This window comes from Pseudomonas sp. NY15374, from assembly GCF_048068255.1.
GTDB lineage: Bacteria > Pseudomonadota > Gammaproteobacteria > Pseudomonadales > Pseudomonadaceae > Aquipseudomonas > Aquipseudomonas machongensis.
In genome coordinates this window covers 1-338,164 of the sequence record NZ_JBLUPZ010000006.1, presented here as the reverse complement: position 1 = coordinate 338,164, position 338,164 = coordinate 1, and the positions used below count along the sequence as shown (strand labels likewise).

The following is a 338,164-nucleotide window of genomic DNA, read 5'->3' as shown; positions in this document are numbered from 1 at the left end:
AGCGCTGGATCTGCCCAATCCCAGAACACATTTCCACGAACACGCATGTGACCCTCCTTAACTTTTTAGCTTTCATCCATTAGAGGGTCAAAATAGATCGCACAAAAAAAACCTACAAGTGACTTAAATCAGCAATCTCTTACGAATCGACAGCCGGCATAAAGTTATACAGATGTATCTGTTTTGTATAACTTTATTGGAATCAAGGAGAGCCGCTCTGAACTTTCGTTTCGGCTGTAAGCGAATCAGCAAATTCGATCCAAGCGTTGAACGCAGCACGCTGCGCGTCGCATGCAGCTTGCCATTCCGGCCCTCCCAAGCGCCCGTAAGCTACCTGATTCATGGTGGTTGATGTGAGCGAATCAAGCTCCCTTAGCAATTTGTAAGCACGATATCTTTTTTCTATATCCGGCATGGTCTTTTATCCATTTTGCATAGCAAGGATTTGAGCCTTCCAAGACTTCTGCCCGGTGGACCTTCCCTGGTCTCACTTATTTCCTCCGATATTAACTAATCCGCCGAATGGCGGCGAGGCGAAGCTATGTCTCAAGTAAAGGAACGACCGATGCTCTTCAACGGGCCGATGGCCAGCGCTGTGCTGGATGGCCGCAAAACAGTTACCCGCCGCGTGGTCAGCGCACGGTCACTCAAGGACATTGGCTACGGCGTTCAGTTGGGCGAATGCCATGAGCTGCCGGCGGATGGCAAGGTGCACCCGAACAGCGCCAGCTATTACGCTGACCTATGCCCTTATGGCCAGCCTGGCGACCTGCTGTGGGGGCGAGAAAGCTTCTGGCAGGCAGGCGAATGGACTTCCTCATACCCTGAAGGCGACTGCGACAAGTGGAATGGCTCTCGCCGCATCCACTACCGCGCTGATGGCGAGCCGCCAAATGAGCCGAACCGCCACCATCCCCGTGCCTTGCGCAACGGTTCCTACTCCGCCGCCGACCCGGACCGGATTTGGCGTGCAAGACCGAGCATCCACATGCCCCGCTGGGCAAGCCGAATTCTGCTGGAGATCGCCGAGGTTCGAATCGAGCTGCTGCAGCACATCACCATCGGCCAGATCTGCAAAGAAGGCCTGGCCCGCTCAATGTACGAGTTCATGCCCGTCACCCAGGCCTTTGATGCTTTCGCCGAGCTGTGGAACTCCACGGGCGGGGACTGGGACTCCAACCCGTGGGTCTGGGTCGTCGAGTTCCAGAGGATCGAGCCATGCGCCTGAAGAAAGCTGAGCGCGAACAGGTCCGCATGAAGTACGGCGGCCGCTGCGCATATTGCGGCGTCGAACTCGGCGAGCGATGGCACGCCGACCACTTCGAGCCAGTGGTGCGCAACTGGGGCGAGGCGGCGAAGACCGTACCAGCCATCCGCCCGGAGAACCACAACCTGGCCAACATGATGCCAGCCTGCGCGCCCTGCAACCTGAGCAAGCACCGCATGCAGCTCGAGGACTGGCGACGCTGGCTGGCCGGCCACGTCCACAGCCTCAACCAGTACCACCCCATCTACCGCCTGGCCAAGGCCTACGGCTTGATCGCCGAGACTGGGGCCGATGTCGTCTTCTACTTCGAAAAGGTGCAGCAGCCATGACCCGCCTCGCCCTCCTCCTCGCGCTGCTGGCCACCGGCGCCAGCGCCCAAGAAAACGTCATCGACGTGCAGCACGACAGCCAGCGCGGCGTCACCTGCTACCTGCTGAATGGGGTCGGCATCAGCTGCATCCCCGACAGCCAGCTCAGCGCAGGCAACCAGCGCCAGGTCTCCCCGCACGAAACCCAACCCGAACCTACACCTGCTGCCGCCCCGGCGGCGTGGATTGATGAGAGGTATCAGCTGTGAAGATCGGAAAGCTATTTCTCGGCCTGAAATGGTGTTACGGCGGCAAGGATGAGGCAGTTGTCGCCAGCTGGGCGCTGAAGTGCGGTTACTGGCGCTGGGCGGTCTGGTGGCGCAAGCCAAAGAAGGTGCTGTGCCTTCCTGCCTTCGGGCCATCCATGGCGGTCGGCACCCGGTACTACATCGGCCATGGTCACTTCGGCGCTTGGGTTCGGCTTCCGCTGATCGGCTCGTTTTCCATTTCCACCCAGCCACCCTACCCCGCGCAGGTGCAGCCATGACCGACCTGATCGAAGTGAGGGTATCCAACATGGCCGGAGCAGCGCTCGACTGGGCGGTGGCCATGGCCGCAGGGTTCACCATAGATCCGGAATGCCGGACAACCGTGTGGCACCCCGATGGAGTGCCCTGCAGCATCAGCATCCGAGGTGCCGCGCTGGGCTTCGGTTATCGCCCCTCAAGCTCTTGGGAGCAAGGCGGCCAGCTGATCGATAGGCACCGCGGCAGCGCTCAGCACCGCCCAGGCCTTGCCGAGGATGTCTGCTACTGCGGCGGCCCAGAGGGCGCCGACGTCTGGTGCTACGGCCCCACCGCCCTGGTCGCGTTCTGCCGAGGATTCGTGCGGTACAAGCTGGGCGAGTTCGTCCAGGTGCCCAAGGAGCTCATGCAATGAGGAGGCTGATCTATCGCATCAACCGCTGGCTCCCTTTCGGCGGGCTGCCGATTGCCAGAATCAACTTCCGGGGAGAAACCTGCACCCTCTACAAAAATGGCTGGGTGCTCATCAGCGACGGCAAAAGCAGCGATGCACTGCCCCTCAGCTTTACCAGCCAGGCCCTCGTCGACGCCTTCGAAGCCGAGCTCGCCTAGACCCTCCCCCAACTATTCAACTCAAGCCCGCCGACTGCGCGGGCGAGGATGTCCTATGTCCGCAACCAACCGATTCCGCCAGGTCGCCAACGATGCGCTGGTGATGATCAGCGAGAACCTGCAGCCAGGCGCCAAATTGGCGCTGGTGATCTACACGGCAGGCAAGCCAGAGCTGGATATCGTCCTGAAGGACAGCGGCCTCGAAGTCGATGAGGCCGTGAACACGTTGCGCCGGCGCGGAGGCCTCAGCCTCGATGGCGACAACGCCTACAAGCGCGGGATCTGCGACGTCATCATCGGCGCCCTTGCCACGGGCAAACAGAACAACAACCCGCCGCCTGCCGATCACTGGGGCCTGGAGTTCTGGGATATCGGGCGCGCCGAGGGCGCACTGCAGGAAGAACTGGTGCAGGCGGTGCGCCTGCTGCGCAAGGAGCTGGATTCCTGCCAACGCGTAATCCACTACGCCGGAGGCTTCACGCCTGCCTACGTCGACAATGCCCAAGCCGCCATCAAGGTGGCTGATGCGGTGCTCACAAAAATCCCCGCCTGACCACCAACTGCCGCCACCGGCGGCGTGGAGACCATCCCATGGAAACCGAGATCCTTTCGGACGAAGAGCTGGCCGAGCTGACCGGCTACAAGGCTAGGGGCTACCAGCGCCGCTGGCTCCAAGAACGCGGCTGGGTGTTCGTTGAGAGTCGAAGCGGCCGCCCTCTGGTGGGGCGCCACTATGTGCGTATGAAGCTGGGTGTCACGCTTGAAGTGGTGCCGATGGCACCGCCGCCAAGCGTAGCTCCAGCCTGGACGCCAGATATTTCGAAGGTGAGGTGAGATGCGCCCAAGGAAGACCGAAAACCGCGACCTGCCGCCGGGCATGTACCGGCGCAAGCGCACCAGTAAGAGCAAGAAGAACCCGGGAAAGGAGTGGGTCAGCTACTTCTACCTGGACAAATCCGGAAAGCCGGTACCTCTTGGCACCGATCTGAGTCTGGCGAGGTTGAAGTGGGCCGAACTTGAGTCCAAGGACAAGCCGAAAGACCTGGTCACGATGGGGGCCATCTTCGATCGATACCTGCGCGATATCGTCCCAAAGAAAGCGCCGCGCACCCAGAAGGACAACATCGCAGAGATTCGCCAACTCCGAGACTACTTCGCTTCGGCTCCGATCGACGGCATCACGCCGGCGCATGTAGCAAAGTATCGGGATGCAAGGACAGCACCGGTCAGGGCGAATCGCGAGATCGCCACCCTATCGCACATATTCAACATTGCCAGGGAATGGGGGCTCACCACGCGCGAGAACCCGTGTCAGGGCGTGCGCAAGAACAAGGAAGTGCCGCGGGACTTCTACGCGAACGAGTCGATTTGGAACGCGGTTTATGCGAAAGCCGTGGGTGAGCTGAAGGATGCCATGGACCTGGCATATTTGACGGGCCAGCGTCCGGCGGACGTGCTGGTGATGAGGCGGGACGACATTGAGGATAAGGCCCTTGGCGTCAAGCAGAAGAAGACCCAAAAGAAGCTTCGGATCATGCTGGAGGTTGATGGGGTGGAGAGCAGCCTGGGCGCTCTGATCAGGAAGATTCTGGAGCGCAACGCTCCGCATGGCTCGCCGTACCTCCTGCTGACCGACAGCGGCAAGCGGGTCACTGCACCAATGCTTCGCCATCGCTGGGATGACGCCAGGGAGGAAGCGGTGAAGGAAGCCGTATCCGCCGGAGACCAGGTGCTGGCCGGCAGGATCAGCCAGTTCCAGTTCCGCGACATTCGCCCGAAAGCGGCCTCCGAGATCACCGATGTCGACCACGCCAGCCTGCTGTTGGGCCACACCAAAGGTGATATTACCGAGCGGGTTTATCGTCGAATTGGAGCCCTGGCGAAACCCACCAAGTAGCGAAGTATTGTCAGCGCTGACAAATCAAACCATTCCCAAAGGTGTTCCCACGGGTGGTTTTTCTATACCCCAAAAACGCAAAAAGCCCTGAATAATCAGGGCTTTGAATATGGCGGAAGCGTAGAGATTCGAACTCTAGGATAGTTGCCCATCGACGGTTTTCAAGACCGTTGCCTTAAACCACTCGGCCACGCTTCCAGCTTGTTTTGCGGCGGCAATCATACCGTAATGAAACACGCTGTCAAACTCTCTCTGTCGCCCGTTGCAGAGGCTCTGTTATGATCTTTGCATCTGAACGTTTCAAACCCACAGGAGTGTCGCCATGCGCGAACAGGATTACGCCGTACAACACGGCCAGCAGGTCGAGCAGCAGGAGGTCAGCAAGGTCCTGCGCAACACGTACAGCTTGCTGGCGCTCACGCTTGCCTTCAGCGGCGTGATGGCTTTCGTCGCTCAACAGATGCGCGTCGGTTACCCGAACATCTTCGTGGTGCTGATCGGCTTCTACGGGCTGTTCTTCCTCACCGCCAAGCTGCGTGATTCGGTCTGGGGCCTGGTTTCTACCTTCGCCCTCACCGGCTTCATGGGCTTCATCCTCGGCCCGATCCTCAACCGCTACCTCGGCATGGCCGGTGGTGCTGAAGTGGTCAGCTCGGCCTTCGCCATGACCGCTCTGGTATTCGGTGGCCTGTCGGCCTACGTGCTGATCACCCGCCGCGACATGAGCTTCCTCAGCGGCTTCATCACCGCAGGCTTCTTCGTGTTGCTGGGTGCCGTGGTCGCGAGCTTCTTCTTCCAGATCAGCGGCCTGCAACTGGCGATCAGCGCAGGCTTCGTGCTGTTCTCGTCGGTCTGCATCCTGTTCCAGACCAGCGCCATCATCCATGGCGGTGAGCGCAACTACATCATGGCGACCATCAGCCTGTATGTATCGATCTACAACCTGTTCGTCAGCCTGTTGCAACTGTTCGGCATCATGGGTCGTGACGACTGATCGCTAGCGATTGGACGATTCAGGAAAGCCCGCTTCGGCGGGCTTTTTTGTGGGCGGATGCTTTTAGGGTTGCACGCCCTCCCCGCCACAAAGAAACAAAGAGCAGCCCAGCCAAGACGTACCTCTACCCCTTCGCCGTCGGGCCCCGTAGAATGCGCTCCTTTTTTCTTCGGGGCGGTTTCCCATGAGTTCACTCGAACACGAGCCGGGCGCGACGGCGCCTGCCAACGAACTGGTCCTTGGCCTCGAGGACAAGCCGCGGCCACTGATCGGCCTGCTGGCGGCACTGCAGCACTTGTTGGCGATCATCGTGCCAATCGTCACTCCCGGCCTGTTGATCTGCCAGGCGCTGGGCGTTTCGCCGCGAGACACCAACCTGATCGTGTCGATGTCGTTGGTGATCTCGGGCATCGCCACCTTCGTCCAGTGCAAGCGTTTCGGGCCATTCGGCGCGGGATTGCTGATCGTCCAGGGCACCAGCTTCAACTTCGTCGGGCCGCTGATTGCCGGTGGTGCGCTGATGGTCAAGCAGGGCACGCCGGTCGAAGGCGTGATGGCGGCGATCTTCGGGGTCGTGATCGCCGGCTCGTTCGTGGAGATGGGCGTTTCACGCATCCTGCCATTCATCAAGCGCCTGATCACCCCGCTGGTGACCGGCATCGTGGTGCTGATGATCGGCCTCACCCTGATCAAGGTTGGCCTGATCAGCATGGGTGGTGGCTTTACGGCCATGGGCAACGGCACCTTCGCCAATGGCGAGAACCTGCTGCTCTCGGGCGTGGTGCTGGCCATCATCGTGATCCTCAACCGGATTCCGGTGGTGTGGATGCGCAGTTGCGCCATCGTCATCGCGCTGGCGGTGGGCTATGCGCTGGCAGGCTACCTGGGGCGCCTGGACTTCACTGGGATGCACGAGGCCGCGCTGTTCCAGGTGCCGGTCCCGCTGCACTTCGGCCTGGGCTTCTCCTGGGCGCTGTTTATTCCGATGCTGGTGATCTATCTGGTGACCTCGCTGGAAGCCATCGGCGATGTGACAGCCACCAGCAAAGTGTCGCGCCAGCCGGTCGAGGGGCCAGTGTGGATGCAACGGATCAAGGGCGGGGTGCTGGTCAATGGTGCCAACTCGCTGCTGGCGGGCCTGTTCAACACCTTCCCTAGCTCGATCTTTGCGCAGAACAATGGGGTGATCCAACTGACGGGCATCGCCAGCCGCCATATCGGTGTCTGGATCGCGCTCATGCTGGTATTGCTGGGGCTGTTCCCGAGCGTGGCCGGGGTAATCCAGGCCGTGCCGGAGCCTGTACTGGGTGGCGCTGCGATGGTGATGTTCGGTGCGGTAGCGGCATCAGGGATCAATATCCTGGCCAGCACCCGCCTGGACCGTCGGGCGCTGCTGATCATCGCCGTGTCGCTGGCCCTGGGGCTGGGCGTGGCGCAGGTGCCGGAGTTCCTGGCGCACATGCCGGCGGCGCTGCGCAACGTACTGGAGTCGGGCGTTGCCACCGGTGGCATCTGCGCCCTGGTGCTGAACTGGTTCCTGCCAGAGAGCAAGGAACACGCCTGACCACCGTTGCAGGCAGACAAAAGCCCGCGCCTACAGGTGCGGGCTTTTTGCTTTATCATGGCGGCATTTCTTTGCACGAGCCTTCCATGAAATTCGCCATCGCGGTGTTTTCTCCGGCCCATGCGCCCTCCTCGCGCCGCGCGCTGCGCTTCGCCGAGGCGGCCCTGGCCGGCGGACACGAGATTACCCGACTGTTCTTCTACCAGGACGGGGTGCACAGCGCCTCGGCCAACGTCGTCGCGCCTCAGGATGAACAGGATGTGGCGGCGCAATGGCGCAGCTTCATCAGCGACCATCAGCTCGATGCCGTGGTCTGCATCGCCGCAGCATTGCGCCGGGGCGTGCTCGACGAGGCCGAAGCCAACCGTTACCAGCGCCCTGCCGTGAACCTGCCCAAACCCTGGGAACTGTCCGGCCTTGGGCAACTGCACGAAGCTGCGCAAACGGCAGACCGCCTGGTCTGCTTCGGAGGCGATTGAAATGGCCAGATCCTTGTTGATCGTCAGCCGTCAGGCGCCTTGGAATGGGCCATCCGCCCGCGAAGCGCTGGATATCGCGCTTGCCGGTGGCGCCTTCGACCTGCCGCTGGGCATGCTGTTTCTCGACGACGGTGTCTTCCAGCTCGCCAGCAGCCAGCAACCGGCGCTGCTGCAGCAGAAGAACCTTGCCGCCAACCTGCAGGCGCTCCCGATGTTCGGGGTCGAGGAACTGTTCGCCTGCGCGCACAGCCTCCAGCAACGCGGGCTGGACGGCAGCACGCTGGAACTGCCGGTACAGGTTCTCGACGATGCAGCGCTGCGCGCACTGATCGCCCGTTTCGACCAGGTGGTGACCCTCTGATGACGACCTTGCATGTAATCAGCCATTCGCCCTTCGGCGACGACCGTCTGGCCAGTTGCCTGCGTTTGCTGGACACCCAGGACGCGCTGCTGCTGTGCGGCGATGCAACCTACGCCCTCAAGCCTGGCAGCGAACCTTACCGGGTGTTGCAGGCTGCTGGCCTGGAGCAACGCCTGTTCGCCCTCGAAGAAGACCTACTGGCCCGCGCAATCCCCAGCGAGTTGGCAAAAGCCGTGGACTATCCCGCCTTCGTCGAGCTCTCGCTGCACTACGACAAGGTCAACACCTGGCTATGAGCAACCTGACTGTCGGCGATCGCTCGATCGCCCTGGACAAGGACGGCTTCCTGGTCGACTTGGAGGACTGGTCCCACGAGGTCGCCCAAGCCCTGGCCGCCCGTGAAGCGATCGCCTTGACCCCGGACCACTGGGAAGTCCTCGAACTGCTGCGTCAGTTCTACGACGAATATCAACTTTCGCCAGCGACTCGTCCGCTGATCAAGTACACCGCCCTGAAGCTGGGCCCGGACAAGGGCAACAGCCCGCACCTGAATCGTCTGTTCAACGGCACCCCCGCCAAACTGGCCGCCAAGCTGGCGGGCCTGCCCAAGCCGACCAACTGCATATGACCGAGCCGATGACCGACAGCCCAAGCCCCCTGACCCTGGAAACCCCGGCCGAACACCCCTTCGCCGAATTCGTGCGCATTCTTGGCAAGGGCAAGCGAGGGGCACGGGGCTTGACCCGCGAGGAAGCGCGCGCGGCGATGACACTGCTGCTCGAAGGGAAAGTCGAAGACACCCAACTGGGCGCCTTCCTGATGCTGCTGCGGCACAAGGAGGAAAGTGCCGAGGAACTGGCTGGTTTCACCGAAGCCCTGCGCAGCCACCTGCAAGCACCATCGATCGCCGTGGATATCGACTGGCCAAGCTATGCCGGCAAGAAGCGCCACCTGCCCTGGTACCTGCTGGCCGCCAAGTGCCTGGCTGGCAACGGCGTGCGCATTCTCATGCATGGCGGCGGCGCCCACACGGCCGGGCGCCTGTACACCGAACAGTTGCTCACCCTGTTGGATATCCCCCTCTGCCGTGACTGGCAAGCGGTCGCCAGCAGCCTGGATCAGCAGCAACTGGCCTTCTTCCCGTTGCAGGACTGGGCGCCGCAGTTGCAGCGGATGATCGACCTGCGCAACACCTTGGGCCTGCGCTCGCCGATCCACTCCCTGGCCCGCGTGCTCAACCCGCTCGGCGCCCGCTGCGGCCTGCAAAGCATCTTCCACCCCGGCTACCAGGCCGTGCACCGCGAAGCCAGCCGCCTGCTCGGCGATCACGCCCTGGTGATCAAAGGTGATGGCGGCGAGATCGAGGTGAACCCCGATGTCGTCAGTCACTTGTACGGCACTACCGGCAGCGAGGCCTGGGACGAAGAATGGCCCGCGCTGAGCGCACAACGCCACGTCAAGCCGGCAACGCTTGAGCCTGAGCATCTGTTGACGGTATGGCGCGGCGCGGCGCAGGACAGCTATGGCGAGCTGGCAGTAGTCGCGACCATGGCCCTCGCGCTGCGCGGTCTGGGCCAGGATCGCGAACTGGCGTTCAGCACCGCGCGCACGTTCTGGTCAAACCGAAACATCTAATCACTCGATCAATGACTGGCGATATTTGCGCTATTTATTCGAACGGTATGCCCTAGACTGAGCTCCAACGACAAACGACTTGGTAATTGGAGCTCCACATGGGCCTTTTGATCGACGGCCGCTGGCATGACCAGTGGTACCAGAACAGCAAGGATGGCGCCTTCCGCCGCGAAAACGCCCAGCGCCGCAATGCGCTACCTGCGGCCGAAGCAGGCCGTTACCACCTGTATGTTTCGCTGGCCTGCCCATGGGCGCACCGCACCCTGATCGTCCGCGCACTCAAGGGCCTGGAGCCACTGATCGACGTATCTGTGGTGAGCTGGCTGATGGGCGAGCATGGTTGGACCTTCGACACCGCACAAGGCTCGACGGGCGATCATCTCGACGCCCTCCAGTACCTGCATCATCGCTATACCTTGGATGATCCGCACTACACCGGCCGGGTGACGGTACCGGTGCTATGGGACAAGCAAGAGAAGCGCATCGTCAACAACGAATCAGCGGAAATCATCCGCATCTTCAACAGCGCGTTCGATGAGTTGACCGGCAACCGTCTGGACCTCTATCCCGAACCACTGCGCGCGACTATCGATGCACTCAACGAACGCATTTACCCGGCGGTGAACAACGGCGTTTATCGCGCAGGCTTCGCCACCACCCAGGAGGCGTACGAGGCAGCGTTCGATGAGGTGTTCAATGAGCTGGATCACCTGGAGGCACTGCTCGACACCCAGCGCTACCTGGCCGGCGAATACCTGACCGAGGCGGATGTAAGGCTGTTCACCACGTTGGTACGCTTCGATGCGGTGTACCACGGGCACTTCAAGTGCAACCTGCGACGACTGGCGGACTACCCGAACCTCTCCAACTGGCTGCGCGAGCTTTATCAGTGGCCGGGGGTGGCGCAGACGGTGAATATGGAGCATATCCAGAAGCACTACTACATGAGCCACAAGACCATCAACCCGAACGGCATCGTGCCCAAGGGGCCGTTGCAGGACTTCACGCTGCCCCATGACCGTGAGCGGTTGGCGGGCAAGGGAATATGGCAGGGTTGACGTCGCTGGGGCTGCTTCGCAGCCCATTCGCGGGCAAGCCCGCTCCCACAGGTTTAAAGCGGCGCTGTACCTGTGGGAGCGGGCTTGCCCGCGAATGGATCACAAAGTGGTGCCAGTGATCAGCTGTTCTGTGCCCCTTCGAACCAGGTCAGCTTGTCACGCAACTGCACCACTTCCCCAACGATCACCAGGGTCGGCGCATGCACTTCATGCCGGGCGACCAGGTCCGGCAGGTCTGCCAGGGTACCGGTGAACACGCGCTGATTGCGGGTAGTGCCCTGCTGCACCAGCGCTGCCGGCGTGCTTGCCGCACGACCATGACGGATCAACTCGGCGCAGATGGTCGGCAAGCCAACCAGGCCCATGTAGAACACCAGGGTCTGGGCTGGCGCCACCAGGTCATTCCAAGGCAGGTTGCTGGTGCCGTCCTTGAGGTGACCCGTGACGAAGCGCACCGACTGGGCGTAGTCGCGGTGAGTCAGCGGAATACCGCCGTAGGCCGAACAGCCGCTGGCCGCCGTGATACCCGGCACCACCTGGAAGGGGATGCCCTCATCGGCCAGTTCCTCGATCTCCTCGCCGCCACGGCCGAAGATGAACGGATCGCCGCCCTTCAGGCGCAACACACGCTTCCCTTGGCGGGCCAGATCGACCAACAGGCGGTTGATCTGGTCCTGGGGCACGGCATGGTCAGCGCGACGCTTGCCGACATAGATGCGCTCGGCATCACGCCGGCACATCTCGATGATGGCCGGAGCCACCAGACGGTCGTAAAGCACCACGTCAGCCTGCTGCATCAGGCGCAAGGCACGGAAGGTCAACAAGTCGGGATCACCAGGGCCGGCACCGACCAGATAGACCTCACCGCCCTGCTGCACTGGCACGCCATCGACCATGGCCTGCAACAGGCGCTCGGCTTCGGCGCCCTGCCCGGCCAACTGGCGCTCGGCGATCGGCCCCTGGAACACTGTCTCCCAGAAGCCGCGCCGCTGGTTGACGTCCGGGTACAGCGACTTGACCTTGTCACGAAAACGCGCGGCCAGGCCTGCCAGCTCGCCATAGGTGGACGGAATCCAGGCCTCGAGCTTGGCCCGGATCAAGCGTGCCAGCACGGGCGCATCGCCGCCACTGGATACCGCCACCACCAAGGGCGAGCGATCGACGATGGCAGGGAAGATCACCGTGCACAGGGCCGGTGCGTCCACCACGTTGACCGGCAGGCTGCGCGCTTGTGCGTCTTCCGACACCTGCGCGTTGAGCGCCGGGTCATCGGTGGCAGCGATCACCAGACGGCACCCCTCCAGGTCAGCGACCTGATAGCCACGCACCAGCACCTCTCCGCTGCCTTCCCTGGCCAGTGCGGCCAACTGGCCGTCGACTTCCGGCGCGACCACCCGTAGCACACCCCCGGCATCCGCCAGCAGGCGCGCCTTGCGCAGGGCGATCTCACCGCCGCCGACGACCAGAACCCGGCCGCCCTGCAGCTTATGGAACAGCGGCAGGTACTTCATTTAGCGGATAACCTCGACGCCGCCCATGTAAGGCTTGAGCACCTCAGGTACGCGAATCGAACCATCGGCCTGCTGGTAGTTCTCCAGCACCGCAACCAGCGTACGGCCCACGGCCAGGCCCGAGCCGTTGAGCGTGTGTACCAGCTCCGGCTTGCCGGTTTCCGGATTGCGCCAGCGCGCCTGCATGCGGCGGGCCTGGAAGTCGCCGCAGTTGGAGCAGGAGCTGATTTCGCGGAACTTGCCCTGGCTCGGCACCCACACTTCCAGGTCGTAGGTCTTCACTGCGCCGAAGCCCATGTCGCCGGTGCACAGGGCCAGCACGCGGTATGGGAGTTCCAGCAACTGCAGCACGCGCTCGGCGTTGGCGGTCAGGCCTTCCAGGGCTTCCATCGACTTGGACGGCTCCACCACCTGGACCATCTCGACCTTGTCGAACTGGTGCTGGCGGATCATGCCGCGAGTGTCACGGCCCGATGCACCGGCTTCGCTGCGGAAGCACGGGGTGTGGGCGACCAGTTTCAGCGGCAGTTGCTTGGCGTCGAGGATCTCGCCCGCCACCAGGTTGGTCAGCGACACTTCGGCGGTCGGGATCAGGTAGAAGTCGGCCTCGCCTTCGCGGGTGATCTTGAACAGGTCTTCCTCGAACTTCGGCAACTGGCCGGTGCCCTGCAGGGCCGGGGCCTGTACCAGGTACGGGGTATAGTGCTCCTCGTAGCCGTGCTCGCCGGTGTGCAGGTTGATCATGAACTGCGCCAGGGCGCGGTGCAGGCGGGCGATCGGCCCACGCAGCACGGCAAAGCGCGCGCCGGACAGCTTGGCCGCGGCCTCGAAGTCCAGGCCACCGCTGACTTCACCCAGGGCAACGTGGTCCTTGATCTCGAAGTCGAAGACCTGCGGCGTGCCCCAGCGGCGTACTTCGACATTGTCTTCTTCGCTGGCGCCGACCGGCACGCTGGCGTCCGGCAGGTTGGGGATGGTCAGCAGGATGCCGTCGAGCTCGGCCTGGATCTCGTCCAGCTCGGCCTTGCCGGCCGCCAGCTCGTTGGCCATGCGCTCGACGTCCGCCATCAGCGGGGCGATGTCTTCGCCCTTGGCCTTGGCCTGGCCGATGGATTTGGAACGGGCATTACGCTCGGCCTGCAGCTGCTCGGTGCGGGTCTGCACCGACTTGCGGCGCTCTTCCAGTGATTCGATGCGCGCGACATCCAGGCTGAAGCCACGGGAGGCCAGGCGTTCCGCCACTTCCTGAAGTTGGCCGCGTAACAGTTTGGAATCGAGCATATCGTTCTCTCGTTGTGTTTAGGTGTTGGTTCAGATTCGGGTCAGGGCCAGGCCAGCCCAGGTGGCGAGCAGCCCGCCCAGCACGCTGGCGGCGGCATAGCCGAAGGCCAGGGGCGCCTGTCCGCTTTCGAGCAGGCGCACGGTATCCAGTGAAAAGGATGAAAAGGTGGTCAACCCGCCGACGAAGCCGACGATCAGCCCCGCACGTACCTCGATCGGCACGCCGGGCTTATTGAGAAACAGGCCGTACAGCACACCAATGATCAGGCAGCCCACCAGATTGACCGCAAGCGTAGCGAGATAGAAGTGCCGTGGCCAGTGGGCATTGACCCAGTTGCCCGCCGCAAAGCGAAGCAAGGTGCCAGCAATACCTGCGGCGCTCACCGAAGCGATCAGGGCAATCACGTTTTTCTCCGTTGACGGGGGCTGTTGCGGTCCAGTTCGGCAAGGTGGCGCAGTTTCTCGCCAATCTTCAATTCCAGGCCACGTGGCACTGGCTGGTAATAGGGGCGTGGCTCGAGCTCGTCGGGGAAGTAATCTTCGCCAGCTGCGTAGGCATCCGGCTCGTCGTGGGCGTAGCGGTACTCATCGCCATAGCCCAGTTGCTTCATCAGCTTGGTCGGTGCGTTGCGCAGGTGCAGTGGCACTTCGAGCGAGCCATGCTCGGCGGCCTCGCGCAGGGCGGTCTTGAAGCCCATGTAGACGGCGTTGCTCTTGGGTGCGCAGGCAAGGTAAGTGATGGCCTGGGCCACCGCCAGCTCGCCCTCGGGGCTGCCCAGGCGTTCCTGGACATCCCAGGCTGCCAGGCACAGGCTCAGTGCGCGGGGGTCGGCGTTACCGATGTCCTCGCTGGCCATGCGCACCACGCGACGGGCGATGTACAAAGGATCGCAACCGCCATCGAGCATGCGCGCGAACCAGTACAGCGCACCGTCAGGATTGGAGCCGCGCACCGACTTGTGCAGCGCTGATATCTGGTCATAGAACGCCTCGCCACCCTTGTCGAAGCGGCGGCGGCTGTCGCCAAGCAGGCTTTGCAGCATCTGCACGTCGATTTCGCTGCCATCCTCGGCAAGGTCGGAAGCGTTCTCGAGGAAGTTGAGCATGCGCCGACCATCGCCATCGGCGGCAGCCATGAGCATTTTGAACGCCTCATCGCCGACCCGCAGGTTGCGCTTGCCCAGCCCACGTTCTTCGGTCAGCGCACGGTTGACCAACTTGCGCAGGGCCGCTTCGTCCAGGCTCTTGAGCACATAGACCCGGGCCCGCGACAGCAAGGCGTTGTTCAGTTCGAACGAAGGGTTTTCGGTGGTGGCGCCGATGAACAGCAAGGTGCCGTCTTCGACGTAGGGTAGAAAGGCATCCTGCTGGGACTTGTTGAAGCGGTGCACTTCATCCACGAACAGGATGGTACGCCGACCATACTGGCCGGCCTGCTGCTTGGCCACCTCGACGGCCTGGCGGATTTCCTTGACCCCCGCCAGCACCGCCGAGACCGTCTCGAAATGTGCATCGCAAAACTGCGCAAGCAGCCGGGCCAGCGTCGTTTTGCCAACCCCCGGCGGCCCCCAGAAGATCATCGAGTGCAGCGCACCCTGCTCCAGCGCTTCACGCAGCGGCTTGCCGCGCGCCAGCAGGTGCTCCTGGCCCACGTACTCGTCCAGGTTGGACGGACGCAGGCGAGCAGCCAGGGGCTGAGCAACAGGTTCGCTTCGAAACAGGTCCATGATGCCTCGCGTTACTCCTGGATGACGTCGGCGCCTTCCGGGATCTTGAACTGGAACGTGCTCGCCGGGACAGCCTGGTTGGCCTTGACCCCGTTGAACAGGATGTTGGTGCGCTGACCGACGCTGTCGATCAGTTGCATGTCATTGATCAGCCCTTTGCGGAACGAGATGCGCAGGGAGTCGAACAGCGTGTCCTTGGTCTTGGGCTTGAGGGTGAAGTCCATGACCTCCCCCTGCTCCTTCGACGCGATGTCGAAGCTTTGGCTGATCTTGGAGACATCGCCGGACAGCAGCAGCGCCGGGGTCTGGCTCAAACGCACGTCAAGCTTCTTGACCGTGGCCTGTTCCAGGTCCGGGTCCCACAGGGTGACTTTTTGCCCATCGGACACCACCACCTGCTCCTGCGGAGCATCGGTGTGCCAGTAGAACAGCCCCGGACGCTTGACCGTCATCTTGCCGGTCGTTTCCTGCAAGCTGGTGCCGCTGGCATCCAGGGTCAGCTGGGAGAAGTTGGCCTCGATGGTCTGGGACTTTTCCAGCAATTGGGTCAGGCGCTGTACGTCTTGCTCACCGGCATGAGCCGTAACCGAGCCCAGGGTCAGGGCAGAAACCAACAGCATGCGAATCGCGCGCATGGGAATCCTCATTGAGCAGTGAATAGGCCGAACGCCGTCGTTGGCGCCCGGCAAAGTGATCATCAATCGCGCGGGCCACCCGGGGCAATCACTTCCCGCGAGCCGTTGCTGTTCATCGGGGTGACTACGCCGGCCATCTCCATCGCCTCGATCATCCGCGCGGCGCGGTTGTAGCCGATCTTGAGCTTGCGCTGTACCGCAGAGATCGACGCCCGGCGGCTCTCGAGTACGAACTGCACCGCTTCGTCGTACAGGGCGTCGGTTTCCGCATCGTCACCATCGCCACCACCGCCGCCACCTTCGAAGCCGCTGCCGGCCTCTTCGACACCGTTGAGGATGTCGTCGTTGTAGTCCGGTGCGCCACGCAGCTTCCACGCCTCGACCACGCGATGCACTTCATCGTCGGACACGAAGGCACCATGAACACGGATCGGTAGGCTGGTACCCGGCGGCATGTAGAGCATGTCACCATGACCGAGCAGCTGCTCGGCACCGCCCTGGTCGATGATGGTCCGCGAGTCGATCTTGCTCGACACCTGGAACGCCATGCGGGTCGGGATGTTGGCCTTGATCAGGCCGGTGATCACATCGACCGACGGACGCTGGGTGGCAAGGATCAGGTGGATACCGGCCGCCCGCGCCTTCTGGGCGATCCGCGCGATCAGCTCTTCGACCTTCTTGCCGACGATCATCATCATGTCGGCGAATTCATCGACAACCACCACGATGGTCGGCAGGGTCTTGAGCGTCGGCGGCTCGTCTTCCATGCTCTCGCGACGGTACAGCGGATCGTGGATGACCTCACCCGCTTCCTGGGCGTCCTTGATCTTGCGGTTGAAGCCCGCCAGGTTACGCACGCCCATGGCAGCCATCAGCTTGTAGCGGCGCTCCATCTCGGCGACGCTCCAGCGCAGGGCGTTGGCGGCGTCCTTCATGTCGGTGACCACCGGGCACAGCAGGTGCGGAATGCCTTCGTAGATCGACAGTTCGAGCATCTTCGGGTCGATCATGATCAGCCGCGCATCTTCAGGGCCGGACTTGAACAGGATCGAAAGGATCATCGCGTTCACACCCACCGATTTACCGGAACCGGTGGTACCGGCCACCAGCAGGTGCGGCATCTTGGCAAGGTCGGTGATCACTGGCTTGCCGCCGATGTCATGCCCCAGCGCGAGGGTGACCGGCGACTTCTGCTCGTCGTACTGCGGGGTCGACAGCACTTCGGAGAAACGCACCATCTGGCGGTTCTCGTTGGGGATTTCGATACCCACGGTAGTCTTGCCGGGGATCACCTCGACCACCCGCACGCTGGTCACTGCCAGTGAACGCGCCAGGTCCTTCGCCAGGTTGGCGATGCGGCTGACCTTGACACCTGCAGCCGGCTGGATTTCGTAACGGGTAATCACCGGGCCCGGATGGATGGAGTCCACCGACACCTCGACACCGAATTCCTTCAGCTTGATTTCCAGCAGGTGACCGACGCCAGCCAGCGACTCGGGCGAATACTCGATCTTCTTCTGCTCGGCCGGGTCGAGAATGGAGATCGACGGCAGCGTGCCTTCGACGGCGCTGTCGACGAACAGCGGCGCCTGCTTCTCCTTCATCACCCGCTTGCTCGGTTCGGCAGCCTTGGGCGGCGGCGCGGGGATGTTGATCACCGGGGCCGGCTGTTGCTCGCGCTGGGCCACGTGCTTGGTGAGTGCCTCGTCGCGCTCGATGATGCGCTCGCGGGCCTTGATCTGCTCGCGTTTGTCCGCGACCACAGGAGCAACCACCTCATCTACCTGGTCATCTACCTCGCGCAGTTGCGCCACCAGGCGCTTGCGCTCGTTGCGCGCCTCCCACCAGCGAGTGGCTGCGCCCTGCACCAGTTCGAACAGATCGAGGGTGATCTTGCCGGTGACATCCATCACCTTGAACCAGGACAGATCGGTGAACACGGTCAGGCCGAACAGGAACAGGGCGATGAACATCAGCGTGCTGCCCTGCACGTTCAGCAGGTTGCGCGCCAGGTCACCCAGGCTTTCACCCAGGGCACCGCCTGCGGAGAACGGCATGCTCGCGGTGGGGTGGAAATGGATATGCGCCAGCGCCGCGCCCGACAGCACCAGGAACACCAGGCCGATCAAGCGCCAGGAGAACAACCAGCCGCTCCATTGCCAGGGCTGATGGCGCTCGCGGAAGATCTGCCAGGTCTTGATTGCCAGCAGCAACGGGAAAATGTAGGCGAAGTAGCCGAGCACCATGAACAGGATGTCGGCGAAGAAGGCTCCGGCGCGCCCGGCAGCATTCTGCACCTGGTCGACGTTGCTGGTGTGGCTGAAGCTCGGATCGGACGTGTCGTAGGTCAGCAGCGCCATCCACAGGTACAGGCACAGGGCACCGACGGCGATCAGCGCGCCTTCCTTGAGGCGATAATGCAACTGCTGGCGCCACAATGGCACGGGCAAAGGGGTCGGGGTTGCGGTGGATTTCTTCAAAACGCGTCTATTCCTGCGCTCGCTGCGCGTTAAATAGTGATCGAGCCGATGACTGGCCGACGAACCACTACTTTTATCATTACTGCCCGCCTGCCGCCATGGCGGCACGCCGCATGGCACATGAACGGAGGGCCGATTTCCATGGGTGCAATTTGAGCATGCATTTTGTTCTGTGACAAAGGCTTATGCTGTATTTTTGCACAGGTATGACAGCAAATGTCCGGGTTGGTGCCGGATGGCTCATTAATGCGTAGGAAAGCGCCGTATACGCTGTGCTAAAACCACCAATGGCGGGCAGGAACCAATCCCATTCGCTGGCAGCCCCTCGGGCAGCACAAGGCCAGACGTTGACCACGTTTCTTTCAGCCGCCATGCTGCCCTCTCCCGTCCCCTACCGCCGAAAGACCATGCTCACCTGGCTGACCCGCGACTCGCTGACCTTCCCGCCCCTGGAAAAAGCCCTGAACGAGCCCAACGGCCTGCTCGCCGCCGGTGGCGACCTGACGCCGGAGCGCCTGATCCAGGCCTATCGTCATGGCTGCTTTCCCTGGTACCAGGACGGCCAACCCATCCTCTGGTGGTCACCGGACCCGCGCACCGTACTCTTCCCGGACGAGTTGCACGTTTCGCGCTCACTGGCCAAGCTCCTGCGCCAGGGCCGCTACCAGGTCAGCTTCGACAGCGACTTCGAACGGGTCATCGCCGCTTGCGCCGCACCGCGCGACTACGCCGACGGTACCTGGATCACCGACAGCATGCAGGCCGCGTACTGTGAACTGCATCGACGCGGCATCGCCCATTCGGTGGAGGTGCGCCAGGATGGCGAGCTGGTCGGTGGCCTGTATGGCTTGGCCATGGGCCAGCTGTTCTTCGGAGAGTCCATGTTCAGCCGTGCCGACAACGCTTCGAAGGTGGGCTTCGCGACCCTGGTCGAGCACCTGCGCCAGGCCGGCTTTGCCCTGATCGACTGCCAGATGCCGACCAATCATTTGCACAGCCTCGGTGCTCGCGCCATCAGCCGCGCCGAGTTCGCCGGTTATCTCGCGCACCACCTCGACGAGCCCAGCAAGGCAACCTGGGTTCGCTAGGCGAGTTCCCATTGCTGGCATACACTTAAGACAACGTCTTGCCGAGGGGTCGATCATGACAGAGTTGGCGCGGTTGAAGTTCTATGCCACTCAACCTCACTCCTGCAGCTATCTGCCGGAGGAGCAGGCGACCACGCTGTTCCTGGACCCCAGCCAGCCGATGGACGTCCATGTGTACGCCGACCTTTCTGAAATGGGTTTTCGTCGCAGCGGCGATCATCTCTATCGCCCGCACTGCCAGAATTGCAATGCCTGCGTGCCGGCACGCATCCCCGCGGCACGCTTCATCCCCAACCGCCAGCAGCGGCGCATCCTCAAACGCAACGCCGACGTCACCGTCACCGCTGCGCGCCCAGCCTTCAAGGAAGAGTACTTCGACCTGTATCGACGCTACATCGAACAGCGCCATTCGGACGGCGACATGTATCCGCCCAGCCGCGACCAGTTCTCCACCTTCCTGGTACGCGACCTGCCATTCTGCTGGTTCTACGAGTTCCGCCTCGAAGGCCGCCTGCTGGCGATCGCCGTGTGCGACCTGCTGCCCAACGGCCTTTCGGCGGTCTACACCTTCTACGAGCCCGATGAAGAACGTCGCAGCCTGGGGCGCTTTGCCATTCTCTGGCAGATCACCGAAGCGCTGCGGCAGAATCTCGAGGCTGTCTACCTGGGTTACTGGATCAAGAACTGCAAGAAGATGAACTACAAGACCCAGTATCGCCCCATCGAACTGCTGATCAACCAGCGCTGGGTCAGCCTCAACTGAAAGCATTGGCTTGAAACACAGTTTTCGGGCATAATCCACGCCACTTTTTTTGCCCGGTGCAGTCGTGCGTCGGGCCATCACTGGATACCGAGGGCTTTACTGCATGTCGAAAGAAGACAGCTTCGAAATGGAAGGCACTGTCGTCGACACCCTGCCCAACACCATGTTCCGCGTGGAGTTGGAAAACGGGCACGTCGTTACCGCGCACATCTCCGGCAAGATGCGCAAGAACTACATCCGTATTCTCACTGGCGATAAGGTTCGCGTCGAACTGACGCCATACGACCTGAGCAAGGGCCGCATCACCTACCGCGCCCGCTAAGCTCCAGCCATGAAAAAGCCCGGCCTATGTGCCGGGCTTTTTTGTATCTGCTTGAATGTAGACCGGCCGTGCCTGTGATCGCGACCAAAGCCGCTCCCACAGGCACAGCGCGACACCGCTGTTACGCAACCTCGGCCGTGGTCTCGAAATCGAAGACCAGCTCACCGTCACGCAACTCGACATGCACCACGCCACCGTGCTCGGACAGCTCGCCGAACAGGATCTCCTCGGCCAGCGGCCGCTTGATCTTGTCCTGGATGAGTCGTGCCATCGGGCGTGCGCCCATCTGCACGTCGTAGCCCTTGACTGCCAGCCAGCCGCGCGCCTCGTCGCTGACCTCCAGCAACACGCGCTTGTCTTCCAACTGGGCCTGCAGCTCGATGAGGAACTTGTCGACGATACTCTTGATCGTCTCGTGACTCAGGCGGCCGAACTGGATGATGGTGTCCAGGCGGTTGCGGAACTCCGGCGTGAAGCTCTTGCGGATGACTTCCATGGCATCGGACGTGTGATCCTGCTGGGTAAAGCCGATCGAGGCACGCGCCGCGGTTTCGGCACCCGCGTTGGTGGTCATGATCAGGATCACGTTGCGGAAGTCTGCCTTGCGCCCGTTGTTATCGGTCAGCGTCCCGTGGTCCATCACCTGCAGCAGCAGGTTGAAGACTTCAGGATGGGCCTTCTCGATCTCATCGAGCAGCAGCACACAGTGCGGTTGCTTGGTGATCGCCTCGGTCAGCAGACCGCCCTGGTCGAAACCGACATAGCCGGGCGGCGCACCGATCAGGCGCGACACGGTATGCCGCTCCATGTACTCGGACATGTCGAAGCGCACCAGCTCCACCCCAAGCGCCTTGGCCAGCTGACGTGCAGCCTCGGTCTTGCCGACACCGGTAGGCCCTGCGAACAGGAACGAACCGACCGGCTTGTCCGGCGCCTTCAGGCCTGCACGCGACAGTTTGATGGCGGTTGACAGCGAGTCGATCGCCGCATCCTGACCGAACACGGTCAGCTTGAGGTCACGCTCCAGATTACGCAGCAGCTCCTTGTCGGAACTGGTGACGTGCTTCGGCGGAATCCGCGCGATCTTGGCGACGATGTCCTCGACCTGCGGCACCTCGATGCGCTTGACCCGGCTGGCTTCCGGCTGCAGGCGCTGGTACGCACCCGCTTCATCGATCACGTCGATGGCCTTGTCCGGCATGTGGCGGTCATTGATGTAGCGAGCAGCCAGTTCTGCAGCCGCGCGCAGCGCCTCATCGCTGTACTCGATGTTGTGGTGGCTTTCGAAACGCCCCTTCAGGCCACGCAGGATACCAACGGTATCTTCCACCGACGGCTCGCTGACATCGACCTTCTGGAAACGCCGCGCCAGGGCGCGGTCCTTCTCGAAGATGCCACGGAATTCCTGGAAGGTGGTCGAACCGATGCAGCGGATATCGCCTGAGGACAGCAACGGCTTGAGCAGGTTGGACGCATCCATCACCCCACCGGATGCCGCACCGGCACCAATGATGGTGTGAATCTCGTCGATGAACAGGATTGCCTGCGGACGCTTGCGCAGCTCACCCAGCAGCGCCTTGAAGCGCTTCTCGAAATCGCCGCGGTATTTGGTGCCGGCCAGCAGTGCACCCAGGTCGAGCGAGTAGACCACGCTCTGCGCCAACAGGTCCGGCACCTGGCCATCGACGATGCGCTTGGCCAGGCCTTCGGCGATGGCAGTCTTGCCGACGCCCGCCTCCCCGACCAGCAGCGGGTTGTTCTTGCGGCGGCGGGCCAGGATCTGCGCGACGCGCTCGACCTCCTGCTCACGCCCCACCAGCGGATCGATACGACCGGCACGGGCCAGTTCGTTGAGGTTGCTGGCATAGGCGTCCAGCGGGTTGCTTGACGAAGACGCCTCGCCTCCCTCCTCATCCTGCATTTCCTGGTCGCTGTCGGCATGCGGACCGTGCCCCGGCACTTTGGAGATGCCATGGGCGATGTAGTTGACCACATCGATGCGCGCCACGCTCTGCTGCTTGAGCAGGAACACGGCCTGGCTTTCCTGTTCGCTGAAGATCGCTACCAGCACATTGGCACCGGTCACTTCACGCTTGCCGGAGCTTTGCACGTGGAAAACGGCGCGCTGCAGCACACGCTGGAAACCAAGCGTAGGCTGGGTTTCGCGGTCCTCGTCGTGGACGGGAATCAGTGGCGTGGTCGAATCGATGAACTCCTGCAGGTCATGCTTGAGCTTGTCGAGATTGGCGCCACAGGCGCGCAGAACGGTCGCGGCGGCCTCATTGTCAAGGAGTGCCAGCAACAGGTGTTCGACGGTCATGAATTCATGACGCTTCGAACGGGCCTCCTTGAAGGCCAGATTGAGGGTGACTTCGAGCTCGCGGTTTAACATAGCTTCACCTCATACCCAAGTGGTCGGCGATTAACCGTCCTTCTCGATTTCACAGAGTAGCGGATGCTGGCTTTCTCTTGCGTATTGATTGACCTGCATGGCCTTGGTCTCGGCGATGTCGCGGGTAAACAATCCGCACACTGCCCGCCCTTCGGTATGGACGGTCAGCATGATCTTGGTCGCCAGCTCGCGGTTCAGACTGAAGAACGTCTCGAGCACTTCGACGACGAAATCCATCGGCGTGTAGTCATCATTGAACAAAACCACCTTGTACATCGGTGGCGCCTGCAGGATCGGCTTGGCTTCCTGCACTGCCAGACCTGCACCGTCGTCCTCATCGGACTTCGGATGATCCTGATTGAATGTTAGTCGAATCTGCCTGAGTGCATGCATGGAAAGAATTTCATCATATCGACAGGTTAGGGTAATGGATTGACCGCGCAGTCACCGCAGGAGCGGCCGCCGCATGACCTTGACTATCGGCAAAACGGTGTTACAACCAATAAGAACCCACCGTGGTCTATAAAGATCCGCGCAGTCAACCAGATTTTTCGCACGGTTCGTATGCGGATGAAGTGGATGATACTCCAGTGATGGAGTCCTTTGCAGAGGGACATAGGGATGGCAAGCGGTAAAGTCAAGTGGTTCAACAATGCCAAGGGCTATGGGTTCATCAACGAAGAGGGCAAGGCAGACGACCTGTTCGCCCACTATTCGGCGATCCAGATGGACGGCTACAAGACATTGAAGGCCGGCCAGACAGTTTCCTTCGACATCGTCCAAGGCCCCAAGGGACTGCACGCGGTCAATATCTCCAGCCCCAGCACCACGGTAGGCACCTCGCAGGCGAACACGGCTGCCGAGGTCTGACTCCAACTCCTGTCCTATACGAAAAAACCGGCCGCCTCTTTAATATGAAGAGACGGCCGGTTTTTTTGTTACCTCACATGTGCTTGATCATCTCATCGCCGAAGCCCGAGCTGCTCACCAGCCTGGCGCCGTCCATCAGGCGCTCGAAGTCGTAGGTCACGGTCTTGGCGGCAATCGCGCCGTTGGTACCTTTGATGATCAGGTCGGCCGCTTCGGTCCAGCCCATGTGCCGCAACATCATTTCGGCAGACAGGATCACCGACCCCGGATTGACCTTGTCCTGCCCGGCATACTTGGGCGCAGTGCCATGGGTCGCCTCGAACATGGCCACGGTATCGGAAAGGTTGGCACCCGGCGCAATACCGATACCGCCCACCTCCGCCGCCAGCGCGTCGGACAGGTAGTCACCATTGAGGTTGAGCGTGGCAATCACGTCATACTCGGCCGGACGCAGCAGGATCTGCTGGAGCATGGCGTCGGCAATGGCGTCCTTGACGATGACTTCGCGGCCCGATTTCGGATTGCGGAATTTCATCCACGGGCCGCCATCGAGCAGCTCGGCGCCGAATTCGTCTTTCGCCACTTCGTAACCCCAGTCCTTGAAAGCACCCTCGGTGAATTTCATGATGTTGCCCTTGTGCACCAGGGTCAGCGACTCGCGATCGTTGTCCACCACGTACTGCAGGGCCTTGCGCACCAGGCGCTTGGTGCCCTCGCGCGAGACCGGCTTGACCCCGATGCCGCAGTCCTGGTCGAACCGGATCTTTGTGACGCCCATTTCCTCCTTCAGGAACTTGATCACCTTGTTCGCCTCGGGCGAGCCAGCCTTCCACTCGATACCGGCGTAGATATCCTCGGAGTTCTCGCGGAAGATCACCATGTCGACATCACCAGGCTTCTTCACCGGGCTGGGCACGCCCTGGAACCACAATACCGGGCGCAGGCAGACGTACAGGTCCAGCTGCTGGCGCAGGGCGACGTTCAGCGAGCGGATACCGCCCCCCACCGGCGTGGTGAGCGGGCCCTTGATCGACACCACGTAGTCGCGCACCGCATCGAGGGTCTCCTGGGGCAGCCAGGTATCCTGGTCATAGACCTGCGTGGCCTTCTCGCCGGCGTACACCTCCATCCAGGCAATCTTGCGCTTGCCGCCATAGGCCTTCTGCACGGCGGCATCCACCACCTTGATCATGACCGGAGAGACATCGACACCAATGCCATCGCCCTCGATGTAGGGGATGATCGGGTTGTCGGGAACGTTGAGCGAATGGTCTGCATTGACGGTGATCTTGGCGCCATCCGTCGGAACCTTGATTTTCTGGTATCCCATGCTTGCACTACTCCGCTGTCGGGTGTGGTTGGACATCATGCGATCCAATGAGCCTAAACCACATCCGCCGACCTGCAAGCCGGACAGCCCCGGCGCCCTGCGGCATCACGCCACATTGCCCGTACATCTTTGGTCTTATAAAGGCGTCGATATCACTTCGCCTTGCTGATTAGGCCAAAGGGTTTGATATACTCCGGCCCTGACCGCAGGGTCATCGGGGCGAACCCTTGGAAAATGCGGCTCGCCCTCGGCCAGGAAAGGCCAGAAAGCCTGGGCTGTTACCGCATCCCAGCATTTGACGCTCGACTGATGCATCCACCATCACCGCTCGCAGCCTCTCGACCATCCGCTCATGGCGTCGCCAGGGCGAAGCGCCTACCCTGCGCACCTCGAGACTCGAGTACGCTCAGCACATAGAGAGTTAACCCGCATGCCCACCCGTTCCAAGATCATCTACACCTTCACCGACGAAGCCCCCGCCCTCGCCACCTACTCGCTGCTGCCGATCATCGAAGCCTTCACCGCTTCGGCTGACATCGCCGTCGAAACCCGCGACATTTCCCTGGCTGGCCGTATCCTCGCGGCGTTCCCGGAACAACTGGGCGCAGAGAAGCAGGTAGGCGATCACCTGGCGGAACTGGGCCAGCTGGCCACCACCCCTGAAGCCAACATCATCAAGCTGCCGAACATCTCCGCTTCGGTTCCACAGCTGAAGGCGGCGATCAAGGAACTTCAGGCCAAGGGCTTCAACATCCCCGACTACGCCGACGAGCCGGCCAGCGCCGAAGAGAAAGAGTCCCGCGCGCGCTACGACCGCATCAAGGGCAGCGCCGTGAACCCGGTACTGCGCGAAGGCAACTCCGACCGTCGTGCACCGCTGTCGGTCAAGAACTACGCCCGCAAGCACCCGCACAAGATGGGTGCCTGGGCCGCCGACTCCAAGTCGCACGTTGCCCACATGACCCAGGGCGACTTCTACGGCAGCGAGAAAGCCGCGCTGATCGAGGCTGACGACAGCCTGCGCATCGAACTGGTCGGCAAGGACGGTTCCACCACCGTCCTGAAAGAGAAAACCGCCGTCAAGGCCGCCGAAGTCATCGACTGCGCCACCCTGAGCCGCAAGGCCCTGAAAGCCTTCATCGCCGAGCAGATCGCCGATGCCAAGGCTTCTGGCGTACTGCTCTCGGTGCACCTGAAAGCCACCATGATGAAGGTTTCCGACCCGATCATGTTCGGCGTCATCGTCGAAGAGTTCTACAACGACGTGCTGACCAAGCACGCGGCTGCGCTGGCCGAAGTGGGCTTCAACGCCAACAACGGCATCGGCGACCTGTACGCCCGTATCAAGGACCTGCCAGCCGACAAGCAGGCCGAGATCGAAGCCGACATCCAGGCCCTGTACGCCGTTCGCCCGGCCCTGGCCATGGTCAACTCCGACAAGGGCATCACCAACCTGCACGTACCGAGCGACGTCATCGTCGACGCTTCGATGCCAGCGATGATCCGCGACTCGGGCAAGATGTGGAACGCCGCAGGCGAGCTGCAAGACGCCAAGGCGATCATTCCGGACCGCTGCTACGCCGGCATCTACCAGGCCACCATCGAAGACTGCAAGAAAAACGGCGCCTTCGATCCGACCACCATGGGCAGCGTACCGAACGTTGGCCTGATGGCGCAGAAGGCCGAAGAGTACGGTTCCCACGACAAGACCTTCCAGATCAAGACCGACGGCGTCGTACGCGTGGTCGATGGCAAGGGCAACGTCGTTCTGGAGCAGAACGTCGAAGCCGGTGACATCTTCCGCATGTGCCAGACCAAGGACGCACCGATCCAGGATTGGGTGAAACTGGCTGTCAACCGCGCCCGCCTGAGCAACACCCCGGCGGTGTTCTGGCTGGACCCGGCTCGTGCCCACGACGGCGTGATGATCGAGAAGGTACAGAAGTACCTGAAGGATCACGACACCACTGGCCTGGACATCCGCGTCCTGGCACCGGTCGACGCCATCAAGTTCTCCCTGGCTCGCATCCGCGAAGGCAAGGACACCATCTCGGTGACCGGCAACGTGCTGCGCGACTACCTGACCGACCTGTTCCCGATCATGGAACTGGGCACCAGCGCCAAGATGCTGTCGATCGTGCCGCTGATGAACGGTGGCGGCCTGTTCGAGACCGGCGCCGGCGGTTCGGCACCCAAGCACGTGCAGCAGCTGGTCGAAGAGAACTTCCTGCGTTGGGATTCGCTGGGTGAATTCCTGGCCCTGGCTGCCTCCCTCGAGCACCTGGGCAACACCTACGACAACCCGCGTGCCAAAGTGCTGGCCAATACCCTGGACCAGGCCACCGGCAAGTTCCTCGACACCAACAAGTCGCCTTCGCGCAAGGTCGGCGGTATCGACAACCGCGGCAGCCACTTCTACCTGACCCTGTACTGGGCCCAGGCCCTGGCTGCCCAGAGCGACGACGCTGCCCTGCAGGCACGCTTCGCCCCACTGGCCAAGACCCTGACCGAGAACGAAGCGACCATCGTCGCCGAGCTCAACGCCGTCCAGGGCAAGCCGGCCGACATCGGTGGCTACTACGCGCCTGATGCCGAGCTGACCGCCAAGGTGATGCGTCCAAGCCAGACCCTGAACAGCGCCATCGCCGCCCTGTAAGGTTCGCTTGAAGTAACAGCACAGACCCCGGCCACGCACCGGGGTTTGTGCTTTCTGGATAAAAGATGTCTAGCGGCCTACGCGAACCCTGTGGGCGCGGGTTTACCCGCGAATGCGATGCTGGATCCACTGACGCATTCGCGGCGGTTCGACGCCTCGATAAACCCGCTCCTACAAGGTCCGTACCAGCCCTTATGGAGCTGTTCATGACCTGGCAACCTCACATCACCGTCGCCACCATCGTCGAACACGAGGGCAAATTCCTCTTCGTCGAAGAGTTCAAGGCTGGCAAGCACGTCTTCAACCAACCCGCCGGTCACCTGGAGGCCAACGAAACCCTGCCCCAGGCCGCCCTGCGTGAAACCCTCGAGGAAACCGCCTGGGAGGTCGAATTGACCGGCGTGGTCGGCATCTACCTCTACACCGCGCCAAGCAACGGCGTGACCTACCAGCGCATCTGCTTCGCCGCCCGTCCGCTGCGCCACCACCCCGAGCGCGCCCTGGACAGCGACATCGTCCGCGCCGTGTGGCTGACTCGCGAGCAGTTGCTCGCAGAACCGGAGCGCTGGCGCAGCGAGTTGGTGCCACGCTGCCTCGACGACTACCTCGCAGGCCCGCTGCACAGCCTCTCGCTGCTGCGCGACTGACGCGGATGCGCCGTCCTGATAGAATCGGAATTTTTCCCCCTGATACACATCGGTAGCCATGACCAGCCCTACACCCAAAGACCCCTCCAGGACCCGCGTCATCGTCGGCATGTCCGGCGGCGTGGACTCTTCCGTCTCCGCCCTTCTGCTCATGGAGCAGGGCTACCAGGTGGAAGGTCTGTTCATGAAAAACTGGGAGGAGGATGACGGCACCGAGTACTGCACCGCCCGCGAAGACCTCGCCGACGCCCAGGCCGTGTGCGATCGCATCGGCATCAAGCTGCACACCGCCAACTTCGCCGCCGAATACTGGGACAACGTGTTCGAGCACTTCCTCGAAGAGTACAAGGCCGGCCGTACACCCAACCCGGACATCCTCTGCAACCGCGAAATCAAGTTCAAGGCCTTCCTCGACTACGCCCTGTCGCTGGGTGCCGACCTGATTGCCACCGGCCACTACGTGCGCCGGCGCGATACCGGCGAGCTGACCGAACTGCTCAAGGGCCTGGACCCGAACAAGGACCAGAGCTACTTCCTGCATGCCGTGGGCGGCGCGGAAATCGCCCGCACCCTGTTCCCCGTTGGCGAGCTGGAAAAGCCCGAAGTACGTGCCATCGCCGAGAAACACGGCCTGGCCACGGCGAAGAAAAAAGACTCCACCGGCATCTGCTTCATCGGCGAGCGTCGCTTCAGCGACTTCCTCAAGCAGTACCTGCCCGCCCAGCCTGGCGAGATCCAGACCACCGACGGCGAAGTGATCGGCCAGCACCACGGCCTGATGTACCACACCATCGGCCAGCGCCAGGGCCTGGGCATTGGTGGCCTGAAAGACGCCGGCGACGAGCCCTGGTACGTGCTGGAAAAAGACCTGGCGCGCAATGTGCTGGTGGTGGGCCAGGGCAACGAACACCCGTGGCTGTTCTCCCGCGCCCTGCTCGCCTCGGACATCTTCTGGGTCAACCCGCTCGACCTGAGCAGCCCACGTCGACTCACCGCCAAGGTGCGCTACCGCCAGAGCGACCAGCACTGCACCCTGGAACGCACCGCGAACGGCTACCGCGCGGTGTTCGACGAACCGCAACGCGCCGTGACGCCAGGTCAATCGGTGGTGTTCTATGATGGCGAGGTATGCCTGGGCGGCGGCGTGATCGAGAGCGCCGAGCCTTGGAGCCCACGCGCATGAGCAATCTGCAGGAGCAACTGATCGCCCTTGGCGGCGTGTTCCAGGCCGCAGTGCTGGTCGATCGCATCGCCCGCACCGGGCAGGCCAGCGAAGCCAATATCGGCTGCATGCTCGGCAGCCTGCTGGTACGCGACCCGAACAGCACCCTGGAAGTGTTCGGCGGCGACGACCTGAACCTGCGTGACGGCTACCGCGCACTGGTCGGCGCCCTGGAGCGCGACCCCAGCAGCTTGCAACGCGAGCCGCTGCGCTACGCCCTTTCGATGCTGGGCCTTGAGCGTCAACTGGCCAAGCGTGGCGACCTGCTCGACACCATCGGCAATCGCCTGCCGCAGATCCAGTCGCAAGCCGATCATTTCGGCCTGGTTCACGAAAACGTCATCGCTTCCAGCGGAGCCTTGTATCAGGACACCCTGAGCACCCTGCGTCAGCGCATCCAGGTGCACGGCGACATGCGCTTCCTGCAGCAGGCCAGCAACGCCTCGAAGATCCGCGCCCTGCTGCTGGCGGGCATCCGCGCCGCACGCCTGTGGCGCCAGCTGGGCGGGCATCGCTGGCAGTTGGTGTTCAGCCGACGCAAGTTGCTCAATGAACTGTACGACATGATGCGCGCGCCTTCCTGACCTGTGGGAGCGGGTTCACCCGCGAATGCGATGCCGGACTCACCGCCGCATTCGCGGGCAAGCCCGCTCCCACAGGAACCGCGACACGCGTTTCGACGGCCGACCTTTGGTCAGCCACCCGACCCAGGCGCAATTTTCATGTATGATATGCGCCCTTCCAAAAGCCTGACTGTCCGAGAACACCCCATGCAGCTCTCTTCGCTCACTGCGGTTTCCCCTGTAGACGGCCGTTACGCCGGCAAAACCCAGGCCTTGCGCCCCATCTTCAGCGAATTCGGCCTGATCCGTTTCCGCGCCCTGGTCGAAGTACGCTGGCTGCAGCGTCTGGCCGCCCACCCGCAGATCGGTGAAGTGCCGGCGTTCTCCGCCGAAGCCAACGCTCTGCTGGACAGCCTGGCGACCGACTTCAAGCTCGAGCACGCCGAGCGTGTGAAAGAAATCGAGCGCACCACCAACCACGACGTCAAGGCGATCGAATACCTCCTCAAGGAGCAGGCCGCCAAGCTGCCTGAGCTGGCCAAGGTCAGCGAGTTCATCCACTTCGCCTGCACCAGCGAAGACATCAACAACCTGTCCCACGCCCTGATGCTGCGCGCCGGTCGTGACGAGGTGCTGCTGCCGCTGATGCGCCAGATCGCCGAGGCCATCCGCGCCCTGGCCCACCAGCACGCCGACGTGCCGATGCTGTCGCGCACCCACGGCCAGCCGGCCTCGCCGACCACCCTGGGCAAAGAGCTGGCCAACGTCGTCTACCGCCTGGAGCGTCAGATCGCCCAGGTCGCCGCCGTGCCGCTGCTGGGCAAGATCAACGGCGCCGTGGGCAACTACAACGCCCACCTGTCGGCCTACTCGCAGATCGACTGGGAGCAGAACGCCCGCGCCTTCATCGAAGACGAACTGGGTCTGCAGTTCAACCCGTACACGACCCAGATCGAGCCGCACGACTACATCGCCGAGCTGTTCGATGCCATCGCTCGCTTCAACACCATCCTCATCGACTTCGACCGCGACGTCTGGGGCTACATCTCGCTGGGCTACTTCAAGCAGAAGACCGTCGCCGGCGAAATCGGCTCCTCGACCATGCCGCACAAGGTCAACCCGATCGACTTCGAAAACTCCGAAGGCAACCTCGGTATCGCCAACGCGCTGTTCCAGCACCTGGCCAGCAAGCTGCCGATCTCGCGCTGGCAGCGCGACCTGACCGACTCCACCGTGCTGCGCAACCTGGGCGTGGGCTTTGCCCATAGCGTCATCGCCTATGAAGCCAGCCTGAAGGGCATCGGCAAGCTGGAGGTCAACGAAGCGCGCATCGCCGCCGACCTCGACGCTTGCTGGGAAGTACTGGCCGAGCCGATCCAGACCGTCATGCGCCGCTTCAACATCGAGAACCCCTACGAGAAGCTCAAGGAGCTGACCCGTGGCAAGGGCATCACCCCTGAAGCGCTGCTGACCTTCATCGATGGGCTGGAGATGCCGGCCGACGCCAAGGCCGAGCTCAAGCTGCTCACCCCGGCCACCTACATCGGCAACGCAGCCGCCCAGGCCAAACGCATCTGACCTGCGCCCTGCGTACAACGCCCGGCTCAGCCGGGCGTTTTTATTCCCGGACGAAAATTACGTTTTTTCAATAGGTTGAACATGAATCCTGATACTCCACTGCAGCTGCTTGGCGGCCTCTCCGCTCGTGAATTCCTGCGCGACTACTGGCAGAAGAAGCCCCTGCTGGTGCGCCAGGCCTTCACCGACTTCGAAAGCCCGATCGATCCGGACGAGCTGGCCGGCCTGGCCCTTGAGGAAGAGGTCGAATCGCGCCTGGTGCTGGAGCACGGCGAACGCCCTTGGGAGCTGCGCCGCGGCCCGTTCGAGGAAGACACCTTCGCCACCCTGCCCGAGCGTGACTGGACCCTGCTGGTCCAAGCCGTGGACCAGTTCGTTCCGGAAGTGGCCGAGCTGCTGGAGAACTTCCGCTTCCTGCCCAGCTGGCGAATCGACGATGTGATGATCAGCTTTGCCGCCCCCGGTGGCAGCGTCGGTCCGCACTTCGACAACTACGACGTATTCCTGCTGCAGGGCCACGGCAAGCGCAACTGGAAAATCGGCCAGATGTGCAACAGCGAGAGCCCGCTGATCGAGCACGCCGACCTGCGCATCCTCGCCGATTTCGAGCAGAGCGACGAATGGACCCTTGAGCCGGGCGACATGCTCTACCTGCCGCCGCGCCTGGCCCACTACGGTGTGGCCGTGGACGACTGCCTGACCTACTCGGTCGGTTTCCGCGCCCCAAGCGCTGCCGAAGTGCTGACCCACTTCACCGACTTCCTCAGCCAGTTCCTGCCTGACGAAGAGCGCTACAGCGACGCCGACGCCCAACCTGTCAGCGACCCACACCAGATCCAGCACGACGCCCTCGACCGCCTCAAGGCCCTGCTGGCCGAGCACATGGGTGACGAGCGCCTGCTGCTGACCTGGTTCGGCCAGTTCATGACCGAGCCGCGCTACCCCGAGCAGGTGGCAGGCGAGGCGCTGAGCGAAGAAGAGCTGATCAATTATCTCGAACAGGGCGCGATCCTGGTGCGCAACCCGAGCGCACGCCTGGCCTGGTCGGAAGTCGACGACAACCTGCTGCTGTTCGCCAGCGGCCAGAGCCGCCTGCTGTCCGGTCATCTGCGTGCTCTTTTGCAACTGATTTGTTCAGCCGACGCCCTGCACAGCGAAAACCTTGTAGAGTGGCTGGAAGACGAAGAAGGCCTCACGCTTGTCTGCCAGTTGGTTCAACAAGGAAGCCTGGGATTTGCCAATGAATAAGATCCGCGTTCGCCTCGCCGACTGGCATAAAGACAACGCCGATATCCATCGTATCCGCAGCGCGGTATTCGTCGCCGAGCAGCACGTGCCGCCAGAGCTGGAGTTCGATGCCGAAGATCCGACCGCGGTCCATTTCCTGGCCATGGAAGGTGACTACCCGATCGGCACTGCACGCCTGTTGCCAGACGGCACCATCGGTCGAGTATCGGTGCTCAAGGACTGGCGTGGTCTGAAAGTCGGTGACGCGTTGATGAATGCGGTCATCATCGAAGCGCAGAACCGTGACCTCAAGCAGCAGATGCTCAGCGCCCAGGTACATGCCACACCCTTCTATGAGCGCCTGGGTTTCAAGGTGGTCAGCGAAGAGTTCCTCGAGGCCGGCATCCCGCACGTGGACATGGTCCGCGATTCACGCGAGATCGCCTGATCGGAAGGGGCCGGCGCTGCCGGCCCCTCCGTTGCTCAGGCAATCACGATCTGCCCATCGCCAAGCCCCTGCCCCGCAATCCCCACCAACGTCACGCTATCGCGCCCGAACGACAGCACCAGGTCATCCCCCACCCGACTCAGGTGGTCACGCCAATCCGGCGCTGCCGTCCCGCCTTCGACGCCCATGAACACCAACCGGTCCTGCCCGGTGAAGTCCAGCACCCGGTCCTGCCCGAAGTGCCCGCTGAACAGAAAGGTGTCTCGTCCACCGCCGCCACTGAGCACATCATTCCCGGCACCGCCCACCAGCACATCGTCGCCTGCCCCACCCACCAGACGATCATCGCCACCCAGGCCGAACAGCCACTGGCCGTGGTTGCCGGCCACCAACTGATCATTGCCTTGTCCGCCGCTGACCGACAAGGCGTAGGGATCCAGCTTGCCGCTGCTGAGCAGCCCATTGACGGTCACTGCGTGACTGACGTCCTTGCTGAAGAACACCAGGCTGCTTTCCTTGCTCACCAGCGACTCGACATTGCGCACCTGGCTGATCCCACCCTCGGCATCACGCACATACAGCGTGCCCTCGCCATCCCGGGCTATCGAGAAGCGCGCCAGCGCATCCCCCAGATGCAGGGTGTCATGTCCGGCGCCGCCGTCTATCAGGTTGAAACCGCCGTCGTCGCGGAAGGTGTCATTGCCTGCGCCGCCATACAGGTAGTCGTTGCCGCGCCCGCCCCGGATCAGGTCGTCCTGGGCCGAACCGACAATGAAGGTACTGCCAGTGTGCGGCTCGGCGTTGCGATTGAGGTCCTGTACCCAGGTCGAGCCACGGGTAGCGTCGGACAGGTTGCTGACCACCACGGTCGAGTCGCGGCTGGTCCAGGGGTAGAACGGCGAATCCACTACCCGCCCCAGGCCATCGGCGTAGGCTGCCGGCAGGTGCGAGAGCCAGGTGGCGATATTGCCGATGGAAAACGGCATCAGGTTCCACGCGTCGGAGGCGTAGTGGTCATTGAAATTGACGATGTTGTCAGTGGTCGAGGGCTTGGCGGCATCGTGCACGCCCAGGGTCGCCCAGGTCAGCGCCGTGCCGTCGAGCACACGGAACACGGGGTCGTTCTCGTAACCGATATTGAGCACCTTGTCGGGGTCGGCAGCCTGCGTGGGCGAGGCGAAGGCAACATAGCGGGCATCCTTGTAGAAGCCGCCCCAGCGCGAAGCACTGAGGTCGGCCAGGCTGTTGACCGCCAGCCCGCCAAGGCTGTGGCCGCTGACGGTGATATCGGCACCTGACAAGCCGTGGGCCCTGGCGAACGTCGCGACATCGCCCAGCAGGCGGTCGAAAGCATTGCCGGCGTAGTTGCGTGAGTAGTCGGCTGGCCCCAGCGCTGCCAGCAGGTCGTTGATGGCATCGCCGAGGGTATCGCCAATCAGATTCTCCCGCGGGCCGCTGGTGCCACGAAAGGCGATACCGAGGCCAATGAGCTGGCCATCGCCGGCATAACGGCCGAGCACCTCGACCTGCGCCGAGGTGTAGCCCGGTGCCTCGCCATGGAAGGTGCCACGCGCATCGGTCTTGCCTTGGTAACCCAACTGTGCGGCGCTGATTGGCGTCCAGCCAGCCGCCTTGAGCTGCGCCAGGGCCTTGGCCTCGGAGTCGGGATTCCAGGGGATGCCGGGAATCACGCCCTGGCTGTCGGTGCCGCCGATCAGAGCCTTGACCAGGGTTGCCGGCAACCCGAGGCCGAAGCCGTGCTTCTGGTAGCCAGCAGAGAAACCGTCGTCGATACCATGATAGGCATAGATCGCCAGGGCCATGGCATCCTTGTAGAGCGCGTAGGAGGCAGCACCGTCGAGCTGACGGTAATCGAACAAAGGCATGATCCGACTTCCTTGTTGTGATTGGAGTGAAGGCCCACAAGCGACATCGTCCATTGACACATCTGGCAGGCGAGCGACAACGCTGGCACGGTACCGGCCGGTCATCCAAGCCCGATGCCGGGGCATTCATGCCAAACCTGCGGACATATTTCCTGGCAATAACCTGTACATGCATACAGATAAATCTTGCCTGCACGCCCTGTCTTGCGCATCCTAGTCGCCATCAACCTCGATGAAGCGTTCACGGCCATGCGCCTTTTTCTCTGTGAAAAGCCCTCTCAGGCAAAAGACATCGCCAAGGTACTGGGTGCCAACCGCAAGGCCGACGGCTGCTGGCAAGGCACCGATGTCTGCGTCACCTGGTGTATCGGCCACCTGCTCGAAACCGCACCGCCCGACAGTTATGACGCACGCTACAAGCGCTGGTCGCTCGATGACCTGCCGATCATTCCGGAAAAATGGAAAATGCTGGTCAAGCCCAAGACCGCCAGCCAGTTCAAGGCGGTCAAGCGTCTGCTCGGCGAAGCCCGGGAGCTGGTGATCGCCACCGATGCCGACCGTGAAGGCGAGATGATCGCTCGCGAGCTGGTCGAGCATTGCCGCTACCGCGGGCCGATCCAGCGGCTGTGGCTCTCCGCACTCGATGACGCCTCGATCCGCAAGGCGCTGGCCCGCCTGCTCCCCGGCAGCGAAACCTTCAGCCTCTATCACTCGGCCCTTGGTCGCTCGCGAGCCGACTGGCTGATCGGCATGAACATGAGCCGCCTGTTCACCCTGCTTGGTCGCCAGTCCGGTTATCAAGGCGTGCTGCCGGTAGGAAGGGTACAGACACCGACACTGCGCCTGGTGGTCGACCGCGACCGCAGCATCGCCGATTTCGTGCCCGCGCCCTTCTGGGCGATCGAGGTGCAGCTGGCGCATTCGGACCAGGTCTTCAACGCCCAATGGCGTGCACCACAAGACACCTGCGACGATCAGGGTCGCTGCCTGAACCAGGCACTTGCCCAGCAGGCCGCCACCCAGATGCAGGCCGCAGGCAGCGCACAGGTGCTCAAGGTACAGACCGAGCGTGTGCGCGAGGCCGCACCCTTGCCTTTCGACCTCGGTACCCTGCAGGAGCTGTGTTCCAAGAAATTCGGCCTTGGCGCCCAGGAAACCCTCGACATCGCCCAAGCGCTCTACGAAACCCACAAGCTGATCACCTACCCGCGCAGCGACTGTGGTTACCTGCCGCTCAGCCAGCACGCCGAGGCGCCCGCCGTTCTCGCCGCCCTGCAACGCGCCGACACGAGCCTCGCCCCCTTGCAGGCGCATCTGGAGCCACACCGCCGCTCCCGCGCCTGGAACGACGCCAAGGTCAGCGCGCATCACGGCATCATCCCCACCGCCGCCGCCAGCGATCCTACGCGCCTGCCACCCAAGTACAAAGCGGTCTATACGCTGATCCGGGCGCGCTACCTGGCGCAGTTCCTGCCCAATCACGAGTACGACCGCACCCAGGCCGAACTGGACTGTGCCGGGCACGCCTTGCGTGCAGTGGGCAAGCAGATCGTCGAACCCGGCTGGCGCCGCGCCCTGCCCGAGGCACTGACCCCAACCAAGGGACGCGAAGCACCACCCGCGCAAGTCCTGCCCCAACTGCGCGAAGGCGACGACTGCAGGGTCCAGGACCTGCAACTGAAAGACCTGTGGACCCAGCCGCCGAAGCCGTTCACCGAGGGCGATCTGATCAAGGCGATGAAGAACGTCGCCAAGCTGGTGGACGACCCGCAGCTCAAGCAGAAACTCAAGGAAACCACCGGCATCGGTACCGAAGCGACCCGGGCCAGCATCATCCAGGGCCTGCTCGACCGGGGCTACCTGGTCAAGAACGGCAAGGCGCTGTCCGCCACCGCCGCGGCCTTCAGCCTGATCGACGCCGTGCCACGGGCCATCGCCGACCCCGGCACCACTGCGATCTGGGAACAGGCACTGGACATGGTTCAAAGCGGCGAAATGAGCCTGGAAGAGTTCGTCACCCGGCAGTCGGCCTGGATGGGCAAGCTGGTGCAACGCTGCGCGGGAATGCGCCTGACCATCAGCGGCCCGCCCCTGGCTGCCGGTGGCAAAGGTGCACCCTGGAAGAAAAAACGCCGCAGCAGCGGTAAAGGCAAAACCGCCGGCAGCAAAGCAGCGCCCCGTGCAAGCACATCCACACGACGCCCTTCGGGCAAATCTACCTGACGATCGGCAGTGGCGGCATGACGATCACATCCTGACGTGTGTCGCCGCCTCGTCAACGCTCGTCTTGTACAGCAGACAACCCCTGAGCCCCATCACCCGCTCCGCGCAGGCCCCCATGCAAGCATTACTGCAAGAAATCCTCGACCAGGTCCGCCCGCTGCTCAGCCAGGGCCAGGTCGCCCAGTACATCCCCGCCCTCGCCCAGGTCGACCCGCAACAACTCGGCATCGCCGTGCAGAGCCTGGACGGCCAGCTGCATTGCGCCGGCGATGCCCATACGCCCTTCTCGATCCAGAGCATCTCCAAGGTCTTCAGCCTGGTCCAGGCGATCAACCACAGTGGCGAGGATATCTGGACGCGCCTGGGCTACGAGCCCTCCGGGCAGGCGTTCAACTCGCTGGTTCAGCTGGAGGTGGAGAAAGGTCGCCCACGCAATCCTTTCATCAATGCCGGTGCGCTGGTGATCTGCGACATCAACCAGTCGCGCTATGCCACCCCGCCCTTGTCGATGCGCGACTTCGTCCGTCGCCTGGCAGCCAACCCACGTATCGTCAGTGACCCGGTCGTAGCCGACTCCGAGTACCAGCACCGCGCCCGCAACGCAGCCATGGCCTACCTGATGCAGGCGTTCGGCAACTTCCACAACGATGTCGACGCCGTGCTGCGCAGCTACTTCCATCATTGTGCGCTGTCGATGAATTGCGTCGATGTCGCCCGTGGCTTTGCCTTCCTGGCCAACAGCGGCTACTGCCCACACAGCGGCGAGCACGTGCTCAGCCCGCGCCAGGCGCAACAGGTGAATGCGATCATGGCCACCAGTGGGCTGTACGACGAGGCAGGTAACTTCGCCTATCGCGTGGGCCTGCCGGGCAAAAGCGGCGTGGGCGGCGGCATTGTCGCGGTAGTACCGGGGCGCTACAGCATCTGCGTGTGGTCGCCTGCACTGAACGCCTCAGGTAACTCGCTGGCGGGGCTGCGGGCACTGGAGCTGCTCAGCGAGCGGATCACCGGCTCGGTGTTTTCCGCGGTGCTGTAGGCCTGACGCTTCAATCGCAGCGCACCTTGAAAAACAAACCCCACCAGGGCGGCCCCTGGTGGGGTTTGTTTTACTACAACGACCCGTAGCCGGGCTGACCTGATGTCAGAAGAAGTTGTAGGTGTAGCTCACGATCAGGCGGTTTTCGTCCTGGTCACGCTGGCCCGATACGTCGGTACGCAGCGCAGCGTTACGCCACTGCAGGCCCAGGCCCTTGAAGGTGCCTTCCTGAACGACGTAGGCCAGGCTGAAGTCACGCTCCCACTCCGAACGGTCCGAGCCCGCCGAGTTGACGTTGGTGCCCTTCAGGTAGATGGCGTTGGCGGTCAGGCCTGGTACGCCGAGAGCGGCGAAGTCGTAGGCGTACTGCGCCAGCCAGGTGCGCTCGCCGGCACGCAGGAACTTGCCGATCTGCACGTCGGTGATCAGGTAGGCACTTGCACCGTCGCCCTGGTTCAGGAACGGGAAGTCGCTGGTGCCGTTGACACGCTGGTAACCGGCGCTCAGCGCGTGGCTGCCCAGCGAGTAGGTGAACTTGGCGCTCCAGGTGCGGTTGTCCACTTCACCGTTGTTCTGGTAGCCCGATGCGCGATAGCCAGCCAGGCGGCCTTCGGTGCTGGCGTTCTTGCCGTCGGAATCGCTGTAGAAGTAACGCAGGTCGGACTTCAACGAACCCACTGGCAGCGCCAGGTTGTGGGTCAGGCCCAGGAAGTGCTGTTTGTAGAAGTCGTCCAGGTTGCCGTAGTAGTACTGCAGCAGCAGGTCCTTGCTCAGCTTGTAGTCGGCACCGGCGTAGTAGAAGGCGTTGCTGCGACGGTTGGAGGTGGCGGTGGCCGGGTTGCCGTTGGAGCCGGCAATGGTCAGCGACTCCATGTTGGTGCTGTTACGGCCCTTGGCATGCTCGAGCTTGCCGCCGATCAGGGTCAGGTTGTCGATCTCGTTGGAGGTGATCTGGCCACCCTCAAACGTTTGCGGCAACAGACGACCGTCGTTGTAGGTGACTACTGGCAGCTTGGGCTGCAGTACACCGAGCTTGGCTTCGGTCTTGGAGATCTTGACCTTGCCGGTTACGCCCAGGCTGCTGAAGTCGTCAACGGCGCGGCCATCGGAATCGGTCGGGAACACAGTACCGCCCTTGGCGGTGCTGGTCGGGTTGTAGTGGGTACCCTTGCCCGAATCCAGACGGAAGCCGGTCAGGCCGATGGCGTCTACACCAAAGCCAACGGTGCCCTGGGTGTAGCCGGAAGTGAAGTTGAAGATGAAGCCTTGGCCCCACTCTTCCTGCTTCGACGGGTTGGCAGTGCCATTGCGGTTGTCGGAATTGATGTAGAAGTTGCGCGCAGTGACCGAAGCCTTGCTGTCTTCCACGAAACCTGCCGCCTGCGCCCCCAGCGACAGGCTGGCCAGTGCAACGGCCACTGGCAGTGTGCATTTGTACATGTGTGCTCCTTTCTAGCTTTTCTTATAGGCCTCTCGCTGAACGCGAGGGCCGAGTTTCGATACGTTTGAACGTCACGCGTTATTACTTTAACAACAATCGGAAAAGATTTTTATTCGATTGTGCTATAGGGACCGAATGCTAGCAAAAAACCACTATCGGCAGGGAGAAAGGTTTCAGTTCCATGACCTCAGGCAGGGCTTTTACAGATACGCTTGGACGCTACAGCACACCGCTGTTTCGGCTGCTTAGCAAAAAGGATGATGACATGCTGCGAATATTGGGTAAGGCGAGTTCCATCAACGTGCGCAAGGTGCTGTGGACTTGCGCCGAAATCGACCTTCCATTCCACCGCGAAGACTGGGGTTCAGGTTTCCAGCCCACCCAAACCGCTGAATTCCTGGCCCTGAACCCCAATGCCATGGTCCCGGTAATCCAGGACGGCGACCTTACGCTGTGGGAGTCCAATACCATCATCCGCTATCTCGCCAACCGCTATGGGCAAGCGGCAGGGATATACCCGGCCGACGCAGTGGCCAGAGCGCGTGTCGATCAATGGATCGACTGGCAGGCCAGCGATCTCAATCGCTCCTGGAGCTACGCCTTCATGGCGCTGGTCAGGCAGTCAGCTGCGCATCAGGATGAACAGGCGCTCAATGCCAGCCTCGGCGAATGGTCGCGACATATGCAGATCCTCGACCAACAGTTGGCAAAGACTGGCGCCTATGTTGCCGGCAAGGCGTTCTCCCTGGCAGACATTCCAATCGGGTTGTCGGTAAACCGCTGGTTCGAGACACCGTTCGAACATCCGCACCTGCCTGGAGTGGCTGACTACTACGCGCGCCTGAGCGAGCGGGAAGGCTATCGACTGCACGGCAGAAACGGAACGCCCTGAGCGAGCAATAAAATTATTTTGCATATTAGAATATGCAAAAAATGAATTTCCATCATTTACAGCTGGCCGTTAGATTCTAAGAAGAAGCCCGGCCAGCTCGTTTTCTTCTAAACCGCTCAACGCCAGGCAACCTTGTCCCAGCAAAGGAACCCAGCAATGAGCGTCGAAATCCTCGGCATGATCACCGCCTCGCCCGGCTCGGAGGTCGACCAGCCCACGGGAGATGCGGTCGATCCGGACTACGTGCGTCGCTTCGCCCAAGCCCATGAAGCGGCCGGTTTCGACCGCATCCTGGTCGGCTATTTCTCCAACGGGCCGGAAGGCGCAGTGGTCAGTTCGTTCGCCGTCGCTGCCACCGAACGCCTGGGTATCCTGCTCGCGTACCGCCCAGGGGTGATCAGCCCGCCCCTGGCAGCGCGGCAACTGGCGACCCTCGACCAGTTCAGCAAGGGACGCCTGGCGCTGAACGTGGTCAGCGGTGGCAATGACCAGGACCTGCAGCGCGATGGCGATTTTCTCGACCACGATCACCGCTATGCGCGCACCGGCGAATACCTCGATGCCCTGAAGGCAATCTGGACCGCCGAACAACCGGTGGACTTCGCCGGCGACTTCTACCGTTTCAACGCTGCCTCGCCCGCCGTACGGACCGTGCAGCGCCCGCATATCCCGATCTACTTCAGTGGTTCATCGGATGCCGCGGTGCGGGTCGCAGCGCAACATGCCGACACCTACATGCTCTGGGGCGAACCCCTGGCCGCCGTCGCCGAGCATATCGCCAAGGTCCGCCAGGCCGCCGCTGTGCAACAGCGCGCCCCGCGCTTCTCGGTGTCGTTCCGCCCCATCGTCGCCGATACCGAGGAGGCCGCCTGGCAGCGCGCCGCCGAGATCCTCGAGCAGGTCCGCGATGCACGCCAGAAACTCGGTTTGCCGCTGCACGACCACCAGCCCGAGAACGTCGGGTCGCAGCGCCTGCTGGCCGCTGCGCAACAGGGCGAAGTGCTCGATCAACGCCTGTGGATGGGCGTTGCCCGTCTGACTGGTGCGCGCTGGAACTCCACCGCGCTGGTCGGCACCCCCGAGCAGGTCGCCCAGGCGTTGGGCGAGTACTACAAGCTCGGCGTGTCGACTTTCCTGATCCGCGGCTTCGACCCATTGAACGACACCATCGAATACGGCAAGACCCTGATCCCCGCCATCCATCACCAGATCGAACGCCTGGATACGCGCCAGGCCAGCTGAGGAAACCCCATGAAACTGTCCCACCTGATCCGAGTCACCCTCGCCGGCCTGTTCCTTGGCACCCCGCTGACGCAGGCCATCGCCGCCGAGCAGGTCACCCTGCGCATCGGCGACCAGAACTACTACAACGTGCGCGCATCGCTGGAAGCCTCCGGGGCACTCAAGGATGCACCCTACAAGGTCGAGTTCAAGCACTTCCAGTCGGCCGCACCGGTGGCCGAAGGGCTGGAGGCCGGTGGTCTGGACATCGGTTTTCTCGGCGACTCGGGCTTTCTGTTCCTGGCTGCCAAAGGGGCACCCGTCAAGCTGATCGGCGTCTCACGGCAGAACCCCGACACCATCGCCCTGCTGGTACCCAAGGACTCCCCCGCCAAGACCATTGCCGACCTCAAGGGCAAGAAGGTCGCCTATTGGCCAGGCGCCTGGAGCCAGCAGTTGACCTTGCGCGCACTGGACAAGGCCGGCCTGCCGCATGACTACGTCGAGTTCGTCAAACTGATGCCAATCGATGCCGCCGCCGCGCTGCCGCAGGGCAGCATCGATGCTTTCCCGGTATGGGAACCCTACATCTCGCAACAGATCGTGTTCTCCGGCGCGCGCAAGCTGGTCACCGCCCAGGGCCTGATGCCTGGCCTGAGCAGCATCGCTGCGCGCAACGATTCGATCGACAGCAAGCACGCCGCCATCGAGGACTTCCTGGGCCGCCTGCAAAAAGCCCGGGCCTGGGTCGGTGAGCACAAGGAAGCCTATGCCGACCTCTGGGCCAAGAAAGCCAACCTCGACCAGAGCGTCTCGCGTCACTGGATTGGTCAGGCCGACATGAGCGTGGGCCCGGTCGATGCGCAGGCGGCGAAGGACTACCAGGATACTGCCGACTTCCTTGTGCAGACCGGCACGCTGCCCAAGCCCCTGGACACCCGCGCGATCATCGACACGTCGTTCGACGGCGCGTTCAGCCAGTAAGCTGCCGGGCGCATGAAGGATCAAGCCGCCAGCCGCACCGCATTGCGCCCGCCAGCCTTGGCCAGGTACAAGGCGGCGTCGGCCTTGGCGATCAGCCGTGCCGGGGTGTCATCCTCCCCCGGCACACCGCACCAGAGCCCGACGCTGAAGCACAGCTCGATCTCCAGCCCGGCGAAGCGCGCCGGGTTCCTCGCCATGGCTTCGCGCAGACCGTTCAACGCCGCCAGGGCGCCCTCGCCCTCAGTTCGCGGCAACAACAGCAGGAATTCCTCGCCGCCGTAGCGCCCCAGGCTGTCGCCTTCGCGCAGCCGCTGCTGCAACTGGCGCACGCAGTGGCAAAGAACCTCGTCCCCCGCCAGATGGCCGTGCACATCGTTGATACGCTTGAAATGGTCAATATCGATCATCGCCACAGCCAAGCTGTACTGCGCCGCGCGCGCCTGCTCCAGCTCGAACTCGAAACGTTCGAGGATGGCGCGCCGGTTACCCGTGCCGGTCAGCACATCGTGTCCGGCAAGGTGCTGCAAGCGCGATTCGCTGCGCTCCTTGGCCATCAACACCAGGCCAATGGAATACATCATCACCGTGGCCGTGCCGATCGCTACGGACACCGTCTGCTTGAGATTGCTGGTGTCGTAGCGCATCTCCTGCGCCGTGCCCGCCAGCACGGCAACCACCCGCATGCCCAGCCCCACCAGGCTGATGGCAGCACCGATCACCAGCAGCAGGTGTGCCCGGCCCTTGTGCAGGGTCCGTTGACGGGCCCAGTAGAGAATCAACACGCATTGCAACATCAGCACCAGGGCCGCCAGCAGCATGCGCGGCTCCACCGTCTCGAGCAGCGAGATCAAGCCCAGCAGCATCAACAGCGGAATGGCGAAGATCGGCCGCCACGGCACGGGGCGCTCGCGCACCCGGAACAGGCTCGCCGAATAGAACGCCAACGCCAATGACAGCAGGCTGTTGGCCAAGACATAGCTCACCCACAGAGGCGCATGGCCGAACAACGTGTAACAGACATAGGCCAAGGCATGGGCCAACAGTCCACAGCCGGTCAGCAGCAGGTTGTCGCCTCGATTGAACTGCCCGACCAGCAACAGACAGAAAGCCAGGATCGTCGCCACCAGCGCGACCGCAGCGAACAGCGTAGGAGTATGGGCGATCATCATGATTCACCGTGTGGCAGATGGCCGTCTTGATCGCGGCCTGCCTGACAGTCTAGGAGCCGTGCAGGCCCGCGACCATGACCCAACGGGACAGAACAGCAGCCCGCAGACACGCCGCCTATCCCTGGCGCGGTAATATTTGGTGCCACTTTGAAACCAAATGAATCCTCACCGGTCTCAGCAGTTGTCCCGTAAACCGTTGCGGATCAAGGATTTCCATCGCCATGCCACGCCTTGCCAGTTTTTCGCTGATCGCCGCTGTCGTGCTGCTCGCCGGTTGCCACAGCCATCGTCACCATGATGACGATGGCTGGCGTGACGGCGACCGCGATCGTCACCGTCATCATCACCGCGATGATCGCGATGACGACGATCGCCGCTACCGTGACCGTTATTACCGCTGAAGCGTCTCTCCAATCCCTGTCCGCCGCACACCTGCGGCATCCAATCCTGATGATTCCTTCGAGGTTCATGAAATCATGCGTCTGACTCTGCCTTCCCTCGCCCTGGGCCTGCTGCTGTGCCAGGGAGCGTTCGCCGGTGACGGTACCGCAGCCATTGGTGGCGGCCTGGGTGGCGCCTTGGGCAACGTCGTCGGCAAGCAGATCGGCGGCAGCACGGGCGCCGCCATCGGCGCAGGCCTGGGTGGCGCAGCCGGCAGCGCCGTTGGCGCACGCAAGGGCAACCGCACCGAAGCGGCCATCGGCGGTGGCCTGGGTTCGGCCGGCGGCTCGCTGGTGGGCGCCAAACTGGGCGGCAGCAATGGCTCGACCATCGGCGCAGGCCTTGGCGGCGCGGCCGGTGGTGCGATCGGCAACCACCTGGGCGACAAGAACAAGAAGCACCGTCGCCACTGATTGACGCACTCGCCTGCAGGAGCAACTGCCCTGCGGGAGCAACTGTCTTGTCCAAAATCTAAAGACCAGCCCAATCCCCTGTGGGAGCGGGCTTGTCCCGCGAACACGGGCGTAGCCCGTGCCAGGCAGCGCGGTGTCTTTTTCGCGAGTAAACCCGCTCCCACAGGGATTGGGCTGGCCTCTACTCAGCCGTCTTTCAGCCCAGACGGTGCCACTCGCGCTTGTCCCGGCTCAGCAATTCATTGCCGGCCTCGGGCCCATCCTCCCCCGCCTCGTACTCGTGCACTTCGCCACCACTGGCCCAGGCGTCGAGGAAAGGCTGTACCGCACGCCAACCATTCTCGATATTGTCGGCCCGCTGGAACAACGTCTGGTCTCCGGTCAGGCAGTCGTAGATCAAGGTTTCGTAACCGGTCGCCGGGGTCATCTTGAAGAAGTCCTTGTAGGCAAAACCCAGCTCGACGTTCTCCATCACCAGTTCAGGCCCGGGGCGTTTGGCCTGTAGATCGAACCACATGCCTTCATTGGGCTGAATCTGAATCTTCAGGTAGTTGGGCTTGGGCCGCTCCAGCTCCGACTCGCGAAACTGCGCGTAAGGTGCAGGCTTGAAGCAGATGGCGATTTCGGTGTCGCGCACGCTCATGCGCTTGCCGGTGCGCAGGTAGAACGGCACGCCCGCCCAGCGCCAGTTGTCGATCATCACCTTCAGCGCGACGTAGGTTTCGGTGCTGCTGTGCGCGTCGACATTGGGCTCCTGGCGATAACCGGCCAGCCGCTTGCGGCCCTGCTTGCCCGCCACGTACTGCCCCCGCACCGAGTTCTTCAGCGCCATTTTCTGCGACCATGGGCGGATGGCACCGATCACCTTGGCTTTCTCGCCCCTCACAGCGTCAGCGCCGAAGGCCGCCGGTGGCTCCATGGCGACCATCGCCAGCAACTGGAACAGATGGTTGGGCACCATGTCACGCAAGGCACCGGTATTGTCGTAGAACGCGCCACGCGTCTCGACCCCGACGGTCTCGGCGGCGGTGATCTGCACGTGATCGATGTAGTGGTTGTTCCAGAACGATTCGAACAGGCCATTGGAGAAGCGGCTGACCAGAATGTTCTGCACCGTTTCCTTGCCCAGGTAATGGTCGATGCGATAGATCTGCCGCTCGCTCATCACCTTGAGCAGGCAAGCGTTGAGCGCCTCGGCGCTGGCAAGATCGGTACCGAATGGCTTTTCCACCACCACCCGGCGAAAGCCGCCCGCAGACTCGTCGAGCAGGCCCGCCTCGCCCAGGCGCTGGGCCACCTCGGGAAAGAAACGCGGCGAAGTGGCCAGGTAGAAGATGGCGTTGCCGTGACGGGTCTTGGCGATGCGCTTGCCGATCTCCGAATAGGTCGCAGGGTCCAGGAAGTCGCCGGTCTGGTAGTCCAGACGCTTGGCCAGGCGCGACCACAGCCCTTCGTCCAGGCACTTGCCTGCGCCCTCGCCGCCCTTGTCGCGCTCGATCATGAAGTCGTGCAGGCGCTCGGCGAACTGCTCGGCGCTGGCCTGGTTATGGTCGACTCCGACAATACGCAGGTTGCGGTCCAGCAAACCGTCACGGCTGAGGTTGTACAGCGCCGGCATCAGCAGACGCTTGACCAGGTCGCCATTGGCGCCGAACAGGAACAGCGTGCAAGGCGGCGCGGCGGGAATCGTCTGTTTGCTCATGAACCCTTCTTCTCGACATGGCCACCGAAGCCCAGGCGCATGGCAGACAACACCTTGTCGCCGAAGGTGCCTTGCTGCTGGCGTGAGCGGAAACGGGCAAACAACGCGCTGGACAACACCGGCACCGGTACCGCCTGCTCGACTGCCGCATCGATGGTCCAGCGCCCTTCACCACTGTCGGACACCGAACCGCTGAACTGGGCCAGTTGCGGATCGGCGACCAGCGCATCGGCGGTGAGGTCGAGCAGCCAGGAGGTCACCACACTGCCACGCCGCCAGACTTCGGCGATCTCCGCCACATTCAGGTCGAAACGCTGGTCCTCGGGCAACTCGGTGCCGCCCTTGCTGCGCAGCAGGTCGAAACCTTCGGCATAAGCCTGCATCAAGCCGTACTCGATACCGTTGTGCACCATCTTCACATAGTGCCCGGCACCGGGCGGGCCGGCGTGAATGTAGCCATGCTCGGCACGCCCATGCTCACCCGTGCGGCCCTGGGTGCGCGCAATGTCACCCACGCCCGGCGCCAGCGCCTTGAACAGCGGCTCCAGCCGTTCGAACACGTCCTTTTCGCCGCCGATCATCATGCAGTAGCCCCGCTCCAGGCCCCAGACACCACCGGACGTGCCTACGTCCAGATAGTGCAGGCCACGCGTTGACAACTGGGCGGCGCGGCGCATGTCATCCTTGTAGAAGGTGTTGCCGCCATCGATGATCGCATCGCCTGGCTCGAGCAGTTCGGCGAGCTGGGTGATGGTCTGCTCGGTAGCCTCGCCCGCCGGCAGCATGACCCACACCGCCCGTGGCGCCTTGAGTTTCTGTACCAGCGCGCCGAGGTCATGGGCGCCCAGGGCGCCCTCGCTGCTCAAAGCGCTGACGGCATCACGGTTGCGATCGTGTACCACGGTCTGGTGGCCTGCGCGCATCAGCCGTCTTGCGATATTGCCGCCCATGCGGCCCAGCCCGACGATTCCCAGTTGCATGTGCCGATGCTCCCCTTGCGAAAATGGATGACGAACGCGATTCAGGTGTTCAGGTTAGTCCAGCGTACCGCACGAGGGTTCACCGACGAACGGCGTGACCACCATAAACAAAAAAGTTCCCAAGGACAGGGAAAGAATTCAGAATGCGCGCCGCACGAAGCGTCTACGCTTGTTATTGTCACCAGCCAAACTGCGAGGTGTTCTCTTGGGTACCTACATGCCTGCCACTCCCCCCCAGACCCTCTATGTCACTGTGCGACGCGACGAATTGCGCCAACTGAAGGACGAGCGCGATCAACTGCGCCAGCAGGTAGCCGAGCTGAACTTGTTGCTCGAACAGGCCCGCCTGGGCAGCAAGGCTGCCGGCCTCTGACCTTTTCGCCGCGCCGCGCTCTGCGTGCGCGGCGCCCTGCCGCCCCCTCATTACGAAAAATGCCTTCAATGGCAGTCGCCTCTCTATAAGGTCTGTCTCAGGCCACCTGGATCGCGAGCTCCCCCCCAAAGCCGGCAAACGCGCCGTTGCCGCAGCTCCAGTGCGCCAACGTTTGCGCGGATCAACGGTCATGCAAATTGTGACCAGCGGGTCATCCTTCCTACCTTTCGTCCCCTACACTGCGGATTCGGCCCGTGTTTTGCTCCGCAACCAGTGACGCAATCAAGTCGAACTTTCCAAAACACGGGTAGGTCAGGAAGTAAGTAGGCCACGCAAAGGGACTTCCTCACGCGTCAGCCCGCCCACCCCACACTGTCCAGGCGCCTGTTCGGCCGGAATGCCGCTCGCGCCGTGCCTGCGCGCACGACCATGGGGCAAGGAATGCACTACGAAGATGCTGAAAGCCAAAGCGAGAACAGATACGAGATAAACGTAACGGGTGCCACCACCCGCATGAACAAGGGATGGAGAGAAGTATGATCAGTGCCGCTGTCGAGCCTCACGCAGAATCATTCAACCTGGAAAATCGCGAGCCTGTTGCACCTGGCTTCGCCACGGCAGGCAAGGCACCCGCTACCACGCGCCGCAATAATCCGCACAAGCGCAAGGTGCTGTTCGTCACCTCCGAAATCGCCGACCTGGTCAAGACCGGCGGCCTGGGCGATGTCTCCGCAGCCCTGCCCAGGGCGCTGTCACACCTGCACGATGTGCGGGTCTTGATTCCGGGTTATCCGCAGGTGGTCGACAGCGACAACCCCATTCACATCGTCGGCGAAATCGGTGGCCATGCTGCGCTTCCGCCATGCAAGATCGGGCGCATGGACCTGCCGGATGGCCTGGTCATCTACGTGCTGATCTGCCCCGAGTTGTACGAGCGCGAAGGCACCCCATACGGTGCCAACAATGGCCGTGACTGGCCCGACAACCATATCCGTTTCGCCCGCCTGGGCCTGGCCGCCGCAGAGATCGCCGCAGGCGACGCAATGGCGCACTGGCGCCCCGATCTGGTGCACGCCCATGACTGGCCAGCCGGTCTGGCACCTGCCTACATGCACTGGCGCGGTCTGAATACGCCGACCTTGTTCACCATCCACAACCTCGCGTACCAGGGTGTCTACAGCCGAGGCTGCAGCCCGGAGCTGGCCATTCCCGACCATGCCATGCAGCAGGAAGGCATGGAATTCTACGGCAAGCTGTCATTCCTCAAGGCCGGGCTTGCCTACTCGAGCCACATCACCACGGTCAGTGCCACCTACGCCCGGGAGATCACCACGCCCGAGTTCGGCTGCGGCCTCGACGGTTTTCTTGCAAGCAAGGCCCAGCAAGGCCTGCTGGGCGGCATCCCCAATGGCATCGACGAGAGCTGGGATTCGGCCACTGACTCGCACCTGGTGCACAACTTCAGCATCAACGACTGGGAAGGCAAGGCACGCAATGCCGAGCAGGTCCGCGAGCTGTTCGGCCTGGAGCCGTCCGAAGGGCCCCTGTTCGCCGTGGTCTCGCGCCTGGTCTATCAGAAAGGCCTGGACCTGACGCTGAGCGTGGCCGACGACATCGTCCGTCAGGGCGGGCAAATCGCGATCATCGGCCGTGGCGAGCCGGAGGAAGAACAGGCCATGCGCGATCTGGCCCTGCGCCATCCGGGCCGCATCGGCGTGCGCATCGGCTTCAATGAAACCGATGCGCGGCGCATGTTCGCCGGCAGCGATTTTCTGCTGATGCCCTCGCGCTACGAGCCGTGCGGCTTGAGCCAGATGTACGCACAGCGTTTCGGCTCACTGCCGGTGGCGCGCAACACCGGCGGTCTGGCCGACACCATCGAAGATGGCGTCACGGGTTTCCTGTTCAACGAATCGAGCCCCGAGAGCTACCGCGAAGCCCTGAACCGCGCCTTCTACGTACACGGCAAGAAAGATCTGCTCAACGCCATGCGGTGCCTGTCGATGACTCAACCCTTCAACTGGTGCCAGGCGGTCGAACCCTACGCGCGCCTTTATGAGGAACTGGTCTGCCAGGCACGCAGCCGCCACTACTGAACGAGGGCTACGAAGATGCACAGGCATGGCGCACAGCAACTGGACGCCACGTCGACGCGCTTCGCCCTCTGGGCGCCGGATGCGCGCAACGTGAGCGTGGAAATCGAGCGGCAGCCGTCTGTCGAGCTGCTGCCCGAAGAGGATGGCTGGTTTATCGGCATCGCCCCCTGCCAGGCGGGTGATCGCTACCATTTCAGGATCGACGGCCACCTGCAGGTGGCCGACCCGGCGTCGCGCTACCAGCCTGACGGCGTGCACGGCCCCAGTGAAGTCGTCGATCCCCAGCGTTACGGCTGGCAGCACCCCTGGCAAGGTCGCCCATGGCACGAGGCGGTGATCCAGGAACTGCACGTGGGCCTGCTCGGCGGCTATGTTGGCGTTTCCCAGCACCTGCCACGCCTGGCGGAACTGGGCATCACCGCCATCGAGCTGATGCCGATCAACCAGTTCCCGGGCGAGCGTAACTGGGGCTACGACGGTGCCCTGCCCTTCGCTCCACACAATGTCTACGGCAGCCCGGAGCAATTGTGCGCACTCATCGACCAGGCCCATGGCCACGGGCTGATGGTGATGCTCGATGTGGTCTACAACCACTTTGGCCCTGACGGCAATTACCTGCCGCAGTACGCCAGCCGGTTCTTCCGCGCAGACCGTCAGACGCCCTGGGGCGCCGCCATCGACTTTCGCCGTGCAGAAGTGCGCGAGTTCTTCATCCAGAACGCCCTGATGTGGCTGCGCGACTACCGCATCGATGGCCTGCGCCTGGACGCCGTGCACGCCATCGACCAACCGGACTTTCTCGTCGAACTGGCCCGCCGCGTACGCGCCGCTGTCGAGCCGGGCCGCGAAGTGTGGCTGGTGCTGGAGAACGAACACAACCAAGCGGCGCTGCTCGAGCAAGGCTTCGACGCGCAGTGGAACGATGACGGCCACAACGCCCTGCACGTGCTGCTCACGGGCGAGACCGAAGGCTACTACGCCGACTACAAGCACCGTCCGATCGAACAACTGGCCCGCTGCCTGAGCGAAGGCTTCGTGTTTCAGGGCGAGCCCAACCGCCATGGCACACCCCGTGGCGAGCCCAGCGCTCACCTGCCACCGAGTGCCTTCGTACTGTTCTTGCAGAACCACGACCAGATCGGCAACCGCGCCCTGGGCGAGCGTCTCGGTCGGCTGTGTCCGCCCCAGGCGTTGCGGGCCGCCACCGGCCTGCTGCTGTTGGCGCCAATGATCCCGCTACTGTTCATGGGTGACGAAGAAGGCAGTTGCCAGCCGTTCCTGTTCTTCACCGATTTCCACGATGAACTGGCCGATGCCGTGCGCGAAGGTCGGCGCGGCGAGTTCGCTCACTTCGCAGCCTTCGCCGACCCCGAGAAGCGCGCGCACATACCTGACCCCAACGCCCTGCAGACCTTCGAAGCCTCACGCCCGGTCAACACACACGTGCTCGCTGGCTGGCACGGCCTTTATCACCAACTGCTGCACATCCGTCATCGCGAGATCGTCCCGCGCCTGGTGGGCAGCCGCGCACTGGGCGTCGAAGTGCTCGGCGACAAAGCCCTCAGCGCTCGCTGGCGACTGGGCGACGGCTGCGAGTTGCGCATCGATTTGAACCTTGGCGCATCTGCGCAGCCCATTACTTTGCCAGGCATGGATACACGCCTGTTCGACAGCAGTGACAACGCCCATCCGGACTCCACCCTGGCCGCGTACAGCTGCGTGGTCAGCCTGCTTCCCTCTCGCCTGGAGACGCCATGAGCGAAATGCCCCTGCACCGTCTCGCCGCCCGCGCGGGCCTTTCCCGCGACTGGATAGACGCCAACGATCGTCCCCAGCAGGTCTCTGACGAGGCTCTGCGCCGGGTCCTGCAAGGGCTTGGCCATCCGGCCGAGGATGACGCTGCCGTCGCGCGCAGCCTGGCCGCCCTGGAGCAGCTCGACGACAGCGAGCACCTGCCGCCACTGCTCACTGCCGACCTCGGCCAGTCGCTGGCCCTGGCACGCTGGTTCAGCCCAAACAGCCAGGTACGTTGCACCCAGGAAGACGGCAGCGTGCACGCGCTGACCCTCGACCCACTGGCACAGCTGCCCGGCGAACTGCCTATCGGCTACCACCGCCTGGAAATCGACGATCGACAGGTCACCATCGCCGTCGCGCCGCCGCGTTGCCACAGCCTGCAGGACATAAGCGAGCAATCCCCGCCACGTCGCTGGGGCCTGGCCGTGCAACTCTACAGCCTGCGCCGCCCCGGCGACGGTGGCTATGGCGACTGCCTGGCCCTGGAGCAACTGGCGCGCAGTGCGGCAGAACGAGGCGCCGATGCGCTGGCGATCAGCCCGATCCATGCGTTGTCGATGTACGACCAACAGCACTTCAGCCCCTACTCACCGTCCAGCCGCCTGTTGCTCAACACGCTCTACGCCAGCCCCTCGGTACTGCTCGGCGAGCGCGAGGTGCGCATGGCGGCCGAGGCTGCGGGCCTGACCCAGAGCCTCGAAGACCTGGAGCAGACGTCGCTGGTCGACTGGCCGCGCGCGGCCGATGTGCGGCACAAGCTGCTCAAGGCGCTGTATGCAGATTTCAGCCAGAGCGAACATCCCCTGCGCCCGGACTTCGACAGCTTTCGCCAGTCCGCTGGCCAAGCCCTGGAGCACCATTGCCATTTCGAAGTGCTGCAGGCCGAAGCCGTGGAGCAAGGCCTGGGGGCCGACTGGCGCGCATGGCCAGACGCCTGGCGCAGCCCCGAAGAGCCGGAAGTGCAGGCCATGGCGGCGGCCTATCCGGCGCGGGTGGAGTTTCATGCCTTCTGCCAATGGCTCACCGAGCGCAGCCTGCAACGCGCCCAGGATGCGGCGCGCAGCAACGGCATGGGCATCGGCTTGATCGCTGACCTGGCGGTGGGTGCCGACGGTGCCGGCAGCCAGGCCTGGAGCCGCCAGGACGAACTGCTGGCAGAACTCCAGGTCGGCGCGCCGCCCGACATCCTCAACCGCTCCGGCCAGGACTGGGGCATCTGCGCCTTCTCGCCCGAGGGCCTCAAGCGCAACGGCTACCGAGCCTTCATCGAGATGTTGCGGGCCAACCTCGCCCACGCCGGCGGCCTGCGCATCGATCATGTGATGGGGCTGCGCCGCCTGTGGCTGATCCCGCGCGGTGCCAAGCCGAGCGAAGGCGCGTACCTGAACTACCCTGTCGAAGACCTGCTGCGCCTGCTGGCACTCGAGTCGGCACGCCATCAGGCCGTGATCCTCGGCGAAGACCTCGGCACCGTACCGTCCGGGCTGCGTGAGCAAATGGCAGACAAGGGCGTGCTGGGCATGCGCGTGCTGCCGTTCGAGCAGACCTCGCCCGGCCACTTCAAGCCGATCCTCGACTGGCCCGATACCGCCCTGGCCACCACTGGCACCCACGACCTCGCCCCGCTGGCCGGGTGGCTGCGAGCACGGGACATCGACTGGAACCACCGCCTGCAACTGATCGACGCCGCCACCGAACTGCACTGGCGGCATGAGCGCGAACAGGAGATTCACGGCCTGCGCCGCAGCCTGGAAGCGAACTATGGCCCTTTGAAGGATAACGACGCCTTGATCGACACCGCCATCCGTTATGTCGGCCACACCCGCGCACCGCTCGTGCTGGTCCCGCTCGAAGACCTGCTCGGCAGCGACGAACAACCCAACCTGCCCGGCACCACCGACGGCCACCCCAACTGGCGCCGACGCTTCGCCCTGCCGGTTGCCGAACTGCTCGACGACGAAGATGCCGCACGCCGCCTGGAACTGCTGGCGCAGGCGCGCGAACAAGCCTGGGAGCGCGACCGATGAAACCCTTGACCGCCACCCAGCGCCTGCAATTTCACAGCGACTTCACCCTCGACGATGCCGTGCCACTGGTGCCCTACTTCGCCCAGTTGGGCATCAGCCACCTGTACGCGTCGCCCATACTCAAGGCCCGCGCCGGCTCCCGGCACGGCTACGACGTGGTCGATCCGACCCAGGTCAATCCCGAGCTGGGCGGCGAAGCGGCGCTGCAGCGGCTGGTGGCCGCGCTGCGCCAGCATGGCATGGGGCTGATCCTCGACACCGTGTCCAACCACATGGCCGTGGGCGGTGCCGACAACCCCTGGTGGCAGAGCCTGCTGGCCTGGGGACGGCGCAGCCCCTACGCCGAATTCTTCGATATCCAGTGGCACTCCAGCGACCCGCTGCTGGCCGGCCAGTTGCTGCTGCCGTTCCTGGGCAACGACTACGGTATCGCCCTGCAGAATGGCGAGATTCCGCTGACCTTCGACGCGGAGCAAGGGTTGCTGCAGATCGAGCACTACGAGCACCGTTTCCCGATCTGTCCGCTGGATTACGGACGGATTCTCAACCACAGCGAGGATCCTTCATTGCAGGCGCTGGCCATGCGTTTCAGTGCCCTGAGCGACTGCACCGACCCACTTTCCGAGGCCCTGCCGTTGCAGGCGGAACTGGCCCGCCTGGTACGCACCGGCGCCCACCTTGAACAGGCCCTGGCCGCCTTCGACAGCCGCAGCGAGCCTGGTTTCAAGCGCCTGCATCTGCTGCTCGAACGCCAGACCTACCGCCTGGCCAGTTGGCGCACCGCCGCCGACGACATCAACTGGCGGCGCTTTTTCGATATCAACGAGCTGGGCGGCCTGCGCGTGGAACGGGCCACGGTGTTCGAAGCGACCCACGCCAAGCTGTTCGAGCTGATCGCTCGCGGTCTGGTCGATGGCCTGCGCATCGACCATATCGACGGCCTGGCCGATCCTCGCCGCTACTGCCGCAACCTGCGCCGCCGTGTCGATCACTTGCTGGCCCTGCGTCCGCCAGAAGCGGCACTCGAACATTTCCCGATCTACGTGGAAAAGATCCTCGGTACCGACGAGCACCTGCACCAGGATTGGCTCACCGACGGCACCACCGGCTACGAGTTCATGAACCAGGTCTCGCTGCTGCAACACGACCCGGCCGGCGAAGCGCCGTTGACCGAGCTCTGGCACAACGTCAGCGAACGCCCAGCGTTCGACGAGGAAGTGCGCATCGCAAGACGCCTGGTGCTCAATGCCAGCCTGGCCGGTGACTGCGAGTCGGTGGCCCAGGCGCTGTTGCAGGTCGCCCGCGACGACCTGATGACCCGCGACCTCACCCTCGGCGCAATCCGCCGTGCCCTGCAGGCGCTGGTCGAGCACTATTCGGTGTACCGCACCTACATCAATGCCTGTGGCCGCCCTGAGCAGGATGAGGCGTTCTTCCAGCGCGCCCTGGAAGGCGCCCGGCAGTCGCTCAGCGAAGCCGACTGGCCGTTGCTCGACCACCTCGAGCGCTGGCTCGGCGGACAGCCCTGGCGCCAGTTGCCTGTCGGGCGCGCGCGCAAGCACCTGCGCCACGCGTGCGTACGCTTCCAGCAACTGACCGCACCCAGCGCCGCCAAGGCGGTCGAGGACACGGCGTTCTACCGCAGCGCACGCCTGCTCTCGCGCAACGACGTGGGCTTCGAGGCCGAGCGGTTCAGCACCACACCTGCGCAGTTCCACAACGAAGCGCAGCGCCGCCTGCGCGACTTCCCGGATAACCTGCTGGCCACTGCCACCCACGACCACAAGCGCGGCGAAGACTGTCGCGCGCGCCTGGCGGTGCTCAGTGAACACAGCCAGTGGCTCGCCAGCCGCGTAGAGCACTGGCGCGAACTGGCCGAGCCGCTGCGTGAAACCCTCGAAGACGGCCTGGCACCGAGCCCCGGCGACGAGTTGCTGCTGTTCCAGACCCTGCTCGCCAGTTGGCCGCTGGAGCTGAGCCGTGATGACCCGCAGGGCCTGGAGCACTTTGCCGAACGTGTGCGCCAGTGGCAGCAGAAAGCCCTGCGCGAAGCTAAACTGCGCAGCAGCTGGGCCGCCCCCAACGAGCGCTACGAACAGGTCTGCGCCCGCTACCTCGATGGCCTCCTGCTCGACAGCGAAAACCAGCAACTGCGTCACTCGCTCGCCGACGCCGTGGCCCGCATCGCCTGCCCGGGCGCCCTCAACGGCCTGGTCCAGTGCCTGCTGCGCATGACCACACCCGGTGTGCCCGACCTGTACCAGGGCAACGAATACTGGGACTTGAGCCTGGTCGACCCGGACAACCGCCGCCCAGTGGACTACCCGGCAAGACGTGCCAGCCTCGACGCCAGCCTGCCCGAGGCCGAACTGCTCGAACACTGGCGCGACGGGCGCATCAAGCAGGCCTTGATCGCCCGCGTGCTGGACCTGCGCCGAGCGCATCCCGAGCTGTTCCTGCGCGGTGCCTACCTGCCGCTCAACGCCCAGGGTCGCCACGCTGACAAGGTGCTGGCCTTCGCCCGACTCGGTGAGGGCGAGCGTGCCATCGTCATCGTGCCGCGGCTGGCCAGCGCCTTGCTGGGCGCAGCCCCGATACCCCTTATCCCGGCACAGAACTGGGACGATACCCGGCTGATTTTGCCGTTTGCCTTGTCGCCTGCCACTTGCAAGGGACTTTTCGCACACACCGCTGTCAGCCCTTCTAGGGAGCTGATGCTGAGCGATGTGCTGTCGGATTTTCCGCTCAACCTGTTGATTGAACATGCATGAATTTCAGGAGCGTCGAAATGAGTGTCGATGAAAAACGGATCCGCGAATTCGCCTACCAGATCTGGGAGTCGGAGGGTAAACCGGTAGGCGAGGAAGAGCGCCACTGGGAGATGGCCCGCAAGCTGGCCGAAGCCGAGGCCCTGGCGCCCAAGGCTGCGCCACGCAAGAAGGCCGCAGCCAAGCCCAAGGCACCGGCCGAACCCAAGGCTGCCGCGCTGCCGGCGGGCAAGCCTGTGGTCGAGAAAAAACCACGGGCGCCGCGCAAGCCCGCCGCCGGCTGATACCCGCCTGCGGTTCAACCCAAGACCTGTGGAGCAGCTGCCTTGTTCAAAAGCCAAAGGCCAGCCCCTCCCTTTGAGAACAGCTGTCCTGTAAAAAATCCAAAGGCAAGCCTGTCCCTGTGGGAGCGGGCTTGCCCGCGAACACGGGCGTAGCCCGTGCCAGGCAGCGCGGTGTTTTTTTCGCGGGCAAGTCGCAGCGGCGAACCGCCGCTCCCGCAGCCGAATTCAATTCACCTGGCCAGACGAGGACTGTCATGACCCCACGCACCCCGAAGAAAACCCGTTCCGTCGCGCCAACCCGGATTCGCGAGGGCCTGCCCTTCCCGCTCGGTGCAACCTGGGACGGGCTGGGCGTGAATTTCGCGCTGTTCTCCGCCAACGCTACCAAGGTCGAGCTGTGCATCTTCGATGCGACCGGCGAAAACGAGCTCGAGCGCATCGAGCTGCCCGAATACACCGACGAGATCTACCACGGTTACCTGCCCGACGCGCATCCAGGGCTGGTCTATGGTTATCGCGTGCACGGCCCCTACGAGCCGCAGAACGGTCACCGTTTCAATGCCAACAAGCTGCTGATCGACCCCTACGCCAAGCAACTGGTGGGCGAGCTGAAATGGTCCGAGGCGCTGTTCGGCTACACCCTGGGGCACCCCGACGACGACCTGTCGTTCGATGAACGCGACAGCGCCCCCTTCGTGCCCAAGTGCAAGGTGGTCGACCCGGCCTTTACCTGGGGTCGCGACCAGCGGGTGCAGATTCCCTGGGAGCAGACCGTCATCTACGAAGCCCACGCCCGTGGCATCAGCATGCGCCACCCAGCTGTCCCCGAGCATCTGCGCGGCACCTTCGCAGGGCTTGCCAACGACGAGCTGCTGGGGCACATCAAGGATCTGGGCGTTTCCAGCATCGAGCTGCTGCCCATCCACGCCTTCGTCAACGACCAGCACCTGCTGGACAAGGGCCTGAACAACTACTGGGGCTACAACACCCTGGCCTTCTTCGCCCCCCATCCCAAATACCTGGCCAGTGGCAAGATCGCCGAGTTCAAGGAGATGGTCGCTCACGTCCACGAGAAGGGTCTGGAAGTGATCCTCGATGTGGTCTACAACCACACCGCCGAGGGCAACGAGCGTGGGCCGACCCTGTCGATGCGCGGCATCGACAACGCCTCTTACTACCGCCTGATGCCCGACGACAAGCGCTTCTACATCAACGATTCGGGCACCGGCAACACCCTGGACCTGAGCCACCCGTGCGTGCTGCAACTGGTCACCGACTCCCTGCGCTACTGGGCGGGCGAGATGCATGTGGACGGCTTCCGCTTCGACCTGGCGACCATCCTGGGCCGCTACCACGACGGTTACAGCGAGCGTCACAGCTTCCTCGTCGCCTGCCGCCAGGACCCGCTGCTGCGCAGCGTCAAGCTGATCGCCGAGCCGTGGGACTGCGGCCCCGGCGGCTACCAGGTGGGCAATTTCGCCCCCGGCTGGGCGGAATGGAACGACCGTTTCCGCGATACGGCACGGGCGTTCTGGAAAGGTGACGAAGGCCAGCTAGCCGATTTCGCTGCCCGCCTGACAGGCTCAGGCGACATGTTCAACAACCGTGGCCGGCGCCCCTACGCCTCGGTCAATTTCATCACCGCCCATGACGGCTTCACCCTGCGCGACCTGGTCTCGTACAACGAGAAGCACAACGAGGACAACGACGAGAACAACCAGGACGGCACCAGCAACAACCTATCCTGGAACTGCGGCGTCGAAGGCCCGACCGACGACCCCGAGATCAAGGCCCTGCGCCTGCGCCAGATGCGCAATTTCTTCGCCACCCTGCTGCTGTCGCAGGGTACGCCGATGATCGTCGCCGGTGACGAGTTCAGCCGCACCCAGCATGGCAACAACAACGCGTACTGCCAGGACAGCGAGATCGGCTGGGTCAATTGGGACCTGGACGACGAAGGCCAGGCGCTGCTGAAGTTCGTCAAGCGCCTTACCCAGCTCAGGTTGCAATACCCGGTGCTGCGCCGCTCGAGCTTCCTGGTCGGCGACTACAACGAAGCGATCGGGGTCAAGGACGTTACTTGGCTCGCCCCTGACGGCAGCGAAATGAGCGTCGAGCAGTGGGAAGACCCCCACGGCCGTTGCCTGGGCATGCTCATCGACGGCCGTGCGCAGGTCAGCGGCATCGCCCGGCCAGGGTCGGAAGCAACGGTGTTGCTGATCGTCAACGCGCACCACGACGTGGTGCCGTTCAAGCTGCCGAGCGTACCGGAGGGCGAGCATTGGAGCTGCCTGATCGATACCGATCGGCCGCAGTTGCGCAAGGCGCAGCACCTGGCGTTCGACAGCCTGTTCGAGGTGCAGGGCCGCTCGATGCTGTTGATGGTGCTGCAGCGCGACGAGGAATGATCAGCCGGCGATACCCGCCCTCGCCCGCGTGACAATTGCCGATGGACTGCCCCGCAGCCCATCGGCACGTTCTCGAGTCACATCGAAGGCCCGAGGCCAGCGCCTCAATGCAAGGTACTGCGCGCCTTGAGCCGCGCCCGCTCGATGACTTCCTGCCAGGTATCGTTTTCGTCCTCCGATACCGTGAACCAAGGATATACCTGCACGCGCTGCTCGTAGTTCGCCCACTCGCCGTCGACATCCTCGCCATTGGCGCGCACGATCCTGCATTCGCGGCCCAACGCATCGTAGAAATGCATGTCGGCATAGATCCCTTCACGCGCACCGTCGTCGCTGACCCAGCGCCAGTCGTCGAGGTAGAACGGCAACCACTTTCGAACCGCCTGCCCCTTGTTGTCGAACTCGGTCTTGCCGGTAACCGCCCAGCGCACCTCGGTGTGGGCCAACACGGCGTGCCCGTCCTGATCCTGGGCAAGCCCTCCTTCCTCGGTGCGCACGAATGCCTCGCCGCCCGGATTGAGGATGGCGGCCTGCAACAACTGCGAGCCGCCTGTCAGCGACACCTGCACGCGCACCTGTTGCTCGGGGTCGTTGTCATAACGGTCGGGCTGGATCTGGATCACATGGGGTGGCGTACGTCCGGCCATGAACAGGTCGCCAGACACCTCGATGCCATCCCGACGCAAACGCTGCACATCCCGCTGCCAGGCCAATGCACCGCAACGGCGGGTGCCCGCGATACGACCATCGGCCTGCAGCGCCAATGGCATCCAGCTGTCGACCACGTTGGTGAATGCCATGGCCACCGGCACCCCCTTGCTCTCGTTCAGGGCCACGGCTTGCTCGACCGTGCGAGGGGGCGTGAAGGCAGCATCGGGGGAGAAGCCGCTCATGACAGCTTCATCGCTGCCCGCCGGGGTTTCGGTGCCATAGAAGCGGGTATGCATCACCCGTCCCAATGCATCGAGGCTGCTGGTGTGGGTGTTGTCATTGGCGTCCTTGATCTGCGCTGGCTGCATGAAGCGCCAGTCATACACCTCGACAGTGGAGGTCAGACCGGCAGCATCGGTCACCCGGCACACGGCAATGTCATGGGCGGTGTACTGCAGTTGGCGGGGCCCAATAACCGTACTTTCCTGGACGGTGTCGGGCGTCCAGAAATGCTCGGCGCCGCGATACCCTGAAATGCCGTGATGGCCGCAGTACGCCTCTTCGACTGGCGGCGCCCACGGGATCGACGGCGCGCCTGCGCCGGAGGGATCGTGCGGCTCGGCCAGCTCTTCGGCGTCCTCCGCTCGGCTCATGGCGACATAGCCGCCACGCTTGAGCAGCTCGGGCAGGGATTCGGCCTGCACCCGGGTGTCCAGCAAGTGCTGGACGTCTTCCAACCATGCCTGGAGCTGAAGAGGCTGGGATGAATCAGTGCCACGCCTGGCAAGGTTGGCCAGCACGACTCGCCAGAACACGCTGTCAGCAGCGGTCACGGCCAGTCCGTCCGCCACTGCGGCATGCAGTTGCTGCAGATCCGCGCTGCCTTGCGCCTGTTCGGCGAACCATGCAACCACCGCTGGCAGAGCCGCATCGGCCACACGGCTCTGCTTGCGCAACGCCGCCTGCAAGCCCTCCGGCAACGCCGCAGCGTCGGCCTGGTACAGCCGCTCGCGCAAGGCATCCACCGAGATCACTGTCTTGAGCGCCGCGCGCAGAAGCCCGAGCGCCTGCGCGTCGTGGGGCGAGCACTGCAGATAAGCCATCAGCAGCGGGTACGAGGTCGCAACCGCCGTCACTTCCGGCAAGCGCTCGCGCACCCGGCGCAACACTGCCGGGTCGGCATTCGGGTTGGCCAGCGCCTGCTCCACCAGATTGCCCAAGGTCTGCTCGAAGGTCGGACGCAGGACGTCCAGTGAAGCCTTGTCGAGCATCGCCGTGCGGGTATAGGCCAGCAGTGCCTGACGCGAAGGGACCTTCGCGGCGCCTGTACCATCGGCTTGTCGCCAGACCGCCTTCTCGTAGCCGACCAGCGTCGTCCTCTGCGGATCGGCCACCAGCAGCTCCTCCACTGCCAGGTTCTCCACGCTGAAACCGTCTTTGGGCACGTCGCTGGCCGTCAGCTTGATCACATCCCGACGCGTGCCATCGGCCAGACCGATGACAAAGTCATCGCCACGAAGCAGGTTGTGCACGCGAGCGCGGGTCAGGTTGATCCAACAGTCGTACTGCTGCTCATCGCAACTTGCCTCGATCAAGCCCGCCGGCAAGCTGTCGGGATAGATCTGACGCTCCCCCTCCTCCTTGACCAGGTCCGCCTCGCTCAACTGACGCGGATAGTTGACGGCTGCACTTTGCAGCACGTTGCCATACAGGTCCTGCGCGAGAACAAGCGTCTGGGCGACCACCGGGTCCTCCGGTACCCGCTCGCAACTGAATGCCAGATGCTGGATCGGCGTCACCAGCGCACTCGGTCGCTGTGGATCGGCACTGGCCATGGCCCGGATCTGCAGACGCGAGCGCTCGAGCCTGTAGGGGTTTCCTGCACGCGGATGGCCATCTTCTCCATACACCTCGATGCGCATGACCTGGCCACGGACCGCGCGGTACAGCCAGGCGCGCAGCGCACCCGTCACCTCGAGCGCCTCCTCTGCGTCGTCGCGCCACTGGGTGAAACGTGGTGGAGCCTGAGGGAATCGGGCATCCATGTCGACAAAAGCACCGTCAGCCGCCGCATCGAGCGCCTCCACCCCGGTGTAGAACCAGGTGCAGGTACGCGAGGGCGGCGACAGATGTGCCGCCATCGACCGGGCCACTTCATGGGTGTCGGTCTGGATCAGGCGCCTGAACCCGGCAAATTCACGCTCGCGACCATCCCACACGCCGCCGAGATAGGTGGTCTCGCGGCCCATGCACACGCCGGTGATTTCATTGAACGTCGTGACCCGGCTCACGGTATGGACCGGGAACGGCAAGTAGCTGACCGGGGTCTGGCCGCGGGCCAGCTGTTCAGCCTTTTCATCGAGCCAGGCCTGGGCCGAGCTGCGGTACTGCAACTCGGTGCGGTTGCCGATGTTGTCGACGATGGTCGACAGCAACCACGGCCGGTGGTCGTTGAAGCGGTACAGCCAACTGCGGCGTGTTTTCTCAGGGCCATGATCCGGCGCCGTCACCAGCAAGTCGGCAGTCCCCTGACCACGGATGTCGGCCACCTGCAGCTGGGTTTCACTGTCCAGCGTCACCCCCGGCGGCATCTCGATCGCAGGCCCCTCGACGAAATGGTTGCCGCACTGGCTGATGAACACACGGATACGGGCAGGTTCCAGGTAAAGGATATCGGTGGTGCCTGTACCGTCGGTATCGGCGAGAAACACCCGCGAGGCGTTGAAATCGTCCACCTTGAAACCAGGGATACTGATGGCCTCGTCGAACCGGCCATAGCCCAGGGACGGCCAGAGCGTCACGCCGTCGCCAGTGATGCGCAGCAGGTGCGACTGACCACTGCCGGCAGGATCAGCGAAGGCGACCAGTTGACGGTCGGCCTTATCCAGTAAGGGTAGCGCTTCGCGCCCTGCGTACTGTGCGGTAACCGCAGCCAGCCAGCCGTCGGCGCCTGCGCTCGGGTATAGACGCACGCTCCGTGGACCGAGGGCGTGCAACATGACCACATCGGAGCGGCCATCGCCGGTGAGATCAGTCATCTGCGCAGCCGGATGACCATACTCGCTGGGCAAGCTCAACAGGGGTTTCCACGCCCCCCAGATACCGTCGGGCGCCAGCGTGAAACTGCCACGCATTCCCTCCTCGGTGATCAACCACTCGGGGCGTCCGTCGCCATCCAGGTCGGTCAGGCTGCCAGTGCTATCGGCCGGACGCTTGGGCAAGGGCCACGGCGCCCCCCAGGTGATCGCATCCTGCTCCGCGCCTGGGGTCTTGCCCGGCCGCATCGGCGGCCGGTAATGCCAGGCGTCCTGATCTCGGTACAACAGGCCTGGCACGCCTTCGCCCAGCAAGTCGGCCATCTGCCATGCAGGGGCCCAGAATCCGTCGAGCGCTGGCACCGCTTCCCAACCGGGCGTAGCCCTGCCCGGTCGGGTCAGCTCGAACTCCATCGGCGGCAAGCGACAGTCGGATACGCTCGACAGTTGTTGCGCCGACACCAGAATGCTGCTGACCGGGCTGCTGTCGTACTGCAGGTGTAGCCGTGCCACCAGCTCTGGCGTGTCGTCGGCCTCGCCGTTCATGCGTGCGGTGCGGTGCCAGAGCAGCACATCGCGGCACAGCCGGCGGATGCGCACGTTGAACCCATAGCGCCAGAACGAATGACAGTCGTCGCGCACCGGCCAGTCCTGCTCCGGCGCAAGCCCAGGCACGCGCTCGGGATCGGCGCCGCGCTCGCCATAGTCGAATTGGGTGAAGGTGAGAAAGTCCGTCTCGTCGAAGCCGTCTTGTGGAATCAGCAGCGCCTGCGAAGGCGTGGCGTTCATGGCGTAGACAGCATCGGCATAGAGGTTGACGACGTGTGGGTGGGCCTTGAGCTCCTGGTCGCTGCAGCCCTTTTCGTCTTCGGCGCGATAACGGTACACCAGATGCTCGCCACGGGCCGAAACCCGCTCTTCCAGGTACCAGCCCGCCACACGTTCAGGGGCTGCGGGATCGTGCAGACGAGCAGAGGCCGACCAGCCGAACAACGAAAGGCTGCCATCGGGCTGCCAGTGCAGCCAGAAACCAGGGTCAGCCACAGCGCCTTTGACCACCCAGTGCTCAAGACGCTGCGAGGGCGCACCGCTGCGCAGGCACCAAGGGGTAACGCTGTAGCGCTCACCGTCAGAGGTCTCGGCGAACGGCAAGCCTGTGCGGTCATGGGGTGCACCCGCCTTGAGGACTTCCTCCCCGGACGGACCGACCATTCGATCGTTGCCGTCGTATTTAGGGAAACCGAAGCGGGTCATGCAGAAAATCGCCGGCAAATCGCAATCCCAGCCGGCGCCAAAGGCGCTGTTGCCGCCGCCGGAGGAGTAGTGCAATGCCAGTTCCGCCGACAGCGCACGACCCGCCGGCGATGGCAGGGGCATTTGCCAACCAGCCGCACCATCCGGGCCACCCGCCGAAAGCATGCCGCCACCGACCGAGACCGTGCCACCGCCCTTGGGGAGGGCTGGGGGGGTGTAGAAGGAGGCGTCTCCCTCTCCCGTCGCGGGAGCGGGGGCCTGGCCCGAAGCAGCAGTCTGCTTTTCGTGTGAATACCCATCCAATGAGTCGGGCATGAACCCCTCCTGTGACCCGTTCCAATCTACCTGTGTATGACGCGCAGCATTGATCTGCGCAGTCACTTCAGATCACCCGACCGCTCTTAATCAAAAGGCGAGCTGTTTGGCAATGCAGACAAAGCATCTCGTAACGAGGGTTACGGTACGGCTCCGAACGCTCGTCATTTATCAAAAGACCAGGAGGGCTTTTGCAAAGCCCTCTTCAAACGCACCGCTAGCCCGGCCAGCCATAGGGAATGGAAACCGGGCACGGGAAGTCGTCTCCGTCAACTCTCAGTATCGAGACCGTCCTCGAAAGAGGGCCCAGGTTCCACACCAGACCGTAATAGCCTCTCAACTCCCTAGGTTTATTGAATGGTGGATCTGGCACGAACCCTGGATCTGGCTTGTTACTCGACAAGGATAATAAATAAACCTTATCCGCAATTGGACTACCCTGAACGGGGACCGCGACAAGTACCATATCCGAGTCGGAGCTCGACAATCTAAGGAGTAACTCGTTAGCACCGGTGCTGGACAGCATCATATTCGGCACGAGCGTTATCGACGTATCGAAGCCGTCGACATGAACTGTCAAGTTGAAATAACCACTGGCCTCGCGACCTCGCGTATTCCAACGCACCCCCGCCTGTGGAAGTATTACTTTTGAGCCGAACGCGGGTACTGACCCCATGTCGTCTTCTTTCAGCGTCTGCGAATTGAATTCCATCCAGGCCGAGAGGCGGGCAGCCACTAACGGGCTTCCCGGCTTGGCCTTCAATGTGAATGCCAGATACTCCTCGCGGTAGAATACCGCGGGATCAGGCGGAAAATGGGATGTATGGGTCACCTCTGCTTCATCTGCCAAGTTGCTGGATAACAGTACACATGTCGGCAGTTCCCGAACGGTCGAAAAACCCGCGACATGAAAAACCAAGGCGAATTGTCCACTGAGGTCGGCCCCCGTCACCTCCCACTCCAGCCCATCGGAAGACATCACTCTTGGCGCACCAAAATCGGGAGAGGCCGATACATCCCCTTCCTTCACACTGCCTGCGCAGAGTGTCATCCATACCTCTTGCTTCAGGTCTGCCAGAGGGCTACCAGGCTTCGGCACGAGCGCAACGGTCTGGCCCACCGAACGCCGAAACACCAACAGATCGTCGACAACGCGCCCTTCTACCTTCACCTCCACTTCATCGCTCAGGTCTTGCGACAAAGCAATGCCCGAGGTCACCTTCAGTGGTGCTGGAAACGCGGCTGTATGAAGGGTCAACCCGAATGTGCCAGAAGCGTTGGCGGTCAACTTCCAGCTCAGGCCTGCAATGGATATCGGTCGTCTGTCGTTGTAAGTCGGAAGCGTAATCAACTGCGCCTGGGGCAAACTTCCGTCGACGTACTCGATCCATGCTTCGCTCAGGAATTCTCGCTCTAGCGGACTGCCCATTTTCGGCACGATACTCAACGTGTGCTCTGCTCTGGATTGAATAACCAGCGGCTCGACCAGAGGCCCCCCATCTATCACCACGTCGAACTCATCCTCCATGCGCAGCGACAGCAGCAAGCAATTGCCCGTCACCAGGGGCTTCGAGAAACCCGCCACATGAATGGCCAACCCGAACACACCACTTGCCTGTTTGCCCAGCATCTCCCATTGCAGCTCACCGCCCGTGAACCCCTGCTCGGCCTCGTAGTCCGGATAGGCCTCCATCTGCTCCGGCGCCAGGTCATCTTCCACAAACGTCAACTTGGCCTTCAAACCGCTTTCAGCCAACGGGCTACCGGTTTTTGGCTTGACCCCGACGTAGGACGGCACCATGCGCCGGAATATCCAGGTCGATTCGTCAGTGCCACGCTCATCGTCATAGATCAGCTCGGCTTCGTCCGCCAAAGCCCGGGACATCAGCAAGCAAGTGTCGACGACCATCGGTTTGTCAAAGCCCTGCACGTGAACCTGCACGCCAAAGGTGCCACTCACCTGCGCACCGGTCAGTGTCCAGCTCAACCCGTCCTCCAACATCGCCCGCCGTTCACCGTAATTGGGCGCGGCAACGACACTGGTCGGTTTCAGGCTGCCGTCGGTGAAGGTCAGCCAGGCTTCTGATTTCATCTTCGCCAGCGGGCTGCCGGGCTTCAGGTTGATCTTCAGCGTCTGCGCCTCCTCCCGCCAGAACAGCGCCAGGTTTGCCGGCACAGCGTCTGCAAGGGTCAGCTCGATCTCGTCCTCGAGGTTGGGCGATAGACGCAGGCCTTTGAGGGACAGGGGCAAAGTCAGCGTCGGCGTGATGACTTCGAGCGTGAAATGATCCCGCTCTACACCCGGCATGATGGTCCAACTGACACCAGCAGCCGTCATTTCCTGCGGCTCGCTCGGGCTGAAGGTGATGTCCAGCTGTGGTGTGCCGCCTGGCCAACCCAAGGCGACCTGTTCGCCTATGAAAAAGTTGTCCGCAGACTTGGGCTTCAAGGTCAACGTATGCTCGCCGACACTGCCCAGCACCAGATTGACGTCATCGAAATCAGTGATTGGCCTGTCGTCGAACAACACATCGAACTGGGCCGACCACGGTGAGCGGGAGTACACAGGGATAGGCTGCAGCTTGTCGCTTTCTGCGCCGAGGCCATCAGTGCACCGGGCGCTGAGCTCTGCGGTGTAGAAGTCGACACCCTCCTCTTGCTCAGGGATGAATTCAAGTGTCGACTTGCCCTGCTCATCCGTCGGGACAGTCTTGTAGAGCACATCGTCGAGGTACCAATCCACATGTTGACCAACGATCGTTCGCGCTGATGCGACAAGGTTGCCCAGCGTTGCGGTCAACCGGGTACGGCTACCCCACTCCAGCACCGGCACCACGCCATCCCAGGCCACCTCACTCACTTCATAGCGAAAATCCCCCAACTGCGCCTGGAGCTCATGCTTTTCGGCCCGCCAGTAACTACCCAGGCCCAGCGGTAGCGCGCCGGACAACACCTCCTTGGCCGCACTCGCATCCAAGCTCCAGGTACTGGTGCCGGCCTCCGGTTGCGGATAGCGGCTTTCCTCGTCACTGTCGTCGATATTCAGCGACGGATTCGTTGTCAGCCCGTACGCCGTGGGTGGCGTATCGGCATTCCCCGGCCACAGCACGCTCAGCTTCTGCCCCTGCCAGGCATCGCTGACCTGCAGGCTGTACGTGGCGCCATGGCACAGTTTGAATGGTGGCTGGGTTTGCGGAGCAAGCGATGACTGATCAGGTCCAGGCGACAGCAACACCTTCCCTTCGAAGGGTGCCAGGTGCACTTCGGAAATGATGTTGCGCAGGCTGAGTTCCGTCGCCCTCGTGCCGGCGGGGGTTTCGAACGCCACACGAATTCTCGATACACCCGCAGGTATATCGATGGGCTTGGGCGTCAACGTATGCCAGGTAGGTTCGGCTTCGGGCCTGGGATCTTGTTCGTCGGCCTGCTCGGTGGTCTCCGGGTTCTTGAGCGCTTGCTCATGAATAATCTGGCCTTGCGAAGCGCCCGAGAGTGCGTAGACCCTGAGCCAGCAACTGTCGGTGAAGTACAGGACGTTGTACTGGCAGCCCAAGGCATATCCCTGTGCAACCCCCTCGAGCAAACTGAAGTCCTGGTAGAGCCGACCCTTCTGGAAAAGCGAAAGGTACGTGCCGTCCCTGGCATCGTTTTCACGAAGCTCATAGCTGTCTTTCTCTTCGTAGCTCCACACACCTTCGAGGCCAGCGCTTTCCATTGGCCTCTGGATGAAAGGATCCTGAAGAAAGTCATGCCCTTTGGTAAGGCTTTGCGCACGCGTCGAAATCGACCGGATACCCTGCTCCTCATCACTATTGCTCATGATCTTTCGCCCTCCCATTGGACGGCACGTGCAAAATTCCCGGCCGCGGCTTCCGACAACAACGCCTCGACTTGTTGCTCGAACAGCGCACCGCCATACCGTGCGAGGTAGCGCACCTCCATGACGATATCGCTCAGCCCTTGGAGCAGTTCGGTTTGCCGTGCAACTCGCGGGAACTTCAGGTTCCAGTCGGAGACGGCGCCAGTGCCTTCGAACGGCAAGTAACGGTCATCGCTCTCGGGGGGCGTGACCAACCCGATGTCCTGCGTGGCTGACGACAGGCAGACCTGTTGGCTGGGTCGCAAACTTCGCATGACGTAGCGCCCATCCCCTTCACCCTGGTCCAGTTGCGGCGACAGGTACTTCACCCCTTCGATATCGGCCTTGATCAACAACCGGCTCTGCGTCTGGGTCAGGGTGGCGCGGATGTTCTGGTAAGGCCCCAGCAAGGCAGGCAGCGACAGCGCCACACTGTGCAGGCGCCGCAGGTAATGCCCGGGGTAATCCTGGTTGAACAGCGTTTCGCCAAGGCTGAAATCCAGTTCGCCGTTCTCGGCCAGCGCCTCGAGCAGCGCCGGCCAGTCACCAAGCGCAGCCCCATTCTTGTCGAAGACCAGGCCCTCTTCGATCAGTGCACGCAGCGACACGGTCTTGCGCAGTTCCAGATGACGCTCGTTGCGCAACAAAGCTTCGGCCTCCAGGCGATGCAGGTCCAGCCGCAGTTCGCCTGCGGCATTGAGGCCATGCCGATCGGCCTGCCAGACCGAGGTACGGACGATGCGTTTGTCATAGTTACCCGTCTCGTACTGCCAGCAGGCTTCGGCACTGTTGCACAAGCCCACCGCGACATCGAACAACGTCGCATGCCAGGCGGTCACCTGCGAACGCAGCCAGCGATAGAGCGGTACGTTGGTCGATTTGCTCTGGTAGAAAGCGTACATCTGCTGGGCCTGCTCCAACACCTTGCGGCTGTGATCGAGCGAGTTCCTCGCGGCCTGGGTTGCGCAGGCCTGGGCCTTGCCCTGCTCGGCGATCACATCGATGTCCTTGCGTGCCAAGGTTGCCTGCAGCTCCCAATCCTGTCGGCGACGCTTGTAGACCGACGTCTCGCGCATGATGTCACCGGAGATCTGCAACGCACTCCCTGCCATGAACGAAAGCTGAGCACCGCTCATGATAGGGGCGGTCACATCTCCCGTGTCCTGCGCCATGCCGAAGATTTTGGGCGCCATCTGTGTCGCGTAGTAGGCGCTCATCGCGCTGGTACCAAAGGCATTGATTGACCCGCCTGAGTTATGGACAACCATTGTCTCGATTTCCAGAGCAGAGATGTCCTCTTCGACCAGCTTGGTGTAGTGGGCTTGCCGAGCCTCGGCACAGAGCGCCTGCTTGAGCAATACCCCTTCCTGCTGTTGCTGCTGCTCGAGCAACTGTTCCTGGATGGCAATGGTGTATCCGGCGATCTCGGCGGCGTGTTGGTATTGCAATGCTTCAAGCCCGGTGCGCTCCTCCTGCTCCATGAAGACACGCAATTGCTCGGCGAACTGGGTCAGAGTCGCCACCACCTCATGAGCCTTGGCGATCAGGGTACGGAAACGATACGGCGGCACCACCGTGCGCTGGCCCATCAGGTGCGACAGGTTGGTACCGCCCCCCATGCGTGCCATCAGCAAATCGAACGGGTTCGCAGGTGGTGCATACAGTGGCAGTACCATGGGGCGTCCATCGAGGGTCAGGAAGTGCCGGAGGTTGTAGAAGCGCTCCGCCAGCAATTGCCAGATGTCCAGCAACTGCTGATTGACGGGCAAACGGAAAGCCGGATGTGCCGCCACCCCAGCCCAGAAGAAGGTGGACAGCTGCTTGGGCAGGTTGGCCGGGACAATGTCTTGGCCACTAGCGGCCAACGGCATGTCGGCCGGCCCGACAGCGAGCACGTCGCGAACCGTTTTGGGTTGCCAGGTATTGATCGCCCGCGCATCCGGCACCTCTCCCATGAGGTCCGCGGCCATGCGGTACAACAGCCAGGCGTGCGCCAGGCCGTCACGGGTCTGGTAGCGATAGTGCTGGTCGGCTTCGCCGATCAGCATGTTCACGTACTGCACGAACACCGCCTTGCGATAATGGGACGGCGCGCGCAGCGCGATGACATGAGGCTCGATCAATTCGTGTTCGAGCCCTGCCGCCTCGGTGTCGTCCTGAAGCAACCAGGCGCAGTTCCAGTAGTCAGGGCCCGGGGTCGCCCTGGGCGGCTGCTTCTGGTACGGGTTGAAGATCAGCCCCAGCCAGCGCCGGGCATCAGCGAAGCGCTCCTCCTCCTGCAGACGTGATGCGATCAGGTGAGGGACATGGAAGAACAGCTCACGCAAGTAGCTGCCATAGGCATCGAACATGTGCAGCAACGGGTCCGCCGCACTGGGATGCCAACCCTGATACACCGTGCCGGCCAGCTCCTTGCGGTATGCCGGCTCCTGCCGGTGCTGCGCATCCCAGGCGAACACAGCCTCGGGCGAGGCTTCGGCGCGATTGATCAGATCGGTAACATGCTGGGAGTTCAGCCGCACGGCCAAGGGGGCGTTCTTGCCACCAATGGCATCGAAGACGAGGAAGTCGCTACCGTCGGACTGTTGGTGAATATACGGAATCGTTGTATCGGCCAGACTCGAGATGGCGCCCCAGGTCACCGTGAAGGTGGCGGTTGCTTCACCCGCGGCGGTAACTTCGAAGGTTGCCGAGCCCGTCGCAGCAACGTTCTCCAGACGGCTCCAGGGGCTGACGGCATGCTTATTGAGAACCCAGAGCCCCGACCAACAGGTTGTCGATTCTTCGCCTTGCTTATGTACGAGTTTCACTTCCGGCAAACGGACGTTCTCGCTGACAAGAACGGCTCGGTTGTCCATCACCTCCAGCGCCACGTCCGCCATGTCGTCGACAATGACCGTGAAACCCATGCCTTCGCGGATGTACTCCTTGGTAAATGGACGCGAAAACTCCGGCAAATCGACCGGTACCTCAGCATTGAAAAGGGTGGCGAAAAAGCTGCTGGAAAAGTCGGACCGTTTCAATGCAGCCACGGTTTTTCCATGATGCTGGAGTGTAACGGACTCGAAGTTCGGAGCCCCAACCGTAACGACAGTGTAAGAAAGATGAGTTTTACCTTGTGATTCATAGGCGTGTAGTTGGAAATGCACGAGAACGCCGTTGTAAACAAAAGCAAAGCGGTCAATCGACAAGATCACGACCTGAGTAACCGTGCGCAACTCGCTGGAGCGCGCACGTACGCGTAGCGAACGCCCCGACAGGCCCTGCTCGAACTCAGCATCGAGTGCAATGTAAGGATTGCCACTCCCCTTGATGCTTTTCACCTCAGCATCAACCGCTGCAATACGCTGCGAAAAGGGCAAGCGGCCCGCGCTGCCTGTGAATCGCCGAGACAGGGCTTCGCTGGCATCAGCGTCGATAGCGCGCTCGGTCCGACGTTTCAAGACATCCCGTTGAAGGACGAACTTCTCCGCCCAGGCTTCATCGTTCGAGGTCTGGTGAACAGAAACGAACAGTTGATCGTCATCGCCGTTCACGCGCCCCGCCGCAACCGCCATCACTCTGAATTGCTCCACCTCAGACGGTATCTGCGACGGGGTCTCAGGACCGGTAACTTCGACGTCGTACTGCCACAGTTGCTCCGGCGTAGTCCACTGGTTATCGAGACCAAGATGAATGATATCCAGGGTCAGTGCATACGAACGTTTGTCGGTTGCCTCACCCTTTTCACCGAGGACCTTTGTCGGTGCGGTGAAGTACCACCAGATCACATGCAACCGACCACCGAACAACACCGGGCACATCTGCAACACTGTCGTGCCCGGCGGAATGTTCACCGGTTTCCATTCCGTCCACGCATCGGGCTGGATATACGTGGAGGCCTCGTCCAGACGGACCTGGACCTTGCGCCAGTAATAAGCGCAAGGCGTCGCATTGTCCTTGCCCAGCAAGTAGTAATCAGCGTTGGCGTAGGCATACCCCGGGAACCGACCCTCATCGCGGTGCCCATCGCGATAGTCGATGTAGCCGGCCTGGACCCGGATGTTGTTCAGGAACTCATAACGTTTCAGGTAGTTCAGCAGCGCCTTCTGGACACCCGCATCATCGATCCGACCCTGTGCCAGGTCGTTCTCCAGGTTCTTGAACAGCTCCGTCTTGTCCAGGCGCAAGTCAGCACGGATATAGTTTTCCGGGTAGTCTTCCATCATCTGGTAGGCCGCCCATAACGAGTAGGTCGACATGGCCTGCTGCCAGAAAAGGGTCAACTCGGGGGCGAAATCCTTGCCGTAGCCCTGTTCGATATTGTTGAGGATCGCATTGACGTAGGTCTGGACACACGCGATTGCCTCGGCCAACGCGGACGTGGTGACCTCGGCGCTGACCTGGGTGTCGGTCATCAGGTAACGGTCCAGGTGATCGGCCGTCATCATGCCCAGGCTACCGGCTTGCAGCTTGTCCGGCAGTACGTGGTGAATGGCATAAGCACTCAGCGCGTCGCGCCATTGTTCCGCGAGTCGGTGGCTCAATTCAGTCTTCATGTGGGCCTCGCTGCAAAAGCTCGAAAGTCGATGGCGCTGCAGTCATTTCCGTATTCCCTTGATCACGACATCGGTCAGGTTCGACGGATAAGCGGTGTCATAGGAGAACCCGAACTTCAGCCCTACATCCGTCTTCAGGGCCACGGGCCGACTGGTGATGGTCCAGGTCACGCCGTCGTTGCCCAGTTCATTGTCGGCACCTGGCGCAGGCGAGATCACCAAGCCCAACGAAGCTGCCGAGTTGCGACCACTGACGTGAAGAGACATCGGCTGGCCGATCAGCGAATGGCCGGCAGCTACGCGATAGGTCAAGGTGTGCGTCGTTTCCCCTTCGGAAGGCGGCGTAATGACGATCTCCCCCTCCAACGGTTTGCCGTCGAATTCGATCATCAACCCGAGGGGCTCGAGGAAGGTCACCTGATCGAAGGCATGGAACTGCTCCTTGCCCCAGCTTGCGGTTACCGTACGCTGGCCAGTCGTGGTGCTTTTGAGATCGAAGCGGGCAATACCATCGCTGCCTGTCAAGCTGACAGCGGGCTCGGCCACACGAGTGCCACCTTCACTGACGCTCCAGGTGATGGGGTAGCGCGCCACGGGGATGCCATCGTGGCGATATGAATTTCATACTCCACCGTGCTGATGCCATCGGCCAACGGCCAGCTCCCGATCTTCCTGTGCTGCCGTATCGTCGCATCGGCAAGCACGTCGAACTCGAGATCCTTGCTGTGATAGGCCTCTGCGGTTTCGCCGGCGGTACTGAGGGTCACGGTCACCTTCACCCGCCCAGCCGTACCGACCTGCAGTACGGCTGTACCCAGCCCGGCTGCATCAGAGGTTTGGTCGGCACTGACCAGTTCGCCCCCTTCACACGACCAGGACATCGCCTGACCAGCGACCGGCTCACCATCGAGCCCCAGGACTCTGGCCTGAACCGTGATCGGCTCGTCCACCACCAACGCAGATTGCAGTACGAGCGAATTGACGTAGGGCCTGTCGGCGAAGCCAACCTGCACCACTGTGACGTCATCGGGCTTGCCGGCGTACCAGGCACGGATCACGCCCGAGCCTGGCTCCCGGCTTCTTAGCGCAATCCGGCTGTAGCCAGTGTGATCAGTCAGGGTTTCACCTGTGTTGTCCACAAAGTAGCCGATGGTGGTAGACCAATTGACCAGACGATCCACCCCATCATTGTCATAACGGTCTACGAGCAGGGCAGCCAAGCGATAAATGCCTTGTCCGCCTGCGAGTTCCAGAGGCGTCGTGTTACCCGGTCGCCCTTCGATTCTGAGCACTCGCACCGTCTCTTCGTCACAGTCGATCACCACCGGCGGCGCGAACGCCTTGCCATCGAGCAGGTAGCTGGCCTGCACATGGGCACTGCCCATCTCAGTACCTGCCTGCAGTCGCACCTTGGCCACGCCCTCTTCGTCGGTGTAGCTGGAATGGGACTGCAAAATCCCGAGATCGGTGGACCAGGTGATGCGAATATCCGAAACCGGCTCGTTGTTCATATCGAGCAGTTTCAAGGCCACCGTGGTTTCCTGATCAGGCGCGCGTGCGATCAGACGTGTTTCACTCACGGTGCAGCGCGAGGCCAGGCTCTGACGCAGCTCTGCCTCGTTGCCGCGCTCCGCGCTGTCGCTCTCAAGGCTGCTGAGCATCTCTTGTGCGGCATCGCGATAGTCCTGCGTGCCCGAATAGGCGGTCAGCCTGCTGAGTTTCATCAGTGATTCAGCACTCAGCCCCGTGGTGTCGCTCAGCAGCTTGGTGTCGACCACGATGCGCAACTGAGCCAGATCGCGAATGATGCCATCCGGCGAGACCCGGGCCGCCACGTCCAGCACCTCACGGATCCCCCAGTCCAGCCAGGCCGCGATACGCTGGGCAGCCGCGTCCCTGAGCAGGCGCTGTTCATTTGCGCTCAGATCCTTCAATTCCTCGATTGCCGAGAAATAGCCCAGCAGTTGTGCTTCCGATTGCTTGGCCAGACGCAGGCCACGGGCGTAGCGTTCAAGGTGGTAGAGCGTGTGCAAGGACAACTCGAAGGCGTCGATGCCGAACCGTGCGCGATGCGCGCGTATCAACAGGCTGGAGAACAACGTGGGCGTCAACTCGAAACGTGTCGCGATTTGTGCGCAGCGCTGCATCCGCTGCACCAGCCCCAGCATGGCCTTCATGGCATTGGACTGGGAGTGCTGCGGGTCGAAGGCCACCGCGCTCTCCAGCAGTTGGTGCACTGTGCCCTCGGCCCAGTAGACCATCGGGATCGCCATGTCGGCATTGACCCTCAGAAGCTGTGAAAGACTCTGCTGAACGACGCCCCACTGCTGCGAACGAATGCGCAGGACCACGCCGAGAATAATGCCGGTCAGGCGCTCCTTTTCAGCGCTGTCCATATCGACCAACGGGCTTTGGCCGGCGCTGGCCAACTGATCGACCGCCGTCTTGATTTCCCGCTCGGCAAATTGCTCGTACTGCTCAGGGTCGAAGTCCTGTTCAGGGTCGCCAGTGTCCGCCAACAGGCCGTTCTCATCGACGACCTGCCCCAAGGCTTTGAGCCACTCACCTGCGGGCAGGGTCAGAACACCGGCATCCAGCAACGCCTGCTCGAAGGCCTGGAAAGGTAGCAACTGAGTCTTGAGTTCACCGAACAGTGCAGAGATTTCCTGGGGCACCACATCGGGCGTCTCGACCGGCAGCAACTGCTGCACCAGCCAGCTGATCGGCAGGTCCTGCTCCTGACACCAGAGCACGCAGTGGCTGATGGCATGGATGACGCTAAGGGTGTCGGTCTGGGCAAAGCTGCGGTACATGGCATTCTGCGGTGCTCCCCCCAGTTGCAAGGCATAAAGCCCCTCGGGGCTCAGGGTTTCCAACAGTGCCAGCAGCTCGATGGTGGTGATCGAAAGCAGACGGGCCAGCATCGTCACACGATAGAAGGCACTGACCACGCGCACAGAGCGCTGCAATTTGTCGCCCCCTTGCCCCTGCATCACCAGACGCGACAGGTAACGGAACGTCTGCACGTTGATGCCCAGCCCGCGGCATAACTGGTCGACGGTACGTTTGCTCGCGACATCGTCTCCCGAGAGGCTGAAGTCGCTGCCGTCGAGCACCAGACGCGAAGTAGGGTCGCTGTTGAATACTCGGTCGAAATGGCTCGCAGTCGCGCCAATGCCGTGAACGGCCATATCCGAGAGCAGAACGGAAAAGTCTTCAGCGCTGCAGGCAAAGCGCTCTCGCAAGAACTGGAACACACCCAAGGCCCGATGGGTGTTGACCGTCATCCATAGCGGCGAGTCATCGGACTTGATGCGCCTGACTTCGGCGACAGCGCGCTTTTCCGCATCGATTGCCGCACACACCACCTGGTCGGCCTGGGCATAGGTCAGCTTCAACGCGGTAGCCACGCGCACCAGGCGTTGGATGCGGTCAAAACGCATGTCGGACAAGTTTTCGAAGGTGTGCCGCTGTGGGTCCTGCGCATCGCTGACAACCCCCACCGGCGCGGCCCCGCCGCTGTTGATGAAGCGCGCGACGAACAGGGACGGCGATACCTCCTCGGCCAGCACATTGCGGGTCACGTTGTCCGAACGCGTGGGGGCATAGGCCGCCAGACCGAACAACGACTCCATCTCGTCCTGACTGATCTGCAGCACCTGACAGAAGCTCACCACCTTATGCAGGTGCATGGCATTCGGCACTCCGAAGTTGTCCTCGTAGAACGCTTTGTACCGCTCTCCGGGCTCATCGGCCTGTGTCTTCGGCCCAGGACTCTGCGCATTGCCGCCCTGCGACGCCGCGGTGCCGAAGTAGGGAACCTCGATCAGCAGGGCACGCAGCACCGGGCCAAGCGTAGCTTCCTGCTGCAGCGCGGCATCGGACCAGGGTGAATGCGCACCGGCCTGGATGAAGTAAGGACTGTCGATATCCGACAGGCGTGCCACATCGCCCATCAGCAGCGAGTTATGCGACAGCACCGTGTGGATCTGCTCCCAATACGCTTCATAGGGGAACTGTTTGATGGGATAGCGAACCTTGAGCAGCTTGTCTTCAGTCGCTGTGCGGTCACTGTCCGCTTGCTGGCGATGCTCTTCGATCAGCTGTTCCAGGACATGGACGATCACCTCGACCTGCGGCAGTTCACGGTTCATGAACGCCTCATCGATCAGGCGCTCGAACAGATCAGGGCGCCGAGTTTTCAGCGTCAGGATCATATCGGCATCGCCCTGGGCCTCGACGTGCTCCTGAATGAACGTCAGTAGATCGATGAGGTAGGCCACTGGCGAGGTGGTGGCATCCACGGCTTGCGGATGTGCGTTATTGCCCCAACTGGGCAAGAACTGATTTTCGAAGGTGGGGCCTCTGGACAAGTCCAGAGGGCCTCTCAGCTCATCCGAGGGGCGGCGCGCCGAGGCACTCAGGCGCTTTTCCCGGAAAGCACGCATCATCGCCGCTGCTGCAACATTCAGACGCCCCTTGAGTCGCCGGGCTTCGTCGCTGTGCAAGCCCGGATAATGCGCCATCAGCGCATCGGTCGTCTTGCACTGCAGGTCGATGATCGAGTCTTGTTCCAGGGTCACTGGGGCGATTTTGACTTTGATTCCCGGCTCGGTGTCCAGCAGTCTCTCAAGCAGACCAACTTGTGTGCGGCTCTGGCGTTTAGCCATGGCGTCCCCCGGGCGGTGCTTAGCGTGAGCGAACGAAGCGGGCCTGTGTATACGGTGGCCCTTTCGTGGATGTCACTGGATGCTAGATACAAATACGCCCGCACGAAACTGACAGAAATAACAGGTAGCCAGCCGGGAAAAGAACCACCGATACAGCAAAACCTCGGCTAGCAATGTTTCGGCATAACCCAACCCAGGCAAAGAACCCACATTGCTAAACGAAAGATAATCACGTTTTTATTCAGCACGTTATCTGTCACAACACAATTTTCTCATCCCGCCAACATTTTCTTGACGCAATGCGCCCGCTCTCCTTAGCTGAACATAACGCCCACTGCGAAAACTTCGCGCCGAGCTTTCTGGCCCGCGTCTTTACGCGCGCCAGCAGACTTCCGCGTGCTGGTTTGTGTCGCCCCCTGTTTCGTGTCGTACAGCTCGTGACAACAGGCCAGGCCTTGGCTGTTACCCACAAGAAACAGGAGATCCGCCATGAAACGAGCATCGAACCCTTTGCGTTTCGACCGGCTGTTCTGCGCGGTTTCCACGTCGCTGCTTCTGGCAACCCCGGTGGAAACCTTTGCGCTTGGTCTTGACGAAGACACCCCTTTCGCCAACCTGATGCAGCCACCGGCGGTACCGCTGCTGTCGCTCAATCCGGTGAGCGCCAGTGGTCTGGGGATGGGCACGCTGCAGGCGTTCTCCGAGCGCATGAGCGCGCGCCACGGGAACGTGCCGATGGATCTGGTCGCCAGCCAATGGGCGCAATTCTTCCCCGGCGCTGCGCAACCGGCCTCCGCGCCACCGGCCCGACTGGAGGCGCCCAGCCAGCAATTGATGATCGGCCCGGACCTGTTCGTACGCGAGACCGCCAGCGGTAACGTGCACCGCGCCGGGGTGTTCGTCGGCCACAACACTCTGCAGAGCAGCTTCAACGGCATGCGTCCGCTGCTCGGTGACAAGCAGCGCAACGCGGTCAACCTCAGCGGCGAGAGCCTGGGCGTTTACTGGAGCATGACCCACGACCGGGGCTGGCATGTGGATGCGGTGGCCATGGGCACGCGCATCGACGTCAACGGCCGCAGCCGGAGCGGCCAGCGCCTGGACGACAGCGGCCATGCGATGACCTTCTCGGTCGAAGGTGGTTTCCCCATCGGCCTGGGCAACCACTGGGTGATCGAGCCGCAGGCGCAGTTGATCAACCAGCAGTTCTTCCCCGGTAACCAGGCACAGGCCGAGACCCTGCAGGCATTCGACAGCCAGCCGAGCTGGAGTGGCCGGGTGGGCGCGAAACTGTCGGGGCGCTACGAAGTGCGCGGCATGCCGATCGAACCCTACGTGCGGACCAACGTCTGGTACGACTTCAACGACAGCGACGCGGTGAAACTGGATCAGGTCGACAAGATCTCCAGCTCGCGCAGTGCAGCGACCGTGGAACTGGGCCTGGGCTTGGTGGCGCGGGTCACGCCGACGGTGGCGCTGTTCGTCAGTGCCGACTACAGCAGTGATGTGGATGACAATGACCTCAATGGGCTGATCGGAAGCCTTGGGGTACGGATGCGCTGGTGATCAACCAGTACGGCGCATCCCCCTCCAGGAGGATGCGCCGCGACATCAGGCGGGCTTCATGACCAGAACCCCTAAAGGCGGCAGGTTCAAAGCCAGCGACAGCGGCTGCCCATGGCTTGCCACCGCCTCGCCGGCCACCGCCCCGAGATTGCCGACATTGCTCCCGGCATACAGCTCTGCGTCGCTGTTGAGCAACTCGACCCAGCGCTCGCCGAACGGCACACCGATGCGATAGCCCTCACGCGGCACCGGGGTGAAGTTGGCCACCACCAGCAGCGGCTCGCCGGCACTGCTCCAGCGCAGCCAGGCGTATACGCTGTTGGCAGCGTCGTCGCCGATCAGCCACTGGAAGCCCTGGGGCTGGCAATCCTGCTCGTGCAGGGCCGGCAGCTCACGGTAGAGCCGGTTCAGATCGCCCACCAGCTTCTGCACGCCCTGGTGCTCGGAATACTGCAACAGGTACCAATCCAGTTGCTGGTCGTGGTTCCACTCGCGCCACTGGCCGAACTCGCAGCCCATGAACAGCAGTTTCTTGCCCGGGTGCATCCACATGAACGTCAGGTAGGCGCGCAGGTTGGCGAATTTCTGCCAGCGATCGCCGGGCATCTTGTCGATCAGCGAATGCTTGCCATGTACCACTTCATCGTGGGAGATGGGCAGGATGAAATGCTCGGAGTAGGCGTAGATCAGGCCGAAGCTCATCTCGTTGTGGTGATGGGCGCGGTGCACGGGATCGTTCTGGATGTAGTGCAAGGTGTCGTGCATCCAGCCCATGTTCCACTTGTAGGCGAAGCCCAGGCCGCCCTGCTGCGTGGGTTGGCTGACACCTGGCCAGGCAGTGGACTCTTCGGCAATGATCAGCGCACCGGGCGCCTCGTGCAGCGCGATGTCGTTGAGCTGACGAATGAAGTCGATCGCCTCGAGGTTCTCACGCCCCCCATAGCGATTGGGCACCCACTCGCCGGCCTTGCGCGAGTAGTCGCGGTACAGCATCGAGGCCACGGCATCGACGCGCAGGCCGTCGATGTGGAAGTGCTTGAGCCAGTGCAACGCCGAGGCGAGCATGAAGCCTCGCACCTCGTTGCGCCCGAGGTTGTAGATCAGCGTGTTCCAGTCCTGGTGAAACCCTTCGAGCGGGTTGTCGTACTCGTACAGTGCGGTGCCGTCGAAGCGCGCCAGGCCGTGCTCGTCGGTGGGGAAATGCGCTGGCACCCAGTCGAGGATCACGCCGATGCCGCCTTGGTGGCAGGCATCGATGAAGGCAGCAAAATCTTCCGCACTGCCGTAGCGGGAGGTGGGTGCGAACAGCGACAGCGGCTGGTAGCCCCAGGAGCCACCGAAGGGATGCTCCATGATCGGCAGCAGCTCGATATGGGTGAAACCCAGTTCTTGCACATAGGGCACCAGGCGCTCGGCCAGCTCGCGCCAGTTGTAGAAGCGCGCGACCTCACCGGCTTCGTCCAGCTCGCAGCGCCAGGAGCCAGCGTGCAATTCGTAGATAGACAACGGTGCGCTATAGGCATGGCGTTGGGCACGTTGCTCCATCCACTGCTGGTCGCGCCAGTCGTGGCTGAGCGCACCTGCGACCTTCGAGGCCGTGCTGGGCGGCAGTTCGGTGGCGCGGGCCAGCGGGTCGGCCTTCAGCGGCAGTACGCCGTGCGCCCCCAGCACTTCGAACTTGTAGGTTTCGCCCACGGCCAGGCGCGGGATGAACAGCTCCCACACCCCGGCATCGTGGCGCAGGCGCATGGGATGGCGACGGCCGTCCCAGTTGTTGAAGTCGCCCACTACCGAGACGCGCCGGGCGTTGGGCGCCCAGACCGAGAAGCACACGCCGTCGATGCCGTCGACCTGGATGGGCTGGGCACCGAAGCGCCCGGACAGGTCACGATGATTGCCCTCGGCGAACAGGTACAGGTCCATGTCGCCAAGCTGCGGACCGAAGCTGTAGGGATCCTCGGTGACCTGCTCGCCTCCGGCCCAGCCGATCTGCAGCAGGTAGGGCTGGCGCTCGTCCAGGTACGCGCTGAACAGGCCCGGCAGGCTGCCCTGCTCCATCTCGGCGAGAATGCGCCCGTCGTGACGCGCCAACACCCGGGCGTTCAAGGCGCCTGGCAGGAAGGCGCGGATGACTTCGTCGCCCGCCCCGTCGACGTGCGGGCCAAGCACCGCGAACGGATCTGCGTGCGCGGCGCTGGCCAGGGCGTCGAGATCGCGTTGGCGAAGGCCGCCGTTGCTACGCATTGATGCATTCATCTCACTGCCCCTTTCCATATTCCATATATTTTTCAAAGTAACGCAGTGCCTGGCACGGGCTGCGCCCATGATCGCGGGACGAGCCCGCTCCCACCCCTGCACAACAGTACCTGTGGGAGCGGGCTCGTCCCGCGATCACCGGCGCAGCCGGTGCCAGGCAACACTGCCTTCCCTACAGGGTTCATGCTTCGCCCCAAGTACTGATCAACCCATGCAGACCATGCAAAGGCACGGCCAGCCAGCCGGGTCGGTTATCGGCTTCATAAGTGATTTCGTAGGCCGCCTTCTCCAGGCAGAACAGCTCCAGCGCCGCACGCTCGCCCTCGGCGTGCTGCCAGGCATGGGCAATGGCGGCGGTGGCCAGGCCGTAGGCTTCGACGAAGGCATGACGCGACTGGTGCAGGTACTGCCGGGCAACCCGTTGACGAGCCTGGCGCGCAGCGTCGGAGAGGTCTACCGCCGAGGCGCTGCGCAAGATCATCGCTGCAGCATAGTCGAACGAGCGCAGCACGCCGCTGACATCCTTGTACGGGCTGTGCTTGGCCCGGCGCTCGTCCAACGGCCGTGCTGGCTCGCCTTCGAAATCGATCAGGTAGGCATCGCCTTGCACCACCAGTACCTGACCCAGATGCAGGTCGCCATGCACGCGCATCAGCAGGCCGCCCTGGGCCTGGCGTGCGAGCATCACGATGTGCTGGGCAAGGCCCTCGCGTTGCTGTTGCAGGTCATCGACCAACGCCTGGCTTTCGCTGTCCAGTTGCTCACGATGCTGGGCCAGCAGCTCAAGGGCGCGGCTGAGCTCGGCATTGATCTGCAGGCCCCAGCGCTCACTGTCCTGGGTGTCGCTGGGGCGCGGTGCAAAGGCTTGATCGGCGGTAGGCGCGGCCAGCAAAAGGTGCATCTCTCCCAGTCGCTGCCCCAACAAGGTGGCGAAACCCGAGAGTTCCGACAAGGCATCGGTGTGCGCCTCGGCACTGCCCTGCGTGGGCTCCATCTCGTCGCGGATCGCTCGCTCCAGGGTGTTCTGGGTCCATGACCAGGCATCGCCCTGGTTACTCAGGTAACCCTGGGCAATCATCAGCAGGTGGGATTGCGCCTGCTCATCCACACGACTGACCCAGGCCAGCAGCGGCGAGATATTGGCAAAGCCGGCCGCGGTGAGGTAGGCGCTCATTTCCAGCTCCGGGTGAATGCCGGGATTGACCCGTCGGATCAGTTTGAGCACCACGCGCTCACCGATCACCACCGAACTGTTGGACTGCTCGGCACTGAGGTAGCGCACCTCACTGTCCTCACCCAGCGCCAGGCCAGCGAGCTGCTCGGTACACTCGAAGCGCAGCTCGCCGGCGCTCGAGGGCAGGCGGGTGTCATCCTGACAGGCGCGCAACACGGCCCGCACGAACGACTCCTGCACGAAGGCATCGGTGATCAGCCCGACCTGTCGACCTCGGCGCACCCGCGACAACGCCAGCTGCTGGGGCAAGGCGCTGTGGATCTGCTCTTCAGGCAGCAGCCCGAACGGCAGTTGGTAATGGCTGGTCACACCGTCACTGAGCACCTCAAGCTCGCTGAGCAACACCGGGGTGGACGGCGTGCCGAAACGCACGCCATAGCGAATGCGCACCGCGTCTATCGGCCCTTCCTTGCCGGCGAACCAGCGCCGCTTGGGCAGGTACTGCGGCAGGATCGACGCCTGCAAGGTGTCTGCCGACGGCGCTTCGAGCAACTCCTCCAGACGCTTGCGCAGCACCAACGTGGTCAGTTCCGGCAAGCCTTCGGCAGGCTGGATGTGCCAGCTGGGCATGCGGTCGTGGGAGGCCAGCAGGAACCAGTAGAAGGCATACGGTGGCAGGGTCAGCAGGAACGGCAACTGGCCGATGGGCGGGAATGCGCTGCCTCCGAGCATTTCCACCGGCACCCGCTCGGCATATTGCGAGAGGTCCAGTTCGGCGGCCTGCGCCGCGCGCGAGACGTTGGCCACGCACAGGATGGTCTCGTTGTTGCCGTCGGCATCGGTGTACTCGCGCACGTAGGCGAGGATGCGCCGGTTGCTCGGGGTCAGCATCTTCAAGGTGCCGCGACCGAAGGCCTTCTGCTGCTTGCGCACCGCGAGCAGGCGCCGGTTCCAGTTAAGTAGCGAATGCGGGTCGTGGCTCTGGGCTTCGACGTTGACGGTCTGGTAGCCATACAGCGGGTCCATGATCGGCGGCAGCACCAGGCGCTGCGGATCGGCCTTGGAGAAGCCGCCGTTGCGGTCTGGCGACCATTGCATGGGTGTGCGCACCCCATCACGGTCACCGAGGTAGATGTTGTCGCCCATGCCCAGCTCGTCGCCGTAGTACAGCGTCGGAGTGCCGGGCATCGACAGCAGGAGGCTGGTCAGCAGTTCGATGCGCCTGCGGTCGCGCTGCAACAGCGGCGCCAGGCGCCGGCGGATACCCAGGTTGATGCGCGCACGGCGGTCCTCGGCATAGTAGTTCCACAGATAGTCGCGCTCGCGGTCGGTGACCATCTCCAGGGTGAGCTCATCGTGGTTGCGCAGGAAGATCGCCCACTGGCAGTTGGCGGGAATCTCCGGGGTCTGGCGCAGGATGTCGGTGATCGGAAAGCGGTCCTCCATGGCCAGGGCCATGTACATGCGCGGCATCAACGGGAAATGGAAGGCCATGTGGCATTCGTCGCCATCGCCTTCGCCGAAGTACGGGCGGGTGTCTTCCGGCCACTGATTGGCCTCGGCCAGGAGCATACGATCAGGGTAGTTGGCGTCGATCTCGGCGCGGATCGCCTTGAGTACGTCATGAGTCTCGGGCAGGTTCTCGTTATTGGTGCCGTCGCGTTCGATCAGGTACGGAATCGCGTCCAGACGCAGACCGTCGACACCCATGTCGAGCCAGAAGCGCATGACCCCGATCACCGCCTTCATCACCTGCGGGTTGTCGAAGTTCAGGTCCGGCTGGTGCGAGTAGAAGCGATGCCAGAAGTACTGGCCGGCAACCGGGTCCCAGGTCCAGTTGGACTTCTCGGTGTCGAGGAAGATGATCCGCGTGCCGTCGTACTTCTGGTCGTCGTCCGACCACACGTAGAAGTCCCGGGCCTTGCTGCCGCGCTTGGCGTGGCGGGCTCGCTGGAACCAGGGGTGCTGGTCGGAGGTGTGGTTGATGACCAGCTCGGTGATCACCCGCAGCCCGCGCTTGTGCGCCTCGGCGATGAAGCGCCGGGCGTCGGCCATGCTGCCATAGTCGGGGTGCACAGCCTTGTATTCGCCGATGTCATAGCCGTCGTCACGGCGCGGCGAGGGGTAGAACGGCAGCAGCCAGAGCGTGTTGACACCCAGCTCGGCGATATAGTCGAGCTTGCTGATCAGGCCGGCGAAATCCCCGATACCGTCGTTGTTGGAATCGAAAAACGACTTGATGTGCAACTGGTAGATCACCGCATCCTTGTACCACAGCGGGTCGTCGATGAAGGCTGCCGGGCGGGAACGCTTGGCCATGTGCGACTCCTTTCAATTCTGGGTTCGGCACGCCCCTGTGCAGGAGCGGCCTTGTGAGTGGCGGCGGGCTTGTCGGGTCACGCCCGCAAAAGCCCACCCCGGCAAAGGGATCAGCCGAGCTTGCTGATTCGCCAGATGCCGAACGGCTGGTGCCAAGGCTCGATGCGCATCCACTGGGTCTTGCCATGCCAGGTCCAGCGGTGCCCGGTCATCAGGTCTTCACCTTGCGTATCGGCGCTGTCATCGAGCCCCAGCTCCCACAGCGGCAGTTCGAAATGCGCTTCCTGGGCGTTGTACGGATCGAGGCTGATGGCGATCAGGATGAAGTTGTCGCGCTCGGGCGTGCGCTTGGCGAAATACAGGATCTGGTCGTTCCAACAGTTGAAGAAGGCCACGCCCAGGTGCGTCTGCAAGGCGCGGTTCTGTCGGCGGATGCGGTTGAGCTGGGCGATCTCGGCGACGATGTTGCCGGGCGCGGTGAAGTCGCGCGGGCGGATCTCGTACTTCTCCGAATCCAGGTACTCCTCCTTGCCCGGCAACGGCGTGCCCTCGCACAGCTCGAACCCCGAGTACATGCCCCACAGGCCCGAGCCCATGGTCGCCAGCGCCGCACGGATGAGAAAACCGGCGCGGCCGCTGGTCTGCAGGAAAAAGGGGTTGATGTCGGGGGTGTTGACGAAAAAGTTCGGCCGGTAGCACAGGCTCCACGGCGGCTGGTTGAGCTGTTCGAAGTACTCGCGCAACTCCTGCTTGGTATTGCGCCAGGTGAAATAGGTGTAGCTCTGCGCGTACCCGACCTTGCCCAGGCGCGCCATCATCGCCGGCCGGGTAAAGGCCTCGGCCAGGAAGATCACATCAGGGTACTGGCTGCGCACATTGGCGATCAGCCATTGCCAGAAAGGCAGCGGCTTGGTGTGCGGGTTGTCGACACGGAAGGTGCGTACGCCCTCCTCGACCCAACCAACCACCACATCGCGCAGTGCCAGCCACAACGAGGGGACGGCCTCGGGCGCATAGAAATCGACGTTGACGATGTCCTGGTATTTTTTCGGCGGGTTCTCGGCGTAGCGAATGGTGCCATCCGGGCGCCAGCTGAACCAGCCCGGGTGTTCGGTAAGCCAGGGGTGGTCCTGGGAACACTGGATGGCGAAGTCGAGGGCGATTTCCAAGCCGTGCTCGGCGGCGGCGGCGACCAGCCGACGGAAGTCTTCGCGGGTGCCCAGTTGCGGGTGGATGGCGTCGTGACCGCCGTCTGGGCTGCCGATGGCGTAGGGGCTGCCCGGATCGTCGGGGCCCGCCTGCAAGGCATTGTTGCGCCCCTTGCGGTGCCGCTTGCCGATGGGATGGATGGGCGGGAAGTACAACACGTCGAAGCCCATGTCGCGGATCATCGGCAGGCGCTGGTGCACATCGTCGAACGTGCCGTGGCGCGCCGGATCGTCGGTGACAGAGCGTGGGAACAGTTCGTACCAGCTGGCGAACAGGGCGCGCTCGCGGTCCACGTCCAGCGGCAGCTCGGGACTGCGGGTCAGGTAACTGCGGTGCTCGGCCTGGCTCATCAGGCTGGCGCTTTCGGGGCTCAGCAGCAACGCCACCTGATCGCCCGGCGCCAGCGTCGGCAAGCGCTGTTGCAACTGCTCGAGCTGCTCGCGCAACGGCCCTTCGCTGCGCTCGATGCCCTTACCCAGCAGCAGCCTGCCCTCCTCCAGCTCCAGCTTGACCTCCACCCCGGCGTGATACTTCTTCTCGAGGTCGTGACAGTACGTGGCGTAGGGATCGATCCAGGCTTCGATGCCGAACAGGTGCAAGCCGAGCTCCACTGGGGTGAACTCGGCAACCCACAGGTCGTTGCCTGCCGAAGTCATCGGCACGCCATGCCAGTGCCGGCTATGGGCCTGGCGCCAGTGCAAGACCACCGACAGGCGGTCATGACCGTCGCTGTAGACTTTGCTGGTGACCTGCACCGCCTGCCCGCTTACCGCCTTGACCGCGAAGGTGCCGCCGTCGAGCACCGGCGTAGTGTCCTCGATCACGATGCGTGGCGCCAGCAAGGCCTGGGACAGGCTGATGGCCTGGTCGGGATGATCGTTGGCCTTGGGCACTTGCTCGAAAGGCGCTTTTGCGACGGGCTCATTACCGGACATCGAACCTTGCTCCCCTAAGCTGGTGGCGGTAAGGGTTCAGAGCCGTGGGTAAGCGGTGGGTTCAAAAAAATTGAGCGAATGGCTGCAGCAATGGGTCGAAGCCTGCAGAACCTCTTCATCCACCGCGCGAGGTCAGGCCATGAACATTCCCATCCCACCGGAGACGCCCGATCCGAACATCGATGACCCGGCCCTGCCGCCGCCGGTGCCCGAGGAAGATCCGGACGAACTGCCGATCAAACCGACCGTGCCACCGACGGTAGGTGACCCGCCGAGCCAGGAGCCGCCGGTGAAGGCCTGAGCATAGACCAGGCCAGGTCACACAGGTGCACAATGATTCCGCCATATCGCTGGCCTGCCCGGCAGGCGGGCACTGCTGTATTCGACCAACAGCCGGGGCCGTTCAGTGCCCCTTGGCGGTGCAAGCCGCTATCACAACACAGTTCAGGCAAACCACGGCGTCGCCACTTTGAGCGCATGCGTGGCCCTGCATGAGCCTGCGAAACATCGACCTACCTAGTATTTCTGTCAGGTGTGCCCTGCGGCGGACGCGTGTAGTTTGCCGCAGTGGGCCTGGCGCAGATTTACAGCCGCGTCAGCGCAACAGCATCTGCCGAGGACTGTCCGCGATGAATGACGCCACCAACCCTGCCAACCGCCCAGACGCCGCCAACTACATGAAGCTGTTCCCGGAAGACCGCACACGCTGCGCGCCCGGGGCGTTGATGAGCAACGACAGCAGGCTGGCCTACCTGGTGCACCTCAAGGAACTGATGCAAGCGTTCGAAGTACGCGCGGATGTCAACGCACCGATCACCCTGCTGACACGGCGCCCTGACCTGCTGACGTTGAAGCTCGACGACAGAAACGCCCGGCGTACCCTGCCCAAGATCAGGATTACGCTTGAACTGCTGGAAAACCGTGCTCAGCAAGCCCTGGCAAAGAATCAGACGCTACAAGCAGCGGTTGCGCAAGGCTCCGGCCAAGCCAGTGTGCCCTTCCATCGTGCCTGGGAGTCGGTCAAAGCGACACTGGCGGCCAAACAGGTACAGTTGTGGGACCTGCTGAGTGCTACCAGCCTCTGTTATCCACTGTTCACATTCGACCATCTGCCCTCGGCCACCCAGCGGACTGCCACCACACTGGCCAGCGGTTTCTCGCCGCAACTGCGGACCCTGCTGCTCGACGCTACGCCCAGCGAGCTGATGCTCAGTGCAACCGCGTACGATACGACGCGAAAGCTGGCCAAGGCGCTGGCACTGAGCCGTCGTGAACTGCGCCAGTTGCTGGCTGTAGAGGCTGTCGGCAAGGGCGGTACGGCGGTGACCCGCAGCCCCCACGTGCCCACAGCCGCCAAGCCATCCAGCCAGGTATATGGCGCCGTGTTCATCAATAACGGTGCAACGCCGTTGTATCTGCTCGAATCGGCGCCCGCGCAGCCTGCGACAAAAAAAATCGTGCGCATCGAAGGCCTCACCGATGCCCACCTGGACCGCCTCCAACGCATACTGCGCCTGCAGCGGGCCCTGGGCCTGAGCGCAGCCCAGACTGACACGCTGGTCATGGCTGCGCTGCGTGCCGAAGGCCAGACCGGCAACTATCAATTGACGGACAAGACCCTGCGCGCACTCGGGCTGTTCCGTCATCTGCAGCAAAAATACAACGTCAGTGCCGAGCAGTATGCTGCGTTGATCGATGCACTCTCACCCTATGCCATTGGGCGGCAGGCTTCGTTCTACGACCAGCTGTTCGCCGCCGGGCATGATGAAGACGGCCAACCTGCACAACCCTCCCTGAAACTGGACGACAAGGCGTTCGATCCTGCGTCCACCACAGGTGCCGACGGCCTGACAGTCAAGCAACTGGCGCTTGGCCTGAAGGTGGATGACACCTTGCTGCGGGGCAGTTTGGATCGGGTGGTCAAAGCACAGAATCTGCAAAAACCGACACGCTCGCTGGCCGTGGTCTCGGCCTGCTACCGGATCGTTGCCCTGGCCCGGGTGTTCGGCACGTCGACCCTGCAGGGCCTGTCCCTGATCGACGTACTGATGAATCAGAACCCTGTCTACTGCCAGCAATTGGCCGGCCAGCCAAGCCTTGCAGGCGAGCCCGGCAAAGCCGACATCATCGATGTGATCGCCGGTGTGCTGCAGGCTGCGGAGTGGCTGCAGCACCAGGGCATGGACGCCTTGCAACTGGCCTACCTGCTCAATCCCCGGGCGCCTGGCTTCCACCCGGCGTGGGGAAATGCGTTCAACCCTCAAGGCAGCCAGAACGCCGATGCCCTTCACCTGCAGCTGAAAACGGCACTGGGGCTCGAATCACCAAACCTTGTTGCGCCCCTGCTGCGCTGGGCCGGGGTCGACGCCGAGCTGTTGAGCACCCGGATAGCGGCCATCGCTGCGCAGTGTACTGCAGAGTCAACGACACCAAAGGCGTGCTTCACCGAAAGTGACCTCACGCAGTGGTCAACCCTGCAACGCTACACCGACGTGACAAAACTGTTCAAACTCAGCGCACACTTGCTGGATCAGCTGACGCTTACCCCAGAGAGGTTCAACCTCAAGGATCCGAAATCGGACAAGTGCCGGCCGCTGGACCTGAGCACCCTCTATCAACTCGGCCGTTACAAGGCAGTACTGGCCAGGCTAGCACTGGGCATGGGTGAACAGGACCTGCTGGTTCACCTGCAAAGGTTCGAGGCGCACGACGAAGCGTCATCTTCAGACAACACGGCAAAAGAACATTGGGCCGCCCTGGAACAGCTGCTCGGCCGCACCAGCGGTTCTCTCTGTGGTTTGATCGACATTGCGCCGCCCGACACCTTGACGGGCATCGATCGCCTGCTGCGCACCCTCGAGCTGGCAGACAAACACCAGCTGGCACTGGACACCTTGTTGCAACTGAGCAAGCTGCCCAGCACCGACAGCTACGCCCCCTTCCAGCAGGCCGCCGTGGCCCTGCGCAAAGGCTGCAGCGCCAAGCAGCGCAAGGTGGTCGATGAACAGCACAGCGTTGCCTGGCGCGACGCCCTGATGCAGTGGATGATCGCCAAATGGGCGCCGACCGACCCGGCACACAGCTGGATCACCAGCACGCAGACCCTGGCCGACTACCTGCTGATCGACCTGCAGGTGTCTCACGAACCCCTGACCACCCGCACGCTGTCGGCCACCGCCAGCCTGCAACGCTACCTGCACCAGATCCATTCACGCCTGGAAAACGGCTACCGCAGCACCGCGATCAGCGACGCCGAGCGCGACGAATGGGAAAACTTCAGCAGCAGCTACGAGCGCTGGAGGCTGCGCCAGGAGGCGCACAACGAGCCCCAGAACTTCATCGACCCCACCCGCCGCCAGCGCAAGACCAGCGCCTTCAAAGACCTGGAGACCCAGCTGGCGCAGGGCAAATGCCAGCCCGAAGACATCCACATGGCCATGCTTGGCTATCTGAGCACCTTCGAAACCCTGAGCAATATCCAGCCGATCTCGGTGTATGCCGACGGCACCTCGCCACTGACCGATACCTACCATTTCATCGGCAAGACCAACGTCGAGCCGACCGAGTTCTACTGGCGCACCCTGGACATGTCGCAGCGTGATCAACAGGGCGTGCCGAGCATGTTGGCGTGGGGCGAGTGGGAGAAGATCAGCCTGGCGGTCAGCGCAACGATCGCGCTGACCCCACTGCCGCCGAAGACGGACGACAACCGTACCCATATCGAGCTGATCCGCCCGGTGATCGTTGCCGGTCGTCGTTATGTGGTGTGGGTCGAGCGTGATACCACCGGGATTCCCATGGGGCCCGACAGCAAGCCCAGCGAGTACTTTGCCTTGCGGGTGTTATTCGCCTTCCAGCAGACCGATGGCAACTGGAGCCCGCCCAATGAGTTCATGACGCTGGACGGGCATGACGAGCAAGGCGTGTTCAAGAGCAGCGAAGTACTGGCGACCAATACAGCAGGGACTGCTGCAAACACCAACGTGTATTTGAAGACCAGGACGTTCATGCCGGGGTTGATGGTCATGGTCAACATCCATGGGGATCGGTTGCACGACCCCTGGTTGACCACCGTGGTGTTCGATAGCTCACTGCCAGCGGAGGAAGGAAAAGAGCCGAAACGCAACGTTGATTATTTCATCAGCACCAAGGACCTGCTGTTGCTCGAGGACAAAGCGCTCGATCACGGTAACGTGACGGACCGCCCCATCGAGACGAACATGGTGAAGCGGTGGTTGAGCTTCTTCCGAGACCCGCGGACCGTACAACATCCCTATGTGGGGGCGGTTACCCAGCTGAAGACGGTCGAGGAAGATTCCACAGCGTTCAGCTGGAGCGACCTGGCTTCTAAAGATGAAGTAAAAGATCGGTACGAAATCAGTACGCTCGGGCAGGCCTCTATTGAGGCATCATTGTCTGACGCTTTGGATTGCATTTCAGTCGATGTCACGCTGGACAGCGCATTGAGGTTGAGAAAAGACAACCTAAACCTTTCAGCAACGTTTGAATCAGACTGCGGTTTCAGAATGCTATCTCTGAAAATGCATTATGGTCCTGCAGACTCATTCGACGCCGACAACATCCTTAGCTCCTTCATAACTGTAGAAAACAGCCACGAAATAAGCCAACTAAAAAAAGCAGACGACAAAGAAACTCAAATAAAAAACAAACTAAATGAAATAGAAAAAGAATGGGATTACGCAGAACACTACTCAAAACCAGAGGCATACGCCGAAAAACTCAAAGAGTTCGAAAAAAAACGAAAAACCTGAAAGATCAATTAAACTCAGCAAAAGCACAAAAACACCACTGCATAGAGAAAAACTTTAAATCCATCATATTCACAAGCGAAACAACATATGGGCATTTACTAGAAGAGCTTTCAGGAAAGATCTCACAAGAAGAGATTTCACAAAACGAGATTTCAATAACCTCCTACATACAACTAACCGCACAATTCAGCACCCCTGAAAACTCATACTGTTATAAAGAAATAACCTCCAACACCAAAGGCTTTTTAGTACCGAAAAGCTGGAGACTGTCAAACTGGGAAGATGCCTCTGAGATACTGAAAATTCATTCCAAAAAAAACGGTCCCATTTATTCAAAAGAAACAAGGGAGCAGCCACTGCCAGAATTCTCCGAGCTTATCGAAGCGACCCCAGATTACGCCGGACTCACTGTAAGCCTGAACATTAAACCAACAGGAAGCTCAAACCCCAGCTGGACACTGTCATCCCGTGAGCTGGCACGACTTGACGAACAATACCTGCAGACATTCAAAACTTTACCCACCGACAACGCTGACGCATTCAGTAAAATTAAGAATTTCCTGCTCAAAGTACGCTACCTACCTGCAGATCAGTATTCCAAACTGGTTGGCATCACCAACATCGAGCAACCACGCCAGCCCATCGCACTGCACACCGCCATTGACAACGCCAAAGCACTGGACAAGGCAGACGCGATCAACACGCTCATCGCCGAAGAGCTCGATGAATTAAAAAAAATCGCGCCCGACCTGGCTGACGAATCGCTGCAGGCGATATTACGCCTTAGATACTTCCATCCGGCGGCCTGCCGCAGAATCCTTTTTTACCTTGATCCCAAGCACGAAATGGCATTCGAGGACACGTTGATCGCCAACGGCAAAGGTGCTGTCAATTTTGCCCTCCCCATCAACAAGGACATTCGTGACTACACTGTCTCGCTAGACTTCTATAACGAACAAGTCAGTACAACCGACCCCATCGCAACGGCTACCTGCGCCTATACCCTGGAAGAGAAAGACGACGACGCGATCCCCAGTGTGCAGATCTGCCGCAATGAAACACAGGCGCTGTACCTGGACTTCAAGGAGGTCAATGACAAAGCTGAAGACCAGACCAATGCCCCCCCTTTCCGTACCCTGCGGCTGAACACCCTGTTTGGCAAGCAACTGGTGGCACTGGCTACTCAATCGATCGAACAGTCGCTGTCATGGAAAGCCCAACACTTGCCGGAACCGCCCCTGGAACCTGCAAGTTCAGGCACCATCGTCGACCTGCGCAGCGCCAACGGCTTGTACTTCTGGGAGCTTTTCTTCCACGTGCCGTTCCTGGTCACCTGGCTGCAACGCCAGAACCGCGAATACAGCCAAGCCTGGCGCTGGTGCACACGGTTCCTGTTCGACCCCTACCGCACCTGGGTGCCCGAGGGGAACCACCCGCCGCTGTTCTGGCTGACAAGACCTCTGCTGGCCCGTGCAGCCTTCACCGCCAGCGCCCAGACCAACGACCCGGACCTGCTGGCCTACGCCGAACCCGAGCGCTACCGCAAGGCGCTGCACCTGTTCGTGGTGGAAAACTGGCAACGCCAGGGTGATGACCAATACCGCATGCTGACGCTGGATTCGCTGGTCGAGGCCGCGTTGTGCTATGACAAGGCGCTGCGCCTGATCGGCGTGCTCCCCGAAGACCTGTCCAGCGCACCGGCGCAGGCACTGACGCTGGGCCAAGCCAGTTCCACGGCCTTTACCCCGCCGCTGAACAACAAGCTCGTCACGCTGCGCAACCTGCTGCGTAACCGCCTGTTCAACCTGCGCCACGGCCTGACCCTCGATGGCAAGCCCGCTGCGATCATGCTCGACCCCGACACGCTCGACCAGATCGCACTGGGCAACAGCGTTGCCGCCCAGGACCGAGGCGAGGCCACGCCGGTTGCGCCCATCGTGCCCCCCTGCCGTTACGAGGAGGCGCGCAAATGCGCCGGAGAAGCGGTGCAGCAACTGATCGCCTTGGGGCAAACCTTGCTGGGCTTCTACAACACCGAAGCCGCCCAGCAACTGGAACTGCTCGGCAAACGCAACCTGATCAGGCTGCTGGACTTCCCTTGTCAGCTGCAGGAGCAAGCGCTGGAACTGGCCAAGCGCGAGCGTGACACCGTGTTGCGCTCCAGAGCCATGATTGAACAACGTCAGGAGTATTACCAGCGGCTGGTGGACGAAGGCGTGATCGAGCTGGAAACGGCTGTGCTTGCACTGGCAACGTCTTCTGTCGCCACCCGCCTGCCATCGGTCCCCAGCTACGCCATGGCAGCGGGCGCCGCAATGGCACCGACCATTTTCGGTATGGCGGTGGGTGGTTTCAGCCCGCAGGAAGCATTTGAGTCGGCGGCCAATGCTTGGGAGGCTGTGGCCGAGACACTCGAAACCATGAGCAATACGATCGACAAGCAAGCGGAATACATTCTGCGTCGCCAGCAATGGCAGCATGAAGCCGACCAGGCCACACATGAGCTCGGCATCATCGATGCTCAACTGCGCGAGCGAGACATACAGATCAAGGCCGCCGGCATCGCCGTGCACGAGGCCCGTGCAACCCGCCAGGCGCACCAGGCCGAATACGAGGTCATGCAATCGGTATTCGCCAGCCACACCACTTATCTGTGGTTGATCGGTCGGCTGTCGGAGATCTACAGCACCGCGTACGACGCAACCACTTCCCTTTGCCTGATGGCCGAAAACTGCCTGCGGTACGAACTCGGCGATTTCACCAGTCGCTGGATCAGGACGGACGGCTGGCTCGACAACTGGCGTGGGATGCTTGCAGGCGAAGCGCTGGAGCGCGACCTGATGCAAATGGATGTGGCGGCGATCCGCGACAACCACAGGCCGCTGGATATCCGCAAGGATTTCTCTCTGCTGGAACTCACCGGCTGGACCGCCAGCCAATTGCACGAGCAACTGGACAAGGATGAAATCCTGTTCGAGCTGCCGGCACGACTGTTCGACATCGATTTCCCAGGTCATTACCTGCGCCGCCTGGAACGCATCACGCTGGCCTTTGAAATCCCCGGGTCAGGTTCTTCCAAACCGATCTCGGCCATGCTCTACCAGACCTCGAACAAGGTGCTTCTGGAAGCGGACATCGAAGGCGCCCGCCACCTGTATTCGGCCAGCCAAGGCAGCCCCAAGCATGTGCTTCGCGACCTCCGGCCGAACCAGAGCATTGCTCTGTGGTCGGTCAAGGAAGTGTCGCGTAACTTCGATCTGCAGCCGTCGGTACCTGACAAGGCCCGCTATCAACCCTTCGAAGGCACCGGGCTGATCTCGAGCTGGCGGCTGGCGTTCCCAGGCGGCGCCAGGAACAACCCTGAGTTTTACAGGGACAATGAGTGCAGGCTCAAAGACATCACCATCACCGTCAGCTACAGCGCGGTTGATGGTCCTACGGCATTTCGCGACGAAGTCAAGCAGCTGCTGCAGGCCGAAAGTACAACCGGCTCTGCTGATGGGGGCGACAGCGCAGCAGGCGAATCACCAAGCGGCAACGGCAGCAGTCAGCCAGCAAGTTCAGGTAACGCTGACAATGCCATCGTCACTGCACGAGAAGCGGAACAGGCCGCCAATGCGGCACTGGCAACCGCCCAGGCGCAGGCTGACAATCCGGCTCTGAAGGCGCCCGAGGCGGCCAAGCAGCTCAAGCAAGTGACTGAAGCGATCGCCAAAGCCGAGAAAGCTGCCGAAGCGGCCAGCACCGCCCGCAAGAACACCGAAGCCGCTGCAAAGAAAGGCCAGGTGGACAGCGCGCAAGCCAGCGCAGATGAGGCGCAGAAAAACGCCAAGTCGGCCCGGGAGGCCGCCGAGTCGGCTCAGAATGCCTGCAAGGATGCACAGGACGCGGCCAAGGCTCGCGAGGCGGCTGCGCGTGAAGCCGCTGAAAAGGCTGCTCAAGAAGCCGCCGACAAGCTCAAGGCTGAGATCGCCACAGCGGTTGCCTCTGCCAAGGCCGCAGCCGAGGCCGCCGAGGCCTCACAGAAGTCGGCGCAAGCCGACTATCAAGCCCAGTCCGTGAACATCCCCGAGGCAAGCGCGGAAAAAAGAGAGGCGACGGGTGCAATGGGCAAACTGCAAGCAGCCGTGGACGAGGCAAAAAAGGCGTATCAGGACGCCAAGGCAGCGGCCAGCGAAGGTGAACTTGCAACTGCACAAGCCAAAGCCCTTTCAGCTCAGGAGGCTGCAAAACGCGCAGACTCCCATGCCAAAACCATTGCCGCCATACGCAAGAAGACCGATACCTTCCAAACGCTCGCTCAACTGCAAGAAGCGGCCAAAGACCTCGTGGGCAAGCAGGTCCAGTACGCCTACAAAACCGGAGAAACGTACACCGCGAAAGTGGTGTCGTGGGGGGAAGACCACGTCAAGTTCGAAGGTTGGGGAGGTGGGCCCGATAGAAAACTGATGTTCTCGTCCATCGCTTACCTGAAAGCCAATTGAGAACCGTATGAAAGCTCCGGGACATACGCTAGCCAGAGTACGGTTCAACGCACCAGGCCGAGGTATCAACGGTTTGATCTTGGCGACCGTTATCGCTACATGACACAGGAGCCTGCCCATGCCCGACCAATGAGACCCTGAACCTCAATACACACTGACGCATGACTCAACTCAAGGATAAATGAACATGGCTACCGAACAGGAACTGAAAAAACTGCTTGCCGAAAAATTCGACAAGAAAGAGGCCGATATCAGCGGCGCAACAAAAGTTTCCGACATCGTCAGCAGTACCTCAAAACTGGTTCGATACCTCAATGACGATTTAGGAACCGACCTGGCAGAAAGCGATATCCAAGACGCCGAAACCTTCGACGATTTGTTCAAGGCTGTTAAGTGACATGTCCTATCCGCCTGGCCTTCTCAGGCCAGGCGGCGCTTCAGTGCGGCGCAAGTTCCGCGATGCTGATCTCGCGCATCCGGAATTTCTGCACCTTGCCGGTCACCGTCATCGGAAACTCGTCGACGAAGCGGAAATGCCGCGGCACCTTGAAGTGCGCAATGTGCGCCTTGCACCAGGCCTGCAAGTCCTCGACCGTGGCGCTGTGCCCGGGGTGCAGCTTGATCCAGGCAACGATTTCCTCGCCGTAGCGGCTGCACGGAATCCCGATCACCTGAGCATCGGCTACCGCCGGGTGGGTATAGAAGAACTCCTCGAGCTCGCGCGGATAGATGTTTTCGCCCCCGCGGATGATCATGTCCTTGTTGCGTCCGACGATACGCACATAGCCCTGCTCGTCCATCACCGCCAAGTCGCCCGTGCGCATCCAGCGCGCCGGATCGATCGCCTGGTGAGTGGCTTCAGGGTTATTCCAGTAGCCAAGCATCACGCTGTAGCCGCGGGTGCACAATTCGCCGATCTCGCCCCGCGGGACGATCACACCCTGCGCATCCACCAGCTTGGTCTCCAACTGCGGCTGGGTGCGTCCAACCGTCGTCACGCGTAGCTCCAGCTCGTCGCCAGGGCCGGTCTGCAGCGACACCGGGCTGGTCTCGGTCATGCCGTAGGCGATCTGCACTTCACCCATGTGCATCTGCTCGATCACCCGGCGCATCACCTCGATCGGGCAGGTAGCGCCGGCCATGATGCCGCTGCGCAGGGTCGAGAGGTCCAGGATACTGCGCGACGGGTGGTCGAGCATGGCGATGAACATGGTCGGCACGCCATAAAGGATGCTGGCACGCTCTTCGGCCACAGCCTGGAGCGTCAACTCGGGGTCGAAGGCATCGTTGGGGTAGATCATGGTGCTGCCGTGGGTGATGCAGCCCAGATTGGCCATGACCATGCCAAAGCAGTGGTACAGCGGCACCGGGATTACCATGCGGTCCCGTTCGCTCAGGCCCAGGCTTTCGCCGACCATGAAGCCGTTGTTGAGGATGTTGTAGTGGCTGAGCGTGGCGCCTTTCGGCGCGCCAGTGGTGCCGGAGGTGTACTGGATGTTCACCGCCTGGTCTAACTGCAAGCCCTGCTGCCTCGCCTGCAGCGTCTGGGGATCGACCTGCCCTCCCCGCTCGGCCAGCGCATCCCAGGGCAGAAAACCGCCGGGCGGGGTGGACGACAGGCTGATGACGCCACGCAGGTCCGGCAGGCGCTCACTCGCCAGCGGCTGCGCACCCAGCTCGGGCACCAGTTCCTGGACCATCGCGTGATAGTCGGACGACTTGAAAGCATCGGCGCACACCAGCCAACTGCAGCCGGACTGGCGCAGCACGTACTCCAGCTCGCTCACCCGGTACGCAGGGTTGATGTTGACCAGGATCGCGCCGACCTTCGCCGTGGCGATCTGCAGGATGCACCATTGCGCGCAGTTCGGCGCCCAGATACCGACTCGATCGCCACTGGCCACGCCCAGGGCAATCAGCGCCCGGGCGTGCACCTCGACCTGCTCGGCCAGCGCCCGCCAGCTGTAGCGCAGGCCTTGGTACCCCACCACCAGGGCCTCGCGCTCGGGCCAGCGGGTGACGGTGGCATCGAACGCCTGGCCGATGGTCTGGGTCAGCAGGGGCCGGTCCTGGCGGCCTCGGGTGTAGCTTGGTTGACTCATGAGTATCCCTTCTTGTGGTTGTTCTGGGCATGACTGAAGCAAGCGAAGGGTACTTTGGCGCACATTTACGTTTACGTAAAGGTGATGACCCAATTGACAGCCCGAAAAGGCAGGTTTACGTTAACGTCAACCACGAGCACCGACCCTGTGGGAGCGGGCTTGCCCGCGATGAGGCCGGACCAGACAACATCGCTGGCCGTTCTGACGGGCATCGCGGGCAAGCCCGCTCCCACAGGGTCGGTGCAGTACCTCGAATTTCAAGAACAACAAGGTGCCCCCATGCATTACCCCAGCCTGAACTTCGCCTTGGGCGAGACCATCGACATGCTCCGCGACCAGGTGCGCACCTTCGCTGCCGCCGAACTCGCCCCGCGCGCGGCGCAGATCGACCACGACAACCTGTTCCCCGCCGACATGTGGCGCAAGTTCGGCGACATGGGCCTGCTGGGCATCACTGTTTCCGAGGAGTACGGCGGCGCGGGCCTGGGCTACCTGGCCCATGTGGTGTCGATGGAAGAGATCAGCCGAGCCTCGGCCTCGGTGGCGCTCTCCTACGGCGCCCATTCCAACCTCTGCGTCAACCAGATCAACCGCAACGGCACCCATGAGCAGAAGCTCAAGTACCTGCCCAAGCTGATCAGCGGCGAGCACATCGGCGCCCTGGCCATGAGCGAGCCCAATGCCGGCTCCGACGTGGTGTCGATGAAACTGCGCGCCGAGAAACGCGGCGACCGCTACGTACTCAACGGCAGCAAGACCTGGATCACCAACGGCCCCGACGCCAACACCTACGTGATCTACGCCAAGACCGACCTGGACAAGGGCCCGCACGGCATCACCGCATTCATCGTCGAACGTGACTGGAAGGGCTTCTCGCGCAGCAACAAGTTCGACAAGCTGGGCATGCGTGGCTCCAACACCTGCGAGCTGTTCTTCGATGGCGTGGAAGTGCCGGAAGAAAACATCCTCGGCCAGCTCAACGGCGGTGTGCGCGTGCTGATGAGCGGCCTGGACTACGAGCGCGTGGTGCTCTCGGGCGGACCGACCGGCATCATGCAGAGCTGCATGGACCTCGTGGTGCCCTACATCCACGATCGCAAGCAGTTCGGCCAGAGCATCGGCGAGTTCCAGCTGATCCAGGGCAAGATCGCCGACATGTACACCCAGCTCAACGCCAGCCGCGCCTACCTCTATGCCGTAGCCCAGGCCTGCGACCGTGGCGAGACCACGCGCAAGGACGCCGCCGGGGTGATCCTCTACACCGCCGAGCGCGCCACGCAGATGGCCCTGGAAGCGATCCAGATCCTCGGCGGCAACGGCTACATCAACGAGTTCCCGGCCGGGCGCCTGCTGCGCGATGCCAAGCTCTACGAGATCGGTGCCGGTACCAGCGAAATCCGCCGGATGCTGATCGGCCGCGAATTGTTCAACGAAACCCGCTGAGCACAAGGAACTGGCGTCCATGGCTACCTTGCACACCCAGATCAACCCGCGCTCGGCGGAGTTCGCCAGCAACAGCGCGGCCATGCTCGAACAGGTCGATGCCCTGCGCTCCCTGCTGGCCCAGGTCAGCCAGGGCGGCGGGGCCAAGGCCCAGCAGCGCCACACTTCGCGTGGCAAGTTGCTGCCGCGCGAGCGCATCGACCGCCTGCTCGACCCGGGCTCGGCGTTTCTCGAGATCGGCCAGCTCGCCGCCCATGAGGTGTATGGCGAAGACGTACCGGCAGCAGGCGTCATCGCCGGCATCGGCCGCGTCGAAGGGGTCGAGTGCATGATCGTGGCCAACGACGCCACGGTCAAAGGCGGCTCCTACTACCCGCTGACCGTGAAGAAACACCTGCGCGCGCAGACCATCGCCCTGCAGAACCGCCTGCCGTGCATCTACCTGGTCGACTCCGGCGGCGCCAACCTGCCGCGCCAGGACGAGGTATTCCCCGACCGCGAGCACTTCGGGCGGATCTTCTTCAACCAGGCCAACATGAGCGCCCTGGGGATCCCGCAGATCGCCGTGGTGATGGGCTCGTGCACCGCAGGTGGCGCCTATGTGCCGGCCATGGCCGACGAGGCGATCATGGTGCGCCAGCAGGCGACCATCTTCCTCGCCGGCCCGCCGCTGGTGAAGGCCGCCACCGGCGAGGTGGTGAGCGCCGAAGAGCTGGGCGGCGCCGACGTGCATTGCCGCACCAGCGGTGTGGCCGACCACTATGCCGACAACGATGAACACGCCCTGGCCATCGCCCGGCGCAGCATCGCCAACCTCAACTGGCACAAGCTGGGCAAGCTGCAATGCCAGGCGCCGGTTGCTCCGTTGTATGGCGCAGAAGAGCTGTATGGCGTGGTCCCGGCTGACGCCAAGCAACCGTTCGACGTGCGCGAGGTGATCGCGCGGCTGGTCGACGGTTCGGTGTTCGATGAATTCAAGGCCCTGTTCGGCACCACCCTGGTGTGCGGTTTCGCTCACCTGCACGGCTATCCGGTGGCGATCCTGGCCAACAACGGCATCCTCTTCGCCGAAGCCGCGCAGAAAGGCGCACATTTCATCGAACTGGCCTGCCAGCGCGGCATCCCGCTGTTGTTCCTGCAGAACATCACAGGGTTCATGGTCGGCAAGAAATACGAGGAAGGCGGCATCGCCAAGCACGGCGCCAAGCTGGTGACCGCGGTGGCCTGCGCCCAGGTGCCGAAGTTCACGGTGATCATCGGCGGCAGCTTCGGTGCTGGCAACTACGGCATGTGCGGGCGCGCCTACGATCCGCGCTTCTTGTGGATGTGGCCCAACGCGCGGATCGGCGTGATGGGCGCCGAACAGGCCGCCGGCGTGCTGGCCCAGGTCAAGCGCGAGCAGAGTGAACGCAGTGGCGAAGTGTTCAGCGCCGATGACGAGAAGAAGCTCAAGCAGCCGATCCTCGACCAGTACGAGCGCCAGGGCCACCCCTACTACTCCAGCGCCCGGCTGTGGGATGACGGCGTCATCGACCCGGCGCAAACCCGTGAAGTGCTGGGCCTTGCCTTGTCCGCCGCGCTGAACGCCCCGATCGAACAGAGCCGCTTCGGCATTTTCCGGATGTGACCCATGAGCGATTTTGCCACCCTCGAAGTGATAAAGGACCCTCGCGGCTTCGCCACCCTGTGGCTGAGCCGCGAAGACAAGAACAACGCCTTCAACGCCCAGATGATTCGCGAACTGATCGTTGCCATCGACCAACTGGGCGAAGATGCCAGCCTGCGCTTCGTGCTGCTGCGTGGCCGTGGCCGGCACTTCAGCGCCGGAGCAGACCTGGCCTGGATGCAGCAGTCGGCGCAGCTGGATTTCAATACCAACCTGGACGACGCCCATGAACTGGGCGAGTTGATGTATGCGTTGCATCGCCTGAAGACGCCGACCCTGGCAGTGGTCCAGGGCGCCGCATTCGGTGGAGCGCTGGGCCTGATCAGTTGCTGCGACATGGCCATCGGCACCGAGGACGCACAGTTGTGTCTTTCGGAGGTACGCATCGGCCTGGCACCGGCGGTGATCAGTCCGTTCGTGGTCAAGGCCATCGGTGAGCGTGCCGCCCGCCGCTATGCCCTGACCGCCGAGCGCTTCAGCGGTGCGCGCGCCCGCGAACTGGGCCTGCTGGCCGAGGTGTACCCCGCCAGCGAACTGGACAACCAGGTCCAGGCCTGGATCGACAACCTGCTGCTCAACAGCCCGCAGGCCCTGCGTGCCACCAAGGACCTGCTGCGCGAGGTGGACGACGGCGAGCTGAGCCCTGCCCTGCGTCGTTACACCGAGAACGCCATCGCCCGCATTCGCGTCAGCCCCGAAGGCCAGGAGGGCCTGAGCGCCTTCCTGGAAAAACGCCGCCCCGCCTGGCAGCCCGTCGACAAGGAACCTCGCCCATGAGCCACCCCACGCTGACCACCCTGCTGGTCGCCAACCGCGGCGAGATCGCCTGCCGGGTGATGCGCACCGCCAAGGCCATGGGCTTGACCACCGTCGCGGTGCACAGCGCCACCGACCGTGACGCCCGGCACAGCCGCGAGGCCGATATCCGCGTCGACCTGGGCGGCACCAAGGCCGCCGACAGCTACCTGGTGATCGACAAGCTGATCGCTGCAGCCAAGGCCAGTGGCGCACAGGCGATTCATCCCGGCTACGGTTTTCTTTCCGAGAACGCAGGCTTTGCCCGCGCCATCGAGCAGGCCGGGCTGATCTTCCTCGGCCCACCGGCCAGCGCCATCGATGCCATGGGCAGCAAGTCGGCGGCCAAGGCCCTGATGGAAGCTGCCGGGGTGCCGCTGGTGCCCGGCTACCACGGGGACGCCCAGGACCTGGAGACCTTCCGTGCCGCTGCCGAGCGCATTGGTTATCCGGTGCTGCTCAAGGCCAGTGCCGGCGGGGGCGGCAAGGGCATGAAGGTGGTCGAGCAGGAGAGCGAGCTGGCCGACGCCCTGGCCTCGGCACAGCGCGAGGCGCAGTCGTCGTTCGGCGATGCGCGGATGTTGGTGGAAAAGTACGTGCTCAAGCCTCGGCACGTGGAAATCCAGGTGTTCGCCGACCAACACGGCCACTGCCTGTATCTCAACGAACGCGACTGCTCGATCCAGCGTCGCCACCAGAAAGTTGTCGAAGAGGCACCGGCACCAGGCTTGTCGGCGCAACTGCGCCAAGCCATGGGCGAGGCTGCGGTGCGCGCAGCCCAGGCGATCGGTTATGTCGGTGCGGGCACGGTGGAGTTCCTGCTCGATGCCCGCGGCGAGTTCTTCTTCATGGAAATGAACACCCGCCTGCAGGTCGAACACCCGGTCACCGAGGCGATCACCGGGCTGGACTTGGTGGCCTGGCAGATCCGTGTAGCGTGCGGCGAGGCATTGCCGATCACCCAGGAGCAGGTGCCGCTGGTCGGCCATGCCATCGAGGTGCGGCTATATGCGGAAGATCCGGCCAATGACTTCCTGCCGGCCACCGGCACCCTGGCGCTGTACCGCGAGTCGGCACCAGGCGAAGGGCGTCGGGTCGACAGCGGGGTCAGCGAGGGCGATGTGATCTCGCCGTTCTACGACCCGATGCTGGGCAAGCTGATCGCCTGGGGGCAGGATCGCGAACAGGCGCGTTTGCGCCTGCTGGCGATGCTCGACGAGTTCGCCATCGGCGGCTTGAAAACCAATATCGCCTTCCTGCGGCGCATCCTCGCCCATCCGGCCTTCGCCGCCGCCGAGCTGGACACCGGCTTCATTGCTCGTCATCACGAGGTGCTGCTGCCCGCCACAGGCGAGCGCCCGGCGATGTTCTGGCAAGCCGCTGCCGAGGCCTGGCTGCAGAGCGGCACACCACGGCGGCGCGCAGACGACGGTGACTCGCCCTGGGCCCACAACAATGGCTTGCGCCTGGGCCTGCCAGCTCGCAGCAGCCTGCACCTGTCATGCGACGGTCAGGACCAGGCCGTGGCGCTGCAGAACAGCGCGCCCTCGGCATTCCAACTGCTCGGCGAGCACTTGGTTCAGGATCAGGATGGCCTGCGTCGGCGCTACCTGGCCATTCGTCGCGAAGGGGTGCTGTACCTGCAATGGGCGGGCGAACTGCACGCGGTCACGGCGTTCGATCCGATTGCCGCCGCCGAGGCCAGCCATAGCCATCAGGGCGGTCTGGGCGCGCCCATGAACGGCAGCATCGTGCGCGTGCTGGTCGAAGCGGGCCAGGCGGTGGAAGCCGGAACAGCGCTGGTAGTGCTGGAGGCGATGAAGATGGAGCACAGTATTCGTGCACCGCAGGCGGGGACAGTGAAGGCGCTGTTCTGCCAGGAGGGCGATATGGTCAGCGAAGGGACGGTGCTGGTGGAACTGGAGGAGCGCTGAGGGCCCAACAAGAGCAGCTGTCTTGTTCAAATCCAAAGGCCAGCCCAATCCACTGTGGGAGCGGGTTTACCCGCGAACACGGGCGCAGCCCGTGCCAGGCAGCGCGGTGTCTTTTTCGCGGGTAAACCCGCTCCCACAGGAGACTGGCCGATTTTGAACCTTTGTAGGCCGTGTGCCGCCCCTGCAGGAACACCGGGCGGGGTCAATGCCGCCCGTGCGACCTCACCACCACGCCCAGCACTTCGAAATCCTCGCCGCACAGCAGCTTCGGGTAGGTCGGGTTCAACGGTTTGAGGTACCGCTGCCCGCCATCCTCGACCAGTTGCCGGAACATCGCCGAGGTGCCCTTCTGTCTGGCGATCACCAGCTTGCCTGGCGCCGCCGGCACGCCCGGATCCACCAGCACCAGCATCTGCTCGGGCACGCTGGGGCCGGTCGCTGCGCTCATCAGGTCGCCTTCGACCGGCAACCAGAAGGCTTTGCCCAGCGCCGCATAGTCGGTCTGCTCATAGACAATGCAACCCTCGGGCCACGGCCCGTCCAGCTCGGTCCAGGCCAGCACGGGGTAGCGGAAGCACATGATGTACTGCTGCAGGTCGTCGTCATCCCCGCCTGCCTCGGCCGCATAGGTGCCATTGCGTTCGGCCAGTTGGTCAATGCGTACCATGCGCAGCGAAACATGCAGGTGCGCCATGCCCAGGGCCTGCAGGACCTGGTTCATCATGCCCACCTTCGGCTGGCGAGTGCCGCGCAGCCAATGGCCAACACCGCCCTGGGTCACCCCAACGCGTTCGGCGAGTTGCTCCTGCGAAAGCCCCAGCTCTCGCATCCTTTGCTTGACCAGCGCGATCCATTTTTCCATCGCCCGCACGATACGGACTGCCCATCAGCGCTCAATACACATATTGTATTATTAATCTGATAGTCATGAGTACTTTTCGTATTAGTATTCGAGTGTACTGATTTCCCTATCACGCTCAACAGGTAACAGGATGAAACCGATGACACATCCAGAAAAGGATTTGGACGGCGAAGCTGCGCGTCGCGCGCTCGACTACTACCTCAACCCAACACCCCCGCACACCAGCATCGACAGCGTGCCCTGGCGGCTGCGCGACGAGGTCTCCCCCGAGCAGGCCAACGCGCACGCTTTGGCCTTGTTGCGCTGCGCAGCCGCCACGGCACAGCAAACCGGTAGCCACCAACAGGGCACGACCCGAGAGGTGCTGTTCGCACTGATGCATATGGTGAACATGGCCCGCGCGATGCTGGAGCAACGGCAAGCGCCACAGGGGCTATGAGAGACGGGAGTTCGTGATGGCCGGGTAATGAACATTGCCCGGTTGCCGGACAGAGGAAGCGCACAGGAAATTATTTTTCTGAAGGACAGAAAAATCATTTGACTTGCAAATGATAACGATTATTATTGCACTCAGCAGGTCGCGAGACCCGCTGGATAACCTGGAGCCCTCAGGTCGGGCGCTCAGATTATCTCCTCATCAGGCTAATCACGGTTTTTGACCCGGCTTTTTGCCGGGTCATTTTTTTTGGCTCTTCAGGCTAATGAAGAAGGGTTACCGCATTGAATGGCCGCGATGATAGCAAAGGTGTGTCAATTCGTGAATGCGTGTTGCAGCGTTTTGCGCAAACAGCACTTGAGAATCAATCTCGTTAAGATTAAGCTGCCTGCGCATCAGGGAGGATGCCCCCTCTCCCCCTCTTCTCGCGCAAGGAGCCGTCCATGACCCGTCTGCTGCTGCCCCTCGAGCATGGCCCGCAAGTCGTCCATACGCCTACCGAAGACGCGCTGCTGCATGGCCTCAAGCGCTTGCCGCGCCGGGTTCAGCAGGTGTTTCTGCTCAGCCGCCTCGACCAGCTCGGCATCGCTGACATTGCTGCCCGTCTCGACCTGCCCCTGCTGACCGTCGAACGCCATCTCTTCCAGGCCCTGCAAAGCGCATTACCGCGTGGCGAACCGCTGGCCAGCATTGCCGGGCAATGGTACGTACGCCTGCAAAGCCCGGAAGCGACCACCTGCGAACGCATCGACTTCCGTCGCTGGCTGGACGCCGCACCAGAGCATCTGCAGGCCTTCGAGCAGACCGAATGGTGCTGGCGCAGCCTGCTGGCTCCAGCCCGCCACTTGGGCCAGGATGGCGGATATCGCAATGGCCGCGCAGCACTCTCGATGGGTGGGTGTTCGATCGCCGTCGGCCTGGGCGTTGCCGCATTGATCGCCTTCGGCCTGCTCGGCTGATACGCCAGCGCTGCGCGCGAGGGCTTGTTGCGTGAGGGGCCAGCACAGACACCCCACCTGTCGTTGAGCTACAGTAGCGTCACAACAAAGCCACAGGAGTCTGGCAATGACCGTGACGCTGTCCCCACTGCAGATCGACTGCGATTTCGATTCCGGCAATATCCAGGTACTGGATGCCAGTGACCCGCGCCTGGTGCGCCTGGCCATCCGTCCCGACACCAATAGCAGCCACCTCCAGTGGTTCCATTTCAAGGTGAGCGGCTTGACGCTGGGGCAGACCCACCGCTTCAGCCTCGACAACGCCCATGAGTCCTCCTACAAGAACGCTTGGGACGGCTACCACGCCGTGGCGTCGTACGACCAGCAGAACTGGTTCCGCGTCCCCAGCAGCTTCGACGGCAAAGCCCTGGCGTTCGATTTCACGGCCGAGCAGCCAGAGGCCTGGTTCGCCTACTTCGAGCCCTATCCGCGCGCACGCCACAACCAGTTGATCGAGCGCGCGCTGAAGATTCCCGGCGTCGAGTTGCTGGCCAGTGGACGTAGCGTCCAGGGCCGCGACATTCCTCTGCTGCGCGCCAGCAAAGGCACAGGCGCAAAGCGCAAGCTATGGCTGATCGCCCAGCAGCACCCCGGCGAGCACATGGCCGAGTGGTTCATGGAAGGCGTGATCGACCGTCTCGAAGGCAACGATGCGACGCTCCAGCGTCTGCTTGCCGAAGCTGACCTGTACCTGATTCCCAACATGAACCCTGATGGCGCCTTTCTCGGCCACCTGCGCACCAACTTCAAGGGCAAGGACCTCAACCGCGCCTGGCAGGATGCGAGCGTCGAGCTGAGCCCGGAAGTGTTCTTCGCCCAGAGCCAGATGAAACTGCACGGCGTCGATGCCTTCATCGATGTGCACGGCGACGAGGAAATACCCCATGTGTTCACCGCAGCCTGCGAAGGCAACCCCGGCTACACACCGCGCATCGCCAGGCTGGAGGAGCAGTTTCGCAGCACCCTGTGCAGCGTGACCAAGGACTTCCAGACCGTCCATGGCTACACCCGCGACCAGCCTGGCCAAGCGAACATGACGCTGGCCTGCAATGCGGTCGGGCAGACTTACGACTGCCTGTCGCTGACCTTGGAAATGCCGTTCAAGGACCACGACGACAACCCCGATGCCCGCTGCGGCTGGTCTGGCGCACGTTCCAAGGCACTGGCAGGTGCCGTGCTGGAAACGCTGGAAAGGATGGTCAAGGACCTGCGCTGATCACCTGCACCGCGCAGGCCCGCCCGCCGGGCACCTCAGAACTGCACATCGAGAATCACGCTGTCTGTGTAGGTCGCCGCAGGCGGCGTCGCCTGGTCGGTGTAGACCTTGGCGTTGTAGTTGAACACCTGGCTGCCGGTCCCTGTGCCGGCGCCAGGGTTGACGTTGGCGTCGCTGCTCGCGCGCCGGGCAGCGCCCACCGATCCCCAGCGCACGGTGCCGGCGCTCTTGAAGATGTCGTAGGCCAGGTAGTTGTTCGCCGTGGACTTCATCCGCCGACGGCCGGCTGACACATTCTGCCCATCGTCCAGACCGACCGTATAGTTGCTGCCCTTGGTACAGGCGATGTTGATGCTCTGGTTCACCGTCGCGAACCCGGCCACCACCGGTGCACTGGCGAAACTGATGTTGGGGGTGGTGATCTGGCAGTCGTTGCTGACGGTCAGTGTCACGGTCAAGGTCTGCGTCCCGCTGCCGATGTCGCGTCCCAGGCAGATATTGCCCAGGCCGATGCCTGAGCAATAGTTCCAGTCCCAGAAGATCGACAGGGTCTCGGTGTAGACGCCTGCCGCAACGTTGGCACCGACCACGGTGCGCAGGTACAGCGGCACCGACTTGGGCGAGGTCCCGTTGAGCAGCCCCAGGGCGTCGATGATGCCATTGGGCGCGAAATCGAAACGGGTGCCGCGGCTGATCGGAAAGTTGGTGGTGTTGTTGGCGTAGATCGTATAGGGGATGACGTCGCCAGTTGGCCCGACCATGCCAGCGCTGGTGGAGGTGATGGTGGCGTAGAAATGGTCACTGCTGGTCAACAGCGACAACAGCGAGCCGGTGCACGACAGCCCGGCATTGGTGGTCGAAGCCGGTTGCACCGTGGTGCGCACCAACGTCGAATTGATCGTGCCGAAGGAGGCAGGCACCGTGGCCCCCAACGAACAGGCCGACCACGCCTGAGCGCAAACGGCACACAGGCCCACCCCCAGCACAACCCTGCAAAGGGCGTTCATCGGCACACCAGTGGGCCGATCAGCGGAATCGGCCCCTCCCCTTCGGGCAAGTCGAATTCGACCTGGCACTGCCCGCCATCGGCAACGTCCACCTGCAAGCGATTGTGCGCCGAGAGGTTCTCCAGGTAGACCAGGCCATCCCAGCCCACCACGGCCTCGCTGCCGCTCTGGGTGTCCCTGACCCGACTGCCCAGCTTGAGCTCCTGCTGGTTGGCATCGACCAGCACGATGCTCGCTGCCAGCACCCGCTTGAGCGGGAACTCCAACAGATAGCCACTGCCCCGACGCACCGCAACGCGTTGCTCGACCGTCGATGCCAGCACATCGGCGGGCAGCTCCATGGGGTCGATCTCGTACTTGCCGCGGTAGTAGCCGCTGCTGTAAGGCACCAACAGACGACCATTGCGGTCGGTGCGACCGACCACCTGGTTTTCGTAGCGCACCGGCACATCGGCGTAGCCACTGGTGCTGACGACCACGAAAGCATCATCGATACGGTTGGCGGCGAACATGCCCGAGTCCATCAGCACCAGCGAGCCGCTGGCATCGGCCCAGCGCGTCATCTCGTCGCTGCTGCCGTAAACCCCCGCCTGCAGCTGCACGGATTGCAGGCGCCAGGTGACATCGGCCTGCCGATAGGCGCCGCGATCACCACCATTGGCATAGCCCAGGTTGTACCCCACACCGCCACCCACCGGCACTGCGCGGCTGTAGTTGACCCGCTGCAGGTCCTGGCCGTCCTTGCTGCGCTCGGCGCTGAAGGCCAGGGTGCCATGGGTGTCGAACGGGACCACCAGCTGTGCCTGCACCGCCCATTGGCTGTCACCGACATCGCGGTTGGCCGACAGGTACAGGCTGCTGTTGCGCCACAACGGCTTGCTCCAGCTCAGGTTGATCAGCCGCGTGCGCGAGCCGTCCCCTGCGCGCACGTCGAAATAGCCAGCACCGACGCTGCCGTAGCGATCCAGGTTCAGGCTTACGGTCGCCTGCTCGCTACGGGTGCTCAGGCGGGTGTAGGGGTTGTCGACCAACGTCAGGTCGGCGTAGTCGCCATGCCGCTCGATCCGCTGGTAATTGAAGCCGATACGCCGGCTGTTGTACTGGTAACCCAAGGCCACCTGCTGCCCGGTGTCGCCCTCGAAACGGCTCTGCGCCACGGCGGCGTTGAGCACACCGAAGGTTCCCAGGCGCAGGTTGCCCCCCAGGCCACCGAGCATCATCGACTCGGCCGTTTCGGCATGGGTCTCGAGGGTGAAGTAATCGGACACGCCATGGCGCAGGCTCGCCGAGGCAACCGCCGGCCCGTAGCCGAAATCCTTCACGGCATAGTCGCGACGCAGGCTGCCGGCAGCCACCGAAAAGTCCGACAGCCCCTCGGCCAGCAAGCTGCTGGTCACGTAGAACGGCAAGGTCGTCGAGACCTGGCGCCCGAGCGCATCGGTGGTCACCACCACGGCTTCGCCAGCACCGTTGATGAACGGCACGTTGGTGAGGGTGTAGGGCCCAGGTTGCAGATCGGTGGTGCTGGTCTTGTAGCCGTTGATGAACAGGTCCAGCGAAGTGGGTACCGCCGCCTCGCCCGCAAAGGCCGGCAGCGGATAGGTGACCAGATCCGGGCGGGCGGCGAAGTCGCGGGACACCTGCAAGCCGCCGACCCGCACCGAGCTGCTCCAGGGCAAGGCGCTGGTGACCAGATCGCCTGCCTCGTAGGTCAACAGGCGCTGCTCGTCGGTGAAACGCCAGGTGGTGTCGTAGCGCAGGAAACCTTCGCGGCTCTGATTGTTGGGCGCGCCGTTGAACGATTCGCGCCACTGCCCGGTGGTGGAGAAGGTGCCCCAACTGTCGAACACCCGCAGCTCGTTCCAGGCGGCAAGATAGGTGCCGGCATCATCGGTGTCGTTCAGGTACAGATCGTAGTTGAGCAAGGCACCGAAACTGCTGCGCGCATCGCTGGCCGGGTACAGATTGCGCCCGCCGAACTGCTGGTCGGGCAGCCAGGCCGGCGGCACCTGCAGCAGCAGGCGCTGGTTTTGGCTGTCGTAGTCCACATGCAGGCCGGCGATACGCTCCAGCGCCACCTCGCCTTGAGGATCGCCCGGCACCAAGATGCCCGCCGCACGCAGTGCATCGCTGGCCACATACAGTCGCCCAGCGCGCTGCTGCACCGGCACCAGCTCAGCCTTGGGCACCTGGTTCACCAACAGATCCAGGTACAGGGTGGCATCGGCAATCGCCGTGCTCTCTGCCGGGGGTGGCGGCAGATCGTCGGCCACGCCAAATACCGGCCCGAACATCGCCAGGCCCAGCCACCACCGGCACGCCGCTCGCCGCCAGCCACTCACACACGGTTTCCAACCATCGGCGGGTCCTCCCTGGCCCCTCCACTACCCGCATTTGCAGGTCACTGCCCTTGGCTGATGGCCTGAGCCACCTCCTGGCCATTGACCCGTCCCTTCAGCACGCTGCTTGCGCCCAGTGCGGCCGGTGCCGGCCAGCGCATGCTGGCCCCCGGCAGCACATAACCCAGCAAACCCTCGACCAGCGGTTTCTGCTGGCCTCCTTGCTGCAGCACCACATCGGTGAGGCGCGCATGCACCGGCCCGGTGTTGCGCAGCTCGACATACGGCTTGCCCTGTACCGTCACTGCACGCCAGCTCAATTGAGGCTTGCCGACACCTTCGGCGCTACGCTTGCCCTCGGGGTCGGGCTTGCCCCACAGGCCTTCGCCATACACGAACAGCGGGACCGAATAGCGCATCTGCAGGCGAATGGCTGCCTTCGGCCCTTCGGTATTGCTATCGGGCGGAGTTGGCGAGGGGATCTCGTCGATGATGATCCGGTAGGCTTGCTCCTGGCCCACCGGCGACGTGCCCGTGCGGGTCAGTCGGATCAGTTGCTTCTGACCTGGCGGAATATTGGCCACAGGGGGGCTGCCGATGATCTCGCGCTGCGCCTGGAACTGCTCCTGATAATCGCCCTGACGCCAGGCAAACACCCGCACTTGCAGGCTGGCCGGCGCGCTACCGCGGTTCTCCAGCCATAGCGCGCCGGCCTTCTGGTCGGCCTCGAGCACCGGATCGATCGGCCAGATCAGCACCGACGTCGCTGCTGCCACCGGCAGGCTGGCCAGCAGCAATGCCCCGATGATGATGTTCCGCGCCGTGTTCGCCCCTGCCCCCATGCCGCTCTCCTCTGTCTTGTCGATAGCCGTGCCTGAACGTGCGGATCACCGTCACCAGGTCACTGTCACTTGCACTACATCGGTGTAGGTCCCCGCCGGCACATTGCCGGGCAACTGGATGCGGCCATACACCGGCAACTTGATCGCCGTCGGATCGCTATAGCTCACCGGCACGCTGGTACCGATGGTCAGGGCCAGGCTCAACGCCGCATCGCGAAACAGCTGGTAGGCCACCAACTGCGTGCCGCCACTGCGCTTGAGATTGCGCGTGCCGCTGGCACTGTTCTGCCCGCCATCGAGGCTCATGCCAAGAGTCACGCCCGGCGTACATTGAAAGGTCACCGTGGTGCCGCCCAGCGCGGTGCTCAGGGTGGCGGTGGACAGCGCCGACTGGGTGCCGAAATCGAGTACGCCGTAGGCGCTCACGCCGCCGACCACCAGGCAGCCTGCGGTGATCTGCGCGCTGACCTGGAAGGTACTGGTGGTCGCTGCCGTCGAGGGCGACGTCCACACCAGCCACAGGCCCGCCAGCAGTGCGTGGGGCCAACCGCGCATGGGTCAGAAGGTCAACTCGACCGCGACCGTGTCGGTGTACACCCCGGCCGGCAGGCCCGCCTTGCCGCGCGCCTGGCCGTACAGGTTGACGGTCTGGGCGACACCCGTGCTGGTCGGCAGGGTGATGGTGCCGTCGATGGCCAGCAGTTGCGTACGACCGGTATCGGTGTAGAAGTCGTACGGCACGAAGTTGCCAGCGCCATCGGCCAACGCGCGCGTCCCGCCGCTGGATGCTCCGTCGTGGGCACCGGCCCGCACACGAATCGCCGGCACGGTGCCAGCCGAGCAGAGAATGCTCATGGCCCCGCCACCGCCACCGAGCACCTGGCCATTGGCAGTGGTGAACAGAGCATCCTGGGTGCCGAAGTTCAGGCTACCGAAATTGAGCCCGGAGGTGCCGGCGCTGCCATTGACCTGGCAGGCCGAGATCAACGTCAGGGTCGAGTTGATCGTCCCGGTCACGGTGGCCGCCTGGGCCTGGGCCGCCAGGGCAAGACCCAGGGCGGTGAGGATGCAGCGGATCGATGTGCTTGCCATGGGAATCTCCTTGCGTGTTACCAGTCCAGGGTTACTCGAAGGGTGTCGCGGTACAGCCCGGCCGGCAGCGCGCGCGGCTGCGCGACCACCACACCGTAGATCGGGACGGGCACCTGCTCGGTGCCTTGGATGGTGAAAGTGCGAGCCTGGCCGATGCCATAGCGGCTGTTGCCACCAGGGTCGACGGCCAGTTGATAAGGGATCAGCTCACGGCCATTGCTCAGTTGGCGTACGCCGCCACCGCCATTGAGGCCTTCGTCGATGCGCACGCTGAACGCACGCACCTGAGGCGTGCAACTGATCTGCAGGCTGCCCTGCCCACCCGCCTCGTCGACACGAGTGCGCAACGGCCCGTCCCAGGTCGGCCCCTGTGCGCCGAAGTCCATCAGTCCGGGATTGCCAAGAGTGGCCGGTTGCTGGTCGCTGCTGATCTGGCAGGCGCTGCTGATCACCAGCCGTGCCTGGATGAACCCGGTGGTGCTGCCATGCGCCGAGGTGCCGGGCAGCAACAGGGGCCCGAGGGTCAGCAGCAGCAATGAGGTACGGTTCATGTCGGCGCGTCCTTGTGCATGTGGATCCGCTCCCTACCAGGTGACCGTGACTTTGAGCAGGTCGGTATACAGACCGGCTTTCGGTACCCAGGCCAGACGGTCGATGCGGGCATACAGCGGGAGTTCCACCGCGCCGCTGTCCGGCACCCGCGCCGATTGTGCGACGTCTACGGCCAGCGGCTCACGCCAGGCAGCGTCGCGATAGAGACGATAAGGGATTGGGCGCAGTTGCCGATCATTGCCGCCCAGATAACGCACCTCGCCCACCCCGCCATGCTGGCCGCCATCGACCCTGACCTGATACGGCGTATCGGGATTGCATTCCAAGCGTGGCGGGCGTTGGGCAAGCAGTACGCCGCTCAATGGCGCATCAGGGCCGTCCAGGCGCGCGACGCTGCCCAGGTCGATTCGACCCAGGGCCTGCGCACCCGCGTCGCGCGGTTGGTTCACCAGCATGCAGCCTCGCTGCACCTGGACCCGCACTTCGACGAGAAAATCCGCCGCTACGGCACTACCACTCAACAACAGGCCCAACAGCGAGGCCAGCAAGCGCTCCGTCACCGAATATCCCTTCCAGTGTTCCCTGTGCTGTTTTGAGCGTAGCAGTAGGATTGGATCCTGCTAGCGTGTGGAAAATTTCTCACCTCCTCAGCCCTCGGCCAAGCCTCGCCCCAGGGCCTGAGGTGGGGAACTTATACAAATTTCAACCTCACGTAGAACCTCCCCGAGCAATAGCCCTCAAATGGCCATAACCCCGGCGAAAACGCTGACTTTCTGATACCTTGCACAGTGCACGACCTGTGCCAGACGCCTATGGCCACCGCTTGTGGCCACGACGGGAGAGTTTTTCTTGACCACCGCCCAGAACGCCTTCGATCAAGCCGTGGAACGCTGCGCCCAGGAGCCGATCCAGGTTCCAGGCAGCATCCGGCCCCACGGCTTTCTGCTGGTACTCGACGAACAGGACCTGCGTATCCTGCAGGCCAGCGAGAACGCCCAGCGCTGGCTTGGCATCCCCACCCCGGCGCTGATCGGCTGCACCCTGCCCGAGCTGATGGATCAGGGTTTCGATGCCCGTCGCAAGTTCGCGCGCCTGCCCGAAGACGAAATCTTTCCCTTCCACATCGGCGACGTGAAACTGCGTGAAGGTGCGCCCTGTACCGATAATCTGCGCCTGCTGGCCCACCGCCACGACCAGGTACTGATTGCCGAGTTCGAGCCCTGTCGCCCGGCCGCCGCCCTGGGTGAGCACGACGACTACTATCCGCTGGTGCGCGCCTTCGTCAGCAGCCTGCACCAGGCCACGAGCATCGAGGAACTGCTCCAGCAGTCGGTGGTGCAGATCAAGCGCATCACCGGTTTCGGTCGGGTCAAGGCCTACCGCTTCGATGCCGAGGGCAACGGCCAAGTGCTGGCCGAAGAGGCCGATCCCGGCTATCCAAGCTACCTGGGCCTGTGCTTCCCTGCCTCGGACATTCCGCGCCAGGCTCGCGAACTGTACAAGATCAACCGTATCCGCCTGATCGAGGATGCCAACTACCAGGCCTCGCCCTTGATTCCCAGCCACAACCCTCGCACCGGCAAGCCTCTGGACATGAGCTTCGCGGCCCTGCGCAGCGTCTCGCCCGTGCACCTGCAGTACATGCGCAACATGGGCACGCTGGCGTCGATGTCGGTGTCGATCATGGTCGATGGCAAGCTCTGGGGGCTGGTGTCCTGCCACCACCAACAGCCGCGCGCCCTGGATTTCCGCACCCGCGCCGCCTGCGAACTGCTGGGCAGTGTACTGTCGCTGCAGATCGAGGCCCACGAGGCACACTGCGCGACCCGCACCCTGCTCGACTTGCGCCAACGTATCGTGCACATGCTTTCGGCCATGGCCGACTACGACAGCGTCAGCGACGGGCTGCTCAGCCTGCCCGATGTGCTGCTGGATTTCGTCGGCGCCAGCGGTGCCGCAATCATCAGCGCCGAACGTTGCGACCTGATCGGCCACGCGCCGCCCGAAGCGCTGGTCAATGAACTGGTGCAATGGCTGTCCAGACGCGGTGACGATGGCGTGTTCAGCAGCGACAACCTGGGCCGCGACATCCCCGAGCTGCCCGCCCTGGCCGAACACGCTGGCGGCGTGCTGGCGGTGGCCATCTCCCAGATTCATTCGCACTATTTGCTGTGGTTCCGCCCCGAGCAGGTGCGCACGGTCAACTGGGCCGGCCAACCGCTCAAGGAGGTCAGCGCCCAGGGCAACCTCAGCCCACGGCACAGCTTCGACAGCTGGCAGGAAGAGGTCAGCGGCTTCTGCGCCGCCTGGGACCCGTTGGTCATCGATGGCGTGGCTGAACTGCGCACCGCTGTGCTGGGCATCGTGCTGCGCAAGGCCGAGGAACTGGCGCAACTGAGCGGTGAACTGCAGCGCTCGAACAAAGAGCTCGAGGCCTTCTCCTACAGCGTCTCCCACGATCTACGCGCCCCACTGCGGCACATTGCCGGCTACTCCGAACTGCTCAGCGAAGTCGAGGGCGAAGGTCTGTCCGAACGCGGCCAGCGTTTCCTCAAGCACATCGGCGAGGCCGCGCATTTCGCCGGCACACTGGTGGACAACCTGCTCAATTTCTCGCAGATGGGCCGCTCGGCCCTGCGTCTTTCGGATGTCGACCTCAATGCGCTGGTCGACAACATCCGCCTGGAATTCGCCCCGGATTACAGCGGCCGCGAGATTGTCTGGGAGATCGCGCGCCTGCCCAAGGTGATCGCCGATCCTGCCTTCATCAATCTGGTGCTGCAGAACCTGATCGCCAACGCGATCAAATACACCCGCGGGCGCGAGCCTGCACGCATCGAGATCGGTGCACACGAGCACGCAGACCGAATCGAGATCTTCGTGCGCGACAACGGCGTGGGCTTCGACATGACCTACGCCAGCAAGCTCTTCGGCGTCTTCCAGCGTCTGCACCGTATGGAAGACTTCGAAGGCACCGGCATCGGACTTGCCAGCGTGCGCCGCATCATCGAGCGGCACGATGGTGAAGTCTGGGCCGAGGGGGAGGTCGACAAGGGTGCCACCTTCCATTTCGCCCTGCCTGTCATCCGTTAACACCTGAGGTAACCGTACTCATCATGCTCAAACCGATCCTGCTGGTCGAAGACAACCCCCGGGACCTGGAGCTGACGCTCCTGGCCCTGGAACGCAGCCAGTTGGCCAACGAAGTCATTGTCCTGCGCGATGGCGCCGATGCCCTCGACTACCTGCTGCGGCGTAACGCCTACGCGACACGCGACGACGGCAATCCGGCGGTGCTGCTGCTCGACCTCAAATTGCCAAAAGTCGACGGCCTGGAAGTGCTCAAGGAGGTGCGCGCCACGCCAGAACTGCGCAGCATTCCCACCGTCATGCTGACCTCCTCGCGTGAAGAACCCGACTTGCTGCGCGCCTATGAGCTGGGTGTCAACGCGTACGTGGTCAAGCCGGTGGAGTTCAAGGAGTTCGTCGCCGCCATTTCCGAGCTCGGGGTGTTCTGGGCCGTGCTCAACGAACCACCGCCCGGCTCGCTGCGCCTGAACCGGCGTGGCAGCAACTGAAGGCGCCGACGATGCAAGCCACTTCGCTGAAACTGCTGATGGTCGAAGACAGTTCGATGGATGCCGAGCTGAGCCTGTTGCGCCTGGAGCGCAGTGGTTTTCAGGTCCAGTCGCACCTGGTGTTCGACCATGCCGGGGTGGAGCACGCGCTGCTTGAGGGCAGCTACGACCTGATTCTCTGCGACTGCGTCCTGCCCGGTTCCTCCGGCACCGATGTGCTGGCCATCGCCCAGCGCCTGGCACCGGACGTGCCCTTCATCTTCCTGTCCGGCATCTATGGTGAAGAGCACGCGGTGGAGATGATCCGCCTGGGCGCCACCGACTATGTACTGAAGAAAAACCTGCCGCTGCTGCCCAAGGCCGTGCGCCGAGCCCTGACCGAGGTGCAGGAGCGCCAGCGGCGGCGCCGTGCCGAGGAAGCGCTGGCCGATGTCGAGGCACGTGCGCGCATTGCCATCGACGCCGCCGGCATGGGCACCTGGGACTACCGCCCGCAGGAAGACCTGCTGCTGTGGGACAACCGTTGCAAGGCCCTGTTCGGTCTGCCAGCCGACGCGGAGATGAGTCTGGAGGTGTTCTACGCCGGCATTCACCCCGAAGATCGGCCCCATGTCAGCCAAGCCGTGGAACTGGCGATGCAGCCAGACAGCGACGGCCACTACCGCGCCGAATTCCGCATCGCCGCTCCCGGCAACCTGGAACCGCACTGGCTGCTGTCCACCGGGCAGGCACAGTTTGTCGATGGCCGCTGCGTGCGTTTTTCCGGTGTGCTGCAGGACATCCACCAGCAACGCCTGGCCACCCAGGCGCTCAAGCAGCTCAATGAAATGCTCGGCGAACGGGTCGAGCGCCGCACCCGCGAGCGCGACCGTGCCTGGGAGCTGTCGCAGGACCTGCTCGCGGTGCTGAACAAGGACCTGACGCCAGTGGCACTGAACCCGGCATGGGAGGCGGTACTGGGCATCAGCCGCGAACGCCTGAGCCAGACGTCGCTGCTGCACCTGTTGCCCGAAGCCGAGCAGGAGGCCTTTCTCGAAGAGCTGGCCGCCCTCGCCCATGGCCGCACCAGCGCCCGTTTCATCGGCCGTATCCAGCATGCCGGCGGGCAGCAGCGCTGGCTGTCCTGGGTGGTGGTGCCGGAAGACACGCTGTTGTACGTGGTCGCCCGTGACATCAGCAGCGAGCGCGAATCGGCGCTGGGGTTGGCCGAGGCCAACCGCCGCCTGCGTGACCAGATCATCGAGCGCGAACGCATCGAAGCGGCCCTGCAGCAGATGCAACGCCTGGAAGCGGTGGGCCAACTCACTGCGGGCGTGGCCCATGACTTCAATAACCTGTTGACCGTGATCCTCACCGGCACCAGCTTCGTCGAGCGCGACCTCGACAAAGGCGACCTGGCCAAGGCGCGCAGTCGCCTGAAGCATGTGCGCGAAGCCGGCGAGCGCGGGGCCAAGCTTACCTCGCAGTTACTGGCCTTCTCGCGCCGCCAGCGCCTGGAACCCGTGCCGCTGCACCTCAACCACACCCTGGCCGGCCTCGAGGAACTGCTGCGGCGCACCCTGGGCGGCAATATCTCGGTGCGCCTGGATCTGGACAGCAGCCTGTGGCAGGCCCTGACCGACCCGACCCAGACCGAGATGATCATCCTCAACCTGGCGATCAACGCCCGCGACGCCATGCCAACCGGCGGCCAGTTGACCCTCTCGACCCGCAACATACGCATCGAGGCCCTCGCCCAGCGCCCGGAAGACCCCGAGCCTGGCGAGTACGTGATGCTGTCGATCCGCGACACCGGTTGCGGCATGAGCGAAGAGGTGGTGGCCAGGGTCTTCGAACCGTTCTTCACCACCAAGGATATCGGCAAGGGCTCGGGCCTGGGCCTGGCTCAGGTGTTCGGCTTCGCCAAGCAGTCAGGGGGCGGCGTACACATCGACACAGCGCCCGGGCTCGGTACGAAGGTCAGTGTCTACCTGCCGGCGGTCAAGCACGTCGATCTTAAGGAGCCGCAGACGCTCGCAGTGCCGCAAGGTACATCGCTCAACGGTCACGACCGAGTGGTGCTGCTGGTGGATGACGATCACCTGGTCCGCGACATGATCGGTGATGTGCTGCGCCTGCACGGCTACCAGGTACGCCAGGCCCACAGTGGCGAGCAGGCCTTGGCCTTGCTCGACGAACGCATCGATCTGCTGCTCACCGACTTCGCCATGCCCGAGTTCAACGGCGCCCAGTTGGCCCATGCTGCACGCGAGCGCTACCCTCGCCTGCCCGTGGTGTTTCTCACTGGCTACGCCGAACTGGAAGGGCTGGAGTTGCCCGGCAGCCTGGTCATGCAGAAGCCCGTGCAAGCCGAAGACCTGACCCGGGCACTGAACGATTTGCTGGGGGGAGCGGAATAAGCCAGGATGGCGCGCCATGCGCGCGCCACCTGACGAGCAGACACAAAAAATCGCCAGGCTGACTTGCAGGCTGGACGCTTGAGAATGCTTGGAAATAATGGCAGGGGCGGCTGGATTCGAACCAACGCATGGCAGGATCAAAACCTGCTGCCTTACCGCTTGGCGACGCCCCTGTATCGAATTCGCTGACAGCTACGTGTGTTGCTGTGCTGGAATGGGCCGCACTTTACCAACATTCTTTTCGGCTGGGAACCCCCGAGTTGAAAAAAATTGCCGGAAAACAGCAAGTTAGTGTCCTCTACTCTAAGGTGATCCAACCACACCCGTTGCCTTGGGCGCCACTCGCCCTTGAAAGGGTTGGCACAGGCAACCGTCTGTCGGTTTTTTTCCGCCTCGCTTCAACGCATGCGCCTTTACCCATTCCAAGCAAGTAACCACCGCTTGCGCATCACAAGGAGGGCGCCATGCCAGTTTCACACGACCTGTATCAGGACCTGCACTACCCACGCGAAATCGTTCAACAGCGACGTCAGCAGGACAAGACACTGGATCGCCTGCTGGACGACTACGTGGACCTCGACAACCAGGTGCTGGCTGCCGAGTCGATTTCAGCGGGCAACTTTGTGGACGAAGACCTGCGCCACCTCAAGGAAAAGCGCCTGGCCGTCAAGTTCATGATCGAACGGCAGCTGGAGCGCAAGGCCTGATCGGCGACCTATCGCGCCATGCGATCACTGTGGCGCACATTCTCGACTGGTCAAACGACGCAGGCTCGCGCAAGCTGCGTCTGCCCTCGTCATTCGGAGCCGTCGCCTTGTCCGCCTGGATTCAAAACCCCCTGCGCCACCTCGGCCAGCGCCTGCGTACCTGCCCCCCAATCGACACTACGCTGCTGACGCACTTCCAGGGCAAGGCCCGCGAATGCGGCTATACCCTGAGCGAAGGCCAACACCGGGTGATCGAGGCCATGGCCACGCAACTGGCCGCCCTCGAACAGGGCCAGGCACGCAGCCTGTACCTGCATGGCTCGGTCGGCCGAGGCAAGAGCTGGCTGCTCGACGGGTTCTTCCAGACCGTGCCGACCACAGCGAAACGCCGCCTGCACTTTCATGATTTCTTCGCCCGCCTGCACGAAGGCATGCACCGCCACCGCGCCCTGGACGATGCGCTGGGGGCCACCCTGGATGCGTTGCTCGGCGATTGCCAGGTGCTGTGCTTCGACGAATTCCACGTCCACGACATTGGCGATGCAATGCTGCTCACCCGCTTGTTCGGTGCACTGTTCGAGCGGGGTGTGTTCTTGCTGGTAACGTCCAACTACGCCCCGGAAGGGCTGCTGCCCAACCCGCTGTATCACGAGCGCTTCCTGCCGGTGATACGCCTGATCAACAGCCGCATGCAGGTGCTGGAGGTTGGCGGCGACACCGATTTTCGCAGCCTGCCGGCCAACCGCGAGCAACAGCGCTTCACCCAGGGCCACTATGTCTGGCCAGCCGATGCCACGCAGCGCCAGATCCTTGCCGTGCCCGCCGCACAGGCACTCACGCTGGAGGTGAATCGCCGTCCGCTGCGCGCGCTGCACAGCCATGAACGACAGGTGATGTTCGCCTTCGACGACTTGTGCGAACAGCCCACCGCGGTCATCGACTACCTGGCCCTGGCCGAACGTTTCGACCACTGGATCATCGATGGCCTGGATGATCTGTCAACCTGTTCACTGGCGGCGCAGCAGCGCTTCGTCAACCTGATCGATGTGCTGTACGACCAGGACAAATCGCTGCTGGTGCTGGGCAAGCGTAGCCTGGAGCAAAGCCTGGGCGGGGCGATCAACGACCTGATGCGCACCCGCAGCCGGCTGGGGCAACTTCAGCAGATGGGGCCTGCGGCCTGATGGGCCGCGCCTGCCGGTGACACCGCGGCCTTATCCCGCCCGCGGCAGGTCCGCCAGCACACCCTCTATCTCAGGCAGTACCGCCGGGTCATCCAGCGTGGACGGCGCCACGTAGTCCACGCCATCGGCAATCTTGCGCAGCACCGCACGCAGGATCTTGCCCGAGCGTGTCTTGGGCAGGCGCTTGACCAGACGCACTCGATTGAAACAAGCCAGCGCCCCGATCTGCTCGCGCACCTTGGCCACCAGTTCGGCCTGCAACTGTTGTTCGGCAATGCCCTGCCCGTCCTTGAGCACCACCAGCGCCAGCGGTACCTGGCCCTTGATCTCGTCGTGCACGCCGATCACCGCGCACTCGGCCACCGCGGGATGCTGCGCCACCAGGTCCTCCATCTCGCCGGTGGACAGCCGATGCCCGGAGACGTTGATCACATCATCGGTGCGCCCCATGATGTAGACGAAGCCATCATCGTCCAGGTATCCGCCGTCACCGGTGTGGTAATAGCCCGGATAGCTGTGCAGGTAGGCTTGCAGGTAGCGTGGGTGGTCGCCCCAGAGCGTCTGGCTGCAACCTGGCGGCAACGGCAAGGCGATCACGATGGCGCCCTGCTGGTTCGGTCCCAAGGGGCGCCCCTCATCGTCCAGCACCTGGACGTGATAGCCCGGCACCGCGCGATTGCTCGATCCCGGGCGCGCAGCGCTGCCCTCGAGCCCCACGCACGGCGCGGTAACCGGCCAGCCGGTCTCGGTCTGCCACCAATGATCGTGCACAGGTTTGCCACTGACCCGCTCCAGCCACTGGTGCGTGCTGGAGTCGAGTTTCTCGCCGGCAAGGAACAACTGACGCAGCGAACCCAGGTCATGACGGCGGATCAGTTCGCCGTCCGGATCTTCCTTGCGGATCGCACGCATGGCGGTCGGTGCGCAGAACAGTGCATTGACCTTGTACTGCTCGACCACCCGCCAGTACGCCGAGGCATCCGGGGTGCGAATCGGCTTGCCTTCGTAGAACACCGTGGTGCAGCCGCTCATCAACGGCCCGTAGACGATCAGCGAATGGCCGACCACCCAGCCCACGTCGGAAATCCCCCACCACACATCGCCCGCCTGCATACCGTAGACGTGACGCATGGCGTAGCACAGCGCGACCGCATTGCCGCCATTCTCACGCACGATGCCCTTGGGTTTTCCGGTGGTGCCGGAGGTGTACATGATGTACAGCGGGTCGCCTGCGTCCAGTTCGACCGGCGCCACCGGCTCGGCATCGGCCACCGCCGCCTGCCAGTCCAGGTCGCGCCCAGGCTGCAGCTGCGCGCGGGCCTGGGGACGTTGCAGCACCAGCACATGCCCAGGCTGGTGCCGGGCCAGTTGCAGGGCGCGATCGACCAGCGGCTTGTATTCGATCACCCTGTCGAACTCGAGGCCACAGGACGCGGTGAGCAGCAGGGTCGGACGCGCATCGTCGATACGCAGGGCCAATTCGTTGGCGGCAAAACCGCCGAACACCACCGAGTGCACCGCGCCGATCCGCGCGCAGGCCAGCATGGCCATGGCTGCCTGCGGCACCATGGGCATGTAGATGATCACGCCATCACCCTTGCCCACGCCAAGCGCGCGCAGCAGACCGGCAAGGCGCGCGACCTCGTCGCGCAGTTGAAGGTAGGTGAAGGTCAGCGCAGCGCCCGTCACAGGCGAGTCGTAGATCAGCGCCAACTGCTCACCGCGGCCTTGCTCGATCTGATGGTCCAGGGCCAGGTAGCTGCTGTTCAGGCGCCCGTCAGCAAACCAGCGGTGAGTGCCGTCCGGGTTGTCCTGCAGGGTGAGGGTGGGCTTGCGGTGCCAGGCGAGCTGCTCGGCCTGGGCTTGCCAGAAGCTGGCGGGATCGGTGATGGAATGCGCGTAGCTGTGCTGATAGGTCATTGGTTCGCAACCCGGTACTTGTTGTTATTGAAGGGCGAGCCTTGAGTATGGACCGGCATTGCGCCCCTGCCATCGGACTTAAGTCGCAACCCTTGTGCAGATTTGCAATGGCCTGGCGCAGCTCTAGAATGGCGCCCTTTCCAAGCCATAGGCACGCACCATGCACAGCCTCGAAGACCTCAAAGCCGGCCGACTCCAAGGCATCACCCGCCTTGACCTGTGCGAAGGCCTGACCTGTTTCCCGCCAGAGATCTTCACGCTCGCAGACACACTCGAGGTGCTGAACCTGACCGGCAACGCCCTCTGCGCATTGCCCGACGACCTGCACCGACTGACCCGGCTGAAAGTGCTGTTCTGCTCGGAAAACCGCTTCACCCACCTGCCCCACGGCATCGGCCGCTGCACGCGCCTGGAAACCGTGGGCTTCAAGAGCAACCGCATCAGCCAGGTCGATGCGCAGGCGCTGCCAGCCAGCCTGCGCTCGCTGGTACTGACCGACAACCTGCTCGAAACCCTGCCGCAACAGATTGGCGAGTGCACCCACCTGCAGAAGCTGATGCTCGCAGGCAACCGCCTGACCGACCTGCCCGAGAGCCTCGCCCGTTGCGAACGCCTGGAACTGCTGCGCGTCGCCAGCAACCGTCTGACGGCCCTGCCCGATTGGCTGTTGCACATGCCGCGCCTGGCATGGCTGGCCTATGCCGACAACCCGCTGCCCCAGGCGCTGCGGGCGCCCACGGTAGAGACCGCCGCCCAGCCTATCGACTGGGCGGATCTCACACTGGGCGAAGAGCTCGGCCGTGGTGCTTCGGGCGTGATTCACCTGGCGCATTGGCGCGCACAGCAGGCACCGGTAGCGGTCAAGCTGTACAAGGGCGAGATCACCAGCGATGGCTCGCCCCTGGCAGAGATGAGCGCCTGCCTGGCAGCGGGCGACCACCCGCAACTGGTGCGGCTGCTCGGGCGCATCGACAACCATCCCCAGCGTCGCCCTGCGCTGGTGATGCAACTGATCGATCCGAGCTGGTTCAACCTTGCAGGCCCACCGAGCCTGGACAGTTGCACCCGCGATCGCTACCCCGCAGAGCGCCACTTCAGCCTGGACGCTGTGCAACACCTGCTGGCGGGTGTCGCTTCGGTGGCCGCGCACCTGCATACACAGGGCCTGAACCATGGCGACCTGTATGCCCACAATATCCTCTGCGCAGCAGCCGGTGACTGCCTGCTCGGGGACTTCGGCGCGGCATCGTTCCACTCGCCGGCTGCAGGCGCGGCTGGCGAGGCCATCGAGCGCCTGGAGGTGCGCGCCTTCGGTATTCTCATCGACGAACTGCTGGACTGCTGCGAAGAAGACGACACCCGGCTACGCGCCCTGGCCGCGCACTGCCAGCAAGCGGATGTGCTGCGACGCCCAGCGTTCGCCGAGGTCATCGAGGCGCTGCGCAGCCATTGAGAGCACGGGGGCCTTGGATCATTTACCTGCCCCAATCCGGTGCAAAGCCCCTAGAATGACGCACTGACCCACAGCCGAGCACCCAATGGACATCGATCAGGCCCGTACCTTTCTGGAAATCGTGCGCTGCGGCAGCCTGGTGGCCGCAGCCGAGCGCCTGTTCGTCTCACAGACTGCCATTTCGGCCCGAGTGCAGCGCCTGGAGCAACAACTCGGCTGTCAGCTGTTCGTGCGCAGCCGCAACGGCGCCAGCTTGACCGGCGACGGCGAGGCCTTCGTCACCTACGCCAACCAACTGGTACACACCTGGGAAGCGGCACGCCGTGACCTGCCGCTGCCACAGGGCTGCCAGAAGGTCCTGCACCTGGGGGGCGAGGTGAGCCTGGGCAATCCGCTGATGCTCGATTGGGTCAGCGCACTGCATGGGGCCCTGCCCGACCATGCGATCCGCAGCGAAGTGAGCGACGGCGAAGCGTTGCTGCGCAAAGTGGAAATGGGCTTGCTGGATGCGGCGCTGGTCTATCAACCGACCTATGTCCCGGGGTTGCAAGTCGAACAGTTGATGGAAGAAAAGCTGATCCGCATCCGCCGCGTCGACCTGCCCGAGCCTTACATCTATGTCGACTGGGGCGAAGCCTTCCGACGCCAGCACGATGCGGCCCTGCCCCACTGCGCGCGGCCGGCGCTGAGCTTCAACCTCGGCCCCCTGGCGCTGCAGTTCATCCTCGACCAGGGCGGCAGCGGCTATTTCCGTACCCGTGTGGTGCAGGCCTATCTGGATAGCGGCGTGCTGGAGCGCGTGCCACAGGCGCCGGAGTTCACCTACCCGACGTTCCTGGTCTATGCCCGTGAACGTGACAGCGAGGCGCTGCAACAGGCGCTCGCGCTGCTGCGCCGTCAGGTGGCCGACGGCGCCAGCGACTGGTCACAACGCTGGGACCCGCTGGTCTGAGCGCTGCGTTGCAGCGTTGAGCAAATGACGTTTCAGGCCGGCGATAAGGTCGGTCTGGGTGATCACTCCAACCAGTCGCCCGTCGTCCAGCACCGGCAAGCAGTGCAATCCGTGCTCGCTGAGCAGCGGCAGGAGGCGCTCCAATGGATACTCGCTACCCACGCTGACCACTTGGCGGCTCATGACCTGCGCCATGCGTGTCGACGGGCGACGGAACAGGCCTCGCCAACTGAAGCGCCCCCGGGCCATCGCCGGGCCAACCAGGTCGCTGAGGCTGACGATACCGACCAAACGCCCGTGCTCCAGCACCGGAAGCGTCTTCAGGTGATGGCCGGCGAGCATCTTCCAGGCCTGTTCCAGGGTCGTGTCCGGCGAGGCGAACTGTACGTCGCGGGACATCACCGCGGCCGCCGTGATCCCGCCCAGGCTGCGCTGCAGGGCGTGCTGCTCGGTGGCCAGGATGATACGTTCGAGTTCATCGCGGGTGACATCGACAAACTCCCCCAGCTCCTCCAGCGCCAGATCCAGGTCTTCTGCGCTGATGCCGACGCGTGCACCGGGCAGTGGGTCATGGGTGTGATGCGGGTCTTTGCGCGGTACGGCGCCCTTGGGATAACGCACCCCGGTCAGGCGGTTGTAGAGCACCGCCACGGCCACCAGAATCAATGCGTTGAGCAGCACTGGCTCGAGCAAATGGTCGCCCATCGCCACCAGCCCTGGGTCAGCCAGCACCACGCTGGCCGCCACACCGCCGCCCGGAGGGTGCAGGCAACGCAACCCGCACATCAGCAGCAGCGAGCCACCCAGGGCCGCTGCGGCCACCCAGAGCTCGCTGCCCAGGCCCTGGCGCATCGCCAACCCGAGGATCCCGGCCAGGGCATAGCTGCCGAGCACCGGCCAGGGCTGCGCCAGCGGGCCGGAATGCACAGCGAACACCAGTACCGCCGAGGCAGCCAACGGGCCAAGCAGGTGCAGGGCGACGGAAGGGCCGTACGCCATGCTGCACAGCCATCCGGCGAGGAACAGACCCAGCAGCGCGCCGACAGCGGCACGCAGCCACTCCCGCGGAGGAATATTCAAAGGCGCCGGTAACAGGCGCAGCAGACGGTTTTCAGAACGCGAGGCAGGCATCGAATCAAGCGCAATCGTATTGGAACAGTAAAAAGAAAGCCCAGCCGAGAGGGTCTGGGCCCTGCATTACCAAGGCAATGACAATGGGCTCCGTCCGTGGAGAGATGGAAACCGGAGGGTTTCGTGGCGGGGATTGTGCCGAACGCACCGTTTTGGGGCCAATTCAAAAAAATGCGTCTGGACTGCAATTTTTTTGCTGGATCTGCCCTTGATCGATCACTCAAGGGCCAAGAGGCGTGTCAGCGCCCCTTGCGTGGCAACTCGATGCTGACGCGCAGCCCTCCCAGCGGGCTCTCGAGCAAGGTGATCCGCCCTTCCCAGGCCTCAACGATGTCCCGCACGATGCCCAGCCCCAGGCCATGCCCGTCCACCTGCTCGTCGAGCCGCGACCCGCGCTCCAGCACCTGCTCCCGTGCCTCACCGGGAATCCCTGGCCCGTCGTCGTCGACCCAGAGCCGGTAACCCTCGGCAGTTGCCTCGATACCCAGGCGTACCTCGCTGTCAGCCCATTTGCAGGCGTTGTCCAGCAGGTTGCCCAGCAGCTCCAGCAGGTCCTCGCGGTCCCAGGGCAGCAACATCCCCGGTGGTACATCACGCGCCAGCAGCAGCCCCTCGCCATGGATCATACCCAGCGTGGAGAGCAGGCCAGGCAGCTCCGCATCGCAGTCGAACTGCGCGCCTGGCAAGGCATCGCCCGCCAGGCGTGCGCGGTTCAGTTCACGGGCCAGGCGCTGCTGAATCTGCTCCAGTTGTTCGCGCAGTTGCGCCTGCACTTCAGGCAGATCGCGCAGGCGCTCGCTCGACGCCAGGCTCAGCAGCACCGCCAGAGGGGTCTTCAGGGCATGACCGAGGTTACCTAGCGCGTTGCGTGAGCGACGCAGGCTGTCTTCGGTGTGCGCCAGCAGGTGGTTGACCTGGTCCACCAGCGGTTGCAGTTCACTGGGCACCTGGGCATCGAGTTGGGAGCGCTGCCCCTGTTGCAATTGGGCGATCTGCTGACGGGCGCGCTCCAGCGGACGTAACGAGCGGGTCACGGTGATGCGCTGCAGGACCAGGATCAACAGCAGCGCCAGCACACCCATGCCCAGGCCGATCTGCTGCAAGCGCCTGAACCCCTCGCGTACGGGTGAATAATCCTGAGCGACGCTGATCGAAATATCCTGACCCAGGCGCCGGTAATCTCCGCGATAGGCCAACAGTTGCTGGCCTTCCGGGCCTAGCTCATGGCCATCCTCCAGCCCCGGGCGCGCGAGCTTGGGCATGTCCAGGTCCCATAGCGAACGGGAGCGCCAGGTGCCCTGCTCGAAATCGATGCGAAAGTAATACCCTGAAAACGGCCGTTGATAGGCCGCCGAGATACGCCGCTCGTCCAGTTGCAGGCCGTTGGGGCCACGGACCAGCGCCACCAGCAGGTTCTCGCTCTCCTTGCGCAGCCCGGCTTCGAGATAGCGCTGCAACCCGGCCTCGAACAACCACAGGGTCACCTGCGCCACCGCCACGCCGACCACCACCAGCACGGCCACCAGGCCGAGGCTCAGCCGTGCCTGGATCGACTTCACCCGTTGCTGCTCCCGGCGTAGACATAGCCCTGGCCGCGACGGGTCTCGATCACGCTGCGCCCCAGCTTGCGCCGCAGGTGATTGACGTGCACCTCGAGCACGTTGGAGTCACGCTCGGTTTCCCCGTCGTAGAGATGCTCGGCCAAGTGGCTCTTGGACAGGACCTGCTGCGGGTGCAGCATGAAATAGCGCAGCAGGCGAAACTCGGCGGCGGTCAGTTGCACATCCACCCCCTCGCGCACGACGCACTGACGCCCTTCGTCCAGGTGCAGGCCCGCCGCCTCCAGGCGCGGCTGGTTGGCCAGGCCACGGGCACGGCGCAGCAGGGCCTGGATGCGCAGTTGCAGTTCTTCGGGGTGGAAGGGTTTGGTGAGGTAGTCGTCGGCCCCGGCCTTCAGCCCTTCGATGCGTTCGGCCCAGGAACCGCGAGCGGTGAGAATGAGCACGGGGATGGCCAGCGCAGCGGCACGCCACTGCGTCAGTACCTCCAACCCCGGCAGACCGGGCAGGCCGAGGTCGAGGATGATCAGGTCATAGGGCTCACTCTGCCCCTGGTAGACCGCGTCACGACCGTCGGCCAGCCAGTCCACGGCATAGCCCTGGCGTTGCAGGCTGGCGATCAATTCGTCGGCCAGAGGCACATTGTCCTCGACAAGCAACAGGCGCATTCAGTCGTCTTCCTCGTCCTTGATCAAAACGCCGGTACGGGCGTCGTACTTGATTTCACGCACCACACCGGCCGGGGTCAGCAGTTCGACCTCGTACTCGTAACGGCCGTGCTTCTCTTCCAGCTCGGCCTCCAGCAAACGCGCCCCGGGGTAGCGCCCCAGGGCTGCGTCGAGCAATTGCTCAAGCGGGAGGATGATGCCCTGCTGTCGCAGTTCCAAGGCTTCGTCCTGGTCCAGGTCGCGGGCGGTCGCCGGCGAGCAGGCGACCCATAATGCCAGTGCCAGACAGGGCACCGCTCGCGGCAGGGTGTTCATCAGTTGTCTCGTTCGTCCTTCAGCACTTCACCAGTCTTGGCGTCCAGGGCCACGTCCCATTCGACGTTCTGCGCATCGCGCAGTTCGACCTTGTAGACATAGCGGCCGTATTCGTCTTCGAGCTCGGAATCGGTCACGGTCGAGCCGGGATGCTTGGCCACGGCGGCGGCCTTGAGCTCATCCAGAGACTTGATGGTCTTGGCATTGACCAGTTTGACCACTTCGTCGGGCTGCACGTCCTTGGCGAAGGCGGCAGTGGCACCGAAGGTCAGGGCAGCGGCGGTGAACAGGGCAGTCAACGTTTTCATAGGGTCTCTCCATCGAGGTGCGTATGTTGTCTACGGGGTTAAGATTAACCACCGGTCCTTAACTCAACCTGAAAACAGCTGGCGACATGATAGCGCCGTTCGCAGCCTCCGAGCGCCCGTCGAACCCCATTTGCCTATAATGCGTCCTTGCCCTTCAAGAGACAGCCATGAGCGCCATCCATATCAAGTATCCCGCCCTGACCTTCAAGGCCGGCCGACGCGCCCTGGCGCAGATCCGCGAGCGCGGCCTGCGGGCTGTCGATGTCGGAGTGCTGCCGGGCGCGGCCGGCGGCCCCAAGCCGCTGGGTATTCAGGGTCTGGACCTGGCACTGTTCGGCCAGTTGCTGCCTTCGGCACCGCGGCAGCGCTCGCTGATCGGCGCCTCGATCGGCTCCTGGCGCTTTGCCAGCGCCTGCCTGGACGACCCCGTGGCCGGCCTGCGGCGCCTGGGCGAGCTGTATACCGAGCAGGATTTCGCCAAGGGGGTGACGCCCGCGCAGATCAGCCAGAGCTGCCAGCGCATGCTCGACGATCTGCTACAGGGCCGTGACGGCCAGATCCTGGCCAATCCGAACTATCGCCTGAATATCCTGGTGGTGAAGAGCCATGGCCAGCTTGCCCATGATCACCCCGCGCGGCTGGGCATGGGCCTGTCCTCGGTGATTGCCAGCAACCTGCTCGGGCGTTCGCGCCTGGCCCGTCACTTCGAACGCATCATCCTGCATGACGGCCGTAGCGCACCACCACTGGACGCATTGACCGACTTTCCCTCGCGCTGCCTGCCCCTGGACCTGGGCAACCTGCGACAGGCGCTGCTCGCGTCGGGCTCGATCCCGATGGTGATGGAGGGCGTGCGCGATATTCCCGGCGCTGGCAACGGCACCTACCGTGACGGCGGCCTGCTGGACTACCACCTCGACCTGCCCTATCGAGGCGACGACCTGGTGCTCTATCCGCACTTCACCGACAAGGTCGTGCCCGGCTGGTTCGACAAGGCCCTGCCCTGGCGTCGCGGCGATGCCACACGCCTGCACAATGTGCTGCTGATGACGCCATCGCCGCAGTACCTGGCCGCCCTGCCCTATGGCAAGCTGCCGGACCGCAACGACTTCAAGCGTTTCATGGGGGATGCGCCGACTCGCAAGCGCTATTGGTACAAGGCCATCGCCGAAAGCCAGCGCCTGGGCGACGAGCTGCTGGAACTGGTCGCCACCGGGCGGCTGCATGAACGGTTGCAAGCCTTGTAGCAAGCATGCTGGTAGACTGCGCGCATTCTTGATTCACACAGAGTTCTGCCAGCGTGGAAATTTTCAAAGAGTTCACCTTCGAGTCCGCTCACCGCCTGCCCCACGTCCCCGAAGGACACAAATGCGGTCGCCTGCACGGCCATTCGTTCAAGGTCGCCCTGCACCTGACTGGCCCGCTCGACCCGCACACCGGCTGGATCCGCGACTTCGCCGAGGTCAAGGCGATCTTCAAGCCGATCTACGATCGCCTCGACCACAACTACCTGAACGACATTCCCGGCCTGGAAAACCCGACCAGCGAAGTGATCGCCAAGTGGATCTGGGAACAGGTCAAGCCGCTACTGCCGGAACTATCGAAAGTGCGTATCCACGAGACCTGCACCAGTGGTTGCGAATACACCGGCGACTGACCACTCGGCCGTCAGGGCTGTGGGTTGGGATGAGGCGGAACGCCAGACTGACTGACAATCAGCGTAAAGCCGCCGCGCTTGCCGATCTGGTCATTGAGGTAGGCGATATTCTCCACCTGACGCCTGACGTGGCGTCCCTTCGGGCTGTAGAGCGTCAGGTTCGGCAACACATCGTTGTCACGCAATGCTGCGGGGTTCAGGCCCGGAATATGCCACAGGGGCGTTCGCTGTGCAGATGTAAGGGTGTATAGCGGAGTGGTCAACTGAATCGGTGGGTCAATAGGCAGCTCGAACGAAGCCCCGATAGGGTCGTTGATCTGGACCCTGGCCGGCTCGTCCACGTTCACGCCCGCTGGCGAGTCGGCGCTATAGAACCCCAGGTAGCCGTTGCGACTGGTGTCGAGCCAGTAGTCGAGCTCGGGCCAGGCATGCGCGTTGCGCCCTTCGTAGGCGGGACGGATCTCGTACACATAGCCGTCGGCATGGCGGTAGACACCGAACCAGAAGCAGTCACTCACATAGCGTTTGTGTGCGTCCTTGCCGAACAAGCCTTCGAGCAGAAACGACTGGATCATCTCCTCGCCGTAGTCCCAACTGGTGATCAACCAGCCATCGTCTCCATTCCAGTCATCGAACTCGACCCAGAACGGCCGGAACATGTCACTGTCCTCTTTCCATTGGCCGACGGTAACAGGGCGATCATGAAGCTGCCATTGGCAACGCGCGTTGAAACTCAGCAGGGGTTGAAACTCGAGACTGGACATACGGCGCTCCTTGAAGTGAGGGAGCGTCAACGCTAAATAGTGCGAGCGCGGCGCAGCAGCCTGAAGCCTTACCCCAGCGACTGCTGCAGGAAAGCAGGCGCGATGTAGCGCTGGTAATGGGCCTCGGAAAGCAGGAAGAACTCCCGGTCGATGGCATCGCGCAACTGAGGCAGCTCCCATTCGCGGAACTCCGGCAGCAGGGCCATGCCGTAGGCTTCCAGGTCACGGATCATGCGGGCACCGCGGGCGATCAACTGGTAGGCCCAGCAGTATTCGGACTGGTGTGCAAGAAAGCGGATCGAGCGCTGTTCGAGCTGCTCGCGCAAACGGTCTTTGTCGAACACTTCAAGCTTGGCCATCATCACCTGCACCAGCAACTGCTCCAGGCGCAGCCAGACGGCACGCTTCTGCTCCTCGTCATAACCGTTCCAATTGATCACTTCATGGTGAAAGCGCTTGCAGCCACGGCAGACGGTGTCTCCGTAGACAGTTGAGCAAAGGCCGACGCAAGGGGTCTTGATGGACTGGTTGGGCATGGAAAAACAACGGCTTGGCGGTGGAACACGGCGTCATGTTAGCCCTTTGTCTAACCGGGGTCACTCGTTAAAGTCATCGTCGGCAACTTACCTTCCGTGTTTTTTTGCCGTAGAATCATCCCGCCTTTTCAAGGCAACAATGTCCGTTGGAAGCTGTTTTCAAAGCGTCACGAGCACAGTTCATCCGGTAGAACGGTGTTGGCCCAGGCCATGCTCCCCGCATGGCCCGCGCCAACCCCTCATCAACGCTCCGTTCTACAGGCGTAAAACTTTGAAAGCAGCTTCTGTAAGGATTCTCTGCGACCCTGGCTGGACGGCTCAAAAAGCCGTGATCCGCGCATGGGTGCAGGGAATGCTGGATGAGCGTCCCGGACTCCCTTTAGGGACCACTGATGAGGGTAATAACTGTGCTTGAAGCCTACCGCAAACACATCGAAGAGCGTGCCGCCCTGGGTATCGTGCCCCAGCCGCTGAACGCCGAACAAACTGCAGGCCTGGTCGAGCTGCTGAAAAACCCGCCGGCCGGCGAAGAAGCCTTCCTCGTAGACCTGATCACCAATCGCGTTCCGCCAGGAGTCGACGAAGCTGCCTACGTCAAGGCCGCGTTCCTCTCCGCTGTCGCCAAGGGCGAAGCCAAGTCACCACTGATCGACCGCAAGCACGCCACCGAGCTGCTGGGCACCATGCAGGGTGGCTACAACATCGAGACGCTGGTCGCGCTGCTGGACGACGCCGAACTGGGCGCCGTCGCGGGCGAACAGCTCAAGCACACCCTGCTGATGTTCGACGCCTTCCACGACGTGGCCGAAAAAGCCAAGGCCGGCAACGTGCACGCCAAGGCCGTCCTGGAGTCCTGGGCTGCCGGCGAGTGGTTCACCTCGCGCCCAGCCATCGCCGACAAGTACACCCTGACCGTATTCAAGGTGCCAGGCGAAACCAACACCGATGACCTGTCCCCTGCCCCGGACGCCTGGTCGCGCCCTGACATCCCGCTGCACGCCCTGGCCATGCTGAAGATGGCCCGCGACGGCATCGAGCCTTCGCAGCCAGGTTCGGTCGGCCCACTGGCCCAGATCGAAGCAGTCAAGGCCAAGGGCTTCCCGGTTGCCTACGTCGGCGACGTGGTCGGTACCGGCTCCTCGCGTAAATCCGCCACCAACTCGGTGCTGTGGTTCTTCGGCGACGACATCCCGTACGTGCCGAACAAGCGCGCCGGTGGTTTCTGCTTCGGCACCAAGATCGCCCCGATCTTCTACAACACCATGGAAGACGCCGGCGCCCTGCCGATCGAATTCGACTGCACCAACCTGGCCATGGGCGATGTCATCGACGTCTACCCGTTCAAAGGTGAAGTCAAGCGTCACGACAGCGGCGAGCTGGTCACCACCTTCGAACTGAAAACCGAAGTGCTGCTGGACGAAGTCCGCGCTGGCGGCCGTATCCCGCTGATCGTCGGCCGTGGCCTGACCGAAAAAGCCCGTGCCGAACTGGGCCTGGGTGCTTCGGACCTGTTCAAGAAGCCAGAACAGCCTGCCGACACCGGCAAGGGCTTCACCCTGGCACAGAAGATGGTCGGTCGCGCCTGCGGCCTGCCGGAAGGCCAAGGCGTGCGCCCGGGTGCCTACTGCGAACCGAAGATGACCACCGTCGGTTCCCAGGACACCACCGGCCCGATGACCCGTGACGAGCTGAAGGACCTGGCATGCCTGGGCTTCTCCGCCGACCTGGTCATGCAGTCGTTCTGCCACACCGCCGCCTACCCGAAACCGATCGACGTCAACACCCACCACACCCTGCCGGATTTCATCCGCACCCGTGGCGGCGTGTCCCTGCGTCCAGGCGACGGCATCATCCACAGCTGGCTGAACCGCATGCTGCTGCCTGACACCGTCGGCACCGGTGGCGACTCGCACACCCGCTTCCCGATCGGCATCTCGTTCCCGGCCGGTTCCGGCCTGGTCGCCTTCGCCGCTGCCACCGGCGTCATGCCGCTGGACATGCCGGAGTCGGTGCTGGTGCGCTTCAAGGGCAAGCTGCAACCGGGCATCACCCTGCGTGACCTGGTCCACGCCATCCCTTACTACGCCATCCAGAAGGGCCTGCTGACCGTCGAGAAGAAAGGCAAGAAGAACGCCTTCTCCGGCCGCATCCTGGAAATCGAAGGCCTGGACGAGCTGACCGTCGAGCAGGCGTTCGAGCTGTCCGACGCCTCCGCCGAGCGCTCGGCTGCCGGTTGCACCATCAAGCTGCCGGAAAAGGCCATCGCCGAGTACCTGCAGTCGAACATCACCCTGCTGCGCTGGATGATCAGCGAAGGCTACGGCGACGCTCGCACCATGGAGCGCCGTGCACAGGCGATGGAAGCCTGGCTGGCCAACCCTGAGCTGCTGTCGGCCGACGCCGATGCTGAATACGCCGAGATCATCGAAATCGACCTGGCCGACGTCAAGGAGCCTGTGCTCTGCGCGCCGAACGACCCGGACGACGCCCGCCTGCTGTCGCAGGTACAAGGCGAGAAGATCGACGAAGTGTTCATCGGTTCGTGCATGACCAACATCGGTCACTTCCGCGCTGCCGGCAAGCTGCTGGACAAGGTCAAGGGCGGTATCCCGACCCGTCTGTGGCTGGCGCCGCCCACCAAGATGGACGCCCACCAGCTGACCGAGGAAGGCTACTACGGCATCTACGGCAAGGCTGGCGCGCGCATGGAAATGCCAGGCTGCTCGCTGTGCATGGGTAACCAGGCACGTGTGCAGACCGGTTCGACCGTGGTCTCCACCTCGACCCGTAACTTCCCGAACCGTCTGGGCGATGCCACCAACGTCTACCTGGCGTCGGCGGAGCTGGCTGCAGTCGCGTCGATCCTCGGCAAGCTGCCGACCGTCGAAGAGTACCTGCAGTACGCCAAGGATATCGACAGCATGGCTGCCGACGTCTACCGCTACCTGAGCTTCGATCAGATCGCCGAGTTCCGTGAAGCGGCGGCCAACGCCAAGATCCCGGTGGTTCAGGCGTAAGCTGAGCAGTCGGTTGTAAATGAAAAGCCCCGGTAGAAATACCGGGGCTTTTTCGTGGCTCGGGCGATTGTGGAGTGAATTGAAGCCCTACCGTTGAACCCAGGGTCAGAAGGCGTCGCCAGGCACCCTCACCCATCCTTCCATCAACACCCGCGCACTGCGGCTCATGATGGCCTTGGTCACCGTCCACTCACCCTCCGCCTTCCGCGCCTCGGCGCCCACCCGCAACGTCCCGGACGGGTGACCGAAACGCACAGCGCTACGCTCTCCTCCACCGGCCGCCAGGTTCACCAGAGTGCCGGGAATCGCCGCCGCCGTGCCAATGGCCACCGCCGCCGTCCCCATCATCGCGTGATGCAACTTGCCCATGGATAGCGCCCGCACCACCAGATCGATATCGCTCGCCGCCACAGCCTTGCCGCTGGAAGCGGTATACGACGTAGCAGGCGCGACGAAAGCGACCTTCGGCGTGTGCTGGCGGCCGGCGGCCTGGTCGATGTGTTCGATCAAGCCCATACGCACAGCGCCATGGGCGCGGATGGTCTCGAAACGCGCCAGCGCGGCGGCATCGCCATTGATCGCATCCTGAAGCTCGGTTCCGGTGTAACCGATGTCGGCGGCATTGACGAAGATGGTCGGGATACCCGCATTGATCAGGGTCGCCTTGAACGTGCCGACACCTGGCACCTCGAGGTCGTCAACCAGGTTGCCGGTAGGGAACATCGCCCCGCCGCCCTCGCCGTCTTCATCGGCTGCAGGGTCGAGGAACTCCAGTTGCACTTCGGCCGCCGGGAAGGTCACGCCATCGAGCTCGAAGTCGCCGGTTTCCTGCACCTCACCCTCGGTGATCGGTACATGAGCAATGATGGTCTTGCCGATATTGGCCTGCCAGATGCGCACGGTCGCCATGCCGTTGCGCGGGATGCGTGCCGGGTCCACCAGGCCACTGGCGATGGCGAACGAACCTACGGCCGCCGAGAGGTTGCCGCAGTTGCCACTCCAGTCGACGAACGCCTTGTCGATGGCGACCTGGCCGAACAGGTAGTCGACATCGTGATCGGCCTTGCTGCTTGGCGAAAGAATCACGGTCTTGCTGGTGCTGGAGGTCGCACCGCCCATGCCGTCGATCTGCTTGGCGTAGGGGTCGGGACTGCCGATCACCCGCAACAGCAAGGCATCGCGCGCAGGGCCTGGCACCTGGGCGCGCTCGGGAAGGTCTTGCAGGCGGAAGAACACGCCCTTGCTGGTGCCACCACGGATGTAGGTGGCGGGGATTTTCACTTGCGCTACAGATGCCATGAGCACTCATCCTTCAAGGCCCCACACCCCCCCTGTGGGAGCGGGCTTGCCCCGCGATGGCGTCAGAACAGACAGCGATATTGCTCCTGCTGACGCAATCGCGGGACTAGCCCGCTCCTACAGAGTAAAGGCAGGGTTCAGGTCATTAGGCCGTCGCTTCGAGGAAGTCCTGGGCAAAGCGCTGCAGCACCCCGCCCGCCTCGTAGATCGACACTTCTTCAGCGGTGTCCAGACGGCAGGTCACCGGCACTTCGACACGCTCGCCATCGCGGCGGGTCACCACCAGCGTCAGGGTTGCGCGCGGCGTGCGCGCACCGAGCACATCGTAGGTCTCGCTGCCGTCCAGGCCCAGGGTCACGCGCGTTGTGCCCGGCTGGAACTCCAGCGGCAACACACCCATGCCGATCAGGTTGGTGCGGTGGATGCGCTCGAAGCCTTCGGCGACGATCGCCTCGACGCCCGCCAGACGCACGCCCTTGGCCGCCCAGTCCCGCGACGAGCCCTGGCCGTAGTCAGCGCCGGCGACAATGATCAGCGGCTGCTTGCGCGCCATGTAGGTCTCGATCGCCTCCCACATGCGCGTCACCTTGCCTTCCGGCTCGATACGCGCCAGCGAGCCCTGCTTCACGCTGCCGTCTTCCTTGCGCACCATCTCGTTGAACAGCTTGGGGTTGGCGAAGGTCGCGCGCTGCGCGGTGAGGTGGTCGCCGCGGTGGGTGGCGTAGGAGTTGAAGTCCTCTTCCGGCAGGCCCATCTTCGCCAGGTACTCGCCCGCCGCGCTGTCGAGCATGATGGCGTTCGACGGCGACAGGTGGTCGGTGGTGATGTTGTCCGGCAGCACCGCCAGCGGACGCATGCCGCGCAGGGTGCGCTCACCGGCCAGGGCGCCTTCCCAGTAAGGGGGACGACGAATATAGGTGCTCATCGGGCGCCATTCGTACAACGGCGCAACCTTCGGCCCCGTCTCTTCCTCGATGGTGAACATCGGGATATACACTTGGCGGAACTGCTCGGGCTTGACCGAAGCACGCACCACGGCATCGATCTCTTCGTCGCTTGGCCAGATATCCTTCAGGCGGATTTCCTTGCCGTCGACCACGCCTAGTACATCCTTCTCGATATCGAAGCGGATGGTGCCGGCGATGGCATAGGCCACCACCAGCGGCGGCGACGCCAGGAACGCCTGCTTGGCGTAGGGATGGATGCGCCCGTCGAAGTTGCGGTTGCCCGAGAGCACTGCCGTGGCATAGAGATCACGGTCAATGATCTCCTGCTGGATCACCGGATCCAGTGCGCCAGACATGCCATTGCAGGTGGTGCAGGCGAAGGCGACGATACCGAAGCCCAACTGCTCGAGTTCCTGTTCCAGGCCGGCCTCTTTCAGATACAGCTGTACCGCCTTGGAGCCCGGCGCCAGCGAGGACTTGACCCAGGGTTTGCGCACCAGGCCGAGCCGGTTGGCGTTGCGCGCCAGCAGGCCGGCGGCGATGACGTTGCGCGGGTTGCTGGTGTTGGTGCAACTGGTGATGGCGGCGATGATCACCGCACCATCGGGCATCTGCCCCGGCACTTCCTCCCAAGCCCCGGCAATGCCCTTTGCCGCCAGGTCGCTGGTAGCCACGCGGGCGTGCGGGTTGGACGGGCCGGCCATGTTGCGCACCACACTCGACAGGTCGAAGGTCAGCGTGCGCTCGTATTCGGCCTTGGCCAGGCTGTCGGCCCACAGGCCGGCGACCTTGGCGTAGGTCTCGACCAGTTGCACCTGCCGGTCGTCACGACCGGTCAGGCGCAGGTAGTCGATGGTCTGCTGGTCGATGGCGAACATCGCCGCAGTGGCGCCGTATTCAGGTGCCATGTTGGAAATGGTGGCACGGTCGCCCAGGGTCAGCGCCCGGGCACCCTCGCCATGGAATTCGAGGTAGGCACCAACCACTTTCTGCTTGCGCAGGAACTCGGTCAGAGCCAGTACCAGGTCGGTAGCGGTGATGTTCGGTGCCAGTCGACCGGTCAGCTCGACGCCGACGATTTCCGGCAGGCGCATCCACGAAGCGCGACCGAGCATGACGTTCTCGGCCTCAAGGCCACCCACGCCGATGGCGATCACGCCCAGGGCGTCCACATGCGGCGTGTGACTGTCGGTGCCGACGCAAGTGTCCGGGTAGGCCACGCCGCGATCGCTGTGGATCACTGGCGACATCTTCTCCAGGTTGATCTGGTGCATGATGCCGTTGCCCGGCTGGATCACGTCGACGTTCTTGAACGCCTGCTTGGTCCAGTTGATGAAGTGGAAACGGTCTTCGTTGCGACGGTCTTCGATGGCGCGGTTCTTCTCGAATGCTTGCGGATCGAAACCGCCGCACTCCACGGCCAGCGAGTGGTCGACGATCAATTGCACCGGCACCACTGGATTGACCTGCGCTGGATCGCCACCCTTGTCGGCGATGGCATCGCGCAGGCCCGCCAGGTCGACCAGGGCGGTCTGGCCGAGAATGTCGTGGCACACCACGCGCGCCGGGAACCAAGGGAAGTCGAGGTCGCGCTTGCGCTCGATCAATTGTCCGAGCGAGGCGTCCAGGGTGGCCGGATCGCAGCGGCGTACCAGGTTTTCGGCGAGCACGCGGGAGGTATAGGGAAGGCCGTCGTAGGCGCCGGGCTTGATCGCCTCGACCGCCGCGCGGGTGTCGAAGTAGTCCAGGGCGGTGCCTGGCAGGTTCTTGCGGTATGCGGTGTTCATCATGGAATCAGGCTCGTTCACAGGATTCGGAAGGTTTCACCGCCCCTGTGGGAGCGGGCTTGCCCGCGAATGCGTCAGCAGGTGCGCAGCGGTTGCCCGAACGGACGCATTCGCGGGCAAGCCCGCTCCCACAGGGAAACGGGTTGCCTCTCTATATCTACTCAGCGCTTGTCGATCGGCACGAACTGGCGCTGCTCGACGCCGGTGTACTCGGCGCTCGGACGAATGATGCGGTTGTTGGCGCGCTGCTCGAACACGTGCGCCGCCCAGCCGGTCAGGCGCGAGCAGACGAAGATCGGGGTGAACAGCTTGGTCGGGATGCCCATGAAGTGGTACGCCGAGGCATGGTAGAAATCGGCGTTGGGGAACAATCGCTTCTGCTCCCACATGGTCTTGTCGATGGCCTCGGATACCGGGTACAGGACCTTGTCGCCCACCTCGTCGGCCAACTGCTTCGACCAGCCCTTGATCACCTCGTTGCGCGGGTCGGACTCTTTGTAGATGGCGTGGCCGAAGCCCATGATCTTGTCCTTGCGCTCGAGCATGCGCAGCAGCTCGGCGGTCGCCTCCTGCGGACTCTGGAAGCGCTCGATCAGCTCCATCGCCGCCTCGTTGGCACCACCGTGCAACGGGCCGCGCAGCGAGCCGATGGCGGCCGTGACGCAGGAGTACAGGTCCGACAGGGTCGAGGCACAGACCCGCGCAGTGAAGGTCGAGGCGTTGAATTCGTGCTCGGCGTAAAGGATCAGCGAGACGTTCATCACCTTCACGTGCAGCTCGCTCGGCTTCTTGCCGTGCAGCAGGTGCAGGAAGTGGCCACCGAGGGTGTCCTCGTCGCTGCTGCAGTCGATGCGCACGCCGTGGTGGGTGAAGCGGTACCAGTAGCACATCACCGCCGGGAACAGTGCCAGCAGGCGATCGGTCTTGTCGCGCTGGGCCTCGAAGGTCAGCTCCGGCTCCAGGGTGCCGAGCACCGAGCAGCCTGTGCGCATCACGTCCATCGGATGGGCGTCGCGCGGGATGCGCTCGAGCACTTCCTTGAGCGCTTGCGGCAGGTCGCGCAGGCCCTTGAGCTTGTGTTTGTAGTCATCCAGCTCGGCCTTGCTCGGCAGCTCACCATAGAGCAGCAGGTAGGCGACTTCCTCGAACTCGGCGCCAGCGGCCAGGTCGCGCACGTCGTAGCCACGATAGGTCAGGCCGGCACCGGCCTGGCCCACGGTCGACAGCGCGGTCTGCCCGGCCACCTGGCCACGCAGGCCGGCACCACTGAGTACTTTTGCTTCGGCCATGGTGTTTCTCCTTTCTTGAATTTGTTATGAAGTCTTTCTGGCTAATCTGCAGCGATCGCACCGGCCCCATCGCGGGACAAGCCCGCTCCCACAGAGGAGTGCCTGACCCTTGTGGGAGCGGGCTTGCCCCGCGATGGGGCCGATACCGCCGGCATGGCTTACCCTTTCTTCTGCGCAAACAGCGCATCGAGGCTCTGCTCGAACGCGTGATAACCAATGGCATCGTAGAGCTCCATGCGGGTCTGCATGGTGTCGATCACATTCTTCTGCGTACCGTCGCGGCGCAGGGCGGCGTAGACGTTCTCGGCAGCCTTGTTCATGGCGCGAAACGCCGACAGTGGGTACAGCACCAGCGATACATCGACCGACGCCAGCTCGTCGGTGGTGTACAGCGGCGTGGCACCGAACTCGGTGATATTGGCCAGGATCGGCGCCTTCACCCGGTCGGCGAAGGTCTTGTACATCTGCAGCTCGGTGATGGCTTCGGGGAAGATCATGTCGGCGCCGGCCTCGATGCACGCCTCGGCACGGTCCAATGCCGCATTCAAGCCTTCCACCGCCAGGGCGTCGGTACGTGCCATGATCACGAAGCTGTCGTCAGTGCGCGCATCCACCGCTGCCTTGATCCGGTCGACCATCTCCTGCTGCGAGACGATCTCCTTGTTCGGCCGATGACCACAGCGCTTGGCGCCGACCTGGTCCTCGATGTGAATGGCCGCGGCGCCGAACTTGCACATCGAGCGCACCGTGCGGGCGACGTTGAACGCCGAGGCACCAAAGCCGGTGTCGACATCCACCAGCAGCGGCAGGTCGCACACATCGGTGATCCGGCGAACATCGGTCAGCACGTCGTCCAGCCCGCTGATGCCCAGGTCCGGCAGCCCCAAGGAGCCGGCAGCGACCCCGCCACCGGACAGGTAGATGGCCTTGAACCCGGCGCGCTTGGCCAGCAGCGCATGGTTGGCGTTGATGGCTCCGACTACCTGCAGCGGATGCTCGGCGGCTACGGCGTCGCGAAAACGCTGACCGGGGGTGCTCTTCACAGTCATGACTCACCTCGTGGGCTGTTGTTGTGGGCGTCCTGGTAGTGACGCTCGATATTGCGCTTGGACGCACCGATATGGCGGCGCATCAGGAGTTCGGCCAGCTCGCCGTCACGGTCGGCGATGGCATCGAGTATGCGGTGGTGTTCGGCGAAAGCCTGGCGCGGACGGTTGGGGGTGGCCGAGAACTGGATGCGGTACATGCGCACCAGCTGGTACAGCTCGCCGCACAGCATCTTGACCAGGGTCTGGTTGCCGCTGCCCTGGATGATCCGATAGTGGAAGTCGAAATCGCCTTCCTGTTGGTAGTAGCCAAGCCCGGCCTGGAATGCCGCATCGCGCTCGTGGGTATCGAGCACCTGGCGCAGTTCGTCGATCTGGGCCACGCTCATGCGTTCAGCGGCGAGCCTGCAGGCCATGCCTTCGAGCGATTCGCGGATTTCGTACAGCTCGATCAGCTCAGCATGGTTGAGCGATACCACCCGTGCACCGACATGCGGCACACGCACCAGCAGGCGCTGGCCCTCCAGTCGATGAATGGCCTCGCGCAGCGGACCGCGGCTGATGCCGTAGGTGCGGGCCAGCTCCGGCTCGGAAATCTTGCTGCCCGGGGCGATATCCCCCTTCACGATGGCCGCCTGGATGCGCCGAAAGACATTCTCTGAAAGCGTTTCGGAATCATCTGCAACCGGTGCGAGGGCCTGGGGGGCTTCCAGCATGATTGTCGACACCTTGTAAGTTGATAGCGCCAAAACTAGCCAAATAAAGGTGCGTAGTCAAAGACAAAAACAACATTGTCGACAATTGTCTAATAACGAACTTACCCCACGCTGCCGCGGTCAGATCGCAGCGCGCTGGCGTCAAGACGTCGGCGTGATAGAATGCCGCGCTTCCCAAGGATTACGGATAGTGTGCCTGTCATCATTTCATGCTGTTGACAGATGAACGAGGCGCTTGCGCCCTGCCCCGAACACAGACAGCACCGCGCCAGGACTATGAGACCCACGTTTTATTCACTGTTGTTCAGCCTCGCCTTGCTGCCGGCGCTTGGCCATGCGGCCGAAAAGACCGTGTACGGCCTGAACGAGTACGCCCGCCTGGGCGATCTTGACCTTGAAGTGGCCGCCAAGCTCGACACCGGCGCCAAGACCGCCTCGCTCAGCGCGCGCGACATCAAGCGCTTCAAGCGCGACGGCGAAAGCTGGGTGCGTTTCTACCTGGCCATCGACGCCGCCCACAAGCACCCCATCGAACGCCCACTGGCCCGCGTGAGCAAGATCAAGCGGCGCGCCGGTGACTACAATCCGGACGAAGGCAAGGCCTACACCGCCCGCCCGGTGATCGAACTGAACATCTGCATGGGCCAGGCCCTGCGCACCATCGAAGTCAATCTTACCGACCGCAGCGCCTTCCAGTTCCCGCTGCTGATCGGCTCCGAGGCACTCAAGCACTTCGACGCGCTGGTCGACCCCAGCCTCAAATACGCGGCCGGCAAACCTGCCTGTGCCACCGAAGCTCCCAAAGTAGAGTAATTCCGATGCGCTCTCTTACCCTGCACCTGAAAGTCCTGATCACCGTCCTGGTGCTGCTGGGCGTGACGGTCACCTGCTACCAGATCTTCATCCTGGGCATTCCGGTAACCGAAGACGAGACCGACGACCTGTGGAACATCGACGCCAAGGTCGAGTTCGTTGCCAGTCCCAAGGACCCGGTAAAGATCCAGATGTTCGTGCCGCCGCTGAACCGCGACTACGTGAGCCTCAACGAGAGCTTCATCTCCAACAACTACGGGGTCAGCGTCAATCGCACCGATGGCAATCGCAAGGTCACCTGGTCGGCTCGCCGCGCCAGCGGCAATCAGACCCTCTACTACCGCCTGGTCCTGACCAAGCGCTACAGCACCGAAAAAGCCAAGATCAAGGGCCCGACCTTCCGTGACAGCCTGGCGGTCGAAGGCCCCGAGAAGATTGCCGCCGAAGCGCTGATGGCACCGATCCGCCAGCACTCTGCCGACGTCGAGACCTTCGTCAGCGAGACCATCAAGCGCGTCAACAACCCCAACGATGACAACGCCAAGCTGCTGCTGGCCGGCGACAACTCCCCCATGAAGAAAGCCCAGGTCATCGACCTGCTGCTGTCGATCGCCCACGTGCCGATGGAAAAGGTCCACACCATCCGCCTGGTTGCCGACACCCCGCAAAGCCCTGAACTGTGGCTGCGCAGCTTCAACGGCAACGCCTGGCTGTACTTCAACCCGGAAACCGGCGAGCAGGGCCTGCCCAATGACCGCCTGCTGTGGTGGACCGGCGATGAAAACCTGATCACCGTCGATGGCGGCAAGAAGGCCACCGTCACCTTCAGCATGAACAACAGCGAGATGAACGCCATCCGCCTGGCCAAGCTGACCGACGAGAACACCGACGCCGACTTCCTCGAGTACTCCCTGTACGGCCTGCCGCTGCAAACCCAGCAGACCTTCATGATCATGGTGATGATCCCGATCGGCGTGCTGGTCATCCTCGTACTGCGCAACCTGATCGGCATACAGACCCTCGGCACCTTCACCCCGGTGCTGATTGCCCTGGCCTTCCGCGAAACGCAGCTAGGCTTCGGCATCGTGCTGTTCACGGTGATCACCGCCCTGGGACTTTCGTTGCGCTCCTATCTTGAACACCTGAAGCTGCAGATGCTGCCGCGCCTGTCGGTGGTGCTGACCTTCGTCGTGGTGCTGATCGCCGCGATCAGCCTGTTCAGCCACAAGCTGGGCCTGGAACGCGGGCTGTCGGTGGCACTGTTCCCGATGGTGATCCTGACCATGACCATCGAGCGCCTGTCGATCACCTGGGAAGAACGTGGCGGCGGCCATGCAATGAAAGTCGCCGTCGGCACCCTGTTCGCAGCCTCCTTGGCGCACCTGCTGATGACCGTGCCGGAAGCCGTGTACTTCGTCTTCACCTTCCCGGCCGTGCTGCTGATCCTGGTGGGCTTCATGCTGGCGATGGGTCGCTACCGCGGCTACCGCCTGACCGAGCTCGTTCGCTTCAAGGCATTCCTGAAGAAGGCTGACGCCTGATGTTCGGACTGATCAAGACGTGGAAAGCCCTGGAGGCCCGGGGCATCATGGGTATCAACCGGCGCAACGCGGACTATGTCCTGAAGTACAACAAGCGCCACCTGTACCCGATCGTCGACGACAAGATCATCACCAAGGAGCGCGCACTGGCGGCCGGCATCCATGTGCCGGAGATGTACGGCATCATCGAAACCGAAAAAGAGATCGAGAAGCTCGACGAGATCATCGGCGGGCGCAGCGACTTCGTCATCAAGCCGGCGCAGGGCGCTGGCGGCGATGGCATCCTGGTGGTCGCCGACCGCTTCGAGGACCGTTACCGCACGGTCTCGGGCAAGATCATCAGCCATGAGGAAATCGAGCACCAGATCTCGAGCATCCTCACCGGGCTGTATTCGCTGGGTGGGCACCGTGACCGCGCCCTGATCGAGTACCGCGTCACCCCGGACCAGATCTTCAAGAGCATCAGCTACGAAGGTGTACCCGACATTCGCATCATCGTGCTGATGGGCTACCCGGTGATGGCCATGCTGCGCCTGCCGACCCGCCAGTCCGGCGGCAAGGCCAACCTGCACCAGGGCGCGATCGGGGTCGGCGTGGACCTCGCCACCGGCGTCACCCTGCGCGGCACCTGGCTGAACCGGATCATCAGCAAACACCCGGACACCACCAACGCAGTGGATGGCGTGCAGTTGCCGAACTGGGACGGTTTCATGAAGCTGGCTGCCAGCTGCTACGAGCTGTGCGGGCTGGGCTACATCGGCGTGGACATGGTGCTGGACCAGGACAAGGGCCCGCTGATCCTGGAGCTCAACGCCCGCCCCGGGCTGAACATCCAGATCGCCAACGACTGCGGCCTGACCCAGCGTACCCACGCCGTCGAGGCGCATATCGAGGCGCTGGCCAAGGACGGTATCAGCGAAGATGCCGAGACCCGCGTGCGAGTGGCTCAGGGGCTGTTCGGGCATGTCGTCCAGCAGTGATGCCAGCACAGGCCGTCCCAGCAGGGGCGGCCTGCTCCAACTGGTGCTAGGCACTTTTCCTACAGCGGCCTACAATCCCCGTCCTTGATTTTCATCGCCGTCCATTCCGATGCCGACCTGTACGCTGCACCCCCTGCCCTACCAACCCGACCCTGCGCACTACTTCAGCCGCTTGCGCCTGGCCCCCGGCGCCATCCTGCTCGACAGCGCCCGCCCGGTCGCCGAGCGCGGGCGCTTCGACCTGTTCAGTGCCTGGCCACTGCAACAACTGCAAGCGCAGGACGGCGAAAGCGGTGAACACTATCTGCAGCGGCTGCGCCAGGCCCTGGCAGGACTCGGCGAGGCTACATTGCCCGACGATAGCGAACTGCCGTTCGCCGGCGGACTGATCGGCTACCTGAGCTATGACTTCGGCAGGCGCCTGGAGCATCTACCGCAGCAGGCGACAGACGACCTCGGCCTGCCCGATGCGCAACTGGGCCTGTACGCCTGGGCCGCCATCACCGACCACCAACTGCGCACCAGCCAATTGGTGTTCCATCCCGCCTTGGCCGACAGCGAACGCCAGCGCCTGATCCGCCTGTTCGAGGAGGATGACGCGCCACTCAGCGGAACCTTCAAGCTGCTGTCTCCAATGCAGGGCGATCTTCGTGCCGAGCAGTACCACGCAGCCTTCGATCAGGTACAACGCTATATCCACGCCGGCGACTGCTACCAGATCAACCTCACGCAGCGCTTTCGCGCCCCCTGCCAGGGCGATCCGTGGCACGCCTACCAGGCGCTGCGCAGCGCCTGCCCGACGCCGTTCTCGGGCTTCCAGCAACTGAGCCCCGACAGCGCGCTGCTGAGCTTTTCGCCGGAGCGCTTCATCCGCGTCAGCCAGGGCGACGTCGAGACCCGCCCGATCAAGGGCACCCGACCACGCTCGACAGACCCGGAGCAAGACCTGCGCAACGCCCGCGAGCTGCAAGCCAGCACCAAGGACCGCTCGGAGAACCTGATGATCGTTGACCTGTTGCGCAACGACATCGGCCGTACCTGCGAGATCGGCTCGGTGAAGGTGCCGGAGCTGTTCAGCCTCGAGAGCTATCCCAACGTCCACCACCTGGTCAGCAGCGTCACCGGGCGCCTGGCCGCCGACAAGGATGCACTGGACCTGATCGCTGGCAGCTTCCCCGGCGGCTCGATCACCGGGGCTCCGAAGATCCGTGCCATGCAGATCATCGATGAACTGGAGCCGACACGCCGGGCACTGTACTGCGGCTCGCTGCTATACCTCGACGTGCGCGGCGAGATGGACAGCTCGATCGCCATCCGCAGCCTGCTGGTCAAGGAGGGCCAGGTCAGTTGCTGGGGCGGTGGCGCGGTGGTGGCTGATTCGGCGTGGGAAGCCGAGTACGAGGAGTCGATTGCCAAGGTGCGGGTGTTGATGGAGACCTTGCAGGGGCTATAGCCGATGATCCGCCCGCGAAGCGGGCGTCACCTATTCGAGCCCGTCTACCCCGCCATTTTTTGTTACCATCGACCCATTACGAGCGCACAGCGCCATACACACGATGGAAACCGCCTGATGAGCCAACCCTTCGACGTCGCCGCCCTGGCCGCGACCTATGCCAGCAAGTCCCCGCAGGACATTCTCAAGCTCGCCTTCGAACACTTCGGCGACGACCTGTGGATCTCCTTCAGCGGTGCCGAGGACGTGGTGCTGGTCGACATGGCCTGGAAGCTGAACAAGCAAGTCAAGGTGTTCAGCCTCGACACCGGTCGCCTGCACCCGGAAACCTACCGCTTCATCGACCAGGTTCGCGAGCAGTACAACCTGCCGATCGAGATCCTCAGCCCGGACCGCGCCAAGCTCGACCCATTCGTCAAGGAAAAGGGCCTGTTCAGCTTCTACAAGGATGGCCATGGCGAATGCTGTGGCATCCGCAAGATCGAGCCGCTGCGTCGCAAGCTGGCCACCGTCAGCGCCTGGGCAACCGGCCAGCGCCGCGATCAGAGCCCTGGCACCCGCAGCCAGGTTGCAGCACTGGAGATCGATTCGGCGTTCTCGACACCCGAACGCACCCTGTACAAGTTCAACCCTCTGGCACAGATGAGCAGCGCGGAAGTCTGGGGTTATATCCGCATGCTCGAGCTGCCTTACAACAGCCTGCATGAGCGCGGCTTCATCAGCATCGGCTGCGAACCTTGCACGCGCCCGGTGCTGCCGAACCAGCACGAGCGCGAGGGGCGCTGGTGGTGGGAGGAGTCGACGCAGAAGGAATGCGGATTGCACGCGGGCAACCTGATCAGCAAGGCCTGAAAACAAACGGGGCAAGCCCGCGCCTACACAAAATCTGTAGGAGCGGGCTCGCCCCGCGACGGGGCCGCAACGCGGCCCCTGCTTCATGCCAATTCAGTGCACGGGTAACTCAACCCCTTCAAACAGCTCTTCGAGCTCCTGCTTGTTGTGGCACTGGATGGCCTTGGCCATCACTTCGCGGGTCAGGTGCGGTGCGAACTTTTCAATGAAATCGCACATGAAGCCACGCAGGAAGGTGCCACGGCGGAAGCCGATCTTGGTGATGCTGGCTTCGAACAGCTCGCTCGCATCCAGGCACACCAGGTCGCTGTCGAGCTTCGGATCGACCGCCATCTTCGCGACGATACCCACGCCCAGACCGAGGCGCACATACGTCTTGATCACGTCGGCGTCTGCGGCGGTGAACACCACCTTCGGCGTCAGGCCGCGATGGTTGAACGCTTCGTCGAGCTTGGAGCGGCCCGTGAAACCGAACACATAGGTGACGATCGGGTACTCGGCCACCGCTTCGAGGGTCAGCTTCGGCAGCTTGGTCAGCGGATGCCCCTGGGGCACCACCACGCAACGGTTCCATTTGTAGCACGGCATCATGATCAGATCGCCGAACAGCTCCAGCGCCTCGGTAGCGATGGCGAAATCGACAGTGCCGTCAGCGGCCATCTCGGCAATCTGCATCGGCGAGCCCTGGTGCATGTGCAGGGATACTTCGGGGTACTGCTTGATGAAGTTGCTGATCACCGGAGGCAGGGCATAGCGGGCCTGGGTGTGAGTGGTCGCGATGGACAGCGTGCCCTTCTTCTCGTTGGAGAACTCCTGGGCGATCTGCTTGATGCTTTCGACCTTGCGCAGGATCTCGCCAGCGGTGGTGATGATGCGCTCGCCCGCCGGGGTGACGCGGGTCAGGTGCTTGCCGCTGCGGGCGAAGACTTCTACACCCAGTTCGTCCTCGAGGAGACGGATCTGCTTGCTGATCCCGGGCTGAGACGTGTACAGGCTCTGCGCAGTCGCGGAGACGTTGAGGTCGTGGTGCGCTACTTCCCAGATATAGCGCAGTTGTTGAAGCTTCATAGATTCCCCTCGAATCAGCGGTAGGTCACCGGCTGCTGGCAGCAACGATTTATAACTATATTAGTGGTAAGAGAAATAAATCTAGAACTATTTTGTTACACCCCAAGGAAAAGACCTACCGCCAGCCTCAGACTTTCCTACGCCCCAAATGCTGTGCCAACGGCACCATGTATACCGGCACCGGGGACAGTTGCAGCAGCCGCACCGCTGTGCGACCAATCGGTACATCGACACCCGCGCCCTCGGCGTGACTGCCGAAGATCAACAGGTCGACCGCCAGGCGCTGGGCCTGCTCCAGAATCACTTGCGCCGGATCGCCCTGGCGCACTCGCACGGCCTTGATCACTGCCAGATCGGCCGCCTCGCCCAATTCCTCACGAAAATTTTCCAGCACCTGCTGCTCGATGTTGGCCATCACCGTATTGACCCCTTGGGAGTGAAGGCGGTCGAGGGTCTGCTCATCGAGATAGCTTTGCAGCAACGACTCGGCGAACTGGCCCATGGGTTCGACGGCGTGGATCACGTACAACTCTGCGTTGAAGGTCCGCGCCAAGGCCAGGGCGTGTTGCATGACGAAGGGCGCATACACGCCGAGATCGGTGGCGTACAGCATGGAACGGATCATTCGGCCTCCTCCACTGCCGCGGGGGCAGAGCAAGCTACAGCTTAGCAGTGCCGTGGAGAGCCGCTTCGCCGTCCGGCGCAGCGGCCAGCCATAGGCTTCAGCCCGCGCAGTTGCGCCGGTCGATGAACGCCAGCGCCTGGTACAGCGCCTCCATCTTCGGCAAGTGGCAACCGGCCTCGCGAGCACGGGCCAGGGGCTCGCCGTAGATCACCTGCAACTCCAGCGGCCGCTGCTGAGCGTGATCGTGGTACATGCTCGGCCAGTAGTCAGGCATCTGCTCGGTGACCCGGAACAGGTGCTCGGCATAGCCCTCCGGCAGGATATGCCCGCAGGCCCGTGCGCCCTCGACCACTTCGGCCATCAGCCCGCGAACCAGCGCGCGGCTGTCGGGATCAGTCATCAGAGGCGTCGTGCTGGCCTGCAGCAACACTGACAGGCCGTTGTACGGCACATTCCACACCAGCTTCTGCCAGCGCGCTTGAGCGAGGTTGTCCATTGGTTGCGAGTCGACGCCCGCCGCGCGGAACAATTCGGCGCCCTCGGCGACGATGGCTGCGCCGCGGTCATCGCTGGGACCGCTGTGGTAACCCAGGTTGACCGCGCCAAGCGCCTGGTGGCGGATCACCCCAGGCGCTTCGCGGTTCACACAGATAAAGCACAGCCCCCCGAGCAGGTGCATGTCATCGCGCAACGCGCCACGCAACTGCTCCTCGACGCCCAGGCCATTCTGCAGCAACACCACCCTTGCACCGGGCGCAGCCGCCTGGACGATCAGCGGCGCCAATTCGGCGTTGCTGGTGGCCTTGGTGCCGATCAGCAACCAGTCGCACGGCGGCATGTCGCTGGCCGAGGCATAAGCCTGGACGTCCATCTGCAACTCCCCGTGCACAGCGCTGCGCAGCGTAAGCCCGTGCTCATGCACCACGCCATATTCGCTGCGCAGCAGAAAGTGCACGTCAAAACCGGCACGCGCCAGCATCAGCCCATAGAAGCCACCGATGGCACCGCTACCGATGATGCCGATGCGTTTGTTACGAGGATCCATACCGCTCTCCTGTCGAAGCGATGACTGTCTGTCCGATTTTTTTCAGCGAATCAGCCGGTTTGCGATCCTTCACTATACTCAGGCGATGAAGGTCAAATAATCGACACGGAGTCGACGATGTGTGGATTTCTGCCTCACCCTGACGGGATTCCGCTCGAGCTGAATCTTCGCCCATCTCCCAGCCTGTTCCGTCGGCACCTGCATACCCTGGGGCTTGGCGGCATCGCTTGCAACCACCCGCGTGCCTACCGTCGCGGCACTGCGGTGGAAGTGGTCATTCCGTCATTGGGCGCACAGGCGCGCTATGCCGGTTATGTTGCCTGGTGCCAGCAGCTGGATGCAGGCTACCGCGTGGGCATCGCCTTCACCGACGACCAGGCCCTGTTCGGCGCGCGCATGGGTGAGCAGGTTTGCCATATTCATCATTATTGCCAAGTGCACCAGCAACATGACCTGCACGGCGAACAGGCGCAGGTGCTGGCGCAGCAGTGGATCGCCCAGCATGGCGCCGAATTTTCCGAAGCAGCGCTGGTGGGCGAACACCCCCTGATGTCGACCCCCTCGGCGAGCCCCCTGCGCGATCCTTGTATCGCGATCGGCCTGCAAGGCAGCTCGCGCACGGCCAGGGCACCTTTTCAGCGCTGACGGCCCCCTGCCCATTGTCGCGCCCGATGTAACGCGCTAAGGTTCGGCTCCCCGCTGCGAACAATCTGCTGCTGGGCCGCACGGGGTTTGCTGGCGGCCGGCACCCGTGACCTGACGAGTAACACGATGGCTGATTTACCGATCGATGACCTCAACGTTGCCTCCAACGAGACCCTGATCACCCCCGATCAGCTGAAGAAAGAGATTCCCCTCAGCGCCAAGGCCCTGCAGACCGTGACTGCCGGCCGTGAAGTGGTGCGCAACATCCTCGACGGCAAGGACCATCGCCTGTTCGTCGTGATCGGCCCCTGCTCGATCCACGACATCAAGGCCGCCCACGAGTACGCCGATCGCCTCAAGGTACTGGCCGAAGAAGTCTCCGACACCCTCTATCTGGTCATGCGTGTGTATTTCGAGAAGCCTCGTACCACCGTCGGCTGGAAAGGCTTGATCAACGATCCGTACCTGGATGACTCGTTCAAGATCCAGGACGGCCTGCACATTGGTCGCCAATTGCTGCTGGATCTGGCCGAGAAGGGTCTGCCGACCGCGACCGAAGCCCTCGACCCGATCTCCCCGCAATACCTGCAGGACCTGATCAGCTGGTCGGCCATCGGTGCCCGTACCACCGAATCGCAAACCCACCGTGAAATGGCCTCGGGCCTGTCTTCAGCGGTCGGCTTCAAGAACGGCACCGACGGCGGCCTGACCGTGGCAATCAACGCCCTGCAGTCGGTGTCCAAGCCCCACCGCTTCCTGGGCATCAACCAGGAAGGCGGCGTGTCGATCGTCACCACCAAAGGCAACGCCTACGGCCACGTGGTGCTGCGTGGTGGCAACGGCAAACCCAACTACGATTCGGTCAGCGTTGCCCTGTGCGAACAGGATCTGGCCAAGGCCAAGATCAAGGCCAACATCATGGTCGACTGCAGCCACGCCAACTCCAACAAGGACCCGGCCCTGCAACCGCTGGTGATGGAGAACGTCGCCAACCAGATTCTGGAAGGCAACCAGTCGATCATCGGCCTGATGGTCGAAAGCCACCTGAACTGGGGCTGCCAGGCCATTCCGAAAAACCTGGAAGACCTGCAATACGGTGTTTCGGTGACCGACGCCTGCATCGACTGGGCCGCCACCGAGAAGAGCCTGCGCAGTATGCACGCCAAGCTCAAGGATGTGCTGCCCAAGCGCCAGCGCGGCTGATACGCACCAACGAAAACGCCGGGCAGATGCCCGGCGTTTTCGTTGGTGCGGTGTCGATTCAGGCCTTGGTCGAGTGGCGCTGCTGGCGCTCCATGTAATGCTCGACATAAGAACATGATGGAATGACGGTGTATCCCATCTGCTCGGCGTACTCAAGGGCCTTTTCAGTCAGGGCCGCGGCGATACCGCGACCGCGCAGGGCGTTGGGGACGAAGGTGCGATAGATATCCAGCGTCTGCTTGCCCAGGTCCATGTACGTCAGGTAGGCACGATGACCGTCCACATTGGTCTCGAACTGATGACCGGCCTGGTCATGGTGGATGGTCAGCGCTTCACTCATCACTACTCCTCGCAGGTCTTTTGGCAGACCTTTGCCTTGACCGATGGTTTATCCGGCGGAGGAACCTCAACGCCACTCATGCCCCTTGGACCCTGGTCCATCAGCAATCGTTCGACGCCCGGGACACCCAAATAGTAGGCGTGCAACGCGGGATTGCTCAAGATGCACATGGCTAAAAATTCCATGAAAGCGGGTTGGGCCGCCGGTGCCGGTCGACACCAAACAGCCTGCCGGATGTTCTACGGGTTAAGACGTTTGAGGACCGTGAAAGTCACCCTTAGTTCAACAAAAAGTTTCCTTGGTACAACCGCTTGCGTCCGATTTTCGAGGCCTTCACACTTTCTTTACAAACCCCGTCACACGCGGCCCGTGGCAACATTTTTTTTGCAGTTCTTGCGCTCTGTCAGTTTACTTACTACAAGTAATGGGTACTATGTACGCCGGCCAGTTTCTCTTTTCCGAGAGATGGCTATTTAATAGAAAGTCCTTGAAGGGGAACACGATGAACAACGTTCTGAAATTCTCTGCTCTGGCTCTGGCCGCAGTTCTGGCTACCGGTTGCAGCAGCGTATCCAAAGAAACCGAAGCTCGTCTGACTGCGACTGAAGACGCAGCAGCTCGCGCTCAAGCCCGTGCTGACGAAGCCTACCGTAAGGCTGACGACGCTCTGGCAGCCGCTCAGAAGGCTCAGCAGACCGCTGACGAAGCCAACGAGCGCGCTCTGCGTATGCTGGACAAAGCCAGCCGCAAGTAATAATCCTCACGGATTGTTATGGAGCCGGCCCACTTGTGGGCCGGCTTTTTTATTGCCCGAAGAACGCCCCTTCTCCACGCCGACTCCCGTCACCCGAAAAACAAAAAGGCCTGCACGATGGCAGGCCTTTCGGTTCACGCAGGCAAGGGCTTACTGTAGCTCTGGCGGGATGCTCGACACCATCGGTGCGGCACCCTGGCCATTCACCGGGACGGCGATTTCGACCGGCATGCCATCCTCGGCGGCCACCACGTCACGAACCATGTCCCAGTTCATACGCAGGTTGTTGGCCAGGTCTTCACGCTTGAGCAGCGCATTGATGACGGCCGTGTGCTTGTCGACCACCGACGGGTTGCCATGGTCGTCCAGCGGCGTGTGCGCCTCGAGATAGACCTTGCCACCACTAACGCCGAACTTGTAAGGCTCGTTGATGATCCGCACCGGGGTGCCCACCGGCACCATCTTGGAGAGTGCCACAACATTGTTGTTGAGCATGCGGAAGCAGCCATGGCTGGTGCGCATGCCGATGCCGAACTTCTTGTTCGAGCCGTGGATCAGGTAGCCCGGCAGGCCCAGGGTGAACTTGAACGGACCCAGCGGGTTATCCGGGCCAGCCGGCACGACGGCAGGCAGGATATCGCCGTCAGCGGCGTGTTCGGCGCGAATCGAGGCCGGCGGCGTCCAGGTCGGGTTTGGTGTCTTGGCGGTGATCTTGGTGATCGCGATCGGCGAACCCCAGCCTTCACGACCGATCCCCAACGGGAAGGTGTGCACCACGTTCTCGCCTTTCGGATAGTAGTACAGGCGGTACTCGGCCAGGTTGATGACGATCCCCTCGCGTGGCCCGGGTGGCAGGACGTAACGGGTCGGCAGGATGATTTCGGTACCGGCGCCAGGCAACCAGGGATCGACGCCCGGGTTCGCGGCGATCATCTCCAGGTAACCCAGGTCGTTGGCGGTGCCGATGTCGGCGAAGGTGTCTTCGTACTTGGCCTTGATCGTCCGGACCTGGCCGACGACGTCTTCGCCGGGCGGTGGCAATGGCAGCTCCAGCGCGACGGCAGGGCCGGTCAGCAGCAAGGCGGCCAGGGACAGGCAACGGGTGACGGCGGGAAAGCGCGGCAACATCCGGTAAATCCTTCGAAAGAGGGTTCAAGACATTCGATTGTACACCCGCCCGGATTCAAGCGGGAGGCATCGGCAGGCGTTGCAAGGGTTACAAATGATGAAAGGTGAGCTCAGAGCTCCGGCCACACCGGACGCGTACCCCGCCGCTGGGCATCGAGAATGGCCCGGCATAGCGGGCACAGGCGTTCGTCGCGATAGACCGCGCGCTCGACCGACGACCAGCGCGGCTGCGCCGGCAGCAGGCCGCCACACAAAGTGCGGTCGACCGGAGCGCCCAGTTCGAGCTGGCGGGCGGCGAGATGGACACGGACTTCCTGGCAGGCGAACAGGTCGAGCTGCTCGTCGGGCTCGATCAATTGGTAGGCATACAGGGACCAGGCGGGGCGTGGCATCGGGGGCACTCGAAACGGGGGGCGCAACATTAGCCGAAAGCGGCCCCCGATAAAAGCGTCAGAGCAAGGGTTTTATCGTCGGCCAGGCATTATCGAGCAAGCGCTGCTGGGCGCCCTGGGCCGGATGGATGCCGTCGGCCTGCATCATCTCCGCCACCCCACCTATGCCCTCCAGAAAGAACGGCACCAAGGCCACCTTCTTTTCCTTCGCCAACTGCTCATAGACCTGGGCGAACGCGGTGGTGTAGCGCACGCCATAATTCGGTGGCAAGCGCATGCCGAGCAACACCACCTTGGCGCCGGCCTCACGGGAGCGATCAATCATCGAGGCAAGATTTTGTTGCAATTGTTGTGGCGGTTGCCCACGCAGCCCGTCGTTCCCGCCCAACTCCAGCACCACCAGATCAGGCTTGTGCGCTGCAAGCAGCGCCGGCAGCCGCGCCTGGCCACCTGCGCTGGTGTCGCCACTGATCGAGGCATTGACCACACGGTCGGTGAAACCCTCGTCCTTCAGGCGTTGCTCCAGGAGCGCGACCCATCCCTGGCGGGTATCCAGGCCAAAACCGGCACTGATACTATCGCCGACAACCAGCAACGTTCCCGCCGCCGCGCCCTGGGCCAGGCAAAACAGGGCCAGACCGGCACTCAACCACCACATTCGCATCGGATTCTCCATGGGCCCCAGCATTCTCGTTGCGCAGAACCTTAGCAAAGTGGTCCCCAGCGCGGAAGGCGACCTCACCATCCTCCACCCGCTTTCTCTCGACCTCGACCAGGGCGACAGCCTGGCCATCGTCGGTGCATCCGGCTCGGGCAAGTCGACCCTGCTCGGCCTGCTCGCAGGCCTTGACCGCCCCAGTGATGGCAGTGTCGTGCTCGCCGGCCACGACCTTGGCCCCCTGGACGAAGACCAGCGCGCACGGGTGCGTGCCGAACACGTCGGTTTCGTGTTCCAGTCGTTCCAGTTGCTCGACAGCCTCAATGCCTTGGAAAACGTCATGCTGCCCCTGGAGCTGGACGGTCGCCGCGACGCCCGCGAGCAGGCCCGCACCCTGCTCGAACGGGTCGGCCTGGGCCAGCGCCTGAGCCACACCCCACGCCAGCTGTCCGGCGGCGAGCAGCAACGGGTGGCGATCGCCCGTGCGTTCGCGGCGCACCCGGCAGTACTGTTCGCCGACGAGCCCACCGGCAATCTCGACAGCCATACCGGCGAGCGCATCAGCGACCTGCTGTTCGAGCTCAACAAGGAACGCGGCACCACCTTGGTGCTGGTGACCCATGACGAGCGGCTGGCCAAGCGCTGCCGTCGCCTGATCCGCCTGGACGCCGGACGCCTGGTGGCGCCCCTGGAGCCATGATGACCCGCCTGCCGTTCATGCGCCTGTGCGCCCTGGCCCTGCGCCAACTGCTGCGTGACGCCCGCGCCAGTGAAGTGCGAGTACTGTTCTTCGCGCTCCTGGTGGCCGTCGCCGCCAGCACCGCCATTGGTTACTTCGGCGCCCGCCTCAACGGTGCCATGCAATTGCGGGCCAGCGAATTCCTCGCTGCTGACCTTGTGCTGCAAGGGTCGTCCGCCGCCCAGGCGGCGCAGATCGATGCCGGTACTTCGCGTGGCCTGACCCACGCCCGCGTGGTGGAGTTCACCAGCGTGGTGGCCGCCGATGCCGGTATCCAGTTGTCGAGCATCAAGGCCATCGACCCGGCCTATCCACTGCGTGGCCAACTGCGCAGCGCCGCAACGCCCTATGGCAGCGAGACGGCCGGCGGCGGGCCGGCGGCCGGCGAAGCCTGGGTCGAGGCGCGCCTGTTGGCGGCACTGGGGCTATCGCTGGGCGACAGCATCGACGTCGGCATGAAGACCCTGCGCATGACCCGCGTGCTGACCTACGAACCGGATCGCGCCGGCAACTTCTACAGCCTCACCCCACGCGTGCTGATGAACATCGCTGACTTGGACGCCACCGGCGTGATCCAGCCAGGAAGCCGGGTCACCTATCGCGACCTGTGGCGCGGCGAGCCGGACACCCTGGTGCAATATCGCCAGGCGGTGGAGAAGGATCTTGCCGCCAACCAGCGGCTGCTCGACACCCGGGATGGCAACCGCCAGATCGGCGGCGCCCTGGGTCGCGCCGAACGCTACCTGAACATGGCCAGCCTGGTCGCGGTGCTGCTGGCCGGTGTGGCCGTGGCGCTGTCGGCCAGTCGCTATGCCGCCCGCCGCCTGGACGCCAGCGCCCTGCTGCGCTGCCTGGGGCTGTCACGACACCAGGCGCTGGGCCTGTACTCGCTGCAACTGGCGATGCTGGGGCTGGTCGCGGCGCTCGCCGGCGCCCTGCTTGGCTGGCTCGCGCAACTGGGTCTGTTCGCCCTCCTGCAGGGGCTGCTGCCCAGTACCGTTCCGCCGGGCGGCATCGCCCCGGCACTGGCTGGCATCGGCACCGGCCTGGTGGCGCTGGCCGGCTTCGCCCTGCCTCCGCTCGCCGCTCTGGGCCGGGTACCGCCCTTGCGCGTGCTGCGCCGTGACCTGCTGCCGGTGCCGCCCAGCAGTTGGCTGGTCTATGGCGCCGCATTGTTCGCCCTTGGCCTGATCATGTGGCGCCTGAGCCTGGACCTGCTGCTGACCTTCGCCCTGCTCGGCGGCGGCCTGATCGCCGCGCTGCTGCTTGGTGGCCTGCTACTGCTGGGCCTGCGCAGCCTACGCCGGTTACTGGTCGGCTCGCCGCTGCCCTGGCGCCTGGGGCTGGGTCAGTTGCTGCGCCATCCGCTGGCAGCCGCCGGCCAGGCGTTGGCCTTCGGCTTGATCCTGCTGGCCATGGCCCTGGTCGCGCTACTGCGCGCCGAGCTGCTGGACAACTGGCAGGCGCAACTACCCAAGGATGCCCCCAACCACTTCGCGCTGAACATCCTGCCAGACGAGCGCGAACCCTTTGCCCAGCGCCTGCGCGAGGTAAATGCCACCTCGGCGCCGCTGTACCCAGTGATCCCCGGCCGCCTCACCCACATCAACGATCAGCCGGTACAGCAGCTGGTGAGCAAGGAATCTACCGGCGATCGTGCCGTGCAGCGCGACCTGAGCCTGACCTGGGCCGCCGAACTGCCCCAGGGCAATGCCTTGAGCGAAGGCGATTGGTGGCAGACGCCACCGCCGACCGACGGGCCACCCGCGGTATCGGTCGAGGCGGAGCTGGCCGCAAGCCTCAAGCTCAAGCTGGGTGACCTGCTGACCTTCGACATCGGCGGCGAGCACCGCCAGGCACGGGTCAGCAGCCTGCGTGCGGTGCACTGGGACAGCTTCCAGCCGAACTTCTACATGATCTTCCAGCCCGGCACCTTGCAAGGTTTGCCCGCCACCTACCTGACCAGCTTCTACCTCGCGCCCGGGCACGATACCGATGTGGTCGCCCTGTCGCGGGCGTTTCCGGCGGTGACCATCCTCCAGGTCGATGCGCTGCTTGGGCAACTGCGCAGCATCCTCGCCCAGGTCACCTTGGCGGTGGAGTACGTACTGCTGTTCGTGCTCGCGGCGGGCCTTGCGGTGTTGTTCGCCGGCCTGCAGGCCACCCTGGACGAGCGTATCCGCCAAGGCGCGCTACTGCGCGCCCTGGGCGCCGGCCGTGCGCTACTGGTCAAGGCCCGGCGCATCGAGTTCGGCCTGCTTGGCGCCGCCAGCGGCCTGCTCGCTGCCCTGGGCTGCGAACTGATCACCTGGGCCCTGTACCGCTATGCCTTCGACCTGCACTGGGCGCCGCATCCCTGGCTGCTGGTACTGCCCGTGCTGGGCGCGGTCCTGGTCGGCGGGGCCGGTGTGTTCGGCACCCGGCGGGCACTCAATGCAACGCCACTGAGCGTTCTGCGCGAGACCTGAGCCGACGGCGCATGCTCGCCGTGCCTGTAAGCACGGTGAGCAGCACCATCGGCGCGCCCACCAGCCATGCCAACTGGCTCACATCCAAATGCGGCCAGTGGCTGGCAAGAAAGCCATACGCCGCACCGCTGACCATCTGCAGGAAGAAGAACTGACCGGTGGACAGCCCGATATCCCGCTGCACACAACGCAGCAGCCCTGCCTGGGTCGCCGGAATCACCATGCCAGTGCTCAACAGGATTGCCATCATCGGAACCACGAACGCTCCCGCCACCGGCCCTGCCAGGTGAACGGCCAACCACAGGCCAACCCAGCCGACAGTACCAACAGCGGCCCCGACCGCCAGGATCAGCGCCAGATCATGCTGGCGACTCAGGCGCCGGGCCAGAAAGCTGCCGGTGACATAACCCAGTGCACAGATGGCGATCAGCGCGCCGTATTCGAATGCGCTGAACCCCAGGACAACCTGGAAGGCGTAGGACGATGAAGACAGGAAGCCGAAGTAGCTCATCCAAACCAGGCTAATGCAGGCTGCATGAAAAACGAACGCAGCGTTGCCCAGGTTGCGTCCGTACACCCGCAGCACCAGGCCCGGAGTAACGCCCTGGCCTGTCCCAGGCAGGCTCGGCACCAGGCGCCAGAACACCAGCAGTACCAGCAGGTTGAATACCCCCACCAGCCCCAGAATCCCGCGCCAGCCAAACTGCGGTAGCAACGCGCCACCCAGCAACGGCGCCAGGCACGGGGTGATGGCGATGGCCGAAGCCAGCGTGGTGAGAATGCCCATGCGCTCGCGCTCGGTGAACACCTCGCGCACCACCATACGGGTGGTCACCGTGCCGACGCAGCCGCCCAATGCTTGCAGCAGGCGGCCGATCATGAAGGGCAGGAAGGACGTGGCGCTGGCCGCAAGCCCGGTACCGCACGCTGCCAGCAGCAGCCCGCCCAGTTGTACTGCCCGCGGGCCGTAGCGATCACACAGCAGCCCGGCCAGCACCATCGACAGCGCATAGCCGACCATGTACATCACCAGTGTGCTCTGCACCTGGCCAAGGCCAACCTGCAACTGCTCGGCCAGTTGCGCCGAGGCCGGCACCATGATGCCCAGCCCGACCTGCGGCACTACCACTGCGGCCAGCAAGGCCACTGACAATCCGGGCCGGTTCATGGCTGCACCCGCGAAGCAAAAGACAATCGGACGGGCGAACGCAGCCCCACCGCAATACGCATGATTCGATGTTCCTTGAATGAAGGTCGGGGACGCCTGCAGGCACGACGCAAAGGCTCTGCGTCACGCGATTGAGGTTAGGGGCGGCGCTGCATAAGATGAAGGCCCATTAGGCCTTCCCGAATATGGACCACTATGGCCAGAGGCAAACAAGCCATTGCCCTCGATCTCGCCCTGCCGTTCGAGCTGTCTGCCGGTAGCGCTACCGGCAAGCACCGGCTGCTGCATGGATTTCTCCAGGAGCTGGTGGTCAGCGGCCATCTGCCACCCGGCACCCTGCTGCCCTCCACACGCACGTTGGCACAGCGCTGGGGCGTGGCGCGTGGCACGCTGGAGGCGGTGTTCGAGCAGCTCAAGCTGGAAGGCTTCATCGAGCGGCGCCAGGGCGCAGGGTCGCAGGTCACCCTGCAACTGCCCGATACCCTGATCGCATCCGGCAATCCGGCCGGCCAGGCGTCGCTATCGCGGCCGATGCCCGACCCGCAGTCGGTGCAGGCGCAGGTGCAAGCGCGGGTCCCCTTCGTCGCCCGCCTGCCCGACCCGAACTTGCTGGAGCAGCATCTTTTCCCGGCACGCCTGGACGGCGCCGGTCTGCTTGAAAGCCTCCCTGCGCAGGGTGACCCACGCCTGCGCCAGGCCATCGCAGCGCACTTGAAGCTCTATCGGGGTATCGACTGCGAGGCGGATGACATCCTGGTCACCCACGGCATTCGTCACACCCTCGACCTGTTCAGCCGCGTACTGCCCAAGCACCGAGCGCTCGCCGTTGAGGACCCAGGCTATGCCTGGGCCAGGCGGATTTTCGAGCGTTCGGGGCACAGGCTGTTCAGCACGCCGCTCGACGAACAGGGCCTGCGCGTCGATGCCCTTGCCGACCATGAAACACTCGGGGCGGTACAGGTTACGCCCGCCCATCAAGCGCCACTGGGCATCTGCATGAGCGTCGAACGCCGCCAGGCCCTGCTCGACTGGGCGCAGGCACGGGATGCGATAATCATCGAGGACGATTACGACAGCGAGTACAACTATGCGAGTGCACCGCTGCCGGCGATCAAGGCGATCGACCACCACGACCAAGTGCTGTTCTGCGGCAGTTTCAACAAGACCTTGTTCAGTAACCTGCGCCTGGGCTTTGCCGTGGTTCCCCGGCGCCTGCACGCCGAAATGCTGGACACGCTGACGATCTCTGGGCAGGCGCCTGGCGCCCTCGGCCAGCGGGCGCTGGAGCAGATGCTCGGCAACGGCCAGTATGCACGCCACCTGCGCATTGCCCGGCAGACCTACCAGCAGCGCCGCGACCTACTCATCGACAGGCTGCGCCGGCACACTGAGGTGCGGATTGCAGGCGAGCAGTCAGGGCTGCATTTCATCCTCTGGTTGCCTGAAGGCTGCAATGAACAGCAATTTTGCCAACAGGCCCACGAGCAGGGCCTGATGCTTCAGCCGCTCGGACTGTTCACCCGTGAACATGCCTGGCCGGCGGGCGTACTGGTGGGCTACGCCTCGTTGAGCGAGGCGCAGATTGCGGTGGCGGGGGACACATTGGGGCGGCTGTACCTGAATGCGCTCACTGGGCGCCGTAGTGGATGCGATTGATGTACCAGGTCGCTTCGCCCGTGGGCGTTTGCACCAGCACTTCATCGCCCTCTTCTTTTTTCAGCAGCGCACGGGCCATGGGCGAGTCGATGGAAATGTAGTCGTTACGGCCGTAGATCTCGTCGTAACCGACGATGCGAAACGTCAGGGTTTCGCCGTCGTCGTTCTCGATCTCGACCCAGGCACCGAAGAACACCTTGCCTTCCTGCTCCGGGGAATAGGCGACGACTTTCACATCCTCGAGGCGCTTGCGCAGGTAGCGGACCCGCCGATCGATCTCGCGCAGCAATTTCTTGTTGTACTGGTAATCGGCGTTTTCGCTGCGATCCCCCAGCGACGCAGCCCAGGTCACCTTCTGGGTGATCTCGGGGCGGTAGACGCGCCACAGGTGATCCAGCTCCTTCTTGAGGGCTTCATGACCTTCGGTGGTGATGATGTTGGTACTCAAACCGCTTGCTCTCCTCGGCACAGCCACAGCAGGCGCCTTGGGCCTGCCGGGTTACCGAGCTTAACCAAAAACAGGCGCCGCCACACCTCGCTCAGCGGCGGGTGATCAGGCCCTGGCGTGCAATGCGGGTCAACTGGCCGATGATCTCGCCGGCATCCTCACCGATCGGGGCTTGGATCACAGCCAGGTCAAAGCGGTCGTTGGCGTAATGGGCAAGGTTGCAAGCCGCCTCGGCGAACTGGATGAGGAAGGCACGGGCCTGGCCCTTGCGGCGCGAAAAGCCGTCGAGGTTACGCAGAAGTGTGGGTTGATGCTGGCCACCGAGCAGGATGCGCGGTGTGCGGGATGCCTGGTCAGCAGGCAGTGGGGTCAGGCAAACACTGGTACGTGGGCAACTCATGGTGGTATCTCTGCGCCTCGCGAATCCCGCTGGGCAGCGGTGGGAGGCGTCACCGAACCAGCGCTTTAGCGGTATTTCGGATTGCCCTGGGGCCTCTCCTGCGCCCCGCAAGTAGCTGTTTAAATCGGCGCAAGCGGTATCGTAGAGCGTCGAACGGCAAGCTGCAAGTGGGCGTTCACTTGCAGCTTGCCGCAGACGGGTTGCAGCGAGATGTCAGCGGGCGATCAGGCGATCCAGCGACAGACGCCCTGCCCCTTCGACCAGCACCGCCAGCGTGCCGCCCAACAGTGCCAGGGCAAACTCGTAGCCGTTGTTGGACATGAACAGGCCATTGCCGATGTGCACCGAGAAGATCGCCACCACCAGCGTCACGCTCAGCGCCAGCGCAGCCGGGCGGGCCAGCAGGCCAAGCAGCAGTGCCAGGCCGCCGAAGAACTCCGCGCTGCCCGAGAGCAGGGCCATCAGGTAGCCAGGGGCCAGGCCAATGCTCTCCATCCATTGACCGGTGCCTTCCAGGCCATAGCCACCGAACAGGCCGAACAGCTTCTGTGAGCCATGCGCCATGAAGATGATGCCGACCAGGATGCGGATGATGCTGAGGCCGAAACCGGCGCGGGTGACGAACAGGGCGTTGAGGGAGGGATTCATCGGGTGAGCTTCCTTGAAATGTCAGGTTGGAATGGCCGCCATCTTAATCAAATTAGCGAATAAGAAAACCGCAAAAAACCCAACAAACAAATCGAAAAAGTCGATTTATCAGCGTTTCGCGACCCGCTCCAAGGCGCTGCGCTCCCGGTTGAATGCCAGGAAGTATTTGTTGACGCTGTTGACGAAGTTCACCGGCCCCATCCCCACCTGCTCCATGGCGATGCGCTCGGTCTGGAAAAACCACTGGTTACCGTTGAGGCCACGGCGACGGGCCTCGGCGCGCATTGCCTGGACGCGTTCCGGGCCGAGGTTGTAGGCGGCAAGAATGAAGGCCATGCGCTCACGCTCATTGAGCTGCGGGCTGGAGAAGAACTTGCGTCGGATCAGCGCGAGGTAGCGGGCGCTGGCCTGAACATTGCCGTCGACCGTGGCCGTATTGCTCACGCCCACCCGTTGCGCGGCGGCCGGGGTGATCTGCATCAGCCCATGGGCGCCCCCTGTACCACGGGCCTTGGGATCGAATGTCGACTCCTTGAACGCCAGGGCCGCCAGGTTGAGCCAGTCGATCTGCTGCTCGGCGCCGTGCTTCTGCAACACCGCGCGCAGCGACTCCAGGCGTTGGCGGTCCTGGCGGGCCAGCGGATTGTGCACGCGGTACTGGCGTCGATAGATGCGCTCGAAGGCTGCATCCTGGTTGTCCGGCGCGCGGTAAACGGCAAGGAAGCGGTCCACGCTGGCCAGCAACTGCTCGGCATCCTTGCGCACGTACCAGCGCATGGCCTGAGGCTGGCTCAGGCGCAACTGGGTGTCCAGGCGCAGCTTGGGCATCACCCGGGCCCAGCGCTGGGCGATGGGGCGTTCCACCACGGTCAGGTGATAGATGCCGGCCTGGACCATCTCCAGTACATCTTCGACTGCCAGGGTCGGATCGACCCACTCGATCTTCACCAGCGGGCGCTTGCGCAGGGCCAACTGCTGGTTGATCTGCTCGATCACCGCACCGGCAGCGCTGGCGGTGGTCAGGGCAATGGTGCGCCCGGACAGCTGCTCGACCCGGCTGAAGGCTCGCTCACCCTTGCGTCCGACCAGCAACAGCGGCACCTGGTCAAGCACCGGCGCACTGACTCCGACGCCCTGCACCAGCCCCGCATCGAGCAATTCGCCAGGCGCGGCAAGGTCGCCTTCACCGCGCTGCAGGGCACCTATCAGTTGTTCCTTGGCGCGCGGGACGATCTGCAGCGTGATTTCCTGACCGTCCGCGACCCGCGCATTGAGAAAATGCTCCAGCGCGCGCAGGCGATAGTACTCGATACCCACCGGTTCGCCCTTGACCTCGCCTGAGCTGTTGCGGCTCTGGTTGACCAGCACCCGCAACACCTTGCTCGCTCGAATCTGCGCAAGGTCGCGACTCTGGCTCGCCGGCACATGCTGCAACGGGCCGGTTTCGCGGGCGATGGCAGGTGCTGCGGCGATCAGCCCAAGCAACAGCAAGGTCGTCAGCAGGGTTCGCAGCATGAAGAAGGGTCCAGAAGCGGTTGGCGAAACCATGCGCCGAGCGGTGCGCATGACAAATGACGGCAAGAGACCATGGCAAACGTTTGAAGTTCTTGGTTTTTCTGCGAACTTGCAGATTTTGCTATGCTGGCCGCCCCGCGGCACGAGGTAGCACCATGCAACTGATCGATATCGGCGTCAACCTGACCAACACCAGCTTTCACGACCAGCAGGCGGCGATCGTCGAACGCGCCTTGGCCGCCGGCGTGGCGCAGATGGTTTTGACCGGCACCAGCCTTGCCGTCAGCGAAGAGGCCCTGCTGCTATGCCAGCGCCTGGATGAGGCAGGCCAACACCTGTTCAGCACGGCCGGCGTCCACCCTCACGATGCCAGCCATTGGGAAGGCGCCAGCGAACGCACCCTGCGCGATCTGCTGGCTCAGCCGCGGGTGCTTGCCGTGGGTGAATGCGGACTGGACTTCAACCGTGACTTCTCCCCTCGTCCACAGCAGGAAAAAGTCCTGGAAGCTCAACTGGCCCTGGCCGCCGAACTGCAGTTGCCGGTCTTCCTGCATGAACGCGATGCCAGCGAGCGGCTATTGGCAATCCTCAGGCAATACCGCGACCAGTTGCCAGCCGCCGTGGTGCATTGCTTCACTGGCGAGCGCCAGGCGCTGTTCGCCTACCTCGACCTGGACCTGCACATCGGCATCACCGGCTGGATCTGTGACGAGCGACGCGGGACGCACCTGCATCCACTGGTAGGCAATATTCCCGAAGGCCGACTGATGCTCGAAAGCGATGCGCCCTACCTGCTGCCGCGCACCCTGCGGCCGAAACCGAAGAGCGGACGCAACGAACCGGCCTTCCTGCCTGAAGTCCTGCGTGAAGTCGCCTTGCACCGGGGTGAAAGCGTTGAGCACTGCGCCCAGCACACCACGGCCACGGCCAAGGATTTCTTCAAGCTCCCTTGACGCATGTCATGAAGGCTTCGCGCGCGAACGGACACAATGATGGCACCTTGCCAATAATGTTTCCGCTCAACTCAGAGAAGACCTACCATGGGTGCCTGGCTTAGCAATATTTCCCTGAAGTACAAATTCTGGGCAGTCAATGCGGTGGCCTTCGTCACCACCTTGCTGCTGGTGCTCTACGCGGTCTACCTGGAGCAGCAGGCCCGCGCCGAATCGGCCCAGGCGCATGCCGTCGCCCAGGCCGAACTGCTGGCCACCTGGCCCGCTGCACAACCCTTCCCCCACCTGCCACAGATGATCACTTGGCAGGAAGGCCAGACCCCGAGCTTCAAAGGCGAGCCCGTCGAGGCACTGCGTGACGGCCAAGGCTGGGTCGCGTTGCCCGCCGCCTGGCTGTTTGGCGACGATCCGCTGCGCGGCGCCCAGGTGCTGCGCCAGGGCAACCAGCACATTGCCGTGCTGGCGCAATCGCCAAGCCTGCGCCAGGTATTCATCGACCGGTTCAGCAACTACGCGGTGTGCGTGCTGATTCTCATGCTGGCGATGCTCTGCGCTTCGCAACTGCTGATCCGCTTCCTGCTCAGCCAGCTCAACACCCTCAAGGATGTAATGCTGCACGTGGAAAAAACCGGCGACCTGTCGGCGCGCGTGCCGCTGGCCTGTGGCGACGAAGTGGGCCAGATGGCCGGAGCCTTCAATGCCATGCAGACGACCTACCACCGCGTAGTCAGCACGGTGGCCCACACTGCCGCGCAACTGGACTCAGGCGCCGCACGTCTGGCCACGAGCATGGACGAAGTACGCCACGGCATGATCGGCCAGCAGAGCGAGACCGACCAGGCCGCGACAGCGATCAACGAAATGTCCGCCACCGTGCATCACATCGCCCAGCACGCCGGCGCCACCCGTGACCTGTCGCAAAGCGCCGACAGCCTCGCCGGCAGCGGCCAGGAAGTGGTCAGTCGGGTACAGGATTCCATCGCCGGGCTGTCCAATGGCGTGCAGCAGACTGCCGAGATGATTCGCCAACTGGCCGACGACAGCCAGAAGATCAATGGCGTGGTCAGCGTGATCCACAGCATCGCCGAACAGACCAACCTGCTGGCCCTCAACGCCGCCATCGAAGCCGCACGCGCCGGCGACCTGGGTCGCGGCTTCGCGGTGGTGGCCGACGAAGTACGCAACCTGGCCAAGCGCGTGCAGAACTCCACCAACGAGATCACCACCATGGTGTCCGCGCTTCAGGACGGCACCCGTGATGCCGTGGAGTACATGCAAGAGAGCTCCTACAAGGCCGACGACTGCGTCAAGCAGGCCCGCGAAGCCGGCGATGCGCTGGCCGAAATCACCCGCGCGGTGGCGCAGATGCGCGAGAGCAACACACAGATCGCCGTGGCCGCCGAGCAGCAGAGCCAGGTCGCCGAGGAGATGAACCGGGCAGTGGTGAGCATCCGCGACGTCACCGAAGAAACCGTACAGCAGACCGTAGGATCGGCCACCACCAGCAATGCGTTGGCGACCCTCGCCGGCGAACTGAACAAAGCCATCGGCCAGCTCAAGCTATAGTCCCGATAAACAGCCTCGATTGGCCCCCTGCGGGGGGCCGCACTAAGCTCTGGACATGACCAAGGGGAATCGTCCATGAGCAAACGTCTGCCGAATCTGCCCGCCTGGCAATGGCGCGGCTACCACCATAATCACCGCCACCCGACCAACCTGGTGCTGCACCTGATTGCCGTACCGCTGTTCATCCTTGGTGCCCTGCTGGTGCTTTCGGGCGTGTTCTCGCTCGACATCACGCAGCTTGCCGTAGGCGTGATCGCGCTGATCGCAGGGCTTGCCATGCAGCGCCAGGGCCATCGCCTGGAGGCCGAACAACCCGAGCCGTTCAGTAGTCGACAGGACGCCCTGAAACGTCTGTTGACCGAACAGTTCATCACCTTCCCACGTTTCGTCCTGAGCGGCGGCTGGTGGCGTGCCTGGCGCGAAAGACACAAGCATCGGCCCTGAACACGCGGCAAGGCTCAGGCAAACACCGTCACTGTCTGCCGGCTCAAGGCCAACAGGCGGCCATCCGCCGACCACAAGCGGGCTGCGGCATGCCCATAACCATCACGGGCGTGCTCGGTCTCTACACAGTACTGGTACCAGTCGTGCGTGCTGAGCTCCGGCAATGGCTGGACGAACTCGATGGTCCAGGTCAGGGTGCTGCCTGCGGCAGGTTGCTTGAGAAAAGGCATCAGGCTCGGCGGCCAGGCATCGACCAGCGCCAGCAGGTGCGACACTTCGAGCGGCGCCTCCGGCAGGTCGCGCAGACGCACCCAACCGCCCATCTGGCGCGATGCGTTGCCGCTGAAGGGTAGCCCCCCGATCGCCCAGCGCAGCGCCACCTTGCGCATGAATTCAGGCATGACGCCCTTGATGTAGGGCAACTCCGGTGCCGAATCCTCCAGAGCCTTGAACGGTGGCGCTGGCTCGGCCTGCACCTCCACCACCGACGGGCGTCCAGCACCGAAGTTGCCCTGCACCAGCGTCACCACTTGCCCATCCTGGATCGCACGCCCTAGCAGCGTGCTCACGGCCTTGCCCTCACGCAGCACCTCGGCCTCGAAGCGTATCGGCACATCCGGTGCCGCCGGGCCGACGAAACTGATGGCCAACGAGCGCACTGGCCGCCCATCGCTGATCTTCTGGCACATCGCCTCATAGACCAGCGCCGCCATCAACCCGCCAAACGAAGCGCGGCCCTGGGCCCAGTCTGGTGGGATACTGACCGACGCCGGGTGGCGGCGCACGGCCTCTAGCAGTTCATCGAAATTCATGGAAGTCCTTGGCCTCTATCGACAACGGGGTCAAGGCGCATGGTAACCAGCAGGCTGGCACAGGGCAGCCCGCATATCGGTCATTTACTGGGGTTATCGACGCGACAAGGCTTTGCGCAACGACGCCAAGGTGGCATCGCTGGCACGCTCGGTCTCATGCAACTCGGTTTCCCAAGCCGCCTCGCACGGCGCCAGGTCGGGATGCTCGCGCAACTGCAGCAGCCATTGAACACGATCATGCCAATCGCCCAGATCCCCTTGCGCCTGCTTGAGCAGCCTCTGAAGCTTCTTCCCTGCATGGCGCAACTGCGGGTAGGCCTCATCGCCGTAGCGCACCCGCTTGATCAACAGACGCAAGCGATGCCGGTCGTGGGCCGGATCGTCGATGGCCGCTTCCAGCTTGCGCCATTGCTTGCGCAGGCGTTTGTCGATGCGCGTGCCCAAGTCATTCGCCAGGCCTTCGCGTTGCGAAGCACGCAGGAACAGGGGGAATGAATCCAGTATCGCCAGCAGCCGGGTCAACTGCGGGCTGGCAGCGACGCTGGCGAAAGCTGCCGCCCTGGCCTGCAGGCGCCGCTGCCCGGCCTGCACGTACCCAGCAGAGATCAACTGATCGGCCAGCACCTCACGGTCGCGCAGAGGCGTGGTGAGCGTGCCCAGCGATTTCGCTGCATCCTCCAACTGTTCGACACCCGGCAGCGCGCGCAAGGGTCGCAGCAGACTGCGCAGGCGCCTGACACTGGTGCGCAGGTCGTGCAGGGCTTCGCTGTCGGTATCGGCGGCCAGGCGTTCCCGGCAGGCCAGTAGACGCACCTGCAGGGCCAGGACCTGAGCGACTACATGATCGAGCATCGCGGGCATATCAGCCTCCTCGGTCAACGGCCTGCACGGGACTCACGGATATAGAAACGTGCCCGCTCGGCTTTGCTGCTGCACCCCTCGAACGCCTCGAACTGCTGCTGGGTCTTGGCTCCAGTCAGCAATGACAGCGCCTTGGAGTAGCTCACGGTACCGGCAAACCCTTCGGCCTTGGCGAGGTCGAGCTCCTTCCAGGCCGCATCCAACTGAGTCGCGCAACTGTCGCGATAGGCCGTCTTGCCCGCACAGCCAGCAAGGGTCAGGGCAATCAGGGGAAGGCAGATCCAGGCTTTCATCGGGCATTACCTCAAGAAGGACAAAACAGTCGCTGTTCGACGGCCGGCAACGTGAAAAGTGCCATGCTCAGCGTAGCCCAGCGCGCAACGACATTGAAGCACCGGCACCAATGGGTGCATTGTTGGAATACGCGCGAAATGCCTTGGGGGAAAAAGTATGAGCAAGCGTGTCGCACTGGTGCTCGGTTCGGGCGGTGCCCGGGGATATGCGCACATCGGCGTGATCGAGGAGATCGAGCGTCGCGGCTACGAAATCGCCTGCATCGCCGGTTGCTCGATGGGCGCGGTGATTGGTGGCATCTATGCCGCCGGCAAGCTCGACGAATACCGTCGCTGGATAGAAAGCCTGGACTACCTCGACGTGCTGCGCCTGGTGGATGTGAGCTTTCGCCTGGGCGCCATTCGGGGTGACAAGGTATTTGGACAAATCCGCAAGATCGTCGGCGAGATCAACATCGAACAATTGCGAATTCCCTATACCGCCGTCGCCACCGACCTGACCAACCAGCAGGAAATCTGGTTCCAGGAAGGCTGCCTGCACCAGGCCATGCGCGCCTCGGCGGCGATTCCCAGCCTGTTCACGCCCGTCATGCAGGGCAACCGCATGCTGGTCGATGGCGGTATTCTCAATCCATTGCCGATCGTGCCGGTGGTGTCCAGTCACTGCGACCTGATCATCGCGGTCAACCTCAACGCCACCAATCAGAAGCAGTACCAGTTGCCGGTGATCGAACGCCCGGCGGCGTTCAGGATGCGATTCGAATCGGTGATCAGTTCGCTGGGGTCGCGCATGCCGTTTCGCCGCAAGCCGGCCGAGCAGCTGATGCGCATCGAGCAGGAAATCGTCGCCGAACGCATGAGCCAGACAAACCCGTGGCTGAGCGACCCCGCCGACCCGGAAAGCCAGCAACCGGCAGCGGCCCCGGAACGCGAAGGCGCCCCCAAGTCGGCGACCGGTTCGTTCATCATCGATAACGTCGGACCTGCATCGCTACTCGACCTGATCAACCAGAGCTTCGAGGTGATGCAGACCTCGCTGGCACAGTACAAGATCGCCGGGTATCCGCCGGATGTACTGATCAACGTGCCGAAGCGGGTATGCCGGTTCTTCGAGTTCTACAAGGCGCCGGAGCTGATCGCACTGGGGCGTGAGATTGCGCGGGATACCCTGGACAGTCATGAGGGGGAGCAGCGCTAGGCAGGAGTATCGGCGCTGACTTTTTCGCGGGCCTGACCGCGAAAATACCTGGAGATGCCGAAAACGAAACAGGCCGCTTAAGCGGCCTGTTTCGTCACGACGACAGCACTCAGTAACGGGTGATGTCGGCGCTGGCTTCAAGTTGCTTGCGGAAGGCAGCGAAGTCCTGCTGGCCGGCGCGCGAAGCGAGGTAGCGACGAATCTGCACCTTCTCCTCGTCGGAGGCGGCAGCACCTTCGTTGACACCCTTGAGCTGCAACACTACCAGGCTACCGTCACCCAGGACGACACTGCCGTAGACCGGCTTGTCCTTGGACTCAGGCTTGGCCATGCGGAACGCGGCCTGCAGTTCGGCTGGGTCGATGCCTTCCTGGTTGCGGGTCACCGCCTCCTGCACCTTCCACTTCTGCCCTTCCTGGTCGGCGCCCTTGGCGATCGAACCATCACGCAGGCCGGCAATCAGCTTGTCCGCCTTGGCCTTGAGCTCGGCGGTCGCCTTCTCCTTGGCCAGGTGTTCTCTGATGTTCTTCGACACAGCTTCCAGCGCCAGTTGCTCCGGCTTGCGGTGCTCTTTCACACGCAGCACCACCACGGTCTCCGGGTCCAGCTCCAGGGCACTGCTGTTGGCGCCTTCGTCCATCACCTCTTCACTGAACGCAGCCTGGATCACCGAACGGTTGGCAGTGATGCCCTCGCCGCCTTCACGGCCGAACGGTGCCGAGGTCTGTACCTTCAAGCCCAGTTCCTGCGCAGGCTGCGCCAGGTCGGAGGCTTCGAAGGCCGAGTCTTCCAGTTGCTTGGTGACTTCAACGAACTTCTGCTCGACCTGCTGGGTTTTCAGCTCGTGGGTCAGCTTGTCCTTCAGGCTGGCGAAGGTAGGCACTTCAGGCGCCTCGACGCCCAGCAGCTTGATCAGGTGATAGCCGTACTCGGTGCGAACCGGTGCCGACACCTGGTCCTTGCTCAACTTGTACAGGGCATCCTCGAAGGCCGGGTCATAGACACCCGGACCTGCAAAGCCGAGGTCACCGCCATTGGCCGCCGAGCCCGGATCCTGGGAGAACTCCTTGGCCAACTTGGCGAAGTCTTCACCCTTGGACAGGCGCTGCTGAATCTCTTCGATGCGGGCCTTGGCCTGGGCATCATCGGTCTTGTCGTTGACTTCGACCAGGATGTGCGCAGCGCGGCGCTGTTCCGCGAGGTTGGCGATTTCCTTTTCGTACAGCGCCTTGAGCTCGTCTTCGTTGACCGAAACCTGGTCGAAGAACGCAGCTTTCTTCAGCTCGATGTAATCGATGACCACCTGATCAGGGGTCATGAATTCCTTGGCGTGCTGATCGTAATGCGCCTTGATCTCTTCATCGCTCACCTTGACTGCGGCCGGGTTGGCCTTGAAGGTCAGCGAAGCGAAATCGCGGGTCTGGTTTTCCAGACGGGCGAAGGCGTCGACTTGTTTGTCGGTAACGAAGCTGCTGCCTGCCAGGCCGGTACGCAGCTGGCCGATGAGCATTTCCTGGGCGAGCATTTCGCGGAACTGCATGCGGCCGTAGCCCATCTGGCGGATGACGGCGTCAAAGCGCTCGGCGCTGAACTTGCCATCGACCTGGAACTCAGGCGTCTGCAGGATCAACTGATCCAGTGCCGCCTCGGAAAAAGAGAACTTGGCGTCTTCGGCACCCTGCAACAGCAGCTTGCGGTCGATCAGCCCCTTGAGTGCCGCCTCACGCAGCATCTTCTCGTCCAGCATCGCCGGATCGAAATCCTTGCCCAGCTGTTGCATCAGCTGGCGGCGCTGCATGTCGACGGCCTGGCTCAGCTCGTTCTGGCTGATGGTCTGGCCATTGACCTTGGCGGCATCCTGGCTGTGGCTGGCGGCCTGGAAGATGGCCTCGAAACCGGTCAGTGCCATCAGCACGACGATGAGGCCAATGATGGTCTTGGCAATCCAACCCTGTGAATTGTCCCTGATATTCTGCAGCATGCGTCCCCCAGAAACGGTCGTACCACTGCATCGACAACCGCGGAGAGTGGGTAGAATCCTGATAAAAGAAAGGCGCATCCGAGGATGCGCCTTTTCTTAGCAAACGTGGCAGGCGGGAACGTTTGCGGCCCCCGCCGCTACGTGCTCGGACCTGGCCAGGCCGGGTCCGGCTGAAAGAGACGACTTAGTTGACGGCGTCTTTCAGGCCTTTGCCAGCTTTGAAGCCTGGAACCTTGGCGGCAGCGATCTTGATCGCCTTGCCGGTTTGCGGGTTACGGCCGGTGCGCTCAGCGCGCTCCTTGACGGAGAAGGTACCAAAGCCAACCAGAACGACGTCGTCGCCTGCTTTCAGGGCACCGGTTACGGAGTCAATTACTGCGTCCAGCGCGCGGCCGGCTACAGCTTTCGGGATGTCAGCAGAAGCGGCGATAGCGTCAATCAGTTCCGACTTGTTCACTCTAAGTCCCCTTATATCTCTATTGAGTTTGTTTCTAAGTATGTAATGAAAAGCTTATGAAACGATCATTGGGTGGCCTGTTGACACTGGCGTGCCGCTTTATAGCAAGGGCCCGAAAAAGCTGTCAACCGAAGGCCCCCAATGAGATACGAACTAGTGCGTGCTAATTCTTTCCTTAGCATCGCTGTCGCGCTTCTCTTCTTTCGCGACAATCTCCGGAGCCACATCTGGCAAGGGCTCCGGGGCGTATTGCAGCGCAATTTGCAGGACCTCGTCAATCCATTTAACCGGTTTGATTTGCAGATCCTGTTTTATATTTTCAGGAATCTCCTTCAGGTCACGCACATTTTCCTCGGGAATGATGACTGTCTTGATCCCGCCGCGGTGCGCCGCAAGCAGTTTTTCCTTCAGCCCGCCGATGGCAAGCACCTGACCGCGCAGGGTGATTTCACCGGTCATCGCCACGTCGGCACGCACCGGAATCTGGGTCAGCGCCGAGACCAGTGCAGTGCACATGCCGATACCGGCACTCGGGCCATCCTTGGGCGTGGCGCCCTCGGGCATGTGGATGTGCACGTCGTGCTTCTCGTGGAAATCGGCAGCGATACCCAGGCTGCGGGCGCGGCTGCGTACCACGGTCTGTGCGGCAGTGATCGATTCGACCATGACATCGCCGAGCGAGCCGGTCTTGATCAACTGCCCCTTGCCCGGAATCACGACCGCCTCGATGGTCAGCAGCTCACCGCCGACCTGGGTCCAGGCAAGGCCTGTGACCTGGCCAATCTGGTCCTGGGTTTCGGCCAGACCATAACGGAACTTGCGCACACCCAGCAGGTGCTCGAGCTGGTCGCCGGTGACCTTGACCTTCACCTGCTTGTTGCCGGCATGCTCCTTGACCACCTTGCGGCAGACCTTGGCAATCTGGCGCTCCAGACCACGCACACCGGCTTCTCGGGTGTAGTAGCGGATGATGTCGCGGATCGCGGCGACGTCGACCTCCAACTCTTCCTTCTTGAGGCCGTTGGCCTTGACCTGCTTGGGCACCAGGTACTTGACCGCAATGTTGACCTTCTCGTCCTCGGTGTAGCCCGGCAGACGAATGATCTCCATCCGGTCCAGCAACGCTGGCGGAATGTTCATCGAGTTGGAGGTGCACAGGAACATCACGTCCGAGAGGTCGTAATCGACTTCCAGGTAGTGATCGTTGAAGTTGTGATTCTGCTCCGGATCGAGCACTTCGAGCAGTGCCGAGGCCGGATCGCCGCGCATGTCGCTGCCCATCTTGTCGATCTCGTCGAGCAGGAACAGCGGGTTGCGCACCCCGACCTTGGTCATCTTCTGAATCAGGCGACCCGGCATCGAGCCGATGTAGGTACGGCGGTGACCACGGATCTCGGCCTCGTCACGCACACCACCCAAGGCCATGCGCACGAACTTGCGATTGGTGGCCGCGGCGATCGACTCGGCCAGCGATGTCTTACCCACGCCGGGCGGCCCGACGAGGCACAGGACGGGGCCACGGATCTTCTTCACGCGCTTCTGGACCGCGAGGTACTCGAGGATACGCTCCTTCACCTCTTCCAGGCCGTAGTGGTCCGAATCGAGGATCTCTTCGGCCTTGGCCAGATCCAGACGCACCTTGCTCTGGGCTTTCCAGGGCACCTGCACCAGCCAGTCGAGGTAAGAGCGCACCACCGTGGCCTCGGCGGACATCGGCGACATCTGCTTGAGCTTGTTCAGCTCGGCCTGGGCCTTGGTGAGGGCATCCTTGGGCAGGCCAGCAGCATCGATACGCTTTTTCAGCTCCTCGACTTCGTTGTGGCCTTCGTCGCCGTCGCCGAGTTCCTTCTGAATGGCCTTCATCTGCTCATTCAGGTAGTACTCGCGCTGGCTGCGCTCCATCTGCTTCTTGACCCGGCCACGGATGCGCTTCTCGACCTGCAGCAAGTCGATTTCGGCGTCCAGCAGCGCCAGTACGTGCTCGACACGGGCAGACAGGTCGATGATCTCGAGGATTTCCTGCTTCTGCTCGATCTTCAGCGCCATGTGTGCGGCCATGGTATCGACCAGGCGCCCCGGCTCTTCGATGCTGTTGAGCGAGGACAGCACTTCGGCAGGCACTTTCTTGCCCAGCTGAACGTACTGCTCGAACTGCGACAGCAGGCTGCGCACGAACACTTCGGACTCGCGCTCGGCCGCCTCGACCTCGTCGATCAGGCTGACTTCGGCGCGAACGTGGCCTTCGACCTCGGTGAAGCGCTCGACCGCACCGCGCTGCTCGCCTTCGACCAGCACCTTGACGGTGCCATCAGGCAGCTTGAGCAGTTGCAGGACGGTAGCGATGGTGCCGACGCGATACAGGGCATCTTCGCCCGGATCATCGTCGGCTGGATTCTTCTGGGCCAGCAGGAGGATCTGCTTTTCGCCCGTCATTGCGGCCTCTAGGGCTTCGATGGACTTCTCGCGTCCCACGAACAGCGGGATAACCATGTGCGGATAGACGACGACATCGCGCAATGGCAAAAGAGGCAAGTCGAGGGTGGTCTTCATGATTTCGCCTCTACAGCGGCCTTGTGGCCGGAAACCGGTGGAAATAGTGCTTGGAGCTAATGTGGGGGCAGGTCCGCAAAAATACAAGCGCTGGCGCCAGAAAAGCAGAAAGGGGCCCGCGGGCCCCTTTCTGCTTCAACGTATCAGGCGTGCGACTCAGGCGTCAGGCACGGCCTTGGCTTGCGGCTCGTTGTTCTCGTAGATCAGCAGCGGCTGCGAAGTACCGTCGATGACGCTCTCGTCGATCACCACCTTGCTGACATCCTTCTGCGAAGGAATCTCGTACATGGTGTCGAGCAGCACGCCTTCGAGGATCGAACGCAGGCCACGGGCGCCGGTCTTGCGCTCCAGAGCCTTGCGAGCAACGGCCTTGAGCGCGTCGCTGCGGAACTCGAGGTCCACGCTTTCCATCTCGAACAGCCTGGCGTATTGCTTGGTCAGGGCGTTCTTCGGCTCGGTGAGAATCTGCATCAACGCAGCTTCGTCCAGCTCGTCGAGCGTGGCCAGAACCGGCAAGCGACCGACGAATTCCGGAATCAGGCCAAACTTGACCAGATCGTCCGGCTCGACTTCGCGCAGCGACTCACCCACCTTTTTGCCTTCCTGCTTGCTGCGCACTTCCGCGCCGAAACCGATACCACCTTTGGTGGAGCGGTTCTGGATGACCTTCTCGAGACCCGAGAATGCGCCACCGCAGATGAACAGGATGTTACGCGTGTCGACCTGCAGGAACTCCTGCTGCGGGTGCTTGCGGCCACCCTGGGGCGGCACCGAAGCCACGGTGCCCTCGATCAGCTTCAGCAATGCCTGCTGCACGCCCTCGCCCGAGACGTCACGGGTGATGGACGGGTTGTCCGACTTGCGCGAGATCTTGTCGATCTCGTCGATGTAGACGATGCCCATCTGGGCCTTTTCCACATCGTAGTCGCACTTCTGCAACAGCTTCTGAATGATGTTCTCGACGTCCTCACCCACATAACCGGCTTCGGTCAGGGTGGTGGCGTCGGCAATGGTGAACGGCACGTTCAACAGGCGCGCGAGGGTTTCGGCGAGCAGGGTCTTGCCCGAGCCGGTAGGCCCGATCAGGAGGATGTTGCTCTTGCCGAGTTCGACCTCGTCGCCCTTCTTGTCACGCTGGTTCAGGCGCTTGTAGTGGTTGTACACCGCTACGGCAAGCACCTTCTTGGCGCGCTCCTGACCAATGACGTACTGGTCCAGGATGCCGCTGATTTCTTTCGGCGAAGGTAGTTTGTGCGCGTTGCTCTCGGCCTGGGCTTCCTGCACCTCCTCTCGGATGATGTCGTTGCACAGGTCGACGCACTCGTCGCAGATAAATACCGAGGGCCCGGCAATCAATTTGCGCACTTCGTGCTGGCTTTTGCCGCAGAAGGAGCAATAGAGCAATTTGCCGTTGTCCTCGCCGTTACGGGTGTCAGTCATTCGATCGATCCAATCCGGTAGGCTTGCAACACAAGATGAAGGCAATTGCGGGCTTTTTCAAGTCCGCAGGCGGGCCCTTTCGGCGCCCGCCCGCTCTGGCGCCTGGGCTCAGGATACCAGTTGCCGCTTGTCGTAGACCGAGTCGACCAGGCCGTACTCGGCCGCGCGCGAGGCGCTCATGAAGTTGTCACGCTCGGTGTCGCGCTTGATGGTCTCGAGGTCCTGGCCGGTGTGGAAGGCCAGCAGCTCGTTCAGGCGCGCCTTGATGCTGAGGATTTCCTGGGCATGGATCTCGATGTCGGTCGCCTGGCCCTGGAAGCCGCCCAGCGGCTGGTGAATCATCACGCGCGAGTTCGGCAGGCAGTGACGCTTGCCTGCCGCACCGGCTGCCAGCAGGAAGGCGCCCATGCTGCAGGCCTGGCCGATGCAGATGGTGGAGACGTCCGGCTTGATGAATTGCATGGTGTCGTAGATCGACATGCCTGCGGTGACCGAGCCACCCGGCGAGTTGATGTACAGATGGATATCCTTGTCCGGGTTTTCCGCTTCAAGGAACAGCAGCTGCGCCACAACCAGGTTGGCCATGTAGTCCTCTACAGGACCCACCAGGAAGATCACACGCTCCTTCAACAGGCGCGAGTAGATGTCGTAGGCACGTTCGCCACGGGCGGACTGCTCGATAACCATCGGGACCAGACCGCCTGCGGCCTGGATGTCAGAGCTCTGCTGAATATAAGAATTGCGGGACATGTCCTGCACTCACTCCCAAATAGTCATGGCTTTAATAACGCACAAGCCAGCCCGAAGGCTGGCTTGTGGGGTTTCCTACGAGAGTAGCAAATCACTCAGCTTCGGCAGGAGCCTGTGCTGGCTTGACAGCCTCTTCGTACGAGACCGACTTGTCGGTCACAGTCGCTTTCTGCAAGACAGTATCTACAACTTGCTCTTCCAGCACAACCGAACGGACTTCGTTCAGTTGCTGGTCGTTCTTGTAGTACCAGTTGATGACCTGCTCAGGCTCCTGGTAAGCGGAAGCCATTTCCTCGATCATCTCGCGAACCTTGGCATCGTCCGGCTTCAGCTCGAACTGCTTGACCACCTCGGCGACGATCAGGCCCAGGACCACACGGCGCTTGGCTTGCTCTTCGAACAGCTCGGCCGGCAGTTGCTCAGGCTTGATGTTGCCACCGAACTGCTGGACAGCCTGCACGCGCAGACGGTTGACTTCGTTTTCCAGCAGGGCTTTCGGCACGTCTACCGGGTTGGCGGCCAGCAGACCGTCCATGACCTGGTTCTTGACCTTGGCCTTGATGGCCTGGCGCAGTTCACGCTCCATGTTCTTGCGAACTTCGGTGCGGAAGCCTTCCAGGGTGGATTCCTTGATGCCGAACTGGGCGAAGAAGGCTTCGTTCAGCTCTGGCAGCACAGGTGCGGAAACGCTGTTGACAGTGATGGTGAACTCGGCGGCCTTGTTGGCCAGATCCAGGTTCTGGTAGTCCTCGGGGAAGGTCACGTTGACGACGCGCTCTTCACCGGCCTTGGCGCCAACCAGGCCATCTTCGAAGCCCGGGATCATGCGGCCGGAACCCAGTACCAGCTGGGTGCCCTTGGCCGAACCACCGGCGAAGGCCTCACCGTCGATCTTGCCGACGAAGTCGATGTTGACCTGGTCGTCTTTCTCGGCAGCGCGCTCGACGGCCTCGAAACGGACGTTCTGCTTGCGCAGCACTTCCAGCATGTTGTCCAGGTCGGCGTCAGCGACGTCGGCGTTCAGGCGCTCGACGTTGATCGACTCGAAGCCGGCAACAGTGAATTCAGGGAAGACTTCGAAGATGGCGACGAACTCGAGGTCCTTGCCTTTCTCGAACGACTTAGGCTCGACAGCCGGGGCGCCAGCCGGGTTCAGCTTCTGCTCGACCACGGCTTCATAGAAGGAGGCCTGGACCAGGTCACCGAAGGCTTCCTGGCGGGCAGCGTCTTCGTAACGCTGACGGATAACGCTCATTGGCACCTTGCCTGGACGGAAGCCCGGGACCTTGGCGCGACGGGCAGTCTGTTGCAGACGCTTGTTGACTTCGTTCTCGACGCGCTCGGCCGGAACGGCGATGGTCATGCGGCGCTCGAGAGCGGAAGTGTTTTCAACAGAAACTTGCATGGATATTCCTCGTTGCACAGACGTTAGCCGGCGATAGCCCGACTCCAGAATCAAGGGCGAATATTCTAGTGACTCACGCACCAGAAGTCACCCCACTCGGGACGACGGACAACCACGCCGGTCGATTTCGTTTACAGGCCAGCGCAAAAACGCGCCAGGCCTCGTTACTCAAGGGCTGCGCGCCATCTTTGAGGGCGCATGCCGAAAAAACCTGTCAAACAGTTACAACTGCAGAATCGGCCCGTTAATGCGGGTCGATTTCATTGAACTGGCAATATTCTTCCCACGACATACCCAACGCCTCGGCCACCTCGCGGTGAGTCTCCAGGCGCATGGCCTGCAATTGCTCCGGGTTTTCGGCGATCAACTGCAGGGCAAGCTCCCAGGGCTCGATACCCTGCTCCTGAGCCGCATCCTCGAACGCCCACTCGACCTGCTGGGCCTGCTCGCGCGCGTCAAGCTCGCGGATCTCCTCGAGCAATTGCGGGTTGGCTTCGCGAAAGCGCTGCAGCGCCAACGCCTGGCGCGCTTCTTTGGCAATCATCGGTATTTCCCCTGCCGGTCACCGACCGGTGTTTCAACCGGCTGAAATCTATCAGCTTTTATAGCGTTGTCACCAGAGGGCAAGCCCCTCAATCCTTCCGCTCGACAGGTGCACACGCCAGCGACCGCTGCCGCCAGCTCGGCCAGGCCTGTTGCCAACCCCGCTCATGCGTCACACCCGGCAGGGAAACCAGCTCGAGGCAACGCGCCTCGCCCAACTGCCGAGCATAAAACGCCGCAACGCCAGCAGGCACCTGGCGATCCTCGGCACCCAGCAGATGGCGCTGGGGAATACGCGCCAGGCGTTCCCGATACTGTAAAGGCTCGAGCGAACCTTCCAGCGGCGTCAGCTCAAGCATTCGCGCCCATTCGGCCGGACTCAGATTGCCGGCCAGCGTCTGGACCTGCCACACATCCTCACGCCGACCCGCCAGCAACAAGGCAAGCGCTCCGCCGCCGGAGTAGCCCACCAGCTCGAAGCCCTGATTGCCATAACGCGCTTTCAGCCGGTCGAGCGCTTGACCAAGACTGTCCAGCACCTCAGGGGAGAAGCGCCGACTGGCCCACAGCGCCGGCGTGCATCCAGGGACGCTGATGAACTGACAGGGCCTGGCCATATATAAGGAAGGTGTCGGATCCTGCATCGCCAGGTCGACCACCAGAGCCTGCCGCGGCGTAGGGTCCAGACTCGGCTGCGAGGGCGTGACCCAGGCATGGCCATCACCCTCCAGATAAACCCGCAGCACGTTGGCGGTAGGCATCTGCGCGGGCGCCACGACCAGCAGTGGAAAGCTTTCCAGCGCCAGCACCTGCACCTCACGACCGTACTCGGCAGCCCTGTGCTCCAGCGCCTCGCGCGGCGACTGGCATGCTGCGAGCACAAGAGCACCCACAACAGCCAGTACACCCCTGCCCCACATCGAAATCAGACGAAGCTGAGGTTGTGACGCTGGGCGCCATAGACCACACGAGCAGCGGTGATCAGTTGGTGAGGAATCTCGACGTAAGGTACGTCAGAGTTGCTCAGCGCCATGTCGAACAGCTGCACCAGCACGGAATTGCGGCGCACCAGGATCACATCAGACCAATCAGTATTGGTCATCGCCACCGGAATGAAGTCCGAACGCTTCATGAAGCTGCCGAGCGCTTCGAGCACGCCAAGGTTCTGCTTGGTGCCATTGTCACTGAAGCAGCAGTCGTTGAGCATCATGATGCCGTCCGGACCCAGCAGCTCCTGGTAATACATCATGTCGCGCAGGACGTACTCGTACTGGTGGTTGGCATCCACGTAGACGAAATCGAACTGCTCGATGCCGGTCTGCTCGCGGATCTTGTCGATCGCACCGATGGTTTCGGAGCGAATCACCGTGACCTCGGGCATGTCAACGAACTTTGATACACACTCCTGGTACAAGCGGTCCCAGGTCGCATCGTCGTGCAGCGAGCCACCATAGTAGTACTCGTAGTCGTCCACCGGAGAGACCCAAGGCGGCAACTGATCGAATGGACTGTAAGCCTTGTTAGCCTCCTTGCTCCAGCTGTCGGCCAGCACCATGCGCTCTGGCGTCAGTGCTGCGCGCAGCTTGAGGGCGTTCTCGCCGCGCAGCACACCGAGCTCGGCAACCACCGGGCGTTTTTCCAGCGCATTGAAAACCGCGCCGACCACGTAATACAGACTTTCCCTATGCGTGCTGCAGACTTTCATGTTCGTTCCTTTTATTCGCGGAATCGCATCAACGCCAAACGCCAAGCAAGAATCCGACCAGCCGCCAACACCGAGGCACAACCCGCATGAACACTGGACTGGGAGGTGATGCCGAATGATGAACACAAAAAATCCCGCCAGCGAACTGACACGGATGCGCCAGAATTCCGCTGCCCTGGGAATTTGCTGCAGAAATGAAAAATGCCGCACAAGGCGGCATTTTCAGGAGGTTTTCATGCGCTTGAGCGTGCATTGAAAACAGAAGATGGTGCGGACGAAGAGACTCGAACTCTTACAGCTTGCGCCGCTGGAACCTAAATCCAGTGTGTCTACCAATTTCACCACGTCCGCGTGATGCACTTAAAACAAAGGCGCCTGATTATACAATCAAGGCGCCTTCGAAGAATATGGGGTGGACGATGGGAATCGAACCCACGACAACTGGAATCACAATCCAGCGCTCTACCAACTGAGCTACGCCCACCATATTGCGGTGTTACGTTACCTACTTGCTTGCCTAAGCTGCCTTATGGCGCACCCGGCAGGACTCGAACCTGCGACCATCCGCTTAGAAGGCGGATGCTCTATCCAGCTGAGCTACGGGCGCATATTCAATCTGCTTTCCATTACGATTGCAAATCAATTTTCAGCCTTACCGAACGAGCTAACAAATCCGCTCATTCTGCCTGACTTTGCTAACCAGTGCTAGGTTGTGCCCGACAAGTGCGACGAATGTTATAGACGAGCCGAAAGGTCGTCAACACTTTTTTCAAAAAAATTTAAATTATTTAAGGGGTTAGGGGATTTGCCCGACCACGCGCCTTTGCCCTCGGCCCGGCTCGTGCGAGAATGCGCCCTCTTTATTGTTCCCTTCTCGATGGTTAATCACGCGTCTATGACTGCACACCTTATAGATGGCAAGGCGATCGCCGCCAACCTGCGCAAGCAGATCGCCCAACGTGTCGCCGAGCGCCGCCAGCAAGGCCTGCGCACGCCAGGCCTGGCGGTGATCCTGGTCGGCACCGACCCGGCCTCCCAAGTCTATGTTTCGCACAAGCGCAAGGACTGTGAGGAAGTCGGCTTCATCTCCCAGGCGTTCGACCTGCCCAGCGACACCACGCAGCAAGCCCTGACCGAGCTGATCGACCGTCTCAACGACGACCCGGCCGTCGATGGCATCCTGCTGCAACTGCCGCTGCCAGCGCATCTGGACGCTTCGCTGCTGCTCGAGCGCATTCGTCCGGACAAGGACGTCGATGGTTTCCACCCCTACAACATCGGTCGCCTGGCCCAGCGCATCCCGCTGCTGCGCCCATGCACCCCGAAGGGCATCATCACCCTGCTGGAAAGCACCGGGCAAGACCTGTACGGCATGAACGCGGTGATCGTCGGCGCCTCCAACATCGTCGGTCGCCCGATGGCCATGGAACTGCTGCTGGCCGGTTGCACCGTCACCGTCTGCCACCGCTTCACCAAGGACCTGGCCGGCCACGTCGGCCGCGCCGACCTGCTGGTGGTAGCGGCCGGCAAACCGGGCCTGGTCAAGGGTGAGTGGGTCAAGGAAGGCGCCATCGTCATCGACGTGGGCATCAACCGCCAGGAAGACGGCAAGCTGGTGGGCGATGTGGTCTACGAGACTGCCCTGCCCCGCGCCGGCTGGATCACGCCGGTTCCAGGTGGCGTCGGGCCCATGACCCGTGCGTGCCTGCTGGAGAACACCTTGTATGCGGCTGAAGAGCTGCACAAGTAATCGTTCTCGGCACACAGCAATGAAAAACGGCACCCCAAGGGTGCCGTTTTTCATTAGACGGTGAATCTACCAACGCTATCGCGGGAGCGCAGGGCTGCCCGCGTGGAGGTCAGTACGCTCGGCAACTGATCACTTGCGCGCCTCCTCCCACGACTTGAGCAGCTCGTTGTAGCTGACCGTCTCGCCCTTGGGCTTTTCGTTGGCCAGCTTCGGTTTCGGCGCACCTGGCTGGTCGAACCAGTACTGCGCATCGCGCTCTGGGTTGAGCTTGGGCGCACAGGTGGCCTGGGCATTGGAACGCTGCAGCCGCTCCATCATGCGGTCCTGGTCGCGGGCCAGGCCGTCGAGGGCCTCCTGCGGGGTCTTCTCGCCACTGGCCACCTCGGCAATATGACTCCACCACAGCTGCGCCAGGCGCGGATAGTCAGGCACGTTGGTGCCGGTCGGGGTCCACTGCACCCGTGCCGGGCTGCGGTAGAACTCCACCAGCCCACCCAGCTTGGGCGCCATCTCGGTCATGGCCTGGGAGTTGATGTCCGACTCGCGGATCGGCGTCAGACCGACGATGGTCTTCTTCAGCGACACGGTTTTCGAGGTCACGAACTGCGCGTACAGCCATGCCGCGAGACGCTGCTTTTCCGGGGTGGACTTGAAGAAGGTCCAGGAACCGGTGTCCTGGTAACCCAATTTCATGCCCTCCTCCCAATACGGCCCCTTCGGCGACGGCGCCATGCGCCACTTCGGCGTGCCATCGGCGTTGACCACCGGCAGCCCGGGCTTGACCATGTCGGCGGTGAAGGCGGTGTACCAGAAGATCTGCTGGGCGATATTGCCCTGAGCCGGCACCGGGCCTGACTCGGAGAAGGTCATGCCCTGCGCTTCCTTCGGCGCATAGGCACGCATCCAGTCCACGTACTTCTGCGTCGCGAACACCGCTGCCGGGCCGTTGGTGTCGCCACCGCGGGTGACGCTGGAGCCAACGGGGTGGCAGTCCTCAACGCGAATGCCCCACTCGTCCACCGGCAAGCCATTGGGCAGGCCTTTGTCGCCGCCGCCGGCCATGGAGAACCAGGCGTCGGTGAAACGCCAGCCGAGCGAGGGATCTTTCTTGCCGTAGTCCATATGGCCGTAGACGCGCTTGCCATCGATCTCCTTGACGTCCTCGGTGAAGAACTTGGCAATGTCTTCATAGGCCGACCAGTTCACTGGCACGCCCAGCTCGTAGCCGTACTTTTCCTTGAACTTGGCCTTCAGGTCAGGGCGTTCGAACCAGTCGGCGCGGAACCAGTAAAGGTTGGCGAACTGCTGGTCAGGCAACTGGTAGACCTTGCCGTCTGGCGCGGTGGTGAAGGAAATGCCGATAAAGTCTTTCAGGTCGAGCGTAGGCGAGGTGTAGTCCTTGCCTTCGTTGGCCATCAGGTCAGTGATCGACTGCACCTTGCCATAGCGAAAGTGCGTGCCGATCAGGTCGGAATCGTTGACCCAGCCGTCGTAGATGTTCTTGTCCGACTGCATCTGCGTCTGCAGCTTCTCCACCACATCGCCTTCCTGCAACAGGTCATGGGTGAGCTGGATGCCGGTGATCTCGCTGAATGCCTTGGCCAGGACCTTGGATTCATACTCATGGGTGGTGAGGGTTTCCGACACCACGTTGATCTTCATCCCACGAAACGGCTCGGCGGCCTTGATGAACCACTTGAGTTCCGCCATCTGCTGCTCGGCACTCAAGGTGGAGGGCTTGAACTCGCTGCCGATCCATTTTTTCGCCGCGTCCTCGTACTGATCGGCCCACGCCGTACCCTGCAGGCCGCCGAGCAGCAGCGCCGCGGCCAGAGTCAAATGTCGCCGCTTGTTGTCGTTATCGAACATTGTGATCTCCCGATTGAAATGATCCGCCGCCCCGGGCTAACCCCAGCGCAGCACCACCACGAGCCAGGCCAGCGACAGCAGCGAGGCCACCCACAGCGGCCAGTCGCTGGCGCCGATCACCGCAAGGTGCAGGTAGGCACTGGCCAGCAGGCCGATGAACAACCGATCGCCACGGCTGGTGACGAGCGGCAGGAAACCGCGCCGCTCCACGCAGGGGCGACGCAGCTCGAACACTGTCATGCACGACAGCAGCACACCGACGGCGACAAAGAACAGCGCCGTGGGCAAGGTCCAGGCCATCCACTCCATCGTTGCGCCCTCCTATACCCGACCCAGGGCAAAGCCCTTGGCCACATGGTTGCGGACAAACCAGATCACCAGCATGCCAGGCAGGATGGTCAGCACCCCGGCCGCAGCCAACACCCCCCAGTCGATACCCGAGGCCGACACGGTACGGGTCATCACCGCCGCGATCGGCTTGGCGCTCACCGATGTCAGGGTTCGCGCCAGCAGCAGCTCGACCCACGAGAACATGAAGCAGAAGAAGGCCGTCACGCCGATCCCGGAGCCAATCAGCGGTATGAAGATCTTCACGAAGAAGCGCGGGAAGCTGTAACCATCGATGTAGGCGGTTTCATCGATCTCTTTCGGCACCCCCGACATGAAACCCTCCAGGATCCATACCGCCAGTGGCACGTTGAACAAGCAGTGGGCCAGGGCCACGGCAATGTGGGTGTCGAACAGGCCGATGGACGAATACAGCTGGAAGAACGGCAGCAGGAACACCGCCGGTGGCGCCATGCGGTTGGTCAGCAGCCAGAAGAACAGATGGCGATCACCGAGAAAGCGATAGCGCGAGAAGGCATACGCCGCCGGCAAGGCCACCGCCAGTGAGATCACCGTGTTCAGGCACACGTAGTACAGCGAGTTGAGGTAGCCGCTGTACCAGCTCGGGTCGGTGAAAATGACCCGATAGTTGTCAAAGGTGAACGCCTGCGGCCACAGGGTCAGCCCGCCCAGGATCTCGGTGTTGCTCTTGAACGACATGTTCAACAGCCAGTAGATCGGCACCAGCAGGAAGAAGAAGTACAGCAGCAGCGGCACCGCTTTGCGCAAGGTCATGGCCTAATCCTTGTCGGCGTGGGTCATGGCGGTATAGAACAGCCACGACACCAGCAGGATGATCAGGAAGTACACCAGCGAGAACGCCGCCGCCGGCCCCAGGTCGAACTGCCCTACCGCCATGCGCGTGAGGGTCTGGCTAAGGAACGTGGTGGCGTTGCCCGGCCCGCCACCGGTGAGCACGAAAGGCTCGGTGTAGATCATGAAGCTGTCCATGAAGCGCAGCATCACCGCGATCAGCAGCACGCTCTTGAGCTTCGGCAGCTGGATATGGCGAAACACCGCCCAACCCGAGGCGCGGTCGATGCGTGCAGCCTGGTAATACACGTCGGGAATGGCACGCAACCCCGAGTAGCACAGCAGTGCCACCAGCGAGGTCCAGTGCCAGACATCCATCACCAGCACGGTGACCCAGGCATCCAGCGGATCGCCTGCATAGTTGTAGCTGACCCCAAGCTTGGCCAGGGTGGCGCCAAGCAGCCCGATATCGGCGCGGCCGAAGATCTGCCAGATGGTGCCGACCACGTTCCACGGGATGAGCAGCGGAATGGCCATGATGATCAGGCACACCGAGGCCATGCGCCCCTTGGTCGGCATGGTCAGGGCAATGGCGATGCCCAGCGGGATCTCGATCAGCAGCACGCAGCCCGAATAGATGAACTGACGCAGCAGTGCATCGTGCAGCGCGGGGTCGCGCAACACCTGGCGGTACCAGTCGGCGCCAACGAAATAGCGGTTGGAGGCGTCGAAGATGTCCTGCACCGAGTAATTGACCACCGTCATCATCGGCACCACGGCGCTGAAGGCCACCAGCAGGAACACCGGCAGCACCAGCCACCAGGCCTTGTTGTTCGGCACCTTGTTCATGGCGTGGCCTCCAGCAGCAGGTCATCGACATAGAGCATCAGCCATTGCGCTGGCAGGCTGACCCACGCGCGCCCTTCAGGCAGGGGACGGTCCTCACCCATGCGAGCCTTTAGGGTGACGCCAGCCAGCTCCAGGGTGAGGATGCGGTAGGTGCCCAGGTCTTCTATATCCAGGACCTGAGCCTCGAAGGCATCATCGATCGGACGGTCCCAGACCTGCACGAACTCCGGGCGAATCCCTACCTGCAAGCGCTCACGCGGTTGCTCGGCGAGGCGCTCGCGCAGGCCATCCGGCAATGGCAGGTGCAGACCGCCGAAACTCACGCCATCGGCTTCGGCACGCACTTCGATCAGATTCATCCCGGGGCTGCCAATGAAGTAGCCCACGAAGGTATGGCGCGGGCGCTCGAACAATTCGCGCGGGGTGCCGAACTGGACAATGCGCCCACCGTGCATCACCGCGATCTTGTCAGCGAAGGTCGATGCCTCCAGTTGATCGTGGGTGACATAGATCATGGTGATGTTGAACTGCTCGTGAATCTGCTTGAGCTTGCGCCGCAGCTTCCACTTCAAGTGCGGGTCGATCACCGTCAGCGGCTCGTCGAAAAGGATCGCCGACACATCGTCGCGCACCAGGCCGCGGCCCATCGAAACCTTCTGCTTTTCGTCGGCGCTCAGGTTGCGCGCCTTTTTCTTCAGCACCGCCCCCAGGTCGAGCACCTCGGCGATCTCTTCGACGCGCGCTCTCACCCGCTGCTCATCCAGGCCCTGGTTACGCAGGGGGAAGGCCAGGTTGTCGAATACGCTCATGGTGTCGTACACCACCGGGAACTGGAACACCTGGGCAATGTTGCGCTGCTGCGGCGACAGCGCATTGACCGGTTGACCGTCGAACTGAACCTCGCCCTGGGACGGACTGAGCAGGCCGGAAATGATGTTGAGCAAGGTCGACTTGCCGCAGCCGGACGGTCCGAGCAAGGCGTAGGCCCCGCCCTGCTCCCAGACATGCTCGAGTTCGTGCAAGGCATAGTCGCCAGCGCCGGAGGGCTGGCGGCTGTAGCTGTGGGCCAGGCGATGCAAGCGGATCTCGGCCATCAGCGGCGCCTCCCCTGACGCAGGCCGGGGGCCTGTACCAGTTGACCGGTGCTGTCGAAGACGAACAGCTTGTGGGTGGGGATGAACACCGGGACCTGGGTGTCCACCTGATACTCGTGCACCCCCGGCAGGTGCAGGATCATCCGCCAGTGCTCGTTGCGCACATGCAGGAAGGTCTCCGAGCCGCTGATTTCAGCCAGCTCGACCAGCACGGTCAGCTCGAGGTCGTCGTCATGGGAGGGCACCAGGGTGATGTGACTGGGGCGCACACCGAAGCGGTAGTCGCCATCGGCCAGGGCGCGCAGATCGTCGGTACGGGCGAAGTGCACGGCGCCGGCCAGGCTCACCTCGTTGCCCGCGACCCGGCCGCTGACCAGATTGATCGGCGGCTCCGAGAACAGCTCGGCAGCCAGCACGTTGCAAGGCTTGTGGTAGACCTCGGCGGTCGGGCCGCTCTGCAGCAGCCGCCCTTCGTGGAGGATGGTGGTGGTGCCACCCAGGGCCAAGGCTTCGTTCGGCTCGGTGGTGGCGTACACGGCGATGCAGTTGCGTTCGGCGAACAGCGCGCGCAGCTCCTGGCGCAGCCCTTCACGCAGCTTGTAGTCGAGGTTGACCAGCGGCTCGTCGAAGAGGATCAGCGAAGCGTCCTTGACCAGCGCGCGAGCCATTGCCGTGCGCTGCTGCTGGCCACCGGAGAGCTCCAGCGGCAAGCGCTGCAGGTAGGCTTCGATACGCAACATCTCGGCGGTCTGGCGCACCCGCTGGCGAATCTGCGCCTCTGGCAGGCGCGCCTGGCGCAGCGGTGAGGCGATGTTCTCGAACACGCTGAGGGTGGGGTAATTGATGAACTGCTGATAGACCATCGACACATTGCGTTCACGCACCGGGCGCCCGGTAACGTCCTCGCCGTCCATCAGCACCCGCCCGCTGTCCGGCCGATCCAGGCCGGCCATCAGGCGCATCAGGCTGGTCTTGCCAGACAAGGTACGGCCAAGCAACACATTGAACGAGCCCGGCTCGAAACGCAGACTGGCCTCGGCGATCCAGGCTTGGTTATCGACGTGGCGGCTGACCTGCTCCAGCACCAGGGTCATGGCGTAGCCTTCTTGTGATTGTTGTCCGCCGAACGGAGCCAGAACCGTGCCAGAAACCGCCGAACGCTCTGGCACCGGCTCCACGCAGCAGCGCCCTGTTCGCCTGCGAACACAAATGAACAGTTTCGCTGGACAGTTGAACAACCACGGCATTGACAATGAACAGTTGTGAACGACACTCAAGGGCGGTCGTCGACAACAACAATCACACAGGGACAGGCCCATGGCCGCTGATACCCCGACCCACGCCCACCTGATCCAGGCCTCCTGGGCCCGCTGCCGCGAATACGGCCTGCAACCGCACAGCGCGCCGGATTTCGACTGCCTGACCGGCGCGCAACTGAGCGAACTGCTCGAGCACCGCCAGGCCCTGCTGCAACTGACCCGCGACGCCGTGCTGCCGCAGTACACACACCTGCTGGGCAATTCCAGCTATCTGGTGATGCTCGCCGACGCCGGAGGCTGCCTGCTCGATGCCTGGGGCACGCGGCGCTTCGTCGAACCGCGCCAGCAGCACGGTTTCACACCCGGTGCACACTGGCAGGAGCGCGGCGTGGGCACCAACGCGCTGGGCACGGCATTGGCCTGCGGTGAGGCCATCCACGTCGGCCAGGACGAACATTTCCTGCGCCAGAACCGCTACATGGCCAGTGCCGCCGCGCCCCTGTTCGATGCCGAGCGCCGCCTGGTGGGCGTACTGGATGTCTCCAGCGATGGCTACCTGCCCGTCGCCCAGACCCTCGGCCTGGTGCGCATGATGGGCCAGAGCCTGGAGAACCGCCTGATCCTCACCGCCCACGGCGACCGGCACGGGCAACTGGTGTTCAACACCGCACCCGACAACCTCGACAGCCCCTGGGCCGGCTTGCTGCTGTTCGACGAACGTGGCCGGGTGCTGGCAGCCAATCATCGCGCAGACAGCCTGCTGGGCCAGGATCCGCGGCAATGCACGCTCGAACAGCTGTTCCAGACCTCGCTCAAACAGATCCTCGCCCACCCTCAGGAGAGCGCCTTCGCCCTGCAAGTCGCCGGTCGCCACCGTTTCCACTGCCAGTGGCGCGCACCGCATCAACCCATGCGCAGCACACCGCCAAGCAGCGACCCGCGCGTGAGCAAGGCGCTGGCCCAGGCCGGCCTGCTGCTGGAGAAGGATATTCCGGTGCTGATCCAGGGCGAGACGGGCGTCGGCAAGGAGGTCTTCGTCAATGCCCTGCATCAGGCCAGCAGCCGTGTCGGCCGGCCGCTGATCGCGGTGAACTGCGCAGCGATCCCGGCAGAACTGGTGGAGTCGGAACTGTTCGGCTACGAGAAAGGCGCCTTCACCGGTGCCCACCACAAAGGCAACACCGGGCTGATCCGCAAGGCTGACGGCGGCATCCTGTTTCTCGACGAAATTGGCGACATGCCCCTTCCAACCCAGGCCCGACTGTTGCGTGTACTGCAGTCGCGCTGCATCCAGCCGCTGGGCAGTGGTGAGCCGGTGGCGGTGGACATTCGCGTGGTCTCGGCGAGCAACCTCGACCTGGCTGCCGAAGTCCGCGCCGGGCGTTTTCGCCAGGACCTCTACTACCGCATCGCCGGGCTGGCACTGGTACTGCCCCCGTTGCGCGAGCGCACCGACCGGCGGGCGCTGATCGAGCAGGTGCATGCACGTTACCGCGAACCCGGACAGGTACAACACTTGTCGCCACGGATGCTGGCGCTGTTCGAGCAGCACCCCTGGCCGGGAAACCTGCGCGAGCTGGTGACCGTGATGCAGGTTGCCCTGGCGTTGGCGGGGCCTGATGCCATCAGCGAAGAGCACCTGCCAGCGGCGTTCCTGGTGGAAGCTTCGGCCCCCCTGCCTGCACCCGAACGGGCCGACACTGGGCAAGACCTCAATACGCTGCTGCGCGAAGCCAACGGTAATCTTTCCTCGGTGGCCCGGGCGCTGGGGATCAGCCGTACGACACTGTACAAGCGGCTGCGCTCGACGGCCGCAGGCTGAGCCAGCCTGCGCCAGGGCAGCGCAGCCGATTCCGCTGCAACGCCCACCATTTCAGCTGGAGCCGCTGCCCGTCACCTGCCGTTCAGCAGGCTTTTCCTACTTCCGCACCGGAAAATGGACACACAGCCACCTGTGGATGCGTGCCCAATGCAAACAACAAATACCGTCCTCATGATTCGCCCGGCGCGGTTCGCCTTCAACCCCGACACCGCCCTGACCAACCACTTCCAGAGCGCACCGCTGGACCCTGACGCCGCCAGCAGCAAAGCCCTCGAGGAGTTCGACGGCTATGTGCAGACCCTGCGCCAGCACGGCGTCGAGGTTCTGGTGGTGCAGGATACGCCCGAACCGCACACACCCGATTCGATCTTCCCCAACAACTGGTGGAGCAGCCATGCCGATGGCAGCCTGGTGCTCTACCCGATGGAAGGTCACAACCGTCGCCTGGAGCGCGAAAAGGGTGTGCTTCAGGTGATCGAGGAACGCTTCGCCATCGAACGCACCATCGACCTGAGCCCACTGGAACAGCAGAATCTGTTCCTCGAAGGCACTGGCAGCATGGTTCTGGATCGCGAGCACCGTATCAGCTACGCCTGCCATTCCGGCCGCACCCACGAACAGGCGCTGCGCCAGTTCGCCGAACGCCTCGGCTACCGCCTGTGCCTGTTCCACGCCCTCGATCGCCAGCAGGCACCGATCTACCACAGCAACGTGATGATGAATGTCGGGCGCACCCTGGCTGTGGCCTGCCTTGACGCCCTGCCCCACGCCGACGAACGCCGCACCCTCGAACACTCCCTGCGCGACACCGGCAAGGAGGTGCTGGCTTTGGGTTTCGACCAGTTGGAGGGCTTCGCCGGCAACATGCTCGAAGTGCACGACCGCAGCGGCCGCTCGCTGCTGGTGATGTCGCGCAACGCCTGGCGCTCGCTGGACGCCAGCCAACGCCGCCAGGTCGAGCGCCACAGTCATCCGCTGGTGGTCGATATCGACCACATCGAACGCATTGGCGGGGGCAGCGCACGCTGCATGCTCGCCGAAGTCCACCTTCCCTCGCGCCACTGAGCCCCAAAGGAGCACTCCATGACTCGCTATATCGACGTGCAAGACCTCGCCCGCCTGGTCAACCGCAAGGGCCTACCCACCTGCCTGGCCGAGATGGCCGAATACATTCGTGACGACTACCTGCGCTGGCACGACTTCGAAAAGTGCCCGCGCCTGGCCAACCACTCGCCCGATGGCGTGATCGAACTGATGCCGGTGTCCGACGCCAGCCTGTACGCCTTCAAGTACGTCAACGGCCACCCGAAGAACACCCACAACGGGCTGCTCACCGTGATGGCGTTCGGTGCGCTGGGCGATGTCGACACCGGCGCCCCGGTGCTGCTCAGCGAAATGACCCTGACCACCGCTATTCGCACCGCCGCCACCTCGGCCCTGGCCGCAGGCTACCTGGCACGCAAGGACAGCCGTAGCATGGCGCTGATCGGCAACGGTTCGCAAAGCGAGTTCCAGGCCATCGCCTTCCACACCCTGCTGGGCATCGAAGAGATCCGCCTGTTCGACATCGACCGCGCCGCCTCGCAGAAACTCGCGGCCAACCTGGCCGGCTATCCGAAGCTCAAGCTGATCATCGCAGCGAGCGTGGCCGATGCGGTACGCGGTGCCGACATCGTCACCACGGTCACTGCCGACAAGGCCTATGCCACCATTCTCACCCCCGAAATGATCGAACCGGGCATGCACCTCAACGCCGTGGGCGGCGACTGCCCGGGCAAGACCGAACTGCACCGCGAGATCGTCGAGCGCGCACGGGTGATCGTCGAGTACGAACCGCAGAGCCGCATCGAGGGTGAAATCCAGCAGATGCCGGCGGACTCGCCGACCACAGAATTCTGGCAGGTGGTCGAAGGGATCGCTGCCGGTCGCGAGGACGCCGCGCAGGTGACCCTGTTCGATTCGGTGGGCTTTGCCCTGGAGGACTACTCGGCGCTGCGCTATGTGCTGGATGTGGCCAAGGCGCTGGATATCGGCCAAGACATTGCGCTGGTGCCCGAGCTCGAGAACCCGAAGGACCTGTTCGCCCTGCTGCAACCACAAGCCGCGACGCGCAAGGCCAGCGCAGCATAAAAAAGCGGGGGCTGTAGTGCACAGCCCCCGCAGGCCTGGATCAGTCGCCGGCCACTGCAGCCTGGACGGCACGGGCGAAGCGGTCGGCCACTTCGTCGATCTGCTCGGCGCTGATGATCAGCGGCGGCAGGAAACGCACTACCGCGCCATGCCGGCCACCCAGTTCGAGAATCAGGCCGCGCTTGAGGCACTCGCGCTGAACCTTCGGTGCCAGGCTGCGTGAGGCCGCCGGGTGGCCGAGGGCATCCAGCGCACCGTCCGGATCGATCAACTCGACCCCCAGCATCAAGCCTCGACCGCGAATATCGCCCAGGTGCGGGTAGTCACGCTGCAGGTGCTGCAGATGGCCGCGCAGGCGCTGGCCCATGGCGGCGGCGTGTTCGTCCAGGCGATGCTCCACCAGGTAATTGATCACCGCCGACCCTGCGGCCATGGCCATCTGGTTGCCACGGAAGGTCCCGGCGTGAGCCCCAGGCGCCCAGGTGTCGAGCCACTCACGGTAGACCACTACCGCCAGCGGCAGGCTGCCGCCAATGGCTTTGGACAGGGTCACCACGTCTGGCACGATGCCCGCATGCTCGAAGGCGAACATACGCCCGGTGCGGGCGAAGCCGCTCTGGATCTCGTCGACGATCAGCGCCACCCCAGCCTGCTCGGTGATACGGCGCACACCGCGCAGCCACTCGATGTCGGCCGGAATCACACCGCCCTCGCCCTGCACCACCTCAAGAATCACCGCCGCCGGCAGCTGTACCCCGGCCTCAGGGTCGAGCAGCAGGTTTTCCAGGTAATGCAGGTTGGCACGCACCCCCGCCTCGCCGCCCAAACCGAACGGGCAGCGGTAGTCATAGGGATAGGGCATGAACTGCACGCCGCTGTTGAGCAGTGCACCCAGGGGCTTTTTCGGCCCCAGGCTGCCCATCAGGCTCAGGGCGCCCTGGGTCATCCCGTGGTACGCCCCCTGGAAAGCCAGCACCGTGCTGCGCCCGGTGGCGGTACGCACCAGCTTCAACGCAGCTTCCACCGCATCGGTGCCAGTCGGCCCGCAGAACTGGATCTTCGCCTCGCGACGCAATGCCTCGGGCAGTACCGCAAACAGGTCCTGAACGAAGCGATCCTTGACCGGCGTGGTCAGGTCGAGGGTGTGCAGCGGCAGCTCATCGGCCAGCACACGCTGGATCGCTTCGACCACAACCGGGTGATTGTGCCCCAGCGCCAGGGTGCCGGCCCCGGCCAGGCAGTCGATGAACTGACGGCCTTCGACGTCCTCGACATGGATGCCCCGGGCGCGCTTGAGCGCCAGCGGAATGCGACGTGGGTAGCTGCGGGCATTGGACTCCTGTTGCTGCTGGCGCAGCAGCAAGGCTGAATCCTCGAACTGGTAAAGAGATTCCGGCGCAACAGCCGGCAGTGCCTGGGCAAGGCTGGAAGCGGTAGACATCGGCGAACCCTCGCAAGCAAGTAGGAATGCCCGCCACGTCCCTGTAACCGGATGTGTGTCGGGAAGTCATCGCTTGGGAGACGCTTGAGTAGGGTGTGGATTTAGCAGATTTTGGGGCCAAGGTGGCTTTTCGCAGAGGTGTCCGCGAAAGCCACGTTGACCGATGATCAGGCCCGAGCCTCCCGCGCAGGCACCTGCAGCCAGACCCGCAGCCCGTCACTGCGACTGTCGAAACGCAAGCTGCCCGCGCAGCGCTGGACGATCGCCTGGACAATCGCCAATCCCAGCCCACTGCCGACACTCTTGCTGTTGCGCCAGAAACGCTCGGTCAGGTGCTTGAGGTCCTCGTCGGCAATGCCCGGACCATGATCGCGAACCAGGAAGCCTACCTGCCCATCGGCCATCTGCACTTCCAGCTCCACCGCCTCATTGCCACCATGGCGCAGGGCGTTGTCCAGCAGGTTGCGCAGCGCCGCCACCGCCAAGGGCGCGGGCATGCCCAGGTAGATGCGGGTGGCCTCTTCGGGCAGGCGCAGGACGATCCGCCGGTTGTCGCCGCCACCAGCGTCCTGCACCGCCTGGCGCGCGACTTGCTCGGCACTGCACAGCACGCCATCTTCGAACGACAGGCTACCCTCGACCCGGGCCAGCATCAGCAGTTGCTCCAAGGTCCGGTGCATGCGGTCGGCGCCCTGCTCGGCGTGCTCCAGGGCCTGCTCGCGCACGCTTCCATCGGTCATGCGCGCCACTTGCAGGTGGGTCTTGATGGCGGTCAGAGGGCTGCGCAGTTCGTGCGCGGCATCATCGGTCAGGCGTCGCTCGCGCTCGATGGTCTGGGCGATCCGCAGGAACAGCTGGTTCTGGGTTTCCAGCAATGGCTGCAGCTCGCTGGGCATGCCCGCCACCTGCAAGGGTTCGACGCTGTCTGCTCGGCGCTTGCGCAGGGCATCGCGCATGCGGTTGAGCGGCTCCAGCCCCTTGCCCAGACCAATCCACAGCAGCCCCAGGCTGCCGAGCAAGGCCATCAGCACCGGTGCCGAAGCGGCCAGCAGGATCGACTGGTTGAGCGCCTCGCGTTCCTGATGGCGATCGGCCGTGGTGATCCGCACATCGCCGTGGTTGTAGGTGAAGGTGCGCCATGAACTGCCATCGATCGTCTGGTCACGGAAGCCGCTGCGCTGATCGTCCATGCTGCCATCGTGCTTGTGGTTGCTGGCCAGGATCTCGCCGCGCAGGGAACTGACCTGGCAGGCCATGCCGTCCGGCACGCTGAACTGGTCGGCCGCAAAGTGCGCGTCCCGGCCCTTGGCCCCCAACGGCTGCGGCAACTGGTCGACCAGGCCCGCCACCATCCGTGCCGAAGCCACCAGGCGCTGGTCAAGGGAAAACATCATCTGCTGGCGCAGGTCGCGCAACATCCAGGCCGCGGCCAGGATCCAGATCAGGATGAAGGCACTGCCCAGGATCAGCGACAGACGAACCCGCAGGCTCATGGCGCGGTCTCCTGCGGGGCCTGCGCTGCACCCAGGCGATAGCCCAGCCCGCGTACGGTCTCGACGATACTGTTGCCAAGCTTGCGCCGCAGGTGGTGGATGTGAACGTTCAGGGCATTGCTCTCGACTTCATCGCTGAAGCCATAGACGCAATCCTTGAGCTGTTCGCTGGACAGCACGCGCCCGGGATTCTGCAGCAAGGCCTGGAGCAAGGCCTGCTCGCGTCGGGACAGATCGACCGCACGACCGGCCAGGGTCGCCTCGCAACTGCTGGGGTTATAGACCAAGGGGCCGTGCTCGATGACATTCACGGCGCGCCCGGCCACGCGGCGCAGGAGCGTGTGCAGGCGCGCCGCCAGCTCGCGCAGGTCGAAAGGTTTGAGCAGGTAGTCGTCGGCGCCGGCCTGCAGGCCATCGACCCGGTCGGTGACCGCATCACGGGCCGTGAGCACCAGCACTGGCAGCACCTCGCCCTGCTGGCGCAGGCGCCGCAAGAGCTTGAGGCCGTCTTCGTCGGGCAACCCCAGGTCGAGGATCATCACGTCGAACTGGGCCGCCTGGAGCAGTGCACGTGCCGCCGAGGCGCTGGCGACCCGATCGACGGTCAGGCCCTGGGCCGTGAGACCGGCGCAGATGCCGCTGGCGATCAGGTCGTCGTCCTCGCAGAGCAGTACGTGCATGGGAAATCTCCGGGTAGGTGGATGCGCAGTGCAACAAAACGGGATTAAGCGCCGATTATGAACCTCACCCCGCGTTTCGTCGCCTGCGCCAGCCGTCGATTACTCGAGTACCTCGACCGGCATGCCGACTTCAAGTCGCCCGCAGCCATCGACCGCCAGGTTCTGCCCAAACAGTACGTCCCCTTCCCGCTCACGAAAGGTCTTGAGGGTGGTCAACGGCTCCCGGTCGCTACTGCGCTCACCCGTCTGTGGGTCGAGGGTCGTAAGGATGCAGCGCACACTGGGCTTGAGCACCCGCAGGGTCAGGTCGCCGATACGGATACGCTTCCAGCCGTCTTCGGCAAACGCCTCGGCGCCCTCGACCACCAGGTTGGGACGAAAACGCAGCATCTGCATCGGCCGGCCGATGCGCCGGTTGAGTTCATCGAGCGAGCCCTGGCCGATCAGTAATAAAGGAAAGCCGTCGGGGAAGGCCGCACGGTCACTGTTGAGCCCATAGCCGCTGGGCAGGTAGCGTGCCCGCTGCTGCGGACAGTGCACCAGACGTACCGCCTTGCCGAGCATCTGGCTGAGCCACGCGGCGGCCTCGTCGCCGGCATCCGGCACGCGCAAGGTGTCGCGCCAGATGGTCACCCCGCGCAGGTCGTCGTCGGCACCCGGCACCTTGACCGTCAGCGGCGCCTGCCCAGGGGTTTGCAGCAGCAGGCTTTCTTCGTCGCCACCGGTGGCCGTGAGCCGTCCCAATTGTGGCCAGGCACGCTGGGTAAGGAAGCGCCCGGTGTCCTGCTCGACCACCATCCAGCGCCGGTCGCCCGACAGCCCCATGGCATCCACCGTCGACTCGCCCAGGCTCTGCGCCTGGCAAGACTTCACCGGATACCGATACAACGCACTCAGAAACATCCCCGCCCGCCTTGTGCCAGTCAAAAAGCCAAGCTTATACCCACCTCGGGGCGTGTGCAGGTATCAGGCTGGCGCATGATCGAGCGACAGACGCTCACGCACCACATCCACCAGACGGTCCGGCTGGAACTTGGAGAGGAAGTTGTCGCAGCCGACCTTCTTCACCATCGACTCGTTGAAGCTGCCCGACAGCGACGTGTGCAGCACCACGTAAAGCCCGCGCAGACGCGGGTCATTGCGGATCTCGGTGGTCAGGCGGTAACCGTCCATCTCCGGCATTTCGGCATCGGTGAAGATCATCAGCAGTTTTTCGCAGACGTCCTCTCCGGCATCGGCCCAGCCCTTGAGCATGCGCAGCGCCTTCAGGCCATCACTGGCGATGTGCAGCTTCACACCCAGTTGCGACAAGGTGTCACGCAGTTGGGCCAGGGCCACGCTGGAGTCATCCACGAGCAGCACTTCACGACCGCGGGCACGGGCGAGCACCGGGTCTTCGAGCTTGTCGCGCGACACCTTGGCGCTGTAGGGCACGATCTCGGCCAGCACCTTCTCCACGTCGATGATCTCCACCAGTTTCTCGTCGACCTTGGTGATCGCGGTCAGGTAATGCTGGCGGCCGGCGCTGGTAGGCGGTGGCATGATGGCTTCCCAGTTCATGTTGACGATGCGGTCGACGCCGCCCACCAGGAAGGCCTGTACCGAGCGATTGTACTCGGTGACGATGATGGTACTGTCCGGCCCTGGCTGCAGCGGGCGCATGCCGATCGCCTGGGACAGGTCGATCACCGGCAGCGTCTGGCCGCGCAGGTTGACCACGCCACAGACGAAGGTGTGGCGCTGCGGCATCAGGGTCAGCTTGGGCAGTTGCAGCACCTCCTGCACCTTGAACACGTTGATCGCGAACAGCTGTCGCCCCGCCAGGCGGAACATGAGGATTTCCAGGCGGTTCTCGCCTACCAATTGCGTGCGTTGATCTACCGTGTCGAGAATGCCAGCCATTGCGCAACCCCCTGGCTCTGTGCCGGAAAAAGTGGATACATCCGCCCTGTATCGGCACAATCCGCCAGAGCTTGACCCCTGCAGAAAAATGCCTGAACGGCGATTGATATCACTTTACCATCATGCTTTACTGCTGCCACATCCCTCCTCATCCGCCGCGCTGCGGACGTACCACTGCCTCTGAGACCTCATCAGGGAAACCCCTAGGAGCAATCGGGAGCAACCTGATATTCGCAATATCCATTAGCCATTAATGTGACGCCATTCTCACTGCATGAACGGAGTCAGGCTCTTGTCAGCGAACATCTCGGTGTGGCCAACCCCTGCTCCAACCCCGCACGTTGGAGTTTCATGATGGAGCGGGTGCTCTCGAACACAGCGATCCTGCAGGACTTCCTGCTGGATGCGCAGGTCCTGCTGAACGAGTCCCAGGAATGCCTGCAACACCTGGAGCTGATCAGCAATGACGCTGACGCCTGCCATTGCCTGAGCAAAGCCCTCGAGACACTCGCCCGTCGAGCAGACGCCTCGGGCGTGCTCGAGATCGCCCACTACGCCTCGGCCCTGCACCGCCTGCTGGCGCCTGGCTGCACCAGCCGCAACCTGCCGCAGGGCGCGCTGCCGGCACTGGCCGACTGCCTGACACTGCTGGCCTGGCAACTGGAACTGGTCGATGAACGCACCGGACACCTGAACCTGGACAGCAGCGAGCAGCACCTGCTGCTGGTCACCCTGGCGGGTGTGCTGGATCAGCCACTCCCGCAGGCCTGTGCCCTGTGCGACGAAAACGAGCGCCACTGCGTGCACCCCCAGCTGCTCAACATGCACATTGAGCCCAAGCACGCCCACGGCACATCAACTCGCAAAGACTAGGGGTCTGTCTGAAATGTGCAGACACATTCAGACAGATCCCTAGTGATGTGGCCCCACGTAACTCGTCTGACTGGACGGCCCCAAACACATGGCAACTTGGCGAGTTTGTACAAGTTCTGTCTAGTTCCGCAGACTCGCCGCGTTAGTTGAGTTTGGAAGTTACTGCCTTCTCAAACGATAATGGCTTATTGCCACTTCTACAGGCATTGCACCCCACTGCCATGCCTCGGAAACACCTTGGTTTCAGGCAACTAACCAGCCGGGACCAAACCAACTCGAAGTGATACCATGCGCGCAAATGAACGAACGCCCAACGGCTCTTCAGCGATTACAACAGGGCTCGTTCCTGGTTGAAAGGCAGGACATTCACGATTCTTCAGAAAGATTGGCGACCTGCGCCAGCAATAATTCAGTGGCTTTCCTATCTATGCTCCCACGCTTGAAGATTTCCCTGCGTTGTCGCTCTCGCACCGCCTTGCTGCGTGCGGCAACCGCCGTGCTGTGCGTGGCATCGCTGGTCACCAACCTGGTGCTCTACAGCAGCGGGCAACCTGTATCGGCCGGTGCCCTGGCGCTGCAGTTGGCCGCCCTGCTCGGGGCCGGCTGGCACCTGCGTCGTGGCGCCAGATCGATCAATCTGCTGCCGGCGGAGCTGGCCGACCGCATGCTCAAGGTCCAGGAAAGCGAACGCCAGCACCTGAGCCGCGAGTTGCACGATGACATCGGCCAATTGCTCACCGCCGCCAAGCTTCAGCTCGACTGGTTGCAACGTCGCGTGCCTGCACCGCTGCAGGCGCAGTGCGACACGCTGCGCAAGACCCTCGACGACACCCTGGGCAACGTGCGTGACGTCTCGGCGTTGCTCAACCCACGGCAACTGGCCAGCCTGGGCCTGGAGGCCAGCCTGCGTGCGCACCTGCTGCGTGCCCTCGAGAACAGCGAGGTGCACTGGAGCCTGGAATGCAACCAGCGCTTGGGCGGCATCTCCGAGGAAGTGACCATGGCCGCCTTTCGCATCACCCAGGAAGCGGTCACCAACGTGCTGCGCCATGCCCAGGCGCGCAACTTGCTTATCAGCCTGCAACGCACCCCCGCCGGGTTGCTGCTGACGATCCTCGATGACGGTGTGGGCTTCGTCCCGGCCAGCAAACCGGGCGAAGTCGGGCAACGTGGCATGGCCGGCATGCAGGAGCGGGCCACCGCCCTGCAGGGCAGCCTGAGCGTGACCAGCCAGCCCGGAGCGGGCACCCGAATCGAAGCGCTGTTCCCCTGGCCTGCACGCAGCCAGGAACGTGCCAGGACACCCGCCACCGATGATTAGACTGCTGTTGATCGACGACCATTCGCTGATTCGTGCGGGCGTGCGCGCACTGGTGTCCGATATTCCCGACTACGCCGTGGTCGGTGAAGCCGACGACGGCCAGCACCTGCTGGAGATGGTCCAGCGCCTGGGCCCCGACATCGTCCTGCTGGACATCTCGATGCGCTCGACCAACGGCCTCGACGCTCTGACGCAATTGCGCGCAAACGGTTGCACCTGCAAGGTGCTGATCCTGTCGATGCACACCGACCCCGACCTGATCATGCGTGCCCTCGAAAGCGGCGCCCACGGCTACCTGCTCAAGGACACCACCGCCAACGAGCTGGAGCACGCCCTCGCCGCGTTGCGCAACGGCGAGCGCTACCTCAGCCCCGCCATCGCCCACACGGTGATCAACCAGGCCCTGCTGCGCGCACAGGCCAGCAAGCAGCCGAGCAGCGATCGCCACAACCTCACCGCCCGGCAACTGGAAATCCTGCGTCTGATCGTGCGTGGCAAGTCCACCCGCGAGATCGCCGCAGGCTTGGGGCTGTCGATCAAGACCGTTGAAACCCACCGCTCGCAAATCATGAAACGTCTGCAGATCTACGATGTGGCGGGCCTGGTGCTGTTCGCGGTGCGCGAGAAAATCATCAGCCTGGACGACTGAACAGCGGCGAATCGGCGGGCAGGTGCACGCGCAGGGCGCCCGGCGCCGCCTCGAAACGCAGGCTGCCGGCCTGCAACGGCTCACCGTCCAGGTTGATGTCCAGCCCCTCAGCCTGACCGATCTCGACCCAGGGCAGGCGCGCACGCACGAACAGCTCCTCGCCCGTCAGCAAGTCACGCAGTGCGCCCACCATCGCCTCGGGTGCAGGCAGAATCGCGACCTCCAGCAAGCCATCATCGACCAGCGCCTCGGGGCACAGCACATGGCCGCCGCCGGCCTGGCGACCGTTGCCGATGGCCAAGGCCAGCAACTGCCCCTGCCAGTGGAAATCAGGCCCGTGCAGGGTCGCCGAAGCAGCCTGCAACTCACTGAAGCGCGACAGCCCGGTGAACAGGTACGCCGCCCCACCCAGTACCTTCTTCAAGTCTTCGGACGTATTGGCTGTCACCTGGCTGCCAAAGCCGCCGGTGGCCATGTTGAGGAACATCTGCTCACCCACCCGCCCCAGGTCGATGGGACGGGCCGGTACATCCAGCAAGGCCAGGGCGGCCGCCGGCTCCAAAGGCACACCGGCGGCGCGGGCAAAGTCGTTGGCAGTGCCCAGCGGCAGCAAGGCCAGGCTGGCGTCGGCCTGCATTTGGGCCATGGCCTCGGCGATATCGCGAAGGGTACCGTCGCCACCGCCGGCTACCACTTGCGTGCAACCGCCCGCCAGGGCTTCTTCGACCAAACGCCGGGCATCGCCCGCCTCCCAGGTCAGACGCACATCCAGTACCTGCCCGCGCTCGCGTCGCACGCCCACGGCGCTGCGCACCTCTTCGTTCATGGCCTGCTTGCCATGCAGGATCAACATCGCCTTGTGCCCGTGCATACGAGATTCTCCTTAGAACACGCCAACCTCAATCTCGACCACAGGCAACCGGCAATTGCTGCACGGCAACGCAAAATTCAACCCAGGCCATCACTCGACAAATAATTGGCTACGCTTAAGAGAGCCCCGCCACACAGTCATATTATTGACCCTTGTGCAGCCTCACCTGACAGGAGCGGTCATGCGTATTCTCTGGACATTGCCCTACCTGCCCTGGCCCACCACCAGCGGCAGCAAGACCCGCCAGTACCACTTGCTGCGCGAACTGGCACATCACGGCCACCGCATCACGTTGCTGGTGCAATCGAAGGTGCCTCTGTCCGATCCCGCGCGCCAAGCCCTCGAACCGCTGCTCGAACGCCTGATCGTGTTGCCACGGCGCCCCGTGCAGAGCCCGCTCAACCTGCTCGCCTCGCCCATCATCGACTACCCCATGCGCGCCATCATCAATGGCTTGGCGCCCTGCCTTCGGCACCGCTTCGAGCAGTTGCTTGACGAGCACTGGGATGTCATCCAGATCGAACACAGCTACGCCTTCCAGCCCTTCGAGAAGGCCCTGCAACGGCGCGGCCTGCCCTACCTGCTCAGCGAACACACCCTTGAGTCGGTGATGGGCGCAGCCTGCCATGATCGCCTGCCCTTGTGGTTGCGTCCGCTCAACGCCTTCGATCGCTGGCGCTACCGGCGCTGGGAGCAGCGCGTGCTGCGCCAGCCCAATGAAGTCGTGGCGGTCAGCCCGCACGACGCCGAGCTGATCGGGCAGATCAGCGGGCGGACGGTGAACGTGGTGGTCAATGGCGTCGACTGCGATCACTACCAGCACGTGCAACCGGCCCTGCACAGTCAGCGTCTGCTGTTCGTGGGCAACTTCGAATACGGCGCGAACCTGGAGGCCATCGAGTGGGCACTGGAAGACATCCTGCCCCAGGTCTGGCAGAGCAATCCGGCAGTGCGCCTGGCCATCGCCGGGCACGCCCTACCCGCGCACTGGAAGCTGCACTGGAACGACCCGCGCATCGAATGGCTTGGCTACCGCCCCGACCTTCGCGAAGTGCAACGGCGCTCGGCGCTATTTTTCGCGCCGCTGCGTTATGCCGGCGGGTCGAAGGTGAAGATTCTTGAGGCGATGGCCGCCGGGATGCCGGTGATCACCACCGGCAAGGGCGCTTCGGGCCTGGCAGTGAACAATGGCGAGCACTACTTGGGCGGTGACGACGGCAGCCAACTGGCGCTGCTGCTGACCCAGTTGCTCAACCAGCCCTGGCGCATGAGCCAACTGGGGGAAGCCGGGCGACAGTTCGCCCGGCAGCGCCATGACTGGAGCGTTGCCGCCCAGCAACTGGAGAACGTGCACATGCGCCTGACCCAATTGGCACCGGCGCAGGCCGCGCCGCTCGGCACGATGCTAGCCAAGTAGCTCGCTGAAGGGGATGAACGTCACGCTGTCACCAGGGCTCACCGTCCTGCCCTCACGCACCTCGACCAGCCCCTCGGCCCAGGCTGCGCTGCGCAGTACACCCGAGCTCTGGTTCGAGTAGATGCGTACCTGCCCACCCTCGATCCGCGCCCGCAGGTATTCGCGACGATTGCCCGGCTTGGGCCAGTCGAAACCTGCCGGCACGTCGAAACGCAGCGGCGTGACCTGCTCGACGCCCAGGCGCCGCAGCAAGTAGGGACGTGTCAGCAAGGCGAAGGTAACCAAGGTGGACGCCGGATTCCCCGGCAGGCCGATCACCGGCACGCCACGGAAATGCCCGAAGGTCAGTGGCTTGCCCGGCTTGATCGCCAGCTTCCACAGCGCCAGCTCGCCAGCCTCGCGCAGGGCCATGCCCAGGTAGTCGGCCTCCCCTACCGACACACCGCCGGTAGAAAGAATCAGGTCGACGTCGCCCAGATTGGCCAGGCACTGGCGGGTCAGCGCCAGGTCATCGGCGAGGATGCCGGCATCGATGACCTCGCAGCCCATGCGCTGCAACCAGCTGACCAACAGACGACGGTTGCTGTTGTAGATCTGCCCCGGCCCCAGCGGCAGCCCCGGCTCGACCAGCTCGTCACCGGTCGACAACACCGCGACCCGCACCCGGCGCCGCACACGCAGGTGGCCGTGGCCCAGGGTGGCGGCAAGACCCAGTTCGATCGGGCCCAACAGCGTGCCGGCGTTCATCACCTGCTCGCCAGCGCGGGTTTCCTGGCCTTGGGGGCGCACATTCTGGTGCGGCGCCAAAGCTTCGACAAAGCGCACGCGGCCATCGTCGAGCACCTCGGCGTTTTCCTGCATTTCGACGCAGTCGGCACCTTCAGGCAGCGGCGCACCGGTGAAGATCCGCGCGCAGGTGCCAGGTTGCAGCGGTGCCGGAGCGTGACCGGCAAAGATGCGCTGGCTCACCGGCAGCGGTTCGCCCTGCCAGTCGGCAAGACGCAGGGCGTAGCCGTCCATGGCGCTGTTCGGCCAGGGCGGCAGGTCGACGCTGGCGAACAGGTCCTGCGCCAGTACACGGCCTTCGGCATCGGCCAGCTCGACCTCTTCGGTTTCACTGATCGGCGCCGCCTCGGCCAGCGCCAGCAGGCGCTCCAGCGCTTCTTCCACCGGCATCAACGGCCGGCTCGGCGCAGCCTCAGCCACGGCTGTCACAGGCCTGCGCCTGCTTCAGGTGCGCGACGAAATTGCAGGGACGATGGCGGGCGTCGAGCTGCTCGGCGAGGATGCCGTCCCAGCCCGTGCGCACCGCATTGGTCGAGCCGGGCAGGCAGCACACCAGGGTGCCGTTGGCCAGGCCCGCAAGGGCGCGGGACTGTACGGTGGACGTGCCGATGTCCGGCACCGAGATCTGCCGGAACAGCTCGCCGAAGCCATCGACCTGCTTGTCCAACAGGCAGGCGACGGCTTCGGGGGTGCTGTCGCGACCAGTGAAGCCGGTGCCGCCGGTGATCAGCACCACCTGTACCTGGTCGTCGGCGATCCAGGTGGCGACCTGGGCGCGGATCTTGTAAAGGTCATCCTTGAGCAGCACCCGTTCTGCAAGGCGGTGGCCTGCGGCGCTGAGGCGATCGACGAACATCTGCCCGGAGGTGTCGTTGTCGAAGGTACGGGTGTCGCTGACCGTCAGCACGGCAATGTTCAACGGCACGAAGGGGGTATCTGCCTTGGCTTTCATGAGGGTCCGTCGCAGGGGGAAAGAATGCGCCAGTTATATCACAGCGCAGCCTTGTTCTTGGTCAATGCCCGCTGATTGCCGCTATGCTCGACTATGCGAGGAACTTTGCAAGGACGCCTCGCGTCATAACGTCATCAAGCACCATCGCACTGGAGAAACACGATGATTCAACGGACAATTCCCGCCTTCATGCTCGCCCTGGGCCTGGCCACCCTCGCCGGTTGCGCTTCGCCAACCGTCATCACGTTGAACGATGGCCGCGAGATTCAGGCCGTGGACAAACCTTCCTATGACGAAGACTCCGGCTTCTACGAATTCGAACAACTCGATGGCAAGCGTACACGCATCAACAAGGATCAGATTCGCACCGTGAAAGAGCTCTGATCTGCACCTCGTTTTGAGCAAACGGCCTTTTAACAACAAGGGCTTGCGTTCAAAAATACGATGCAGTAGGATTTTCGAAATCGGAGTGTAGCGCAGCCAGGTAGCGCGTCTCGTTCGGGACGAGAAGGCCGCAGGTTCGAATCCTGTCTCTCCGACCAGATCCTTCGAAAAAGCCCGCCTAGTGCGGGCTTTTTCGTGCCTGGGTGATCGCCATTCAGGCGCTGCCTGCAGCGAATTGCAGCGCCGCCAACCTGGCATAGAGTGGGTTTTCCTCGACCAGTTGGCGATGACTGCCGACAGCAACCACCCTACCCTGGTCGATCACCGCAATGCGATCGGCATGCTGCACGGTCGCCAGCCTGTGGGCGATCACCAAGGTAGTACGCCCGGCCATCAACTGCGGCAAGGCCTGCTGGATCAGGTGCTCGCTCTGCGCGTCGAGCGCGCTGGTGGCCTCATCGAGCAACAGCACCGGCGCATCCACCAGCAGCGCCCGGGCAATCGCCAGGCGCTGGCGCTGACCACCCGACAGGCCGACACCACCCTCGCCCAGCGGCGTCTGGTAGCCCTGGGGCAATTGCTGGATGAATTCGTGAGCATGGGCACTGCGCGCCGCCGCCTCGACCTGGGCAGCACTCGCCTGCGGCCTTCCGTAGCGGATATTGGCCTCGACCGTGCCGCGAAACAGCGCAGGGTTCTGCGCCACCAGGGCGAACTGGCGACGCAGGTCGTCGGGGTCTAGCGCTGCAATCGGCTGTCCATCGAGCAGAATGCTACCGGACTGTGGATCGTGAAAACGCAGCAGCAGGTCGAACAGCGTCGACTTGCCCGCCCCCGATGGCCCCACCAACGCCACGGTCTGCCCAGGTGCTATGACCAGGCTCAGGCCATCGATGGCAGCCACCGACGGGCGTGACGGATAAGCGAAGTGCACATCGCGCAACTCGATCTGCCCGCGGGCCCGTGCGCCGGGCAGTGTCGACGGCTGCGACGGCGGTACGATCGCGCTGCTTGCCGCGAGCAACTCGGCAATACGCTCGGCGGCCCCGGCAGCCCGCTGCAACTCACCGATCACTTCGCTCAAGGTGCCCACCGCGCTGCCCACGATCAGGCTGTAGAACACGAACGCGGCCAGCTCGCCCCCGGAGATGCGGCCGGCAATCACATCCATGCCGCCGACCCAGAGCATCACGGCCACGGCGCCCAGGACCAGAACGATCACCACGGTGATCAACCAGGCCCGCTGGGCAATGCGCCGGCGCGCCACATCGAAAGCCGCCTCGACGGTATCGGTGAACAACTGGCGATCATGGGCCTGGTGGTTGTAGGCCTGCACGGTCTTGATCTGTCCCAACGTCTCGGCGACGTAGCTGCCGACGTCAGCGACCCTGTCCTGGCTCTGGCGTGACAGGCTGCGCACCCGGCGGCCGAACAGCAGGATCGGCGACAGCACCAGCGGCAGCGCCAGCACTACGATACTGGTCAACTTGGGATTGGTGACGAACAGCAACACCACCCCGCCCAGCACCATCAGCGCATTACGCAGGAACATCGACAGCGACGAGCCGATCACCGATTGCAGCAGCGTGGTATCAGCCGTCAGCCGCGACTGGATCTCCGAGCTGCGGTTATCCTCGAAGAACCCCGGATGCAGGCTGATCAAGTGATCGAACACCGCACGGCGGATATCGGCGACGCAACGCTCGCCAATCCACGACACCAGGTAGAAGCGGCTGAAGGTTCCAACCGCCAAGGCCAGCACCAGCACCATGAACAGCGCAATCGTCTGGTTGAGCTGGTGCGCAGAACCGGTCATGAACCCCTGATCCACCAGCAGGCGAATACCCTGGCCCATGGACAGGGTGATGGCTGCCGTGACGATCAGCGCCAGCAAGGCCAGCATGGCCTGTCGGCGATAGGGACGCACGAATTGCCAGGCCAGCCCCAAGGCGCGGCGCTGGCGGGAGGAAAGCGGATCGGACATGGCGCGGACCGGTGAGCGGGAAACCTGCAGACTACCATTCATCTGCCCGAGTGGAACGCCTGCAACCGCCGCGGGGTCGCAGTTCGGTAGGGCCAGTGGCTATAGCTTATCGATCTAACCTGTCACTGGAGCTTTACTGCACTTTCTGTTGCACTGTGCCTGTCGTGATACCGAAGGAGCTGTCACAGGTCAGTCACGGCGAGTGGTTACCCTGAGCTTGCAACCTGATGAGGAGACAGGAAATGAGCTTGCAACATAGCAGCGACACCGTGAAAAACGCCCAGCCCCCGAAGCCGCAGGTGTGTGGCTCGATCATCGATGCCCAGGGTCGTGAGGTTCCGATCACCGAGCAGATGATCCAGAAGGCCTGCAAGGAACTCGAGGAGAGCCGGGTGGAGAAAGTCCGCAAGGCTTGAAAAGCCATGAATCCCTTACAACCCGGCGCTTGCGCCGGGTTTTTCGTTTCCGCGCCCTGGGCAGGCCCGAGAATCCAAAACAATCATTTATTTTTTTGTACACGAAATATGCGCTAAAGATTTCACCGCGACGCGCCGAAACAGGATAAATAGCAGTTAGCCATCACGCGTGCGAATGGCCCCCTGCTTTTCACTCCCACGAATGGTTCGTCCCGATGAAGATAAAAAATAAGCTGGTGCTTGCGTTCGTATTGGTGGCTTTCATCCCGGTGGCCCTGGTCGGTGTGATTTCCGTGGTGAACATCCGTGCAGAGGCGGTGGATCAGTTCCTCGACGGGAGTACCCGCGAAATTCGTCAGATCGACGGCAACATGCGGCAGTTCTTCGACGGCACGCTGCAGAACGTAGAACAAATGGCGACGGATCCTGTATACACATCAGTGGGTACACTCAAGGATTACACTTCTGCCGACGCTGCCAGCCACCCCCTGCCTGCAGCCACCCAACAGGTCATCGACGCCTTTGCCCGTTACGGCGCCACTCATCCTGCGGCCGCCATCATCTCCATCGGCCTCGAAGATGGCACCTACGCCAAATGGCCGGATGATCCGAAACTGGCCAGCTACGATCCACGCGCACGCCCCTGGTACAAGGCTGCCATGGCCACCCCAGGCAAGACCGTGCGCACCGCCGCCTACTACTACGACAAGGACGACGTCGCCCTGGTCGGCACCGCGCGCACGCTCAACGATGCCAGCGGCAAGCCCAAGGGGGTGTTCGTGGTCAGCGTGTCGCTGAAGAACCTCACCGAGCTGGTCAAGAGCATCAAGCTGGGCAAGAGCGGCTACGTGATGCTGATCGAGAACGGCACCGTACTGGTTGATCCACGTGATGCCAGCCATGGCTTCAAGCAACTGAAGGACCTTGGCGAGCCCTACGCACAACTGGCAGCCACCGAGCAAGGATCCACCGAGGTGGTGATCGATGGTGTGCGCTACATGGCCAATGTCTGGACCTCGCCTGACCTGGGCTGGCGCTTCGTCGGCCTGATCGAGTACAGCGAAGTGATGGGCGCGGCCACCCACATGACCTACCTCACCGCCGTCATCGTGCTGGTGCTGGCACTGGTCTTCGCCCTTGTTGCAGCCGCGTTCTCGCGGGTCATCGTCAAGCCTATCGGCCAGGTCAGCACGGGCTTGCAGCAGATCGCCCAGGGCGAAGGCGACCTGCGCCAGGACCTGGTCATCCAGGGCAAGGACGAAACCGCCGAGCTGGCCGGCTGGTTCAACAAGTTCCTCGCGGCGATCCGCCAACTCATCCAGCACATCGGCGCCGCCTCGGGCAACCTGCACGAGGCATCGCGGGCCAACAGCGAACTGGCCGGCAACATGAACGAAGCCGCAGGGCGCCAGCGTGAAGCCGTGGAACTGGTGTCCACCGCCTTCAACGAGATGGTCGCCACCGCCAACGAGGTCGCGCGGTCCTGCAGCAGCGCAGCCGACGCCGCAGAGAACGGCCATCACCGCGTCGCCGAGGGCAAGCAGCAGATCGAGTTGACCACCGACAACGTCAATCGCCTGGGTAGCCGTCTGAGCGAGTCGTCGCAGGCGATGATCGAGCTCGAGGAAGGCAGCCGCAACATCAACCAGATCCTCGGCACCATCCGCGCCATCGCCGAGCAAACCAACCTGCTGGCACTGAACGCAGCGATCGAGGCCGCCCGTGCCGGTGACCAGGGCCGCGGTTTCGCCGTGGTCGCCGATGAAGTGCGGGCGCTGGCCAAGCGTACCGCCGATTCCACCGGCGAGATCGACCAATTGCTCAACACCCTGGGCAACAAGACCCAGGAGGTGTCGCAGAAGATGGAAAGCTGCCTGGACCTGTCGCGGGCCAGCGTGTCGTCGATCGCACGTGCGCGGGACAGCTTCGAGGGTATCCAGCTGTCGGTGAACGAGATCCGCGATCAGAACCTGCAGATCTCGGCGGCTGCCGAGGAGCAGCACAGCGTGGCCGAAGAGATCAACCGGCACATCCAGCAGATCTACGACGAGGCAAGGCTGGTGGAAGGCCTGGCCAGCTCGGCGCAATCGGACTCGGGCAGGCTGTCGCAGCTATCGGAAGAATTGAACGGCCTGGTCGGGCGCTTCAAGTCCTGACCCTCCTTGTGGGGCGCCGATTCGGCGCCCCGACGCGTGCCGCGCGCCTGCACACTCAACAACCGACCGCACGCTCCTCGGCACACAGGGGCGTGGCCTGGGCGTAGAAGACACTGGTCAAGGCCCCGACCACACCCATGATCAGGCAGAACCCGACGCACACCCAGGGGCTCCACGGCATCAGCGCAATCAGTGCCAAGGGCGTGGTGCTCGCCCAAAGGGCATAGGCCAGGTTGTAGGTGAAGGAAATCCCCGACACCCGGATCTGCGCCGGGAACAGCCCGACCATCACCGATGGCACCACCCCCACCACGCCACACGATAACCCGGCTAACGCATAGGCCGCCCAGGTCCAGCCCCACTGCCCTACCAGGCTGGCATACAGCACGCCGATCCCCAGCGGCAGCAACAGGCTGTAGATCGTCACCGCGCGCCAGGCGCCGATGCGGTCGACCAGCAGCCCCGCCAGTACGCAACCGATATTGAGAAAGACGATACCCACACTGCTGAGCGCGAAGGTATGCCCGGCGTCGATCCCGAAGCGCTGCTGCATGACCGTCGGGGTGATCACCACCAGCACCACCACCGCAGAGGTCAACACGCACGTCAGCAACGCGGCCGGGATCAGCGAAGCGCGGTGGCCGGTGAGCACCGTGCGCAGCGGAAATGCCACGGGCGGGGCCTGCCGCTCACGCAAGGCAAGAAACACTGGCGTCTCGCTCAGCCAACGGCGCAGCCAGACACCGAACACGCCGAACACCCCACCGAGCAGGAAGGGATAGCGCCAGGCGAAGTCGAGGATTTCCTGTGGGGTGTAGAGCCGCGCCAGCAAGGTGGCTACCAGCGCGCCAAGCAGGTAACCGAAGGTCAGCCCCGCCTGCAGGAAGCCCAGGGCGTAGCCGCGACGCCCAGGCGGTGCGTGCTCGGCCACGAAGGTCCAGGCGCTGGGCACCTCGCCGCCGACCGCAGCACCCTGCAGGATACGCAGGGCCAGCAGCAGCAGAGGAGCGGCGTAGCCGATGTCGGCATAGGTCGGCATGACTCCGATCAGCAGGCACGGCAGGGCCATCATCAGGATGCTCAGGCTGAACACGCGCTTGCGCCCAAGATGGTCCGCGAAGTGCGCCATGAGGATGCCGCCCAGAGGGCGTGCCAGGTAGCCGGTGACGAAGATCCCGAAGCTCTGCAGCAGGCGCAGCCACTCCGGCATCTGTGGCGGGAAGAACAGCTGGCTCAGGGTCAGGGCGAAGAACACGAAGATGATGAAATCGTAGATCTCCAGCGCGCCGCCAAGGGCCGCAAGGCCCAGGGTACGGTGATCGCCGCGGCTGAAACGAGGCGCGCGGGCGGTATCGATGGCAGTCATTTCTGGGTTCCGCAGATCGGCAAAGGGCAAGAGGATAGCAAAAGCCGATGCGTCTCAGCTGGAACGGCTGAAGGCGGTGTGCGAGAAGTTCATCCGCCGCCAGGAGCAGCCTGCGCCGCCAGCCAGCGCCGACGGCAGCGCAACCTGCCCCAGCAACTGCGGGGTGTCGATGATCGCCATGAACGATTCCAGTGCCTCGCTATCGGGCACCTTGGGCAGGCTGACACTGACCGACTGGCGTTCGCTCTGCGCGACGTTCGGCACTTTCAGATGCTGGGAGTGGTACAGCAGCACATGCTGGATCTGCGGGCTGACGCGGCAGAAGCGGGCCAGATCGACGCCGGCATGGCTGCCCAGTTCGATATTGCCCACCAACAGCTGGAACGGGTGCAACGCGCTCTGCACCAGGCGCTGCAGGTCTTCGAAGTTTTCAACCGGGGCGATCCGGTAATAGCCCAGGCCATTGAGCATGCGTTCCAGCTGCAGGCGCTGAGCGGGATGCTCGTCGGCGATGAGGATACGCATGGACTTGTTCGGCATGGTCCGGACCCTGGCGGCAAGGTGGTCAGAGACACTGCCTGGCCTTGCTGCGCCTGTGCGGGCAATGACGGGTCTCTGTCTTGATAGTTGTCGGGAACCGACGATAAATCAAGGCGCTGCACAGGGATTTTTCACCCCTGTTTCACGCGCTTTTCACTGCTCCCACTGACGCATGCGCAAGCGACAGTGCTTCATGGCATTGACGATGTGCTTTTCCACCACGCTCTGCGAAACCCCGAGGTGCTCGGCGATCTGCGGATGCGACAGACCCTCGAGCTTGCGCAGCAGGAAGCTCTCGCGGCACGGCGCACTCAACTCGTCCAGTGCGCGCCGAACCATCTCCAGGCGCTCATCGAGGTGCAGCAGTTGGGACGGTGCCGGACTGTGCCAGCGCTCGTCGCTGTCCAGCACTTCAAGCGGCTCGGACTGACGCACCGACTGACGTCGGTGCCGGTCGATCACCAGGTTCAGCGCAGTGCGATAGAGGAAGGAACGGGGTCGCTCGATCGGCGGGTGACCGCCGCGCTCGAGCAGGCGCAGGCAGGCGTCATGGGCAACATCTTCTGCCGCGTGCCGGCTGCCCAGCCGCGAGGAGAGGAAACTCACCAGTTCGCGATAGTAATGTTCCACCACGGCCCTTGCCTCTCCCGTTGGGCAACGTCAATGCGATTGAAAATACGCATCAGTGATATCAGCGTGTCATCTTACAAATTACAACCATTCTCAGCAACACACCCTCTCACCTGCGGCTAAATCCATTTCCCCAGCGTTCGTCTAACTGTGACCTCCGTGCGTGCCCTGAAAGGCGCGACACGCCCTTCATCCCTGGCTGGAAGTCTGCATGAGACGTACATCCACACTCCGTCGCCGCGTCGTTCTCGGCGGCCTGGGCCTGATCGCGCTGGGCAGCCTGCTGGCCTGGAAAGCCCTGCCGTTCAGCACTCTGCCGGTCAGCACCGTGCAGGTCACCCGCGGCGACATCGAAAGCAGCGTCACCGCCCTTGGCACCCTGCAGCCCCGTCGCTACGTGGATGTCGGCGCCCAGGCCTCCGGGCAGATCCGCAAACTGCACGTGGAAGTCGGCGATGAAGTGCGCAAGGGCCAACTGCTGGTGGAGATCGACCCCTCCACTCAACAGGCGCGCCTGGACGCCGGCCGCTACTCGATCGAGAACCTCAAGGCCCAGCTTGCCGAACAGCGTGCCCAGTACCTGCTGGCCCAACAGCAGTTTCAGCGCCAGCACGAACTGGCCAGCGCCGGCGCGACCCGTCAGGAGGATGTCCAGCAGGCCCAGGCGCAGCTCAAGGTGACCCAGGCACGTATCGACATGTACCAGGCGCAGATCCGCCAGGCCCAGGCCAGTCTGCGCAGCGACGAGGCAGAACTCGGCTATACGCGGATCTACGCACCGATGGACGGCACCGTGGTGGCGGTGGACGCGCGCGAGGGCCAGACCCTCAACGCCCAGCAGCAGACCCCGCTGATCCTGCGCATTGCCCGCCTGTCGCCGATGACCGTCTGGGCCCAGGTTTCGGAGGCCGACATTGGCCAGGTCAAGCCTGGCATGAACGCCTACTTCACGACACTGGCCGGTGGCAAACGCCGCTGGACCAGCACCGTGCGCCAGATCCTGCCGATCCCACCCAAGCCGCTCGACCAGACCAGCCAGGGCGGCGGCAGCCCGGCCAGCGCCAGCAGCGGCACCACCGGCAGCAAGGTGGTGCAGTACACGGTACTGCTCGACGTGGAAAACCCTGACGGCGCCCTGATGGCCGAGATGACCACCCAGGTGTTCTTCGTCGCAGGCCAGGCCAGCCAAGTGCTCACCGCGCCGCTGGCGGCGCTGGACGACGCGCCCACCGAGGGCATGCGCCTGGCGCAGGTCCTGAACCGTAACGGCAAGGTCGAACAGCGCCAGGTACGCACCGGCCTGAGCGATCGCCTGCGGGTACAGATCCTCGACGGCCTGAGCGAAGGCGAGCAACTGGTCATCGGCGCACCACGCGCCAGCGGAGGCTGAATGAACGCACCGCTGATCGAGCTCGATGACATCCACAAGGTCTACGGCGGCATCGACTCGCCCGAGGTCCAGGTGCTGCGTGGTATCAGCCTGAGCATCCAGCCTGGCGAGTTCGTCGCCATCGTCGGCGCCTCCGGGTCCGGCAAATCCACCCTGATGAACATCCTGGGCTGCCTCGACCGCCCCTCCCGAGGCAGCTATCGCTTCGCTGGCCGTGACGTCGCCAAACTCGACAGCGACGAACTGGCCTGGCTGCGCCGCGAGGCCTTCGGTTTCGTGTTCCAGGGCTATCACCTGATTCCCTCAGGCTCGGCCCAGGAGAACGTCGAGATGCCGGCGATCTACGCCGGTACCCCTGCAGCCGAACGCCATGCTCGCGCCGCCGCGCTGCTCGAACGCCTGGGCCTGGCCAGCCGCACCGGCAACCGCCCGCACCAGTTGTCCGGGGGCCAGCAGCAACGGGTATCGATCGCCCGGGCACTGATGAATGGCGGCCACATCATTCTCGCCGACGAACCCACCGGCGCCCTCGACAGCCACAGCGGCGCCGAGGTCATGACCCTGCTGGACGAGCTGGCCAGCCAAGGTCACGTGATCATCCTCATCACCCACGACCGTGAGGTGGCGGCGCGGGCGCGGCGGATCATCGAGATCCGCGACGGTGCGATCATCAGCGACTCGGCCGCCGATCGCTCGCCCGCTGCGCCCACACCTGGCTTGCAGGCGGATGATCTGCGCCAGCGTCTGGACCGCGGCGCCAGCCTGCGCGGCGCCTGGAAAGGCGAGTTGGTCGAATCGCTGCAGGCCGCCTGGCGGGTCATGTGGATCAACCGCTTCCGCACTGCCCTGACCCTACTCGGCATCGTTATCGGCGTGGCCTCGGTGGTGGTGATGCTCGCCGTCGGCGAAGGCAGCAAGCGCCAGGTGATGGCGCAGATGGCCGCCTTCGGCTCCAACATCCTCTACCTGAGCGGCAAGCACGCCACCGCCCGCGAAGCGGCGGGCCTGGTCTCCCTCGACGACGTAGCCGCCATCGCCGGCTTGCCCCAGGTGCAGCGCATCATGCCGGTGATCGGTGGCGAGCTGATGGTTCGCCACGGCAACAACAACCAGTCGTTCTACGTGGGAGGCAACAACACCGAATTCCCGCACATCCTCAACTGGCCGGTGGTCGAAGGCAGCCTGTTCACCGACGCCGACGAGCGCAGCGGCGCCGCCGTGGCGGTGATCGGCCAGAAGGTCAAGGAAAAGCTTCTGCCCCCCGGCAGCAATCCGCTGGGCCAGTACCTGCTGATCGAGAACGTGCCCTTCCAGATCGTCGGCGTGCTCGCGGCCAAAGGCGCAAGCTCCGGCAACCAGGACAGCGACGAGCGCATCGTGGTGCCCTACTCGGCCGCCTCCATGCGCCTGTTCGGCAAGCACGATCCCGAATACGTGATCATCACCGCTGCCGACTCCAGCCGGGTCTCGGAGACCGAAGCGGCCATCGCCCACCTGATGCGCAAACGTCATCATGGCAAGCAGGATTTCGACCTGACCAACGACGCGGCGCTGATCCAGGCCGAGGCGCGCACCCAGAACAGCCTGTCGCTGATGCTCGGCGCGATTGCCGCCATCTCGCTGTTGGTCGGCGGCATCGGGGTGATGAACATCATGCTCATGACCGTGCGTGAACGTACCCGCGAGATCGGTATCCGCATGGCCACCGGCGCTCGCCAGCGCGACATCCTGCGCCAGTTCCTCACCGAGGCGGTGATGCTGTCGATGGTCGGCGGCGTGACCGGCATCGCCCTGGCCCTGGCCATCGGCGGCGCGCTGCTGCTGGCCGATATCGCCGTGGCCTTCGCCCTGCCCGCCATCCTCGGCGCCTTTGCCTGCGCCGTGATCACCGGTGTCGTGTTCGGCTTCATGCCGGCGCGCAAAGCCGCCCGACTCGACCCGGTCAAAGCCCTTACCAGCGTGTAGCCCATGACATTGCCAAGCCGCATCAGCCTGCTGACCCTGAGCCTCTGCCTCGCCGCCTGCAACAGCACACCGCCGCCGCAGGCCGACATCACGCCACCGCCCTTCTGGCAAGGAACCACCGACACCCATCAGGCGCTGCCGGACAGCGCCTGGTGGCAGGCGTTCGCCAGCCGCGAACTGGATCGCCTGATCGAGCGCGCCCGCAGCAACAGCCACGACCTGGCGGCCGCTGCCGCACGGGTGCGCCAGGCCCAGGCGCGCGCCGTGATCGCCGGAGCGCCGTTGTTGCCCGAACTGCAGTTCGGGGTGGACGGCAGCCGCCAACGCCTGCTGCGCGGCGACGGTAACGACCAGCTCGACGCCACCAGCAGCGAACGCACCAGTACCGCCTTTGCCACGCGCCTGAGCGCCAGTTACGAAATCGATTTCTGGGGCGGCCTGCGCGCCGCCCGCGACAGTGCATTGCGCAACCTCGACGCCAGCCAATTCGACCGCCAGACGGTCGAGCTCACCTTGTTCAGCGCTGTCGCCGACAGCTACCTGCAAGGGCTTGCACTGCAAGAGCAGCGGCGTATCGCCCGGCTCAACCTGGACAACGCGCGCAATGTCCTGCGCCTGGTCGAAGCCCGTGAACGCTCGGGTTCGGCGACCCGCCTGGAACTGGCCCAGCAACGCGGCCTGGTCGCCGCCCAGGAGCGCCAGGTGCCGTTGCTGGAGCAACAGTGGCAGGACAACCGCGTCACACTCGCCACCCTGCTCGGTGATCCGGTGCAGAGCCTGGGCACCAGCCAGGAGTCGATCAGTGCACTGAACTGGCCAGGCATCGGCAGCGGCGTACCCAGCGCACTGCTCAGTCGCCGCCCGGACATCGCCGCCGCCGAGGCACGCCTGGCGGCGGCCAGCGCCGACGTGCAGGTCGCCAGGGCCGCCATGCTGCCGCGCGTGGTACTGGGCGCCGACTTGGGCAGTGGCGCCCGGACCTTCGCCAACGTCCTCGACAGCCCCTTCTATACCCTCACCACCGCCCTCACCGCGCCCATCTTCGACCGTGGCCGACGCGGCGCCGAACGCGACCAGGCCAAGGCGCGCCAGGAAGAGTTGCTGGAAAATTATCGCGCCCAGATCGTGGCAGGCTTTGCCGATGTGGAGAAGGCGCTCAATGCGATCGACGGCGTCGACCGGCAACGCCAGTGGCAGGATCAGGAAGTGGAACAGGCGCGCATCGCCTTCAGCCTGGCCGAACAGCGCTATGCCTCGGGGGCCGAGACCTTGCTGACGGTACTGGAAACCCAGCGCACCCTGTACCTGGCTGAAGACCAGCAGGCGCAACTGCGCCTGGCCAGGTTGCAGGGGAGCGTGGCGCTGTACAAGGCGTTGGGCGGAGGGTGGAGGCTTTGAGAAGGCGCGGGTTGTCTTCTTCGCGGGCAAGTCGCAGCGGGGAAACGCCCCAGCGACTTGCCCGCGAAAAGCACGACTCGGTGTTACTCAGGAAAGAATATTTTTCATCGACAGGTTACGCGCGTACCAAGGCCGACGCGGCACCCGCCGCAGCAGGTCGGCAATGCCGTCCTCTTCGCCGAAGGTGATACGCAGCGCAAGCTTCATCACCTCGACATCCATCTCCACCGTCTTGCCCGGACGAATCCCCGGCGTGGTGCTGCACCCATGCGTGTCCGGCCCCAGCCAAGGGTCTGCGACTTCCACCCAAGGGCCCGGCGCGAACCACTTCACGCCATTGACCTCCAGACGCCGCACCTGGCCCGGGTGATAGCGCTCATGGGCGCGATACCAGTCTTCGATCCGGTCGTCGATCCAGCCGTGGAAACCCCAGAACACCGGGTGTACGTGGGAGGAAAACGGATCACCCAGGAAGTCGTTCTCGCGGCCGAACCAGCGACCGGCGAAATCCGACGGGTCGCGCGCAAAGGGCACCGGTGCACTGTTGGACGGGTCCCGGGGGACCGAGGCCCAGCACATGTGCAGCCAGTCGTGCAGGTTCATTTCCACTTCCGAACCGAAGGTGCCCAGGCTCAGCTTCGACAGGTACTGCGGGTCCTGGTACTGCGATTCCCAGACCTGGAAATTGCTGCAGAAGGTCTCCCCGGCCTTGATCGCCGACACCCATTGGCCATACTCGTCGTCGCCCGGCGCTTGCCAGGGCGGCGGCACGCTGCAGCCGTCGTGATTGTCGTAATAGCGGGCAAAACCCTGCCGGTCGAACTCGACATTGGGCTGCGGCAGCGGAAAGCGCTGCCAGGAGGGCAGGTCCTGCAGGGCGCGTGCAGCATCGAGCATGTGCCGGTGCATGAACAGAAAGTCCACGCCCGAACCATTGCGGTGCTTGCGCGGCCCGCGGGCATCGCGTTCGCGGTCCCGCGGCCCTGGCTGCCAGCCCAGGCCGCGCAACGCATTGCGCTTGTCTTCGGGAATCTTGTGCCACTGATCGCGGGTCGCATGCCAGAGCTGGTGGAACAGACGGTGCTCGGGGCTGATGACCCAGGCCTGCATGGCCGGGGTATAGGGCAGGCGCTCACGCGCCTCTGGGAACAGGCGCTTGACGGCAACGAAACGGCTGTCCGCCACCGGCAAGGTCAAGGGCCGATCCAGGCGCTGCAAGCGGCCGCTGAGGGTGCCGCTGCCAGCGTTGGCGAACTCGCCCCACACCTCGTCGAGGCTGGCCACGCACTCATAGCCCGGCCCGCCTTTCTCACTGAGCAGGCGCCAACGCACCTGGGCAGACGACGCGCCGACCAGATCGCCCAGCACCCGGTAGGCGGCGGGCCCATCAGCCCGCAGGCGCTCGCCGGTATCGACGAAACCGCGCAGGCCACGGCCTTTGGTGGCGACGTCGAAGAACACTTCGACCCCCTCGCGCGGCAGGCCTTCAAGGCCGCCATCGGCGCCTTCGAAACGGATATCCCAGACACCGCGCAAATGGTCGGCCAGCAGTTGCCCGGCAAGGTCGGCAAGCTCGACGCTGGCCTCGCCCGGGGTGACGATGTCGTCTTCAGGGTCGTGGGTCAGCTCCTTGTGCGCATAGTAGGCGGCGGTACCCGCGGCCCCCGCCACTGCCAGGCCTGCGATGAATCCTCGTCGGGAAATGGTCATTGCGCCTCTATCCGTTCCAGCCATGCTGCGGCTTCTATCCAAGCTAGAACGTACGCTGGCGGGCAAAATTTACCGGGTCTAATTCACCGCCGCTGGCGCTCGTTCCTTCAGAAGACTCCTTGCCAGCAGAGGCTGCCGATGACCTCCTTCCTGTCGCGCCTGATACGCCCGCATCGCGCCAGCGCCTACCGGATCTTCGATGTCGAACTCAAGACCATCGTGCCTTTGAGCCCTTCGCTGTGTCGCTTCGTCTTCACCGGCGAAGACATCGGGCAGATGACCACACTGGCGCCGGACCAGCGCATCAAGCTGTTCTTCCCCTCCCCTGACGGCCAGCCGCCACGACTCCCCCAGCACGAGAAATGGCAGCAGGCACGCCGCGACCTGCCACCGGAGCAGACGCCCCCCATGCGCACCTACACGCTGCGCGCCCTGCGACGCGCGCAGCGGGAGGTGGAGGTGGATTTCGTCCTGCATGGGATCAATGGCCCCGCCTCGGCCTGGGCGACCCATGCGCGTCCCGGTGATCGGCTGCAGATGGTTGCACCGAACCTCGCCTATGACGGCGACCCCGGCGGTTATGAGTGGAAGCCCCCACGCGAGGCACGGCAGATTCTGCTGGTAGGCGACGAGACCGCGCTACCGGCGATCGCCGGGGCGCTCGAACAGTTGGCCGACAACCGCCCGCACCTGGCGGTCGAAGCCTTTATCGAGGTTCCCCTGGAACTCGACTGCCTTGATCTGCGCCATGGCCCGGCCACCCGGGTGCACTGGCTGCCCCGCGACGTGCTGGCCTGCGATCACGGCCAAGGCATGCTGCACGCGATACACGAACTTGCCACGCTGCCGAACGCGACAGCGCCCCGCAACGCCGAGCCCGAGGAGGTCGACATCGACCAGCGCCTCTGGGAGCTGGCCAGCGACCAGGCCGCCGCCTTTCACGCCTGGATCGCCGGCGAGTCAGCGACGGTGATGGAGATCCGCCGCTACCTGATCAAAGAGCGCGGCCTGGCACGCGACAGCCTGACGCTGATGGGCTACTGGCGGGCCGGACGCACCCTGGAATAGCGGCGACCGAATAGCGACGACCAGGATCGCACCCGCCCTATTTCCGGGCCCACCCACCAAAACCGCTGTCGCACATCTGTAAATCGATGTCATGACAGCGGATTCCGCCGTCGCTCCGCCGTTAACGACCGAATCCGGTCTCCAGCACCCGCACAAACGACACAAAAAACCCCTCTGCCTCGCGCATCCTGACCCCGACTCCAGAGTCACGGACAGACCTACGCACTTGCGCCGCCCTACAACCAATAACAACACCCAGGGACCCCACCTATGCTCTCCATGCGAAAACGCTTCGGCGTCCTGCTGTTCTCGCTGTGTGCCACTGCCGTCCAGGCCAAGGAATGGACCGAAATCCGCTTCGGCGTCTTCCCCGAATACCCACCCTTCGAATCCGTCGCCGCCGATGGCAGCCTGCAAGGCTTCGACATCGAGCTGGGCAATGCCATCTGCGCCAAGCTGCAGGTCAAGTGCACCTGGGTGCACAACGAGTTCGACGGCATGATCCCGGCGCTGCGTGCGCGCAAGTTCGACGCCATCATGTCATCGATGGCGGTCACGCCCGCGCGCCTGAAGCAGATCGATTTCACCGACCGTCTGTTCCTCAGCCCCACTTCGGTGGTGGTGCGTAAGTCCGCCACCTTCGGCGACACCCCCGAGTCGCTCAAGGGCAAGCAGGTTGGCGTGCTGCAAGGTTCCCTGCAGGAGGCCTATGCCCGCGCCGTGCTGACCCCGCTCGGCGCGCAGGTCAAGGCCTACCAGTCCCAGGACCAGAACTACGCCGACCTGCAGAACGGTCGTCTCGACGCTACCGTCACCGACCGCCTCGAAGCCCAGCTGAATTTCCTCTCCAAGCCTGAGGGCGCCGATTTCAAGAGCGGCCCGGCGATCAAGGACCCAAGCCTGCCGCTGGACATCGCCATGGGCCTGCGCAAGACCGATCCAGAGCTCAAGGCCCTGCTCGACAAGGGTATCGCGGCGATCCACGCCGATGGCACCTACGCCGAAATCCAGAAGAAGTACGTGGGCGACCTGGACATCTACAACGAGTGATCGTCGCTGCCAGCGCTGGCCCCGACTTGCCCGCGAAGCGGCCAGCGCCGACAGCTTCGATCCCCAAGCCATCCCGTCGCACGAGACCCCTCTCATGAACGACTTGCTTTCTCTGCAGGGCTTCGGCCCGTTGCTGGCCCAAGGCACCTGGATGACCCTGAAGCTGGCATTCCTGTCGTTGCTGCTCAGCCTGCTGCTCGGCCTGGTCGGCGCCAGCGCCAAGCTGTCGCACTCCAAGCTGCTGCGTATCCCGGCCACCCTCTACACCACACTGATCCGCAGCGTCCCGGACCTGGTGCTGATCCTGTTGCTGTTCTACAGCATGCAGATCTGGCTCAACGACCTTACCGAAGCACTGGGTTGGGACTACGTGGAGATCGACCCCTTCGGCGCCGGCGTGCTGACCCTGGGCTTCATCTACGGCGCCTACTTCACCGAGAACTTTCGCGGCGCGATCCTCAGCGTGCCAGCGGGTCAACTGGAGGCAGCCACCGCCTACGGCCTGAGCCGTGCCCAGCGCTTTCGCCTGGTGCTGTTCCCGCAACTGATGCGTTTCGCCCTGCCAGGCCTTGGCAACAACTGGCTGGTGTTGCTCAAGTCCACTGCACTGGTGTCGATCATCGGCCTGGCCGACCTGGTCAAGGCCGCGCAGAACGCCGGCAAGACCACCAATGACATGCTGTTCTTCCTGTGCCTGGCCGGGTTGGTCTACCTGCTGATCACCACCCTTTCCAACCGCCTGTTCAAGCACCTTGAGCGGCGCTACAACACCGGCGTGCGGGGACTGGCACGATGATCGAACTCCTTCAGCAATACGGCGTCGCCTATCTGTACAACGATGGCAGTGGTCTGTCGGGCCTGGCCATGACGCTGTGGCTGTTCCTGGCGAGCATGGTCCTGGGGTTCGTCCTTTCGCTACCCCTGGCGCTGGCGCGGGTGTCGCGCCACAGCTGGCTGCGCGTGCCGGTGCAGGTGTACACCTTCGTGTTCCGCGGCACACCGCTCTATATCCAGTTGCTGATCTGCTACACAGGCCTCTACAGCCTGGAGGTGGTGCGCGAACACGCGCTGCTCGACCAGTTCTTGCGCAACGCACTCAACTGCACCCTGCTGGCGTTCGTGCTCAACACCTGCGCCTACACCGTGGAGATCTTCGCCGGGGCGATCCGCAACCTGCCCGCCGGCGAACTGGAGGCGGCCCAGGCCTATGGCCTGCGCGGCTGGAAGCTGAACCTGTTCCTGGTACTGCCGGCGGCCCTGCGCCGCTCGCTGCCGGCCTACAGCAACGAGCTGATCCTCATGCTGCATGCCACCTCGCTGGCCTTCACCGCCACCGTCGCCGACATCCTCAAGGTGGCGCGCGACGCCAACGCCGCGACCTTCCTGACCTTCCAGGCTTTCGGCGTGGCTGCGCTGCTGTACATGTTGCTGTCCTTCGCCCTGGTCGGCTTGTTCCGACTCGCCGAGCGCCGCTGGATGCGCTTCCTTGATCCCGTACGAGGCTGACCCCATGACCGCCACCGCACTGCCTTTGAACTTCGAACACGCGACCTCCACCCAGGCCCATGCGAGCGCGATCAAGCTCAGCGTCGACGGCCTGCACAAGCACTACGGCGAGCACCAGGTGCTCAAGGGCGTATCGCTGCAAGCCCGCAAGGGCGACGTGATCAGCCTGATCGGCGCCAGTGGCTCGGGCAAGAGCACCTTCCTGCGCTGCATCAACTTCCTCGAACAGCCCGATGCCGGCAGCATCACCCTCGACGGCCAGACCCTGCAGATCCGCCCCGGCACCCGCACGCCGCCACCTGCACAACTGCAGAACCTGCGCACACGCCTGGCGATGGTGTTCCAGCATTTCAACCTGTGGAGCCACCTGACCGTGCTGGAAAACATCTGCCTGGCGCCGCGCAAGGTACTGGGCATCAGTGCCGCCGAGGCCCAGGCACGAGCGCGCACCTATCTGGACAAGGTCGGCCTGCCTGCGCGCGCCGCCGAGCAATACCCTGCATTCCTCTCCGGCGGCCAACAGCAGCGAGTGGCGATCGCCCGCGCACTGGCCATGGAGCCGGAGATCATCCTGTTCGACGAACCGACCTCGGCGCTCGACCCCGAGCTGGTCGGCGAAGTGCTCAAGGTGATACAGACGCTCGCCGAGGAAGGACGTACCATGCTCATGGTCACCCACGAGATGGGCTTTGCCCGCCAGGTGTCCAGCCAGGTGCTGTTCCTGCACCAGGGACTGGTGGAGGAGCACGGCAGTGCCGACATCCTGGACCACCCGCAGAGCCCACGCCTGCAACAGTTTCTCTCAAACCGTTTGAAGTGAAGTCACGCCGTATGGATAGCAAGGCCACCCGCTCCCCCGCCAACCCGCCGCTGGACCGCATCGATGAAGCGATCATCGATGTGCTGCGCCACCAGGGCAGGATCACCTACGAGAAGCTCTCGACCCTCGTGCACCTGACGCCCAGGCCTTGCCTTGAGCGGGTGCGCAAGCTGGAGCGCCGAGGTGTGATCCGCGGCTACGGTGCGATCATCGACCTGCAGCAGGTGTCGCCTGGCCTGTCGCTGCTGGTCCTGGTGGCCTTGTCCAACCAGAGCGGGCGTTCCGCCCAGCGCGCCTTCGAGGCCACCGTGCGGGCCTGCCCGCAGGTCTATGAATGCCAACTGATCAGCGGCCATTTCGACTACAGCCTGCGCATGCGCTGCCGCGACATGGAGCACTACCGGGTGCTGACCGAAGCCTGGATGAACGACGACGAACTGCATATCGACAAGCTGGTCGCCCACCCGGAACTGGCGTCGGTCAAGAGCCTCGCACCACAAGCCTGACCGCTTCAAAATCCCCCATTCGCTGATATCGGGCCGCCCGTCGGCCCGGTATCCAGCGACGCCACACCCGTCAAAATTTATTTTCCCCTCCAACACCCCGCGCAGAGCGCCTGCAGTGCACCGGCCCGCAACTGGTCAGACCGGTAAGTCCAAAAGCCCTTGCCAAGCTCGGAAATTCGCGCTTACATTTACCCCGCACTGGACAAACCGGTAAGACCACAATAATTAAGTCCTGCGCTCTTTCGCCCGCCATCCCCTGGCGTGCATCGAAGCAGGGACACCGAATCAGAGATCCCTCCCATGCTCAAATGGTGCTCGCGTTCGATCTTCCTCCAAGTTGTCCTGGGCCTCGCCCTGGGCGTTATCTGCGGTCTCAGCTTTCCCGAAGTTTCCCTGCAGCTCAAACCCCTCGGTGACGGCTTCATCAAGCTGATCAAGATGCTCATCGGCATCATCGTGTTCTGCGTGGTGGTCAGCGGCATCTCCGGCGCGGGCGACCTGAAGAAGGTCGGACGCATCGGCCTGAAGTCGGTGATCTACTTCGAAATTCTCACCACCATCGCCCTGGTCATCGGCCTGGTGCTGGCCTTCTCCACCGGCATTGGTCAAGGTGCCAACATCCACCTCGACCAGCTCTCCAGCGCCGATGCCGGCGCCCTGGCCGATCGCGGTGCGCACATCCACGGCGCCACGGCGTTCTTCATGGAGCTGATCCCGACCTCGGTGATCGGTGCCTTCGCCGACAACAACATCCTCCAGGTCCTGCTGTTCGCCGTGCTGTTCGGCAGTGCACTGAACCTGGTCGGCGAGTCGGCCTCGGGCATCTCGCGCCTGATCAACGAACTCAGCCATGTGATCTTCCGCATCATGGGCATGATCGTGCGCCTGGCGCCGATCGGCGTGTTCGGCGCCATCGCCTTCACCACCAGCAAGTACGGCCTGGAATCGCTGCAGCACCTGGGCGGGCTGGTGGCGCTGTTCTACATCACCTGTGCAGGCTTCGTGCTGCTGATCCTGGGCACGGTAATGCGCGTGTCGGGCCTGAAGCTGATCCCGTTCATCAAGTACCTGCGCGAGGAACTGACCATCGTCCTCGGCACCGCCTCCTCCGACGCCGTACTGCCACAGGTGATGCGCAAGCTCGAACACCTGGGGATCGGCAGTTCCACCGTGGGACTGGTGATTCCGACCGGCTACTCGTTCAACCTGGACGGTTTCTCGATCTACCTCACCCTGGCCATCGTGTTCATCGCCAACGCCACCGGCACGCCACTGGCCATGACCGACCTGCTGACCATCCTGCTGGTGTCACTGGTCACCTCCAAGGGCGCCCACGGCATCCCGGGCTCGGCGCTGGTGATCCTGGCCGCCACCCTGACCGCCGTGCCGGCGATCCCGGTGGTCGGCCTGGTGCTGGTGCTGGCCGTGGACTGGTTCATGGGCATCGGCCGGGCACTGACCAACCTGATCGGCAACTGTGTCGCCACCGTGGCCATCGCCCGTTGGGAGAAGGACATCGACATGGAGCGCGCCAACAACGTGCTGGCCGGCAAGCCCGGCTTCGCACCGGTAGCGCGCAAACCGGGCCAGGCCCATCAGCAGGAATTCTGACCGTGCCAGGGCCGGCGTTCAGCGTCGGCCCACAGGCGCCAAGACTCAGGTTTCAATCAGGGAGCGAACCGTGATCAGCTCATCGACCGTCGTCAACTCCGTGGTGGAAAAGCTGCGCAAGGCCCTGGCCCGCGGCCAGTGGCGCAGCGGCGAAATGCTGCCAGGCCAGCGCGAGCTGGCCGAACAATTGGGCATCAGCCGCCCCAGCCTGCGTGAAGCGGTGACCGTACTGGAAACCCTCGGACTGGTGCGTTCGATGCCTGGCAAAGGTGTGCTGGTGCTGGAGGCCGACGCCACGCTGGTACAAAGCACCGATAGCGTCGGCGCTGCCAGCCTGGCCGATGTGCTGGAGCTGCGCTACACCCTCGAGCCCTTCATCGCCGGGCTGGTCGCGCAATCGGCGGGCAACCAGGACATCGGCCAGCTGCGCCTGACCCTGATGGACCTGCGCGAAGCCGTTGACGCCTGCGACAGCGAGGCAGGCGTAGCCGCCTACATCGCCTTCCACGAGGCGCTGTTCGCGCTGACCACCAACCCGATCTTCCAGAGCGTGGTGCAGCAGACCAGCAACGCGCTCAAGCAGAGCGCGGCCATGCTGCGCGACTCCCCTGAACACCTGGCCGCACGGCTCGACGAGAACGAGGCGGTGGTGCGCGCCATCCGCGCACGCAACAGCGCCCAGGCCAGCGCCCAGATGCGCCGGCACATCCTCGCCGAGGGCCAGCGCATGGGCATCGAACTGAACATCCCGGACGACCATCCGGACCCGCATCTTTGACGTCAGGAGAGCGATCATGACCGCCTTCGCCCACGCCGACCCGTGCCTGCCCCAGTTGATCAAGACCGGCGAAGGCCGCCTGGGAGCCGAACAGATCTACCCGCGCCTGTTCGACGCCATCCTCGAACAGCGCCTGCCACCTGGCAGCGCCCTGCCCGAGCAAGCGCTGGGCAATGCCTTCGGCGTCAGCCGCACAGTGATCCGCCGGGTGCTCGGGCGCCTGGCCGACCAGCAGGTAGTGGTGCAACGCCCCAGCCACACCGCACACCTGGCCGCGCCCGATCCACAGCAGGCGCGCCAGGTGCTCAGTGCACGGCGCCTGGCTGAAACCACACTGATCGGCCTGGCCACCCAGCGCGCGCGTCCGGGGCAGATCCGGCAACTGCGCCAACTGGTCGAGCGCGAGCGCCTGCACCACGAACGCGGCGAGCGCTGCACGGCCATCCGTCTGGGCGGCGAATTCCACCTCAAGCTTGCGCAAATGGCCAACAACGCACCCTTGGCGCGCTTTCTCAATGGCCTGGTGCCGATGACTTCGCTGATCATCGCCCGCTACGAGTCGCCCTGCTGCGAGCACTGCGCCTGGGAAGAGCACGCGGCAATCATCGACGCGGTGGAAGATGGCGACAGCACCGCGGCGCTGGCGTTGATGCACCAGCACCTGGACCGCCTCGAAGCCAAGCTCGACCTCGATCAGAGCGTGCGCGCGTAACGTTTGCGGTAGTCCGCCGGGGTGACCCCGACATGCCGCACGAAGGCGCGGCGCAGGGTGTCGACATTGGCGAAGCCACACAAGGCGGCCACCTGCTTGGGCGGCTCGCGTCCGCCCTCGAGGCGCTCACGGGCGGCATTGACCCGTGCCAGTTCCACCCAGGCCGCCGGGGTCATGCCCACATCGGCCTGGAACAGCCGGGCGAAGTGCCGCGGGCTGAGACCCGCCCGCTGCGCCAGGCTGGCGATGCTGTGATCCTCGGCCGGATTGGCGGCCACATAGCGCTGCAACCCCTGAAGCACCGAGCGCCCGACCGGCGACGAGGCGCCCTGGCGACTGAACTGCAATTGCCCGCCCGGACGCTTGAAGTACATCACCAACTGCCCTGCCACCTGCTTGGCGAGCTCTCGCCCCAGGTCCTCCTCCACCAGGCTCAACGCCAGGTCCAGCCCGGACGTCACCCCCGCCGCAGTGCGCACCTTGCCGTCATGGACCTGGATCGCATCGGCGTCCACCTGCACCTCGGGATAGCGCTCGGCCAAGGCCTCGGCGACCGCCCAGTGCGTGGTGATGCGTCGGCCATCGAGCAGGCCGGCAGCCGCCAGGGCGAAGGCGCCAGTACAGACTGATCCGTAGCGTCGACAACTGGCGGCGCGCCCCCGCAGCCAGTCGAGGATGCCGCTGCGCAGGTGCTGGCTGGCCGCCTGCGGCGTACCGGCGATAAGCAGGGTGTCGATGGGCTCGTGGGTGTCGCCGATCCAGCCATCGGGCAGCAGGCGTGCGCCGGACGAACTGACCAGTGGGCCGGGTTCGCAGGCCAGCAGGCGCAGGCGATAGACCTCGCGACCGGCCTGGCGGTTGGCCTCGGCGAAGACATCGAGCGGGCCGCTGGCATCGAGCAACTGGACGCCGGGCATGGCAAGGATGGCGAGGGTCAGCGAGGGCATCTGGAGATCCTGTAGGCGCGCAAAAGGGTGGGTAGCGACAGCATAAAACCCCGGCCGACCCCGTGCGCAGGCCATGTCTGTCGCAGACCGACAATGGCAGGATATGACGCATAACGTCAATTGAGGACAATCACTCGCCCCGCCACACTGACTCCACCACCACACCAGGAGTCACCCATGTCCACCTCCATCGCCGGTATCCAGGTGCCTGACAGCGCCATGGCCCGTGAAATCACCGAACTGGTCCGCGACACCGCCTCGCCGCTGCTGTTCCACCACTCCAGCCGGGTATTCTACTTCGCCGCCCTGGCCGGCAAGCGCCTGGGTCTGAAGTTCGACAGCGAACTGCTGTACTGCGGCTGCATGTTCCACGATATGGGCCTGACCCATCAGCACAGCAGCGACTGCTGCCGCTTCGAGGTCGACGGCGCCAACGCCGCCCGCGACTTCCTCAAGGGCCATGGCATCGCCGAACGCGACATCGAGCGGGTCTGGACCGCCATCGCCCTGCACACCACACCGGGTATTCCCGAGTTCATGCACCCGCTGATCGCACTGGTGACCGCCGGTGTCGAGACCGACGTCCTCGGCCTGCACCACGAGGGGCTGAGCACTACCGAGCGCGACGCCGTGGTCCAGGCCCACCCTCGCGGCGAGCAGTTCAAGGAAGCGATCATCCAGGCCTTCTACGATGGCATCCGCCACAAGCCGCAGACCACCTTCGGCAACGTCAAGGGCGATGTCATCGCCGACAAGGAACCGGGTTTCCATCCCGGCAACTTCTGCAGCGTGATCCGCCAGTCCTGCTGGCCGAGCTGAGGCCTCGCTGGCCAAGGCTTGCCGGGCGCCTTACCATGCGCCCGGCAATTACACGCCAGGAGGTCTTATGCAACACACCATCGCGCCAGTCGGCGCAGAGCAGTTCGAACGACTGACCGAACTGTGGGAAGCCTCGGTGCGGGCTACGCACGATTTTCTTCCCGAAGGCTACATCGAACGCCTGCGCCCGCTGGTACGCGACCAATACCTGGGCTTCGTCCAGCTGCGCGCCGCATACGATGAACAAGGGCAGATCCTCGGCTTCGCCGGGGTACACGAGGGCAAGCTGGAGATGCTCTTCGTCGATCCGATCTACCGCGGCCAGGGCATCGGCAAGACGCTGTTGGCTGACGCCGTCGCCGAACTGGGCGTACGCGAGGTCGATGTCAACGAACAGAACCCGCAGGCCGTGGGTTTCTACCTCAGCCAGGGCTTCGTCCAGACCGGACGCAGCGAAGTCGATGGGCAGGGCGATCCGTATCCGCTGCTGCATCTGAAACGCGAGGGCTGAACATGGCTTTCGCACTGCAAAAAGGGGCCGCTCTGCGGCCCTTCCCGCTCCTATAATCAGAAGACCTCATCCAGCCTCTACCCAGGGAGGCTACCCGCGTGAACCCGCGCATTCCCCTCTTGCTGCTATGCCTGCTGCTGGCCCTGGCTGGCTGTGCCGGCAAACGCACCCCACCCGCCCCGCCCCCGGCCACGCTCACCCCCGCCCTCTGGCAACAGATCGACCAGGACCTGATTGGCGCCTCGGTTGCCGCCACCGGCTCGGCCAGCGACTATGCCCGTCGCTCGATGCGGGTCTGGCGCGAACAGGTGCAGCAACGCACCGAAAGCGACTTCATCCCCTGGTTCACCGGCTACTGGACCCAGCAGTGGCTGACCCTCAAGGTTGCCTGGTACAAGATGAACAGCGGCAACGGCAGTGACCCACCGGAAAAACGCCTGGCGCTGTACCTGCAGGCGCAGTACCACGAACGGGTGATCGAACCGGTCGCCGAGCAGATCAACCCCGAAGGCATCCGCGACCTTGCCAGCGCGCTGTACCTGGAACTGTTCGCCAAGCAGTTGCCGACAATCATCCAACGCTACAACGCCCCGCCCGATCAGGTCAGCCAGCGTCTGAATCACCTTGCGGCCATCGCCCTGGGCCCGCCCGCGGCCAGGGATGCGACGCTCTACCAACTGCTGCGCGCCCAGTCACTGGACCAACAGCCCGCCTGGCAGGCGCTGCGCCAGCACCTGCACGGCCAGGCTGCCAAGGCTCCCGGGCAAACCGAGGTAGGGCTGTCGTCGGTGGCCACCCGCGCCAGCGAAAAACTCGGCGCCACCCTGGCCCCGCGCGGCATCGCCAGCGCGGTGGCGGCCGCAGTAGGCAAGGCCGCCGGAGCGATGATCTCGGTGGCGGTGGCCGGTTTCGGCATGATGACCCATGACCGCGAACAGCCGCAGATGGTCGAGCAACTGCGGGTGATCCTCAACGTGGCGCTGAACGAGGAATGGCGCGAGCTGATGGAAAACCGCCAGAGCGGCGCGCTCTCGGGGGTGTACTACCTGTCGGGGCAGATCGAGGATGGCCTGTTGTCGGGCGCAGGCCGGCCCTGACGCCTCAGGCCACTGCCATGGCCGAGGTCGGCAGGCCGAAGATGCGGTCGAACGCCCAGTTGTAGGCGAAGGTGTAGCACGGCACCAGCACGATGAACGCCAGGTCCACCACGAATGCCTCGACCAGGCTCATGTCCAGCCACCAGGCAATCAGCGGAATCAGGTACAGCACCAGCGTCAGCTGGAAGCCCACCGCGTGCGCCACACGACGTGCCAGGCTGCGCCCACGCTTGGCCTGACGGCTCTCCCAGTGTTCGAACAGGCTGTTGTAGACCAGGTTCCAAAACATGGCGATGGTGGTGATCATTACCGCCAGGGGGCCGGTGTGCGAGGCCGGGGTATCGGAGAGATAGGCCAGCCCCAGGGTCGACATGCCCAGGCCGATCAGTTCATAGAAGGTCACGTAGACCAGTTTGCGCTTGACGCCTTGCACCGTGATTACCTCGGAACGCAGGAAATGAAGGCGACGAGAATGAGTCAATATTCTTGACAGAAAAAGTCAGCACCTTTCAGATTGACTGAAAGGAGAACCGCATGAACTTTTCCAGCGACAACATCCAGCTGTTCCTCGCCGTGCTCGACCGCGGCTCGTTCTCCGCTGCCGCACGGGTGCTGGGGCGGGTGCCGTCGGCGGTGAGCATGGCCATCGGCGATCTCGAGGCCGAACTCGGCTACGCGCTGTTCGAGCGCGGAGCACGCGAGGTCCGCGCCACAGACCGCGCCCGCGCTCTGGAGCCGCACGCACGGCTGATCGCCGAGCAACTGGGGTTACTGCAAGTGCATGCGCTTGAACTGTCGCGAGGGCTGGAAAGCAGCCTGGCGATCGCCGTGGTGCCGGACATCGACCCGCGTCCGCTGCTGGCCGCCATTGCGCGGCTGGGCGAACGCTATCCGCTGCTCGACATCGAACTGCTCAGCGCACCGCAGGAGGACGCCCTGCACCTGCTGGACAGCGGCCGCGTCGGGCTGTGCCTGGCCTTTGCCGGGTTGCAGGTCGATCCGCAGCGCAGCTTCCAGCACCTGGGCAGCGAGTCGCTGGTGGCAGCCCTGTCGCCCAACCATCCAGCACTGCGCCAGGGGCGCATCCGCGACCTCGAAGACCTGGTCAGCCTCCGTCAGATCCTGGTACACAGCCGCGACTTGCCGCTGCGCGACACCCGCTCGCTGATCGGCACCACGCACTGGCGTACCGACAGCGTCGACCTGGCCCTGCAGATGGTCGAAGCAGGCCTCGGCTGGGGCGACCTGCCGGCAACGCGGGTCGCCCCCCTGGTGGAAGCCGGGCGGCTGGTGCGCCTGGCGTTTCGCAACACCCGCAACGAACTGCAGTTGCCGGTGCATGCGCTGTGGCTCAAGCAACAGCCCCTCGGGCAGGCCGCGCGGGCGCTGGTGGAGCTGCTGGCTGGCGGTTGACCGCACATGGCCGCTCGTCGGCCAGAACAACGTCTAACTCAACCTTTTGACCGGCAGGCCGATACCGATCCCGACAGGCGCCGCTACGCGCCAAAAGTGCATGGCGGCCTCCCCAGCATCGGCTCAAGGTCTCGAAACATGAACCTGAAGTTCCGCCACAAGATCCTCCTCAGCGCCTGCGGTGTCGTGGTACTGGCATTCGCATTGTTCACCCTCTACAACGACTACCTGCAACGCAACACCATCCGCCAGAACATCGAATCCTCGGTCCAGCAGGCCGGCGCGCTGACCGCCAGCAGCGTGCAGAACTGGATGGGCGGACGCATCCTGATCCTGGAGAACCTCGCCCAGGACATCGCCCAGCAAGGCACCGGCAATCAGGTCGCCGGGCTGGTCGACCAACCCTCATACACCAGCAACTTCCAGTTCACCTACTTCGGCCAGAACACCGGGCTGTTCACCCAGCGCCCCGACGCACAGATGCCCGAAGGCTACGACCCGCGCAAACGCCCTTGGTACACCGCTGCGGTGAGCGCCAACCAGACCCTGCTGACACCGCCCTACCAGGCATCGGTGGGCGGCCTGGTGGTGACCATCGCCATACCGGTCAAGGCCCGCAACAATGGTGAGCTGCTCGGGGTTGTCGGTGGTGACCTGAGCCTGGACAGCCTGGTCGACATCATCAACGCGGTGGACTTCGGCGGTATCGGCCACGCCTTCCTGGTCGACCGTGAAGGCCAGGTAATCGTCAGCCCCGACAAGGACCAGCTGATGAAGAACCTCAAGGACATCTACCCCGGTAGCGGCCTGCGGGTCGAGCCGGGCATGCAGGACGTGACCCTCGGCGGCGAAGAGCGGATCGTCTCCTTCACCCAGGTCAAGGGGCTACCCTCGGCGCAGTGGTACATCGGCCTGTCCATCGACAAAGACAAGGCCTACGCCGCCCTCGGCCAGTTCCGCAGTTCGGCCATCATCGCCATGATCATTGCCGTGGCTGCCATCGCTGCCGTGCTCGGCCTGCTGATCCCCCTGCTGATGCGCCCGCTGACCACCATGGGCCGCGCCATGCACGATATCGCCGAAGGCGAAGGCGACCTCACCCGTCGCTTGCAGGTGCAGCACAAGGACGAGTTCGGCGAGCTGGCCATGGCCTTCAACCGCTTCGTCGAGCGTATCCACGCCTCGATCAGTGAAGTGGCCTCGGCCACGCGGCAGGTGCACGACCTGTCCGAACAGGTGATGAGTGCTTCCAACGCCTCGATCAACGGCTCCGAGGAACAAAGCCTGCGTACCAACAGCGTGGCGGCAGCGATCAATCAGCTCGGCGCCGCCACCCAGGAAATCGCACGCAATGCCGCCGATGCCTCGCAGCACGCCAGCGGCGCCAGCGATCAGGCCAACGACGGGCGCCAGGTGGTGGAGGATGCGATCAACGCCATGACCGCGCTGTCGCACAAGATCAGCGAGTCGTGCGAGCAGATCGAAACCCTCAACGCCAGCACCGACGAGATCGGCAAGATCCTCGACGTGATCAAGGGCATCTCCCAGCAGACCAACCTGCTGGCGCTCAACGCCGCCATCGAAGCCGCGCGCGCCGGGGAAGCGGGCCGAGGCTTCGCCGTGGTCGCCGACGAGGTGCGCAACCTGGCACACCGCACCCAGGAGTCGGCCGAAGAGATCCACCGCATGATCACCAGCCTGCAGGTTGGCTCGCGCGAGGCGGTGCACACCATGAACGCCAGCCAGGTCTCCAGCGAGCAGACCGTGCAGGTGGCCAACCAGGCGGGCGAGCGCCTGGCCAGCGTGACCCTGCGCATCGGCGAGATCGATGGCATGAACCAGTCGGTGGCCACGGCGACCGAGGAGCAGAGCGCGGTGGTCGAGAGCTTGAACCTGGATATCACCCAGATCAACGCACTCAACCAGCAAGGGGTGCAGAACCTCAACGAAACCCTGCGCCACTGCGATGCGCTGACCCAGCAGGCGGGACGCTTGAAGCAGTTGGTGGGCAGTTTCAGGATCTGAAACTGCTTCACTGCACTTGGAGGAGTAGCTGTCTTATTCAAAATCTGACAGCCAGCTCAATCCCTGTGGGAGTCACTGTCTTACTCAAAATCTAAAGGTCAGCCCAATCCCCTGTGGGAGCGGGCTTGCCCCGCGATCACCGGCGCAGCCGGTGCCATGCTCCGCGGTGTTCTTTTCGCGGGCAAGCCCGCTCCTACAGGAGACCTGTGGCGCTGCCGCGTTATAACCTAATAACGAACAATTCTATTTGGCTATAAAGAACAATCTATATCCTTCTGCCATCCGACAACGGGCTAGCGGGCAGATTGAGTAGCGTATGGATGTAGGTTCTTTCGGTTTCACCATTGCCGGGCTGGTCGTGGGTTTCATCGTTGGCATGACCGGCGTCGGCGGCGGATCGCTGATGACGCCGATCCTGCTGTGGTTCGGTATCAATCCCGCCACCGCCGTGGGCACCGACCTGCTCTACGCGGCAATCACCAAGGCCAGTGGCGTCTGGGTGCATGCACGCAACAAGAACATCGACTGGAAGATCACCGGCTGGCTGAGCCTGGGCAGCGTGCCCGCGGCAGCGCTGACCCTGTGGTTCCTCAGCACCCTGCATGCCGATACCTCGGCACTCAACGCCATCATCAAGCAGGGCCTGGCGGTGGTGCTGATCCTTACCGCCCTGGCGATCCTGTTCAAGTCGCGCCTGCAGGCCTTCGCCAGCAAGCATGCAGGCGATCACTACCATCTCAGCGACCGCAGCCTGAACCTCCTCACCGTGATCACCGGTGTAGTGCTCGGGGTCATGGTCACCCTGACCTCGATCGGTGCCGGCGCCCTGGGCACCGTGGCGCTGTTCCTGCTCTACCCGTTCCTGGTGACCCGGCGCCTGGTCGGCACCGAAATCGCCCACGCCGTGCCACTGACCCTGGTCGCGGGCCTGGGCCATGCCGGCATGGGCAATATGGACTGGTCGCTGCTCGGCTACCTGCTGCTCGGCTCGCTGCCGGGCATCTACCTGGGCAGCCACCTCACAGGCCGCATCTCCGATCGTGTGCTGCGTCCCTGCCTGGCGGGCATGCTGCTGCTGATCGGCTACAAGCTGGCCTTCTGATCCCGCCCCTCAGGCCGGGCCCAGGCGCATGCGCCAGACCTCGGTTCGGCTGAGTTCGAGCCGTGAGCACGGCGGGATATCGATACGCTGGTAGGCCCCGAGCGAACTGCCGAGCACTTCGACCATCGCGGCGCGCATCAACATCGGGTGCGTGACCGCCCACCAGTCGCCCGGCGTGTCGAATGCCTCCAGCCACTGCGCCACGCGCTTGTGCAGCGCGGCGAAGGACTCTCCACCATGGGGCGCCGCGTCCACGTCGACCTGCCACCACGCCAGGGCTTCGCTCTGCTCGCGCTGCAACTGCTTGAGCGCAACGCCCTGCCAATGCCCCATGTCACAGTCGGCCAGCGCCGTCTCGATACGCACCTCGGGGGCGAGCCAGGCGGCGGTTTCACGGGCGCGCAGTTCGGGTGCGCTGAGTACTTGCACTCCGTCGGGCACAGCCTTCAACAGCGGGGCATCGCCCAGTACGGGATCGTCGGCCAGCGCAAATCGCCCGGTTTTCTGGGCGTGGGTCAGGGCATGGCAGACCAGGGTCAGACGGACGGCTTTCACCTTGGAGTTTCTCTGGCAAATGAGGATTAGGGCATCGAGGAACGCTGCGCTAGGATCGCCAGTCTAACCCAGGCAATTAGCCATCAGAGTCGATTCGATGACCATCACCTCCCGCCCCCCTCCCGGTCCTGTCCTGCTCGCTCTGCGTGAAGGTACACAAGCCTGTCACAAGGCCCTGGAGGCGCGCCTGCCGTTTTTCAGCGAAGGTTTCGACCATGACGCCTATCGCCGCCTCATCGAGGCGTACTACGGCTTTCACGCACCGCTCGAAGCATTGCTGGCAACGCACCAGGGCAATGAGCGCAACAAGGCTGAGGCGCTGTGCCGCGACCTGCAGGCGCTCAAGCTGAGCGCCGAGCAGATAGACGCGCTGCCGCTGTGCCGGGACTTGCCAGCCATCACCGATGAGGCCAGCGCGCTGGGTGTGATGTACGTAGTGGAGGGCTCCACCCTCGGTGGTCAGGTGCTCAGGCGTGCCATGGCGCAGCGCCTGGGTATCGACGCCGACAGCGGCGGTGGTTTTCTCGATGTGTATGGCAGCGCCACCGCCAGCCACTGGCGCGGCTTTATCGAACGCCTGGATCGGCATCCCCTGTCACCCGAAAACCAGGCCCGCGCCGTGGCTGCGGCGGTCGCGACCTTCACCTGCTTCGAGCGCTGGCTGGAGCAGCGCGCGGTGTTGTTGCACGCAATTGAGTGCTAAGCGCCACCGTTGATCAACCTGAAAAACGTCACATACCCTGTAGGAGCGGGGTCGTCCCGCGATCGGGCGCGAAGCGGCCGTAAAACCGGGCTTCGAGGTGTTTCAGGAATACCCCGGTTGCCTGATCTACGGCCGCTACGCGCCCGATCGCGGGACGACCCCGCTCCTACAGGGGGGGCGCCCGTGTTTTGATATCAGAACGAAATATTCAACGCCGCAAACAGCGCCCGGCCCGGCTGGTTGTAGGTGTTGGCACCGGCGCTGCTCGCGTTGCCGCCGCGCAGGATCTGCTTGTCGAACACGTTGTTCACCCCCACCCGCACATCGTAGTTGGCGTTGAACTTGTACCCGGCACTCACATCCACCAGCCCATAGGCTTCGACATCCTTCTGCGCCGACTCGTCATAGCGCTCCTGGGTGCGGTAGTTCCAGGTCGGCGACTTCTGCTTGCCGAACCAGGTACCGGCCAGCTGCAGCGACAACTTGTCGGTCGCACGCCAATCCAGGGTGGTGTTGACCGTGTACTCGGGGATCACCGACAGCGGCTCGCCGGTCTCACGGTTGTCATTGTCGAGCATCCAGGTCAGGTTGGTGTTCCAGTCCAGGCTCGGGGTGAGCTCGACGAACAGGTTGCCCTCAAGGCCTTCTACCCGTGCCTTGCCGGCGTTTTCCCACTGGGTCACACGACTGCCGCCATTGATCGCGTAGACCACGTCGGTGCCGCCAATGATCTTGTTCTGGTAGTCGTTACGGAAATAGGTCGCACTGGTGCGCCAGGTGCCGCGGTCATACAGCAGGCCGATCTCCTTGTTGACGCTGATCTCAGGCTTGAGGTCGGCGTTGCCCTGCAGGTAGCAGCCGCCGGAGTTGGTCTGCTGCACGCTGCAGCCATTGCCGCGGCTGTAGAGCAGGTAGCTGGGGTTGGACTGGTACAGGTTCGGCGTCTTGTAGGCACGGGCGATGCCGCCCTTGAAGGTCAGTTCGTCGGTGATCTTGTGCGACAGGTTCAAGCTAGGGCTGAAGTTGTCGCCGAAGGTCTCGTGGTGATCGAAACGCAAACCCGGCGTGACGGTGGTCGCGCCAATGATGATGTTGTCCTCGACGAACAAGGCATGGCTGCGCGCCTGCATCTTCGAATCGCTACGGTCGAAGCCTGCGATCACGTCGTTGCCAACGCCTGTCGGGTCGGAGCTTTGCGGACGGAACGAGCCCTGGTCGTTGAGGGTTTCATAGAGGTACTCGCCGCCAACGGTCAGCACGTGCTCCGTGGCGCCCACTGCGAACGGCAAGTTGACCTCGCTCGACAGGCGCGTGTTACGCAAGCGCGAGAATGCCGCATCGTTGCCGTCGATCGCCCCTTCGGTACGCCCGGCCATGCCCTCGTTCAAGCGCCAGTTGCGCACGTACTCATAGGCCAACACGGTCTTGCTGGTGCCCCAGGTGAAGTCGCCCAGGTGCGTCAGGTCGTAGGTGTTGCGCTGCATCACGTTGGTCTCGTGGCCATACAGGCTGGAGATCAGTTGCGCGTTGCCACCGCCGTTGCTGTTCATGGTGTCGCCAGCGTAGATATTGCCCTGGCGGCTGTAGCCTGCGCTCATCTCCAGGCGATGCTCGTCGTTGAGCTTCCAGCTCAGCAGGCCGTTGATATCCTTGTTGCGCACACCCTCGCGCCCGGCCACGGTCGAGCTGCCAGCGTGTGCGGCGTTGATGTCCAGGTCGTCGGCGTCGGTCTTGGCCAGGCCGCCATACAGACGGAACCCCAGGGTGTCGGTCAGGCCACCACCGAGGTTGAAGTTGGTCCGGTGGCTGGCGCCCTCGGCGCTGTCCTCCGGCATCAGGGTGTACAGGCTGAGCTGCCCTTGAGTGCTTCGCTGGGGCGCTTGGTGATGATGTTGACCACCCCGCCCATGGCGCCCGAGCCATAGCGCGCAGCTGCGGGGCCACGCAGGATCTCGATGCGCTCGACCGCTTCGGCCGGCACCCAGTTGGTCTCGCCGCGGGTATCGCGGTCGCCGTTCCAGCCATAGCGCACCGAGTTGCGTGCACTCGATGGCTTGCCATCGATCAGGATCAGGGTGTTTTCCGGGCCCATGCCGCGCAGGTCGATCTGCCGGTTGTTGCCACGGGCGCCGCTGGCACTATTGCCGGTGAGGTTGACCCCCGGTTCGCGGCGGATGATGTCGGACAAGTCATTGGCCGGCGGGCGGCGCTTGATGTCCTCTTCGGTGATGACCGACGATCCCAGCGCCTGGCGTGCCTCACGTTCGGCGGTCACCAGCGTGTCTTCGATGACCAGCGCCTGCTCGGCGAATGCTGAAGTCGTTGCCACGGGCGCGGCCAGGGCAACGATGGCCAGCGCCAGGCGGTGCGGGGAAGGTCGGGTGTGCATCGGTACATCTCCTGAAATCGTGTGCGAGAAGCAAGCCGCGCCCCGGTCGGCAGGCCCCTCGCCCACCGGCCCGGCAAAAAGGCGGGTCCGTCAGGGATGGCGAATATAATGATTCTCAAATAGGTTTAAATCTTATTTACGAAATTTACAGATTGCCCGTAAACCCGCCTGGCAGACACCCGCACCCGACGTGGGCTAGACCAGCACCGCGCCCAGAGCATTGATGGCCTGCACCAGCTGTGGCGCGTCACCCTGTACCCGTACCGCCAGCCCTTCGATCTCGCGACGGACCGGATACTGCTTGCGCAGCAGGTCGAATGCCGCACGTTGCTCGGTGGGATCCTCGCTCAGGCTGCGACGAAAATCCGCATCGTCGCGACGCGGGTCGTAGACCGCACGGCACAGGGTTGCCAGCGCCCAGGCCGGGTCGGCGCTGGCATCGAAGTCCAGGCGTGCCAGCGCTGGCGACGGCAGCAGGTCGGCCAGGTGCACCTGCTCCGGCAAACCTTGCGAACGGCAGAAGGCCTGGTAGATCTGCGCGGTCCCGCGCTGCTTGCCATCGAGGCTGTAGCCGGCGATATGCGGCGTGGCCAGGGTGCACAGGTCGGCCAGCGCCAGGTCGACCTGCGGCTCGCCCTCCCAGACATCCAGCACCGCGTGGACATCCTCGCGGTCCAGCAGCAGCTCGCGCAGGGCGTCGTTGTCCACTACCGGCCCGCGGCTGGCATTGATCAGCCAGGCCCCTGGGCGCAGGCGGGCCAGTTGCCGCGCACCGAGCAGATGCCAGGTCGGATGTTCGCCGCCGCGTTGCAGCGGGGTATGCAGGCTGATGGTGTCACACTGTTCAAGCAACGTGTCCAGGCTGACGAAGTCGCCCTCTTCGCTGGCTGCGCGCAGCGGATCGCACACCAGCACCTGCCAGCCCAAGCCCCGCAGTACACGGACCAGACGCCCGCCCACCTCACCGGCTCCAACCACGCCATACACCCGCTTGGGCAGCTCCACGCCATCGAGCTCGGCCAGGGTCAGCAGGCTGCCCAGCACGTAGTCCACCACGCCGCGGGCGTTGCAGCCAGGCGCGCTGCTCCAGTGGATGTCGGCCTGAGCGAAGTATTCGAGATCAAGGTGGTCGGTGCCGATGGTGCAAGTGCCGACGAAGCGCACCTTGCTGCCTTCGAGCAGTTGCCGGTCGACGCGGGTGACCGAGCGCACCAGCAGCAGATCGGCATCCCTGACACAGGCTGCATCGATGGCCCGGCCAGGGTAACGGCGGATTTCGCCGAATCCGGCGAAGAAGGCATCGAGCAGCGGGATATTTTCGTCGGCAACGATCAGCATGGGCGCTCTCCTTTCAGGGGAGCGCAGTGTAGGCGCTGTGGCCTGTGCGATCCAGCTCAGTCGGCCTTCTTGCGAATCCAGTACAGGTAGGTGCCGGCGTCTTCCTGCTGTTGCACCAGCTCATGGCCGAGGAAGGTGCAGAACTTGGGGATGTCGCGGCGGGTCGAGGGGTCGGTGGCGATGACCTTGAGCAGGCCGCCGGCAGCGAGGTTGCGCACGTGTTGGTGCAGCATCATCACCGGCTCCGGACAGTTCAGGCCGGTGGCGTCGAGGGTCGCGTCTGGAGTGAAGTCGGTCATGGTGGGCTCCGCAAATTGTGGGGTATTGTCGCGCAAACCGCGTGCAGGTCAAACAGGGGCCGCAGCACGGCCCCGATCGTCTCAGCGCGGCTTGAGGTCGAGCCGGCGAAGGTGGCAAGTGACCTCTTCGCGGTCGTGGTACAGCTGTTTGCAGGCTATCGACACCTTGACCTTGCGCGCCTTGAACGAGGCCTCGATGCGATCGAGCAGCTTGCGCACCTCGGCGTGACGCTGCTTCATCGGCAGCTTGAGGTTGACCACGGCCTCGCGGCACAACCCCTCGCCCAGCCAGGTTTCGATCAGCGAGGCCGTGCGTGCGGGCTTCTCGACGATGTCGCAGACCATCCAGTCAACGGTCTGCTTGGGCTTCCAGGTAAAGCCGTCGGCCATCAAATGCTGCACCAGCCCCGTATCCATCAGGCTTTCAGCCATCGGGCCGTTGTCGATGGCGGTGACCAGCATGCCACGCTTGACCAGCTGGTAGGTCCAGCCGCCCGGTGAAGCGCCCAGGTCGACGCCGGTCATGTCGTCGTTCAGGCGTTGGTCCCATTGATCGCGCGGGATGAACTGGTGCCAGGCTTCCTCAAGCTTGAGGGTCGAGCGGCTCGGCGCCTCGCGCGGGAACTTCAGGCGCGGGATGCCCATCGGCCACAGTGCCGAATTGCCCGCTTCGGCCAGGCCGAGAAACACCCGTCGGCCACTGATGAACGTCAGCAGCAGGCGTGGCTTGCTGGCATCCTCGACCAGACGCCCGGCCTTCTCCAGCGCCTTGCGCAGCGGCACCTCGAATTTGCGGCAGAAAGTCGACAGCTCCTTGCCGTCGTTGCTGTCGAGCACCTCCAGCCACAGGCTGCCACACACCGGCAGGCCCGCCAGGTGCTCGAGCAGCACACTGATCCGGTCAGTCTCCGGCAGCTCGACGAAGTCGCCGCGCGCCCATTGGCGCGGGAAGATCAGCCGGTCGAAGCGCAGCTCACGCATCAGGCGTTCGGCACCGCCTTCGTCGAGGCAAACGAATTCGGCGCTGGCGCTCTGCGGCTTGCCCTTGGCATAGCCGGCCACGCCCAGGTGCGCGGCGTGTTCGCTGATTTCGGCGCAGACCTCGCCCTCGAAGCCGGGCCGGCAATGCATGAACAGGGTATTCATCTCTTACTCCACATCACTGGCGCAGACAGCGCCAGGGCGGCGAATGATAAAGGAAGTTCGGAACCTGCGACATGCCCCGCAGGTCCAGAACAACGTCAGGCCCGCCAAAGCGGTCTAACCTGATTGTTCAGCCTGGCCCGTGCCGTGCGGGCCGATACAGAGCGGTGATACCGGTAACCACGACTGCCGGGCACCGGAGCACAAGGAGTTGGCAATGCCCTCGCTCGATAGCCTGAAAACCCTCAAGACCCTCCAGGTGGCCGACCGCGCCTACCACTATTTCAGCCTCACCGAGGCCGCCAGCCAGTTGGGCGACCTGCAACGCCTGCCCATGTCGCTCAAGGTCCTGCTGGAAAACCTGCTGCGCTGGGAAGATGGCAAAACTGTCACCGGCGACGACTTGCGAGCCCTGGCCGGCTGGCTGCAAGAGCGACGCTCCGACCGCGAGATCCAGTATCGACCCGCGCGGGTGCTGATGCAGGACTTCACCGGCGTGCCCGCCGTGGTCGACCTCGCCGCCATGCGCGCGGCCATGGCCAAGGCGGGCGGCGATCCCCAGCGGATCAACCCGCTGTCGCCGGTTGACCTGGTGATCGACCACTCGGTAATGGTCGACCGCTACGCAACCGCCGAAGCCTTCGAACAGAACGTCGACATCGAGATGCAGCGCAACGGCGAACGCTACGCCTTCCTGCGCTGGGGCCAGAGTGCCTTCGACAACTTCCGCGTGGTGCCACCGGGTACGGGGATCTGCCACCAGGTCAACCTGGAATACCTTGGCCGCACCGTGTGGACCCGCGAGGAAGACGGGCGCACCTACGCCTTCCCCGACACCCTGGTCGGCACCGACTCGCACACCACCATGATCAACGGCCTGGGCGTGCTCGGCTGGGGTGTCGGTGGCATCGAGGCGGAGGCGGCGATGCTCGGCCAGCCGGTGTCGATGCTGATCCCAGAGGTGATCGGTTTCAAGCTCACCGGCAAGCTGCGCGAAGGCATCACCGCCACCGACCTGGTGCTGACGGTCACGCAGATGCTGCGCAAGAAGGGCGTGGTCGGCAAGTTCGTCGAATTCTATGGCGACGGCCTGGCCGACCTGCCGCTGGCCGACCGCGCCACCATCGCCAACATGGCGCCGGAATATGGCGCCACCTGCGGCTTCTTCCCGGTCGATGACGTCACCCTCGACTACCTGCGCTTGTCCGGTCGCCCCGACGAGACCGTGCAACTGGTCGAAGCCTACTGCAAGGCCCAGGGCCTGTGGCGCCTGCCTGGCCAGGAACCGCTGTTCAGCGACAGCCTGGCGCTGGACATGCACGAGGTCGAAGCCAGCCTCGCCGGGCCCAAGCGCCCGCAGGACCGAGTGGCGCTGTCCAAGGTCAGCCAGGCCTTCGACGGCTTCATCGAACTGCAGCCCAAGCCCTTGGCCAAGGAGGTCGGACGCCTGGAAAGCGAAGGGGGTGGCGGTGTTGCCGTGGGTAACGCCGACCAGGCCGGCGAGATCGACTACACGCACAACGGCCAGACCCACAAGCTGCGCGACGGCGCCGTGGTGATCGCGGCCATCACCTCCTGTACCAACACCTCCAACCCCAGCGTGATGATGGCCGCCGGGCTGGTCGCCAAGAAAGCCATCGAGAAAGGCCTGGCTCGCAAACCCTGGGTCAAGAGTTCGCTGGCGCCAGGTTCGAAAGTGGTCACCGACTACTTCAAGGCGGCCGGCCTTACCCCCTACCTCGATCAGTTGGGCTTCGACCTGGTCGGCTATGGCTGCACCACCTGCATCGGCAACTCGGGCCCGCTGGACGAAGCCATCGAGAAAGCGATCGGCAGCGCCGACCTGACCGTGGCGTCGGTGCTGTCGGGTAACCGCAACTTCGAAGGCCGGGTGCACCCGCTGGTCAAGACCAACTGGCTGGCCTCGCCACCGCTGGTGGTGGCCTATGCTTTGGCCGGCAGCGTGCGCGTGGATCTCACCCAGGATGCCCTGGGCACTGGCAAGGACGGCCAGCCGGTATACCTGCGCGATATCTGGCCCAGCCAACAGGAAATCGCCGACGCGGTGGCCAAGGTCGATACCGCCATGTTCCACAAGGAGTATGCCGAGGTGTTTGCCGGTGATGCCCAATGGCAGGCCATCGAAGTACCCCAGGCCGCTACCTATGTCTGGCAGGACGACTCCACCTACATCCAGCACCCGCCGTTCTTCGACGATATCGGCGGCCCGCTGCCGGAAATTGCCGACGTGCACGGGGCGCGCATTCTCGCGCTGCTCGGCGACTCGGTGACCACCGACCACATCTCTCCAGCCGGCAACATCAAGGCCGACAGCCCTGCCGGTCGCTACCTGCGCGACAAGGGCGTGGAGCCGCGCGACTTCAACTCCTATGGTTCACGTCGCGGCAACCACGAAGTGATGATGCGCGGCACCTTTGCCAATATCCGCATACGCAACGAAATGCTCGGCGGCGAGGAAGGCGGCAATACGCTGCATGTGCCCAGCGGCGAAAAACTGTCGATCTACGATGCCGCCATGCGCTACCAGGCGCAAGGCACGCCGCTGGTGGTGATCGCCGGGCAGGAATACGGCACCGGCTCCAGCCGCGACTGGGCCGCCAAGGGCACCAACCTGCTGGGGGTCAAGGCAGTGTTGGCCGAGAGCTTCGAGCGTATCCACCGCTCCAACCTGGTAGGCATGGGCGTTCTGCCCCTGCAGTTCAAGGCTGGCGACGATCGCAAGCGCCTGGGCCTGACCGGCAAGGAGCGCATCGATGTGCTGGGGCTCAGTGGCGCGCAGATCCGCCCGGGCATGAACCTGCAGTTGCGCATCCTGCGCGAGGATGGCCAGCAACAGGAGATCGAGGTGCTGTGCCGGATCGACACGCTCAATGAAGTCGAGTACTTCAAGTCGGGCGGGATTCTGCACTACGTGCTGCGGCAACTGATCGCCGGTTGAAGGGAAGGCATCGCGGGTTCGCCCGCGATGCCTCTGCGACGTGTCCTGGCGGCCTCGGGGTGAGTCAAAGCACCATATCGATTTGCCACCTACCGGATTTCCGATGTCGCCTGCCCACTGGATCGTCCTCGCCCTGCTTGGTCTGGGCTATGCCCTGGCTCTGTTCCACGGCCACCTGGGGCTCGCCGCCCTGCCCGCCTTGCTCGCCCTGTGTTGTACGGCACTGCTGGTGCGACGACCCGCAGGTTGGCAAAGAGTGCTCGGGCATGGCTTGTTCATCGTCCTGGCCCTTGCCCTGGCGCTGCACTGGTTGCCCGGTTTCCAGGGGGCAAAGGTCATCGACAAGGTGGTGTTCAGCGAGGGCGCGCTGCCGTTCTCCATGTACCTGAACCTGGACAAGCCGCTGATCGGCCTCTGGATTCTGCTGGCTTGCCCCTGGATCCTGAGCCTGCGCGGGCGCGGTCTACTGCCAAGCCTCGGGCTGGTCTTGCCGCTGACACTGCTGGCTTGCCTGGGTGGCGCCTGGTCGCTTGGGATAGTGGGTTGGGCGCCGAAATGGCCGGAACAGACCTGGATCTGGGCCCTGAACAACCTGCTGCTGGTCAGCCTGACCGAAGAGCTGCTGTTCCGCGGCTATATCCAAGGTGGGCTGCAACGCCTGTTCAGGCACCAGGGGCTTGCATTGATCGTGGCCGCGCTGTTGTTCGGCCTGGCGCATCTGGGGAGCGGATGGCAGTGGTTCTACCTGGCAAGCCTGGCGGGTATCGGCTACGGCCTGGCGTATCGCCTCGGCGGCTTGAGCGCTGCGGTCGTGTGCCATTTCGCTGTCAATCTGACCCATTTCGCACTGTTTACCTATCCAATGCTGGCCCCACGCTGAATAACGAGTCATGATCGGACCATAACGTCATAAATCGTTAAAAATGCTGACATCTTGAATGCAAATGCAACCAACGAGCCGCTTCCCTAGCTGATGGCTCATGGCCACTTATTGCTCCAGATCAAGCAAGTTAAATATTCATTCAATAAAACCATGGGCTTGCCGATACCTGTCGAAAGCCTTGCGGATTGAACAGCCAATGCGTAACAACCAGCCGATTACCCAGAGAGAACGGACTTTCCCTGCCCAGCAGCGGTTGATTTCCACCACCAACGCCAAAGGCGTGATCACCTACTGCAACGATGCTTTCATCGAAATCAGCGGTTTCTCACGCGAAGAGCTCACGGGAGCGCCACACAATCTGGTACGCCACCCTGACGTGCCCCCAGCAGTGTTCGCCCACATGTGGCAGACCCTCAAGCAGGGCCTGCCGTGGATGGGGATCGTCAAGAACCGCTGCAAGTCGGGCGACCATTACTGGGTCAATGCCTACGTCACGCCGATCTTCGACAACAACCAGGTAGTCGGTTTCGAGTCGGTGCGGGTCAAGCCCACGGCCGAACAGATCCGTCGCGCCGAAGCGCTTTACCAGCGTCTGAACCAGGGCAAGCCGGCGGTGCCGCGTCGTGACAAGTGGTTGCCGGTGCTGCAGGACTGGCTGCCGTTCATTCTCATCAGCCAGATCGGCTTCCTCATCGGCAACTGGCTCGGCCACTCCTGGGGCTTTGCCCTGGCTGCTGCCGTTTCCGTCCCCCTCGGCCTGCTTGGCCTCACCTGGCAGCAGCGCGGCCTCAAGCGCCTGTTGCGCCTGGCCGAACAGACCACTTCCGATCCGCTGATCGCGCAGATGTTCACCGACAGCCGTGGCGTGCAGGCACGCCTGGAAATGGCCATGCTCAGCCAGGAATCCCGCCTGAAAACCTGCCTCACCCGGCTGCAGGACAGTGCCGAGCACCTGAGCGAGCAGGCGCGCCAGTCCGATGTGCTGGCGCACAAGAGTTCTTCGGGGCTGGAGCGCCAGCGCGTGGAGACCGAGCAAGTCGCCGCTGCCGTCAACCAGATGGCTGCTACCACGCAAGAAGTGGCCAACCACGTGCAGCGCACCGCCGACGCTACCCAGGAAGCCAATCGCCTGACCAGCCAGGGCCGTCAGATCGCCGGGGAAACCCGCGAAGCCATCGAACGCCTCTCCGCAGCGGTGGGTGAAACCGGGCAGACCGTCACCCAATTGGCCAAGGACAGCGACGAGATCGGTGGTGTGGTCGATGTGATCAAGGGCATCGCCGACCAGACCAACCTGCTGGCGCTCAATGCTGCCATCGAAGCGGCCCGCGCCGGCGAAATGGGCCGGGGCTTCGCCGTGGTTGCCGACGAAGTGCGCCAGCTGGCGCAACGTACCGCCGAATCCACCGGACAGATCCACAGCCTGATCGCCAAGCTGCAGCAGACTGCCAGCAATGCCGTGCAAACCATGGAGACCGGCCACCGTCAGGCCGAGGAAGGCGTCGAGCGAGTGATGCAAGCCGACCAGGCGCTGGTAGGGATCAGCGAAGCGGTGGCCAACATCACCGACATGGCTACCCAGATCGCGGCTGCCACCGAAGAGCAGACTGCAGTGGCGGACGAGATCAGCCGTAACATCAGCACCATAGCCGATCTGGCCGACCAGACGGCAGAGCAGGCGCAGCATTCGGCACTGCTCAGTGAAGAACTGACCAGTACGGCCGGAACGCAGTACTCGCTAGTGGAGCGGTTCAACCGCTGAGTGACAAAAAAGGGGCTGCGTGAGGCAGCCCCTTTTTTTACCAGTCCAGACTCAAACGGCTCTGGAAATACCGCTTTTCACCCGTCAGCGGATCGTCGAACCCTAGACTTTGCGCCAGCAGTTTCAATGGCCGCTCGTAGTCGTCCTCGCCCTCGAGCAATGTCGGGTAGAACGGATCGTTGCTGATCGCGGCGCCCAGTGCCGCCATATGCACTCTCAACTGATGGGTCTTGCCGGTCACGGGCGAGAGCCCGTAACGCCACAGGTTACCGTTCTTCTCCAGGACTTCGGCCAGGGTCTCGCTGTTCGCCACCCCTTCGACCTCACGCATGCGAAAGAACGGCTCACCATGCTCCAGCCGACTACGGTGCACCAACGGAAATTCCCGCGTCGGCAGCGGTGCAGCGATGGCCTGGTAGCGTTTGTCGATGCGTCGCTCGGGAAACAGCCGCTGATAGGCGCTGCGCGACTGCGGATTGGACGAGAACAGCACCAACCCCGCCGTATGCCGGTCGATGCGGTGCAGCGGCACCAGATGGGGATTGTCCAGACGATGGATCAGGCGTCGAAGCAGGGTGTGCTCGACATATTCGCCCGTGGGTGTGACTGGCAGGAAATGCGGCTTGTCCGCCACCACCAGGTGCTCATCGCAATGCAAGATCGTTTCCTGGACGGGAATGGGCCTTTCATTGGGGACTTCACGAAAGTAATGCAGACGCATGCCACGGCGGTAAGGCAGATCGGCCGCCACTGCCCTGCCCTCGGCATCGAGCACTCGCCCTCGACTGAAGCGATCGAGCCATTGGTCACGACCAATGCCCTTGAAGTGATCGCACAGGCAATCGAGGACCGTGCTCCAATCGCCAGGCGGCAAACAAACGGTACTGGCTTGCTGGTGAGCTGGGTCGAACGGCGTGGACATGGCAGGCTCTGTAATCAATGAGCGGGCATTATCGCCAATGCCCGCTCACTCAACCAGCCTCGCCAACTTGCTCACAACGCGACTTGAGCCAGCGCAACACCTGCACCGCCTCCCAGCGTCCGGCATCATAAAGGGCGTAGACCACCCCCTCGTAGCCAACGACATCCAGCGGGCGATGAAACCCTGCGCGCTGGAACAGTGCCTCGATCTCGGCAAAGCAGGTATTGAAATGGACCTTGCCGAACGGAGTACGGTCGTCGGTCACCAAGCCCTCCATGCGCAGCTCGAGCACCGCATCGCACACCGCTTCCGGGGGCATGCGGTTGACGCTGTACTTCAGTTGCTCGACATTGTGCATCGCCTCACCCCAAATACTGTATCTTTATACAGCATACGAATACCGTGGCCATTCCGTCAATTCGCAACAGCTCATTGCAAGCCTGGCAGGTGGCCGGTCCCCTTGCGAACAGTCATTACCTGGCGCCTGGGGTTGTCGCGTGAAATGGCCAGGTGAACCCAGGTGTCGAACTCCAGGATCAGTTGATCGAACACAATGGAACTGTCGCGAATGCATTCGGCCAGTTGCCGGGGCGTCATCGTTTTCACGCACATGTCGGCCGCCAGGCCGAGGCAATGCGCACTGTTGCGCACGCCGCCCACAAGCTGGTTGACGGTTTCATTGCGAAAACCGCTGGTGATCTGGATCGGGGAGTCGATCAAGGCTCGCACCTCTTCGAGCACCCCGCACAGCAAGCGCAGATTGGCCAAAGCCTCGGGACCGGGATCGTTGGGTATAGCGTTGTGCGCGGCGGCCAGCGAAAACGTCATTTCTTCGAGCGTGAAGTTCGGCGTAAGAAACATGATGTGTCCCCGGGTGATCGGCTGTATCGGGCCAGCATCATCGACCAGGACCACACCGGACGGGATGAAGGAAACGCTCCCCCCTACCTGTCACTTGAGGAACGCCGCCACCTGCTGCGCGTCGAACGGCCAGAGCAGTTCGGTGCCGCTGTCGCAGCGACGCAAGACAGGGATGATCAAGCCGTAACGCTCGAACATGGCTTCATCATCGGCGATATCAACCAATTCGACCCACAGCCCGTGCTCGACGAACGGCATCAACACAGCCTCGGCGACTTCACACAAATGGCACCCCATGGTGCCGAACAATTGGCATTCAGGCAGCATTATCAATTCCCGGGCCCAGTGAAGAGACGCTCATTCTAGGCCCGCCGGGAGCCGCCTGCATCTGCTGCTCAATCCTGGCTGGTGGCGCCGATACGGTGCAGGGACAGGTCCGCCCCCTGGAACTCCTGCTCATGGCTCAAGCGCAACCCATGTACCGCCCTGACCAGCCCGTACACGGCAAAGCCACCAGCCAAGGCCACCAGTACGCCTGCCAGGCTGCCAAACAACTGGCTCGCCAGGCTGACACCGCCCAGCCCTCCGAGCGCCGACTGGCCGAAGATACCGCACGCCAAACCGCCCCAAACGCCGCATACACCATGTAGCGGCCATACGCCCAGTACATCGTCGACTTTCCAGCGATTCTGCGAGGCAGTGAAGCACCACACGAACAGTGCTCCCGCCACCAGCCCGGTCACCAGCGCGCCAACCGGGTGCATGAGATCGGAACCGGCACACACCGCCACCAATCCGGACAGCGGGCCATTGTGCAGGAAGCCCGGGTCATTGCGCCCGACCAGCAAGGCCGACAGCGTGCCGCCCACCATCGCCATCAGCGAATTGATCGCCACCAGGCCGCTGACACCCTCCAGGGTTTGTGCACTCATGACGTTGAAGCCGAACCAGCCGATGATCAGGATCCACGACCCCAGCGCGAGGAACGGAATACTGGAAGGAGCGAAAGCCACCAGCCGTCCATCACGGTACCGTCCGCGACGGGCACCGAGCAGGATGACGGCAGCCAGCGCCAGCCAGCCGCCCATGGCATGCACCACCACCGAACCGGCAAAGTCATGGAATGGTGCGCCAAACCGGGCTTGCAACCAGGCCTGGACGCCCAGGTTGCCGTTCCACACCGCCCCTTCGAAGAAGGGGTAGACGAAGGCCACGATCAGCGCGGTGGCACATAACTGCGGGGCAAAACGTGCACGCTCGGCGATGCCTCCGGAAATGATTGCCGGAATCGCCGCAGCGAAGGTCAGCAGGAAGAAGCACTTGACCAAGGCATAGCCATGATCGCTGGCCAACTCCGCAGCCGGCTGGAAGAAGCTGACGCCATAGGCGATCCAGTAGCCGATGAAGAAATACACCAGCGCCGAGACGGCGAAGTCGCTGAGAATCTTGCACAGGGCATTGACCTGGTTCTTGTGCCGCACGGTACCGACCTCGAGAAAGGCGAAACCCGCGTGCATGGCCAGGACCAGAATGGCCCCCATGAGGATGAACAGGGTGTTGGAGCCATGGACGAGTGAGTCCATCGCGCTATGCATGTTTTCCATGGAATGGGCAGACCTGCTGAAAAGTGCACCAGGACAGTTCAGAAACCTTGCTCGCGCACCTGATCGGTGCCTGCCGTGCGCCCCATTTTGGGGGAGCGGCTACACAGGGAGTGGTTTTTTCTTGGGTTTGTCGTGGATTGGGTTAAGGTTTATCGGTGTCGGCCAGGGCCTTGCACGCATACGGGGCAGCGCCCGGCATCGACGCCCCGCGACACGACAGAACAAAGCAAACGCCGTACCAGCGACAAGTGGTGAACCTTCCGCCACACTCATCACTCGAAATAGCCACACACATCGACATGGAGAGACCCAATGGCCAGCAAATCGGCAAAGACTGCACAAGAGATCTTGATGGCTGACTTCCAGGCACTGGTGCGCGACACCGAGAAATTACTCGCCGACACTGCCAATCTGGCGGGCGACCAGGCCGACGAGCTGCGTGGCCAGATCCACGACCGCCTGCAGCAGGCCCGCGAAAGCCTGCAACTGACCCAGGACTCGGTCCGCGAGCGCGGTCAGGCAGCGCTGGGCAGTGCCGAGGAGTACGTACAGGAAAACCCATGGCAGGCCATCGGCATCGCAGCCGGTGTCGGGCTGCTGGTCGGCCTGCTCGCCAGCCGCCGCTGAGGAGGACGCATGGACAACGACGCCATCGGCGCCGGCGCTTCCGGCAGACGCCTCGGCGCGGCCATCCTGGGGCTGCTGCACAGCCACATCGAACTGTTCGGCATCGAATTGCAGGAGCAGAAAGGCCGTACCCTTCGCCTGCTGCTGTTCGCAGGCCTGGCACTGGTATTCGCCCTGCTCCTGCTGACCGCGCTGTCCGGGCTGATCCTGGTACTGCTGTGGGACAGCTACCGATTGGCCGGCATCGTCGGCCTTTGCGTGTTCTACAGCGCCGCGGCACTCTTTTGCGGCTTGCGCCTGAAGGCCGCTGTGTTCGATGAATCTTCACCGTTCAACAGCACCCTCGAAGAACTCGCCAAGGACCGGGAGCGCCTGTTGCCATGAGCCTGCCTGAACTGCCTAATACCCGTAATCCTCGCGAACTGCGCAAGGCGCTGCTACGCCTGCGTCTGGAAATGCACCGCCAGGAGATCCGCCACGAGTCCCGTCAACTGCTCGAGCCGGTCCAGCGCCTGCGCGGCATGGGCGCATCGGTCCAGGATGGCCTCGGCATCAAGCACGCTCCGCTGTGGGGCCTGGGTGTCGTGGTCGCCATGGGCTTTCTGACCGGAAAGGGCGTGCGCAGCGGCAACCTGGCGCGCCTGGTGCGCCTGGGTGGCAGCCTGGCCCCTCTGGTGCGCCTGTTCCTGCAGAACGGCCGTCATCGCTGAAACGAGGCGCCCGCCGCTTGCGCGGGCGCCCGTGACACGGGAAGCTATGGCCACCATCTGACGGGAGATCGAGCCTTGGACTGGCATACCCTGCTCAACCGCGAACGCCTCGGCAAAGCCTTGTACAGCCCCGAAGAACTGGGCCGCAGCCCATTCCACAAGGACCATGACCGCATCATCTTCTCCGGCGCCTTCCGCCGCCTGGGGCGCAAGACCCAGGTCCACCCGGTGTCCAGCAACGACCACATCCACACCCGCCTCACCCACTCCCTCGAAGTCAGTTGCGTAGGCCGCTCGCTGGGCATGAGGGTCGGCGAGACCCTGCGCGCCAACCTGCCCGACTGGTGTGCACCAAGCGACCTGGGCATGATCGTGCAATCGGCCTGCCTGGCTCACGACATCGGCAACCCACCGTTCGGCCACTCCGGTGAAGACGCCATCCGCCACTGGTTTCAGCAGGCAGCGGGCCGTGGGTGGCTCGACGACATGAGCGACGACCAACGTGCCGACTTTCTCAACTTCGAAGGTAACGCCCAGGGTTTTCGCGTGCTCACCCAGCTGGAATACCACCAGTTCGACGGCGGCACCCGCCTGACTTACGCCACCCTTGGCACCTACCTCAAGTACCCATGGAGCGCCCGTCATGCCGACGCGCTGGGGTACAAGAAACACAAGTTCGGCTGCTACCAGAGCGAACTGCCGCTGCTGCAGCAGATCGCTCACAAGCTGGGCCTGCCACAGCTCGAGGAACAACGCTGGGCTCGTCACCCGCTGGTGTACCTGATGGAGGCCGCGGACGACATCTGCTACGCGCTGATCGACCTGGAGGACGGCCTGGAGATGGAGCTGCTGCAGTACGCCGAGGTCGAGGCGCTGCTGCTGGACCTGGTCGGTGACGACCTGCCCGACACCTATCGGCAACTGGGCCCGGCGGACTCTCGTCGGCGCAAGCTGGCCATTCTGCGCGGCAAGGCCATCGAGCACTTGACCAACGCCGCCGCCGAGGCCTTCGTCGAACAGCAACAGGCACTGCTGGCCGGGCATCTGGCAGGGGACCTGGTCGAGCACATGCACGGACCGGCCAAGCACTGTGTGCTGCAGGCCAAGGATATCGCGCGCAAGAAGATCTTCCAGGACAAGCGCAAGACCCTGCACGAGATCGGCGCCTATACCACGCTGGAGATCCTCCTCAACGCCTTCTGCGGCGCAGCGCTGGAGCAACACGGCGGGCGCACGCCGTCATTCAAGAGTCGGCGTGTGCTGGACCTGATCGGCAACCACGCCCCCGATCCACACGGCACCCTGCACAACGCTTTCCTGCGCATGATCGACTTCATCGCTGGCATGACCGACAGCTACGCCAGTGAAATGGCTGGAGAAATGACAGGACGCTCCAGCCCTCATTGACAGACGACGAGGGACGGTCAGCCGCGGCTTGCCGTCCCTCTTGAGAGAAACTTCCTACGCAACCACTGTGCCATTAAATACTCAGAAGAATAATTTGAGATTTGGTGACTTTCTCGTCTTGACTCCTTACAAAACTCATACATATCCAAGCTGCGTGTAGTACTTGGACGTAGGTCTTTTCCCATATATGGCGTTACGCCTAGCCTCTCATGCGCGAAGGCGGTCAACTGCGATAAGGTTTTGTTTGCATCTGACAATCGCCGACTGGGAAGTTGATATGAGCTCCATATTTATTGTTGATGACCACCCCGTGATTCGCCTGGCCATTCGCATGTTGCTGGAAAATCAGAGCTACAAGGTCATTGGCGAGTCTGACAACGGCGTCGAGGCCATGCAGATGATCCGTGAGACCCAGCCTGACCTGGTCATCCTCGACATCAGCATCCCCAAGCTCGACGGTTTGGAAGTCCTGGCACGTTTTCAGACCATGGGGCTGCCACTGAAAGTGCTGGTACTGACGGCACAGTCGCCTGCGTTGTTCGCGATCCGTTGCATGCACTCAGGCGCTGCCGGATTCGTATGCAAGCAGGAAGATCTGAGTGAATTGCTCAGCGCAGTCAAGGCCGTACTTTCTGGTTACAACTACTTCCCCAGCCAGGCAATGAACCCCCACCAGGAAATATCCGCTCGTGACATGGATCTTTTCCGACAAGTTAACGACAGAGAGTTGATGGTTCTTCAACTTTTCGCACAGGGGCGCAGCAACAAGGAAATAGCCAAAGGCATGTTCCTCAGCAACAAGACGGTCAGCACCTACAAAAAACGCCTGATGCAGAAGTTAAGGGTCGATACCTTGGTCGACCTGATCGAAGTGGCCAAGCGCAACGCGCTGGTCTGAGGTGGATCATGCCGAGGTACATCGTCTGCGTGCTGCTGACCCTGCTCAGCCTGGGTTGCCAGGCTCAAACGAAGCAGGAGCCCGCCCCCAGGAAACTCAACCTGCTGGTCCGCTCCACCTCCGAAGCAACCGTGCCAGCTTTTTCGACCGCGCAGCAGCAATGGCTGCAATGCCGCACCAGCCTGATACTGGGAACCTCAACGCCCAACAATCCGCCCTTCGACGTCACCAATGGCAACGAATATCAAGGCTTGACAGCGGAGTATGCCGGCCTGATCGGCAGGGCACTGGGGCTGGAAATAAAGGTGCTGCGCTTTAATCACCGCCAGGACGCAGTGGAAGCACTCAAGGCCGGGCGCATCGATCTGCTTGGCAGTGCAAACGGCTATGAGGCCGCGGTCGGGGGGGTGGCGCTGTCCAAACCCTACGCTGTAGATCGCCCCGTTCTGGTCACCCGTGAAGACGAGACACGCCCCCTCGACCTGGGGCTCGCCGACTTGCGCCTGAGCACGCTATATCACTACCTGCCGCTCGAGGATATACATGCGCTTTACCCGCAAGCCCAGCTGAAAACCTTCGGTTCCACCTCCGAAGCGCTGAACGCTGTCGCATTTGGCCAGGCCGACGTCTTTCTCGGCGATACCATTTCGACTCACTTCCAGCTTACCCGCGGTCATCTGCCACAGCTGCGCATGAGCAATTTCGGCAAGCACGAAGCCGTGGGCTTCAGCTTTGCCGTGCGTGCCCAGGATGAGCTGTTGATGAGCCTGATCAACACCATCCTGGACAGCCAGCCGGCCAGCGTCAGGAATTCGATCTTCAAGCGCTGGAGCGCGGGCAGCGACCTGCTGCTTACCGATCGTCGGCTGCAACTGACGCCGCGCGAGCAGCAATGGCTACATGATCACCCGAGCATGCGCGTGGTGGTAAACGATACCTCGGCTCCCCTGTCATTCTTCGACGGCAACGGCCATTTCCGCGGCATCACTGCCGACCTGCTGGAGCTGGTTCGACTGCGCACCGGCTTGCGTTTCGAGATCCAACGCGCTACCGGGATAAAGGAAATGATCCAGTCACTCGCGCAGGGCAGTGCTGACCTTATTGCCGCACTTGCCATCGCATCGCCTGCCCGAACAGACCTGCAACTCAGTCGCCCGTATCTCGAGAGCCCCTATGTACTGGTTACCCGCAGCGGCCGACCGTACACGTCGCTGGAACATCTGAATGGCCGCCGGGTCGCCGTTACACGACATACCTCCCCCTCCGTCCTGCTGGCGACGGCACACCCGAAGATCCGACTGATCGAGACCGAAAGCACTTTCTACTCCATGGCCCTGCTGGGCAGCGGCGCCGTGGACGCAGCCATCACCACGCTGCTGGATGCCAATCACGCCATCGCCGCCAACAACGATCTGGTGATCCGCAGCACCGTCGGCAACGACCCGGCCACCTTCTCCATGGCCAGCGTCAAGGACGCCAGCCCCCTGGCCTCCATCCTCGACAAAGCCTTGCTGAGCATCACGCCTGAAGAGCTGGGTGTCATCAACAGTCGCTGGCGCGGTTATGCATTGCACGATGGTGGCCAATGGCGCGAGTACCAGCGCCTGGTGCTGCAGGTCGTTCTGGGGATCGGCATCCTGCTGTTACTGGCGCTGGCCTGGAACGCCTACTTGCGACGCCAGATACGGCAGCGTCGCCGGGCAGAACGCGCCTTGAACGATCAGCTCGAGTTCATGCGCGCCCTGCTCAATGGAACCCCTCACCCGATGTACGTACGCGATCGCGAAGGACGGTTGCAAAGCTGTAACGACAGCTATCTGGAGGCCGTCGACGCGAGTGCCGACGCGGTCATGGGCAAACTGCTCCATGAAAGCCTGTTCAGCAACTGCGACTATACCCGGCAGATCCAAACCGACTATCTGCTGGTAATGGAAGCAGGCACGCCGCTGATCATCGACCGCCCCCTGCGTCTCAAAGACCGCGAACTGACCATCTACCACTGGATCCTTCCCTACCGCGACTCGCTGGGCGAAGTGCAAGGCATCATCGGCGGCTGGATCGACATCAGCGAACGCCGCAAGCTGATCCAGGACCTGCGCCTCGCGAAACAGCAGGCCGACGATGCCAACCGGGCCAAAAGCACCTTCCTCGCGACCATCAGCCATGAAATCCGCACGCCGATGAACGCCGTCATCGGCATGCTCGAACTCGCGGCCAGACGCGCCGATCAGGGGCAGTTGGACAAAGCGTCGATCGAGGTCGCCTATCATTCGGCACGGGACCTGCTCGGGCTGATCGGCGATATTCTCGACATCGTCAGAATAGAGTCCGGGCATATGTCCCTGAGCCCTGAACCGATCGATCTGGCATCCCTGATCGAATCGGTGCGACGGGTATTCGAAGGTCAGGCACGAGAAAAAGGCCTGCTGCTGGAAGTGGTCATAGATCCCTCGGCACGTTGCCACGCCCTGCTCGATCCACTGCGCTTCAAGCAGGTGCTCTCCAACCTGGTGAGCAACTCGATCAAATTCACCAACGACGGCCATGTACGCATCAAAGCCTCGGTACAGAAGAGCGAGCGCGACATGCTCGAGCTGGAAGTGCGCGACAGCGGGATCGGCATTCACGATGACGACCTGCGACGGTTGTTCACCCCCTTCGTACAGGTCGCCCCTCAGAGCGAAAGCGCCCGTGCCGGCACCGGGCTGGGCCTGGCGATCTGTCGCACCCTGTGCGAAATGATGGGCGGCCAACTGGCGATCAAGAGCCTGCAGGGCGTGGGTACCCAGGTGCGACTACTGATGCCGCTGCAGCGCGTGGCACCGCCCCCGGACAGCGTCGTGCAGCCCCCGCACATAGAGGCACCCGACACGCGGCTCAGGGTTCTTGTCATCGACGACCATCCCGCCAACCTGCTGTTGATGGCCCAGCAACTGACCTACCTGGGGCTCTGGCATGACAGCGCCCGCGACGGTCAGGAAGGGCTGGAAAAATGGCGGCACACAGACTTCGACGTGCTGATCCTGGACTGCAATATGCCGCGCATGAATGGCTACCAGCTGGCAGAAGTCCTGCGCAGTGAAGAACGCCAACGGGGCAAGACGCCTTGCACCATTCTCGGCTACACCGCCAACGCCCAACCGGAAGTGCGCCAGCGCTGCCTGAACGCCGGCATGAACGACTGCCTGCTCAAGCCCATCAGCCTGCAAACCCTCGGCTTGCATCTGGCCAGCGTGAGCCCCTCGCAACGGCGGCAAGCACAAGAACCTTTCGACCTCGACGCACTGGCGAAGATCGTCGGTGACCGCTGCGAAGACCGGGCAAGAATGCTGGCTACTCTGCAACTGAGTCTTGAGCAGGATCTCACTCTACTGATGGCCCTGGACCCCGAGCACGACGCACAGGCCATCGTCGACCAAGCGCACAAGATTCTTGGCGTGGCACGCATGTTGGACGCAAAGGGATTGATGGAGGCTTGTCAGGCGCTGGAAACAGAGGGTCTGTCGTCGACGCAACTGAAACTGCGTCGCCAGGCACTGGCGCGGCAGATGCGCCGCATAGAGAAGGCCTTGGCCGGTCAGCGTTGCCGACCAGCCAAGGCACAGTGACGCGGGATCAGGAAGCCGAGTTGATCGGCTTGTCCGGATACCAGGCATCCAGCAGCGGGCTGACTTCGATCTTGGTGAGCTCGCTGCGGCCCTTGAGCCACGCCTCGACAGTGGCGCGCTGCTCTTCGCTGACCGAGCCACGCTTGGCCAGGCAGACCAGGCCGAAGTCATCACCACCGACATAGTCCAGGCCGTTGGCGTCCATGGCTTCTGCCAGGAAGGCGTCGAGGAAGGCATCGATGGCTTCGTCGGACAGGTCTTCCTTGAAGTCCAGGTTCAGTTCGAAACCCAATTCCTGGAATTCATCCACGCACAGCTTCTTGCGCAGACGACGGGAACGGTTGGTAGCCATTGAAACAATCCTCTTGAGTAATTACGCGCGGCACTTTACCAGTTTCCGCGCCAGAGCGGCGCTTTTGTGTCGAACCTGCCCACAAACAGCACGCTTGGGGCATAATGCGCACTATATTTCGCCAAGGGGCCATCATCTCTTACAGCCCCGTCATCCCTTTCCCTCGCCCGCAGGGTTACAGCACTCATGATCAAGACGCTTCGCCCACTGCTTTTCGCCGGCCTACTCCTTCCCATCGCCTTGCCCAGCCAGGCTGCCGCCGTCAACACCAGCTTGCCACCGAAGGTGCAGCAGGCACTCAAGACCAACAAGCTGCAGGACAATGCCCTGTCGCTGGTGATGCTGCCACTCGATGGACCGGGCACGCCGACCGTCTTCAATGCCGATGTCTCGGTCAACCCGGCCTCGACCATGAAGCTGGTGACCACCTACGCCGCCCTCGAATTGCTCGGCCCGACCTTTCAGTGGAAGACCGAGTTCTACACCGATGGCACCCTGAACAACGGCGTGCTCAACGGTAACCTCTACCTCAAGGGTGGCGGCGATCCGAAACTGAACATGGAAAAGCTCTGGTTACTGATGCGTGACCTGCGTGCCAACGGTGTGCGCACCGTCACCGGGGACCTGGTACTGGACCGCAGCCATTTCGTGCAACCCACCCTGCCGCATTTCGACGATGATGGTGGCGACGTCAACAAGCCCTTCCTGGTCAAGCCGGACTCGCTGCTGGTCAACCTCAAGGCCCTGCGCTTCGTGGCCCGCAACGATGGCGGCAAGGTCGTGGTTTCGGTCGAGCCGCCCATCGCCAGCATCCGCATCGACAATCAGGTCAAGGCCGTGGCCTCGAAGCAATGCACCGGCGATGTACGCTACAACCCCGTGGTGCAGCCCGATGGCGTGAGCGTCACGGTCAGTGGCCAGCTCGGCGACGGCTGCAACTCGCAAACTTATCTGGCCCTGCTCGACCACCCCGCCTATGCAGCCGGGGCGGTCAGGGCGATCTGGAACGAGCTCGGCGGCAGCATCCAGGGCCGTGACCGCATCGAAAACGTGCCCAAGAGCGCACGCCTGCTGGCCCGGGCCTTCTCGCCAGACCTGGTCGAGGTGATCCGCGATATCAACAAATACAGCAACAACACCATGGCCCAGCAACTGTTCCTCAGCCTGGGCGCGCAATTCCGCACCGATGCCGACGGCGACGATGCCCGCGCGGCACAGCGTGTCGTGCGCCAGTGGCTGGCCAAGAAAGGCATCACCGCACCGCACCTCGTGATGGAGAACGGCTCTGGCCTTTCACGCGCCGAGCGTGTCAGCACACGTGAAATGGCGGCTTTGCTGCAAGCCGCGTGGAAAAGCCCCTATGCGGCCGAATTCATCAGCTCGATGCCATTGGTGGGCATGGATGGCACCATGCGCAAGCGCCTGAAACGCACCGCCATGACCGGCGAGGCGCACATCAAGACCGGCACCCTCAATACCGTACGCGCGATCGCAGGCTTCAGTCGCGACAGCAACGGTCATACCTGGGCCGTGTCGGCGATTCTCAATGATCCAAAGCCGTGGGGCGCCTCCCAGGTACTGGATCAGGTGTTGCTGGAGCTCTACCGCCAGCCCAAGGTCGGCACCGGGACTGTCGGCGTAGTGCCCTGACAGAAACGGACAAACCGGGGCTGTCACGCAGCCCCGGCCACCTCAAGGCAACTCCGCCTCCACGCGATCGCGCCCGGCCTGCTTGGCCGCATAGACCCCCGCATCCGCTCGCAGCAACAAGGCATCGGCCCCTTCACCGACACGCCATCCCGCTACGCCGAAACTGGCCGTCACTCTGCCGACTCCCTCGACCGGCACACCGCGTACCCCCTGCCACAGCTCCAACGCAAGCTTGCGGGCCTGCTCGGCATTGCTGCCCGGGCACAGCACCATGAACTCCTCGCCTCCCAGTCGGCAGAACACATCGGTCCGCCGCAGGCGATGGCCAATCCGCTGACAAAGGCTGCGCAACACGCGATCACCGACAGCATGGCCAAACTGGTCGTTTATGCATTTGAAGTGGTCGATATCGAGCATGATCACTGCCAGGTCCAGATCATCACGCTGGGCCCGCTCCAGCTCGACCTTGAGTCGCTCCTGGAAGTAACGCCGATTGTGGATGCCGGTAAGGACATCAGTCACCGACAATGCACGCAACTCCTCCTCCACCCGCTTGAGATCGGAGATGTCCGTCAGATAGCCATGCCAAAGGGTACAGCCCTCCTCCCCGATCTCCGGCGTTGCCTCCCCCCGCACCCAACGCAGACCGGCGCGGGGCAGGCAGACGCGGTACTCCTCGCGCCAGGGCGTCATACGCTCGGCCGACTGGCGCACCGAACGGCGCACCCGATCAAGATCGTCCGGATGAATGCGCTCGAACACCGTCGATGCGTCTTGGCGCAGCAGCTGCAGATCCACTTCATAAATGTCCAGCAGCCCGGCGCTGGCGTAGGGAAAACACGAATGGCCGTCGGCATCCAGACGATATTGGTAGATGCCGCCCGGGACCTCGGCACTGAGCTTCTCCAGCAGCCGATCACGGGCGGCCAACGCTTCATGAACACGACGACGCTCGGTGACATCGATGCAAATGGCCAGGTAACCCACCCACAAGCCTTGCTCATCGAGCACCGCCGTCACCAGCATGTTGGCCAGCAAATGACTGCCGTCCTTGCGCATCAGGGTCCACTCCGCGGGCTCCCCTGCACCACCCTGCACGGTTTCGGCGAACATCGCCTGGCCTGCCGTGATCTCGCGCCCATAGCGCAGACTCAAGGCATGGGCACGCTGGCGCAGTTCGTCCGGCTGGACCAGATCCTCCAGCGTCAGGTGACCGAGCGCTTCGTCGGCCGAGTACCCCAGCATGCGCTGGGCTCCGGCATTGAAGGTGCTGATCACGCCCCGCAGGCTGGTGGCAATGATCGCTACCTGGGTCGCGGCATCCAGCACGCTGCGTAGCTGGTTGTGAGTCTCACGCAGCGACTGCTCGCTCACGCGCAGTGCCGCCGTGCGCTGCTCTACCAGGGTCAAAGCACGCTGACGCTGGCTGAACAGGCTGTAGAGCAAGGCGCTGAGCAACAGGCTCAACAAGCCACCGAGCAGCGTCACGGTGAACACCGCCGAGGAACGGTTGGCCTGGAGGAAGGCTTCGCTGGGGCGAATATCGAGCTGATAGTGGTGGTCGGCCAGATGCAGCAATTGGCTGCTGGTCAAAGGCAATGGCGCGCTTAGGTTGCCCGAATCGTACAACGTCTCATGGCCCTGGCTGCCCGACAGATCGAGGATACGTACCACCAGGTTATCGTCCGACGCGGTCGGCAGCCCCTCGCCAATCAGCTGACGCATGCTCAACAAGGCCATGACATAACCGGCAGGCGGCCCGCTCGGCGCCGACGCGGTGAACACCGGTGCGACGATCAGCAGGCCACGGGTGTAGGCCGGCTCGACATCGATCATGTCCAGTGGGGAGGAAACCGCCAGGCTGCCGGGCGTGGTGGCGCGGTCCAGCGCATCCTGGCGCTGAGGCTGGCTACGCAGGTCGAGCCCGTAAGGCTGGTCGTGATGGTGGGTGGCCTGGGTGTAGAGCACCGGGTAATAGAAGGCCCGTGACGGCGATGCCTGCCAAAGGCCTTGGGCATCGAAATCACGAATCTGATAGGGGCGCCCCAGCCAGGTGCTGGCGCGGCGCTCGAAGGCATCGCGCTCGTCGGCTTCGACCCGCGGCGCCCAGGAATATGCCTGGGTACGGTGCAACAAGGGGCGGGCGTAACCGTCGAACTCCTCGGGGAGAATGTCACTGGAATAGGTGAAGAAGCGCCGCAGACCGTCCAGGCGCTGTTCCTGATCCTCGAAGCGTTCGGCGATACGGCTGTAGCGCTCACTGGCCAGCAGTTCGAAGCGCTGACGCAACTGCTGCTTGTAGAAGGCGTGGGCGGCGAAGGCCAGCGCAGCAGTGAGCAACCCGCCGGCCACCAGCGCGAACAGCGCAACGGCCCAGGCCGAGAGCGCCTCGCTGATCAGGCCGAACATCTTCGCACGCACCCTCGACATAGAGCATTCTCACCACGTCAGCGTCCTGCGAATTGTTCGGCCCTGAGCTGATTTATAGCCATTAGCCATCAGCGCTGCAATGCACTTCTTCTCTTCAGCGTAGCTGCAGGCGCCAGGCCCGGTGGATGCGGTTATTGCGGGCAAAATCCGGATCCAGGGTCTGTGCGCTGATCTCTTCCACCGCATAGCGCTCGAGCAGGTGCTCGTCGAGCTGGAACTTGCGGAAGTTGTTGGAGAAGTACAACACGCCCCCCGGCGCCAGACGCGCCATCGCCAGGTCCAGCAGACGCACGTGGTCACGCTGCACGTCGAACACCCCCTCCATGCGCTTGGAGTTGGAGAAGGTCGGTGGGTCGATGAAGATCAGGTCGTAGCTGTCCTGGGCATTCTCCAGCCAGGCCATCACATCGCTCTGTTCCAGGCGGTTGCGCTCGGAGAAGCCATTGAGCGACAGGTTGCGCCGCGCCCAATCCAGGTAGGTTTTCGACAGGTCGACGCTGGTGGTACTGCGCGCACCACCCTTGGCCGCATGCACGGTGGCGGTAGCGGTGTAGCAGAACAGGTTGAGGAAGCGCTTGCCCGATGCTTCGCGCTGGATACGCAGACGAATCGGACGGTGATCGAGGAACAGGCCGGTGTCCAGGTAGTCGGTCAGGTTGACCAGCAGCTTGACGCCGCCTTCGCTGACTTCCTGGAAGCGCCCTTCCGTGGCCTGACGCTCATACTGGCGTGTGCCGCCCTGACGCTCGCGGCGCTTGAGCACCACGCGCTGAGGATCGACACCCAGGGCCTGGGGAATCGCCGCCAAGGCATCGAGCAGGCGCGCCTGGGCCTTGTCCGGGTCGACCGAACGCGGCGCCGCGTATTCCTGAACGTGCACCCAATCATGATACAGATCGACCGCCAGGGCATATTCGGGCATGTCGGCATCGTACAGACGGTAGCAGTCGACCTGCTCGCGGCGGGCCCACTTGCCCAGCTGCTTCAGATTCTTCTGCAAGCGGTTGGCGAACATCTGCGCGCCTTCGGAAAGGCGTGCCGGTTCATGGGCCACGGCCGGTGCCGCACGCGAGTCGCCGGCCTGATCATCGGTCGGGCGACGCTCACCCGTCACGAACTGGTCGGGCTGGACCTTGAACAGCAACAGCTTGCACGGCAGCGCACCGTTCCAGAACGCATACTGCTTGTGGCTGCGGATGCCCATGCGCTTGCCCAGTTCGGGTGCGCCGGTGAACACCGCCGCTTCCCAGCCCATGCAGGCCTGGCGCAGGCGCTCGCCGAGGTTCTGGTAGAGGTACAACAGGCTCGCCTCGTCCCCCAGACGCTCGCCATAGGGCGGGTTGCTGATGACCAGGCCTTTCTGGTTCTGGTCCGGGCGCGGCTCGAAGCTGGCGACTTCGCCCTGGTAGATCTTCACCCAGTCACCCAGGCCTGCGCGCTCGACGTTGTTGCGTCCGGGCTGAATCAACCGGGGATCGGCCTCGTAGCCGCGAATCCACAACGGCGGCTTGGCCAGGCCCGTCTGGGCACGGGCCTGGGCCTCGTCATGCACCTTGCGCCACAGCGCTGGAACATGGCCCTGCCAGGCACTGAAGCCCCAACGCTCGCGCTTGAGGTTCGGTGCAATATCGGCGGCAATCATCGCAGCTTCGACGAGGAAGGTCCCGACACCGCACATGGGGTCGGCCAGCGCGCCGCCCTCGGCGGCAATACGCGGCCAACCGGCGCGGATCAACACCGCGGCAGCCAGGTTTTCCTTGAGCGGTGCAGCACCCTGCTGCAGGCGATAGCCGCGTTGGTGCAGGCTGTGGCCGGAAAGGTCGATGGACAGGATGGCTTCGCCGCGGTCCAGGCGCAGGTGTACACGCAGGTCAGGGTCGATCTTGTCCACGGATGGGCGCTGGCCTTCACGGTTGCGCAGCTTGTCGACAATGGCGTCCTTGACCTTGAGCGCACCGAAGTGGGTGTTGTCGATGCCCGATCCATGGCCACTGAACTCCACCGCCAGGGTGCCGTCGGCGGCCAGGTGGTCCTGCCAGTCGACACCGTGCACGCCATCATAGAGGTCGTCGGCGTTTTTCATGGCGAAGCGCTTGACCACCAACAGCACGCGGTTGGCCAGGCGCGACCAGAGGCACAGCCGGTAGGCAGTTTCCATGTCGGCCGCGCCGCGGATCGCCGAGGTGTGCTCGCGCACGTCGGCCAGGCCCAGGCCGCGGGCTTCTTCCGCAAGCAGCCCTTCCAGGCCTTTGGGACAGGTGAGATAGAGTTCGAGTGAGTCCGACATGTAGATTCCAGAGCCTCTGGGCTGTGTGCTGGCAACGCGACGCATCGCTGTTGCCTGAGTTTGCCGGATACCCTTCCAGCAGGTATCCGGGTGGCGTGCCGATCATTCGGCAAACCGGGCCACCCGATCGACATCCAGCGCCAGGTGGCGCAAGGCGGTTTGATCGTCGGGCAGTGTGAAAATTTCGTCTAACGAAGGCATCGATGTGACCCTTCGTCGCATTACCAGATGTTGCGTCAGTTCGATGGCGCCAATGGCCAAATGATTTCAATCATCGGCAAACCCTCATCATAGCGGGACAAAACCTAAACAAGGTTGAGTCGCATTTATTTACTTATCCCCTCACCCCTGGAAAGGTTACGTCCTTATGACAAATTGATCATTCACACTGTGACCCGCATTGGTTAGAACTGACCTCAGGCCGCTTCGCAACGAGGCGGCACTTTCAGCTCGCCACGCCGGCAGCGAGCGCAAAACCGGCAGAAAGATTCTGCCCGGCCTCGGAGAGGCCGACGGGACATTACAGTCAACAAGTGAGGGCAACACCCTATGAGAAGACTTAAGCGTGATCCGTTGGAAAGAGCATATTCACGTGGCTACCAATACGGGGTAACCGGCAAATCCCGCGAACTTTGCCCCTTCAATCTGCCATCCGTTCGCCAGGCATGGATCAACGGTTGGCGTGAAGGTCGCGGCGACAACTGGGACGGCATGACCGGCACCGCTGGCATCCAGAGACTCAACGAAAATCACGCCGTTGGCTGAACGAGGACACTGAATTCGAGTCACCATGCACGCCCCATCCGGGCGGCGGGCTGCGGCCCAGGGGCCCCTTGAAGGGGCCCTTTTTATTGGGCCGCGTCTTTGTTAGCGGGGCAGCGCCGCAATTGCATCCACCGCTTCGCGAATCAGTGCAGGGCCCTTGTAGATGAAGCCTGAATAGATCTGCACCAGGCTCGCACCGGCTGCGATCTTCTCGGCGGCATGGCGACCTTCGGTGATCCCGCCCGCAGCGATGATCGGCAACTTGCCGCCCAGTTCAGCAGCCAGCACCTTGACGATGTGAGTGCTCTTCTCCAGCACCGGCGCCCCGGAAAGCCCACCCGCCTCGCCCCCGAACGGCAGCCCTTCGACCCCTTCGCGCCCCAAAGTGGTGTTGGTCGCGATTACCGCATCCATGCCCGACTCGACCAGGGCTGCCGCCACCAGCGCGGTTTCCTCATCGCTCATGTCCGGTGCGATCTTGATCGCCAGCGGCACGCGTTTGCCGTGCTCGCTCGCCAGCTGCTCACGACGCTCGGCCAGCGCGTCGAGCAGTTGCTTGAGCGAATCACCGAATTGCAGGCTGCGCAGGCCGGGAGTGTTGGGCGAGCTGACGTTGACCGTGATGTAGCTGGCCTGGGTGTAGACTTTTTCGAGGCAGATCAGGTAGTCGTCCTGGGCACGCTCGACTGGCGTGTCGAAATTCTTGCCGATGTTGATGCCCAGCACGCCGTCATAACGCGCCGCGCGCACCCGTTCCAGCAGGTGATCCACACCCAGGTTGTTGAAGCCCATGCGGTTGATGATCGCAGTCGCTTCCGGCAGGCGGAACAACCGTGGCTTCGGATTGCCAGGCTGGGGTCGTGGGGTGACAGTGCCGATCTCGACGAAGCCGAAGCCCAGCTGGGCGAAGCCATCGATGGCCGCGCCGTTCTTGTCCAGGCCTGCGGCAAGGCCCACGGGGTTGGCGAAGTTCAAGCCCATGACGGTCACCGGCACCGAGGCCGGGCGCTTGCACAGCAGGCCATTGAGGCCAAGGCGGCCACCGGCGCCGATGAGGTCGAGCGACAGGTCGTGGGAGGTTTCCGGGGAGAGCTTGAACAGCAGCTGGCGGGCCAGGGTATACATGGGCAGGCAGGACTCGGGGATGAGTGAGGGATGCGATTATAGCCAGCGCGCCGTCCGCGCGACAGGGCCTTGGCACATGGGTTGCTTCAAAGCGCTGGCAACCCGATCGGTACGGGTGAGGATATTTCGTGAACACAGCCCCTCCGACAACACCCTTGGCCTGGGTCAACGGCAGCGATGCCCCCGAGAAACCCAGCCTGAACATCGGTTTCATGGCCCTGACCGACTGCGCCTCGGTGGTGGTCGCGGCCACGCAGGGCTTCGCCCAGCTCCAGGGTCTGACCCTCAATCTGCAGCGTCAGGCCTCCTGGGCCGGGACCCGAGACAAACTCGCCAGCGGCGAACTGGATGCTGCCCACTGCCTGTACGGGCTGGTCTACGCCATGCACCTGGGCATGGGCGGTGCCGTGGCCAACGATATGGCGGTGCTCATGGGCCTGAACCAGAATGCCCAGGCCATCAATCTTTCCCCGGAACTGCAGCGCAAGGGCGTGACCAGCCCTGAAGCACTGGCACGGCTGGTGCACCAGCGTGGCGCACGCCTGACCTTCGCCCAGACGTTTCCCACCGGCACCCACGCCATGTGGCTGTACTACTGGCTGGCCAGCCAGGGCATCCACCCGCTGCACGATGTCGACAGCGTGGTGGTCCCACCGGCACAGATGGTCGCGCACCTGCAGGCCGGGCGTATCGACGGCTTCTGTGCCGGCGAGCCCTGGTCGGCAGACGCCGTGGGGCAGAACCAGGGTTTCACCCTGGCAACCAGTCAATCGATCTGGCCGGACCATCCAGAAAAGGTTCTGGCCAGCACCCGCGCTTTCGTCGAGCACTACCCCAACAGCGCCCGCGCGCTGATCAAGGCGATACTCGCCGCCAGCCGTTTCATCGAGCAAAGCGCGGAAAATCGCCGAGGTACGGCGCAACTGCTCAGCGGCAGGGCCTACCTGGATACGCCAGTCAGCAACATCGAACCGCGCCTGCTGGGCGACTACCACGACGGGCTGGGCAACCGCTGGCAGGATCGTCACGCCCTGCGCGTGCATGATCAAGGTCGGGCGAACCTGCCCTATCTGTCCGACGGCATGTGGTTCATGACCCAGTTCCGACGCTGGGGCCTGCTGCGCGAGGATCCGGACTACCTGGCGGTGGCCACTCGTGTGCAGCAACTGGCGCTGTACCGTGAAGCAGCCCAGGCCGTGGGCGTACCCTGCGCCGATGCACCGATGCGCAGCAGCCTGCTGATCGACGGCATCCGCTGGGACGGCAGCGACCCCCATGCCTATGCCCGCAGCTTCCGCCTGCACGCCCTGGATGACGCCCCGCACATGCGGGTTGGTTCGTGAAGGTAGCCACCATGCTGCGTATTCTGCTGATCGATGATACCGAGAAGAAGGTCGGTCGCCTCAAGGCTGCTCTGATCGAAACTGGCTTCGATGTGATCGAGGCGCCGGGGCTGACCATCGACCTGCCCACCTGCGTCGAAACGGTGCGCCCGGATGTCGTGCTGATCGATACCGAGTCACCGGGTCGCGATGTGATGGAACAGGTGGTGCTGGTCAGTCGCGACCAGCCACGGCCCATCGTGCTGTTCACCGACGAGCATGATCCGGGGGTGATGCGCCAGGCGATCCAGGCCGGCGTCAGCGCCTACATCGTCGAAGGCATCCATGCAGCGCGCCTGCAGCCGATCCTCGACGTGGCCATGGCCCGCTTCGAGAGCGACCAGGCGCTCAAGGCGCAGCTGCTGGCTCGCGACCAGCAGCTGGCCGAACGCAAGCGCATCGAACAGGCCAAGGGCCTGCTGATGAAGATGAAGGACTGCAATGAAGAGCAGGCCTACACCCTGATGCGTCGCCAGGCCATGAGCCGTCAGCAGAAGCTGATTCAGGTGGCCGAGCAGATCATCGCCATGTCCGAGATGCTTGGCTGAGTCGATGTTGGCCCGGCTCTTGCTCAGCCAATAGCTCAGGTAGCCAACGACGGTTGCCACATCATCCCGACAAAGACGTCGCTCTCCCCTCCACGCTGATGGACCGGGTAGCGACGTCTTTTTCATTTGCGCCCTGCGCAGGCAGGGCATGACAACCGTTGCAAGCCGCGCGAGGTGTTCAATGAATACGAGCTTCTGGAAATCCGGGCATGTGCCTACGCTGTTTGCTGCCTTCCTCTACTTCGACCTGAGCTTCATGGTCTGGTACCTGCTCGGTCCCTTGGCAGTGCAGATCTCCGCCGACCTGCAGCTGACTGCCCAGCAACGGGGCCTGATGGTCGCAACACCGATCCTGGCCGGTGCCATATTGCGCTTTATCATGGGCATGCTGGTCGACCGACTGTCTCCCAAGACTGCCGGGCTGATCGGCCAGGTCGTGGTGATCGTCGCCCTGGCCTGTGCCTGGTTCATGGGCATCCACAGTTACGAACAGGCGCTGCTGCTGGGCGTGTTCCTCGGCGTTGCAGGTGCCTCGTTCGCCGTGTCGCTGCCGTTGGCGTCGCAGTGGTATCCACCTCAGCACCAGGGCAAGGCCATGGGCATCGCCGGTGCGGGTAATTCCGGAACAGTGTTCGCGGCCCTGCTCGCGCCGGTGCTGGCCGCAGGTTTCGGCTGGAACAACGTGTTCGGTTTCGCCGTCATCCCGCTGGTGATCACTCTCGTGGCCTTTGCCCTGCTGGCACGCAACGCCCCACAGCGCCCCAAGCCCAAGGCGATGGCCGACTATTTCAAGGCACTGGGCGACCGAGACAGCTGGTGGTTCATGTTCTTCTACAGCGTCACCTTCGGTGGCTTCATCGGCCTGGCCAGCGCCCTGCCGGGCTACTTCAGCGACCAGTATGGTCTGAGCCCGATCACCGCCGGCTACTACACGGCGGCCTGCGTATTCGCCGGCAGCCTCATGCGCCCGCTGGGCGGTGCCCTCGCCGACCGTTTCGGTGGCATCCGCACCTTGCTCGGGATGTACAGTGTGGCGGCGGTGTGCATCGCCGCGGTCGGCTTCAACCTGTCCAGCGCCGCGGCAGCCCTGGCCCTGTTCGTCAGCGCCATGCTTGGCCTGGGCGCTGGCAACGGTGCGGTGTTCCAATTGGTGCCGCAACGCTTCCGCCAGGAAATCGGGGTCATGACCGGCCTGATCGGCATGGCCGGTGGTATCGGCGGCTTCCTGCTGGCGGCAGGCCTGGGTGCAATCAAGCAGCACAGCGGCGACTATCAGCTTGGCCTGTGGCTGTTCGCCAGCCTGGGGTTGCTCGCCTGGTTCGGCCTGTACGGGGTCAAGCGTCGCTGGCGCACCACCTGGGGTTCGGCTGCCGTAACGGCGGCGCGGGTCTGACCGCATGAGCTTGCAACTGGCGTTCGCCCAGGCCAGCGCCACCGGCCCGCGCCCGGAAAACCAGGATGCCCTGCGCCTGGTCACCCCGGCCGCAGAGCTGGCCGCCAGCAAGGGCTACCTGTTCGCCCTCGCCGACGGCGTCAGCCAGTGCGCCGATGGTGGCCTGGCGGCCAGGGCCAGCCTGCAGGCCTTGGCACTGGACTACTATTCCACTCCTGCCACTTGGGGGGTGGCCCAGGCCTTGGATCGGCTGCTGCTGGCGCAGAACCGCTGGCTGCGCGCCCAGGGCAACGGTCAACCGCTGATGACCACGCTGACCGCCCTGGTGCTGCGCGGCAAGCGGTTCACCCTCGCCCATGTCGGCGACTGCCGCGCCTACCACTGGCACGACGGTCGTCTGTCGTGCCTGAGCGATGACCATGTCTGGGACCAGCCAGGGATGCATCATGTGCTCAAGCGCGCCTTGGGTCTGGACCAACACCTGCTGGTCGATTACCGGGAGGGTGAACTGCAGCCAGGCGAGTGCTTCGTGCTGCTCAGCGATGGTGTCTGGTCAAGCCTGAACGATCAGCAGATCCTGTCGATCCTGCGTGAGCAGCCTGACTTGCAGGTGGCCGCCGATACCCTGGTCGCCACCGCGCACCTGTGTGGCAGCCAGGACAACGCCAGCGCATTGCTGGTCAGGGTCGAACAACCGGGCTCGGCGAATCTGGGCGATACCCTTGCGCAGTTGCAGGAATGGCCGATACCAACCGCCCTGCGTACGGGCCAGAGCATCGATGGCTGGTGTGTTGAGGGGCTGCTCGCCCAGAGCCGACAATCCTTGCTCTACCAGGTCAAGGATACCCAGGGCCAGACATGGCTGCTCAAGACCCTCCCACCGGCCCGCGAAACCGATCAAGGCGCCGCCCAGCGGCTGCTGCTCGAAGAATGGTTTCTGCGCCGGGTTGCTGGCCGACACTTCCCCGAGGTGAATGCCGCCAGCCAGCGCCAGCACCTGTACTACCTCATGCGCCAATATCCCGGCCAGACGCTTGCCAGCTTGTTCGCCGAGCATGGGCCCTTGCCACTACCGCAATGGCTGGAACTGACGCGCCAGTTGCTGCAGGCGGTGGGTGTGCTGCACCGGCGCAACCTGCTGCACCGCGATATCAAGCCGGAAAACCTGCACCTGGGTGGAGATGGTCAACTGCGCCTGCTGGATTTCGGCCTGGCGTATTGCCCAGGGCTGTCAGAGGATCAGCCGCACGATCTGCCCGGCACGCCTTCGTTCATTGCCCCGGAAGCCTTCGATGGTGAGCCACCGACACCCCGCCAGGATCTCTATGCCGTTGGCGTGACCCTGTACTACCTGCTGACCGGGCACTATCCGTACGGCGAAGTCGAGGCGTTCCAGCGCCCACGCTTCGCAGCGCCAGTCAACGCTGCGCGCTATCGTCCCGACCTGCCGGAATGGTTGCAGCGCAGCCTGGAAAAGGCTGTCTCGGTGGACCCTGCACAACGTTTCGAAACTGCCGAGCAATGGTTGCTGCTGCTCGAACGCGGGGACCGCCAAGAGTTGGCCATGCGCCCTCGTCCCCTGCTGGAGCGCGAGCCGCTGAAGGTCTGGCGAACCTTGGCGCTGGTGTCGATGGTGTTGAACCTGGTGCTGCTGTACATCCTGCTTAAAGGGTAAGCCTGGGCGGGATTCTCCGCGGGCAAGCCCGCTCCTACAAATGCAGGGCACCGAGGTGCAGGCCCGCTTCCCAAATTCCAGGCAAAGAAAAACCCGGCCGAGGCCGGGTTTTTCGTGAAGCTTCAAACCAATTACTTGGCCTGGGCTTCTACCTGAGCTTCTACGCGACGGTTAACGGCGCGGCCAGCTTCGGTGGCGTTGTCAGCAACTGGACGGGTCTCACCGTAGCCAACCGAGTCAACACGGTTGGATTCGATGCCGTACTGCTGGGTCAGAACCTGCTTGACAGCATTGGCACGACGCTCGGACAGCTTCTGGTTGTAAGCGTCTGGACCTACGGAGTCAGTGTGACCTTCAACCACGGTGGTGGTTTGTGGGTACTGCTTCATGAAGTCAGCCAGGTTCTTGATGTCGCCGTAGCTGTTAGGCTTGACGACCGACTTGTCGAAGTCGAACTTCACGTCCAGCTCAACGCGGACGTTTTCAGCGGCAGCCGGGCAGCCGTCGGCGTCAACGGTAACGTTGGCCGGGGTGTCAGGGCACTTGTCGACGTTGTCGCAGACGCCGTCGTTGTCGCTGTCGGTGCAGACTTCGGCAACCGGAGCAGGAGCAGGAGCTGCGGACTGCTTCGGGCTACCGCCGAAGTTCAGGCCAACGCCGACGCTCGGTGCCCACTCGGTGTCACCTTTGTCGATGTTGTACTGGGCTTCAACGCCGGCACGGGCGTAGAACATGTCGGTGATGTACCACTTGGCACCAGCGCCCAGGTTGGCGAAGGTGGAGTGGTCACGACCGCCACGGCCGGTCTGGCCCAGCGACTGGTGGGAGAAACCAGCCGAAACGTACGGACGGATAGCGTCGTACGGGTTGTTGAAGTGGTAAACGGCATCCAGGGCGGTGTTCGAGCCCTTGATGTTCTTGCCGTCGTCGCCACGAGCGTTGTGAACTTCGTCGTAGCCCAGACGCAGTTCAACGTCGTCGGTCAGGAAGTAACCGATCGAGCCGCCGAACAGGTTGCCGTCGTTCTTGAAGTCGCGCTGGCTGTCGAAGAACTCCTTCTTGTAGAAGATCTCGGTTTCGACGGCGCCTTGGCCTTGTGCCATAGCGCCAATCGAGGTGGCGGCTACGAGCGAACCAATGGCCAAGCCCAAGGTATTTTTCAATTTCATCCGTTAAATCCCCATCTGGTGATAGTTAAGCAGCCCCACCAAAATCCGGGGGGACAACTCGACGGCAAGTCTAGCAGACCTTGCCGATTCGTTTGAGCCATTTGCATAAGACTAAGTTTCAACCGAGTCCGCAAATTTCTCACGAAGCTTATCGAGCGCACGCTTGTAACGCATTTTCGTGGCGCTCAGGCCCATGTGCATGATGTCGGCGATCTCCTGAAACTCCAGCTCTGCGACAAAACGTAGCACCAGAATCTCCCGGTCGATCGGGTTCACATACACCAGCCATTTATCCAGCCCGCCTTTTTCTTCAGCTTTCGGAGCCTTGTCCTCGGACGCCTCTTCGACGGGGTCCAGGCTCAGGGCATCCATCAACCTTCTCTTGCGACGCTCCTTGCGGTACTGGGTGATACATTCGTTGTAGGTGATGCTGTAGAGCCAGGTCTTGAACTTCGATTTGCCCTCGAAATTCTTCAGGCCGTACAACACTTTCAGCATGACCTCCTGACAGACATCGTCAGCATCCCGATCGTTCCCCAGATAACGTGCACAGACGTTGAACAGGGTCCGCTGGTAGCGCCGCATGAGTTCCTCATAGGCGCGGGTAACATGAAACAGCTCCTCATGCGAACGCGCCACCAACTCCTCGTCGGTGAGCTCGCGGGGGTCGTAACGCATGGGCGGCGAATAGACTTTATTCAAAACGGATCTGGCCGACAGTCAGGTCAATGTCGCCGCTCAGCCCTTGGGCCGATTTTTGCGGCGGCATACATTAACAGCTTTGTGCGGTTAGCGGCTATTGACGCGCTGCTCAAGCAGCACCCGATTGGACAGCGACACCAACTCGCCATCATCGGTCAGTAGCGTTGTCTTGACCGTCCCGATCTCTTCGATATGCCCTTCGACCTCTCCAATCCGCACCTGCTGGCCAACCTGATACAACTCGCGCACGTAGATCCCGGCAAGGATCTGTCCGGCGATTTCCCGGCTGCCCAGGCCCATTGCCAAGGCCACGGCCAGACCAACGGTAATCAGTCCGATGACGATCACATGGTTGAGCAAGTCGGTCTTGACCTCAAGCTGGCTGATCGCCACCGAGATCGCGATGATGATGACCAGCCCCTGGGCAATGCGCCCGACGCCCGCTGCGTATTCCAGGCCGATGCCTTCGGCAGCGCCGCGCACCAGGCCGTTGACCAGCTGCGCCAGCAGTACACCGGCCAGCAATACCAGCGCCGCACCAAACACTTTGGGCAGGTAGAGGGCAAGCATGTCGAGGGTGGCGGAAACCCGCTCCAGGCCCAGCGATTCGGCGGCGGAAACCAGGAAGATCAGCAGGATGAACCAGTAGACGATCTTGCCGATCAAGGTCGAGATCGGCACCTGGATACCGACCCGGCCGAGCATCTTGGTCAGCCCGGTCCCGCTCATCAGGCGGTCGAGACCGAACTTGGCGAGCAGCTTGGACAGCAGTGTGTCGAGCAGCTTGGCCACCACGAAACCGAGCAGCACCACGACCAGCGCGCCGAACAGGTTGGGGATGAAGTTCGCCACCTTGGTCCAAAGGGCAGTCATGGCGGTGACCAGGCTCTGGGTCCAGAGATCGAGTTCCATATTCAATCGGCCTTATCAGCTTTCTGTCTGCCAGCGGCAGGGGTACGGCGCACCGGCGCGACATGCGCCGAGCCATTGTTGACAGCGATCAGCAGCGCCTGGCTCCAGCGGCCCAGCAGGCTGAACAGATCGCCCGCGCCAACCTGACGGTTGGCGGTTTTGAGCACGCGACCCAGGCAGGCATCGTCATCTCGGTCATGGCCGGACGGCGACGCCTTGAGCAGGTCGCGCAAGGATTCTTCAAACGGATCGTGCATGGGCACCTCGCGTGATGTCAGTCAAAGACGAGAGCTCTGGCCAACGGGTCACACAGCGATGTGGGACGAATGTTTCAAAATACATACGTGATCGTCGCTCAGACCCAGCGCAACTTGCGCAACAACCACCATTGCCCTGCGGCCAGACCCAGCACCACCAGGCAGGCGAACAGGAAGCCGTAGGGATTCTCGGCCCCCGGAATACCACCGACATTGATGCCGAGCAGGCCGGTGATGAAGCTCATCGGCAGGAAGATGCAGGTGATGATGCCGAAGCGGTACATGGTCCGGTTCATCCGCTCGCTGCGCCGCCGGTCCTCGCCTTCCAGCACCAGCGCAGCGCGCTCTCGGGCCAGTTCCAGCTCCTCGAGATAACGGATCAGGCTGTTGTTCAGCTCGTTCCAGTAATCGGCATCGGCGTCGGCGAACCAACTCCACTTGTTGCGCGAAAGCTGAGCATAGATGTCACGCTGCGGCGCCAGGAAGCGACGCAGGCCGGCGGCACGACGACGAATCTGCTGCAGGTTGCCCTGGGCCGGGCTATACCGTTCGTCGGATTCTACCTTTTCTTCCTCGAGATCGACCGCTTCGGACAGGTCGCTGACCAGTGCCTGGACCTTTTCGGTCAACAGTTCACCCATCAGCAGCAGCAATTCGGAGGCCGATTTCGGCCCCCTGCCCTCATCCAGTTGCTGCAAGACTTCGTCGCTCGCGCGCAAAGGCCGCAGCCGCAACGAAATGACGCGCTGCGCTTCGGCGAAGATGCGCACCGAGACCATGTCTTCCGGCTCTGCGCCAGGGTTGAGGTTGACCCCGCGCAGAAACAGCAGCAACTGCTCGTTGGCCAACGGCAGCAGGCGTGGGCGAGTGTTCTCCTCGAGCAGCAGGTCGCAGGCGAACTCGCTCAGGCCGCTGTCGTGCAGCAGCCAGGTGCGGGTTTGCGGATGACTGCGGTCCCAGTGCAACCACAGGCTCTCTTGCGCCTGCAATTGCAGGTTGTCCAACTCGGTACGGGCAATGGCGCGCGCGCCTCCCTTGCCGTCGAGCACCAGGGCATGGACCAGCCCCCACTGCGCGTTGTCTTCCTCGAACATCAATGCTCCATCAGCGCGCGCGGCGCATCACTCCGGCATTTTCAGGGGGCTTGGCGAGACGATCACGCCATTGTTGTCGGCGTAGATGTATTCGCCGGGGCGAAAAGTGACGCCGGCAAAGCTGACCACGACGTCGAGGTCGCCAATGCCGCGCTTGTCGGTCTTCATCGGATGGCTGGCCAGGGCCTGCACGCCGACATCGGTCTGCACCAGCACATCCACGTCACGCACACAGCCGTAGATCACCAGGCCTTCCCAGCCATTCTTCGCCGCTTTTTCCGCGAGCATGTCGCCCAGCAGCGCCCGGCGCAGCGATCCGCCGCCATCGACCACCAGGACCTTGCCCTTGCCGTCGAGCTCGACCTGCTCCTTGACCAGGGAGTTGTCCTCGAAGCACTTGATGGTGACGATCTGGCCGCCGAAGGAATCGCGGCCGCCGAAATTGCTGAACATCGGCTCCAGCACCTGGACCAGGTCCGGGTAAGCGTCGCACAGGTCGGGCGTTACGTAATGCTGCATGGGAAGCTCCTGTCAGTCACAACGAAAGCGGATATCGGGCAAGGCTACACCCTGAAGGCCGTTGCAGTCATCCGGGACCAGGCAGTCAGTTCGGCGCTACGACTTGCCCGCGAATGACCTGCTTACTCAATTGTGGCGGGCGGCGCCTGAACGTCGCTCAGCCAGCGCGCCACCAGCGGCCACACCTGCGTCTGCGCCGCCTTGCTCACCAGCATGTCGACATGCCCGAAGGCTTCGAAGCCCTCTTCACGGCCCAGGCGCAGGAACTGCTTGCGCTCATCCCCCCACTGCTCGAACAGTTTGCGACAGGCCCACACCGGATCCTGGAAATCCGCCGCACCCGCGACTGCCAGCAGCGGTACATCCATCTGCGCCAACCCCGCCCACCAGTCTCGGTCCTTGACCCCGAAACGGCCGAACAGGCCATGCCAACGCAAGCTTTCCAGGGCCAGCCCGATCGGCTCGTCCTCCGGCCCACGTTTCAACCTGGGGCCGGAGAGCTGGGCAAAACGCTTGACCAGCAAGCGCGCACCCCACGCCACTGGCGGCACTTTCAACGGCCAGTAGACCCGGCTGACCTGGGTGCCAAACAACGCCACGCTGGCCACGCAAGCGCTGTCCAGGTAGCCACCACCCAGTGCAGCCGCCAAGGTGGTGCCGCCCAGCGAATGGCCAATCCAGTGCGGCGCCTGGCCGGACATTTCCTGGACGAAGGCGCCGATCACCGGCAGGTCGAAACGCGCGTAGTCGGCCACGGTGTTCTGCCGCCACTGGCGGTTGCGCGGCGACAGGCCATGCCCGCGCATTTCCGGAATCCACACGTCGAAACCGGCACGTGCGAGGAAAGCACCCAGGCCAATGCCCTTGGGCGAGTACCAGAAACGACGATTGGAGAAACTGCCGTGCAGGAGAATCACCGGCACCCCGGGGGTGGAGTGCTGATCGGCAAGCCCGAGACGGGTCAGGGCCAGTTCGACACTGGCGTCGGGGCTGTTGCCCGCCTTGATCCGGTAAACGTCTTCACAGAGGTCGCCGCGGCGTTCGGCACTGAGCAGGGCCACGGGAAAAAGGGTGCTGCTGCTTTGCATGGATTCACAGAATGAAAAGAGGAAACAGGATGGGGAACTGCCACGCTGAACCTGGGCTGCAGCGCATTCGCGGGCAAACCCGCTGCCACTGGGGTCGGTGGCAGCGGGTTTGCCCGCGAAAAGGCCGAAACGCGAAGCGCGTCAGGACGCGCCCCGCGCCGGTTACATCAAGCGGCGCCCTGACCTTCGGCCAGGAAGAACCAGGTCTCGAGTACCGAGTCCGGGTTCAGCGAGACGCTCTCGATGCCCTGCTCCATCAGCCACTTGGCGAGGTCAGGGTGGTCCGATGGGCCCTGGCCGCAGATGCCGATGTACTTGCCGGCCTTGTTGCACGCGGCGATGGCATTGGCCAGCAGCTTCTTGACCGCAGGATTTCGCTCGTCGAACAGGTGGGCGATGATCCCCGAGTCGCGGTCCAGACCCAGGGTAAGCTGGGTCAGGTCGTTGGAGCCGATCGAGAAGCCGTCGAAGTATTCGAGGAATTCTTCCGCCAGGATGGCGTTGGACGGCAGTTCGCACATCATGATCACGCGCAGGCCATTGTCGCCACGGGCCAGGCCATTCTCGGCGAGCAGGTCGACGACTTGGCTGGCTTCACCCAGGGTGCGCACGAACGGCACCATGATCTCGACGTTGGTCAGGCCCATCTCGTTGCGCACGCGCTTGAGGGCGCGGCACTCGAGTTCGAAGCAGTCACGGAACGACTCGCTGATATAGCGCGAGGCACCGCGGAAGCCCAGCATCGGGTTTTCTTCTTCCGGCTCGTAGAGCTTGCCGCCGATCAGGTTGGCGTACTCGTTGGACTTGAAGTCCGACAGGCGCACGATCACCTTTTTCGGGTAGAAGGCGGCGGCCAGGGTGCTGATGCCCTCGACCAGCTTCTCGACATAGAAGCCCACCGGGTCGCTGTAGCCAGCGATGCGCTTGTCGACGCTCTCTTTCAGCTCAGGCGGCAGGCCGGCGTAGTTCAGCAGTGCCTTGGGGTGCACGCCGATCATGCGGTTGATGATGAACTCCAGGCGCGCCAGGCCTACGCCCGCATTGGGCAGTTGGGCGAAATCGAAGGCGCGGTCGGGGTTGCCGACGTTCATCATGATCTTGAACGGCAGCTCCGGCATCGCATCCACCGAGTTCTGCTTGACGTCGAAGCCCAGCTCGCCCTCGAAGATGAAGCCGGTGTCGCCTTCGGCGCAGGATACGGTCACGCCCTGGCCATCTTTCAACACCTGGGTGGCGTTGCCGCAACCGACCACGGCCGGGATACCCAGCTCACGGGCGATGATCGCGGCGTGGCAGGTGCGGCCACCGCGGTTGGTGACGATGGCGCTGGCGCGCTTCATGACCGGTTCCCAGTCCGGGTCGGTCATGTCGGAAACCAGTACGTCGCCTGGCTGCACCTTGTCCATTTCGGACACATCGTGGATCACGCGGACCTTGCCAGCGCCTATACGCTGGCCAATGGCGCGACCTTCGACCAATACCGTGCCCTTCTCTTTAAGCAGGTAGCGCTCCATGACATTGGCGCTGGCGCGGCTCTTCACGGTCTCGGGGCGAGCCTGCACGATGTACAGCTTGCCGTCGTCACCGTCCTTGGCCCATTCGATGTCCATCGGGCGCTGGTAGTGCTGCTCGATGATCATCGCCTGCTTGGCGAGTTCGTTGACCTCGGCGTCGCTCAGGCAGAAGCGCGCACGCTCGGCACGGTCGACCTCGACAGTCTTGACCGAACGACCGGCCTTGGCTTCGTCGCCGTAGACCATCTTGATCGCCTTGCTGCCCAGGTTGCGGCGCAGGATGGCCGGGCGGCCTGCCTGCAGGGTGTTCTTGTGCACGTAGAATTCGTCAGGGTTGACCGCACCCTGCACGACGGTTTCACCCAGGCCGTAGGCGCCGGTGATGAACACCACATCGCGGAAGCCCGACTCGGTGTCGAGGGTGAACATGACGCCAGCGGTGCCGGTTTCCGAACGCACCATGCGCTGCACGCCGGCCGACAGGGCGACCAGCTTGTGGTCGAAGCCCTGGTGCACGCGGTAGGAAATGGCGCGGTCGTTGAACAGCGAGGCGAACACTTCCTTGGCCGCGCGGATCACGTTGTCGACGCCACGGATATTGAGGAAGGTTTCCTGCTGGCCGGCGAACGAAGCATCCGGCAAGTCTTCGGCGGTCGCCGAAGAGCGCACGGCCACGGCCATGTTGTCGTTGCCGGCAGCCATTTCGGCGAAGGCGGTGCGGATTTCGGCGTCCAGACGTGCCGGGAAATCGGCCTCCATCACCCACTGGCGAATCTGCGCGCCGGTCTTGGCCAAGGCGTTGACATCGTCGACATCCAGCGCGTCGAGCGCGGCATGGATGCGGTCGTTCAGGCCACTTTGTTCGAGAAAGTCGCGATACGCCTGAGCCGTAGTGGCAAAGCCGCCCGGCACCGATACGCCGGCACCGGCAAGATTACTGATCATCTCGCCCAGGGATGCGTTCTTGCCCCCCACATGCTCCACATCATGGACGCCGAGCTTATCGAGGGAAACTACGTACTCTACCAAGGTGATCTCTCCACTAACTGTATTGGAAAAGCTCAAGGGCGCCCGCCTGTCGACTCTGCGGCTGGGCCGGGACGCTTGTGGCCTGGACCTGGAAAATAAGTGAGAATGCCGAACGACCGCGTTCGGCAAACCGAACCTATCATATCCAGAAACATTCGGCAGCTTAAGGCCTCAGGTGCAAATGAAACGATCCGCGTTCTTCATCTCCGACGGTACCGGCATCACGGCCGAAACACTGGGCCAAAGCCTGCTGGCGCAGTTCGAAAGCATTCCCTTCGCCAAATTCACCCGCCCCTACATCGATACGCTCGACAAGGCGCGCGCCATGGTCCAGCAGATCAATGCCGCGGCCGAGCGCGACGGTGTGCGCCCCATTATCTTCGATACCATCGTCAACCAGGACATCCGCGAGGTCATGGCTACGTCCAATGGCTTCATGATCGACATCTTTTCGACGTTTTTATCCCCGCTCGAGCAGGAATTGACCGCCCATTCGTCGTATTCCGTGGGCAAATCCCACTCGATCGGTGGCAATTCCAACTACATGGAGCGCATCGAGGCGGTCAACTTCGCCCTGGACAACGACGATGGTGCGCGCACCCATTACTACGACAAGGCCGACCTGATCCTGGTGGGTGTGTCGCGCTGCGGCAAGACACCAACCTGCCTGTACATGGCCATGCAGTTCGGCATCCGCGCCGCCAACTACCCGCTGACCGAAGACGACATGGAGCGCCTGCAGTTGCCAGCGGTGCTGAAAAAGCACCACAACAAGCTGTTCGGCCTGACCATCGACCCCGACCGCCTGACCGCCATTCGCCACGAACGCAAACCCAACAGCCGCTATTCGAGCTTTGCCCAGTGCGAATTCGAAGTGCGCGAGGTGGAGAACCTGTTCCGCCGGGAGAACATTCCCAACATCAACTCCACGCATTTTTCGGTGGAAGAGATTTCGGCGAAGATTCTCGTGGAGAAAGGCGTGGAGCGGCGGTTCAAGTAAGGTCCGCGGAAGCCTTTTAGCGGGCAAGTCGCAGCGGCGAGCCACAGCCCACAGGGCCGCTAGAGACGAACAAAAAAGCCCCGGCATTGCTGCCGGGGCTTTTTCATTTCAGGGCCAAGGTCAGGATGGAATCACCACCGACTGCCCACTCAACGCCAGGTCGACCAGCTCGCGGTTGGCCACCGCGTACATCGCATAGTCGGTGCCTGTGGCGTTGCGCAGGTCGTCGAGCATGGCGCGCCAGCGCTCGACCATCACCCGGTGCTGCTCGGCCCACAGGGCCACGCGGGCGTCCATGTCGTCCGGTGCATCGGCCATCTGCAACACGGAAATGGTGATCGCGCGCTGCTGCAGGTCGATGTCGTCGCGGAACGCTTCGCGGGCCAGCGCCTGCCAGTTGTTCTCCACCGGCAGGTTGCTGATTTCCTGCAGGTACCAGGTCAGGTCGAGCGCGCTGCCCACGGCGAAGAACGCCTTGGCCACCTGCGCCGGATCGTGACCGGTGACATCCGAAGCTTCGATGATCGGCAGCAGGGTGTACAGGTGAGTAGTGCCTGCCACCATACGCGCCAGCAACTCCGGCACCCCGGCTTCGACGAAGCCCTGGTAGCGCGCCTGCCAGCGTTCGCGGGTCGGCCCTTCCAGCAGTTCGTCGAGCTTGAGCCCCAGTTGCGCGATCTTCGGCCCGAAATGGGCAGCGTCACGACCGGCATCCTGCTCGTTGCGACGGCTGCGCAGGAACCAGCGGGTGGCACGACGTCCCAGGCGCATCAGCTCGTCCATCAGGGTCAGCTGGATCTCGGCGGGCACCTGGTAGTCCAGCGCCTCGATCTGGCGGAACCAGTGCGGCAGGTGGAAGATGTCGCGCACGATCACGTAGGCACCGGCAACGTTGGCCGGGCTCATGCCGGTGGACTCCTTCAGACGCTGCACGAAGGTGATGCCCATGTTGTTGACCAGGTCGTTGGCGATCTGGTTGCTGACGATCTCGCGCTTGAGGCGGTGACGGCGCATGGCTTCGGCGAACTTGCTGACCAGTGACGGCGGGAACGCCGTCTCCATGTCACGGGTCAGGTAGTCGTCGTCCGGCACCAGCGACTTGAGCAGTTGCTCCTTGAGATCGATCTTGCTGTACGAGATCAGCACCGACAGCTCGGCACGGGTCAGGCCCTGGCCGGCCGCCAGGCGTTCGGCCAGTTGCTCTTCGGTCGGCAGGAACTCGATGGCGCGGTCCAGCTTGCCCCGCGACTCGAGGTCGGCCATCAGGCGCTTGTACTCGGCGATCCGCTCGCGGGCGCGGCGGGCCGCAAGCGACAGGGCCTGGGTCTGCTTGTAGTTGTTGCCGAGCACCAGCGAGGAAACTTCCTCGGTCATGCTGCCCAACAGCTGGTTGCGCTGCTTCTCGGTCATGTCACCAGCCTGCACCACTTCGTTGAGCAGGATCTTGATGTTGACCTCGTGGTCGGAGCAGTCCACGCCACCGGCGTTGTCGATGAAGTCGGTGTTGGTGGCGCCGCCATGCAGGCCGAACTCGACGCGACCGAGCTGGGTCATGCCCAGGTTGCCGCCCTCGCCCACCACCTTGCAGCGCAGCTCGTTGCCGTTGACGCGCAGGGCGTCGTTGGCCTTGTCGCCGACATCGGCGTGGCTTTCGCTGCTGGCCTTGACGTAGGTGCCGATACCGCCATTCCACAGCAGGTCGACCGGCGCCTGCAGCAGTGCGTGCAGCAGTTCGGTCGGGGTCAGGCGGTCGGCTTCGATGGCGAAGCGTTCCTTCATCTGCGGGCTGATGGCGATGCTCTTGGCGCTACGCGGGAAGATCCCGCCGCCTTCGGACATGATCGCGCTGTTGTAGTCGGTCCAGGCCGAACGCGGCAGCTCGAACAGGCGCTTGCGCTCGGCGAAGCTGGTGGCCGGGTCCGGATTCGGGTCGACGAAGATGTGCAGGTGGTTGAATGCAGCTACCAGTTGCAGCTTGTCGGACATCAGCAGGCCGTTGCCGAACACGTCGCCGGCCATGTCGCCGATGCCGACCACGGTGATCGGGTCTTCCTGCACGTTGATGCCGCGCTCACGGAAGTGGCGCTGCACGCCCACCCAGGCGCCACGGGCAGTGATGCCCATGCCTTTGTGGTCGTAGCCAGCCGAACCACCGGAGGCGAAGGCATCGCCGAGCCAGAAGCCGTAGTCGTTGGCGATGCCGTTGGCGATGTCGGAGAAAGTCGCGGTGCCTTTGTCTGCGGCTACTACCAGGTAGGGGTCGTCGTCGTCATGACGCACCACGTTGGCCGGCGGCACCACGCCACCGTCCTTGAGGTTGTCGGTGATGTCGAGCAGGCCACTGATGAAGATGCGGTAGCAGGCGATACCCTCGGCGGCGATCTCGTCGCGGCCGCCACCCAGTGGCAGGCGACGCGGCAGGAAGCCACCCTTGGCGCCGACCGGTACGATCACCGAGTTTTTCACCTGCTGCGCCTTGACCAGGCCCAGCACTTCGGTGCGGTAGTCTTCCTCGCGGTCCGACCAGCGCAGGCCGCCGCGGGCGACGTTGCCAAAGCGCAGGTGCACACCCTCGACCCGTGGCGAATAGACGAAGATCTCGAATTTCGGCACCGGCTTGGGCAGCTCGGGGATCAGGCGCGGGTTGAACTTGAAGCTGAAGTACGACTTGCTCTGGCCAGCGGCGTCGGGCTGGTAGAAGTTGGTGCGCAGGGTGGCCTTGATCAGATCCAGGTAGCGACGCAGGATGCGGTCCTCGTTGAGCACCTGGACGTCGTCCAGGGCGGTGAGGATCGCCTGCTCCAGGCGCTGCTGCTTGTCGTCCAAGTCATCCTGGCCGAGCTTGCGCGCGAGGTAGAAGCGGGTCTTGAACAACCGGGTCAGTTCGCGGGCGATGTCGGTGTGGTTGTTCAGGGTGCTGGCGATGTAGCCCAGATCGAAGCCCAGGCGGATCTGCTTCATGTAGCGGGCGTAGGCGCGCAACAGCGCCACATCGCGCCATGGCAGGCCGGCGGTGAGCACCAGGCGGTTGAAGGCGTCGTTCTCGGCGTCGCCCTTGACGATGTGGATGAAGGCATCCTGCAGGGTGTCGTTGAGCTGCTGCAGGTCCAGGTTCAGGCCTTCGCTGTAGGTGAAGGCGAAGTCATGGATCCAGAACTCGCGACCGTTGGCGTGGCGCAGGCGGTATGGGAATTCACCCAGCACGCGCAGGCCGAGGTTCTCCAGGATCGGCAGCACGTCGGACAGCGCCAGCGGCGTGTCGGCGTGGTACAGCTTGCAGTGCAGCTGGCGCTCGCCCAGTTGGGTGAGTGGCTGGTAGAAGCTCATGGCCAGCGGCTTGGCTTCGGACAACGCCAGCACATGCTGCATGTCCACCACCGCCGAATGCGCGGCGAAGCGCTCGCGGTAACCCGCCGGGAAGCCCTTGGGGAAGTCGGCGAGGATGTTGGTGCCCTGGGCTTCGCCGAAGTTCTCCACCACCAGCGCGGAGAAGTCGTCCTGCCACGAGCGGCAGGCCTGGATCACTTCGTTTTCCAGCTGCTGCGGGTCGATGTCGATGCGGTTCTTCGGGTCGACCCGCAGGATCAACTGCACACGCGCCAGCACCGACTCGGAGAAGAAGGTCCAGAACTCGCAATCGGTAGCCTTCAGGCGCTCCATCAAGACCTGCTGGATCTTCTGGCGCACTTCGGTGGAGTAGATTTCACGCGGCACGTAGGCCAGGCAGTAGCAGAAGCGGCCGTACGGGTCCTTGCGCAGGAACACGCGGATCTTGTTACGTTCCTGGATCTGCACGATCGACATGACGGTGTTGAACAGCTCGTCGATCGGGGTCTGGAACAGGTCGTCGCGCGGCAGCACTTCGAGCACCTGCGTGAGTTCCTTGCCCAGGTGCGCCTTGGGATCGAAGTGCGAGCGGCGCTCGATCTCGGCGACTTTCCCGCGGATGTACGGGATGGTGTACACGCTTTCGCCGTACACCGTCGAGGTGTACAGGCCCATGAAGCGGCATTCCTTGATGACCTTGCCATCGGCATCGATCTGGCGGATCGACACGTAGTCCGGATAAGCCGGACGGTGCACGCGGCTCGGTTGCGAAGCCTTGGCGAACGACAGCAGGCGCGGCTCGCGCAGGTAGCTGACGGCGTAGTCCTCGATGCGCAGGTCTTCATTGCTCAGGCCGCTGCGCAGCACGCGCGGCAGGCCGAGGAAGGACGATTCGTCGTAGACCAGGCTGCCGCCGGCAGCGTCGGACTCGACCACGAACTCTTCATAGCCGAGGAAGGTGAAGTGGTTGTCCAGCAGCCAGGTGAGGAAGCTCTGCACCTCGGCCTTGTCGTTCTGCGCCGGGCCGAAGGCGTTTTCGCCCACCAGCGCCAGCAGGTCGCGGACCTTGGCCTTCATCGGGTCGAAGTCGGCAACGACGACGCGCACATCGGCCAGCACCAGCTCCAGCTCGCGGGTCAGGCTGGTCAGCTCGGCGGCATTGGCGCAGCGGTCGATCTCCAGGTACATCAGCGACTCGTGGCTGACGCCTTCACCCTGGGTGCCCTTGGGCAGCAATTCGAGCAACTCGCCCTTAGGCCCGCGGCGGGCGCTGAGCACGGTGGTCTGCAGAGTGTGGATGCTGTAGCCGCGGCGGTTGAGTTCGGTGCGTACCGAGTCGACCAGGAACGGCAGGTCATGGTGCAGGACTTCGACCACGGTGTGCGTGGATTGCCAGCCATGGCGTTCGTAGTCAGGGTTGTAGACCCGCACTTGCGCAGTGTTCGGGTCGAAGCGCTCGATGGTGCGCCAGGCAGAGAGGGTGCAGCCGGCCAGGTCGGACAGCCGACGCTGGGTGAGTTCGTCCAGAGAGATGATGCCGAAGAACTGTTCGGCGAACAGCGCCACTTGTGGCAGGGACTGCTCGCTGATGTGCTGCGCCAGGGCCGCCTGCAGTTGATGCTGGAAGTCGGCTTTGCTGGCTGCGGTGAAAAACGCCATCTGTGGTACTCCGCTTGGGCTTTGTTATAGGTGAAGCGTCGTGTACGTGCGCCATGTACGGATCAACGATAGCCAACCCGTAGCAGGAAGACGGTAAAACCAAGGCGTAGGACGCTTCCTTCGCGTCCATGTTCCAGGGATGGGCAGCTGCAAAGACGACTGCCGGTGGCTGTGTCTTTACGGTTGTCCATCAACTGGGCAGCTTAACGACTGAGCGGTCATCCCGGCTTGCAGCGCTGCGACATATTCGGTCAAAGGGCGGTAACATTGCGTTTATGCGCAAGGCCCAGACTGGCACAATCGCATTTCATTTCCTTGAACCGAGCTGCCCATGCAACTGAAAACCGCCCTGCTCTTCGCCACCCCCTGCGATGACGAGGAAGACAACATGGCGACCCTGTGCTGCCACAGCGACAAGGGCCAGATGTTCCTGCTCACCCGCTATCCGGACGAAGACACCGTCGATCTCACGCTGGACGACGAACCGTCGACGCTGGACGGGCTGAAAGTGACCTTGAGTGCCGAGCGCCTGCTGATCGAGGTTTCACCGGGGGATCGGGATGCACTCAGGGGTGATGAATCGCTGGAGATCCTGCTTACGTCGGCCGGAAGCGATCTGGAGGAAGTGGCGCTGACGCTGCGCAATATTCTCGAGGGAACGGGGACGTTCGTTTCCGAGATCTGAGACGGCGCCCCGTTGCGGGTTAGCCCGCACAGGGGCAAGGAAGCGTCGACAGCGCACACAACAAAGGCGACCCAAGGGTCGCCTTTGTGTACTTGCCGATCAGCGCATGGATCGACAGCGCTTACTTGCTTTCCTTCGCGAGGGTGCCCAGCGATGCATCCTTGACCAGGTAGCGGCCTTCAAGGTCGCTCAGCACCTTGAGACTGTTGCGCGCCATGACCACGCCGACTTCGACTTCCTGCTTGAGGTAGATGACCTCACCCGCCTTCGCGTTCACGGTCATCTCGGCCCAGTTCTCGGCCTTGGAGCTGATCACGTGGGTACCCGGGGTCACGTAGAAGTAGATGTATTGATTGCCACGGTTGTAGCCGATTTCCGACTCGGCTTCCTTGTTATCGAGGAAGACGTTGAAACGCACCATCATCCCGGCGTTGCTCGGGCGAACCACGTAGACCAAGGCCTTGTCGGCTACTGCAGCCTTGGGCAGCGAGTAGTTGGCGACCTCCGCCTGCATCTTGTCCGCCGAGGGGGTGGAGGCGCAGCCGTAAAGCAGCGCAATGGAGAGTACGGCGGTGGCTTTGAGGAGGGTTTTGATCACAAAGGCTTCCTTGCTTACGAAAGGGTGGTAGGGGCGGAATAGCGGCGGCGATATTAATTCGCCATCATCTTGGCGTCAACCTGCTGCCGTGGTGGCTGACCCGCTACACTTTACAAACGCTAATTGTTAATGTGCGTTTTTTCTCTACTACCAAGTGCTTCCATGTAAGCAGCCTTCAACGCAAGACTTACCACATGCAATGCTTCAGCCTTCAGATAAGCTAAATCCTGAGCAACCATCGCCTGGCCTGAGCCTTTTAATTTCACACGAGACTCTCCAACATATTTGGCACCCTCGACATAGACCGAGACACTGGCTTCGCACGCATAATAATCCGGACTATTCCAAGTCTTGACAAAAATGCGATTGATCTCAACGCGAGTTTTTATGTTCGCATCATCATCAGAGCCGATAGCTCGCTTGGTAAAATTGATCCAGTCAGTGACTGGAACATTGGCAAAACCTTCATACAAACCCCCATTGTAGTTGGCAGCATGCCACACTACCTTGCTGTTCTCAGAACACTGAGAGCAGCGCTCGACGCTGGAAACTCCGATTATCGATGAATTAATTTTTTTGTTTTTTATTGCAACCAACTCAGAATCGGCCGTATAAGGGGAAAAATGCAGTTGATTTGTGACGCAGCCACTCAAAAGAAAAAAAACCAGAAATATATTAACTCTCACCAACAACACTCCTCTCAGTCACTCAAAAAAAATCACCGCCCAACAACCCCATATACGTCGCGCACTCCAAACCACCACCTCTCGTTCGGGCACTATTTCGACATTTACTCCCCACCACCCCATTTGAAATATGAAGCAAGACATATCCCAAACCAGACAGGTACCGCATAGGCCAGAAAGCCAGGAAACACACCGGAAATATCAGACCAGCCAAAAAACCACGTGTCGTATTTGAAATATAAGGCTATAGCCCCTAAACAATTTGATCCGACCCCTCCAAAGAAAAACAAAATGATCAAATAAATTAAAAGTAGCACATAAGCTTGAAACCTCGACTTGGGCTTCATTACTTGTTATCTCCTATTGACCCTATCTTGCCACCCGTAGCTTCGGAAGTCTGAGGCCCCATACGAGTTAGGTCATTGCTGAATTCTTGGCCGATGTTGCCAAGGAAACTCTACATTAACCGAGACACGATGACTCTCCCCATTCGCCTACAGAGAGCTTTCGGCAGATTTTGCTAAAGCGCGCATGAGACATACCTCTAACTTTTTTACTCTTTATCTCCGGGAGCCTTACGTTCTTTATATGCCTTTAGCCGAGACAGCGCCCATATCCCTACCGTAGCAAACACTGTGTAGATTAAAGCCCCAGGAATTAGCCGCAGAATCTCAGAGCATTCAAGCACCCAACGGCCCATCTTAAAGAAATTTATTGTCGCCCCTAAAATCACCCCACTAACACTAACCAGCATAAACATTAAAAAACAATAGAAAAACAGCAACAGAAAAGCTTGCAAACTTGACTTCGGCCTAATCATTCACCAACTCCTAAAGGCTCCACTTTCCCTCCAGTGACGTCGAAGCAACAGATCCAGACAAATCATTTCCCACATCAACTGAGGTCCCGAAATATAGCTACCTAGACGCTACCTGCCCAGTTCTGAAACCCACTACCCCGACCAGAACCGAGCCCAGAAGTGAATACGTTGGATCCTCGCTCTTGATCAAGCCTCCAAGCAAGACCCGCCCGCGCCAATTCGATTGAACTATCCAGATCACAAAATTTCATAATCAGCCGTCATAAAAATCAACGCCCGCGACCACCCCTCATATATGACAAAACACAAATGCCAACCCCAACCGGAACTGCATATGCAATCGCACCGGGAAGCACGCCAGGAACATCAGACCAACCAAAACTCCACACGCCAAAATTGTAAAAATTAATTGAAGAACCTAAAAATCTTGAAGCAACACCCACTAAAAAAAACGCGACTATTAGATATACAAATAGCAAAAGGAACGCTTGCAGCCTTGACCGAAGCTTAATCACTTCCCACCTCCTAACGACCCTATCTCAAAACTTACATTTTCAGACACGCAGGCACCGACGATTCTCTCAGCCACGGCTCTTCATACTTGGGCGACGAAAATCCTTTTCCAGTAAGGTCTCGACACCGCCTGTGGCTTTAGCTTCTCTGTAACGATAGAAGGTGTCTCGCCACACAAATCAACAAGAACCATTCAAACCGCAAGCAGAGATAAATTCACGTATCGGCATATCAAGAAAGCTACTCTCCCCAACAAAAAGAACATCTTGCAAGGTGACGAACCCTTTTTCAAAATCCAAATAAACGTCAAAGCAATTAAACTCAAACTCCCTGAACAGAACGTTCCCTGAGCAAAACCGCTCATTAAAGGCATCGTTCAAAATAGAACAAACGCTACCATTCAACTCTTGGGCGACAAATCGCTCCAATAGTATGCCACCACTATCCATAACCATTCCTACTAGTGCCGGAATGCAGTCTGAGCCACACCGTCCCGAACATTTATTTTGATTGGCGACTGGCCCAATAGTACTCCGAGGCATGGAACACCATGTCCGCTCGCGCAGCGATTCAACTCTGTAAAAATCAATGACACTGACCTCAGTGATCTGTTTAGTTCATTTTCTCCTCAAAGCTGTTTGGTGTTCACAACCAAATACCCCGTGTCAGCACCTCGAGTGTTCTCACACATCAGGGATCTCGATATCAGGGATTTTGATGTGAAATGACTTCGCAAAAATATTCCAAGACATCCAGCCAGGCCTCGGCTCAACCTCCAGGTAGGTCTGCTCGTCGACGCTACGGTCCTGGGTCCAGGCCAGGTTTTCAACCAGTCCCATTTGGCTGTGCTGAGCATCTGCCCACGCGAGCTTTTCCTGGCTGCTACCTGCCTAGGGATGGCCATAACCCAAGGTCTGCTCACCACTGAGCAAACTGGCGACACTTGCCTGGACGGTTGCCAGGCTATGGCTGATACCCAAGCCATTTGGGGCATCCAGTTTCCTGACAGCATCCAGTCTCTCAAAGGCATAAGCCTAAAGGTATGCCGCGAGCCCGACCTTCTCATCCTGGCTAAGCAATGAGGGATCGCGCTTGTAGAGTTGCAACAGCTTGTCGCTACGCTGATCCGCGCCTTCGAGGTTGACCAGATCACGCGCGGCGTCCATTCCGCCGTCTTTGGTCGGGAGGGCCTGCTGGAGCGTCGGCGCGGCCACCGACGTCATTGCCGGGTGGCTGGTGTCGCGCGCAACGATGGTCTCGGTGTAGGGCTGGGCAAGCGTGATCGGCGTGCTAGGCCCAGGCTGTGCAGTGGACCAGTGCAACCCGTCAGCGGCCCCTCCTACCGGGCTCGACGTGCCTTGGCGGGCGGCCACTTCGCCGCTGCGGCTGGGCAGTTTACCCGGCCTTTGGGCCTGATCGATGGCGGCCACGCGCACGCGCGACACCCGAAGCAACCGATGGAACTCTGCGGGCGAAACCGATCTTTGAATTTATTAAGCCCAATTGAATCAACGGCAATAACTTTCATCTCACTTTTTCGGCACGACACATTCGAAGTCTTTAGCTTTCCAAACCCTTGAATTACATCGCCACGCTCTATTCTTGCGTCTATAAGCGAACTGATTCGACCAAATACACAATTGGCATCTTAGATAAATTTAGAACCTTCAATCATAAATTCCGCCTCTCTAAAACCCAGACAAACCTAACACAACCACAAATTAAAAATCAGTCGCAGCGCTTTTTTTTAACCTCTGCCACCTTTGACTCCACCCATATCCCTAAAGCGACTGGAACCCCACAAGACAAGCCAACAAGAATAGACTTATGAATCTCCTTCCAACCAAACGCCCAATAATCAAATTTATAATAGCCAATAATCGACCCTACAAGGTGCCCCAACACCCCAACTCCAAGAAAAAACAACACAGAATACACCAACAACACAACCATCAACAAAAATCCAACTCTTTCCAGCTTCACTTTTTCTCTCACAGGATCGATATAGGGAGGCATGCTTCACTCAAGCTTGGACCCTTTTTGGCTCAAGCAATCCGTGCTCGAGAATCATTTCGACATTTACTTTCCATCACCCCACTTAAAACATGAAGCAAAACATATCCCAAACCACACAGGTACGACATAAGTTAAGAATCCAGGAAATAATCCGGAAATATCAGGCCAACCAAAATTTTACGCACCATACTCATAATAGATAATTATGCCCCCTAAAAATTTCGCCATAACACCTGTAAAGAAAAACAAATCACCTAAATATATAAAAAGTAGTACATAAGATGAAACCTATATGTGGGCTTGAGCACTTACCATCTCCCACTGCCCAAGCTTACCGCCTACGACCTCGGACGCCTGATAAGCTCACGCGGCACGAGGGCTGGGGAAATTATTTTTAGCGGTATTTCTGAGACACTAAACTAGCTAGCACGCTATCATTCACCTTAGCGTTATAAACCTAAAGGGCCGAACGAATTACCAGTAAAATACCTAGTATTCACATCTACAGCTGGCTCTAAACCACCATAAAATTGCGAAAATTCAAACCTATTCGACAAGTCATCCGAGTAATCTCGCATGGCACGCATTACGCAATCAGCATTTAAAAAGGGCATCTCATTAAAAGACAACTCCACATCCACTCCTTCCGAATATTTAACAACCCTCAGAAGAACACATGGCAAACTTATCGTCGGCGACACCAGAAACTCATAGAGCCGACCTACCAGACATACATCTCCCTTATAGGCAATAACTTCATCAATCAAAGCCCTATTAATATCTCCACCACCCACATTAATAACACTTTCCGAAGAAACCAACCCCATAAGTGCCCGAGAGCTTGCTTCCAGGAACCCCAGCAGCCCTAACAAATCGCGTACAGCCACCTGCTGCAGCACCACTTCGTATGATTCAGCCATGGAATACTAGTCAATAAACCCTTTAAAAGTCCCATCCATATTCAGTCGAATACCGCGGCCATCAGGAAGGCGCTTCTCCATAAAATTAAGCCCTTTATCGGTAACTACTGCCTTGAACTCACCTGGAGCTTTGGTAATTTCACGCAAATGCTTCATTGCCTGATCGTTCCACGTGCTCATTGAGCCGGTTATCTTACCCCAAATATCTGGATTTCTACCGGCATGTTTAGATAATGCATGACCAATGATGGTACTGCCTTTGTAGGGAGCTTGCGCCGATACTAGGACCGTCTTGATCTCGCCAAAGCTGGCAGCCCCCTTAACCAAGTCCGGCCCAAACTTCGCCTCAAGTGCTGCCAGCGCTTCCTTCGAGATCTTCGGAGCTACCCGCTGAACCGCCGCGGCCTTACCTGACGGGGAAGGGAACAGTAGATCAATCGCAAAACCTACGTAGCGTTCCCAGTCCTCGGGTTCGAACAACGTCTCCCTCATGCTAGCAGGTGAGAACTCGGCGCCGAGGAATTTTGCGACCTTGGGATCAAGATCAGCAACCTTTGTCGCCTCGCCATCCGCGATCCTGCGCAAATCGCTCAGCACTACCTCTACATCAAGATCAAGATACTTCCCTTGGGCGCGAAGCTCCTTCAAGCCCCGCTCCAACCGCTCCTTGGCCTGGCGGTGAACCTGTTGATTATAGGCTGTCGCGTATTTGGCAATCTCAGCCCCTTTAGCGAAGTCACCGTCTATTGCCGCTACGGCGAGCAGCCCAGTGATCTGAGCTGCCATCAACTCTAGATTTTCATCGCCACCCACCATGCTCGAAAGCGCCTTGCTCAACGCTTCATTAGCACCCGCTGCGACGGCACCGCTTGCGAAATCACTTCCGGTCGCTTTCGCTACCAAGCCGCCTAACAATGCATGCGCCATTACCTTCTGAGGACTGCCGTCCGGGTATTTCCCGAGCGCCCAGTCTCCAATGAGGTTGAAACCGACGGCCATGCCAAAATTACCAGCTTGCGCGACGAGGTTGCCTTTCAGGTTCTCGCCAAAGCTGCCGCCTCTGACTACTGTTTCCGCACCTGCCAGTAGCACCCCTTGTGTGGTGGAATACAGGCCGAACTGCGTAATACCCGAAATACTTCCTAAATCGAACCCTTTGGTGATCTTGTTGATATTGTCAGTGGAGACACCAAAAGCCTTGTCAAGCTGAGGTGTAATGACATAAGCCGCTGCAGCGGCTATCGCATAGCTTTTAAGGTTGTCCTTGTTCAGTGCAAATTTGACGCCTTGGCCGATATCGCCGCCGTTGTTGATAGTGCCCACAGCAAGATTGCTGGCCAATGCTCCTGTCAGTGGTCCCAGATAGGCTGCAGCTACGATAGCGATCACCAACGATGGCGCGGCACCTAATCCAGACTGGCTGTACTTGAATGAGTCATGAATTTCCTTCACTTGCCGCCAATCGACATCGCCTCGCTTCTGAGCCTCCTTCAACCACGCCAACTGCGGATCAGCCGCCACCATGGCATCGATGCTCTGGCTGATGGTGGCCTGATCGATATGCTTGACGTCGACCTTCAAGCCATCAACCGCCTTGATCAGCACGTCACCGTTGGCCGTCAACTGGCTCTGACGCACGGTCTCGTCGGTGTTGCCCTTGCCCTTCATGCTGGTCCAGGCCAGATCACCCTTGCTCTTCTCGTGACTCTCCTGATGCAGGTCCTTGACCGCCTCGAACGTCACCGCGCCGCCACTATCAATGGTCAGGTCATTACCCGAGGCGAGCTTCGCCCCCTGGTACAACTGATCACCACCGCTCTTGAGCGTCAGGTCGCCACCGCTGCTGACTTCGCTGCCCACCGCCTTGACGTCGGTGACTTCGTCGCGCTGGGTCTGCTTGCTGCCCCAGCCGCCTTTCTTGCTCATGTCGTACAGCGAGTACTGGCTGTCGTTGGCCGCCAGCAGCTCCAGCTTGTCGCCGGCCACCAGGTAGGCTTCCTCGCCAGCGCTGACTTTGCTCGCCACCAGGCGCAGGTCACGTCCGGCGTCGATAGCCAGGTCGCCGCCGGCCTTCACCACGGCAGACTGCTGCTCGACGTCATCCTCCTGCCGCTCGTACTTGGTCTTGCCCTTCTTGCCCTTGGCGTAGCTGTGCTCCTCGTTCGCCGCAGCAGCCAGGGTCACGTCGCGGCCGGCCTGCAGGGCCAGGTCGCGGCGTGCCTCGACTTCGCTGGCGACGATGCTCAGGTCCTGGCCTGCCGTGGCGGTGAGGTTGCCGCCTGCGCTGATCTCGCTGCCGTACTGGGTGATGCTGGTGTCGTGGCCGCTGACACGGCGGCGTTGATACTCGTGGCTGTCGACGCCTTCCTGGCTGACGATGGACAGGTCGCGACCAGCATCCAGCCTGATATCGCCACCCGCCTTGAGCACCCCGCCCACGTTGCCGATATCGCGCCCAGCGGTGATGGTCAGGTCGTTCGCCGCCTCGATGCGTGCTGCAGTGTCGACCAGATCCTTGGTCACATGCTCACCACCGGCCCGGCCTTCCAGGCGGGTGACGCTGCGTTCGTTGATCACGTCGCCGGTCAGCGCGGTCAGGCTCACTTCACGACCGGCGATGATCCCGCCCTGGGCGTTGCGGATCGAGTCGGTGGCGAGCATGTCCAGGCGCCCGCCCGCTTCGATCAGCCCGCTGTTGCTGATGTTGGTGGCGCTGGCGGCGAGGTTGTTGGTGGCACGCAGGGTGCCGACGTTGACCAGGTCGCCGCCGCTGATCAGGTTGACGTCACGGCCCTGGATCAGCGCGCCGTTGGGGGCGACGCGACCGTTGGCGTGGGCCAGGTACAGCACTGGGGCCAGCACCTTCTCACCGTTGACCTCGACCTGCTCCATCCAGACGATGTCGTGGGTCAGGGCGGCGACCTGCTCGGCGCTGAGCGACACGCCCACGCTCAGCGACAGCTTGTCCTTGCTGGCGATGGCGTTGTCCATCAGGTAGCGGAACAGCGTCTCGTCGCTGGTCATGCCATCGATGTAGCGCTGGCCGGTCCGGGCCACCACAGCTTCGCGGATCAGGCGTTGTTCGTAGAGGCCGTCGCCCAGGCGCTTGATGGCCTGGTCTGGATTGACGTTTAGCTGGCCAAGCAGGTAGTCGGAGCTCAGGAACTGCTTGAGGTCGGTCAGGGCCGGGTTGGTCTCCACCAGGTATTTGTGCGAGGTACTCGGCACGCTGCGCTCAGGTACGCCCTGGACCAGTCGAACACCCGCTGCCAGGCCATCCAGCGCCACACCGGCGCCGCTGACGGCGCCTTGGGCCGCAGCCGAGCCTGCGGCGGCCAGCGTCTGCGCTGCACGGTTGTCGGCATTGGTGGTGCTGGCCAACGGTGAGATGAAGGTGCCACTGCCTGCTTGGGTATGGTCGGCGGTGGCGCCCAGGGCATCACCGCTGATCGCGGCCTGGCCGGTCTGGGTGCTGATGCGGAACAGGCCGTTGCTGCCTTGAGGCAGGCTGAAGCTGGGCAGCGTGACCGGATTGACCTGGCGCTGGGCGAGGTCGGGCGGTAACTGCGGGTTGAGCGCACGCACCTGGGTCTGGACCTGGCGCGGATCAGCCGTGGCATCGCCACGGGCCCCGATGGTACCGGCGCCGGCCTGGTTGACGCGCACCACGCTGTTGTCGATGCGCTGGGTGGCGTTGATGGTCACGGCGCCAGCCGACTGCACGACCGCCGGGGCAACCACGGCGCCAGCGATCGGCGTCCTGTTGTCGATGACGTCGTAGATGCTGTACTGCGGATACCCCGCAGCCGCCATGACCTCGTCTAGGGTCAGCGAGCCGGGGTTCTGGTTGAACTGGTTCTTGGCCTGGATGAACGCGTTGTACTGGCCGCGATCACGGGTATACATGCTCGCGGTGAGGTTGCGCTGCTCGCCACCACCGGCGCCCTTGTTCTCGAACACCGCCGTATTGATGGCGATATCACCCGCCGCCGAAACACTGCTGTAGTGGTTGCGGAATGCGTCACCGGCGAAGGTCAGCTTGCTGCCGGTGGTGATGAAGGCGGTGGGGGTATCGCGGTCGATGACGTCTTCCCAGCTTTCCGTTGCCGAGAAGTACAGCTCGCAGCCCTTGCCCTTGCAGCGGTCGTCGGAATAGACGTTGACGTTGCCGGCGACCAGTTTCTTGGTCGAGCTCAGGAATTCTTTGCGGTTGAGCAGCGTGTCCACCGCCAGGGTCATGTTGCCGGCGCTTTCCACGCTGCCGGAGATGTTGTCCAGCAGCACCGCGCGGGCACTGGCGTTGCCGGCAAGATCAAGGCCACCAAGGCTGTAGATATCGCCGTAGTAGTTGCTCAGGCTGCCGACGCGCAAGGTCATGTCATTACCGCTGAACACCAGGCCGCGCTGGTTGCTCAGGCTGTTGGCGGCGAGCTTCACCGCCGCAGCGCCACCCAGGGTGCCGCGGTTTTCGAGGCTGGCGGCCGTCACTGTCAGGCCGCCCAGGGCGGTCAGGCGACCGTCGTTGCTCAGCAGGTTGCGCGCGGTCACCGCAGTGTCGGCGCCACCGGCCAGGCTGGCGGTACTGGACAGGCGGATATCGTTGGCGCCCAGCGTCAGTGCGCCAAGGCTGCTCAGGCGGCCATTGCCGTCATAGTTGCCGGTCAGATCCAGTTGCAGGCTGCCATCGCTGGCCAGCAGGCCATGGTTGGTCCAGTCGCCGCCCCGGCCCTTGAGGCTCTCGACGGCCAGCAGCTTGCCGCTGGCGGTCTGGACGAAGCGACCGATGTCCAGCTCCAGGCGCCGGGCTTGCAGCACGCTGCTGTTGGTCCAGCTGGCAGCGGCGATGCTCAGCAGGCCATCGGTGTGCAGCACGCCGCCGGCCTGGGTGACCTTGTCGGAAGCCAGGCCGAAGCTACCCTGGCCGGTGTGCAGCAGTTGCCCGCCGCTGTTGCTCAGGCCACCGATCTGCAGGTCGAGGTCCTGGTTGGCGGTGGCCAGCACGCCGTTGTCGTTGAGCAGGTTGCCCGCGACGATCAATCGGCTGGTGCCGGTCTTGCCAAGGGCGCGCAGATTGCCGCTGCGGTTGTCGAGCTCGCTGGCGCGCAGTTGCAGCTCGCTCTCGCTTTCCAACTGGCCGAGGCTGTTGTAGAGCGCGCCGCTGAGGCCAAAGTCGATGCGCTCGGCGCCGATCTTGCCGCTCTGGTTGAACAGTTGCTGGCCCTGCACCTTCAGCAATCCGGCGGCGTACAGGCCACCGCCGCGGTTGTCGAGATCGGCGGTGACGATCTTGCCGTCACCGCCCAGCGCCGAAAGGTAGCCGCCCTGGTTGTTCACCTTGGCGTCGGCTGCAATGTCCACGGACTGCGCCTGGGCGGTACCGCCAGCGTTGTCGAACAGGTCGCTGAAGACGCCCTTGAACAGGCCTTTGGCCGCGCTGAGCATGCCATTGCCACTGTTGTCGAGGCTCGCCGCGTGCAGTTCGAGGTTGCCTGCCTGGCTCTCCAGACGACCGCCGCGGTTGTCCAGGCGCTTGTCCAGGCGCACATCGATATCGCCTTGGCTCTTGAGCGTGCCGGCCTGGTTGTCCAGGGCAACGGCATGGATGTCGAGCTTGCCGTGCTCACTGAACAACAGGCCATCGTTGCCGTTGAGCAGATCGCCGCTCAGGCGCAGCACCAGGTTCTGCTGGCTGGCCAGGTTGCCGCCGTGGCTGTTGTCCAGTGTGCCCGAATCGACATGCAGCAACCCATGGCTGATTAGCTTGCCGCCTTGGTTGTCGACACGCGCGGCCTTGAGCAGCAGGTCGGCGCCACTGACCAGGCGCGCGCCGTCGGCATTGAGCAGTGCATCGGCCAAGGTCAGGTCGAGCGCCGCGCGGCTGATGAGCTGGCCGTTGCCGTTTTCCAGACGCTTGCCGGCGACGCTGATCGCCTGGCCGTTGATCTGCCCGCCCTGGTTGTCGATGACGGTGCTGTCCTGGTCGAGCGTCAGGTCGCCTGTGGCGGAAATGAGGCCGCCGCTGTTGTCCAAACGATCGCCGACACTGAGGGTGATCGCCTGCTCCGAGGAGACGATGCCCTTGCGGTTGTCCAGGCTGGCCGCCGTGACCTGCTGGCGGCCCTTGCTGACCAGAGCGCCCTGGTCACGGTTGTCGAGGGCGCCTGTCAGGGTCACGGTAAGATCGCCGTCCTTGCTCGACAACGTGCCTTCGCCGCTGTTGTTCAGGTCGCTGCCGGTGACCTGCAGGCCTTGAACGCCGGACATCAGGCCCTTGGTGCTGTTGTCCAGCTGTGCCGCCTCTACGGTCAGCCGGCCGTCGCTGAGGATGCGGCCCTGCTGGTTGTCGATGCGCTTGGCGAGCAGGCTGAAGGACTGCTGGCTGGTGACTTCGCCGGCGCTGTTGTCGAGCTTGCCCAAGCGCTGGATGATCAGCGGGCCATTGGCACTGATCAGGCCGCCCTGGTTGGTCAGATCGCCGCCGTTGAGGTCGAGGTCGAGTTTCTGTTCACCGATCAGACGCCCCTGGCGCTGGATCAACGCACTCACCCGCAGCAGCAGATCGCCCTTGGCGGAGATCTCGCCGCCCTCGCTGGAATCGACCTGCCCGGCCACCAGCGTCAACTCGGCATCGCTGTGGATGCGACCGCCGCGCTGAAGGGCATCGGCGCCGTTGCGCACGTCGCCCGTGGTCAGGGTCATGGCCTGCTTGCTGCTCAAGGCGCCGCCACGGTTGTCGAGGCCGTCGCTGGTGACGGTCAACCCCGCCTGGCTGATGAGCTGGCCGCCCTGGTGGTTATCCAGTTGTCCGGTCGTGACGGTCAGGCCGGTGTTGCCCGACAGCAGGCCACGCTCGCTGTTGAGCACGCTTGCACTGGTGACGGTCAGCGCTGCGGCGGCGGAGAGGATGCCCTGGTCGTGGTTGTCGAGTTGACCGTCGATCACGGCCTTGAGGGCCTTGCCGCTGGCCAGGGTGCCGCCGCTGAAGTTATCGAGGCTGGCAGCCTCGACGTCGAGATCGTGGCTAGCCGACAACACGCCCTTGAGGCTGTTGTCCAGAACACCGGCAATGCGCAGGGTCAGGTCCTGGGCGCTGATCAGGCGTCCGCCACGGTTATCGAGGCGGTCGGCGACCAGGCTGAAGCCGTGGTCGCTGGAAATCTCTGCGCCGTTGCGGTTGTCCACCGCGCCGATCTGGCGCAACAGCAGGCTGCCTGGCGAGCGCAGCAAGCCACCGTCGCGGTTCACCAGTTGGCCGTGCTGCAGGTCGAGGTCGATGCCGGTCCCGCTGACCAGTTGCCCGTGGTCATGCTGGTCAAGGCCGGTCAGCATCGCATCGATCTGGCCGGAGGCACTGATGCGACCACGGGCGCTGTTGTCGAGCTGGGTGGCGACCAGCAGCAGGCTGCCGGCACCGATGTTGCCCTTGGCGCTGTTGTCGATGGCGCCGCTGCGCAACTGGGCATGGCCAACTGCACTGATGGCGCCGCCCTGGCTGTTGTCCAGGCGGGCGGCGTCAAGCACCAGCCCGGCATCGGTCACCAGAATGCCGCCCTGGTTATCCAGCAGCCCTTGGCTGGTCAGGCCCATGGCAGCGATGGCCGAGACCTTGCCGCCCTGGCGGTTATGCAACGTGCCGGCGTTCAGCGTGAGGGTGCCGTCACTGACGATGAGGCCGGCGTCGCTGTTGTCCAACTGGCCGTCCAGGGCCAGCTCGATATGCGTGTGGCTGCTCAACCGGCCGCCGTTGTTGAGCAGTTCGGTGCCTTTCAGGCTCAGGCTGTCGTAGCCGCTGAGCAGGCCCTTGTTCTGGTTCAGCAGGCGCTGGACGGTCAGGGTCAGGCCACGGTCGCCAATGACCTTGCCAGCCTGGTTGTCCAGCAGTGCGCTGGCGTCGAGCACGACCTTGCCTGCGCTGGAGATCTCACCCTGCTGGTTGAGCACGCGCGCCGCGCGGATGTCGACCAGATTGGTCGCGCCAATCCCGCCGCCGTTCTGGTTGTCGATCGTGTTGGCGGTGAGCAGCAGGCTGCCCAGGCTGGTCAGCCTGCCGCCCTGCTGGTTCAAGGTGCCCAGGTGGGCTTCGAGGTCACCCTTGGCCGTGATGTTACCCAGGCGTTGATTGTCGACTTTGTCGGCGATCAGCTCGAGGCGGCCATCGCTCTGCAGGTGGCCGGCATCGCTGTTGGCCAGGCTGGCAACTTCGATGTGGGCCTTGCCCTTGGTGGTGGCTACGCCCTTGTCGCGGTTGTCGAAGTCCCCGCCGGTGACGGACAGCGAGCGGTCGGCAAGCACCAGACCGCCACGGTTGTCGAGGCGTTCGCCATGCAGTGAGAGATCGCCGACGCTCGACAGCATGCCGTTGTCGCGATTGTTCAGGGTGGCCACTTTGACGGCCAGTGTGCCGTCGCTGAGCAGGTTGCCCTTGCCGCTGTTGTCCAGGCCCACGGCTTTGAGATCGAGCAGGCGCTTGGCCGAGATCAGGCCGAGGCGGTTGTCGATGTCGGCGCTGGCGACGATCAGCACGTCGCCGCCCAGCATCTGCCCGCCGCTGTTGAGCAGCCCGGCGGTGGTGATGTCGAGGCGATCGGCCTTGAGCTTGCCGCCGTTCTGGTTGTCCAGCAGCGCGCGGGTGGTCAGCTTTGCCTGCTTGTCGCTGCCGATCAGACCGTTGGCGCGGTTGTCCACCTGGGCGGCGGTGACCTGCAGATCCCCCTGGCCGACCACACGACCGCCACGGTTGTCGAGGTTGCCGGTGATATTCACCACGGCCTGGCCCTTGCCTTGCAGCAGGCCTTGCTCACGGTTGTCGATCGTACCGCCCGTGGCTTTCAGGGTGTCGTCGGCCAGCACCTGGCCTTTGCGGTTGTCCAGCAGGCCTGCGGTCAGCGTGGTGTTGCGGCCCTTGAGGCTGCCACCCTGGTTGTCGAGCGTGGCGCTGCTGTCGATCTCGAGGTTGCGGTTGGCGACCACGCTACCGCGGTTGTGCAGGGTCTGGCCCTTGAGGCTCACGTCGCCCTGGGCGTTGCGGCTGTTGTCTGGCTCCACGCCGGCTTCGATGATGCCCTGGTTGTCGATCCGCGCGCCCTGCACGCTGATGCTGCCCTTGGCGGCGAGGCTCTGGCCGACAGTCACATCGTCACGCACACGCACGGTGGCGCTGCCGGCGGTGTAGGTCTTGCCGGTCAGCTCGGCGCTTTGCGCGGCAATCTTCAGGTCGCCGGCGCTGGAGGTCTGTGCAAGCGTCACCTTGCCGTTGGCGTCCACCTGGATATCGCCGGTGGTAGCGGCCATGTTTCCAGCCAGCTTGACGCCCACGCCCTGCTCGGTGCCGACCAGGCGGATGGTGTTGGCATACATGCCGCCCAGCGCCGAGCTGTCGATGGCCAGCAGGGGCTTTTCGCTGCCGTCATCGGCACGCGGGGTGGCTTGCAGGGTATCGGCCTGGACGTCGTTGCGCCCGGTGACGATGTTCAACTGCTTGGCATGCAGCTCGGTATTGAGCTTGGCACTGCGGGTGATCAGGTCGAACTGGTCGAGGTTGGTGGCGTTGAGCGCATCGCCCTCGATGGCGATGTCGCCGCCATCGACCTGGAAGCGGTCCAGGCGCTCGCCGTCCATGATCGGCTTGCCGGTGGTGAGGGTCGCCCGTGGCGTGTTGATGAAGCCGCAGCCGTTGCAGGTGATGCCGTGGGGGTTGGCGACGATGACCCGGGCCGCCTGGCCCGCCACCTCGGTGTAGCCTTGCAGGGTACTGCGGTTGCCGCCGGTGACCTGATTGAGGATGACCTGGGCCGCCTGCCCCCTGAGATTGGGGTTGCCGACGATGATGCCGCCCAGTTGAGTCGACTGGGTCTTGCCGGTGGCGTTGTTGAGGATCAGCCCGTTGCTGCCGACGTTGTAGTCACGGAAGGTGTTGCTCGACAGGCCGCTGCCGTTGGGGGTGGCGATATTGACGATCGGCACCCCGTTGCCGGCCTGGTTGATGCTGGTGTTGGCATTGGCCGCCGCATCGACGGTCAGCTGTGCAGCCGTGCTGACGATGGGGTTGAGAAACATCACGCCAGCAACGATCAGGGCGATGCACTGGTTCAGTGGGGTGCGGATATCCATGTCGAACAAACTCCAGTCGCAGCTCAGGCCAGTTGCCGGCCTGCCCCGCAAGGGGCAGCGATGTCACGGGTAATGGGTAGGGCCGGCGCTCAGAAGAAGGCGTCGACGCGGAAATAGATCGGGTGCTCGCGGCGGGTTACCGCATCGGGGCGCTCCAGCGAACGGGCAAAGGTTGCGCTGGCAGCGAAGTACTGGCCGCGCACATTGAACTCCAGGGCATTGCCGCTCAGGCGCCCATGGTCCTTGCCGTTGCCATGCTGGCCCTTGATCACACCGGCGTCGTAGGCGAACGCCATGCCGTATTCGCGCAACCAGGGCTGCAGCGCAGCCCAGGTGACCGGCCGACGCCAGCGCAACTGGTTGCGCCAGTAGCCGCCGCTGTCGCCGGTGAGGGTCTGATCCTTGAAGCCACGCACCGAGGTCAGCCCGCCGACACTGATGCGCTGGGCACTGTAGAGCGCGTCCTCGCTGCGCTGGCCGGTGGCCAGGCTGTCGAAGCTGAACTGCTCGCCCCACAGCTGGAACGGCTGCAGGTAGCTCAGGGTCAGGGTGTACTTGTTGTAGCGCGACACCGGTTCGTTGCCGTGGGGGTCGCCTGCGCCCTGGGCGTCGAGCGCGCCGATGCCCTGCTGCCAGCCGGCATCGAGGTTGACGAAAGCATTGCCGATGCGTCGGCCGTGGTTGACGCCAAGCTGACGCTCGGTGATGCGGGTGCTGGAGACATCGATCAGGGTGTCGTCAAGGTAGTTGCGCGCACGCAAGTGGCTCACCCCGATATTCACCGCCGTCTTGCTCAGGCTGTCGCGGTGGATCACCCGTTCGGCCTGGAACTGGTGCACGCTGTTGTCGCCGTCGAGCTTGAAGGGAAAGCCGCTGGAGGTGTCGCGGGTGCGGTAGTAGTTGTGGTTGTAGCTGTAGTTGAAGGTCCACCAGCCCCACGGCAGGCTGTAGTTCAGGCCATGGCTGTCGGAATGGCGCCAGTGGTCGCTGACCACATCACGCCCGCCCCTGAGGCTCAGCTGATCGGCCAGGCCCAACGGGCTGTCCCACTCCAGGCCCAGGTTCATCTGTTGCTCGCCGCTGCTGGCATCACCATTGTTGTGGCGGCTGGCCGAGACTCGCCAGGGTTTGTCACGCTGGCCCTTGAGCTGCACGCGGCTACCGCCGACTTCCTGGCCTGGCACCAGCTCGACTTCGACCTGACGCGACGGCAAGCGACCAAGCTGGTCGACCATCTGCTCCATGTCGCGCAGGTTGAGCACTTCGGAGACCTGGCCGGGGAAGGTCATGGCCATTTCTCGTGGGCTGGCGAGCGCTGAGCTGTCCAGGCCTTCCAGGCGTCCTTCGACGATGATGATCTGCAGGATGCCCGAACCCAGGTCCTGCTGCGGCAGATAGGCACGGGTGGTCAGGTAGCCACGGTCGATGTAGTGATCGGTGATGCGCTTGAGCAGGCCGTTGAGCTCGCCGACCTGCAGGCACTTGCCTTCATAGCCCTCGACCAGCGCCTGACGCTGCCGCTCGCTGAGCTGGGTCGCACCTTGCAGCTCGACGCTGCGGATCTGGAAGCACCGCCCTTGCTCCGCGGGCGCCACAGGGGCCTGTGGGGCCTGCTTGCCGGGTAATTGCTGCAGTTCCTCAAGGCGCTTGCGCTGCTCTTGCAGAAGGTTTTCCTGACGATCACGAATCAGGTCGCGGTCGCCGGGAGACTGGAAGGGGGCGGCACTGGCAAGCAGCGGCAGGAGCGCAAAGCCGGTCGCCAGCGCACGGAGGAAGAGGGACATGCAAGTAATCCGTCACTTGAGAACTGATCGCATCACTGCGAAAGGGTGCGCAGGATACAAGAGCAGAACCACGCCATCAATGCGCCACTCAGTGCTTTGCGACGAACGCTGATACGTTTCCGTGCCTGGAATAGCGGAGGGATGCGGGACAGGGGGATCGGGCGGGGTTTCGGACAATTGCTACAGAATGAAAAAAGCCCGCCAGTGTGATAGCGGGCAAAGACCTACGAAGATTCTTCTAGCGCCCAATTAGCTCCCACGATAGGTCGAATAACTGTACGGCGAGATCAGCAGCGGCACGTGATAGTGCTCCTGCCCTTCATCGATGCCGAAGCGCAGCACCACGACATCGAGAAACGCCTGGTCAGGCAGTGCAACACCCTTGGCCCGGTAGTAGTCCCCGGCGGCAAACTGCAACTGGTAGACACCGGTACGGTAGTCATCGCCCTGCAACAAAGGTGCATCGACGCGGCCATCGCTGTTGGTCAGTGCGCTGTTCACCAGCTCCAGTTGCTGGCCTTCGACACGGTAGAGCTCGACCTTGATCGAGCTGCCCGGGCAGCCGTGAGCGGCATCCAGTACGTGTGTGGTCAAACGTCCCATTTGCTTGTCGCCTCTTGTCGTTTGCATGGGCAGAAAATACACGGCATGCACCAACACGAGGCTGACGAAATGCCGGAATGGGCTCATTAAGACACTTTCGATTCAGATTGTACACAATTTTTTGAACCTCACTGCGCACCGCTCACACCAGGCCTTCCGAGCATGAGCATCCGTCGCAAATACAGGGCCTGTGCAGCAGGCCGAGGTATTATCTGACCGATCAGGCAGGTTTCTTGCAGTGCTTTTCCAGCGGGAGTTTGAGGCGACAAGTGGGAAGAAATGCGGAAAAACGGGCTTACAAATGGTCAAATAAGTTGTATACAATCACCCCATCCGGTGCGTGCGACAACCCGCCGCGGTCCACCCACCACCCGCACCTACGAACATAAGGAAGACTGCAGTGAGCGCTGACTACCCTCGCGACCTGATCGGTTACGGCAACAACCCACCTCACCCGCAATGGCCGGGCAACGCCCGCATTGCCCTGTCTTTCGTGCTCAACTACGAAGAAGGTGGCGAGCGCAACATCCTGCACGGTGACAAGGAATCCGAAGCCTTCCTCTCTGAAATGGTGGCTGCCCAGCCGCTGCAGGGCGTGCGCAACATGAGCATGGAGTCGCTCTACGAATACGGCAGCCGCGCCGGGGTGTGGCGCCTGCTCAAGCTGTTCAAGGACACCGGCGTACCGCTGACCGTGTTCGCCGTGGCCATGGCCGCCCAGCGCCACCCGGACGTGATCCGCGCCATGGTCGAGGCCGGCCATGAGATCTGCAGCCACGGCTACCGCTGGATCGACTACCAATACATGGACGAGGCGCAGGAGCGCGAGCACATGCTCGAGGCCATCCGCATCCTCACCGAACTGACCGGCGAGCGTCCGCTGGGCTGGTACACCGGTCGCACTGGCCCGAACACCCGGCGCCTGGTGATGGAGGAAGGCGGCTTCCTCTATGACAGCGACACCTACGACGACGACCTGCCCTACTGGGAACCGAACAACCCCACCGACAAGCCGCACCTGGTGATCCCCTACACCCTGGACACCAACGACATGCGCTTCACCCAGGTGCAGGGCTTCAACTGCGGCGAGCAGTTCTTCCAGTACCTCAAGGACGCCTTCGACGTGCTCTACGAAGAAGGCGAGCACGCGCCGAAGATGCTCTCCATCGGCCTGCACTGCCGCCTGGTCGGCCGCCCCGCGCGCCTGGCCGCGCTCAAGCGCTTCGTCGAGTACGCCAAGAGCCACGAGCAGGTCTGGTTCGCCCGTCGCGTGGACATCGCCCGCCATTGGCACGCCACCCATCCGTACAAGAAAGAGAACGCCTGATGACCGCTTTCAATACCCTCAAGCCCTCGACCCTTGACCGTGACGCCTTCGTCGCGGCCTTCGCCGACATCTACGAGCACTCGCCGTGGGTCGCCGAAAAAGCCTACGCGCTGGGCAACCTGAGCGAGCTGGACGAGATCGAGGTGCTGCACCAGCGCATGAGCGACATCCTGCTCAGCGCCAGCCACGCCGAGCAACTGGCGCTGATCAACGCTCACCCGGACCTGGCCGGCAAGGCAGCGGTGCAGGGCGAACTGACCGAATCGAGCACCAACGAACAGGCCGGCGCCGGCATTCACCAGTGCACTGCCGAAGAGTTCGCACGTTTCACCGAACTCAACGACGCCTACAAGGCAAAATTCCAGTTTCCGTTCATCATGGCGGTCAAGGGCAGCAACCGGCACCAGATCCTCGCCTCCTTCGAAAAGCGCATCCACAACGACACCGATGCCGAATTCAAGGAAGCGCTGGCGCAGATCAACCTGATCGCCCTGTTCCGCCTGCTGCAGCTTTGAGGACCAAACCCGGACTGGCCCGAGTGCGTGACGCGACCGCACCCAGGGCCTGCCCGAACGAGGTCCGCCCTACATACCGATAACGAATACAGAAGAGATAACCGCATGCGTACCCTGATGATCGAGCCCCTGACCAAAGAAGCCTTCGCCCAGTTCGGTGACGTGATCGAAACCGATGGCAGCGACCACTTCATGATCAACAACGGCTCGACCATGCGCTTCCACAAGCTCGCCACGGTCGAGACCGCCGAGCCGGAAGACAAGGCGATCATCAGCATCTTCCGCGCCGACGCGCTGGAGATGCCGCTGACCGTACGCATGCTGGAGCGCCATCCGCTGGGCAGCCAGGCTTTCATTCCGCTGCTCGGCAACCCCTTTCTGATCGTGGTCGCGCCAGTTGGCGATGCACCTGTATCAGGCTTGGTCCGAGCCTTCCGCAGCGACGGCAGGCAGGGCGTTAATTACCATCGCGGCGTCTGGCACCACCCGGTGCTGACGATCGAAAAGCGGGATGACTTCCTGGTGGTTGATCGCAGTGGTTCCGGCAACAACTGCGACGAGCATTACTTCACCGAGGAACAGATGTTGATCCTCAATCCCCACCAATAAGAAAAGGTCGGTCATCCCGGGTCTCGGCCTGTCGGTGATCGGCAGAGGTACATACTGTGGAAGCACACCTTCACGAATGGCTGAACCTGAGCATTCGCTGGGTTCACATGATCACCGGCGTAGCCTGGATCGGTGCATCGTTCTACTTCGTCTGGCTGGAGAACCACCTGAATCGAAGCAACCCGCGCGATGGGTTGTCAGGTGACCTCTGGGCCATCCATGGCGGTGGTATCTACCACCTGGAGAAATACAAGCTCGCACCACCGAAAATGCCCGAGAACCTGCACTGGTTCAAATGGGAAGCCTACTTCACCTGGATGTCCGGGATCGCCTTGCTGTGCGTGGTGTTCTACTGGAACCCAACCCTGTACCTGCTGGCACCTGGCAGCACCCTGAGCGGCGCCGAAGGCGTGGCCATCGGCATCGGCTCACTGGTCGTCGGCTGGTTCGTCTACGACTTCCTCTGCGACTCACCACTGGGCAAGCGCCCCGCCCTGCTCGGCGCCGTACTGTTCGTGCTGATCATCGCGGCGTGCTGGGGCTTCAGCCTGGTGTTCAGCGGTCGTGGCGCGTACCTGCACACCGGCGCGATCATCGGCACCATCATGGTGGGCAACGTGTTCCGCATCATCATGCCGGCCCAGCGCCAGCTGGTGGCGGCGATCGAGAACAACCAGACCCCTGATCCGGTACTGCCGGCCAAGGGCCTGCTGCGCTCGCGACACAACAACTACTTCACCCTGCCGGTGCTGTTCATCATGATCAGCAACCACTTCCCGAGCACCTACGGCAGCCAGTACAACTGGCTGATCCTGGCCGGGATCGCAGTGGCTGCGGTACTGATCCGTCACTATTTCAACACCCGCCACGACAGCAACAAGTATGCCTGGACTCTCCCTGTAGGCGCCCTGGCGATGATCTGCCTGGCCTATGTGACTGGTCCCAAGCCGCTGCCGACCTCGCCCGAGCAGGCTGCTGCGAAGATCGAGTACCAGCCATTGCCCGCCACTGCAGTCGGCGGCAAGACTGCAGCCGAGCTGCGCGCCGAGGAAGCTGCCAAGGCTGCCCAGGCACCTGCCGAAGCGCCGGCCCAGGCCACCGCCCAGGCTGCGCCCGGCAACTTCGAGAAGATCCACAACGTCATCCAGGAACGCTGCACCGTGTGCCATTCGTCGAAACCGACCAGCCCACTGTTCAGCACCGCCCCGGGCGGCGTGATGTTCGACACCCCGCAGCAGATCCAGGCCCAGGCCGCGCGCATCCAGGCGCAGGCCGTCGCCAGCCAGATCATGCCGCTGGGCAACATCACCCAGATGACCGTCGAGGAACGCAAGCTGGTCGGCGACTGGATCGCCAAGGGTGCCCCGGTCAACTGACACCCCACATCCTGTTTGTGGGAGCGGGCTTGCCCGCGTGGAGGCCGGTGTTGCCGGCCTCGCTTCCAATGAAACACCGTAACAAGCAAGCATCGAGCGTACGGCTCCATCCGGAAACCCCAGGTCCTTCAACCGAAGCGCCTGCCGCCTGGAGCCGCCCGCTTGGATCCGAGAATAAAAACAAAACTCGAGGTGCTGCATGTCCGAGTCACCCAAGGCGTACATCCCCGTTGCGCCGCCACGACAGCCCCTGCCCCTGTTCCAGCTGATCCTGGTGGGCCTGCAACATGTCCTGCTGATGTACGGCGGCGCCATCGCCGTGCCGCTGATCATCGGCCAGGCCGCCGGGCTGTCCCGTGAAGAAGTCGCCTTCCTGATCAACGCCGACCTGCTCGTGGCCGGTGTCGCTACCATCATCCAGTCGTTCGGCATCGGCCCGGTGGGCATCCGCATGCCGGTGATGATGGGCGCAAGCTTCGCCGCCGTCGGCAGCATGGTGGCCATGGCCGGCATGCCCGGTGTGGGTTTGCAGGGGATCTTCGGCGCGACCATCGCCGCCGGGTTCTTCGGCATGCTGATCGCGCCGTTCATGTCCAAGGTGGTGCGCTTCTTCCCGCCGCTGGTCACAGGTACTGTGATCACCTCCATCGGCCTGTCGCTGTTCCCGGTCGCGGTCAACTGGGCCGGCGGCGGGCAACAGGCGGAAACCTTCGGTTCGCCGATCTACCTGATGGTCGCAGGCCTGGTGCTGGCCGTGATCCTGCTGATCAATCGCTTCATGCGTGGCTTCTGGGTCAACGTGTCGGTGCTGGTGGGCATGGGCCTGGGTTATGTGCTGGCCGGTTCCATCGGCATGGTCGACCTGTCGGGCCTGAACGAAGCGCCTTGGCTGCAGGTGGTCACGCCACTGCACTTCGGCATGCCGACCTTCAGCCTCGCGCCGATCCTGTCGATGTGCCTGGTGGTGGTGATCATCTTCGTCGAGTCCACCGGCATGTTCCTGGCCCTGGGCAAGGTGACCGACCGCGAGGTGACACCCGGCATGCTGCGTCGCGGCCTGCTGTGCGATGCCGGCGCCTCGTTCGTGGCCGGTTTCTTCAACACCTTCACCCATTCTTCCTTCGCCCAGAACATCGGCCTGGTGCAGATGACCGGGGTGCGCTGCCGCTATGTCACGGTGGTCGCGGGCGCGCTGCTGATCCTGCTCAGCCTGCTGCCCAAGGCGGCCTTCCTGATCGCCTCGATCCCGCCTGCGGTACTGGGCGGCGCATCCATTGCCATGTTCGGGATGGTCACCGCCACCGGCATCAAGATCCTCCAGGAGGCCGACATCAGTGATCGGCGCAACCAGTTGCTGGTCGCAGTCAGCGTCGGCTTCGGGCTGATCCCGGTGGTGCGTCCGGAGTTCTTCGCGCAGATGCCCCAGTGGATGGAGCCCATCACCCACAGCGGCATCGCCATGGCCACGCTCAGCGCCCTGATACTGAACGTGCTGTTCAACATCCTCGGGGGCGCCGAACGCGCGGCCCACAACGAGGCCTGTCACCCGCACTGAGTCAGCGGGCGGCGCCCTGGCCGCCCGTCTCGTCCAAGCAGTGAAACGCAGTACCGGCGGCCCACGGGAGCGGGCCGTCCGGGGCGCCTGCGCGCCGAAGAAACCTCGAACAACAACAAGAACACGGGAATTCGCACATGAAGCGCACTACCTCGTCCCTGCTGCTGGGCAGCAGCCTGCTGGCCACCCTCCCCGCGTTCGCGGGCGACTGGCTGCAATGGCACGGCGAAAGCCTGACCTACCTCTACGGCAAGGATTTCAAGGTCAACCCGGACATCCAGCAGACCATCACCTTCGAGCACGCCAACAAGTGGAAGTACGGTGACACCTTCCTGTTCATCGACAAGATCTTCTACAACGGCAAGACCGACGCCAGCAAAGGCGTGAACACCTACTACGGCGAGTTCAGCCCGCGCCTGTCGTTCGGCAAGATCCTCGACCGCAAGCTGGCCTTCGGCCCGGTCAAGGACGTGCTGCTGGCCATGACCTACGAGCGTGGCGAAGGGTTGAACGCCGCCTACCTGATCGGCCCCGGGTTCGACCTGGACATCCCTGGCTTCAACTATTTCTACCTCAACATCTACCTGCGCAACACCGAGGGCAGTCGCCCCGGCGACAACGTCTGGCAGTTCACTCCCGGCTGGTCGTACACCATTCCCCTGGGCCGCTCCGACCTTCTGATCGACGGCTACATGGACTGGGTGACCGACAACGACCAGACCCGCCGCGGCACCTACCACGCCAACCTGCACTTCAATCCACAGGTCAAGTACGACCTGGGCAAGGCCCTCAACCTGGGCGCCAAGCAGTTGTATGTCGGGTTCGAGTACAGCTACTGGAAGGACAAGTACGGCATCGACAGCCGCGGCAATCTGCAGAGCAACCAGAGCGTGGCCAGTGCGCTGGTCAAGGTGCACTTCTAATAACCTGACCGAACGCCCAACTTTGTATCACCGCGCTCCAGGACGGAGCACTTGAGGACCGGCGCGCAAGCCAGTAATCTGCGCGCCCCCTCGCTCAGGGCAGGCCGGATCCTGCCCGCGTTTACTGACCGCTCAGTCAATGAATTCGGGCGGTTGGTCGATGTTTTGCCAGCCAGAAACACCCTTTTCATCCGTTCAGAACGACGTCGAGCAGGATGGTTGTGACCAACCCGGAAAGTTGGCGCAGCACTTGCCAGAGAGCTGTGGCCAATCCGAAAAAACTGACCCGAAAGACAAGAAAGGCGCCGACACGAGCGCTGACAGCAACATCCAATCAAGGGAGCGACACACGCAATGCGCATCATCAACAGCCTGATCCTCGCCGGCGGCCTGCTCGCCTGCGGCACCAGCTTCGCCGACGACCTGCTGCAGTGGCAGACCAACAGCCTGACCTACCTCTGGGGCAAGAACTTCAAGGTCAACCCCGAGACCCAGCAGACCGTCACCTTCGAGCACGCCGATGCCTGGAAGTACGGCGACAACTTCATCTTCGTCGACAAGATCTTCTACCAGGGCAAGAAAGACGCGAACAACGGCCCGAACACCTACTACGGCGAGATCAGCCCGCGCCTGTCGTTCGGCAAGATCTTCGACCAGAAGCTGGAGTTCGGCCCGGTCAAGGATGTGCTGCTGGCCATGACCTACGAGTTCGGCGAGGGTGATACCGAGTCCTACCTGATCGGCCCTGGCTTCGACCTGGCGATTCCTGGCTTCGACTATTTCCAGCTGAACTTCTACCACCGCACCACCGATGGCAGCCGCCCGGGTGATCATGTCTGGCAGATCACTCCAGTGTGGTCCTACACCATTCCCGTGGGCTCATCGGATGTGCTGATCGACGGCTTCATGGACTGGGTGGTGGACAACGACGAGAACAGCCGTGGCAGCTACCACGCCAACCTGCACTTCAACCCGCAGGTCAAATATGACCTGGGCAAGGCATTGCACCTGGGTGAGAAGCAGTTGTACGTCGGTATCGAGTACGACTACTGGAGCGACAAGTACGGGATCAAGGACAGCGATGCCTTCACCACTGACCAGAACACCATGAGTTTCCTGGTCAAGGTGCACTTCTGATCTGAGCGGTGGGTCTGCTTCGCGGGTAAAACCGCGAAGCAGACCCACCGATGATCACGCTGCTGGCCGCAGCATCCGCCACAACTTGCCAGCCACACTTACCACCGCCAGCACCACCGCCCCGGCTACCACTCCCAGCACGCCGTTGATCAACGCCCCGGTCAGCGCTCCGCCACGTCCGTCGGCAAAAGCCTCGATGGCATGGTGCAGCGGCGCGATGCCATGCACGAGAATGCCGCCACCGACCAGGAACATGGCCGCGGTGCCGATCACCGACAGACTCTTCATCATGTAGGGGGCCGCACGCAGGATGCCATTACCGACCGCTTGTGCCAGGCTCGAGCCCTTGCGGGTCAGCCACAGCCCCAGGTCATCGAGCTTGACGATTCCGGCCACCAGCCCGTACACACCCAATGTCATGACCACGGCAATGCCTGACAGCACGATGATCTGCTGGCTCAGCGGCGCATCGGCCACCGTACCGAGGGTGATGGCGATGATTTCGGCGGAGAGGATGAAGTCCGTGCGCACTGCGCCCTTGATCTTGTTCTTCTCGAAGGCGACCAAGTCGACATTCGCATCGGCCACGGCCTCCTTGCGTGCCGTGTGCTGCGCCTGATCCTCCTCCTTGCTGTGCAGGAACTTGTGCGCCAGCTTCTCGAAGCCCTCGAAGCACAGGTAGGCGCCCCCAAGCATCAGCAACGGCGTGACCGCCCAGGGGATGAATGCACTGATTAACAGGGCAGCCGGCACCAGGATCGCCTTGTTCAGCAGCGAGCCCTTGGCCACCGCCCAGACCACCGGGATCTCCCGCTCGGCCCGTACCCCGGTCACCTGCTGGGCGTTGAGCGCCAGGTCATCGCCCAGCACGCCTGCGGTCTTCTTCGCCGCGACCTTGGTCATCAGCGAAACATCGTCCAGCACCGTGGCGATGTCGTCGATCAACACCAGTAAGCTGCTTCCTGCCATGTCGTTGTGTTTCCAATGATTGCAAAGGTCCGATTCTAGCCCAATGCCGTCGCCTTGAGCCGCTCTCCGGGCCGGTGCTACCATGCCCGACGCTCTCAGGGTCTGTATGAAAAGCCTTGAGACGAAGGTCAGGCAAGGCGAAAACAGCCGAGGAAGCGGAGTTTACGGATTGTAAATGAGCATTCCGAGGCTGTTTTCAACGCAGCATCACCGAGTATCAAGGCTTTTCGTACAGAGCCTAGAGGCGGCCAGTCACAGGAAGATTCATAGACCATGAGCACGATTCGCGAGCGCAACAAGGAACTGATCCTGCGCGCGGCCAGCGAGGAATTCGCCGACAAAGGCTTCGCCGCCACCAAGACCAGCGATATCGCTGCCAAGGCCGGGCTCCCCAAGCCGAACGTCTACTACTACTTCAAGTCGAAAGAGAACCTCTACCGCGAGGTGCTCGAGAGCATCATCGCGCCGATCATGCAGGCGTCCACGCCGTTCAACGCCGATGGCGATCCCAAAGAAGTGCTCAGCGGCTACATCCGCTCGAAGATCCGCATCTCCCGCGACCTGCCGCATGCCTCCAAGGTGTTCGCCAGCGAGATCATGCACGGCGCCCCGCACCTCTCGCCTGGGCAGGTCGAGCAGCTCAACGAGCAGGCGCGTCACAACATCGAGTGCATCCAGCGCTGGATCGAACGCGGCCAGATCGCCCCGGTCGATCCACATCACCTGATGTTCAGCATCTGGGCGGCGACGCAAACCTACGCCGACTTCGATTGGCAGATTGCCGTGGTGACCGGCAAGGCCAAGCTCGCCGACAGCGATTACGACGCCGCCGCCGAAACCATCATCCGCCTGGTGCTCAAGGGGTGTGAGCCCGAGGCGGCCTGACGGTCGGCGTACACCGCTCCCATCCTTGGCCGACGGGCCCTGGCGGGAGCGCAGGCCAACGCGGTATCAGACAGCTACCCCAGCATCAGCCGTAAGCCCGAGCGCCTCGATGGCAGTGATTGCGCACTGCTCGTCGATGTCCGACGTGTCCCCGCTGATCCCCACCGCACCCAGCACTTTCCCCGCCTGATCACGGATCAGCACCCCACCTGGCGCGGGGACCACCGACCGCTCGCCCAAGCCGTTCAACGCCGCGAAAAACGCCGGTCGCTGCTGTGCATCCAGCGCCAGCAGGCGTGACCCCTTGCCCAGGGCCACAGCCCCCCAGGCTTTGCCCATGGCCACCTGCGGACGTAACAGACTGGCACCGTCCTCGCGTTGCAAGGCCAGCAGATGGCCGCCGGCATCCAGCACCGCCACCGTCAGCGGTGCGGCGTCGATCTTGCGCCCGGCGGCAAGGGCAGCAGCGACCAAGGTGTTGGCGACGTTGAGCGTCATTGCGTTCATGGAAAGGTCCTCTTCTTGTTGTGAGAAGCCCTGAGGGGCAGTTGAAAACCGATAAGCAAATAGAACACAACAGAAAGATTTTTTGTATACAATATTTTTGAACGATCGTACTCCATCAGATAGAACGCCTTTTCTGTGGGGTTTCCAGCGAAAGCCAATCGACCCGATGAAAATGCATTGACCTGAAGCTCAGAGCGTGAATACACTTTGGCGCAAAGCAAGTTGTATACAATTACAAAATCGATGAGGCACAAATCATGAGCAAAATGAGAGCAATCGATGCAGCCGTTCTGGTCATGCGCCGTGAAGGCGTAGAGACGGCATTCGGCATTCCCGGGGCTGCCATCAACCCGCTGTACTCGGCCCTGAAGAAAGTCGGCGGCATCGATCACGTCCTCGCTCGCCACGTCGAAGGTGCCTCGCACATGGCCGAGGGCTACACCCGCGCCAACCCAGGCAACATCGGTGTGTGCATCGGCACCTCCGGCCCAGCCGGCACCGACATGGTCACCGGCCTGTACAGCGCCTCGGCCGACTCCATCCCGATCCTGTGCATCACCGGCCAGGCCCCCCGCGCCCGCCTGCACAAGGAAGACTTCCAGGCCGTCGACATCACCAACATCGTCAAGCCGGTGACCAAGTGGGCCACCACCGTGCTGGAGCCGGGCCAGGTGCCCTACGCCTTCCAGAAAGCCTTCTACGAGATGCGTACCGGCCGCCCAGGCCCGGTGCTGATCGACCTGCCGTTCGACGTGCAGATGGCCGAGATCGAATTCGACATCGACGCCTACGCGCCGCTGCCGGTACACAAGCCTTCGGCCACGCGTATCCAGGCCGAGAAAGCCCTGGCCCTGCTCAATGACGCCGAACGTCCGCTGCTGGTTGCAGGTGGCGGCATCATCAATGCCGACGCCAGCGACAAGCTGGTCGAGTTCGCCGAACTGACCGGCGTGCCAGTGATCCCGACCCTGATGGGCTGGGGCACCATCCCTGACGACCACGAACTGATGGTCGGCATGGTCGGCCTGCAGACCTCGCACCGCTATGGCAACGCTACGCTGCTCAAGTCCGACCTGGTGTTCGGTATCGGCAACCGCTGGGCCAACCGCCACACCGGCTCCGTCGATGTCTACACCGAAGGCCGCAAGTTCGTGCATGTCGACATCGAACCGACCCAGATCGGCCGTGTGTTCACCCCTGACCTGGGCATCGTCTCCGACGCCGGCGCTGCGCTGGACGCCTTCCTGGAAGTGGCCCGCGAATGGAAAGCGGCCGGCAAGCTCAAGTGCCGCAAGGCCTGGCTGGAAGATTGCCAGCAGCGCAAGTCGAGCCTGCAGCGCAAGACTCACTTCGACAACGTGCCGGTCAAGCCGCAGCGCGTGTACGAAGAAATGAACCAGGTATTCGGCAAGGACACCTGCTACGTCAGCACCATCGGCCTGTCGCAGATTGCCGGCGCGCAGTTCCTGCACGTGTACAAGCCGCGCCACTGGATCAACTGCGGCCAGGCCGGCCCGCTGGGCTGGACCATCCCCGCGGCCCTCGGCGTGGTCAAGGCTGACCCGAAACGCAAGGTGGTGGCGCTGTCGGGTGACTACGACTTCCAGTTCATGATCGAGGAGTTGGCGGTCGGTGCGCAGTTCAACCTGCCCTACGTCCATGTGCTGGTGAACAACGCCTACCTCGGCCTGATCCGCCAGGCCCAGCGTGGCTTCGACATGGATTACTGTGTACAACTGGCGTTCGAGAACATCAACTCCAGCGAAGCCGGCAGCTACGGCGTGGATCACGTCGCCGTGGTCGAGGGCCTGGGCTGCAAGGCGCTGCGCGTGTTCGAGCCGGGCGAAATCGCCCCTGCCCTGCTCAAGGCGCAGAAAATGGCCGAAGAGTTCCGCGTGCCGGTGGTGGTCGAGGTGATTCTCGAGCGCGTCACCAACATTTCCATGGGTACCGAGATCAACGCGGTCAACGAGTTCGAAGACCTCGCGCTGGTCGGCAACGACGCGCCGACTGCCATCTCGCTGCTCGACTGATTGCCGACGCCCCCGCGCAGGCTGCCGGGGGCTTTCATCTGCAAGGAGACAACCATGCCTCGCTTCGCTGCCAACCTGTCCATGCTGTTCACCGAACAGGACTTCCTGGCCCGCTTCAAAGCCGCCGCCGACGCGGGCTTCAGCGGTGTCGAATACCTCTTCCCGTACGACTTCAGCGCCAGCGAGATCAAGCAGCAGCTCGATGCCCACGGCCTGACCCAGGTGCTGTTCAATCTGCCTGCAGGCGACTGGGCCAAAGGTGAACGCGGCATCACCTGCCACCCCGACCGCATCGAAGAGTTCCGCGCCGGCGTCGACAAGGCCATCGAATACGCCAAGGTGCTGGGCAACAAGCAGGTCAACGCCCTGGCCGGTATCCGTCCACAAGGCCTGCAGTGCGCCGAGGTGCGCAAGACCTTCGTCGACAACCTCAAGTACGCCGCCGACAAGCTCGAAGCCGCCGGGATCCGCCTGGTCATGGAGATGATCAACACCCGCGACATCCCAGGCTTCTACCTGAACACCACCGCCCAGGCCCTGGAGATCCAGGCCGAGGTGGGCAGCGCCAACCTGTTCCTGCAGTACGACATCTACCACATGCAGATCATGGAAGGTGACCTGGCGCGGACCCTGGAAACCCACCTCAAGCAGATCAACCACATCCAGCTCGCCGACAACCCCGGCCGTCACGAGCCGGGCACTGGCGAGATCAATTACCGCTTCCTGTTCGAGCACCTGGACCGCATCGGTTACCAGGGCTGGGTGGGTGCGGAGTACAAGCCCAAGACCACTACCGAGGCCGGGCTCGCCTGGCTGAAAACCCATAACGCGATCTAACGAACACAGTCGCTCCCTGTAGGAGCGGGCTTGTCCCGCGATGGCGCCCGCAAGGACACCTCCGTCGCCTGACCTGCCGCATTCGCGGGCAAGCCCGCTCCCACAAGGCGCTCAGTTCGCTTGAGATATCACAAATACAAAGAGGCACATTCTCATGGCTAAAATCGGTTTCATCGGCACCGGCATCATGGGCAAGCCCATGGCCCAGAACCTGCAGAAAGCAGGTCACAGCCTGTTCGTCTCCACCCACCACGACGCCGCTCCTGCCGACCTGGTCGCCGCAGGTGCCGTGGCCCTGGCCAACCCTAAAGAGGTGGCGCAGGAAGCCGAATTCATCATCGTGATGGTGCCCGACACCCCGCAGGTCGAGAGCGTGCTGTTCGGTGAAAATGGCGTCGGTGAGGGCGTCGGCCCGAACAAGGTGGTGATCGACATGAGCTCGATCTCCCCCACCGCGACCAAGGCCTTCGCCGAGAAAATCAAGGCAACTGGCGCCACCTACCTGGACGCCCCGGTGTCCGGCGGTGAAGTCGGCGCCAAGGCCGCAACCCTGAGCATCATGGTCGGCGGTTGCCCGAAAGCCTTCGAGCGCGCCCTGCCGCTGTTCGAAGCCATGGGCAAGAACATCACGCGCGTCGGTGGCAACGGCGATGGCCAGACCGCCAAGGTGGCCAACCAGATCATCGTCGCCCTGAACATCCAGGCCGTCAGCGAAGCGCTGCTGTTCGCCGCCAAGAACGGCGCCGACCCGGCCAAGGTGCGCGAAGCGCTGATGGGCGGTTTCGCCTCCTCGAAGATCCTCGAAGTCCATGCCGAGCGCATGATCAAGGGCACCTTCGACCCGGGCTTCCGTATCAGCCTGCACCAGAAAGACCTCAACCTGGCCCTGCAGGGTGCCAAGGAGCTGGGCATCAACCTGCCCAACACCTCCAATGCCCAGCAGGTGTTCAACACCTGCGCAGCACTGGGTGGCAGCAACTGGGACCACTCGGCACTGATCAAGGGGCTGGAACACATGGCCAACTTCTCGATTCGTGACGACCAGTAATTTGTAAGCCTTACCGGCCGCTTCGCGGGCAAGCCCGCTCCTACGAGGGATCCACAGTCCCCGAGGACTGCGTTGACCCTGTAGGAGCGGGCTTGCCCGCGAAGCAGCCAACACCGCTGAACCTGCGACCACAGGCTCAGGGGTGACACCGAGCAACACCCGCCCCTGGTTCGGCCTGCACGGAGGCAGTTCCAGGGGCGTTTTCGATTCTGCAGAACAACAAGAATTTTGGGAGCCTGCCATGTCGGTCGATCCACAGAAACTCCTGCGCGAGCTGTTCGACACAGCCATCGCCGCCGCCCATCCCCGTCAGGTCCTCGAACCTCACCTGCCCGCCGATCGCAGCGGCCGGGTCATCGTCATCGGCGCTGGCAAGGCCGCCGCCGCCATGGCCGAAGTGGTCGAGAAGAGCTGGCAGGGCGAAGTCTCGGGCCTGGTCGTGACCCGCTACGGCCATGGCGCCAATTGCCAGAAGATCGAGGTGGTCGAAGCCGCCCACCCGGTCCCCGACGCCGCCGGCCTTGCGGTTGCCAAGCGCGTGCTGCAACTGGTCAGCAACCTCGATGAAGACGACCGCGTCATCTTCCTGCTCTCCGGCGGCGGCTCGGCCCTGCTGGCACTGCCCGCCGAGGGCCTCACGCTGGCCGACAAGCAGCAGATCAACAAGGCGCTGCTCAAGTCCGGCGCCACCATCGGCGAGATGAACTGCGTGCGCAAGCACCTCTCGGCGATCAAGGGCGGACGCCTGGCCAAGGCCTGCTGGCCCGCCACCGTCTACACCTACGCCATTTCCGATGTGCCGGGCGATCTGGCTACCGTCATCGCCTCCGGCCCCACCGTGGCCGACCCGAGCACCTCGGCCGATGCCCTGGCGATCCTCAAGCGCTACGACATCGAGGCGCCCAAGGCGGTCATCGACTGGCTGAACGACCCGGCATCGGAAACCGTCAAGGCCGATGACCCGGCCCTGGCGCGCAGCCACTTCACACTGATCGCCAAACCCCAGCAATCGCTCGAGGCTGCCGCGGTGAAAGCCCGCCAGGCCGGTTTCAGCCCACTGATCCTGGGGGATCTGGAAGGTGAATCGCGCGAAGTGGCCAAGGTGCACGCCGGCATCACCCGGCAGATCGTCCTGCATGGCCAGCCGCTGAAGGCCCCTTGCGTGATCCTGTCCGGCGGCGAGACCACCGTCACCGTGCGCGGCAATGGCCGTGGCGGGCGCAACGCCGAGTTCCTGCTCAGCCTCACCGAAAGCCTCAAGGGCCTGCCTGGCGTGTACGCACTGGCCGGCGACACCGACGGCATCGACGGCTCCGAAGAAAACGCCGGTGCCCTGATGACCCCGGACAGCTTCAGCCGCGCACAGGCCTTGGGCCTGTCGGCCAGTGACGAGCTGGACAACAACAACGGCTATGGCTACTTCGCCGCGCTCGATGCGTTGATCGTCACCGAGCCAACCCGCACCAACGTCAACGACTTCCGCGCCATCCTGATCCTCGAGACCTCGCAATCATGACGCCCGATAAAAAAGTGAAAATCCTCGCCACCCTGGGGCCGGCGATCAACGGCATCGATGACATCCGCCAACTGGTCGAAGCCGGAGTGAATATCTTCCGCCTCAACTTCAGCCACGGCGAACACGCCGACCACGCCCTGCGCTACCAGTGGATCCGCGAGGTCGAGCAGCAACTGAACTACCCGCTGGGCATCCTCATGGACCTGCAGGGGCCGAAACTGCGTGTCGGCCGTTTCGCCGAAGGCAAGGTGCAGTTGCAGCGTGGCCAGGCCCTGCGCCTGGACCTGGACAAGGCCCCCGGCGACAGCCACCGGGTCAACCTGCCGCACCCGGAAATCATCGCCGCGCTGGAGCCCGGCATGGACCTGCTGCTCGACGATGGCAAGCTGCGCCTGCGGGTCACCGCCAAGCACGCCGACGCCATCGACACCGAAGTGCTGGCCGGCGGCGAGCTGTCCGACCGCAAGGGCGTCAACGTCCCTCAAGCTGTGCTGGACCTCTCCCCGCTCACCGAGAAAGACCGCCGCGACCTGGCCTTCGGCCTGGAACTGGGCGTGGACTGGGTGGCGCTGTCGTTCGTCCAGCGCCCAGAAGACATCGTCGAGGCGCGCCAGTTGATCGGCGATCGTGCCTACCTGATGGCCAAGATCGAGAAGCCCTCGGCCGTCGAGCAACTGCAGGCCATCGCCGAGCTGTCCGATGCGATCATGGTCGCCCGTGGCGACCTGGGCGTGGAAGTGCCGGCTGAAAGCGTGCCGCAGATCCAGAAGCGCATCATCAGTACCTGCCGCCAACTGGGCAAGCCGGTGGTGGTGGCGACGCAGATGCTCGAGTCGATGCGCTTCTCGCCTGCTCCGACCCGCGCCGAGGTCACCGACGTGGCCAATGCCGTGGCCGAAGGCGCCGACGCGGTGATGCTGTCGGCCGAGACCGCCTCCGGCGACTATCCACTGGAGGCAGTGCAGATGATGAGCAAGATCATCCGCCAGGTGGAAAACGGCCCGGACTACCAGGCCCAGCTCGACGTCGGCCGTCCCAAGGCCGAGGCCACGGTTTCGGACGCCATCAGCTGCGCGATTCGGCGCATCAGCGGCATCCTGCCGGTGGCGGTGCTGGTCAACTACAGCGAGTCAGGGGCCTCGACCTTGCGCGCCGCCCGCGAGCGGCCACGGGCCCCCATCCTCAACCTGACGCCGAACCTCAAGACCGCGCGCCGACTCAGCGTCACCTGGGGTGTGCATTCGGTGGTCAACGACCGCCTGCGCCAGGTCGATGAGATCTGCTCGACTGCGCTGGAGATCGCCCAGGCACAAGGCATGGCCAGCCGTGGCGACACCCTGCTGATCACCGCGGGGGTGCCGTTCGGCCAGCCGGGGAGCACCAATACCTTGCGGATCGAGACCTTGATCTGAAGACCGGCTCTGCAATTTTGTAGAAGCAACTGTCTTGTTCGAAATCTAAAGGCCAGCCCAATCCCTGTGGGAGCGGGCTTGTCCCGCGAACACGGGCGTAGCCCGTGCCAGGCAGCGCGGTGTCTTTTTCGCGGGCAAGCCCGCTCCTACAGAGCGCGCAGAGCCAATCCAATGGCGCACAACCGAGGCCCGAAGAGGCCCAGCGCCTTTCACTCACCTTGCCGACTGCCCATGTACACCAAGAATTTCATCAACCCGTGCCCCGACTGGGCCACGGCGCTGCTCAACGGCTTCAGCCAGGTGCTGCTGCTGCGCGATCCCCTGTGCGGCCTGTGCTGCCTGCTGGCCATCCTGCTCACCGCCCCGGACCTGGTCGGCGGCGCGCTGCTCGGCGCCCTCGCCGGCCTGCTCACGGCGCAGCGCCGCGGCTATGCCCGCGCTGATCGCCAGGCCGGCCTTTACAGCTACAACGGTGTGCTGATCGGCCTGCTGATCAGTGCGCTGGTGCCTTGGTCGGCGATCGTGCCTGCGCTGATCCTTGCTGCAGGCGGCCTGTCGAGCATCATCACCCACCAGTGGCGCAAGCGCGGCGGCCCTCTGCTGTTGGCCTACACCGCGCCTTTCGTGCTGCTGGGCTGGATCATGCTGCTGATCATCGAGCCCGGCGTCAGCGGCCAGGCCGAAGCCAGCCACGTGCACGGGGTGCTGCGTGGGGTCGGCCAGGTGTTTCTGCTCGATGCACCGCTGGCGGGCCTGCTGATCGTCGCCGGCATGTTCTTCGCCCATCCTCGTGCTGCGTGCTGGGCCCTGATCGGCTCAGCCATCGGTGGCGGTGCGGCCTTGCTCGCTGACCAGGAAGCTGCGGCCTGGATGGGCTTGTATGGTTTCAACACCACACTGGCCGCCCTGGCCTTCAGCCGCCAGGGCGAACGCCCCTGGGTCCCGCTGCTGGCCATCGCCCTGGCCCTGCTGCTGCAGGCGCTGTCCAGTCTGTGGCCGCTGCCGGCGCTCACCGCGCCCTTCGTCCTCGCTTGCTGGTTGATGCATCTGGGCGGCCACCTCGTCCAGCAAGCCCGACAGCGCAGCGCGCAGCGCTTGCACGGCTGAGAGCCAGCCCCTAGGCTCTCACCGGCAACGTATAACGGAACGAGCCCATGGACACCCCTTCGAGCCTGCGCGAGCGGCTCTATGTGATCGTCTTCCAGACCGACACCGTCGCTGGAAGACGCTTTGACAAGATCCTTCTGCTGATCATCCTGGCCAGCCTGGTCACCGTCATCCTCGACAGCATCGACGATGTGCACCGCAATTATTCCGGCCTGCTGGCCGGCATCGAGTGGGCCTTCACGGCGATCTTCCTCGCCGAGTATCTCACCCGCCTGTACTGCTCGCCAAAGCCGCTGCGCTACGCGTTCAGCTTCTACGGCCTGGTCGACCTGCTGGCCATCGTGCCGGGGATCATCGCCCTGTACTACAGCGACGCCCAGTACCTGCTGATCATTCGGGTGATCCGCATGCTGCGGATCTTCCGCGTGCTCAAGCTCAGCCCCTACCTCAAGCAGGCGCACTATCTGCTTGAGGCGTTGCGCGGCAGCAAACAGAAGATCATCGTGTTCCTGGTCAGCGTTTCGACCCTGGTCACCGTGTTCGGCACGCTGATGTACGTGATCGAAGGGCCCGAGCACGGCTTTACCAGCATTCCCAAGGGCATCTACTGGGCCATCGTCACCCTGACCACGGTCGGCTTCGGCGACATCGTGCCCAAGACGCCGTTGGGCCAGGTACTGTCATCGCTGGTGATGATCATCGGCTACTCGATCATCGCCGTGCCCACCGGGATCTTCACTGCCGAGCTGGCCAACGCCATGCGCGGCGAACAGTTGCGCCACGATTGCCCGACCTGCGCCAAGAAAACCCATGAGCCGACGGCAGCATTCTGTTCGCGCTGTGGCAATGCGCTGTTTCCCAAGGCAGCGACCAAGCAGGCATAAGCAAAGTCTGTTTTGATCTTTAATGGCTCAAGAACCAAAGGTTATAGTTACTGGCACATTGCCAAACTTTCACTCACAACAAGGAACGCCCCTGTGAAAAAACTCTTCAGCGCCTCGCTGCTCGCCGCAGGCCTGGCCCTCGGCAACCTGGCCCAGGCCGCGCCGACCCTGCTGAACGTCTCGTACGACGTGATGCGCGACTTCTACAAGGACTACAACCCGGCGTTCCAGAAGCATTGGGAAGAAGAGCACAAGGAAAAGGTCAACGTGCAGATGTCCTTCGGCGGCTCGAGCAAGCAGGCGCGTGCCGTGATCGATGGCCTGCCGGCCGATGTCATCACCATGAACATGGCCACCGACATCAATGCCCTGGTCGACAACGGCAAGCTGGTGCCGGACAACTGGGTTACCCGCCTGCCGAACAACAGCGCGCCGTTCACCTCGGCCACCGTGTTCATCGTGCGCAAGGGCAACCCGAAGGCGCTGAAAGACTGGCCGGATCTGCTCAAGGATGGCGTGCAGGTGATCGTGCCCAACCCCAAGACCTCGGGTAACGGCCGCTACACCTACCTCTCGGCCTGGGGCTACGTACTCAAGCAAGGCGGCGACGAAGCCAAGGCCCGCGATTTCGTCGGCAAGCTGTTCAAGCAGGCACCGGTGCTCGACACTGGCGGTCGCGCTGCCACCACGACCTTCATGACCAACCAGATCGGCGACGTGCTGGTCACCTTCGAGAACGAAGCCGAGATGATCGCCCGCGAGTTCGGTCGTGATCAGTTCGAAGTGGTCTATCCGAGCGTGTCGGCAGAAGCCGAGCCACCAGTGAGCGTGGTCGACAAGGTGGTCGACAAGAAACAGACCCGCGCCGTGGCCGAGGAATACCTCAAGTACCTGTGGTCGCCGGCGGCCCAGGAAATCGCTGCGCAGAACTACCTGCGCCCGCGTGATGCCACCGTCCTGGCCAAGTACACTGACCGTTTCCCGAAAGTCGACTTCCTCTCGGTGGAGAAGACCTTCGGTGACTGGCGCACCGTGCAGAAGACCCACTTCAACGACGGCGGCGTGTTCGACCAGATCTACACCAACAAGTAACTGGCTTGGGGCGCGCTGCGCCCCAACGCTTACAGCGAGATAGGACGGCGCCCGGCAAAGGCATGCGCAAGCGTGCCACCGTCCACCAGCTCCAACTCCCCACCCAGCGGTACGCCATGGGCGATACGCGAGGCAGTCAGGCCCTTCTCGGCCAGCAACTGGGCGATGTAGTGCGCCGTCGCCTCGCCTTCAACCGTGGGGTTGGTCGCCAGGATCACCTCGCTGAAGGTGCCCTGCTCCTCGATCCGCGCCATCAGTTGTGGAATACCGATCGCCTCGGGGCCCAGGCCGTCTAGCGGAGACAGGTGCCCCTTGAGCACGAAGTAACGGCCACGGTAGCCAGTCTGCTCTACCGCATACACATCCATCGGCCCTTCCACCACGCACAGTTGCGTGTCGTCGCGGCGTGGATCGGCACACTGCGGGCACAGCTCCTGCTCGGTCAGGGTGCGGCACTGGCGGCAATGGCCAACACCTTCCATGGCCTGGCTCAGGGCCTGTGCCAGGCGCGCGCCTCCGCTGCGGTCGCGCTCGAGCAACTGCAGGGCCATGCGCTGGGCGGTTTTCTGGCCGACACCCGGGAGCACACGCAGGGCATCGATCAGTTGGCGGATCAGGGGACTGAAGCTCATGTAGGCAGGCCTGTCAGTGGTACAGAATGAAGAAGGGAGCAGCGATCAGTCGATCGTGCTCCCCATGTGCTGCAAACCGTCGATCAGAACGGCATCTTGAAACCAGGCGGCAGCTGCATGCCGGCAGTCATGCTGCCCATCTTGTCCTGGCTGTTCTGCTCGACCTTGCGCACGGCGTCGTTGAGTGCCGCGGCGATCAAGTCCTCGAGCACTTCCTTGTCGTCCGGATCGGTCGACATCAGGCTGGCGTCGATGTTGACGCGCTTGACGTCATGACGACCGGTCATCACCACGCTGACCAGACCTGCACCGGACTGGCCGGTGACTTCTGCATTGGCCAGCTCTTCCTGCATCTTGGCCATTTTTTCCTGCATCTGCTGAGCCTGCTTCATCAGGCCGGCCATGCCACCTTTCATCATGAGAGAATCCTCGATTGGGTCATGTATGCGGCCGGCACGAGGCCGGGCGCAAGGGGTTCGCTTCACTGCCCCGGGGTTGCCAGGGCCGCGTCTACAGGTTCGATTGTATCGTGCCGCACCCTGGCGCCGAACTGCTTGATCATCTGCTGGATGAGCGGGTCCTGCTCGATCGACAGCTCCGCGTCGTGCTGGCGCTCGGCGCGCTTGCGCGCGGCGGCCTGCGCGGGGGTTTCCTGCTCGGGGCGGATCAGCTCGATCTGCAGGCGTAGCGTACGCCCCAGATGCTGGTTGAGCGCCTCGTTGAGTCGGCGTTGCTGGGTGCTGTTGAACAACGCACCCTGGCCTGGGTCCAGGTGCAGCAGCCAGTCATCGCCATCGGCGCTGATCAGCGTACAGTTCGCGGCGATGTTGCCTGTCATACCGGAGACAGGCAACTGTGGGAATAATTCCAGCCATTGCAGGGCCAGGCCCGTGGCCGGCTGCGCCGCAGGCAGAGGCTCGGGCGCCGCCGCAGGCGCGTCCTCCTGGATATGCTCGGCGAGCTCGTCCAGGTAGCTGAAACCTGTCGGATCGGCTTGCGGCACGTAGTAATCGTCATCCGCACCGTCGTCGTCGCGCTCCATGCCGACCGACGCATACGCCGACGGATCGAAGGGAGGTTCGTCGTAGTCCGGCTGATCGTCAGGCGGCTGCGCGACGACGGCCGGGATGACCGGCGCCGAGGGCGCGACCGTTGGGGAAGGCTCTTCCCACGGCAGATCGACGACTGTCTCTGGCCCCGCAACGGCGTGCACGGGCTCGGGCTCGATCGAAGGCACCGCTTCCGGAGCCACGGCGGACGCAGCAGCAGCTACCGGCTCGGCGGCGGGTGCTTGATCGACCACAGGTGCGGGCGGCGCAACAGGCTCAGGCGCAGCGGCAACCACGGAGGGCTCGGCCACCACGGTCGCAGCTGCCACCGGTCTGGCTGGATCAGCTGTGGCCTGGCTGATCCCCACCGGCTTTAGCGCAGGTTTCGGCGCGTCATCGGTGTCGGCCGGGCGGAAGGCGAGCATGCGCAGCAGGACCATCTCGAAGCCGCCCCGCGGATCCGGCGCCAGCGGCAGGTCGCGCCGACCGATCAGGCCCATCTGGTAGTAGAACTGCACATCCTCGGCCGGCAACGCAGCCGCCAGCGCGAGCACCTTGTCGCGATCGCCCTGGCCGTTGTCCACCGCCTCCGGCAAGGCCTGGGCGATGGCGACCCGGTGCAGCACATTGAGCATCTCGGACAATACGCCATTCCAGTCAGGCCCCTGCTCGGCCAGGGCGCGCACCGCCTCGAGCAGCGCCCGGGCGTCACCTTCGAGCAAGGCCTGCAGCACACCGTACACCTGGCCATGATCGAGCGTGCCAAGCATCGCCCGCACATCGGCGGCCAGTACCTTGCCTTCGCCGAAGGCGATGGCCTGGTCGGTCAGGCTCATGGCATCGCGCATCGAGCCGTCGGCGGCGCGGCCCAGCAGCCAAAGGGCATCTTCCTCGAATGGCACGTTTTCGGCGCCGAGCACGTGGGTAAGGTGCTCGACCACCCGCTCCGGGCTCATGTTCTTCAGCGAGAACTGCAGGCAGCGCGAGAGAATGGTTGCCGGCAACTTCTGCGGATCGGTGGTGGCGAGGATGAATTTGACGTAGGGTGGCGGCTCTTCCAGCGTCTTGAGCAAGGCGTTGAAGGAGTGGGTGGACAGCATGTGCACTTCGTCGATCAGGTAGACCTTGAAGCGTCCGCGGCTGGGCGCGTACTGCACGTTGTCGAGCAGTTCGCGGGTGTCTTCGACCTTGGTGCGGCTGGCGGCGTCGATCTCGATCAGGTCGACGAAGCGGCCTTCGTCGATTTCCCGGCATACCGAACAGGTGCCGCAAGGTGTGGAGGTGATACCGGTTTCGCAGTTCAGGCACTTGGCGATGATCCGCGCGATGGTGGTCTTGCCGACCCCTCGGGTGCCGGTGAACAGGTAGGCGTGATGCAGCCGCTGGTTGTCCAGGGCGTTGATCAATGCCTTGAGCACATGGGTCTGGCCTACCATCTCGCGGAACGAGCGCGGGCGCCATTTACGTGCAAGAACCTGATAACTCATCAAAAAACCATCGCAGCCTGATCGAGCGGAAGATCGCTAATGCTAGCGGAGCGGGGGCAAAATTGCACCCTGCCCGGCTCGTCTAGACTATGGGCGCTGCCGGTGAACATGGAAAGTCCAAGGAGGATAGACGTGCGGCGACTTCTCGCCATCCTGTTGCTATGGAGCTCAAGCGGCCTTGCCGAGCAGCCGGTGCTGCGCTTTTCCGTCGCGGAGAGCTGGAGCATGCCGTTGATGCGCACCGAGGGCGACGTGCCGGTAGACGGCATTCTCTTCGACCTGATCCAGGCCCTGGCCCGCGAAGCCGGGGTACGCCCGCAATACCACGTGATGGCGCGCCTGCGCCTGGAGCAGGCCATGGCCGCTGGCGACATCGACGTGCGCTGCTACGTGGCCAGCAACTGGCTCAACGAACGGCCCGGTGAGTTCATCTGGAGCGTGCCGCTGATCCACCAACGCGACCTGCTGGTCGGGCGTGCTGGCGATGGGCTGCCCGGCGGCCTGGCGCAACTGCCCGCACAACCCATCGGTACAGTACTGGGCTACACCTACCCGACCCTGGACCCGATGTTCGCGCAGCGTCTGCTGACGCGGGAAGACAGCCGCAACCAGGACCTGGCCCTGCAGAAACTGCAAGCCAGCCGTTATCGTTATGCGGTGAGCAACCAATTGTCGCTGCAATGGTTCAACCGCCAGCAACCCCGGGAGCAGCGCCTGCGCCCGCTGGCCCTGCTGGAAGAGCAGGACCTGGGCTGCATGGTGCGCAACGATCCGGCCATTCCCGCTCAGCAGGTGCTGCGGGCCTTGGTGCGCCTGAAGCAGTCCGGCGAGATCGATCGGATCATCGAGCGCTACACCCAGGTGCAAGGGACGCTGTCGGCCGATCAGTAGCCGTGTGACTCGCGGAATTTCTGGCCCTTGTGGTACGCCACCCACTCGTCCACATCGTAGGGCAGATACAGATGGCGCCGGGCACGTGACAGCGCGATATAGACCGCGCAGACCCGGTTGTCGAAGGCGTAGGCATCCTTGAACGGATTCAGCGCCATCAGCTCCTGGGTCAACAGCACGTGATCGAACTCCTGCCCCCCGGCCTCCTGCGCCGGCATCAGCAACAGGCTGTCCGGCTCATTAGAGAAGCGTGCCGACAAGGCGTTGAGCTCGGCAATCCGAAAACCATCCTGCAGCCGCGCCTCGACCCACAGGAATGACTCGTCGAAGCGATTGTCCTCCTGCACTTGTCGCCAGTTCAGCGCATGGGCGAAATAGGCATGCGTGTCCTGGCCATCGCTGCCCGCGCCATAGAGGTCGGCACGGAACAACTGCACGGCGCTGGACATGAAACGCTGCATCCCGAAGTTATCGGAGAAGCCCACCCGGCACTGGTTGTCGGCCAGTTGCATGGCCCACTTCATCGAATCCCAGGGCGACGCGGTGAGCACCACACAGCCTTGCGGTGGCACGAAATCGAGGGGGTAGTGCTCGATGCCGACATCCACGCTGCCGGCGCCTTCGAAGGCGAGCTTGGATTTTTGCGAATGCACACCGATCAGCGGGTTGATCAGCCGCTCCACTTTCGGCCCGCAGCGCACCGAGAAGGCGATGTCGCGCTGGCGCACCTGACGAGCGCGGCGCAGCCCAGGCCCGTCGGCACGCTGGTATTCGTCACCCAGCGTGATCAGCACCTGGCGGCCACGCTCGATGATCTGCATCAACGGGCCAGGCATGTCCTGGCTCTCGTCGACGATCACATGGCTGTAGCGGCTAGGCACACTGTGGCCAGCGAGGCTGGCGCGCTTGAGCAGCAGCAACGTGGGGAAGCCGGTCTGGCGATCCCAGGCAGGGTTGTCCTGCAGATAGGTCCACAGGCGGCTGGCGTATTCGAGCAGCACCTGGCTATCCAGCCGCGACAGCGCCTGGGCGAAGTGCGGAAGGTGGCGCACAGTGAGGCTGTGATCGCGGGACTCGCAGTAGTTTTTCAGCAGCTCCAGGCAGATATCCAGGGTCTTTTCGCCATCGTATTGGCGAAAGCCCAGGATGTTCAGGGTTTCGGCCACCGCGCGCTTGCCCGGCAGGCGTGCCGATGCGCGTGCGGCAGGCCGCCCAGGCACGCTCAGCAGGGCCTGGGCAAACTCGGCGAACGTCTTGCCAGCCTTGGAGCCTTTTCCGATACGCCGCCGCAGGGCGTCGAGCTTGCCGGGCGTACGCGCCAGTGCCAACACCCGCCCCCTGGGCAGGCAATCGATCAGCGCTCCCAGCAGGTAGCTCTTGCCGATGCCCGCATAGCCCTGCACATGCAGGTCTTCGTCAGGATTGGCGCGCAGCACCCGCAGCAACTTGTCTTGCTCGCGGGTCAGCCAGCGCTCTTTATTGAAGCCGGTGATGGCCTGCTGGCTGAACGGATTGTGGCGCGGGTGGCGAAGCGACCTGAAGCGCATGTCCCAGGTCCCGTCAGCCAACAAGTACTCGCGCTGCGCCACCTCCTCGGCCCCCAGCAGTTGCAAGCGCGAGCCCTTGATGACTTCCAGGCCGAAATACAGCTTGCGCGCATCGAACAGCCGACGCGCCTCGGAGCCCAGCCCTACGCCCGGCGCATGCGGCCCCCGCACCGACCACTGCAGCAACCTGGCCAGCACCTTTTCCGCCGCCGCAGGGTCGAGCACCTGCTCGCGCGCCTGGGACAGGTTCTGGATCACCAGCACCGCCGCCAGCTCCGGATCGCTCAACCCTTCGAGCCCGGAGGCATCCTCGAGCAGGCCTTGGCAGACTTCCAGAGTGACGGGAAGAAACACGGTGTCGGCGAAATCGTAATGTTCAGGTTGCATGCGCGCAGGTCATTCGCTGGTGTCGGGATTGGCTTCAAGTTCATAGGCGTAGGCGCCCAGCGAGCCGGACATGCCGCCCGGGTAGACGCGCCGCGCGTCATCCTCGCAGCGGGCTTCGGCAGCCAGCGCGCTATCGAGCTCGTGCAGCGCCATCTCCAGCAGCTTGCGCAGGTCCTGGACATTGCGCGCCGAGACGCTCAGGCGAAAATCCAGCCCCGGTGCCTGATCGACCGCTGCTGTGGCGTCGGCTGCGGGCGTGGCTTCGCCAAGAATGCGTTCGTGTTCCTCTTCCATCTGGTCGAGTACTTTCGAAAGCTCAAGGGTGCGCTCGGGGTGCGAGGCCATCTGGTCCTTGATCTCCAGGCGGCGCGCTTGCCAGTCGCGGATGCGCTGGCGGGTCAGATCGTCAACCTGATCCATGCTGATGGCCTCTCTCAGAAATGGGTGGGCTGCGAGAGGCGCATCATAAGCCTGTTTGCCGATAAATGCAGGTACGGCGGGCTCGACTCGTCACCCGAGCACAGCTTCAGCCCTTGGGCGCAACGAGTCGGCGGTACTGATCCTGACTGATCCAACCCGTGAACGAGCGGTCGTCCTGGTTGATGAACTCGACCTTGGCCCAGCCGTCCTTGAACGCCAGCACGCCCACTACATCGCCTTTGACGATATAGGGTCGTTTGCTCGCGCTGCTGCCCGCCTGCTTGCGCAGATAGGCCTTGTCGGCAGTGACCGTCAGCAGCGCGATCCATGGCTTTTCCGCATAGCGACTGAGCTCCAGCCCCGTGGCGATCTCCGGCATCAGCACACTGACGCAGCCGGGGTGCTCGCGGCCTCGTGCAACGGTGAGGGTGACGCCATCGCCCGTGGCCGCCAGGCTGCCGGGGAAGGTCTGGTCTTCCCAGGTGGCCAGCGTAACCGCCCCATCGCCGCTGATCTGCCCCTTGAGGTAGAAGGTGCAATGCCGGGTCACACCTTCGCCAAGGGTCTCGGAATAGTAGCCCTCCACCTGGCGATCCGGCGTGACCGCCAGCATCAGCGCGTCGTATTGCCCAGGCTTCAGTACGGCGGCGTCTGCATGAACAGACCCGGACAATCCCAGCAGTGCGGTGGCCAGAACAGCCAGTCGGCGAGAGAAACTCTTTGCCATGTCACTTCTTCCCTTCAAGTGCTTCGTAGGCCTTCTTGATACGCGAGTCATAGTCACCATAATCCTTGCCGTTGTAACTGGCGGCCATGCCGGCGTAGTCCTTGTTCTTCGCAGCCTTGATAAACGACGGGTTCTTGCTGCAGAAACCGAGGAAGGCCTTGAGTTGCTGCCCGGCATTGAGTTTTATGGCCGCGACGAATTCAAACACATTCGCGTGCCCGCAATCGGCGAAGTTGAAACCCATGATCTGGAACATGCCCCAGGAAGCAGATTTCAATGCCGCCTCCTGATCCAGCCCGAATGCCGTGGCCATGGTTTCCCAGGCCTTGGCCTGATCCTTGTTGTTGGCTTGCCACTGCGGGCCGGCTTTCTTCTTGTACTTGTACGAGAGCAGCGGATGAGTCTGGTCGTACTTGTGCTTGGTATAGCGCTGGAAGTGATGCCCCTCGAAGGCAATCACCGGCAGCTTGGCCGGCCCGAAACCCGAACGGCCACCCGACTCCACCGTGGCAAATGCCTTGATCAGGTTGGCTGAAATCCCGTTGCCCAACTGAGTGGCGGCGTTCTGGAAGTCGCTGTCGCTGAGCGTCATGCCGCCATCGCAGGTGACCTGCAGCACCATCTGCCGATTGCGCCGCTCGGCTTCGATCACCGCGCGCATCCGGTCCAGATAATGATTGACCGTGGCCTGCACCTGGGCGTCGACATTATTGGCGAAGACATTGATGAAGGTGGGCAGGCGCAGTGCTGGAATCAACTTGACCGGCACTCGAACAGCCTCCTCGACCAGGCTGTTGAAAGTGCGCCCATTCGGATCGACGACCCCATCGGGATGCGCGTACTTCAGGTGACGGAACTGGTACTGACTGATGCGCTGCACCAGCTGCCCGTCGCAACGACCATTCTCGGGCAATGGAAAACCGAGCCGCGGGATGAGTAGGTTGAACAGGTACTGGATGCACTGAACATCGGCGGGCAAGTTTCGGGCTTTACCGGGCGTGCCTACCGAAGCGCTGATAAGACTGGGCAAACCTTGCAGGCTTTTCATTCAATGCGTCCTTGCTCGTCATAAATTGATATCAAATCAATATCACTTAAGTGCCACTGTCATATTTTGAAATATATGGCGGACGCAAACTAACAAGGGTGTTTTCAGTTGTCCAGAACCGGACTTCAAGGCTGTGAAGCAGTCTTCACCCGCAGCGAACCGCCCAGGGCCCGGCGAATGGTTGCGCAATACAACCAAACATGGTTGTATTGCGCAACCATTCCTGATGAGACCTTGAAAATGATCGACCCTTCGGTCGTGGAGCAAATCCGCTCCGCCTCACGCACGATGGTCCGTGAACTGGGCTTCATGCGCACGACGCTGGCCGGCACGGAGTACTCCCCCTCTGCCGTTCACACGCTGCTTGAGCTAGGCGAGCATGGGGAGCGGACTGCCGCTCAACTGGTGCAGGCGCTGGGGCTTGAGAAGTCCAGCGTGAGCCGCATGGTTGCGAAGCTCGTTCAGCTGGGTGAACTGCAAGAGCATGAAAGTGAGCAGGATGGCCGCACCAAGCAACTGCGCCTGACAGAGCAAGGGAAACGCACCCTTGAAGAGATTCATGCCTACGGGCAAATGCAGGTCAGCTCAACGCTGGCCCCATTGCCCCCACAAGAACGGCAGGTCATCGCCCAAGGTCTGAATGCCTATGCCCAGGCGTTGAAGGCTTGCCGCCAACAGCCCACCGAAACAGCGGCCTCCAGGATTCAAATCACCCTCGGATACCGACCCGGCCTGATCGGACGCATGACGCAGATGCATGCAAGCTACTACTCGCGCCATGCCGGTTTCGGCCAGTTCTTCGAGAGCAGGGTTGCAACCAACATTGCCGAGTTTGCTGGACGGCTGGGGAATCCGCGCAACGCGGTCTGGGTCGCGGAAAACGCGGGCCGAATCGTAGGGTCGGTGGCTATCGACGGCGAGGACCTCGGGAACGATGAAGCTCACCTGCGCTGGTTCCTGCTGGATGATGGCTGCCGTGGTGGGGGTATAGGTCGCCGGCTACTCACTGAAGCAGTCGCTTTCTGTGACCGGCAGAACTTCTCGGCAATCCAGTTGCACACGTTCAAAGGACTGGAAGCCGCCCGGCACCTCTACGAATCGCTAGGCTTCGAACTGACTCATGAAGAGCAAGGCAGCCAATGGGGCTCGACGGTTACGGAACAGCAGTTCACGCGTAAACGCTGACAATGGGACCAAGTGGCGGGGCTAGCAAAGGCAGGGAGGGCTAGGCGTACGGTGCGTCACGCTTTGGATCACCAGGCGGTGAAGAGCGAAAGCCGTTCGAGAGCAGGACTTCGAGAGAAATGGAGGCGGCCCCACCAGCCACACCCCGGCACTCGATGTTCCCGCTGTGGCTGCTCCCTTCCGGGCCTGACCAGGTTAACGGGTAATCAATGCGGGGGGACCGGTGGGGCCACCATAACGCAGCTCATCAGGTGACGAGCCGCGCCATTGTACCGTTACGGGGGGAAGTTACAACCTTTGATGGCAAAAAAACCATCATTTCTCAAGGACTTGTCCGCCAGGGATGAGGTTCTCGGGGATTTGTGCCGACCTCATCGCGGGACGAGCCCGCTCCCACAGGATAAATGCCAAGGCGCACCTGTGGGAGCGGGCTCGTCCCGCGATGAGGCCAGGGCAGGCAACATCAGACCGTGATGCCCTGCCCCGCCAGGAACGCGACGAAGGCCTCTTCGTCCAGCACCTTGACCCCCAGCTCACTGGCCTTGGCCAGCTTCGACCCCGCCCCCGGACCTGCCACCACGCAGTGGGTCTTGCCGGACACCGAACCCGCCACCTTGGCGCCGAGGCTTTCCAGCTTGTCCTTGGCGATGTCGCGGCTCATGCGCTCCAGGGTGCCGGTCAGCACCCAGGTCTGACCGGCCAGGGGCAGGCCCTCGGTGGTTTTCTTCTCGCTGTGCCAGTGCATGCCGAACGCTTGGAGCTGGGCTTCGATGGCGCGGGCGAGTTGCTGGTTGGCCTCGACCTTGAAGAACTCGCGCACGGCATCGGCCTGCTTGGTATTCAGGGCCTGGCGCAGGTCGATACCGTCGGCGGCGATGATCTTGTCGAGGGTGCCGAGCTTGTCCACCAGCTTCTCGGCGCCGGTCGGGCCGACCGAGGGGATATCGAGCTTGGCGATCATGCCGGCAAGGGTGGTGCTGGCGGCGAACTCCGCCGCCAGCTCGCCCTGGTCCTGTAACTGCATGCCGCTGTCGAGCAACTGCTGGATGACTTCGCGGTTGTGCGCATCCTCGAAGAAGTTATGGATCTCGTAGGCGACTTCAAGGCCGATGTCCGGCAGGTAGGTCAGCACCTGTGGCAGTGCCACCTGCACCCGCTCCAGGCTGCCCAGGGAGCGGGCCAGGACCTTGGCGGTCTCCTCGCCCACATCGGGGATGCCCAGGGCGAAGATGAAGCGCGCGAGCGGCGGGCGCTTGCTCGCCTTGATGGCTTCTAGCAGCTTGCGGCTGGAGACTTCGGCGAAGCCCTCCAGGTCGACGATCTGCTCGAACTGCAGCTTGTACAGGTCTGCCGGGGAACCGATCAGGCCTTCGTCGACCAATTGCTCGACGCTCTTCTCGCCAAGGCCGTCAATATCCATGGCCCGTCGCGATACATAGTGAATGATCGCCTGCTTGAGCTGGGCGCCACAGGCCAGGCGGCCGACGCAGCGATACACCGCCCCTTCGCTGGTAGTCTCCTTGCCCTTGCTGCGCTTGACCAACTGCGTGCGCTCGACCTGCGAGCCGCACACCGGGCAGGCGCTCGGCACCTCGACCGGGCGAGCGTCATCAGGGCGACGATCGAGCACCACCTGCATCACCTGCGGAATCACGTCACCGGCACGGCGGATGATCACCGTGTCGCCGATGCGCAGGCCCAGGCGGGCGATCTCGTCCATGTTGTGCAGGGTGGCGTTGGACACGGTCACCCCGGCCACCTTGACCGGCTTGAGACGGGCGACCGGCGTCACCGCACCGGTACGGCCGACCTGGAACTCGACGTCCAGCACCTCGGTGAGCTCTTCCATGGCCGGGAACTTGTGGGCGATGGCCCAGCGCGGCTCACGCGCACGGAACCCAAGCTCGCGCTGGGCCGCCAGGCTGTTGACCTTGAACACCACGCCGTCGATCTCGTAGGGCAGCGCGTTGCGGCGGGCGCCGATGTCCTGGTAATAGGCCAGGCATTGTTCGATACCGGCGGCGTGCTTGAGCTCAGGGCTGATCGGCATGCCCCAGACCTTGAGCTGCTCGAGGATGCCGATATGGCTGTCGCCGACGCTCGCTGAAGTCTGGCCGATGCCATAGCAGCAGAATTCCAGCGGGCGGCTGGCGGTGATCTTCGAGTCCAGTTGGCGCAGGCTGCCAGCGGCAGCGTTGCGGGGGTTGGCGAAGGTCTTGCCGCCGATTTCGGCCTGAGCGGCATTGAGCCGCTCGAAGCCCGCCTTGCTCATGTACACCTCGCCACGCACTTCGAGCACTTCGGGCCAGCCGCTGCCATGCAGCTTCAACGGAACGTTGCGGATGGTGCGCACGTTGGTGCTGATGTCTTCGCCGGTGGTGCCGTCGCCACGGGTGGCGCCCTGCACCAGCTGGCCGTCGCGGTACAACAGGCTCACCGCCAGGCCATCGAGCTTGGGCTCGCAGCTGTAGTCGACCGCCTCGGCCTGGTCGAGCCCTTCGACCACGCGCCGCCCGAACTCACGCAGGTCGGCCTCTTCGAAGGCGTTGCCCAGGCTGAGCATGGGGATCTCGTGGCGCACCTGGGTGAAGGCCGCCAAGGCTGCACCGCCGACGCGCTGGGTGGGCGAGTCAGGGGTGACCAGGTGTGGGTTCTCGGCTTCCAGGGCCTTGAGTTCGTTGAACAGCCGGTCGTATTCGGCGTCGGGCACACTGGGCTCGTCCAGCACGTAGTAGCGATAGTTGTGCTGGTCGAGTTCGGCGCGCAGTTCGTGGATTCGGTTTTCGGCGTTCATCTTTCAGGTCTCTTGCAAAGCAAAAGAGCAGCCTGGGTGATGCCGGCGCGGATCGGGATGCTGTTCAGCATGCACTGACCTCATCACCGGACAAGCCGGACGCCGCACCGCCGCTCCCACAGACAAATCTGTATCTGTGGGCGCGGCGGTGCG

The 338,164-nt window shown here is 63.1% G+C and carries 274 protein-coding genes, 6 tRNA genes, 1 other RNA gene and 4 pseudogenes; 147 read left to right on the top strand and 138 right to left on the bottom strand.

From position 1 onward, the window contains the following. Window positions 1-202: 202 nt before the first annotated feature. Window positions 203-415, bottom strand: coding sequence for a hypothetical protein (locus tag ACNFHO_RS15510; RefSeq protein WP_416766794.1), 213 nt, complete (start codon window positions 413-415; stop codon window positions 203-205). A gap of 150 nt (window positions 416-565) precedes the next feature. On the opposite strand from ACNFHO_RS15510, the gene ACNFHO_RS15505 reads away from it, so the two are divergent. The 9 genes from ACNFHO_RS15505 to ACNFHO_RS15465 are packed head-to-tail and all read left to right on the top strand — an operon-like array spanning window position 566 to window position 4,608. After that, a complete protein-coding gene (locus tag ACNFHO_RS15505) occupies window positions 566-1,228 on the top strand; it encodes a morphogenetic protein (protein ID WP_416766793.1) in 663 nt (220 codons plus the stop codon). Next, complete coding sequence (locus ACNFHO_RS15500; protein ID WP_416766792.1) at window positions 1,219-1,596, top strand: HNH endonuclease; 378 nt, start codon at window positions 1,219-1,221, stop codon at window positions 1,594-1,596. The genes ACNFHO_RS15505 and ACNFHO_RS15500 overlap by 10 nt, the downstream gene beginning before the upstream one ends. Then, window positions 1,593-1,844, top strand: coding sequence for a hypothetical protein (locus tag ACNFHO_RS15495; RefSeq protein WP_416766791.1), 252 nt, complete (start codon window positions 1,593-1,595; stop codon window positions 1,842-1,844). The genes ACNFHO_RS15500 and ACNFHO_RS15495 overlap by 4 nt, the downstream gene beginning before the upstream one ends. Next, the gene (locus tag ACNFHO_RS15490) at window positions 1,841-2,122 is read left to right on the top strand and encodes a hypothetical protein (protein ID WP_416766790.1); all 282 of its coding nucleotides are present in this window, start codon (window positions 1,841-1,843) and stop codon (window positions 2,120-2,122) included. Before ACNFHO_RS15495 ends, ACNFHO_RS15490 begins: the two co-directional genes overlap by 4 nt. Then, the gene (locus tag ACNFHO_RS15485) at window positions 2,119-2,514 is read left to right on the top strand and encodes a phage protein NinX family protein (RefSeq protein WP_416766789.1); all 396 of its coding nucleotides are present in this window, start codon (window positions 2,119-2,121) and stop codon (window positions 2,512-2,514) included. The genes ACNFHO_RS15490 and ACNFHO_RS15485 overlap by 4 nt, the downstream gene beginning before the upstream one ends. After that, window positions 2,511-2,711, top strand: coding sequence for a hypothetical protein (locus ACNFHO_RS15480; RefSeq protein ID WP_416766788.1), 201 nt, complete (start codon window positions 2,511-2,513; stop codon window positions 2,709-2,711). Before ACNFHO_RS15485 ends, ACNFHO_RS15480 begins: the two co-directional genes overlap by 4 nt. Before the next feature lie 55 nt (window positions 2,712-2,766). Beyond that, window positions 2,767-3,264 carry a hypothetical protein gene (locus tag ACNFHO_RS15475; protein ID WP_416766787.1) on the top strand — a complete coding sequence of 166 codons (498 nt, stop codon included), beginning with the start codon at window positions 2,767-2,769 and terminating at the stop codon, window positions 3,262-3,264. Between the two features lie 38 nt (window positions 3,265-3,302). Further along, window positions 3,303-3,545: a DUF4224 domain-containing protein gene (locus ACNFHO_RS15470; RefSeq protein WP_416766786.1), complete on the top strand. Its 243-nt coding sequence runs from the start codon at window positions 3,303-3,305 to the stop codon at window positions 3,543-3,545. Between the two features lies 1 nt (window position 3,546). Next, window positions 3,547-4,608, top strand: coding sequence for a tyrosine-type recombinase/integrase (locus ACNFHO_RS15465; RefSeq protein ID WP_416766785.1), 1,062 nt, complete (start codon window positions 3,547-3,549; stop codon window positions 4,606-4,608). Window positions 4,609-4,718: 110 nt separating this feature from the next. On the opposite strand, the gene ACNFHO_RS15460 is transcribed toward ACNFHO_RS15465, so the two are convergent. Further along, window positions 4,719-4,806: transfer RNA gene (locus ACNFHO_RS15460), tRNA-Ser, on the bottom strand. 124 nt (window positions 4,807-4,930) lie between these two features. Between ACNFHO_RS15460 and ACNFHO_RS15455 the strand changes: the two genes are divergently transcribed. From ACNFHO_RS15455 to ACNFHO_RS15420, 8 genes are all read left to right on the top strand, one after another. Next, a complete protein-coding gene (locus ACNFHO_RS15455; RefSeq protein WP_054892316.1) occupies window positions 4,931-5,602 on the top strand; it encodes a Bax inhibitor-1/YccA family protein in 672 nt (223 codons plus the stop codon). Between the two features lie 184 nt (window positions 5,603-5,786). Then, the gene (locus ACNFHO_RS15450; RefSeq protein ID WP_416766784.1) at window positions 5,787-7,166 is read left to right on the top strand and encodes a nucleobase:cation symporter-2 family protein; all 1,380 of its coding nucleotides are present in this window, start codon (window positions 5,787-5,789) and stop codon (window positions 7,164-7,166) included. 86 nt (window positions 7,167-7,252) lie between these two features. After that, window positions 7,253-7,645, top strand: coding sequence for a sulfurtransferase complex subunit TusD (gene tusD, locus ACNFHO_RS15445; protein WP_054892318.1), 393 nt, complete (start codon window positions 7,253-7,255; stop codon window positions 7,643-7,645). Window position 7,646: 1 nt separating this feature from the next. Further along, a complete protein-coding gene (tusC, locus tag ACNFHO_RS15440; protein WP_416766783.1) occupies window positions 7,647-8,006 on the top strand; it encodes a sulfurtransferase complex subunit TusC in 360 nt (119 codons plus the stop codon). Next, window positions 8,006-8,302: a sulfurtransferase complex subunit TusB gene (gene tusB / locus ACNFHO_RS15435; protein WP_416766782.1), complete on the top strand. Its 297-nt coding sequence runs from the start codon at window positions 8,006-8,008 to the stop codon at window positions 8,300-8,302. The genes tusC and tusB overlap by 1 nt, the downstream gene beginning before the upstream one ends. Beyond that, window positions 8,299-8,634 carry a TusE/DsrC/DsvC family sulfur relay protein gene (locus tag ACNFHO_RS15430; protein ID WP_416766781.1) on the top strand — a complete coding sequence of 112 codons (336 nt, stop codon included), beginning with the start codon at window positions 8,299-8,301 and terminating at the stop codon, window positions 8,632-8,634. Before tusB ends, ACNFHO_RS15430 begins: the two co-directional genes overlap by 4 nt. A gap of 8 nt (window positions 8,635-8,642) precedes the next feature. Beyond that, window positions 8,643-9,641 (top strand): glycosyl transferase family protein, encoded by a 999-nt coding sequence (locus ACNFHO_RS15425; protein WP_416766780.1) that lies wholly within the window; start codon window positions 8,643-8,645, stop codon window positions 9,639-9,641. 98 nt (window positions 9,642-9,739) lie between these two features. Further along, window positions 9,740-10,699 carry a glutathione S-transferase family protein gene (locus tag ACNFHO_RS15420; RefSeq protein WP_416766779.1) on the top strand — a complete coding sequence of 320 codons (960 nt, stop codon included), beginning with the start codon at window positions 9,740-9,742 and terminating at the stop codon, window positions 10,697-10,699. A gap of 119 nt (window positions 10,700-10,818) precedes the next feature. Here ACNFHO_RS15420 and cysG read toward each other — a convergent pair whose 3' ends face one another. The 6 genes from cysG to ftsK form a co-directional block, all read right to left on the bottom strand. Further along, the gene (gene cysG, locus ACNFHO_RS15415; protein WP_416766778.1) at window positions 10,819-12,210 is read right to left on the bottom strand and encodes a siroheme synthase CysG; all 1,392 of its coding nucleotides are present in this window, start codon (window positions 12,208-12,210) and stop codon (window positions 10,819-10,821) included. Next, complete coding sequence (gene serS, locus ACNFHO_RS15410; RefSeq protein WP_063544265.1) at window positions 12,211-13,491, bottom strand: serine--tRNA ligase; 1,281 nt, start codon at window positions 13,489-13,491, stop codon at window positions 12,211-12,213. A gap of 30 nt (window positions 13,492-13,521) precedes the next feature. Further along, the gene (gene crcB, locus ACNFHO_RS15405; protein WP_054892326.1) at window positions 13,522-13,896 is read right to left on the bottom strand and encodes a fluoride efflux transporter CrcB; all 375 of its coding nucleotides are present in this window, start codon (window positions 13,894-13,896) and stop codon (window positions 13,522-13,524) included. Further along, window positions 13,893-15,218, bottom strand: coding sequence for a replication-associated recombination protein A (locus ACNFHO_RS15400; protein WP_054892327.1), 1,326 nt, complete (start codon window positions 15,216-15,218; stop codon window positions 13,893-13,895). The genes crcB and ACNFHO_RS15400 overlap by 4 nt, the downstream gene beginning before the upstream one ends. An 11-nt stretch (window positions 15,219-15,229) precedes the next feature. Further along, complete coding sequence (lolA, locus tag ACNFHO_RS15395; RefSeq protein ID WP_054892328.1) at window positions 15,230-15,853, bottom strand: outer membrane lipoprotein chaperone LolA; 624 nt, start codon at window positions 15,851-15,853, stop codon at window positions 15,230-15,232. 62 nt (window positions 15,854-15,915) lie between these two features. Beyond that, window positions 15,916-18,333, bottom strand: a complete 2,418-nt coding sequence (ftsK, locus tag ACNFHO_RS15390; protein WP_063544263.1) for a DNA translocase FtsK — start codon at window positions 18,331-18,333, stop codon at window positions 15,916-15,918. A gap of 407 nt (window positions 18,334-18,740) precedes the next feature. Here ftsK and aat point away from each other — a divergent pair, with 407 nt between their 5' ends. The 3 genes from aat to infA all read left to right on the top strand — a co-directional run bounded on the left by aat (window position 18,741) and on the right by infA (window position 20,506). Then, entirely contained in the window at window positions 18,741-19,421 is a 681-nt protein-coding gene (aat, locus tag ACNFHO_RS15385; protein WP_063544261.1) for a leucyl/phenylalanyl-tRNA--protein transferase, read from the top strand. 55 nt (window positions 19,422-19,476) lie between these two features. Then, a complete protein-coding gene (locus ACNFHO_RS15380) occupies window positions 19,477-20,184 on the top strand; it encodes an arginyltransferase (RefSeq protein ID WP_054892331.1) in 708 nt (235 codons plus the stop codon). A 103-nt stretch (window positions 20,185-20,287) separates the two neighbouring features. Continuing rightward, a complete protein-coding gene (infA, locus tag ACNFHO_RS15375; protein WP_002553999.1) occupies window positions 20,288-20,506 on the top strand; it encodes a translation initiation factor IF-1 in 219 nt (72 codons plus the stop codon). A 121-nt stretch (window positions 20,507-20,627) separates the two neighbouring features. Here the strand turns inward: infA and clpA are convergent, their stop codons facing one another. Together clpA and clpS are read right to left on the bottom strand one after the other, a co-directional pair. After that, window positions 20,628-22,898, bottom strand: coding sequence for an ATP-dependent Clp protease ATP-binding subunit ClpA (clpA, locus tag ACNFHO_RS15370; protein ID WP_054892332.1), 2,271 nt, complete (start codon window positions 22,896-22,898; stop codon window positions 20,628-20,630). 30 nt (window positions 22,899-22,928) lie between these two features. Next, window positions 22,929-23,291, bottom strand: coding sequence for an ATP-dependent Clp protease adapter ClpS (clpS, locus tag ACNFHO_RS15365; RefSeq protein WP_054892333.1), 363 nt, complete (start codon window positions 23,289-23,291; stop codon window positions 22,929-22,931). A gap of 228 nt (window positions 23,292-23,519) precedes the next feature. On the opposite strand from clpS, the gene cspD reads away from it, so the two are divergent. Beyond that, on the top strand, window positions 23,520-23,768 hold the full coding sequence (cspD, locus tag ACNFHO_RS15360; protein WP_416766777.1) for a cold shock domain-containing protein CspD: 249 nt from the start codon (window positions 23,520-23,522) through the stop codon (window positions 23,766-23,768). 73 nt (window positions 23,769-23,841) lie between these two features. Here cspD and icd read toward each other — a convergent pair whose 3' ends face one another. Beyond that, complete coding sequence (gene icd / locus ACNFHO_RS15355; RefSeq protein WP_054892335.1) at window positions 23,842-25,098, bottom strand: NADP-dependent isocitrate dehydrogenase; 1,257 nt, start codon at window positions 25,096-25,098, stop codon at window positions 23,842-23,844. Window positions 25,099-25,528: 430 nt separating this feature from the next. Between icd and ACNFHO_RS15350 the strand changes: the two genes are divergently transcribed. From ACNFHO_RS15350 to ACNFHO_RS15320, 7 genes are all read left to right on the top strand, one after another. Continuing rightward, entirely contained in the window at window positions 25,529-27,754 is a 2,226-nt protein-coding gene (locus ACNFHO_RS15350) for an NADP-dependent isocitrate dehydrogenase (RefSeq protein ID WP_054892336.1), read from the top strand. A gap of 206 nt (window positions 27,755-27,960) precedes the next feature. Then, window positions 27,961-28,401 carry an NUDIX hydrolase gene (locus tag ACNFHO_RS15345; RefSeq protein ID WP_054892337.1) on the top strand — a complete coding sequence of 147 codons (441 nt, stop codon included), beginning with the start codon at window positions 27,961-27,963 and terminating at the stop codon, window positions 28,399-28,401. Between the two features lie 58 nt (window positions 28,402-28,459). Then, window positions 28,460-29,584 carry a tRNA 2-thiouridine(34) synthase MnmA gene (gene mnmA, locus ACNFHO_RS15340; protein ID WP_054892338.1) on the top strand — a complete coding sequence of 375 codons (1,125 nt, stop codon included), beginning with the start codon at window positions 28,460-28,462 and terminating at the stop codon, window positions 29,582-29,584. Continuing rightward, entirely contained in the window at window positions 29,581-30,207 is a 627-nt protein-coding gene (gene hflD / locus ACNFHO_RS15335; RefSeq protein WP_054892339.1) for a high frequency lysogenization protein HflD, read from the top strand. Before mnmA ends, hflD begins: the two co-directional genes overlap by 4 nt. Window positions 30,208-30,393: 186 nt before the next feature. After that, window positions 30,394-31,764 (top strand): adenylosuccinate lyase, encoded by a 1,371-nt coding sequence (gene purB, locus ACNFHO_RS15330; RefSeq protein ID WP_112897937.1) that lies wholly within the window; start codon window positions 30,394-30,396, stop codon window positions 31,762-31,764. Between the two features lie 81 nt (window positions 31,765-31,845). Continuing rightward, window positions 31,846-33,012 (top strand): JmjC domain-containing protein, encoded by a 1,167-nt coding sequence (locus ACNFHO_RS15325; protein ID WP_416766776.1) that lies wholly within the window; start codon window positions 31,846-31,848, stop codon window positions 33,010-33,012. Further along, window positions 33,005-33,439 carry a GNAT family N-acetyltransferase gene (locus ACNFHO_RS15320; protein WP_054892342.1) on the top strand — a complete coding sequence of 145 codons (435 nt, stop codon included), beginning with the start codon at window positions 33,005-33,007 and terminating at the stop codon, window positions 33,437-33,439. The genes ACNFHO_RS15325 and ACNFHO_RS15320 overlap by 8 nt, the downstream gene beginning before the upstream one ends. Window positions 33,440-33,474: 35 nt before the next feature. On the opposite strand, the gene ACNFHO_RS15315 is transcribed toward ACNFHO_RS15320, so the two are convergent. Next, the gene (locus tag ACNFHO_RS15315; protein ID WP_416766775.1) at window positions 33,475-35,325 is read right to left on the bottom strand and encodes a polyurethanase; all 1,851 of its coding nucleotides are present in this window, start codon (window positions 35,323-35,325) and stop codon (window positions 33,475-33,477) included. Between the two features lie 249 nt (window positions 35,326-35,574). On the opposite strand from ACNFHO_RS15315, the gene ACNFHO_RS15310 reads away from it, so the two are divergent. Together ACNFHO_RS15310 and glsB are read left to right on the top strand one after the other, a co-directional pair. Then, the gene (locus ACNFHO_RS15310) at window positions 35,575-37,548 is read left to right on the top strand and encodes a DNA topoisomerase III (protein ID WP_416766803.1); all 1,974 of its coding nucleotides are present in this window, start codon (window positions 35,575-35,577) and stop codon (window positions 37,546-37,548) included. Window positions 37,549-37,663: 115 nt separating this feature from the next. After that, a complete protein-coding gene (gene glsB, locus ACNFHO_RS15305) occupies window positions 37,664-38,584 on the top strand; it encodes a glutaminase B (protein WP_054892344.1) in 921 nt (306 codons plus the stop codon). Window positions 38,585-38,689: 105 nt separating this feature from the next. Here the strand turns inward: glsB and ACNFHO_RS15300 are convergent, their stop codons facing one another. Continuing rightward, on the bottom strand, window positions 38,690-40,024 hold the full coding sequence (locus tag ACNFHO_RS15300; RefSeq protein ID WP_063544244.1) for an OprD family porin: 1,335 nt from the start codon (window positions 40,022-40,024) through the stop codon (window positions 38,690-38,692). 266 nt (window positions 40,025-40,290) lie between these two features. Between ACNFHO_RS15300 and ACNFHO_RS15295 the strand changes: the two genes are divergently transcribed. From ACNFHO_RS15295 to ACNFHO_RS15285, 3 genes are all read left to right on the top strand, one after another. Continuing rightward, window positions 40,291-40,917, top strand: coding sequence for a glutathione S-transferase family protein (locus tag ACNFHO_RS15295; RefSeq protein WP_416766802.1), 627 nt, complete (start codon window positions 40,291-40,293; stop codon window positions 40,915-40,917). Window positions 40,918-41,094: 177 nt separating this feature from the next. Continuing rightward, complete coding sequence (locus ACNFHO_RS15290; protein WP_112899554.1) at window positions 41,095-42,159, top strand: LLM class flavin-dependent oxidoreductase; 1,065 nt, start codon at window positions 41,095-41,097, stop codon at window positions 42,157-42,159. Between the two features lie 9 nt (window positions 42,160-42,168). Continuing rightward, window positions 42,169-43,122: an ABC transporter substrate-binding protein gene (locus tag ACNFHO_RS15285; protein WP_416766774.1), complete on the top strand. Its 954-nt coding sequence runs from the start codon at window positions 42,169-42,171 to the stop codon at window positions 43,120-43,122. Window positions 43,123-43,142: 20 nt separating this feature from the next. Here the strand turns inward: ACNFHO_RS15285 and ACNFHO_RS15280 are convergent, their stop codons facing one another. After that, window positions 43,143-44,288 carry a GGDEF domain-containing protein gene (locus ACNFHO_RS15280; RefSeq protein ID WP_416766801.1) on the bottom strand — a complete coding sequence of 382 codons (1,146 nt, stop codon included), beginning with the start codon at window positions 44,286-44,288 and terminating at the stop codon, window positions 43,143-43,145. A 224-nt stretch (window positions 44,289-44,512) separates the two neighbouring features. Between ACNFHO_RS15280 and ACNFHO_RS15275 the strand changes: the two genes are divergently transcribed. Next, the gene (locus ACNFHO_RS15275; RefSeq protein WP_054892350.1) at window positions 44,513-44,692 is read left to right on the top strand and encodes a hypothetical protein; all 180 of its coding nucleotides are present in this window, start codon (window positions 44,513-44,515) and stop codon (window positions 44,690-44,692) included. A gap of 75 nt (window positions 44,693-44,767) precedes the next feature. Beyond that, entirely contained in the window at window positions 44,768-45,145 is a 378-nt protein-coding gene (locus tag ACNFHO_RS15270) for a glycine zipper domain-containing protein (RefSeq protein ID WP_054892351.1), read from the top strand. A 196-nt stretch (window positions 45,146-45,341) separates the two neighbouring features. On the opposite strand, the gene zwf is transcribed toward ACNFHO_RS15270, so the two are convergent. Together zwf and gnd are read right to left on the bottom strand one after the other, a co-directional pair. Continuing rightward, window positions 45,342-46,847 (bottom strand): glucose-6-phosphate dehydrogenase, encoded by a 1,506-nt coding sequence (gene zwf, locus ACNFHO_RS15265; protein ID WP_112897931.1) that lies wholly within the window; start codon window positions 46,845-46,847, stop codon window positions 45,342-45,344. Next, entirely contained in the window at window positions 46,844-47,872 is a 1,029-nt protein-coding gene (gene gnd / locus ACNFHO_RS15260) for a phosphogluconate dehydrogenase (NAD(+)-dependent, decarboxylating) (RefSeq protein ID WP_416766800.1), read from the bottom strand. Before gnd ends, zwf begins: the two co-directional genes overlap by 4 nt. Before the next feature lie 160 nt (window positions 47,873-48,032). Between gnd and ACNFHO_RS15255 the strand changes: the two genes are divergently transcribed. The 7 genes from ACNFHO_RS15255 (at window position 48,033) to glgX (ending at window position 59,580) form a co-directional block, all read left to right on the top strand. Next, window positions 48,033-48,200, top strand: coding sequence for a DUF6026 family protein (locus ACNFHO_RS15255; RefSeq protein WP_226938273.1), 168 nt, complete (start codon window positions 48,033-48,035; stop codon window positions 48,198-48,200). Between the two features lie 536 nt (window positions 48,201-48,736). After that, on the top strand, window positions 48,737-50,296 hold the full coding sequence (gene glgA / locus ACNFHO_RS15250) for a glycogen synthase GlgA (RefSeq protein ID WP_054892354.1): 1,560 nt from the start codon (window positions 48,737-48,739) through the stop codon (window positions 50,294-50,296). A gap of 15 nt (window positions 50,297-50,311) precedes the next feature. Beyond that, on the top strand, window positions 50,312-52,054 hold the full coding sequence (gene treZ, locus ACNFHO_RS15245; protein ID WP_416766773.1) for a malto-oligosyltrehalose trehalohydrolase: 1,743 nt from the start codon (window positions 50,312-50,314) through the stop codon (window positions 52,052-52,054). Beyond that, window positions 52,051-54,120, top strand: coding sequence for a 4-alpha-glucanotransferase (gene malQ, locus ACNFHO_RS15240; RefSeq protein ID WP_416766772.1), 2,070 nt, complete (start codon window positions 52,051-52,053; stop codon window positions 54,118-54,120). The genes treZ and malQ overlap by 4 nt, the downstream gene beginning before the upstream one ends. After that, window positions 54,117-56,891: a malto-oligosyltrehalose synthase gene (locus tag ACNFHO_RS15235; protein ID WP_416766771.1), complete on the top strand. Its 2,775-nt coding sequence runs from the start codon at window positions 54,117-54,119 to the stop codon at window positions 56,889-56,891. Before malQ ends, ACNFHO_RS15235 begins: the two co-directional genes overlap by 4 nt. 17 nt (window positions 56,892-56,908) lie before the next feature. After that, the gene (locus ACNFHO_RS15230; protein WP_063544221.1) at window positions 56,909-57,172 is read left to right on the top strand and encodes a DUF2934 domain-containing protein; all 264 of its coding nucleotides are present in this window, start codon (window positions 56,909-56,911) and stop codon (window positions 57,170-57,172) included. 254 nt (window positions 57,173-57,426) lie between these two features. Next, complete coding sequence (gene glgX / locus ACNFHO_RS15225) at window positions 57,427-59,580, top strand: glycogen debranching protein GlgX (protein WP_054892359.1); 2,154 nt, start codon at window positions 57,427-57,429, stop codon at window positions 59,578-59,580. 104 nt (window positions 59,581-59,684) lie between these two features. Here the strand turns inward: glgX and ACNFHO_RS15220 are convergent, their stop codons facing one another. The 5 genes from ACNFHO_RS15220 to ACNFHO_RS15200 form a co-directional block, all read right to left on the bottom strand. Further along, a complete protein-coding gene (locus tag ACNFHO_RS15220; protein WP_416766770.1) occupies window positions 59,685-64,835 on the bottom strand; it encodes a SpvB/TcaC N-terminal domain-containing protein in 5,151 nt (1,716 codons plus the stop codon). Window positions 64,836-65,052: 217 nt separating this feature from the next. Then, the gene (locus ACNFHO_RS15215; protein ID WP_416766769.1) at window positions 65,053-68,655 is read right to left on the bottom strand and encodes a hypothetical protein; all 3,603 of its coding nucleotides are present in this window, start codon (window positions 68,653-68,655) and stop codon (window positions 65,053-65,055) included. Then, window positions 68,652-73,232 carry a neuraminidase-like domain-containing protein gene (locus ACNFHO_RS15210; protein ID WP_416766768.1) on the bottom strand — a complete coding sequence of 1,527 codons (4,581 nt, stop codon included), beginning with the start codon at window positions 73,230-73,232 and terminating at the stop codon, window positions 68,652-68,654. The genes ACNFHO_RS15215 and ACNFHO_RS15210 overlap by 4 nt, the downstream gene beginning before the upstream one ends. A 42-nt stretch (window positions 73,233-73,274) precedes the next feature. Then, entirely contained in the window at window positions 73,275-73,778 is a 504-nt protein-coding gene (locus ACNFHO_RS15205) for a hypothetical protein (RefSeq protein WP_416766767.1), read from the bottom strand. Continuing rightward, entirely contained in the window at window positions 73,754-77,902 is a 4,149-nt protein-coding gene (locus ACNFHO_RS15200; RefSeq protein ID WP_416766766.1) for a Tc toxin subunit A, read from the bottom strand. Before ACNFHO_RS15200 ends, ACNFHO_RS15205 begins: the two co-directional genes overlap by 25 nt. Window positions 77,903-78,391: 489 nt before the next feature. Here ACNFHO_RS15200 and ACNFHO_RS15195 point away from each other — a divergent pair, with 489 nt between their 5' ends. Continuing rightward, the gene (locus tag ACNFHO_RS15195) at window positions 78,392-79,468 is read left to right on the top strand and encodes an autotransporter domain-containing protein (RefSeq protein ID WP_416766765.1); all 1,077 of its coding nucleotides are present in this window, start codon (window positions 78,392-78,394) and stop codon (window positions 79,466-79,468) included. Between the two features lie 45 nt (window positions 79,469-79,513). Here ACNFHO_RS15195 and glgB read toward each other — a convergent pair whose 3' ends face one another. The 3 genes from glgB to ACNFHO_RS15180 form a co-directional block, all read right to left on the bottom strand. After that, the gene (glgB, locus tag ACNFHO_RS15190; RefSeq protein ID WP_063544207.1) at window positions 79,514-81,724 is read right to left on the bottom strand and encodes a 1,4-alpha-glucan branching protein GlgB; all 2,211 of its coding nucleotides are present in this window, start codon (window positions 81,722-81,724) and stop codon (window positions 79,514-79,516) included. A 181-nt stretch (window positions 81,725-81,905) separates the two neighbouring features. Further along, window positions 81,906-85,217, bottom strand: coding sequence for a maltose alpha-D-glucosyltransferase (gene treS, locus ACNFHO_RS15185; RefSeq protein WP_416766764.1), 3,312 nt, complete (start codon window positions 85,215-85,217; stop codon window positions 81,906-81,908). Between the two features lie 110 nt (window positions 85,218-85,327). Then, window positions 85,328-87,361 (bottom strand): alpha-1,4-glucan--maltose-1-phosphate maltosyltransferase, encoded by a 2,034-nt coding sequence (locus ACNFHO_RS15180; RefSeq protein WP_416766763.1) that lies wholly within the window; start codon window positions 87,359-87,361, stop codon window positions 85,328-85,330. Between the two features lie 139 nt (window positions 87,362-87,500). On the opposite strand from ACNFHO_RS15180, the gene ACNFHO_RS15175 reads away from it, so the two are divergent. From ACNFHO_RS15175 to ACNFHO_RS15160, 4 genes are all read left to right on the top strand, one after another. Continuing rightward, a complete protein-coding gene (locus ACNFHO_RS15175; protein WP_172964780.1) occupies window positions 87,501-87,662 on the top strand; it encodes a hypothetical protein in 162 nt (53 codons plus the stop codon). 190 nt (window positions 87,663-87,852) lie between these two features. Then, window positions 87,853-92,133: a neuraminidase-like domain-containing protein gene (locus tag ACNFHO_RS15170; protein WP_416766762.1), complete on the top strand. Its 4,281-nt coding sequence runs from the start codon at window positions 87,853-87,855 to the stop codon at window positions 92,131-92,133. Further along, complete coding sequence (locus ACNFHO_RS15165) at window positions 92,052-96,617, top strand: hypothetical protein (RefSeq protein WP_416766761.1); 4,566 nt, start codon at window positions 92,052-92,054, stop codon at window positions 96,615-96,617. Before ACNFHO_RS15170 ends, ACNFHO_RS15165 begins: the two co-directional genes overlap by 82 nt. A gap of 187 nt (window positions 96,618-96,804) precedes the next feature. After that, window positions 96,805-97,014, top strand: a complete 210-nt coding sequence (locus tag ACNFHO_RS15160; protein WP_414155130.1) for a hypothetical protein — start codon at window positions 96,805-96,807, stop codon at window positions 97,012-97,014. A 40-nt stretch (window positions 97,015-97,054) separates the two neighbouring features. On the opposite strand, the gene ACNFHO_RS15155 is transcribed toward ACNFHO_RS15160, so the two are convergent. Further along, window positions 97,055-98,719: an AMP-binding protein gene (locus ACNFHO_RS15155; RefSeq protein ID WP_416766760.1), complete on the bottom strand. Its 1,665-nt coding sequence runs from the start codon at window positions 98,717-98,719 to the stop codon at window positions 97,055-97,057. Window positions 98,720-98,998: 279 nt separating this feature from the next. On the opposite strand from ACNFHO_RS15155, the gene ACNFHO_RS15150 reads away from it, so the two are divergent. Genes ACNFHO_RS15150 through ACNFHO_RS15135 form a run of 4 tightly spaced genes read left to right on the top strand, consistent with a single transcriptional unit; the run spans window position 98,999 to window position 104,557 of the window. Next, the gene (locus ACNFHO_RS15150; RefSeq protein ID WP_054894743.1) at window positions 98,999-100,162 is read left to right on the top strand and encodes an isovaleryl-CoA dehydrogenase; all 1,164 of its coding nucleotides are present in this window, start codon (window positions 98,999-99,001) and stop codon (window positions 100,160-100,162) included. A 19-nt stretch (window positions 100,163-100,181) separates the two neighbouring features. After that, window positions 100,182-101,789 carry a carboxyl transferase domain-containing protein gene (locus ACNFHO_RS15145; RefSeq protein ID WP_416766759.1) on the top strand — a complete coding sequence of 536 codons (1,608 nt, stop codon included), beginning with the start codon at window positions 100,182-100,184 and terminating at the stop codon, window positions 101,787-101,789. A gap of 3 nt (window positions 101,790-101,792) precedes the next feature. Then, window positions 101,793-102,605, top strand: coding sequence for a gamma-carboxygeranoyl-CoA hydratase (locus ACNFHO_RS15140; RefSeq protein WP_416766758.1), 813 nt, complete (start codon window positions 101,793-101,795; stop codon window positions 102,603-102,605). Continuing rightward, window positions 102,602-104,557 (top strand): acetyl/propionyl/methylcrotonyl-CoA carboxylase subunit alpha, encoded by a 1,956-nt coding sequence (locus ACNFHO_RS15135; RefSeq protein ID WP_416766757.1) that lies wholly within the window; start codon window positions 102,602-102,604, stop codon window positions 104,555-104,557. Before ACNFHO_RS15140 ends, ACNFHO_RS15135 begins: the two co-directional genes overlap by 4 nt. Before the next feature lie 202 nt (window positions 104,558-104,759). Here ACNFHO_RS15135 and ACNFHO_RS15130 read toward each other — a convergent pair whose 3' ends face one another. Next, window positions 104,760-105,419, bottom strand: coding sequence for a S24 family peptidase (locus ACNFHO_RS15130; protein WP_234465131.1), 660 nt, complete (start codon window positions 105,417-105,419; stop codon window positions 104,760-104,762). A 130-nt stretch (window positions 105,420-105,549) separates the two neighbouring features. Here ACNFHO_RS15130 and ACNFHO_RS15125 point away from each other — a divergent pair, with 130 nt between their 5' ends. From ACNFHO_RS15125 to ACNFHO_RS15115, 3 genes are all read left to right on the top strand, one after another. Next, window positions 105,550-105,858, top strand: coding sequence for a DUF6124 family protein (locus ACNFHO_RS15125; RefSeq protein ID WP_054894738.1), 309 nt, complete (start codon window positions 105,550-105,552; stop codon window positions 105,856-105,858). Window positions 105,859-106,298: 440 nt separating this feature from the next. Continuing rightward, on the top strand, window positions 106,299-106,814 hold the full coding sequence (locus tag ACNFHO_RS15120) for a DUF4880 domain-containing protein (RefSeq protein ID WP_416766756.1): 516 nt from the start codon (window positions 106,299-106,301) through the stop codon (window positions 106,812-106,814). Window positions 106,815-106,920: 106 nt separating this feature from the next. Further along, the gene (locus ACNFHO_RS15115) at window positions 106,921-108,069 is read left to right on the top strand and encodes a M14-type cytosolic carboxypeptidase (RefSeq protein ID WP_416766755.1); all 1,149 of its coding nucleotides are present in this window, start codon (window positions 106,921-106,923) and stop codon (window positions 108,067-108,069) included. Window positions 108,070-108,104: 35 nt separating this feature from the next. Here ACNFHO_RS15115 and ACNFHO_RS15110 read toward each other — a convergent pair whose 3' ends face one another. The 7 genes from ACNFHO_RS15110 to ACNFHO_RS15080 all read right to left on the bottom strand — a co-directional run bounded on the left by ACNFHO_RS15110 (window position 108,105) and on the right by ACNFHO_RS15080 (window position 114,461). Further along, on the bottom strand, window positions 108,105-109,076 hold the full coding sequence (locus ACNFHO_RS15110; RefSeq protein WP_416766754.1) for a spore coat U domain-containing protein: 972 nt from the start codon (window positions 109,074-109,076) through the stop codon (window positions 108,105-108,107). Continuing rightward, window positions 109,073-111,370, bottom strand: coding sequence for a fimbria/pilus outer membrane usher protein (locus ACNFHO_RS15105; RefSeq protein WP_416766799.1), 2,298 nt, complete (start codon window positions 111,368-111,370; stop codon window positions 109,073-109,075). The genes ACNFHO_RS15110 and ACNFHO_RS15105 overlap by 4 nt, the downstream gene beginning before the upstream one ends. A 107-nt stretch (window positions 111,371-111,477) precedes the next feature. Then, window positions 111,478-112,257, bottom strand: a complete 780-nt coding sequence (locus tag ACNFHO_RS15100; RefSeq protein WP_054894733.1) for a molecular chaperone — start codon at window positions 112,255-112,257, stop codon at window positions 111,478-111,480. Between the two features lie 51 nt (window positions 112,258-112,308). Continuing rightward, entirely contained in the window at window positions 112,309-112,812 is a 504-nt protein-coding gene (locus ACNFHO_RS15095; RefSeq protein WP_416766753.1) for a spore coat U domain-containing protein, read from the bottom strand. Window positions 112,813-112,815: 3 nt separating this feature from the next. Continuing rightward, window positions 112,816-113,349: a spore coat U domain-containing protein gene (locus ACNFHO_RS15090; protein ID WP_054894731.1), complete on the bottom strand. Its 534-nt coding sequence runs from the start codon at window positions 113,347-113,349 to the stop codon at window positions 112,816-112,818. A gap of 17 nt (window positions 113,350-113,366) precedes the next feature. After that, complete coding sequence (locus tag ACNFHO_RS15085; protein WP_063544175.1) at window positions 113,367-113,900, bottom strand: spore coat U domain-containing protein; 534 nt, start codon at window positions 113,898-113,900, stop codon at window positions 113,367-113,369. Between the two features lie 33 nt (window positions 113,901-113,933). Then, entirely contained in the window at window positions 113,934-114,461 is a 528-nt protein-coding gene (locus ACNFHO_RS15080; protein WP_416766752.1) for a spore coat U domain-containing protein, read from the bottom strand. Window positions 114,462-114,750: 289 nt separating this feature from the next. On the opposite strand from ACNFHO_RS15080, the gene ACNFHO_RS15075 reads away from it, so the two are divergent. From ACNFHO_RS15075 to ACNFHO_RS15065, 3 genes are read left to right on the top strand one after another with little or no spacing between them, the layout of a single operon-like run. Continuing rightward, a complete protein-coding gene (locus ACNFHO_RS15075; protein WP_112897908.1) occupies window positions 114,751-116,994 on the top strand; it encodes an ATP-binding protein in 2,244 nt (747 codons plus the stop codon). Window positions 116,995-117,017: 23 nt separating this feature from the next. Further along, window positions 117,018-117,479, top strand: coding sequence for a response regulator (locus tag ACNFHO_RS15070; protein ID WP_054894727.1), 462 nt, complete (start codon window positions 117,018-117,020; stop codon window positions 117,477-117,479). A gap of 11 nt (window positions 117,480-117,490) precedes the next feature. Then, window positions 117,491-119,878 carry a response regulator gene (locus tag ACNFHO_RS15065; protein ID WP_416766751.1) on the top strand — a complete coding sequence of 796 codons (2,388 nt, stop codon included), beginning with the start codon at window positions 117,491-117,493 and terminating at the stop codon, window positions 119,876-119,878. A 98-nt stretch (window positions 119,879-119,976) separates the two neighbouring features. Here the strand turns inward: ACNFHO_RS15065 and ACNFHO_RS15060 are convergent. Continuing rightward, a tRNA-Gln gene (locus ACNFHO_RS15060) sits at window positions 119,977-120,051 on the bottom strand. A 291-nt stretch (window positions 120,052-120,342) separates the two neighbouring features. Between ACNFHO_RS15060 and ACNFHO_RS15055 the strand changes: the two genes are divergently transcribed. Next, entirely contained in the window at window positions 120,343-120,585 is a 243-nt protein-coding gene (locus ACNFHO_RS15055) for a hypothetical protein (protein ID WP_063544167.1), read from the top strand. A gap of 107 nt (window positions 120,586-120,692) precedes the next feature. Then, window positions 120,693-121,769, top strand: a complete 1,077-nt coding sequence (gene zapE, locus ACNFHO_RS15050) for a cell division protein ZapE (RefSeq protein WP_414155122.1) — start codon at window positions 120,693-120,695, stop codon at window positions 121,767-121,769. A 30-nt stretch (window positions 121,770-121,799) separates the two neighbouring features. Here zapE and ACNFHO_RS15045 read toward each other — a convergent pair whose 3' ends face one another. Further along, window positions 121,800-123,689, bottom strand: a complete 1,890-nt coding sequence (locus tag ACNFHO_RS15045; protein WP_063544165.1) for a propionyl-CoA synthetase — start codon at window positions 123,687-123,689, stop codon at window positions 121,800-121,802. A 160-nt stretch (window positions 123,690-123,849) separates the two neighbouring features. Between ACNFHO_RS15045 and ACNFHO_RS15040 the strand changes: the two genes are divergently transcribed. Further along, the gene (locus ACNFHO_RS15040; RefSeq protein ID WP_416766750.1) at window positions 123,850-125,142 is read left to right on the top strand and encodes a protein kinase; all 1,293 of its coding nucleotides are present in this window, start codon (window positions 123,850-123,852) and stop codon (window positions 125,140-125,142) included. 85 nt (window positions 125,143-125,227) lie between these two features. Then, window positions 125,228-126,094, top strand: a complete 867-nt coding sequence (locus tag ACNFHO_RS15035; protein WP_054894721.1) for a LysR family transcriptional regulator — start codon at window positions 125,228-125,230, stop codon at window positions 126,092-126,094. Here the strand turns inward: ACNFHO_RS15035 and ACNFHO_RS15030 are convergent. The 5 genes from ACNFHO_RS15030 to ACNFHO_RS15010 all read right to left on the bottom strand — a co-directional run bounded on the left by ACNFHO_RS15030 (window position 126,068) and on the right by ACNFHO_RS15010 (window position 130,075). Beyond that, window positions 126,068-127,225: an HPP family protein gene (locus ACNFHO_RS15030; RefSeq protein ID WP_414155120.1), complete on the bottom strand. Its 1,158-nt coding sequence runs from the start codon at window positions 127,223-127,225 to the stop codon at window positions 126,068-126,070. The genes ACNFHO_RS15035 and ACNFHO_RS15030 overlap by 27 nt on opposite strands. Window positions 127,226-127,464: 239 nt before the next feature. Continuing rightward, a complete protein-coding gene (locus ACNFHO_RS15025) occupies window positions 127,465-128,784 on the bottom strand; it encodes a sensor histidine kinase (RefSeq protein WP_416766749.1) in 1,320 nt (439 codons plus the stop codon). Beyond that, complete coding sequence (locus ACNFHO_RS15020) at window positions 128,781-129,452, bottom strand: response regulator transcription factor (RefSeq protein WP_054894718.1); 672 nt, start codon at window positions 129,450-129,452, stop codon at window positions 128,781-128,783. Before ACNFHO_RS15020 ends, ACNFHO_RS15025 begins: the two co-directional genes overlap by 4 nt. After that, window positions 129,453-129,767, bottom strand: a complete 315-nt coding sequence (locus ACNFHO_RS15015) for a PepSY domain-containing protein (RefSeq protein ID WP_054894717.1) — start codon at window positions 129,765-129,767, stop codon at window positions 129,453-129,455. Next, on the bottom strand, window positions 129,767-130,075 hold the full coding sequence (locus tag ACNFHO_RS15010) for a PepSY domain-containing protein (protein WP_054894716.1): 309 nt from the start codon (window positions 130,073-130,075) through the stop codon (window positions 129,767-129,769). The genes ACNFHO_RS15015 and ACNFHO_RS15010 overlap by 1 nt, the downstream gene beginning before the upstream one ends. Before the next feature lie 167 nt (window positions 130,076-130,242). On the opposite strand from ACNFHO_RS15010, the gene ACNFHO_RS15005 reads away from it, so the two are divergent. Both ACNFHO_RS15005 and queD read left to right on the top strand, forming a co-directional pair. Beyond that, the gene (locus ACNFHO_RS15005) at window positions 130,243-131,322 is read left to right on the top strand and encodes a patatin-like phospholipase family protein (protein ID WP_063544157.1); all 1,080 of its coding nucleotides are present in this window, start codon (window positions 130,243-130,245) and stop codon (window positions 131,320-131,322) included. Window positions 131,323-131,375: 53 nt separating this feature from the next. Next, entirely contained in the window at window positions 131,376-131,732 is a 357-nt protein-coding gene (queD, locus tag ACNFHO_RS15000) for a 6-carboxytetrahydropterin synthase QueD (RefSeq protein WP_028634508.1), read from the top strand. A gap of 11 nt (window positions 131,733-131,743) precedes the next feature. Here the strand turns inward: queD and ACNFHO_RS14995 are convergent, their stop codons facing one another. Both ACNFHO_RS14995 and ACNFHO_RS14990 read right to left on the bottom strand, forming a co-directional pair. After that, on the bottom strand, window positions 131,744-132,496 hold the full coding sequence (locus tag ACNFHO_RS14995) for a hypothetical protein (protein WP_416766748.1): 753 nt from the start codon (window positions 132,494-132,496) through the stop codon (window positions 131,744-131,746). Between the two features lie 68 nt (window positions 132,497-132,564). Next, window positions 132,565-133,032 (bottom strand): DUF1289 domain-containing protein, encoded by a 468-nt coding sequence (locus tag ACNFHO_RS14990; protein ID WP_416766747.1) that lies wholly within the window; start codon window positions 133,030-133,032, stop codon window positions 132,565-132,567. Between the two features lie 407 nt (window positions 133,033-133,439). On the opposite strand from ACNFHO_RS14990, the gene acnB reads away from it, so the two are divergent. Next, complete coding sequence (gene acnB / locus ACNFHO_RS14985) at window positions 133,440-136,049, top strand: bifunctional aconitate hydratase 2/2-methylisocitrate dehydratase (RefSeq protein ID WP_063544151.1); 2,610 nt, start codon at window positions 133,440-133,442, stop codon at window positions 136,047-136,049. A gap of 105 nt (window positions 136,050-136,154) precedes the next feature. Here acnB and prpF read toward each other — a convergent pair whose 3' ends face one another. From prpF to ACNFHO_RS14960, 5 genes are all read right to left on the bottom strand, one after another. Then, window positions 136,155-137,348 carry a 2-methylaconitate cis-trans isomerase PrpF gene (gene prpF, locus ACNFHO_RS14980; protein WP_054895455.1) on the bottom strand — a complete coding sequence of 398 codons (1,194 nt, stop codon included), beginning with the start codon at window positions 137,346-137,348 and terminating at the stop codon, window positions 136,155-136,157. Between the two features lie 145 nt (window positions 137,349-137,493). Beyond that, on the bottom strand, window positions 137,494-140,082 hold the full coding sequence (gene acnD / locus ACNFHO_RS14975) for a Fe/S-dependent 2-methylisocitrate dehydratase AcnD (protein WP_416766798.1): 2,589 nt from the start codon (window positions 140,080-140,082) through the stop codon (window positions 137,494-137,496). A 161-nt stretch (window positions 140,083-140,243) separates the two neighbouring features. Further along, entirely contained in the window at window positions 140,244-141,371 is a 1,128-nt protein-coding gene (gene prpC / locus ACNFHO_RS14970; protein WP_054895454.1) for a bifunctional 2-methylcitrate synthase/citrate synthase, read from the bottom strand. A 158-nt stretch (window positions 141,372-141,529) separates the two neighbouring features. Beyond that, window positions 141,530-142,420: a methylisocitrate lyase gene (prpB, locus tag ACNFHO_RS14965; RefSeq protein WP_054895453.1), complete on the bottom strand. Its 891-nt coding sequence runs from the start codon at window positions 142,418-142,420 to the stop codon at window positions 141,530-141,532. Then, window positions 142,417-143,133 (bottom strand): GntR family transcriptional regulator, encoded by a 717-nt coding sequence (locus ACNFHO_RS14960; protein WP_054895452.1) that lies wholly within the window; start codon window positions 143,131-143,133, stop codon window positions 142,417-142,419. Before ACNFHO_RS14960 ends, prpB begins: the two co-directional genes overlap by 4 nt. 276 nt (window positions 143,134-143,409) lie before the next feature. Between ACNFHO_RS14960 and ACNFHO_RS14955 the strand changes: the two genes are divergently transcribed. From ACNFHO_RS14955 to ACNFHO_RS14935, 5 genes are all read left to right on the top strand, one after another. Beyond that, window positions 143,410-143,946: an ATP-dependent zinc protease gene (locus tag ACNFHO_RS14955; protein WP_054895451.1), complete on the top strand. Its 537-nt coding sequence runs from the start codon at window positions 143,410-143,412 to the stop codon at window positions 143,944-143,946. 5 nt (window positions 143,947-143,951) lie between these two features. Continuing rightward, entirely contained in the window at window positions 143,952-145,487 is a 1,536-nt protein-coding gene (locus ACNFHO_RS14950; RefSeq protein WP_063544143.1) for an inactive transglutaminase family protein, read from the top strand. Further along, entirely contained in the window at window positions 145,487-146,467 is a 981-nt protein-coding gene (locus ACNFHO_RS14945) for an alpha-L-glutamate ligase-like protein (protein ID WP_054895449.1), read from the top strand. Before ACNFHO_RS14950 ends, ACNFHO_RS14945 begins: the two co-directional genes overlap by 1 nt. A 109-nt stretch (window positions 146,468-146,576) precedes the next feature. After that, on the top strand, window positions 146,577-147,920 hold the full coding sequence (pabB, locus tag ACNFHO_RS14940; RefSeq protein WP_054895448.1) for an aminodeoxychorismate synthase component I: 1,344 nt from the start codon (window positions 146,577-146,579) through the stop codon (window positions 147,918-147,920). 117 nt (window positions 147,921-148,037) lie between these two features. Beyond that, on the top strand, window positions 148,038-148,772 hold the full coding sequence (locus ACNFHO_RS14935) for a phosphoadenylyl-sulfate reductase (protein WP_054895447.1): 735 nt from the start codon (window positions 148,038-148,040) through the stop codon (window positions 148,770-148,772). A 93-nt stretch (window positions 148,773-148,865) separates the two neighbouring features. Here the strand turns inward: ACNFHO_RS14935 and cysB are convergent, their stop codons facing one another. From cysB to ACNFHO_RS14920, 3 genes are all read right to left on the bottom strand, one after another. Further along, window positions 148,866-149,840: an HTH-type transcriptional regulator CysB gene (cysB, locus tag ACNFHO_RS14930; RefSeq protein WP_054895446.1), complete on the bottom strand. Its 975-nt coding sequence runs from the start codon at window positions 149,838-149,840 to the stop codon at window positions 148,866-148,868. 127 nt (window positions 149,841-149,967) lie between these two features. Continuing rightward, window positions 149,968-150,465: a universal stress protein gene (locus tag ACNFHO_RS14925; protein WP_054895445.1), complete on the bottom strand. Its 498-nt coding sequence runs from the start codon at window positions 150,463-150,465 to the stop codon at window positions 149,968-149,970. Between the two features lie 97 nt (window positions 150,466-150,562). Continuing rightward, on the bottom strand, window positions 150,563-151,510 hold the full coding sequence (locus tag ACNFHO_RS14920) for a putative 2-dehydropantoate 2-reductase (protein ID WP_063544137.1): 948 nt from the start codon (window positions 151,508-151,510) through the stop codon (window positions 150,563-150,565). A gap of 117 nt (window positions 151,511-151,627) precedes the next feature. Here ACNFHO_RS14920 and ACNFHO_RS14915 point away from each other — a divergent pair. Continuing rightward, window positions 151,628-152,044, top strand: a pseudogene (locus ACNFHO_RS14915) (PilZ domain-containing protein); the annotation flags it as partial. A gap of 237 nt (window positions 152,045-152,281) precedes the next feature. Next, entirely contained in the window at window positions 152,282-153,358 is a 1,077-nt protein-coding gene (locus tag ACNFHO_RS14910; protein ID WP_054895443.1) for a 3-deoxy-7-phosphoheptulonate synthase, read from the top strand. 58 nt (window positions 153,359-153,416) lie between these two features. Here the strand turns inward: ACNFHO_RS14910 and ACNFHO_RS14905 are convergent, their stop codons facing one another. Continuing rightward, window positions 153,417-153,698, bottom strand: a complete 282-nt coding sequence (locus tag ACNFHO_RS14905; protein ID WP_416766746.1) for a GNAT family N-acetyltransferase — start codon at window positions 153,696-153,698, stop codon at window positions 153,417-153,419. A 502-nt stretch (window positions 153,699-154,200) separates the two neighbouring features. Between ACNFHO_RS14905 and oprI the strand changes: the two genes are divergently transcribed. Further along, the gene (oprI, locus tag ACNFHO_RS14900) at window positions 154,201-154,452 is read left to right on the top strand and encodes an outer membrane lipoprotei OprI (RefSeq protein ID WP_003259780.1); all 252 of its coding nucleotides are present in this window, start codon (window positions 154,201-154,203) and stop codon (window positions 154,450-154,452) included. 150 nt (window positions 154,453-154,602) lie between these two features. Here oprI and ACNFHO_RS14895 read toward each other — a convergent pair whose 3' ends face one another. From ACNFHO_RS14895 to ACNFHO_RS14885, 3 genes are all read right to left on the bottom strand, one after another. Then, window positions 154,603-155,580: a L,D-transpeptidase family protein gene (locus ACNFHO_RS14895; RefSeq protein WP_054895441.1), complete on the bottom strand. Its 978-nt coding sequence runs from the start codon at window positions 155,578-155,580 to the stop codon at window positions 154,603-154,605. A 110-nt stretch (window positions 155,581-155,690) separates the two neighbouring features. After that, window positions 155,691-155,972, bottom strand: coding sequence for a hypothetical protein (locus ACNFHO_RS14890; RefSeq protein WP_054895440.1), 282 nt, complete (start codon window positions 155,970-155,972; stop codon window positions 155,691-155,693). 58 nt (window positions 155,973-156,030) lie between these two features. Next, entirely contained in the window at window positions 156,031-156,636 is a 606-nt protein-coding gene (locus tag ACNFHO_RS14885) for an arylesterase (RefSeq protein WP_112897894.1), read from the bottom strand. 10 nt (window positions 156,637-156,646) lie between these two features. On the opposite strand from ACNFHO_RS14885, the gene ACNFHO_RS14880 reads away from it, so the two are divergent. Together ACNFHO_RS14880 and ACNFHO_RS14875 are read left to right on the top strand one after the other, a co-directional pair. Continuing rightward, complete coding sequence (locus ACNFHO_RS14880; protein ID WP_063544135.1) at window positions 156,647-157,330, top strand: ABC transporter ATP-binding protein; 684 nt, start codon at window positions 156,647-156,649, stop codon at window positions 157,328-157,330. Beyond that, complete coding sequence (locus ACNFHO_RS14875) at window positions 157,330-159,837, top strand: ABC transporter permease (RefSeq protein WP_416766745.1); 2,508 nt, start codon at window positions 157,330-157,332, stop codon at window positions 159,835-159,837. Before ACNFHO_RS14880 ends, ACNFHO_RS14875 begins: the two co-directional genes overlap by 1 nt. On the opposite strand, the gene ACNFHO_RS14870 is transcribed toward ACNFHO_RS14875, so the two are convergent. After that, a complete protein-coding gene (locus tag ACNFHO_RS14870; RefSeq protein ID WP_081255220.1) occupies window positions 159,800-161,005 on the bottom strand; it encodes an MFS transporter in 1,206 nt (401 codons plus the stop codon). The genes ACNFHO_RS14875 and ACNFHO_RS14870 overlap by 38 nt on opposite strands. Before the next feature lie 195 nt (window positions 161,006-161,200). Between ACNFHO_RS14870 and ACNFHO_RS14865 the strand changes: the two genes are divergently transcribed. Next, entirely contained in the window at window positions 161,201-162,661 is a 1,461-nt protein-coding gene (locus ACNFHO_RS14865) for a PLP-dependent aminotransferase family protein (RefSeq protein WP_416766744.1), read from the top strand. On the opposite strand, the gene greB is transcribed toward ACNFHO_RS14865, so the two are convergent. The 4 genes from greB to ACNFHO_RS14845 all read right to left on the bottom strand — a co-directional run bounded on the left by greB (window position 162,633) and on the right by ACNFHO_RS14845 (window position 165,672). Then, complete coding sequence (gene greB / locus ACNFHO_RS14860; RefSeq protein ID WP_063544128.1) at window positions 162,633-163,109, bottom strand: transcription elongation factor GreB; 477 nt, start codon at window positions 163,107-163,109, stop codon at window positions 162,633-162,635. The genes ACNFHO_RS14865 and greB overlap by 29 nt on opposite strands. A gap of 91 nt (window positions 163,110-163,200) precedes the next feature. Beyond that, window positions 163,201-163,509, bottom strand: a complete 309-nt coding sequence (locus tag ACNFHO_RS14855; protein WP_054892376.1) for a hypothetical protein — start codon at window positions 163,507-163,509, stop codon at window positions 163,201-163,203. Window positions 163,510-163,722: 213 nt separating this feature from the next. Beyond that, complete coding sequence (locus ACNFHO_RS14850) at window positions 163,723-164,157, bottom strand: DoxX family protein (RefSeq protein WP_054892377.1); 435 nt, start codon at window positions 164,155-164,157, stop codon at window positions 163,723-163,725. A gap of 108 nt (window positions 164,158-164,265) precedes the next feature. Further along, on the bottom strand, window positions 164,266-165,672 hold the full coding sequence (locus ACNFHO_RS14845) for a transglycosylase SLT domain-containing protein (protein ID WP_063544127.1): 1,407 nt from the start codon (window positions 165,670-165,672) through the stop codon (window positions 164,266-164,268). A gap of 155 nt (window positions 165,673-165,827) precedes the next feature. On the opposite strand from ACNFHO_RS14845, the gene ACNFHO_RS14840 reads away from it, so the two are divergent. From ACNFHO_RS14840 to ACNFHO_RS14830, 3 genes are all read left to right on the top strand, one after another. Next, a complete protein-coding gene (locus ACNFHO_RS14840) occupies window positions 165,828-166,625 on the top strand; it encodes a TatD family hydrolase (protein ID WP_416766743.1) in 798 nt (265 codons plus the stop codon). Between the two features lie 87 nt (window positions 166,626-166,712). Next, the gene (locus tag ACNFHO_RS14835; protein WP_416766742.1) at window positions 166,713-168,191 is read left to right on the top strand and encodes a methyl-accepting chemotaxis protein; all 1,479 of its coding nucleotides are present in this window, start codon (window positions 166,713-166,715) and stop codon (window positions 168,189-168,191) included. Between the two features lie 75 nt (window positions 168,192-168,266). Beyond that, window positions 168,267-168,635, top strand: a complete 369-nt coding sequence (locus ACNFHO_RS14830) for an Mpo1-like protein (RefSeq protein WP_416766741.1) — start codon at window positions 168,267-168,269, stop codon at window positions 168,633-168,635. A 14-nt stretch (window positions 168,636-168,649) separates the two neighbouring features. Here the strand turns inward: ACNFHO_RS14830 and ACNFHO_RS14825 are convergent, their stop codons facing one another. From ACNFHO_RS14825 to ACNFHO_RS14815, 3 genes are all read right to left on the bottom strand, one after another. Continuing rightward, window positions 168,650-169,447, bottom strand: a complete 798-nt coding sequence (locus tag ACNFHO_RS14825) for an acyl-CoA thioesterase (RefSeq protein WP_200603238.1) — start codon at window positions 169,445-169,447, stop codon at window positions 168,650-168,652. 93 nt (window positions 169,448-169,540) lie between these two features. After that, window positions 169,541-170,308, bottom strand: coding sequence for a CHAD domain-containing protein (locus ACNFHO_RS14820; RefSeq protein ID WP_416766740.1), 768 nt, complete (start codon window positions 170,306-170,308; stop codon window positions 169,541-169,543). A 14-nt stretch (window positions 170,309-170,322) separates the two neighbouring features. Then, a complete protein-coding gene (locus ACNFHO_RS14815) occupies window positions 170,323-170,601 on the bottom strand; it encodes a hypothetical protein (RefSeq protein ID WP_063544114.1) in 279 nt (92 codons plus the stop codon). A 157-nt stretch (window positions 170,602-170,758) separates the two neighbouring features. On the opposite strand from ACNFHO_RS14815, the gene ACNFHO_RS14810 reads away from it, so the two are divergent. Further along, window positions 170,759-171,799 carry a patatin-like phospholipase family protein gene (locus tag ACNFHO_RS14810; protein WP_112897885.1) on the top strand — a complete coding sequence of 347 codons (1,041 nt, stop codon included), beginning with the start codon at window positions 170,759-170,761 and terminating at the stop codon, window positions 171,797-171,799. Between the two features lie 109 nt (window positions 171,800-171,908). Here the strand turns inward: ACNFHO_RS14810 and ACNFHO_RS14805 are convergent, their stop codons facing one another. The 12 genes from ACNFHO_RS14805 to ACNFHO_RS14750 form a co-directional block, all read right to left on the bottom strand. Beyond that, window positions 171,909-173,780, bottom strand: a complete 1,872-nt coding sequence (locus tag ACNFHO_RS14805; RefSeq protein WP_416766739.1) for a SurA N-terminal domain-containing protein — start codon at window positions 173,778-173,780, stop codon at window positions 171,909-171,911. 184 nt (window positions 173,781-173,964) lie between these two features. Beyond that, window positions 173,965-174,237, bottom strand: coding sequence for a nucleoid-associated protein HU-beta (gene hupB / locus ACNFHO_RS14800; RefSeq protein ID WP_054892387.1), 273 nt, complete (start codon window positions 174,235-174,237; stop codon window positions 173,965-173,967). Window positions 174,238-174,390: 153 nt separating this feature from the next. Next, on the bottom strand, window positions 174,391-176,787 hold the full coding sequence (gene lon, locus ACNFHO_RS14795; RefSeq protein ID WP_054892388.1) for an endopeptidase La: 2,397 nt from the start codon (window positions 176,785-176,787) through the stop codon (window positions 174,391-174,393). A 156-nt stretch (window positions 176,788-176,943) separates the two neighbouring features. Beyond that, the gene (gene clpX, locus ACNFHO_RS14790) at window positions 176,944-178,227 is read right to left on the bottom strand and encodes an ATP-dependent Clp protease ATP-binding subunit ClpX (protein WP_065861265.1); all 1,284 of its coding nucleotides are present in this window, start codon (window positions 178,225-178,227) and stop codon (window positions 176,944-176,946) included. Between the two features lie 108 nt (window positions 178,228-178,335). Then, window positions 178,336-178,977: an ATP-dependent Clp endopeptidase proteolytic subunit ClpP gene (clpP, locus tag ACNFHO_RS14785; RefSeq protein WP_029613529.1), complete on the bottom strand. Its 642-nt coding sequence runs from the start codon at window positions 178,975-178,977 to the stop codon at window positions 178,336-178,338. A gap of 91 nt (window positions 178,978-179,068) precedes the next feature. Next, window positions 179,069-180,382, bottom strand: coding sequence for a trigger factor (gene tig / locus ACNFHO_RS14780; protein WP_414155111.1), 1,314 nt, complete (start codon window positions 180,380-180,382; stop codon window positions 179,069-179,071). A 244-nt stretch (window positions 180,383-180,626) separates the two neighbouring features. Further along, window positions 180,627-180,926 carry a DUF6388 family protein gene (locus tag ACNFHO_RS14775; RefSeq protein WP_063544106.1) on the bottom strand — a complete coding sequence of 100 codons (300 nt, stop codon included), beginning with the start codon at window positions 180,924-180,926 and terminating at the stop codon, window positions 180,627-180,629. An 88-nt stretch (window positions 180,927-181,014) separates the two neighbouring features. Next, a complete protein-coding gene (locus tag ACNFHO_RS14770) occupies window positions 181,015-181,845 on the bottom strand; it encodes an alpha/beta hydrolase (RefSeq protein ID WP_416766738.1) in 831 nt (276 codons plus the stop codon). Between the two features lie 5 nt (window positions 181,846-181,850). Continuing rightward, window positions 181,851-182,630 carry a class I SAM-dependent methyltransferase gene (locus ACNFHO_RS14765; RefSeq protein ID WP_416766737.1) on the bottom strand — a complete coding sequence of 260 codons (780 nt, stop codon included), beginning with the start codon at window positions 182,628-182,630 and terminating at the stop codon, window positions 181,851-181,853. A gap of 266 nt (window positions 182,631-182,896) precedes the next feature. Next, window positions 182,897-182,981: transfer RNA gene (locus tag ACNFHO_RS14760), tRNA-Leu, on the bottom strand. Between the two features lie 57 nt (window positions 182,982-183,038). Then, a tRNA-His gene (locus ACNFHO_RS14755) sits at window positions 183,039-183,114 on the bottom strand. Window positions 183,115-183,160: 46 nt separating this feature from the next. Next, a tRNA-Arg gene (locus ACNFHO_RS14750) sits at window positions 183,161-183,237 on the bottom strand. Window positions 183,238-183,525: 288 nt separating this feature from the next. On the opposite strand from ACNFHO_RS14750, the gene folD reads away from it, so the two are divergent. Next, window positions 183,526-184,380: a bifunctional methylenetetrahydrofolate dehydrogenase/methenyltetrahydrofolate cyclohydrolase FolD gene (gene folD, locus ACNFHO_RS14745; RefSeq protein ID WP_054892394.1), complete on the top strand. Its 855-nt coding sequence runs from the start codon at window positions 183,526-183,528 to the stop codon at window positions 184,378-184,380. A 129-nt stretch (window positions 184,381-184,509) separates the two neighbouring features. On the opposite strand, the gene ACNFHO_RS14740 is transcribed toward folD, so the two are convergent. The 6 genes from ACNFHO_RS14740 to ACNFHO_RS14715 are packed head-to-tail and all read right to left on the bottom strand — an operon-like array spanning window position 184,510 to window position 190,426. Further along, window positions 184,510-186,249 (bottom strand): ABC transporter substrate-binding protein, encoded by a 1,740-nt coding sequence (locus tag ACNFHO_RS14740; protein ID WP_054892395.1) that lies wholly within the window; start codon window positions 186,247-186,249, stop codon window positions 184,510-184,512. A 36-nt stretch (window positions 186,250-186,285) separates the two neighbouring features. Next, on the bottom strand, window positions 186,286-186,558 hold the full coding sequence (locus ACNFHO_RS14735; protein ID WP_054892396.1) for a DUF2160 domain-containing protein: 273 nt from the start codon (window positions 186,556-186,558) through the stop codon (window positions 186,286-186,288). 12 nt (window positions 186,559-186,570) lie between these two features. Next, on the bottom strand, window positions 186,571-187,371 hold the full coding sequence (locus tag ACNFHO_RS14730) for a carbohydrate ABC transporter permease (protein ID WP_054892397.1): 801 nt from the start codon (window positions 187,369-187,371) through the stop codon (window positions 186,571-186,573). A gap of 3 nt (window positions 187,372-187,374) precedes the next feature. Next, window positions 187,375-188,238 (bottom strand): carbohydrate ABC transporter permease, encoded by an 864-nt coding sequence (locus ACNFHO_RS14725; protein ID WP_054892398.1) that lies wholly within the window; start codon window positions 188,236-188,238, stop codon window positions 187,375-187,377. Continuing rightward, window positions 188,235-189,332, bottom strand: coding sequence for an ABC transporter ATP-binding protein (locus ACNFHO_RS14720; protein ID WP_125930344.1), 1,098 nt, complete (start codon window positions 189,330-189,332; stop codon window positions 188,235-188,237). The genes ACNFHO_RS14725 and ACNFHO_RS14720 overlap by 4 nt, the downstream gene beginning before the upstream one ends. Next, a complete protein-coding gene (locus ACNFHO_RS14715) occupies window positions 189,332-190,426 on the bottom strand; it encodes an ABC transporter ATP-binding protein (protein WP_054892400.1) in 1,095 nt (364 codons plus the stop codon). The genes ACNFHO_RS14720 and ACNFHO_RS14715 overlap by 1 nt, the downstream gene beginning before the upstream one ends. A 223-nt stretch (window positions 190,427-190,649) precedes the next feature. On the opposite strand from ACNFHO_RS14715, the gene ACNFHO_RS14710 reads away from it, so the two are divergent. From ACNFHO_RS14710 to ACNFHO_RS14700, 3 genes are all read left to right on the top strand, one after another. Then, entirely contained in the window at window positions 190,650-192,413 is a 1,764-nt protein-coding gene (locus tag ACNFHO_RS14710) for a sigma-54-dependent Fis family transcriptional regulator (protein WP_416766736.1), read from the top strand. A 147-nt stretch (window positions 192,414-192,560) separates the two neighbouring features. Further along, window positions 192,561-193,478, top strand: a complete 918-nt coding sequence (gene ctlX / locus ACNFHO_RS14705) for a citrulline utilization hydrolase CtlX (RefSeq protein ID WP_416766735.1) — start codon at window positions 192,561-192,563, stop codon at window positions 193,476-193,478. An 18-nt stretch (window positions 193,479-193,496) separates the two neighbouring features. Next, window positions 193,497-194,543 carry an ornithine cyclodeaminase gene (locus ACNFHO_RS14700; RefSeq protein WP_416766734.1) on the top strand — a complete coding sequence of 349 codons (1,047 nt, stop codon included), beginning with the start codon at window positions 193,497-193,499 and terminating at the stop codon, window positions 194,541-194,543. Between the two features lie 40 nt (window positions 194,544-194,583). On the opposite strand, the gene ACNFHO_RS14695 is transcribed toward ACNFHO_RS14700, so the two are convergent. The 5 genes from ACNFHO_RS14695 to ACNFHO_RS14675 form a co-directional block, all read right to left on the bottom strand. Then, window positions 194,584-195,984, bottom strand: coding sequence for an aspartate aminotransferase family protein (locus ACNFHO_RS14695; protein WP_200603231.1), 1,401 nt, complete (start codon window positions 195,982-195,984; stop codon window positions 194,584-194,586). Between the two features lie 167 nt (window positions 195,985-196,151). After that, window positions 196,152-197,477 carry an ATP-binding protein gene (locus ACNFHO_RS14690; RefSeq protein WP_054892405.1) on the bottom strand — a complete coding sequence of 442 codons (1,326 nt, stop codon included), beginning with the start codon at window positions 197,475-197,477 and terminating at the stop codon, window positions 196,152-196,154. Then, window positions 197,474-198,157, bottom strand: a complete 684-nt coding sequence (locus ACNFHO_RS14685; protein ID WP_054892406.1) for a response regulator transcription factor — start codon at window positions 198,155-198,157, stop codon at window positions 197,474-197,476. The genes ACNFHO_RS14690 and ACNFHO_RS14685 overlap by 4 nt, the downstream gene beginning before the upstream one ends. Before the next feature lie 99 nt (window positions 198,158-198,256). Beyond that, window positions 198,257-199,060 carry an MOSC domain-containing protein gene (locus tag ACNFHO_RS14680; protein WP_125930351.1) on the bottom strand — a complete coding sequence of 268 codons (804 nt, stop codon included), beginning with the start codon at window positions 199,058-199,060 and terminating at the stop codon, window positions 198,257-198,259. 63 nt (window positions 199,061-199,123) lie between these two features. After that, window positions 199,124-200,059: a chemotaxis protein CheV gene (locus tag ACNFHO_RS14675; RefSeq protein WP_054892408.1), complete on the bottom strand. Its 936-nt coding sequence runs from the start codon at window positions 200,057-200,059 to the stop codon at window positions 199,124-199,126. Window positions 200,060-200,413: 354 nt separating this feature from the next. On the opposite strand from ACNFHO_RS14675, the gene ACNFHO_RS14670 reads away from it, so the two are divergent. From ACNFHO_RS14670 to ACNFHO_RS14660, 3 genes are all read left to right on the top strand, one after another. Continuing rightward, window positions 200,414-200,932, top strand: coding sequence for a histidine kinase (locus ACNFHO_RS14670; RefSeq protein WP_416766797.1), 519 nt, complete (start codon window positions 200,414-200,416; stop codon window positions 200,930-200,932). 427 nt (window positions 200,933-201,359) lie between these two features. Then, on the top strand, window positions 201,360-202,253 hold the full coding sequence (locus tag ACNFHO_RS14665) for a sensor histidine kinase (RefSeq protein WP_416766733.1): 894 nt from the start codon (window positions 201,360-201,362) through the stop codon (window positions 202,251-202,253). Then, complete coding sequence (locus ACNFHO_RS14660; RefSeq protein WP_063544074.1) at window positions 202,246-202,902, top strand: response regulator; 657 nt, start codon at window positions 202,246-202,248, stop codon at window positions 202,900-202,902. The genes ACNFHO_RS14665 and ACNFHO_RS14660 overlap by 8 nt, the downstream gene beginning before the upstream one ends. On the opposite strand, the gene yegS is transcribed toward ACNFHO_RS14660, so the two are convergent. Continuing rightward, on the bottom strand, window positions 202,886-203,773 hold the full coding sequence (yegS, locus tag ACNFHO_RS14655) for a lipid kinase YegS (RefSeq protein WP_416766732.1): 888 nt from the start codon (window positions 203,771-203,773) through the stop codon (window positions 202,886-202,888). The genes ACNFHO_RS14660 and yegS overlap by 17 nt on opposite strands. A gap of 181 nt (window positions 203,774-203,954) precedes the next feature. On the opposite strand from yegS, the gene ACNFHO_RS14650 reads away from it, so the two are divergent. After that, a complete protein-coding gene (locus ACNFHO_RS14650) occupies window positions 203,955-205,190 on the top strand; it encodes a glycosyltransferase family 4 protein (protein ID WP_054892413.1) in 1,236 nt (411 codons plus the stop codon). Here the strand turns inward: ACNFHO_RS14650 and glp are convergent. Then, window positions 205,179-206,366 (bottom strand): gephyrin-like molybdotransferase Glp, encoded by a 1,188-nt coding sequence (gene glp / locus ACNFHO_RS14645; RefSeq protein ID WP_196759901.1) that lies wholly within the window; start codon window positions 206,364-206,366, stop codon window positions 205,179-205,181. The two genes, ACNFHO_RS14650 and glp, sit on opposite strands and share 12 nt — an antisense overlap. 22 nt (window positions 206,367-206,388) lie before the next feature. Continuing rightward, window positions 206,389-206,928, bottom strand: a complete 540-nt coding sequence (moaB, locus tag ACNFHO_RS14640) for a molybdenum cofactor biosynthesis protein B (RefSeq protein WP_054892415.1) — start codon at window positions 206,926-206,928, stop codon at window positions 206,389-206,391. Window positions 206,929-207,090: 162 nt separating this feature from the next. Here moaB and ACNFHO_RS14635 point away from each other — a divergent pair, with 162 nt between their 5' ends. Together ACNFHO_RS14635 and ACNFHO_RS14630 are read left to right on the top strand one after the other, a co-directional pair. After that, on the top strand, window positions 207,091-207,312 hold the full coding sequence (locus ACNFHO_RS14635) for a YgdI/YgdR family lipoprotein (RefSeq protein ID WP_054892416.1): 222 nt from the start codon (window positions 207,091-207,093) through the stop codon (window positions 207,310-207,312). 81 nt (window positions 207,313-207,393) lie between these two features. Further along, window positions 207,394-207,470: transfer RNA gene (locus ACNFHO_RS14630), tRNA-Pro, on the top strand. A gap of 56 nt (window positions 207,471-207,526) precedes the next feature. Here ACNFHO_RS14630 and ACNFHO_RS14625 read toward each other — a convergent pair. Further along, the gene (locus ACNFHO_RS14625) at window positions 207,527-209,296 is read right to left on the bottom strand and encodes an ABC transporter transmembrane domain-containing protein (RefSeq protein ID WP_416766731.1); all 1,770 of its coding nucleotides are present in this window, start codon (window positions 209,294-209,296) and stop codon (window positions 207,527-207,529) included. A 242-nt stretch (window positions 209,297-209,538) separates the two neighbouring features. Between ACNFHO_RS14625 and ACNFHO_RS14620 the strand changes: the two genes are divergently transcribed. From ACNFHO_RS14620 to ACNFHO_RS14610, 3 genes and pseudogenes are all read left to right on the top strand, one after another. Next, on the top strand, window positions 209,539-209,712 hold the full coding sequence (locus ACNFHO_RS14620; RefSeq protein ID WP_176717846.1) for a PA1571 family protein: 174 nt from the start codon (window positions 209,539-209,541) through the stop codon (window positions 209,710-209,712). Window positions 209,713-209,927: 215 nt separating this feature from the next. Next, window positions 209,928-210,965: pseudogene (locus tag ACNFHO_RS14615) on the top strand (cache domain-containing protein); the annotation flags it as partial. Between the two features lie 135 nt (window positions 210,966-211,100). Next, window positions 211,101-211,868 carry a methyl-accepting chemotaxis protein gene (locus ACNFHO_RS14610; protein ID WP_414155782.1) on the top strand — a complete coding sequence of 256 codons (768 nt, stop codon included), beginning with the start codon at window positions 211,101-211,103 and terminating at the stop codon, window positions 211,866-211,868. Between the two features lie 55 nt (window positions 211,869-211,923). On the opposite strand, the gene ACNFHO_RS14605 is transcribed toward ACNFHO_RS14610, so the two are convergent. The 3 genes from ACNFHO_RS14605 to ACNFHO_RS14595 form a co-directional block, all read right to left on the bottom strand. Beyond that, window positions 211,924-213,234: an MFS transporter gene (locus tag ACNFHO_RS14605; protein ID WP_151924087.1), complete on the bottom strand. Its 1,311-nt coding sequence runs from the start codon at window positions 213,232-213,234 to the stop codon at window positions 211,924-211,926. Between the two features lie 54 nt (window positions 213,235-213,288). Further along, window positions 213,289-213,774, bottom strand: a complete 486-nt coding sequence (locus ACNFHO_RS14600) for a response regulator (RefSeq protein WP_063544062.1) — start codon at window positions 213,772-213,774, stop codon at window positions 213,289-213,291. Between the two features lie 153 nt (window positions 213,775-213,927). After that, complete coding sequence (locus ACNFHO_RS14595) at window positions 213,928-214,404, bottom strand: sigma-70 family RNA polymerase sigma factor (RefSeq protein ID WP_416766796.1); 477 nt, start codon at window positions 214,402-214,404, stop codon at window positions 213,928-213,930. A 211-nt stretch (window positions 214,405-214,615) separates the two neighbouring features. Between ACNFHO_RS14595 and ACNFHO_RS14590 the strand changes: the two genes are divergently transcribed. The 3 genes from ACNFHO_RS14590 to ACNFHO_RS14580 are packed head-to-tail and all read left to right on the top strand — an operon-like array spanning window position 214,616 to window position 219,157. Further along, window positions 214,616-215,794, top strand: a complete 1,179-nt coding sequence (locus ACNFHO_RS14590) for an efflux RND transporter periplasmic adaptor subunit (protein WP_416766730.1) — start codon at window positions 214,616-214,618, stop codon at window positions 215,792-215,794. Then, on the top strand, window positions 215,795-217,759 hold the full coding sequence (locus ACNFHO_RS14585; RefSeq protein WP_416766729.1) for a MacB family efflux pump subunit: 1,965 nt from the start codon (window positions 215,795-215,797) through the stop codon (window positions 217,757-217,759). A gap of 3 nt (window positions 217,760-217,762) precedes the next feature. Further along, on the top strand, window positions 217,763-219,157 hold the full coding sequence (locus ACNFHO_RS14580) for an efflux transporter outer membrane subunit (RefSeq protein ID WP_416766728.1): 1,395 nt from the start codon (window positions 217,763-217,765) through the stop codon (window positions 219,155-219,157). A gap of 87 nt (window positions 219,158-219,244) precedes the next feature. On the opposite strand, the gene ACNFHO_RS14575 is transcribed toward ACNFHO_RS14580, so the two are convergent. After that, a complete protein-coding gene (locus tag ACNFHO_RS14575; RefSeq protein WP_416766727.1) occupies window positions 219,245-220,867 on the bottom strand; it encodes a twin-arginine translocation signal domain-containing protein in 1,623 nt (540 codons plus the stop codon). Window positions 220,868-221,005: 138 nt separating this feature from the next. Between ACNFHO_RS14575 and ACNFHO_RS14570 the strand changes: the two genes are divergently transcribed. The 9 genes from ACNFHO_RS14570 (at window position 221,006) to ACNFHO_RS14530 (ending at window position 228,918) form a co-directional block, all read left to right on the top strand. Further along, complete coding sequence (locus ACNFHO_RS14570) at window positions 221,006-221,935, top strand: siderophore-interacting protein (protein WP_416766726.1); 930 nt, start codon at window positions 221,006-221,008, stop codon at window positions 221,933-221,935. A 270-nt stretch (window positions 221,936-222,205) separates the two neighbouring features. Further along, window positions 222,206-222,985: an ABC transporter substrate-binding protein gene (locus tag ACNFHO_RS14565; protein ID WP_063544050.1), complete on the top strand. Its 780-nt coding sequence runs from the start codon at window positions 222,206-222,208 to the stop codon at window positions 222,983-222,985. 94 nt (window positions 222,986-223,079) lie between these two features. Further along, window positions 223,080-223,781, top strand: a complete 702-nt coding sequence (locus ACNFHO_RS14560; protein WP_054892427.1) for an ABC transporter permease — start codon at window positions 223,080-223,082, stop codon at window positions 223,779-223,781. Then, window positions 223,778-224,491, top strand: a complete 714-nt coding sequence (locus ACNFHO_RS14555; RefSeq protein WP_416766725.1) for an ABC transporter permease — start codon at window positions 223,778-223,780, stop codon at window positions 224,489-224,491. Before ACNFHO_RS14560 ends, ACNFHO_RS14555 begins: the two co-directional genes overlap by 4 nt. 4 nt (window positions 224,492-224,495) lie before the next feature. Continuing rightward, window positions 224,496-225,311, top strand: a complete 816-nt coding sequence (locus tag ACNFHO_RS14550) for an ABC transporter ATP-binding protein (protein WP_416766724.1) — start codon at window positions 224,496-224,498, stop codon at window positions 225,309-225,311. 11 nt (window positions 225,312-225,322) lie between these two features. Further along, the gene (locus ACNFHO_RS14545) at window positions 225,323-225,817 is read left to right on the top strand and encodes an Lrp/AsnC family transcriptional regulator (RefSeq protein WP_112897858.1); all 495 of its coding nucleotides are present in this window, start codon (window positions 225,323-225,325) and stop codon (window positions 225,815-225,817) included. A 300-nt stretch (window positions 225,818-226,117) separates the two neighbouring features. Beyond that, complete coding sequence (locus ACNFHO_RS14540; protein WP_054892430.1) at window positions 226,118-227,428, top strand: C4-dicarboxylate transporter DctA; 1,311 nt, start codon at window positions 226,118-226,120, stop codon at window positions 227,426-227,428. A 70-nt stretch (window positions 227,429-227,498) separates the two neighbouring features. After that, window positions 227,499-228,206, top strand: coding sequence for a FadR/GntR family transcriptional regulator (locus tag ACNFHO_RS14535; RefSeq protein WP_054892431.1), 708 nt, complete (start codon window positions 227,499-227,501; stop codon window positions 228,204-228,206). 16 nt (window positions 228,207-228,222) lie between these two features. Next, window positions 228,223-228,918 (top strand): GntR family transcriptional regulator, encoded by a 696-nt coding sequence (locus tag ACNFHO_RS14530; RefSeq protein ID WP_054892432.1) that lies wholly within the window; start codon window positions 228,223-228,225, stop codon window positions 228,916-228,918. Here ACNFHO_RS14530 and ACNFHO_RS14525 read toward each other — a convergent pair. Continuing rightward, entirely contained in the window at window positions 228,900-229,865 is a 966-nt protein-coding gene (locus ACNFHO_RS14525) for a GlxA family transcriptional regulator (protein WP_054892433.1), read from the bottom strand. The genes ACNFHO_RS14530 and ACNFHO_RS14525 overlap by 19 nt on opposite strands. A 177-nt stretch (window positions 229,866-230,042) precedes the next feature. Between ACNFHO_RS14525 and ACNFHO_RS14520 the strand changes: the two genes are divergently transcribed. The 3 genes from ACNFHO_RS14520 to ACNFHO_RS14510 all read left to right on the top strand — a co-directional run bounded on the left by ACNFHO_RS14520 (window position 230,043) and on the right by ACNFHO_RS14510 (window position 232,292). Next, on the top strand, window positions 230,043-230,684 hold the full coding sequence (locus ACNFHO_RS14520) for an HD domain-containing protein (RefSeq protein ID WP_063544044.1): 642 nt from the start codon (window positions 230,043-230,045) through the stop codon (window positions 230,682-230,684). Window positions 230,685-230,751: 67 nt separating this feature from the next. Next, entirely contained in the window at window positions 230,752-231,195 is a 444-nt protein-coding gene (locus ACNFHO_RS14515; RefSeq protein ID WP_416766723.1) for a GNAT family N-acetyltransferase, read from the top strand. 98 nt (window positions 231,196-231,293) lie between these two features. Continuing rightward, entirely contained in the window at window positions 231,294-232,292 is a 999-nt protein-coding gene (locus tag ACNFHO_RS14510) for a hypothetical protein (RefSeq protein ID WP_416766722.1), read from the top strand. 4 nt (window positions 232,293-232,296) lie between these two features. On the opposite strand, the gene ACNFHO_RS14505 is transcribed toward ACNFHO_RS14510, so the two are convergent. Beyond that, window positions 232,297-232,725 carry a PACE efflux transporter gene (locus ACNFHO_RS14505; protein ID WP_054892437.1) on the bottom strand — a complete coding sequence of 143 codons (429 nt, stop codon included), beginning with the start codon at window positions 232,723-232,725 and terminating at the stop codon, window positions 232,297-232,299. 101 nt (window positions 232,726-232,826) lie between these two features. Here ACNFHO_RS14505 and ACNFHO_RS14500 point away from each other — a divergent pair, with 101 nt between their 5' ends. The 4 genes and pseudogenes from ACNFHO_RS14500 (at window position 232,827) to ACNFHO_RS14485 (ending at window position 236,832) form a co-directional block, all read left to right on the top strand. Continuing rightward, window positions 232,827-233,705: a LysR family transcriptional regulator gene (locus tag ACNFHO_RS14500; RefSeq protein WP_416766721.1), complete on the top strand. Its 879-nt coding sequence runs from the start codon at window positions 232,827-232,829 to the stop codon at window positions 233,703-233,705. Between the two features lie 6 nt (window positions 233,706-233,711). Beyond that, window positions 233,712-234,875: pseudogene (locus ACNFHO_RS14495) on the top strand (cache domain-containing protein); the annotation flags it as partial. Then, on the top strand, window positions 234,852-235,730 hold the full coding sequence (locus ACNFHO_RS14490) for a methyl-accepting chemotaxis protein (protein WP_371926246.1): 879 nt from the start codon (window positions 234,852-234,854) through the stop codon (window positions 235,728-235,730). The pseudogene ACNFHO_RS14495 and the gene ACNFHO_RS14490, both read left to right, overlap by 24 nt. Before the next feature lie 316 nt (window positions 235,731-236,046). After that, on the top strand, window positions 236,047-236,832 hold the full coding sequence (locus ACNFHO_RS14485) for a sulfite exporter TauE/SafE family protein (RefSeq protein ID WP_054892440.1): 786 nt from the start codon (window positions 236,047-236,049) through the stop codon (window positions 236,830-236,832). Window positions 236,833-236,841: 9 nt separating this feature from the next. Here ACNFHO_RS14485 and ACNFHO_RS14480 read toward each other — a convergent pair whose 3' ends face one another. Beyond that, complete coding sequence (locus tag ACNFHO_RS14480) at window positions 236,842-237,387, bottom strand: histidine phosphatase family protein (RefSeq protein WP_416766720.1); 546 nt, start codon at window positions 237,385-237,387, stop codon at window positions 236,842-236,844. A gap of 97 nt (window positions 237,388-237,484) precedes the next feature. On the opposite strand from ACNFHO_RS14480, the gene ACNFHO_RS14475 reads away from it, so the two are divergent. After that, window positions 237,485-238,090 (top strand): biliverdin-producing heme oxygenase, encoded by a 606-nt coding sequence (locus ACNFHO_RS14475; protein WP_416766719.1) that lies wholly within the window; start codon window positions 237,485-237,487, stop codon window positions 238,088-238,090. 194 nt (window positions 238,091-238,284) lie between these two features. Here ACNFHO_RS14475 and ACNFHO_RS14470 read toward each other — a convergent pair. The 4 genes and pseudogenes from ACNFHO_RS14470 to rlmM all read right to left on the bottom strand — a co-directional run bounded on the left by ACNFHO_RS14470 (window position 238,285) and on the right by rlmM (window position 243,262). After that, window positions 238,285-240,479, bottom strand: a pseudogene (locus ACNFHO_RS14470) (TonB-dependent siderophore receptor). A 195-nt stretch (window positions 240,480-240,674) separates the two neighbouring features. Continuing rightward, window positions 240,675-241,817, bottom strand: coding sequence for a 4-phosphoerythronate dehydrogenase PdxB (pdxB, locus tag ACNFHO_RS14465; protein WP_414155088.1), 1,143 nt, complete (start codon window positions 241,815-241,817; stop codon window positions 240,675-240,677). 56 nt (window positions 241,818-241,873) lie between these two features. Next, on the bottom strand, window positions 241,874-242,116 hold the full coding sequence (tusA, locus tag ACNFHO_RS14460; RefSeq protein ID WP_054892445.1) for a sulfurtransferase TusA: 243 nt from the start codon (window positions 242,114-242,116) through the stop codon (window positions 241,874-241,876). 81 nt (window positions 242,117-242,197) lie between these two features. Further along, on the bottom strand, window positions 242,198-243,262 hold the full coding sequence (gene rlmM / locus ACNFHO_RS14455; protein WP_054892446.1) for a 23S rRNA (cytidine(2498)-2'-O)-methyltransferase RlmM: 1,065 nt from the start codon (window positions 243,260-243,262) through the stop codon (window positions 242,198-242,200). Between the two features lie 214 nt (window positions 243,263-243,476). Here rlmM and acnA point away from each other — a divergent pair, with 214 nt between their 5' ends. From acnA to ACNFHO_RS14440, 3 genes are all read left to right on the top strand, one after another. Next, entirely contained in the window at window positions 243,477-246,218 is a 2,742-nt protein-coding gene (gene acnA / locus ACNFHO_RS14450; protein WP_416766718.1) for an aconitate hydratase AcnA, read from the top strand. Window positions 246,219-246,321: 103 nt separating this feature from the next. Then, window positions 246,322-247,098: a CPBP family intramembrane glutamic endopeptidase gene (locus ACNFHO_RS14445; protein WP_416766717.1), complete on the top strand. Its 777-nt coding sequence runs from the start codon at window positions 246,322-246,324 to the stop codon at window positions 247,096-247,098. A 199-nt stretch (window positions 247,099-247,297) separates the two neighbouring features. After that, window positions 247,298-248,863, top strand: coding sequence for a methyl-accepting chemotaxis protein (locus ACNFHO_RS14440; RefSeq protein ID WP_416766716.1), 1,566 nt, complete (start codon window positions 247,298-247,300; stop codon window positions 248,861-248,863). A gap of 37 nt (window positions 248,864-248,900) precedes the next feature. Here the strand turns inward: ACNFHO_RS14440 and ACNFHO_RS14435 are convergent, their stop codons facing one another. The 5 genes from ACNFHO_RS14435 to ACNFHO_RS14415 all read right to left on the bottom strand — a co-directional run bounded on the left by ACNFHO_RS14435 (window position 248,901) and on the right by ACNFHO_RS14415 (window position 252,250). Continuing rightward, window positions 248,901-249,785: a pseudouridine synthase gene (locus tag ACNFHO_RS14435; RefSeq protein WP_414155084.1), complete on the bottom strand. Its 885-nt coding sequence runs from the start codon at window positions 249,783-249,785 to the stop codon at window positions 248,901-248,903. 49 nt (window positions 249,786-249,834) lie between these two features. Further along, window positions 249,835-250,143 (bottom strand): hypothetical protein, encoded by a 309-nt coding sequence (locus ACNFHO_RS14430; RefSeq protein ID WP_054892451.1) that lies wholly within the window; start codon window positions 250,141-250,143, stop codon window positions 249,835-249,837. Window positions 250,144-250,214: 71 nt separating this feature from the next. Then, window positions 250,215-250,646, bottom strand: a complete 432-nt coding sequence (locus ACNFHO_RS14425; protein ID WP_063546693.1) for a D-Ala-D-Ala carboxypeptidase family metallohydrolase — start codon at window positions 250,644-250,646, stop codon at window positions 250,215-250,217. A gap of 90 nt (window positions 250,647-250,736) precedes the next feature. Continuing rightward, a complete protein-coding gene (locus tag ACNFHO_RS14420) occupies window positions 250,737-250,973 on the bottom strand; it encodes a glutaredoxin family protein (protein WP_416766715.1) in 237 nt (78 codons plus the stop codon). A gap of 68 nt (window positions 250,974-251,041) precedes the next feature. Further along, entirely contained in the window at window positions 251,042-252,250 is a 1,209-nt protein-coding gene (locus ACNFHO_RS14415; RefSeq protein ID WP_416766714.1) for an ammonium transporter, read from the bottom strand. 312 nt (window positions 252,251-252,562) lie between these two features. Between ACNFHO_RS14415 and ACNFHO_RS14410 the strand changes: the two genes are divergently transcribed. The 6 genes from ACNFHO_RS14410 to ACNFHO_RS14385 all read left to right on the top strand — a co-directional run bounded on the left by ACNFHO_RS14410 (window position 252,563) and on the right by ACNFHO_RS14385 (window position 259,500). Next, a complete protein-coding gene (locus ACNFHO_RS14410; protein WP_054892453.1) occupies window positions 252,563-252,877 on the top strand; it encodes a DUF883 family protein in 315 nt (104 codons plus the stop codon). Between the two features lie 9 nt (window positions 252,878-252,886). Beyond that, window positions 252,887-253,261, top strand: a complete 375-nt coding sequence (locus tag ACNFHO_RS14405) for a phage holin family protein (protein ID WP_054892454.1) — start codon at window positions 252,887-252,889, stop codon at window positions 253,259-253,261. Further along, window positions 253,258-253,587 (top strand): hypothetical protein, encoded by a 330-nt coding sequence (locus ACNFHO_RS14400; RefSeq protein ID WP_054892455.1) that lies wholly within the window; start codon window positions 253,258-253,260, stop codon window positions 253,585-253,587. Before ACNFHO_RS14405 ends, ACNFHO_RS14400 begins: the two co-directional genes overlap by 4 nt. Before the next feature lie 75 nt (window positions 253,588-253,662). Further along, window positions 253,663-254,994: a deoxyguanosinetriphosphate triphosphohydrolase gene (locus ACNFHO_RS14395; RefSeq protein ID WP_125930368.1), complete on the top strand. Its 1,332-nt coding sequence runs from the start codon at window positions 253,663-253,665 to the stop codon at window positions 254,992-254,994. 277 nt (window positions 254,995-255,271) lie between these two features. Further along, a complete protein-coding gene (locus ACNFHO_RS14390; RefSeq protein WP_063544006.1) occupies window positions 255,272-255,892 on the top strand; it encodes a response regulator transcription factor in 621 nt (206 codons plus the stop codon). Between the two features lie 8 nt (window positions 255,893-255,900). After that, entirely contained in the window at window positions 255,901-259,500 is a 3,600-nt protein-coding gene (locus ACNFHO_RS14385) for an ATP-binding protein (RefSeq protein ID WP_416766713.1), read from the top strand. A 7-nt stretch (window positions 259,501-259,507) separates the two neighbouring features. Here ACNFHO_RS14385 and ACNFHO_RS14380 read toward each other — a convergent pair whose 3' ends face one another. After that, window positions 259,508-259,852 (bottom strand): YggL family protein, encoded by a 345-nt coding sequence (locus tag ACNFHO_RS14380; RefSeq protein ID WP_054892459.1) that lies wholly within the window; start codon window positions 259,850-259,852, stop codon window positions 259,508-259,510. 186 nt (window positions 259,853-260,038) lie between these two features. On the opposite strand from ACNFHO_RS14380, the gene dacB reads away from it, so the two are divergent. Further along, window positions 260,039-261,502, top strand: a complete 1,464-nt coding sequence (dacB, locus tag ACNFHO_RS14375) for a D-alanyl-D-alanine carboxypeptidase/D-alanyl-D-alanine-endopeptidase (protein ID WP_063544002.1) — start codon at window positions 260,039-260,041, stop codon at window positions 261,500-261,502. Between the two features lie 42 nt (window positions 261,503-261,544). Here the strand turns inward: dacB and ACNFHO_RS14370 are convergent, their stop codons facing one another. Both ACNFHO_RS14370 and rlmKL read right to left on the bottom strand, forming a co-directional pair. Next, entirely contained in the window at window positions 261,545-263,932 is a 2,388-nt protein-coding gene (locus ACNFHO_RS14370; protein ID WP_112897801.1) for a diguanylate cyclase, read from the bottom strand. 94 nt (window positions 263,933-264,026) lie between these two features. After that, the gene (gene rlmKL / locus ACNFHO_RS14365; RefSeq protein WP_112897800.1) at window positions 264,027-266,219 is read right to left on the bottom strand and encodes a bifunctional 23S rRNA (guanine(2069)-N(7))-methyltransferase RlmK/23S rRNA (guanine(2445)-N(2))-methyltransferase RlmL; all 2,193 of its coding nucleotides are present in this window, start codon (window positions 266,217-266,219) and stop codon (window positions 264,027-264,029) included. 549 nt (window positions 266,220-266,768) lie between these two features. Between rlmKL and rmf the strand changes: the two genes are divergently transcribed. After that, window positions 266,769-266,984 carry a ribosome modulation factor gene (gene rmf / locus ACNFHO_RS14360; RefSeq protein ID WP_080642046.1) on the top strand — a complete coding sequence of 72 codons (216 nt, stop codon included), beginning with the start codon at window positions 266,769-266,771 and terminating at the stop codon, window positions 266,982-266,984. 102 nt (window positions 266,985-267,086) lie between these two features. Here the strand turns inward: rmf and ACNFHO_RS14355 are convergent, their stop codons facing one another. Next, window positions 267,087-268,109: a quinone-dependent dihydroorotate dehydrogenase gene (locus ACNFHO_RS14355; protein WP_063543995.1), complete on the bottom strand. Its 1,023-nt coding sequence runs from the start codon at window positions 268,107-268,109 to the stop codon at window positions 267,087-267,089. Between the two features lie 128 nt (window positions 268,110-268,237). On the opposite strand from ACNFHO_RS14355, the gene ACNFHO_RS14350 reads away from it, so the two are divergent. From ACNFHO_RS14350 to ACNFHO_RS14335, 4 genes are all read left to right on the top strand, one after another. Continuing rightward, window positions 268,238-269,452: a CmpA/NrtA family ABC transporter substrate-binding protein gene (locus ACNFHO_RS14350; RefSeq protein ID WP_416766712.1), complete on the top strand. Its 1,215-nt coding sequence runs from the start codon at window positions 268,238-268,240 to the stop codon at window positions 269,450-269,452. Between the two features lie 11 nt (window positions 269,453-269,463). Beyond that, window positions 269,464-270,039, top strand: a complete 576-nt coding sequence (locus ACNFHO_RS14345) for an ANTAR domain-containing response regulator (protein WP_054892484.1) — start codon at window positions 269,464-269,466, stop codon at window positions 270,037-270,039. Between the two features lie 181 nt (window positions 270,040-270,220). After that, a complete protein-coding gene (locus tag ACNFHO_RS14340; RefSeq protein WP_054892465.1) occupies window positions 270,221-271,432 on the top strand; it encodes a nitrate/nitrite transporter in 1,212 nt (403 codons plus the stop codon). Window positions 271,433-271,436: 4 nt separating this feature from the next. After that, window positions 271,437-273,107 carry a protein kinase domain-containing protein gene (locus tag ACNFHO_RS14335; RefSeq protein WP_416766711.1) on the top strand — a complete coding sequence of 557 codons (1,671 nt, stop codon included), beginning with the start codon at window positions 271,437-271,439 and terminating at the stop codon, window positions 273,105-273,107. Between the two features lie 131 nt (window positions 273,108-273,238). Here ACNFHO_RS14335 and ACNFHO_RS14330 read toward each other — a convergent pair whose 3' ends face one another. The 8 genes from ACNFHO_RS14330 to ppsA form a co-directional block, all read right to left on the bottom strand. Then, window positions 273,239-274,276, bottom strand: a complete 1,038-nt coding sequence (locus tag ACNFHO_RS14330) for an OmpA family protein (protein WP_054892467.1) — start codon at window positions 274,274-274,276, stop codon at window positions 273,239-273,241. A gap of 111 nt (window positions 274,277-274,387) precedes the next feature. Beyond that, a complete protein-coding gene (gene sigX, locus ACNFHO_RS14325) occupies window positions 274,388-274,978 on the bottom strand; it encodes an RNA polymerase sigma factor SigX (protein WP_172964783.1) in 591 nt (196 codons plus the stop codon). 87 nt (window positions 274,979-275,065) lie between these two features. After that, window positions 275,066-275,890, bottom strand: coding sequence for a mechanosensitive ion channel family protein (locus tag ACNFHO_RS14320; RefSeq protein ID WP_054892469.1), 825 nt, complete (start codon window positions 275,888-275,890; stop codon window positions 275,066-275,068). Between the two features lie 2 nt (window positions 275,891-275,892). After that, on the bottom strand, window positions 275,893-276,147 hold the full coding sequence (locus ACNFHO_RS14315; protein WP_054892470.1) for a hypothetical protein: 255 nt from the start codon (window positions 276,145-276,147) through the stop codon (window positions 275,893-275,895). A 98-nt stretch (window positions 276,148-276,245) separates the two neighbouring features. Beyond that, a complete protein-coding gene (locus ACNFHO_RS14310; RefSeq protein ID WP_054892471.1) occupies window positions 276,246-277,241 on the bottom strand; it encodes a zinc transporter ZntB in 996 nt (331 codons plus the stop codon). Window positions 277,242-277,268: 27 nt separating this feature from the next. Beyond that, complete coding sequence (gene rraA / locus ACNFHO_RS14305) at window positions 277,269-277,760, bottom strand: ribonuclease E activity regulator RraA (protein ID WP_054892472.1); 492 nt, start codon at window positions 277,758-277,760, stop codon at window positions 277,269-277,271. Window positions 277,761-277,882: 122 nt separating this feature from the next. Further along, window positions 277,883-278,848, bottom strand: coding sequence for an alpha/beta fold hydrolase (locus ACNFHO_RS14300; RefSeq protein WP_416766710.1), 966 nt, complete (start codon window positions 278,846-278,848; stop codon window positions 277,883-277,885). A gap of 167 nt (window positions 278,849-279,015) precedes the next feature. Next, a complete protein-coding gene (ppsA, locus tag ACNFHO_RS14295; protein ID WP_054892474.1) occupies window positions 279,016-281,391 on the bottom strand; it encodes a phosphoenolpyruvate synthase in 2,376 nt (791 codons plus the stop codon). A 181-nt stretch (window positions 281,392-281,572) separates the two neighbouring features. On the opposite strand from ppsA, the gene ACNFHO_RS14290 reads away from it, so the two are divergent. Beyond that, window positions 281,573-282,391 (top strand): pyruvate, water dikinase regulatory protein, encoded by an 819-nt coding sequence (locus ACNFHO_RS14290; RefSeq protein WP_054892475.1) that lies wholly within the window; start codon window positions 281,573-281,575, stop codon window positions 282,389-282,391. A gap of 120 nt (window positions 282,392-282,511) precedes the next feature. Here the strand turns inward: ACNFHO_RS14290 and ACNFHO_RS14285 are convergent, their stop codons facing one another. Further along, on the bottom strand, window positions 282,512-287,377 hold the full coding sequence (locus ACNFHO_RS14285) for an NAD-glutamate dehydrogenase (RefSeq protein ID WP_063543985.1): 4,866 nt from the start codon (window positions 287,375-287,377) through the stop codon (window positions 282,512-282,514). A gap of 331 nt (window positions 287,378-287,708) precedes the next feature. On the opposite strand from ACNFHO_RS14285, the gene ACNFHO_RS14280 reads away from it, so the two are divergent. Further along, entirely contained in the window at window positions 287,709-288,062 is a 354-nt protein-coding gene (locus ACNFHO_RS14280) for a hypothetical protein (RefSeq protein ID WP_063543983.1), read from the top strand. Between the two features lie 121 nt (window positions 288,063-288,183). On the opposite strand, the gene ACNFHO_RS14275 is transcribed toward ACNFHO_RS14280, so the two are convergent. The 9 genes from ACNFHO_RS14275 to uraH all read right to left on the bottom strand — a co-directional run bounded on the left by ACNFHO_RS14275 (window position 288,184) and on the right by uraH (window position 306,112). Further along, window positions 288,184-288,576: a DUF2846 domain-containing protein gene (locus ACNFHO_RS14275; RefSeq protein WP_197892494.1), complete on the bottom strand. Its 393-nt coding sequence runs from the start codon at window positions 288,574-288,576 to the stop codon at window positions 288,184-288,186. A 203-nt stretch (window positions 288,577-288,779) separates the two neighbouring features. After that, the gene (locus ACNFHO_RS14270; protein ID WP_416766709.1) at window positions 288,780-289,346 is read right to left on the bottom strand and encodes a hypothetical protein; all 567 of its coding nucleotides are present in this window, start codon (window positions 289,344-289,346) and stop codon (window positions 288,780-288,782) included. A 1,512-nt stretch (window positions 289,347-290,858) separates the two neighbouring features. Beyond that, entirely contained in the window at window positions 290,859-291,128 is a 270-nt protein-coding gene (locus ACNFHO_RS14265; protein ID WP_416766708.1) for a hypothetical protein, read from the bottom strand. 585 nt (window positions 291,129-291,713) lie between these two features. Continuing rightward, window positions 291,714-292,115: a hypothetical protein gene (locus ACNFHO_RS14260; RefSeq protein WP_151924118.1), complete on the bottom strand. Its 402-nt coding sequence runs from the start codon at window positions 292,113-292,115 to the stop codon at window positions 291,714-291,716. Window positions 292,116-292,407: 292 nt separating this feature from the next. Then, the gene (locus ACNFHO_RS14255) at window positions 292,408-292,695 is read right to left on the bottom strand and encodes a hypothetical protein (RefSeq protein WP_416766707.1); all 288 of its coding nucleotides are present in this window, start codon (window positions 292,693-292,695) and stop codon (window positions 292,408-292,410) included. A gap of 449 nt (window positions 292,696-293,144) precedes the next feature. Beyond that, window positions 293,145-293,615, bottom strand: a complete 471-nt coding sequence (locus ACNFHO_RS14250; RefSeq protein ID WP_416766706.1) for a hypothetical protein — start codon at window positions 293,613-293,615, stop codon at window positions 293,145-293,147. 6 nt (window positions 293,616-293,621) lie between these two features. After that, window positions 293,622-303,725 carry a DUF637 domain-containing protein gene (locus tag ACNFHO_RS14245; protein WP_416766705.1) on the bottom strand — a complete coding sequence of 3,368 codons (10,104 nt, stop codon included), beginning with the start codon at window positions 303,723-303,725 and terminating at the stop codon, window positions 293,622-293,624. An 89-nt stretch (window positions 303,726-303,814) separates the two neighbouring features. Continuing rightward, entirely contained in the window at window positions 303,815-305,509 is a 1,695-nt protein-coding gene (locus ACNFHO_RS14240) for a ShlB/FhaC/HecB family hemolysin secretion/activation protein (RefSeq protein ID WP_416766704.1), read from the bottom strand. Window positions 305,510-305,758: 249 nt separating this feature from the next. After that, window positions 305,759-306,112 carry a hydroxyisourate hydrolase gene (gene uraH / locus ACNFHO_RS14235; protein WP_054893660.1) on the bottom strand — a complete coding sequence of 118 codons (354 nt, stop codon included), beginning with the start codon at window positions 306,110-306,112 and terminating at the stop codon, window positions 305,759-305,761. Between the two features lie 400 nt (window positions 306,113-306,512). On the opposite strand from uraH, the gene puuE reads away from it, so the two are divergent. From puuE to ACNFHO_RS14200, 7 genes are all read left to right on the top strand, one after another. Continuing rightward, window positions 306,513-307,439, top strand: a complete 927-nt coding sequence (gene puuE, locus ACNFHO_RS14230) for an allantoinase PuuE (protein ID WP_054893659.1) — start codon at window positions 306,513-306,515, stop codon at window positions 307,437-307,439. Continuing rightward, window positions 307,439-307,954: a 2-oxo-4-hydroxy-4-carboxy-5-ureidoimidazoline decarboxylase gene (gene uraD, locus ACNFHO_RS14225; protein ID WP_112897793.1), complete on the top strand. Its 516-nt coding sequence runs from the start codon at window positions 307,439-307,441 to the stop codon at window positions 307,952-307,954. The genes puuE and uraD overlap by 1 nt, the downstream gene beginning before the upstream one ends. Window positions 307,955-308,059: 105 nt before the next feature. Beyond that, complete coding sequence (locus ACNFHO_RS14220) at window positions 308,060-308,563, top strand: ureidoglycolate lyase (RefSeq protein WP_416766703.1); 504 nt, start codon at window positions 308,060-308,062, stop codon at window positions 308,561-308,563. Between the two features lie 56 nt (window positions 308,564-308,619). Then, window positions 308,620-309,939, top strand: coding sequence for a urate hydroxylase PuuD (locus ACNFHO_RS14215; RefSeq protein ID WP_063543975.1), 1,320 nt, complete (start codon window positions 308,620-308,622; stop codon window positions 309,937-309,939). Window positions 309,940-310,138: 199 nt separating this feature from the next. Next, on the top strand, window positions 310,139-311,494 hold the full coding sequence (locus ACNFHO_RS14210; RefSeq protein WP_112897792.1) for a nucleobase:cation symporter-2 family protein: 1,356 nt from the start codon (window positions 310,139-310,141) through the stop codon (window positions 311,492-311,494). Window positions 311,495-311,631: 137 nt separating this feature from the next. Then, complete coding sequence (locus ACNFHO_RS14205) at window positions 311,632-312,417, top strand: outer membrane protein OmpK (RefSeq protein ID WP_063543971.1); 786 nt, start codon at window positions 311,632-311,634, stop codon at window positions 312,415-312,417. A 354-nt stretch (window positions 312,418-312,771) separates the two neighbouring features. Further along, complete coding sequence (locus ACNFHO_RS14200) at window positions 312,772-313,554, top strand: outer membrane protein OmpK (protein WP_054893653.1); 783 nt, start codon at window positions 312,772-312,774, stop codon at window positions 313,552-313,554. A gap of 54 nt (window positions 313,555-313,608) precedes the next feature. Here the strand turns inward: ACNFHO_RS14200 and ACNFHO_RS14195 are convergent, their stop codons facing one another. Beyond that, complete coding sequence (locus tag ACNFHO_RS14195) at window positions 313,609-314,523, bottom strand: DUF808 domain-containing protein (RefSeq protein ID WP_151924133.1); 915 nt, start codon at window positions 314,521-314,523, stop codon at window positions 313,609-313,611. Window positions 314,524-314,796: 273 nt separating this feature from the next. Here ACNFHO_RS14195 and ACNFHO_RS14190 point away from each other — a divergent pair, with 273 nt between their 5' ends. Then, a complete protein-coding gene (locus ACNFHO_RS14190; protein WP_054893651.1) occupies window positions 314,797-315,408 on the top strand; it encodes a TetR/AcrR family transcriptional regulator in 612 nt (203 codons plus the stop codon). A gap of 66 nt (window positions 315,409-315,474) precedes the next feature. Here ACNFHO_RS14190 and ACNFHO_RS14185 read toward each other — a convergent pair whose 3' ends face one another. Then, the gene (locus tag ACNFHO_RS14185; RefSeq protein WP_054893650.1) at window positions 315,475-315,915 is read right to left on the bottom strand and encodes a GlcG/HbpS family heme-binding protein; all 441 of its coding nucleotides are present in this window, start codon (window positions 315,913-315,915) and stop codon (window positions 315,475-315,477) included. Between the two features lie 257 nt (window positions 315,916-316,172). On the opposite strand from ACNFHO_RS14185, the gene gcl reads away from it, so the two are divergent. The 8 genes from gcl to ACNFHO_RS14145 all read left to right on the top strand — a co-directional run bounded on the left by gcl (window position 316,173) and on the right by ACNFHO_RS14145 (window position 325,844). Beyond that, window positions 316,173-317,948: a glyoxylate carboligase gene (gene gcl, locus ACNFHO_RS14180; RefSeq protein ID WP_054893649.1), complete on the top strand. Its 1,776-nt coding sequence runs from the start codon at window positions 316,173-316,175 to the stop codon at window positions 317,946-317,948. A 54-nt stretch (window positions 317,949-318,002) separates the two neighbouring features. After that, window positions 318,003-318,785 carry a hydroxypyruvate isomerase gene (gene hyi, locus ACNFHO_RS14175; protein ID WP_063543965.1) on the top strand — a complete coding sequence of 261 codons (783 nt, stop codon included), beginning with the start codon at window positions 318,003-318,005 and terminating at the stop codon, window positions 318,783-318,785. A gap of 154 nt (window positions 318,786-318,939) precedes the next feature. Further along, window positions 318,940-319,833: a 2-hydroxy-3-oxopropionate reductase gene (locus tag ACNFHO_RS14170; RefSeq protein ID WP_063543963.1), complete on the top strand. Its 894-nt coding sequence runs from the start codon at window positions 318,940-318,942 to the stop codon at window positions 319,831-319,833. 241 nt (window positions 319,834-320,074) lie between these two features. Continuing rightward, window positions 320,075-321,349, top strand: a complete 1,275-nt coding sequence (locus tag ACNFHO_RS14165) for a glycerate kinase type-2 family protein (RefSeq protein ID WP_125930386.1) — start codon at window positions 320,075-320,077, stop codon at window positions 321,347-321,349. Next, window positions 321,346-322,761, top strand: coding sequence for a pyruvate kinase (gene pyk / locus ACNFHO_RS14160; protein WP_416766702.1), 1,416 nt, complete (start codon window positions 321,346-321,348; stop codon window positions 322,759-322,761). The genes ACNFHO_RS14165 and pyk overlap by 4 nt, the downstream gene beginning before the upstream one ends. A gap of 231 nt (window positions 322,762-322,992) precedes the next feature. After that, window positions 322,993-323,868, top strand: coding sequence for an urea transporter (locus tag ACNFHO_RS14155; protein WP_416766701.1), 876 nt, complete (start codon window positions 322,993-322,995; stop codon window positions 323,866-323,868). Window positions 323,869-323,915: 47 nt separating this feature from the next. Next, window positions 323,916-324,752 carry an ion transporter gene (locus tag ACNFHO_RS14150; RefSeq protein WP_063543957.1) on the top strand — a complete coding sequence of 279 codons (837 nt, stop codon included), beginning with the start codon at window positions 323,916-323,918 and terminating at the stop codon, window positions 324,750-324,752. Between the two features lie 93 nt (window positions 324,753-324,845). Continuing rightward, window positions 324,846-325,844, top strand: coding sequence for a sulfate ABC transporter substrate-binding protein (locus tag ACNFHO_RS14145; RefSeq protein ID WP_151924136.1), 999 nt, complete (start codon window positions 324,846-324,848; stop codon window positions 325,842-325,844). A gap of 29 nt (window positions 325,845-325,873) precedes the next feature. On the opposite strand, the gene recR is transcribed toward ACNFHO_RS14145, so the two are convergent. The 3 genes from recR to dnaX all read right to left on the bottom strand — a co-directional run bounded on the left by recR (window position 325,874) and on the right by dnaX (window position 329,012). After that, window positions 325,874-326,476 (bottom strand): recombination mediator RecR, encoded by a 603-nt coding sequence (recR, locus tag ACNFHO_RS14140; RefSeq protein WP_063543953.1) that lies wholly within the window; start codon window positions 326,474-326,476, stop codon window positions 325,874-325,876. Between the two features lie 83 nt (window positions 326,477-326,559). Further along, entirely contained in the window at window positions 326,560-326,895 is a 336-nt protein-coding gene (locus tag ACNFHO_RS14135) for a YbaB/EbfC family nucleoid-associated protein (RefSeq protein ID WP_054893640.1), read from the bottom strand. Between the two features lie 62 nt (window positions 326,896-326,957). Further along, window positions 326,958-329,012: a DNA polymerase III subunit gamma/tau gene (dnaX, locus tag ACNFHO_RS14130; RefSeq protein ID WP_416766700.1), complete on the bottom strand. Its 2,055-nt coding sequence runs from the start codon at window positions 329,010-329,012 to the stop codon at window positions 326,958-326,960. Window positions 329,013-329,144: 132 nt separating this feature from the next. Between dnaX and ACNFHO_RS14125 the strand changes: the two genes are divergently transcribed. Further along, window positions 329,145-329,903, top strand: coding sequence for a substrate-binding periplasmic protein (locus ACNFHO_RS14125; RefSeq protein WP_125930391.1), 759 nt, complete (start codon window positions 329,145-329,147; stop codon window positions 329,901-329,903). Here the strand turns inward: ACNFHO_RS14125 and ACNFHO_RS14120 are convergent. The 4 genes from ACNFHO_RS14120 to ACNFHO_RS14105 all read right to left on the bottom strand — a co-directional run bounded on the left by ACNFHO_RS14120 (window position 329,897) and on the right by ACNFHO_RS14105 (window position 334,032). Continuing rightward, a complete protein-coding gene (locus ACNFHO_RS14120; protein WP_416766699.1) occupies window positions 329,897-331,837 on the bottom strand; it encodes a hypothetical protein in 1,941 nt (646 codons plus the stop codon). The two genes, ACNFHO_RS14125 and ACNFHO_RS14120, sit on opposite strands and share 7 nt — an antisense overlap. Window positions 331,838-331,846: 9 nt before the next feature. Further along, window positions 331,847-332,257 (bottom strand): hypothetical protein, encoded by a 411-nt coding sequence (locus ACNFHO_RS14115; protein ID WP_416766698.1) that lies wholly within the window; start codon window positions 332,255-332,257, stop codon window positions 331,847-331,849. Between the two features lie 106 nt (window positions 332,258-332,363). Further along, entirely contained in the window at window positions 332,364-332,984 is a 621-nt protein-coding gene (locus ACNFHO_RS14110) for a hypothetical protein (protein WP_416766697.1), read from the bottom strand. A 1-nt stretch (window position 332,985) separates the two neighbouring features. Further along, window positions 332,986-334,032 (bottom strand): N-acetylmuramidase family protein, encoded by a 1,047-nt coding sequence (locus tag ACNFHO_RS14105; protein ID WP_416766696.1) that lies wholly within the window; start codon window positions 334,030-334,032, stop codon window positions 332,986-332,988. A 240-nt stretch (window positions 334,033-334,272) separates the two neighbouring features. Here ACNFHO_RS14105 and ACNFHO_RS14100 point away from each other — a divergent pair, with 240 nt between their 5' ends. Further along, window positions 334,273-335,217 carry a bifunctional helix-turn-helix transcriptional regulator/GNAT family N-acetyltransferase gene (locus tag ACNFHO_RS14100; RefSeq protein ID WP_416766795.1) on the top strand — a complete coding sequence of 315 codons (945 nt, stop codon included), beginning with the start codon at window positions 334,273-334,275 and terminating at the stop codon, window positions 335,215-335,217. A gap of 129 nt (window positions 335,218-335,346) precedes the next feature. On the opposite strand, the gene ffs is transcribed toward ACNFHO_RS14100, so the two are convergent. Together ffs and ligA are read right to left on the bottom strand one after the other, a co-directional pair. Next, an RNA gene (gene ffs, locus ACNFHO_RS14095) (signal recognition particle sRNA small type) lies at window positions 335,347-335,443 on the bottom strand. 237 nt (window positions 335,444-335,680) lie between these two features. Then, on the bottom strand, window positions 335,681-338,011 hold the full coding sequence (gene ligA, locus ACNFHO_RS14090) for an NAD-dependent DNA ligase LigA (RefSeq protein WP_416766695.1): 2,331 nt from the start codon (window positions 338,009-338,011) through the stop codon (window positions 335,681-335,683). Window positions 338,012-338,164: the final 153 nt, after the last annotated feature.

What these genes read in the sequence shown, in the direction of transcription:
- uraD (WP_112897793.1), top strand. Translation starts at nt 307,439, where the DNA reads ATGACCGCTTTCAATACCCTCAAGCCCTCGACCCTTGACCGTGACGCC.
- ACNFHO_RS15285 (WP_416766774.1), top strand. Translation starts at nt 42,169, where the DNA reads ATGAAACTGTCCCACCTGATCCGAGTCACCCTCGCCGGCCTGTTCCTT.
- ACNFHO_RS14340 (WP_054892465.1), top strand. Translation starts at nt 270,221, where the DNA reads ATGAATACGAGCTTCTGGAAATCCGGGCATGTGCCTACGCTGTTTGCT.
- ACNFHO_RS14850 (WP_054892377.1), bottom strand. Translation starts at nt 164,157, where the DNA reads ATGAATCCCTCCCTCAACGCCCTGTTCGTCACCCGCGCCGGTTTCGGC.
- ACNFHO_RS14565 (WP_063544050.1), top strand. Translation starts at nt 222,206, where the DNA reads ATGCTCTCCATGCGAAAACGCTTCGGCGTCCTGCTGTTCTCGCTGTGT.
- ACNFHO_RS14320 (WP_054892469.1), bottom strand. Translation starts at nt 275,890, where the DNA reads ATGGAACTCGATCTCTGGACCCAGAGCCTGGTCACCGCCATGACTGCC.
- ACNFHO_RS14690 (WP_054892405.1), bottom strand. Translation starts at nt 197,477, where the DNA reads ATGAGCCTGCGGGTTCGTCTGTCGCTGATCCTGGGCAGTGCCTTCATC.
- ACNFHO_RS15300 (WP_063544244.1), bottom strand. Translation starts at nt 40,024, where the DNA reads ATGTACAAATGCACACTGCCAGTGGCCGTTGCACTGGCCAGCCTGTCG.
- ACNFHO_RS14500 (WP_416766721.1), top strand. Translation starts at nt 232,827, where the DNA reads ATGAACTTTTCCAGCGACAACATCCAGCTGTTCCTCGCCGTGCTCGAC.
- hyi (WP_063543965.1), top strand. Translation starts at nt 318,003, where the DNA reads ATGCCTCGCTTCGCTGCCAACCTGTCCATGCTGTTCACCGAACAGGAC.
- ACNFHO_RS14620 (WP_176717846.1), top strand. Translation starts at nt 209,539, where the DNA reads ATGAGCTTGCAACATAGCAGCGACACCGTGAAAAACGCCCAGCCCCCG.
- cspD (WP_416766777.1), top strand. Translation starts at nt 23,520, where the DNA reads ATGGCAAGCGGTAAAGTCAAGTGGTTCAACAATGCCAAGGGCTATGGG.
- uraH (WP_054893660.1), bottom strand. Translation starts at nt 306,112, where the DNA reads ATGGGACGTTTGACCACACACGTACTGGATGCCGCTCACGGCTGCCCG.
- aat (WP_063544261.1), top strand. Translation starts at nt 18,741, where the DNA reads ATGCTCACCTGGCTGACCCGCGACTCGCTGACCTTCCCGCCCCTGGAA.
- ACNFHO_RS14330 (WP_054892467.1), bottom strand. Translation starts at nt 274,276, where the DNA reads ATGAAATTGAAAAATACCTTGGGCTTGGCCATTGGTTCGCTCGTAGCC.
- ACNFHO_RS14960 (WP_054895452.1), bottom strand. Translation starts at nt 143,133, where the DNA reads ATGCTGGAAGCCCCCCAGGCCCTCGCACCGGTTGCAGATGATTCCGAA.
- ACNFHO_RS14605 (WP_151924087.1), bottom strand. Translation starts at nt 213,234, where the DNA reads ATGACTGCCATCGATACCGCCCGCGCGCCTCGTTTCAGCCGCGGCGAT.
- ACNFHO_RS15015 (WP_054894717.1), bottom strand. Translation starts at nt 129,767, where the DNA reads ATGAACACCCTGCCGCGAGCGGTGCCCTGTCTGGCACTGGCATTATGG.
- ACNFHO_RS14895 (WP_054895441.1), bottom strand. Translation starts at nt 155,580, where the DNA reads ATGTTGCCGCGCTTTCCCGCCGTCACCCGTTGCCTGTCCCTGGCCGCC.
- ACNFHO_RS14440 (WP_416766716.1), top strand. Translation starts at nt 247,298, where the DNA reads ATGCGTAACAACCAGCCGATTACCCAGAGAGAACGGACTTTCCCTGCC.
- zwf (WP_112897931.1), bottom strand. Translation starts at nt 46,847, where the DNA reads ATGAGCAAACAGACGATTCCCGCCGCGCCGCCTTGCACGCTGTTCCTG.
- glp (WP_196759901.1), bottom strand. Translation starts at nt 206,366, where the DNA reads ATGCCGGTGGAAGAAGCGCTGGAGCGCCTGCTGGCGCTGGCCGAGGCG.
- ACNFHO_RS15055 (WP_063544167.1), top strand. Translation starts at nt 120,343, where the DNA reads ATGCCAGTTTCACACGACCTGTATCAGGACCTGCACTACCCACGCGAA.
- ACNFHO_RS14905 (WP_416766746.1), bottom strand. Translation starts at nt 153,698, where the DNA reads ATGAGTGAAGCGCTGACCATCCACCATGACCAGGCCGGTCATCAGTTC.
- ACNFHO_RS15425 (WP_416766780.1), top strand. Translation starts at nt 8,643, where the DNA reads ATGACCGACAGCCCAAGCCCCCTGACCCTGGAAACCCCGGCCGAACAC.
- ACNFHO_RS14740 (WP_054892395.1), bottom strand. Translation starts at nt 186,249, where the DNA reads ATGTTCGATAACGACAACAAGCGGCGACATTTGACTCTGGCCGCGGCG.
- ACNFHO_RS14925 (WP_054895445.1), bottom strand. Translation starts at nt 150,465, where the DNA reads ATGATCCGTTCCATGCTGTACGCCACCGATCTCGGCGTGTATGCGCCC.
- ACNFHO_RS14950 (WP_063544143.1), top strand. Translation starts at nt 143,952, where the DNA reads ATGCGCTCTCTTACCCTGCACCTGAAAGTCCTGATCACCGTCCTGGTG.
- ACNFHO_RS15495 (WP_416766791.1), top strand. Translation starts at nt 1,593, where the DNA reads ATGACCCGCCTCGCCCTCCTCCTCGCGCTGCTGGCCACCGGCGCCAGC.
- ACNFHO_RS14700 (WP_416766734.1), top strand. Translation starts at nt 193,497, where the DNA reads ATGACTCGCTATATCGACGTGCAAGACCTCGCCCGCCTGGTCAACCGC.
- ACNFHO_RS14635 (WP_054892416.1), top strand. Translation starts at nt 207,091, where the DNA reads ATGATTCAACGGACAATTCCCGCCTTCATGCTCGCCCTGGGCCTGGCC.
- ACNFHO_RS14205 (WP_063543971.1), top strand. Translation starts at nt 311,632, where the DNA reads ATGAAGCGCACTACCTCGTCCCTGCTGCTGGGCAGCAGCCTGCTGGCC.
- ACNFHO_RS14170 (WP_063543963.1), top strand. Translation starts at nt 318,940, where the DNA reads ATGGCTAAAATCGGTTTCATCGGCACCGGCATCATGGGCAAGCCCATG.
- ACNFHO_RS14515 (WP_416766723.1), top strand. Translation starts at nt 230,752, where the DNA reads ATGCAACACACCATCGCGCCAGTCGGCGCAGAGCAGTTCGAACGACTG.
- ACNFHO_RS15450 (WP_416766784.1), top strand. Translation starts at nt 5,787, where the DNA reads ATGAGTTCACTCGAACACGAGCCGGGCGCGACGGCGCCTGCCAACGAA.
- ACNFHO_RS14600 (WP_063544062.1), bottom strand. Translation starts at nt 213,774, where the DNA reads ATGCCGAACAAGTCCATGCGTATCCTCATCGCCGACGAGCATCCCGCT.
- ACNFHO_RS15200 (WP_416766766.1), bottom strand. Translation starts at nt 77,902, where the DNA reads ATGGCTAAACGCCAGAGCCGCACACAAGTTGGTCTGCTTGAGAGACTG.
- tusA (WP_054892445.1), bottom strand. Translation starts at nt 242,116, where the DNA reads ATGACCGACTTCACTCCAGACGCGACCCTCGACGCCACCGGCCTGAAC.
- ACNFHO_RS14430 (WP_054892451.1), bottom strand. Translation starts at nt 250,143, where the DNA reads ATGCACAATGTCGAGCAACTGAAGTACAGCGTCAACCGCATGCCCCCG.
- ACNFHO_RS15430 (WP_416766781.1), top strand. Translation starts at nt 8,299, where the DNA reads ATGAGCAACCTGACTGTCGGCGATCGCTCGATCGCCCTGGACAAGGAC.
- ACNFHO_RS14265 (WP_416766708.1), bottom strand. Translation starts at nt 291,128, where the DNA reads ATGGATAGTGGTGGCATACTATTGGAGCGATTTGTCGCCCAAGAGTTG.
- rlmM (WP_054892446.1), bottom strand. Translation starts at nt 243,262, where the DNA reads ATGAATACCCTGTTCATGCATTGCCGGCCCGGCTTCGAGGGCGAGGTC.
- ACNFHO_RS15295 (WP_416766802.1), top strand. Translation starts at nt 40,291, where the DNA reads ATGCTGCGAATATTGGGTAAGGCGAGTTCCATCAACGTGCGCAAGGTG.
- ACNFHO_RS14870 (WP_081255220.1), bottom strand. Translation starts at nt 161,005, where the DNA reads ATGAACCGGCCCGGATTGTCAGTGGCCTTGCTGGCCGCAGTGGTAGTG.
- dnaX (WP_416766700.1), bottom strand. Translation starts at nt 329,012, where the DNA reads ATGAGTTATCAGGTTCTTGCACGTAAATGGCGCCCGCGCTCGTTCCGC.
- ACNFHO_RS14310 (WP_054892471.1), bottom strand. Translation starts at nt 277,241, where the DNA reads ATGTTCGAGGAAGACAACGCGCAGTGGGGGCTGGTCCATGCCCTGGTG.
- ACNFHO_RS14990 (WP_416766747.1), bottom strand. Translation starts at nt 133,032, where the DNA reads ATGCCCAACCAGTCCATCAAGACCCCTTGCGTCGGCCTTTGCTCAACT.
- ACNFHO_RS14570 (WP_416766726.1), top strand. Translation starts at nt 221,006, where the DNA reads ATGACCTCCTTCCTGTCGCGCCTGATACGCCCGCATCGCGCCAGCGCC.
- ACNFHO_RS14385 (WP_416766713.1), top strand. Translation starts at nt 255,901, where the DNA reads ATGCCGAGGTACATCGTCTGCGTGCTGCTGACCCTGCTCAGCCTGGGT.
- ACNFHO_RS15125 (WP_054894738.1), top strand. Translation starts at nt 105,550, where the DNA reads ATGAAACCGATGACACATCCAGAAAAGGATTTGGACGGCGAAGCTGCG.
- ACNFHO_RS14405 (WP_054892454.1), top strand. Translation starts at nt 252,887, where the DNA reads ATGGACAACGACGCCATCGGCGCCGGCGCTTCCGGCAGACGCCTCGGC.
- ACNFHO_RS14135 (WP_054893640.1), bottom strand. Translation starts at nt 326,895, where the DNA reads ATGATGAAAGGTGGCATGGCCGGCCTGATGAAGCAGGCTCAGCAGATG.
- ACNFHO_RS14585 (WP_416766729.1), top strand. Translation starts at nt 215,795, where the DNA reads ATGAACGCACCGCTGATCGAGCTCGATGACATCCACAAGGTCTACGGC.
- ACNFHO_RS14770 (WP_416766738.1), bottom strand. Translation starts at nt 181,845, where the DNA reads ATGTGGGGCAGGGGTGTACTGGCTGTTGTGGGTGCTCTTGTGCTCGCA.
- ACNFHO_RS14355 (WP_063543995.1), bottom strand. Translation starts at nt 268,109, where the DNA reads ATGTATACCCTGGCCCGCCAGCTGCTGTTCAAGCTCTCCCCGGAAACC.
- ACNFHO_RS15325 (WP_416766776.1), top strand. Translation starts at nt 31,846, where the DNA reads ATGAATCCTGATACTCCACTGCAGCTGCTTGGCGGCCTCTCCGCTCGT.
- lon (WP_054892388.1), bottom strand. Translation starts at nt 176,787, where the DNA reads ATGAAGACCACCCTCGACTTGCCTCTTTTGCCATTGCGCGATGTCGTC.
- ACNFHO_RS14945 (WP_054895449.1), top strand. Translation starts at nt 145,487, where the DNA reads ATGTTCGGACTGATCAAGACGTGGAAAGCCCTGGAGGCCCGGGGCATC.
- ACNFHO_RS15165 (WP_416766761.1), top strand. Translation starts at nt 92,052, where the DNA reads ATGGGATTACGCAGAACACTACTCAAAACCAGAGGCATACGCCGAAAA.
- ACNFHO_RS15505 (WP_416766793.1), top strand. Translation starts at nt 566, where the DNA reads ATGCTCTTCAACGGGCCGATGGCCAGCGCTGTGCTGGATGGCCGCAAA.
- purB (WP_112897937.1), top strand. Translation starts at nt 30,394, where the DNA reads ATGCAGCTCTCTTCGCTCACTGCGGTTTCCCCTGTAGACGGCCGTTAC.
- ACNFHO_RS15090 (WP_054894731.1), bottom strand. Translation starts at nt 113,349, where the DNA reads ATGGCAAGCACATCGATCCGCTGCATCCTCACCGCCCTGGGTCTTGCC.
- ACNFHO_RS14650 (WP_054892413.1), top strand. Translation starts at nt 203,955, where the DNA reads ATGCGTATTCTCTGGACATTGCCCTACCTGCCCTGGCCCACCACCAGC.
- ACNFHO_RS14220 (WP_416766703.1), top strand. Translation starts at nt 308,060, where the DNA reads ATGCGTACCCTGATGATCGAGCCCCTGACCAAAGAAGCCTTCGCCCAG.
- ACNFHO_RS14725 (WP_054892398.1), bottom strand. Translation starts at nt 188,238, where the DNA reads ATGAACAAGGTGCCGAACAACAAGGCCTGGTGGCTGGTGCTGCCGGTG.
- ACNFHO_RS14875 (WP_416766745.1), top strand. Translation starts at nt 157,330, where the DNA reads ATGACCCGCCTGCCGTTCATGCGCCTGTGCGCCCTGGCCCTGCGCCAA.
- ACNFHO_RS14200 (WP_054893653.1), top strand. Translation starts at nt 312,772, where the DNA reads ATGCGCATCATCAACAGCCTGATCCTCGCCGGCGGCCTGCTCGCCTGC.
- ACNFHO_RS14445 (WP_416766717.1), top strand. Translation starts at nt 246,322, where the DNA reads ATGTCGCCTGCCCACTGGATCGTCCTCGCCCTGCTTGGTCTGGGCTAT.
- ACNFHO_RS14665 (WP_416766733.1), top strand. Translation starts at nt 201,360, where the DNA reads ATGCTCCCACGCTTGAAGATTTCCCTGCGTTGTCGCTCTCGCACCGCC.
- ACNFHO_RS15500 (WP_416766792.1), top strand. Translation starts at nt 1,219, where the DNA reads ATGCGCCTGAAGAAAGCTGAGCGCGAACAGGTCCGCATGAAGTACGGC.
- ACNFHO_RS14110 (WP_416766697.1), bottom strand. Translation starts at nt 332,984, where the DNA reads ATGGCAAAGAGTTTCTCTCGCCGACTGGCTGTTCTGGCCACCGCACTG.
- ACNFHO_RS15510 (WP_416766794.1), bottom strand. Translation starts at nt 415, where the DNA reads ATGCCGGATATAGAAAAAAGATATCGTGCTTACAAATTGCTAAGGGAG.
- ACNFHO_RS15105 (WP_416766799.1), bottom strand. Translation starts at nt 111,370, where the DNA reads ATGTTCGGGCCGGTATTTGGCGTGGCCGACGATCTGCCGCCACCCCCG.
- ACNFHO_RS14765 (WP_416766737.1), bottom strand. Translation starts at nt 182,630, where the DNA reads ATGAAAGTCTGCAGCACGCATAGGGAAAGTCTGTATTACGTGGTCGGC.
- ACNFHO_RS15270 (WP_054892351.1), top strand. Translation starts at nt 44,768, where the DNA reads ATGCGTCTGACTCTGCCTTCCCTCGCCCTGGGCCTGCTGCTGTGCCAG.
- ACNFHO_RS14390 (WP_063544006.1), top strand. Translation starts at nt 255,272, where the DNA reads ATGAGCTCCATATTTATTGTTGATGACCACCCCGTGATTCGCCTGGCC.
- ACNFHO_RS14955 (WP_054895451.1), top strand. Translation starts at nt 143,410, where the DNA reads ATGAGACCCACGTTTTATTCACTGTTGTTCAGCCTCGCCTTGCTGCCG.
- ACNFHO_RS14555 (WP_416766725.1), top strand. Translation starts at nt 223,778, where the DNA reads ATGATCGAACTCCTTCAGCAATACGGCGTCGCCTATCTGTACAACGAT.
- ACNFHO_RS15215 (WP_416766769.1), bottom strand. Translation starts at nt 68,655, where the DNA reads ATGAGCAATAGTGATGAGGAGCAGGGTATCCGGTCGATTTCGACGCGT.
- ACNFHO_RS14880 (WP_063544135.1), top strand. Translation starts at nt 156,647, where the DNA reads ATGGGCCCCAGCATTCTCGTTGCGCAGAACCTTAGCAAAGTGGTCCCC.
- ACNFHO_RS14370 (WP_112897801.1), bottom strand. Translation starts at nt 263,932, where the DNA reads ATGTCGAGGGTGCGTGCGAAGATGTTCGGCCTGATCAGCGAGGCGCTC.
- ACNFHO_RS14380 (WP_054892459.1), bottom strand. Translation starts at nt 259,852, where the DNA reads ATGGCTACCAACCGTTCCCGTCGTCTGCGCAAGAAGCTGTGCGTGGAT.
- ACNFHO_RS15315 (WP_416766775.1), bottom strand. Translation starts at nt 35,325, where the DNA reads ATGCCTTTGTTCGATTACCGTCAGCTCGACGGTGCTGCCTCCTACGCG.
- ACNFHO_RS14840 (WP_416766743.1), top strand. Translation starts at nt 165,828, where the DNA reads ATGCAACTGATCGATATCGGCGTCAACCTGACCAACACCAGCTTTCAC.
- ACNFHO_RS14120 (WP_416766699.1), bottom strand. Translation starts at nt 331,837, where the DNA reads ATGCAACCTGAACATTACGATTTCGCCGACACCGTGTTTCTTCCCGTC.
- ACNFHO_RS14810 (WP_112897885.1), top strand. Translation starts at nt 170,759, where the DNA reads ATGAGCAAGCGTGTCGCACTGGTGCTCGGTTCGGGCGGTGCCCGGGGA.
- ACNFHO_RS15420 (WP_416766779.1), top strand. Translation starts at nt 9,740, where the DNA reads ATGGGCCTTTTGATCGACGGCCGCTGGCATGACCAGTGGTACCAGAAC.
- lolA (WP_054892328.1), bottom strand. Translation starts at nt 15,853, where the DNA reads ATGCGCGCGATTCGCATGCTGTTGGTTTCTGCCCTGACCCTGGGCTCG.
- glsB (WP_054892344.1), top strand. Translation starts at nt 37,664, where the DNA reads ATGCAAGCATTACTGCAAGAAATCCTCGACCAGGTCCGCCCGCTGCTC.
- ACNFHO_RS14545 (WP_112897858.1), top strand. Translation starts at nt 225,323, where the DNA reads ATGGATAGCAAGGCCACCCGCTCCCCCGCCAACCCGCCGCTGGACCGC.
- pabB (WP_054895448.1), top strand. Translation starts at nt 146,577, where the DNA reads ATGCCGACCTGTACGCTGCACCCCCTGCCCTACCAACCCGACCCTGCG.
- ACNFHO_RS14815 (WP_063544114.1), bottom strand. Translation starts at nt 170,601, where the DNA reads ATGAAAGCCTGGATCTGCCTTCCCCTGATTGCCCTGACCCTTGCTGGC.
- ACNFHO_RS15210 (WP_416766768.1), bottom strand. Translation starts at nt 73,232, where the DNA reads ATGAAGACTGAATTGAGCCACCGACTCGCGGAACAATGGCGCGACGCG.
- ACNFHO_RS14420 (WP_416766715.1), bottom strand. Translation starts at nt 250,973, where the DNA reads ATGCTGCCTGAATGCCAATTGTTCGGCACCATGGGGTGCCATTTGTGT.
- ACNFHO_RS15310 (WP_416766803.1), top strand. Translation starts at nt 35,575, where the DNA reads ATGCGCCTTTTTCTCTGTGAAAAGCCCTCTCAGGCAAAAGACATCGCC.
- ACNFHO_RS14520 (WP_063544044.1), top strand. Translation starts at nt 230,043, where the DNA reads ATGTCCACCTCCATCGCCGGTATCCAGGTGCCTGACAGCGCCATGGCC.
- ACNFHO_RS14185 (WP_054893650.1), bottom strand. Translation starts at nt 315,915, where the DNA reads ATGAACGCAATGACGCTCAACGTCGCCAACACCTTGGTCGCTGCTGCC.
- ACNFHO_RS14660 (WP_063544074.1), top strand. Translation starts at nt 202,246, where the DNA reads ATGATTAGACTGCTGTTGATCGACGACCATTCGCTGATTCGTGCGGGC.
- ctlX (WP_416766735.1), top strand. Translation starts at nt 192,561, where the DNA reads ATGCAAACAACAAATACCGTCCTCATGATTCGCCCGGCGCGGTTCGCC.
- ACNFHO_RS14820 (WP_416766740.1), bottom strand. Translation starts at nt 170,308, where the DNA reads ATGCCCGCGATGCTCGATCATGTAGTCGCTCAGGTCCTGGCCCTGCAG.
- ACNFHO_RS14155 (WP_416766701.1), top strand. Translation starts at nt 322,993, where the DNA reads ATGTACACCAAGAATTTCATCAACCCGTGCCCCGACTGGGCCACGGCG.
- infA (WP_002553999.1), top strand. Translation starts at nt 20,288, where the DNA reads ATGTCGAAAGAAGACAGCTTCGAAATGGAAGGCACTGTCGTCGACACC.
- ACNFHO_RS15195 (WP_416766765.1), top strand. Translation starts at nt 78,392, where the DNA reads ATGAAACGAGCATCGAACCCTTTGCGTTTCGACCGGCTGTTCTGCGCG.
- ACNFHO_RS14285 (WP_063543985.1), bottom strand. Translation starts at nt 287,377, where the DNA reads ATGGCGTTTTTCACCGCAGCCAGCAAAGCCGACTTCCAGCATCAACTG.
- ACNFHO_RS14165 (WP_125930386.1), top strand. Translation starts at nt 320,075, where the DNA reads ATGTCGGTCGATCCACAGAAACTCCTGCGCGAGCTGTTCGACACAGCC.
- tusD (WP_054892318.1), top strand. Translation starts at nt 7,253, where the DNA reads ATGAAATTCGCCATCGCGGTGTTTTCTCCGGCCCATGCGCCCTCCTCG.
- ACNFHO_RS14710 (WP_416766736.1), top strand. Translation starts at nt 190,650, where the DNA reads ATGGCCGCTGATACCCCGACCCACGCCCACCTGATCCAGGCCTCCTGG.
- prpF (WP_054895455.1), bottom strand. Translation starts at nt 137,348, where the DNA reads ATGGCATCTGTAGCGCAAGTGAAAATCCCCGCCACCTACATCCGTGGT.
- ACNFHO_RS14255 (WP_416766707.1), bottom strand. Translation starts at nt 292,695, where the DNA reads ATGCCTCCCTATATCGATCCTGTGAGAGAAAAAGTGAAGCTGGAAAGA.
- glgB (WP_063544207.1), bottom strand. Translation starts at nt 81,724, where the DNA reads ATGAATGCATCAATGCGTAGCAACGGCGGCCTTCGCCAACGCGATCTC.
- ACNFHO_RS15485 (WP_416766789.1), top strand. Translation starts at nt 2,119, where the DNA reads ATGACCGACCTGATCGAAGTGAGGGTATCCAACATGGCCGGAGCAGCG.
- ACNFHO_RS14280 (WP_063543983.1), top strand. Translation starts at nt 287,709, where the DNA reads ATGCAACTGAAAACCGCCCTGCTCTTCGCCACCCCCTGCGATGACGAG.
- ACNFHO_RS15465 (WP_416766785.1), top strand. Translation starts at nt 3,547, where the DNA reads ATGCGCCCAAGGAAGACCGAAAACCGCGACCTGCCGCCGGGCATGTAC.
- ACNFHO_RS14995 (WP_416766748.1), bottom strand. Translation starts at nt 132,496, where the DNA reads ATGTCCAGTCTCGAGTTTCAACCCCTGCTGAGTTTCAACGCGCGTTGC.
- clpA (WP_054892332.1), bottom strand. Translation starts at nt 22,898, where the DNA reads ATGTTAAACCGCGAGCTCGAAGTCACCCTCAATCTGGCCTTCAAGGAG.
- cysB (WP_054895446.1), bottom strand. Translation starts at nt 149,840, where the DNA reads ATGAAGCTTCAACAACTGCGCTATATCTGGGAAGTAGCGCACCACGAC.
- ACNFHO_RS14920 (WP_063544137.1), bottom strand. Translation starts at nt 151,510, where the DNA reads ATGGATCCTCGTAACAAACGCATCGGCATCATCGGTAGCGGTGCCATC.
- ACNFHO_RS14885 (WP_112897894.1), bottom strand. Translation starts at nt 156,636, where the DNA reads ATGCGAATGTGGTGGTTGAGTGCCGGTCTGGCCCTGTTTTGCCTGGCC.
- ACNFHO_RS14335 (WP_416766711.1), top strand. Translation starts at nt 271,437, where the DNA reads ATGAGCTTGCAACTGGCGTTCGCCCAGGCCAGCGCCACCGGCCCGCGC.
- ACNFHO_RS15180 (WP_416766763.1), bottom strand. Translation starts at nt 87,361, where the DNA reads ATGTCCGGTAATGAGCCCGTCGCAAAAGCGCCTTTCGAGCAAGTGCCC.
- ACNFHO_RS15220 (WP_416766770.1), bottom strand. Translation starts at nt 64,835, where the DNA reads ATGCCCGACTCATTGGATGGGTATTCACACGAAAAGCAGACTGCTGCT.
- ACNFHO_RS14530 (WP_054892432.1), top strand. Translation starts at nt 228,223, where the DNA reads ATGACCGCCTTCGCCCACGCCGACCCGTGCCTGCCCCAGTTGATCAAG.
- clpP (WP_029613529.1), bottom strand. Translation starts at nt 178,977, where the DNA reads ATGTCCCGCAATTCTTATATTCAGCAGAGCTCTGACATCCAGGCCGCA.
- tig (WP_414155111.1), bottom strand. Translation starts at nt 180,382, where the DNA reads ATGCAAGTTTCTGTTGAAAACACTTCCGCTCTCGAGCGCCGCATGACC.
- hflD (WP_054892339.1), top strand. Translation starts at nt 29,581, where the DNA reads ATGAGCAATCTGCAGGAGCAACTGATCGCCCTTGGCGGCGTGTTCCAG.
- ACNFHO_RS14855 (WP_054892376.1), bottom strand. Translation starts at nt 163,509, where the DNA reads ATGAGTTGCCCACGTACCAGTGTTTGCCTGACCCCACTGCCTGCTGAC.
- ACNFHO_RS14550 (WP_416766724.1), top strand. Translation starts at nt 224,496, where the DNA reads ATGACCGCCACCGCACTGCCTTTGAACTTCGAACACGCGACCTCCACC.
- ACNFHO_RS14290 (WP_054892475.1), top strand. Translation starts at nt 281,573, where the DNA reads ATGAAACGATCCGCGTTCTTCATCTCCGACGGTACCGGCATCACGGCC.
- ACNFHO_RS14670 (WP_416766797.1), top strand. Translation starts at nt 200,414, where the DNA reads ATGGAGCGGGTGCTCTCGAACACAGCGATCCTGCAGGACTTCCTGCTG.
- glgA (WP_054892354.1), top strand. Translation starts at nt 48,737, where the DNA reads ATGATCAGTGCCGCTGTCGAGCCTCACGCAGAATCATTCAACCTGGAA.
- yegS (WP_416766732.1), bottom strand. Translation starts at nt 203,773, where the DNA reads ATGCACGGGCACAAGGCGATGTTGATCCTGCATGGCAAGCAGGCCATG.
- ACNFHO_RS14240 (WP_416766704.1), bottom strand. Translation starts at nt 305,509, where the DNA reads ATGTCCCTCTTCCTCCGTGCGCTGGCGACCGGCTTTGCGCTCCTGCCG.
- ACNFHO_RS15035 (WP_054894721.1), top strand. Translation starts at nt 125,228, where the DNA reads ATGGACATCGATCAGGCCCGTACCTTTCTGGAAATCGTGCGCTGCGGC.
- pyk (WP_416766702.1), top strand. Translation starts at nt 321,346, where the DNA reads ATGACGCCCGATAAAAAAGTGAAAATCCTCGCCACCCTGGGGCCGGCG.
- ACNFHO_RS14245 (WP_416766705.1), bottom strand. Translation starts at nt 303,725, where the DNA reads ATGGATATCCGCACCCCACTGAACCAGTGCATCGCCCTGATCGTTGCT.
- oprI (WP_003259780.1), top strand. Translation starts at nt 154,201, where the DNA reads ATGAACAACGTTCTGAAATTCTCTGCTCTGGCTCTGGCCGCAGTTCTG.
- ACNFHO_RS15120 (WP_416766756.1), top strand. Translation starts at nt 106,299, where the DNA reads ATGACCCGTCTGCTGCTGCCCCTCGAGCATGGCCCGCAAGTCGTCCAT.
- ACNFHO_RS15095 (WP_416766753.1), bottom strand. Translation starts at nt 112,812, where the DNA reads ATGCGCGGTTGGCCCCACGCACTGCTGGCGGGCCTGTGGCTGGTGTGG.
- ACNFHO_RS15150 (WP_054894743.1), top strand. Translation starts at nt 98,999, where the DNA reads ATGCATTACCCCAGCCTGAACTTCGCCTTGGGCGAGACCATCGACATG.
- ACNFHO_RS14835 (WP_416766742.1), top strand. Translation starts at nt 166,713, where the DNA reads ATGGGTGCCTGGCTTAGCAATATTTCCCTGAAGTACAAATTCTGGGCA.
- ACNFHO_RS14580 (WP_416766728.1), top strand. Translation starts at nt 217,763, where the DNA reads ATGACATTGCCAAGCCGCATCAGCCTGCTGACCCTGAGCCTCTGCCTC.
- pdxB (WP_414155088.1), bottom strand. Translation starts at nt 241,817, where the DNA reads ATGCTGATCGTTGCCGACGAAAATATCCCGCTGCTCGATGCCTTCTTC.
- rlmKL (WP_112897800.1), bottom strand. Translation starts at nt 266,219, where the DNA reads ATGTCGGACTCACTCGAACTCTATCTCACCTGTCCCAAAGGCCTGGAA.
- ACNFHO_RS14695 (WP_200603231.1), bottom strand. Translation starts at nt 195,984, where the DNA reads ATGTCTACCGCTTCCAGCCTTGCCCAGGCACTGCCGGCTGTTGCGCCG.
- acnD (WP_416766798.1), bottom strand. Translation starts at nt 140,082, where the DNA reads ATGAACACCGCATACCGCAAGAACCTGCCAGGCACCGCCCTGGACTAC.
- ACNFHO_RS14610 (WP_414155782.1), top strand. Translation starts at nt 211,101, where the DNA reads ATGAACGAAGCCGCAGGGCGCCAGCGTGAAGCCGTGGAACTGGTGTCC.
- ACNFHO_RS15045 (WP_063544165.1), bottom strand. Translation starts at nt 123,689, where the DNA reads ATGACCTATCAGCACAGCTACGCGCATTCCATCACCGATCCCGCCAGC.
- ACNFHO_RS15475 (WP_416766787.1), top strand. Translation starts at nt 2,767, where the DNA reads ATGTCCGCAACCAACCGATTCCGCCAGGTCGCCAACGATGCGCTGGTG.
- moaB (WP_054892415.1), bottom strand. Translation starts at nt 206,928, where the DNA reads ATGAAAGCCAAGGCAGATACCCCCTTCGTGCCGTTGAACATTGCCGTG.
- ACNFHO_RS15160 (WP_414155130.1), top strand. Translation starts at nt 96,805, where the DNA reads ATGGCTACCGAACAGGAACTGAAAAAACTGCTTGCCGAAAAATTCGAC.
- ACNFHO_RS15030 (WP_414155120.1), bottom strand. Translation starts at nt 127,225, where the DNA reads ATGCCTGCCTCGCGTTCTGAAAACCGTCTGCTGCGCCTGTTACCGGCG.
- ACNFHO_RS15065 (WP_416766751.1), top strand. Translation starts at nt 117,491, where the DNA reads ATGCAAGCCACTTCGCTGAAACTGCTGATGGTCGAAGACAGTTCGATG.
- ACNFHO_RS14890 (WP_054895440.1), bottom strand. Translation starts at nt 155,972, where the DNA reads ATGCCACGCCCCGCCTGGTCCCTGTATGCCTACCAATTGATCGAGCCC.
- ACNFHO_RS14625 (WP_416766731.1), bottom strand. Translation starts at nt 209,296, where the DNA reads ATGTCCGATCCGCTTTCCTCCCGCCAGCGCCGCGCCTTGGGGCTGGCC.
- treZ (WP_416766773.1), top strand. Translation starts at nt 50,312, where the DNA reads ATGCACAGGCATGGCGCACAGCAACTGGACGCCACGTCGACGCGCTTC.
- ACNFHO_RS14525 (WP_054892433.1), bottom strand. Translation starts at nt 229,865, where the DNA reads ATGCCCTCGCTGACCCTCGCCATCCTTGCCATGCCCGGCGTCCAGTTG.
- ACNFHO_RS14490 (WP_371926246.1), top strand. Translation starts at nt 234,852, where the DNA reads ATGGCCTTCAACCGCTTCGTCGAGCGTATCCACGCCTCGATCAGTGAA.
- ACNFHO_RS15135 (WP_416766757.1), top strand. Translation starts at nt 102,602, where the DNA reads ATGAGCCACCCCACGCTGACCACCCTGCTGGTCGCCAACCGCGGCGAG.
- tusB (WP_416766782.1), top strand. Translation starts at nt 8,006, where the DNA reads ATGACGACCTTGCATGTAATCAGCCATTCGCCCTTCGGCGACGACCGT.
- ACNFHO_RS14825 (WP_200603238.1), bottom strand. Translation starts at nt 169,447, where the DNA reads ATGAATTTCGATGAACTGCTAGAGGCCGTGCGCCGCCACCCGGCGTCG.
- ACNFHO_RS14150 (WP_063543957.1), top strand. Translation starts at nt 323,916, where the DNA reads ATGGACACCCCTTCGAGCCTGCGCGAGCGGCTCTATGTGATCGTCTTC.
- ACNFHO_RS14805 (WP_416766739.1), bottom strand. Translation starts at nt 173,780, where the DNA reads ATGCTGCAGAATATCAGGGACAATTCACAGGGTTGGATTGCCAAGACC.
- ACNFHO_RS14105 (WP_416766696.1), bottom strand. Translation starts at nt 334,032, where the DNA reads ATGAAAAGCCTGCAAGGTTTGCCCAGTCTTATCAGCGCTTCGGTAGGC.
- ACNFHO_RS15290 (WP_112899554.1), top strand. Translation starts at nt 41,095, where the DNA reads ATGATCACCGCCTCGCCCGGCTCGGAGGTCGACCAGCCCACGGGAGAT.
- ACNFHO_RS14560 (WP_054892427.1), top strand. Translation starts at nt 223,080, where the DNA reads ATGAACGACTTGCTTTCTCTGCAGGGCTTCGGCCCGTTGCTGGCCCAA.
- ACNFHO_RS14195 (WP_151924133.1), bottom strand. Translation starts at nt 314,523, where the DNA reads ATGGCAGGAAGCAGCTTACTGGTGTTGATCGACGACATCGCCACGGTG.
- ACNFHO_RS15350 (WP_054892336.1), top strand. Translation starts at nt 25,529, where the DNA reads ATGCCCACCCGTTCCAAGATCATCTACACCTTCACCGACGAAGCCCCC.
- ACNFHO_RS14935 (WP_054895447.1), top strand. Translation starts at nt 148,038, where the DNA reads ATGAGCCAACCCTTCGACGTCGCCGCCCTGGCCGCGACCTATGCCAGC.
- ACNFHO_RS14590 (WP_416766730.1), top strand. Translation starts at nt 214,616, where the DNA reads ATGAGACGTACATCCACACTCCGTCGCCGCGTCGTTCTCGGCGGCCTG.
- glgX (WP_054892359.1), top strand. Translation starts at nt 57,427, where the DNA reads ATGACCCCACGCACCCCGAAGAAAACCCGTTCCGTCGCGCCAACCCGG.
- ACNFHO_RS15115 (WP_416766755.1), top strand. Translation starts at nt 106,921, where the DNA reads ATGACCGTGACGCTGTCCCCACTGCAGATCGACTGCGATTTCGATTCC.
- ACNFHO_RS15040 (WP_416766750.1), top strand. Translation starts at nt 123,850, where the DNA reads ATGCACAGCCTCGAAGACCTCAAAGCCGGCCGACTCCAAGGCATCACC.
- malQ (WP_416766772.1), top strand. Translation starts at nt 52,051, where the DNA reads ATGAGCGAAATGCCCCTGCACCGTCTCGCCGCCCGCGCGGGCCTTTCC.
- ACNFHO_RS14315 (WP_054892470.1), bottom strand. Translation starts at nt 276,147, where the DNA reads ATGCACGATCCGTTTGAAGAATCCTTGCGCGACCTGCTCAAGGCGTCG.
- ACNFHO_RS14415 (WP_416766714.1), bottom strand. Translation starts at nt 252,250, where the DNA reads ATGGAAAACATGCATAGCGCGATGGACTCACTCGTCCATGGCTCCAAC.
- ACNFHO_RS15235 (WP_416766771.1), top strand. Translation starts at nt 54,117, where the DNA reads ATGAAACCCTTGACCGCCACCCAGCGCCTGCAATTTCACAGCGACTTC.
- ACNFHO_RS14410 (WP_054892453.1), top strand. Translation starts at nt 252,563, where the DNA reads ATGGCCAGCAAATCGGCAAAGACTGCACAAGAGATCTTGATGGCTGAC.
- ligA (WP_416766695.1), bottom strand. Translation starts at nt 338,011, where the DNA reads ATGAACGCCGAAAACCGAATCCACGAACTGCGCGCCGAACTCGACCAG.
- ACNFHO_RS14675 (WP_054892408.1), bottom strand. Translation starts at nt 200,059, where the DNA reads ATGGCTGGCATTCTCGACACGGTAGATCAACGCACGCAATTGGTAGGC.
- ACNFHO_RS14715 (WP_054892400.1), bottom strand. Translation starts at nt 190,426, where the DNA reads ATGACCCTGGTGCTGGAGCAGGTCAGCCGCCACGTCGATAACCAAGCC.
- ACNFHO_RS15275 (WP_054892350.1), top strand. Translation starts at nt 44,513, where the DNA reads ATGCCACGCCTTGCCAGTTTTTCGCTGATCGCCGCTGTCGTGCTGCTC.
- prpC (WP_054895454.1), bottom strand. Translation starts at nt 141,371, where the DNA reads ATGGCCGAAGCAAAAGTACTCAGTGGTGCCGGCCTGCGTGGCCAGGTG.
- ACNFHO_RS14100 (WP_416766795.1), top strand. Translation starts at nt 334,273, where the DNA reads ATGATCGACCCTTCGGTCGTGGAGCAAATCCGCTCCGCCTCACGCACG.
- ACNFHO_RS15345 (WP_054892337.1), top strand. Translation starts at nt 27,961, where the DNA reads ATGACCTGGCAACCTCACATCACCGTCGCCACCATCGTCGAACACGAG.
- ACNFHO_RS14775 (WP_063544106.1), bottom strand. Translation starts at nt 180,926, where the DNA reads ATGATTGCCAAAGAAGCGCGCCAGGCGTTGGCGCTGCAGCGCTTTCGC.
- ACNFHO_RS14845 (WP_063544127.1), bottom strand. Translation starts at nt 165,672, where the DNA reads ATGCTGCGAACCCTGCTGACGACCTTGCTGTTGCTTGGGCTGATCGCC.
- ACNFHO_RS15070 (WP_054894727.1), top strand. Translation starts at nt 117,018, where the DNA reads ATGCTCAAACCGATCCTGCTGGTCGAAGACAACCCCCGGGACCTGGAG.
- prpB (WP_054895453.1), bottom strand. Translation starts at nt 142,420, where the DNA reads ATGACTGTGAAGAGCACCCCCGGTCAGCGTTTTCGCGACGCCGTAGCC.
- ACNFHO_RS15470 (WP_416766786.1), top strand. Translation starts at nt 3,303, where the DNA reads ATGGAAACCGAGATCCTTTCGGACGAAGAGCTGGCCGAGCTGACCGGC.
- ACNFHO_RS14475 (WP_416766719.1), top strand. Translation starts at nt 237,485, where the DNA reads ATGACCATCACCTCCCGCCCCCCTCCCGGTCCTGTCCTGCTCGCTCTG.
- ACNFHO_RS14720 (WP_125930344.1), bottom strand. Translation starts at nt 189,332, where the DNA reads ATGGCCGAGATCCGCTTGCATCGCCTGGCCCACAGCTACAGCCGCCAG.
- ACNFHO_RS14540 (WP_054892430.1), top strand. Translation starts at nt 226,118, where the DNA reads ATGCTCAAATGGTGCTCGCGTTCGATCTTCCTCCAAGTTGTCCTGGGC.
- ACNFHO_RS14865 (WP_416766744.1), top strand. Translation starts at nt 161,201, where the DNA reads ATGGCCAGAGGCAAACAAGCCATTGCCCTCGATCTCGCCCTGCCGTTC.
- ACNFHO_RS15280 (WP_416766801.1), bottom strand. Translation starts at nt 44,288, where the DNA reads ATGATCGCCCATACTCCTACGCTGTTCGCTGCGGTCGCGCTGGTGGCG.
- gcl (WP_054893649.1), top strand. Translation starts at nt 316,173, where the DNA reads ATGAGCAAAATGAGAGCAATCGATGCAGCCGTTCTGGTCATGCGCCGT.
- ACNFHO_RS15020 (WP_054894718.1), bottom strand. Translation starts at nt 129,452, where the DNA reads ATGCGCCTGTTGCTTGTCGAGGACAATGTGCCTCTGGCCGACGAATTG.
- cysG (WP_416766778.1), bottom strand. Translation starts at nt 12,210, where the DNA reads ATGAAGTACCTGCCGCTGTTCCATAAGCTGCAGGGCGGCCGGGTTCTG.
- ACNFHO_RS14250 (WP_416766706.1), bottom strand. Translation starts at nt 293,615, where the DNA reads ATGGCTGAATCATACGAAGTGGTGCTGCAGCAGGTGGCTGTACGCGAT.
- tusC (WP_416766783.1), top strand. Translation starts at nt 7,647, where the DNA reads ATGGCCAGATCCTTGTTGATCGTCAGCCGTCAGGCGCCTTGGAATGGG.
- ACNFHO_RS14115 (WP_416766698.1), bottom strand. Translation starts at nt 332,257, where the DNA reads ATGGATCAGGTTGACGATCTGACCCGCCAGCGCATCCGCGACTGGCAA.
- ACNFHO_RS15130 (WP_234465131.1), bottom strand. Translation starts at nt 105,419, where the DNA reads ATGGAAAAATGGATCGCGCTGGTCAAGCAAAGGATGCGAGAGCTGGGG.
- ACNFHO_RS15010 (WP_054894716.1), bottom strand. Translation starts at nt 130,075, where the DNA reads ATGAAAACGTTGACTGCCCTGTTCACCGCCGCTGCCCTGACCTTCGGT.
- ACNFHO_RS15380 (WP_054892331.1), top strand. Translation starts at nt 19,477, where the DNA reads ATGACAGAGTTGGCGCGGTTGAAGTTCTATGCCACTCAACCTCACTCC.
- ACNFHO_RS15145 (WP_416766759.1), top strand. Translation starts at nt 100,182, where the DNA reads ATGGCTACCTTGCACACCCAGATCAACCCGCGCTCGGCGGAGTTCGCC.
- ACNFHO_RS15005 (WP_063544157.1), top strand. Translation starts at nt 130,243, where the DNA reads ATGAGCGCCATCCATATCAAGTATCCCGCCCTGACCTTCAAGGCCGGC.
- ACNFHO_RS14730 (WP_054892397.1), bottom strand. Translation starts at nt 187,371, where the DNA reads ATGACCTTGCGCAAAGCGGTGCCGCTGCTGCTGTACTTCTTCTTCCTG.
- ACNFHO_RS15140 (WP_416766758.1), top strand. Translation starts at nt 101,793, where the DNA reads ATGAGCGATTTTGCCACCCTCGAAGTGATAAAGGACCCTCGCGGCTTC.
- ACNFHO_RS14435 (WP_414155084.1), bottom strand. Translation starts at nt 249,785, where the DNA reads ATGTCCACGCCGTTCGACCCAGCTCACCAGCAAGCCAGTACCGTTTGT.
- ACNFHO_RS15230 (WP_063544221.1), top strand. Translation starts at nt 56,909, where the DNA reads ATGAGTGTCGATGAAAAACGGATCCGCGAATTCGCCTACCAGATCTGG.
- ACNFHO_RS14300 (WP_416766710.1), bottom strand. Translation starts at nt 278,848, where the DNA reads ATGCAAAGCAGCAGCACCCTTTTTCCCGTGGCCCTGCTCAGTGCCGAA.
- ACNFHO_RS14425 (WP_063546693.1), bottom strand. Translation starts at nt 250,646, where the DNA reads ATGTTTCTTACGCCGAACTTCACGCTCGAAGAAATGACGTTTTCGCTG.
- ACNFHO_RS14275 (WP_197892494.1), bottom strand. Translation starts at nt 288,576, where the DNA reads ATGCAGGCGGAGGTCGCCAACTACTCGCTGCCCAAGGCTGCAGTAGCC.
- clpX (WP_065861265.1), bottom strand. Translation starts at nt 178,227, where the DNA reads ATGACTGACACCCGTAACGGCGAGGACAACGGCAAATTGCTCTATTGC.
- acnA (WP_416766718.1), top strand. Translation starts at nt 243,477, where the DNA reads ATGCCCTCGCTCGATAGCCTGAAAACCCTCAAGACCCTCCAGGTGGCC.
- ACNFHO_RS15085 (WP_063544175.1), bottom strand. Translation starts at nt 113,900, where the DNA reads ATGAACCGTACCTCATTGCTGCTGCTGACCCTCGGGCCCCTGTTGCTG.
- ACNFHO_RS15455 (WP_054892316.1), top strand. Translation starts at nt 4,931, where the DNA reads ATGCGCGAACAGGATTACGCCGTACAACACGGCCAGCAGGTCGAGCAG.
- ACNFHO_RS14680 (WP_125930351.1), bottom strand. Translation starts at nt 199,060, where the DNA reads ATGTTTCTGAGTGCGTTGTATCGGTATCCGGTGAAGTCTTGCCAGGCG.
- ACNFHO_RS15175 (WP_172964780.1), top strand. Translation starts at nt 87,501, where the DNA reads ATGAACATTCCCATCCCACCGGAGACGCCCGATCCGAACATCGATGAC.
- ACNFHO_RS14830 (WP_416766741.1), top strand. Translation starts at nt 168,267, where the DNA reads ATGAGCAAACGTCTGCCGAATCTGCCCGCCTGGCAATGGCGCGGCTAC.
- ACNFHO_RS15400 (WP_054892327.1), bottom strand. Translation starts at nt 15,218, where the DNA reads ATGGACCTGTTTCGAAGCGAACCTGTTGCTCAGCCCCTGGCTGCTCGC.
- ACNFHO_RS14735 (WP_054892396.1), bottom strand. Translation starts at nt 186,558, where the DNA reads ATGGAGTGGATGGCCTGGACCTTGCCCACGGCGCTGTTCTTTGTCGCC.
- ACNFHO_RS15480 (WP_416766788.1), top strand. Translation starts at nt 2,511, where the DNA reads ATGAGGAGGCTGATCTATCGCATCAACCGCTGGCTCCCTTTCGGCGGG.
- ACNFHO_RS15110 (WP_416766754.1), bottom strand. Translation starts at nt 109,076, where the DNA reads ATGAACGCCCTTTGCAGGGTTGTGCTGGGGGTGGGCCTGTGTGCCGTT.
- ACNFHO_RS15155 (WP_416766760.1), bottom strand. Translation starts at nt 98,719, where the DNA reads ATGAGTCAACCAAGCTACACCCGAGGCCGCCAGGACCGGCCCCTGCTG.
- ACNFHO_RS14685 (WP_054892406.1), bottom strand. Translation starts at nt 198,157, where the DNA reads ATGCACGTACTGCTCTGCGAGGACGACGACCTGATCGCCAGCGGCATC.
- icd (WP_054892335.1), bottom strand. Translation starts at nt 25,098, where the DNA reads ATGGGATACCAGAAAATCAAGGTTCCGACGGATGGCGCCAAGATCACC.
- treS (WP_416766764.1), bottom strand. Translation starts at nt 85,217, where the DNA reads ATGGCCAAGCGTTCCCGCCCGGCAGCCTTCATCGACGACCCGCTGTGG.
- ACNFHO_RS14210 (WP_112897792.1), top strand. Translation starts at nt 310,139, where the DNA reads ATGTCCGAGTCACCCAAGGCGTACATCCCCGTTGCGCCGCCACGACAG.
- ACNFHO_RS14910 (WP_054895443.1), top strand. Translation starts at nt 152,282, where the DNA reads ATGGCTGATTTACCGATCGATGACCTCAACGTTGCCTCCAACGAGACC.
- rmf (WP_080642046.1), top strand. Translation starts at nt 266,769, where the DNA reads ATGAGAAGACTTAAGCGTGATCCGTTGGAAAGAGCATATTCACGTGGC.
- ACNFHO_RS15170 (WP_416766762.1), top strand. Translation starts at nt 87,853, where the DNA reads ATGAGCCTGCGAAACATCGACCTACCTAGTATTTCTGTCAGGTGTGCC.
- recR (WP_063543953.1), bottom strand. Translation starts at nt 326,476, where the DNA reads ATGAGCTTCAGTCCCCTGATCCGCCAACTGATCGATGCCCTGCGTGTG.
- ACNFHO_RS15100 (WP_054894733.1), bottom strand. Translation starts at nt 112,257, where the DNA reads ATGGGGGCAGGGGCGAACACGGCGCGGAACATCATCATCGGGGCATTG.
- mnmA (WP_054892338.1), top strand. Translation starts at nt 28,460, where the DNA reads ATGACCAGCCCTACACCCAAAGACCCCTCCAGGACCCGCGTCATCGTC.
- rraA (WP_054892472.1), bottom strand. Translation starts at nt 277,760, where the DNA reads ATGCAGCATTACGTAACGCCCGACCTGTGCGACGCTTACCCGGACCTG.
- folD (WP_054892394.1), top strand. Translation starts at nt 183,526, where the DNA reads ATGACTGCACACCTTATAGATGGCAAGGCGATCGCCGCCAACCTGCGC.
- ACNFHO_RS14575 (WP_416766727.1), bottom strand. Translation starts at nt 220,867, where the DNA reads ATGACCATTTCCCGACGAGGATTCATCGCAGGCCTGGCAGTGGCGGGG.
- clpS (WP_054892333.1), bottom strand. Translation starts at nt 23,291, where the DNA reads ATGCATGCACTCAGGCAGATTCGACTAACATTCAATCAGGATCATCCG.
- ACNFHO_RS14400 (WP_054892455.1), top strand. Translation starts at nt 253,258, where the DNA reads ATGAGCCTGCCTGAACTGCCTAATACCCGTAATCCTCGCGAACTGCGC.
- ACNFHO_RS14190 (WP_054893651.1), top strand. Translation starts at nt 314,797, where the DNA reads ATGAGCACGATTCGCGAGCGCAACAAGGAACTGATCCTGCGCGCGGCC.
- serS (WP_063544265.1), bottom strand. Translation starts at nt 13,491, where the DNA reads ATGCTCGATTCCAAACTGTTACGCGGCCAACTTCAGGAAGTGGCGGAA.
- ACNFHO_RS14485 (WP_054892440.1), top strand. Translation starts at nt 236,047, where the DNA reads ATGGATGTAGGTTCTTTCGGTTTCACCATTGCCGGGCTGGTCGTGGGT.
- ACNFHO_RS15320 (WP_054892342.1), top strand. Translation starts at nt 33,005, where the DNA reads ATGAATAAGATCCGCGTTCGCCTCGCCGACTGGCATAAAGACAACGCC.
- ACNFHO_RS14345 (WP_054892484.1), top strand. Translation starts at nt 269,464, where the DNA reads ATGCTGCGTATTCTGCTGATCGATGATACCGAGAAGAAGGTCGGTCGC.
- dacB (WP_063544002.1), top strand. Translation starts at nt 260,039, where the DNA reads ATGATCAAGACGCTTCGCCCACTGCTTTTCGCCGGCCTACTCCTTCCC.